Origin of the sequence: Pseudomonas sp. PP3 (genome assembly GCF_905336995.1) — a bacterium.
GTDB classification, from domain to species: Bacteria; Pseudomonadota; Gammaproteobacteria; order Pseudomonadales; family Pseudomonadaceae; genus Aquipseudomonas; species Aquipseudomonas reinekei.
The window spans coordinates 1827425-2288797 of record NZ_HG995459.1 but is presented as its reverse complement, the minus strand read 5'-3'; the positions used below and the strand labels follow the sequence as shown (position 1 = coordinate 2288797).

At 59.7% G+C, this 461373-nt stretch carries 388 protein-coding genes, 6 tRNA genes and 6 pseudogenes (1 of these 400 running past the window's edge); 207 read left to right on the top strand and 193 right to left on the bottom strand.

Features of this window, described 5'->3' with window-relative positions; genetic code table 11:
- Positions 1-96: 96 nt before the first annotated feature.
- Together KHO07_RS10510 and KHO07_RS10505 are read right to left on the bottom strand one after the other, a co-directional pair.
- Positions 97-555 carry a metallophosphoesterase family protein gene (locus KHO07_RS10510; protein ID WP_212627139.1) on the bottom strand — a complete coding sequence of 153 codons (459 nt, stop codon included), beginning with the start codon at positions 553-555 and terminating at the stop codon, positions 97-99.
- A 35-nt stretch (positions 556-590) separates the two neighbouring features.
- On the bottom strand, positions 591-1085 hold the full coding sequence (locus tag KHO07_RS10505; RefSeq protein WP_150735118.1) for a cupin domain-containing protein: 495 nt from the start codon (positions 1083-1085) through the stop codon (positions 591-593).
- 288 nt (positions 1086-1373) lie between these two features.
- On the opposite strand from KHO07_RS10505, the gene KHO07_RS10500 reads away from it, so the two are divergent.
- Complete coding sequence (locus tag KHO07_RS10500) at positions 1374-1814, top strand: hypothetical protein (protein ID WP_212627138.1); 441 nt, start codon at positions 1374-1376, stop codon at positions 1812-1814.
- A 296-nt stretch (positions 1815-2110) separates the two neighbouring features.
- Here KHO07_RS10500 and KHO07_RS10495 read toward each other — a convergent pair whose 3' ends face one another.
- The 3 genes from KHO07_RS10495 to KHO07_RS10485 form a co-directional block, all read right to left on the bottom strand.
- Positions 2111-5005, bottom strand: coding sequence for an EAL domain-containing protein (locus KHO07_RS10495; protein WP_212627137.1), 2895 nt, complete (start codon positions 5003-5005; stop codon positions 2111-2113).
- A 269-nt stretch (positions 5006-5274) separates the two neighbouring features.
- Positions 5275-5688 carry a cupin domain-containing protein gene (locus tag KHO07_RS10490; protein ID WP_212627136.1) on the bottom strand — a complete coding sequence of 138 codons (414 nt, stop codon included), beginning with the start codon at positions 5686-5688 and terminating at the stop codon, positions 5275-5277.
- Positions 5689-5731: 43 nt separating this feature from the next.
- A complete protein-coding gene (locus KHO07_RS10485) occupies positions 5732-6484 on the bottom strand; it encodes an SDR family oxidoreductase (RefSeq protein ID WP_212627135.1) in 753 nt (250 codons plus the stop codon).
- A gap of 248 nt (positions 6485-6732) precedes the next feature.
- Between KHO07_RS10485 and KHO07_RS10480 the strand changes: the two genes are divergently transcribed.
- The 3 genes from KHO07_RS10480 to KHO07_RS10470 all read left to right on the top strand — a co-directional run bounded on the left by KHO07_RS10480 (position 6733) and on the right by KHO07_RS10470 (position 9485).
- Positions 6733-8310 carry a winged helix-turn-helix domain-containing protein gene (locus KHO07_RS10480; RefSeq protein WP_244858278.1) on the top strand — a complete coding sequence of 526 codons (1578 nt, stop codon included), beginning with the start codon at positions 6733-6735 and terminating at the stop codon, positions 8308-8310.
- Positions 8311-8394: 84 nt separating this feature from the next.
- Positions 8395-8799, top strand: a complete 405-nt coding sequence (locus tag KHO07_RS10475; protein WP_150735123.1) for an antitoxin Xre-like helix-turn-helix domain-containing protein — start codon at positions 8395-8397, stop codon at positions 8797-8799.
- Positions 8793-9485: an RES family NAD+ phosphorylase gene (locus KHO07_RS10470; protein ID WP_212627134.1), complete on the top strand. Its 693-nt coding sequence runs from the start codon at positions 8793-8795 to the stop codon at positions 9483-9485. Before KHO07_RS10475 ends, KHO07_RS10470 begins: the two co-directional genes overlap by 7 nt.
- Before the next feature lie 33 nt (positions 9486-9518).
- Here the strand turns inward: KHO07_RS10470 and KHO07_RS10465 are convergent, their stop codons facing one another.
- Positions 9519-10454, bottom strand: a complete 936-nt coding sequence (locus KHO07_RS10465) for a Ppx/GppA family phosphatase (RefSeq protein ID WP_212627133.1) — start codon at positions 10452-10454, stop codon at positions 9519-9521.
- A gap of 198 nt (positions 10455-10652) precedes the next feature.
- Between KHO07_RS10465 and ppk2 the strand changes: the two genes are divergently transcribed.
- The 7 genes from ppk2 to KHO07_RS10430 all read left to right on the top strand — a co-directional run bounded on the left by ppk2 (position 10653) and on the right by KHO07_RS10430 (position 18163).
- A complete protein-coding gene (gene ppk2, locus KHO07_RS10460) occupies positions 10653-11570 on the top strand; it encodes a polyphosphate kinase 2 (protein WP_150735126.1) in 918 nt (305 codons plus the stop codon).
- 564 nt (positions 11571-12134) lie between these two features.
- Positions 12135-14159, top strand: coding sequence for a DUF3274 domain-containing protein (locus KHO07_RS10455; RefSeq protein ID WP_212627132.1), 2025 nt, complete (start codon positions 12135-12137; stop codon positions 14157-14159).
- Positions 14156-15841, top strand: coding sequence for a DUF2875 family protein (locus KHO07_RS10450; RefSeq protein ID WP_212627131.1), 1686 nt, complete (start codon positions 14156-14158; stop codon positions 15839-15841). Before KHO07_RS10455 ends, KHO07_RS10450 begins: the two co-directional genes overlap by 4 nt.
- A gap of 156 nt (positions 15842-15997) precedes the next feature.
- On the top strand, positions 15998-16288 hold the full coding sequence (locus KHO07_RS10445; RefSeq protein WP_212627130.1) for a hypothetical protein: 291 nt from the start codon (positions 15998-16000) through the stop codon (positions 16286-16288).
- Between the two features lie 89 nt (positions 16289-16377).
- Complete coding sequence (locus KHO07_RS10440; protein WP_212627129.1) at positions 16378-16944, top strand: chorismate mutase; 567 nt, start codon at positions 16378-16380, stop codon at positions 16942-16944.
- 126 nt (positions 16945-17070) lie between these two features.
- The gene (locus KHO07_RS10435; protein WP_212627128.1) at positions 17071-17550 is read left to right on the top strand and encodes a hypothetical protein; all 480 of its coding nucleotides are present in this window, start codon (positions 17071-17073) and stop codon (positions 17548-17550) included.
- 184 nt (positions 17551-17734) lie between these two features.
- Positions 17735-18163 carry a nuclear transport factor 2 family protein gene (locus KHO07_RS10430; protein WP_150735130.1) on the top strand — a complete coding sequence of 143 codons (429 nt, stop codon included), beginning with the start codon at positions 17735-17737 and terminating at the stop codon, positions 18161-18163.
- Here the strand turns inward: KHO07_RS10430 and KHO07_RS10425 are convergent.
- Positions 18139-19113 carry a LysR substrate-binding domain-containing protein gene (locus KHO07_RS10425; protein WP_212627127.1) on the bottom strand — a complete coding sequence of 325 codons (975 nt, stop codon included), beginning with the start codon at positions 19111-19113 and terminating at the stop codon, positions 18139-18141. The genes KHO07_RS10430 and KHO07_RS10425 overlap by 25 nt on opposite strands.
- Before the next feature lie 415 nt (positions 19114-19528).
- Between KHO07_RS10425 and KHO07_RS10420 the strand changes: the two genes are divergently transcribed.
- From KHO07_RS10420 to KHO07_RS10360, 14 genes and pseudogenes are all read left to right on the top strand, one after another.
- Complete coding sequence (locus KHO07_RS10420) at positions 19529-20983, top strand: ATP-binding protein (protein ID WP_244858277.1); 1455 nt, start codon at positions 19529-19531, stop codon at positions 20981-20983.
- 103 nt (positions 20984-21086) lie between these two features.
- Positions 21087-21740, top strand: a complete 654-nt coding sequence (locus KHO07_RS10415) for a response regulator (protein WP_150735133.1) — start codon at positions 21087-21089, stop codon at positions 21738-21740.
- A 99-nt stretch (positions 21741-21839) separates the two neighbouring features.
- On the top strand, positions 21840-22214 hold the full coding sequence (locus KHO07_RS10410; RefSeq protein ID WP_212627125.1) for a response regulator: 375 nt from the start codon (positions 21840-21842) through the stop codon (positions 22212-22214).
- Positions 22215-22449: 235 nt separating this feature from the next.
- Positions 22450-23649 (top strand): NAD(P)/FAD-dependent oxidoreductase, encoded by a 1200-nt coding sequence (locus KHO07_RS10405; protein ID WP_212627124.1) that lies wholly within the window; start codon positions 22450-22452, stop codon positions 23647-23649.
- Positions 23650-23673: 24 nt separating this feature from the next.
- On the top strand, positions 23674-23934 hold the full coding sequence (locus KHO07_RS10400; protein WP_150735136.1) for a transmembrane sensor/regulator PpyR: 261 nt from the start codon (positions 23674-23676) through the stop codon (positions 23932-23934).
- A 268-nt stretch (positions 23935-24202) separates the two neighbouring features.
- The gene (locus KHO07_RS10395) at positions 24203-25657 is read left to right on the top strand and encodes an ATP-binding protein (protein ID WP_150735137.1); all 1455 of its coding nucleotides are present in this window, start codon (positions 24203-24205) and stop codon (positions 25655-25657) included.
- Between the two features lie 120 nt (positions 25658-25777).
- Positions 25778-26380: pseudogene (locus KHO07_RS10390) on the top strand (AraC family transcriptional regulator); the annotation flags it as partial.
- Positions 26381-26623: 243 nt separating this feature from the next.
- Positions 26624-27154 carry a hypothetical protein gene (locus KHO07_RS10385; RefSeq protein WP_212627123.1) on the top strand — a complete coding sequence of 177 codons (531 nt, stop codon included), beginning with the start codon at positions 26624-26626 and terminating at the stop codon, positions 27152-27154.
- A gap of 132 nt (positions 27155-27286) precedes the next feature.
- Positions 27287-27661 (top strand): response regulator, encoded by a 375-nt coding sequence (locus tag KHO07_RS10380; RefSeq protein WP_150735139.1) that lies wholly within the window; start codon positions 27287-27289, stop codon positions 27659-27661.
- A gap of 191 nt (positions 27662-27852) precedes the next feature.
- Positions 27853-29295, top strand: a complete 1443-nt coding sequence (locus tag KHO07_RS10375) for a catalase (RefSeq protein ID WP_150735140.1) — start codon at positions 27853-27855, stop codon at positions 29293-29295.
- Positions 29296-29405: 110 nt separating this feature from the next.
- Positions 29406-29525: pseudogene (locus KHO07_RS29135) on the top strand (metal ABC transporter ATP-binding protein); the annotation flags it as partial.
- 1155 nt (positions 29526-30680) lie between these two features.
- Positions 30681-31718, top strand: a complete 1038-nt coding sequence (locus KHO07_RS10370; RefSeq protein WP_212627122.1) for an iron ABC transporter permease — start codon at positions 30681-30683, stop codon at positions 31716-31718.
- Positions 31718-32485 (top strand): heme ABC transporter ATP-binding protein, encoded by a 768-nt coding sequence (locus KHO07_RS10365; RefSeq protein ID WP_212627121.1) that lies wholly within the window; start codon positions 31718-31720, stop codon positions 32483-32485. Before KHO07_RS10370 ends, KHO07_RS10365 begins: the two co-directional genes overlap by 1 nt.
- A gap of 53 nt (positions 32486-32538) precedes the next feature.
- Positions 32539-33423, top strand: coding sequence for a ChaN family lipoprotein (locus KHO07_RS10360; RefSeq protein WP_212627120.1), 885 nt, complete (start codon positions 32539-32541; stop codon positions 33421-33423).
- A 151-nt stretch (positions 33424-33574) separates the two neighbouring features.
- Here the strand turns inward: KHO07_RS10360 and KHO07_RS10355 are convergent, their stop codons facing one another.
- Positions 33575-33958 (bottom strand): cytochrome c family protein, encoded by a 384-nt coding sequence (locus KHO07_RS10355; protein WP_212627119.1) that lies wholly within the window; start codon positions 33956-33958, stop codon positions 33575-33577.
- 285 nt (positions 33959-34243) lie between these two features.
- Here KHO07_RS10355 and KHO07_RS10350 point away from each other — a divergent pair, with 285 nt between their 5' ends.
- Positions 34244-34708 carry a hypothetical protein gene (locus KHO07_RS10350; protein WP_244858276.1) on the top strand — a complete coding sequence of 155 codons (465 nt, stop codon included), beginning with the start codon at positions 34244-34246 and terminating at the stop codon, positions 34706-34708.
- A 73-nt stretch (positions 34709-34781) separates the two neighbouring features.
- On the opposite strand, the gene KHO07_RS10345 is transcribed toward KHO07_RS10350, so the two are convergent.
- A complete protein-coding gene (locus tag KHO07_RS10345; protein ID WP_212627118.1) occupies positions 34782-35612 on the bottom strand; it encodes an oxidoreductase in 831 nt (276 codons plus the stop codon).
- Between the two features lie 130 nt (positions 35613-35742).
- Here KHO07_RS10345 and KHO07_RS10340 point away from each other — a divergent pair, with 130 nt between their 5' ends.
- The 3 genes from KHO07_RS10340 (at position 35743) to KHO07_RS10330 (ending at position 37998) form a co-directional block, all read left to right on the top strand.
- The gene (locus KHO07_RS10340) at positions 35743-36648 is read left to right on the top strand and encodes a LysR family transcriptional regulator (protein WP_212627117.1); all 906 of its coding nucleotides are present in this window, start codon (positions 35743-35745) and stop codon (positions 36646-36648) included.
- Positions 36649-36701: 53 nt separating this feature from the next.
- Complete coding sequence (locus tag KHO07_RS10335; protein ID WP_212627116.1) at positions 36702-37016, top strand: NIPSNAP family protein; 315 nt, start codon at positions 36702-36704, stop codon at positions 37014-37016.
- Positions 37017-37137: 121 nt separating this feature from the next.
- Positions 37138-37998, top strand: coding sequence for a phosphotransferase (locus tag KHO07_RS10330; RefSeq protein ID WP_212627115.1), 861 nt, complete (start codon positions 37138-37140; stop codon positions 37996-37998).
- Positions 37999-38007: 9 nt separating this feature from the next.
- On the opposite strand, the gene KHO07_RS10325 is transcribed toward KHO07_RS10330, so the two are convergent.
- Entirely contained in the window at positions 38008-38466 is a 459-nt protein-coding gene (locus tag KHO07_RS10325) for a GNAT family N-acetyltransferase (protein ID WP_212627114.1), read from the bottom strand.
- Between the two features lie 204 nt (positions 38467-38670).
- On the opposite strand from KHO07_RS10325, the gene KHO07_RS10320 reads away from it, so the two are divergent.
- Both KHO07_RS10320 and KHO07_RS10315 read left to right on the top strand, forming a co-directional pair.
- Entirely contained in the window at positions 38671-39429 is a 759-nt protein-coding gene (locus KHO07_RS10320; RefSeq protein WP_212627113.1) for a M15 family metallopeptidase, read from the top strand.
- The gene (locus KHO07_RS10315; protein WP_212627112.1) at positions 39426-40142 is read left to right on the top strand and encodes a L,D-transpeptidase family protein; all 717 of its coding nucleotides are present in this window, start codon (positions 39426-39428) and stop codon (positions 40140-40142) included. Before KHO07_RS10320 ends, KHO07_RS10315 begins: the two co-directional genes overlap by 4 nt.
- An 84-nt stretch (positions 40143-40226) precedes the next feature.
- On the opposite strand, the gene KHO07_RS10310 is transcribed toward KHO07_RS10315, so the two are convergent.
- A complete protein-coding gene (locus KHO07_RS10310; RefSeq protein WP_150735153.1) occupies positions 40227-40760 on the bottom strand; it encodes a cysteine hydrolase family protein in 534 nt (177 codons plus the stop codon).
- Positions 40761-40829: 69 nt separating this feature from the next.
- A complete protein-coding gene (ggt, locus tag KHO07_RS10305; RefSeq protein ID WP_150735154.1) occupies positions 40830-42557 on the bottom strand; it encodes a gamma-glutamyltransferase in 1728 nt (575 codons plus the stop codon).
- 136 nt (positions 42558-42693) lie between these two features.
- On the opposite strand from ggt, the gene KHO07_RS10300 reads away from it, so the two are divergent.
- Positions 42694-43212 (top strand): methylated-DNA--[protein]-cysteine S-methyltransferase, encoded by a 519-nt coding sequence (locus tag KHO07_RS10300; protein ID WP_212627111.1) that lies wholly within the window; start codon positions 42694-42696, stop codon positions 43210-43212.
- A 160-nt stretch (positions 43213-43372) separates the two neighbouring features.
- Here KHO07_RS10300 and KHO07_RS10295 read toward each other — a convergent pair whose 3' ends face one another.
- Positions 43373-43810 carry a hemerythrin domain-containing protein gene (locus KHO07_RS10295; protein WP_212627110.1) on the bottom strand — a complete coding sequence of 146 codons (438 nt, stop codon included), beginning with the start codon at positions 43808-43810 and terminating at the stop codon, positions 43373-43375.
- A 144-nt stretch (positions 43811-43954) separates the two neighbouring features.
- Between KHO07_RS10295 and KHO07_RS10290 the strand changes: the two genes are divergently transcribed.
- Positions 43955-44386 carry a GNAT family N-acetyltransferase gene (locus tag KHO07_RS10290; RefSeq protein WP_212627109.1) on the top strand — a complete coding sequence of 144 codons (432 nt, stop codon included), beginning with the start codon at positions 43955-43957 and terminating at the stop codon, positions 44384-44386.
- Positions 44387-44463: 77 nt separating this feature from the next.
- On the opposite strand, the gene KHO07_RS10285 is transcribed toward KHO07_RS10290, so the two are convergent.
- Positions 44464-44814, bottom strand: coding sequence for a hypothetical protein (locus KHO07_RS10285; protein WP_150735158.1), 351 nt, complete (start codon positions 44812-44814; stop codon positions 44464-44466).
- Between the two features lie 146 nt (positions 44815-44960).
- On the opposite strand from KHO07_RS10285, the gene KHO07_RS10280 reads away from it, so the two are divergent.
- From KHO07_RS10280 to KHO07_RS10250, 7 genes are all read left to right on the top strand, one after another.
- Positions 44961-45209, top strand: a complete 249-nt coding sequence (locus KHO07_RS10280) for a hypothetical protein (RefSeq protein ID WP_034146936.1) — start codon at positions 44961-44963, stop codon at positions 45207-45209.
- 20 nt (positions 45210-45229) lie between these two features.
- Entirely contained in the window at positions 45230-45559 is a 330-nt protein-coding gene (locus KHO07_RS10275) for a DUF6388 family protein (RefSeq protein ID WP_150735159.1), read from the top strand.
- A gap of 25 nt (positions 45560-45584) precedes the next feature.
- The gene (locus tag KHO07_RS10270; protein WP_150735160.1) at positions 45585-46289 is read left to right on the top strand and encodes a YoaK family protein; all 705 of its coding nucleotides are present in this window, start codon (positions 45585-45587) and stop codon (positions 46287-46289) included.
- Positions 46290-46478: 189 nt separating this feature from the next.
- Positions 46479-46871: a sulfurtransferase complex subunit TusD gene (gene tusD / locus KHO07_RS10265; protein ID WP_075947921.1), complete on the top strand. Its 393-nt coding sequence runs from the start codon at positions 46479-46481 to the stop codon at positions 46869-46871.
- A 1-nt stretch (position 46872) separates the two neighbouring features.
- Positions 46873-47235: a sulfurtransferase complex subunit TusC gene (gene tusC, locus KHO07_RS10260; RefSeq protein ID WP_075947922.1), complete on the top strand. Its 363-nt coding sequence runs from the start codon at positions 46873-46875 to the stop codon at positions 47233-47235.
- Positions 47235-47528, top strand: coding sequence for a sulfurtransferase complex subunit TusB (gene tusB / locus KHO07_RS10255; protein ID WP_212627108.1), 294 nt, complete (start codon positions 47235-47237; stop codon positions 47526-47528). Before tusC ends, tusB begins: the two co-directional genes overlap by 1 nt.
- A complete protein-coding gene (locus KHO07_RS10250) occupies positions 47525-47860 on the top strand; it encodes a TusE/DsrC/DsvC family sulfur relay protein (RefSeq protein WP_212627107.1) in 336 nt (111 codons plus the stop codon). The genes tusB and KHO07_RS10250 overlap by 4 nt, the downstream gene beginning before the upstream one ends.
- A gap of 326 nt (positions 47861-48186) precedes the next feature.
- On the opposite strand, the gene KHO07_RS10245 is transcribed toward KHO07_RS10250, so the two are convergent.
- From KHO07_RS10245 to KHO07_RS29130, 4 genes and pseudogenes are all read right to left on the bottom strand, one after another.
- The gene (locus KHO07_RS10245) at positions 48187-49101 is read right to left on the bottom strand and encodes an alpha/beta hydrolase (RefSeq protein ID WP_212627106.1); all 915 of its coding nucleotides are present in this window, start codon (positions 49099-49101) and stop codon (positions 48187-48189) included.
- Positions 49102-49223: 122 nt separating this feature from the next.
- On the bottom strand, positions 49224-50189 hold the full coding sequence (locus KHO07_RS10240; RefSeq protein WP_212627105.1) for a 2-hydroxyacid dehydrogenase: 966 nt from the start codon (positions 50187-50189) through the stop codon (positions 49224-49226).
- Between the two features lie 459 nt (positions 50190-50648).
- Positions 50649-52370, bottom strand: coding sequence for a ubiquinone-dependent pyruvate dehydrogenase (poxB, locus tag KHO07_RS10235; protein ID WP_212627104.1), 1722 nt, complete (start codon positions 52368-52370; stop codon positions 50649-50651).
- A gap of 328 nt (positions 52371-52698) precedes the next feature.
- Positions 52699-52861: pseudogene (locus tag KHO07_RS29130) on the bottom strand (redoxin); the annotation flags it as partial.
- A gap of 267 nt (positions 52862-53128) precedes the next feature.
- On the opposite strand from KHO07_RS29130, the gene KHO07_RS10230 reads away from it, so the two are divergent.
- Both KHO07_RS10230 and KHO07_RS10225 read left to right on the top strand, forming a co-directional pair.
- Positions 53129-53392, top strand: a complete 264-nt coding sequence (locus KHO07_RS10230; RefSeq protein ID WP_212627103.1) for a DUF2790 domain-containing protein — start codon at positions 53129-53131, stop codon at positions 53390-53392.
- 49 nt (positions 53393-53441) lie between these two features.
- Positions 53442-53738, top strand: coding sequence for a hypothetical protein (locus tag KHO07_RS10225; protein ID WP_212627102.1), 297 nt, complete (start codon positions 53442-53444; stop codon positions 53736-53738).
- Positions 53739-53867: 129 nt separating this feature from the next.
- Here KHO07_RS10225 and KHO07_RS10220 read toward each other — a convergent pair whose 3' ends face one another.
- The 3 genes from KHO07_RS10220 to KHO07_RS10210 form a co-directional block, all read right to left on the bottom strand.
- Entirely contained in the window at positions 53868-55208 is a 1341-nt protein-coding gene (locus KHO07_RS10220; protein ID WP_212627101.1) for an MFS transporter, read from the bottom strand.
- Positions 55209-55313: 105 nt separating this feature from the next.
- Positions 55314-56093 (bottom strand): aldolase, encoded by a 780-nt coding sequence (locus KHO07_RS10215; protein ID WP_212627100.1) that lies wholly within the window; start codon positions 56091-56093, stop codon positions 55314-55316.
- 89 nt (positions 56094-56182) lie between these two features.
- Positions 56183-57070, bottom strand: a complete 888-nt coding sequence (locus KHO07_RS10210) for a LysR family transcriptional regulator (protein ID WP_212627099.1) — start codon at positions 57068-57070, stop codon at positions 56183-56185.
- Between the two features lie 300 nt (positions 57071-57370).
- Here KHO07_RS10210 and KHO07_RS10205 point away from each other — a divergent pair, with 300 nt between their 5' ends.
- From KHO07_RS10205 to KHO07_RS10190, 4 genes are all read left to right on the top strand, one after another.
- Complete coding sequence (locus tag KHO07_RS10205; protein WP_033046113.1) at positions 57371-57787, top strand: Ohr family peroxiredoxin; 417 nt, start codon at positions 57371-57373, stop codon at positions 57785-57787.
- Positions 57788-57947: 160 nt separating this feature from the next.
- Entirely contained in the window at positions 57948-59381 is a 1434-nt protein-coding gene (locus tag KHO07_RS10200; RefSeq protein WP_212627098.1) for a catalase, read from the top strand.
- A 322-nt stretch (positions 59382-59703) separates the two neighbouring features.
- A complete protein-coding gene (locus tag KHO07_RS10195; RefSeq protein ID WP_150703266.1) occupies positions 59704-60444 on the top strand; it encodes a response regulator in 741 nt (246 codons plus the stop codon).
- Entirely contained in the window at positions 60441-61742 is a 1302-nt protein-coding gene (locus KHO07_RS10190; protein WP_212627097.1) for a HAMP domain-containing sensor histidine kinase, read from the top strand. The genes KHO07_RS10195 and KHO07_RS10190 overlap by 4 nt, the downstream gene beginning before the upstream one ends.
- An 86-nt stretch (positions 61743-61828) precedes the next feature.
- Here the strand turns inward: KHO07_RS10190 and KHO07_RS10185 are convergent, their stop codons facing one another.
- On the bottom strand, positions 61829-62644 hold the full coding sequence (locus tag KHO07_RS10185) for a helix-turn-helix transcriptional regulator (protein ID WP_212627604.1): 816 nt from the start codon (positions 62642-62644) through the stop codon (positions 61829-61831).
- 139 nt (positions 62645-62783) lie between these two features.
- Between KHO07_RS10185 and KHO07_RS10180 the strand changes: the two genes are divergently transcribed.
- Positions 62784-64010, top strand: a complete 1227-nt coding sequence (locus KHO07_RS10180) for an MFS transporter (protein WP_212627096.1) — start codon at positions 62784-62786, stop codon at positions 64008-64010.
- Positions 64011-64105: 95 nt separating this feature from the next.
- On the opposite strand, the gene KHO07_RS10175 is transcribed toward KHO07_RS10180, so the two are convergent.
- The 4 genes from KHO07_RS10175 to KHO07_RS10160 all read right to left on the bottom strand — a co-directional run bounded on the left by KHO07_RS10175 (position 64106) and on the right by KHO07_RS10160 (position 66191).
- On the bottom strand, positions 64106-64369 hold the full coding sequence (locus KHO07_RS10175; protein ID WP_212627095.1) for a DUF2790 domain-containing protein: 264 nt from the start codon (positions 64367-64369) through the stop codon (positions 64106-64108).
- 342 nt (positions 64370-64711) lie between these two features.
- Positions 64712-65128, bottom strand: a complete 417-nt coding sequence (locus KHO07_RS10170; RefSeq protein ID WP_212627094.1) for an organic hydroperoxide resistance protein — start codon at positions 65126-65128, stop codon at positions 64712-64714.
- 328 nt (positions 65129-65456) lie between these two features.
- A complete protein-coding gene (locus KHO07_RS10165) occupies positions 65457-65879 on the bottom strand; it encodes a hypothetical protein (protein WP_212627093.1) in 423 nt (140 codons plus the stop codon).
- Between the two features lie 48 nt (positions 65880-65927).
- Positions 65928-66191: a DUF2790 domain-containing protein gene (locus KHO07_RS10160; RefSeq protein ID WP_212627092.1), complete on the bottom strand. Its 264-nt coding sequence runs from the start codon at positions 66189-66191 to the stop codon at positions 65928-65930.
- A gap of 266 nt (positions 66192-66457) precedes the next feature.
- Between KHO07_RS10160 and KHO07_RS10155 the strand changes: the two genes are divergently transcribed.
- Entirely contained in the window at positions 66458-67024 is a 567-nt protein-coding gene (locus KHO07_RS10155; RefSeq protein WP_212627091.1) for a TetR/AcrR family transcriptional regulator, read from the top strand.
- A 51-nt stretch (positions 67025-67075) separates the two neighbouring features.
- On the top strand, positions 67076-68059 hold the full coding sequence (locus KHO07_RS10150) for a quinone oxidoreductase (protein ID WP_212627090.1): 984 nt from the start codon (positions 67076-67078) through the stop codon (positions 68057-68059).
- A gap of 177 nt (positions 68060-68236) precedes the next feature.
- Here KHO07_RS10150 and KHO07_RS10145 read toward each other — a convergent pair whose 3' ends face one another.
- Positions 68237-69016 carry a hypothetical protein gene (locus KHO07_RS10145; RefSeq protein WP_212627089.1) on the bottom strand — a complete coding sequence of 260 codons (780 nt, stop codon included), beginning with the start codon at positions 69014-69016 and terminating at the stop codon, positions 68237-68239.
- A 343-nt stretch (positions 69017-69359) separates the two neighbouring features.
- Between KHO07_RS10145 and KHO07_RS10140 the strand changes: the two genes are divergently transcribed.
- Positions 69360-69749 carry a hypothetical protein gene (locus tag KHO07_RS10140; protein ID WP_212627088.1) on the top strand — a complete coding sequence of 130 codons (390 nt, stop codon included), beginning with the start codon at positions 69360-69362 and terminating at the stop codon, positions 69747-69749.
- A 42-nt stretch (positions 69750-69791) separates the two neighbouring features.
- The gene (locus KHO07_RS10135) at positions 69792-70208 is read left to right on the top strand and encodes an Ohr family peroxiredoxin (protein ID WP_123419610.1); all 417 of its coding nucleotides are present in this window, start codon (positions 69792-69794) and stop codon (positions 70206-70208) included.
- A gap of 129 nt (positions 70209-70337) precedes the next feature.
- On the opposite strand, the pseudogene KHO07_RS10130 reads toward KHO07_RS10135, so the two are convergent.
- The 3 genes and pseudogenes from KHO07_RS10130 to KHO07_RS10120 all read right to left on the bottom strand — a co-directional run bounded on the left by KHO07_RS10130 (position 70338) and on the right by KHO07_RS10120 (position 73976).
- Positions 70338-71756 (bottom strand): annotated as a pseudogene (locus tag KHO07_RS10130) (aldehyde dehydrogenase family protein).
- 93 nt (positions 71757-71849) lie between these two features.
- The gene (locus KHO07_RS10125) at positions 71850-72599 is read right to left on the bottom strand and encodes a creatininase family protein (protein ID WP_123419612.1); all 750 of its coding nucleotides are present in this window, start codon (positions 72597-72599) and stop codon (positions 71850-71852) included.
- Positions 72600-72650: 51 nt separating this feature from the next.
- The gene (locus KHO07_RS10120) at positions 72651-73976 is read right to left on the bottom strand and encodes an MFS transporter (protein WP_212627087.1); all 1326 of its coding nucleotides are present in this window, start codon (positions 73974-73976) and stop codon (positions 72651-72653) included.
- A 132-nt stretch (positions 73977-74108) separates the two neighbouring features.
- Between KHO07_RS10120 and KHO07_RS10115 the strand changes: the two genes are divergently transcribed.
- Positions 74109-75053: a LysR family transcriptional regulator gene (locus KHO07_RS10115; RefSeq protein WP_150732530.1), complete on the top strand. Its 945-nt coding sequence runs from the start codon at positions 74109-74111 to the stop codon at positions 75051-75053.
- Here KHO07_RS10115 and KHO07_RS10110 read toward each other — a convergent pair.
- The 6 genes from KHO07_RS10110 to KHO07_RS10085 form a co-directional block, all read right to left on the bottom strand.
- Positions 75029-75355, bottom strand: coding sequence for an antibiotic biosynthesis monooxygenase family protein (locus KHO07_RS10110; protein WP_212627086.1), 327 nt, complete (start codon positions 75353-75355; stop codon positions 75029-75031). The two genes, KHO07_RS10115 and KHO07_RS10110, sit on opposite strands and share 25 nt — an antisense overlap.
- A 199-nt stretch (positions 75356-75554) precedes the next feature.
- The gene (locus tag KHO07_RS10105; RefSeq protein ID WP_212627085.1) at positions 75555-76307 is read right to left on the bottom strand and encodes a 3-oxoacyl-ACP reductase family protein; all 753 of its coding nucleotides are present in this window, start codon (positions 76305-76307) and stop codon (positions 75555-75557) included.
- A gap of 55 nt (positions 76308-76362) precedes the next feature.
- On the bottom strand, positions 76363-77139 hold the full coding sequence (locus tag KHO07_RS10100) for an alpha/beta hydrolase (RefSeq protein ID WP_212627084.1): 777 nt from the start codon (positions 77137-77139) through the stop codon (positions 76363-76365).
- A 25-nt stretch (positions 77140-77164) separates the two neighbouring features.
- On the bottom strand, positions 77165-77674 hold the full coding sequence (locus KHO07_RS10095; RefSeq protein WP_212627083.1) for a cytochrome P460 family protein: 510 nt from the start codon (positions 77672-77674) through the stop codon (positions 77165-77167).
- Positions 77675-77698: 24 nt separating this feature from the next.
- On the bottom strand, positions 77699-78772 hold the full coding sequence (locus KHO07_RS10090) for an alpha/beta hydrolase (RefSeq protein ID WP_212627082.1): 1074 nt from the start codon (positions 78770-78772) through the stop codon (positions 77699-77701).
- 62 nt (positions 78773-78834) lie between these two features.
- A complete protein-coding gene (locus tag KHO07_RS10085; RefSeq protein ID WP_212627081.1) occupies positions 78835-80172 on the bottom strand; it encodes an epoxide hydrolase family protein in 1338 nt (445 codons plus the stop codon).
- 302 nt (positions 80173-80474) lie between these two features.
- Between KHO07_RS10085 and KHO07_RS10080 the strand changes: the two genes are divergently transcribed.
- Positions 80475-81749 (top strand): MFS transporter, encoded by a 1275-nt coding sequence (locus KHO07_RS10080; RefSeq protein ID WP_212627080.1) that lies wholly within the window; start codon positions 80475-80477, stop codon positions 81747-81749.
- A 103-nt stretch (positions 81750-81852) separates the two neighbouring features.
- Here KHO07_RS10080 and KHO07_RS10075 read toward each other — a convergent pair whose 3' ends face one another.
- Positions 81853-82842, bottom strand: coding sequence for a quinone oxidoreductase (locus KHO07_RS10075; RefSeq protein WP_212627079.1), 990 nt, complete (start codon positions 82840-82842; stop codon positions 81853-81855).
- 359 nt (positions 82843-83201) lie between these two features.
- On the opposite strand from KHO07_RS10075, the gene KHO07_RS10070 reads away from it, so the two are divergent.
- The 3 genes from KHO07_RS10070 (at position 83202) to KHO07_RS10060 (ending at position 87111) form a co-directional block, all read left to right on the top strand.
- Positions 83202-86045 (top strand): PAS domain-containing protein, encoded by a 2844-nt coding sequence (locus KHO07_RS10070; protein ID WP_244858275.1) that lies wholly within the window; start codon positions 83202-83204, stop codon positions 86043-86045.
- Positions 86045-86416, top strand: coding sequence for a response regulator (locus tag KHO07_RS10065; RefSeq protein ID WP_212627077.1), 372 nt, complete (start codon positions 86045-86047; stop codon positions 86414-86416). Before KHO07_RS10070 ends, KHO07_RS10065 begins: the two co-directional genes overlap by 1 nt.
- Before the next feature lie 77 nt (positions 86417-86493).
- Positions 86494-87111: a response regulator gene (locus KHO07_RS10060; RefSeq protein WP_212627076.1), complete on the top strand. Its 618-nt coding sequence runs from the start codon at positions 86494-86496 to the stop codon at positions 87109-87111.
- 21 nt (positions 87112-87132) lie between these two features.
- Here KHO07_RS10060 and KHO07_RS10055 read toward each other — a convergent pair whose 3' ends face one another.
- Together KHO07_RS10055 and KHO07_RS10050 are read right to left on the bottom strand one after the other, a co-directional pair.
- The gene (locus tag KHO07_RS10055) at positions 87133-90036 is read right to left on the bottom strand and encodes a winged helix-turn-helix domain-containing protein (RefSeq protein WP_212627075.1); all 2904 of its coding nucleotides are present in this window, start codon (positions 90034-90036) and stop codon (positions 87133-87135) included.
- Positions 90037-90524: 488 nt separating this feature from the next.
- A protein-coding gene (locus KHO07_RS10050) for an IS3-like element ISPsy29 family transposase (protein WP_094991499.1) occupies positions 90525-91675 on the bottom strand; the annotation gives its coding sequence in 2 pieces (ribosomal slippage) (positions 90525-91441 and positions 91441-91675; 1152 coding nt in all).
- A 1071-nt stretch (positions 91676-92746) separates the two neighbouring features.
- On the opposite strand from KHO07_RS10050, the gene KHO07_RS10045 reads away from it, so the two are divergent.
- Entirely contained in the window at positions 92747-93748 is a 1002-nt protein-coding gene (locus KHO07_RS10045) for a glycosyl transferase family protein (RefSeq protein ID WP_212627074.1), read from the top strand.
- Between the two features lie 90 nt (positions 93749-93838).
- A complete protein-coding gene (locus KHO07_RS10040) occupies positions 93839-94840 on the top strand; it encodes a glutathione S-transferase family protein (protein ID WP_150735165.1) in 1002 nt (333 codons plus the stop codon).
- A gap of 129 nt (positions 94841-94969) precedes the next feature.
- On the opposite strand, the gene cysG is transcribed toward KHO07_RS10040, so the two are convergent.
- The 6 genes from cysG to KHO07_RS10010 all read right to left on the bottom strand — a co-directional run bounded on the left by cysG (position 94970) and on the right by KHO07_RS10010 (position 102618).
- Positions 94970-96364: a siroheme synthase CysG gene (gene cysG / locus KHO07_RS10035; RefSeq protein ID WP_212627073.1), complete on the bottom strand. Its 1395-nt coding sequence runs from the start codon at positions 96362-96364 to the stop codon at positions 94970-94972.
- Positions 96365-97645, bottom strand: coding sequence for a serine--tRNA ligase (serS, locus tag KHO07_RS10030; RefSeq protein ID WP_150735167.1), 1281 nt, complete (start codon positions 97643-97645; stop codon positions 96365-96367).
- Positions 97646-97660: 15 nt separating this feature from the next.
- Positions 97661-98035: a fluoride efflux transporter CrcB gene (gene crcB / locus KHO07_RS10025; RefSeq protein WP_075947929.1), complete on the bottom strand. Its 375-nt coding sequence runs from the start codon at positions 98033-98035 to the stop codon at positions 97661-97663.
- Entirely contained in the window at positions 98035-99357 is a 1323-nt protein-coding gene (locus tag KHO07_RS10020; RefSeq protein WP_150735168.1) for a replication-associated recombination protein A, read from the bottom strand. Before KHO07_RS10020 ends, crcB begins: the two co-directional genes overlap by 1 nt.
- 161 nt (positions 99358-99518) lie before the next feature.
- Entirely contained in the window at positions 99519-100142 is a 624-nt protein-coding gene (lolA, locus tag KHO07_RS10015; protein ID WP_150735169.1) for an outer membrane lipoprotein chaperone LolA, read from the bottom strand.
- A gap of 67 nt (positions 100143-100209) precedes the next feature.
- Positions 100210-102618 (bottom strand): DNA translocase FtsK, encoded by a 2409-nt coding sequence (locus KHO07_RS10010; protein ID WP_150735170.1) that lies wholly within the window; start codon positions 102616-102618, stop codon positions 100210-100212.
- 307 nt (positions 102619-102925) lie between these two features.
- Between KHO07_RS10010 and trxB the strand changes: the two genes are divergently transcribed.
- The 4 genes from trxB (at position 102926) to infA (ending at position 105724) form a co-directional block, all read left to right on the top strand.
- Positions 102926-103885: a thioredoxin-disulfide reductase gene (gene trxB / locus KHO07_RS10005; protein WP_150735171.1), complete on the top strand. Its 960-nt coding sequence runs from the start codon at positions 102926-102928 to the stop codon at positions 103883-103885.
- Positions 103886-103948: 63 nt separating this feature from the next.
- Positions 103949-104629, top strand: a complete 681-nt coding sequence (gene aat / locus KHO07_RS10000; RefSeq protein ID WP_150735172.1) for a leucyl/phenylalanyl-tRNA--protein transferase — start codon at positions 103949-103951, stop codon at positions 104627-104629.
- A gap of 57 nt (positions 104630-104686) precedes the next feature.
- Positions 104687-105394 carry an arginyltransferase gene (locus tag KHO07_RS09995; protein ID WP_150735173.1) on the top strand — a complete coding sequence of 236 codons (708 nt, stop codon included), beginning with the start codon at positions 104687-104689 and terminating at the stop codon, positions 105392-105394.
- 111 nt (positions 105395-105505) lie between these two features.
- Positions 105506-105724 (top strand): translation initiation factor IF-1, encoded by a 219-nt coding sequence (gene infA, locus KHO07_RS09990; protein WP_002553999.1) that lies wholly within the window; start codon positions 105506-105508, stop codon positions 105722-105724.
- A gap of 113 nt (positions 105725-105837) precedes the next feature.
- Here infA and clpA read toward each other — a convergent pair whose 3' ends face one another.
- Entirely contained in the window at positions 105838-108108 is a 2271-nt protein-coding gene (gene clpA / locus KHO07_RS09985; RefSeq protein ID WP_075947936.1) for an ATP-dependent Clp protease ATP-binding subunit ClpA, read from the bottom strand.
- A gap of 30 nt (positions 108109-108138) precedes the next feature.
- Complete coding sequence (gene clpS / locus KHO07_RS09980; protein ID WP_020799529.1) at positions 108139-108522, bottom strand: ATP-dependent Clp protease adapter ClpS; 384 nt, start codon at positions 108520-108522, stop codon at positions 108139-108141.
- A gap of 225 nt (positions 108523-108747) precedes the next feature.
- On the opposite strand from clpS, the gene cspD reads away from it, so the two are divergent.
- The gene (gene cspD, locus KHO07_RS09975; protein ID WP_150735174.1) at positions 108748-109014 is read left to right on the top strand and encodes a cold shock domain-containing protein CspD; all 267 of its coding nucleotides are present in this window, start codon (positions 108748-108750) and stop codon (positions 109012-109014) included.
- Positions 109015-109097: 83 nt separating this feature from the next.
- Here cspD and icd read toward each other — a convergent pair whose 3' ends face one another.
- Positions 109098-110354: an NADP-dependent isocitrate dehydrogenase gene (gene icd / locus KHO07_RS09970; RefSeq protein ID WP_075947937.1), complete on the bottom strand. Its 1257-nt coding sequence runs from the start codon at positions 110352-110354 to the stop codon at positions 109098-109100.
- A 493-nt stretch (positions 110355-110847) separates the two neighbouring features.
- On the opposite strand from icd, the gene KHO07_RS09965 reads away from it, so the two are divergent.
- The 22 genes from KHO07_RS09965 (at position 110848) to nuoN (ending at position 137025) form a co-directional block, all read left to right on the top strand.
- On the top strand, positions 110848-113073 hold the full coding sequence (locus KHO07_RS09965) for an NADP-dependent isocitrate dehydrogenase (RefSeq protein WP_212627072.1): 2226 nt from the start codon (positions 110848-110850) through the stop codon (positions 113071-113073).
- Positions 113074-113278: 205 nt separating this feature from the next.
- Positions 113279-113725, top strand: a complete 447-nt coding sequence (locus tag KHO07_RS09960) for an NUDIX hydrolase (RefSeq protein WP_150735176.1) — start codon at positions 113279-113281, stop codon at positions 113723-113725.
- 59 nt (positions 113726-113784) lie between these two features.
- Positions 113785-114918 (top strand): tRNA 2-thiouridine(34) synthase MnmA, encoded by a 1134-nt coding sequence (gene mnmA, locus KHO07_RS09955; RefSeq protein ID WP_150735177.1) that lies wholly within the window; start codon positions 113785-113787, stop codon positions 114916-114918.
- Entirely contained in the window at positions 114915-115538 is a 624-nt protein-coding gene (hflD, locus tag KHO07_RS09950; RefSeq protein ID WP_075947941.1) for a high frequency lysogenization protein HflD, read from the top strand. The genes mnmA and hflD overlap by 4 nt, the downstream gene beginning before the upstream one ends.
- Positions 115539-115662: 124 nt before the next feature.
- Complete coding sequence (gene purB, locus KHO07_RS09945) at positions 115663-117033, top strand: adenylosuccinate lyase (RefSeq protein WP_007972090.1); 1371 nt, start codon at positions 115663-115665, stop codon at positions 117031-117033.
- Between the two features lie 86 nt (positions 117034-117119).
- The gene (locus KHO07_RS09940; protein WP_212627071.1) at positions 117120-118289 is read left to right on the top strand and encodes a cupin domain-containing protein; all 1170 of its coding nucleotides are present in this window, start codon (positions 117120-117122) and stop codon (positions 118287-118289) included.
- Positions 118282-118707: a GNAT family N-acetyltransferase gene (locus KHO07_RS09935; RefSeq protein ID WP_150735179.1), complete on the top strand. Its 426-nt coding sequence runs from the start codon at positions 118282-118284 to the stop codon at positions 118705-118707. Before KHO07_RS09940 ends, KHO07_RS09935 begins: the two co-directional genes overlap by 8 nt.
- Before the next feature lie 171 nt (positions 118708-118878).
- Positions 118879-119640, top strand: a complete 762-nt coding sequence (locus KHO07_RS09930) for a secretin N-terminal domain-containing protein (RefSeq protein ID WP_212627070.1) — start codon at positions 118879-118881, stop codon at positions 119638-119640.
- Positions 119641-120116: 476 nt separating this feature from the next.
- A complete protein-coding gene (gene aceA, locus KHO07_RS09925) occupies positions 120117-121442 on the top strand; it encodes an isocitrate lyase (protein WP_046817165.1) in 1326 nt (441 codons plus the stop codon).
- A gap of 645 nt (positions 121443-122087) precedes the next feature.
- Entirely contained in the window at positions 122088-122501 is a 414-nt protein-coding gene (locus tag KHO07_RS09920) for an NADH-quinone oxidoreductase subunit A (protein WP_003223812.1), read from the top strand.
- A 10-nt stretch (positions 122502-122511) separates the two neighbouring features.
- The gene (locus tag KHO07_RS09915) at positions 122512-123186 is read left to right on the top strand and encodes an NADH-quinone oxidoreductase subunit B (RefSeq protein ID WP_047527662.1); all 675 of its coding nucleotides are present in this window, start codon (positions 122512-122514) and stop codon (positions 123184-123186) included.
- A 72-nt stretch (positions 123187-123258) separates the two neighbouring features.
- Positions 123259-125043 (top strand): NADH-quinone oxidoreductase subunit C/D, encoded by a 1785-nt coding sequence (gene nuoC / locus KHO07_RS09910; RefSeq protein WP_212627069.1) that lies wholly within the window; start codon positions 123259-123261, stop codon positions 125041-125043.
- Between the two features lie 2 nt (positions 125044-125045).
- The gene (gene nuoE, locus KHO07_RS09905; RefSeq protein ID WP_008020715.1) at positions 125046-125543 is read left to right on the top strand and encodes an NADH-quinone oxidoreductase subunit NuoE; all 498 of its coding nucleotides are present in this window, start codon (positions 125046-125048) and stop codon (positions 125541-125543) included.
- Positions 125540-126895 (top strand): NADH-quinone oxidoreductase subunit NuoF, encoded by a 1356-nt coding sequence (gene nuoF, locus KHO07_RS09900; protein WP_212627068.1) that lies wholly within the window; start codon positions 125540-125542, stop codon positions 126893-126895. Before nuoE ends, nuoF begins: the two co-directional genes overlap by 4 nt.
- Positions 126896-127031: 136 nt before the next feature.
- Positions 127032-129746 carry an NADH-quinone oxidoreductase subunit NuoG gene (nuoG, locus tag KHO07_RS09895; RefSeq protein ID WP_212627067.1) on the top strand — a complete coding sequence of 905 codons (2715 nt, stop codon included), beginning with the start codon at positions 127032-127034 and terminating at the stop codon, positions 129744-129746.
- Positions 129743-130750: an NADH-quinone oxidoreductase subunit NuoH gene (gene nuoH, locus KHO07_RS09890; RefSeq protein ID WP_056723843.1), complete on the top strand. Its 1008-nt coding sequence runs from the start codon at positions 129743-129745 to the stop codon at positions 130748-130750. The genes nuoG and nuoH overlap by 4 nt, the downstream gene beginning before the upstream one ends.
- Positions 130751-130759: 9 nt before the next feature.
- Positions 130760-131308 carry an NADH-quinone oxidoreductase subunit NuoI gene (nuoI, locus tag KHO07_RS09885; protein WP_075947948.1) on the top strand — a complete coding sequence of 183 codons (549 nt, stop codon included), beginning with the start codon at positions 130760-130762 and terminating at the stop codon, positions 131306-131308.
- 9 nt (positions 131309-131317) lie between these two features.
- Positions 131318-131821, top strand: a complete 504-nt coding sequence (gene nuoJ, locus KHO07_RS09880) for an NADH-quinone oxidoreductase subunit J (protein ID WP_150735183.1) — start codon at positions 131318-131320, stop codon at positions 131819-131821.
- A gap of 2 nt (positions 131822-131823) precedes the next feature.
- On the top strand, positions 131824-132132 hold the full coding sequence (gene nuoK / locus KHO07_RS09875; RefSeq protein ID WP_007946416.1) for an NADH-quinone oxidoreductase subunit NuoK: 309 nt from the start codon (positions 131824-131826) through the stop codon (positions 132130-132132).
- The gene (gene nuoL / locus KHO07_RS09870) at positions 132129-133982 is read left to right on the top strand and encodes an NADH-quinone oxidoreductase subunit L (protein ID WP_150735184.1); all 1854 of its coding nucleotides are present in this window, start codon (positions 132129-132131) and stop codon (positions 133980-133982) included. The genes nuoK and nuoL overlap by 4 nt, the downstream gene beginning before the upstream one ends.
- A gap of 39 nt (positions 133983-134021) precedes the next feature.
- A complete protein-coding gene (nuoM, locus tag KHO07_RS09865) occupies positions 134022-135554 on the top strand; it encodes an NADH-quinone oxidoreductase subunit M (protein WP_075947952.1) in 1533 nt (510 codons plus the stop codon).
- 7 nt (positions 135555-135561) lie between these two features.
- Complete coding sequence (gene nuoN, locus KHO07_RS09860; protein WP_212627066.1) at positions 135562-137025, top strand: NADH-quinone oxidoreductase subunit NuoN; 1464 nt, start codon at positions 135562-135564, stop codon at positions 137023-137025.
- A gap of 1434 nt (positions 137026-138459) precedes the next feature.
- Here the strand turns inward: nuoN and KHO07_RS09855 are convergent.
- From KHO07_RS09855 to KHO07_RS09830, 6 genes are read right to left on the bottom strand one after another with little or no spacing between them, the layout of a single operon-like run.
- A complete protein-coding gene (locus KHO07_RS09855; protein ID WP_075947954.1) occupies positions 138460-140202 on the bottom strand; it encodes an ABC transporter substrate-binding protein in 1743 nt (580 codons plus the stop codon).
- 47 nt (positions 140203-140249) lie between these two features.
- Complete coding sequence (locus KHO07_RS09850; protein WP_056854889.1) at positions 140250-140522, bottom strand: DUF2160 domain-containing protein; 273 nt, start codon at positions 140520-140522, stop codon at positions 140250-140252.
- A 10-nt stretch (positions 140523-140532) separates the two neighbouring features.
- A complete protein-coding gene (locus KHO07_RS09845) occupies positions 140533-141333 on the bottom strand; it encodes a carbohydrate ABC transporter permease (protein ID WP_046032508.1) in 801 nt (266 codons plus the stop codon).
- An 8-nt stretch (positions 141334-141341) separates the two neighbouring features.
- Positions 141342-142208: a sugar ABC transporter permease gene (locus KHO07_RS09840; protein WP_150701293.1), complete on the bottom strand. Its 867-nt coding sequence runs from the start codon at positions 142206-142208 to the stop codon at positions 141342-141344.
- Complete coding sequence (locus KHO07_RS09835) at positions 142205-143320, bottom strand: ABC transporter ATP-binding protein (protein ID WP_150735187.1); 1116 nt, start codon at positions 143318-143320, stop codon at positions 142205-142207. The genes KHO07_RS09840 and KHO07_RS09835 overlap by 4 nt, the downstream gene beginning before the upstream one ends.
- Complete coding sequence (locus KHO07_RS09830) at positions 143320-144414, bottom strand: ABC transporter ATP-binding protein (protein WP_150735188.1); 1095 nt, start codon at positions 144412-144414, stop codon at positions 143320-143322. Before KHO07_RS09830 ends, KHO07_RS09835 begins: the two co-directional genes overlap by 1 nt.
- Positions 144415-144764: 350 nt before the next feature.
- On the opposite strand from KHO07_RS09830, the gene KHO07_RS09825 reads away from it, so the two are divergent.
- Entirely contained in the window at positions 144765-146606 is a 1842-nt protein-coding gene (locus KHO07_RS09825; protein ID WP_212627065.1) for a sigma-54-dependent Fis family transcriptional regulator, read from the top strand.
- Positions 146607-146784: 178 nt separating this feature from the next.
- Here the strand turns inward: KHO07_RS09825 and cysS are convergent, their stop codons facing one another.
- The gene (gene cysS / locus KHO07_RS09820) at positions 146785-148167 is read right to left on the bottom strand and encodes a cysteine--tRNA ligase (RefSeq protein ID WP_212627064.1); all 1383 of its coding nucleotides are present in this window, start codon (positions 148165-148167) and stop codon (positions 146785-146787) included.
- Positions 148168-148187: 20 nt separating this feature from the next.
- Positions 148188-149885 (bottom strand): glutamine--tRNA ligase/YqeY domain fusion protein, encoded by a 1698-nt coding sequence (locus KHO07_RS09815; protein ID WP_150735191.1) that lies wholly within the window; start codon positions 149883-149885, stop codon positions 148188-148190.
- Between the two features lie 263 nt (positions 149886-150148).
- Between KHO07_RS09815 and KHO07_RS09810 the strand changes: the two genes are divergently transcribed.
- Positions 150149-150652 carry a peptidylprolyl isomerase gene (locus tag KHO07_RS09810; RefSeq protein WP_046037821.1) on the top strand — a complete coding sequence of 168 codons (504 nt, stop codon included), beginning with the start codon at positions 150149-150151 and terminating at the stop codon, positions 150650-150652.
- The gene (lpxH, locus tag KHO07_RS09805; RefSeq protein ID WP_212627063.1) at positions 150649-151398 is read left to right on the top strand and encodes a UDP-2,3-diacylglucosamine diphosphatase; all 750 of its coding nucleotides are present in this window, start codon (positions 150649-150651) and stop codon (positions 151396-151398) included. Before KHO07_RS09810 ends, lpxH begins: the two co-directional genes overlap by 4 nt.
- Positions 151399-151548: 150 nt before the next feature.
- On the opposite strand, the gene KHO07_RS09800 is transcribed toward lpxH, so the two are convergent.
- From KHO07_RS09800 to KHO07_RS09770, 7 genes are all read right to left on the bottom strand, one after another.
- Positions 151549-153081, bottom strand: coding sequence for a DHA2 family efflux MFS transporter permease subunit (locus KHO07_RS09800; protein ID WP_212627062.1), 1533 nt, complete (start codon positions 153079-153081; stop codon positions 151549-151551).
- A 99-nt stretch (positions 153082-153180) separates the two neighbouring features.
- Positions 153181-154383: an HlyD family efflux transporter periplasmic adaptor subunit gene (locus KHO07_RS09795; RefSeq protein ID WP_212627061.1), complete on the bottom strand. Its 1203-nt coding sequence runs from the start codon at positions 154381-154383 to the stop codon at positions 153181-153183.
- A gap of 15 nt (positions 154384-154398) precedes the next feature.
- Positions 154399-155868 carry an efflux transporter outer membrane subunit gene (locus tag KHO07_RS09790; protein ID WP_212627060.1) on the bottom strand — a complete coding sequence of 490 codons (1470 nt, stop codon included), beginning with the start codon at positions 155866-155868 and terminating at the stop codon, positions 154399-154401.
- The gene (locus tag KHO07_RS09785) at positions 155858-156340 is read right to left on the bottom strand and encodes a MarR family transcriptional regulator (protein WP_212627059.1); all 483 of its coding nucleotides are present in this window, start codon (positions 156338-156340) and stop codon (positions 155858-155860) included. Before KHO07_RS09785 ends, KHO07_RS09790 begins: the two co-directional genes overlap by 11 nt.
- Before the next feature lie 991 nt (positions 156341-157331).
- A complete protein-coding gene (locus KHO07_RS09780) occupies positions 157332-160997 on the bottom strand; it encodes a translocation/assembly module TamB domain-containing protein (RefSeq protein WP_212627058.1) in 3666 nt (1221 codons plus the stop codon).
- Entirely contained in the window at positions 160994-162721 is a 1728-nt protein-coding gene (locus KHO07_RS09775; protein WP_150735198.1) for an autotransporter assembly complex family protein, read from the bottom strand. The genes KHO07_RS09780 and KHO07_RS09775 overlap by 4 nt, the downstream gene beginning before the upstream one ends.
- Positions 162722-162785: 64 nt before the next feature.
- Positions 162786-163436 carry a GNAT family N-acetyltransferase gene (locus KHO07_RS09770; RefSeq protein ID WP_150735199.1) on the bottom strand — a complete coding sequence of 217 codons (651 nt, stop codon included), beginning with the start codon at positions 163434-163436 and terminating at the stop codon, positions 162786-162788.
- A gap of 222 nt (positions 163437-163658) precedes the next feature.
- Here KHO07_RS09770 and xthA point away from each other — a divergent pair, with 222 nt between their 5' ends.
- Together xthA and KHO07_RS09760 are read left to right on the top strand one after the other, a co-directional pair.
- Positions 163659-164471 (top strand): exodeoxyribonuclease III, encoded by an 813-nt coding sequence (gene xthA, locus KHO07_RS09765; RefSeq protein ID WP_212627057.1) that lies wholly within the window; start codon positions 163659-163661, stop codon positions 164469-164471.
- 115 nt (positions 164472-164586) lie between these two features.
- A complete protein-coding gene (locus tag KHO07_RS09760) occupies positions 164587-165927 on the top strand; it encodes a phosphate ABC transporter substrate-binding/OmpA family protein (RefSeq protein ID WP_212627056.1) in 1341 nt (446 codons plus the stop codon).
- Between the two features lie 182 nt (positions 165928-166109).
- Here KHO07_RS09760 and KHO07_RS09755 read toward each other — a convergent pair whose 3' ends face one another.
- A complete protein-coding gene (locus tag KHO07_RS09755) occupies positions 166110-167339 on the bottom strand; it encodes an acyl-CoA dehydrogenase (RefSeq protein WP_150735202.1) in 1230 nt (409 codons plus the stop codon).
- Between the two features lie 165 nt (positions 167340-167504).
- Between KHO07_RS09755 and KHO07_RS09750 the strand changes: the two genes are divergently transcribed.
- The 3 genes from KHO07_RS09750 (at position 167505) to KHO07_RS09740 (ending at position 170028) form a co-directional block, all read left to right on the top strand.
- A complete protein-coding gene (locus KHO07_RS09750; protein ID WP_150735203.1) occupies positions 167505-168434 on the top strand; it encodes a LysR family transcriptional regulator in 930 nt (309 codons plus the stop codon).
- 206 nt (positions 168435-168640) lie between these two features.
- A complete protein-coding gene (locus KHO07_RS09745; protein ID WP_007980992.1) occupies positions 168641-169042 on the top strand; it encodes a MerR family DNA-binding transcriptional regulator in 402 nt (133 codons plus the stop codon).
- Between the two features lie 86 nt (positions 169043-169128).
- Positions 169129-170028 (top strand): hydroxymethylglutaryl-CoA lyase, encoded by a 900-nt coding sequence (locus KHO07_RS09740; protein ID WP_150735204.1) that lies wholly within the window; start codon positions 169129-169131, stop codon positions 170026-170028.
- 660 nt (positions 170029-170688) lie between these two features.
- Here KHO07_RS09740 and KHO07_RS09735 read toward each other — a convergent pair.
- On the bottom strand, positions 170689-172383 hold the full coding sequence (locus KHO07_RS09735; RefSeq protein WP_212627055.1) for an AMP-binding protein: 1695 nt from the start codon (positions 172381-172383) through the stop codon (positions 170689-170691).
- A 331-nt stretch (positions 172384-172714) separates the two neighbouring features.
- On the opposite strand from KHO07_RS09735, the gene KHO07_RS09730 reads away from it, so the two are divergent.
- Genes KHO07_RS09730 through KHO07_RS09715 form a run of 4 tightly spaced genes read left to right on the top strand, consistent with a single transcriptional unit; the run spans position 172715 to position 178274 of the window.
- Positions 172715-173878, top strand: a complete 1164-nt coding sequence (locus KHO07_RS09730; protein WP_212627054.1) for an isovaleryl-CoA dehydrogenase — start codon at positions 172715-172717, stop codon at positions 173876-173878.
- 13 nt (positions 173879-173891) lie between these two features.
- Positions 173892-175499, top strand: coding sequence for a carboxyl transferase domain-containing protein (locus tag KHO07_RS09725; protein WP_212627053.1), 1608 nt, complete (start codon positions 173892-173894; stop codon positions 175497-175499).
- 13 nt (positions 175500-175512) lie between these two features.
- On the top strand, positions 175513-176328 hold the full coding sequence (locus KHO07_RS09720) for a gamma-carboxygeranoyl-CoA hydratase (protein WP_212627052.1): 816 nt from the start codon (positions 175513-175515) through the stop codon (positions 176326-176328).
- A complete protein-coding gene (locus KHO07_RS09715; RefSeq protein WP_150735209.1) occupies positions 176328-178274 on the top strand; it encodes an acetyl/propionyl/methylcrotonyl-CoA carboxylase subunit alpha in 1947 nt (648 codons plus the stop codon). Before KHO07_RS09720 ends, KHO07_RS09715 begins: the two co-directional genes overlap by 1 nt.
- 39 nt (positions 178275-178313) lie before the next feature.
- On the opposite strand, the gene KHO07_RS09710 is transcribed toward KHO07_RS09715, so the two are convergent.
- Positions 178314-178952, bottom strand: a complete 639-nt coding sequence (locus KHO07_RS09710) for an XRE family transcriptional regulator (protein ID WP_150735210.1) — start codon at positions 178950-178952, stop codon at positions 178314-178316.
- Positions 178953-179081: 129 nt separating this feature from the next.
- Here KHO07_RS09710 and KHO07_RS09705 point away from each other — a divergent pair, with 129 nt between their 5' ends.
- Both KHO07_RS09705 and KHO07_RS09700 read left to right on the top strand, forming a co-directional pair.
- Positions 179082-179423: a DUF3077 domain-containing protein gene (locus KHO07_RS09705; protein WP_150735211.1), complete on the top strand. Its 342-nt coding sequence runs from the start codon at positions 179082-179084 to the stop codon at positions 179421-179423.
- 481 nt (positions 179424-179904) lie between these two features.
- Positions 179905-181056 carry a M14-type cytosolic carboxypeptidase gene (locus tag KHO07_RS09700; protein ID WP_212627051.1) on the top strand — a complete coding sequence of 384 codons (1152 nt, stop codon included), beginning with the start codon at positions 179905-179907 and terminating at the stop codon, positions 181054-181056.
- 71 nt (positions 181057-181127) lie between these two features.
- Here KHO07_RS09700 and KHO07_RS09695 read toward each other — a convergent pair whose 3' ends face one another.
- From KHO07_RS09695 to KHO07_RS09685, 3 genes are all read right to left on the bottom strand, one after another.
- Entirely contained in the window at positions 181128-182633 is a 1506-nt protein-coding gene (locus KHO07_RS09695) for a hypothetical protein (RefSeq protein ID WP_212627050.1), read from the bottom strand.
- Positions 182634-182796: 163 nt separating this feature from the next.
- Complete coding sequence (locus KHO07_RS09690) at positions 182797-183342, bottom strand: cytochrome b (protein WP_150735215.1); 546 nt, start codon at positions 183340-183342, stop codon at positions 182797-182799.
- Positions 183339-184424, bottom strand: a complete 1086-nt coding sequence (locus KHO07_RS09685; protein ID WP_212627049.1) for a catalase family peroxidase — start codon at positions 184422-184424, stop codon at positions 183339-183341. Before KHO07_RS09685 ends, KHO07_RS09690 begins: the two co-directional genes overlap by 4 nt.
- Positions 184425-184582: 158 nt before the next feature.
- Between KHO07_RS09685 and KHO07_RS09680 the strand changes: the two genes are divergently transcribed.
- Both KHO07_RS09680 and KHO07_RS09675 read left to right on the top strand, forming a co-directional pair.
- Positions 184583-185089 (top strand): sigma-70 family RNA polymerase sigma factor, encoded by a 507-nt coding sequence (locus KHO07_RS09680; protein WP_212627048.1) that lies wholly within the window; start codon positions 184583-184585, stop codon positions 185087-185089.
- On the top strand, positions 185086-185838 hold the full coding sequence (locus KHO07_RS09675) for an anti-sigma factor (RefSeq protein ID WP_150735218.1): 753 nt from the start codon (positions 185086-185088) through the stop codon (positions 185836-185838). The genes KHO07_RS09680 and KHO07_RS09675 overlap by 4 nt, the downstream gene beginning before the upstream one ends.
- A gap of 43 nt (positions 185839-185881) precedes the next feature.
- Here the strand turns inward: KHO07_RS09675 and KHO07_RS09670 are convergent, their stop codons facing one another.
- Complete coding sequence (locus tag KHO07_RS09670) at positions 185882-186718, bottom strand: IclR family transcriptional regulator (protein ID WP_212627047.1); 837 nt, start codon at positions 186716-186718, stop codon at positions 185882-185884.
- Positions 186719-186963: 245 nt separating this feature from the next.
- On the opposite strand from KHO07_RS09670, the gene KHO07_RS09665 reads away from it, so the two are divergent.
- The 9 genes from KHO07_RS09665 to KHO07_RS09625 all read left to right on the top strand — a co-directional run bounded on the left by KHO07_RS09665 (position 186964) and on the right by KHO07_RS09625 (position 196301).
- Positions 186964-187989, top strand: coding sequence for an ABC transporter ATP-binding protein (locus KHO07_RS09665; protein WP_150735220.1), 1026 nt, complete (start codon positions 186964-186966; stop codon positions 187987-187989).
- Positions 187986-188855 carry an ABC transporter permease gene (locus tag KHO07_RS09660; protein ID WP_150735221.1) on the top strand — a complete coding sequence of 290 codons (870 nt, stop codon included), beginning with the start codon at positions 187986-187988 and terminating at the stop codon, positions 188853-188855. The genes KHO07_RS09665 and KHO07_RS09660 overlap by 4 nt, the downstream gene beginning before the upstream one ends.
- A 6-nt stretch (positions 188856-188861) precedes the next feature.
- Positions 188862-189656 (top strand): ABC transporter permease, encoded by a 795-nt coding sequence (locus tag KHO07_RS09655; RefSeq protein WP_150735222.1) that lies wholly within the window; start codon positions 188862-188864, stop codon positions 189654-189656.
- 7 nt (positions 189657-189663) lie between these two features.
- Complete coding sequence (locus tag KHO07_RS09650; RefSeq protein ID WP_075947994.1) at positions 189664-189954, top strand: (2Fe-2S)-binding protein; 291 nt, start codon at positions 189664-189666, stop codon at positions 189952-189954.
- Positions 189951-191306, top strand: coding sequence for an FAD/NAD(P)-binding oxidoreductase (locus KHO07_RS09645; RefSeq protein WP_212627046.1), 1356 nt, complete (start codon positions 189951-189953; stop codon positions 191304-191306). Before KHO07_RS09650 ends, KHO07_RS09645 begins: the two co-directional genes overlap by 4 nt.
- The gene (locus KHO07_RS09640; protein WP_212627045.1) at positions 191303-192418 is read left to right on the top strand and encodes an FAD-dependent oxidoreductase; all 1116 of its coding nucleotides are present in this window, start codon (positions 191303-191305) and stop codon (positions 192416-192418) included. The genes KHO07_RS09645 and KHO07_RS09640 overlap by 4 nt, the downstream gene beginning before the upstream one ends.
- An 18-nt stretch (positions 192419-192436) precedes the next feature.
- Positions 192437-193483, top strand: coding sequence for an ABC transporter substrate-binding protein (locus tag KHO07_RS09635; RefSeq protein WP_150735225.1), 1047 nt, complete (start codon positions 192437-192439; stop codon positions 193481-193483).
- A gap of 232 nt (positions 193484-193715) precedes the next feature.
- Positions 193716-194846 (top strand): cell division protein ZapE, encoded by a 1131-nt coding sequence (zapE, locus tag KHO07_RS09630; RefSeq protein WP_150735232.1) that lies wholly within the window; start codon positions 193716-193718, stop codon positions 194844-194846.
- 129 nt (positions 194847-194975) lie between these two features.
- Entirely contained in the window at positions 194976-196301 is a 1326-nt protein-coding gene (locus tag KHO07_RS09625; protein WP_212627044.1) for a leucine-rich repeat-containing protein kinase family protein, read from the top strand.
- A gap of 70 nt (positions 196302-196371) precedes the next feature.
- Here KHO07_RS09625 and KHO07_RS09620 read toward each other — a convergent pair whose 3' ends face one another.
- Positions 196372-197076 carry a YebC/PmpR family DNA-binding transcriptional regulator gene (locus KHO07_RS09620; RefSeq protein ID WP_008063883.1) on the bottom strand — a complete coding sequence of 235 codons (705 nt, stop codon included), beginning with the start codon at positions 197074-197076 and terminating at the stop codon, positions 196372-196374.
- A 221-nt stretch (positions 197077-197297) separates the two neighbouring features.
- Between KHO07_RS09620 and tssI the strand changes: the two genes are divergently transcribed.
- A complete protein-coding gene (gene tssI / locus KHO07_RS09615; RefSeq protein WP_212627043.1) occupies positions 197298-198713 on the top strand; it encodes a type VI secretion system tip protein TssI/VgrG in 1416 nt (471 codons plus the stop codon).
- Between the two features lie 5 nt (positions 198714-198718).
- On the opposite strand, the gene KHO07_RS09610 is transcribed toward tssI, so the two are convergent.
- Positions 198719-200110, bottom strand: coding sequence for an FAD-dependent oxidoreductase (locus KHO07_RS09610; RefSeq protein WP_150735235.1), 1392 nt, complete (start codon positions 200108-200110; stop codon positions 198719-198721).
- 69 nt (positions 200111-200179) lie between these two features.
- Positions 200180-201505 carry an MFS transporter gene (locus KHO07_RS09605; protein ID WP_212627042.1) on the bottom strand — a complete coding sequence of 442 codons (1326 nt, stop codon included), beginning with the start codon at positions 201503-201505 and terminating at the stop codon, positions 200180-200182.
- Between the two features lie 268 nt (positions 201506-201773).
- On the opposite strand from KHO07_RS09605, the gene KHO07_RS09600 reads away from it, so the two are divergent.
- The gene (locus tag KHO07_RS09600; RefSeq protein ID WP_150735237.1) at positions 201774-202646 is read left to right on the top strand and encodes a LysR family transcriptional regulator; all 873 of its coding nucleotides are present in this window, start codon (positions 201774-201776) and stop codon (positions 202644-202646) included.
- 122 nt (positions 202647-202768) lie between these two features.
- Here KHO07_RS09600 and KHO07_RS09595 read toward each other — a convergent pair whose 3' ends face one another.
- Complete coding sequence (locus KHO07_RS09595) at positions 202769-203632, bottom strand: LysR substrate-binding domain-containing protein (RefSeq protein WP_212627041.1); 864 nt, start codon at positions 203630-203632, stop codon at positions 202769-202771.
- A gap of 109 nt (positions 203633-203741) precedes the next feature.
- Between KHO07_RS09595 and KHO07_RS09590 the strand changes: the two genes are divergently transcribed.
- The 3 genes from KHO07_RS09590 (at position 203742) to KHO07_RS09580 (ending at position 206495) form a co-directional block, all read left to right on the top strand.
- Positions 203742-204851, top strand: a complete 1110-nt coding sequence (locus KHO07_RS09590; protein ID WP_212627040.1) for a 2-aminoethylphosphonate--pyruvate transaminase — start codon at positions 203742-203744, stop codon at positions 204849-204851.
- A 63-nt stretch (positions 204852-204914) separates the two neighbouring features.
- A complete protein-coding gene (gene phnX / locus KHO07_RS09585; protein WP_150735240.1) occupies positions 204915-205742 on the top strand; it encodes a phosphonoacetaldehyde hydrolase in 828 nt (275 codons plus the stop codon).
- Positions 205743-205937: 195 nt separating this feature from the next.
- Entirely contained in the window at positions 205938-206495 is a 558-nt protein-coding gene (locus tag KHO07_RS09580; protein WP_150735241.1) for a cytochrome b, read from the top strand.
- A gap of 55 nt (positions 206496-206550) precedes the next feature.
- Here KHO07_RS09580 and KHO07_RS09575 read toward each other — a convergent pair whose 3' ends face one another.
- The 3 genes from KHO07_RS09575 to KHO07_RS09565 form a co-directional block, all read right to left on the bottom strand.
- Entirely contained in the window at positions 206551-207477 is a 927-nt protein-coding gene (locus KHO07_RS09575) for a pyridoxal-phosphate dependent enzyme (protein WP_212627039.1), read from the bottom strand.
- 87 nt (positions 207478-207564) lie between these two features.
- Positions 207565-209604: an NADPH-dependent 2,4-dienoyl-CoA reductase gene (locus tag KHO07_RS09570; protein WP_075948008.1), complete on the bottom strand. Its 2040-nt coding sequence runs from the start codon at positions 209602-209604 to the stop codon at positions 207565-207567.
- Positions 209605-209773: 169 nt separating this feature from the next.
- Positions 209774-210244, bottom strand: a complete 471-nt coding sequence (locus KHO07_RS09565; protein WP_150735244.1) for a MarR family winged helix-turn-helix transcriptional regulator — start codon at positions 210242-210244, stop codon at positions 209774-209776.
- A gap of 263 nt (positions 210245-210507) precedes the next feature.
- On the opposite strand from KHO07_RS09565, the gene KHO07_RS09560 reads away from it, so the two are divergent.
- The 5 genes from KHO07_RS09560 (at position 210508) to KHO07_RS09540 (ending at position 216661) form a co-directional block, all read left to right on the top strand.
- Entirely contained in the window at positions 210508-211461 is a 954-nt protein-coding gene (locus KHO07_RS09560) for a PDR/VanB family oxidoreductase (RefSeq protein ID WP_212627038.1), read from the top strand.
- A gap of 33 nt (positions 211462-211494) precedes the next feature.
- A complete protein-coding gene (locus KHO07_RS09555) occupies positions 211495-212562 on the top strand; it encodes an aromatic ring-hydroxylating dioxygenase subunit alpha (RefSeq protein WP_212627037.1) in 1068 nt (355 codons plus the stop codon).
- 55 nt (positions 212563-212617) lie between these two features.
- Positions 212618-213817 (top strand): formaldehyde dehydrogenase, glutathione-independent, encoded by a 1200-nt coding sequence (gene fdhA, locus KHO07_RS09550; RefSeq protein WP_212627036.1) that lies wholly within the window; start codon positions 212618-212620, stop codon positions 213815-213817.
- Between the two features lie 194 nt (positions 213818-214011).
- Entirely contained in the window at positions 214012-215346 is a 1335-nt protein-coding gene (locus KHO07_RS09545; protein WP_150736296.1) for an MFS transporter, read from the top strand.
- A 37-nt stretch (positions 215347-215383) separates the two neighbouring features.
- Positions 215384-216661 (top strand): OprD family porin, encoded by a 1278-nt coding sequence (locus KHO07_RS09540; RefSeq protein ID WP_212627035.1) that lies wholly within the window; start codon positions 215384-215386, stop codon positions 216659-216661.
- A 61-nt stretch (positions 216662-216722) separates the two neighbouring features.
- Here the strand turns inward: KHO07_RS09540 and KHO07_RS09535 are convergent, their stop codons facing one another.
- From KHO07_RS09535 to KHO07_RS09475, 13 genes are all read right to left on the bottom strand, one after another.
- Positions 216723-218366 (bottom strand): arylsulfatase, encoded by a 1644-nt coding sequence (locus tag KHO07_RS09535; RefSeq protein WP_212627034.1) that lies wholly within the window; start codon positions 218364-218366, stop codon positions 216723-216725.
- Positions 218367-218424: 58 nt separating this feature from the next.
- Complete coding sequence (locus tag KHO07_RS09530; RefSeq protein WP_150736293.1) at positions 218425-219219, bottom strand: cyclase family protein; 795 nt, start codon at positions 219217-219219, stop codon at positions 218425-218427.
- Positions 219197-220201, bottom strand: a complete 1005-nt coding sequence (locus KHO07_RS09525) for an NAD-dependent epimerase/dehydratase family protein (protein ID WP_212627033.1) — start codon at positions 220199-220201, stop codon at positions 219197-219199. The genes KHO07_RS09530 and KHO07_RS09525 overlap by 23 nt, the downstream gene beginning before the upstream one ends.
- Positions 220202-220211: 10 nt before the next feature.
- Positions 220212-221195: a fumarylacetoacetate hydrolase family protein gene (locus KHO07_RS09520; protein ID WP_212627032.1), complete on the bottom strand. Its 984-nt coding sequence runs from the start codon at positions 221193-221195 to the stop codon at positions 220212-220214.
- Entirely contained in the window at positions 221192-221773 is a 582-nt protein-coding gene (locus KHO07_RS09515) for a cupin domain-containing protein (protein WP_150736290.1), read from the bottom strand. The genes KHO07_RS09520 and KHO07_RS09515 overlap by 4 nt, the downstream gene beginning before the upstream one ends.
- A gap of 13 nt (positions 221774-221786) precedes the next feature.
- Positions 221787-223037, bottom strand: coding sequence for an MFS transporter (locus KHO07_RS09510; RefSeq protein WP_212627031.1), 1251 nt, complete (start codon positions 223035-223037; stop codon positions 221787-221789).
- The gene (locus KHO07_RS09505; RefSeq protein ID WP_212627030.1) at positions 223027-225501 is read right to left on the bottom strand and encodes an MMPL family transporter; all 2475 of its coding nucleotides are present in this window, start codon (positions 225499-225501) and stop codon (positions 223027-223029) included. Before KHO07_RS09505 ends, KHO07_RS09510 begins: the two co-directional genes overlap by 11 nt.
- Before the next feature lie 4 nt (positions 225502-225505).
- A complete protein-coding gene (locus KHO07_RS09500; protein WP_212627029.1) occupies positions 225506-226609 on the bottom strand; it encodes a YCF48-related protein in 1104 nt (367 codons plus the stop codon).
- Between the two features lie 61 nt (positions 226610-226670).
- Positions 226671-228059 (bottom strand): DUF1329 domain-containing protein, encoded by a 1389-nt coding sequence (locus KHO07_RS09495; protein ID WP_212627028.1) that lies wholly within the window; start codon positions 228057-228059, stop codon positions 226671-226673.
- Between the two features lie 12 nt (positions 228060-228071).
- On the bottom strand, positions 228072-229769 hold the full coding sequence (locus KHO07_RS09490) for a DUF1302 domain-containing protein (protein WP_212627027.1): 1698 nt from the start codon (positions 229767-229769) through the stop codon (positions 228072-228074).
- A 44-nt stretch (positions 229770-229813) separates the two neighbouring features.
- On the bottom strand, positions 229814-230938 hold the full coding sequence (locus tag KHO07_RS09485) for an FAD-dependent oxidoreductase (RefSeq protein WP_212627026.1): 1125 nt from the start codon (positions 230936-230938) through the stop codon (positions 229814-229816).
- Positions 230939-231025: 87 nt separating this feature from the next.
- Positions 231026-231436, bottom strand: a complete 411-nt coding sequence (locus KHO07_RS09480; protein WP_212627025.1) for a Rieske (2Fe-2S) protein — start codon at positions 231434-231436, stop codon at positions 231026-231028.
- Positions 231437-231451: 15 nt separating this feature from the next.
- On the bottom strand, positions 231452-232390 hold the full coding sequence (locus tag KHO07_RS09475) for a VOC family protein (RefSeq protein WP_212627024.1): 939 nt from the start codon (positions 232388-232390) through the stop codon (positions 231452-231454).
- 278 nt (positions 232391-232668) lie between these two features.
- On the opposite strand from KHO07_RS09475, the gene KHO07_RS09470 reads away from it, so the two are divergent.
- Both KHO07_RS09470 and KHO07_RS09465 read left to right on the top strand, forming a co-directional pair.
- Positions 232669-233631, top strand: coding sequence for a LysR family transcriptional regulator (locus tag KHO07_RS09470; RefSeq protein WP_150736281.1), 963 nt, complete (start codon positions 232669-232671; stop codon positions 233629-233631).
- A gap of 60 nt (positions 233632-233691) precedes the next feature.
- The gene (locus tag KHO07_RS09465) at positions 233692-234849 is read left to right on the top strand and encodes a prolyl oligopeptidase family serine peptidase (RefSeq protein ID WP_212627023.1); all 1158 of its coding nucleotides are present in this window, start codon (positions 233692-233694) and stop codon (positions 234847-234849) included.
- Positions 234850-235818: 969 nt separating this feature from the next.
- On the opposite strand, the gene KHO07_RS09460 is transcribed toward KHO07_RS09465, so the two are convergent.
- Both KHO07_RS09460 and KHO07_RS09455 read right to left on the bottom strand, forming a co-directional pair.
- A complete protein-coding gene (locus tag KHO07_RS09460; RefSeq protein WP_212627022.1) occupies positions 235819-236280 on the bottom strand; it encodes a transposase in 462 nt (153 codons plus the stop codon).
- A gap of 214 nt (positions 236281-236494) precedes the next feature.
- Positions 236495-236881: a nuclear transport factor 2 family protein gene (locus KHO07_RS09455; protein WP_212627021.1), complete on the bottom strand. Its 387-nt coding sequence runs from the start codon at positions 236879-236881 to the stop codon at positions 236495-236497.
- A gap of 260 nt (positions 236882-237141) precedes the next feature.
- On the opposite strand from KHO07_RS09455, the gene KHO07_RS09450 reads away from it, so the two are divergent.
- Positions 237142-238491: an amidohydrolase family protein gene (locus KHO07_RS09450; protein WP_212627020.1), complete on the top strand. Its 1350-nt coding sequence runs from the start codon at positions 237142-237144 to the stop codon at positions 238489-238491.
- An 11-nt stretch (positions 238492-238502) separates the two neighbouring features.
- Positions 238503-238949, top strand: a complete 447-nt coding sequence (locus KHO07_RS09445; RefSeq protein ID WP_212627019.1) for a heme-binding protein — start codon at positions 238503-238505, stop codon at positions 238947-238949.
- Here KHO07_RS09445 and KHO07_RS09440 read toward each other — a convergent pair.
- Entirely contained in the window at positions 238934-239869 is a 936-nt protein-coding gene (locus tag KHO07_RS09440; RefSeq protein ID WP_212627018.1) for a LysR family transcriptional regulator, read from the bottom strand. The genes KHO07_RS09445 and KHO07_RS09440 overlap by 16 nt on opposite strands.
- Positions 239870-240155: 286 nt before the next feature.
- Here KHO07_RS09440 and KHO07_RS09435 point away from each other — a divergent pair, with 286 nt between their 5' ends.
- Together KHO07_RS09435 and KHO07_RS09430 are read left to right on the top strand one after the other, a co-directional pair.
- Positions 240156-241286, top strand: a complete 1131-nt coding sequence (locus KHO07_RS09435) for a nitrilase-related carbon-nitrogen hydrolase (RefSeq protein ID WP_212627017.1) — start codon at positions 240156-240158, stop codon at positions 241284-241286.
- A gap of 3 nt (positions 241287-241289) precedes the next feature.
- Positions 241290-242330 (top strand): AraC family transcriptional regulator, encoded by a 1041-nt coding sequence (locus tag KHO07_RS09430; protein ID WP_150736273.1) that lies wholly within the window; start codon positions 241290-241292, stop codon positions 242328-242330.
- 315 nt (positions 242331-242645) lie between these two features.
- On the opposite strand, the gene KHO07_RS09425 is transcribed toward KHO07_RS09430, so the two are convergent.
- From KHO07_RS09425 to KHO07_RS09370, 12 genes are all read right to left on the bottom strand, one after another.
- Positions 242646-243473 (bottom strand): DUF2242 domain-containing protein, encoded by an 828-nt coding sequence (locus KHO07_RS09425; RefSeq protein WP_212627016.1) that lies wholly within the window; start codon positions 243471-243473, stop codon positions 242646-242648.
- Positions 243474-243672: 199 nt separating this feature from the next.
- Complete coding sequence (locus KHO07_RS09420; protein ID WP_212627015.1) at positions 243673-245544, bottom strand: SurA N-terminal domain-containing protein; 1872 nt, start codon at positions 245542-245544, stop codon at positions 243673-243675.
- 102 nt (positions 245545-245646) lie between these two features.
- Positions 245647-245724, bottom strand: a tRNA-Leu gene (locus KHO07_RS09415).
- 53 nt (positions 245725-245777) lie between these two features.
- Complete coding sequence (locus KHO07_RS09410; protein ID WP_002552737.1) at positions 245778-246050, bottom strand: HU family DNA-binding protein; 273 nt, start codon at positions 246048-246050, stop codon at positions 245778-245780.
- Between the two features lie 149 nt (positions 246051-246199).
- Positions 246200-248596 (bottom strand): endopeptidase La, encoded by a 2397-nt coding sequence (gene lon, locus KHO07_RS09405; protein WP_150736270.1) that lies wholly within the window; start codon positions 248594-248596, stop codon positions 246200-246202.
- 161 nt (positions 248597-248757) lie between these two features.
- Positions 248758-250041: an ATP-dependent Clp protease ATP-binding subunit ClpX gene (gene clpX, locus KHO07_RS09400; protein WP_046032565.1), complete on the bottom strand. Its 1284-nt coding sequence runs from the start codon at positions 250039-250041 to the stop codon at positions 248758-248760.
- A 113-nt stretch (positions 250042-250154) separates the two neighbouring features.
- Positions 250155-250790 (bottom strand): ATP-dependent Clp endopeptidase proteolytic subunit ClpP, encoded by a 636-nt coding sequence (clpP, locus tag KHO07_RS09395; protein WP_053161532.1) that lies wholly within the window; start codon positions 250788-250790, stop codon positions 250155-250157.
- A gap of 93 nt (positions 250791-250883) precedes the next feature.
- The gene (gene tig, locus KHO07_RS09390; protein WP_150736269.1) at positions 250884-252194 is read right to left on the bottom strand and encodes a trigger factor; all 1311 of its coding nucleotides are present in this window, start codon (positions 252192-252194) and stop codon (positions 250884-250886) included.
- Positions 252195-252594: 400 nt separating this feature from the next.
- Positions 252595-252670: transfer RNA gene (locus KHO07_RS09385), tRNA-His, on the bottom strand.
- A gap of 77 nt (positions 252671-252747) precedes the next feature.
- Positions 252748-252832 (bottom strand) — tRNA-Leu (locus KHO07_RS09380).
- 57 nt (positions 252833-252889) lie between these two features.
- Positions 252890-252965, bottom strand: a tRNA-His gene (locus KHO07_RS09375).
- 32 nt (positions 252966-252997) lie between these two features.
- A tRNA-Arg gene (locus KHO07_RS09370) sits at positions 252998-253074 on the bottom strand.
- 274 nt (positions 253075-253348) lie between these two features.
- Between KHO07_RS09370 and folD the strand changes: the two genes are divergently transcribed.
- Both folD and pbpG read left to right on the top strand, forming a co-directional pair.
- The gene (gene folD, locus KHO07_RS09365; RefSeq protein ID WP_150736268.1) at positions 253349-254203 is read left to right on the top strand and encodes a bifunctional methylenetetrahydrofolate dehydrogenase/methenyltetrahydrofolate cyclohydrolase FolD; all 855 of its coding nucleotides are present in this window, start codon (positions 253349-253351) and stop codon (positions 254201-254203) included.
- 237 nt (positions 254204-254440) lie between these two features.
- On the top strand, positions 254441-255379 hold the full coding sequence (pbpG, locus tag KHO07_RS09360; protein ID WP_212627014.1) for a D-alanyl-D-alanine endopeptidase: 939 nt from the start codon (positions 254441-254443) through the stop codon (positions 255377-255379).
- Between the two features lie 236 nt (positions 255380-255615).
- Here pbpG and KHO07_RS09355 read toward each other — a convergent pair whose 3' ends face one another.
- The 3 genes and pseudogenes from KHO07_RS09355 to KHO07_RS09345 form a co-directional block, all read right to left on the bottom strand.
- On the bottom strand, positions 255616-255831 hold the full coding sequence (locus KHO07_RS09355) for a hypothetical protein (RefSeq protein WP_150736266.1): 216 nt from the start codon (positions 255829-255831) through the stop codon (positions 255616-255618).
- 17 nt (positions 255832-255848) lie between these two features.
- Positions 255849-256055: a DUF6021 family protein gene (locus tag KHO07_RS09350; protein WP_150736265.1), complete on the bottom strand. Its 207-nt coding sequence runs from the start codon at positions 256053-256055 to the stop codon at positions 255849-255851.
- Between the two features lie 90 nt (positions 256056-256145).
- Positions 256146-256873: pseudogene (locus tag KHO07_RS09345) on the bottom strand (peptidase C39 family protein).
- A 167-nt stretch (positions 256874-257040) separates the two neighbouring features.
- Between KHO07_RS09345 and KHO07_RS09340 the strand changes: the two are divergent.
- A complete protein-coding gene (locus KHO07_RS09340; protein ID WP_212627013.1) occupies positions 257041-257211 on the top strand; it encodes a hypothetical protein in 171 nt (56 codons plus the stop codon).
- 78 nt (positions 257212-257289) lie between these two features.
- Here the strand turns inward: KHO07_RS09340 and KHO07_RS09335 are convergent, their stop codons facing one another.
- Both KHO07_RS09335 and KHO07_RS09330 read right to left on the bottom strand, forming a co-directional pair.
- Positions 257290-258039: a TerC family protein gene (locus tag KHO07_RS09335; protein WP_150736263.1), complete on the bottom strand. Its 750-nt coding sequence runs from the start codon at positions 258037-258039 to the stop codon at positions 257290-257292.
- A 29-nt stretch (positions 258040-258068) separates the two neighbouring features.
- Positions 258069-258311 carry a hypothetical protein gene (locus KHO07_RS09330; RefSeq protein ID WP_212627012.1) on the bottom strand — a complete coding sequence of 81 codons (243 nt, stop codon included), beginning with the start codon at positions 258309-258311 and terminating at the stop codon, positions 258069-258071.
- 135 nt (positions 258312-258446) lie between these two features.
- On the opposite strand from KHO07_RS09330, the gene nhaR reads away from it, so the two are divergent.
- Entirely contained in the window at positions 258447-259346 is a 900-nt protein-coding gene (nhaR, locus tag KHO07_RS09325) for a transcriptional activator NhaR (RefSeq protein WP_150736262.1), read from the top strand.
- Here the strand turns inward: nhaR and KHO07_RS09320 are convergent.
- Positions 259333-260493, bottom strand: a complete 1161-nt coding sequence (locus KHO07_RS09320; protein ID WP_150736261.1) for an MFS transporter — start codon at positions 260491-260493, stop codon at positions 259333-259335. The two genes, nhaR and KHO07_RS09320, sit on opposite strands and share 14 nt — an antisense overlap.
- A 406-nt stretch (positions 260494-260899) precedes the next feature.
- Here KHO07_RS09320 and sstT point away from each other — a divergent pair, with 406 nt between their 5' ends.
- Both sstT and KHO07_RS09310 read left to right on the top strand, forming a co-directional pair.
- Positions 260900-262132, top strand: coding sequence for a serine/threonine transporter SstT (sstT, locus tag KHO07_RS09315; protein WP_212627011.1), 1233 nt, complete (start codon positions 260900-260902; stop codon positions 262130-262132).
- A gap of 166 nt (positions 262133-262298) precedes the next feature.
- Positions 262299-263549: pseudogene (locus KHO07_RS09310) on the top strand (IS3 family transposase).
- 11 nt (positions 263550-263560) lie between these two features.
- Here KHO07_RS09310 and KHO07_RS09305 read toward each other — a convergent pair.
- Positions 263561-264070 (bottom strand): DUF1993 domain-containing protein, encoded by a 510-nt coding sequence (locus tag KHO07_RS09305; protein ID WP_212627010.1) that lies wholly within the window; start codon positions 264068-264070, stop codon positions 263561-263563.
- A gap of 206 nt (positions 264071-264276) precedes the next feature.
- Here KHO07_RS09305 and KHO07_RS09300 point away from each other — a divergent pair, with 206 nt between their 5' ends.
- Entirely contained in the window at positions 264277-264924 is a 648-nt protein-coding gene (locus tag KHO07_RS09300; RefSeq protein ID WP_212627009.1) for a DUF480 domain-containing protein, read from the top strand.
- Positions 264925-265092: 168 nt separating this feature from the next.
- Here the strand turns inward: KHO07_RS09300 and KHO07_RS09295 are convergent, their stop codons facing one another.
- Positions 265093-265911 carry a shikimate 5-dehydrogenase gene (locus KHO07_RS09295; protein ID WP_212627008.1) on the bottom strand — a complete coding sequence of 273 codons (819 nt, stop codon included), beginning with the start codon at positions 265909-265911 and terminating at the stop codon, positions 265093-265095.
- A 243-nt stretch (positions 265912-266154) separates the two neighbouring features.
- Here KHO07_RS09295 and KHO07_RS09290 point away from each other — a divergent pair, with 243 nt between their 5' ends.
- The 5 genes from KHO07_RS09290 (at position 266155) to KHO07_RS09270 (ending at position 271627) form a co-directional block, all read left to right on the top strand.
- Positions 266155-266523 carry a hypothetical protein gene (locus KHO07_RS09290; protein WP_075948030.1) on the top strand — a complete coding sequence of 123 codons (369 nt, stop codon included), beginning with the start codon at positions 266155-266157 and terminating at the stop codon, positions 266521-266523.
- Positions 266524-267170: 647 nt separating this feature from the next.
- Positions 267171-269195, top strand: a complete 2025-nt coding sequence (locus KHO07_RS09285; RefSeq protein ID WP_212627007.1) for a DUF3274 domain-containing protein — start codon at positions 267171-267173, stop codon at positions 269193-269195.
- Positions 269192-270880 (top strand): DUF2875 family protein, encoded by a 1689-nt coding sequence (locus KHO07_RS09280; protein ID WP_212627006.1) that lies wholly within the window; start codon positions 269192-269194, stop codon positions 270878-270880. Before KHO07_RS09285 ends, KHO07_RS09280 begins: the two co-directional genes overlap by 4 nt.
- A 245-nt stretch (positions 270881-271125) precedes the next feature.
- Entirely contained in the window at positions 271126-271320 is a 195-nt protein-coding gene (locus KHO07_RS09275; protein WP_150735465.1) for a hypothetical protein, read from the top strand.
- Positions 271321-271435: 115 nt separating this feature from the next.
- Positions 271436-271627: a hypothetical protein gene (locus KHO07_RS09270; RefSeq protein ID WP_150735473.1), complete on the top strand. Its 192-nt coding sequence runs from the start codon at positions 271436-271438 to the stop codon at positions 271625-271627.
- On the opposite strand, the gene KHO07_RS09265 is transcribed toward KHO07_RS09270, so the two are convergent.
- A complete protein-coding gene (locus KHO07_RS09265) occupies positions 271624-272685 on the bottom strand; it encodes an AI-2E family transporter (RefSeq protein ID WP_150735464.1) in 1062 nt (353 codons plus the stop codon). The two genes, KHO07_RS09270 and KHO07_RS09265, sit on opposite strands and share 4 nt — an antisense overlap.
- Before the next feature lie 128 nt (positions 272686-272813).
- Entirely contained in the window at positions 272814-273677 is an 864-nt protein-coding gene (locus KHO07_RS09260) for a LysR substrate-binding domain-containing protein (protein WP_212627005.1), read from the bottom strand.
- 95 nt (positions 273678-273772) lie between these two features.
- On the opposite strand from KHO07_RS09260, the gene KHO07_RS09255 reads away from it, so the two are divergent.
- The gene (locus tag KHO07_RS09255) at positions 273773-274672 is read left to right on the top strand and encodes a DMT family transporter (protein WP_212627004.1); all 900 of its coding nucleotides are present in this window, start codon (positions 273773-273775) and stop codon (positions 274670-274672) included.
- Between the two features lie 74 nt (positions 274673-274746).
- On the opposite strand, the gene KHO07_RS09250 is transcribed toward KHO07_RS09255, so the two are convergent.
- Complete coding sequence (locus KHO07_RS09250; protein ID WP_150735461.1) at positions 274747-275457, bottom strand: FadR/GntR family transcriptional regulator; 711 nt, start codon at positions 275455-275457, stop codon at positions 274747-274749.
- Between the two features lie 280 nt (positions 275458-275737).
- Here KHO07_RS09250 and KHO07_RS09245 point away from each other — a divergent pair, with 280 nt between their 5' ends.
- From KHO07_RS09245 to ampC, 3 genes are all read left to right on the top strand, one after another.
- Positions 275738-277084 carry an MFS transporter gene (locus KHO07_RS09245; protein ID WP_212627003.1) on the top strand — a complete coding sequence of 449 codons (1347 nt, stop codon included), beginning with the start codon at positions 275738-275740 and terminating at the stop codon, positions 277082-277084.
- Between the two features lie 12 nt (positions 277085-277096).
- Positions 277097-278440, top strand: a complete 1344-nt coding sequence (gudD, locus tag KHO07_RS09240; protein WP_212627002.1) for a glucarate dehydratase — start codon at positions 277097-277099, stop codon at positions 278438-278440.
- A 137-nt stretch (positions 278441-278577) separates the two neighbouring features.
- Positions 278578-279738 carry a class C beta-lactamase gene (ampC, locus tag KHO07_RS09235; RefSeq protein WP_244858273.1) on the top strand — a complete coding sequence of 387 codons (1161 nt, stop codon included), beginning with the start codon at positions 278578-278580 and terminating at the stop codon, positions 279736-279738.
- 137 nt (positions 279739-279875) lie between these two features.
- Here the strand turns inward: ampC and KHO07_RS09230 are convergent, their stop codons facing one another.
- The 3 genes from KHO07_RS09230 to KHO07_RS09220 all read right to left on the bottom strand — a co-directional run bounded on the left by KHO07_RS09230 (position 279876) and on the right by KHO07_RS09220 (position 282244).
- Positions 279876-280436, bottom strand: a complete 561-nt coding sequence (locus KHO07_RS09230; protein WP_212627001.1) for a DUF4174 domain-containing protein — start codon at positions 280434-280436, stop codon at positions 279876-279878.
- A gap of 170 nt (positions 280437-280606) precedes the next feature.
- Positions 280607-281392: a sulfite exporter TauE/SafE family protein gene (locus KHO07_RS09225; RefSeq protein WP_150735457.1), complete on the bottom strand. Its 786-nt coding sequence runs from the start codon at positions 281390-281392 to the stop codon at positions 280607-280609.
- A 114-nt stretch (positions 281393-281506) separates the two neighbouring features.
- Positions 281507-282244 (bottom strand): hypothetical protein, encoded by a 738-nt coding sequence (locus tag KHO07_RS09220; protein ID WP_212627000.1) that lies wholly within the window; start codon positions 282242-282244, stop codon positions 281507-281509.
- Positions 282245-282535: 291 nt separating this feature from the next.
- Here KHO07_RS09220 and KHO07_RS09215 point away from each other — a divergent pair, with 291 nt between their 5' ends.
- Positions 282536-283357 carry an aldo/keto reductase gene (locus KHO07_RS09215; protein WP_212626999.1) on the top strand — a complete coding sequence of 274 codons (822 nt, stop codon included), beginning with the start codon at positions 282536-282538 and terminating at the stop codon, positions 283355-283357.
- Positions 283358-283384: 27 nt separating this feature from the next.
- Complete coding sequence (locus tag KHO07_RS09210; protein ID WP_150735454.1) at positions 283385-283855, top strand: DUF1810 domain-containing protein; 471 nt, start codon at positions 283385-283387, stop codon at positions 283853-283855.
- Here KHO07_RS09210 and KHO07_RS09205 read toward each other — a convergent pair.
- Positions 283820-286180: a DNA polymerase II gene (locus tag KHO07_RS09205; RefSeq protein WP_212626998.1), complete on the bottom strand. Its 2361-nt coding sequence runs from the start codon at positions 286178-286180 to the stop codon at positions 283820-283822. The genes KHO07_RS09210 and KHO07_RS09205 overlap by 36 nt on opposite strands.
- A 252-nt stretch (positions 286181-286432) precedes the next feature.
- On the opposite strand from KHO07_RS09205, the gene KHO07_RS09200 reads away from it, so the two are divergent.
- Complete coding sequence (locus tag KHO07_RS09200) at positions 286433-286873, top strand: CBS domain-containing protein (RefSeq protein ID WP_075948290.1); 441 nt, start codon at positions 286433-286435, stop codon at positions 286871-286873.
- Between the two features lie 66 nt (positions 286874-286939).
- On the opposite strand, the gene KHO07_RS09195 is transcribed toward KHO07_RS09200, so the two are convergent.
- Complete coding sequence (locus tag KHO07_RS09195; protein WP_150735452.1) at positions 286940-287563, bottom strand: glutathione S-transferase; 624 nt, start codon at positions 287561-287563, stop codon at positions 286940-286942.
- Between the two features lie 151 nt (positions 287564-287714).
- Between KHO07_RS09195 and KHO07_RS09190 the strand changes: the two genes are divergently transcribed.
- From KHO07_RS09190 to KHO07_RS09175, 4 genes are all read left to right on the top strand, one after another.
- Positions 287715-288236: a DUF3455 domain-containing protein gene (locus KHO07_RS09190; protein WP_212626997.1), complete on the top strand. Its 522-nt coding sequence runs from the start codon at positions 287715-287717 to the stop codon at positions 288234-288236.
- Between the two features lie 108 nt (positions 288237-288344).
- Positions 288345-288872, top strand: coding sequence for a sigma-70 family RNA polymerase sigma factor (locus KHO07_RS09185; protein ID WP_150735450.1), 528 nt, complete (start codon positions 288345-288347; stop codon positions 288870-288872).
- On the top strand, positions 288869-289591 hold the full coding sequence (locus KHO07_RS09180) for an anti-sigma factor (protein WP_150735449.1): 723 nt from the start codon (positions 288869-288871) through the stop codon (positions 289589-289591). The genes KHO07_RS09185 and KHO07_RS09180 overlap by 4 nt, the downstream gene beginning before the upstream one ends.
- A gap of 143 nt (positions 289592-289734) precedes the next feature.
- Positions 289735-290136: a hypothetical protein gene (locus KHO07_RS09175; protein WP_212626996.1), complete on the top strand. Its 402-nt coding sequence runs from the start codon at positions 289735-289737 to the stop codon at positions 290134-290136.
- A gap of 81 nt (positions 290137-290217) precedes the next feature.
- Here KHO07_RS09175 and KHO07_RS09170 read toward each other — a convergent pair whose 3' ends face one another.
- Complete coding sequence (locus tag KHO07_RS09170; RefSeq protein WP_212626995.1) at positions 290218-291306, bottom strand: DUF1615 domain-containing protein; 1089 nt, start codon at positions 291304-291306, stop codon at positions 290218-290220.
- Positions 291307-291588: 282 nt separating this feature from the next.
- Between KHO07_RS09170 and KHO07_RS09165 the strand changes: the two genes are divergently transcribed.
- Together KHO07_RS09165 and KHO07_RS09160 are read left to right on the top strand one after the other, a co-directional pair.
- Positions 291589-293802, top strand: a complete 2214-nt coding sequence (locus KHO07_RS09165) for a TonB-dependent siderophore receptor (RefSeq protein ID WP_212626994.1) — start codon at positions 291589-291591, stop codon at positions 293800-293802.
- 92 nt (positions 293803-293894) lie between these two features.
- On the top strand, positions 293895-295430 hold the full coding sequence (locus tag KHO07_RS09160; protein WP_212626993.1) for an FAD-dependent oxidoreductase: 1536 nt from the start codon (positions 293895-293897) through the stop codon (positions 295428-295430).
- A gap of 35 nt (positions 295431-295465) precedes the next feature.
- Here KHO07_RS09160 and hemB read toward each other — a convergent pair whose 3' ends face one another.
- A complete protein-coding gene (hemB, locus tag KHO07_RS09155) occupies positions 295466-296440 on the bottom strand; it encodes a porphobilinogen synthase (protein ID WP_212626992.1) in 975 nt (324 codons plus the stop codon).
- 27 nt (positions 296441-296467) lie between these two features.
- Positions 296468-297178 (bottom strand): glutathione binding-like protein, encoded by a 711-nt coding sequence (locus tag KHO07_RS09150; RefSeq protein ID WP_150735443.1) that lies wholly within the window; start codon positions 297176-297178, stop codon positions 296468-296470.
- 367 nt (positions 297179-297545) lie between these two features.
- Here KHO07_RS09150 and KHO07_RS09145 point away from each other — a divergent pair, with 367 nt between their 5' ends.
- Positions 297546-298220 carry a histidine phosphatase family protein gene (locus KHO07_RS09145; RefSeq protein WP_212626991.1) on the top strand — a complete coding sequence of 225 codons (675 nt, stop codon included), beginning with the start codon at positions 297546-297548 and terminating at the stop codon, positions 298218-298220.
- Between the two features lie 291 nt (positions 298221-298511).
- On the opposite strand, the gene mnmH is transcribed toward KHO07_RS09145, so the two are convergent.
- The 3 genes from mnmH to KHO07_RS09130 all read right to left on the bottom strand — a co-directional run bounded on the left by mnmH (position 298512) and on the right by KHO07_RS09130 (position 311285).
- Entirely contained in the window at positions 298512-299615 is a 1104-nt protein-coding gene (gene mnmH / locus KHO07_RS09140; protein WP_212626990.1) for a tRNA 2-selenouridine(34) synthase MnmH, read from the bottom strand.
- Positions 299615-300649, bottom strand: coding sequence for a selenide, water dikinase SelD (gene selD, locus KHO07_RS09135; protein ID WP_212626989.1), 1035 nt, complete (start codon positions 300647-300649; stop codon positions 299615-299617). Before selD ends, mnmH begins: the two co-directional genes overlap by 1 nt.
- Positions 300650-300758: 109 nt before the next feature.
- Entirely contained in the window at positions 300759-311285 is a 10527-nt protein-coding gene (locus KHO07_RS09130) for an autotransporter-associated beta strand repeat-containing protein (RefSeq protein ID WP_212626988.1), read from the bottom strand.
- A gap of 379 nt (positions 311286-311664) precedes the next feature.
- Here KHO07_RS09130 and KHO07_RS09125 point away from each other — a divergent pair, with 379 nt between their 5' ends.
- Both KHO07_RS09125 and KHO07_RS09120 read left to right on the top strand, forming a co-directional pair.
- Positions 311665-311892 carry a DUF6555 family protein gene (locus KHO07_RS09125; RefSeq protein WP_064678785.1) on the top strand — a complete coding sequence of 76 codons (228 nt, stop codon included), beginning with the start codon at positions 311665-311667 and terminating at the stop codon, positions 311890-311892.
- Positions 311893-311918: 26 nt separating this feature from the next.
- Complete coding sequence (locus KHO07_RS09120) at positions 311919-312197, top strand: hypothetical protein (RefSeq protein ID WP_212626987.1); 279 nt, start codon at positions 311919-311921, stop codon at positions 312195-312197.
- 31 nt (positions 312198-312228) lie between these two features.
- On the opposite strand, the gene KHO07_RS09115 is transcribed toward KHO07_RS09120, so the two are convergent.
- Genes KHO07_RS09115 through KHO07_RS09105 form a run of 3 tightly spaced genes read right to left on the bottom strand, consistent with a single transcriptional unit; the run spans position 312229 to position 313425 of the window.
- Positions 312229-312387, bottom strand: a complete 159-nt coding sequence (locus KHO07_RS09115; RefSeq protein WP_212626986.1) for a metallothionein — start codon at positions 312385-312387, stop codon at positions 312229-312231.
- Between the two features lie 49 nt (positions 312388-312436).
- Positions 312437-312934, bottom strand: a complete 498-nt coding sequence (locus KHO07_RS09110; RefSeq protein WP_212626985.1) for a DMT family transporter — start codon at positions 312932-312934, stop codon at positions 312437-312439.
- Entirely contained in the window at positions 312934-313425 is a 492-nt protein-coding gene (locus KHO07_RS09105; protein ID WP_212626984.1) for a DMT family transporter, read from the bottom strand. Before KHO07_RS09105 ends, KHO07_RS09110 begins: the two co-directional genes overlap by 1 nt.
- A gap of 112 nt (positions 313426-313537) precedes the next feature.
- Here KHO07_RS09105 and KHO07_RS09100 point away from each other — a divergent pair, with 112 nt between their 5' ends.
- The gene (locus tag KHO07_RS09100) at positions 313538-314473 is read left to right on the top strand and encodes a LysR family transcriptional regulator (RefSeq protein ID WP_212626983.1); all 936 of its coding nucleotides are present in this window, start codon (positions 313538-313540) and stop codon (positions 314471-314473) included.
- A gap of 76 nt (positions 314474-314549) precedes the next feature.
- On the opposite strand, the gene KHO07_RS09095 is transcribed toward KHO07_RS09100, so the two are convergent.
- Both KHO07_RS09095 and KHO07_RS09090 read right to left on the bottom strand, forming a co-directional pair.
- Positions 314550-316232 carry a methyl-accepting chemotaxis protein gene (locus KHO07_RS09095; protein WP_150735434.1) on the bottom strand — a complete coding sequence of 561 codons (1683 nt, stop codon included), beginning with the start codon at positions 316230-316232 and terminating at the stop codon, positions 314550-314552.
- A 179-nt stretch (positions 316233-316411) separates the two neighbouring features.
- Positions 316412-317728 (bottom strand): Na+/H+ antiporter NhaC family protein, encoded by a 1317-nt coding sequence (locus tag KHO07_RS09090; RefSeq protein WP_212626982.1) that lies wholly within the window; start codon positions 317726-317728, stop codon positions 316412-316414.
- A gap of 314 nt (positions 317729-318042) precedes the next feature.
- Between KHO07_RS09090 and KHO07_RS09085 the strand changes: the two genes are divergently transcribed.
- A complete protein-coding gene (locus tag KHO07_RS09085; RefSeq protein WP_212626981.1) occupies positions 318043-320190 on the top strand; it encodes a methyl-accepting chemotaxis protein in 2148 nt (715 codons plus the stop codon).
- A gap of 286 nt (positions 320191-320476) precedes the next feature.
- Positions 320477-322153: an MFS transporter gene (locus tag KHO07_RS09080; RefSeq protein WP_150735431.1), complete on the top strand. Its 1677-nt coding sequence runs from the start codon at positions 320477-320479 to the stop codon at positions 322151-322153.
- A 135-nt stretch (positions 322154-322288) separates the two neighbouring features.
- On the opposite strand, the gene KHO07_RS09075 is transcribed toward KHO07_RS09080, so the two are convergent.
- From KHO07_RS09075 to KHO07_RS09060, 4 genes are read right to left on the bottom strand one after another with little or no spacing between them, the layout of a single operon-like run.
- Complete coding sequence (locus tag KHO07_RS09075; RefSeq protein WP_212626980.1) at positions 322289-323602, bottom strand: sensor histidine kinase; 1314 nt, start codon at positions 323600-323602, stop codon at positions 322289-322291.
- Positions 323599-324267, bottom strand: coding sequence for a response regulator transcription factor (locus tag KHO07_RS09070; protein WP_212626979.1), 669 nt, complete (start codon positions 324265-324267; stop codon positions 323599-323601). Before KHO07_RS09070 ends, KHO07_RS09075 begins: the two co-directional genes overlap by 4 nt.
- Before the next feature lie 3 nt (positions 324268-324270).
- On the bottom strand, positions 324271-324594 hold the full coding sequence (locus KHO07_RS09065) for a PepSY domain-containing protein (protein ID WP_212626978.1): 324 nt from the start codon (positions 324592-324594) through the stop codon (positions 324271-324273).
- Positions 324594-324902: a PepSY domain-containing protein gene (locus tag KHO07_RS09060; protein WP_150735427.1), complete on the bottom strand. Its 309-nt coding sequence runs from the start codon at positions 324900-324902 to the stop codon at positions 324594-324596. Before KHO07_RS09060 ends, KHO07_RS09065 begins: the two co-directional genes overlap by 1 nt.
- Positions 324903-325062: 160 nt before the next feature.
- Between KHO07_RS09060 and KHO07_RS09055 the strand changes: the two genes are divergently transcribed.
- From KHO07_RS09055 to codA, 4 genes are all read left to right on the top strand, one after another.
- Positions 325063-326142: a patatin-like phospholipase family protein gene (locus KHO07_RS09055; protein ID WP_212626977.1), complete on the top strand. Its 1080-nt coding sequence runs from the start codon at positions 325063-325065 to the stop codon at positions 326140-326142.
- 75 nt (positions 326143-326217) lie between these two features.
- Entirely contained in the window at positions 326218-326574 is a 357-nt protein-coding gene (gene queD, locus KHO07_RS09050; protein ID WP_008056290.1) for a 6-carboxytetrahydropterin synthase QueD, read from the top strand.
- Between the two features lie 114 nt (positions 326575-326688).
- The gene (locus KHO07_RS09045) at positions 326689-327507 is read left to right on the top strand and encodes an alpha/beta hydrolase (protein WP_150735425.1); all 819 of its coding nucleotides are present in this window, start codon (positions 326689-326691) and stop codon (positions 327505-327507) included.
- A 118-nt stretch (positions 327508-327625) separates the two neighbouring features.
- On the top strand, positions 327626-328870 hold the full coding sequence (gene codA / locus KHO07_RS09040; RefSeq protein ID WP_150735424.1) for a cytosine deaminase: 1245 nt from the start codon (positions 327626-327628) through the stop codon (positions 328868-328870).
- Between the two features lie 605 nt (positions 328871-329475).
- Here codA and KHO07_RS09035 read toward each other — a convergent pair.
- The 4 genes from KHO07_RS09035 to KHO07_RS09020 all read right to left on the bottom strand — a co-directional run bounded on the left by KHO07_RS09035 (position 329476) and on the right by KHO07_RS09020 (position 332502).
- Positions 329476-329841 (bottom strand): hypothetical protein, encoded by a 366-nt coding sequence (locus tag KHO07_RS09035; RefSeq protein WP_212626976.1) that lies wholly within the window; start codon positions 329839-329841, stop codon positions 329476-329478.
- The gene (locus KHO07_RS09030; protein WP_212626975.1) at positions 329838-330815 is read right to left on the bottom strand and encodes a hypothetical protein; all 978 of its coding nucleotides are present in this window, start codon (positions 330813-330815) and stop codon (positions 329838-329840) included. Before KHO07_RS09030 ends, KHO07_RS09035 begins: the two co-directional genes overlap by 4 nt.
- 10 nt (positions 330816-330825) lie before the next feature.
- The gene (locus KHO07_RS09025; RefSeq protein WP_212626974.1) at positions 330826-331314 is read right to left on the bottom strand and encodes a type VI secretion system tube protein Hcp; all 489 of its coding nucleotides are present in this window, start codon (positions 331312-331314) and stop codon (positions 330826-330828) included.
- A gap of 198 nt (positions 331315-331512) precedes the next feature.
- A complete protein-coding gene (locus tag KHO07_RS09020) occupies positions 331513-332502 on the bottom strand; it encodes a diaminopimelate epimerase (protein ID WP_212626973.1) in 990 nt (329 codons plus the stop codon).
- Between the two features lie 167 nt (positions 332503-332669).
- Between KHO07_RS09020 and KHO07_RS09015 the strand changes: the two genes are divergently transcribed.
- The gene (locus KHO07_RS09015) at positions 332670-333821 is read left to right on the top strand and encodes an MFS transporter (RefSeq protein ID WP_212626972.1); all 1152 of its coding nucleotides are present in this window, start codon (positions 332670-332672) and stop codon (positions 333819-333821) included.
- Between the two features lie 110 nt (positions 333822-333931).
- Here the strand turns inward: KHO07_RS09015 and KHO07_RS09010 are convergent, their stop codons facing one another.
- From KHO07_RS09010 to KHO07_RS08990, 5 genes are all read right to left on the bottom strand, one after another.
- On the bottom strand, positions 333932-336358 hold the full coding sequence (locus tag KHO07_RS09010) for a TonB-dependent receptor (protein ID WP_212626971.1): 2427 nt from the start codon (positions 336356-336358) through the stop codon (positions 333932-333934).
- Between the two features lie 98 nt (positions 336359-336456).
- Positions 336457-337440 (bottom strand): FecR family protein, encoded by a 984-nt coding sequence (locus KHO07_RS09005; protein ID WP_212626970.1) that lies wholly within the window; start codon positions 337438-337440, stop codon positions 336457-336459.
- Between the two features lie 64 nt (positions 337441-337504).
- Complete coding sequence (locus tag KHO07_RS09000) at positions 337505-338005, bottom strand: sigma-70 family RNA polymerase sigma factor (RefSeq protein ID WP_150735416.1); 501 nt, start codon at positions 338003-338005, stop codon at positions 337505-337507.
- Positions 338006-338101: 96 nt separating this feature from the next.
- Positions 338102-339457 carry an ATP-binding protein gene (locus KHO07_RS08995; protein ID WP_212626969.1) on the bottom strand — a complete coding sequence of 452 codons (1356 nt, stop codon included), beginning with the start codon at positions 339455-339457 and terminating at the stop codon, positions 338102-338104.
- Positions 339454-340161: a response regulator gene (locus KHO07_RS08990; protein WP_150735414.1), complete on the bottom strand. Its 708-nt coding sequence runs from the start codon at positions 340159-340161 to the stop codon at positions 339454-339456. Before KHO07_RS08990 ends, KHO07_RS08995 begins: the two co-directional genes overlap by 4 nt.
- A gap of 164 nt (positions 340162-340325) precedes the next feature.
- On the opposite strand from KHO07_RS08990, the gene KHO07_RS08985 reads away from it, so the two are divergent.
- From KHO07_RS08985 to tynA, 3 genes are all read left to right on the top strand, one after another.
- Positions 340326-340628, top strand: a complete 303-nt coding sequence (locus tag KHO07_RS08985) for a hypothetical protein (RefSeq protein WP_150735413.1) — start codon at positions 340326-340328, stop codon at positions 340626-340628.
- Between the two features lie 47 nt (positions 340629-340675).
- Entirely contained in the window at positions 340676-341344 is a 669-nt protein-coding gene (locus tag KHO07_RS08980; protein WP_212626968.1) for a DUF3313 domain-containing protein, read from the top strand.
- A gap of 162 nt (positions 341345-341506) precedes the next feature.
- The gene (gene tynA / locus KHO07_RS08975; protein WP_212626967.1) at positions 341507-343795 is read left to right on the top strand and encodes a primary-amine oxidase; all 2289 of its coding nucleotides are present in this window, start codon (positions 341507-341509) and stop codon (positions 343793-343795) included.
- A 126-nt stretch (positions 343796-343921) separates the two neighbouring features.
- Here the strand turns inward: tynA and feaR are convergent, their stop codons facing one another.
- From feaR to paaY, 3 genes are all read right to left on the bottom strand, one after another.
- On the bottom strand, positions 343922-344836 hold the full coding sequence (gene feaR, locus KHO07_RS08970; protein WP_212626966.1) for a transcriptional regulator FeaR: 915 nt from the start codon (positions 344834-344836) through the stop codon (positions 343922-343924).
- 102 nt (positions 344837-344938) lie between these two features.
- A complete protein-coding gene (paaX, locus tag KHO07_RS08965) occupies positions 344939-345862 on the bottom strand; it encodes a phenylacetic acid degradation operon negative regulatory protein PaaX (protein WP_212626965.1) in 924 nt (307 codons plus the stop codon).
- Positions 345863-346017: 155 nt separating this feature from the next.
- Entirely contained in the window at positions 346018-346614 is a 597-nt protein-coding gene (gene paaY, locus KHO07_RS08960) for a phenylacetic acid degradation protein PaaY (RefSeq protein ID WP_212626964.1), read from the bottom strand.
- 348 nt (positions 346615-346962) lie between these two features.
- Between paaY and paaF the strand changes: the two genes are divergently transcribed.
- The 17 genes from paaF to KHO07_RS08875 all read left to right on the top strand — a co-directional run bounded on the left by paaF (position 346963) and on the right by KHO07_RS08875 (position 364218).
- Positions 346963-347736 carry a 2,3-dehydroadipyl-CoA hydratase PaaF gene (paaF, locus tag KHO07_RS08955; protein WP_212626963.1) on the top strand — a complete coding sequence of 258 codons (774 nt, stop codon included), beginning with the start codon at positions 346963-346965 and terminating at the stop codon, positions 347734-347736.
- A 37-nt stretch (positions 347737-347773) separates the two neighbouring features.
- Positions 347774-348565 (top strand): 2-(1,2-epoxy-1,2-dihydrophenyl)acetyl-CoA isomerase PaaG, encoded by a 792-nt coding sequence (gene paaG, locus KHO07_RS08950; protein WP_212626962.1) that lies wholly within the window; start codon positions 347774-347776, stop codon positions 348563-348565.
- Between the two features lie 3 nt (positions 348566-348568).
- On the top strand, positions 348569-350086 hold the full coding sequence (paaH, locus tag KHO07_RS08945; RefSeq protein ID WP_212626961.1) for a 3-hydroxyacyl-CoA dehydrogenase PaaH: 1518 nt from the start codon (positions 348569-348571) through the stop codon (positions 350084-350086).
- On the top strand, positions 350079-350528 hold the full coding sequence (gene paaI / locus KHO07_RS08940; RefSeq protein WP_212626960.1) for a hydroxyphenylacetyl-CoA thioesterase PaaI: 450 nt from the start codon (positions 350079-350081) through the stop codon (positions 350526-350528). The genes paaH and paaI overlap by 8 nt, the downstream gene beginning before the upstream one ends.
- The gene (gene pcaF / locus KHO07_RS08935; RefSeq protein WP_212626959.1) at positions 350521-351732 is read left to right on the top strand and encodes a 3-oxoadipyl-CoA thiolase; all 1212 of its coding nucleotides are present in this window, start codon (positions 350521-350523) and stop codon (positions 351730-351732) included. The genes paaI and pcaF overlap by 8 nt, the downstream gene beginning before the upstream one ends.
- A 99-nt stretch (positions 351733-351831) precedes the next feature.
- Positions 351832-353157: a phenylacetate--CoA ligase PaaK gene (paaK, locus tag KHO07_RS08930; RefSeq protein ID WP_212626958.1), complete on the top strand. Its 1326-nt coding sequence runs from the start codon at positions 351832-351834 to the stop codon at positions 353155-353157.
- A 994-nt stretch (positions 353158-354151) separates the two neighbouring features.
- Positions 354152-355141, top strand: a complete 990-nt coding sequence (paaA, locus tag KHO07_RS08925; protein ID WP_212626957.1) for a 1,2-phenylacetyl-CoA epoxidase subunit PaaA — start codon at positions 354152-354154, stop codon at positions 355139-355141.
- Positions 355142-355169: 28 nt separating this feature from the next.
- The gene (gene paaB, locus KHO07_RS08920) at positions 355170-355451 is read left to right on the top strand and encodes a 1,2-phenylacetyl-CoA epoxidase subunit PaaB (RefSeq protein WP_007943393.1); all 282 of its coding nucleotides are present in this window, start codon (positions 355170-355172) and stop codon (positions 355449-355451) included.
- Positions 355452-355459: 8 nt separating this feature from the next.
- Positions 355460-356221: a 1,2-phenylacetyl-CoA epoxidase subunit PaaC gene (gene paaC / locus KHO07_RS08915; protein ID WP_150735402.1), complete on the top strand. Its 762-nt coding sequence runs from the start codon at positions 355460-355462 to the stop codon at positions 356219-356221.
- A complete protein-coding gene (paaD, locus tag KHO07_RS08910) occupies positions 356208-356741 on the top strand; it encodes a 1,2-phenylacetyl-CoA epoxidase subunit PaaD (RefSeq protein ID WP_212626956.1) in 534 nt (177 codons plus the stop codon). Before paaC ends, paaD begins: the two co-directional genes overlap by 14 nt.
- A 34-nt stretch (positions 356742-356775) precedes the next feature.
- A complete protein-coding gene (gene paaE, locus KHO07_RS08905) occupies positions 356776-357852 on the top strand; it encodes a 1,2-phenylacetyl-CoA epoxidase subunit PaaE (protein WP_212626955.1) in 1077 nt (358 codons plus the stop codon).
- 216 nt (positions 357853-358068) lie between these two features.
- Positions 358069-358377, top strand: a complete 309-nt coding sequence (locus KHO07_RS08900; protein ID WP_075948232.1) for a DUF485 domain-containing protein — start codon at positions 358069-358071, stop codon at positions 358375-358377.
- Positions 358374-360020 (top strand): cation acetate symporter, encoded by a 1647-nt coding sequence (locus KHO07_RS08895; RefSeq protein WP_150735399.1) that lies wholly within the window; start codon positions 358374-358376, stop codon positions 360018-360020. Before KHO07_RS08900 ends, KHO07_RS08895 begins: the two co-directional genes overlap by 4 nt.
- Before the next feature lie 34 nt (positions 360021-360054).
- Positions 360055-361308 carry an OprD family porin gene (locus tag KHO07_RS08890; RefSeq protein WP_212626954.1) on the top strand — a complete coding sequence of 418 codons (1254 nt, stop codon included), beginning with the start codon at positions 360055-360057 and terminating at the stop codon, positions 361306-361308.
- A 58-nt stretch (positions 361309-361366) separates the two neighbouring features.
- The gene (gene paaZ, locus KHO07_RS08885; RefSeq protein ID WP_212626953.1) at positions 361367-363436 is read left to right on the top strand and encodes a phenylacetic acid degradation bifunctional protein PaaZ; all 2070 of its coding nucleotides are present in this window, start codon (positions 361367-361369) and stop codon (positions 363434-363436) included.
- A gap of 228 nt (positions 363437-363664) precedes the next feature.
- Positions 363665-363907 (top strand): type II toxin-antitoxin system RelE/ParE family toxin, encoded by a 243-nt coding sequence (locus KHO07_RS08880; protein ID WP_212627601.1) that lies wholly within the window; start codon positions 363665-363667, stop codon positions 363905-363907.
- 2 nt (positions 363908-363909) lie between these two features.
- Positions 363910-364218, top strand: a complete 309-nt coding sequence (locus KHO07_RS08875; protein ID WP_212626952.1) for an addiction module antidote protein — start codon at positions 363910-363912, stop codon at positions 364216-364218.
- Positions 364219-364271: 53 nt separating this feature from the next.
- Here the strand turns inward: KHO07_RS08875 and KHO07_RS08870 are convergent, their stop codons facing one another.
- From KHO07_RS08870 to KHO07_RS08860, 3 genes are read right to left on the bottom strand one after another with little or no spacing between them, the layout of a single operon-like run.
- Positions 364272-365180, bottom strand: coding sequence for a helix-turn-helix transcriptional regulator (locus KHO07_RS08870; RefSeq protein ID WP_212626951.1), 909 nt, complete (start codon positions 365178-365180; stop codon positions 364272-364274).
- Complete coding sequence (locus KHO07_RS08865) at positions 365177-366595, bottom strand: aminotransferase (protein WP_212626950.1); 1419 nt, start codon at positions 366593-366595, stop codon at positions 365177-365179. The genes KHO07_RS08870 and KHO07_RS08865 overlap by 4 nt, the downstream gene beginning before the upstream one ends.
- 39 nt (positions 366596-366634) lie before the next feature.
- Complete coding sequence (locus KHO07_RS08860) at positions 366635-367741, bottom strand: polyamine ABC transporter substrate-binding protein (RefSeq protein WP_212626949.1); 1107 nt, start codon at positions 367739-367741, stop codon at positions 366635-366637.
- A gap of 217 nt (positions 367742-367958) precedes the next feature.
- On the opposite strand from KHO07_RS08860, the gene KHO07_RS08855 reads away from it, so the two are divergent.
- Together KHO07_RS08855 and KHO07_RS08850 are read left to right on the top strand one after the other, a co-directional pair.
- Positions 367959-368741, top strand: a complete 783-nt coding sequence (locus KHO07_RS08855) for an enoyl-CoA hydratase-related protein (protein WP_212626948.1) — start codon at positions 367959-367961, stop codon at positions 368739-368741.
- Complete coding sequence (locus KHO07_RS08850) at positions 368738-369919, top strand: acetyl-CoA C-acyltransferase family protein (RefSeq protein WP_212626947.1); 1182 nt, start codon at positions 368738-368740, stop codon at positions 369917-369919. The genes KHO07_RS08855 and KHO07_RS08850 overlap by 4 nt, the downstream gene beginning before the upstream one ends.
- A gap of 120 nt (positions 369920-370039) precedes the next feature.
- Here KHO07_RS08850 and KHO07_RS08845 read toward each other — a convergent pair whose 3' ends face one another.
- Both KHO07_RS08845 and KHO07_RS08840 read right to left on the bottom strand, forming a co-directional pair.
- On the bottom strand, positions 370040-370912 hold the full coding sequence (locus tag KHO07_RS08845; RefSeq protein WP_212626946.1) for a queuosine precursor transporter: 873 nt from the start codon (positions 370910-370912) through the stop codon (positions 370040-370042).
- On the bottom strand, positions 370905-371501 hold the full coding sequence (locus KHO07_RS08840; protein ID WP_212626945.1) for a helix-turn-helix transcriptional regulator: 597 nt from the start codon (positions 371499-371501) through the stop codon (positions 370905-370907). The genes KHO07_RS08845 and KHO07_RS08840 overlap by 8 nt, the downstream gene beginning before the upstream one ends.
- Before the next feature lie 384 nt (positions 371502-371885).
- Here KHO07_RS08840 and KHO07_RS08835 point away from each other — a divergent pair, with 384 nt between their 5' ends.
- Together KHO07_RS08835 and KHO07_RS08830 are read left to right on the top strand one after the other, a co-directional pair.
- The gene (locus KHO07_RS08835) at positions 371886-372248 is read left to right on the top strand and encodes a DUF6124 family protein (protein ID WP_212626944.1); all 363 of its coding nucleotides are present in this window, start codon (positions 371886-371888) and stop codon (positions 372246-372248) included.
- A gap of 37 nt (positions 372249-372285) precedes the next feature.
- On the top strand, positions 372286-372540 hold the full coding sequence (locus tag KHO07_RS08830; RefSeq protein WP_212626943.1) for a hypothetical protein: 255 nt from the start codon (positions 372286-372288) through the stop codon (positions 372538-372540).
- 166 nt (positions 372541-372706) lie between these two features.
- On the opposite strand, the gene KHO07_RS08825 is transcribed toward KHO07_RS08830, so the two are convergent.
- Positions 372707-373558 carry a hypothetical protein gene (locus KHO07_RS08825; protein WP_212626942.1) on the bottom strand — a complete coding sequence of 284 codons (852 nt, stop codon included), beginning with the start codon at positions 373556-373558 and terminating at the stop codon, positions 372707-372709.
- Positions 373559-373611: 53 nt separating this feature from the next.
- Positions 373612-374325, bottom strand: coding sequence for a hypothetical protein (locus KHO07_RS08820; RefSeq protein ID WP_212626941.1), 714 nt, complete (start codon positions 374323-374325; stop codon positions 373612-373614).
- A 276-nt stretch (positions 374326-374601) separates the two neighbouring features.
- Here KHO07_RS08820 and KHO07_RS08815 point away from each other — a divergent pair, with 276 nt between their 5' ends.
- Together KHO07_RS08815 and KHO07_RS08810 are read left to right on the top strand one after the other, a co-directional pair.
- Positions 374602-375723: an HlyD family secretion protein gene (locus tag KHO07_RS08815; protein ID WP_150735384.1), complete on the top strand. Its 1122-nt coding sequence runs from the start codon at positions 374602-374604 to the stop codon at positions 375721-375723.
- A complete protein-coding gene (locus tag KHO07_RS08810) occupies positions 375720-377312 on the top strand; it encodes a DHA2 family efflux MFS transporter permease subunit (protein ID WP_212626940.1) in 1593 nt (530 codons plus the stop codon). Before KHO07_RS08815 ends, KHO07_RS08810 begins: the two co-directional genes overlap by 4 nt.
- Before the next feature lie 24 nt (positions 377313-377336).
- Here KHO07_RS08810 and KHO07_RS08805 read toward each other — a convergent pair whose 3' ends face one another.
- From KHO07_RS08805 to KHO07_RS08790, 4 genes are all read right to left on the bottom strand, one after another.
- Positions 377337-377777 (bottom strand): carboxymuconolactone decarboxylase family protein, encoded by a 441-nt coding sequence (locus tag KHO07_RS08805; RefSeq protein ID WP_150735382.1) that lies wholly within the window; start codon positions 377775-377777, stop codon positions 377337-377339.
- A gap of 183 nt (positions 377778-377960) precedes the next feature.
- A complete protein-coding gene (locus KHO07_RS08800) occupies positions 377961-379403 on the bottom strand; it encodes a mechanosensitive ion channel family protein (RefSeq protein WP_212626939.1) in 1443 nt (480 codons plus the stop codon).
- A gap of 191 nt (positions 379404-379594) precedes the next feature.
- Positions 379595-380218 carry an isochorismate family cysteine hydrolase YcaC gene (gene ycaC / locus KHO07_RS08795; protein ID WP_150735380.1) on the bottom strand — a complete coding sequence of 208 codons (624 nt, stop codon included), beginning with the start codon at positions 380216-380218 and terminating at the stop codon, positions 379595-379597.
- Between the two features lie 261 nt (positions 380219-380479).
- Positions 380480-381346 (bottom strand): pirin family protein, encoded by an 867-nt coding sequence (locus tag KHO07_RS08790; RefSeq protein ID WP_212626938.1) that lies wholly within the window; start codon positions 381344-381346, stop codon positions 380480-380482.
- Between the two features lie 104 nt (positions 381347-381450).
- Between KHO07_RS08790 and KHO07_RS08785 the strand changes: the two genes are divergently transcribed.
- Positions 381451-382359 (top strand): LysR substrate-binding domain-containing protein, encoded by a 909-nt coding sequence (locus KHO07_RS08785; protein ID WP_150735378.1) that lies wholly within the window; start codon positions 381451-381453, stop codon positions 382357-382359.
- 43 nt (positions 382360-382402) lie between these two features.
- Here KHO07_RS08785 and KHO07_RS08780 read toward each other — a convergent pair whose 3' ends face one another.
- The 5 genes from KHO07_RS08780 to KHO07_RS08760 all read right to left on the bottom strand — a co-directional run bounded on the left by KHO07_RS08780 (position 382403) and on the right by KHO07_RS08760 (position 389030).
- Positions 382403-385648 (bottom strand): transporter substrate-binding domain-containing protein, encoded by a 3246-nt coding sequence (locus KHO07_RS08780; protein ID WP_212626937.1) that lies wholly within the window; start codon positions 385646-385648, stop codon positions 382403-382405.
- On the bottom strand, positions 385649-386275 hold the full coding sequence (locus tag KHO07_RS08775) for a response regulator transcription factor (protein ID WP_150735376.1): 627 nt from the start codon (positions 386273-386275) through the stop codon (positions 385649-385651). It lies immediately after the preceding gene.
- A 110-nt stretch (positions 386276-386385) separates the two neighbouring features.
- Positions 386386-386799, bottom strand: a complete 414-nt coding sequence (locus KHO07_RS08770) for a response regulator (protein ID WP_150735375.1) — start codon at positions 386797-386799, stop codon at positions 386386-386388.
- 261 nt (positions 386800-387060) lie between these two features.
- The gene (locus KHO07_RS08765) at positions 387061-388398 is read right to left on the bottom strand and encodes a SidA/IucD/PvdA family monooxygenase (RefSeq protein ID WP_150735374.1); all 1338 of its coding nucleotides are present in this window, start codon (positions 388396-388398) and stop codon (positions 387061-387063) included.
- 149 nt (positions 388399-388547) lie between these two features.
- Positions 388548-389030, bottom strand: coding sequence for a sigma-70 family RNA polymerase sigma factor (locus tag KHO07_RS08760; protein WP_150735373.1), 483 nt, complete (start codon positions 389028-389030; stop codon positions 388548-388550).
- 300 nt (positions 389031-389330) lie between these two features.
- Between KHO07_RS08760 and KHO07_RS08755 the strand changes: the two genes are divergently transcribed.
- From KHO07_RS08755 to KHO07_RS08745, 3 genes are read left to right on the top strand one after another with little or no spacing between them, the layout of a single operon-like run.
- Positions 389331-390503 carry an efflux RND transporter periplasmic adaptor subunit gene (locus KHO07_RS08755; protein ID WP_212626936.1) on the top strand — a complete coding sequence of 391 codons (1173 nt, stop codon included), beginning with the start codon at positions 389331-389333 and terminating at the stop codon, positions 390501-390503.
- Complete coding sequence (locus KHO07_RS08750; protein ID WP_212626935.1) at positions 390504-392477, top strand: MacB family efflux pump subunit; 1974 nt, start codon at positions 390504-390506, stop codon at positions 392475-392477.
- A 7-nt stretch (positions 392478-392484) separates the two neighbouring features.
- Complete coding sequence (locus KHO07_RS08745; RefSeq protein WP_212626934.1) at positions 392485-393879, top strand: efflux transporter outer membrane subunit; 1395 nt, start codon at positions 392485-392487, stop codon at positions 393877-393879.
- A gap of 199 nt (positions 393880-394078) precedes the next feature.
- Here the strand turns inward: KHO07_RS08745 and KHO07_RS08740 are convergent, their stop codons facing one another.
- Positions 394079-395698, bottom strand: a complete 1620-nt coding sequence (locus tag KHO07_RS08740; RefSeq protein WP_212626933.1) for a PvdJ/PvdD/PvdP-like protein — start codon at positions 395696-395698, stop codon at positions 394079-394081.
- Between the two features lie 269 nt (positions 395699-395967).
- Between KHO07_RS08740 and pvdM the strand changes: the two genes are divergently transcribed.
- The 5 genes from pvdM (at position 395968) to KHO07_RS08715 (ending at position 404300) form a co-directional block, all read left to right on the top strand.
- Complete coding sequence (gene pvdM / locus KHO07_RS08735) at positions 395968-397317, top strand: pyoverdine-tailoring dipeptidase-like protein PvdM (protein ID WP_212626932.1); 1350 nt, start codon at positions 395968-395970, stop codon at positions 397315-397317.
- A 29-nt stretch (positions 397318-397346) separates the two neighbouring features.
- Positions 397347-398627, top strand: a complete 1281-nt coding sequence (locus KHO07_RS08730; RefSeq protein WP_212627599.1) for an aminotransferase class V-fold PLP-dependent enzyme — start codon at positions 397347-397349, stop codon at positions 398625-398627.
- 235 nt (positions 398628-398862) lie between these two features.
- Entirely contained in the window at positions 398863-399735 is an 873-nt protein-coding gene (locus KHO07_RS08725; RefSeq protein WP_212626931.1) for a formylglycine-generating enzyme family protein, read from the top strand.
- A gap of 209 nt (positions 399736-399944) precedes the next feature.
- Complete coding sequence (locus KHO07_RS08720) at positions 399945-401594, top strand: cyclic peptide export ABC transporter (protein WP_212626930.1); 1650 nt, start codon at positions 399945-399947, stop codon at positions 401592-401594.
- A 225-nt stretch (positions 401595-401819) separates the two neighbouring features.
- Positions 401820-404300 carry a TonB-dependent siderophore receptor gene (locus KHO07_RS08715; RefSeq protein ID WP_212626929.1) on the top strand — a complete coding sequence of 827 codons (2481 nt, stop codon included), beginning with the start codon at positions 401820-401822 and terminating at the stop codon, positions 404298-404300.
- A gap of 538 nt (positions 404301-404838) precedes the next feature.
- Here the strand turns inward: KHO07_RS08715 and KHO07_RS08710 are convergent.
- The 5 genes from KHO07_RS08710 to KHO07_RS08690 form a co-directional block, all read right to left on the bottom strand.
- Positions 404839-405795 (bottom strand): alpha/beta hydrolase, encoded by a 957-nt coding sequence (locus tag KHO07_RS08710; RefSeq protein WP_212626928.1) that lies wholly within the window; start codon positions 405793-405795, stop codon positions 404839-404841.
- A gap of 163 nt (positions 405796-405958) precedes the next feature.
- Positions 405959-417721: a non-ribosomal peptide synthetase gene (locus tag KHO07_RS08705; RefSeq protein WP_212626927.1), complete on the bottom strand. Its 11763-nt coding sequence runs from the start codon at positions 417719-417721 to the stop codon at positions 405959-405961.
- On the bottom strand, positions 417721-428700 hold the full coding sequence (locus KHO07_RS08700; RefSeq protein ID WP_212626926.1) for a non-ribosomal peptide synthetase: 10980 nt from the start codon (positions 428698-428700) through the stop codon (positions 417721-417723). Before KHO07_RS08700 ends, KHO07_RS08705 begins: the two co-directional genes overlap by 1 nt.
- A gap of 243 nt (positions 428701-428943) precedes the next feature.
- On the bottom strand, positions 428944-429678 hold the full coding sequence (locus tag KHO07_RS08695) for an alpha/beta fold hydrolase (RefSeq protein WP_212626925.1): 735 nt from the start codon (positions 429676-429678) through the stop codon (positions 428944-428946).
- 98 nt (positions 429679-429776) lie between these two features.
- Positions 429777-430472, bottom strand: a complete 696-nt coding sequence (locus KHO07_RS08690; RefSeq protein ID WP_150735359.1) for an HAD-IA family hydrolase — start codon at positions 430470-430472, stop codon at positions 429777-429779.
- A 244-nt stretch (positions 430473-430716) separates the two neighbouring features.
- Here KHO07_RS08690 and KHO07_RS29415 point away from each other — a divergent pair, with 244 nt between their 5' ends.
- Both KHO07_RS29415 and KHO07_RS08680 read left to right on the top strand, forming a co-directional pair.
- Positions 430717-435567 carry an RHS repeat-associated core domain-containing protein gene (locus tag KHO07_RS29415; RefSeq protein WP_212626924.1) on the top strand — a complete coding sequence of 1617 codons (4851 nt, stop codon included), beginning with the start codon at positions 430717-430719 and terminating at the stop codon, positions 435565-435567.
- Complete coding sequence (locus KHO07_RS08680) at positions 435564-435953, top strand: hypothetical protein (RefSeq protein WP_212626923.1); 390 nt, start codon at positions 435564-435566, stop codon at positions 435951-435953. The genes KHO07_RS29415 and KHO07_RS08680 overlap by 4 nt, the downstream gene beginning before the upstream one ends.
- Positions 435954-436390: 437 nt before the next feature.
- On the opposite strand, the gene KHO07_RS08675 is transcribed toward KHO07_RS08680, so the two are convergent.
- The 8 genes from KHO07_RS08675 to KHO07_RS08640 all read right to left on the bottom strand — a co-directional run bounded on the left by KHO07_RS08675 (position 436391) and on the right by KHO07_RS08640 (position 439609).
- A complete protein-coding gene (locus KHO07_RS08675) occupies positions 436391-436609 on the bottom strand; it encodes a hypothetical protein (RefSeq protein ID WP_212626922.1) in 219 nt (72 codons plus the stop codon).
- Positions 436610-436710: 101 nt separating this feature from the next.
- Positions 436711-436899 carry a hypothetical protein gene (locus KHO07_RS08670; protein ID WP_150735353.1) on the bottom strand — a complete coding sequence of 63 codons (189 nt, stop codon included), beginning with the start codon at positions 436897-436899 and terminating at the stop codon, positions 436711-436713.
- 125 nt (positions 436900-437024) lie between these two features.
- On the bottom strand, positions 437025-437492 hold the full coding sequence (locus tag KHO07_RS08665; RefSeq protein ID WP_150735352.1) for a glycine zipper domain-containing protein: 468 nt from the start codon (positions 437490-437492) through the stop codon (positions 437025-437027).
- Between the two features lie 111 nt (positions 437493-437603).
- Positions 437604-437972: a bacteriocin gene (locus tag KHO07_RS08660; RefSeq protein ID WP_075948685.1), complete on the bottom strand. Its 369-nt coding sequence runs from the start codon at positions 437970-437972 to the stop codon at positions 437604-437606.
- 312 nt (positions 437973-438284) lie between these two features.
- Complete coding sequence (locus KHO07_RS08655) at positions 438285-438473, bottom strand: hypothetical protein (protein ID WP_212627598.1); 189 nt, start codon at positions 438471-438473, stop codon at positions 438285-438287.
- Positions 438474-438618: 145 nt separating this feature from the next.
- Positions 438619-438939: a YbjQ family protein gene (locus KHO07_RS08650; protein ID WP_075948686.1), complete on the bottom strand. Its 321-nt coding sequence runs from the start codon at positions 438937-438939 to the stop codon at positions 438619-438621.
- 88 nt (positions 438940-439027) lie between these two features.
- Positions 439028-439210, bottom strand: a complete 183-nt coding sequence (locus tag KHO07_RS08645) for a hypothetical protein (RefSeq protein WP_212626921.1) — start codon at positions 439208-439210, stop codon at positions 439028-439030.
- A gap of 309 nt (positions 439211-439519) precedes the next feature.
- Positions 439520-439609: transfer RNA gene (locus tag KHO07_RS08640), tRNA-Ser, on the bottom strand.
- Positions 439610-439917: 308 nt separating this feature from the next.
- Here KHO07_RS08640 and KHO07_RS08635 point away from each other — a divergent pair.
- The 3 genes from KHO07_RS08635 (at position 439918) to KHO07_RS08625 (ending at position 442689) form a co-directional block, all read left to right on the top strand.
- Positions 439918-440607 carry a crotonase/enoyl-CoA hydratase family protein gene (locus tag KHO07_RS08635; protein WP_150735349.1) on the top strand — a complete coding sequence of 230 codons (690 nt, stop codon included), beginning with the start codon at positions 439918-439920 and terminating at the stop codon, positions 440605-440607.
- Between the two features lie 214 nt (positions 440608-440821).
- Positions 440822-441544, top strand: a complete 723-nt coding sequence (locus KHO07_RS08630) for a 1-acylglycerol-3-phosphate O-acyltransferase (protein WP_212626920.1) — start codon at positions 440822-440824, stop codon at positions 441542-441544.
- Between the two features lie 173 nt (positions 441545-441717).
- A complete protein-coding gene (locus tag KHO07_RS08625) occupies positions 441718-442689 on the top strand; it encodes a magnesium and cobalt transport protein CorA (RefSeq protein ID WP_150735347.1) in 972 nt (323 codons plus the stop codon).
- Between the two features lie 84 nt (positions 442690-442773).
- Here KHO07_RS08625 and KHO07_RS08620 read toward each other — a convergent pair whose 3' ends face one another.
- The 3 genes from KHO07_RS08620 to KHO07_RS08610 form a co-directional block, all read right to left on the bottom strand.
- Complete coding sequence (locus KHO07_RS08620) at positions 442774-443496, bottom strand: amidotransferase (RefSeq protein WP_150735346.1); 723 nt, start codon at positions 443494-443496, stop codon at positions 442774-442776.
- Between the two features lie 93 nt (positions 443497-443589).
- Positions 443590-445734 carry a 3-hydroxyacyl-CoA dehydrogenase NAD-binding domain-containing protein gene (locus KHO07_RS08615; protein ID WP_212626919.1) on the bottom strand — a complete coding sequence of 715 codons (2145 nt, stop codon included), beginning with the start codon at positions 445732-445734 and terminating at the stop codon, positions 443590-443592.
- 24 nt (positions 445735-445758) lie between these two features.
- The gene (locus KHO07_RS08610; RefSeq protein ID WP_212626918.1) at positions 445759-446964 is read right to left on the bottom strand and encodes an acetyl-CoA C-acetyltransferase; all 1206 of its coding nucleotides are present in this window, start codon (positions 446962-446964) and stop codon (positions 445759-445761) included.
- Positions 446965-447256: 292 nt separating this feature from the next.
- On the opposite strand from KHO07_RS08610, the gene KHO07_RS08605 reads away from it, so the two are divergent.
- Both KHO07_RS08605 and KHO07_RS08600 read left to right on the top strand, forming a co-directional pair.
- Positions 447257-447460, top strand: a complete 204-nt coding sequence (locus tag KHO07_RS08605) for a hypothetical protein (protein ID WP_139315795.1) — start codon at positions 447257-447259, stop codon at positions 447458-447460.
- A gap of 97 nt (positions 447461-447557) precedes the next feature.
- A complete protein-coding gene (locus KHO07_RS08600; protein ID WP_150735343.1) occupies positions 447558-448379 on the top strand; it encodes a cytochrome c in 822 nt (273 codons plus the stop codon).
- Positions 448380-448502: 123 nt separating this feature from the next.
- Here KHO07_RS08600 and KHO07_RS08595 read toward each other — a convergent pair whose 3' ends face one another.
- From KHO07_RS08595 to KHO07_RS08555, 9 genes are all read right to left on the bottom strand, one after another.
- Positions 448503-449312, bottom strand: coding sequence for a transglutaminase family protein (locus KHO07_RS08595; protein ID WP_212626917.1), 810 nt, complete (start codon positions 449310-449312; stop codon positions 448503-448505).
- The gene (locus tag KHO07_RS08590) at positions 449309-450259 is read right to left on the bottom strand and encodes an alpha-E domain-containing protein (protein ID WP_075948695.1); all 951 of its coding nucleotides are present in this window, start codon (positions 450257-450259) and stop codon (positions 449309-449311) included. The genes KHO07_RS08595 and KHO07_RS08590 overlap by 4 nt, the downstream gene beginning before the upstream one ends.
- Before the next feature lie 12 nt (positions 450260-450271).
- Positions 450272-451681 (bottom strand): circularly permuted type 2 ATP-grasp protein, encoded by a 1410-nt coding sequence (locus KHO07_RS08585; RefSeq protein ID WP_075948696.1) that lies wholly within the window; start codon positions 451679-451681, stop codon positions 450272-450274.
- Between the two features lie 374 nt (positions 451682-452055).
- A complete protein-coding gene (locus KHO07_RS08580) occupies positions 452056-452400 on the bottom strand; it encodes a ribonuclease E inhibitor RraB (RefSeq protein WP_075948697.1) in 345 nt (114 codons plus the stop codon).
- A 214-nt stretch (positions 452401-452614) separates the two neighbouring features.
- Positions 452615-452848: a hypothetical protein gene (locus KHO07_RS08575; protein WP_150735341.1), complete on the bottom strand. Its 234-nt coding sequence runs from the start codon at positions 452846-452848 to the stop codon at positions 452615-452617.
- Positions 452849-452999: 151 nt separating this feature from the next.
- A complete protein-coding gene (locus KHO07_RS08570; protein WP_075948699.1) occupies positions 453000-453191 on the bottom strand; it encodes a PLDc N-terminal domain-containing protein in 192 nt (63 codons plus the stop codon).
- Positions 453192-453273: 82 nt separating this feature from the next.
- Entirely contained in the window at positions 453274-453804 is a 531-nt protein-coding gene (locus tag KHO07_RS08565; protein ID WP_150735340.1) for a hypothetical protein, read from the bottom strand.
- 126 nt (positions 453805-453930) lie between these two features.
- A complete protein-coding gene (locus KHO07_RS08560; RefSeq protein WP_212626916.1) occupies positions 453931-454449 on the bottom strand; it encodes an ankyrin repeat domain-containing protein in 519 nt (172 codons plus the stop codon).
- Positions 454450-454544: 95 nt separating this feature from the next.
- Positions 454545-456383, bottom strand: coding sequence for a long-chain-acyl-CoA synthetase (locus tag KHO07_RS08555; protein ID WP_212626915.1), 1839 nt, complete (start codon positions 456381-456383; stop codon positions 454545-454547).
- 344 nt (positions 456384-456727) lie between these two features.
- Between KHO07_RS08555 and KHO07_RS08550 the strand changes: the two genes are divergently transcribed.
- Positions 456728-457006: a DUF3509 domain-containing protein gene (locus KHO07_RS08550; RefSeq protein ID WP_075948703.1), complete on the top strand. Its 279-nt coding sequence runs from the start codon at positions 456728-456730 to the stop codon at positions 457004-457006.
- A gap of 91 nt (positions 457007-457097) precedes the next feature.
- Here the strand turns inward: KHO07_RS08550 and KHO07_RS08545 are convergent, their stop codons facing one another.
- From KHO07_RS08545 to aroC, 3 genes are all read right to left on the bottom strand, one after another.
- Complete coding sequence (locus KHO07_RS08545; protein WP_212626914.1) at positions 457098-457643, bottom strand: acireductone dioxygenase; 546 nt, start codon at positions 457641-457643, stop codon at positions 457098-457100.
- A gap of 102 nt (positions 457644-457745) precedes the next feature.
- Entirely contained in the window at positions 457746-458897 is a 1152-nt protein-coding gene (locus tag KHO07_RS08540; protein WP_150735336.1) for an MFS transporter, read from the bottom strand.
- A 28-nt stretch (positions 458898-458925) separates the two neighbouring features.
- Positions 458926-460017 (bottom strand): chorismate synthase, encoded by a 1092-nt coding sequence (gene aroC / locus KHO07_RS08535; protein WP_150735335.1) that lies wholly within the window; start codon positions 460015-460017, stop codon positions 458926-458928.
- Positions 460018-460146: 129 nt separating this feature from the next.
- On the opposite strand from aroC, the gene KHO07_RS08530 reads away from it, so the two are divergent.
- Together KHO07_RS08530 and KHO07_RS08525 are read left to right on the top strand one after the other, a co-directional pair.
- The gene (locus tag KHO07_RS08530) at positions 460147-461100 is read left to right on the top strand and encodes an alpha/beta fold hydrolase (RefSeq protein WP_212626913.1); all 954 of its coding nucleotides are present in this window, start codon (positions 460147-460149) and stop codon (positions 461098-461100) included.
- Positions 461101-461198: 98 nt separating this feature from the next.
- Positions 461199-461373, top strand: the 5' portion of a protein-coding gene (locus KHO07_RS08525; protein WP_150735333.1) for a hypothetical protein. It continues 617 nt past the right edge of the window; the window shows 175 of its 792 coding nt (coding positions 1-175); its start codon is at positions 461199-461201; its stop codon lies off the right edge, out of view.

Sequence of the window (461373 nt, the reverse complement as noted above, 5' to 3'; positions counted from 1 at the left end):
GGAATACCTTGTTGCCGGCCGCCCTCGTCTGGCTCCCTTCAGATTGGGCGCACTCGGTTTTGAAGGTGTTGACCCCGCCAGACTTTCAAAAAATGCTCACTCCACCAACGAAACCAATTCCGGCTCAATCCCGCCCTTTTCCACCTCAACCACCGCCAACGTCACCGGCAACTTGAACCGTCGCGGCCCCGCGCTACCCGGATTAACGAATAACCGTTCGCCCCGCCACTCTATGCACGGCTTATGGGAATGCCCGGTAATCACCACCCTCGTACTCGCATCAAGCAGCGCCGGCACATCGGCAATGTCATGCACCAGCAAGATCTGCCAGCCCTCGATGTCGAATCTCAGGTGATCGGCGATGTGCTCCGCCCACGGTGCCGCCAGGTCATTGTTTCCACGCACGACATGCAGGGGTGCAATCGCCGCCAGTTGTTGAAGAATCTCCGGTTTGCCGATGTCACCGGCGTGAATGATCCGCTCACAGCCTTGCAACGCCGCGAGGGCTTCGGGGCGGAGTAGACCGTGGGTATCGAAGATTACGCCGATTTTCATGCAGGGCTCCAGGCCAGGTCAGGAATGAGCGTCGTTCACTTCAGCGCATTCCGGGGATCGTCATGGCTATCAACATACTCGAGCCCCAGCGGCCCTGTCCCGTAAACCTGTGAGATGTACTCCCCGGATTTCGCCCAGTGAAAGTGCGGCGTGTTTGCCGGCAGGATTACGACGCTCCCCGGCCCATAGGCAACCAGTTTGTCCGGATCAAAAACCGTACCGAACCCGATGTAGAAAACACCGGACATGACGGTATAAATCCGACTTTCAGGGTGGGTATGCGGCATTAATTTGGTGCCGTTGGGCACTTTGACTCGTACGACATAAGGCGCGGGTTTGCTGGGATCGCCGGCCACTATCGCGAGTTTTACTTCTTTCGGGAACGCGGGAAAGCTGCGCCATTCCACGTCCTCGTTGTGTACGGCGTCGACTTTATCGAGGGGTAAGGATTGCGCCTGCACAAGCGGCGCGGTTGCGCTGGCGACAAGAAGGGCTGCCAGGGACGTGGTTTTGAGCAAGTTCTGAATCATTGGAGACACCTAAGCGATGCAGTGGACAGTAGCGTCAGGCTGACTCTATGGGTGATTGGCATGGCTGATAATGATGCGGTCGCGCAATACAGTTGATCCGCGGTGTAACCAATGATCTGGCGCAATCCCGTTTGCCAGGTTGCGCCACATCATCACGATGACCATAGACGCGCCAGTTGCCCTATCAATGCCATCGATGTTCAACATCACCTCAATGAAGTTCTCTTAAAAAATCCGCGGCGTAACATTGGCTCCATACCAACCAACAACACCCCGGAGCACACGATCATGAAACGCCAAACCATCCTCAGCATCGCATTCTCGATCTTCGCAGTTAACGCTTTTGCCGCGACCTCTGCTCAACCCGTAGTCGCTGAAGGCGGCTCGGACAGACTGATTGAAAGCCGTGTGGCTGAAGGTGGTTCGGATCGTTTGATCCAGAATCGTGTGGCTGAAGGCGGTTCGGATCGCCTGATCGAAAAACGCGTCGCTGCCGATGGTTCGGATCGTTTGAAAGGTAACGAAGTCGCCGCCGATGGTTCTGACCGCCTGCACGGCAACACCGTAGCCGCTGATGGCTCGGATCGTCTGAAAGGTAACGAAGTCGCCGCCGATGGCTCCGACCGCCTGCACGGCAACACCGTAGCCGCTGATGGCTCGGATCGTCTGAAAGGTAACGAAGTCGCCGCCGATGGCTCCGACCGTCTGCACGGCAACACCGTCGCCTGATTGATTCGCTTCACCGCAACACCTCGAAAAGCCCGGCCTGATCAGCCGGGCTTTTTCGTGGGCGGTGATATTTTTGCCTGCAGGTACTTACGGAGGCTGAGGGTAATTCCTGTAGGAGCCGGCTTGCTGGCGATGACGTCCTTTCAGTCGACATCGCCTCGCCTGACACACCGCCATCGCCAGCAAGCCGGTTCCTACAGGGATTGAGGGCATTTGAAAGAGATTGATTGGCTGGCAGCTCGCCCCCAATGAAAGTCGCTACAGAGCATTGCAGAACTCAGCCGACGATGCAGTTTTTACCGCCCCATCACCGCACTCGCCAACAACGCCTCCAGCCCCATCGGCTTGGCAAAGTAATAACCCTGGGCCTGCCCTGCGCCTATTTCGCGCAGCAGGTCCAGGGTCGCTTGATCCTCTACCCCCTCGGCCACCACGCTCAGGTCCAGCGATTCGGCCATCCGCACGATTGCCCGGACGATTGCGCGGCTGCGGGCGCTGGTGGTCAGTTCGAGGATGAATGACTTGTCGATTTTCAAACCGCTGAATTGGTATTGATGAACATAGCTCAGGGATGAAAACCCCGCGCCGAAGTCATCAAGCACCACCGTCATGCCGTTGTCGGCCAGTTGCTGCATGGTCTGGCGGGCAATCGCCGGCTCGGCCACCAGCGCTCCTTCGGTCAATTCCAGGCAGATCCGCGAAGGCGAGACCTTGTGTTGCGCCAGCAGGGCAAGCACATCACTGGCGAAGTCCGGACGCGTCATGCTGTAGCTGGAGCAATTGACGTGCACCGCCGGCCAGTTGGCGTGCTCGGGTTGGGCGAGGATCGCGGCGATGCTGGCCAGCATGTACAAGTCCAGTCGGCCGATCAGGCGCAAGCCCTCGACATCCGGCAAGAACTCGCCCGGTGCGATCACCCGCCCGCCCGGCTGGTGCCAGCGGATCAGCGCCTCAAGCGCCAGCAGTTCGCCGGTTTCGACGCTGACGATCGGCTGGAAATACGGCAGCAGTTCGTCAGTACGTTTGAGCGCGTTGCGCAAGGCCCCTTCCCGCTCGACCTGGTCCGAGACTTCACGGCGCACTTCCTGGTTGAACACCGCGTAGCTGTCGCGCCCGGCACTCTTGACCCGGTACATCGCTGCATCGGCATCGCGCAGCAAGTCGGCGGGCTCGTGGTGGAACTGATTGTCGGCGCTGACGATACCGATACTGCAGGACGAAAAAACTTCATGGCCATTGATGAAAAACGGCAGGTCGAACGCCACCAGAATCCGCTCGGCGATTTCAATCACCACCTCCAGCGGCGCCTCGGGCGCGAGCACCGAAAACTCGTCGCCGCCGAGGCGCGCCAACATGTCGCTTTCGCGCAGGCAACCGCGTAGACGGTGGGCAGCCTGCATCAACAGCAGGTCACCAAAATGATGGCCGAGACTGTCGTTGACCATCTTGAAACGGTCGAGGTCGATGAACATCACCGCCAGGTGTCCGCCTTCGCTGCCGAAACGCGACCAGGCCAGATTGAGGCGTTGTTGCAGGTAGGTGCGATTCGGTAGCCCGGTCAGCGCATCGTGGGCGTTCTCGTGCTGCAATTTGGCATTGGCGTGGTCGAGCTCGCGGGTGCGGTTCTGCACCCGGGCTTCGAGCTTGAGGTTGGCGGCGTGGATCGCTTCGGCGGCGGTGCGGCGCGACAACGCCGTGTCGATGTGGCGCGACACGAAGGTCAGCAGTTCCTGGTCCCGCAGGGTGTACAACACCTGCGAGGTATAGCTTTGCACCGCCAGCACGCCACGCACCACATCGCCATCGAACAAGGGAATGCCCAGCCACGAATGCGACCGGACAGACGCCTGGGCCAATTCGATTTCACCGTTAGCGGCCAAGCGTTCAGCCTCGCCGACGTCGATCAGGCACGGTCGGCGCTGGCGGATCACGTACTCGGTCAGGCCCCGGCGCCCGCGCCGTGCCGCCGGGCAGATGGTCTGTCGCTCGTCCACGTAATAGGGAAAGGTCACTTCAGTGGTGGCGTCGTCAAACAGCGCGATGTAGAAATTCTGCGCAAACAGCAGGTCACCGACGATGCCATGCAAGGTCTGGAACAACTCAGCCATGTCACCTGGCTGGCTCGACAGCTCAGCAATCTGGAACAACGCGCTCTGCAGGTGTTCGGCGCGCTCGCGCTCTGTCACTTCCTGGCGCAGGGCGTCGTTGAGCGCCGACAGTTCCAGGGTGCGGCGCATGACCGTTTGCTCCAGGTCCTCGCGGTGCAGAATGCGGTCAAGCGCCATGGCCACGTGGCGCGCCACCACCAGAAACAGCGCGCGGTCTTCAGCGCTGTAGATGCGGGAAACGTCGTAGACCTGCATCGCCAGCATGCCGAACACGTCGTCCGAAGCATTTTTCAACGGCGCGCCCATCCAGAACTCGGGACGATCACCCACGCAGTAAAAGCGCCCCTCCGCCTGGGCCGCGAGAATGCCGGCGGCGTCGATCAGCAACGGCTGGCCGGTGGTGAGTACCTGGCCGGTCAGCGACAGGTGCGAAGGGTCAAGGTATTCGTAGTGCGAGGACTCCACGGCATCCACGTCGATGATGTCGACGTAATAGGGGTAGTCGATCTTGCCACTGTGCGGGTCATACAGCGCGAGATAGAAGTTCTCCGCGTCGATCAGGCTGGCCAGCAGCCGGTGCACGCCCACCAGGAAAACCGAGCGGTCGCGGGTCGAACTGGCCAGGTAGGTGATTTCATACAACACACGCTGGGTGATCTGCGCACGGGCAAGGGTGTTGGTCTGTAGCTGTACGCCCAGGCGCAGGGCGAACTCGGCGAGCGCCGGCTCTGCGGCCTGATCCGCTGGCGCCAGTAGCCAACCCAATTCACTCTCACCTCTGCCGGTCGGCCAGCGGTGCAAATGCCGGGTCTGGCAAAAGGCTTCAAACGCTTCATTGTCAATGTTTGCAGGCCACTGCGCCTGCGGGTCGCCTTGCCCGACCCAATGCAATTGTTCACCGGCGCGATAAAACACCCACGCGTCGGTATGGCTCCAGTTGCGCACCGAGCCCAGCAATTGTTCGATCATGTCCTCGCGGGCAGCACCGGCCATGCCGACAGTATCCGGGTTGTCTGTAGAGTGAGGTGAAGCAGCTTCGCAATCGGTCGATTGTGGGGAGTCGGTCAATGTACCAAAACTCATCAGCACTCCCTGAGCCAAAACCTGGCGATCCTTACTGATTACTAGCAATGTGCCAGTGATCGTTCCGTTTAAAGCTTATGGTGTTTTTTTTCAATCACTTTATCGATTGAATACCCGGTATGAGACGGGCAACAAGTTATTCGCGCGTCAGACGCTACCCAATGACTATGCCCAACTCCCAACGCCAGCGCCATGCGCACCTGGTCTGCAAAGGAGCGAAAGGGCGGCAGTTGCCCGCCACCCGCCTGCAGTGCCCTGATGAATTCGGCTCACTTTTTGAGTGGTGTCACCAGAGGCGTGTTACCGGTGTCGACGACGAACACCGCCAACAGCTTTGCAGGTTCGGTGTCACTGGCGTTGGCGCTGACCAAGTGCACGGAGCCCGGTTCCTCTACGAAGTTTTCGCCGACGTGGTAGATCTTTTCAGGTTCACCTTTGACCTGGATGCGAAACGAGCCTTCCAGGACCGTTGCATAGATGAACGCCGATTGCGGATGGGTGTGGGACGGCGACGCGGCGCCCGGCCCATATTCGACGACCACGCCTTTCATGCTCTTGCCAGGGATGTTGGGGATGGGGCGGTCGAACACGACGGTGACCTTGCCGGGGGGCGGTTCAGCGGCCCAAGCGGCGCTGATCGAAAGCGTTGCAAAGACAGCGGCTAACAGCATACGAGTGACCATGACGTTTGCTCCTTGGTGGGTGTAGACAGGGTGGCGCGAAGGGTTAGCGGGACGAGGACTGCGCGAGCCAGTCGTCGAAGCCGATCGCGCCCAGGCGTGCGTGCTTGCCGGCGGTCAGCGACTGGTCGTCGAGCACGGAGCCGAAATAGCGCGCGTTCACGTCCGGGACGACCTTGCGGTTGTCCCCGGTTGCCTGCAGGAAGCGCCGCACCAGTTCATCGATCGGCAGGGCTTCGGGGCCTGCGACCTCGACCGTGCCATTGACCGGTGCCGCCAGCACGACATCGGCCAGCGCCGCCACGACATCGTCGGACGCGATGGGTTGAATCAGCGCCGGCGAAGCGTGAATCGCGTCACCGACGGCGAACGACTGGGCAATGCCGCCGACAAACTCGAAGAATTGCGTGGCACGCAGCAGCGTGTAAGGCACATCGGACGCCTTGATCAGTTTTTCTTGCGCGACTTTGGCCCGGAAGTAACCGTTTTCGGGCAGCCGATCAGTCCCGACAATCGACAGCGCAACGTGATGGCCAACCCCGGCAGCCGCTTCGGCGGCCAGCAAATTGCGGCTCGAGGTTTCGAAAAAATCGAGAACGGCCTGGTCCTCCCACGACGGCGCATTGGCCACATCGACCACGACATCAGCGCCATCCATCGCTTCGGCGAGGCCTTCGCGGGTGATGCTGTTCACCCCGGTGCTCGGGCTGGCGGCGAGCGCGTCGTGCCCGCGTTCCCGGAGGATGTTCACAAGTTTCGATCCGATGAGGCCGGAGCCTCCGATGACGACGATCTTCATGGGTTTTCTCCATGTGTCGACAGCAACCATTGCGTCGGCGTAGAGCAAGAGTGCCTGCGCACGCTGGCCGAGTCCTTGCGCCGGTCTTGGGTTTTCCTTGGCGAACCCTTGGAATTACGTCCAAAGCAGCTATCGTTCGTCCAGCCGCCTGTTCGCAGAGGCGGTGCAGCGGGTTTCGAGCTGCCTTATCATCAGCGTACACATCGACAATCGCCTGGGACACGGAGTTGAGGGCGCAGCACCAGGGGATGCTCACTTTGCAGTTCGCCTTTGATGATTTCGTGCTCAATCAGGATCGCCGCGAACTGACCTTGCGCGGGGACGTCGTGGCCGTCGGCCCGCAGGTCTTCGATCTGTTGCTGCTGTTCGTCAGCAACCCCGACCGGGTGGTCAGCAAGGATGAGCTGCTTGAAGGGGTGTGGAGCGGCCGGATCGTCTCGGAATCGACAATCACCAGTCACATCAATGCGGTGCGCAAGGCCATTGGCGATACCGGCGAGGAACAACGCCTGGTGCGCACGGTCGCCCGCAAGGGTTACCGTTTCGTCGGGCTAGTCAGGGTCGACGATAGTGGGCAACAACCGGAGGTTGACGTCCGCCCGACCGCGCGCCCTTCGGTCCTCGCACTGCCGGACAAACCCTCGATTACGGTCCTGCCCTTCCACAACCTGAGCGGCGATCCGGAGCAGGAATACTTCGCTGACGGCGTGGTGGAGGACATCATCGCCGCCCTGTCGCGTATCCGCTGGCTGTTCGTGATCGCCCGCAATTCCAGCTTCACCTATAAAGGCCGGGCGGTGGACGCCCAGGGTGTCGGCCAGGAGCTGGGGGTTCGTTATGTGCTGGAAGGCAGCGTGCGCAAGTGCGCAAACAAGGTGCGCATCACCGGGCAGCTGATCGATGCAACCAGCGGAGCGCATATCTGGGCGGAGCGTTTCGAAGGCCTGCTCGACGATATCTTCGAGCTGCAGGATCGCATCACCGAAAGTGTCGTCGGCGCCATCGCGCCGCAATTGGAACAGGCCGAAATCGAACGCGCCAAACGCAAGCCCACGGAAAGCCTGGGCGCCTACGATTATTACCTGCGTGCCATGGCAAAACTGCACAGCGGCAGCCGGGAAGCCGTCGAGCAGGCGCTGCCGATGTTCTACAAGGCCATCGAACTCGATCCGGAATTTGCCTCGGCCTATGGCATGGCCGCCTGGTGCCACTTCTGGCGCAAGCTCAATGGCTGGATGATCGATCGGCCTGCCGAGATTGCCGAGGGCATTCGTCTGGCGCGTCTGGCGGTGTCCCTGGGGCGCGATGATGCGGTTGCCTTGACCCGTGGCGGCCATGCACTGGGCCATCTCGCCGGCGAAGTGGACAGCAGTATCGCACTGCTCGACAGGGCCCGCTTGCTCAGCCCCAATCTGGCCCCCGCCTGGTACCTCGGCGGCACCCTGCGCGCACTGCACGGTGAAACAGAGGCTGCCATCAAGGACTTGAGCCATGCCGTGCGCTTGAGTCCGCTGGACCCGGAAATGTTCCGGATGCAAGTCGGCATGGCCCTGGCAAACTTCTTCGCCGGGCACTTCGATGTCGCTGCCCAATGGGCGGAAAAGGCACTGGGTAATTTGCCCAGCCTGCTGGTCGGGGTGGCGCTGTTGGCTGCCAGCCTTGCCCACGACGGTCGAATGGATAAAGCGCAGTTGGCCATGCAGCGCCTGCGGGAGCTGGATCCTGCCATGCGCCTGGGCAACCTCAAGGACTGGCTGCCGATCAAGCGCCCCGAGGATTTCGCGAGTTTCGCCAATGGACTGAGGCTGGCCGGGTTGCCGGAGTGACGCTACCCGCTTGTCGCACCTTACTTGATCTATAGACTCAACATGCCTACCTTTGAGTCTATGGATTCAAAGACAGGTAATAGCATGGCCGTCGTCGCGCAAGTGCAATCGTTCAGTAAAAGCCAGTGCGTCACCGGGCTGCGCGCCGCCGTGAGCATTCTGGAAAAGTGGCAGGCCAGCAGCGAACAGGCTTGTCGCATCCTGCGTATTTCCCGCAGCACCTACACCCGCGCGCGGCAGCGTGACCCGGACTGGGCGGTGGCGCTGGATGCGGATCAGATGCAGCGCATCAGTTTTGTGCTGAACATTCACGCCACGCTGCGCCTGGTGTTCGACAACCCCGATAACGTCTACGGCTTCCCGTCGATGGCCAATGACAACGAGTTTTTCAATGGCCGCAGCCCGCTGGAGATCATGGCCCAGGGCGACATGATTTCCCTGTACGAAACCTTCCGGCGCATTGATGTGCTGCGGGGCGCGCAATGGTGAAGGTGGCCGAGCTGGCGGTGTTTGCCGGCAAGCCGTTGCAGGCATATCGGCTGGTCAATTCGAAGTTTCCGCCGATTGCCTTGTTTGAGGATGTGGCGGACGCGGATGAGTTTGAGCTGCTGTTCGAGATTCAGGCGCTGACCAATCCGCGGCTGAAGAATGAAGTGGGTCAGCTGGAGTTGATTCCACGGCGTGAAATACCGTTCGGCATTCCTGGCTGTTCTTATGCGACGGCGCCGTTTACCCATGTCAACCCGGCGGGCTCGCGGTTCAGCGATGGCAGCTTTGGAGTGTTGTATTTGGCGGATTCGATGGACACCGCGCTGGCCGAGGTGAAGCATCACCAGAGCCTGTATTGGTCGAAGGTGCCTGACCTGAACTATGAGCGCTTTGTGTTTCGCGGGCTGACCTGTGGTTTTGTCGATGCGGGAATGAAAGACGCCACCCGCCTGCCGACGAACGATCCGGTGTATGCGCCGGACGACTACAGCCATTCGCAAGTGCTGGGCCGGGCTATCAGGAAGGCGCGTTGCCCCGGGCTGCGTTATCACTCGGTGCGTCTGCCGGGCAGTGTTTGCTGGGCATTGATGACGCCCAAACCTGTGACATCGATCATCCAGACAGGCCATTACGAGATGGTCTGGAACGGTCAGATCACCAGTGTGAGCCAGATCAGCGAGGCTTGAGGCGGGTGCCGGCCATTGGATTAGGGGCATGGCCTAGTGTTGGGACATAAGCCCGTGCAGTACGCCCACTCTCAAGCCGGGTTCGGAAGGTGTCATGTGCAAGACGCCGAACACTTTGAACGCCGCCAGCATCACCACCAGACCACCGGGCAGGATGCTCAGGCGATGGGCTTGCAAGCCGGCCAGTTTGAGCTTTTTGACATGCCCGACTTCCAGCAGGCGCAATGACAGGCGCAGCAGGCCGCCATAGGTGATGCCGCTTTGGCCGTGGTCGTTCAGACCGTTTGCCTTAAGCACTTTGGCCAGCATCCGTGCCGTGCCGGAGGAACCAATCACTTGTTGCCAGCCCATCGCACGGTAGCGCCGGGCGACTTTTTCAAACTCCATGGTGGCGACCCGCTCGGCTTCGAGCAGTGCCTTGGCAGAGATAAGGCCACCCGGAAAGTAACTGGCGCCGAAGGTGCCGCTGCCGATGGCAATGCTTTCGGTGACGAGGGGGTGTGCGCCCTTGCCGAGGATCAATTCGGTGGAGCCGCCGCCAATGTCCAGGACCAGACGCATGCGCGCCGGATCGGGAATCGTATGGGCCACGCCGGCGTACACCAGTTGGGCTTCTTCATGCCCGGAAATGACGTCGATACGAAACCCCAGGTGCCGCTCGGCGCTGGCGAGGAACAGTTGCGCATTGTCGGCTTCGCGTACTGCGCTGGTGGCCACCGCACGCACTCGACCCGCTTCGAAACCCCGCAGCTTCTTGCCGAACCGTGCCAGGGCCTGCCAGCCCCGATCCAGTGCCAGTTCGTCCAGCGCCCCGCCTTGCGAGCCCTCCGATAAACGCACCGGTTCACGCAGGGTTTTGACTTCCTGAACGATAATCTGCCGGCTACGCTTGACCGGCTGGCCGATCATCAGGCGAAACGCGTTGGAGCCCAGGTCAATGGCCGCAAATAGCGAGGTGTCGCTTTTCATGGTGGGGTTCCCGGCAAATTGAGCAGCCCGTGGGCGGGTCTTGTGATCACCGCCCACGGCGGTTTGCGCGGATGGTGCCATGGCTTCAGTGACACGCCGATGACAGCGGGATTAATTTCGCTGCCTTCTTTGCGTCACCAGCTCGTCACATACCCGGGGCTAGCATGGCGCCTTCCAACGTCGTCGGGAGTTCTGACCATGCTGTCAAGCAATGACAACCTGATGCAACGCATCCACCGCGAACTGCTCGATCACAGCGACGAAGAACTGGAACTGGAGCTGCTCGAGGACGACCACGACCTCAACGCACTGTTTGCCGATCACGTCGGCGACAGCCGCGAAAAAGAACAACGACGCCGCTACTTCAGCGAGCTTTTCCGCCTGCAAGGCGAACTGGTGAAACTGCAGAGTTGGGTGGTCAAGACCGGGCACAAGGTGGTGATTCTGTTCGAAGGCCGCGATGCGGCGGGCAAAGGCGGCGTGATCAAGCGCATCACCCAGCGCCTCAACCCTCGGGTGTGTCGCGTGGCCGCCCTGCCCGCGCCTAATGACCGCGAACGTACACAGTGGTATTTCCAGCGCTATGTTTCGCACCTGCCGGCGGCGGGTGAAATCGTGCTGTTCGACCGCAGCTGGTACAACCGCGCCGGTGTCGAACAGGTCATGGGATTTTGCAACGCCGATCAATATGAAGAGTTCTTCCGTACCGTGCCGGAATTTGAGCGGATGCTCGCGCGCTCGGGCATCCAGTTGATCAAGTACTGGTTCTCGATTTCCGATCAGGAACAGCACCTGCGCTTTCTCAGCCGCATTCACGACCCGCTCAAGCAGTGGAAACTCAGCCCCATGGACCTGGAATCCCGGCGCCGCTGGGAGGCGTACACCAAGGCCAAGGAAATCATGCTCGAACGCACCCACATCGCCGAAGCGCCATGGTGGGTGGTGCAGGCCGACGACAAGAAAAAGGCTCGCCTGAACTGCATCCATCACCTGCTCGGGCAAATGCCTTATGAGGAAGTGGAAGTGCCGACAATCGAGCTGCCGCAACGGGTGCGTCAGGAAGATTATTCGCGCAACCCGACGCCGCCGGAAATCATCGTGCCCCAGCTTTACTGAGGCACGCTTGCCGCCTGGCTCGCTGGATATCCGGGCGGACATCCAGCCGTCATCGTTCTGTAATCTTGTGCAGGCCATACTCTGGCCATACACCGCGTGCTTTTTTCTGCCGCCTTTCGAGGCGGCTTTTTTTATCCCGCTCCACGCCCCTGCGGGGTAATCCCGCCGTTCCCGCCTGTATCAATCTTGCGAGCAGAACACGGCGCACCTCAATCAACACTCGTTGTGTGTAAGACGGTTCCTAGGACTGTTCTGATTTACATTTTGAACATTAAATCTGTTTTCCAACTCCGCCCCAGCATCTAAGCACTCTCCCGCCTCTCATCCGCTAAAAAACCATACAGAGCCACCACATCGCCATGATTGTGCCGGTGAATTTGCGCCCGCTAACGTCCAGCCAATAAGGCTCAGTCAACCATCATCATCTCGGACGTAACAAATCGATCTGGAGGGTGGCAGCACCGTGCAAGGAGAGAAATATTCAAGCGGACTGATGGAGAGAGAAAGGATGCATCTGACGCAAAGGACGGTAATGCGTGGCAAAGGCCCGAAAGGTGGAAGCCAATGAGCCACGAAGACATGTACTGCGTGGCGCAACTCACGACCCGGTTGATGCCCAATTGCAACACCGTGCGCAAAATGGAAGTACCCGCTGACCTGCCGGGGGTGGTGATTTTCCTGCACGGCGTGAATGACCCTGGGGCGTCCTACGAATCAGTGGAAACCGGATTGTGTCAGGGGGTGAACGAACGGCTGGATCGACCGGATCTGAAGGCGGGGCGGTATGGGGCCAAATACCAGAAGGCCCGGCAAACGGCTCGGGAAACATGGAAAGACAAAGAAGAGCAAATACTCGACGACCCTGACACGTATCTGTATCAGCGCGACACCGACGATCCCAAAATCCGCAGCCTGATGATCCCCTTCTACTGGGGCTATCGGGCCGCGCCGGACCACGTCAAGCGTGATGACGCCGGTGATCCGTTCCGGATGCGCAACCAGTTTCAGGATATCCACGGCAATCGCCTGGATCGCCACTTTGCCAAGGCTGGCGGATTTTTCGTCAACGCCACCAATAACCTGCAAGAGATGTACGGCGAGGGCTTCAAGGCCAACGTGAAAACCGGCGCCGTGGAGCGTTTGAGCCCGAACAATTTCCTGCTGTTCGCCAATGCACCGCTGCGGCATTACTTTGTGTTCGCCGCGCACCGGCTGGCGATGCTGGTCCGTGAGATTCGCCGGGTATCACCCGATGAAACCATCAGCATCATGGGGCATAGCCAGGGCACCTTGATCGCCCTGTTGGCGCAGGCCCTGTTGATGGACAAGGACCAGCGTTGCGCCGATACCCTGATTCTCGTGGACTCGCCTTACAGCGTGCTGCCCAAGGTCACCCCCAAGGACCATGACACCCTCGCCACACTGATCGGTATTGTCAGCGCGGTCACGCAAACGCCCCATGCGCAGCCTCCACTATCCGCGCTCCGGGATATCAAGACCTATGGCGGTCGCAGCGGCCCGCGCTGGTCACCTACACAAGGCTCGCGGCCCGATAAAATCGGCAACCACACGGTGTTTCCCGAGCGCGACAATCGCGGCAAGGTGTATGTGTATTTTTGCCCGGATGACACCACCGTGGCGCTGGATGATGTGCAAGGCATCGGCACCTACGGTGTGCCCGATGCCACGCCCGATGGGCGACCGGCGATGATGGCGCTGCAATCAATGGGCTTTTACCAACGGCTGTGGACCAAGCGCCAGCGTGACGGCGAGCCGGTGCTCGTGGGCAAGTCGCCGCAACCCGAGTTCATCCGCGCCCCGGGCGAGCACCGCTACCCGGGCGCGTCCATGCTCATCGGCGTGGCTTCGCAAGCGCCGATCGCCAAGGGGCAGGAACGCCTGATCAATGCCGAGGCCCTGACCCCGCCCCATGCGCCGCAGATGTTTGGCGGCGAAGCCATCCAGGGCAGCCCGACCACTGCCGGCCTGGACAAACCCGATGAAGTTGCCAAAAGCATCGCCCTGGGCAAAGACGCCGCGACTTTTTTGTGGATCAGGATGCCCGCCGAATATGACGCGCCCAACACCACGCAGCAGGAAGCGCTGGCGCGTTTTAACGGGTTGTCTAAAGACCCGGAGGACCACACCCGCGCCGTCCGCAAAGGCGCGGCCCGCACTCGCACCAGTTCTTTCCACGAGCGCGAGGAAACCCCTCGAGAAGCCCGGGCGCGCATGGAGCAAGACCAACGTGAATGGGGTGCCAATTCCTATCACTCGGCGATCCTGCGCAGTCCGGAAAACCAGCGCTGGGTGACGGCGATGGACATTGCCATTGGCCAGGCGCATTGCCTTGATGACCCGCGGATGCGTGAGGTGTTGGAGGCGATTGCGGATTGGAAGATGGATGAAAAACAATTCGAGCGAGTCAGGCACTTGCCTGGCTGGTCGCGACTCAGTGCTGAGACGAAGGCGCTAGTGAAGTCCAGTTATATGTATTACCAGTTCGGCGTATTTCCGTCCTCGGATTTGGTCTCGCTAACGCCACCTTCTCTGCTTGCCGGCGTCGATAAAAAAGGAGGTGCCTTATGAGCGATGCTCAACACCGCCCCCGAACCTTACCAACTCTTAAGCCCTATCTCTGGATCGCGGGCGTACTGCTGATCTTTTGGATCGGCTTCGTCTGGCTTGTCCAAATCAAGGCACAGGAACTCAATATGGAATTGCGTGACATGAATCAGGTGATGCGCTGGGGGATCGCCGCGATTGTGGGCCCGATATTGCTGGTCTTTACCGTTCACTGGTGGGGTAAAGCCGTGGCCAGTGAACGGGCGGAACTTGCCGCCTACAAAGCCGACTTCAAGGCGAAAATCGCCGAGCGGCAGGCCACGCAAGTGCGGACTTATGCCTTGGAAATCCGCGGGGTGGGGCTGGCTGTTGATGATTGGCATCAATCATCGATATGGAGAGAAATAAAAAAAACGAACAACAACTTCACTTCAATCTATTCGCGAGACCCCAAGGATTACGATTCTTCTCTGAGCTCTCGGGAAATCACCAGGAATATCAACATTCGTGTTGCCTTCAAACATTCGGCAGGCGAGTCAGTGGCGTACTGGCCAATCCCGGTGTTTTCCATCGCGCCGCCCAAGCAGCCGTCAGATACAGGGGCCGCGAGTAACATTCACAACGGTCGCAACGCCGCCACGCTCGGAGTCACGTTGTTTTTGTGGCAAGACGCAGAAAACACAACCCATGCCCAGGGTATGATCGAGCGATTGTTCCAGTTCTTCGATGACAACCCCGAAGTGCCCCAGGCCTTGATCGTGAGCGAGGATGGCGACGTCACGCGAGACGGATTGCGGGTTATAGGAACCCCAGGATTGCAGAACGGCCACGTCGTCCCCACCGTCTACGAAAGTATGGCCGGGCTGCTGGTTACCCGCTCGGATCGGGTGGATCGGTACATTCGTCGTTATGCCACCCACGAACGTGAGGACAACCAGAACAAAGGCACTGATTTGGGAAAGTTTTGGGCGTTTTACTGGAAGCAATCCCGCGAGTTTCTAGATGTGTACGAAGAGTCGGAGCGAGCCAAAGGCGCCCAAGACCCCTTAGCCCCCGGCACCATGTCCACCGCCTACTGGCAATCCCAACTCCCCACCCTCTGGCAAACCATCAGCAACCGTGGCCCCGGGGAGTTCGAACCTTCGCCATGGCTACCCATCCGCTGGGCCCAGCACCAAGTCAAAGAGTTCGACGCCGCGCCGGTACTGGGTTACCTGCACCGTCCGATCAAGGTCTCGATGCAGGACGAAAACGGCAAGCGACTCAAACCGGCGTTGCAGGCCAAGGCGCTGCAAGCCGGCTGGTTACAGGCGCTGGATACTCTGCCCGAAGGGCATAAGCCGGTGCGCGTGTTCTACGACACCACCGACAATCAAGAGGCTGAAATCGCCCTGACCCTTGCCTTGCACGGGCTGAATACCGACGGCCATGGCATCGAGTTGGGCAATGTCGACGAGGGATACAACATCGGGCGGCGCCTGGGCAACACAGGGGTGAGTAGCGCGCCGGTGGAGATCAACCTGGCCACCATCGCCAGCTATCTGGACGGTGGAACCAGTGCGGTGGTTTACGCCGGTGCAGATGGCAGCCTGACGGTACAAATGATCCGCCCGCCGGACGCGGCGCGCATAGCGAAAAACCTCAAGAACCGTGGTGCCGACCCGTTCAAGTTCGGCTCCCCCAGCGGCGGAGCTCCCAAACCATGAGCCATCGCGTCGTGCCTAGGGCTCTCGTCCTGTCTAGGGGTTGTTGGAGAACCGCTGACATGAACCCGGTGAAAAATTGCCCCCTCATCTCACCACGCTCACCTGTGAACAGGGTGATCGATTATCCTGTGCCCGCCCCTCTCACCGGAGACACCTGTGCCGCCCTTGACTGCCCGCGAGGTTTACCAGCAATTGCGTGATGTCGCCCTGGGCCTGCGTCCGTTACAGCGCCTCGATCAACAGCCCGAACCTGGTCTGGTGCTGGTCGACATCGAAGGCTGGCGTTTGAGCCTGGATATCGACGGTGTTCGCCTGCGTCACTGCCTCCGCTGCCAGAGTGCGCAAGGTCGGGTATTCGATGCAGGACAACGCTTCGGCACCGACCCCGTGAGTTTGCTCAGTACCTGGGAGCTGGCGCAGATCGAGCGGCTATTGGCGCAACTGTAACAAGTTGATTACACCGTCGAGCTTCGTGCCTTGGGCTCTGCTGTGATACATAAGACCTGGTGCGCATCCCGTGCCCAAGAGGTTTGCTTATGTTCCATTGCCTACGCCTGCCGCCACTGCTGAGCTGCGCCCTGTTCGGTTTACTCGCCGGCACTGCTCACGCCGCCACCTCCCCGGCCCCCGATGCGTTGCAGCCGTTGCTGGCAACGATCAACGAGCGCCTGAATATTGCCGATCAGGTGGCGCTGACCAAATGGGACACTGGCAAGCCGGTCCAGGATACGGCCCGCGAAGCACAGGTCATCGCCAATGCCCGCAAGCAGGCGGTGCAGCAGAAACTCGACCCGGACGAAGCTGCCGACCTGATCGCTGCCCAGATCGAAGCCAACAAACTGGTGCAGTACGGACTGCTCGCCATCTGGCAAGCCGCCCACAAGGCGCCCGACGTACCGCGACCGGACCTTAATCAAATCCGGCCCAAACTGGATGCACTGCAAGCCCGCCTGTTGCAGCAATACGCCGATTTCACACCCTATCGCGTCGACCCGGAATGCCCGAACTGGCTGGCCGAACAACGCGCCAGCCTGATCAAGGACGCCCTCCATGGCCAGGCATTGATCCGCGCAACCGGCGAATTGTGCGTACTGGATCAATGACGACGATGGTGTTCGAGGCATCCATTGACTGCGTCAATAGTCACCATTAACTCAATGAAGTTCTCTTAAAAAATCCGCGGCGTAACATTGGCTCCATACCAACCAAACACCCCGGAGCACACGATCATGAAACGCCAAACCATCCTCAGCATCGCATTCTCGATCTTCGCAGTTAACGCTTTTGCCGCGACCTCTGCTCAACCCGTAGTCGCCGAAGGCGGCTCGGACCGACTGATTGAAAGCCGTGTGGCTGAAGGTGGTTCGGATCGTCTGATCCAGAATCGCGTAGCTGAAGGCGGTTCGGATCGCCTGATCGAAAAACGCGTCGCTGCCGATGGCTCGGATCGTCTGAAAGGCAACGAAGTCGCTGCTGATGGTTCCGACCGCCTGCACGGCAACACCGTCGCGGCTGATGGTTCGGATCGTCTGAAAGGCAACGAAGTCGCCGCCGATGGTTCGGATCGTCTGAAAGGTAACGAAGTCGCCGCCGATGGCTCCGACCGCCTGCACGGCAACACCGTCGCCGCTGATGGCTCGGATCGTCTGAAAGGCAACGAAGTCGCCGCTGATGGCTCCGACCGCCTGCACGGCAACACCGTCGCCTGATTGATTCGCTTCACCGCAACACCTCGAAAAGCCCGGCCTGATCAGCCGGGCTTTTTCGTGGCCGGTTTTTAAGCGAATCTATGGCTCTTTTCTGCGTAAGATGCTGACGAGCCTACTACACCCACCCATCTGATAACCCCGCATCAGGCAAGCTTTGAACAACAACAATAAACAGGAGTTGAATATGTCTGAACTGCAACTGCACCCCAAAGCCGCAGAGTCCTTGAAGCTGTGGCACACGATGATCAGTAGCGGCGACTTGAAGTCCTTGCCGGCGCTGCTGGACCCGCAAGCGGTGTTCCGCTCGCCGATGGCGCACACGCCGTATCCGGGCGCGCCGGTGGTCTCGATGATTCTCAACACGGTATTCCAGGTGTTCGAAGACTTCACGTATCACCGTGAACTGGCGACCGCCGACGGCTTGAATGTCATCCTCGAGTTCAGCGCCAGGGTCGGCGAGAAGCAACTCAAGGGCATCGACATGATCCGCTTCAACGAGCAGGGGAAAATCGTCGATTTCGAAGTGATGGTCCGTCCGCTCAGCGGCTTGCAGGCACTGGGTGAAGAAATGGGCAAGCGTCTCGGCGCCTATCTGGCCGCCAGCAAAGCCTGATCGCGGTGAATCGCCGGTCGAAGTTTGGGCACCACCTGCAACTCGACCGGCTCACAGAGAAACGCACTGCAGCGCGAACGCAGCCAACGCTGGCCCGAATCCCCGTGCGCCGCTGCGCGCCAGACCATCGACAGCTCGTGTACCGGCAATTGCAGCGGTGCCGGCTCAGCCCTCATTCCCGCCACCGGTAACATTGCTTTGGCCACGTAATCCGGCACGATGGCCAGCATGTCGCTTTGCCCGAGCAACCCCGGCAACGCACTGAACTGCGGGACGCTCAGCACCACTTTGCGCTGGCGGCCCAGCTGGCTCAGGGCGTGGTCGGTGTCATCCGTGGTATTGCCCACGGATGACACCACGACATGCGGACGCAGACAGAATTCGTCCAGCCCCAGCGGCCCCGGCCGCGTGTCAAACCGCAGCAGCGTCGGGCGGATCGGGCGCAAACCCTTGCGTCGCGCGCTGGCCGGCAGGTCGAGGGTGTGGCTGATGCCCAGCGAGATGTCGCCGTTGAACAGCCGTTGTGACATCTGCTGCTGATCGACCCGAAGCATAATCAACTTGATGTTCGGCGCCTCGATTTGCAGTTGCCGCCACAGCCGTGGCAACAGCGCGTATTCGACATCGTCGGACAGACCGATATGAAACGTCGTGTCGCTGGTGCGTGGATCGAAGGATTGGCAACGGCTCAGGGCGGCGGCGATGCCGTCCAGCGCCGGCGCCAGGTTGGCGAAGATTTCCTCGGCCCGCGCGGTCGGTTCCATCACCCGTCCGCAACGAATGAACAGCGGGTCATCAAACAACACGCGCAATCGGCCCAGGGCACCGCTGATGGTCGGTTGCCCAAGAAAAAGCTTTTCGCCGACGCGGCTGACATTCCGCTCATGCATCATCGTTTCGAAAACCACCAGCAGGTTGATGTCGGCACGACGCAGGTCATTTCTGTTCATGAGGTTCGCTACCCGGCACACGGCCATTGAGTTCGGGAAGGTGCCTGCACAGGTTATGACCGAGCCTGCAAAACGTCTGTCGTACATGCGGACAGAACGATCATGCGTTAGGTCAGCGCGCTGATACTCCGGTATAGCGCCACTAAAAAAAATCAATGGAATGAATGATTTGCGCCTACACACAGCCAGCGCGATCCGCCGCCGTGGCAGTTTTTTCTGGTTTTTTGTCCTAACGTGAGGCAAGCCCGAGCTTCTAGGATACTGAACCGATTCTCCGCCCCAGCCCGAACAAAAAACCGAGGCGCGCATGATCGAAATTCCAGGCAAAAAGTCAGCCCACCCGCGCACGCCTCCCTTTGCACAAGGAACCTGCAGCAAGATGCTGTACAACATAGGCCAAAGGACTTCTCGCCTTATGCTCGGTCTCAGTCTCAAGCCGCTGGAGAACCTCCTGGTGTGGCTGATGGGCTTGATCGTGGCGTGCGGGATACTGATCAACACCGAAACCCGTACCGACCTCACCACCACCACGCTCTATATCGCGTTGTTGCTGATGGCGATCAATTTGCTGTCGATCAGTGCGGTGATCGTGGTCGCCTTGTTCTGCATGCTGGTGCTGACGTCGATGTGCCTGTATCAGGGCGGGTTTCAGCGCTGGGAAACGACCACCGACCTGCTGCACAGCCTGGCGGTGCTGGCAGCCATTATGTATCTGGCGCTGCGCAGCAAAAAGATCTCCGACAACCTGCGCCACAATGAAGTCTATATGGTCGGTGCCCAGTGCCTGACCCAGACCGCCTGCTTCGGCTTTCGCGCAGACCTCGGGAGAATGGGCTGGTCGGAGCAGGCGGCACGAATTCTCGAATACCCGGCGCGAACGTCGCCCTCGGTGGCCTTGTTCCTGGAGCGTACCCATCCCGATGACCTGCCACTGGTACTGGCCGGTTTCGAAAAGGCTGCACGCCATGAAACCCTGATCGAGGTCAAACACCGCCTGCTGATGCCGGATGGTCGGATCAAATATCTGCACCTGTTCGCCACTCCGCTCTTCACCCGTCAGGGCAGCTTTGAGTACTTGGGCGCGCTGATGGACGTGACCGCCAGCAAAGAGGCTGAAGAAGCGCTGTGCCGCGCCCAGACTGAATTGGCCCACGTCACCCGCGTGACCTCCCTGGGCGAACTGGCGGCCTCCATCGCCCATGAGGTCAATCAACCGCTGGCGGCGATCACCAGCAGTGCCGAAGCCTGCCGCAACTGGCTCAGCCGTCCGCAGCCCGATGTGCTTGAGGCACGCCAGTCACTCGAACGGATCATCGCCAGTTCGAGCCGGGCGAGTGAAATCACCCGTCGGGTTCGGGCGTTATCGCGCAAGTGCGATCCGCTGCGCCAGAACGAGTCGTTGAACGATATCGTCAGTGAGACCCTGAGCCTGGTTCGCTATGAATTGGCCCACCACAAGATCACTCCACAGATCGAGCTGAACGCGTTCGGCGGGCAGGTCAGCGCCGATCGCGTGCAGCTGCAGCAAGTCATCATCAACCTGATCATCAATGCCTGCCAGGCCATGGACGCGGTCAGCCCTTGCGAACGCGCGCTGTGCATTCGCACCTGGGTGAAAGCCAACGAGGTGCTGCTGGAAGTCGCCGATCAAGGCCCCGGCATTCCTGCCGACGTCTTGCCGCAGTTGTTCACCCCATTCTTTACCACCAAGGCAAACGGCCTGGGCATGGGCCTTTCCATTTGTCGTTCGATCATCGATTTCCACGAAGGGCGAATCTGGGCCACCAGCGCAAATGGCCAGGGCAGCTCGTTTCTGTTCGCCCTGCCGATACGCGTCGCCAATGACCAGGGCTTTGCCGCAGCCATTTAATACACAGGTATGAGTGCCGCCGGTCCGACTGACAATTAATGTAGCGTCCCTCGGCAGGAACACAGCGCCGGGCGGTTGCGCGTCCAACCCTTGGGAATCAGCAATGAACGAACAGCATCCACTCAACAAAATCACCCACAACGAGTCCATGGTTTTCATCGTTGACGACGATGCGCCGCTGCGCGAATCCCTCGGCAGTCTGTTGCGTTCCATCGGCCTGCGGGTCGAGTTGTTCGGTTCGGTTGCCGAGTTCATGAAGTACCAGCGACCGGACACGGTCAGTTGCCTGGTGCTGGATGTGAGGTTGCAAGGCAGCAGTGGCCTGGACTTTCAACACGACCTGGCCATTGCCGGCATCAACGTCCCCATCGTTTTCATTACGGGACACGGCGATATCGCCATGACGGTGCGGGCCATGAAAGCCGGGGCGGTGGATTTCCTGACCAAGCCCTTCCGCGAACAGGACCTGATCGATGCGGTGTGCGCCGCCCATAGCCGGGATAAACAACGCCGCGAGTCCGAGCGCCATGCCGATGAACTGCGGGCGCGTCACCAGACACTGACCGCCCGGGAACAAACGGTGATGGCGCTGGCGGCCTCGGGTTTGATGAACAAACAGATTGCCGGGGAAATCGGCTTGAGCGAAATCACCGTGAAGATCCATCGCGGCCAGGCCATGCGCAAAATGGGTGCTCGTTCTTTTGCCGATCTGGTGCGCATGTCTGAGGTGATCTCGGCCCAGCCCGCAATCAGGTGACTATACCCACGTATGCTGTACGCCTTTTCAGGACAGCGTATCTTGCATGGATGGCGCAGAGTCTTTTCAGTGTTCTGCGCTACCAGGCAGGACACCACTATGCATGACGAGGCAATGATTGCCGTTGTCGATAACGATGAATCCGTTCGAATGGCGTTAGACAGTTTATTGCGATCCAGTGGTTATACGGTTCGCACTTACGCGGGGGCGCACGAGTTTCTTTTTTCCGATGGCCCGGTCATCACGTCCTGTTTGATCTCCGACATACAAATGCCGGACATGGACGGGATCACCATGTATGAGCAACTGGCGGCCCGGGGCATTCATATCCCGGTGATTTTCATCACCGGCAACCCTTATGCACAGCGTCCGCCCGGTAAAAGCGCGCGTACACCGATTGCCTTTTTCCCCAAGCCTTTTTCCACTGACAAGTTGCTCGCCTGTGTCGAAACTGTGCTGAATCGACGTAACTAACTTCGGCGATTTAAAGCCACTAATACCTTGGTATAGCCCGTTCATACTTACTCATACTCGCGCTGACCCTATGTAGCAGTGTCAGATTTAAACCTCTCGAATACCATCTGTTCCAGATCAAGCCAATCCGTCTGCGCCGCGTTGTCTAGCCACTTCGCGAATATATAGCCATCGCGGTGGTGCTTATATCACCGCAACTTTTTCACGCCCTCGATTGTTCTTCAGGAGCAAAACAATGAAACAGCAAATTTTGATTATTGGTGCAGGCTTCGGTGGTGTCTGGAGCGCATTGAGCGCTGCCCGTCTGCTGGACAAGCACGATCGAAATGACGTCGAGATCACCGTGCTCGCGCCTCAGGCCGAGCTGCGGATCCGCCCGCGTTTCTACGAACCCGACGTGCACACCATGAAAGCGCCGCTGGACGATTTGTTCAAGGCCGTGGGCGTGAAATTCGTTCAGGGTTCGGCCGAAGAGATCGACGAGAAAACCAAACAAGTCAGCTACAGCAACATCGCTGGCATCCAGGGCAAGCTGAGCTACGACCGCCTGGTGCTGGCCGCCGGCAGCAAGCTGAACCGTCCGCCGCTCGAAGGCCTGGAGCATGCGTTCGATGTTGATGAAATCGAATCCGCCACCGAACTGGAAACGCACATCAAGGCGCTGAAGAGCAAGCCGGCCAGTGCTGCCCGCAACACCGTAGTGGTTATCGGCGGTGGTTTCACCGGTATCGAAACCGCAACGGAAATGCCGGCGCGCCTGCGTGCCGCACTGGGTGACGACGCCGACATTCGCGTGGTTGTAATCGAACGCGCCCCACAGCTCGGTTCAGCTTTGGGCGATGGCATCCGTCCATCCATCGTCGAGGCCTCGGAGCATCTGGGCATCGAATGGATCGTCGGCGCCACGACGGCCTCGGTCGATGCAGGCGGTGTCACCCTCGCCGATGGCCGTCGCATCGAATCCAGCACCGTGATCTGGACCGTGGGTTTCCGCGCCCACACGCTGACCGAACAAGTGCAAGGCACCCGCGATCATCAGGGTCGCCTGCATGTGGATCAGAACCTCAAAGTACGCGGCCACGCCGATGTCTACGCCGCCGGTGACGTGGCCTATGCCGCCACCGATGACCTGGGCAACTTCGCCGCCATGTCCTGTCAGCATGCGATTGCCCTGGGCCGTTATGCCGGCAACAACGTCGCCGCCGAATTGCTGGGCGTCGAGCCAATTCCGTACAGCCAACCCAAGTACGTCACTTGCCTGGACCTGGGCACCTGGGGCGCCGTGTTCACCGAGGGCTGGGATCGCCAGGTGAAACTGGTGAAACAGGAAGCCAAGGAACTCAAGAGCCAGATCAACTCCGTGTGGATCTACCCGCCGGCGGCAGACCGTGCCGCTGCACTGGCCGCCGCCGATCCGCTGATTCCAGTGGCTTAAGGTTGCAGGCTGCGGGTGATCGATATGTACGGTTTTTTTGAAGATCCGTATCGAGTGCTGAAGCTGTCCTGCGTGCTGCTGATCGGCGGATTGTTCGCTCTGATCATCGGCGCGGTCCTGGCCTACGGCTATGACGCGTATCTGTCTCTGCCCAGCCTGGTGATGGCCCATGCCTTGACGATACTCGGCCCAACGGCCATCAAGCTGGGCTATGTGATGCGCTTGTTGTCAATCAATCGTCTGCGACGCAACCCGGTGACAACGCAGCGGGGTTTCACCGGTTGAAGTGAAGTTGAACGCCTGTACCCCGGCCAGCCCTCTCCTTGCTGGACCGGGACATTTCCCAACCGCCCGCCACTGGTTTTTCTGGCGGGCGTTTTTTATCAAGTCAAAGCCACTGCAACCCCGATAAACATTTGCTCCAAAGGACGGATGAACAGCCCATTTCAGTAGCGCTTTTGCCCAACAACAGAAACGCCCCTCACAGAGAGTTTGCCCGGCATCCCTGATGCCTTGCGAGTTGCCGTTCGATAGCAAAAATCTGGAAGAACAAATGTCTATCATCAAACGTTGCAAGAAACTTTTTTTGTCAGATGCCCTGGCCTGGCTGGCCGCCATTGCGGTGGGCAGCATGATCTTTATTACCAACTCGTACCTTGATCTGGATATTGCACCGACGCTGTTCTACATCACGCTGGTGTTCATGTCGGCTAACTTTTTTCCGGTTCCGGTTTTTCTGGCCGTCGCCTTCGGTTGCGTGGCCATCCTCACCACCAGTTTCCTGGTCGACGCAGGCTACCGCGATCACAAGCTGATCGCCGGGTTTGTGCGTTGCCTGATCGCGCTGACCACCATCACCTTGCTGGCGCTGCGCAGCAAGCGCGCGACCGAATCATTACGCCGCAAGGAAGCGTTCTTTCTGGGCGCACAAAAACTCAGTCACACCGGCAGTGTCGGCTTTACCATTGATGACGAAGTGATCGTGTCGTGGTCGGAAGAAGCCTCGCGGATTTTCGAGCTCCCGCTGGGCGAAACACCGACGCTGGCGATGGTCCGCGGACGCACTCATCCCGATGACCTGGCCATTATCGACAGTGTGCTGGAACAGGCCGCACGCCAGAAAAGCCTGATCGAAGTGGAGCATCGTCTGGTCATGCCCGATGGCCGGATCAAGCATGTGCAGATGATCGCCAACCCACTGTTCAAGCATGGCGGACGCGTTGAATACGTCGGCGCCTTGATGGACGTGACCGCCTCCAGACACGCCGAAGAAGCACTGCTGCACAGCCAGGCAAAACTCGCGCATGTGACACGCGTGACCTCCATGGGGGAACTGGCCGCCTCCATCGCCCATGAAATCAATCAACCGTTGGCGGCGGTGATCACCAGCGGTGAATCCTGCAAACGCTGGATCAACCGCCCGGACCCGAACCTCGATGAAGCACGCCGTTCGCTGGACCGGATCATCCAGAATTCGGCCAGGGTTTCCGATGTCATCACTTGCATCAGGGCGCTCTCGCGCCAGAGTGAGGTGCAGCGCCAGATCGAAGTGTTCGACGAGATCGTCAGCGACTCACTGACGCTCATGCAACATGACATCTGCATGCAGCAGGTTCGCCCGCACTCGCAACTGGGCGCCCCCGGCGCGCGCATTCAGGGCGACCGCATACAACTGCAGCAGGTGATCATCAACCTGATCGTCAATGCCTGTCAGGCCATGGCCAATGTGCATGACCGGGCACGAACGCTGCGGGTCCAGACGTCGATACAGGACCACGAAGCAGTGCTTGAAATCACCGATTCCGGCACGGGCATTGCCGAAGACATTCTTCCGTCACTGTTCGATCCGTTCTTCACGACCAAACCCACCGGCCTGGGCATGGGGCTCTCGATTTGCCGTTCGATCATTGAATTTCACGGTGGGCGCATCTGGGCGTCCAGTGAAGTGGGGGTGGGCACGCAATTTCTGTTTGCGATTCCGCTAATGCCCGTGAGTCACGCTGAATAACGTTCATCCACACATGCCGCCATGCGGCGATTTGGAGACCTCGCAGTGTCTATCGATCAAGCAAGCCGCCATTCTGATGACGCCCTACCGCGAAACATTGTCTTCGTGGCCTACCCGCAAATGGGTCTGCTGGACCTGACCGGTGCCCAGACCGTGTTCTGGGTGGCCAACCATGCCATGACCGAACGCGGCCTGCCGGGCTACGCGTTGCACACCGCCAGCCTCACCGGCGGGGAAATCCAGACGGCAGAAGGCCTGGTGGTGCAAAGCCGAAAGCTGAGCGAGTTTGACAATAACCCGGTCGATACCCTGATCGTCCCCGGCTCCCCGAGCATTCGCCAGATCGTTGCCCAAAGCACAGCGCTGGTGGATTGGCTGCGCGATGCTTCAGTCACCGCCACGCGTACGGCGTCAGTGTGCAGCGGCACATTCTTGCTGGCCCAGGCCGGTTTGCTCGATGGCCGGCGCGCCGCGACCCATTGGGTGATGGCCGAGTGGTTCGAGCGCATGTACCCCGAGGTCGAACTCGACCCGGAAGCGATCTTCGTGCAGCAGCAGTCGGTATGGACCTCTGCGGGCATCAGCGCGGGGATCGATCTGGCTTTGGCACTGGTCGAGGCTGACGGCGGTCGCGAAGTCGCGATGCAGGTCGCCCGGCACATGGTGGTGTACTACCGCCGACCGGACAATCAGGAGCAATGGGGCTCATTGCTGCAATCGCAATTCCAGGCCAGTGCCTGACCGACAGGCCTTGCGTCAGGCAAGGCTTGCCCCGTCTTATTTTCGTTGCAGCAGCCACTGCAACAGGCTGGTTTTCTTGACTCATACCCAGGTATGACGACCGTAGCCCCATGTGCTACGCCACTGTCTTGAGGTAGGAGTGTTATGCGGCGCGCACCGATTTACGCTGGTCACCTTGAATGAATCAACTCATTGAGCCGACGCGCTGACCTGAGGACGGTTGTCATGAACGCACTGCAAAAGCTGTACATCGCCAGTCATCCGCTGCGCATCAGTCGCTATGGTGCACACACGTCCCTGTCCATTTCCGAGCGCGTAGAAATCATCGACGCGTTGACGCAGACGCTGAGCACTACGCTGGGCATTCTTGCGCAGCTCAAACGGGGTCAGCAGAAACTGCAGAACGTCAGCTTCCTGCCGGTGCAACAACTGTTCCGACGCCTGGTGCGCGCCAATGCCGACTACGCCGAATTCCTGGCCGGTGGCATCACCGACCTGGGCGGATACGCCGAGACACCCGCCCTGTTCAGCCTGAATGACACCCACGACCCGCAGTGTTTTGCCGATTGCCTGAGCGGGATTTGTCAGGGAACTCGCCGACTGCGGGCCGTCGATGTATTGCTGCGCGACTACTGCGAATGCGCGATCGCCAACAAGGACAACGCCAGCAAACGGTTTTTTGAAGCATGCACACGGCACAACGCGCGTTTCCTGTCGCTGATCGAAGCCAACCTGGCCGATGGACAGCCTTGGTGACAGCGTTTCTTTAATTATCGAAAATCAACCAGCAAACATACCCAAGTATACTATTCCGCTTTCTTGGAGCGCGTATCTTGCAAGTATGGCGGGCGCCACTTAGCGCCACTCGCAATGACGCAAGGTTTCTACATGTTCAACTCAGCTATTATTTCAGTTGTTGATGATGACGAACTAATTCTTATCTCGCTGGACAGTTTATTGCGTTCTTACGGCTACACGGTGAACACCTATAACAGTGCCTATGCGTTTCTTGAATCCAGTGGCCCGGAGCAGACTGACTGCCTGATCTCGGATATTCAGATGCCTGGCATGTGCGGGGTGCAAATGTACGAAGCGCTGGCGGCACGAAATGCTCATATCCCCACGCTGTTCATCACCGGAATGCCGGGCCTGCCGCCACAGTTCAGCGCGCGCGTGCGAAAACCCGAAGGTTATTTTTCCAAGCCGTTCAATACCGATGCGCTGCTGGCCTGTATAGAACGAGCCCTTAAACGCCGGGCTTGATGTTGACCATTTGGCCAATAAATTTTTAACACTTTGGTATGGCCAACTCAAACCCAGGTAGGCACTTACTTACCGTTAGCAGCACTGTGCTGTAGCGCCAAAACAAATAACATTTTCTTTATCAGTTTTCGATTAGTTAAGACTTCCACTCCACCCACTCAACTAAAACCTCAACTTAAAGAAACCGTGCCATGTCAAAAAACAAACTGACTTCGATCAACGGCGCTCCGGTCGTCGACAACTTCAATATCCAGACCGCTGGCCCTCGCGGCCCCGCGCTGCTGCAAGATGTCTGGCTGCTGGAAAAACTCGCCCACTTCGACCGCGAAGTTATCCCCGAGCGGCGCATGCACGCCAAAGGTTCCGGCGCCTACGGCACCTTCACCGTGACCCACGACGTGACGCGCTACACCAAGGCTCGGTTGTTTTCGGAAGTGGGCAAGCAAACACCGATCTTCACCCGTTTCTCGACCGTGGCCGGTGAGCGCGGCGCCGCCGATGCCGAACGCGACATTCGTGGTTTTGCCTTGAAGTTCTACACCGAACAAGGCAACTGGGATTTGGTCGGCAACAACACGCCGGTGTTTTTTTTCCGCGACCCACTGCGCTTCCCGGACCTCAACCACGCGGTCAAACGCGACCCGCGCACGGGCATGCGCAATGCGCAAAGCAACTGGGATTTCTGGACGTCGCTGCCCGAAGCCTTGCATCAGGTGACCATCGTCATGAGCCAGCGTGGCATTCCGCGTAGCTACCGGCACATGCACGGTTTCGGCAGCCACACGTTCAGCCTGATCAACGCCAACAACGAGCGGCATTGGGTCAAGTTCACCTTCAAGAGCCAGCAAGGCGTGGAAAACCTGAGTGACGAACAGGCTGAAAAGCTGATTGGCCGCGACCGTGAAAGTCATCATCGGGATCTGTTCGACAGCATCGAAGCGGGCGACTTTCCTCGCTGGACGTTCTACATCCAGGTCATGACCGAAGACCAGGCGCACGACCACGGCGTCAATCCGTTCGACCTGACCAAGGTCTGGCCACACAAAGACTACCCGTTGATCGAAGTGGGTTACTTCGAGCTCAACCGCAACCCGGAAAACGTCTTCGCCGAAGTCGAACAAGCGGCGTTCTCGCCATCGAATGTAGTCCCTGGTATCGGCTTCTCACCGGACCGGATGCTGCAAGCGCGCCTGTTTGCCTACGGCGATGCCGCGCGTTATCGCCTGGGGGTCAATCATCACCAGATCCCGGTCAACGCCGCCCGTTGCCCGGTGCACAGCTTCCATCGCGACGGCGCCATGCGCGTGGACGGTAACTACGGCGGCCAATTGGCGTACGTCCCCAACAGCGATGACCAATGGGCCGACCAGCCGGATTGGCGTGAACCACCGCTGAAGATCTCTGGCGCTGCCGGGCATTGGGATCACCGCGTGGACGAAGACCACTTCGAACAACCCGGCAACCTGTTCCGCCTGATGTCGGCGTCGGAGAAACAGGCGCTGTTCGAAAACACCGCGCGTTCGCTCAGTGGTGTTTCGCAGCAAGTGCAGCAACGACATATCGCCCATTGCAACCTGGCTGACCCGTCTTATGGGGCTGGGGTTTCCAGGGCGTTGGCCGAACTCGACCGGTAAAGCCGAACCTGTAGGAGCAAGCTTGCTCGCGATGGCGGACGGTCAGCCAACATCATCGCTGAATGACCCACCACGATCGCCAGCAAGCCGGCTCCTACGGATTGATAGCTGTGGGCACGCAGATTTTATGTGCGACCCAATCCCCTGTAGGAGCAAGCTTGCTCGCGATAGCGGACGGTCAGCCAACATCATCGCTGAATGACCCACCACGATCGCCAGCAAGCCGGCTCCTACGGTTTGATCTCTGTGGGCACGCAGTTTTCGTGTGCGACCCGATCCCCTGTAGGAGCAAGCTTGCTCGCGATAGCGGAGTGTCAGCCAACATCATCGCTGAATGACCCACCACGATCGCCAGCAAGCCGGCTCCTACGGTTTGAAATCTGTGGGCACGCAGATTTCGTGTGCGACCCAATCCCCTGTAGGAGCAAGCTTGCTCGCGATGGCGGACGGTCAGCCGACATCATCGCTGAATGAACCACCGCGATCGCCAGCAAGCCGGCACCTGATATCCGTGGGTACGCAGATTTCGTGTGCGACCCAATCCCCTGTAGGAGCAAGCTTGCTCGCGATCGCGGACGGTCAGCCAACATCATCACTGAATGACCCACCGCGATCGCCAGCAAGCCGGCTCCTGATATCCGTGGGCACGCAGATTTCGTGTGCGACCCGATCCACTGCAGGAGCAAGCTTGCTCGCGATAGCGGACGGTCAGCCGACATCATCGCTGAATGACCCACCGCGATCGCCAGCAAGCCGGCTCCTGATATCCGTGGGCACGCAGATTTTGTGTGCGACCCAATCCACTGTAGGAGCAAGCTTGCTCGCGATGACGGAGTGTCAGCCAACATCATCACTGAATGACCCACCACGATCGCCAGCAAGCCGGCTCCTACGGTTTGATCTCTGTGGGCACGCAGATTTTGTGTGCGACCCGATCCACTGCAGGAGCAAGCTTGCTCGCGATGGCGGACGGTCAGCCGACATCATCGCTGAATGACCCACCGCGATCGCCAGCAAGCCGGCTCCTACAGTTTGATATCTGTGGGCACGCAGTTTTCGTGTGCGACCCAATCCCCTGTAGGAGCAAGCTTGCTCGCGATGACGGAGTGTCAGCCAACATCATCACTGAATGACCCACCGCAATCGCCAGCAAGCTGCTCCTGAACGGTTTTATAGCGTCAGGTGAGGACGTCAACCGAGGGTTGATGGCATCATCACCCGCTTCGAAGGTTTCGATGCCGACGGTGAAAGGGTTGTCCCGCTATCAGGCGCGCCCTGGCCGCAACCGCCACCGTCCTGATCGATCAAGGGAGCCACCTGATGCGTATCAAATCACTGCCGGCCTGCGCGTTGGCGCTCTATCCGGGTGTTCAGGCTCAGCGCCGATGACGGCCATCGTGCGGCCGCGGCCGCTGTTGATTACCTTGGGTCTGTTGCTGGCGCTGGTGTTCTGGTTGTCCCTGGCCATTGGGCCGGTCAGCTTGCCGCTGGGCGATACCTTGCTCGCCGGGCTGCGCTTGCTCGGCTTGCCGGTTGGCGGTGGTGACACGCAACAGGCGGAGCTGATCCTCGGTCAGATCCGCCTGCCCCGCAGCTTGCTGGGCATCGCGGTCGGTTCGGTACTGGCGCTGTCGGGCGTGGCGATGCAGGGCTTGTTTCGCAACCCGTTGGCGGATCCGGGGCTGGTCGGTGTGTCTGGCGGTGCGGCACTGGGCGCGGCCATCGCCATCATTGGCGGCAGCATGATGGGCGGGTTGCCGCCGGCCGTCGAACCCTATCTGTTGTCGGTCTGCGCGTTCGCCGGGGGCCTGATCGTCACGGCGGTGGTGTATCGCTTTGGCCGCAGCAACGGCCAGACCAACGTTGCCACCATGTTGTTGGCCGGCGTGGCGATGACGGCCATGGCCGGGGCCGGTGTCGGCCTGTTCACTTACCTCGCCGACGACGCCACCTTGCGTACCCTGACTTTCTGGAACCTCGGCAGCCTCAACGGCGCCAGCTACCCGCGTTTGTGGCCGTTGCTGATCGTGGCAGTGGGCGTGGCGTTGTGGTTGCCCCGTCGCGCAGCAGCGCTGAATGCGATGCTGCTGGGCGAATCGGAAGCCAGGCACCTGGGGTTCAATGTCGAACGGATCAAGCTTGAGCTGGTGCTGTGCACGGCGCTGGGCGTCGGCGCTGCAGTGGCAGCAGCAGGCCTGATCGGCTTTATCGGTTTGGTGGTGCCTCACCTGATGCGTCTGCTGGTCGGACCCGATCATCGGGTGCTGTTGCCGGCCTCGTTGCTCGCCGGCGCCAGCCTGTTGTTGCTGGCCGATCTGGTCGCCCGCCTGCTGCTGGCACCGGCCGAATTGCCGATCGGCATCGTCACCGCACTCATCGGTGCACCCTTCTTCCTTTATCTGCTGGTACGGGGGCGCACCTGATGCTGCGGGCCAAAAACTTGCTGGTCCGGCGCGGCAGTCGCACCGTACTGGCCGACATCGATATCGCGTTGCGTCCGGGTGAAGTCCTTGGCGTGCTGGGGCCGAACGGCGCGGGCAAAAGCACTTTGCTCGCCGCCCTGTGCGATGAACTGCCGATCAGCGAAGGCACGGTCAGCCTCGACGAGCGCAAACTCGCCGACTGGCCCGGTCAGGAGCGGGCCAAACGCCTGGCGGTGCTACCCCAGAGTTCGAGCCTGAACTTCGCTTTTTCGGTCAATGAAGTGGTGGGCATGGGCCGTCTGCCCCATGCCAGCGGTCGCGTGCGCGATGCTGAAATCGTCGCCGAAGCCCTGAGCGCGGCCGACGCCTTGCACCTCGCCGGGCGCAGTTATCTGGCCTTGTCCGGTGGCGAGCGCCAGCGCGTGCATCTGGCGCGGGTGCTTGCGCAACTGTGGCCGGGCGCCGAGGGGCAGATCCTGCTGCTCGACGAGCCGACTTCAATGCTCGATCCTTTGCACCAGCACACCATCCTGAAAGCAGTGCGCGACTTCGCCGGGCGCGGTGCGGCGGTGTTGGTGATCCTGCACGACCTCAACCTGGCCGCGCGGTATTGCGATCAGTTGCTGCTGTTGCAGGACGGTCGACCGCACGCTTATGGCCCGCCGGAAGAAGTGCTGACCGCCGAGGCACTGCAAGCGGTGTACGGGCTGCAGGTGCTGATCCACCAACACCCGGAGCGCGGCCATCCCTTGATTATCGCGCGCTGATACCCGCCCCTCCCCGGTGCCCGAGGGGGCCACCGTCTGATTAAGGAATACCGATGCGCATTCTGCTGCTATGCCTGATCAGCCTGCTGGCTGCCTGCCAATCCCATTACGTCGCCCCGCCACCCGCGCCGATCGCACCGCAAGGCCGCGACCACGCCGACTTCGGGGTGATCCTTGAACTCGCCAGTGGGCACACCCTCACCCCGCAAGCGCTGGTCGAACGCCTGGCGGCTGCGCCACGGGTGCTGGTCGGTGAGCAACACGACAACCCTGATCACCATGCCCTGCAACTGTGGCTGCTGCGCCAACTGGCGGCGCAGCGTCCGCAGGGCAGTCTGCTGATGGAAATGCTCAACCCCGACCAACAGGCGAACGTCGATGCCGCGCAGGCCGCGACCCGCGCCGGACAGCCACCGGCCGATCCTTATCAGGCGCTGTCCTGGCAAGCCAATTGGGATTGGGGCGTTTACGGCGCAGTGGTAACTTACGCCCTGGGCCAACCTTACCCATTGCTGTCGGCCAACCTGGACCGGGCGCAGATCATGCAGATCTACAAACAGCGTCCGCCCCTCAGCGGCGAAGCGTCCACCAGTGAACAGGTGCAAGCGACATTGCTGGAGGACATTCGTGAATCCCATTGTGGTTTGCTGCCCGAAACGCAGATGCCGGCAATGCTCGCCGTGCAGCAGCAGCGTGACCGGCGCATGGCCGAGCGCCTGATGGCGGCGCCGACGCCTGCGCTGTTGCTGGCCGGGGCGTTCCATGCGCGCAAGGATCTGGGTGTGCCGCTGCATTTGAAGGACATAGGTGCTGGTGAGGGTAATGCGGTGCTGGTGCTGGCCGAGGTGGGCAGGACTGTGAGTGCCGAAAGCGCGGATTACGTGTGGTACACGGCTGCGCAACCCGAACAGGATCATTGTGCAGATATGCGTCGGTGAGGTTGGGTAAGGAGCGGGAAAAACTGTCAGAGATGGGTTGACTGGTAGAGCGTCATCGCCAGCAAGCTGGTTCCTACAGTAGGTATTCGCAGGAACCAGGGCCGCTCGTTACCGTAGCAATGGTAACGCCCCCGCCTCCATACCCACCCACCTAAGGCGCCTGGAAACCCTGCAAATACGCCAACAAATCATCAATCTTTTCCCGATCACTGATCCCCCAGAAAATCATCCGCGTACCGGACACCACGGCCTTCGGGTCCTCGATGTACGCCGCCAGTTTTTCCCGCGTCCAGACGATGCCCGATGATTTCATCGCATCGGAATACTGGTAATCCGTGGTACTCCCGGCCTCCCGCCCAATCACATTGTTGAGCTGCGGCCCAAAAAACGCTCGCGCCGATTCCCCGACCTGATGGCAGCCACCGCACACCCGCTTGAACAGTTTCCCGCCCGCCTCGGCATCCCCGGCTGCATTCGCTGGCACGTTGAACAGTCCGAGGCTCAGGACGAGCGCCAACACCGTCGCTTTGTTCATGTACAACTCCCTACCCGCCATCGCCCATCACAAAAAATGGCCGCCATTTGAGCATGACTTGGCAGCTCATCCGAAGCTTTTCAGCCAGCGGTTCAATGACCGCCCCTGGGCAAACTTGAGTATGAGTCTTTAACACCTTGATGTTCACCTGGACAACCTATGCATAAGTGACGTGTTTTCTCAGCCAATTAAGATGGCTGGCATGAATATCGGAACTGCAATACCCGGCATTCATGCCAACCCGAACGTTGCGTGAACAATCCCGTGACTCACCAGGTGAACATGATGAACACCCCTAAACTTGCACTAGGAATTGCCCTCTTTTCGGCCCTCGGTTTTATCGCGGCGAACACCCAGGCTGCAGAAGCCGGCGCCACGACGAGCGGTGCCGGCACCGCTGCCCACAACGTTGCCGAAGGTGCGAACGACCGCATCAAGGAACGACAACTGGCCGAAGGTGGAGCAGATCGCCTGCAAGAACGCCGGCTCGCCGAAGGTGGCGCCGATCGCCTGCAAGAACGCCGGCTCGCCGAGGGCGGCGCCGATCGGCTCAAAGAACGGCAGCTGGCCTCGGACGGTTCCGATCGACTGAAGCAAAACAACGTGGCAGCCGGCTACAACTCGATGCGCGGCACCCGCGTAGCCGAAGGCGGCTCGGACCGATTGCGGCAGAACCATTACGCCGATGGCAGCAATGGCTACGACGCCAGCTCCGACGTCATGCCCTACTTCTGCATGGAATGTCGCTGAGCGTCCTTGGAATCACCGCAATCCAAAAGTGGGAGCGAGCTTGCTCGCTCCCACAGGGTTTTGTGGTTTGACTTCAGTCCTTGAAGTCAGTGGACAGCGCCAGCTCGTTCCACTCGGCCAGCTCCTCGGCAACAAAACGGTTTTTCGCTTCAATGCGCGCGATGGTATCGCTGCCCAGCGCCAGCCGTTGCGGCGGTTTCGGTGCATTGACCAGGGCCAGCATGGCCTCGGCGAACTTCACCGGATCACCCGGCTGCGCATGGTTCGCCGCCTCGGCATACTTGCGCATCGCACCAACGGTTGCATCGTAGTCCGGCAGTTCCAACGCAGTTTTCACCAGTGATTGCTCGTCGAGGAAATCAGTGCGGAAAAAGCCCGGTTCGACCACCGTGGCGTGGATGCCCAGCGGCGCCAGTTCCTGATGCAACGCCTCGGTAATGCCCTCCACCGCAAACTTGGTGGAACCATAGACACCCCAGCCCATGTAGGCCTGATAGCCGCCAATCGAAGAGATATTGATCACATGCCCTGAACGCTGGCGGCGCATGTGCGGCAGTACGGCGCGGGTCACGTTGAGCAAACCGAAAACGTTGGTGGCGAACAGACGCTCAGTCTCGCTGGCGCTGGTTTCTTCGACCGCACCCAACACGCCGAAACCGGCATTGTTGATCAGCACATCGATGCGGCCAAAACGCTTGATGCCTTCAGCGACGGCCTGATGCGCTTCCTCTTCGCGAGTGACGTCCAGGCGCACGGCCAGCAAGTTGGGATGATTGCCCAGTTTGGCGATGACGTCTTCAGGTTTACGGGCGGTGGCAATCACCGCGTCGCCGGCACGCAGAGCACGTTCTGCGATGAGGGTACCAAAACCACGGGAAGCTCCAGTAATCAACCAGGTACGCATTTCAACTCCTCCTGTCAGCGACCCTAGCGTGATTGCCGGGCCTTCTTGATGAGTTGACGCCACTTTAAAACTCCATTACTCATGTGATAATCCCAGCAATTTTGCATAGCTTTGTGAAAGGCACTCACAAATGAAAGCACCCTCGGCGGCAGACCTCTCAACGTTCCTGAGCGTGGCCACTCACCTGAATTTCAGCCGGGCTGCGGTGGAACTGGGACTGACGCCTTCGGCGCTGAGCCATTCAGTGCGCACGCTGGAAAACCGCCTCGGCGTACGGCTATTCAATCGGACCACCCGCAGCGTCGGCCTGACCGAGGCGGGAGAACGTCTTTTCGCGCGATTGAAGCCGGCGTTTCGCGACATCGACGACGCGCTCGAGGACCTCAACAGTTTTCGCGACAAACCCTCCGGCAATCTCAGGATCACTGCCGGTCGCCAGGCCGCGGAATTGGTCCTGCTGCCCTTGGCCGCCCGTTTTCTGCAAGCCTATCCGGACGTGAAACTGGAGATCGTCGCTGATGACGGTCTGGTCGATGTGGTGGCAGAGGGTTTTCACGCCGGGGTGCGCTTCGGCGAGCGTCTCGAGGCCGACATGGTGTCGCTGCCCATCGGTGCCTACATGCGTTCAGTGGTCGTGGCCTCACCGGCATTCTTCGAGCAGCACGCCGTTCCGCAAAAGCCCGGGGACTTGCGTGGCCTGCCGTGTATCCGCCATCGTTTCCCCAGTGGTTCGCTGTATCGCTGGGAGTTCGAACGGGGCGGGATCGCCCAGGAAATCGAAATCGACGGCCCGCTGACCCTCGGCGACGTCAGCCTGATGGTCGACCCGGCAATACAGGGCGTCGGCTTGGCCTATATCTTCGAAGACATGGTCAAAGCGCCTATCGCCGACGGCCGCCTGGTCCAGGTGCTGGGCGAATGGTGCCCCTTCTACCCCGGCCTGCATTTGTACTACCCGAGCCGACGGCATGTGCCGGCGACGCTCAAGGCCTTCATCGAATTTGCTCGCGCCACCCGGGAGCAGAATCCGCGCTAGCGCAACGCCGAAAACTCATGCCAAATTCTTAACCCCGACAGAGAGAAAAACCCATGATCACCTGCTACCTCAAATATGTGCTGGACCCGTACAAGCTCGAAGCGTTCGAGCACTACGGCAAGTTGTGGATACCGCTGGTGGAGAAATTCGGCGGCCAGCATCACGGCTACTTCCTGCCGTCCGAGGGTGCCAACAACATCGCCATGGCCATGTTCACCTTCCCGAGCCTGGCCGCGTATGAACACTACCGGCAGACATCGATGAACGACCCGGAATGCATCGCCGCGTTCCAGTACGCCGAAGAAACCCGCTGCATCCTCAGCTACGAGCGCAGCTTCTTCCGGCCGGTGTTCGGCAACCAGGCGTAAGCAACCTGCAGACATTTAGTCCTCATTCGGATTAACGGTATGACCCGCCCTGCCGATAACGTCGGGCGTCGTGCCGTTTGCCGACGCTTCATGGACCGGTTTGTCTTGTCAGGGGCTGCACATGCGTCATCTCAAATACCTCACCTCGCGCCTCAGCCAGCAGAAAATCGCTGGCGTCACGTTCCACCTCGACCCGGGTCAGCAACGCGAACTGACGGTATTGCTTGAGCGTTTTTTTGCCCAACCCGCCCAGTACGCATTGCTGGACATTCCCGAAGCGACCCGCAGCGTGTTTCTGCTCGAAGGTGAGCGCAAATGGGTGCTGAAACACAATCGCCTGACCCACTGGAAAAAGCAGCTGCAGAACTTTCTCGGGCTCAAGCGGGTTTTCGGCCTGCATGACCTGACCAACGAATTCATCAACCTGTCGGCGGTGTCGAGCAAGTCGACATCCTCGCCAAGGGTCGCGGCGTTCGGCCACGTCGGGCGTTTTCCGTTTTTGAAAGAAGAGTATTTGCTGGTCAATTTTTTCGACGACCATTGCAGCGTCGATGACCGCTTGATTGCCCAGCCTGAGCAGGCTGTTGCGTTGCTGCTGGATATTCTGCCGTTGTTCGGCCGGATGCTCAGTGAAGGGTTCGTGCACATGGACCCTCACCCCAAGAACATTCTGATCGGTCCCGATGGCGAGTTGAGGCTGATTGATTTCGAATGCTGCGCGCACTCGGTGCTGGATCACGATTTCAGCCTGGGTTTTCTGCTGGGCTATTTCTACCGGTACTGGTTCAGGAAATTCATCTCGGTTGAGGACTACGACGCCGCTTGCGAGCGCTATCTGACGCAACAACACCCGGGGTTGAATCGCAGTATGTTCCAACCGGTCTACGAACGGTTTCGCGACCGCGATGTGTCACGCAGCACGCGTTATCGCATCCTCACCAGCGCCGATGCCCAGGCCGAATTTCTGCAAGGCCTGCGATAAACCCGGGGCTCAACCTTGCTTCAGATCGAGGCAATAGGTGTAGTAGCCGGGATCGCGCACATAGCCCAGGAACTCATACAAACGCTGGGCACTGAAGTTGTCGGTGGCGGTTTCCAGAGTCATGCCCTTGGCGCCGCTCAATCGCGCAAAGTCGCGCGCGGTGTTCATCAGCAGCGAGCCGACGCCTTTGCCCCGGGCGGCAGGTGTGGTGAACAAGTCGCCGAGCAACCAGGTACGGTGCGCGTCGATGGAGGAGAACGTCGGGAACATTTGCACGAAACCCAGTGCTTCGCCGCTGCTGTCCATGGCCAGGAAGATCACCGATTCGTCCCGGGCAATGCGCTCGGCGATGAAATCACGGGACTGTGGCAGGTTGGAAGGCTGAAGGTAGAACCCCCGGTAGGCATCGAACAACGGGGCAATGATTTCGATGTGGGAGGCGTCGGCGCGCAGGGCCTGGATAGGCATGAGGGTGCTCCATTGCGGTCTCAGGGATCTACAGCCTAGCAACCGCCACGAACAAATGCCTGCAAGCACCGCCAACCCCTGCTCGCGAAGGCGGCGTCCGGCCCGTTGGTGCGCTCGTCCTGTCATGCCGACCAACAACTTCATGGAGGTAACGCGAGTTTCAAGCCATGATGCGCTGACTGGTCATGCATGGAGCCTTTCCCGATGTTTCGTTTACCCGGTCTGTGTTTGCTGTGCCTGAGCCTCGCGACGCCGTGTTTGGCCGACGAGTCGACACCCGAGCACATGGTGTATCTGCGCAGCGTCGACCCTGGCATTGAGCAGGACATCCGCTATGCCAGCGCCCATAACTTCACCGGTCATCCGCTGGACGGCTACCGGGCAGCCGAGTGTCTGTTGTCGGCGGATGCAGCCAAAGCGCTGGCCCGGGTACAAGCGGCCCTGAAAGCCGAGGGCTACGGCTTGAAAGTCTTCGATTGCTATCGCCCCAGTCGTGCCGTGGCCGACATGGGACGCTTCGCCACCGAACCGGGCGACCCGCGCAAGACCGAATTCTACCCACGGGTAAACAAGCAGGACTTCTGGCGCCTGGGCTACGTGGCGCGGGTGTCCAACCACTCCCGTGGCAATACGGTCGACCTGACCATGACCGGCCCCGGCGCCCTGCCCGCCGACACCTGGACGCCGGCCGCCCCCGCGGTTGATTGCACCGCCGATTATGGCCAGCGCTGGCACGATGGCGCGGTCGACATGGGCACCGGATTCGATTGCTTCGATGAGCGTGCACACACCGATTCGACGCTGATCAGCGCCGCAGCCAAGGACAATCGCCAACGACTCAGCCGTGCCATGGAGAAGGAAGGATTTACTGGTTATGCCAACGAGTGGTGGCACTTCACGTACAGCCCAAATGCGCAGAAGCCGGATGTCATGGATTTCCCCATCAGTCCGCTCGCACCATGAACAATGTGCTCAAAATCCTATTGCTGCTGCTGTTCCCATGGGCGGCGCTGGCCCAAGGACTCGACCACAGCGACCAACTGATCGTGGTCACCAGCAAAAACTGGGACGATGCTCAGGGCATCGCCCAGCGCTATGAACGCCACGGTGACCGTTTTGAAAAGTTCGAAGCGGCATTTCCCGTGGTGCTGGGCAAGAACGGCATGGGTTGGGGCAAAGGACAGCTCGACGTTGAACAAATGGCAGGCCCGGTCAAGCAGGAAGGCGACGGAAAAGCCCCGGCCGGGATGTTCAAACTGGGCACCGCATTCGGCTATGACACTTCAGCTAAAACACGCCTGTCCTATGTCGCGCTGACCCCGACCCTCGAATGCGTGGATGATCCACAGTCCACCCGTTACAACGAGCTGGTCGACGGCGCGACAATGGCGAATGACTGGAACAGCTCGGAACGCATGCGTCGCCGAGATGACTTGTATCGCCAGGGCATTGTCATCGAGCACAACACACCGGCGTCCCCGGCTGCAGGCTCGTGCATTTTCTTCCACATTTGGCGCGGCCCCACTGTACCAACCCGTGGCTGCACGGCCATGGACCCGACGGACATCGCCCGCTTATTCAACTGGCTAGACCCGCGCCAATCACCGCTGCTGGTGCAATTACCCGAGGTGCAATACCAGCAGTTGCGCGAGCAGTGGGGCCTTCCAGAGCGTTGATCAAGTAAGCACTGCTGGCGCCTGCGGTGTGACTGTCTCTCTGCTATCGCCAGCAAGCCGGCTCCTACAAGGAAATGCGGGGATTCAGAAGCGGATCCCGGCAGCCGGGATCACGTCGATCCGGGCAACGGAACCACTCAGGTGCGCCAGATCCTTGTTGTGCTCGGCAATGATGTCTTCGGCGGTGAGGTTACCGTTGTCGACCGTGGAGTGAGCATCCGCCGCCAGCACCACGTCATATCCCAGCTTCAGCGCCTGACGCACCGTGGCGTTGACGCAGTAATCGGTTTGCAGGCCGCAGATCACCAGACGCTCGAAGTCCTGCTCCGGCAGCAGCTTTTGCAGGTTGGTCTGGTAGAAGGAATCCCCAGTGGTTTTACGCACGCGCTGGTCCTTCGACGAGATCTCAAGCCCTTCAGCCAGTTGCCAGCCAGCCGCCTCATGGGCAAGGGGGCTATCCTTTTCCTCGTGCTGGATAAACACCACCGGAGCACCCGCCTTGCGCGCCCGCGCGGAAAGCTCGTTGATGGTGTTGATGACGCGTCCGATTTCGAAGCATTCGTACTCGCCTGAACACAGGGCCTGCTGGACGTCGATGATTAACAGTGCGGTGGTCATGATTCCTTCCTTAGAAAAGTCAGAGAGGCAAGGGACGAACATAAGTCCGTCCCTGCTCGAACACAACCCTCAGTAACCCAGCGACAAGCCGGTATTACGCCGTGGATCGTTGGCCCCGTAGAAACGGTTCTTGCCCACCGGTTTGCCGTCCAGCGACGGTGCGCCCACGAGGATCGCCGCCAGGTGATTGGCATCCTGCGGCCCCGCGAACTTGTGGCCCCAGCTTTCTAGGATCTTCACCGTGTCCGGGCTGGTGGTGAAGGCTTCCAGGTTGGTTTCCTCCGGCAGCCACTGCTGGTGGAAACGCGGCGCATCGACCGCTTCCTGGATGTTCATGCCGTAGTCGATGACATTGAGCATGGTCAGCAAGGTCGCGGTGATGATCCGGCTGCCGCCCGGCGTCCCGACCACCATGACCACTTTACCGTCCTTGGTGACGATGGTCGGGCTCATGGACGACAACGGTGCCTTGCCGGGCGCGATAGCGTTGGCCTCGCCCTGCACCAGGCCGTACATGTTCGGCACGCCGATTTTCGAGGTGAAGTCGTCCATTTCATCGTTGAGGATGACCCCGGTCTTGCTCGCCATGACCCCGGCACCGAACCAGTCGTTGAGGGTGTAGGTCACCGACACCGCGTTGCCCCATTTGTCGACGATCGAGTAATGGGTGGTGTTGCTGCCCTCATGGGGTGCTACGCCAGGCTTGAGGTCCTTGGACACCGCGGCCTTCTGCGGACTGATCGCTTCACGCAGCTTGGTGGCGTAGTTTTTGTCGAGCAGATGGGCGATCGGGTTCTTCACGAAATCCGGATCGCCGAGGTAGCTGTTGCGGTCGACGTACGCGTGGCGCATCGCTTCGATCTGATAGTGCATGCCCTGGGCCGAGTGATAGCCCAGATCCTTCATCGGATAGCCTTCGAGGATGTTCATGATCTGGCAAATCACCACGCCGCCAGAACTTGGCGGCGGTGCCGAGACCACGTGGTAGCCGCGGTAGTCGCACTCGATCGGCGCCAGTTCGCGGGTCTTGTATTTGTCGAGGTCGGCCTGGGTGATGATGCCTTTGTTGGCCTGGCTGGACGTGACGATGGCGTCGGCGACCCAACCTTTATAGAAACCGTCGGCACCTTTCTCGGAGATCTCGCGCAGGGTTTTGCCGAGGTCTTTCTGCACCAGCTTCTGCCCCACCTGCATCGGCTCGCCGTTGCTGAGGAAGATCGAGCCGGAATCCTTGATGTCCTTCTTGAACACGTCGGTCGCGTATTCCAGCAACTCGACATCGCCCTGTTCCAGCACGAAACCGTCTTCAGCGAGTTTGATCGCCGGGGCGATGACTTCCTTGCGCGGTTTGGTGCCGTATTTGCTCAAGGCCAGTTCCATACCGGAAACGGTGCCCGGCACGCCGACGGCCAGGTGACCACGGGTGCTCAGCTCCGGTACGACATTGCCTTCCTTGTCGAGGTACATGTCGGCGGTAGCCGCAAGAGGGGCTTTTTCACGAAAATCGAGGAAAGTCTTGCGTCCGTCGGCCAGTTGAATGGTCATGAAACCACCGCCGCCCAGGTTACCCGCTGCCGGATACACCACCGCCAGCGCATACCCGACCGCTACCGCGGCATCGACCGCATTGCCGCCATTTTTCAACACATCCACGCCGACATGGCTGGCCAGGTGCTGGGCGGTGACCACCATGCCATTTTCAGCGGCGACCGGGGCCACGGAAGCGGCATGGGCAGTCAGGCAGCTGAGCGCCAACGAGGTCGCTATCAGCGATTTGGCAAAAGGTTCGTACTTCATGAGTCAGTCTCTTCTTGTTTTTAAGTAGGAAAACCCGTCAAAAGCAGTAGCCAAGTATGGTCGGGATTGCGCATTGCGCCTCCCTCCACAAGCAGTATCCTTAACGCCTGTTCAACAATCCCACGGGGCTTGCGCCATGACATACACCTGCACCACCCTGGCCTCCCCGGTTGGCGAGTTGAAGCTGGTGGCGAACGGTTCGAGACTGGTCGCCATCCTCTGGGAAAACGACAAACCTGGACGGGTGCGCTTGGGAGTGATGGTCGAAGCGCCGGACAATCCGGTGCTGGTGCGTGCCGCCGGGCAGTTGCGCGAATATTTTTCCGGTGCACGGCAACGCTTCGATCTGGAACTGGACTTTTCCGGGACGGAATTTCAGAAGAAGGTCTGGGCCGCACTGCTGACCATCCCGTTTGGCGAAACCCGCAGCTACAGCCAGATCGCCGAACAGATCGGCCACCCGAGTGCGGTACGAGCGGTCGGAGCGGCAAACGGCAAAAACCCGATATCAATTATTGCGCCGTGCCATCGGGTGATCGGCGCGTCGGGAAAATTGACCGGGTTCGCCGGCGGGCTCAAGGCCAAGGAGCTGTTGCTGACGCTGGAAGGTGCACAATCCTTCGGAGCCGGAATGACCGCAGACCTGTTTGGGTAAACCCGTTCTCCGTGGCGAGAGAGCTTGCTCCCGCTCCAGTGCGCAGCGCTGGCAAATGTTCGCCAGCCCCTCAGATTGCCGGGGCCGCTTCGCAGCCCGACGCGAGCAAGCTCGCTCGCCACAGAAGCGGACGGGCCATGTTAAGTGAAAGCCTGCCGCCTCATTCAAGCTGCGCCTGGTATTCCTTCTCGTATTGCCCCGCCAACGTTTCTTTCTGTTTGTCATTGAGCAGCTTGCCGGCCATCTGGAAGAACTTCTGCTCCTCTTCCTTGAGATGGTGATGAACCTTGTCCGACAGTTTCTTTGCGGTCGCCAACCACGCCGGGCTGGACATCTCGGTCTCGTCCAGTTCTTCCATCATTTCGTCCATCTCGTGGTGTTCGGCAATCGCATGGCGGCTGAGATCGACGCCGTTGTCGAACTCCATCAACGGCATGTAGAAATGCCGCTCTTCAGCGGTTTCATGGGCCTGCAGTTCAGCCTTGAGCTGTTTGTACGCTTCGACCCGCTCGGGGGTGTCGCCGCTGGTTTTGATCAGTGCCTTGGCATAGGTCCGTTGGCGTTCGTGGCTTTCGCGCAAGGCTTCAAAAATATTCACGGCGTGTCCTCATCGGTCGCGTTCGGGATGACGCGTCTTAATCAATGACATCTGCGCGCCAGCGACGGTTCCACCCGGTAGCGGTGATGGAACATTGGCGGCGACCACGTTAGGCTGGGCGTTCACAGCCATAAGGACATAGCCATGACGTTACGAATCGAGTGCTCGCTAACCCCCACGGAAGAGGAACGCCAAGCCATTTTGCTGCCGTTGCGCGCCTATAACGCGTCGAAAGCCGACGGCGCCATACCCGAAAACATTGCCCTGCTGGTACGCGACGAAAACGACCAGATTCTCGGCGGACTCTACGCCCGATTGTTTTATCAGTGGTTGTTCATCGACTTGCTGTCGGTGCCGGAACAGGCCCGTGGACAGGGCATGGGCACCCAGCTGATGCAGATGGCGGAAGACCTGGCGCGGGAGCGAAAATGCATCGGCCTGTGGCTCGATACCTTCGAATTCCAGGCGCCGGATTTCTACAAGAAATGCGGCTACAGCGAGATCGGTCACATCGCCGACTACCCGCCGGGGCACAAGCACTTCTTTTTCCAGAAGCGCCTCAGGTACGACAATTAACCTGTAGGAGCCGGCTTGCTGGCGATGGCGATTTCATCGATGCCATCGCCGGCAAGGGTTTTCGTCACGCCATCAGATCAGAGGCAGGTGGCCAACGCCGCCAACCGGCGCTTGGCGACGAAGTCGTCCTGTTGCGCGTAGTAGCTCAACACGGTACCCGAGGCATCGGTGGTCACGTCCACGAAAGACTCCGCCGAACGGGTGTAAACGGTGGTGCCGCCCTTCTCGGCGGGCTCCAGGTACGCAGCAGCGTCAACACCGAATACCGCTTCGTCTTGCCAGGAAAACTGCACGCACTGGGCGACGTCTTTTGCCGGCTTGTCCGAGTTCAGGGTTTTGTACGGGGCCTTGGTGCGAGCATCGTTCATTGCCGAGCCCGCGCATCCCGCCAGCAAGGTAACGGCCAGCGCCACCATCAGAATTCGCATTGCATTCACTCATCAGGAAAAAGCCGACTGTATCACCGTGGCACCGCCTATCGTTCTGCTTTACTTCATTTATACCGCGACACCGCGCGACGATTCGCGCACCCTGTCGCGCCATACGCAGCATCGCACCTTTGACTGGAAACCCCATGACCCCCAACGCCGAATTTTACAAACCGACCACTGAATACGCTGACAAACTGATCAGCCAGATCGGTCAGACGCCCTCCTGGATCGCCAAGCGAATCGGCGTCACCGACAAACGCATTCGTTACATCCTCGACGGCGAGCGCACCGTCAAAGGCGAAACCACGCCGATCCAGATGACCTACACCGAGCAATTTGCCCTGGAGTGTCTGGCGGCAGCGGCCAAGGCCAGCAAGAAACAGTCTTCGTAATCCATTCTCAAGGAGCGACCATGGCGGCATCCGAGCTGCAACACGAACAGGCACTGAACACGTTTCTCGATGAACGTCCCGAACTGCGCGTCGAACTCGACAACCTCAATCCGTTGCTCGCCCAGGCCAAAGGCGAGACCCTGGCGCAGTTTCGCGACGAGCGTTTGCATGAAGCCTTCGAGGCCGAAGCCGAGCGCCTTGGTTTGTTTGCCTGGGAATTGACCTTGCAACTGACCGCTTCCACACCGCAGGATTACGAAGCACAGCGCCTCGAGGTGCACCGGGAAGTCGCGGAGATGGCCGGCATGGACTGGCTGGAATATTGCGATTTATACGGGATCAAACCCTGACCAACGCTCAAGGACACCATCGCCCATGCTGCCATCCGCCACCCGGCCACACGCCAGCCCCGGCCACCTGCACACCCAGAAATGGCGCGGGCGTATCGGCCTGAGCCTGGTGGCCATGCTTTCGGTGTTGGCCGGCATGACCGACGCCATCGGCTTCATGGCCAGCGGCGATTTTGTTTCGTTCATGAGCGGCAACACCACCCGCATGGCCGTCGCCATCAGCGACGGTGACCTGGGCTTGACCGTGCGTCTGGTGATCCTCATCGCCACGTTCATCCTTGGCAATGCGCTGGGCATTATTGTCAGCCGCCTGGGCCGTCGCCGGGCACTGCCTTTGCTGTTGTCCATCGCCACCCTGCTCTGCGCTGCTGCGGCCTGGCCATACGAGACGCAACTGCCCGCGTTGCTGGCGGCAATCATCGCCATGGGCATGCTCAATGCTGCGGTGGAAGAAGTGAATGGCTTGCCGGTCGGCCTGACCTACGTCACCGGTGCTCTGTCGCGCTTCGGCCGTGGACTGGGTCGCTGGATGCTTGGCGAACGGCGCAATGGCTGGCGGGTGCAATTGATCCCCTGGACCGGTATGTTCGCCGGCGCCGTACTGGGTGCGGTGCTGGAACATCACTTCGGGCTCAAGGCGCTGTTTGCCAGTGGATTGCTGGCGGCAGTATTGGGCCTGTTATCGCTGAAGATCCCCCACCGCTGGCAGTTAGGCTACATGCCCCGCTAAGTGTTTGCGTCGCCTGTCCGGCCGCCATCGCGGGCAAGCCCGCTCCTACAGGGAATGCGTCGATCACCAAATTGCAGATCCGCTGTAGGAGCTGGCTTGCCAGCGATGAGGCCCGCACAGACAACATCGATTTAGCCCCCCCGCCGATAAAGCTTTATCATGGCCGCAGTTTCGCTGATCGAGTCCGTCATGAAGTTCGCCATCGCCGTATTTTCCGCCGCCCATGCGCCCTCATCGCGCCGCGCCCTGCTGTTCGCCCAAGCAGCGCTGGCCGGCGGGCACGAGATTGTCCGGCTGTTTTTCTATCAGGATGGCGTCTATAACGCGTCCGGCAGCGTAGTGACACCCCAGGATGAACTGGACGTGCCCAAGCAATGGCGCGCCTTCATCAGCGAGCAAAAACTCGATGGCGTGGTGTGCATCGCCGCCGCCCTGCGCCGGGGCGTGCTCAACGGGGAAGAAGCCAAACGCTATCAACGCGATGCGGTCGCCGTTGGCGCGCCGTGGGAATTGTCCGGTCTCGGCCAGTTGCACGATGCAGTGCAGGACGCCGACCGCCTGATCTGTTTCGGAGGCGCATAAAATGGCCAAATCCTTGTTGATCATCAGCCGCCAGGCCCCATGGTCCGGACCGGGCGCCCGGGAAGCGCTGGACATCGTGCTGGCTGGCGGCGCTTTCGATCTGCCGATCGGTTTGCTGTTTCTTGATGACGGCGTGTTCCAGCTCGCGACGCAACAGGACGCCAAGGCCCTGCAACAGAAAGACCTGAGCGCCAACCTGCAAGCCCTGCCGATGTTCGGCGTTGAACAACTGTTTGTCTGTGCCGACAGCACGGCGCAGCGTGGCCTGGACTCGAGCGCGCTGTCGCTGGAAGAAGCCCAGGTGCTCGCGGCCAATGAAATCACCGCCCTTATTGACCGTTACGACCAGGTGATCACCCTCTGATGTCGACTTTGCATGTGTTGTCTCATTCCCCTTTCGGTGACGACCGCCTGAGCAGCTGCCTGCGCGTGATCGGCGCCAGCGATGTGCTGCTGCTGTCCGGCGACGCGGCCTATGCCTTGCAACCGGGCACCGCGCCGTTCAAGACGCTGAATGCGCGCGGCCTGCCACTCTATGTTCTGGCCGAAGACGCCCAGGCCCGCGCCATCGAGGTTCCGGACTGGGCCACTGCCATCGATTACGCGGCCTTCGTCGAACTGTCGATCCGCCACGACAAGGTCAACAGCTGGCTATGAATGCATTAACGGTCGGCGCCCGCGCCATCGAACTGGACAAGGACGGCTTTCTGGTCGAGCTAAGTGACTGGTCGGCTGAGGTCGCCAGTGCCCTGGCGGCTGCGGAAGACATCGAGTTGAGCCCCGAACATTGGGAAATCCTCGAGCTGCTGCGCAGTTTCTACGCCGAGTTCCAGTTGTCGCCCGCCACCCGCCCGCTGATCAAATACACCGCATTGAAGCTCGGTCCGGAAAAAGGCAACAGCCTGCACCTGAACCGACTGTTCAAAGGCACCCCCGCCAAACTCGCCGCGAAACTGGCGGGCCTGCCCAAACCGACGAATTGCTTATGATCCGGAGCGTTGTGCTAGTTAGATCTATCTGATATGAAAAATCATAGGTCTGTCTGATAGAGAGTGGAAGGCTGCAGCAGCAGCCTTCAGTCAATCCATTCAGACGGGATACCGATTGATTGGTCAATGACAGGGTGATAGATGGAGCTTGTATGGGGCACTTGCGGATCAAATGCGGCTCACAGTCTCCATGGCCTACTTTAGCGGGCCTTTTGTGTCTTAACTATGTCGTGGAATAGCAGCTGCGCATTTGCTGGGGTCAACGGCGGTACGATTAGTAATTTAAAACTAGGCCTGCACACTTATCGGCGCGCAGTCGATCAGTCTCAGCAGGAAAGAAAGTTGACAATTTTTGAATGGAATTTGGTTGGCTCTTCGATCCACGGTAAATGCCCGCTTTCCTCGAATATTTCCAGCGTGGAATTTTTAATACCTGCGTGCATTCGTTCTGCGACGGCGATAGGGCAAATCCAGTCATGCCTGCCACTGACGATTAGGACGGGTGCCTTTATCAAATGGAGCAAAACCGTTTGATCATTTTGAGCAGCGGCGTCGGCGGCATTTTGACTGCCGAACGCATAAAAAGAGATCGGTTTATCTGAAAGCTGCTGACGGGCAGTGGCGAGATTTTTACCCGGATTATTCAAATACAGCGCAAGAATATTACCGACAAACTCCGTGAGTTCATCATCGTTCCTTGGTGGCTTGCCCTTGCCGGAAAAAAAGTGATGAGCCAAGTTGACTGCGCTTGAGTAGTCCGGGTTCTCGGCTCGAGTGGAGAGGAAGCGATGAGTATCCTCTGCTGCAGAAAATCCAAATAACTGACTATCGATCAGTATTAATTTGCTGACCCTCTCGGCGTACCGTTGAGCAAAGGACAATGCAATAGCTCCGCCATTTGAGTGCCCCAACAAAACAATAGTGGAGAGGCCGAGGTGCGATCTCAGAGCGTCCAGGTCGTCAGCCATTTGGCTGCTGCCCATCATGGCAGGGTCGCTCGGGCGCTTAGATAAACCGCTGCCGCGGGTATCCACAAATACCACTCTGAAGCGTTCCGTCAGAAAGTCTAGGCCGCGTTGCAGATAAAGGCTTCCTATACCCCATCCAGGAGAAACAACAAACAACAGGGGACCGTTCCCTTTTACTCGGTAGTGTAAATGGACGCCATTCAAGTCTACAAAGTGACTACCTTGGTTCAGCGCCGTAATATTCATGCCTTTATTTTTGCTAAGAACAGTCATTTAAACCTCTTTAATTGCGTTGCGCCCATGTGTTCGATAGATCGCGCTTAGCGCAAGGAGTAAGTTCACTCTTTGCTTAACGACTAGATAGATCAACCCGGATATAGGCCGTGCTCATAGAATCATTCGGTGGTTCGACTATTGGTTACCCCTTGCAAGGGCAGTCCCGCGCGCAGGCGATTGATATTAGCCGCAACGCCTGTCGCAATATCTTTGAGAGAATCGAGTGTGATGCCAGCAATATGCGGTGTTGCGACAACGTTACTCAGTTGCAAAAGCGGATGCTGAGTATCTACCGGCTCCTGCCAGTAAACATCTATTCCTGCACCACCCAGATGCCCCGAGCGAAGTGCGCTAATTAACGCAGCCTCCTCAACGAGACCACCACGCGCTACATTAATGAGCAATGCACCTGCGGGGAGAGAAGCAATTTCATCGGCACTTATACTATTGCGGGTTTCAGGAGTGAGGCGAGCGCAGATGACCAATATGTCAGCCTGCTTCAAGCAGGTGGCTTTTTCCTCCAGCGAGTAACATTCATCCAGGCCAAATTCCACCATCTTCGCGGCACTGAACTGGCGCGTCAGCCCGATCAATTTAACGTCAAAAGCTTTGAGACGCCGAGCGAGCGGCAATGCGATTGCCCCCAAACCGTAGAGGCACACCGTACGTCCCGCCAACATAGTCCCTGATGGCGCCCCCAATATGCCGTTCCGCACATTAAGTTGAGCTTGGGTCAAATTTCGAAGCAACGCCAATATCAAAAGCAATGCGTGTTCCGCAACGGAGTTTGCGTTTCCTCCATTGGCCGGGACGTTAGCGACAGGAATGCCTAAATCCTCGGCCGCAAGAATATCGATACCCTCCAGACCTACCCCCCATTGTTGCACGAGGCGGCAGCGGCTCATTTCAAGCAAGCGAGAATCGACACTGTGCATTTTGGGAATCAATACATCAATGTTGTTAGGAAGCGTCTCTTGATCCTCTCCTGACCACACAATCACTTCATCACCGGCATCGACTGGCAACGCTTGCCGAAGGGCCTCTGCAGTATCGGGAAAAGTCTCGCCACAGAACACAATTCGCATATTAACTCCTTGAACCAACAAGCATGGTTGATATTTGAAGATCAATTAGAGGCTCTTATTCCAGCGTCTGCGCTATCGACCGTCTATTGTTCCTTGTGATGATAGGGTGGTCCTGAACGTATGTATGAAATATGCAATGCCAATCTTCCCGGCATGCACGAAGCCGTTCAAGCATCATTACTCGCCGGGGCAGTCAGTTCTTTTCTTACCACCGCTGTTATTCATCCTGATGTCGAAGATGGAGGTCAGCTTGAGTAAAATGAAGACCTGATAACGCAGTGCAAATAGCCCTGATCAGGCTTTGATACGGGCAAACGTCGCGCATCAGAAGTTTTCATAATTCGGCATCCTTACCCTATGCGGAAAAATCTGAGAACTCTGGTGAATCAGGGGCCGGCCCGCTAGATCGGATCAGTCCGCCAGAGCCAGCGTGTTGGCTACTGGCACAGATCCTAGTGCTTATCGTAGTAGGTTGACCTTGGCTAGATCGATGAGCTGCTTGGCCCGTCCATCAAGGACAGCTTTCAACATGAAGAGCCCGAACCCTTGCGCTTCGGCGAACGTGGTTTTTGGCGGCATGATCAACTCTTGCCTTTCGCTGACAACGTCCACCACTACGGGGCCCGGATGAGCAAAGGCTTCCTTCAATGCACCGGCCAAATCCGCAGATTTTTCAACCCGGATGCCCTTGATACCGATGGCTTGGGCCATTGCTGCAAAGTTCGGGTTATCCAGCTCACAACCAACGTCCAGGAAACCGTGGGCTTTCATCTCCATTTCCACAAAACCCAACGTGCCGTTGTTAAGCACGATGATTTTTACGGGCAGTTTCATCTGCCTCAGTGTCAGGACATCGCCCATCATCATTGCAAAACCACCGTCGCCAGACATAGAGACGACTTGGCGACTAGGGAAGGCGCACTGCGCACCGATAGCCTGGAGCATTGCATTGGCCATGGAACCGTGGTTGAACGAACCGATGAGGCGGCGCCTGCCGTTCATTTTTAAGTAGCGTGCAGCCCAAGCAGTTGGCGTGCCGACGTCGCAGGTGAAAATAGCATCCTCAGACGCCAGTTCGCTAACGAGGCGGGTCACGTACTGCGGGTGAATCATCGCGCCGTCTGAGCCTCCCTCTGCCAGGGCGTCCAGGTCTGCGCGAGTTTCCCTGTAATGCTTCAGGGCAGCATCGAGATGACCGCTGTCATGGTGCTCCTCTAGCAAAGGAAGCAGTACCTGAAGTGTGGGTTTCACTTGACCAACCAACCCCATGTCCAAACCGCAACGGTTTCCAAGTGCCTCAGCGCGAAGATCAACCTGGAAAATGCGCGCGTCTGCTGGATAAAACTGCCGGTAAGGGAAGTCGGTACCCAGCATCAGGAGCGTGTCGCAATCCTTCATAGCCGCATAGCCTGAAGAGAACCCGATTAACCCAGTCATTCCAACATCGTAGGGATTGTCGTACTCGATGAATTCCTTGCCACGAAGCGCATGCACGATAGGAGCTTTCAGCTTCTGAGCCAAGCTCAAAATCTCCTCGTGTGCGCCCACGCAACCCGCCCCGCAAAGCAGTGTGATCTTTTTGCCTTTATTCAGCATGAAAGCAAGCTGCTCAAGCTCGTCACTGCGCGGATGGATGACAGGATCGCTGGGCACAAGCCAACGCGGTACCGGTACCAAGGTAGGTTGCAAAGCGACATCCCCCGGGAGCACCACTACTGCCACCCCTTTTTTTGAGATCGCCGCGCGCATCGCGCGCGCCAACACTTGAGGGAGCTGATCCGGGCGGGAAACCAATTCAACATAATGGCTGCATTCCTTGAACAGTACTTCCGGGTGAGTCGTTTGGAAGTATTCGATCCCTATTTCGGTGCTTGGGATATGGGCTGCAATCGCCAATACAGGAACACGGTTTCGGTGAGCATCGAAAAGCCCGTTGATGAGGTGAAGGTTTCCGGGGCCACAGCTACCAGCACAAACGGTCAGATCGCCGGTAAGGTGTGCTTCCGCACCAGCTGCAAATGCAGCTGCTTCCTCGTTGCGCATATGAATCCAGTGGATGGATTCATCCCGGCGCAGTGCATCCGTAAAGCCGTTGAGCGAATCGCCTACCACGCCGTATACGCGCTTCACTCCCGCGCCTCGCAAGGTTTCGACTACAAAGTCCGACACTGTTCTTGCCATTTGATGAACTCCTACAAAGAAAATTTTGTCCTGAAACCAAGACTCAAAAATCGAAGTGCAAGCTATTTGCCATTAAGACAGAACGGATGACAGGCCAATATTGATTAGCGGTGGATATCCAAGCGGAATGCGAAAATGGTCTATTAGAAATCTCAAGTAACAGAGCTCTGCCGTAATTAGTCGATATTATCCACTTGCGAATACCAAATTAACTGCAGAGATTTACAGGTTATAGCTAAGCGCAGTGACGATCATCGCTGGAATCAGCCTAGGCGAAAACTGTGCACTGAGCACTTACACATAAGTATCGGTTTATGCCACTCATTGCTTAACTGATTGATATCCAGCACTTGGACACTCCTTTCAGGTTTTGAATCACCTGATACTGTGTCTTGTCACTGCCTTCATCCAAAGTGGGTGTAACTCATCTGCCTCATGGCGTTGATCAGGTAGTGAGCGGGCCAGTACTGGTTGTCGAAAATGCTCCAGATCTGTAATTGTTGGCGATCGGCACGTTGCCGATTGGGCCGTTCACATTCGCAATCTGGTGTGAATGGCAGATAGAGGGAAAAATTTAAATTCCTCAAGGTTTGTATCGATGTGTATTACCAGGCGGTTCTGATACGAATCGATTTAAACGCCCATTTTTTCGACACAGACCAGATACCTCTCAGGCTTCTAATAGGTTCCATCGAGGCAAACCCAACCGCCTCGGCCCAATTGAACGACCTAGCCATTGAAGCCTTGAGGAGATCACCATGAACACCAAAGCCGTCTATGCCGCTTGCCTGTTTGCCGCCCTGAACATCTGCACTTTGTCCGCCCGCGCTGAAGCAGGCGTCTCGCCTGAGACCTACACCTATGGCACGCACCTGGACATCAAGAAAGTGGTGTCGCTGACAGAGGACGCCGCACCTACCTGCGGGATTGTGAATGCCCAGATGACCTACCTGGATTCTCAGAGCAAAACGCAGGTCCTGGACTACCGCAAGTTCGCTGACGGCTGCATTGGTGACAACTGAGCCCTCCACTTACCGATTGCTAATCCCCCTTTGAAACTGGAGAAAAACCATGAACAACGTGACTCGCTTTTTGACCGCCGCTGCTTTCGCCTTGGCTGGTGCTGCCGCTCATGCCAACGCCGCTGTTGAACAAACCTCCTGCGGCAACAGCACCTGCTTCCAGTTGACCCCTGTGAACGCGCAAGGCGGCGGTGACTTCTTGGTACAGGACGGCTCGAGCCGTACGCCGCAAGGTCAGTTGGTAGCTGCCGATGGCTCGAGTCGTACACCACAAGGGCAACTAGTTGCAGAAAACGGAGCGAGTCGGACCCCACAAGGTCGTTTGGAGGATAACCAGGTGGTCTGAAGTATGTTTCATAAACACCATCGTTCCTTTTTAAGCGCTGGCGTGCCAACCCCTGCCCCGCTGCACTCGTTGATCTTCCTGCAATCCTGCATGGAATGATTTGGGCGAACGTAGTCGCCCTCATTCAGGTTAAGACTTTGCCGGCACTGTGATGGAGGCCACGCATTTCGCTGAATCGGCTGTGACGGATCTCATCTGGGTAAGGGCAATCAAGGCGATCACCCCCAACCCCATCAAATAGCCATTGATGTAAAACGGGTCACCGCCTCCATATGCAAGCAACGATGTGGCAATGATAGGGGCTAGCCCGCCACCGATAGCCCCGGATACTTGCACTGCAACGGAAATTCCTGTGTACCGCACCTCTGGAGTAAATTGGCCGGAGAAAAGCGCACCTTCGGGGCCGTACAGCATCGAGTAAATAATCCCAATGGCAACTACCATCGCAAAAATGATCCAGAACTGTTCCTGGGTTTGAAGCAATTGGAAGAAGACAGAGGAAAATAAAATGACGCCTGCAATACCAGCAGCAAACATCTTTCTCTGACCGACTTTGTCACCTAACCAACCGCAAAAGGGCATGGTGAACATGGCAACGGTAGCGCCCCAGACGACCGCATCCAGCATCAAGTCCTTCGGTATCGCAAGCGTCTTTGTTGCATAAGCCAAGGAAAAGGTTGCAATCGTGTAGAACCATGTCACTTCAGCCAAACGAGCGCCGGCAACAGCAAGCAACGCTCGGGGATGTGCACGTAGAACGGTTTTGAAAGGCATCTCACGAGGCACATCTCTTTTCACTGAGATAAAGTCGGGGGATTCGGCCACTTTTTCGCGTATATACCAGCCCACTAGAAGCAACGCAGCACTGGCGAGGAAAGGAATTCTCCAGCCCCAGCTGAGCATGTCCTCCTCAGGCAATTGGGCGACAGCCCCCATCGCCAGTGATGAAAGAATCAATCCAGTGGCAACGCCAGTTTGGGGCAGACTGCCGAAAAAGCCCTTCTTACCCTCAGGCGCATGCTCGACGGCCAATAGAATCGCCCCTCCCCATTCACCGCCGACCGCAATGCCTTGCAGCACTCGCATCAGAACGAGTAGCACTGCCGCCCAATAACCGATTGAATCGTAGGAAGGGATCAACCCTATGATGATCGTCGGCACTCCCATCATGAACAGCGTGATAATGAGCATCGACTTTCGGCCTAAACGGTCTCCGAAATGGCCGAATACAATGCCACCAAACGGACGCGCAAAGAACCCGACGGCATAGGTCGCGAACGCTGCCAGTGTGCCAGTGACCGGGTCAAAATCAGGGAAGAATATTTTATTGAAAATGAGCGCAGCTGCGGTGCCGTAGAGGAAGTAGTCATACCACTCAATCGTGGTACCCATCATGCTCGCAATACCGGCTATCACTGTCTGACGTTTCACGGCTGAAGGAGCCGCACCTGCCTTCGTTATTCTCGACATTTTTCAGTCCTTTATCTGGCAGTGGTTGTGTGTGGAAGTCTTTCTTATAAGCAGGCAAACCCGGGCCCATACGAAGATGCAGTACGGGCTTGTGAGATGAGATTTTTAGATCGGCGGCATGCCGGGCAATCGGTGCGTCTGACGACACCAGTAATCGAACGTCGCTCGCACAATTGAGGGTTTTAAAAGATAGTCGTGAGCTTCCTGCGCCAAGACCGGGTCGACAGGTGTCAGATCACCGAACGCCCTGGCCCGGATCTGCATCCTCGCCGCCCTCTCCAGGTATACCGAAAGGTAAGTGGCTTCCTCTACCGATACGCCGGCGGTGAGATATCCGTGGTGGGCCAGAATGATAGACTTCATCCCACCCAGTGCTTCGGAAATCAAAGTCCCCTCGTGGTCGGCGATCGGTACCCCTGGCCATTCACCCAAGAAAGCACAATCGTTGAACAGCGGAGTCATATCCATCTGCGAAATCACAAGTGGCTGCCGCGCGGCGGCTAGCGCAGATGCCCAGGGAGAATGCGTGTGGATGATCGAAGTGACGTCTGGGCGATTTCTGTAAACCCACAAATGAAAGCGGGTGGCGGGATTAGCCATCCCTTCGCCAGTTACAGTATTGAGATCCTTGTCGACCTCGATAAAGTCTTCCGCTGTCGCTTCTTCAAATCCAAGGCCGAAACGTAATGTCCAATAGGTATCTTCCCTATCGGAGCGCGCGGTGAGCTGCCCGGCAAGACCAGCCTCTTGTCCGGTCATCGCAAGGATTCTGGCTGCGTAAGCAAGGCGCTCCTTCAGAGGCATCTCTTTTGATTTAAGGTGTTGGGCCATCTCGCTTGTGGCCCGCAGATCGAAATATTCTTTACTGCGTAGTTCCTGACTCACTTGGCAATCCTCAATCTAACCATCAACGGTGGCTCAAGCTTATGAAGCTCGATCATCGATGGCGATGAGGCTAGGGCTATATCAGGTATTCACTTGAGCGACTTCGCCGCATCCATGGCAAATCCCAGTATCGATCTTGTAATGGCTGTCGAGGGTGAGTCGGAGCGGTAGATGGCGACTACCTTGCGTTTAAGCAACGGTTTTACGTCGGTCACACGAGTGAGGCTGTACTGCTCCAGCACCCTATTTGGAATGTGTGCGGGAAGAACGCAGGCTCCCACACCTGAAGCGACCAGTTCGAGCATTGCGTCAACGGTTTCAACCTCTGCAGCCACGACATAAGGCACTCCACATGTGTCCAGCATTCTTCGTAGCGCATACCCACTCGGAAACACCACAAGCCTTAATGGCTGCTCCCCCATGTCGATGCTCAGCGGCGCTGGTTCCAGTTCGGCCTTGATTATGATTGCCATTGATTCGGTAAAAAGACCGCTCGACAGCAACTCCTTTGACGCCACTTCGCTGTCGTATACGAAACCCAGATCCGCTCTGCCTGACTCCACGAGCTTTATGACCTCGGTCGAACTGCGGGCCATGAACGAGACGTTTACGTCCTGGTTGTGGTGCACGAATCGAGAGACCAGATCTCCAAGAAAATAGTAGGTAAGCGTATGCACCGTTGCCAAGCGCAGACTGCCTTGCGTGATGCCGAATTGATCTCTGATTTGAACGATGGCCGCATCAATTGCCATGAACGCAGGGCTCGCCATAGACGCCAAATGCTTTCCAGCATCGGTTAAAATTAGCCCTCGACCCGTTCGCCTGAAAAGTGGGTTTCCGAGATAGCTTTCCAAACTAGCGAGCTGTCGGCTCAGACTTGGTTGAGAAATATCCAGCTGTTCAGAAGCGGCCGATATCGACCCATGCATGGAAATGCAGAGGAAATTTCTTATTTTTCGATCCAGCTCATCGCTCATAACTAGGACACCCTTTAATGTTGGACACACACGGGCATTGAAGCTGCCCCTTGTAATCCCACTACCATAACAATTGCCGCGCCATGGATTCACCTCCGGCGCAGACGGGTTGCCCACCCCAGGTAGTACCCCTATCGCACCTTGTTATCGCATGGCGCGTGTATCCGAAACCAAGCCCAATACCATCGTGTAATCGCCCCCCTTTGAATGCTCTGTTCTGATTACTCCTGACTTTGATCCAGACCTATGTGACAGGGACACTGGAAAAATGCCCATGCGTTCGAACACCAGGAGACACAGATGGGGGCCGGAAGAGCGTTGTATACCGTCAGGGTTCACACAAAAGGGTTTCGCGACGGTGGTTACTCTCGAAGTGATGACGGCTGCTTGAACATCAGGCACTCACTACCGGGTTTCGATAGCAGCGGAACGAACTCGGAACAGCTTTTTGCAGCTAGTTGGTCTGCCTGTTTCGACGCGGCGCTGGGCCTGGCGGCACTGAAGCAGAAGGTGTCACTACCGGTTGACGTCTCTATCGATGCCGAGGTCGATCTTTGTCTCAGTGGAGAGGCGTACTTTCTATGCGCTCGGTTGACTGTCAGCTTGCCGGGACTGGACCGCGAGGTAGCGCACAAACTGATCTACACCGCCCACCAGACATGCCCTTACTCCAAAGCCGTCCGCGGCAATGTCGAGGTTCAGCTCAGTCTCCTCTGAGCTCAGTGCGAATCATTTTCCCCAATTCAGATACACGTGCAAGGAACGTTAGAAGCGCGGAATGACAAACCATGGCGGCCGCAACGTCTGGTGTCGCGCGTTTTGCCTGACCAGCACATCTGATGCCTTTTTCAACAACCATAAAAGTAAGGGTCCGATAATGAAAAAATTGACGACAGCAGCCGGCGCACCGGTGGGCGATAACAACAACTCTCAAACGGCTGGTCCTAGAGGACCTGTGTTATTGCAGGACGTTTGGCTACTAGAGAAGTTGGCGCACTTTGACCGTGAAGTTATTCCTGAACGCCGCATGCACGCAAAGGGCTCAGGCGCATTCGGCACGTTTACGGTTACTCACGACATCACCCGCTACACAAAAGCAGACTTATTTTCGAGCATTGGTAAGACCACGGATGTATTCGTCCGATTTTCTACCGTGGCCGGCGAACGTGGCGCCGCCGACGCCGAGCGTGACATTCGCGGGTTTGCCATCAAATTTTATACCGGTCAAGGCAACTGGGATCTTGTGGGCAACAACACACCAGTGTTTTTTCTGCGCGATCCGTTGAAGTTTCCAGACCTCAATCACGCAGTCAAACGGGATCCACGTACAAATATGCGTAGTGCCAGAAACAACTGGGATTTCTGGACACTACTGCCCGAGGCTTTGCATCAAGTCACGATCGTTATGAGCGACCGCGGACTACCGCACTCATATCGACACATGCACGGATTCGGCAGCCATACGTTCAGTTTCATTAGTCCGGCGAATGAACGCTTTTGGGTGAAGTTCACCTGGAAAACCCAACAAGGCATCCAAAACCTGACTGATCAGCAAGCCTGCGAACTGGTCGGCGATGATCGCGAAAGCGCACAACGGGATTTGTACACCAGCATTGAGGAAGGTCGTTTTCCCCAATGGAAACTCTACGTTCAAATAATGCCAGAAGCGGAGGCTGGGTCTTATCCGATCAATCCTTTCGATTTGACCAAGGTCTGGCCGCATAAAGATCATCCCCTGATCGAAGTCGGTGTCCTTGAGCTCAACCGCAACCCGGACAACTATTTTGTCGACGTCGAACAAGCCGCCTTCAACCCTGCCAACGTAGTGCCTGGCATCAGCTTCTCACCAGACAAGATGCTTCAGGCTCGATTGTTTTCGTATGGCGATGCGCAACGTTATCGCGTGGGCGTGAATCATCATCAGATTCCGGTAAATGCCCCCCGATGCCCAGTCAACAACTATCACCGGGACGGGCAAATGCGTACCGACGCAAACGCCGGAAGCGCCATTGGATATGAGCCCAACAGCCATGAACAATGGGTGGAGCAACCCGACTTCCGCGAGCCGCCTCTATCACTGCAGGGCAGTGCCTGGCACTGGAACCACAGGGAAGACGAAGATTACTTCTCCCAACCTGGCGCCCTATTCCGGCTGATGGACACGGCTCAGAGACAGGCGCTGTTCGATAACACTGCGCGATCGATCCACGGAGCTAGCACACAGGCGAAGCAACGCCACATCAATCACTGCACACAAGCTGATCCGGAATACGGATCAGGCGTCGCCCAGGCAATTGAACAACTAGCTTGATCGAGGCGTTATCAGCAAGAGCAAAAAGGCTGCTCGCGCCATTTGCTCTTGCCACTCCTCGCCATCCTCAACATTGATAGTGATTCCAATGCGATTCAATACAGTCCTGCCAAAGGCTCAGCCATCAGAAGCCGCTCCAGGTCAGGCGAGGCGGCGTGAAAGTCAGAATCTCGTAGCGTAATACAAGCCCGCTCCAGTTCTTGTCCGCGTTAATGGGTTTCAGCACTTACACCTTGATGTAATAGACGACCGCGCACCCAATCGCTAAAAACGTCGCTCGTTACGGGACATGGCGAAATGCTGAGGATCTATGGTGAGTCAGATGGAACACGTTGATCACATCCTGATAGTCGACGACGATCGCGAGATCCGAGAACTCGTAGGTAACTACCTGAAAAAGAACGGTTTGCGAACCACAGTCGTGGCGGACGGCCGACAGATGCGCTCCTTTCTTGAGTCTTCCACCGTAGACCTCATCGTGATGGATATCATGATGCCGGGGGACGATGGACTGCTCTTATGTCGAGAGCTTCGGTCAGGCAAACATAAAAGCACACCGGTCCTGATGCTGACCGCACGCAACGAAGAAACCGACCGCATCATCGGCCTGGAAATGGGAGCAGATGATTACCTGGTTAAACCCTTCGCAGCCCGTGAGCTGCTTGCACGTATCAATGCCGTACTGCGCCGCACGCGCATGCTGCCACCCAATTTGATTGTCAGCGAGGCTAGTCGCCTGCTTGCGTTTGGTAAGTGGCGGTTAGATACCACGGCACGTCATTTGCTCGATGGCGAAGGCACCATCGTCACCTTAAGCGGCGCGGAATACCGTTTGCTAAGGGTATTTGTCGATCACCCCCAACGCGTACTGAGCCGCGATCAATTGCTCAATCTGACCCAGGGGCGCGACGCAGATCTATTCGATCGCTCCATCGATTTGTTGGTAAGCCGTCTGCGTCAACGCTTGCTGGACGACGCCCGCGCCCCAGCCTACGTCAAGACCGTGCGTAGCGAGGGGTATGTTTTCACCTATCCGGTGGAAATTCTAGGAGAGCAGTCATGACGCTGCGGTGGCCAAGATCATTGGCCTCGCGACTGTCGTTGATCTTTCTCGTCAGCCTTGTAGCAGCTCATGGACTGTCTTTTGGGCTGCAGTTTTATGAGCGATACCAAAGCGCGATGACACTGATGCTGGGCAATCTGGAGCAAGACTTAACGACCACTGTGGCAATGCTAGAGCGCCTGCCCGCTGCTGAACGTCAAGGCTGGCTACCGCGCTTTGAGCATCCCAACTATCGCTATCAACTGGACGAGGGCCAACCTGGTACGCCGATGGACATGGCCTCCGCCCCGGCGTCTGTTCACTCCATGAAAGCGACACTGGGGCAAGATTACGACCTAACCTTTACAGATATTTCCGACCTGCGTCCGCATTATCAAACGCACCTTCTCCTGAGCGACGGAAGCCCGCTGACGATTGATGTTCGGCCCAAAATATCTCCGCTATCGCCATGGCTACCTTTGCTGTTAATCGTGCAACTGTTGCTACTATTGGGCTGTACGTGGTTCGCAGTACGAACTGCAATACGCCCCCTGACTCGTCTATCAAAGGCAGTCGATACGCTTGATCCGAACGGGGGAGGAACTCGTCTTGATGAGGCAGGCCCGATAGAAGTGGCCTATGCAGCCGTTGCGTTTAATACCCTGCAGGAGCGCATCGCGACTCACATAAAAGAACGCATGCAACTATTGGCTGCCATTTCTCACGATTTGCAGACCCCCATCACGCGTATGAAACTGCGCGCCGAGTTCATGGAAGATTCCGTAGAGAAAGACAAACTCTGTAGGGATCTGAGCGAGATGCAGCATCTGGTTCAGGAAGGGGTGGCATACGCGCGCAGCATGGATGGTTCAACTGAGACCAGCCGCCGGCTCGATCTGCACTCGTTCCTCGACAGCCTGGTATTCGATTATCTGGATACTGGAAAAAGTGTGGTTCTAAACGCGGAAATCGGCACCGTTATCGATACACGGCCGCATGCGCTGCGACGGGTGCTAGTGAATCTAGTGGACAATGCGCTGAAGTTTGGCACAGAGGTCCAAATCACCGTTGAGCCGCAAACGGACAAGCGCTTGGTGATCAAGATCCTGGATCGTGGTCCAGGAATTCCCGAGGACCAATTGCCAGAAGTGATTAAACCGTTCTATCGCGTGGAAAGCTCACGCAACCGTGACACGGGCGGTACAGGGCTGGGCCTGGCAATTTCCCAACAACTAACGCTAAAACTTCAGGGTACTTTAATACTGTACAACCGAGAAGGTGGCGGGCTGTGCGCTCAACTGACACTACCCACTAGCTAAATCTGATCCTTCGAGGATGAATGGCACCATCGGATAAAGCGGTGCCATTCCCCTCCTGCGCCAGCCCATTGGCTGCATCGACTATTTTATTCGCGAATCAGAAACGCCCGCGGGGACTCTCCCATCGCCCGGCGAAACATTGCGCTAAACGCACTTGCACTAACATAGCCTAGATCCCGGGCAATCAACCCGATTGACTCCCCCTTCTCGAGCCGATTCAAGGCGCTGGCCAATCGCACCTGTTGCACCCAATGGCGAAAAGTCAGGCCTGTTTCCTTGAGAAACAGGCGGATTAACGTGCGCGAACTGGCACCGACTTTGTCTGCCCAATAATCTACGTTGCGAGCTTGCCCTGGCGTGTCGAGAATAGCGTTGCACACCACCAACAGCCGGCGGTCTACCGGCCAAGGAATCTGAAGTGGCAATGTTCGTGCAGACTCCAGTTCACTAAGAATCAGAGCTACAACGTGACTGTTGCGGCCCTCGAGTAAATATTCGATGGGTTCACTGGCCAGCACCAGTATCAGTTCGCGTAATAGCAAAGAAACGTCCACGACTCGGCAGATGTCTCCATAACTTGCGGCGACGTCGGCGTCTATGTAGATGGAACGCATCTTGACCGGGCTGAGCATCAATTGGTCATGTACTTCTCCGGCGGGTATCCACAGAGCCCGTTTAGGCGGGAGAAACCACAGACCACCGCGCGTCGCAACACGCATGACACCGCTGATGGCATACAACAACTGGCCATGGCGATGTGTATGCGGAGGATTGTATTCCCCGGCCATTTGGTTGCGAGCCAACGCCGTCATCAGTCGCGGTACGTCCTGATAGTCCAGATAGTCTTCACTGCGTCCGTTCAAATCTTCGACTTTGCTGACAATCCGTCCCTTTTGCTTCATCAATCACACTCACCAATTGGGTTGCAATGCCGAAGCTTCTGACATTGTCACTTTGAAGACATAAGCTGGCACTTGCCGATTCTTTGATATTGCTACGATCGCCCTTAATCAAATTTCCGAAAATAAGGGTACGTAGAAAATGGCCCCCATCAACACTTCTCCAAATGCATCCGATAAACATAGCGTGCCTGCAGTCATCGGTTTATTGGTTCTTTCCATTGCATTACGTCCGGCGATTGTTTCTATTGGCCCCATCTTGCTGCTTATTCAAAACCAATATGGTTTGACTTTTACTCAAGCGGCGTTGATGACTTCCATTCCCGATGTATGCATGGGCATCTTCGCCTTAGTCGCACCCAATTTAAGCCGGCGCTTTGGTACCGACCGTTGCGTAATTGCAGCGCTGGTTTTGCTTGGTGCAGCCTGCTTGGTGCGGGCAATATCTCCGGATGCCGTTTTTCTATTGCTCAGTACATTTCTGGTCAGTATCGGAATCGCAATTGCTGGTGCTCTCATCGGCGGTTGGATAAAAGCCCACTTTCCACATCGTCCAGCATTCTTCATGGGTATCTATGCCGCTGGCCTTAGCGTAGGAGCAACTCTTTCTGCGTTATTCACTGCGCCCATTACTGAGTTCGCTCAAAGCTGGCGGGTGGGTGCCGGGATCTGGAGCTTACTGTGCGTCACAGCTGTAATAAGCTGGTTGTGGATGGCCCGACGGTTCGCAACTTCCGCACCGAAGGTCAACACCGTTGATAACCGGTCGGCCGTGACCGGGATGCCGTGGAGCAATCCTCAAGCGTGGCTCGTAGCGTTGTATTTCGGCTCAAGTCAATTCGTGGTCTATGCCCTCTTCGCCTGGTTAGCACCCGCATCTACCGAAACCGCTCTAACGACCCTGCCCGCCGGAGTGTTGCTTGGACTATTCACAGCGGTGTTTGCAATCGCAAGTGTCGGTGCTGGCCTGATCCCTGGAAAGGCCCATGACCGTCGTGGTCTTTTGGGAATCACCACCGTGCTTGCACTCATTGGTACGGCGGGCATGGCGTTTGCTCCAGAAATTTCGCCGATTCTTTACGTATTGCTTGTGGCAACCGGTCTAGGCATGTCCTTCACAGTCGGGATGACGTTACCACTGGACAATTCCAAAACGCCTGCAGAAGCCGGGGCTTGGACCGTCTTCATGCTTTTCATAGGCTACCTGATTGCAGCGTTGGGCCCCGTCTGCTTCGGCGCGCTGCGTGACTATACCGGAAGCTACGAGCTTGCTTATGACATGCTGTTTGCGGTACTTCTTTTTATGCTGTGCCTGACGCCAATTCTGAAGCCGGCATCCGAAACGGGATTACGGGTGCCGGCGACCTGACATCGCAACGGGTTAATGCCGACGCGTACAGACGAGCCTGAAAAAGAGACCGGATGTGTCAAAAGTCTCCTGAAGGGAACATCTGTGGGAGGACATCAATTGTCCTGGCCGCACCCTTGACCGGCGGTTAGATAATCCAGCACATTGGACTTGCCAGCCGAGTCTAAATAAGCCAGTCGTGCTTTAACGACACCGCAACCGGATGAAGGTGTTTCGCTGACCGAAGTGACTTTGGCAATGTCCAAATGATCGCCGTACATGTAGGCGTGCGGAGTCACATTCTCCTGGGCATTTGCTGCGACGGCGCCGAGGCTAACGATGGCAAACAGTGAAGCGATGCTGAGGTTCTTCCAGTTCATGACGACATCTCCAGTTATTAAATGATTGATCCAGCAAGACAGATTGTGCTGCTGCGATGGGTGCCATTTAACGCCGCTAAGGTATCCCGTGTGTGTCACCAACCTCCGCAAATAAACCAGTTCGTATCGGGAGGGTCTCAGATACATAAAATTACGATTTCAGTTCATCCAAACAGGACTATTTAACCGAAGGATACGTCGGCCTAATGTTGCGTAAAATGTAATGAAACAAGCGGGTTATTGAGCACTCAACTTCCCTTCACTCAAAAGCAGAAAAAAACACACAACTACCTGAAGACCTCAGGCAGTCATGCGCATACTTGGGATTTCGTCAGGGTGCGTTCAGACAAGATTCAGAACGACGTCTATATTTCCGCGAACAGCTTTCGAATAAGGACAAGTCTGATGCGCGGTATCGATCAGGCGCAGGGCTGTATCACGCTCTATCCCCGGCAGGCTAACGTTAAGTCGAGCACGCAGAAAATAGGCATCACCTTCCAGGCAAAGATCGACTTCGGCATCAATGGCGACGTCGGCCGGAAGTTCGACTTTAAACTTGCGCGCCGCGAGCCCCAGCGCTCCGTCAAAGCATGCCGACCAGCCAGCCGCGAAGAGTTGTTCGGGGTTGGTACCGTTGCCTTTGATACCCGGTAGCGAATGGCGAATATCCAACTTTCCGTCGTCGCTTCGTGAAGTGCCCCCATCGCGAGCACCTGTGGTGTGCACTTTAGCGGTATAGAGGATTTTCTTGGATGTCATAATGAAGCTCCTTGTTTTATGGGAAGACGCATGCCAGATGCGTTGGTGAATCAGAGCAGACCCTTGGCAACCTCTCGATTGCACGAAGGTATCGTTCACCCCCAAGCCTGATTGTTGCGTCCGTAATCGCTCGCGACAGTTCTGTAATTTCACTGTCCCCTTGGGTCGGCTGGATTACTCGGCAGCAACGGAGCATCCATGGGCTGTCGGCGTGGTTCGTCCGGCAGCGAGTGCGGATAGTTGATCGGGTGTCATTTGTTTGAGATGAAACCTTGTAGGAGTTGGCAAGCAACTCCTACAAGGGGTAGTGGTGTTTATGGAGCATCATTCAAACCGTCTGGTTATCCACCATCTGACCTTGCGGCGTACGGCTGGAACCATCGGCAGCTACCAACTGGCCCTGTGGAGTACGGCTCGAGCCATCAGCCGCCACCAACTGGCCCTGTGGTGTACGGTTAAAACCATCAGCAGCTACCAACTGGCCCTGTGGTGTATGGCTAGAACCATCAGCCGCTACCAACTGCCCCTGCGGCGTACGGCTCGAACCATCGGCAGCTACCAACTGACCTTGCGGCGTTCGGCTCGAGCCGTCCTGTACCAAGAAGTCACCGCCGTCTTGCGCGTTCACAGGGGTCAACTGGAAGCAGGTGCTGCTGCCGCAGGAGGTTTGTTCAACAGCGGCGTTGGCATGAGCGGCAGCACCAGCCAAGGCGAAAGCAGCGGCGGTCAAAAAGCGAGTCACGTTGTTCATGGTTTTTCTCCAGTTTCAAAGGGGATTAGCAATCGGTAAGTGGAGGGCTCAGTTGTCACCAATGCAGCCGTCAGCGAACTTGCGGTAGTCCAGGACCTGCGTTTTGCTCTGAGAATCCAGGTAGGTCATCTGGGCATTCACAATCCCGCAGGTAGGTGCGGCGTCCTCTGTCAGCGACACCACTTTCTTGATGTCCAGGTGCGTGCCATAGGTGTAGGTCTCAGGCGAGACGCCTGCTTCAGCGCGGGCGGACAAAGTGCAGATGTTCAGGGTGGCAAACAGGCAAGCGGCATAGACGGCTTTGGTGTTCATGGTGATCTCCTCAAGGCTTCAATGGCTAGGTCGTTCAATTGGGCCGAGGCGGTTGGGTTTGCCTCGATGGAACCTATTAGAAGCCTGAGAGGTATCTGGTCTGTGTCGAAAAAATGGGCGTTTAAATCGATGCGTATCAGGGCCGCCAGGAAATACACATCGATACAAACCTCAAACGATCTGCGGCGCCCTACCAATTTTGGCAACGCTGCCACGCCCTAAAAATTATTATTGACTGATCATTCCAATATATTTATGGTTTCGCCATGGCCAGATCTAAAGAATTCGATATAGAAGTAGCGCTTGACGCGGCAGTCGAGGTTTTCCGCGAGCATGGCTTTGCGGGGTCATCCACGCAGATGCTGACGACTACAATGAAGATCGGTAAACAGAGTCTCTACGATACGTTCGACGGCAAATGGCAGCTTTACTGCTCAGCGCTAAAGAAGTACGGCGCATCAGAAACAGCGGCTCATATCGCGTTGTTGCGAGGGAGTCTTAGGGCTATAGACGGCCTGGAGAAGATGCTTGAACGAGTAGTAGCGCAAGCCAATTGCCCTTGCCTTGGCATCGGTTCGATTGTTGAGTTCGGCAGTAACGAAGAAGATCTGAATCAAATTCGCGAGCTATCTGGTCGAGCTTTACGTACCGAATTAGTGAAAAGTATCCGCGAGGCGAAGACTGTTGGCGATCTGTCAATTGATCTTGATCCGGATTATGCAGCCGGTTTCCTGCTGGCAAACGTGGCGGCGATTCGAATCGCTGCACGAGGTGGGGCGAGCCAGGACGAACTGATCGCTCTTTCTCACCTCACGCTCAAGGCTCTGCAATGAGCCTTTTTTTACCCAATTCTGGAATGATCGTTCAACAAAACAGGTGCAAATATGAAAGCTATTGTCATGGCCCAACCGGGTGGCTCCGAAGTAATTGAATATGTCAGCTTTCCGACGCCTACTCCCGATGCTGGCCAGGTACTCGTAGAGGTAAGTGCAGCCGGGGTCAACTTCATGGACATTGGCGCCAGACAAGGAAGTGTCTGGCGGGACGTGCCAAACCCCAAGCGCCTTGGAGTCGAAGGAGCCGGCAGGGTTTTATCTGTCGGAGAAGGAGTAAAAGGGATTTCACCCGGACAGCGCGTCGCATGGGTTTACGTACCGGGTAGTTATTCAGAGAAGATCGTTTGCCCGGCTTCCTCGCTTGTGACCATCCCTGAAGGTATAGATGATCGAACCGCCGCTTCGGTGATGATGCAGGGTCTGACAGCCAGCCACTTCACGTCAGATTTCTATTCGGTCCAACCAGGTGACATTGCTTTGGTGCATGCAGCGTCCGGTGGCCTCGGTTTGCTGCTGACTCAAATGATCAAGCTTAAAGGTGGGCATGTCATTGGGCGGGTCTCTTCACCCGACAAAATTGCAATTGCAAAACAATCGGGTGCCGACCATGTGATCGTCGACACGGAGGGCAATTTTGCCGAGGAAGTTATCCGGCTTTCGGGCGGTCAAGGCGTACATGTGGTTTACGACGGCTCTGGTCCGAAAACTTTCAAAGGGTCACTCGATTCGCTCCGGATATCAGGGACGTTCTGTTGGTTCGGCCCGGTCCTTGGTGCACCGGGCCCGATAGAACTTATGAGCCTTCCCAAGAGCATAAAGATCGGTTACGCAACTTTTATGGATCACGTACGTACGCCAGAGTTATTGCGTAACCATTCTGCCAAACTTTTCGACATGATCCTGGCCGGAGAACTCGATATCAAGATCGGTGCACAGTACCCATTAGCGGACGCGGCAAAGGCACATTTGGATATGGAAAGCAGGCGCACCACAGGAAAGTTACTGTTAATCCCATCACAGCCCCAACGCTGAGTGGCTTCGGCGGGAATATTTTTTGATCAGTTGAAAATTCTCGTTATGCGCATGCCGCAACAACACATGGTCACGCCGCCCCTGTTCGGACAGTACTTGCAAGAGTGAGCAACATTCCTTCAACTTCGCAGAATGAGGGCAGGTTCTCTTCCTGCCCTCATGACTGGGTTTCAACTTTTAAGCCAGTTCAGCCTTCACCATGTCAATCTTCGCCTTGACCGCTTGTTGCTCCGTTCTGGCTTTTTCCTTGGTCAGCACCTCGACTCTTTTGTCGAGGGAAGCTTGCTCTTCGGGAGACATTTTTTCATATTCCTCCTTACTCACACCCGTCAATTGTTCTCTAACCTTTTCGGCATCTGTTTGGTTCATGTAATCCTTGAATAATTCCGATCCTGTTTTTTCGGATGAGGGTGGGGATTGGTAAGGACTCGTAGCCAGTTTATTACCTGCTGCATCATTGTTTGTAGAAAATGTGGTGCCATGATTATGAGCTGTTGCCATGGGCAACAGGGCCGAGTCTGTACCCTCAGCGTCCTCGGATTTGGATGATGCTGTCCTCAAATTAATCATCATCTTCGCAAAAGCCTCGTCGAAATCCTGCTTCTTATCTGAGTCCGTCGTCGAAGACTCGGTTTTGCTGACGCCTGAAACTCCAGACTGAGAGGATTGGGCGGGTGATGCCAAGTTAAAAAGCGAATCCTTTTGTACCAGATTCGTATGAATGTCGGACTTGTTCCAAGACGCCAAAGAGAAGTCGCGGTTTCCGATTATCAAGGGGAACTCCTTATAGAGAAAAATTTTATAAAGACTGCATTTCGAAAATAGCAAAATATGTGCCATGCAGACGCAAATTTCGTTAAACCTGAGCTTCAAATACTTCCAGCTCATTTCTATCCATGAACAGCGGAGGCGCCGATACAGATCTTTAATTAAGGCGGCAATAGGTTGCCGCTGCATTTAAATTTTTGCCGTTCAGCCTCATGGTGTCTACATACAAAACAGTCCGCATTCCCAACGTCGCACTGTCTAAATCGTGTCCAATTATCTATGGGAGGACAAGCGTTGACGCTATTGTAATGAGTGCGTTGGGATGATGAGTGGACATAGCAAACACGATGTTGTTGTCCCCCACCCCCCTCAACTTCGCCCACCCAACGGGTCTACTATTAAGCGCTAACACCGCATAACTGGTAAATCTCATCCTGTGACGTCATGCTCGACCTGCACCACTCAAACTTTGGCAACCTCCTATTCCCCGGTTGCTTGATCAGTTGAATAGATGACGTAGAGGGATCCGATCATGGCCGAAGGTTATCGCGTGAGTTGCCTTAGCACAGCTGAGCGGCTTGGGAACGACGAATTGCACGCTTTAATGGCGGGTGTCGTCAGGCGTGACAGGCGTGAGTCACAACAACTCTTTGCGGCAGTGACCCCCTTACTCATCGCCTTCTATGAAGGCCAAGTACAGGCCGGGCGAATTAAGCGTGGAGCCACCGCGGCGTTGGTTCAGGAAGCTTTCAAGGCGCTCTACCTTGGACAGCCAGGTTATGACCCGAACCTACCGTTCAGGGCGTGGGTTCTCGATATCGCACGATCAACTCTACTGGGCAACTCGGGCACAGAAGCCGTTTTCGACGCTCTTGCAGGTGGGGCGGCGCGCCACTGCCAGCAAGTCATGCAGGCCACGTGATTCGATCTTTCGATGCCGCGTTATCAACGCCAGGAAGTACTCATGATCAATATCGAAAAAACCCTCTACACCGGTCACACCTACACAACAGGAGGTCGAGAGGGCACCGGCCGCAGCCATGATGGACGACTTGACCTCAAGCTTTCTCCACCCGGCGCGCCCGGAATAGGCACCAACCCGGAGCAATTGTTCGCAGTCTGCTGGTCAGCCTGTTTTCTAGGTTCTCTGCGCCATGCCTGCAATGCTCGCAGGATCGCCTTTCCAGTGATGGCCGGTGTCGATGCCCAAGTGGATTTGATCCATGGCGAACAGGGTTTTACTCTGCAGGCCCGACTGGTCGTATCGTTGCCTGACATAGAGTCGGACACCGCTTTGCAACTTATTGAAGCGGCAAACCAGAACTGCCCCTACTCAAAAGCCACGCGCGCCAACATCCCTGTGAGCATCACACTCGCCTGATTTTCCGCTCTATGCTCAACACCTTTAGCAGAAGCAGAAGCAGAAGCAAAGGAAACCACCTGCTTCTGCCTCGCAATCATTGGCTATTCACAACACAAGAAGCGAACACGATATCCCGCCAAACCCAGGCTAATCCGACACAATACTTTTGGCCTCAAGAAACGATTCCAGCCCAAAGACGCCGAACTCCCGGCCGACACCGGACTGCTTGACCCCGCCGAACGGCGCAAGCAGCTCTGGCGCGATTCTGTTGATCAACACCGAGCCGGCCTGCAGCCGGGACGCCAGGCTTCGGGCACGTTCCGGTTGCCGGGAAAACACATAGGCTTGCAAGCCGTAGAGCGTGGCGTTGGCAATATCGATCGCCTGTTCTTGCGAGTCATACGCAATGATCGACAACACCGGGCCGAAAATCTCCTCGCGCGCAATGTCCATGTCACTGCTGACGTCGGCAAAGACCGTGGGCCTGACGAAATAGCCCTTGTCCAGGCCGATCGGCCTGCCCTCCCCGCCAGCAATCAGCGTCGCGCCTTGTGCCTGCCCCCGGCGGATGAAACCTTGTACGCGGTCGAACTGCGCCTGACTGACCAGAGGCCCGATAACGGTGGCAGGATCCTGCGGATTGCCGACGACCATCGCCCCGACCAGGCTTTTTACACGGTCGATGATGTCCTCGGCGTGCTTGCGCGGCACCAGCAGGCGCGTGCCGGCGACACACGCCTGTCCGTTATTCATGAAGGCAGCATTCAATGCCAGGGGAATGGCGGTGTCGAGATCGGCGTCCTCAAGAACAATAGAGGCCGACTTCCCCGTGAGCGCCAGGCTCACTCGCTTCATGGTCTCGATACCGGCGCGAGCAATGAGCTTCCCGGTGGCGGTGGACCCCGTGAATGAAATTTTCGCAATGTGTGGGCTGGTGCTGAGTTCGTCACCGACATCACTGCCGCGGCCCAATAGAATGTTGAAAACCCCTTTGGGCAAATCGGCGCGACGCAACGCCTGGGCCAGCACATCGGTTTGCCAGGGACTCAACTCGCTCGGTTTGATGACCGAGGCACAGCCGGCTGCAATGGCCGATGCCAGTTTGCTGCATATCGTCCCGGCGGTGCTGTTCCAGGGGGCAATCAACGCCGCTACGCCGACCGGCTCCATCACCACGGTAGCGTCGCCGACCGAGCGAGTCAGGTCGTAGTTTTTCAACACCTGCGCCGCATTGGCAAATGACTGCGAGGCGTAGCGACTGACCCATTGCGCTCAAGCGAACGGCGCACCGTACTCCTCGATGGCGGTATCACGAATCTCATCCGTGCTCGCCAGTACGGCAGCCTGCAACTGCTCAAGCATCTCGATACGCTCGGCCTTGGACGTGCGGCCCATCGCGACTTGAGCACGCGAAGCCGCCGCGATGGCGCGCCTGGCATCTTCACGGTTGGCCAAGGTGACCGTACCGATGACCGCCTCGGTCGCCGGGTTGATGCATTGCACCGTTTCATTCCCCTGAACGGGAAGGAATGCTCCATCAATGTAACTATGATTGATCTTCCACATCGTGGCGTACCTGATCGAGTGCGGTTTACCCGCGATGAGCACCAACGCCCGTTATGCCCAGGCGTTGGCCAGGTCGAATAACACGTGCGCGGTTCAGCCTGGCATCGGCTCGCGGCTGAAGGCTTGCACCTCCTGCACCAGGCCTTGTGCTGCCATCATCACCAGTTGCCGGCCTTTTTCAGGGGACGCTTGCGCCGGGTCAGATCCCATGCGGCCATCCGGATGACGGGCACGGAAATCGGCAGCCTCTCGAATGGGCCCCCAATTGGCGATCTGTGGCGAGTAGTCAGCCGATTTGATGGCGTGTGGATAGGCCCACTGGGTCACGGCAATTTCCGAAGGTGTTGCATGAATGCCATGTCCTGTCGGGAACTGGTCCTTGGCCAGGTCATTGATCCCTTCCAGATCCCACCAGTTGCACAGCTTCAAGGCAAAACCCGCCGGACGACGTGCAAAGCTCGCTTCGGCGTAGAGTTCCGAAAACGCTGCTTCGATCGACGCGATGTTGCCGCCATGGCCATTGAGGAAAAAGATTTTTTCAAAGCCGTGGGCAGCCAGCGAACGCGTCCAGTCACCGATGGCGGCGATGAACGTCGAAGGCCTGAGCGTGATCGTTCCAGGGAAACCCAGATGATGCTGGGCCATGCCGATATTGAAGGTCGGGGCAATCAGGATATCCGCTGACTCCTGCGCCTGATGGGCGATGATTTCGGGGCACATCCAGTCCGTTCCCAGCAGCCCGGTAGGCCCGTGCTGCTCGTTGGAACCGATCGGGATGACGATGGTACGGCTGCGCTCGAGAAATTTGGCGATTTCGGCCCAGGTCGATAGATGTAAAAGCATTTGCGTTCTCTCTTTGGAAAGGTTCCTTGCGGAACACAATGGGTGTGAAGTTCAAAGCGCCCGATCCATCTGCCGTGCATCCAAGACCCGGTCGCGATGCGCCAGCGGTTTGCTCGCGATGATCACGAACGCGGCGCACAGAAACACGCAGCCGACAGCGACGATGCCAGGGTTCATGCTTGCTGTTGATGTCTTTGCCCAACCGATCACTGCCGGGCCCCAGAAGCCGCCGCAAAGACCGATGGTATTGATCAGAGCGATGCCGCCCGCTGCCGCTTCGCCCTTGATGAGTTCAGAGGGCATTGCCCACAAAACCGTGTAGGCCATGAACATCATGGCGATCGCCAACGTCAGCAGAACCATTGATAACACCAGGTTCCCATCGGCAACAGGATACAAAAGTATCAGTATTGCCCCGACGCCTGCCGGGACCGCGCAGTGGTAGCGGCGCTCGCCGAAACGGTCGGAGCGGCGCCCGATCCAGTACATGCCCGCTGCCGCTGCCACATAGGGAATCGCGGCGCACCAACCCAGCTGCATCATGTCGTGGATGCCTTGCGCCTTAAGGATCGCCGGGAGCCAGAAGCTCATGGCGTAGATCGAAAAAATGATGCAGAAATAGGCGCACGCCAGGATGTAGATCCTGCGATCGCGCAACACCGCTCTGAACGAGTGAGCCCCTCCCGGGGAAGCGCCCAGCTCACGCTGCAGCATTTGCTTTTCCTCGACGCTCAGCCAGCGCGCCTCGGCGGGATGGTTGCACAGGGAAAAATAAGCAAACGCACCGAGCAACACACAGGGCAACCCTTCGATCAGGAACATCCACTGCCACCCCGCCAGGCCACCCATGCCTTCGAACGTGGAAATCAGCCAGGCCGAAAGCGGACCGCCGATTATTCCGCCCGCGGGACCTGCGATGAACACGATTGCGATGGCCCGGGCCATTCGTTTGGGGCCGTACCAGCACGACAGGTAATAGATCATCCCCGGTGCGAAACCGGCTTCAAAAACGCCGAGCAGAAAGCGCATGGCGTAGAACGTTGGCACGTCGCGCACGAATAGCATGCAGGCCGATGTGATGCCCCATAACACCAGAATGCGACTGAAGGTTTTTCGCGCCCCCACTCGAGGCAGCATCAGGTTGCTGGGTATCTCGAACAGTACATACCCCAGAAAAAAAACACCTGCGCCGACACCGTAAGCGGCGTCCGACAGCCCAAGGTCGTTTTGCATCTGCAGTTTGGCAAAGCCGACGTTGATGCGATCCAGATAGGCGAATACGTAGCAAACGAACAGCAGTGGCAACAGCCGCCAATTGAGTTTGCGGTACAACTTTGCGAGGGCGGCACTCTCTGTGGGCGTCACGATGGTCGACATGCGAGTCTCCAGTTTTTCTTGTTGGTCTGACGTGTGGAAAGATGTTGCGCCGACGGCGTAAACAGCAGCAAGAGCAACTATGTTCGTGTACCGTTGCCCTATGAGCAACGCAGAATCCATAAGGAAACACTCGTGCGCGAAATCAACCAGCAACGCTTGCGGTATTTTCATGAGGTGCTGACCCACGGATCGATCCGGGGCGCAGCGGACAGCATCAACACTTCCCCGTCAGTGATCACGCGTCAGATCAAACTGCTGGAGGAAGAACTCGGCACCCGGCTGTTTGAACGCCAGGCCCGTGGTGTTCAGCCCACCGAGGCTGCCGCGCACCTGCTGGAGTTCTGGCGGGGCTATCGATCGCACCAGGAAAAGCTTGAAGACCAGCTCCAGGCGATCAAAGGCCTTCAGTTGGGACACGTGCGGGTCGTCATCAGCGAGGGCTACGTCGATACATTGGTCGACCACGTACTCGCGCCGTTCTGCAAACAGTATCCCAAGCTCGATATCAGGCTGGACATCCTGCCCGTTGACGACGTCCTCAACGAGATCGCGGAAAATCGCGCGCATATCGGCCTGGCCTACAACCCTCCTCCCCATCCTCACATCGACTATCGAGCGACGTCCCGGCAACCGGTGATGCTGTTGGTTCGCCCGGACCATCCATTGGCCTTGAAAGGGGCAATGGCAACTGTCGCCGATTTGCTCGACTGCCAACTGGTGCTGACGCCGACGACCTTCGGTATCGGTCATGCGCTGAAAATGCTCGAGTACGCCGAGAAGATAGAAATCCGTCCGGCGTTGGTCAGCAACTCATTGGCCGCCCTCAAGCGCCTTGTTGCATCCGGCGAGTTTGCCTCGCTGCTGGGCGAGGTGGCGGCCTATCGGGAAATCGCACAAGGCAGTCTAGCGGCCGTAGCCGTCGACCATCCACTGTTCCAGGGGGTCGAGGCGAAACTGTTGGTGAAGTCCGGACGCCCGCTGGCGGCACCCGCTCAAGAACTGCTGAACTGGATGCTGCAGCGTTTGCCGATGTTCGCTTCCGGCAATCCTGATCACCCATTAGGAACGCGACGTTGACCTTCAGCGGGATTGATAATAAAGGTACTGAATTTAATCCGGCTGGCCATGCCAGCCCTCAACATATCCATAAACCCGGCCAGCTCCGGATGATCAAAATGTGCATGCATCAGACTTTCCGATTCCCAGTAACCGCTGACGATCCAGGCGTTTTTTGCCCGACGATTATCGGTAATCGCGTATCCCATGCACCCTGAGTTGCTGAGGAGTGCACGAACAATGTGAGGGAGTATCGAGCAGACTTCACCCACTCGCCCGGGTGCGGCATCGACTTCGACGGTATTGATTGCTGAAATTAACATTCTCAACCCTCCTGCATGACCTACGGGAATTACTGCCGTATTCACACTGTTCATCGGTGACCTGATCGAGGCACTCGGGGCGCTATTGTTCGCGGTATTGCTCCTGATGCCCGGCATCACGCCAATGCTCGACACGTTGCACGGCACGACCGACAGGTGTCCAACGAGTGGCCAGGGCAATACCGCAAGACAGCCGGGATCAGGCCAGGTATCCGCCGTCGACCGTCAGGCTCGCGCCCGTGACAAACGACGCATCGTCACTGGCAAGGTACGCGGCCATTCCAGCGATCTCGTCAGCGGTGCCGAGCCGACCCAGCGGCACCAGTTTGATCACATGATCCAGATAAGGCGCATCGGCCGGGTTCATGTCGGTTGCCGTCGGACCGGGTTGAATGTTGTTGACGGTGATGCCGCGCGCGGCGAAATCCAGGGCTAGACCACGCACCAGACCGACCAGCGCGGCCTTGGTCATCGAGTAGGCGCTGGACCCGGGGAAACCGGTACGCGCGCCGGCGACACTGCCGATGGTGATGATTCGGTCACCGCGACTCATGACCCTGGAGCACGCCTGAATCGCCACATAGGCGGCGCGTACGTTTACCGCGTACATATTGTCGAGCGCCTCGACACTGAATTCGTCTACTGAGCCGAGCCCCAGAATTCCGGCATTGTTCACCAGGATATTCAGTGCGCCGAAATGCTCGACCGTCGTGCTAACGGCCCGCTCGATATCCGCTGCGATCCGGCTGTCGGCCTTGATCGCCAGCGCCTTGCCGCCGTGTGCCCGGATATCGGCCACCAGCGCCTCGGCTTGCGCTGTGGATGCCGCATACGTGAAGGCCACGGCGGCGCCCTCCAGCGCCAGTCGCCGCACAATGGCAGCGCCGATACCGCGCGAGCCACCGGTGATCAAGGCAGTCTTGCCGATAAATCGTTGTGAGTTGCTGTTCATGTTCTTACCTTCCACTGAGGTTCATTCGAAGCGCGAGTCCGCACGCCGATGGGCATTACTTCGCCGTGGCGGCTTTCTCGATCAGGCGGGCAACCGGCCCCGGGTTCGAAACCATCACCACATGGGACGCCCCCTTGACGACTTCCACATCTTTTGCGGCGGCGCGTTTGGCCATGAAGTCCATGGCTTGCGGCGGAATGTTCTTGTCCTTGTCGCCATAGATGTACCAGGACGGAATATGCTTCCAGGCGGGTGTGCCCGACTGTTCGTTGAGCGCCGCTTCCGTCACCGGGCGCTGGGTGGCGGCCATCAATGCCGCCTCTTTAGCGGGGACGTCAGCGGCAAACTGGTCGTGAAACTTGTCCTGCTGGATGTACAAGTCCTTACCGCCATCGGCCAGCGGTACAGGTGCAGCCAGGGTTGGCCCCAGCGTGCTGCCCGGGAATTTGCCAGCCAGCCCGGCGACGGTTTCCCCGACCTCGGGTGCAAACGCACTGACATAAACCAGCGCTTTGACGTTGGTATGATCGTTGGCCGCATCACTGATGACGTTGCCGCCATAGGAATGGCCGACCAACACCACAGGCGAGTGAATGCTCGTCAGCAATGCCGAGATTGCCGCGCCATCGCTTTTGACGCCGCGCAATGGGTTGGCGGCGGCCACCACCGGATAACCGTCTTTCTCCAGAATCTTTACCACCCCATTCCAACTCGACGCATCGGCAAAGGCGCCGTGGACGAGCACGATCGTGGGCTTTTCAGTTTGCGCCCAGGCGTGTGTACCCATACTCAGGCTGACGGCGACGGCCAGCGCGGCCACTACTTTTTTCATTGCAAACTCCGGGTTTGACGGGAAATTAAGGGGCGAAACGAGTGAAGACAAAATCGTGATTGCGCACTCGCGCCTGGTGACAGGCGAAACAGGTTTGATGCTGGGCTTCATCGGCCGGTTTACCGTTGATAAACCGACCGAACCCCCAGCCTCCGGTTGCTGCATATTTCTTCGAGTCCTTGACCATGACCTGCACGGTCGTGGCCGCACCCGGGATGGACGCCGGCTCGAATTCCGGGGACTGAACGTGTTTCCAGGCAAGCTTTACCAGCACCGTGCCGTCAGGAAATGGCAGCGTTGAATCCTGATAAGCCTTGATGGCCAAATCATTGCCCAGCACGGCTCGCAGCTCGTCCAAAGGTGCCGCTTCCTGCGCCGGGGCAATCATCGGCCACAAGCGATAGTTTTCAGGCAGCTTCACACCATAGATCGGTGAGGCGTTGCCATTACCGGCGTCGCCCAGGGCGACACCGGTGGCGGTCACTGCGGCGGTTGCAATGGCAGCCGACATCACTGCCAGATATTTGAGCTTCATGGTTGCCATCCTTTCAGCCGGTTCTCAGAGGTGATCGGCATCGATCACGGCCTGGGCGAAGGCTTGCGGCGCTTCTTGCGGCAAGTTGTGGCCTACACCACCGCTGATCAATCGGTACTCATACTTGCCAGTGAAACGCTTGGCGTACGCTTCGGCAGGTGGATGCGGTGCGCCGTTGGCGTCACCCTCCATGGTGATGGTTGGCACACTGATGGATGGAGAGGCCGCGAGCTTCTTCTCCAGCGCGTCGTATTTGGCCTCGCCCTTGACCAGTCCCAGGCGCCACCGATAGTTGAAGATGGACACAGCGACGTGATCAGGATTCTGCAAAGCGGCGGCGCTTCGGTCATAAGTGGCGTCGTCGAAGTTCCACTGCGGCGAGGCCAGTTTCCAGATCAGCTTGGCGAAGTCGTGGGTGTTTTTTTCGTAGCCCAGACGACCGCGCTCAGTCGCGAAGTAGAACTGATACCACCACTGCAATTCGGCGGCGGGCGGCAACGGTGCCTTCCCGGCGTCCTGGCTGCCGATCAGGTAACCGCTCACCGCGACCAGTGCCTTGACCCGTTCAGGCCAGAGGGCCGCGACGATGTCAGCCGTGCGTGCGCCCCAGTCATAGCCGCCGAGCACGGCTTGTTTGATGTGCAACGCATCCATGAAGTCGATCAGGTCGCTCGCCAGCGCGGAGGGCTGACCATTGCGGATCGTCTTGGCAGAAAGGAAACGTGTCTCGCCATAACCGCGCGCATAGGGGATCAATACGCGATAACCCTTCTGCGCCAGTGCTGGTGCGACGTCGATGTAACTGTGAATGTCGTACGGCCAGCCGTGCAGCAGGATCACCACAGGACCGTCAGCTGGGCCGACTTCGGCATAGGCGACATCCAGCAATCCGGCCTTGACGTGTTTCAACGGCCCGAAGGAAACGTTACTACCCGGCGTAATCACGTCGATTTTTCCCGCCGGCACATCAGCGGCATAGACCGATGATGAGGCGACGCTCAGGACACCCGCTTGCAGCAATGCGATCGCCAGAATGGATCGAGCGAGCAAGCTCCGATGCGGTGATACGGCTCGGTGGTTCAACGCAGTCTTCTTCATGGTTAGTCTCCCTTGGGAACGGCAGATGGCGGTTACGGTGATCGGGGTGGGTGCAAAAGGGTTTAGCGGGTAGCGGCTTTTTGCCCGGCCGTACGCAGAGGACGGAATGCCGCGCGCAATTCTTCGCTGAACAATTGAGGTTGTTCCCACGCCGCGAAGTGGCCACCCTTGCTGACCTCGTTGAAGTAGGACAGCGATGGGTAGGCACGCTGCGACCACACTTTTGGTGCCCGGTAGATTTCGTGCGGGAACACGGTGATAGCGACGGGCACCTTGATGTCGGCGGTCTTCTGCGCTGCTGCGCTGAAGTTATTGTTGTTGTTCTCCCAGTAGAAACGGGAGGACGACGCACCACTGTCGGTCAGCCAATAAAGACTGATGTCATCAAGCATTTCATCGCGGCTGAGCACGCGTTCGGGATGACCGTCACTGTCAGTCCATGCGGCAAACTTTTCGTACATCCAGGCCGCCGTGCCCGCTGGCGAGTCGGCCAGCAGGTAGCCGATGGTCTGGGGCCGGGTCACCATCATTGCGCCATAGGCGGCGTTGCGCCCGAAAAAGGTGCTGAGCGAGTTGTAAGCGTTACGCTCCGGATCGGTCAGTCCGACGGGCGCTGGATCGCCGCTGTTGATCGGCTTGACCAGTTCCGGCGGTACAGTGGCCGGCATGTTCAAGTGAATGCCAAGTAAACCCGGTGGGGCCAGGCGACCCAATGCATCCGAGATCACCGAGCCGTGATCGCCACCCTGCGACACGTAATGGGTGTAGCCCAAGCGCTTCATCAACACATCCCACGCCTTCGCCACCCGATCAGGTCCCCATCCAGGCTCGGTCGGCTTGCCGGAAAAACCATGGCCGGGAATCGATGGAATCACGACATCGAAAGAATCCTCCGCACGCCCGCCGTAAGCCGTCGGGTCGGTCAGCGGGCCGATGGTGTTGAGGAATTCGAACTGCGACCCGGGCCAACCATGGGTCAGGATCAGCGGCATGGCATTGGGGTTGCGCGAACGGACATGGATAAACTGGATGTCGACACCATCAATGGTGGTCACGAACTCCGGCAAGGCATTGAGCTTCGCCTCGGCCTTGCGCCAGTCATAGCCGTTGCCCCAGTACTTCACCAACTCCTTGACCTGCGCCAGCTGCACACCCTGGGATACGTCGTTGACCGTTTCCTTGTCGGGCCAGCGCGTGTCCGCGATGCGTTTGCGCAGGTCAACCAGTTGCGCTTCATCGACATGAATCCGGTACGGACGAATGGCTTGCGACTGAGCGCCTGTAACGTCGGCAGCCGAACTGGCCGCCCATGCGACACAGCTGGCCGCCAGCGCCGCGAAACCGAACACGCCTCTCCTGACGTGGTGGCGCCATGTAAAAGCGGACGAAACCATACGCATGATGAATCTCCTTTCAGGTAGGTGGCCTCTAGCCGCGGCGACGGGGTAGCCTTCACGGGACTGGGCACTGATCTGAGCCAGGTCACCTGCGACGGTGCAACTGACACAAACGGATCAAATCACCCGGATGCCTTGTGGGCGATTACACGATGGTGTCGATCGATACTTAGGTATGAGGTCCCTGGCAGGCGAATCCCGGCTTGTTCGAAAGAAAAAACGCCCGGAAAAAAAGCTCGACGGCACCGCTGCGGATAGCCAGCATTAAGGCCCCTTCGAACAACAACACGGTTTAAGGAACACGGATGCGCGGTGAAACAACGCTCAAGGGAGTGGATGACATTGCAATGGCCTCTTCCCAGTGGCGGGTCATCGGCCTGTGCATGCTCTTCAACGTGATCGACGGCATGGATGTCATGGCCATGGCATTTACCGGGAGCAGCGTATCGGCCGAGTGGGAATTGACCGGCGCACAACTCGGCATGCTGCTGAGTGCGAGCCTGGTCGGCATGGCACTCGGCTCTTTGCTTGCCGGCCCCCGAGCGGATCATTACGGACGTCGGCCGCTATTGCTGGCGGGGCTCTCGCTGAGCGGTTTGAGCATGCTGCTGTCCTTCTGGAGCCCAAACCAATCTCTGCTGATGCTCTTGCGTTTACTGACGGGCATCGGCACCGGAGCGGTTCTCGTGGCCGCAAATGTGCTGACATACGAGCGTGCCAGTCAGCATCGGCGCAATCTGGCCATCGCCCTGCAATCGATGGCCTTCGCATTAGGCGCAAGCCTGGGCGGCGTGCTGGCCCATGCACTCAATACCAGCGTGGGCTGGCGCTATGTATTCCTCGCCGGTGGTCTGATTACGCTTGCGGCTGGCGTGGCGGGCGCATTTTTTCTGCGCGAGTCGGCGCAATTTCTGGTACTGGATCAGCAGCGACATCAGTCGCTTTCGATTCATCCGGCAGCAACGTCAACGATGCCACGTTCAAAGTACCGAGCGTTATTTACCCCTGCGCAGTGGCAGCAAACAACCTCGCTGGCGCTGGCACTGTTGCTGCTCATGGCGTGTTTCTACTTCGTGATGAGCTGGACGCCGACACTCATGACCCTCAACGGCTTTTCCGAGAAGGAAGGCGCCGTCAGCGGCATGTTGCTCTGTGTTGGCGGCATGTCAGGGGCGCTGTTGATGGGCCTGGCGGCCAATCGTTTCGGCTGCTGGCGATTGCTGCTGGGCTTTTTGCTGCTCAATAGCGTATTGATGACCTTGGTCGTACCGGCCGCTGGCTTGTCGGGTCTGGCCGTTACCGTTTGCGTCGTCACGGGCCTGTTGCTCAATGGTGCCATTGCCGGGCTCTTCACCCTGGCTCCCCAGGCCTTTGACACCGCCATCCGTACGACTGGCGTCGGCGTGGTGCTGGCAACAGGGCGTCTTGGCGCGATTATCTCGCCTGTTGTCGCCGGGGTGCTCCTTGACGCCCACTGGACCGCACAAGACCTTTTCATGTTTTTTGCGGGCAGCCAGATAGTGGCGGCCCTTCTGGTCTGGTATAGCTGCAGAGGCTCGAAGGCATGCAGCTCATCATGAGGCGTTTCTGAGGGTTACCAGTTCATGACGCTATCTCCCGGCATTGTCCGATGTGTGCGACAGCCTTGACTGTCTCGCCAATAAAGCCAATTGCCTACCCGTGTCATCCGGGCAAACTACCCTCTATCTGAGGAAGGATGAGCAGTTTCCCCGTCGTCTGGCGCGATTCGAGATCACGATGCGCCTGTTCGGCTTGCGCCAATGAGTAACGCTGGCCGATCACGGTTTTCAACTTGCCTGACGCCACCCAGGCGAACAGCTGCCGGGCACGTTCCAGCAAAGCGTCGCGGCTACGCACGTAATGCAGGACCAACGGATAAGTCAGCTTGATACTGCGCGGAATGGAAAAGATATCGATCGGTGCAACCGGATTCATGAATGGGCCATATAGCGCCAGCGTACCGAAGTAATCGAGCAGGCTCAGTGAAGCGGCGAACCCCTCCCCGCCCGTTCCGTCGTACACCACACTGACGCGCTGGCCTTCCGTCAAACGCAGCACCTGGCCGACGATATTGCTTGTGCGTCCGATCACCACGTAGTCGGCACCTGCAGCGAGCACCGCGTCCACTTTGTCGGCCTGCGACACGCGGCCGATAACTTTTGCGCCTCGCAGCTTGATCATCTGAGTCAGCATCAGCCCCACACCGCCCGCTGCGGCATGCACGAAAGCAACGTCGCCGGGGCTGATGGCATGAACCTTGTTCACCAGATTGCTGGCCGTCAGGCCTTGCATCATCAGGCTCGCAGCGGTGTCGAAGTCGATTGCGTCGGGCAGCGGTACCAATTGGCTGACCGGTGCCAACACTTGTTGAGCGTAACTGCCGGGCACGTAGTGCCATGCCACGCGATCGCCGGGGCTTACCTCGTCCACACCCGGCCCGATCGCCATGACGATTCCGGCACCCTCCACGCCCGGCGTCATCGGCAACGACCAGGCCGCGCCAAGTCCACGGCGGGTGCCGGTGTCCATAAAGTTGATACCGGCAGCCATGACCCGTACAAGCGCCTGGCCGGGCCCCGGTTCTGCCAGCTGGATGACTTCCACCGACATGACTTCGGGATCGCCAAAGGCATGCATCACTATCGCTTTCATAAATGTCGAACCTGTTGCAGGGACGACCTGCCCCTGCCGGATTCGAACCAAAGCGGGAAAAGGTGCGTCACGTCTGATCATTCAATCGTCGAGCGACGATGAAACCCGTGCCAATGCTGACCGGGGGGTGTATCCAGGGTGTTTCGAGATCGGCGATGACTGCATGCTGATGTAACTGCGCTGGCCGTCGATACAGTGGCTTACAACGGCTGTTCCGGATCGCTTTCAGGAGAAGGCTGCGCGTTGCGGCGCAGTGCAATGGCGGGGATATTTATCGAAAGCGACACCAAAGTATGATGGGCGAGCGTCGGGACAAAGGCGCATCTTATTTCAATGGCGACAGCATAATGAGAAACGGTATGGCGAATGACCTCAAGCGCGTCATGGACGCGCTGCCGGGTGTGGTATTTACCGCACGGCCAGACGGTTGCGTCGATTATGTCAATCTGCAATGGCACGACTATACGGGGCGCGATGCCAATGATGCGCTAGGGAGCAACTGGCAGTCCGCAATACACCCCGATGATCGCGCGAACCTGCTCGAACGTTTACACGCCGCGGCGGACAGTGATGCACCTCGGCCGACTCACGCCCGTCTATTGCGCTTCGACGGCACTTATCGTCGGTTTGCCTGGCATTTCTCGTCACTGGAAGATTATCCCGATAGTGGGCGCAAATGGTGTGCGCTTGGCACCGATATTGACGCGTGCCAACGCCCGGACACCCGCGATGCAGCCAACCTGTTCGACGTCAGTTCGATCATCGACAGCATTCCGTCCATGGTTGCGTTCATGAAACCGTCCGGTGAGCTGGAGCGGGTCAATCGCCAGATCGAGGATTACATTGGCGCCCCACTTGATGTCCTGAAAAGCTGGGCCGCCGGCGATACCGTGCACCCGGATGATCTGCCATCAGTCATCGCTGCCTGGATGCATTCGGTCACCACCGGTGAACCGTACATGATCGAGCACCGCATTCGCCGCTTCGACGGTGTATACCGTTGGTTCCATGTGCGAGGCCTGCCGCTGAAAGACCTTGAAGGGAACATCACCCGCTGGTGTGTGTTGCAGGTTGATATTGACGAACGCCGACGTGACAAGGCGCTGATCGCGAGGGCTTTCGCGGAAGTCAGCGCTTCAGAGGATCGCCTGCGCAATATCATCGATGCCGTGCCCGGCTTTGTCTGGAGCGCTTCGCCTGAAGGCAGCGTGGGTTTCGTCAATCAGCGCTGGTGCGATTACACCGGCATGTCGCTCAGCGAAGCGTGTGGCAGCGGCTGGACGACCTCAATTCATCCCGACGACGCGGACGCGCTGGAGGTTTATTGGCGAGGCCTTTTGCAATCGGGTGACGCCGGTGAACACGAGGCGCGCCTGCGACGCTTTGATGGCACTTTCCGCTGGTTCCTGATCAGGGCCGTGCCACAACGAGACGAAGCTGGCCGAGTGCTGCGATGGTATGGCGAAAACACCGACATCGAAGACCGCAAACGGGCGGAGATGTTGCTCGATGGCGAAAAACGCCTGCTTGGCCTGATGGCTGGAGGCTCCTCTCTGCCGGTGATCCTGCAGACACTTTGCGAACTGGTGGAAGTCTTTCTCGAGCGCTGTGTTGCCAGTGTGATGCTGGTCGATCTGAAGCGCTCTGAAGGTGCACAGGAGCATGCGTTGCGAATGCATCAGGGCGCGCGGACAAACATGCCGGCCGATTTGTTGCCGGGGGTGGACGACAAGCCGCTTCGCGCCGAGCGCTGCCCTATCGTCATGGCGGCCACCTTCAACACGCCGATCATCTCCAACAACCTGTCGCACGAATCACGCTGGAATGGTTGGTGCACGACAGCCCGCTCCCACGGTTTCCGGGGACTCTGTTCAATGCCGATTACCTCTAACAGCGGAGCGATCACGGGCGTTCTTTCGGTATTGCACCGGGAAGCCGAACCGCTTTCACCGGAGCAGCAGAATCTGATCGCGCAGTTCACTCACCTTGCCAGTATCGCCATTGATCGTGTGCGCGCCGAAGCTGCGCTTAAGCAGAGTGAGGCCTTTCTTGCCAAAGCCCAACGCCTGAGCGCCACAGGTACGTTTTCCTGGCGAGTCAGCACCGACGAAATCACCTGGTCCGATGAGGTCTACCGTATCCTCGAACTGGATTCGGCAACGACGCCGGGCTTCGACGCCATTTACCGGCGCATTCATCCGGACGACGTATCGAGCCACCGGGAAATGATCAGACGCCAGCGCCGCAGTGGACGTGACTTCGAGCATGAGCATCGATTGCTGATGCCCGATGGCACGGTTAAATATGTGCGTCTGGTCGCGCACTCGATCAAGGAACCGGCAGAGGGACTGGAATACATTGCCGCGCTGCAGGACATCACCCAGTGCCGGCAAGCCGAGGAAGTATTGAGCAAGGCCCGTTCCGAGCTGACGCATCTGGCCAGGGTGGCGAGTCTCGGTGCGGTCACCGCTTCGATCGCCCACGAGGTCAATCAACCGCTTGCCGGGATCATCACCAACGCCAGTACTTGCCTGCGCATGCTCGGAGCCGATCCACCGAATGTCGACGGAGCCCTGGAAACCGCGCGACGCACCATTCGCGATGGCAATCGCGCCGCCGATGTGATCAACCGATTACGCGCGTTGTTCTCGAAAAAAAGCATCACGATCGAAAACGTGGACCTTAACGACGCGACCCGGGAAGTCATCGCCTTGCTGCTGGGTGAACTGCAACGCAGTCGCGTGGTGCTCAATCCACAATTTGCCGATGCATTGCCGTTGGTCAAGGGTGACAGGGTTCAACTTCAACAGGTGATACTCAACCTGATCATGAATGCCGCGGAGGCGATGAACACCATTACCGGTCGCTCCCGGCAGATGATTGTCAGCACCGGCCTGACGGAAGATCACAGTGTTTTTCTTGCTGTGAAGGACAGCGGAAGCGGTATTGATCCTCAGGACATGGAGCGTATTTTCAACGCCTTCTATACCACCAAAAGTGCAGGAATGGGGGTTGGCCTGTCCATCAGCCGCTCCATTATCGAGCGCCACGATGGCAACCTATGGGCCTGCGCCAACGACGGACCGGGGGCAACCTTCCTGTTTTCGATCCCGCTTCGGGCTGAACACTTTACGCAAAACGGTGAATCCACCGACCAGCCGGGCGCCAATGACATCTCCGACCACGCTATGGAGGGTAATTGATGGGCATACCTCTGCTCGTTTCAGTCGTCGACGACGACGAGTCGGTTCGTGAATCGTTGCCAGACCTGATCAAGGAGTTCGGCTTCGCAGTCCAGGCGTTCGCTTCAGCGCAGGAGTACTTGGCGTCCGATTGTCTCGACCTCACACGCTGCCTAATTTTGGATGTGGCCATGCCGGGCATGTCGGGGCCGGATCTAGTAAAAGAATTGTTGCGTCGCGGGTACCGTATACCGGTCATTTTTATCACCGCTCTTGACGACGCCAGCGAGCAATCCCAACTTCGCCACTTCAACGCGGTGGAATGTCTGATGAAGCCTTTCAGCGAGGCGCAACTGCTCAAGGCATTGAGCGCCGCGCTTCCGCTTGATTGAACTTGCAGCCGGATATACTAGGAGCTGACATCTTGAATCCGAAAAACGCCCTCGCCCCTGGATACGGAAAATTACCGATGCGTGATGAGACGCCCGTCGTATTCGTCGTAGATGACGATATCTCCGTGCGTGAATCGCTGGAGTTGTTGATCCGCTTCGCGGGATGGCAACCACGACTTTTCGAGTCGGCTCAGGATTTTCTCAACGCGCCTCGGCCGCTTGTACCCAGTTGCCTGGTGCTGGACATCAATCTGCCGGACCTCAATGGCCTGGATCTGCAAACATCCATCGCCGGCGACAGGCGCAACATGCCGATCATATTCATCACCGGCTATGGCGATATCCCGCTAACGGTTCGGGCCTTGAAAGCGGGTGCGGTGGAGTTTTTGACCAAACCCTTCAACGACGACGTGTTGCTAAAAGCCATGGCCGATGCGCTGCAGAGCAGCCATGCCGCAATCGACGGAGAAAAAAACCTGCGCACACTGTTGGAGGCCTACCGAACCCTGACACCTCGCGAACAGGAAATCATGGCATCGGTGGTCAGCGGACGGTTGAACAAAGTCATCGCAGCCGACCTGAAGATCAGCGAGATCACGGTCAAAGCTCATCGAGGCAAAGTCATGCGTAAAATGAAAGCCCGCTCGCTGGCCGACCTGGTAAAAATGGCCGCACTGATTACCCCGGTTAATTAAGATTCGCTGCGCACAACGGCATCAAGACGGTTGTGTATCGCCCAGGGTTTTCTGCCAGAGTGCTTCCAGTCGGCACACATCAAGTGTGTCGAAGCCTTCCGATACCCTTTCACGGCATACCCTGAGCAACTCCAGCGCCTGCAGCCGATTGCCCTGTTCCAGCCATAATTTCGCCAGGTCCATCGATGCCCTCAATTCCCAGGCCCAGGCACCCTGCTCCCGGCTCAAGGTGCGCGCCTCTTCAAGCATGACCGACGCAGCATGCACGTCATCGCCATCCATGACCTTGATGAGACCGGACTTGATTCGCAGCAATTCGGGCAGTGCAAAGGCATCACCGCTGGTGCGGCAATGACTGATCGTACCGTCAACCAATACCCGGGCTTTTTCATATTGGTGACGCAGAATCAAGCCTTCGGCCAGCGAGATTTCGAATGAAGTAGTGAGCAGTTCGTAGCGCATGCCGTGCAGCTGCGCCAGACTTTCTTCGAGCACCGCGACAGAATTGTCGGGCTGCTCGGCGCGTATGGCGATCGCCGCACGCAAGCCATGGGCCGCGGCAATGTAAGGCCCGAGTGCGTTGGATTCGGCGATCGTGGCGAAGCGTTCGAGACTCGCCGCCGCCTTCTTCAAATCCCCCGTCCAGATGTAAATGCACAGGATCCAGACCATTGCTATGCAGTAGGTGACCGAGTGCTGCAGCGCAGATGCCTCGGCCTCTATCTGCTCTGCCCAGCGTCGGGCCTGGTCAGGGAAACCCTGTAGCCACAGGGTTCGAGCCAACGCCAATCCGGTGCGATTACGATGATCGAATCCGTAGTAGATCGTACCGCTGCGTTTTGACGGCAAGCTGTTACGCAATGAACGTTCCAGTTGCTGTCGAGCAAGCGGCTGGTTGCCAAGCAGATGGTGGGAAATACCGGCAAGCGAAGCGGCAATGGCAATCGCTTCAGGCTTGTTCAAAATGTTGCCGACCTCGCTGGCTTGCTCAGCCCAAGCCAAAGAAGAAGCAAAATCTCCGATGCGCTCATAGAAAATCTGTAGCCGTCCGAGCAGCCTGAGTTGGGACCAGTAATCGGACAATGAGATGGCGATGTCGAGTGCCCTGTGCAGTGCCTTCTGCGCCGCCTCGCTGTTGCCACGAGTGAACATAAGCACCAGACCGAGCGCGGCTTGCAATTCCATTTCAGTTGGCGTGCCGAAGTAACCCAGCTCGAGTAATTCAGCCGCCCGTGTGCACCAGGTCCGGCACTCGACCAACAAAGAAAAATGCAGGAACAACGGTGCGCTGGCCGCTGCCAGTGGTAACGCGAGCCCTGGATCACCCTGCGGCCCGAAGCTCCACTCCAGCGAGCTCCTGACGTTGCCCAACTGACTGGCAAGACGCTGAGAATTGTCGAAAATTTCATTGGGCGAGGTGCCTAGGCGTCCAAGCAGATCCATATAGAAAGCTGCATGCCTGAATGCCAGTGCGTTGACCTCGACATCACCTCGCGTGGCCAGCTTCTCCCGGGTGTAGGCGCGCGTCATCTCCAGCAGGCGGTAGGTCCACCTTAAGTCGCTGTGATCAATGGTGACCAGACCTTTACAGACCAACTCATCGAGGATCTCCGCCGCAGCGGCAGTGTCGATCTGGGTGTCGGCGATGACTTGGGACGCCGCTTCCTGAGAAAACGGTCCGACGAAAACCGAAAGCCGCTCCAGCGCCAGCCCCTGCAACGGCGACAGCAGGTCGTAACTCCAATCGAGCATCGCGCGCAGCGTTTGATGCCGCGGCAAAGCCGTCCTGCGTCCTGACCAGCCCAGTGAAAAACGCTCGCCCAGCAATACGTGAGTGGATTTCAGTCCATGGCTTGCAACGCGCATTGCCGCCAGTTCGATCGGCAGTGCCATACCCTCCAGACGTTGGCACATGTCGGCAATCAATTGCGCATCATCATCGTCCAGCACCAGTGCTGTGTTACCCGATGATGCACGCTCGACAAACAGTCTGATCGCTGAAAAACCCAGCAACTCTTCGATAGAAAGGTGCTGAGGTTCGCGGGGAAATTCGAGAGGGTTGAGCCAGTGAACGTATTCGCCACGGGCCCGCAGCGGTTCGCGACTGGTGGCCAGAACCCCGACATTCGGGGCCGCGTCACTGATTTGCTCAACGAGCTCAGAAACCGCATCGATCAAATGCTCACAGTTGTCGATGACCAGCAACACCCTTTGCGTGCGTAAGTGCGCAAGCAGTACAAACATGGAGTCTTCAGCCTGAACCGGTATTTCCAGCGACCTGGCCAGCGCCGAAAGCACCAGCGATTGGTCTTCGACCTGAGCCAGGTCGACGAAACGGGCAGTCTGGTAACCCTGTGCGCAAATGCGGTGCGCCACCTCGATCGCAAGGCTGGTTTTGCCAACACCACCGGGGCCGACAATGGTAAAGAGTTTGGGCTGCAGCATGTGATCGATAACTAATTGAAGATCGGTTTCGCGTCCGAACAGCTTGGCTCGCGGTGGTAAGTTACATCGGCGCTCCACACGCTCGCCGTCGGTAGCTTGTGCCTCGATAACTGCTGGTTGGCTCCCGGGCGATCGTATTTCCAGAGGTGCCACAAACGCATATCCCACACCGACCTGCGTGGAGATGTATCGCGCGTTTTCGTCACCATCACCGAGAATCCGCCGCAGGGCCGTCATATGAAAGCGCAGGCTGCCTTCCTCGACAATGATATCGGGCCATACCTGCTTGATCAGGTCGCTCTTGGTCAGCACCCTGCCCGGTCGCACCAGCAAGGCAATCAATAAATCCAGTGCTCGCCCACCGATCTCGACTGGCGCTCCATTTTTTTCAAGCAACCTTTTCGCGGGCACGACGCAGAATGGACCGAAAACATAATGGGTGGTGTTTGATTCGTGCGATTCGGCTGGAAAGGACTCCACGAGGATCGTTCTCTCAAAATGGGGCGTTCGCCGGTTGGAAGCCGTTCGTGTAGGCCTCGAAATCATAGATATATTGCACGTTCTTTCAAATCAGATCATTCCACCAAACGTTTGATATTCAGCATTTCGCCGATGAACGCATGGCAGGGTGGCGAAAGTGAGTGTAGAAGCCAGCAGATGCAATATGGGTACTTCGCAATAAAGATACCCAGATGTCCTGCTGACCGTCAGCTTCGGGTCGATGACTGTCCTTCGCGACAGACGGCAATTAGCAAACAACACCGACAATGGGGCACTAAGATCGAATGGAGTCCATTTTGGACATCGTAATCAACCTACTGGCTCATCGCATTGGCGTTTACGTGCTGAGCTCACTGAGTGGGGGACGTTTCAAGGGAGAAAGCGGTTTTGCCTGGGGCTGGGCAGTTGCCGTTGGCTGCTTGATATTGTTGACTCCTTTCGCGGCTTTCTGAATCGCCCCAGATTTTCTAGACACCTTGCAAGCTCATTGCGTAACGTTTTTCAAACTCTACCGGTGACAGCTGATTGTTGAAACCATGGCGGCGTTTTGGGTTGTAGAACATCTCGATGTAATCGAACACATCACTACGAGCATCTTGCCGTGAGGTGTAGATTTTCCGCTTGATTCGTTCCCGTTTCAGAAGCTGGAAAAAGCTCTCAGCCACGGCGTTGTCATGACAATTGCCTCGGCGGCTCATGCTGGCAACCAAATTGTTTGCCTTCAAAAAACTGCGCCAATCGGAGCTGCTGTACTGGCTGCCCTGGTCGGAGTGAACCATCACCTCTTGTTTCGGTTTTCGCCTCCAAACCGCCATCAATAACGCATCAATGGCCAAATCACTGGTCATCTGCGACTTCATTGACCAGCCAACGACCTGACGAGAAAACAGATCCAGCACCACCGCCAAATACAGCCAGCCTTCATACGTACGAATGTAAGTGATGTCGGTGACCCAAACTTTGTTGGGTTCTACGACATCGAACTGGCGCTTCAGTAAATTGGGTGAGGCGACCGCTGGCTTACCGCCGTATTTGCCAGGACGGCGTCGATACCCTGTCTGAGAGCGCAGACCTTCAAGACGCATCAGCCTCGCCACACGATGCCGACCACAATCCTCACCGACTTCGCGCAGATCGTCATGGACTTTGCGATAGCCATAAACGCCACCGCTCTCCAGCCAGGAATGCTTGATCAAACCCAGCAGTCGCTGGTCGTCTTTGGCGCGTACAGATTGCGGCTCAGACAGCCAGGCGTAATAACCGCTGGGATGGACTTTCAGCGTCAGGCAAAGCCGTCGAATCGAATAGTCGCCCGCTCGCTGCTTGATAAAGGCGTACTTCAACCGCACTCCTTGGCAAAGTACGCGGCGGCCTTTTTTAAGATGTCTCGCTCTTCGGTGACCCGCTTGAGTTCGGCTCGCAGACGACGCAGTTCAGCGTGCTGATCATCGTCTTGCTGCCGTTCTGCCTGAGGTTTGCTGTAGCGCTTTATCCAGGCATAGAGGCTATGCGTCGACACGCCAAGACGCGCCGCCACATCAGCGACAGGCAACTTCTTCTCGGTCACTTGATTGACCGCTTGGATTTTGAATTCTTCGGGATAACGTGGGTTGCTCATGGCACCTCCTGATTGGCCTTAGTTTAAGGCATGGAGGTGTCTACGAAACCCGGGGCGATTCATACTTCATTGGAATCGTAATGAACATTGAACTCTCGAAATGCCTAGAAGCTGCATCAGACGTGTGGGAAGCACTGGCGTCGAATCAGACAAGTAGAGCAGGCTCCGGCGCGGGCCGAGTAGCATCTGCGCTGGCAAACAACGTTGACGCTGAGGTCCTCGCAATGCAGGTGTCAATTAACAGTAGAAGAAATAACCCAGAGGCACCGATTTCCTTTACCGCCGCAGATATGATTTCCGTAGCTATGTGGTACGCCGCGAACAAGACGACATCGGCTCTGTCAAAAAGACAAACCGAGGGCCTTATCCGTGGCCAGCAAATCTATGACGAGAAAATGCCTGCCCCCTCACCCGTATAGCGACGAATAGCGCTCAGGTATGGTGGCTCAGGGAATTAGAGCCGCTGACCTTTGGTGAAAAGGCGTGCAATGAGGGGGCGATGTGAGAGCGGCTAGTCGCATCAATCAGATTTTCTTTTGGGAAACCTATTGGCGATAAAAATGGCGCAGCACCATAATATTTTGCATATTCTATGCGCCTTCACCGGTTAGGCAAGCTACGAGCTCACCGAACTTCGCTTTATGCGCAATTATGAAAAAATTCATAATTTCTCTCCTTGTCTGGTTGGGCAATGAAACCGAAGGGCGCAAGGTACTGGTGAGCTAATCGGCAACACACGTTGGGCCTGACTTGCGGTTGACGAGTTCAGGGAGATTTCGCATACCGCGTCAAACTTGCCCTGCCTTATTAGCGGCTGAAGGTTGCGAATTGCTGCTAGGTTAGTTGCATTTATTTCGAAGCAGTCGCATTTATTTCCGAAACCGACAGTTGACCCAGTAACCTCCACTTCCGGCACCCACTCAATTGAGGGTGGCCATGGGATTGTCGTCAGGCAAATTCACAGCCGTTCACACGTTGCACGCGAAAAAACGTGAAAAAAAGTTAGATTAGGTAAGTGATTGATTTATGGTAGATAAAACAAATGTAACTGTTAGTAAGGCTCCGGAAAGCGTGACCGACTATCCAGCGCTGACCCTTGAAACCCCTGCCGAACATCCATTCGCCCAGTTCGTGCGAATCCTCGGCAAAGGCAAACGCGGCGCCCGCGACCTGACTCGCGAAGAAGCCCGCGCCGCCATGGGCATGGTGCTCGATGAACAGGTCGAAGAAACCCAGCTCGGCGCCTTCCTGATGCTGCTGCGGCACAAGGAAGAAAGCGCCGAAGAAATGGCCGGGTTCACCGAAGCCCTGCGCGAACGCCTGCAAGCGCCGGCACTGGCGGTGGATCTGGACTGGCCGACCTACGCCGGCAAGAAACGTCATTTGCCGTGGTATCTGTTGGCCGCCAAGTGCCTGGCGCAGAACGGCGTGCGGATTTTCATGCACGGTGGCGGCGCACACACGGCCGGTCGGCTGTACAGCGAGCAATTGCTCGAGGAGCTGAAGATCCCGTTGTGCCGCAACTGGCAGCAGGTCGGCACGGCGCTGGACAACGGCGGTCTGGCGTTCATGCCGCTGGTGGACTGGGCGCCGCAGCTGCAACGGATGATCGACCTGCGCAACACCCTCGGCCTGCGTTCACCGATCCATTCGTTGGCGCGGTTCCTCAATCCGCTGGGCGCCCGCTGCGGCTTGCAAAGCATCTTCCACCCCGGCTATCAGGCCGTGCACCGCGATGCCAGTGGCCTGCTCGGGGACACGGCCATTGTGGTCAAGGGCGACGGCGGCGAAATCGAGATCAACCCGGACGCCGACAGCCACTTGTACGGCACCACCGGTGGCGAGAGCTGGGATGAGGAATGGCCGCAACTGTCGAGCCAGCGCCACGTCAAACCGGCCGGCCTCGACCCGGCGCATCTTAAGGCCGTCTGGCGCGGCGATGTGGTCGACAGCTACCCGCAAATGGCCCTGATCTCGACCATGGCCCTGGCCTTGCGCGGCCTCGGCCAAAGCCGTGAGCAAGCGTTCGAAACGGCCGAGAAATACTGGGACTCTCGCGACAAATCGATTTAACCGATCATTGACGCCCGATCTTTGCGCTTTTTGTTCGAACTCATGGGCATAGACTCCTCTCCAACGCTTATCGGTTGAGGAGTCACGGACATGGGTTTATTAGTCGAAGGTCGCTGGCAGGACAAATGGTACGAAAGCAGCAAGGACGGCGCGTTCCAGCGTGAGCAGGCGCAGCGTCGTAACTGGGTGACCGCCGACGGCCAACCCGGCCCGAGCGGGGTCGGTGGCTTTGCCGCTGAGGCGGGCCGCTATCACCTTTACGTGTCCCTCGCCTGTCCCTGGGCCCACCGCACGCTGATCATGCGCAAACTCAAGGGCCTCGAAAGCCTGATCGATGTGTCGGTGGTCAGCTACTTGATGCTGGAAAACGGCTGGACCTTCGACAAGGCCCACGGCTCAACCGGCGACAAACTCGATCACTTCGACTTCATGCACCAGCGCTACACCGCCGACACCGCCAACTACACCGGTCGCGTTACCGTGCCGGTGCTATGGGATAAACAGCAGAAGCGCATCGTCAACAATGAATCGGCGGAGATCATCCGCATGTTCAACGGCGCATTCGATGAGTTGACCGGCAATGACCTGGACTTCTATCCGCAGCCTCTGCGGGGCGAAATCGATGCGCTGAATGAGCGGATTTATCCAGCGGTGAACAACGGCGTGTACCGCGCAGGGTTTGCCACGTCACAGCAGGCTTATGAACAGGCGTTTGATGAGTTGTTTGCCGAGCTGGATCATCTGGAACAAGTACTGGACGCCAACCGCTACCTGACCGGCGAATACCTGACCGAGGCAGACATTCGCCTGTTCACCACGTTGATTCGCTTTGACGCGGTGTATTACGGCCACTTCAAGTGCAACCTGCGGCGCATTGCCGATTATCCGAACCTGTCGAACTGGCTGCGGGAGATGTATCAGTGGCCGGGGATTGCCGAGACGGTGGACTTCACCCACATCAAGCATCACTACTACGGCAGCCACAAGACCATTAACCCGACGGGAGTCGTGCCTAAAGGGCCGGAGCAGGACTTCACCACTGCCCATGATCGGGAGCGGTTGAGCGGCAGAGGGGTTTGGCGCAGGGCCTGAAATTTACGCAGGCTTTGAAAGCCCTATCGCTGGCAAGCCAGCTCCCACAGTGATCTATGTGATGTTGAAGATTGTCGCTTCAACACAAAACCTGTGGGAGCTGGCTTGCCAGCGATTGGCACACCCGGTTCAGAGTTGCCCCTGAGCCCCTTCAAACCAGGCCAGCTTCTCGCGCAGTTTCACCACTTCGCCCACGATCACCAGCGTCGGTGCATGCACTTCATGCTCCGCCACCAGACGTGGAAGGTCGGCCAACGTGCCGGTAAACACCCGCTGATTGACCGTGGTGCCCTGCTGAATCAACGCTGCCGGGGTATCCGCGCCGCGACCATGCTTGATCAACTGCTCGCAGATGCTCGGCAAGCCCACCAGACCCATGTAGAACACCAGGGTTTGCGCTGGCGCAACCAGGTCGGCCCACGGCAAGTCGGTGGAGCCGTCCTTCAAGTGCCCGGTGACAAACCGCACTGACTGCGCGTAATCGCGGTGGGTCAGCGGAATCCCGGCGTAGGCCGCGCAACCGCTGGCCGCCGTGATCCCCGGCACCACCTGGAACGGGATGCCGTGGGCTGCCAGTTCCTCGATCTCTTCACCGCCACGGCCGAAGATGAACGGATCACCGCCCTTCAACCGCACCACGCGCTTGCCTTGCCTGGCCAGATCCACCAATTGCTGGTTGATCTGATCCTGCGGCACTGCATGATCAGCGCGGCGCTTGCCGACGTACACCCGCTCGGCATCGCGACGGCACAATTCCAGAATCGCCGGCGCGACCAAACGGTCGTACAGCACCACGTCGGCTTGCTGCATCAGGCGCAAGGCGCGAAAGGTCAGCAGGTCCGGATCGCCCGGCCCGGCACCCACCAGATACACCTCACCGGTGGTCACCGGCGCTTCACCATCGATCTTGGCTTGCAGCAGCCGTTCGGCTTCACCGCCCTGCCCGGCCAGTTGACGATCGGCAATCGGCCCCTGGAAAACGTCTTCCCAGAAACCGCGACGCTGCTGTACATCCGGAAACAGCTTTTTAACCTGATGACGAAAACGCGCCGCCAAGCCAGCGAGCTGACCGTAGGTCGAAGGAATCCAGGTTTCGATCTTGGCGCGGATCAAACGCGCCAGCACCGGCGCGTCGCCGCCGCTGGACACGGCAATGATCAACGGCGAACGGTCGACGATCGCCGGAAAGATCACGCTGCACAGCGCTGGCGCATCCACCACGTTGACCGGCACGCAACGCCGATGAGCGTCGGCGGAGACTTGCGCGTTCAGTGTCTCATCGTCGGTGGCGGCAATGATCAGCCTGCAACCGTCCAGATCCGTTTCGGCATAGCCACGCACCAGGCACTCGCCACCGCTGGCAGTAACCAGTTCGCGCAATTGCGCTTCGATTTCAGGTGCAACCACCCGCAGCAGCGCACCGGCATCGGCCAGCAGGCGGGATTTGCGCAAGGCAATCTCCCCCCCACCGACGACCAACACACGACTGCCGCGAAGGTTGTGAAACAGCGGCAGATAGTTCATTTAGCCGATGACCTCAAGGCCACCCATGTACGGTTTCAGTACCTCGGGTACACGAATCGAACCGTCAGCCTGCTGGTAGTTTTCCAGCACCGCCACCAGAGTACGACCGACCGCCAGGCCGGAACCGTTCAGGGTGTGCACCAGTTCAGGCTTGCCGGTTTCCGGGTTACGGAACCGCGCTTGCATACGACGGGCCTGGAAATCGCCGCAGTTGGAGCACGACGAGATTTCGCGGTACTTGTCCTGGCTCGGAATCCACACTTCCAGGTCGTAAGTCTTGACCGCGCTGAAGCCCATATCGCCGGTGCACAGCGCCAGGGTGCGGTAAGGCAGTTCGAGCAGTTGCAGGACTTTCTCGGCGTTGGCGGTCAGGCCTTCCAGCGCTTCCATCGACTGCGACGGCTCGACGATCTGCACCATTTCAACCTTGTCGAACTGGTGCTGGCGGATCATGCCGCGCGTGTCACGGCCCGACGCGCCGGCTTCACTGCGAAAGCACGGCGTGTGGGCGACGAACTTGATCGGCAGTTGCTTGGCGTCGACGATTTCACCGGCAACGATGTTGGTCAGCGACACTTCAGCGGTCGGGATCAAGTACAGATCGGCTTCGCCTTCGCGCGCGATCTTGAACAGGTCTTCTTCGAACTTCGGCAACTGACCGGTGCCTTGCAGCGCCGGCGCCTGGACCAGATAAGGCGTGTAGGCCTCTTCGTAGCCGTGCTCGGTGACGTGCAGGTTGATCATGAACTGCGCCAGGGCACGATGCAGGCGCGCAATCGGGCCACGCAGCAGTGCGAAGCGGGCGCCGGACAGCTTGGCGGCGGTTTCGAAGTCCAGCCAGCCGAACTTCTCACCCAGGGCCACGTGGTCCTGAACCGGGAAGTCGAAGGCAGTCGGGGTGCCCCAACGGCGTACTTCGACGTTGTCGTCTTCGTCTTTACCGACCGGCACCGATTCGTGCGGCAGGTTGGGAATGCCCAGCAGGATCGAGTCCAGTTCGGTCTGGATCGCGTCCAGTTCGACTTTGCCGGCACTCAATTCGCCCGCCATGCGCTCGACGTCCGCCATCAGCGGCGCGATGTCTTCGCCGCGCTGCTTGGCCTGACCGATGGATTTGGAGCGCGCGTTACGTTCAGCCTGCAGTGCTTCGGTGCGGGTCTGGACGGTCTTGCGCTGTTCTTCCAGCGCTTCGATGCGCGCGACATCCAGGGCATAACCACGGGAAGCCAGGCGGTCCGCTACGTCCTGAAGGTTGCTACGTAACAGTTTGGAATCGAGCATGTCGGTCTCTCGTTATCAAAGTTTGGTCAGGGACAGGCCGGCCCAGGTGGCGAGCAGCCCGCCGAATACGCTGATGGCCGCATAGCCCAGGGCCAGCGGCACCTGCCCGCTTTCCAGCAGGCGCACCGTATCCAGTGAAAAGGATGAAAAAGTCGTCAGCCCTCCGAGGAAGCCGACAATCAGCCCGGCGCGCACCTCAATGGGCACCTCCGGGCGAATCAAAAACAGACCGTATAGAACGCCGATCAGCAAACAGCCCACGATATTAACGGCCAGCGTCGCGGTATAGAAGTGCCGCGGCCAATTAGCGTTGATCCAGTTGCCGGTGGCGAAGCGCAACAGTGTGCCGGCCATCCCGCCGACTGAAACCGCAATGATCAAGGGAACCACTATTTTCTCCGTTGCCGCGGGCTTAATCGGTCAAGTTTCGCCAGGTGATTGAGTTTCTCGCCGATTTTCAACTCAAGACCTCGCGGTACAGGTTGATAGAACGGGATCGGGTCGAGTTCTTCCGGGAAATAGTCTTCTCCGGCGGCGTAGGCATCAGGCTCGTCGTGAGCGTAACGGTATTCGTCGCCGTAGCCCAATTGCTTCATCAGTTTGGTCGGAGCGTTACGCAGGTGCAGCGGCACTTCCAGCGAGCCGTGCTCGGCGGCGGCGCGCAGCGCAGTCTTGAAGCCCATGTACACCGCGTTGCTTTTTGGCGCGCAGGCCAGATAGGTGATGGCCTGAGCCACCGCCAATTCGCCTTCGGGGCTGCCGAGGCGCTCCTGCACTTCCCACGCCGCCAGGCACAGGCTCAGCGCACGCGGGTCGGCATTGCCGATGTCTTCGCTGGCCATGCGCACCACGCGCCGGGCCAGGTACAGCGGATCGCATCCGCCGTCGATCATGCGCGCGAACCAGTACAACGCGCCGTCGGGGTTGGAGCCGCGCACCGACTTGTGCAGCGCGGAAATCTGGTCGTAAAACGCTTCGCCACCCTTGTCGAAACGGCGACGGGTATCGCCGAGCAGGCTTTGCAGCAGATCGGTGCCGATCTCGCTGTTGTCTTCGGCCAGGTCGGAGGCATTTTCCAGCAGATTGAGCAAACGCCGGCCATCGCCATCGGCGGCCGACAGCAGCATCTGGAAGCCTTCATCGCTGAGGGTCAGGTTGCGCTTGCCCAGCCCCCGCTCTTCCGTCAGTGCGCGGTGCACCAGTTTGCGCAGCGCGGACTCGTCGAGGCTTTTCAGCACATAGACCCGTGCGCGCGAGAGCAAAGCGTTGTTGAGTTCGAACGAGGGGTTTTCGGTGGTCGCGCCGATGAAAATCAGCGTGCCATCTTCGACATACGGCAGGAACGCATCCTGTTGGGACTTGTTGAAGCGGTGCACTTCGTCGACGAACAGAATCGTCCGTCGACCGTATTGCGCCGCCTGCTGCTTGGCGATTTCCACCGCCTGACGGATTTCCTTGACCCCGGCCAACACCGCCGACACCGTTTCGAAATGCGCCTCCGAGACTTCCGCCAGCAACCGCGCCAGCGTGGTTTTACCCACCCCCGGCGGCCCCCAGAAAATCATCGAGTGCAGGGCACCCTGCTCCAGGGCTTCGCGCAAAGGCTTGCCGCGAGCGAGCACGTGTTCCTGACCGACGTACTCATCCAGATTGGTCGCGCGCAAACGGGCGGCCAAGGGCTGAGCGATCGGGGCACTGCGAAACAGGTCCATTGCGCGCGTTTAAAACCTCGTATTACACATTTGCGGGAAACCTGTGGCGAGGGAGCTTGCTCCCGCTGGACTGCGCAGCAGTCCCCTTTTTTTGGGGGTGCTTCACGCCCCAGCGGGAGCAAGCTCCCTCGCCACAGTTAATTCATCAGTGGGTTAATCTGTTATTCCTGGATCACATCGGCACCCTTGGGGATGTCGAACTTGAACTTGGATGCCGGAATCGGCTCGTTAGCCTTTACGCCGGTGAACAGGATATTGGTGCGCTGGCCGACGCTGTCGATCAGCTGCATGTCATTCACCAGACCATTGCGGAACGACAGACGCAAGCTGTCGAACAGGGTGTCCTTGGTTTTCGGCTTCAGCGTGAAGTCGATCACGCCGCCGGCTTCCTTGGCGCTGATGTCAAAGCTCTGGCTGATCTTGGACACGTCACCGGACAACAGCAAGGCTGGGGTCTGGGTCAGACGCTGATCAAGATTCTTGATGGTGGCCTGCTCCAGATCCGGGTCCCACAGGGTGACTTTCTTGCCATCAGAGACCATGGTCTGCTCGGCTGGCGCATTGGTGTGCCAGTAGAACAGCCCCGGGCGCTGCAGGGACATTTCACCGGCGGTTTCCTGCAATTGGGTACCCGTGCCGTCGAGGGTCAGCTGGGAGAAACGCGCAGTCAGGGTCTGGGATTTTTCCAGCAATTGAGTCAGGCGCGCCACGTCCTTGTCATCGGCGTGAGCCTGGAGCGTGGTCAAAGCCAGTACCGGCAGCAACAGCATGCGGATCAGACGCATGGGAGTCCTCATAACATTCGTGGGAGTGCGGACGACGCCTCAGGGCGCCGCCCCTTTTCAATTCCGGTCAGTCGCGTACCGGGCCAGGGGCCAGGACTTCACGCGAACCGTTGGTATTCATGGACGTCACGACGCCGGCCATTTCCATGGCTTCGATCATGCGCGCGGCGCGGTTGTAGCCGATTTTCAGTTTGCGCTGAACCGCGGAAATGGAGGCACGGCGGCTTTCCAGAACGAACTGTACCGCTTCGTCGTACAGCGCGTCGGCTTCCGGATCATCACCGTCGCCACCACCGCTGCTGCCTTCAAAGCCACTGCCGGCCTCCTCGACACCGTTGAGGATGTCGTCGTTGTATTCCGGCGCGCCACGCAGCTTCCAGGCCTCGACCACGCGGTGAACCTCGTCGTCGGAAACGAAGGCACCGTGGACGCGGATCGGCAGGCTGGTGCCTGGCGGCATGTACAGCATGTCACCATGGCCCAGCAGTTGCTCGGCGCCGCCCTGGTCGATGATGGTCCGGGAGTCGATCTTGCTCGACACCTGGAACGCCATACGGGTCGGAATGTTGGCCTTGATCAGACCGGTGATCACATCAACCGACGGACGCTGGGTCGCGAGGATCAAGTGGATACCAGCCGCACGGGCCTTCTGGGCGATACGGGCGATCAGCTCTTCGACCTTCTTGCCGACGATCATCATCATGTCGGCGAACTCGTCGACGACCACAACGATGGTCGGCAGCTTTTGCAACAGCGGCGCCTCGTCGTGGATGCTCTCGCGCTTGTACAGCGGATCGCTCAACGGTTCGCCGGCGTCCTGGGCTTCCTTGACCTTGGCGTTGAAGCCGGACAGGTTTCGCACGCCCATCTTCGCCATCAGCTTGTAGCGCCGCTCCATTTCGGCAACGCTCCAGCGCAGGGCATTGGCCGCGTCCTTCATGTCGGTGACCACCGGGCACAGCAGGTGCGGGATGCCTTCGTAAATCGACAGCTCGAGCATTTTCGGGTCGATCATGATCAGCTTGGCGTCTTCCGGGCCAGACTTGAACAGGATCGACAGGATCATCGCGTTCACGCCCACCGACTTACCGGAACCGGTGGTACCCGCCACCAGCAGGTGCGGCATCTTTGCCAGGTCGGTGATGACCGGCTTGCCGCCGATGTCATGACCCAGTGCCAGCGTGACCGGCGATTTGAAGTTGTCGTACTCGGGGGTCGACAGCACTTCGGAGAAGCGCACGATCTGCCGGTCTTCGTTGGGAATCTCGATACCGACCGTGGTCTTGCCCGGAATCACTTCCACCACCCGCACACTGGTCACGGCCAGGGAACGCGCCAGGTCCTTGGCCAGGTTGGCAATGCGGCTGACTTTCACACCGGCGGCAGGCTGGATTTCGTAACGGGTAATCACCGGGCCCGGATGGATCGAATCCACGGTGACTTCGACGCCGAATTCCTTGAGCTTGATTTCCAGCAAGTGGCCAACCGCGGCCAGGGATTCAGGCGAGTAATTGAGTTGTTTCTTTTCTGCCGGGTCGAGAATCGAGATCGGCGGCAAGGTGCCTTCCACGGCGCTGTCGACGAACAGCGGAGCCTGTTTCTCTTTTTCGACTCGCTTGCTTGGAGCGGCGGGCTTGACCGGCGCAGGCGCGATAACCGGCGGCACCTGTTTCTCGCGGTCGGACATGTGCTTGCTCAGGGCCTGCTCACGCTCGATCAGGCGCTCTTTGACCTTGGCCTGCTCGCGTTTATCGGTGACGGTCGGCGCAACCACGTCGTGCACGCGGTCGTCGACTTCACGCAGTTGCGCCACCAGTTGCTTGCGCTCGGTACGGGCCGCCCACCAGCGATTGGCTGCGCCCTGGAACAGTTCGAAGAGGTCGAGGGTGATCTTGCCGGTGATGTCCATCACCTTGAACCACGACAGGTCGGTAAACACCGTCAGGCCGAACAGGAACAGGGCAATCAGCAGCAGCGTGCTGCCCTGAATGTTCAGGGCGTTTTTCGCCAGGTCACCCAGGCTTTCGCCCAGCGCGCCGCCAGCGCCGGCTGGCAGACCGGTCGCAGCGTGGAAATGGATATGGGCCAGCGCCGCACCGGACAGCACCAGGAACACCAGGCCGATCAGGCGCCAGGAGAACAGCCAGCCGCTCCACTGCCACGGCTCGTGACGTTGACGGAAGATCTGGTAGGCCTTGATCGCCAGCAACAACGGGAAAATGTAGGCAAAGTAACCGAGCACCATGAACAGGATATCGGCGCTGTAGGAGCCCGCCGGGCCGCCGAAGTTCTGAACATCGTCGATCTTGCTGTTATGGCTCCAGCCCGGATCGTCCTTGCCGTAGGTCAGCAAGGCCATCATCAGAAACAGGCACAACGCGCCAATGGCGATCAATGCACCTTCCTTGAGGCGGTAGTGCAATTGCTGACGCCAGAGCGGCACGACTGTTTTGGGTGCTTCGGTGGATTTCTTCAAAACGCTACTATTCCTGCGCCCAAGGCGCGTCCATCTGTTGATTGACTATAAAAAACTGCCCAATCCAGGCAGGTAAAAAGTTGACAGCCATAACTGAGACTACTTTTAACACTGCCCCCCGGTTTTTATAAACACGAAACGCAATGCTTATTTTGTTACAAACGCTGTTACAGCCAGGCATTGTACGGGTTTGTACGCCCGATGCCATGCTTGTGATCCTTGGGTGTAGCATAGTCAACAGCACATTACATGCGACTCAATTTGAGCATGCATTCTCTTTTGTGACAAAGGCTTATGAGGTGTTTTTATGAGCGAAGCGAAGCATCACCGCCTGATCATTCTGGGTTCCGGTCCCGCCGGTTACAGCGCAGCCGTGTATGCCGCCCGCGCCAACCTCAAACCCGTTGTCATTACCGGCATACAGGCAGGTGGCCAGCTCACCACCACCGTCGAAGTCGATAACTGGCCAGGCGATGTCGAAGGCCTCACCGGCCCGGTGCTGATGGAACGCATGCAAAAACACGCCGAGCGCTTTGCCACAGAGATCGTTTACGACCACATCCATACTGCCAAGTTGCAACAGCGCCCGTTTGAACTGACTGGCGACAGCGGCACTTACACCTGCGACGCGCTGATTATCGCCACTGGCGCCTCCGCGCAATACCTGGGGCTGCCGTCGGAAGAAACGTTTGCCGGCAAAGGCGTTTCCGCCTGCGCGACTTGCGACGGTTTCTTTTATCGCAATCAAGTGGTCGCGGTGATTGGCGGCGGCAACACCGCGGTTGAAGAGGCGCTGTACTTGTCGAACATCGCCAGGGAAGTTCATCTGATTCACCGCCGGGACAAGTTGCGGTCCGAGAAAATCCTCCAGGACAAACTCTTCGAGAAAGCCGCCAATGGCAATATCCGCCTGCACTGGAACCAGAATCTGGATGAAGTACTGGGCGACGCCAGCGGCGTGACCGGCGCCCGTCTGCGCGACAGCATTACCGGTGAAACCCGTGAGCTGGCCCTGGCCGGCGTGTTCATCGCCATCGGCCATAAACCCAATACCGACCTGTTCGTCGGCCAACTGGAAATGCGCGACGGGTATCTGCTGGTCAAGGGCGGCAGCGAGGGCGATGCCACCGCAACCGCCATTGCGGGCGTGTTTGCCGCCGGCGACGTAGCCGATCACGTCTATCGCCAGGCCGTCACGTCGGCGGGAGCTGGCTGCATGGCGGCGCTGGACGCGGAAAAATACCTCGACGACATTCCCGTTGTTTAACGGCACACTTGAAGGCGGGCCCATGGCCCGCCACCGCCCTCCCCTTCTGCAAGCCCGGACGCCATGCTGACTTGGTTACAACGCAACACCCTGACTTTCCCGCCGCTGGAAAAAGCCATGCGCGACCCCAACGGGTTGCTGGCTGCCGGTGGCGACCTGTCCGCCGATCGGCTGATCCAGGCCTATCGTCACGGCTGCTTTCCGTGGTTCTCGGAGGGTCAGCCAATCCTCTGGTGGTCGCCCGACCCACGCACGGTTTTGTTTCCCGACGAACTGCACGTTTCCCGCAGCCTGAATAAATTGCTGCGCCAGCAACGTTATCAGGTGACTTTCGATCGCGATTTTGCCGCCGTGATCCACGCCTGCGCAGCCCCCAGGGAATATGCCGACGGCACCTGGATCACCGGGGCGATGCAGGACGCCTACATTGAACTGCATCGCCGCGGGTTCGCGCACTCGGTGGAAGTCTGGGATCAGGATGAACTGGTGGGCGGTCTGTATGGCTTGGCGATGGGGCGGATGTTTTTCGGCGAATCAATGTTCAGCCGAGCCGACAACGCGTCCAAATTTGGTTTTGCCACCCTGGTGCGACATCTGAAAGACTCGGGTTTTGTCCTGATCGACTGCCAGATGCCTACCGACCATCTGCACAGCCTCGGCGCGCGAGCCATTCCCCGCAGCGCGTTTGCCGGTTATCTGGCGCAATATCTTGATCAACCCAGCCGCGCAACCTGGGTTTGCTGAGCGACTTTTACGCGCGTGGCTTACACTTAATCGAAAGCATTATCCCGAGGGTTGATCATGACCGAGTTGGCGCGTTTGAAGTTCTATGCCACTCAGCCCCACTCTTGCAGCTATCTGCCTGAGGAGCAGGCCACGACCCTGTTCCTTGACCCTAGCCAGCCCATGGACGTGCATGTCTACGCAGACCTGTCGGAAATGGGTTTTCGTCGCAGTGGCGATCATCTTTATCGTCCCCATTGCCAGAACTGCAATGCCTGCGTGCCCGCGCGCATCCCTGTAGGACAATTCACCCCCAACCGTCAGCAGAAGCGAATTTTCAAGCGCAACGCCGACTTGCAAGTGCGCCCGGCGAAGCCGGGTTTCAGCGAAGAGTATTTCGATCTCTATCAACGGTACATCGAAGAACGCCACGCCGATGGCGACATGTACCCACCCAGCCGCGATCAGTTTTCCACCTTCCTGGTACGTGACCTGCCGTTTTCCCGGTTCTACGAATTTCGTCTCGACGGACGGTTGCTGGCGATCGCCGTCACCGACCTGCTGCCCAACGGCCTTTCGGCGGTCTACACCTTCTATGAACCGGCGGAAGAACGACGCAGCCTGGGGCGCTACGCGATCCTCTGGCAAATCGCCGAGGCCCGGCGGCTGGGGCTGGAGGCGGTCTACCTGGGTTACTGGATCAAAAACTGCAAAAAAATGAGCTACAAGACGCAATACCGCCCCATAGAGCTGCTGGTTAACCAGCGCTGGGTCGTCCTGAACTAGAGCCCACCCTAAACCCCTTGGCTTGACCCCCACTTTTCGGGCACAATGCACGCCGCTTTTGCCTGGCGCAGTTGCACCGGGCCATTCACTGGACACCGAGGGCTTTACTGCATGTCGAAAGAAGACAGCTTCGAAATGGAAGGCACTGTCGTCGACACCCTGCCCAACACCATGTTTCGCGTGGAGTTGGAAAATGGGCACGTCGTAACCGCGCATATTTCCGGCAAGATGCGCAAGAACTACATCCGTATTCTTACCGGTGACAAAGTGCGCGTCGAGCTGACGCCCTATGACTTGAGCAAAGGGCGCATCACTTACCGCGCTCGCTAATCAAGTCAATACAAAACGCCCGGCTTAATGCCGGGCGTTTTTGTTTGCCTGCGATTTGATAGACAGCAAAAAGGCGCCAATTCGGCGCCTTTTTGCTTTGTTGCGGTTTAACGTCAGGCCATCTCGGCTGTGGTCTCGAAATCGAAGGTCAGCTCGCCGTCCTTGATGTCGATGTGCACCACACCACCATGTTCGGCCAGTTCGCCAAAGAGAATCTCCTCCGCCAGTGGACGCTTGATCTTGTCCTGGATCAGGCGGGCCATTGGTCGAGCACCCATTGCCGAGTCGTAACCACCGGCCGCCAGCCAGCTGCGGGCAGCATCGGTGACTTCCAGCAATACACGCTTGTCTTCCAGCTGCGCCTGAAGTTCGGTAAGGAACTTGTCCACCACGCTTTTGATGACCTCATGGCTGAGGCGACCAAACTGGATAATGGTGTCCAGACGGTTGCGGAACTCCGGCGTGAAGCTCTTCTTGATCACTTCCATCGCATCGGACGAGTGGTCCTGATGGGTGAAACCGATCGAAGCACGCGCTGCGGTCTCGGCACCGGCGTTGGTCGTCATGATGACGATCACGTTTCGGAAGTCCGCCTTGCGCCCGTTGTTATCGGTCAGCGTACCGTGGTCCATCACCTGCAACAGCAGGTTGAAGACTTCCGGATGCGCCTTCTCGATCTCATCGAGCAGCAGCACGCAGTGAGGCTGCTTGGTGATGGCTTCGGTCAGCAGACCGCCTTGATCGAACCCGACATAGCCCGGAGGTGCACCAATCAGACGCGATACAGTGTGCCGCTCCATGTATTCGGACATGTCGAAGCGAATCAACTCGACACCCAAAGCCTTGGCCAATTGGCGCGCCGCTTCGGTTTTACCGACACCGGTAGGCCCGGCGAACAGGAACGAACCAACAGGCTTGTCGGGCGACTTCAGGCCGGCACGGGACAGTTTGATCGCAGTTGCCAGCGAATCAATCGCTGCATCCTGACCAAACACTGTCAGCTTCAGGTCGCGCTCAAGGTTACGCAGCAGTTCTTTGTCGGAACTGGTGACATGCTTTGGCGGGATCCGCGCGATTTTCGCGACGATGTCCTCGACTTGCGGCACTTCGATGCGTTTCACACGCTTCTCGACCGGCTGCAGGCGCTGATAGGCTCCCGCCTCGTCGATGACGTCGATAGCCTTGTCCGGCATATGACGGTCATTGATGTAGCGCGAAGCCAGTTCGGCGGCCGCGCGCAGGGCTTCATCGCTGTATTCGATATTGTGATGGCTCTCGAAACGACCCTTGAGGCCACGCAGAATACCGATGGTGTCTTCCACCGAAGGCTCCGACACGTCGACTTTCTGGAAGCGCCGGGCCAAGGCACGGTCCTTCTCGAAAATCCCGCGGAATTCCTGGAAGGTGGTCGAGCCGATGCAACGGATATCACCGGACGACAGCAATGGCTTGAGCAGGTTCGAAGCATCCATTACGCCACCGGACGCGGCACCCGCACCGATGATGGTGTGGATTTCGTCGATGAACAGGATCGCCTGCGGACGTTTTTTCAGTTCATTGAGCAACGCCTTGAAGCGCTTCTCGAAATCACCGCGGTATTTGGTCCCGGCCAGCAACGCGCCAAGATCAAGGGAGTAAACCACGCTGTTGGCCAGCAGGTCCGGCACCTGGTTGTCGACAATGCGCTTGGCCAAGCCTTCGGCAATCGCGGTTTTACCCACGCCCGCCTCGCCCACCAGCAGCGGATTGTTTTTACGACGACGCGCCAGGATTTGCGCAACGCGTTCGACTTCCAGCTCACGACCTACCAACGGATCGATACGACCCTGGCGCGCGAGTTCATTAAGATTGCTGGCATAAGCATCCAGGGGATTGCCTGAAGATGAAGACTCACCGCCCTCGTCGTCCTGCATATCTTGCTCACCTTCAGAGTGATCGCCATGCCCTGGCACTTTGGAAATGCCATGAGCGATGTAGTTGACGACATCAATGCGCGCAACGCTCTGCTGTTTCAGCAGGAACACTGCCTGACTCTCTTGCTCACTGAAGATCGCGACCAGCACGTTGGCGCCAGTCACTTCGCGTTTGCCCGAGCTCTGTACGTGAAACACAGCACGCTGCAGTACACGCTGGAAGCCCAGGGTTGGCTGGGTTTCACGATCCTCGTCATGCACGGGGATCAATGGCGTGGTGGAGTCGATGAACTCCTGCAGGTCATGCTTGAGTTTGTCGAGGTTTGCGCCGCACGCACGTAAAACAGTGGCGGCAGCCTCATTGTCCAATAGGGCCAGCAGAAGATGTTCGACGGTCATGAATTCATGACGCTTCGAACGGGCCTCCTTGAAGGCAAGATTGAGGGTGACTTCGAGCTCGCGGTTTAACATAGCTTCACCTCATACCCAAGTGGTCGGCGATTAACCGTCCTTCTCGATTTCACAGAGTAGCGGATGCTGGCTTTCCCTGGCGTACTGGTTGACCTGCATGGCCTTCGTCTCGGCGATGTCGCGGGTAAACACTCCACATACTGCCCGTCCTTCTGTATGAACGGCCAGCATGACCTTGGTCGCCAGCTCGCGATTCAGGTTAAAAAACACCTCGAGCACTTCGACGACGAAATCCATCGGTGTGTAGTCATCATTGAACAAAACCACCTTGTACATTGGCGGCGCCTGTAACGCAGGCTTGGCCTCCTGAACAGCAATGCCTGCGGAATCGTCGTCGTGTTCCTCCGGGCGATCTTTCTGGAGAGTCGGGCGATCCTGATTGAATGTTAGTCGAATCTGGCTGATTGCATGCATGGAAAGAAAGGTTCGTCTGTTGTTCAAATACAGTGGTGGGGGCGGCTATCAGCGTTTTCAACTCCGACTGCCGGGTCAACTTGACTATCGGCAAAAGGGTGTTACAAACAATAGAGCCCACAGTGGGTAAAAAAGGTCCGCGGAGTCAACTTTTTTCTAAAGAAGTGACTGCGGATGAACTGGATGATACTCCAGTGATGGAGTCTGTTGCAGAGGGATATGGGTATGTCAGGCGTCAAGGTCAGTGGCAAGGTCAAATGGTTCAACAATGCCAAGGGTTACGGGTTCATCAATGAGGACGGCAAGACAGAAGACCTGTTTGCTCACTACTCGGCCGTCCAGATGGATGGTTATAAAACCCTGAAGGCCGGACAAGCTGTGGTATTCGAAATCATCCAGGGACCCAAGGGCCTGCATGCGGTCAACATCGGTAACCCCGTGGATGCCTCGAAAACCGTGACTTCCACCGCACAATCGACCGTTACGGCCTAAGACCGCACCGCCATCCAGTCATATAAAAAACCGCCCGGCTCAATCACTCGAGCCGGGCGGTTTTTTGCATGCCTGTCGTTCGCTTACATGTGCGAGATCAGTGCATCGCCGAAGCCGGAAGAAGAAACCAGCTTGGCGCCATCCATCAGACGCTCGAAGTCATAGGTCACGGTCTTGGCGGAAATCGCGCCGTTGGTGCCCTTGATGATCAGGTCGGCCGCTTCGGTCCAGCCCATGTGGCGCAGCATCATTTCGGCGGACAGAATCAGCGAACCCGGGTTGACCTGGTCCTTGCCCGCGTACTTCGGTGCGGTGCCATGGGTGGCTTCGAACATGGCCACGGTGTCGGACAGGTTGGCACCCGGCGCGATACCGATACCACCCACTTCCGCCGCGAGGGCGTCGGAGAGGTAGTCGCCGTTCAGGTTCAGGGTCGCGATCACATCGTACTCGGCCGGGCGCAGCAGGATCTGCTGGAGCATGGCGTCGGCGATGGCATCCTTGACGATGACGTTCTTACCGGTTTTCGGGTTCTTGAACTGCATCCACGGACCACCATCGAGCAGGGTCGCGCCGAACTCTTCGGCTGCCACTTCATAGGCCCATTCCTTGAAGGCACCTTCGGTGAACTTCATGATGTTGCCTTTGTGCACGATGGTCAGCGAATCACGATCGTTATCGACCACGTATTGCAGGGCCTTGCGCGCCAGACGCTTGGTGCCTTGCAGGGAAACCGGCTTGACGCCGATACCGCAGTTCTCGTCGAAACGGATCTTGGTAACGCCCATTTCTTCTTTAAGGAACTTGATGACCTTGGTGGCTTCCGGCGTACCGGCCTTCCACTCGATGCCGGCGTAGATGTCTTCGGAGTTCTCGCGGAAGATGGTCATGTCGACATCGCCTGGCTTCTTGACCGGGCTAGGCACGCCTTCAAACCAGCGCACCGGGCGCAGGCAGACGTAGAGGTCGAGTTGCTGACGCAGCGCCACGTTGAGCGAGCGGATGCCACCACCGACCGGCGTGGTCAGCGGGCCTTTGATGGAAACCACGTAATCCTTGACCGCATCCAGGGTTTCCTGAGGCAGCCAGGTATCCTGATCGTAAACCTGAGTCGCTTTTTCCCCGGCGTACACTTCCATCCAGGAAATCTTGCGCTCGCCGCCGTAAGCCTTTTTCACAGCAGCATCGACAACCTTGATCATGACCGGACTGATGTCGACACCAATGCCGTCACCTTCGATGAAGGGGATGATCGGGTTATTAGGAACATTGAGAGAATGGTCTGCATTGACGGTGATTTTGTCGCCGACGGCCGGAACCTGAATCTTCTTGTAACCCATGCTGAACTCCATTGATTGGATTGAACATCTGGCTTGGTTCGAGCGTAACCCAGTTGAATCGGCGCGCAAACCCTATGTTCCATCCATCTGCTGCAAAGCCCTACAACTCGCGCGCTACAAGCCTGAAAGCAAAGGGAAAAGCGCCAAACTCCAGCACGACGAATGACGATGCGCGCCACTCGCCCCTGCGACCTTTAGACCAATGGACGAGAATCGTTGCGTATGAACCATCGGCAGATTGCCAGCTACCTATGTATAATGCCGCCGCTGACCAAAGGGTCACGACGACTGAAAGGCTCTATGATGAGGCTTTCAGCTCGACAGGCCGGCCTGTTACCGCAGTCCGGCTGCCTGACGCCCTACTGATGCACCCAACATCACAGCAACGAAACCTCGATATTCGGCTCATGGATGACTTTGAACGAACGCGCTTACCCGGCGCCCCTCGAGTTTCTGCGCACGCTTTAGCAAAGAAGAGAGAGTTAATCCGAATATGCCCACCCGCTCGAAGATCATCTATACCTTCACCGACGAAGCCCCAGCCCTCGCCACCTATTCACTGTTGCCTATCGTAGAGGCGTTCACCGCCTCGGCTGATATCGCCGTGGAAACCCGCGATATCTCTCTTGCAGGGCGCATCCTGGCCAGCTTCCCCGAGCAACTGGGTGACAAAGCCGTAGCCGACCACCTCGCCGAACTGGGCGACCTGGCCGTTACGCCTGAAGCCAACATCATCAAGCTGCCGAACATCAGCGCCTCGGTTCCGCAACTGCAAGCCGCGATCAAAGAACTGCAAGCCCAGGGCTACGCCCTGCCGGACTACCCGGAAACCGTGACCAGCGACGCTGACAAAGAAGTCAAATCGCGCTACGACAAGGTCAAGGGCAGCGCCGTGAACCCGGTTCTGCGTGAAGGCAACTCCGACCGTCGAGCGCCGCTGTCGGTCAAGAACTACGCTCGCAAGCACCCGCATAAAATGGGCGCCTGGGCTGCGGACTCCAAGTCCCACGTCGCGCACATGAGCACCGGTGATTTCTACGGTAGCGAAAAAGCTGCCCTGATCGACGCCGCTGGCGCCGTGAAGATCGAACTCATCGCTCAAGACGGCACCACCACCGTCCTGAAAGAAAAGACCACCGTTCAGGCTGGCGAGATCCTCGACTGCGCCGTCATGAGCAAAAACGCTCTGCGCGCATTCATTGCCGCTGAAATCGAAAGCGCCAAGGCACAAGGCGTGCTGCTGTCGGTTCACCTGAAAGCCACCATGATGAAGGTTTCCGACCCGATCATGTTCGGCCAGATCGTTGCCGAGTTCTATAAAGACGCACTGACCAAGCATGCTGACGTGCTGGCCCAGATCGGTTTCAACCTGAACAACGGCATCGGCGACCTGTACGCTCGCATCAAGGCCCTGCCGGCCGAGCAGCAAGCGCAGATCGAAGCTGACATCCAGGCGGTCTACGCCGTTCGCCCTTCCCTGGCGATGGTCAACTCCGACAAAGGCATCACCAACCTGCACGTGCCGAGCGACGTTATCGTCGACGCCTCGATGCCGGCCATGATCCGTGACTCCGGCAAAATGTGGGGCACCGACGGTCAGCTGCACGACACCAAGGCTGTGATCCCGGATCGCTGCTACGCCACCATCTACCAGGCGGTCATCGAAGACTGCAAGGCAAACGGCGCTTTCGACCCAACCACCATGGGCAGCGTGCCGAACGTCGGTCTGATGGCGAAAAAAGCCGAAGAGTACGGTTCCCACGACAAGACTTTCCAGATCAAGACCAACGGCGTGGTCCGCGTGACCGACACCAATGGCACCCTGCTGCTGGAACAGCCGGTTGAAGCCGGCGACATCTTCCGCATGTGCCAGACCAAAGACGCGCCGATCCAGGATTGGGTCAAACTGGCCGTCAACCGTGCTCGCGCCAGCAGCACCCCGGCGATCTTCTGGCTGGACCCAATGCGCGCCCACGACGGCGTGGTGATCGAGAAAGTTCAGGCTTACCTGAAGGATCACGACACTGCCGGTCTGGACATCCAGATCATGGCACCGGTCGACGCAATGAAGTACACCCTGCAGCGCACCCGCGAAGGCAAGGACACCATTTCGGTGACCGGCAACGTACTGCGCGACTACCTGACCGACCTGTTCCCGATCATGGAACTGGGCACCAGCGCCAAGATGCTGTCGATCGTGCCGCTGATGAATGGCGGTGGCCTGTTCGAAACCGGCGCCGGCGGTTCGGCTCCGAAGCACGTTCAACAGCTGCTGGAAGAAAACTTCCTGCGCTGGGATTCGCTGGGTGAATTCCTGGCACTGGCCGCGTCCCTGGAACACCTGGGCGCGACCTACAACAATCCAAAGGCGCTGGTTCTGGCCAAGACCCTGGACCAGGCCACCGGCCAGTTCCTGGACAACAACAAGTCGCCATCGCGCAAAGTCGGTAACATCGACAACCGCGGCAGCCACTTCTACCTGGCGCTGTACTGGGCTCAAGCCCTGGCTGCCCAGACCGAAGACACTGCACTGCAAGCGCAGTTTGCGACCCTGGCCAAGACCCTGACCGAGAACGAAGCAACCATCGTTGCCGAGCTCAACGCCGTTCAGGGCAAGCCAGTCGACATCGGCGGTTACTACCACGCCAGTGCCGAGCTGATCAGCAAAGCCATGCGCCCAAGCGCCACACTCAACGCGGCGATTGCTGCGCTGGTGTAAGGTTGTAAGGAAGCACCACAAACCCCGGCCCCGTGCCGGGGTTTGTGTTTGCGCCTTTTATGGATCTACACAAAACCCTGTAGGAGCTGGCTTGCCAGCGATGGCGGCCTACCATTCAACATTAGTGGTGACTGGCCTACCGCTATCGCTGGCAAGCCAGCTCCTGCAGAGTATGTATTTCAACATTCAGAATCGAGGGCAACACATGGACTGGAAACCCCACATCACTGTCGCCACCATCGTCGAGGACAACGGCCGCTTTCTGATGGTTGAAGAACACAAGGCCGGGCGTAACGTACTCAACCAGCCCGCCGGCCACCTTGATCCGGACGAAACCCTGATTGAAGCCGCCATCCGCGAAACCCTCGAGGAAACCGGCTGGGACGTCGAACCCACCGGCGTGCTGGGCATTTATCTCTACACAGCCCCAAGCAACGGCGTGACTTACCAACGAGTCTGCTTCATCGCCAAACCACTGAAACACCACCCGGACTATCAACTGGACGACGGCATCATCGCCGCCAAGTGGTTGACCCGCGACGAATTAATCGAGCAGCGCGACAACTGGCGCAGCGAGCTGATCATCCGCTGCATCGACGACTATCTGGGCGGCCAGCACTTCAGCCTCGAATTGATCCGTCCTTCTCTTTAGCCTTGCGGGCCTGAGCCTGCTAGAATCGCGTCCTTTTTCAAGACACTCATTGAATCCCTATGCGTGATCCAGCCCCTTCTGACACACAAAAGAAGCGCGTCATTGTCGGCATGTCCGGCGGCGTGGACTCTTCCGTTTCCGCCCTCCTGCTGATCGAGCAGGGTTATGAGGTGGAAGGCCTGTTCATGAAGAACTGGGAAGAAGACGATGGAACGGAATACTGCACCGCCATGGATGACCTGGCGGACGCCCAGGCCGTGTGCGACAAAATTGGCATCAAGCTGCACACCGCCAACTTCGCCGCCGAGTACTGGGACAACGTGTTTGAGCACTTCCTGGCCGAATACAAGGCCGGACGCACGCCGAACCCGGACATCCTGTGCAACCGCGAGATCAAGTTCAAGGCGTTCCTCGACTACGCCATGATGCTGGGCGCCGACCTGATCGCCACCGGTCACTATGTGCGTCGCCGCGACATCGACGGCCGCACCGAACTGCTCAAGGGCCTCGATCCGAACAAGGACCAGAGCTACTTCCTGCACGCCGTTGGCGGTGAGCAGATCGCCAAGACCCTGTTCCCGGTCGGCGAACTGGAAAAACCGCAAGTGCGCGCGATTGCCGAGAAATATGAACTGGCGACCGCGAAGAAAAAGGACTCCACCGGGATCTGCTTTATCGGCGAACGCCGTTTCAGCGACTTCCTCAAGCAATACCTGCCGGCGCAACCGGGCGAAATCAAAACCACCGAAGGTGAAATCATCGGCCGTCACCACGGCCTGATGTACCACACCATCGGCCAGCGCCAGGGCCTGGGCATCGGCGGTTTGAAAGACGCCAGTGACGAGCCGTGGTACGTGCTGATCAAGGACCTGGAGCACAACGAGCTGATCGTCGGCCAGGGCAACGATCACCCGTGGCTGTTCTCCCGCGCCCTGCTCGCTTCGGATATCTATTGGGTCAACCCGATCGACCTGAGCCAGCCGCGCAAGCTGACCGCCAAAGTGCGTTATCGCCAAAGCGACCAGCCTTGCACCCTGGAAAAGACCGCCACCGGCTACCGCGCGACGTTCGATGATCCGCAGCGCGCGGTCACTCCCGGTCAATCGGTGGTGTTCTACGATGGCGAAATCTGCCTCGGCGGCGGCGTCATTGAAGTGGCTGAGCCATGGACCAGTAAAGGTCAGGCCCAATGACCCCGACCCAGGAACAACTGACCGCGCTGGGCGGCGTGTTTCTCGCCGCCGTGCTGGTCGACAAGATCGCCAAGACCGGCCAGACCAGCGAAGCAGGCTTGACCTGCATGCTCGGCAGCCTGTTGATCCGCGACCCCAAGGACACCCTGGAAGTCTACGGCGGCGACGACCTCAATCTGCGTGAAGGTTATCGCGCGTTGATCGGCGCCCTTGAACGCGACCCGAGCGCCCTGCAGCGCGAGCCACTGCGCTACGCGCTGGCCATGCTCGGCCTTGAGCGCCAACTGGCCAAGCGCAGCGATATGCTGGACATCATCGGCAAGCGTCTGCCGCAAATTCAGTCCCAGGTCGAACATTTCGGCCCGGCCCACGAAAACGTGGTGGCCGCCTGCGGCGCGCTGTACCAGGACACCCTGAGCACCCTGCGCCAACGCATCCAGGTGCACGGCGACATGCGCAATCTGCAGCAACCGAGCAATGCCTCGAAAATTCGCGCCTTGCTGCTGGCCGGCATTCGTTCGGCGCGCCTGTGGCGACAATTGGGCGGGCATCGCTGGCAGCTGGTGATCAGCCGCCGCAAATTGCTCAAAGAGCTTTACCCCTTGATGCGTAACGAATAACCCGCATCGACAGTTCCAGACTTAGCAATACGCGTAATACGCCGGTCAGTTGGCGACGGACCGGCGGATTTTTTCATGTATGATACGCGCCCCATTTCGTTGCCCGACTGTCCGAGAACACCCCATGCAGCTTTCTTCGCTCACTGCGGTTTCCCCTGTTGACGGCCGCTACGCCGGCAAAACCCAGGCCCTGCGCCCAATTTTCAGCGAGTACGGCCTGATCCGTGCCCGCGTCCTGGTTGAAGTGCGCTGGCTCCAGCGCCTGGCCGCTCACCCTGCCATCAGCGAAGTGCCGGCGTTCTCCGCCGAAGCCAACGCGGTGTTGAACACCCTGGCGGAAAACTTCTCTCTGGAGCACGCCGAGCGCGTCAAAGAGATCGAGCGCACCACCAACCACGACGTCAAAGCCATCGAATACCTGCTCAAAGAGCAAGCGGCCAAGCTGCCGGAACTGGCCAAGGTCAGCGAATTCATCCACTTTGCCTGCACCAGCGAGGACATCAACAACCTGTCCCACGCCCTGATGCTGCGCGAAGGCCGTGATGACGTGATGCTGCCGCTGATGCGCCAGACCGCCAACGCCATCCGCGAACTGGCGATCCGTTTCGCCGATGTACCGATGCTGTCGCGCACCCACGGCCAGCCAGCCTCGCCGACCACCCTGGGCAAAGAACTGGCGAACGTGGTTTACCGCCTCGAGCGCCAGATCGCTCAAGTCGCTGCCGTGCCATTGCTGGGCAAGATCAACGGCGCTGTCGGCAACTACAACGCTCACCTGTCGGCCTACCCTGAGATCGACTGGGAAGCCAACGCCCGCGCCTTCATCGAAGACGAGCTGGGCCTGGGCTTCAACCCGTACACCACGCAGATCGAACCGCACGACTACATTGCCGAGCTGTTCGACGCCATTGCACGCTTCAACACCATCCTGATCGATTTCGACCGTGATATCTGGGGCTACATCTCCCTGGGTTATTTCAAGCAGCGCACCATCGCTGGCGAAATCGGCTCGTCGACCATGCCGCACAAGGTCAACCCGATCGACTTCGAAAACTCCGAAGGCAACCTGGGCATTGCCAACGCACTGTTCCAGCACCTGGCGAGCAAGCTGCCGATCTCCCGCTGGCAGCGCGACCTGACTGACTCCACGGTACTGCGCAACCTCGGTGTCGGCTTCGCCCACAGCGTGATCGCGTACGAAGCCAGCCTCAAAGGCATCAGCAAGCTGGAGCTCAACGAGCAGAAGATTGCCGCTGACCTGGACGCGTGCTGGGAAGTATTGGCCGAGCCGATCCAGACCGTGATGCGTCGCTACAACATCGAAAACCCGTACGAAAAGCTGAAAGAACTGACCCGCGGCAAGGGCATCAGCCCCGAAGCACTGCAGACTTTCATCGACGGCCTGGACATGCCAGCCGCAGCCAAGGCCGAGCTGAAATTGCTCACCCCGGCCAACTACATCGGTAACGCTGTAGAGCAAGCCAAACGCATCTGATCGACCGTTAGAACCCTTTAAGACGCCCGGCCGCGCCGGGCGTTTTTATTCCCGTATGAAAAGTGCTTTTTTTCAATAGGTTACACATGAATCCTGACACTCCTCTGCAACTTCTGGGCGGCATCACGGCACGGGAATTCCTGCGCGACTACTGGCAGAAAAAACCACTGCTGATCCGCCAGGCCATTCCTGATTTCGAAAGCCCGATCGACGCTGACGAACTGGCCGGCCTGGCGCTGGAAGAAGAAGTTGAATCGCGCCTGATCATCGAGAACGGCGAGCGTCCATGGGAATTGCGTCGCGGCCCGTTTGCCGAGGACGAATTCAGCAAATTGCCGGAACGCGACTGGACCCTGCTGGTTCAAGCCGTCGACCAGTTCGTACCGGAAGTCAGCGAACTGCTGGAAAACTTCCGTTTCCTGCCGAGCTGGCGCATCGACGACGTGATGATCAGCTTCGCCGCGCCGGGTGGCAGCGTTGGTCCGCACTTCGACAACTACGACGTGTTCCTGCTGCAAGGCCACGGTAAGCGCAACTGGAAAATCGGCCAGATGTGCGACTCCGAGAGCCCGCTGCTGCAACACGCCGACCTGCGCATCCTCGCTGATTTCGAAGCGACCGATGAGTGGGTCCTGGAACCGGGCGACATGCTGTACCTGCCGCCACGCCTGGCCCACTGCGGCGTTGCCGTTGATGATTGCCTGACCTACTCGGTCGGTTTCCGCGCACCGAGCGCCGCTGAAGTGCTGACCCACTTCACCGACTTCCTCAGCCAGTTCCTGCCGGACGAAGAGCGCTACACCGACGCCGACGCCCTGCCTGCTGCCGATCCACACCAGATCCAGCACGACGCCCTCGATCGCCTGAAAAGCCTGCTGGCCGAACACATGAGCGACGAGCGCCTGCTGCTGACCTGGTTCGGCCAGTTCATGACCGAACCGCGTTACCCGGAACTGGTGGTCGGCCCTGAAGACCTCGAAGAAGAGGACGTCCTCGGTGCGCTGGAGCAAGGCGCCGTACTGATCCGCAACCCGAGCGCGCGCCTGGCGTGGTCGGAAGTCGATGACGACCTGCTACTGTTCGCCAGCGGCCAGAGCCGTTATCTGCCGGGCAAACTGCGCGAACTGCTGAAGATGATCTGCGCCGCCGACGCCCTGCACATCGACAACCTTGGTGATTGGCTGAGCGACGAAGACGGCCGCGGCCTGCTGTGCGAACTGGTCAAGCAAGGAAGCCTGGGGTTCGCCGATGAATAAGATTCACGTACGTGTCGCAGACTGGCAAAAGGACAACGCCGAGATCCGGCGCATTCGTGAAACGGTGTTCGTCGCCGAGCAATGCGTACCACCTGAACTGGAATGGGACGCCGACGACGCAACCGCCGTGCATTTCCTTGCGTTCGAAGGCGACTTTCCGATTGGTACCGCACGCCTGCTGCCCGACGGTCACGTCGGCCGGGTCTCGGTGCTCAAGGACTGGCGCGGCTTGAAAGTCGGCGATGCGCTGATGCAAGCCGTGATCGGCGAAGCCGAAGAGCGCGGGCTCAAGCAACAGATGCTCAGCGCCCAGGTTCAAGCCACGGCGTTCTATGAGCGCCTGGGCTTCAGCCTGGTCAGTGAGGAGTTCCTGGAAGCAGGGATTCCGCATGTGGACATGGTTCGCCATTCGGCTTGATACCCCGTGGCGAGGGAGCAAGCTCCCTCGCCACAAAAGCTTCGATCGCACCGCAAAACGCCCCGACATCACACGATGCCGGGGCGTTTTGCTGTCTACGATTCAACTTGCCCCCTACCGGGCCGACAAACTGGCAATATCAACACTTTGAAGTTGGCGGAGATAACGGATATGTCCCTACGCACCCTGCTCACCACACTGCTGGTGACCTGCAGTTTTTCGGTCATGGCAGCCACCGAAATCGTGCCTTTGAATTACCACACCAGTGCCGACATGCTGCCCGTGGCGCAGGATTTCGTCGGCAAGGACGGCACCGTCAGCGCCTATGGCAATCAGCTCATCGTCAATGCCGATCAACGCAAGATCGACGAACTTAAGGCACTGATCGGCCAACTCGACACCGCACCCAAGCGCCTGCTGATCACCGTCGATACCAACGAAAACAACGTACAGGGCGACCAGGGTTATTCGGTGAACGGCACCAAGCCCAGTCAGACCCGCATCATCAGCCGCAGCACCGCAAGCCGTGACGGCGGGATTCAACAAGTCCAGGCCACCGATGGCATGCCGGCACTGATCCAGGTCGGCCAAAGCGTGCCACTGACCAGCACCCAGTCGGACTCCTACGGCGACCTGCGCAGCCAGACCGAATACCGCAACGTCACCCAGGGTTTTTACGTCACCGCCAACGTCACCGGTGAAATCGTTCACCTGTCGATCAGTACCAACCGTGACCGCATGAGCCAGGAACGTCCCGATGTAGTGAACGTACAAAGTACCGACACAACCGTCACCGGGCGCCTGGGCGAATGGATCTTGCTGGCTGGCGTGAATCGCCAGACTCAGGCCGACAAACAGGGCGTAGCCCGCAGCTACTCGACTCAAGGGCGCGATGACATGACCCTGCGAGTGAAAGTCGACACTTTGGACTAAGTCACCGAAAACTGACTGATTAGTCGTATTAGACCAAAGATGTAGTGCTTGAAAAAAAGCACTACAAAACGTTTGACGAGCCAAAAAAGCAAAGGCATGATGGCCTCGCTCCCGCTAATCAGGGGCCCTGGCAAGGGCCTTCGAGGCGATGTTCGCACCTACCCCGCGAACCGCTTCGTGTCTGTACCGCCCACAAGGTGTGTTTGACGAGGTTGCCGACTGGAACGAAGTTGTCCCGAGGGACGGAAGCGTATTTAGGTAAACCCGGCATCACACTGAAGTTCGCACCAAGGCCCACGACGCCCGAATGCGCCCGCCAGTTCGCCCTTACCTGCTCACTTCCCCTCGAGCCCATCGTTCATCCCGTCGCCTCCCCCGCCGAACCCGACTTGACCACCTAAGCTTCTGGTCAGCGAGCGCAGGAATTTTCCACCGCAGAACAACTTTTCATAAAGACGCGACGAGGTTTATCTCCCATGGCACTGACACGCGAACAGCAAATTGCAGCCCTCGAAAAAGACTGGGCTGAAAACCCGCGCTGGAAAGGCGTGACACGCACTTACTCCGCTGCTGACGTCGTCCGTCTGCGTGGCTCGGTTCAACCTGAGCACACCTTTGCAAAAATGGGCGCCGAGAAGCTGTGGAACCTGGTTACCCAGGGTGCCAAGCCAGCCTTCCGTCCTGAGAAAGATTTCGTCAACTGCATGGGCGCCCTGACCGGCGGCCAGGCTGTGCAACAAGTCAAAGCCGGTATCCAGGCGATCTACCTGTCGGGCTGGCAAGTGGCTGCGGACAACAACTCCGCCGAATCGATGTACCCGGACCAGTCGCTGTACCCGGTGGACTCGGTTCCAACCGTGGTCAAGCGCATCAACAACTCGTTCCGTCGTGCCGACCAGATCCAGTGGAAAGCCGGCAAGAACCCGGGCGACGACGGCTATATCGACTACTTCGCTCCAATCGTGGCTGACGCCGAAGCCGGTTTCGGCGGCGTACTGAACGCCTACGAGCTGATGAAGAGCATGATCGAAGCAGGCGCCGCCGGCGTTCACTTCGAAGACCAACTGGCTTCCGTGAAGAAATGCGGCCACATGGGCGGTAAAGTACTGGTTCCGACCCAGGAAGCCGTGCAGAAGCTGACCGCTGCTCGTCTGGCTGCTGACGTTGCCGGTACTCCGACCATCATCCTGGCCCGTACCGACGCTAACGCCGCTGACCTGTTGACGTCCGACTGCGATCCGTACGACCAGCCATTCGTGACTGGCGAACGTACCCAGGAAGGCTTCTACAAAGTGCGCGCCGGTCTGGACCAGGCCATCGCTCGCGGCCTGGCCTACGCGCCGTACGCCGACCTGATCTGGTGCGAAACCGCCAAGCCAGACCTGGACGAGGCTCGTCGCTTCGCTGAAGCGATCAAGAAGGAATACCCGGACCAACTGCTGTCGTACAACTGCTCGCCTTCCTTCAACTGGAAGAAAAACCTGGACGACGCGACCATCGCCAAGTTCCAGCGCGAACTGTCCGCCATGGGCTACAAGCACCAGTTCATCACCCTGGCTGGCATTCACAACATGTGGCACAGCATGTTCAACCTGGCGCACGACTACGCCCGCAACGACATGACTGCCTACGTGAAGCTGCAAGAGCAGGAGTTCGCCGACGCTGCCAAGGGTTACACCTTCGTGGCTCACCAGCAGGAAGTGGGCACCGGCTACTTTGACGACATGACCACTGTGATCCAGGGCGGCTCGTCTTCGGTCACCGCACTGACCGGTTCGACCGAAGAAGAACAGTTCCACTGATCTGCTTCGCCTGAGACATCAGCCGCTGCGGGCCGAATAGAAAGCTAACCGCAGCGCTGCACATCTGACGCCCCGACTGGTTCGGGGCGTTTTTTTGCGCGTCAATCCTCCAGCTCCCCCACCCCCCCCCATGGGAGCGAGCCTGCTCGCGAAAGCGGCGGATCAGACAGAGACGATGTCGACTGACCTGGCGCTATCGCGAACAGGCTCGCCCCTGCAGTGGATCGCGCTCAGACAGACAAAACACATGGGTACACTGCGCTATCGGCGCCGGAAAAATCTGCCGAAACCCACCCCGTCGCTACTTGCAGTAACGCGCATATAAGGCAACTTTCTGCGCACTTGCGGAATAAACAGTTTAAAACCCAATCCAATCAATATTGATTATCATTTAGCCGACATTATGTTCGTTACATTCCCTACAAAACATAATTGACGAAATGCCGGCTAATGCCCATTGGTCAAGGGCTACAGGACCTCGAGGGCTCGCTATGTCCTTATTCCTATAAATAATTTCGCTATAGGAATTTTACTTGCCGGGTGTTTAGCCATAAAATCAGCGGGATTGATTGCTGCGACATATCGTCACTGCTTTGTTTCTTTTCAAGCTCAGAGACCTTTTGCTCTCTGTTAAGGATTACCAGCATGCCCGAAGCGACAGGACTCATGGCCCACAACTGGGGCTTTGCCATTTTCCTTCTAGGTGTTGTCGGCCTCTGTGCCTTCATGCTCGGTGTTTCCAGCCTCCTCGGGTCAAAAGCCTGGGGCCGCAGCAAAAATGAACCGTTCGAGTCCGGCATGCTACCTACAGGTGGCGCCCGCTTGCGGCTCTCAGCCAAATTCTATCTGGTCGCGATGCTCTTCGTGATCTTCGATATCGAAGCCCTCTTTCTCTTTGCATGGTCTGTGTCCGTCCGCGAAAGCGGCTGGACCGGATTCGTCGAAGCTCTCGTTTTCATAGCAATTCTGTTGGCAGGTCTTGTCTACCTATTCCGAGTGGGCGCCCTTGATTGGGCTCCGGAAGCTCGGCGCAAGCGGCAAGCGAAGCTGAAACAATGAGGCTTTGGCAATGCAATACAATCTCACCAGGATCGACCCCGATGCTCCTAACGAGCAGTATCCGATTGGCGAACGGGAAACCGTTTCCGATCCGTTAGAAGATCAAGTCCACAAAAACATTTTCATGGGCAAGCTCGAAGACGTGCTTAACGGCACGATCAACTGGGGGCGCAAGAACTCCCTGTGGCCGTATAACTTCGGTCTTTCGTGCTGCTATGTGGAAATGACCACCGCCTTCACGGCGCCCCACGACATCGCGCGCTTTGGCGCCGAAGTTATCCGGGCATCGCCGCGTCAGGCGGATTTCATGGTTATCGCCGGTACCTGCTTCATCAAGATGGCGCCGATCATTCAGCGTCTCTACGAGCAAATGCTCGAACCTAAATGGGTTATTTCCATGGGTTCGTGCGCCAACTCCGGTGGCATGTACGACATCTACTCCGTGGTTCAAGGGGTGGACAAGTTCCTGCCCGTGGACGTCTACGTGCCTGGCTGCCCGCCCCGCCCTGAAGCTTTCCTGCAAGGCTTGATGCTGTTGCAGGAGTCGATTGGCCAGGAGCGTCGCCCACTTTCCTGGGTCGTCGGTGATCAAGGCGTGTATCGCGCCGAGATGCCTTCCGAGAAGGAAAAGCGCCGCGAACAGCGTATTCAGGTAACCAACCTGCGCAGCCCCGACGAAGTCTGATCCAGATCTGCTTCTTTAATAGAACGAGAAACTGGCTTCATTCTTTACGTTGACCGAAAGCGATAAATAACCATGACTACAGGCAGTGCTCTGTACATCCCGCCTTACAAGGCAGACGACCAGGATGTGGTCGTCGAACTGAACAACCGTTTTGGCCCGGAGGCGTTCACCGCCCAGCCTACCCGCACCGGCATGCCGGTGCTTTGGGTTGCCCGCGCCAAACTCGTCGAAGTCCTGACCTTCCTGCGTAACCTGCCCAAGCCGTACGTCATGCTCTATGACCTGCACGGCGTGGACGAGCGTCTGCGCACCAAGCGTCAAGGGCTGCCGAACGGCGCCGATTTCTCCGTGTTCTATCACTTGATGTCGATCGAGCGTAACAGCGACGTCATGATCAAAGTCGCCCTGTCCGAGAGCGACCTCAGCCTGCCGACCGTCACCAGCATCTGGCCGAACGCCAACTGGTACGAGCGTGAAGTCTGGGACATGTACGGCATCGACTTCAAAGGCCACCCTCACCTGACGCGCATCATGATGCCGCCAACCTGGGAAGGTCATCCGCTGCGCAAGGACTTCCCGGCGCGCGCCACCGAGTTCGATCCGTTCAGCCTGACCCTGGCCAAGCAACAGCTTGAGGAAGAGGCCGCGCGCTTCAAGCCTGAAGACTGGGGCATGAAACGTTCCGGCCCGAACGAGGACTACATGTTCCTCAACCTCGGTCCGAACCACCCTTCCGCACACGGTGCGTTCCGCATCATCCTGCAGCTGGACGGTGAAGAGATCGTCGATTGCGTTCCGGACATCGGTTACCACCACCGTGGCGCCGAGAAGATGGCCGAGCGTCAGTCCTGGCACAGCTTCATCCCGTACACCGACCGTATCGACTACCTCGGCGGCGTGATGAACAACCTGCCGTACGTGCTCTCGGTCGAGAAACTGGCCGGCATCAAGGTGCCAGAGAAGGTCGACGTCATCCGCATCATGATGGCCGAGTTCTTCCGGATCACCAGCCACCTGCTGTTCCTGGGTACCTACATCCAGGACGTCGGCGCCATGACCCCGGTGTTCTTCACCTTCACCGACCGCCAGAAGGCGTACACGGTGATCGAAGCCATCACCGGTTTCCGTCTGCACCCGGCCTGGTACCGCATCGGTGGCGTCGCCCACGACCTGCCGCGCGGCTGGGAAAAACTGGTGAAAGACTTCGTCGAGTGGATGCCAAAGCGTCTGGACGAATACCAGAAAGCCGCATTGGACAACAGCATCCTGCGTGGCCGGACCATCGGCGTCGCCGCCTACAACACCAAAGAGGCCCTGGAATGGGGCGTCACCGGTGCAGGCTTGCGTTCGACCGGTTGCGACTTCGACCTGCGTAAAGCGCGTCCATACTCCGGTTACGAAAACTTCGAATTCGAAGTACCGCTGGCAGCCAATGGCGATGCCTACGATCGCTGCATCGTGCGCGTGGAAGAAATGCGCCAGAGCATCAAGATCATCGAGCAGTGCATGCGCAACATGCCGGAAGGCCCGTACAAGGCGGACCACCCGCTGACCACGCCGCCGCCGAAAGAGCGCACCCTGCAGCACATCGAAACCTTGATCACGCACTTCCTGCAAGTTTCGTGGGGCCCGGTCATGCCGGCCAACGAATCCTTCCAGATGATCGAAGCGACCAAGGGCATCAACAGTTATTACCTGACGAGCGATGGCGGCACCATGAGCTACCGCACCCGGATTCGTACCCCAAGCTTCCCGCACTTGCAGCAGATCCCTTCGGTGATCAAAGGCAGCATGGTCGCGGACTTGATCGCGTACCTGGGTAGTATCGATTTCGTTATGGCCGACGTGGACCGCTAAGCATGAACAGCACGCTTATCCAGACAGACCGTTTCACCTTGAGTGAAACCGAGCGCTCGGCCATCGAGCACGAGTTGCATCACTACGAAGACCCGCGCGCGGCGTCGATCGAAGCCCTGAAGATCGTCCAGAAGGAACGTGGCTGGGTGCCGGACGGCGCCCTGTACGCCATCGGCGAGATTCTCGGCATCCCGGCCAGCGACGTTGAAGGTGTGGCGACGTTCTATAGCCAGATCTTCCGTCAGCCGGTCGGCCGTCACATCATTCGCGTCTGCGACAGCATGGTCTGCTACATCGGCGGCCACGAGTCCGTGGTCAGCGAAATCCAGAGCAAGCTCGGCATCGGCCTGGGTCAAACCACCGCCGACGGTCGTTTCACCCTGCTGCCGGTCTGCTGCCTCGGCAACTGCGACAAGGCGCCGGCGTTGATGATCGACGACGACACGTTCGGTGATGTGCAGCCAGCAGGCGTTGCCAAATTGCTCGAGGGCTACGTATGACCCTGACTTCTTTCGGCCCGGCCAACCGCATCAAGCGTTCGGCCGAGACTCACCCGCTCACCTGGCGCCTGCGTGACGACGGCGACGCTGTCTGGCTCGACGAGTACCAGGCCAAGAACGGCTACGCCGCTGCGCGCAAAGCCTTCGCCGACATGGCTCAGGACGATATCGTCCAGACCGTGAAAGACGCCGGCCTCAAGGGTCGCGGCGGTGCAGGCTTCCCCACTGGCGTGAAGTGGGGCCTGATGCCCAAGGACGAATCCATCAACATCCGCTACCTGCTGTGCAACGCGGATGAAATGGAGCCAAACACCTGGAAAGACCGCATGCTGATGGAGCAACTGCCCCATCTGCTGATCGAAGGCATGCTGATCAGTGCCCGCGCACTGAAAACCTACCGTGGCTACATCTTCCTGCGCGGCGAATACACCACCGCCGCCAAGCACCTCAACCGTGCCGTGGAAGAAGCCAAGGCTGCTGGCCTGCTGGGCAAGAACATCCTCGGTTCGGGTTTCGACTTCGAACTGTTCGTGCACACCGGCGCCGGGCGTTATATCTGCGGTGAAGAAACCGCACTGATCAACTCCCTCGAAGGCCGTCGCGCCAACCCGCGCTCCAAGCCGCCCTTCCCTGCCGCCGTTGGCGTATGGGGCAAGCCGACTTGCGTGAACAACGTTGAAACCCTGTGCAACGTCCCGGCGATCATTGCCGACGGCGTGGACTGGTACAAGTCGTTGGCCCGCGAAGGCAGCGAAGACATGGGCACCAAGCTCATGGGCTTCTCCGGCAAGGTCAAGAACCCGGGCCTGTGGGAACTGCCATTCGGCGTCACCGGTCGCGAGCTGTTCGAAGACTACGCTGGCGGCATGCGCGACGGCTTCAAGCTCAAGGCCTGGCAGCCAGGCGGCGCCGGTACCGGTTTCCTGTTGCCGGAACACCTCGACGCACAAATGTATGCCGGCGGCATCGCCAAAGTGGGCACCCGTATGGGTACCGGCCTGGCCATGGCGGTGGACGACAGCGTCAACATGGTGTCCCTGCTGCGCAACATGGAGCAGTTCTTCGCTCGCGAATCCTGCGGTTTCTGCACCCCATGCCGCGATGGCTTGCCATGGAGCGTCAAGCTCCTGATGGCCATCGAGAACGGTGAAGGCCAGCCAGGCGACATCGAGACCCTGCTGGGTCTGGTCGGTTTCCTCGGCCCAGGCAAGACCTTCTGTGCTCACGCACCGGGCGCCGTGGAGCCGTTGGGCAGCGCAATCAAATACTTCCGCCATGAGTTCGAAGCCGGTATCGCGCCAGTCAGCGCCGCCGTCCCGCCTCTGGCAAGGCCGATCGTAGTCGGCGCGTAAACGCTTAAAAAAGCGAAGGGTCCGTGCCCTTCGCTTTTCGTGTGATGACGCCTTTAACGGCTGTGTTGATTCACGCGGACAACAAGATTCCATTAGCCACGCCCGCTGACACCGGGCCAACGAAGAACTTTGAACCATGGCCACTATCCACGTAGACGGCAAAGCGCTCGAAGTCGATGGGGCAGACAACCTGTTACAGGCATGTCTGTCTCTGGGCCTCGATATTCCGTATTTCTGCTGGCACCCTGCCCTTGGCAGCGTTGGCGCTTGTCGCCAGTGCGCGGTCAAGCAGTACACCGACGAAAACGACACCCGTGGTCGTATCGTCATGTCCTGCATGACCCCTGCCACCGACAACACCTGGATCTCCATCGAAGATGAAGAGTCCAAGGCGTTCCGCGCCAGTGTTGTTGAATGGCTGATGACCAACCACCCTCACGACTGCCCGGTCTGTGAAGAAGGCGGTCACTGCCACCTGCAAGACATGACGGTAATGACCGGCCACAACGAGCGCCGTTACCGCTTCACCAAGCGCACCCACCAGAACCAGCAACTGGGCCCGTTCATTTCCCACGAAATGAACCGCTGCATCGCTTGCTACCGCTGCGTGCGCTTCTATAAGGACTACGCCGGCGGCACTGATCTCGGTGTATTCGGCGCTCACGACAACGTGTACTTCGGTCGCGTTGAAGACGGCACCCTGGAAAGCGAGTTCTCCGGCAACCTCACCGAGGTCTGCCCGACCGGCGTGTTCACCGACAAGACTCACTCCGAGCGCTACAACCGTAAGTGGGACATGCAGTTCTCGCCGAGCATCTGCCATGGCTGCTCCAGCGGTTGCAACATTTCCCCGGGCGAACGCTACGGTGAACTGCGTCGTATCGAAAACCGTTTCAACGGCTCGGTAAACCAGTACTTCCTGTGCGACCGTGGCCGTTTCGGCTATGGCTACGTCAACCGTGAAGACCGTCCGCGTCAGCCGCTGCTGGCCAACGGCACCAAGCTGAGCCTCGACGAAGCGCTGGATAAAGCCGCCGACCTGCTGCGCGGTCGCAACATCGTCGGCATCGGTTCGCCGCGTGCCAGCCTCGAAAGCAACTACGCGTTGCGCGAACTGGTTGGTGCCGAGCACTTCTACTCCGGTATCGAAGCTGCCGAGCTGGAGCGTATCCGTCTGGTCCTGCAAGTGCTCAAAGACAGCCCGCTGCCAGTGCCGAACATGCGCGACATCGAAGACCACGATGCGATTTTCGTCCTCGGTGAAGACCTGACCCAGACGGCCGCCCGCATGGCGCTGTCCCTGCGTCAATCGGTCAAGGGCAAAGCTGAAGACATGGCCGACGCCATGCGTGTTCAGCCTTGGCTCGACGCCGCCGTGAAGAACATCGGCCAGCACGCGCTGAACCCGCTGTTCATCGCCAGCCTGGCTGAAACCAAGCTCGACGACATCGCCGAAGAATGCGTCCACGCCGCTCCCGACGACCTGGCACGCATCGGTTTCGCCGTAGCCCACGCCCTCGACGCCAGTGCTCCAGCCGTTGAAGGCCTGGACGCTGAAGCCCTCGAACTGGCCAAGCGCATCGCCGACGCCCTGCTCGCGGCCAAGCGCCCACTGATCATCGCCGGTACTTCCCTGGGCTCCAAAGCCTTGATCGAAGCCGCTGCGAACATCGCCAAGGCCCTGAAGCTGCGCGAGAAGAACGGCTCCATCAGCCTGGTCGTGCCTGAGGCCAACAGCCTCGGCCTGGCCATGCTCGGTGGCGAATCGGTCGACGCCGCGCTGCAAACCGTCATCGACGGTAAGGCCGACGCCGTCGTCGTGCTGGAAAACGATCTGTACACCCGTACCGACAAAGCCAAGGTTGATGCCGCCCTGACCGCTGCGAAAGTGGTAATCGTGGCCGACCATCAGAAGACCGCTACCAGCGATCGTGCGCACCTGGTTCTGCCAGCCGCCAGCTTCGCTGAAGGCGACGGTACGCTGGTCAGCCAGGAAGGTCGCGCCCAGCGCTTCTTCCAGGTGTTCGATCCGAAGTACATGGACGCGAGCATCCTGGTTCACGAAGGCTGGCGCTGGCTGCATGCCCTGCGCTCGACCCTGCTGAACCAGCCGATCGACTGGACGCAACTGGACCACGTCACCGCTGCGGTCGCCTCGAGCACCCCGCAACTGGCGGCCATCGTCGACGCTGCGCCGTCCGCCGCGTTCCGCATCAAGGGCATGAAACTGGCCCGTGAACCGCTGCGTTACTCCGGTCGTACCGCCATGCGCGCCGACATCAGCGTGCACGAACCGCGTACCCCGCAGGACAATGACACCGCGTTCGCTTTCTCCATGGAAGGTTACTCGGGCTCGGCCGAACCGCGTCAGCAAGTGCCATTCGCCTGGTCTCCGGGCTGGAACTCGCCGCAAGCCTGGAACAAGTTCCAGGACGAAGTCGGTGGTCACATCCGCGCTGGCGACCCGGGCACCCGCCTGATCGAAAGCAACGGTGACGCGCTGAACTGGTTCGCCAATGTTCCGCGCGCGTTCAACCCGGCCCAGGGCACCTGGCAAGTCGTACCGTTCTTCCACCTGTTCGGCAGCGAAGAGAACTCTTCGAAAGCCGCGCCGGTACAGGAACGCATTCCGGCCGCCTACGTCGCACTGGCCAAGTCCGAAGCCGATCGCCTGGGTGTCAACGACGGCGCCATGCTCAGCTTGAACGTCGCTGGCCAGACCTTGCGTCTGCCGCTGCGTATCAACGAAGAGCTGGGCGCTGGCCTGGTGGCACTGCCTGCGGGCATCGCCGGCATTCCGCCAGCGATCTTTGGCAAATCCGTTGACGGTCTGCAGGAGGCAGCTCAATGACCTTGTTCACTCCTGAAGTGATCGACGTGATCATCGCGGTCCTCAAGGCCGTGGTGATTCTGCTGGCCGTGGTGGTTTGTGGCGCCCTGCTCAGCTGGGTCGAGCGTCGTTTGCTCGCCCTCTGGCAGGACCGTTACGGTCCGAACCGCGTTGGTCCGTTCGGCGCGTTCCAGATCGCCGCCGACATGATCAAGATGTTCTTCAAGGAAGACTGGACGCCTCCATTCGCCGACAAGATGATCTTCACCCTGGCACCGGTTGTGGCCATGAGCGCCCTGCTGATTGCCTTCGCGATCATCCCGATCACCCCGACCTGGGGCGTGGCGGACATCAATATCGGCATCCTGTTCTTCTTCGCCATGGCGGGCCTGTCGGTCTACGCGGTGTTGTTCGCCGGTTGGTCGAGTAACAACAAGTTCGCCCTGCTGGGCAGCTTGCGGGCCTCGGCACAGACCGTGTCGTACGAAGTGTTCATGGGTCTGTCGCTGATGGGCATCGTGATCCAGGTCGGCTCGTTCAACATGCGCGACATCGTTGAATATCAAGCGCAGAACCTGTGGTTCATCATTCCGCAGATCTTCGGTTTCCTGACCTTCTTCATCGCTGGCGTGGCCGTGACTCACCGTCACCCGTTCGACCAGCCGGAAGCGGAACAGGAACTGGCCGACGGCTACCACATTGAATACGCCGGCATGAAATGGGGCATGTTCTTCGTCGGCGAGTACATCGGCATCGTGCTGATCTCGGCGCTGCTGGTGACCTTGTTCTTCGGTGGCTGGCACGGTCCGTTCGGCATCCTGCCGCAGATCCCGTTCATCTGGTTCGCACTGAAAACCGCGTTCTTCATCATGATCTTCATCCTGTTGCGCGCTTCGATTCCGCGCCCACGGTATGACCAAGTGATGGATTTCAGCTGGAAGTTCTGCCTGCCGCTGACCCTCGTCAACATGCTGGTGACCGCTGCGATCGTGTTGCTCAACACGCCCGCCGTCGCGGCTCAGTGAGGATAGAGAATCATGAAGTACATAATTGACATCGTGCATGGCTTCTTCACCCAGCTTCGCAGCCTGGTGATGATTTTTGGCCACGCCTTCCGCAAGCGCGACACGCTGCAGTACCCGGAAGAAGCCGTGTACCTGCCGCCGCGCTACCGTGGCCGTATCGTCCTGACCCGCGACCCTGACGGCGAAGAGCGTTGTGTAGCGTGCAACCTGTGCGCCGTGGCGTGCCCGGTCGGTTGCATCTCGCTGCAGAAAGCTGAAACCGAAGACGGTCGCTGGTACCCGGACTTCTTCCGCATCAACTTCTCGCGCTGCATTTTCTGCGGCCTCTGCGAGGAAGCCTGCCCGACCACCGCGATCCAGCTGACACCGGATTTCGAAATGGCCGAGTTCAAACGTCAGGACCTGGTGTACGAGAAAGAAGATCTGCTGATCTCCGGCCCCGGCAAAAACCCTGATTACAACTTCTATCGTGTTGCAGGTATGGCGATTGCCGGGAAGCCGAAAGGCTCCGCGCAGAATGAAGCCGAACCGATCAACGTGAAGAGCTTGCTGCCTTAAGGAAGAAAGATGGAATTCGCTTTCTATTTCGCATCGGGTATCGCTGTGGTGTCCACGCTTCGCGTGATCACCAACACCAACCCTGTGCACGCCCTGCTCTACCTGATCATTTCGCTGATCGCCGTGGCCATGACGTTCTTCGCCCTCGGCGCACCGTTTGCCGGTGTCCTGGAAGTGATCGCCTACGCTGGCGCCATCATGGTGCTGTTCGTGTTCGTGGTGATGATGCTGAACCTGGGCCCGGCCTCGGTTCAGCAAGAGCGCGTCTGGCTCAAGCCCGGCATCTGGCTCGGCCCGGTCATTCTCGGCGCCCTGCTGCTGGTCGAACTGCTGTACGTGCTGTTCGCCCACCAGAGCGGTGAAGCCATCGGCCACACCACTGTAGACGCCAAGGCCGTGGGCATCAGCCTGTTCGGTCCTTACCTGCTGGTGGTCGAACTCGCCTCGATGCTGCTGCTCGCCGCAGCCGTCACGGCGTTCCATCTGGGCCGTAACGAAGCCAAGGAGCAATGACGATGCCTGCTATCCCTATGGAGCATGGTCTGGCGGTCGCCGGCATCCTGTTCTGCCTCGGTCTGGTTGGCCTGATGGTCCGCCGCAACATCCTTTTCGTGCTGATGAGCCTGGAGGTCATGATGAATGCCTCCGCGCTGGCGTTCATCGTTGCCGGTAGCCGTTGGGCGCAGCCGGATGGACAGATCATGTTCATCCTGGTGATCAGCCTGGCAGCTGCCGAGGCCAGTATCGGCCTGGCGATTCTGTTGCAACTGTATCGCCGCTTCCACACGCTCGATATCGACGCTGCCAGTGAGATGCGCGGATGAACCTACTCTTTCTGACTTTCGTATTCCCTCTCATTGGTTTCCTGCTGCTGTCGTTCTCCCGTGGACGCATCTCGGAAAACCTGGCCGCATTGATCGGCGTGGGTTCCATCGGTCTGTCGGCAATCGTTACCGCCTACGTGATCTGGCAATTCAACGTCGCCCCGCCAGAAGGCGGTCACTACACCCAGGTGTTGTGGCAGTGGATGGCGGTGGAAGGCTTCACGCCGAACTTCGCGCTGTACCTGGACGGCCTGTCCGTGACCATGCTCGGTGTGGTCGTCGGCGTCGGCTTCCTGATCCACCTGTTCGCGTCCTGGTACATGCGCGGTGAAGCCGGTTACTCGCGCTTCTTCGCCTACACCAACCTGTTTATCGCCAGCATGCTGTTCCTGGTGCTGGGCGATAACCTGTTGTTCCTGTACTTCGGTTGGGAAGGCGTGGGCCTGTGCTCGTACCTGTTGATCGGTTTCTACTACAGCAACCGCAACAACGGTAACGCCGCACTCAAAGCCTTCATCGTGACCCGTATCGGTGACGTGTTCATGGCCATCGGCCTGTTCATCCTGTTTGCCCAACTGGGCACGCTGAACGTTCAGGAACTGCTGGTGCTGGCACCGCAGAAATTCCAGGCCGGCGACTTCTGGATGGTCATGGCCACCCTGATGCTGCTGGGCGGCGCTGTCGGTAAATCCGCGCAACTGCCACTGCAAACCTGGCTGGCGGACGCGATGGCCGGTCCTACCCCGGTTTCGGCACTGATCCACGCCGCGACCATGGTGACCGCGGGTGTCTACTTGATCGCCCGTACCCACGGCCTGTTCACCCTGGCGCCGGAAATCCTGCACCTGGTAGGCATCGTCGGTGGCGTGACCCTGGTACTCGCCGGTTTCGCAGCCCTGGTTCAGACCGATATCAAGCGTATCCTCGCCTACTCGACCATGAGCCAGATCGGCTACATGTTCCTGGCCCTGGGCGTCGGTGCCTGGGATGGCGCGATCTTCCACCTGATGACCCACGCTTTCTTCAAGGCCCTGCTGTTCCTTGCTTCCGGTGCGGTGATCGTTGCCTGCCACCACGAGCAGAACATCTTCAAGATGGGCGGCCTGTGGAAGAAACTGCCACTGGCCTACGCCAGCTTCATCGTCGGCGGCGCGGCCCTGGCGGCCCTGCCTCTGGTGACCGCCGGCTTCTACTCCAAGGACGAAATCCTCTGGGAAGCGTTCGCCAGCGGCAACAACGGTCTGCTCTACGCAGGTCTGGTTGGCGCGTTCATGACCTCGCTGTACACCTTCCGCCTGATCTTCATCGCGTTCCACGGTGAAGCGAAGACCGAAGCCCACGCCGGTCACGGCATCGCCCACTGGCTGCCACTGTCGGTACTGATCGTGTTGTCGACCTTCGTCGGCGCGATGATCGTTCCACCGCTGCACGGCGTGCTGCCGCAAAGCGTCGGCCATGCCGGCGGCGAAGCCAAGCACAGTCTGGAAATCGCCTCGGGCGCCATCGCCCTGGCCGGTATCCTGCTGGCCGCGCTGCTGTTCCTCGGCAAGCGTCGCTTCGTGACGGCCATCGCCAACAGCGGCATCGGCCGTTTCCTCTCGGCCTGGTGGTTCGCTGCCTGGGGCTTCGACTGGATCTACGACAAACTGTTCGTCAAGCCGTACCTGGCGATCAGCCACATCCTGCGCAAAGACCCGCTCGATCAGACCATCGGTTTGATCCCGCGCATGGCCAAAGGCGGTCACACCGCCCTGAGCCGTACCGAGACCGGTCAACTGCGTTGGTATGCCGCCTCGATGGCTGCGGGTGCCGTGCTGGTAATTGGCGCCGTCGTGCTGGTAGCGGTCTGATATGAACCTTGCGAATTTGCGAAAGGAAACGAGCCCGTCATGATTCTGCCTTGGCTAATCCTGATTCCCTTCATCGGCGGCCTTCTGTGCTGGATGGGTGAGCGCTTCGGCTCTACCCTCCCGCGCTGGATTGCGCTGTTGACCATGTCCCTGGAACTCGCGCTCGGCCTCTGGCTGTGGGCCCATGGCGACTATTCATTTGCTCCGGCGCCTGGCGCCGATCCGACCTGGGTGATTGAGTTCAAGCACATCTGGATCCAGCGCTTCGGCATCAGCGTGCACCTGGCCCTCGATGGCCTGTCGCTGCTGATGATCCTGCTGACCGGTTTGCTGGGTGTCCTCTCGGTACTCTGCTCGTGGAAAGAGATCCAGCGTCACGTGGGTTTCTTCCACCTGAACCTGATGTGGATCCTGGGCGGTGTCGTCGGCGTGTTCCTCGCCCTCGACCTGTTCATGTTCTTCTTCTTCTGGGAAATGATGCTGGTGCCGATGTACTTCCTCATCGCGCTCTGGGGTCACAGTTCTTCGGACGGCAAGAAAACCCGGATCTACGCGGCGACCAAGTTCTTCATCTTCACTCAGGCTTCCGGCCTGATCATGCTGGTGGCGATCCTCGGTCTGGTCCTGGTCAACTTCAACGAAACCGGCGTGATCACCTTCAACTACGCCGACCTGTTGAAAACCAAGATGTCGATGACCACCGAGTACATCCTGATGCTCGGCTTCTTCATCGCCTTCGCGGTCAAGCTGCCCGTCGTACCGTTCCACTCCTGGTTGCCTGATGCTCACGCCCAGGCACCGACCGCCGGTTCCGTCGACCTCGCCGGTATCTTGCTGAAGACCGCTGCCTACGGCCTGCTGCGTTTCGCCCTGCCGCTGTTCCCGAATGCCTCGGCCGAGTTCGCGCCGATCGCCATGACCCTGGGTCTGATCGGGATTTTCTACGGTGCGTTCCTGGCCTTCGCACAAACCGACATCAAGCGTCTGATCGCCTTCTCGTCCGTTTCCCACATGGGTTTCGTACTGATCGGCATCTACTCCGGCAGCCAACTGGCGCTGCAGGGTGCAGTCATGCAGATGCTGGCGCACGGTCTGTCGGCCGCGGCACTCTTTATCCTGAGTGGTCAGTTGTACGAACGCACCCACACCCGCGACATGCGTGAAATGGGTGGCCTGTGGTCGAAGATCGCTTACCTGCCGGCCCTCAGCCTGTTCTTCGCAGCAGCGTCCCTGGGCTTGCCGGGTACCGGTAACTTCGTCGGTGAGTTCCTGATCCTGATCGGCAGCTTCGCCAGTGCCCCGTGGATCACCATCATCGCCACTACCGGCCTGGTGTTCGGTTCGGTCTACTCGCTGATCATGATCCACCGTGCGTACTTCGGTCCGGCCAAATCGGACGCGGTACTGCACGGCATGGACGGTCGCGAACTGATCATGGTGGTCGGTCTGGCTGCATTGCTGATCTACCTCGGCGTGTACCCACAACCGTTCCTCGATACCTCTGCCGCTACGATGCATGGCGTGCAGCAGTGGCTCGGCACCGCCTTCACTCAACTCGCTTCGGCCCGGTAAGAGCGCTATGGAATTCACGACTCAACACTTTATCGCGCTAGCGCCGCTGTTGATTACCAGCCTCACCATTATCGTGGTGATGCTGGCAATCGCCTGGCGCCGCAACCACTCGCAGACCTTCCTGATTTCCGTGGCGGGTCTGAACCTGGCACTGCTGTCGATCCTGCCTGCCCTGAAAGTCGCGCCCCTGGCCGTGACGCCGTTGCTACAGATCGACACCTTTGCCTGCCTGTACATGGCGCTGATCCTGGTCGCCACCCTCGCCTGCGTCACCCTCGCCCACGCCTACCTCGGCGATGGCGGTTCGGGTTACCCGGGCAACCGTGAAGAACTGTACCTGCTGATCCTGATGTCCGCCGCCGGTGGCCTGGTTCTGGTCAGCGCGCAGCACCTGGCCGGGTTGTTCATCGGCCTGGAACTGCTGTCGGTGCCGGTCTACGGTCTGGTGGCTTATGCCTTCTTCAACAAGCGCTCGCTGGAAGCCGGCATCAAGTACATGGTGCTGTCGGCAGCCGGTTCGGCGTTCCTGTTGTTCGGCATGGCGCTGCTGTACGCAGACTCCGGTTCCCTGAGCTTCGTCGGCATCGGTCAGGCGCTGGCGGCTACCGGTCTGCCTAGCTCGCTGGCGCAACTGGGCCTGGGCATGATGCTGATCGGCCTGGCGTTCAAGCTGTCGCTGGTACCGTTCCACCTCTGGACGCCGGACGTTTACGAAGGTGCTCCGGCGCCGGTTGCTGCATTCCTCGCGACCGCTTCCAAAGTGGCTGTGTTCGCGGTGATGGTGCGTCTGTTCCAGATCTCGCCAGCGGCGAGCAGCGGCGTACTGAGCGACGTGCTGACCATCATCGCCATCGCGTCGATCCTGTTCGGTAACCTGCTGGCACTGACCCAGAGCAACCTCAAGCGTCTGCTGGGTTACTCGTCCATCGCCCACTTCGGTTACCTGCTGATCGCCCTGGTGGCGAGCAAGGGCCTGGCCGTGGAAGCCATCGGCGTGTACCTGGTCACCTACGTGATCACCAGCCTCGGCGCCTTCGGCGTGATCACGCTGATGTCGTCGCCGTACAACGGTCGTGACGCCGATGCCCTGTACGAATACCGCGGCCTGTTCTGGCGCCGTCCGTACCTGACCGCGGTAATGACCGTGATGATGCTGTCCCTGGCCGGTATCCCGCTGACTGCGGGCTTCATCGGCAAGTTCTACATCATCGCCACCGGTGTCGAATCGCATCAGTGGTGGCTGGTCGGCTCGCTGGTACTGGGTAGCGCCATCGGCGTGTTCTACTACCTGCGTGTGATGGTCACCCTGTACCTGATCGAACCGAACCTGCGTCGCCACGATGCGCAACTGCACTGGGAACAGAAAGCAGGCGGCGTGATGCTGCTGGCCATCGCCCTGGTCGCGTTCTTCCTCGGCGTCTACCCACAACCGCTGCTGAACCTGGTTCAACAGTCGGGCCTGGCGGGTTGATCGCTTAGGCGATACGCGGCAACAAACAGAAACGGCACCTTCGGGTGCCGTTTTTGCGTGGGGGGTTTAAAGACTGAATAGTTTTCAGGTTTCGCTTTTGTGGCGAGGGAGCTTGCTCCCGCTGGACTGCGCAGCGGGCCCAATCCCATTAAATCCGGCGTACCTGATGAACTTCATTGGGCTGAAAATCTGGCGTCTGCTGCGCAGCCGAGCGGGAGCAAGCTCCCTCGCCACAGGTTATGTGTTCACACTGTAGGAGCCGGCTTGCTGGCGATAGCGCTGGGTCAGGCACCAACAAAAAAACTGCACCTTCGGGTGCTGTTTTTGCGTTTGGGGTTTAAAGACTGAATAGTTTTCAGGTTTCGCTTTTGTGGCGAGGGAGCTTGCTCCCGCTGGACTGCGCAGCAGGCCCAATTCCATTAAATCCGGCGTACCTGATGAACTTCATTGGGCTGACAATCTGGCGTCTGCTGCGCAGCCGAGCGGGAGCAAGCTCCCTCGCCACAGGTTATGTGTTCACACTGTAGGAGCCAGCTTGCTGGCGATAGCGCTGGGTCAGGCACCAACAAAAAAACCGGCACCTTCGGGTGCTGTTTTTGCGTTTGGGGTTTAAAGACTGAAAAGTTTTCAGGCTTCGCTTTTGTGGCGAGGGAGCTTGCTCCCGCTGGACTGCGCAGCAGGCCCAATCCCATTAAATCCGGCGTACCTGATGAACTTCATTGGCCTGAAAATCTGGCGTCTGCTGCGCAGCCGAGCGGGAGCAAGCTCCCTCGCCACAGGTTATGTGTTCACACTGTAGGAGCCAGCTTGCTGGCGATAGCGCTGGGTCAGGCACCAACAAAAAAACCGGCACCTTCGGGTGCTGTTTTTGCGTTTGGGGTTTAAAGACTGAAAAGTTTTCAGGCTTCGCTTTTGTGGCGAGGGAGCTTGCTCCCGCTGGACTGCGCAGCAGGCCCAATTCCATTAAATCCGGCGTACCTGATGAACTTCATTGGCCTGAAAATTTGGCGTCTGCTGCGCAGCCGAGCGGGAGCAAGCTCCCTCGCCACAGGTTATGTGTTCACACTGTAGGAGCCAGCTTGCTGGCGATAGCGCTGGGTCAGGCACCAACAAAAAAACCGGCACCTTCGGGTGCTGTTTTTGCGTTTGGGGTTTAAAGACTGAAAAGTTTTCAGGCTTCGCTTTTGTGGCGAGGGAGCTTGCTCCCGCTGGACTGCGCAGCAGGCCCAATCCCATTAAATCCGGCGTACCTGATGAACTTCATTGGCCTGAAAATTTGGCGTCTGCTGCGCAGCCGAGCGGGAGCAAGCTCCCTCGCCACAGGTTATGTGTTCACACTGTAGGAGCCGGCTTGCTGGCGATAGCGCTGGGTCAGGCACCAACAAAAAAAAACGGCACCTTCGGGTGCCGTTCGCCTTTCACAGTCCAGGCATGTTACTTACGCGCCGCCTCCCACGATTTCAGCAATTCGGCATAGCTCACGGTCTCGCCCTTAGGCTTCTCGTTTTCCAGTTTCGGCTTCGGTGCGCCCGGTTGGTCGAACCAGTATTGCGCGTCGCGCTCAGGGTTCATCTTAGGTGCGCAGGTAGCCTGGGCCTTGGAGCGCTCCAGGCGGGTCATGATCGCGTCCTGATCCTTGGCCAGACCGTCGAGTGCCTGTTGCGGGGTTTTCTCGCCGCTGGCGGCTTCGGCAATGTGGCTCCACCACAACTGCGCGAGGCGCGGGTAATCCGGCACGTTGGTCCCGGTCGGGGTCCATTGCACGCGGGCCGGGCTGCGGTAGAACTCCACCAGGCCACCGAGCTTCGGTGCCAGGTCGGTCATGGCTTGCGAATTGATGTCCGACTCACGGATCGGGGTCAGGCCGACGATGGTTTTCTTCAGCGATACGGTTTTCGAAGTCACGAACTGCGCATACAGCCAGGCCGCAAGTTTTTGCTTCTCAGGCGTGGACTTCATGAACGTCCAGGAACCCACGTCCTGATAGCCCAGTTTCATCCCCTCTTCCCAATACGGTCCACGCGGCGACGGTGCCATGCGCCATTTCGGCGTGCCATCGGCGTTCATCACCGCCAACCCCGGCTTGGTCATGTCGGCAGTAAAGGCGGTGTACCAGAAGATCTGCTGGGCGATGTTGCCCTGGGACGGTACCGGCCCGGATTCGGAGAAGGTCATGCCCGCCGCTTCCGGTGGCGCGTACTTCTTCATCCAGTCCACGTACTTGGTGGTGGCGAACACGGCCGCCGGGCCATTGGTGTCGCCGCCGCGGGTCACGCTGGAACCCACCGGGTGGCAATCCTCGACGCGGATACCCCACTCGTCCACCGGCAAACCATTCGGCAAGCCCTTGTCGCCGCCACCGGCCATGGAGAACCAGGCATCGGTGAAGCGCCAGCCCAGGGACGGGTCTTTCTTGCCGTAGTCCATGTGCCCGTAAACGCGTTTGCCGTCGATTTCCTTGACGTCTTCGGTGAAGAATTTGGCGATGTCTTCATAGGCCGACCAGTTCACCGGTACACCCAACTCGTAGCCGTACTTTTCCTTGAATTTGGCTTTCAGGTCCGCGCGCTCGAACCAGTCGGCGCGGAACCAGTACAGGTTGGCGAACTGCTGGTCGGGCAGCTGGTAGATCTTGCCGTCCGGTGCCGTGGTGAACGAGATGCCGATGAAGTCCTTGAGGTCGAGGGTCGGCGAGGTGAAGTTCTTGCCCTCGTTGGCCATCAGATCGGTGATCGATTCGGTCTTGCCGTAGCGGAAGTGCGTACCGATCAGGTCCGAGTCATTGACCCAGCCGTCATAGATATTCTTGTCCGACTGCATCTGGGTTTGCAGTTTTTCCACCACGTCGCCTTCCTGCAGCAGGTCGTGGGTCAGCTTGATCCCGGTGATCTCGCTGAAGGCCTTGGCCAGCACCTTGGATTCATACTCGTGGGTGGCGATGGTTTCCGATACAACCTTGATGCTCATCCCGCGAAACGGTTCGGCGGCCTTGATGAACCACTTCAACTCTTCGAGTTGCTGATCGGCCGTCAGGGTCGACGGCTTGAATTCAGCGCCGATCCATTTCTTTGCGGCGTCTTCATAGGCATCGGCCCAGGCCGAAGCGCTCAAACCGCTGAGTGCCAGCATGGCTGCCAATGAAATGCTATGTCGCAGCTTATTGTTTTTGTCGAACATAGAGACCTCCTTATTGAGTTTCGGAGCAACATTGCCGAGCGATTCGACTAGCCCCAACGCATCACAGCCAACAGCCACACCAGGGACAACGCGAACGCTACCCAGATGCTCCAGTCGGTCACGCCGATTACCAGCAAATGCAGGTAGGCGCTGCCGAGAAGACCGATAAACAAGCGATCGCCACGGGTGGTGGCAATCGGTAAAAAACCGCGCCGAAGCACACTCGGCGAGCGCAATTCCCAAGTGGTCATGCCCACCAGGATCAAACCGATAACACCGAAAAAGGCCGCCGTCGGGACGGTCCAGCTCATCCATTCCATCATCAGTTCCTCATACCCGGCCCAGGGCAAAGCCCTTGGCCACGTGGTTGCGAACAAACCAGATCACCAGCATGCCCGGCAGGATGGTCAGCACTCCCGCCGCCGCCAGCACACCCCAGTCGATACCCGATGCCGAGACCGTGCGGGTCATGACCGCCGCAATGGGCTTGGCGTTGACCGACGTAAGGGTTCGCGCCAGCAGCAGTTCGACCCAGGAAAACATGAAACAGAAAAACGCCGTGACACCGATGCCGGAGCCAATCAGCGGGATAAAAATCTTCACGAAGAACTTGGGGAAACTGTAGCCGTCGATGTAGGCGGTCTCGTCGATTTCTTTTGGCACGCCGGACATGAAACCTTCCAGAATCCACACCGCCAACGGCACGTTGAACAAACAGTGAGCCAGCGCGACGGCGATGTGCGTGTCGAACAAGCCGATCGACGAATACAACTGGAAGAACGGCAGCAGGAACACGGCCGGTGGCGCCATGCGGTTGGTCAGCAACCAGAAGAACAGGTGCTTGTCACCGAGGAAGCGGTAGCGCGAAAACGCATACGCCGCCGGCAACGCCACACTGAGGGAAATAACCGTGTTCAGGCTCACGTAGTACAGCGAGTTGAGGTAACCGGTGTACCAGGCCGGATCGGTGAAGATCACCTTGTAGTTGTGGAAGGTGAAATCCTGGGGAAACAGCGTCAGGCCGCCGAGGATTTCGGTGTTGCTCTTGAAGGACATGTTCAGCAGCCAGTAGATCGGCACCAGCAGGAACAGGATGTAGATCAGCAGTGGAATCAGCTTTCTCTTGCTCATGGCGGGCCTCAGCGGTTGGCGTCAGAGTGAGTCATGGCGGTGTAGAACAGCCAGGACACCAACAGGATGATCAGGAAGTACACCAGCGAGAACGCTGCCGCCGGCCCTAGGTCGAATTGCCCGATCGCCATCTGCGTCAGGGTCTGACTAAGGAACGTGGTGGCATTGCCCGGTCCGCCGCCGGTGAGCACGAACGGCTCGGTGTAGATCATGAAGCTGTCCATGAAGCGCAACATCACCGCAATCAGCAGCACGCTCTTGAGCTTGGGCAACTGGATGTGCCGGAACACCGCCCAGGCCGAGGCCCGGTCAATGCGAGCGGCCTGGTAATACACGTCGGGAATCGCCCGCAGCCCGGAGAAACACAACAGCGCCACCAGTGAAGTCCAGTGCCAGACGTCCATCACCAGCACGGTGACCCAGGCGTCCATGGTGTTGGCTGCGTAGTTGTAGCTGATGCCCATGGCATTGAGGGTCGAACCGAGCAGGCCGATGTCGGCCCGACCAAAGATCTGCCAGATGGTGCCGACGACGTTCCACGGGATCAGCAACGGGATCGCCAGGATGATCAGCACCACCGACGACCAGCGGCCCTTGGTCGGCATGGTCAGGGCTATCGCAATGCCCAGCGGGATTTCGATCAGCAGCACGCAGGCCGAATAGATGAACTGGCGCAGCAGCGAATCGTGCAGACGCGGATCGAGCAGCACTTGCTTGTACCAGTCGGCGCCGACGAAGTAGCGGCTGGACTGGTCGAAGATGTCCTGCACCGAATAGTTGACCACGGTCATCATCGGGATCACCGCACTGAACGCCACCAGCAGGAACACCGGCAACACCAGCCACCAGGCCTTGTTGTTCTGCACCTTGTTCATGGCTGCACCTCATTGTTGGCCTGTGCTTCCAGCAGGAATTCGTCGGCGTAGACCATCAACCACTGCGCCGGGAAACTGATGTAGGCCGTGCCTTCCGGCACTGGCTTGTCTTCCGCCAGACGTACTTTCAGCGGCGCGCCATCGAGGTTCAGGGTCATGATCTTGTAGGTGCCGAGGTCTTCGACGTGTACGACCTGTGCCCGCATCGCGTCATCAAAAGGCTCATCCCACACATGCACGAACTCGGGGCGAATGCCGACCTTCAAGGTTTTCCACTCGGTGTCGGCGATGCGTTTTTGCATGGCCTCGGACAGCGGCAAGTGCGTCGACGCGAAGCCGACGCCGCCCGGTTGTGGCTGGACCTCGATCAGGTTCATGCCCGGACTGCCGATGAAATAGCCGACAAAGGTGTGGCTCGGCCGTTCGAACAACTCCCGTGGCGTGCCGAATTGCACGATCTGGCCGCCGTACATCACCGCGATCTTGTCGGCGAAAGTCGACGCCTCCAGCTGATCGTGGGTGACATAGACCATGGTGATGTTGAACTGCTCGTGAATCTGCTTGAGTTTGCGCCGCAGCTTCCACTTCAGGTGCGGGTCGATCACCGTCAGCGGTTCATCGAAGAGGATCGCCGACACGTCATCGCGCACCAAACCACGGCCCATGGAGACTTTCTGTTTTTCATCGGCGGTGAGGTTGCGGGCTTTTTTGCTCAGCAGGTTTTGCAGGTCGAGGACTTCGGCGATCTCCTGCACCTTGGTGTGGATCTTCGCCTCGGCCATGCCCTGGTTGCGCAAGGGGAACGCGAGGTTGTCGAACACCGTCATGGTGTCGTAGACCACCGGGAACTGGAAAACCTGGGCGATGTTGCGCTTCTCCGGGGTCAGGTCATTGACCGCTTTGCCGTCGAACAGCACATGCCCCTGGGACGGGCTGAGCAATCCGGAAATGATGTTGAGCAACGTCGACTTGCCGCAACCCGACGGGCCGAGCAAAGCGAAAGCACCGCCCTGCTCCCAGATGTGGTCCATCTCGCGGATCGCATAGTCCTCCGGTCCAGCCGGGGTTTTGCTGTAGCTGTGGGCGAGGTTCTGCAAACGGATTTCGGCCATCAGGCAACCCTCGCGACACGCCGGCCCGGCGCCTGGACCAGCCGCCCCTGCGCATCGAACACAAACAGTTTATGGGTCGGGATGTAGATGCGGATTGGCGCATCGACGTCGTATTCGTGAACGCCCGGCAAGTGCAGCACCAGCAGGAAATGCTCGTTGCGCACGTGCAGGAAGGTTTCCGAGCCGCTGATCTCGGCGACTTCGACAGTCACCGCCAGTTCAAGGTCATCGTCGTTGCTCGGCACCAGTGAGATGTGGCTGGGACGCACGCCGAAACGGAACTCGCCCTCACCCACCGGGCGCAAGTCGACGTTTAGCGGAAAGTGCACGAAGTTGGCGAAACTCACTTCGTTGCCGGTGATGCGCCCCGGCATCAGGTTGATCGGCGGCTCGGAAAAAAGCTCCGCCGCCAGCACGGTCTGCGGTTGGTGATAGACCTCGGATGACTTGCCGCTCTGGATCACCCGGCCTTCATGCAGGATGGTCGTGGTGCCGCCCAGGGCCAGCGCTTCGTTGGGTTCAGTGGTGGCGTAAATCGCGATGGTATGGCGCGCCTTGAACAGCTCGCGCATTTCCTGGCGCAGCTCTTCGCGCAGTTTGTAATCGAGGTTGACCAGCGGCTCGTCGAACAGGATCAGTTCGGCGTCCTTGACCAGCGCCCGGGCCATGGCCGTACGCTGTTGCTGGCCGCCGGACAGTTCGAGGGGATAGCGCTTGAGGAATTTCTCGATGCGCAGCATCTTCGCGGTTTCCAGCACTTTGCTCTGAATCACTTCGTTGGACGCACCGGCCTGGCGCAGCGGCGAGGCGATGTTCTCGAAGACGGTCATGGTCGGGTAATTGATGAACTGCTGATACACCATCGACACGTTGCGCAGCCGCACCGGGCGTTGCGTGACATCGACGCCGTTCATCAGGATGCGGCCGGTGTCCGGCTTGTCCAGCCCGGCCATCAGACGCATGAGACTGGTCTTGCCGGACAGCGTGCGCCCAAGCAAAACGTTGAAGGATCCGGGTTCGAAACTGAGACACGCATCATCGATCCAGGTCTGGCCCTCGACGGTGCGGCTGACATGCTCCAGGGTTAATGACATGGCTCGGCCTTTTTTATTTTTGGAGTCAAGCGACCGGAACGACATAGCGACATTTGTGCCAGAAATCACAAGCCATTGATCAGGCTGAAATTTCGCTGAAAATGCGAACAACCGACGTTCGTTGCTGAACAGAAATGAACAATCTGAAATGAACAATTGAACAGTTCAACGATTGACAATGAACAATAGTGAACAACACTCTAGTCACAATTCACGCACCCTGTAGGAGCCCGGCTTGCCGGCGATGGCGTCATCGAAATCGCTATCGCCGGCAAGCCGGGCTCCTACAGGTAGGTGGCGTGTGCGAAAAATCATAAAAACAATAAAAGCTTGTTCAGAGATCGACTGCCATGGCCACACCTGCCCTGCCGCTCTCCCACGACGCCATCATCCAGGACTCCTGGAGTCGTTGCCGCGCGTTCGGCCTTAACCATCAGAGCGCCCCAGCGTTCGATCAACTGCCGGCCGAAGGCATCGCGCAGCTGCTGGAGAGTCAGCATTCCTTGGTACAAACCACCCACCAGGAAGTGCTGCCGTACTACGAAAACATCCTCAGCAACTCCAATTGCCTGATCATGCTTGCCGACAATCAGGGCCAGGTTCTCACTTCCTGGGGCACCCAACGGTTTATCGAACCGAGCCTGACCCGTGGCTTCAGCGCGGGCGCCAGCTGGATGGAGCGTTGCAGCGGCACCAACGCGATTGGTACCGCGCTGGCCTGCGAGCAAGCGGTGCACATCGAGCATGATGAACACTTCCTCAAAGCCAACCGTTTCATGACCGGTTCCGCCGCGCCCATTTTCGATGCCGAGCGCAAGGTCATCGCGGTGCTGGACGTGTCCAGCGACAGCTACCTGCCGCCGTCCCACACCCTGGGCATGGTCAAGATGATGAGCCAGACCGTGGAGAACCGGCTGATCCTCAACCTGTTCCACGGCCAGCATTTCCAACTGACGTTCAACACTGGCCTGAACAACCTCGACAGCCAGTGGGCCGGGCTGCTGATTTTCGATGAAAGTGGTCAAGTGTTGTCCGCCAACCGTCGTGCCGACAATTTGCTGGGTATCCGCCTGTCGCGGGTGAGTGTCGAGAGCCTGTTCAAGGTCTCGCTGCTGGAACTGCTGAATCAACCCGAAGGCCTGCCCTTCTCTTTGCAAGCTTCCGGGCGCAACCGCTTTCAGTGTCTGCTGAAAAGACCCAAGCAGGTTCCGATCCAGCCACGCGTGTTCGCCGAACCCGCCGTGATTGCGCCAGCACCGACAGCGATCAGCCTCAGCACCCTGCACTTCGGCGACAGCCGCGTGGAAAAAGCCGTGCGCCAGGCCGAGCGTTTGCTGGAAAAGGACATTCCCTTGTTAATCCACGGCGAGACTGGCGTCGGCAAGGAAGTTTTCGTCAAAGCCCTGCACCAGGCCAGCTCTCGCAACAAACAGGCGTTTATTGCGGTGAACTGTGCGGCGATCCCCGCCGAACTGGTCGAGTCAGAATTGTTCGGCTACGAGAAAGGCGCGTTTACCGGAGCCAATCAGAAAGGCAGCATCGGCCTGATCCGCAAGGCTGACAAAGGCACGCTGTTCCTCGATGAAATCGGCGACATGCCGCTGCCGACCCAGGCGCGCTTGCTGCGAGTGCTGCAGGAGCGTTGCGTGCAACCGGTGGGCAGCAGTGAGTTGTTCCCGGTGGACATCCGCATCATTTCCGCGACCAACCGTGCGTTGCGCGAGCAGGTGCAGTTGGGGCGTTTCCGCGAGGATCTGTATTACCGCATCGGCGGCTTGACCCTGGAACTGCCGCCCTTGAGAGAACGCAGTGACAAAGAGGCGCTGTTCAAACGCTTGTGGGAGCAGCATCGCGAACCCTCGCAATGGGCGGGATTGAGTCGCGAGGTGCTGGAATTGTTCAGCCGCCACCCGTGGCCGGGGAATTTAAGGCAGGTCAGCAGCGTGATGCAGGTGGCGCTGGCAATGGCCGAGGAACAACCGGTGCGGCTGGAGCATCTGCCGGATGATTTTTTTGTCGATCTGGAGATGGAGCCGGTGGATACGCCGGAGCCGCTGGCGGTGGATCTTGATGATGCCGATGAGTTGAATCGGCAGTTGCAGGCGGTGGGGGGGAATATTTCGCATCTGGCGCGCAGGCTCGGCGTAAGTCGCAACACCCTCTACAAACGGCTCCGCCATTCGGACAGCTGACCGCTACGCGGTCAATCGCTGGCAAGCCAGCTCCTACAGAAATCATGTCGTACACAAAATTGGCGAACGACACGACTCTGTAGGAGCCGGCTTGCTGGCGATGACGTCAGCTCAAACACCGCCATCCAAAAACAAAAACCCGCACCAGGCGGGTTTTGTTTTAAAGCAGATCAAGCAATCAGTCAGCCAATCGCCAGGTCGTGCCGCCCTTTCCATCTTCCAGCACCACGCCCATGGCGGTGAGCTGGTCGCGGATGCGGTCGGATTCGGCCCAGTCCTTGCCGGCACGTGCCGCCAGACGCGCAGCGATCAGCGCTTCGACTTCAGCTGCATCCACGCGCCCTTCGGCACCGGCCTGCAGGAAGTCGTCGGCCTCAAGCTGCAACACGCCCAGCACGCTGGCCAGTTCTTTCAGGCGTGCCGCCAGACCGGCCGCTGCATTGAGATCACTCTCGCGCAGACGGTTGATCTCACGCACCATCTCGAATAGCACCGCGCAGGCTTCCGGCGTACCAAAGTCGTCGTTCATCACCTGGGTAAAGCGCTCGACGAACGCTTCGCCGCCAGCCGGGGCCACGCTCGGCAGGCCTTTCAACGCGTGGTAGAAACGCTCGAGTGCGCCCTTGGCGTCCTTGAGGTTGTCTTCCGAATAGTTGATCGCGCTGCGGTAGTGGCTCGACACCAGCAGGTAACGCACGACTTCCGGGTGGTACTTGTCGAGCACGTCGCGAATGGTGAAGAAGTTGTTCAAGGACTTGGACATCTTCTCGCCATTGATACGGATCATGCCGCAATGCATCCACGCGTTGGCGTAGGTCTTGCCGGTGGCCGCTTCGCTCTGGGCGATTTCGTTTTCGTGGTGCGGGAACTCGAGGTCGCTGCCGCCGCCATGAATGTCGAAAGTCTCGCCCAGGCAGCAGGTGGACATCACCGAGCACTCGATGTGCCAGCCCGGACGCCCGGCGCCCCATGGCGATTCCCAGCTCGGCTCGCCCGGCTTGGCGGCTTTCCACAGCACGAAGTCCAGCGGGTCCTGCTTGGACTCATCGACTTCGATCCGTGCGCCGATGCGCAGGTCTTCGATTTTCTTGCGCGACAGCTTGCCGTAGCCCATGAACTTGGCGACGCGGTAGTACACGTCGCCATTGCCCGGGGCGTAGGCGTAACCCTTGTCGATCAGGGTCTGGATCATGCTCAACATGCCCGGAATGTGATCCGTGGCACGTGGTTCCATGTCCGGCTTCTTGATGTTCAGGCGCGCTTCGTCTTCGTGCATCGCCGCGATCATGCGCTCGGTCAAGGCTTCGAACGACTCGCCGTTCTCGTTGGCCCGGTTGATGATCTTGTCGTCGATGTCAGTGATGTTGCGCACGTAGGTCAGGTCATAACCGCTGAATCGCAACCAGCGGGTCACCAGGTCGAACGCGACCATGCTGCGGCCGTGGCCCAGGTGGCAGTAGTCGTACACGGTCATGCCGCACACGTACATGCGCACCTTGTTGCCATCCAGCGGCTTGAAGACTTCTTTGCTCTTGGTGAGCGTGTTGTAGATCGTTAGCACGTTAGTTCCTTGACGCTAAATCACTGGCCCCACGAATCACGCAGGGTCACGGTACGGTTGAATACCGGCTGACCTGGTTTCGAGTCCTTGATATCCGCAACGAAGTAGCCTTCGCGCTCGAACTGGAAACGGTCTTCCGGCTGTGCATTGCCCAGCGAGGGTTCAGCACGACAACCGGTGAGTACCTGCAGCGAGTCAGGGTTGATGTTGTCCAGGAAACTGGCGCTGTCTTCAGCCTTCTCCGGGTTCGGAGAGCGGAACAGGCGATCGTACAGACGCACTTCGCACTCGACGCTGGCAGCCGCCGGCACCCAGTGCACCACGCCTTTGACCTTGCGGCCTTCAGGGTTCTTGCCCAGGGTGTCCGGGTCGTAGGAGCAACGCAGTTCGACGATGTTGCCATCGGCGTCCTTGATCGCTTCGTCGGCGCGGATCACGTAGCTGCCGCGCAGGCGCACTTCGCCGTTCGGTTCCAGGCGCTTGTAGCCTTTTGGCGGCTCTTCCATGAAGTCTTCACGGTCGATGTAGATCTCACGGGCGAACGGCAATGCACGCACACCCATGTCTTCTTTCGGGTGGCATGGCAGTTCGAGGTGCTCGACCTGGCCTTCCGGGTAGTTGGTGATCACGACTTTCAGCGGACGCAGTACGCACATGGCGCGCGGGGCGCTCTGGTCGAGGTCGTCACGGATGCTGAATTCGAGCATGCCGAAGTCCACCACGCCGTCGGAACGGTTGGTGCCGATCATTTCGCAGAAGTTGCGGATCGATTTCGGCGTGTAGCCACGACGGCGGAAGCCCGACAGCGTGGACATGCGCGGGTCGTCCCAGCCATTGACGTGCTTTTCATCGACCAGTTGCTTGAGCTTGCGCTTGCTGGTGATGGTGTAGTTCAGGTTCAGGCGGCTGAACTCGTACTGGCGCGGGTTGGCCGGCACTGGCAGGTGCTCGAGGAACCACTCGTACAGCGGACGATGGCTTTCGAACTCCAGCGTGCAGATCGAGTGGGTGATGCCTTCGATGGCGTCCGACTGACCGTGGGTAAAGTCGTAGTTCGGGTAGATGCACCACTTGTCACCGGTCTGGTGGTGATGCGCGTGACGGATGCGATACATGATCGGATCACGCAGGTTCATGTTCGGCGAGGCCATGTCGATCTTGGCCCGCAGTACACGTGCGCCGTCCGGGAATTCGCCGGCCTTCATGCGGGCAAACAGGTCCAGGTTTTCTTCGACGCTGCGGTCGCGGAACGGGCTGTTCTTGCCTGGCTCGGTCAGGCTGCCACGGTATTCCTTGGCTTGCTCAGGGGTCAGGTCGTCGACGTAGGCGTTGCCGGACTTGATCAGTTCTACCGCCCAGTCGTGCAACTGGTCGAAATACTGCGAGGCGTAGCGCACTTCGCCGGACCATTCGAAGCCCAGCCATTTGACGTCGCTTTCGATCGCATCGATGTATTCCTGGTCTTCCTTGGCCGGGTTGGTGTCGTCGAAACGCAGGTGCGTGACGCCGCCGAACTCCTGGGCCAGGCCGAAGTTCACGCAGATCGACTTGGCATGGCCGATGTGCAGGTAGCCGTTGGGCTCAGGCGGAAAACGGGTGACGATCTGCGTGTGCTTGCCCGAGTCCAGGTCTGCCTGGATGATCGGCCGCAGGAAGTTGACCGGCACGGCTGGGCCGGTCTTGGCATTCGAGGTAGGGTCGACAGTGGGCTTGCTCATAGGATCCTTGAACGTACAAGTGCGTGGCCGTAATGAAGGCCGGACAAAACAAAGCCGCTATCATAGCCGATGCCGTCAAGCACCTGACAGAGCGCACCTGCAAACGGTCGCATTTAATGGGCCGTAAATGAAAAACAGCCTCGAAATTCGCGTCTGTCACGCTAAACTGCGCACCTTGGCCGAGACTGGCTGAACCGGTTGCGGGACGAAATGTCCCGAACCACGAATTCCTTAGATACGCTTTCCTCAAAAGAGACCCGATCATGACCCAAGTCAAACTGACTACCAACCATGGCGACATCGTCCTCGAACTGAACGCCGACAAGGCCCCGATCACCGTGGCCAACTTCGTCGAGTACGTTAAAGCCGGTCACTACGAAAACACCGTTTTCCACCGTGTGATCGGTAACTTCATGATCCAGGGCGGCGGTTTCGAGCCAGGCATGAAAGAAAAGAAAGACAAGCGTCCAAGCATCCAGAACGAAGCTGACAACGGTCTTTCCAACGACAAGTACACCGTTGCCATGGCCCGCACCATGGAGCCGCATTCGGCTTCCGCGCAGTTCTTCATCAACGTGGCTGACAACAGCTTCCTGAACCACAGCGGCAAAAACGTTCAAGGCTGGGGCTACGCGGTATTCGGCAAAGTGACCGCCGGCACCGACGTTGTCGACAAGATCAAAGGCGTGGCCACCACTTCCAAGTCCGGCCACCAGGACGTACCAGCAGACGACGTGATCATCGAGAAAGCCGAGATCATTGAGTGATATTGCTGATTTCAGACTTGCATCTGGAAGAGGAGCGCCCGGACATTACCCGGGCGTTTCTGGATTTGCTCGCCGGACGCGCCCGCTCGGCGAGTGCGTTGTACATTCTGGGCGACTTTTTCGAGGCGTGGATTGGCGACGACGCCATGACCCCGTTCCAGCGTTCCATCTGCCAGGCCCTGCGCGAATTGAGCGACAGCGGCACGGCCATTTTTCTGATGCACGGCAATCGCGACTTCATGCTCGGCCAGGCCTTTTGCAAACAGGCCGGCTGCACGTTGCTGAAAGACCCGAGTGTCGTGCAGTTCAACGGCGAACCGGTGCTATTGATGCACGGCGACAGCCTCTGCACCCGCGACGAAGCCTACATGAAGCTGCGTCGCTACCTGCGCAACCCGATTACCCTGTTCATTCTGCGGCATCTGCCGTTGAGCACCCGGCATAAGCTGGCGCGCAAGCTGCGCAGTGAAAGCCGTGCGCAAACGCGGATGAAGGCCAATGACATTGTCGATGTCACGCCCGAAGAGATTCCACGGATCATGCAGCAGTACGGCGTGAAAACCCTGATCCACGGCCACACCCACCGTCCCGCCATCCACAAGTTGCAACTGGGTGAACAGGCGGCGCGGCGCATTGTGCTGGGGGATTGGGATCGTCAGGGCTGGGCGTTGCAGGTCGATGAGCAAGGGTTTGCGCTGGCGCCGTTTGATTTCATAAATCCGCAACTGACACTACCGAACGCCTGACCCCTTCTGTGGCGAGGGAGCTTGCTCCCGCTCGGCGGCGCAGCCGTCGCAAAACCTGTGCATACGGTCTGGATGACAGACTGTGTCGCCAGTCTTGGGGCTGCTTCGCAGCCCAGCGGGAGCAAGCTCCCTCGCCACAACAGCGTTGTATCAATGCCCTGCGGAAGCCGCCGGCCCGGCCTTCGCCGTGAACGGCGGCTTGGCCAGCCAGACAATCAAAATCAGCCCCAGGAACATCCAGCCCAGCAAGGTGAAGTAATCCACCGTGGACATGATGTAGGCCTGGCTGATCACCATCTGATCCAGCTGCGTATAGGCCTTGGCCCCTGCCCCGCCCAGTTGCGCCAACGTCTCGCGGGTCGCCGGGTCGAACGGGGTGATGCTTTCGGTCAGGTACGCGTGGTGCTGGTCGGCGCGGCGAATCCAGATCCAGGTGGTCAACGATGCTGCAAAACTGCCACCCAGTGTCCGCAAGAATGTCGCCAGCCCCGAACCGTCGGCAATCTGGCCAGGTGGCAGGTCCGACAGCAGGATGGTCAGGGTCGGCATGAAGAACAGCGCCACGCCGATGCCCATGAACAGTTGCACCATGGCGATGTGCTGGAAGTCCACTTCATTGGTGAACCCGGCGCGCATGAAACAGCTCAGGCCGATGGCCAGGAATGCCCCGCCGGCCAGTACCCGCATGTCGAATTTCGGCGCGTATTTGCCAACAAACGGTGACAGCAGCACCGGCAAGATACCCAGCGGTGCCACGGCAAAACCGGCCCAGGTCGCGGTGTAACCTAATCGCGTCTGCAACCATTGCGGCAGGATCAGGTTGATCCCGAAAAACCCGGCGTACCCCAGAATCAACACGATGGTGCCGTAGCGGAAGTTGCGATAGGCGAATAGCCGCAGGTTCACTACCGGATGTTCGTCGGTCATCTCCCAGATCACGAAGAACACCAGCGCGATCACCGAAATCACCGAGCCAATGATGATGAAGTTCGATTCAAACCAGTCGGCATCGTTGCCCTTGTCGAGCACGATCTGCAAGGCACCGACGCCAATGATCAGCGCGATCAGCCCGACGTAATCCATCGGCTGGCGGCTGGTGACCACCGGACGCTTTTTCATCTGCTGGGTCACCACCCACGCAGCGAACAGGCCAATCGGCACGTTGATGAAGAAGATCCACGGCCAGCTGTAGCTGTCTGTGATCCAGCCGCCGAGGATCGGCCCGGCAATCGGGGCGACCACCGTGACCATCGCCAACAGCGCCAAAGCCATCCCCCGTTTCGCCGGGGGGTAGACCGCAATCAGCAGCGTTTGGGTCATCGGGTACAACGGCCCCGCCACGACCCCTTGCAGGACCCGAAAGCCCACCAGCTCGGGCATGGACGTGGAAATCCCGCACAGGAACGACGCGATCACGAACAACAGCGTCGCCCAGATAAACAGCTTCACCTCGCCGAAACGGCGGCTGAGCCAACCGGTCAGCGGCAGCGCGATGGCGTTGCTCACCGCGAACGAGGTGATCACCCAAGTGCCCTGCTCCGCACTCACGCCCAGGTTGCCGGAAATCGTCGGCAGCGCCACGTTGGCGATGGTGGTGTCGAGCACCTGCATGAAGGTCGCCAGCGACAGGCCAATGGTGCTGAGCAGCAGGCTGGGCGGCGTGAAAGAGGCGTTATTGCTCATCGCAAATCCTTTGAAACCTGATTGACGCTATGGAGCGAGCCTTTGTGGTGAGGAAGCTTGCTCCCTCACCACAAAGGCCCGTACCTGAGGAGTGCGATCTCAGCGATGCGCGGTCTTGCTGACCGCGGCGCTGTTGTCGTGAATCAACTGCGTGATCATGGCATCGGCCTCGGCCAACTGGCGGTCGTAGATGCGGGTGCTGAACGACGCCTTCTGTGGCGGCTGTTGCGCCAACACCGGACCGCTCTGATCGTGCAGGTCCACATCGACGATGGTCGACAGGCCTACCCGCAGCGGGTGTCTGGCCAGTTCTTCGGCGTTGACATGAATCCGCACCGGCACCCGCTGCACGATCTTGATCCAGTTCCCGGTGGCGTTCTGCGCCGGCAGCAAGGCAAACGCACTGCCGGTACCGGCGCCCAGGCTGTCGATGGTGCCGCTGTACTTCACGTCACTGCCATAGAGGTCGGTTTCAATTTCCACGGGCTGACCGATGCGCATATCGCGCAGCTGGGTTTCCTTGAAATTGGCGTCGATCCACAGCTGATTCAGCGGGATCACCGCCATCAGGGCCTCACCCGGCTGCACCCTTTGGCCGAGCTGCACGGTACGTTTGGCCACGTAACCGGTCACCGGCGCGATCAGCGTGCTGCGGGCATTGTTCAGATAGGCCTGACGCAACTGCGCGGCAGCGGCCATCACGTCCGGGTGCGAGGACACCACGGTGTCATCGACCAGCGCGCTGGTGGTCTTGAGCTTCTGCTGGGCGTTGGCCAGGGCGTTTTTCGCCGAGGTCAAATCGTCGCGGGCGTGGGACAGTTCCTCTTGGGAAATCGCCCCGCCGACGGCAAGGTTTTTCCGTCGGTTGAAGTTGTCCTGGGCTTTCTGCACTTCGGCCTGCTGGGCGTTGACTTGGGCTTTCATGCCGTCAACGTCGCTGTACAAGCCGCGAACCTGACGCACCGTACGCGCCAGATTGGCCTGGGCACTTTGCAGCCCGACCTGCGCGTCGTTGGGGTCGAAATTCACCAACACCTGGCCCTCCTGCACCAGATCCCCGTCATCGGCGCCGATGCTCACGACGGTGCCGGTGACCAGCGGAGTGATTTCCACCACGTTGCCGTTCACATAGGCGTCGTCGGTGCTTTCGCTCCAGCGGCCGTAGAATTCGTGATAGGCCCAGACGCCCGCGCCGCCGAGCAAGACGACCACGGCAAGCACCAGCAACATCATCTTGCGCTTGCCCGCGTTGGGGTTGGCCGGGGTGTTTTCCGGGGTTTGAGTTGTATCGGCAGTGGCCATGACAAGTACCTTGAATTAGTGAGTCAGCGTGGCTGGAGCGGTGTTGGCCGAGGCAATGGCCTCAGGCTGAAACCCGCCACCCAGCGCCTGTATCAGTTGGATCGACAGGTCGATCTGCTCGGCATTCAGGTTGGCCAGCTGACGCTGGGCCTGGAGCAATTGCTGCTCGATGCTGAGCACGTCCAGGTAGTTGCCGATGCCGGAACCGTAGCGCTGGACCACGGTGTTGTAAGAATCCTGGGCGATGTCGGTGGCATGCTGCTGCGCAGCGATCTGCCGGCCGATATCACGCAACTGGTTGATGCTGTCACTGACATCCCCCAGCGCTCTCACCAGGCTTTTGTTGTACTGCGCCACCGCCAGGTCGTAGTCGGCATCGCGGGAATCGAGGTCGGCACGCAGGCGGCCACCGTCGAAAATCGGTACGGAAATGGTCGGCGCAACATTGAAGAAGCGGCTTGCCGAACCGAACATCGCATCGCCCAACAACGATTCGGCACCCGCCGCCGCGCTGAGGTTCAGGTTTGGATAGAACTGCGTCTTGCCGGCGTCGATGTTCTTGCTCGCCGCCTCGACCCGCCAGCGCGCGGCCACCAGGTCCGGACGACGCCCCAGCAACTCGGCCGGCAACACCGACGGCAACGCCACGGCGCCAGGCTTGAGAATGTTCGGCCGGGTGATTTCATTGCCACGATCCGGGCCTTTGCCCAGCAGCACGGCCAAAGCAATCTTGGCGCTTTGCAGGCGCTTTTCGGCGTCGATCAGATTGGCTTGCGAGGTGGCTTCCAGGCTTTCGGTTTGCTGGAACTGATACTGGCTGTCGATCCCGGAGCTCAAGCGGCGCTGGCTGAGGTCGAGCATTTGCCGGGTGCGCTTGAGGTCTTCGGCGGACAAGTCGTAGACGATGTGCGCCTGCCCCAGATCGCTGTAGGCACGGGTGACGTCGGCGGACAAGGTCAATTGCGCGGCCTGCTGGTCGACTTCGGCGGCACGGGCCTGGCCGAGTGCCGCTTCCCAGGCATCACGCTGCCCGCCCCAGAGATCGAAGTTGTAATTGAAACTGGCACTGATGTTACGCACGGTGGAGTAGTTGTCGCCTTGCCCCAGCGGGTCTTGGTCACGGGCCAGACGCGAGCGGCTGACACCGGCGCTCGCATCGAGGGTGGGCATGCGCGCGGCATCGGCGGCGTAAGCGGCGGCGCTGGCCTGATGGGCGCGCGCATCGGCGATCTGCATGTCCGGGCTGTCGCGCAGGGCTTCACGGATCAGGCCATCGAGCTGCGGATCGCCAAGGCTTGTCCACCAGTCACTTTTCGGCCAGGCCGCGGGCGACAGCGTCACGCCACTGAGGGATTGCCCGGCCTTGAGGTTTTTCGCATCGAGGCTGACGCCTTCGGTGTTCAGGCCGCTGTAACTGGCGCAACCGGCCAGGCTCATGGCCAACAGCACCAGGCTCAGGCCGGTGCGCAGGGTTTTACTGTTCATTATTGCCACCAAAGCGCAGCAGGGTGATCGAGTCACCGGCTGCTACCAGAATTTTCTTGAGGATCAGCTCCAGGGTTTTCAATTCATCCGGAGTAATGGCGCCAGCCAGTTCATTCATCGCTTCAGCGCCGATGTGCGGCAGGCGATCCGCCAAGGCCTGACCTTGTTCGGTCAGCACCAATCGCACCTGCCGGCGATCTGCCTCGGAGCGTTGGCGAGCGAGGAAACCTTTCTGTTCCAGACGATCGAGCATGCGGGTCATCGAACCGCTGTCCAGGGACAAGTGCCGGCACAGCTCGCCCGGCGAATCGACGCCGTACTGGGCCATGATGATCAGCACCTTGAACTGCGCGGCTGTGATGCCGTGGGGTTCCATGTGCGTGTCGATGATCCGGTCCTTGAGCAGCGCAGCGCGCCCGAGCAGGAGACCGAGATGGCAATTGTGGAAATCGTCTGGCGCGAAATGTTTCATCAGGACACCAATTAGCTGCCTAGGCAGTGAATGTATGTCGAGATGTTACTGCTTAGGCAGTGAATGTCAACGTAATAGTTAGGAAGCTTTGTAAATAGTTGACCGGTGGTGGTGGGATGCTTTGGTTGGGTACATATCCATTGCTGCGGTAACGGCTACCTAGGGTTCCGCTCTTACAGCGGGTCACTTTCGAAAAGCGCGAAAGTAACCAAAGCGCTCTTGCCCCTTTCGTTCGGTGCCTCGCTGTGGCTCGGCATGCCCTCGCTCCGGTCCTGCTCCGTGGGCCCGCCGCCATCGGCCATCCATGGCCGGGGGCGGCTAACCCGGCATCCATGCCGGGTTGCCCACTGCGCAGAACCTCCACTCGGCCTCACGAGGGGGCGAGTACCGCCACAGCACCGCGAGGCGGCCTGCCGGCCGGCCTGTTTATAGGGTTCGTGCGCATCTCCCCCTGTAGGAGCCGGCTTGCTGGCGATAGCGGCCGTTCAGACGACATCGTTGCGCCTGACATTGCGCTATCGCCAGCAGGCTGGCCCCACAGTTGGATTGGGGCATTTGGTAATGAATGGGTGATTGGCAGGGCGCTATCGCCAGCAAGCCGGCTCCTACAGTTTGGAATGTGGACCAACCAGACAAACAGGCCGGCCGGTAGGCCGCCTCGGCCCTTTTGATCCACCCGCCCCCTCGGCAGGCTGAGTGGAGGCGTTTATCCGGGGGTGGGCGCGCAGCGCCGTGCGGCGAAGCCGCACACATCGAGAGGAGGTCGTCGCGAAGCAGACCGGAGGCGATGCCCCCGGATGAATGCCGGAGTGAAGGTACCCCGAGCCTAAGCGAGGGGCCGTACGTAAGGGGCGAGCGTTTTTTGCTTACTTTTTTAGGCGCTTGTAAAAAAGTGAGTCGCCGTAAGGGCGAAACCATAAGCCGCCGTTACCGATGAAACGGATATGTACCCAATCAACCAACAACCAGGTCGGCTCCCAGGCCGCCTGGTCTAAAAATCCCGCTTATAGAAAATATCCAGCGAACTCGCCACGCCCCCCGCCGCCTCGAGATAAACCTTCTTGCTCAGCTTGTAACGCAACGCAATGGTATTGGCTGGCTCAAACACCCCAACGCCATAGCGCAAACTGAGCTTCTCCGAAAGATTACCGCTCGCTACAACACTGGTGGCATTACCACTGCCCTCAGTATCAAGCTGAAAATCCTCGATCCCCAGATTCTTCGCCAGACTCCCAGTAACACCCGAGCTGCCCATCAACCCCAGCCCAAGCGCCGCCTGGGCAAGCATGTTGTTGTCCTCACCGTTGGTACTCAACGGCCGCCCCAGCACCAGGTAGGACAGCGCCTGCTCCTGGCTCATGGCCGGTTCGGAGAAAATCTGCGTGGTCGGCTGTTCGGCGCTGCCGCTCAAGCGAATACCGGCGATCACGTCGTCAGTCTGGCGAATCGCTTCGATATCCAGATACGGCTGATCGATCGGCCCGGCGAACAGCAAGCGCGCCCGACGCACCGACAGGCGCTGGCCGTAGGCGCGGTAACGGCCGTCGTTGAGCCACAGCTCGCCACGGGTGTCCATGTTGTCGCCGATGTGCACATGCCCCTGCACATTCGCGGTCAGGCCAAACCCGGCAAAACTGAGTTTTTCCTCGCCGACCACCACGTCGATGTCCATTTTCATCGCCAGTGGCGGTTTGCCCTCTTCGGTCTGATAACCGACGATCACCGTGTCATCGGAGACCTTGACCGTCGATGGCGGCAATTCGCGGATGGTGATGTCGCCCTTGGGCACCTGCACTTTGCCCACGATAGCCAGCTCATCTCCCTTCATCGAGATTTTCAGGTCCGGCGCCACTTCAACCTTGGCGTACGGTTCGACGCTGACCGGCAATTGCGAACCCTTGAGCGCCAGATCCACCACCAGCGCCTGACCCCAGGCGATGTTGCCGTTCAAACGGCCCTGCCCGGTTTTGCCGCTTTTCCAGCCACCGTCGAGCTGAACGGTTTCCCCGGCGATCAGCGCTTGCAAGCGCAAACCCTGAATTTCCATTGGCAACTCCGGGCCGGAAACCTCGCCATCGCTGAGCAACAAGCTGCCGTTGACCAGCGGCGCCAGCAGACCACCGGAAATCGTGCCGCTGCCATTCAAGCGCCCGGTGAGTTTCTCGACCATGGGCACGAAGGGACGCGCCACCGACAAGTCCAGACCACTCAAGCGGAATGATCCGCTCAGTGGTTTGTTCTTCAGCAACGGGTTGATCTGCGCCTGCACCATCAGTTCGCCGAGTTTGCCGCCGACAAAATCAAGGTCCGTGTCGATGCGCTTGGGCGTGAGTCTGCTGGTGAGTTTCAGGGTCTGGTACGGGAAGTCCAGCCACTGGTCTTTCTCGCGAACACGCAAGGTACCGCCGCTGGCATCGATGCTGATCACACCGTTCGGGCCGCTGGCGGGCAGGTCCAGCTGCACGTCGGCGTTGAGCCGTCCCTGCCAGGCAAAGTCTTTCGGCAGCCATTGCGCGAGACTTTCGATCGGGAACTGCTTGAGGTGATAACGCAGCTTCGGATCAGGCATCAGACGCTGGTCTTCGCCGCACAGGCTGGCCTGGCCGGATGCCCAGCAATGGGCGCCGAAGTTGATTTTGCCGTCCGCCAGGCGCTCCAGTTTCGCCGGGCCTTGGAGTTTCCAGTCCTGACCACCGGCCTGGATATCGCCACTGGCCAGACGTCCACGCCAGTTACCTTTGTCCAGCGCACCGTCCAGGCCGAGGGCCAGTTTCAGTTTCGGCCCTTGCAGGTCGAGGCTCAGCTTCTGGTTCTTGATGTTGCCCTGACCGCTGGCAGTCAACGTGCCCAACGCGGTATCGCCCGCCTGGATGCCGCTGCCCTTGAGGTCGATTTTCGCCCGTTGGGCGCTGTCGAGGGTGGCGTCGAGATTCAGGCTTTGCAGGCGGTTGTCCTGAAACGCCAATTGCGAGCCTTGCAACCCGAGCTTGCCCTGCGGCGCCTTGAGCGTGCCGGCGACATCGACCCGGCCATTGATCTGCCCGCGCAATTGCGGCCAGAGTTGGGCCAGGCGCAGCAACTTGATATCGATCTGGCCACTGAGTTTCTGATGCAGGCTGCCTTTGCCATTGATGCTGTTGTCGCCGAGGCGGATCTGCAGGGCATTGAGGTTCCATTGCTCACCGGCGCCGTCGGCCTTGGCTTGCAGAACCGCCGGCTGGCCGCGCAGTTTGCCTTTCAGATCGAGGTCGGCGTTGAGGCTGAGTGTTTCATTCTTCATCTCGCCTTTGCTGCGCAATGGCCCGGCCAGGGTGCCCGGCAACTCCGCGACCCAGTACGCCGGGTTGATCGCCGACAAGTCCAGCGCGGTGTCCCAGGCAATGCCATCGGCAAATTGCAGGTTCAGGTGCCCTTCGGCCTTGCCCTGTCCGGCGATAAGCTGGAGTTGCTGCAAATAGATTTTCGTCAGGTCGCCGGCGAACGGGCTGGTCAGGCTGAACGCACCGGCCGGGCCGTCGAGCGCCGCCTTGAAGTTGCCCAGATACTTGCCATCGGTGTAGGAGACTTCACCATTGAAGCTGCGCAGGGCGACTTGCGGTTCTTCGATCAGCGGGTAGAGGCGGTGCCAGGGGAAATCCAGCCAATCGACTTTCGCCTCGGCGCTCAAGCCTTTGCTCCAGTCCAGTTGTCCGCTCAGTTTCAGACTTTGTTTGTCGTTGGCGGTCAGGTCCAGTGCAGCGATCTGCGCGCCATTGGCGTCGACCTTGCCTTGCAGTGCCAGCGCCACCGGGCCTTCTTCGGCCGGCAACGTGGCGTTGCCGACCAGCGCATAGCCGTTTTTCAGGTCACCGGCGCCGGTGAGTTGCAGTTGATTGAGTTGCAGGGTGTCCGGCAGATCGGCACTCGGTTTGAAGCCGTCAGCGGTGATGCGCACCTTGGCCGGCAGGTTTTCCACCAGTGGCTGCAGCTCGCCGGACAGCTGCCCGTCGAGATAGCCACTGCTGTCGGCTTTCAGGTTCAGGGTTTTCAGCAGGTCGCCATCGATCTTCAACGCCAGCGTCCAAGGCGCCGGGGTTGACAGGGTCAACTGTCCTTCAGCGTCGAGCGGCCAGTTTCCACCGGGTTGCAGGTGCCCCTTGAGGTTCAGGCTCAGATCGTCACGCTGCAGTTTCACCGAGTCGAGCTGCATGCCCTTTTCTGTCCAGTGCGCCGCCAGTTGCAAACCTTTCAGTTCTTCGCTGCCGTTGAACAGCAGGCTGCCCACCTGAATGTCCCCCAGCTCAAGCGCGACCGGCAGCTGCAAGTCCGGCAGGCTGATCGGCCCACTGCTGGCTTCTTCGCTCGGCGGAAATTGCAGGCTGACCTGATCAGCCTGCAACTGATCGATGCACAAGGTCCTGCGCGTCAGGCACAGCGGCGACCAGGCGAAGATGACTTTGCTCAGTTCAACCCGGCTGGTGTCTTGCTGCCACAACACGCGGTCGGCGCTCCACTGACCGCCCAGGCGCCCCTGGAAATTGTCCAGGGTCAGGCCGGGCACAAAGCCGAGCGCCCAACGGCTGCCCGTCGCCGTCCCCAGCACCGTAACCAGCGTCAACAGCAGCAACATCAACAATGCCGCCATCGCCAGCAGCGTTACTTTCAAGCCACGTTTCAAAGCTCAGGCCCCATGGAAAAGTGCAACCGAATGCCGCCATCGTCGTCCAGCGCATGGGCCAGGTCGAGGCGGATCGGCCCCACCGGCGATACCCAGCGCACGCCGATGCCGACCCCGGTCTTGAGGTTCGGCAGTTCGAGTGTATTGAAGGAGTTGCCCTGATCGACGAAGGTCGCGACCCGCCATTTTTCAGCGACGGAGTATTGGTACTCGGCGCTGGCGGCGACCATGTAGCGGCCGCCGATGCGGTCACCTTCGTTGTTTTCCGGGGACAGGCTCTGATAGTCGTAGCCCCGCACGCTCTGATCGCCACCCGCGAAGAAGCGCAACGACGGCGGTATTGATTTGTAACCGTTGGTGGCACTGCCACCGACCTGTACGCGACCGAGGAAGCGGTGTTTGTCGAAGACCGTGGTCAGGCCTTTGACCAGCGCGGTGCCGTACAGCAAGTTGTTGTCCGACCCCAGGCCTTCTTTTGCCACCTTGCTTTCGAATTGCAGGCGATAGCCGTTGTGCGGGTCGATGCGGTTGTCGCTTTTGAGGTACGAATAGCTGACGCCCGGCATCAACAAGGTACTGAGGCCGGAGTCGTCACCGAGCCGGTATTCCTCGCGCTGCCACTTGAGCGAGACCACTCGCTGCCAGCCGCTTGGCAACTTGCTGTGCCATTCGGGGCCGACGGTCAGCAGCTTGCTGAGGCTGTCCTTGTCGGCGATTTCTTCGCTTTGGTAACCCCCGGCGAAACGCAGTTTGTCGGTCAGCGGCGGGTCCAGCGGAATGTCGTAGAACAAGCCGACGTTTTGCCGAGGCGCCGAGACTTCGGTTTCCCATCCGTAACTGTGGCCTTGCGGATTGACCCAGTGCCGGGTCCAGTTGGCCTTCACTCGCGGGCCGACATCAGTGGAGTAACCCAGACCCAGGCCCATGGTGCGTGGCTTGCGGGTCTCCAGTTTGACGTCCACCGGGATTACATCGTTCTTGGACGCTGTCGGTGCCGCATCGACCCGCACGCCTTCGAAGTAACCACTCGATTGCAGCGCCTGGTTGAGCTCGGCGATCAGTTCGGAGTCGTAGGGTGTTCCGGCCTTGAACGGCACCATGCGTTGCAGCAGGTCTTCGTCGAACGGCGTGTCGCCTTCAAAGTTGACCTTGCCCAGTGTGTAGCGCGGGCCGCTGTCATAGATCAGCTCGATATCGGCGACGCCGGCACGGGGGTCGACCGACAGTTTCGAACGGGTGAAATGCCCGCTGAAGAAGCCGTAACGCGAAGCCTGATTCTGGATCAGCCGCTTGGCGTCATCGTACTGACCATGATTGAGCACCGCGCCAGTTTGCAGCGCGTGGTTTTGCGGAACGCGAAAGGATTTCAGGGAGGCCGCCGGGCCGTCGACGCGGATGGTGACGTTGCGCAAATGCACCGGTTCACCGGGGTCGATGTTGAGGATCAGGCGCGGTTTGTCGCCGCCCTTCACGTCACTTTCGATTTGCGGCTGGTAATAACCCAAGGCCTGGGCGGCTTTGCGCGCCTGCTCCTCGGCGCCACGACTGAAGCGCAACAAGGCTTCTTCGTCACGATCGCCGAGGCTGCCGATATAGCCCTCTATATTGGCCTTGAGTTCATCGTTGGACGGTTTGATCCGCACATCCAATTCACTTTGCGCCAGTGCCGCACAGCTGGTAATCAGCATGAGCACGCCACTGGTAATTCTTCCTGGAAACTTCATAGGCGCGGATGCTATCACGAGCTTGGGAGCGTGATAGAGCCTGGAGGGCGCGGAAAGTTCGACCTTACGCGGTTGCGCTCTGCACGACCTGTGGGTTGGCGTGAAAAAACACATGTTCGCGAATCGGTCCTACGGCCACCTCGCCAATTTCCTCATAGCCCTGGCGTTTGTAGAACTCCAGATAACGCGGATTACCGGTGTCGAGGATCACGCCCTGAGAGTTTTCATCCACCGCGCACCAGTTATGCACCGCTTGCAGCAATTGCTCGCCGAAGTGTTTGCCCTGGAATTGCGGATGAATGCCCAGCAACGGCAAAACGTGCACCGAGTCGGATGGCGAGCACGCCGCCACGGCATCGTGATATTCGAGGTAGCGACGCGTGCAGCGAAAACCGGTGCTGAGCACCATCCGCAAGCGCCATGCCCAACTTTCGGTGATGCCCAACCGACGTTGAGGCGGCGCGATCAGCGCGATGCCGATCAAGCGGTCATTGACCAGCAGGCCGATGGCCGGCAAATCCTGCAGAAAGTGTTGCTTGACCAATTCGCGCACGGTGGCGCGCACCCGCTGTTCGTAGCCGGGGCGCTCTGCCTCAAACAGGTAGCCGAAGGTCGGCTCGTGCCGATAAGCCTGGTACAACAATGAGCGGGCTTCGCGGGAATAGCCGCTGTCGAGCATATGAATATCGGCGATGGCGGTGGAGGTTTCGGGCATGACGGTGATTCTCCCCTGGGCGCGTACAAATGGCGGCGCTCTTGTTGGTACGAACCTGTTGCTGATGGCACAGTTCCCCAAAGGTATAGACCAACTCGAGACCTTCCTCGATTTTGCCGGCCTCACAGGCAACACAAATCCCACAGACCAAAATGATCTGTCCCACACTGGCCCATCTCCCCCATGTCAGCTAGCATCGCCCTTTTGCCAGGACTGCCGACCATGAAGATTGTCTCCTTCAACATCAACGGGCTGCGCGCCCGTCCCCATCAGCTGGCGGCGCTGATCGAAAAGCATCAGCCGGATGTGATCGGGTTGCAGGAAACCAAGGTCCACGACGACCAGTTCCCGCTTGAAGAAGTCAAAGCCCTGGGCTATCACGTGAATTTCCACGGCCAAAAAGGGCATTACGGCGTAGCCCTGCTCTCGCGCCAGGAGCCGCTGGCCCTGCACAAAGGTTTCGCCACCGATGAAGAAGACGCGCAGCGACGCTTCATCTGGGGCACCTTCGCCGACGCCGATGGCGTGCCGGTGACCATCATGAACGGCTACTTCCCTCAGGGCGAAAGCCGCGATCACCCGACCAAATTCCCGGCCAAGCAGCGTTTTTACAGCGATTTGCAGCAACTGCTGGAAAGTCAGTTCAAGAATGACCAGCCGCTGGTGGTCATGGGCGACGTGAACATCTCCCCGGAAGACTGCGACATCGGTATTGGCCCGGACAACATGAAGCGCTGGCTGAAAACCGGCAAATGCAGCTTCCTGCCGGAAGAACGCGAGTGGATGGGCCGCCTGAAAAACTGGGGCCTGACCGACAGCTTCCGTCACCTGAACCCCGAAGTGGCGGATGTCTTCAGCTGGTTCGATTACCGCAGCCGCGGTTTCGAAGACGAGCCTAAGCGCGGGCTGCGCATCGATGTGATCCTCGCGTCCCACGGCCTGTTGCCACGGGTCAAGGCGGCCGGCGTCGACTACGAACTGCGCGGCATGGAAAAACCTTCGGATCATGCGCCGATCTGGCTTGAGTTGAGCTGATCACCATCGCCTGTGGGAGCGAGCCTGCTCGCTCCCACATTGGAAAACTGTCATCCCTCTGAAATCTTACTGACTTAATCTCCCGGCACCTCCTTTAGCTATTCAAGGTGCCGGCATGACGCTGCGCGGTTTGTTCCTGTTGATGCTGTGCACCTGCTTGCCGTTGATGACCTCGGCCAGCGGTTTGCCGCTACCCGACCATGGCCCGGTGCTGCGCATCCAGGGCTCCAACACCATCGGCGCAGCGTTGGGCCCGGCGTTGGTCGAAGGGCTGCTGCGCGAACAGGGCCTGCTCAAGGTTCACAGTGAAGCGCCGGACAAGGCCAATGAAATGCGGGTCGTCGCTGAGACTGCTGAAGGCCGTCGGGTGGAAGTGGAACTCGCGGCTCATGGCTCCAGCACCGGTTTCAGTGCGCTGAAAAACGGCAGCGCCGACCTCGCCGCCTCCTCACGCCCGATCAAGGACAGCGAACTGCTGAGCCTCGAATCTTTCGGCGACCTGAAAAGTCCAGGTGCCGAACAAGTCATCGCCATCGACGGCCTGGCAATCATCCTTCACCCGCAAAATCCGCTGAACCAACTGGACACCGTGCAACTGGCGCGGATTTTCAGTGGCGAAGTCAAAACCTGGGAAGAAATCGGCGGCAGCGGTGGGACGATTCATCTTTATGCGCGGGATGATCAGTCCGGCACCTACGACACCTTCAAGGAATTGGTCCTGAGCCCTCGCGGGAAAAGTCTCAGCAGTACAACGAAACGCTTCGAATCCAGCGAACAGCTGTCCGATGCCGTCAGTGCGGACCCGCAGGGGATTGGTTTTATAGGTTTGCCCTACGTACGCCTGGCCAAAGCGGTAGCGATTGTCGATGGGCAGTCACAGGCCATGCTGCCACTCAACAGCCTGACCGCCACGGAAGATTATCCGCTGTCGCGCCGCTTGTTTTTTTACCTGCCGCCCACCGGGAAAAATCCCTGGGCGCAAGCGCTGGTGACCTTCGCCCAAAGTAGCAAGGGCCAGGCGATTGTTGCTGCCAACGGCTTTATCGCCCAGACCGTACAGGCCATGGCCGTCGCCCCGAATGCACTGATGCCGGAGGGCTATCAGGCACTCAGTCGTCACGCCCAGCGGCTGTCGGTGAATTTCCGCTTCGACGAAGGCAGCGCCAATCTGGACAACAAGGCGCGGCAGGACTTGTCCCGGGTACTCGACTATATAAAGCAGCACGAAAAGACAGATCGGCAGGTGACACTCGTAGGGTTCGGCGATGCCAAGGATGACCCGGCGCGGGCGGATCTGTTGTCGAAACTGCGGGCCATGGCGGTACGCCGGGAGCTGGTGAAAAGCGGTGTGGTGTTGCGCGAGATTCGCGGCTTTGGCGCCGAGATGCCGGTGGCGGCCAACAGTGCGGATGAAGGGCGGATCAAGAATCGGCGGGTTGAGGTTTGGGTGTATTGAATTGAAACACGAATAAATGTGGCGAGGGAGCTTGCTCCCGCTCGGCTGCGCAGCAGTCGTAAATCCAATCACCGCGGTGTGTCAGCCAGACCTTGGTTGCTGGGTTCAGGGCCGCTTCGCGACCCAGCGGGAGCAAGCTCCCTCGCCACGAGTATTCACTCAACAGAAAAGATTCACTGGTCTTACTGCCCGCTACGCATCATCTCTTTCGGCACATATTTACCGATTTCGAATTTGCCGATTGCCGCGCGGTGTACTTCGTCCGGGCCGTCGGCCAGGCGCAGGGTGCGCTGCATCGCGTACATATAAGCCAGCGGGAAATCGTTGGACACCCCTGCCCCGCCGTGCATCTGGATCGCCCGGTCGATCACCCGCAGCGCCACGTTCGGCGCCACTACCTTGATCTGCGCGATCTCGCTTTTCGCCACTTTGTTGCCGACGGTGTCCATCATGTACGCCGCTTTCAACGTCAGCAGCCGCGCCATGTCAATTTCCATCCGCGAGTCGGCAATCTTGTCGATGTTGCCGCCCAGGCGCGCCAGAGGCTTGCCGAACGCGGTGCGGTTCACCGAGCGTTTGCACATCAGTTCCAGCGCCCGCTCAGCCATGCCGATCGAACGCATGCAGTGGTGAATCCGGCCCGGGCCAAGGCGACCTTGGGCGATTTCAAAGCCGCGTCCTTCGCCCAACAGGACGTTTTCGTACGGCACCCGCACGTTTTCGAAATGCACTTCGGCGTGACCATGGGGCGCGTCGTCGTAACCGAACACCGGCAGCGGGCGCACGATCTTCACACCGGGAGCGTCCACCGGCACCAGGATCATCGAGTGCTGGGCATGGCGCGGCGCATCGGGGTTGCTCAGGCCCATGAAGATCAGGATCTTGCAGCGCGGATCGCACGCGCCTGACGTCCACCATTTCTTGCCATTGATGACCCACTGGTCACCGTCGCGCACTGCACGGGCCGCCATATTAGTGGCATCGGAGGACGCAACGTCCGGTTCGGTCATGGCGAACGCCGAGCGGATCTCGCCACGCAGCAACGGCTCCAGCCAGCGCTGCTTTTGCTCTTCGTTGGCGTAACGCACCAGCACTTCCATGTTGCCGGTGTCCGGCGCCGAGCAGTTGAACGGCTCTGGCCCCAGCAGCGAACGGCCCATGATTTCCGCCAATGGCGCGTATTCGAGGTTGGTCAGGCCGGCGCCCAGCTCGGACTCAGGCAGAAACAAATTCCACAGGCCCTCAGCCTTGGCCTTGAGTTTGAGTTCTTCCATGATTGCCGTCGGCTGCCAGCGATCACCTTCGGCAACCTGGCGTTCGAACACGGCTTCGGCGGGATAGACGTAGGTGTCCATGAACGCTGTTACGCGCTCACGCAGTTCCTGAACCTTGGGCGAATAAGCGAAATCCATGAGCGAGATACCTTCTTGGGGGAGGTTGTTTTAGGTCATGTATCGATGCTAGAACAGCGCTGATAATTTACCTAGCCTATTCTCGGCGTGTATAAACATTCATCACCGATATATGATCGGCTGATCGTCACGGTCAGCCCGTCCATACAATAAGAGAAACGCGTAATGAATCTGAGCAAGGTCGACCTCAACCTTTTCATCGTCTTCGACGCGATCTACACCGAAGCCAACCTGACCCGTGCCGGGCAGATCGTGGGCATTACCCAACCGGCGGTGTCGAACGCTCTGGCCCGGTTGCGCGAGACCTTCAACGACCCGTTGTTCGTGCGAACCGCCCAGGGCATGGTGCCCACGCCGATGGCGCAGAACATCATCGGGCCGGTGCGTAACGCTCTCTCGCTGCTGCGCATCTCCGTACAGGAAAGCCGCATTTTCAACCCGCAGCAGGCGAACAAGACTTACCGCATCAGCATGACCGACCTCACCGAAGCGGTGATCCTGCCGCCGCTGTTCCAGCGCCTGCGGCGTCTCGCACCGACGGTGATCATCGAAAGCTTCCTGTCCAAGCGCCGCGAAACCACCAAGGAACTGGCGGCCGGCCGCCTTGATTTCGCCGTGGATGCACCGCTCAACACCGACCCGCAAGTGCGCCACGTCAAATTGATGGAAGATCGTTATGTCTGCGCCATGCGCAAGGGGCATCCGCTGGCGGGCAAGGAAAAGCTGACGCTCGATGAATACCTGAGCCTGACCCATATCCATATTTCCAGCCGTCGAAGCGGTCTGGGCTATGTCGACCTGGCCCTGGGCAAGATGGGCATCCAGCGCAAGATCGCCCTGCGCTCCCAGCATTACCTGATGGCCTCACAGGTAATGCAGCAAACGGACATGGTCATGACCGTGCCGGAACGCTTCGCCCGCCGAAACGATTTGCACGCCTTCAACCTGCCGGTCAACGACGTGCCGCCAGTGGAAACCCACCTTTACTGGCACGAAAGCACCGACCAGGACCCGGCCAACCGCTGGATGCGCGAGCAGATGATCGAGTTGTGCCAACAGGTGACGGCGCATGAGAAGAAGCTCGAGAAGCTGTAGGACTTGAAACCGAGGTGACTTCTTCGCGAGCAGGCTTGCTCCCACAGGGATGATTTGTCGTACACAGACATTGAGTTCAATGAAAAACCACTGTGGGAGTGAGCCTGTTCGCAATGGGGCCAGCAAAAACAGCGAAAACCAATGCCCCTTGACGTAAACGTCAACCTGCCATTAGCTTAGCGCCATGACCTTTTGCGAGCGCTTCCATGAGCAGCCAGACCTACAGCATCTCCGACCTCGCCCGCGAGCTCGACATCACCACCCGGGCCATTCGCTTCTATGAAGAACAAGGCCTGCTCAGCCCCGAGCGCCGTGGTCAGGAACGCATTTACTCGCCCCGTGACAAAGTCAGCCTGAAGCTGATCCTGCGGGGCAAGCGCATCGGTTTCTCGTTGGCCGAATGCCGCGAACTGATCGAGCTCTACGACCCGTCCAGCGGTAACACCAAGCAACTGCACAGCATGCTGGCAAAAATCAGCGAACGCCGGGAACAGTTGGAGCAACAGTTGCTGGACATCGAACAGATGAAGCTGGAACTGGATACTGCTGAAGAGCGCTGCGTGCAGGCGCTGGAGCAGACGCTCAAAAGCCAGGAATCGATTCAATAACCCGACACAATTCCCTGTGGAATCGTCGCACCGCCGCTCCCACAGGATCTTTGTAGCCTCAAGACAAAAATCACAGGTCGATCCCCATGCCCCTCCCCTCCCATGTACGCCTTGTCGAAGTCGGCCCGCGCGACGGTCTGCAAAACGAAGCCCGGCCCATCAGTGTTACCGACAAGGTGCAACTGGTCGACGCACTCACGGCTGCAGGCCTGGGCTATATAGAAGTCGGCAGTTTCGTGTCGCCCAAGTGGGTGCCACAGATGGCCGGTTCCGCCGAAGTTTTCGCACAGATCCAGCGCAAGCCGGGCGTTACCTATGGTGCCCTCGCCCCCAACCTGCGCGGTTTTGAAGATGCCCTGGCCAGTGGCGTGAAAGAGGTCGCGGTGTTCGCGGCAGCCTCCGAGGCGTTTTCCCAACGCAACATCAATTGTTCGATCAGCGAAAGCCTGGCGCGCTTCGTACCGATCATGGACGCGGCCAAACAGCACGGCGTGACGGTGCGCGGGTACGTGTCCTGTGTCCTGGGCTGCCCTTATGAAGGTGACGTCGCGCCGGAGCAGGTCGCACGGGTGGCCCGCGAGCTCTACGCCATGGGCTGTTATGAGGTTTCGTTGGGCGACACCATCGGCACCGGTACTGCCGGCGCAACGCGCAAGATGTTCGAAGTGGTGTCGGCTGATGTTCCGCGAGAAAAACTGGCCGGGCATTTCCATGACACCTACGGTCAGGCCATGGCCAACATCTACGCCAGCCTGCTGGAGGGCATCTCGGTATTCGACAGTTCTATCGCCGGCCTCGGTGGCTGCCCTTACGCCAAGGGTGCCAGCGGTAACGTCGCCACCGAAGACGTGGTGTACCTGCTCAACGGCCTTGGCATCGAAACCGGAATCGACCTGGACGCGTTGATCCTCGCCGGCCAGCAGATTTGCTCTGTACTGGGGCGTCCAACAGGTTCTCGGGTGGCCAAGGCCCGCAGCGCACACTGAGTGGGGGGGGAATGTGTCCGGGTGTTACCGCAAACTCAGAAGCGTGGGCGCATTCGAGTAACACGGAAACAAAATGCAGGGTTTAACCTGAGACGAAAAACCTTACAAAATCACAAACCATTGATTTTAAAGGCTTTTAAAAAGTTGGCACGGCTCCTGCTATCTCTATCGCATAACAAGAATAAAAAAATTGCGGCAACCCTAATAAAAACAAGACGTAACGACTCTGACATAACAAAAACAACACGGCAGAGACGCAGCTAACAGATTTTTTTGGAGAAGATGTGCTTTTCAGGGTGCTTTTCGGAGTTACCCGCAACCGGGCAGAGAATAATAAAACTACCTTCAGGTAGCTCCCGAACTGGTTGGATCGCTCAGCGAGAAAGTAGATCAGCGCTCAAAAAAATACGTTTGCTCTTGATCCCGGATGGGGATCGCCAAAAACAGCGGTAAAGGGTAACGGTCACTAAAAACAAAAACAGACCGCCCCTCAATAATAAAAAAAGAGCACGCGCAACGAAAATTAAAGGGGAGCTTCGGCTCCCCTTTGTGCTGTCTGCATTTTGGAATTACTGCCTGTAGAGGCTGGCTTGCTGGCGATGATCGATGACGCGGTCTACCTGATGGACCGCGGCGCCTGCATCGCCAGCAAGCCGGCTCCTACGGTATCGCTTTGAGCTCCTCGATACTGATCTCGCGCATGCGAAATTTCTGGATCTTCCCGGTCACTGTCATCGGAAACTCCTCGACGAACTTGAAGTAACGCGGCGTCTTGAAGTGCGCGATGCGCTCCTTGCACCAGGTTTGCAGTTCTTGCTCGGTGGCGCTGTGGCCCGGATGAAATTTGATCCAGGCGACAATCTCTTCGCCATAGCGCGAGCAGGGAATGCCGATCACCTGCACATCCGCAACCGCCGGATGGGTGAAGAAAAACTCTTCCAGCTCACGCGGATAAACGTTCTCGCCGCCGCGAATGATCATGTCCTTGTTACGTCCGGCGATGCACACGTAACCCTCGTCATTCATGCTCGCCAGATCACCGGTGTGCATCCAGCCTGCCTGATCGATGGCTTGCGCGGTGCCTTCGGGATTGTTCCAGTAACCCAGCATCACGCTGTAACCGCGGGTGCACAATTCACCGATGGCGCCGCGTGGAACCAGGTTGCCCGCCTCGTCGATGATCTTGCTTTCCAACTGCGGCTGGGTGCGGCCGACGGTGGTCACACGCAGTTCCAGTTCGTCTGACGGACCGGTCTGCAACGACACCGGGCTGGTTTCCGTCATGCCGTAGGCAATCTGCACTTCGCTCATGTGCATTTCACTGATGACCCGGCGCATCACTTCGATGGGGCACGTCGCCCCCGCCATGATCCCGGTGCGCAGGGTCGACAGATCGAATTCGGCACGCTGCGGCTGATCGAGCATGGCGATGAACATGGTCGGCACGCCGTACAGCGCCGTGGCGTTCTCTTCGGCGACGGTGCCGAGCGTCAGCAGCGGATCAAACGCATCATTGGGATAAATCATGGTGCTACCGTGGGTGATGCAGCCGAGATTGCCCATGACCATGCCGAAGCAGTGATACAACGGCACGGGGATCACCAGGCGATCAGCGGCGGTCAAGCCGAGGCTTTCGCCAACCATGTAACCGTTGTTGAGAATGTTGTAGTGACTGAGGGTCGCGCCCTTCGGAAAACCGGTGGTGCCGGAGGTGTACTGGATGTTCACCGCCTGATCGAAATGCAGGCTGTCCTGGCGCTCGCGCAACTGTTCGACCGACACACCGCCTGCCAGGTCAGCCAGTTGCGACCACGGCAGGAAACCACTGGGCGGCTGCGCATCCAGACTGATGACGCCCCGCAACTCCGGCAGTCGTTCGCTGCTCAACTTTCCGATGGATTGTTCCGCCAGCTCCGGCACCAGTCCTTGCAACATGGCGTGGTAGTTGGAGGTCTTGAAGGCTCCGGCGCACACCAGCCATTGGCAGCCGGATTGCTTCAGTACGTATTCGAGTTCGGAACTGCGATAGGCGGGATTGATGTTCACCAGGATCACGCCGATTTTTGCCGTGGCGATCTGCGTGATGCACCACTGCGCGCAGTTCGGCGCCCAGATGCCGAGGCGGTCGCCGGATTGCAGCCCCAATGCCAGCAGCGCTCTGGCGTGCAGGCCCGCGGCGTCCGCCAGTTGTTGCCAGGTGAAGCGCAACTGTTGATGGCGCACCACCAGCGCCTCCCCGGCCGGGTACTTTGCGACCGTGTTATCGAACGCCTGGCCAATGGTCATCGCCAGCAAGGCTTTGTCCTGGGAACCGCGGGTGTAACTGCGTTGCGGACTTGCACTGGGTTGATCCATGACGACCCCTATTGTCTTTATTGTAGGCGCGAGCCTTTTTGTGGCGAGGGTGCTTGCTCCCGTTCGGCTGCGCAGCAGTCGTGAAATCTGCAATCGAGTGCTGAATGACACACCTTGCCTGCTGATTTGCGACCCCTTCGCGCTCGCGCGGGAGCAAGCTCCCTCGCCACCGAAAAGCAACACTGATCTTTTCAGAACTGACTCTACTCTCGCTCAAGTTGACGTTAACGTAAAGGGTGATTGACAGCCTTTCGTCACAGGCTTACGTTAACGTAAAGGTGAGAACTAAAGCACGGCTCTCCCCGCCCAACAAAAAGCCAAAAGGTGACCCATGAGCTACCCATCCCTGAACTTTGCCCTCGGTGAAACCATCGACATGCTGCGCGATCAGGTTCAGTCCTTTGTCGCCAAAGAGATCGCCCCGCGCGCCGCTCAGATCGACATCGACAACCTGTTTCCCGCGGACCTGTGGCGCAAATTCGGCGACATGGGCCTGCTCGGCATTACCGTGCCGGAAGAGTACGGCGGTGCGGGCCTGGGTTACCTGGCGCACGTGGTAGCGATGGAAGAAATCAGCCGTGGATCGGCTTCCGTTGCACTGTCCTACGGCGCCCACTCCAACCTCTGCGTCAACCAGATCAATCGCAACGGCAATCACGAACAGAAATCCAGGTACCTGCCCAAACTGATCAGTGGCGAGCACATCGGCGCCCTGGCCATGAGCGAACCGAACGCCGGTTCCGACGTGGTCTCGATGAAACTGCGCGCCGATAAACGCGGCGACAAGTACGTGCTCAACGGCAGCAAGACCTGGATCACCAACGGTCCGGACGCCAATACCTATGTGATTTACGCCAAGACCGACCTCGAAAAGGGCCCTCACGGCATCACCGCTTTTATCGTCGAGCGGGACTGGAAAGGCTTCAGCCGCAGCAACAAGTTCGACAAGCTCGGCATGCGCGGCTCGAACACCTGTGAGCTGTTCTTCGATGACGTCGAAGTCCCGGAAGAGAACATCCTCGGTGCGCTCAACGGCGGCGTGAAAGTGCTGATGAGCGGCCTCGACTACGAACGCGTCGTGCTGTCCGGCGGCCCGACCGGGATCATGCAGGCTTGCATGGATCTGATCGTTCCTTATATCCACGACCGCAAGCAGTTCGGCCAAAGCATCGGCGAATTCCAGCTGATCCAGGGCAAGGTCGCCGACATGTACACCCAACTCAACGCCAGCCGCGCCTACCTGTACGCCGTGGCCCAAGCCTGCGAGCGCGGCGAAACCACGCGTAAAGACGCCGCCGGGGTGATCCTCTACAGCGCCGAACGTGCCACGCAAATGGCCCTCGACGCGATCCAGATTCTCGGCGGCAATGGCTACATCAATGAATTCCCGGCGGGCCGTCTGTTGCGTGACGCCAAGCTGTACGAAATCGGTGCCGGCACCAGTGAGATCCGTCGCATGCTGATCGGTCGCGAACTGTTTAACGAAACCCGCTAAAACGGAGCTGTCCATGGCTATCTTGCATACCCAGCTCAACCCTCGTTCAGCGGAATTCGCGGCTAATAGCGCGGCGATGCTCAAACAGGTCGACGCCCTTCACACCCTGCTCGCCCAAGTCGCGCAAGGCGGTGGTCCGAAGGCTCAGGAACGCCACACTTCGCGGGGCAAATTGCTGCCTCGCGAGCGCATCAATCGCCTGCTCGATCCAGGTTCGCCGTTTCTTGAAATCAGCCAGCTGGCGGCTTACGAGGTGTACGGCGAAGACGTGCCCGCGGCTGGCGTGATTGCCGGGATCGGCCGCGTCGAAGGCGTCGAATGCATGATCGTCGCCAACGACGCCACGGTAAAAGGTGGCTCGTACTACCCGCTGACCGTGAAAAAACACCTGCGCGCCCAGACCATCGCCCAGCAGAACCGTCTGCCGTGCATCTACCTGGTGGACTCCGGCGGCGCCAACCTGCCGCGCCAGGATGAGGTGTTCCCGGACCGCGAGCACTTCGGCCGGATCTTCTTCAACCAGGCCAACATGAGCGCCATGGGCATCCCGCAGATCGCCGTGGTCATGGGTTCCTGCACCGCGGGTGGCGCGTATGTGCCGGCCATGGCTGACGAAGCGATCATGGTCCGCGAACAAGCGACAATCTTCCTCGCCGGCCCGCCGCTGGTGAAGGCCGCGACGGGTGAAGTGGTCAGCGCCGAAGACCTCGGCGGGGCCGATGTGCACTGCAAGATTTCCGGTGTGGCCGACCATTATGCCGAGAGCGATGAACACGCGTTGGCGATAGCGCGACGCAGCGTGGCCAACCTCAACTGGCGCAAGCAAGGCGAGGTTCAGCAACGCACGCCAATCGCTCCGCTCTACCGCAGTGACGAGTTGTACGGCGTGGTCCCGGCCGACGCCAAGCAACCGTTCGACGTGCGCGAAGTGATTGCGCGACTGGTGGACGGTTCGGTGTTCGACGAGTTCAAGGCGCTGTTCGGAACGACGCTGGTGTGTGGTTTTGCCTACCTGCACGGTTACCCGATCGCGATCCTTGCCAACAACGGCATCCTCTTCGCTGAAGCAGCGCAAAAAGGCGCGCACTTTATCGAGCTGGCCTGTCAGCGCGGCATCCCGCTGTTGTTCCTGCAAAACATCACCGGCTTCATGGTCGGCCAGAAGTACGAGGCCGGCGGCATCGCCAAGCACGGTGCAAAACTGGTGACCGCGGTGACCTGCGCCAAGGTGCCGAAATTCACCGTGATCATCGGTGGCAGTTTCGGTGCCGGTAACTACGGCATGTGCGGCCGCGCCTACGATCCGCGCTTCCTGTGGATGTGGCCGAATGCACGCATCGGCGTGATGGGCGCCGAACAGGCAGCCGGCGTGCTTGTGCAGGTCAAGCGCGAACAGGCCGAACGCAGCGGCCAGGGGTTCAGCGTCGAGCAGGAAGCCGAGATCAAGCAACCGATCCTCGACCAATACGAAGAGCAGGGTCACCCCTACTATTCCAGCGCGCGCTTGTGGGACGACGGTGTCATCGACCCGGCCCAGACCCGCGACGTACTGGCCCTGGCCTTGTCCGCGTCGTTGAACGCGCCAATCGAACCGAGCCGCTTCGGCGTGTTCCGGATGTGATCGGGAGAAATTCATGAGCGACTTCAATACCCTCGAACTGCTGACCGACCCACGGGGTTTTGCGACTCTCTGGCTCAGCCGTGAAGAAAAGAACAACGCTTTCAACGCCGAAATGATCCGCGAACTGATCCTCGCCCTCGACAAGGTCGCGAGTGATGCCAGCCTGCGTTTCCTGATCGTGCGTGGTCGCGGCAAGCATTTCAGTGCCGGCGCCGACCTGGCCTGGATGCAGCAATCGGCCGAACTCGATTACCACACCAACCTCGACGACGCCCGGGAACTGGCGGAGTTGATGTACAACCTGGCCAAACTGAAAGTCCCGACCCTGGCAGTGGTGCAAGGCGCAGCCTTCGGCGGCGCGTTGGGCCTGATCAGTTGCTGCGACATGGCCATCGGTGCCGATGACGCGCAGTTCTGCCTGTCGGAAGTGCGCATCGGCCTGGCGCCGGCCGTGATCAGCCCGTTCGTGGTGCAAGCCATCGGCGAACGCGCCACCCGCCGCTACGCCCTGACCGCTGAGCGCTTTGGCGGGCAACGGGCGCGGGAACTGGGTCTGTTGTCGGAGAGCTGTCCGATTGCCGAGCTGGAGCAGAAAGTCGATCAGTGGGTCGACAGCCTGCTGCTCAACAGCCCCGCTGCCATGCGCGCCAGCAAGGACTTGCTGCGTGAAGTCGGCGACGGCTCACTGACCCCGGCATTGCGCCGCTACACCGAAAACGCCATCGCCCGTATCCGCGTCAGCCCCGAAGGCCAGGAAGGCCTGCGCGCCTTCCTGCAAAAGCGCCCAGCAAGCTGGCAAGCCGAAACCACCACCAAGGAGCCGCATTGATGAGCGCACCGGTTATTACGTCCCTGCTGGTGGCCAACCGTGGCGAAATCGCCTGCCGGGTGATGCGCACCGCCAAGGCCCTTGGCCTGACCACCGTGGCCGTGCACAGCGCCACCGACCGTGACGCCCGCCACAGCCGCGAAGCCGACATTCGGGTCGACCTCGGTGGCAGCAAAGCCGCCGACAGCTATCTGCAAATCGACAAACTGATCGCCGCCGCCAAGGCCAGCGGCGCCCAGGCGATTCACCCCGGCTATGGCTTTCTGTCGGAGAACGCCGGGTTCGCCCGCGCTATCGAAGCGGCTGGCCTGATCTTCCTCGGCCCCCCCGCCTCGGCTATCGACGCCATGGGCAGCAAGTCCGCGGCCAAAGCCTTGATGGAAACTGCCGGCGTGCCGCTGGTGCCGGGTTATCACGGTGAAGCTCAAGACCTCGACACGTTCCGCGATGCCTGCGAGCGCATCGGCTATCCGGTATTGCTCAAGGCCACGGCGGGCGGCGGCGGCAAGGGCATGAAAGTGGTCGAGGACGTCAGCCAACTGGCCGAAGCCCTGGCCTCGGCACAGCGTGAAGCGCAATCGTCGTTTGGCGATTCGCGGATGCTGGTGGAGAAATACCTGCTCAAACCGCGTCACGTGGAAATCCAGGTGTTCGCCGATCAGCATGGCAACTGCCTGTACCTCAACGAACGTGATTGCTCGATCCAGCGTCGGCACCAGAAAGTCGTTGAAGAAGCACCGGCGCCGGGCCTGAGCCCGGAACAGCGTCGCGCCATGGGTGAAGCCGCCGTGCGTTCGGCGCAGGCCATCGGCTATGTCGGTGCCGGTACCGTGGAGTTTTTGCTGGATGCGCGCGGTGAGTTCTTCTTCATGGAGATGAACACGCGCCTGCAAGTGGAACATCCGGTCACCGAAGCCATCACCGGCCTCGATCTGGTGGCCTGGCAGATTCGCGTGGCGCGCGGCGAAGCGTTACCGATGACCCAGGAGCAAGTGCCCCTGATCGGCCATGCGATTGAAGTGCGGCTGTACGCCGAAGACCCGGCCAATGACTTTTTGCCGGCGACCGGGTGTCTGGACTTGTATCGCGAATCCGCTGAGGGGCCGGGGCGCCGCGTCGACAGCGGCGTCGAAGAAGGCGATGAGATTTCGCCGTTCTACGACCCGATGCTCGGCAAGCTGATTGCCTGGGGCGAGGATCGCGAACAGGCGCGCCTGCGCCTGCTGAGCATGCTCGATGAATTCGCGATTGGCGGGCTCAAGACCAACATCAACTTCCTGCGGCGGATCATCGGTCACCCGGCGTTTGCCGAGGCGGAACTGGATACCGGTTTCATCCCGCGTTATCAGGAACAGCTGTTGCCGGCGCCAGCGCCGCTCAGCGACGAGTTCTGGCAAGCCGCCGCCCAAGTATTTGCCCTGAGCCAGCGTCGCGCGCCGCGAGCTGATGACCTGAGTTCGCCATGGGTCAACGGCAACGGTTTGCGCGCCGGTTTGCCAGCAGAAATCACCCTGCACCTGAGTTGCGAAGGCCAGGATCGCGCGCTGACGTTGGGCGAGATCAACGCTCAACTGCGGGGCGAGTATCTGCTGACCGAGCGCGAGGGTGTGCGTCGCCAGCAGCGGGCGATCCGTCGTGATGATTGTGTGTATTTGCAATGGGACGGTGAACTGCGCCGTATCGAGTCCTACGACCCGATCAGTGCCGTTGAAGCCAGCCACAGCCATCAGGGCGGCCTGACTGCGCCCATGAACGGCAGCATCGTGCGAGTGTTGGTGGAAGCCGGGCAAACGGTCGAAGCCGGGGCGCAATTGGTGGTACTGGAAGCGATGAAGATGGAGCACAGCATCCGTGCACCCCACGCGGGTGTGATCAAGGCGCTGTATTGCCAGGAAGGCGAGATGGTCAGCGAAGGCAGTGCGTTGGTCGAACTGGAAGACGCGTGAAATGAAGATCGGTCCTACGCATTGCGTGGACCGATCTGATCAGAACCTGGCTGTTGCCTGAACCACCACGCCGATGATTCGGCACTCGCCGGTGTAAAGGGCTTTCGGATACGTCGGATTGAGCGGGACCAGGTAACGCTGCCCGCCCTCTTCGATCAACTTGCGAAAAATCGCCTCGCTGCTGTCCTGCCACTGCGCGATAACCAGCTTGCCCGGTACGGCGTCCACATCCGGGTCCACCAGGATCAACATGCCCTCGGCGATGCTGGGGCCGTTCGGCGCGGTCATCGCATCGCCCACCACGGTCAACCAGAAAGCCGCGCCTTGAGCGTGGTAGTCGGACAATTCGAAGCGGTACGCTGCCTGTTCGCCATCACGCACCTCACCGGTTGCCCGCCAGTCGCTGACCGGGTAACGGAAGTACGGGTTGTACTTTTGCTTCAGGGAAACCTCGTCGTCCTGAGACTCCCCCGGCTCCCTGATCACCAGCGCCACTTCGAGAAACCCCAGGCCTAGCGCCTGCAAGACCCGATTCATGTCGTCGATGCCGGGCTGACGGCGTTTTGTCAGCCAATGCCCAACGCCACCCTGGGACATCCCGAGGCGTTCGGCGAGTATCTCTTGAGTGACTTTGAGTTCACTCATCTTGGCCTTGACCAATTCAATCCATTTATCCATGTGCGGCACGATACGTGGCAGGCTCCAGCCATCAAAACACAAATTGTAGTATTTAATTTATCGTCACAAATACAGATCGTACTAGGATGAGTTCACGGATCTGAATCTATCACGGAGCTTGCCATCACCATGAACCAACCCGCCAACGACCTGCCCGATCTGCAAATCGACACTTCGCTCACTTCACCAAAAGGCTCCGCCGCTGCACAGCGGGCACTGGACTATTACTTGAAACCAGCTGTTTCAGAGGAGCAGGTCGTGGAGCGCTTCTTCGACGTAAATCGCAATATCAAAAGTGAGGAAGCGCTGGTCCATGCGTCGGACCTGTTGCGATGTGCTGCGGCGACGGCTTCCGAGTCAGCCAGCCATCTGCAGGGTTCAAACCGGGACCTGGCGTTTTCGGCGGTGCACATGATCGACATGGCCAGAGCCATGGTGGACAGATCATTGGAGTGTCACCAGAACGCTTGAAGCGAAGGTGAAAAAGAGAGGACGGGAAAGAATTTTCCAATCGGCAAGATAAAAACGTTTGACTTGCAAACGAGAATGATTATTATTGCATCAGCTGGTCGCGAGATCAGTCGATGGACCAAGGGACCTTAGGTCGGTCTCCTGGACTATCTCCTCATCAGGCTAATCACGGTTTTTGACCCGGCTTTTTGCCGGGTCTTTTTTTGCCAGTTTTCTGGCTTATAGCTTCAGGCTAATGAAGTCTTCAGGTGCAGCAAATTCGATGGCGCGGATGATATCAAAAGAATATTTGTTGGCAAGAGAAGCCTGTGATCGTTAGGGCAAACTAATGGCAAATAGCACTTGAGAATCAATCGCATAATCTCTAAGCTGCGACCGCGTCAAGGAAGACGCCCCCCGCTCCACCCCGCAATATCCCTCGGTTTCACCTCAATCTTGCGTGTAAAGTAGCCGCCATAAAAATCATATTCAGGAACCGATTATGACCGTGGCTAAATCCTCTTTCGACATCAGCGCCAACTTCGACAGCGGCAACATTCAAGTCATCGACCTTAGCGACCCGCTCAAGCCACTGCTGGCCATCCGCCCCGACACCAAAAGCAACCACTTCCAGTGGTTCCACTTCAAAGCCAGCGGCCTGCACGTTGGCCAGGAGCATTGGTTCCGCCTGAACAATGCCAGCCAGTCTTCCTACAACAAGGCTTGGGATGGTTATCAGGCGGTCGCTTCCTACGACCACGTCAACTGGTTCCGCGTACCCACCATCTTTGAAGGTGACTGTCTGCGCTTCTGCCTTGAAGCCTCCCAGACCCACGCCTGGTTCGCTTACTTCGAACCCTACAGCCGCGGCCGCCACGACTGGCTGATCGAGCAGGCGCTGACCAAGGCCGGCACCGAACTGCTGGCAACCGGCAAAAGCGTCGAAGGTCGCGACATTCAGTTACTGCGCAAAGGCACCGGCGCCGAAGGCCAGCGCAAGGTCTGGATCATCGCCCAGCAACATCCGGGCGAACACATGGCCGAATGGTTCATGGAAGGCGTCATCGAACGCCTGGAACACCACGACGACCCGGTGCTGAACCAACTGCTGGCCAGCGCCGACCTGTACCTGGTGCCGAACATGAACCCGGACGGCGCCTTTCACGGTCACCTGCGCACCAACGCCATGGGCCAGGACCTTAACCGCGCCTGGCAGAACGCCAGCCCGGAAATCAGCCCGGAAGTCTTTTTCATACAGCAGCAGATGGAAAAGTACGGCGTCGATTTATTCATCGACGTGCACGGCGACGAAGAAATCCCGCACGTCTTCACCGCCGCTTGCGAAGGCAACCCGGGTTACACCCCGCGCATCGAAAAGCTCGAAGAACACTTCCGCAGCCACCTGAAGCGCACCACCAAGGACTTCCAGACCAAATACGGCTACACCCGCGACGAACCGGGCAAGGCCAACATGACACTGGCGTGCAACAGCGTTGGCCAGAAATACGATTGCCTGTCACTGACCCTGGAAATGCCGTTCAAGGATCATGATGATCATCCGAATCCGTTGACGGGGTGGTCAGGGAAGCGGTCTAAGCAGTTGGGGAAGGATGTTTTGACGACGGTGGCGGAGATGGTTGATACGCTGCGGTAAATTAACTTATTTCAGGCCTGACCTTCTTGAAGGTCAGGCCAACTGATACCTCGCGGCCCGCAAAAACTACCTTAGCGACCACCAGCAATTGACATAAGTACAACAAGAGGCGCCCTCCAACTGCCAAGTAAATTACGAGCTTCCAGTCTCAAGACCCCGTTATAAACTGAAGCTGGCAATGTCGGGTTATCATCGACGTTATAGCTTAGTTTGAAATAAAGCTTATTAGCAGTACTCCCTGAAAAAGGACATGCTACATATGCATTCATAGCAAACCACTCACATCCGCCTATAAATCGCTCAGCCCGTAAATTAACCTCTTGTTCGTCACCCGCATCGTTTTTCAATTTCACTGTCAATCGCGTATAACCTTTTGGAGCGGGCGCCAAATCGGTTGGACCTTCAGTGCTGTTCAAGGCAACAACGCCAGCTTGGTACCTGGCAGGCATCCTGATTTCTAGAATCGAATCCGTAGAGCCGTTCAGGCTTTGAAATGAAATCCGCTCCCCTACAAAAGGTGGAGCATAGTAAGATAACCCCGGACCAGATTCGCGCCACATCCTGGACATATCAGCAGTAATTACGTTGCCTCGAGGCAGGCCATGCGCATCTTTCACCTGCGGAGTTGAATAGTAAGGACTGTCTTCTCCGCATTGAATAGTTCCTGATTTACCATTATTGAAACCAAATTTATAACCACCGAACAGTTCAGGGCAGTGAACACCGCCTAAGTTATGTCCAATCTCGTGGCGAAATATCCAACCTTCACTGACATGACCGATAGCCGCCCTGCCCGGACGAGTTCCCCATCCAGCGGCGGTATCATCTGGGTGGGGAGCGAAAACACCAAAAAGCATATCTGGTCTAAATGCCTGCGTCCCGACTGAGAGTATTCCTGGTAATTTTCTTAGAGTCGCGGTTGTCATTGAATAATTCGTATCAATTATTTGTACCCCTGCCAGCCTCATAGAAACATTATTAACAAGCGAGTTTCGCAATGCCAAATTCACACTTTCCACCTGAGCCAACGCATTGGAAGTCGCATCACCACCCGCCACCAACACTGCTTCGCGCGAATACCCAATCAACATATCAATCGCGTATGTATCTGCTGCTTTCGCTGGCTCGATAGTTCTCTCCAACGCCTTTCCTGGCACTGTATCTAGTATTGAATAATCTTTAGAATTATAGGGTGTAAAACGACTTTCACCTTTACTGTTAATCACGAGCACACCCTTTCTTGAGGAGTTCTCTATAAACGCAGTCAAACTTCCACTACCAGACCTGACCGTAACCAACGACCCCACTGTCTTGTCCGGCATCAGTAGATTACCGCTCTCTACTGTATAACCATCAATCACTTTTGAACTTGACCTTTCGAAAACTGCTGGCGCTATCAAATCCTCGTACAACTCGGCTGTACTCTTTTCATCTACACGCTCGACCACCCAACTTTTTTGTTTACTTTTCTCACTCATCGGTGAATGTGCACAGGCGCCTAGCAGAACAGCCAACGCCCCAATTGAAACGGCGAATAAAACACCCCGCACACAATGTACGCCTGCAATCTTGAACATGATTCATCTCCCTGAATAACAAGATCAGTGCTGTTCGACTGACCTCATCCGGGCCACTGCAGTCTTTGAGCATTGAACGCGTCTTTTCGGGAAGGCGAAACTGTCAAAGTTGACAGGTCAGCGAGCCGACTTCGGCACAAAATCGGCTCGCATTACGTTTAAATCATCCGCGATCCTTACCCCGTAACATGCTGTTCAGCACGTCATCACGCCGCACCCAACCGTGAAACAACGCCGCCGCCAGATGCACCAGCACGGTCAGGAACAACAGGTATGCCAGGTAGCCGTGGGCTTTGCGCAGGAACGCAAACACCTGCGCATTGGCCGGCACGATCGAAGGTAACTGCAGTGAACTGCTGAGCATCACCGGTTCACCCGACGCCGAGATCATCGCCCAGCCCAGCAGCGGCAAGACCAGCATCAGGGCGTACAGCAACACATGGGATACCTTCGCCGCCAGCGCTTGCCAGCCCGGCAGGTCTGCCGGCAGCGGCGGCTGTGTGGTGGAGAAACGCACCACCAGTCGCACGATGACCAACAGCAAAATCGCAACGCCCAATGGTTTGTGCAGATTGATCAGCCACTCATGTCGTTCAGACACCGAGGCGACCATGCCCGCGCCGATGAACAGCATGGCAATGATCATCAACGCCATCAGCCAGTGCAGCAGTCGCGCCAGCGGAGCGAAGTGGTTCGGTTGTGTGCTCATTGCTGGGCCTCCTGTTTGGCGGCGGGCAACTGGCTGACTTCACTGGTGCGACGCAGGTAGGAATTGGCGTAACCGGCTGAACGCGCGGCGAGCAGTGGGTCGTCGGAGCCTTCGATACCGCCGGGCAATACCAGTGGGTCGTAGTTGATGTCACGGCATTCGCCGCTGAGTTGCGGCTGGGTTTTATCCAGCACCAGGGTGCCTGCGTTCAACACTTTGCGCCCTTCAGGCCAGGCTTTGCTGGCGTCGTTTACCGGATCGCCGGGGTTGGCGAGGATGATGTTCAACTGCCAACGCAGCGGTCCGGCAGCGATGCGCTGGACCAGGTCTTTCTCCAGGAAATCACTGCCCTCGGGCGCCGTGGCACCCGGTGCATCTTGCGCGACCGGCACCATGCTCCAGCGCACGGCCTGACGTTGTCCGGCAGCGTTCACCAGATAAAACGCGTTGACGCTGTTATAGGTCTCGGTGACGTAACTGGCTGAAGGCTTGGCGGTCTTGATCCAGGCCAGGAACGGTGCAGCTTCCGGGTGCGAAGCGAAAAACGCCGGCACTGCCGCGGGGTCCGGTTTGCCGGTAGCGGGAAGCGGTGACTGGGCTTGCTGCAATTGATAGAACGCCTCGGGCGTGGCCACCGGGAACACCGGCATGCTGTTCATCCCGGTACGCCACTGTTGGCCGTTGGCCTGATTGAAACGCAACGCCATGCTTCGGATCGGCACGGCGCCATCCGGCGCATAAGGATTGCCGGCCGGCAGAGCAAAACGTCCAACCACCGGTGTCCGCGCTTCGTTGAACACTTGGGCGCTGGAGTAACTGCGCGCCTCGCCACTGCTCTCGAAATAACCGATCACGCACACGCCTTTGGAGTGGTTGCGACGGAATCCCGGGTGCACACCGTTGTTGGTCTCCAGCACATTGATCAGTTTTTTCGGCGTCAGGCGCTGTGGGTCAAAGGTGCCATTGACGTAGGCGAATGCCCCGGCGGCGACGGCGACGACAACGGCGATGCCCGCCAGACGCAAGATCAGGCTCGCAGTGCTCAGGGGTGGCCGGGGGGGCGGTGATGATCGATCTACCATGAATAACTCCAGGGCCATCGGCCACAGATGAGAAGAATCAAGCAGACGAACCGCGCGCAGGTTTATTCCCGCGTGCGGTATTTATTTTTTCAGCTGTGGAATAACCTCGGGTACCGGGCGTCTTCCTAGTCCCAAGCGTAGTGACTAGTCAGAATTTCATGAACGATATCGACGAACAACTGAGAGAAATCATTCCCAGATTGCGCCGGTTTGCGCTGTCGCTGACGCGCAACGCCAGCAGCGCCGACGATCTGGTGCAAGCCAGTCTGGAGCGTGCGCTGTCGAGTTGGGGCAGCCGACATGCCGACGGAGATTTGCGCGCCTGGCTGTTTGCGATTCTGTATCGACAATTTCTCGATGCGCACCGACGCACAAAGCGCTATGCGCGAATGCTCGAGTTTTTTACCGGACGCGACGATGCGCAGCCTTCCGTGGAGCGCACCGTGATCGCCCAATCAACCCTGGACGCCTTCGACCGCCTGCCCACTGAACAGCGAGCATTGCTGCTGTGGGTGTCAGTGGAAGGCCTGAGTTATAAAGAGGTCGCCGAGATTCTCGACGTCCCCACCGGCACCGTGATGTCCCGCCTGTCCCGGGCCCGGCAGGCCCTGCGCCAACTCAGTGAAGGTGACATCACCCGCCCTGCCCTGCGGAGACTCAAATGATCAGCATGCCCCCAAGCGAGCGTGATTTGCACGCCTACGTCGACCACCAACTCAGCGAGGACGACCGGCGTCTGGTGGAGACTTTTCTCACAAGTAATCCGCAGGTTTGCGCGCAAGTACGCGCCTGGCAGCAAGATGCCCAGCAACTGCGCGCAGCCCTGAGTGGCGCGCTGCAACAACCGGCCAATCCGGGACTCGATCCAGCCATGATTCGCCAACGCCTGAAACGCCAATCGCGACGCCATCTGGCCAGCGCGGCCGCGTTGCTGATCGCCGTCAGCATCGGCGGCTTCAGTGGCTGGCAAGCGCGGGAAATGGCATTTGTCAGCACTCAGCTACCGATGACCGATGCGTTGCAGGCCTATCGCCTGATCGCCCAGCAAGGGATTTTGCCAGCCGACTACAAGGCCAGCGACGACGGCGACATGCAGGGCTGGCTCGACCGTTATTTCACCCAGGCCAATCGCTTGCCTGACCTGTCGGGGGCCGGCTTCAAACCGGCCAGCGGGCGCTTGCTCAGTACTGAACAAGGGCCGGCGGCGATGGTGGTCTACGAGAATCAGGGCGGGCAGAAAATCAGTTTTTACGTGCGGCCACCGGGTCCGAAAAATTACCTGCTGCCGAGGGGCAGTCGCAGCGATGGCGGTTTGCAGGCTGAGTACTGGTCGGGGGGCGGCTACAACTATGCGATGGTCAGCCCGACAGATACGCCGGCTGCGCAGTTGCTCAAACAGACCACGCAATTCTGACTCTCCCTTGCAGGAGCCGGCTTGCTGGCTCCTGCAAGGCTGTTTACCCCTGCCCAAACACCTGCGAAGGTCTGCGCAGCAGCGGATCGAACGGGTTGATCCGCGGCCCGATCAGCGCCGCTTCGCGCTTGAGCATATCCACCACCGTCGGCAAGCGATCGGGCCCCAGCCGGTCCGTCACCGTCGCCACACTCAACGCCGCCACCGCCCGCCCTTCACGGTCAAGAATCGGCACCGCCACCCCGGCCATGCCCTGCAACACCCCGGTGTTGCGCCCGGCATATCCGAGCTTGCGTACATTTTCGACTTCCGAGCGCAGGAACACTTCGTCGTACAAATGGAAATCCTTCAACCGCGGCAGGTTGTAGTGGATCACCGTGTCCCGCTCTTCATCCGGCAGAAACGCCAGGATCGCCAGGCTGCCCTGGCCCACGCCCAGCGCCACGCGGCCGCCGATGTCACCGGTGAACGTACGGATCGGAAAAGGCCCTTCACTGCGGTCCAGGCAGATCGCATCGAAACCACTGCGCGCCAGCAAAAACAATGAGTCGCCCAGCGAGGCCGACAGCCGCAACAGCGACGGTCGCACCAGTTCACGCAAGTTGCCACTGTTGCCCGCGCGGGCGGCCAGAGCGAAAAAATCCAGGCTCAGGCGGTAGCGCTTGCTGCGCGCATCCTGCTCAACCATGCCCTCGTCCATCAGGCTGCGCAGCAAACGGTGGGTGGTCGGTTGCGACAAGCCGATGTGTTGGGCCAGTTGTGTTACCCGCTCGCCCCCTTCGACGGTATCGCCCAAGGCACGCAGCACCGCAAACAGCCTTGAGACGGCGCCGACACCGACCTCATTTTTCGCATCATTCCGCTCAATGGAATCTGGCATGTAGTTTCTCGACAATTAATTTACTGATCGAATAAAACTGAAAATAGTTATCGCCTCAGTGAAATAGGCCATTGAGCCCATCCTAGTCTTCGTCCTAATCTGCGTCCAGACAGGGGCGATTCGAACAACAGCGGCAGCCGACTCAAGTCGAGCGCCAACGCACCCCGCAACATCCTTTCGTATCTGCCCATACAAAAAAGCGCGCCTTCGGGCGACGCATAACAATTTCAGGTGGAGGCGCAGTCATGGCTTTTGTGCAACTTGAAAAACTCGGCAAACGCTACGGTGAAATCGACGCCGTGGTCGCCACCGACCTTTCGGTGGAAAAAGGCGAGTTCGTTTCCCTGCTCGGCCCTTCCGGGTGCGGCAAGACCACCACCCTGCAAATGATCGCCGGCTTCGTCGACGTCACCAGCGGACGCATCGTGCTGGATGGCCGCGACATTACCCACGCCAAACCCGCGAGCCGTGGCCTGGGCGTAGTGTTCCAGAGTTACGCGCTGTTCCCGCACATGACCGTCAAGGACAACGTCGCCTTCGGCCTGCGCATGCGCAAGGTGCCGAGCGCCGAAATCCAGCAACGAGTGGATCGGGTGCTGAAACTGGTTCGTCTGCATCAGCACGCCGAGCGTTACCCGCGAGAGCTTTCCGGTGGCCAGCGCCAGCGTGTCGCCCTGGCCCGGGCGCTGGTGATCCAGCCGCCGGTATTGCTGCTCGATGAACCGCTGTCCAACCTCGACGCCAACCTGCGCGAAGAGATGCAATTCGAGATCCGTCGTATCCAGCGCGAAGTTGGGATCACCACGCTGATGGTCACCCACGACCAGTCCGAAGCGCTGTCGATCAGTGACCGTGTGGTGGTGATGCAGGCCGGACGCATCACCCAGATCGATGCGCCCTACACCCTCTACGAACACCCGCGCACCGAATTCATTTCCGGGTTCGTCGGCAAGGCCAATCTGCTGCCCGGCGAACGTGACAACAGCGGTGTGGTTCAAGTGTGCAGCCGTGGCGAGGGCGATCTGACCCTCAGTCTGCGCCCGGAGAAAATCGATCTGCGTGATGCCGGTCATGGCCGCTTGCAAGGCAAGATTGCCAGCCGCTTCTTTCTTGGCAGCCAGTGGCTCTACAGCGTCGCGACCCCTCTCGGTGAACTCTGCGTGGTGCGCCGCAACGATGGCTCGGCACCGCTGAGCGAAGGCACGGCCGTCGGCCTCGATTGGGATGCTGCACTGCTGCGCGTGCTGACGGTCGACGAGGTGACCGCATGAGTGCACTCGCCGCCATCCGCCAGGGGCGCCAGGGCTACCTGCTGTCGGCGCCGGCCCTGGCCTTATACGTCGGTCTGCTGCTCATCCCGCTGGCGTTGACGCTGGTGCTGTCGTTCAACGTCTTCGACTACAGCTCCGGCATCAACGGCAACGCCTTCACCGTCGAACACTACAGCAGCCTGCTGGGTGATCCGTACTTCTATGAAATCTTCCTGCGGACCCTGTGGATCAGCGCCCTGACCACCCTGCTCTGCGTGCTGATCGGCGTTCCCGAGGCTTACATCCTCAGCCGAATGGGCACCCCGTGGCGTTCGATTTTCCTGATCCTGATTCTCACCCCGCTGTTGATTTCGGTGGTGGTGCGTGCGTTTGGCTGGAGCCTGCTGCTCGGCGCCGATGGCCTGGTCAACCAGACCCTGCAAGCCTTCGGCGGCTCGCCGGTGAAACTGCTCTATACGCCGTTCGCCGTGGTGATCGCACTGGTCCACGTGATGCTGCCGTTCATGATCATTCCGGTCTGGACCAGTTTGCAGAAACTCGACCCGGCCGCCGAACAGGCTGCGCTGTCGCTCGGTGCCAGCCAGTTCACCGTGATTCGCCAGGTGGTGCTGCCACAGATCATGCCCGGTGTGCTGTCCGGCACCCTGATCGTGTTCGGCCTCGCCGCCAGCTCTTTCGCGATACCCGGCCTGCTCGGCGGACGGCGCCTGAAGATGGTCGCCACGCTGATCTACGACCAGTACCTGTCGGAGCTCAACTGGCCCATGGGCGCGGCGATTGCCGTGGCTCTGCTGCTCATCAACCTGCTGATCATGCTGTCGTGGAACCGCATGATCGAAGGCCGCTACAAGAAGTCATTGGGATAATTCGTCATGTCCAGGAACGGTCCTTTCGCCCTGCTGTTTCATACCCTCGTGGTGCTGTTCATGATGGCGCCGCTGGTAGTGGTGTGCCTGGTGGCTTTTACCCCGGAAAACACCCTGAGCCTGCCGACCACCGAGTTTTCCCTGCGCTGGTTCCGTGCCGTGTTCGAGCGTGCCGACTTTGTCGATGCGTTCTACAACAGCCTGATCCTGGCGTTCAGCGCCGCCTCGCTGGCGACGCTGGTGGCGGTGCCTGCCGCGCTGGCAATTACCCGTTTTGAGTTTCCCGGCCGGGACTTTCTCAACGGGTTGTTCCTGTCGCCAATCATCATTCCGCACCTGGTGCTTGGGGTGGCGCTGCTGCGTCTGTTCGCGCTGATGGGTGTCAACGGCAGTTTCGCCTGGCTGATCTTCGCCCACGTGCTGGTGATCACGCCCTATGTGTTGCGGCTGGTATTGGCCTCGGCCATTGGCCTGGATCGCAGTGCCGAACATGCCGCGCAATCGCTGGGGGCCGGGCGATTCACGCTGTTCCGGCAGATCACGCTGCCGATGATCCTGCCCGGCGTGGCGGGTGGTTGGCTGTTGGCGTTCATCAACAGTTTTGACGAGGTCACGCTGTCGATCTTTGTCACCTCACCTGCCACGCAAACCTTGCCGGTGCGCATGTACGTGTACGCCACCGAATCCATCGATCCGATGATGGCGGCGGTGTCGGCGCTGGTGATCGCACTGACGGCGCTGACCATGATTTTGCTGGATCGGGTTTATGGCCTGGATCGGGTTCTGGTAGGTAAACAATGAGGTCGCCATGGCGCTGCTGAAACGACTGGCCGAAGGCGACCGCCCGGCCCTGGATTTTACCCTCGACGGCCAACCGGCCAGCGGCCTGCTCGGCGACACCGTGCTGACGGCGGTGCTGACCTGTGGCGAACACTTGCGCGGCAGCGACTTCAGCGCCGAACCCCGCGCCGGTTTCTGCCTGATGGGAGCCTGTCAGGACTGCTGGGTACGCCTGGGCGATGGCCGCCGGGTGCGCGCCTGCTCGACCCTGCTTGAAGCCGGACAACAGATCAACCGCGAACCGGGGCGATCGTTATGAAACCGGTGGTCATCATCGGCGCCGGTCCCGCCGGTATCCGTGCAGCTCAAACGCTGGTAGCCCATGGCGTGCGTCCGGTGCTGCTGGATGAAGCGGCGCGTGGCGGCGGGCAGATTTATCGGCGTCAGCCGGCCAACTTCAAGCGTTCAGCGGTCAAGCTGTACGGCTTCGAAGCGCGTAAGGCCAGTGCGTTGCACCAGACAATCGACACCCTGTGCGAACAGCTCGATTACCGTCCGCAAACGCTGGTGTGGAACGCCGAAGATGGCGCCCTCGATACCTTGCACGACGGCCACGCCGCACGCCTGGCGTTCTCAAAAGTGATCGTCGCCACCGGCGCCACCGACCGGATTCTTCCGGTGCCGGGCTGGACGTTGCCAGGGGTCTACAGCCTGGGTGCTGCGCAGATCGCCTTGAAATTCCAGGGTTGCGCCATCGGTGAACGCGTGGTGTTCGCCGGGAGCGGTCCGCTGCTGTATCTCGTCGCCTATCAATACGCCAAGGCCGGTGCGAAAGTCGCCGCGGTGCTCGACAGTTCGCCCTTCAGCGCACAGGCACGTGCCCTGCCCGGTCTGCTGGCGCAACCCGCCACGTTGGCCAAAGGCATTTACTACCGAGGCTGGCTGACCGCCCACGGCGTCCCGGTGCATCAAGGTGCGACCTTGAACCGCATCGAGGGCGACCGGCGCGCGCAGTCGCTGAGTTGGTCCGACTCGAACGGCCAACATCAACTGGACTGCGACGCCGTCGCCTTCGCCCACGGCTTGCGTAGCGAAACCCAACTCGCCGATCTGCTCGGCTGTGAATTCGCCTGGAACCCGCTCAACCGCGCCTGGCTGCCGACGCGTGACAGCGCCGGACGCAGCAGCGTTGCCCAGGTGTACCTGGCCGGTGACGGCGCCGGCATCATGGGCGCCGATGCGGCGGAAATGGCCGGAGAGCGCGCAGCGTTAGCACTGCTCGAAGACATCGGCTACCTGATCGCGCCGCAACGCGCCGTGCAACTGGAACAGTCGTTGTCACGCATCGGTGATTTTCGACAAGGGCTGGAGCGCGCCTTTGCCTTTCCCGAACACTGGGCTGCCGATGTCGCCGATGACGTAATGGTCTGCCGCTGCGAAGAAGTCCGTGCCGGCGATATTCGTGAAGTCGTGCGCGAAGGCCATTGGGAAATCAATCGGGTCAAGGCGCACTGCCGGGTCGGCATGGGGCGCTGCCAAGGCCGGATGTGTGGCGCCTCGGCGGCAGAAATCATTGCCTGCGAGAGCCAGCGTGACGTGTCCGAGATCGGTCGGTTGCGAGCGCAGGCGCCGATCAAGCCATTACCTTTTGGCCTTGAGGTCGAAGCATGATCGACGTCGACGCAGTGATCATCGGCGGCGGTATCGTCGGCGCTTCCGCCGCGCTGTTCCTAGGCCAGGCCGGTCAGCGTGTCGCGCTGCTGGAAAGGGATTTTTGCGGTTCGCACTCCAGCGGAGTGAATTACGGCGGCGTGCGCCGACAGGGTCGTCCATTGTCACAGTTGCCACTGTCGCAACGGGCCCATGCCATCTGGGCGCGGTTGCCGCAATTGATCGGCATTGACGGCGAATATCAACGCAGCGGCCATCTGAAACTGGCACGCAGCGTCGATGATTTGCGAGCGCTGCAAGACTACGCCGCCAGTAGCCAGGGTTTCGGCCTTGATCTGCAAATACTCGACCGTGAGCAATTGCGCACGCGTTTTCCATGGGTCGGCGACGTGGCCGTAGGCGCTTCGTACTGTCCGCATGACGGGCACGCCAACCCGCGACTGGTGTCTCCGGCGTTCGCCCAGGCCGCACGGCGGCATGGCGCGCAGGTGCATGAACAGTGTGCGGTGAGCGCGGTTGAACATGATGGCCAGCGTTTTCGCGTCCGCACGCAAACCGGTCAGGAATGGCGCGCGCCCTGGTTGTTGAACTGCGCCGGCGCCTGGGCCGGCAACCTCGCTGCACAATTTGGCGAACCGGTGCCGATGCATTCCGGGCACCCGGCGATGCTGGTCACGGAGCCCTTGCCGTTGGTGATGGACGCCAGCACCGGTGTCGAGGGTGGCGGTATCTATGCCCGCCAGGTAGCACGCGGTAACTGCGTGTTGGGCGGCGGCCAGGGTTTTGCCCTGGACAACACCCGCGCCCGCCCCGGCCAGAGCGCAGTGCTGGAAATCCTTCGCCAGGCGGTCGAGCTCTACCCGTTTCTTGAAGGTGCCCAGGCGATTCGCACCTGGAGCGGCACCGAAGGTTACCTGCCCGATCGCCAACCGGTGATCGGCCACAGCCGCACCCAGGCTGGTCTGCTGCATGCGTTTGGCTTTGCCGGCGCCGGTTTCCAGATCGGTCCGGCGGTGGGCCAGGCACTCACCGAGATCATCTGTAGCGGCGCGTCAAAGACGTCGCTGGATGCGTTTTCGATCAACCGTTTTCACTCCATTTCCGTAGCTTGATAGAGGAAGGTCGCGCCCATGAAAAACTTCAAACGCACTGCTCTGCTCGGTTTGTCCTGCATGAGCGCCCTGCTCACCGTCACCCAGGCCCACGCCGAGCCGACGCTTTACCTGGGCATGAACGGCGGGACCATGGAGCGGCTCTATGCCGACAAGGTGCTGCCGGATTTCGAGAAAGCCAACAACGTCAAAGTGGTCATCGTGCCCGGCACCTCTGCCGACATCCTGGCCAAGGTCCAGGCCAGCAAAGGCAACCCGCAGATGCACGTGATGTTCCTCGACGACGGCATCATGTACCGCGCCATCGCCATGGGCCTGTGCGACAAGCTGCAGGACAGCCCGCCCCTGCAACAGATTCCGGCCAAGGGGCGGATCAAGGATGAGGCTGTGGCGGTCAGCCTCGGCGTCACCGGGCTGGCCTACAACACGCGCCTGTTCAAGGAGAAAGGCTGGGCTGCGCCGACCTCGTGGATGGACATGGCCGACCCGCGTTTCAAGGACAAACTGGTGTTCCAGTCGATGGCGTCTTCGACGTTCGGGTTGCATGGGTTCCTGATGTTCAACCGGATACAGGGCGGCAGTGAAACCAACGTCGACCCGGGCTTCAAAGCCTGGCCGAACAGCGTCGGGCGCAACGTGCTGGAATACATTCCGAGCTCGGCGAAGATTTCCGAAATGCTGCAGACCGACGAAGCTGCGTTGTTCCCGTTGACGCCAACCCAGGTCACCGCGCTCAAACTCAAGGGCATGCCGGTGGAGTACGCCCAACCGAAGGAAGGCGCAGTGGTACTCAACGTCGCCGAATGTGCGATCGCCAACAACACACAACCGGAACTGGCACAGAAACTCGCCGCGTTCCTGCTTACGCCTCAAGCCCAGGCCGCAGCACTAGAGGATGGGGATCAGATTCCTTCCAACCCCAACACACCGACCACCGACCGCACCCGTGGGCAGGTCGAGGCGATGAAGCAGTACCTGGAAACGGCGATTGCGGTGGATTGGGACCAGGTCAACGAACAGCGCCCGGCTTGGAATGCGCGCTGGAACCGGAGTATTGAACGGTAGGGATTGCTGAAGCAGGTAACGCAAAACGTGTAGGAGCTGTCGAGTGAAAGGAGGCTGCTCCTACACAGGTTCGGACATCGCCAGGAACGGGAGATAACCTGTACACGCCGCAATATTTTGTCCAATATTCCCGGGTTTTCGTCGACACAACTGGCAGCGAAATTAGCCGACTGGTTAAACTATGCCGCCGCAGGTCGGGGAGCCTGCCAGAAGTTTACGGGGTGACATCACATTGGCCGTTCGACCGACCAACCGTTCGCGACTCACACCGCGCTGGCCGTCGTTGCGCCGCCTCTTCGGTAAGGCATCGACCGCGTACGGCAGTGGCTCGGCAAACGACCGGGTCATTCACGACTACTTTCATCACAAGGCCATCGCCCAGGGCTACACCCTCAGTCACAGCCAGCAACGGGTGATCGACTGCATGGCGCAGCACGCCCGCTCACTGCTTGAAGCCGGGGCCAAGAATCTGCCCGGGCTTTATCTGCATGGCGCCGTGGGCCGTGGCAAGAGCTGGCTGCTGGACGGCTTTTTCCAGGCCATTCCGCTGGCGCAAAAGCAGCGCCTGCATTTCCATGAATTCTTCGCCCGGCTGCACCAAGGGATGTTCAACCATCGCGAACAACCGGACGCGCTGGCCACCACGCTCGATGAACTGCTGAGCGATTGCCGTGTGCTGTGTTTCGACGAGTTTCACGTCCATGACATCGGCGACGCCATGCTGATCACGCGACTCTTCAAGGCACTGTTTCGCCGCGGTATCCTGCTGCTGGTCACGTCCAACTACCCGCCGGAAGGTCTGCTGCCCAACCCGCTCTACCATGCCCGCTTCAAACCGGTGATCGACCTGATCAATGCGCGCATGCAGGTCATGGAAGTCGGCGGGCCACACGACTACCGCAGTCAGGCCAGAAGCCACGCTCAGCAGTTGTTCACCCAGGGCCAGTACGTCTGGCCCGCGACACCGGCGCAGCGTCGCGCGGCGAACGTGCCGGCCACGGATGCGCCGGCGATTGCCCTGCCTGTCGGCACTCGCCACCTGCCCGCCCGCTACTGCGAAGGACGCGCCGTTGGCTTTACCTTCGCTGATCTGTGCGACCAGCCCACGGCCGTCATGGATTATCTGGAACTGTGCCGACGCTTCGATCACTGGATCATCGATCAACTGCCCAACCTCGCCGACTGCTCGATTGCCGCGCAGCAGCGTTTCATCAATCTGGTGGACGTTTTGTACGATCAGGACAAGCATTTGATTTTGCTCGGGCAGCGCTCGTTGCGTGAAAGCCTGGGCGGTGATGCCATCGATCTGGCGCGCACCCGTAGCCGGCTGGGGCAGTTGGTTGAGGTGCGGGAGCCGGTTTGACCCCGGGCTACAGGCAGACAATACCGGCCTCATCGCGAGCAAGCTTGCTCCTACAGGGGATCTGACCGGCAATGGGGTTTTTCCCGCTATCATGCCGCTCATTCATTCGATCTACAGCGACCCCCCAATATGCACACCCTTGCACAACTGCGCGCCGGAACGCTGGCAGGCATCACTCGCCTGGACCTCAGCGATAACCTGAGCGAATTCCCCCGGGAAATTTTCGACCTGGCGGATTCGCTGGAAGTGCTCAACCTCAGTGGCAATGCCTTGAGCAGCCTGCCGGACGACCTGCATCGCCTGACCCGTTTACGCGTGTTGTTCTGCTCGGACAACCTGTTCACCGAACTGCCGGCTAGCCTGGGCCAATGCGCGGCGCTGACCATGGTCGGCTTCAAGGCCAACCGCATCAAACACGTACCGGGAAATGCGCTGCCGCCGCTGCTGCGCTGGCTGATCCTGACCGACAATAACGTCAGTGAACTGCCGAGCGAACTGGGCCAGCGTCCGCACCTGCAAAAGCTCATGCTGGCGGGCAACCGGTTGCAGCAGTTGCCCGACAGTTTGCGCAACTGCCATCGACTTGAGTTGATCCGTATTGCCGCCAACCGCCTGACCGGGTTGCCCGAATGGCTGCTGCGCCTGCCAAGCCTGACCTGGCTGGCCTATGCCGGTAACCCGCTGGAAACCGAAGCCGATGCCGCCGCCCTCGAAGCCACCGCGAGCATTGCCTGGTCGCAGCTGCATCTGGAACAGACATTGGGTGAAGGCGCTTCAGGGGTGATTCATCGCGCGACGTGGGCCAAACCGGGGCGGCCTGCCGCAACGGTTGCGGTCAAACTCTACAAAGGCGAAATGACCAGCGATGGCTCGCCGCTGCACGAAATGAACGCCTGCATCACCGCCGGCATTCACCCCAACCTGATTCGCGTTGAAGGCCGGATTGTCGATCACCCGCAACAAACCGACGGGCTGGTGATGCAACTGATCGACCCGAGTTACCGCAACCTCGCCGGGCTGCCGAGCCTGGCGTCGTGCAGCCGCGACGTCTATGCCGATGACACCCGCTTCACCGCTGCTGTCGCCTTGCGTATCGCCCGGGGCATCGCTTCGGTGGCCGGGCATCTGCACCAGCAAGGCATCACCCACGGCGACCTGTATGGCCACAACATTTTGTGCAACGAGCACGGTGATTGCCTGTTGGGAGACTTCGGCGCGGCGTCATTCCATGCCACGCAAGACAACCTGGAAAGCCGCGCATTGCAAAGGATCGAAGTGCGGGCGTTCGGGGTGCTGCTGGGAGAATTGCTGGAGCGGATTACATCGGGGTTGAGCGAAGAAGAGCGTCTGCGCCTGGAAGATTTGCAGCAGCGTTGCTGTCAGCCGCAGGTGCTGGCTCGGCCGGGGTTTGATGAGGTAGTTCAGGCATTGGCGTTACTTGACGCCGACAGCTGACAGCCCGTACAAAAATCTGTGGCGAGGGAGCTTGCTCCCTCGCCACAGGTCAGGTCAAAGCCAGTCCGGCTTAACCCGCCAACCCGACAAACATGTCCTGCACGTCATCGTGGTTATCGAGGCCTTCAAGGAAGGCTTCGACTTCAGCCATCTGCTCATCGCTCAGGCCGCTGACCGGGTTCTTCGGCTGGTAGCCCAGTTTGGCCGACAGCACGGTGAAGCCTTGCTCTGGCAGGGCTTTCTGGACCGCGTCAAGGTCGGTAGGTTCGGTCAGGAACAGGGTCGCGCCGTCTTCACCGGGCTCGAAATCCTGGGCGCCGGCTTCAATAGCGGCCATTTCCGGATCGGCATCCGGGGTGTCCGGCGAGGCTTCGATCATGCCCACGTGGTTGAAGTCCCAGGCCACCGAACCGGAAGCGCCCAATTGGCCCTTGCGGAATGCGACGCGGATTTCAGCGACGGTGCGGTTGATGTTGTCGGTCACGCATTCAACGATCAACGGCACCTGGTGCGGTGCGAACCCTTCGTAAGTCACGCGATGGTATTGCACGGTTTCGCCCAACAGGCCCGCACCTTTCTTGATGGCGCGATCCAGTGTTTCCTTGGGCATCGACGCTTTCTTGGCCTGTTCCACTACCAGACGCAAGTGTGCGTTGGTGGCGGTATCGGCACCGTTGCGTGCAGCAATGGTGATTTCTTTCACCAGTTTGCCGAAGATCTTGCCCTTGGCGTTAGCTGCCGCTTCTTTGTGTTTAACCTTCCACTGTGCGCCCATTACTCACTCTCTTGTCTATGGCGCCGAGACATCTATTGGCCGACGCATGGCGCCAAGTTTATACGGCCTAAAGTTGGCAATCGACCAAAAAATCTCAGCGGCTGGCATCGACATCTTCAACGGCTGCTGTAGGGCAATTCGGAAACTTCGGTTCGCGATGACTATAAGCGTTCGTGGTCTCGTACCCTCAGCACCCGTCCTCCTCGGTAGAAGCGCGCTCGATGCACAACGACAAGGAAAGTCCCTTCACCCTGACACTTCTCGACGACGACTTGAGTCTGCAGGTGGTGCAGTTCAGTGGCCGCGAGGCCCTCAACCAACCCTATCGATTCGATATCGAAGCCATCGGACTCGCACCGGCCTTGCCCCTTGAGCGGTTGCTGCAACAACCGGCGCTGCTGGTTATCGACCATCATCAGTGCATTCACGGTGTGCTGCACAGCGCCAGCCACGAACATCGCGGGCAACAGCGAATCGGTTACAAACTGGTGCTGGTGCCTGCCCTTCAGGCGCTGGACCGGCACAGATCGCGACGCATTTTCCAGCAGCTCAGCGTGCCGATGATCCTGGGTCAACTGCTGCAAGACCACGGCCTGGCCGTCGACCGCTACCGCTTCGAACTCGAGAATGGCCACTATCCCCTGCGGCCTTTTTGCATTCAGTACGAGGAAAGCGACCTCGCGCTGCTGCAACGGCTGTGCGAGGAAGAAGGCATTCACTATCACTTCGAACATAGCGCCGCCGGGCATGTGCTGGTGTTTGCCGATGACAGCCTGAGTTTTCCGCAGGCACCGTTGTTGATGCCTTTTCACAACGACAGGTCCGCGAGTGCTCAATCACCGGTGATCAGCGAGCTGTTCCAGCGCCATGATTCACTGCCGTTGCCACCACGGGTCGATGCCCGGGATCGCGGTACACCGGACACCAAGGACGGCGCCGCCAATCACGCCTCCCCGCAAGCGGCCATGCCCTTGCCGCGCCCTGCTCACCCACAGCGCCATTGCGAACAGCTGAGTCGCCGGCATCTGGAGCGCCTGCGGTGTCAGCAGGTAAAGATCCACGGGCAGAGCAATCACGGCCAATTGCGCAGCGGGTGCATTGTGCAAGTGGCTGAACATCCGCTGCCGGGGTTCAACGATCAATGGCTGGTGATCCAGGCGCAGCATCAAGGGCAACAGGATTCGATCCTGCAGCAGGATTCACCCGGTCTGCCCCGTCGTTACCACAATCAGTTCAGCGCGATTCCCTGGTCGACGGTATTCCGGCCGGCGCTTCAACAAGACCGGCCGCGCATCCCCGGCTTCCAGCCTGCGCGGGTGTGTGGGCCGGCCGGTAAACCGGCGGTCCAGGATGATCAAGGGCGAATCCAGGTGGAGGTGTGGCCGGCGTCAACATGTGATTCCGAGGCGTCTGCCGGTCTCTGGCTGCCGGTGGCGCATGCCGGGCTCGACGCCACCGCGATGCCCTTGGCTGGCAGCGACGGGCTGGTCAGCTTCCTCGACAGCGACCCCGACCGGCCGGTGTTTTGCCCAAGGGGCGGGCAACGCCCATCGCCACCTGCGGCTCGTCCCCAGCCGCGTGGCGACACCCGTCTGTTGCTCGATTGGCTGGTCAATCGCACCGACCACAAGCGTTAGAAGTATCAGCCCTTGTCGGCCTTGCCGGCGGCAGCCGCAAACTTCGCCAGACGCACGTCCAGGTGCCGTGGTCGATGCCCGTGGTCCTCGGCGCGCTCCTTGCGGCGGATCGCGTTGCGCACCATCAACGAGCCGAGATAGCGAATCGGCTCCGGCGGAAAGAAACCCAGCGGCCCGTTGACCAAGGGTGAGCGGGTCCAGGCATTGTCGAGCCCCTGGACCATCGAAGCGAGAATCTGCCCACCCATGTGGCACGGGCCGACGCCGCTGCCGGAGTAGCCAAAACCGTAGAACACGTTGCCGCTGGCACTCATCTGCCCGAAGAACGGCAGCCCGGTGACCGAGCGATCCGATGGGCCGTTCCAGGTCGCTTCGACCTTGACGTCGGCAAACGCCGGGAAGAAGTCCGTCAGACTGCTTCGCAACAAACCGGCATAGGGCGATGGCTGATCGAACACCGGCAACATGCGCCCGCCATAGGCGAACGTATTGCCGCCCTTGCCGAGCATGATTCGACCGTCCGGGGTGTTGTGATAGTAGTGCACGAAAATCCGCGAATCGAGCACCGTGACGCCACTGGTCAAACCGATCTCATTGAGCAAATCCGGCCGCGGCTCGGTGATCGCCATGTCGCTGGAAACGATCGCCACGCTGCGTTCGAACTGCGGGAAGGCCCGGGCCATCCAGGCGTTCATTGCCAGCACCACGCGATCGGCGCGGACGGTGCCGTGACGGGTTTCGATCCCCGCCGGTTTACCTTCTGCCAGACCGGTCATGGCGGTGTTTTCATGAATCTTCACCCCCAGTTGCAGGGCCACGCGGCGCAAACCACGTACCAGTTTGCCCGGCTGCACGCTGGCCGCCGCCGGTGAAAACCAGCCCTCCAGGTGTTTGCTGGAACCGGCCATGCGCTGCACATCGGCCACTGGCCGCTGGGTGAACGAGTTGATGCCATTGCGCTCCAGCGCGGCGATCACCGCATCGGTGGAGCCTACCTGGGCGCGGTTGGTCGCGGTGTAGAGCGTGCCATCGAGGCGGTAATCGGCGTCCACCGCGTATTGCTCGCAGAAGGCGCCGATCGCATGAATGCTGCGTTCGGATTCCTGGACCAGTCGCACGGCCTCTTCAACGCCGAACAATCGTTCCAGGGTGAAATACTTGGCCGACCACGACAGCGCACAACCGCCGTTGCGCCCACTGGCCCCGGCGCCGCAGATATCCGCTTCGATCAGCAACACATCCAGTTCGGGGTTCTGCTCCTTGAGCATGATCGCGGTCCACAACCCGGTGTAACCGCCGCCGACGATACACACGTCGGCGCGGGTGTCGCCTTCCAGTGGCGGACAGGTTTCGGATGCATCAGCGTTCAAGGCCTGGTCCAGCCAAAAGGGTCTCATGGGTCATTCTCCGGTCAGTTGCCCGCACGCCAGCCTGCCGCAGACGCAGCAGGCGACGAGGGACAGGATTCAGGTACGCAAGGGTTTGATGGTCATCGCTTGATTGGGCACGTAGGCAAAGTGAGTGCCCATGCCACCGGGGCGGCTGTTCCAGAACGGGATCAACACCAGTGCGGAGAACATCGCGCAGCCGGCGAAGACGATGAACACGGTCACGGTGTCGAAGTAGCCCGGCAGCAACCCGCCAAGAATCGCCCCGACCGAGCCGCAGCCGTTGACGAAACCGGCCGCCGTGGCACCCGCCTTGGCAGTGCCGAAGTCGATGGCGGCCGAGCCGCTGATCATCGAGTCCGGCCCGTAAAGAGTCAGGCCCATGACGAACAACAGCGCTACCACCAATACCACGCTACCGGTATGCAGGGCGCCCATGAAAAACGCCAGGGACACGGTCAGCGCCAACAGACTGATCACGCAGGCCGGCATGCGCCGGGCGCCAAACAGCTTGTCCGAGGCCAGGCCAATCAGGATCGGCCCGAGTAATCCGGCCAGTTCAAACGCGGTGGGAATGATTGCCGCACCGACCTTGCCCACCGAAGGCATCTGTTCGAAAACAATCACCGGGCCCCACAGCAGAATCGCGTAGCGCGCCGGTTTCAACATGAAATACGCCAACCCGAGCACCAGCACCGTGCGGTTGCGCAGGATTTCCTTCAATGGCACCCACATGCTGACTTTGCTTTGTGCCTCAGCTTGTTCGGCGGTCAACTCGGGTTCCGGTTCCACCGCCGGCAAGCCGACGTCTTCCGGTTTGTTGCGTTGGAAAATAAAAAACAGCACAGCAACCAGCCCTACCACCGCCGCACTGGAAATGAACGCCGCATGCCAGCTGCCGACGAGCGTGTACGCCCACCAACCGGCAAACGGTGACGCCACCAGACCACCAAAGGCGTAGCACGAGCTCCATAAGCCCAATACACGCCCACGTTGCTCCGAGGGGAAGAAACTGCCGAGGTTCTTGCACAGCCCCGACCAACCGGTGGACTGCGCCAGGCCTTGAATCAGCATGCAGGTGGCGAAGATCGGTAGCGTGGCGAAACTGCCCATCACCAGCGCGGCGGCTGCCGATATCAACAAACCACCGAGTACCACAACCCTTGGGCCGAAGCGGTCGGCCAGGATGCCCCAGGTGAATTGGCCGATGGCGTAGGCGGTGAGGTAAATGGCGTCGAGGTTGGCCATGGTCATTTTGTCGAGCATGAACGTCGGGTCTTCGCCAATACCGAGTTTGGCGACCGAAAAGGCTTTGCGGGTGAAGTAGAAAGCGGCGTAGGCGAGCCAGGTGATCGCGAAGATCTGCACGCGCCAACGCTTGATGGTGCCGATGTGCTTGTTCATTGTGGTTCTGACCTCAGGGTGTGAGTGTGCCGGCAGAATTTGAAGAAAACGCCTGTGTTTTTATTGTTGAGCACTGCGAAATCGCCTTGTCCCTGTGGGCGATTCCGGTCAGATGAGTCCTGTTGATGCACGCACAGACTCATGGCACCCGCTGCTGTTCGACTGAACAGTCACCGGGGCTGAGGTGGATAAAAACAATTACTGATTAATAAGTGAAATCGATTTATCGTATTTCAAAAATAAGCTCAGCTTGTTACTGGAGATTCCCATGTCGGTTTCCCACGCCCAGCTCAAAGCCTTCCATGCCGTGGCCGTGCATGGAAGCTTTACCAAAGCCGCCGAGCGGCTGTTTTTGACGCAACCGGCGATTTCCGACCAAGTGCGCAAACTCGAAGAGCGCTACGGCGTGTTGCTGTTCCATCGCAACAAGCGTTCGGTGCGCCTGACTGATTTGGGCGAACGCCTGCTCGGCGTGACGCAGAAATTGTTCGTGATCGAAGCCGAAGCCCAGGAACTGTTACAGGACTCCCAGGCCTTGCAAACCGGCAGCCTGATTCTGGCGGTGGACGCGCCGGTCCATGTGTTGCCGCAGATCGCCCGCTTCTGTGAGCGCTACCCCGGCATCAGCGTGAAGATCGAGACCGGCAACACCGATGAGTCGCTGTTCCGGCTCTTCAACTATCAAGCCGATCTGGCGTTGCTGGGGCGCGATGTCAGCGATGAGCGCTTGCTTTCGTTGCCGCTGCGCAATGACCCGATGGTGGCGTTCGTATCCCGCCATCATCCATGGGCGGACCGCGAGTCCATCACCCTCGCGGACCTCGACGACACGCCGCTGGTACTGCGGGAAATCGGTTCGGTGACGCGTCAGACCCTGGAAGAAGAAATGGCCGGCGCGGGGTTTCGTATTCGCCCGGCGATTCAAGTGGAAGGTCGTGAAGCGGCGCGGGAGGCGGTGGTGGTGGGGATTGGTGTAGGTGTCGTTTCGGCGGCCGAGTTTGGTGCGGATTCACGGGTCTGCGCATTGCCGATCACCGATTGCAAACGCCGGCTGACAGAAACCCTGGTGTGCTTGCGCGAGCAGAGCTCGCGGCGGGTGGTGGCGACGTTTCTGCAAATGGTGCGCGAGAGTCTGGTGTAGGCAGGCCCGGCGTCTTCGCGAGCAGGCTCGCGCCCACAATGGTGCTGTGTCGTCCTGAAAATCTGTGGAAGATGCAAATCCCTAGTGGGAGCTAGCCGGCTAGCGAATGCAGGCGACTCGGTCTACTTGCCTGTCGCCAATCCGAAAAACGCCTGAATAAGGCGCAAATCCCGCCGCCGCTCCATGCACCCCATCATGTGCCGGTTCACCAAGCCCTCACCAATGATCGGCACCGCCGCTACCCGTGGGTCATGGCTGACTTCCACCGACGACACCACACCTACACCCAACTCCGCCGCCACGGCCTCGGTCACCGCTTCGCGACTGTCCAGCTCCAGCAACACCCGTGGATTGACCCTGGCCTGGGCACACGCCTCATCGAAAGTACGCCGGGTGATCGAACTCGGTTCACGCAACACCATGATCACCTGATCCAGCTCTTTGAGCGGCACGCCCCTGGATCGCTGCGCCCATGGATGACCATCGGGCACCAACGCACAAATGCGTGACTCACTCAGCGCCTGCAAATGCAGGCCCTTGCGCGGCTCGACTTCGGTCAACACCGCGACGTCGGCATGCTCGGACAACAACGCCGCCAAGGTTTCCTGAGCATTGCCCAGGCGCAAATTCACGGTGATCCCCGGATAACGCGCACGCAGGCTGGCCAGCATCGGCATGACCATGTGCGGGCCATCCGCCGCCACCTCCAGGCGCCCGGTCAACAACTGCCGGTTGGCCTCGAGCATCACCTGCGCCTCTTCGGCCAGGCCGAACATCGCCCGGGTGATCGCCGCCAGCTTGGTGCCCTCCTCCGTCAATTCCACCCGTCGGGCAGTCCGACGCAACAGGGTGATCTGGTAGTGCTCCTCCAGCGCCTTGATGTGCCCGGTCACCGCCGGCTGGCTGATGAACAGGCGCGCGGCCGCCCGGGTAAAGCTGCCCTCACGGGCCACGGCATCGAAAGCGCGGAGCTGGAACAGGTTCATGAATAACCCTCACTGATGGCTGGCATAACAACAAACAATTTGATTGATAACCCGGCAAATTGCAATTTAGGCACCAACGCTTCATCCCATCGATTGCGAGGACACGAGAATGAGTATTGCCGCCCCCATCCTGCTCACCCCTGGCCCGTTGACCACGTCGGCCCGAACCCGTCAGGCAATGATGGTTGACTGGGGTTCGTGGGATGACCGCTTCAATCAACTGACCGCCAGCCTCTGCGAGCAACTGCTGGCGATCATCAACGGCGCCGCCACCCACCACTGCGTGCCTTTACAAGGCAGCGGCACCTTCGCGGTCGAAGCGGCAATCGGCACGCTGGTGCCTCGCGATGGCAAGGTTTTGGTGCTGATCAACGGCGCCTACGGCAAGCGCCTGGCAAAGATCTGCGAAGTACTCGGCCGCTCGTTCAGTACCTTCGAAACCGCCGAAGACGAACCGACCACCGCCGCCGATGTCGACCGCCTGCTGCGGGCCGACGCCGGTATCACCCACGTTGCACTGATTCACTGCGAAACCAGCACCGGCATCCTCAACCCGCTGCCGGAAATCGCCCAGGTCATTGCGCAACATGGCAAACGCTTGATCATCGATGCCATGAGTTCCTTCGGTGCGCTGCCTGTCGATGCTCAGCAGATCCCGTTCGATGCACTGATCGCCGCCTCGGGCAAATGCCTGGAAGGCGTACCGGGGATGGGGTTTGTCTTCGCTCGCAAAGAATCCCTGGCCAGTGCTGCCGGCAACTCGCATTCGCTGGCGATGGACCTGTATGACCAGCACACCTACATGGCCAAGACCGGCCAATGGCGCTTCACCCCGCCGACTCACGTGGTCGCGGCGTTGCACGAAGCCCTGCTGCAATACAACGAAGAAGGCGGCTTGCCGGCCCGACACAAGCGCTACGCCGCCAACTGTCAGGCGTTGATGGAAGAGATGAGCAAGCTGGGCCTGCGCAGTTTCCTGCCGGCCGAGATCCAGGCGCCGATCATCGCCACCTTCCACGCGCCGAAAGATCCGCGCTACCAGTTCAAGGAGTTCTATGAGCGGGTCAAGGCCAAGGGTTACATCCTCTACCCCGGCAAACTGACCCAGGTCGAAACCTTCCGTGTCGGCTGCATTGGCTACGTCCAGCCAGACGAAATGCGCGAAGCCGTAGCCGCCATCGGCGAAGTGTTGCGCGAGATGGAAGTGCTCGAGATTTAAGTCCACCGCTCCCACAGGTAATCGAACGCCTGATTCCCTCGTTCTTACAGGAATATATTTGCCATGAACTACACCAACCCAACCAAACTGCAAGCCGCCATCCTCGACTGGGCCGGCACCGTCGTCGATTTCGGTTCCTTTGCCCCGACGCAGATCTTCGTCGAAGCCTTCGCCGAGTTCGATGTCCAGGTCTCCATCGAGGAAGCCCGTGGCCCGATGGGCATGGGCAAGTGGGATCACATCCGCACCCTGTGTGATCAACCGCAAGTTGCCGAGCGCTATCGCAAAGTTTTCGGCCGTACGCCGACCGACGATGACGTGACCGCCATCTACCAGCGTTTCATGCCGCTACAGATCGAGAAAATCGCCGAGCACTCGGCGCTGATTCCCGGCGCTCTGGACACCATTGCCAACCTGCGCGAACAGGGCATCAAGATCGGCTCCTGCTCCGGCTATCCAAAGCAAGTCATGGACAAAGTCGTCGAACTGGCCGCCACCAACGGTTACATCGCCGACCACGTGGTCGCCACCGACGAAGTGCCGAATGGCCGCCCATGGCCGGCCCAGGCACTGGCCAACGTGATTGCCCTGGGCATCGACGACGTCGCGGCCTGCGTGAAGATCGACGACACCGTGCCGGGCATTCTCGAAGGACGTCGTGCCGGGATGTGGACCGTGGCGCTGATCTGCTCGGGCAACGCACTGGGCCTGGACTACGAGGGTTATCGCGCCCTCGCCAGCGACGAACTGGCCAGCGAGCGCAAACGCATTCACGCACTGTTCGAAGGTTCGCGTCCGCACTACATGATCGACACCATCACCGACTTGCCGCAAGTGATCGCCGACATCAACAAGCGGCTGGCCCAAGGCGAGATGCCGCAAACCCACTGATTGGCTAACAACACCGCCCCCTGCAGGAGCTACCGCAAGCGCTTCTACAGGGGGCGATGCGATTTGTTGTCAATTAGCTGAACACAGCAACCTGCACCCCTGAGCTTAAGGTAACTCCACTGAAACCGGATTACAGTTAAGGCATACCGTCGATCAAGAACGGTCGCTTAAAACCGGGCCTCAGAGGAATACCGAATGCCGTGGAAAAACTCCGCTTCGCGCTACAGCACCGTGTCGATCACGTTGCACTGGTTAATGCTGGTTTTACTGGCACTGGTTTATGCCTGCATAGAATTACGCGGCCTCTTTCCCAAGGGCAGTGGCGGGCGAACGCTGATCGTCGAATCCCACTTCATGCTTGGCCTGACTGTGTTCGTATTGGTCTGGTTGCGCCTGTTAGCCCGCAGCCTCGGCCCGGCTCCGCAAATCCTCCCGGCGTCGCCGCGCTGGCAGTTAATGCTGGCCAGGCTGATGCACTGGGCGCTGTACATTTTCATGATCGCCATGCCGATTTTTGGCTGGCTGGTCACCAGTGCCAAAGGCAAACAAGTGATGTTCTACGGTTTCGACTTGCCGCTGTTGATCAGCGAGAACAAGGAACTGGCCAAAGAGCTCCAAGGCTGGCACGAACTCGGTGGCACCATCGGCTACTGGCTGATCGGCCTGCATGCCGTGGCCGGGCTTTATCACCATTATGTGGTGGGTGATAACACCTTGTTGCGGATGATGCCAAAACGGGTAACCCGAACCTGAGGTGTGGCCCCTGTAGGCGCGAGCAGGCTCGCGCCTACAGGACTGATGACAATATTCAGGGTTGAGAATTGAACCCCCGCCGCCCCTGCAAGCCGCCGGTATGAACGAAGATCAGGCGTGTGCCCTTTTTGAATCTGCCTGCTTCGACCTGCTGCCTGAGCGCCAGCAACGCCTTGCCGGTGTACAGCGGCTCAAGAGGAACGCCGCTGGCACTTTCGGCCTGTTCGATGAACTCAAGTAACCGCGGATCAACCTTGGCAAAGCCACCACGGCAGGCATCGATCAGCTCATAGGCCGGATCGCTCAGCCCCGCTTGCGTCACAATACTGTCGACCTGCTGCGCCACGCCATGGTCATCCGGCACCGCCAACGCCCCGTAAACCGGGCGTTCGCCCGCTTCGGCAAGCACCAGGCCCGCCAGCGTCGTACCGGTCCCGCAGGCCAGCCACCAACCGTCGTAATCGCTCCAGCCCAGGCCGCTCAAGTGCTCGCAAACCTGATCCTTGAGCGGCATGCAGCCACGCGCGCCAAGTAACCCACCGCCCCCCTCGGGCACAGGGTGCAGGTCGGGGTACCGGGCTTTCCACGGCAACCAGAAACCGGCTTCATGCCGCGCCCGATAACCGCCATAACCCAGCCAATGCAGTTGCATGCCGAACGCCTGCAAGTCCTTTACCGTGGGTGTTTCCTGAGAATGCCCACGCAACAGGCCCACCGTGGAAAACCCGAATCGCTTGCCGGCCGCCGCCAGTGCATGCAGATGATTGGAGTGCGCCCCGCCGAGGCTGATGATGCCTTTGGCGCCGGACTGTTCAGCGACGTTGAGGTGTTCGATCAGCTTGAACCATTTGTTGCCGCTGATCAGTGGGTCGATCTGGTCCAGACGCAAGAGGGCGACTTCGACATGGGCAGTTGTGAGCCAGTCGAGAGACAGGGGTTCGAGGGGGACTTGGGGAGGCCAGTCGTTGGGAGAAAAAAGCATCAATGCCGCTTCCGGATGGAGATCCGGCATCTTAGCAATCAAACGGTGGCGAGGGCGCTTGCTCCCTCGCCACCGCAATTGGGTGGATTACAACTCGGCGGCCAACCGTGAGCCCTGGTTGATCGCGCGCTTGGCATCCAGCTCAGCCGCGACATCCGCGCCGCCGATCAAGTGCACGTTTTGCCCCGCCGCTACCAGGCCATCCTGCAACTCGCGCAATGGGTCCTGACCGGCGCAGATCACGATGTTGTCCACCGGCAACACGTGCGGCTCGCCGTCTTCGCCGATGCGAATGTGCAGGCCTTCGTCGTCGATCTTCAGGTATTCGACGCTGTTGAGCATTTGCACCTGCTTGTTCTTCAGACCGGTGCGGTGAATCCAGCCGGTGGTCTTGCCCAGGCCATCGCCGACCTTGGATTTCTTGCGTTGCAGCAGGAACACTTCACGGGCCGGTGCATGAGGCGCGGCCTTGATGCCGGCGACACCGCCGCGCGCTTCCAGGTGCGTGTCGATGCCCCACTCTTTCCAGAACTCATCGCGATTCAGGCTGGTAGCCTGCCCCTGATGCACCAGGAATTCCGAGACGTCGAAGCCGATGCCGCCAGCGCCGATCACCGCAACGCGCTTGCCTACCGGTTTACGCTGCAGAAGCACGTCCAGGTAGCTCAAGACCTTGGCGTTCTCAACGCCCGGAATTGCCGGGGTTCTTGGCGCGATGCCGGTCGCCAGAATGATCTCGTCGAAACCGCCCTCGACCAGTTTCGCCACGTCCACGCGAGTGTTCAGGCATACCTCGACGTTTGTGGTCTGCAGTTTGCGGCCGAAATAACGCAAGGTCTCAAAGAACTCTTCCTTGCCCGGCACACGCTTGGCCACGTTGAACTGACCGCCGATCTCGCTGGCCGAATCGAACAGCGTCACCTGATGGCCGCGCTCGGCCGCCACGGTCGCGGCGGACAGGCCCGCAGGACCGGCACCGACCACAGCGATTTTCTTGATCTGCTTGACCGGCACGTAGTTGAGCTCGGTTTCGTGGCAGGCGCGAGGGTTGACCAGGCAACTGGTCAGCTTGCCGCCGAAGGTGTGATCCAGGCACGCCTGATTGCAGCCGATGCAGGTGTTGATTTCATCAGCGCGGCCTTCAGCCGCCTTGTTGACGAAGTCCGGGTCGGCGAGGAACGGGCGCGCCATGGAAACCATGTCGGCATCGCCATCGGCCAGAATCTGCTCGGCCACTTCCGGGGTGTTGATGCGGTTGGTGGTGATCAGCGGAATGTTCACCGAACCACGCAGCTTGGCCGTGACCTTGCTGAATGCCGCACGCGGCACCTTGGTGGCGATGGTCGGAATCCGCGCTTCGTGCCAGCCGATGCCAGTGTTGATAATCGTCGCACCGGCCTGTTCGATGGCCTTGGCCAACAGCACGATTTCTTCCCAGGTGCTGCCGCCCTCGACCAGATCGAGCATCGACAGCCGGAAAATGATGATGAAGTTCGGCCCCACCGCTTCCCGCACCCGGCGCACGATTTCCACCGGCAGGCGCATGCGGTTTTCGTAGCTGCCGCCCCAACGGTCGGTGCGGTGGTTGGTGTGGGCGGCGAGGAACTGGTTAATGAAATAACCTTCGGACCCCATGATCTCGACGCCGTCGTACTCGGCCTGTTGCGCCAGGGTCGAACAGGTGACGAAGTCGCGGATCTGCTTCTCGATGCCGTCCTCGTCCAGCTCTTTCGGCTTGAACGGGTTGATCGGTGCCTGGATGGCGCTTGGCGCGACCTGCTTCGGGCTGTAGGCGTAACGACCGGCATGGAGAATCTGCATGCAGATCTTGCCGCCCGCCTCGTGCACCGCGCGGGTGACGATCCGATGCTTGAGCGCTTCTTCCTCGGTGGTCAGCTTGGCGGCGCCAGAGTACACACCGCCCTCGTCGTTCGGGCCGATACCCCCCGTGACCATCAGGCCAACCCCACCCCGGGCACGTTCGGCGAAGTACGCCGCCATGCGCTCGAAACCACCTGGTTTTTCTTCAAGCCCGGTGTGCATCGAGCCCATCAGGGTGCGATTGCGCAACGTGGTAAAACCCAGGTCCAGCGGGGCCAACAGGTGCGGGTAATGAGCGGCGGTCATCGGTAACTCCACAACGAGCGATCACGGATAAATGTGGGCGCTCTTTGGCGCCCCTCTGTCATGGCCTACAGACTATGAGCAGTCCAGCGGACGCTCAATGACCGAAACTGACAACTTAATGATCAAAATGTGCAGTGACCCACGCCACATCAGGCATCGATGCGCAGGTTCAAGCGTCTACCGGATCATAGTCGTTCACGTTGGATACCTGCGCATGCAGGCGGCCCAACAGTTCGATCAAGGTGTCCACTTCCGCGGCAGAGAGCCCGCTGAGCAGCCGCCGTTCGCGCTCCAGCGCCACCTTGAGCACCCGACCGTGTAGCGCTTTTCCGCTGTCAGTCAGGCTGACGGTGTAACGCCGGGCGTCCTTTGAATCGACCTGGCTGCGAATGTGCCCTGCAGCTTCCAGCGACTGCAGTGAACGGCTGACCGCGCTCTTGTCGAGCCCGATCGTCTGACAGATTCGATTGGCGGTGATGTCATTTTCCACGGCGAGCATCGAGAGCATTCGCCACTCGACCACACCGATGCCGAAATGCTTGCGATAGCACTGCGACGCCCCGGAAGAAAGCTTGTTGGACAAAAAATTCAGCAGTGCGGGGACATAGCGAGTGAGGTTCAGTTGGGATTCTGCGGACATTGAGCGAACACCTTGGATCGGCAAGGACTTGAATATTAGTTGACACCGCAACTAAATAATCGGAGGATTTCTCTGCCGAACGTCACGGGTGATGACTTGCATGATATGTCGTCGCCCTGACTCATAAAAATAATTATCAGGTCTTGGTCATGAACCCTTTCAATTCGATCCCCCTCCACAAACAAGCGCCCGGCTGACCCCTCCTGCAGCCAAAGCTTTGATCAGTATTTTTCAGCAGCCACTTCAGTGTGGAGGGACAAGTCATGCTTCAAGTCAACGTCACCCGCAAAGCAGACGAAGCCGAAGGCATCTGCAGTTTCGAATTATCTGCCGTGGATGGCAGCACGCTGCCCGCGTTCGAAGCCGGAGCCCACATCGACATTCACATTGCCGACGGCCTCACCCGGCAGTACTCCTTGTGCAACGATCCCAGGGAACGCCACCGCTACCTGATCAGCGTGCTCAAGGACCCGCAATCCCGAGGCGGCTCCAAGGCCATGCACGAGCAAATACGGTCGGGGCAAACGCTCAGCATCAGCCATCCTCGCAACCTTTTCCCGCTGGATCACTCAGCCAACCGCCATCTGCTGTTTGGCGGCGGTATCGGTATCACGCCGATGCTGGCCATGGCCTATGAGCTATCGCACCTGGGAGCCGACTTCGAGTTGCATTACTGCTTTCGATCAAGCGACCGCGCGGCGTTCGTGGCGATGCTTGCACAAACCCCTTTTGCCGATCGCATAAAGCTTCATGACGACAGCGGTTCGCCAATCCAGAAGCTGGATGCGCCAGCCTTGCTCGCCACACCAGACGCAGGCACCCATCTTTATGTATGCGGGCCCGGCGGTTTCATGAACTACATCCTCGATGCAGCGCAGAACGCCGGCTGGTCGCAGGACCGCGTTCATAAAGAGTTCTTCGCCGCAGACCCTGTCGATCAAAGCGCCAATACGCCCTTCGAAGTCGAGCTGGCACACAGTGGCCGAATTTTTCAGATTCCGGCCGAACGCACGGTGTTCGAAGTGCTGGACGAAGCCGGCATAGAGATCGAGTCATCCTGCGAACAAGGCGTCTGCGGCACCTGCGTAACCCGTGTACTGAGCGGCATTCCCGAGCACCGGGACCAGTTTCTGACAGTCGCCGAACACGCCGCAAACGACCGCTTTACCCCTTGCTGCTCTCGCGCCAAATCATCACGCCTGGTTCTTGATCTCTGAATCGAACAACAAGATAAAAACCTGGAGAACACCATGAACATCCAAACGCTTGCCGAAGAAATTCCAGCGCCTGCCTTGCCTGACTTTCCCCTGAACCAGTGGTACGTCGCTGCGCTGGGTTGGGAGTTGAAGGACAAACCCGTGGGCCGGACACTGCTGAGCAAACCTGTCGTGCTGTTTCGCAAAACCAACGGCGAAGTCGCCGCGCTGGAAGATCGCTGCTGCCACAGGGCACTGCCACTGTCGAACGGCACGCTCGAAGCAACGGGCATTCGCTGTGGATACCATGGCCTGCTGTTCGACGAACACGGCAGATGCGTCGAAATCCCTGGCCAGGAGAAAATTCCGAGCAAGGCCAAAGTGCCCGCCTATCACGTACGCGAGCAGGACCAGATCGTGTGGATCTGGTTTGGCAGCGAGGCTCAGTCCGAGCCGAACTGCGAACCGCCGACCTACTCTGTGCACAGCAGCGGCAAGTATTTGTTCGACGGCAGCGTGTACCACTACAACGCGCCCTATCAGCTGATTCACGACAACCTCATGGACCTGAGCCATCTGGGCTATGTCCACCTGCGCACCATCGGCGGCAACGCCAGCATCCACATGAATGCCCGGATGAGTGTGGACAGTGAAGGTGACGTGGTGCGGGTCGTGCGCCACATGCCGGACTCTGTGCCACCACCCACCTACACCGCCGCCTACCCCTTCAAAGGCACCGTTGACCGTTGGCAGGAAATCGAATTTCACGTCAGTCATCTGCGCATCTGGACCGGTGCCGTGAATGCCGGCACGGATGACCTCAATGACCCTGATCGCGGTGGATTCCATATGCGCGGCTTCCACGGGGTCACGCCAGAGACCGAAACCACCACTCATTACTTCTGGACCATTGCCACCAACCCCGAAAGCGATCCTGAAGTCATCAAAGCCAAGGTCGTTGAGCAAACGGTGTTGACCTTCGACGAAGACAAGGAAGTCATCGAAGCCCAGTACCAGAACATGTGCCGGTTCGGCGCGCGCCCGATGATCGACATACACGTTGATGTCGGTGCCAATCGCGCCCGCCGCATCATCGAGCAACTGCGCCAATCCAGCGCTTGAATGCAGCTGCACTGGCTACCGCTACATAACAAAAACCTCCTCAAGGAAATAAAACATGTCTGGCAATCGTGGTGTGGTGTATCTCGGCGCTGGCAAGGTCGAAGTACAGAAAATCGACTATCCGAAAATGCAGGACCCGCGCGGTCGCAAGATCGAGCACGGGGTCATTCTCAAAGTGGTTTCCACCAACATTTGCGGCTCCGACCAGCACATGGTGCGCGGTCGTACCACCGCGCAAACCGGCCTGGTGCTGGGCCATGAGATCACCGGTGAAGTGATCGAAAAGGGCAGCGACGTCGAGAACCTGAAAATCGGCGATCTGGTGTCCGTTCCGTTCAACGTGGCTTGCGGGCGCTGCCGTTCCTGCAAGGAGCAACACACCGGTGTCTGCCTGACCGTCAACCCGGCCCGCGCCGGCGGCGCCTACGGTTACGTCGACATGGGCGACTGGACCGGTGGCCAGGCCGAATACGTGCTGGTGCCGTACGCCGACTTCAACCTGCTGAAACTGCCGGACCGCGACAAGGCCATGGAGAAAATCCGCGACCTGACCTGCCTCTCCGACATCCTGCCAACCGGCTACCACGGCGCCGTCACTGCCGGCGTCGGCCCGGGCAGCACCGTTTACATCGCTGGCGCAGGCCCGGTCGGCCTGGCCGCCGCCGCATCGGCCCGTCTGTTGGGCGCAGCCGTGGTGATCATCGGCGACGTCAACACCATCCGCCTGGCCCACGCCAAGGCCCAGGGTTTTGAAATCGTCGACCTGTCGAAAGACGCGCCGCTGCACGAACAGATCGCCGCATTGCTGGGCGAGCCTGAAGTGGATTGCGCAGTCGATTGCGTGGGCTTCGAAGCCCGCGGCCACGGCCATGACGGTGTGAAACACGAAGCCCCGGCCACCGTGCTCAACTCGCTGATGGGGGTGGTGCGCGTGGCCGGCAAAATCGGTATTCCGGGCCTCTACGTCACCGAAGATCCGGGCGCTGTCGACGCTGCCGCGAAAATGGGCAGCCTGAGCATCCGCTTCGGCCTCGGCTGGGCCAAATCCCACAGCTTCCACACCGGCCAGACCCCGGTCATGAAGTACAACCGCCAACTGATGCAGGCGATCATGTGGGATCGCATCAACATCGCCGAAGTGGTGGGCGTGCAGGTGATCAGCCTGGACCAGGCGCCGGAAGGGTATGGCGAGTTCGATGCAGGCGTGCCGAAGAAATTCGTCATTGATCCACACAAAATATTCAGCGCGACCTGAACCCTGGATTTCCCGGCCGACTCAGGCCACTCCGGAGCCGAGTCGCCGGCTCCGGGGCACCTTGCATGCTCCACTGACCAACAAAAACAAGAAGGTATCGACATGTACTCACTTCAATCCCTGCTCGACGGGGCGGTTTCGGCTGCCCGTCGTTCCCCCCCAACCCCCTATCAACAGCCTCGGAGCCTGACGCCATGAGCCAGTCGATTGGGCAACAGCTAGACGAAAAACCCATGGTCAGTTTCCAGTGGGGCGTGATTGCGCTCTGCTTTCTGATCAACATGCTGGATGGCTTCGATGTCTTGGTGATGGCATTCACCGCCGCTTCCATTTCCGCCGACTGGGGCCTGAGCGGCACTCACCTCGGCTACCTGCTCAGCGCCGGGCTGGTCGGAATGGCTATCGGCTCGTTGTTTATCGCCCCCTGGGCCGACCGTTTTGGGCGACGGCCGCTGATCTTGCTGTGTGTCGGCATTGCGGGGCTCGGCATGCTGGCGTCATCCCGGGCGACATCTCCCGAAATGCTGGCCGTATTACGCCTGATTACCGGACTTGGCATCGGTGGCATCCTGGCCAGCAGTTACGTTATCGCCGGGGAGTACGCCAACAAAAAATGGCGCAGTCTGGCCATCAGCCTGCAGTCCACAGCGTACGCACTGGGCGCAACGATCGGCGGCCTGATCGCGGCGCAGATCATCCCATCCCTGGGCTGGCGTTCGGTGTTCTTTTACGGTGGCGTAGCGACGCTGTTGACCTTGCCGATCCTTGCATTCTGGTTGCCCGAGTCCCTGGCTTTCCTGCTGTCACGCCAACCCCGGCGCGCGCTGGATCGTATCAATGCCGTGCTGCAACGCGTAGCGATCACTTCCCTTGAGCGGTTGCCCGAGGCATTGCGCGAATCCAGGAAACCACTACGCGCCACCTTTGCCGAGCTTTTCTCGCCAGCCCTGCTCCGCTCAACCTTGCTGGTGTGGACCGCCTTCTTTCTAGTGATGTTCGGTTTCTATTTCGTCATGAGCTGGACGCCGAGGCTGCTGGTTTCGGCCGGTCTGTCGAATACCCAGGGAATCACTGGCGGTGTGTTACTCAACGTTGGCGGCATTCTCGGCACCTCGCTGATCGGTTTGCTGGCGGCGCGCTTTCGTCTGTCCCGGGTGCTCATGGCCTACCTGCTGGTCAATGCGGTCCTGCTGGCAGTCTTCGTGCAATTCACTGCCAACCTGAACCTGGCCTTCGCCCTGGTGCTGCTGATTGGAATTTTTGTCAACGGCTGCGTCGCCGGGCTCTATGCCCTTACTCCGAGCATCTACAACGCCACTCAGCGCGTCACTGGCCTGGGTTGGGGCATCGGCATTGGTCGCGCCGGGGCGATTCTCTCGCCATTGGTGGCTGGCCGGTTGATCGATGCGCAGTGGCAGCCTGCCGATCTTTACCTGCTATTTGCCCTGTCCTTTGTCCTCGCGGCGCTCGCCGTCTGGCTGTTGAAGCCACAGCGGCTGCTCCAGCTGAACACTGTCGGCAACGCCTGAATCGACCGTCCATAACAATAAAAGCAGGACACATCACATGCAAAAAACCACTGAATGCCCTTGGCGCTACTGCCTGGGCATCGCGATAGCCTGCGCCTCTTCCACCACCTACGCAGGGTTCGTGGACGATAGCAGCGCTACCCTGACCACGCGCAATTTCTATCTGGACAGAGATTACAAGGGCGACAGCCCTTATTCGGCCGCTCGCGAGTGGGCCCAGGGATTCATCTTCAAAGCCAATTCCGGCTTCACCGACGGGACGGTCGGCTTCGGCCTGGACCTGACGGGCATGCTGGGGCTCAAGCTGGACTCATCGCCTGATCGAACCGGCACTCAACTGCTGCCCTTCAACCCGAGGACCCGAGAGGCAGCAGACGAATATTCCGAGCTGGGCGTGGCGCTCAAGACGAAGATCTCCAAGACCCGCCTATCCATTGGCACGCAGTTCCCTGCTCTGCCGGTGATCAACGCGAGTCCTGCGCGGTTGCTGCCGCAATCCTTTCGCGGCGCCTACGCGACTTCCGAAGACCTGGACGACCTCACGCTGCACGCCGGACGCATGGATCGAGTGAACCTGCGCGACTCCACCGACTATCAACCCATTTCACTGGCGTCGCCCAATGGCCGTTTCAAACCTGGCGCCAGTTCCGAACGCTTTGACTTCGTCGGCGGCGACTATCATTGGTCCGACACATTGACGCTGCGCTATTTTCACGCCGAACTGAAGGACATCTACACCCAGGACTTTGCGGGAGGCATCCATCTGCTCCCACTCGGCCCCGGCAAACTGAAGACCGACGTGCGGGTCTACAGCAGCCGGGAAAACGGTCGGGCAGAAGCCGGCAAGGTGGACAACCTCAACGCCGGTGCCATGTTCAGCTACCAGATCGCAGCCCACACCCTGGGCCTGGGCTACATGTATCTGACGGGCGACACGGCGATGGCCTACATTGCCGGTGGGGAGCCAACGGTACTCAGCGACGGCACCATGAGTGCAGACTTCGTCAACCCCAAGGAGCGGACCTGGGTAGCGCGTTATGACTACAACTTCGCCGCTGTAGGCCTGCCGGGGCTAACCGGCATGGCCCGCTATCTGAGGGGCAGCCACATCGACCTGCCTCATCTGGGGGGCAGCAACCTGACGGAATCGTCGAAAGATCTGGAGCTGGCCTATGTCATACAGTCAGGCCCGGCCAAGAACCTCGCACTGCGCATTCGCCATGCGTTGTACCGAAATGAGCAAAGTGCAGCCTCGACATTCCGCAGTGACAATGAAACCCGGATCAACGTCGACTACACAATCAAGGTCTGGTGACTGACAGCAGGAAACATGTCTGCCCTCATGCATCCATGCGGGTGCATGAGGGCAAACCCGATCAATGCGCTGGAAACACCACACCGACCTGCTGTGCATACTTCAGCCACGCGGCCTTCAACCGCTGTACCGTCTGCGGTTGGGCGGCCGCCAGGTCGGTGGTTTCACCGCGATCCTGCGCCACGTCGAACAATTGCCATTGCAGCGGCTGCGCGTTATCGCCAAACCCTGCCTGGGGTCGCATGCCCAGCAGTTTGAGATTGCCTTCGCGATAGTACGCATTGCCGAACAGCTCTCCGGCCAGGCTGTCGGTGGCGTGTGGGCTACCTTTACCGGCGAGCATTGGCAGCATCGATTTGCCGGTAATCGGGTGTTTATCGACAGCGGTTGGCAATGCGATACCCGCCAGTTCGAGAAAGGTCGGCGCCAGGTCATCGACCCGCGCAACGCCGCGTTCCACCCCCTGACGACGCAGTGCCTTGGGCAGATGGACAATCGCCGGCACGCTGATGCCGCCTTCTGCGGTGGTGCCTTTGAACAGGTGGAAAGGTGCCGCGCTGACTTCGGCCCAGCGCAAGCCATAGTCGATCTGTGAGCCCTTTTGCCCGAGGTTGGCGTAACGATTGTCGGTACGCGGGCCCGGCGGATAGAACCGGGCGTGATTTTCCCCCGCCGCGCCATTGTCCGACATGAACACGATCAGCGTGTTGTCGTACTGCCCACTTTTGCGCAGGTAGTCGACCAGGCGGCCAATGTTATGGTCGAGGTTGTCGACCATGGCGGCGTAGATTTCCATCTTCCGCGCTTCGACACGCTGCTGCTCAGGGCTCAACTGCTCCCATCCCGGCAGCTTGGGGTTCACTGGCAGCGGCTTCGCAGGCTGGGCATCGCTGGCCATGAGGCCGAGGCTTTTCATCCGCTCGATCCGCGCCAGACGTACGCTGTCGTATCCCTGATCGAAGCGTCCTTTGTACTTGTCCAGATACGCCTTGGGCGCTTGCAGCGGCCAGTGCGGCGAAGTGAACGCCGCGTAGGCAAAAAACGGCTTGCCGTCCTTTTTGCTGTTTTGCAAGTAGCTGATCAGCTTGTCGGTGTAGAAGTCCGAGGAATAGAAATCCTCCGGCAACTCCACGGCCTGGCCGTTTTCGCGGTAGTGCACCTGCTCGATCTTCGCCGGGTCGAGACTGGAGGGTTTGAAGTGCGATGCACCGCCCTCCAGCAACGTGAAAGACTGCTCGAAGCCGCGCTGGTCCGGGCCTTGATCCGCCTCCAGGCCCAGGTGCCATTTACCGACCATGAGGGTGCTGTAGCCGCCCTGTTTCAACAGTTCGGCAATCGAGTAGGAACGCTGGTTCAGATACCCCTCGTATCCCGGCTTGCCCCGTTGAAACGGTTGCAGGGCTTCAGCCATGGTGCCGAGTCCGGCGAGGTGGTTGTCGGTGCCGGACATCAACATCGAGCGCGTGATCGAACAGGTCGGCGCGGCGTACATATGGGTGAATTGCAGACCCTCGTTGGCCAGTTGGTCCAGGCTTGGTGTACTGATATCGCCGCCATAGCTGCCAAGGTCCGAGTACCCCAGGTCATCGGCGACGATCAACAGGATATTGGGCGGTGCCGAGTCAGCGCTGGCCGCCATGGCCAGACCGCTGCCCATGGCGAGCAGGGTCGCGAGTATCGTTTGAGGCAGACGCAAAAGAGGCATGTGTTCTCTCTTATTGTGTTTATTCGAAGGACTGTTTTTCGGCTTTCCCGCACGCGACTTACTCTTCGAATATCGCCACCGCGCGAACAAAACCCGCTGATGCGTGTTTAATCTTGTAAGGAAAGCAAGACACCACGAATCCACTGGCCGGCAAAGACTCCAGGTTGGCAAGTTTCTCCATTTGCCCATAACCAATATCGCGCCCGGCCTTGTGCCCTTCCCAAATGATCGAGGCATCGCCGTTGGCGGCAAAACGCTCACGGGTGTACTTGAACGGTGCGTCCCAGCTCCAGGCATCGGTGCCAACGACCCGCACTCCACGCTCCAGCAAATACATCGTGGCTTCACGACCGATGCCGACGCCGGCATCCAGATAACCCGGTTGCCCGAACAGCGCACCGGCACGGGTGTTGATCAGCACGATGTCCAGCGGCTGCAACTCATGACCGATGCGCGTCAATTCGGCTTCGATCTCATCGGCAGTCACCACATGACCGTCCGCCATGTGCCGGAAATCCAGCTTGACCCCCGGTTGCAAGCACCAGTCCAGCGGTAACTCGTCGATGCCAAACGCTGGCTGACCACCGTCGGTGGTCGAGGCGTAATGCCAGGGCGCATCCATGTGCGTGCCGCTGTGGGTAGTGATGTGCAGCCGCTCGGCCGCCCAGGATTCGTTGCCCGGCATCTGTTCGAGTTGCAAACCCGGAAACATCGCGGCCATTTCCGGCCAGCCTTGCTGGTGATCCATGTAATCGATCTTTGGCAGCAACGGCGGCGGATCGGTGTAGGGGTTGTTGTCGAGGGTGACCGAGAGGTCGACGAGACGACGTTTAGGCTTGGTTGGCAGTGACATGTAAGGTCTCTCCGGTCAGCGGCAAGTGTCGGGGGGCCGAGGGGTTGAGGGAATGACGGACCAGCGCGGCCGCGTTGCGGTCATGATTGAAACCGGCGGCACGCGCTTGCGGGGTTTTCAGTGGTGGCATCTGTCCGAACAACGCTTGCAGTCCTGCGTCCGGCGCATAACTGAGCAGCGTGCGGCGGTCCTGCCCATAGCGCTCGGCCAATGCGTCGACCACCTGGGCGATGGACAAATGCAGGACGGGCAACTGCCACACCCGTTGAGCGCCCAACGAGGCGCCATCCAGCTCCGCAGCGTGGATCAGGTTGTTCACACAGCAGCGCGCCGACATCCACCAGGCCGTCGCCTCTGGCGAGACCGGGCATTGATAAGGTACGCCCTCGGCAAAAGCGCGCATCAGGTCGCTCATGAATGCCGAGCGCAAGCCATTGGGCTCACGGGGCCGAGCGACAATGCCCGGCAGGCGTAACGCACGACCATCCACATCGCCGCGCCGGGCAAGGTCGCTGACGGCGCTTTCGACCATGGCCTTGTGGGTGCCGTAGGACAATTCAGGGTGCAGTTCGGCAGCCTCGCTCATTCGTTCCGGCAGATGACTGCCGTACACCGCAACACTGCTGGCGTACACCAGAACCGGTGGCTGGCTTTTGTTGCGCAGTTGGTTGAGCAGTTCAAGGCTGGCCAGCAGATTGACCTGATAACCGAGTTCGTACTGTTCTTCAGCCGCGCCACCGGGAATGCTGACCAAATGGAACACCACGTCGATGCCGTCGGCCAACACCCGACGCATCAACGCCGGATCGGTCACGCTGCCGAAATGACGACGCAGACGCGCGTCCTCCGGCAATCCCTGCAAGTCCCTGTCCAGCACCAACAACGAACCAATGTTCTGGCCGCGTAAATGGCTACGCGCCAGCAGGCAACGCACCAGCTCTCGTCCGACAAATCCATTGGCTCCGGTAATCAACACACGCATAAAGCGCCCCTCAGCCTTGAGCCTGAACGACACGTTGATCGATGGCGCCGAACAGCGACTGGCCGTCGCTATCCAGAACGTCCATGTGCACGCGATCACCAAAGCGCATGAAGCCGGTTTGCGCGGCGCCCTGCTCGATCATTTCGATGGCGCGACGCTCGGCAATGCAGGCCGAACCCGCACTGCGCTCGGCATTCGAGACCGTACCGGAACCCATCAGCGTGCCCGCGCGCAGCCGGCGAGTCAGCGCGGCGTGGGCGATCAACTGGCCGAAACTGAAATTCATTTGCCCGCCGTGGGGCTGACCAAACCATTGGCCATTCCAGTGCACCTGCAAAGGCAAATGCACACGGCCATCGCGCCAGGCATCGCCCAACTCGTCCGGGGTAATGGCAAGCGGTGCGAAGCTGGATGAGGGCTTGGCCTGCAAGAAGCCAAAACCCGTGCGCATTTCCCGTGGGGCCAATGCGCGCAAACTGACGTCATTGATTTGCAGGATCAACTTGATGTGCTGCAACGCTTTTTGCGCGTCGCAGCCCATCGGCACGTCATCCACCAGCACCACGAACTCGCCTTCAAAGTCGATGCCCTGGCTCTCGCTCGGCAGCGCAATGTCGTCGCGCGGGCCAATGAAATCGTCACCGGCGCCCTGGTACATCAACGGTGTGTGTTCGACGCCGTCGATGGGCTCAAGGTTGAACGCCTTCTGCATCAGCGCACCGTGGCTGAGAAACGCCGAGCCATCGCACCACTGATAAGCGCGAGGCAACGGCGCCATGGCCTGGCTGGGGTCGAAAGCGAAGGCGTCTGTCGCCTCGCCCGCATTCAACTGACGGGACAACGCCTGCAAGCGCGGCTCGATAAGGCTCCAGTTCTCTATCGCTTGTTGCAAAGTCAGCGCCACGGAACTGGCGTCCAGAGCCCACGCGAGATCCCGCGAAACCACCACCAGTTGACCATCACGACTGCCGTTTTTCAGCGTGGCGAGTTTCATACCGATGCTCCCCGGCCATTGCTCAACTCTGCGGCGAAACGTCCATCGAGAAGAATGAAGACCATGCGCGCCATCGCTTCGGTGCGGTTGCTCCAGGCGTGATGGGTGCCGCGCTGCACCACGACATCGCCGCGCTTGAGGTGCACTTCTTCCTCGTCCAGCACCAGCCACACTTCTCCCTCGGTGACGATGCCGTAGTCGAGGGTTTCGGTGCGGTGCATCAATTTATGCTTGGCGTTGGCCTGCCCTGTACCGGCACGGGACTCGCCGATTTCGGCGAATGCTGCCGCGGCATTTTCAGCACTGACTGCGTTCTGCACGCTGTCCGGCGGGATATCCACCACGCGAATCACACTGCCCAGTGGTCCGGGGCTCAGCTGTAACGGTTTGCTGCTGGGATCGCTGGCGTTGTCGAGCACAGCCGGGCTGGTGCTGCTGTTCCACAGTTCATAAAACACCGTGCCCGGCACCGACGACAACGGGAACACGTTCGGCGTCGGTCCGTGACTGGCGACAATCGCCTGGCCATGCTGATTGTGACCGGTGACCACTCGTTTGAATTCAGGAAGCGCTTGCATGGAAAATCCTCGTTCAATTTCCGTCGCCGATGGTCGTGCCACCGACAACAACATTCGCGTGGGGCAACAAGCCACCGAGCCGGGGCACGGCCAGACAGAACACCGCCACCAACAGTTGCACACCACCGACAATGGCCAACGCATGGGGTAACGCGGTGACGACGCCACCGGTCATGCCGAGAACCACCAGGGGGCTGATAAATTCGCCGGCGAAGATCGCCGCGGTAAAACACCCTGCCGCCCGCCCGCGTTGATGAAAATTGACTTGCGCCATGATCCAGGTGATCAGCGTCGGCAACATCAGGCCGATGCCCAGGCCATTGATCGTCACCGCGACCACCACTTGCACATGGGTCAGCGCGCCCGCCATCAACAATCCGCCGATACCCGCCAGCACATAGGCGATCAACAGCATGTATTGCCCGCGCATCCCGCTGAACAAACGAAAACTCAGCGCACCGATCAGCACCCCAAGTTGATTGGCGCCCATGGTCATGCCGATTTGTTCCGGGGCATCCACCTGCAGCAGGTTGAGCAGGTATCCGGCCTGCACCGGCACGATAAACAGGCTCAAGCCTGCCAACAGCGACAGCCCATACAGAGGCGCAAGCGCGCGCCACGGAAACTTGCCTGCCGGCATCGGTTGCGTGGGTAGTTCAGGCTGCGGACGAGCCTGCGGTTCCCACAGCTTCCAGGCCATCAGCGGCAGGAAAATCAGACCCACTGCATACAACGCGAACGGCGTACGCCAATCGTCCTGACCCAGGAACCCACCCAGCGCGATAAACACCGCCGCCGACAACGAAGTCGCGACCATCTGCAGGGCAAACAAACGTTCACGTTTGGCACCGCTGTAGTAGTCGCCCATCAGCGTGGTGCAGCAGGTCATGATCCCCGCCTCGGCCAATCCAATGCCCGCACGACTCAACACGATGGCCGGCAGCGAGTCGAGCCAGAGCGGCAGCACGCCGCAGAGGACGTACAGCAACATGCTCGCCAGCAACAAGGGTTTGCGGCCGAGGCGATCGGCGATCACCCCGGCGAATGGCGCCAGCAAGGCGATCATCAACGCCGGCAAGGTCAACACCACAGGCACCAGCACGGCACTGCCGGGCACGTCGGCAAAATGCGCCTGCATCCGCGGCAACACCGGGGCCAACAGCACCGCCCCCAGCACCGGCAGACAGCTGCCGAGCAGCAACAACAGCGATTGTGCCCATCCCGCCTGGCGGGTGCGTGGTTCAACAAAGGCATTAACGACCATGGCACGGCTCCTCGATGCGCAGGTGACGAGTGTTCGCAACAACAGCCGCCTCAGAAACCGCCACGTTGCTCACTGTCAGCGGCACGACGGCACCCTGCACTTCGTTGCGTGCGGGTAACAGGAAGTACGCCAGCGCCGGCAGCAACACCAGGGCGCCGACCATGTTCCAGACAAACATGAAGGCCAGCAGCACACCCATGTCGGCCTGGAACTTGATCGGTGAGAACGTCCAGGTCGCCACGCCGATGGCCAAAGTAATACCGGTCAACATCACCACCTTGCCGGTGGAAACCAGCGCGCGGTAATACGCTTCGGACAGGCTTGCCCCTTGGCGCAGATGGCCCAGGAGAATGCTCATCACGTACAGCGCATAGTCGACGCCGATGCCCACGCCCAGGGCGATGACCGGCAACGTGGCGACTTTTACGCCGATGTTCAGCCAGACCATCAAGGCTTCGCAGAGGATGGACGTCAGCATCAACGGAATCACCGCGCACAGCGTCGCGCGCCAGGAGCGGAAGGTGATCAGGCACAGCAGAATCACCGCACCGTAGACCCAGACGAGCATTTCGCGGTTGGCTTGCTTGACGACGATGTTGGTCGCGGCTTCGATGCCGGCATTGCCCGCGGCGAGCAGGAATTGCACCTCGTCGGTGTTATTCGCGGCGGCAAATGTCTCCACGTGATCGACCAGGCGGGTCAGTGTCTCGGCCTTGTGGTCAGTGAGGTAGGCGTACAGGGTCAACAGGCTGCAGTCTTCGTTGTACAAGCCGCGTGGCGCGCTGGCGGTGATCATGTTGAGCATCGCCTGGTTGTTCTGCAGTTCGTACCACTTCGGGTTGCCTTCACTGAGACCGACCAGCATGCGCCGGTTGAGCAGCGCCAGCGAATTGGTCGAATCCACGCCCGGCAAGGCACGCAGTTGCCAGTCCAGGGCATCGACTTTGGCGAGGATGTCGTAGCGTGCGCAACTGCTGGCCGGGGTTTTCACCATGACCGCGAACAGGTCGCTGCTGGCGCCGTAGTGACGGGTCAGATAGGCGTCGTCCTGGTTGTAGCGTGAATCCGCGCGCAACTCCGGCGCCCCGGCGTCGAGGTCGCCGATCTTCAATTGCAGGCTGACCACAAAACCCAGAGCGGCCAACGCAAGGCTGATGGCGATGCACAGGCTGGCCCAGCGACGATGGGTGAACAGGTCAAGAAAACGCCAAAAGGCATGGCGTGTCTGACCGGTTTGCTCGGCCTGCTCACTCTTGAGGCTCAGTTGTGCCGCGCGCGGTGAAACGCCTACATACGAGAGCAGCACCGGCAGCAGGATCAGGTTAGTGAAGATCAACACCGCCACGCCAATGCTGGCGATCACCGCGAGGTCCTGGATGACCTGGATCTTGATCAGCATCAGCACCGCAAAACCCACGGCATCACACAGCAGCGCCGTCAGCCCCGCGAGGAACAGGCGGCGGAAGGTGAATCGCGCCGCCACCACCCTGTGCATGCCACGGCCAACGTCCTGCATGATGCCGTTCATTTTCTGCGCGCCGTGGCTCATGCCGATGGCAAACACCAGGAATGGCACCAGCACCGAATACGGGTCCAACTGATAGTCCAGCAACGGCAGCAAACCGAGTTGCCAGACCACCGCCACCAGCGAGCACAACACCACCAGCACGGTACTGCGCAGGCAGCGGGTGTACCAGTACAGCACGGCAGTGGTGATCAGGATCGCGACGGCGAAGAACAGCAGGATCTGCTTCAAACCGGCAATCAGGTCGCCGACCTTCTTCGCAAACCCGGTGATGCGAATATCGATGTCGGCGCTTTGATGAGTGCTACGCAGCGTCTCCAGTTGTTCGGACAACACGGCGTAATCCAGCGGCTTGCCGTCAGGGGTGGTGGCCAGCAAGGGCACGTAGATGATGCTGGAAGTCTGGTCGAGCGCCACCAACTGACCGAGCTCATTGGAGCGCTGCACATTGCGCCGCAGCGCTTCGAGGTTGGCGGCGGTGCCGCTGTAGTCATCGGGAATCACCGGGCCGCCGTCGAGGCCGTCTTCAGTCACCGCGACCCAGCGCGTGGCCGGTGTCCACAGCGACTTCATGTAGGCCCGGTCGACACCCGGCAGCAGGTAGAGTTTGTCGCTCAGTGCCTGCAGGGTTTTCAGGTATTCGGCGTCATAAATATCGCCTTGTTTGTTCGCCACCACGATGCGCAGGGCGTTGCCCAACCCGGTCAGCTGTTTCTGGTGCTCAAGGTAGTTGGCAATGTAGGGCTGCTGGGTGGGGATCATCTTTTCGAAGCTGGCATTGAGCTCGATTCGAGTGGCTTGATAGCCGAGCACCAGAGTGGTCAGCACACACACCAGCAGCACCCACAGGCGGTGGTTGAACAGCGTGCGTTCCACCACTGAACCGGAGCGTGGATCGAAATTCGCCAGGCTTTCCGTGGCGTTGTCGAAAGACTTCATAACCTCACTCCGAAGCGGTAGCGATTGACGGCGAGATGCGCGTCAACCCAGTAAAACCAGCCAGCGTCAGGCTGCCATCGGCGGCCTGGATAACACTGGCAACGGGCTTGCCGAGCGGTTTGCCGTAGGGCTGGAGCAGTGCACCGGCCTGGCCGTTGGTGCGAAACAAGGCGCCACTCTGATTGACCAGCAGCAACTGGCCGTCATCGGTGCGAATCGCATCGCTGAAAGACACCGGCATGGAAACCGGCGCGGGCTGGAAGCTCTCGCCAAGGTCGCTGGAGGCGAACGCATTGCCTTTCAAACCGGCCACCAGCAGCACGCCGTCATCACGCATTTTCAGGGTGAAAAAACTGCCCGCGTAAGGACTTTCCAGCTGGGTGAATGACTTGCCGGCATCCGTCGAACGCGCCAGATAACCCTGCTCGCCAGCCAGGAACCAGTGCTCGCCTTGTTGAGCGATGGCCGACAAGTGCGCGCCCATCGGGTTATCGATTTGCCCCATGATGGATTGCCAGGTAGTACCGCCATCGTCGGTGCGAAACGCCAGGCCGTACGCGCCAACAATCAGGCCGTGTCGGGCATCGACGAATTGCAGGGCGAGAAACGGTTTGTCTGCAGGCTCACCGGCAAGCCGTTCAGCCGTTTGCACGCGCGCGGCGGCGGCATCCGGATCGCTCGCAGAAGGCAGTTGCTCGGTGGCGGCCGCCAACTCAAGTTGTGCCGCACGCAAACCGTCCAGTTGCACAACCCAGTGTTCACCACCGTCGCGGGATGCCAGCACGACACCGCCATGCCCCACCGCCCAGCCTGTATTGGCGTCGACAAACTGCACGGCGGTCAGGCTGACCGAAACCGGCACCGCGGCCTGACGCCAGCTCGTGCCATTGTCATCGGAAAGCAGCACGATGCCCCGCTCCCCCACCGCCACCAGCCGCGCACCCGCCCGGGCCAGGTCCAGCAGCACCGCGGATTTCGCTTGCGGCGCCAGCATCGCCGGCGTGTTGAGTGCGTCGCCCACCGCAGCGGCCTGCGCCAGGCTCAACGGCGCCAGAGGCAGCGCCATCAACCACATCAGCCGACCAATCACCTGACAGAATCTGTTCATACCGACCTCGAAAAACCGTTTGATACCGGATCACGCTGCGCCAGCCGCGACCCGGTCTGACTCAACGAACCCCGGCACCCGCCATCGCCGCAGGCGAGAACTCGGAGGCCTTGTAGCGATCCACCACGCCGTACTGTTCTGGCTGGCCGGTGTAGACGTTCTGGATAAACCAGGCGCCGGAGGTCAGGTCGTAAAAACCGGAAGACAATTGCGCTTGTGCAGGCAGGTCCGGCAGGACCGCTGGCAACGACCACAGGGTCTTGGCCAATTGGCCGTTGGCATCCCAACGGTCGCCCAACATGGCTTGCCAGGTGTCTTCATCAAGGTAATAGCGGCCCTTCGGCAATTGGTGACGCTTGCCCGGCGCCAAGTCCGCTTCAACTACCCAGACCCGGTGCAATTCCCAACGCACGTAATCCGGGTTCATGTGGTGGGCGAGGAACAGGTCTTCAGGTTTGGCGGCGGCTTGCACCTTGTTGGTGTTGTAGGGGATGTACATCTCCTGCTTGCCCACCAGTTTCCAGTTGAAGCGGTCCATGCGACCCTGAAACACACTCAACTCGTCGAACGACATCACCCCGGCAGTCGCCGGTGTCGGTGTATCGCAGCAGGCATTCGGCAGTTTGCGTACCCGGCGTTGGCCGGTCAGGTAAACGTGGGCCTGGGACAGGTCGCCGTTGATGTTGGTACGGCCCATGATCTGCTCGCCGGCGCGCAACGGTGGCCCGACGTTGAGCAGGCGGAACAGCCAATAGTCACCGTCAAAAGTCTCCGGCGATCCGTCCTGGTAGTAATACGGCATCTCCTGAATGGCCTGGCCATCGGTGGTCATGACCGGCTTGCCATCGGCGGTCATCAGGTAGTGACGAAAATGCATCGACAGCGAGGTTCCGCGCCAATTCAGCACGTGGTTCCACATGGCTTCGGCACCGTTTTTCGGCACCGGGAACGGAATACCGCCAAAGGCGCCTTCGGGGACGGGGCCGGCGCTGCTGTCGACCAGTCTGGCGCGGGTGGCGTTTTTCAGCGTGTTGTCATACACCCACTGCGGCGCGGCGGCGGTGCGACGCGTCTGGTACACATCGATGCGATAGGTGTCCGGGAAACGCTTGAACATTTCCTTGGTGCCATCGCTGAGTTTGCCAGCGTATTGCGCCAGGTTTTTCGAGGTGATGCTGAACAGCGGTTTGTCTGCGGCAAACGGGTCGGAACGCTTGCCGCCTTCCTTGAACGAAGGATCGACCTTGGTGTAACCACCGTCCCACGCCGGAATGGAGCCGTCGGCATTGCCGGCACGCTCGGCGCCAAAAGGCGTCAGGTTTTTCGACAGTTTGGCCGCGTCTTCCGCTGTCGCAGCGCCCGCCATCTGGCTGCCAATGGCCAGGCTGCCCAGCAGTGCAAAGCAAAGGGCTTTGAGCTTGAAGGCTCCGGTTTTCTTGTTATGGGTCATGCGCAAGTCCTCTTAAAACGTGGTCTTGACGGAGAAAGACAGGTAGTCCCGGTCTTTCAGCGATTGCTTGTAATTGAACTGGCTGGCGGCGTTGAGGTTGGTGTCCTCGGCGCCGTAGTAATGCGTGTAGGTCAGCCCGGCGGTGACGCGATCGAGGTAGGTGGCGGTGATGCCGATGTTCATGTCGCCGCCGTTGTCCGGCCCGAACGAGCTGACCACCGCCGATTTGCCCAGCGGGAAATAACTGAGGCCGACCGGAATGCTGATATCGATGCCGGAGAAGAACTGGCGGTACGTCGGGGTGTAAACCACCTTGAAACCGAGGCCGTCATCGGTGGCATTGGGGTCAAGGGCGGCGCGGTTTTTGGTGACGTTCAACAGGCGGTTCCAGGCGATCTCACCGACCAGCCCTGATTCCCTGGCAAGGAAGTTCGGCCCGAACGAAGCCAGGACGTTGAGGTTGACGTGGGCGGTACGGCCGACCGCGTAGAGGGCATCGTCATCGTTATCAGCGACGACGCCGGGCAGGACGGTTTGCCCGTTGGAAACCAGCGGCATGTTCCAGCGCATCGAGGCTTCACCGGCGAAGCTGTATTCGTCGACCGTGGTGGAAAAACTGGCCCCGAAGGCGCGAATGTCTTCCGGGTACACCCAGTAGTACTCGCCGATCTGGCCAGTGCCGAAGTTCGGCGCACCAGTGGAAGGCTTGAGATACAGCTTGGGTGTCTTGTCGTGATACTGGATCGCGTACAGGCCGTACTCGACCGTCTCGGCGCTGTATTTCAACTGCAGGCCGCCCTGCCCCGAACTTTTCGCTTCCTTGTCATTGCCGTGGAAAAACGCCGCCGGGCTGCCGGGATTGCCACCGAGGAACGCAGGAAATGGCGCGCCCACGATCAAGCGTTCGTTGCCTTCACCGATGGTGTCGCTGGTGGAGAAGTAACTGCCGGCACCCGGCAGGCGTGTCTCTTCCCACTCCAGCTGGTAAAAGGCGCCGAGCGATACGTCGTTGGTCAGTTGAAACGTGCCCGACAATTGATTGACCGGCCGGGTGATTTCCTTGAACTGGGTGTTGGGTACGGACTGCGCTTTCACCACGTCGACCGGCGCCATGCCACCGGCAATGCCGTTGGCCCCGAAGAACAGGCTCTCGCCCCAGATCAAGCCGTGGCGACCGGCGCGCACGGACGTGGCGTGATCGGCCAGCTCGCCGTTCCAGTACACGAACGCATCGAGCAATTCACCGTCGCCGCCATGCAAATGGCGGGTGTCGTCGGTGAATTCGTCGTAGGCCACGGAACGCGCGTTGGCTCGAGCCGGATCGTCGTTATCGTTGTCGTGCTGGTATGAGCTGTCGTACCAGGCGGCGCCACTGAGGCGCGCGCCAACGTTTTTGAACGACATGTCCAGCTCGGAAAGGATGTCCGTACGGTTGGAGATCAGGCCCTTTTTGAAGGCCCGATCGCCGTCGTCCTGGTTGAGCGCCACTTGGCCCTCGCTCAGTTTGCTGCTCGGATTCTGCATGCGCCAGGCGGCGCTGTACTTCACGGTGTTATCCCAACGCAGCTTGAAATCCGGATTGCCGGTATCCACCGAAAAAGCATGGGCCGCCTGGCTGCACAGCACCAACGCCGCGGCAAGAGTGAAACCAAAGGGTGCAGACGTGCAGACCGGGCGGCGCGCAAGCGTCGCAGTCGTGGAACTAACCATCGCGTTAACCTCTTGTTTTTATAGTGGTAACTGCTGTGGGTGAATCAGATGGGCTCGGCCGTCCGCGCGAGCATCTGCTTGACCAGGCCGATGCGGTCGAACTCGCGGTCGTGCTGCATTTCCTTGTCGCCGGCCAGCACCGAGCTTTCGCTGATGAACTTGCAGCGCTCGAAACGCCGCGCCATGAAGCGCTGCAACTGTTGCTCGACACTGCCGTCGCGGGTCAGTTCTTCACTGAGCACGATGGCGTCTTCAATCGCCATGCCGGCCCCCTGACCGAGGTGCGGCGTGGTCGCGTGGGCAGCATCGCCGATCAACAGGACGCGACCGCGATACCAAGGCTCATCGACGAAAACCACTTCCATCGGCTTGTAGACCACCTGGCTGCTGTCGGTGATTTGCTCGCGCAGTTCACCGATCAGGCCGGTGAAACCCTGCAACCGCTGGCGCATCTGCTCGGCCAGCGTCGCCGGGTCCATCCACGGGTTGGACGGTTCGTGGGACGTGAGGAACAGGTACATCAGGTCACCGGCCAATGGCACGAGACCGGCATTGCCTTCGGCACTCTGGTAGTTGGCGAGGTGATCGATTTGTGGAGCGCGCGGGAAGTTGTAGCGCCACACCGACTGGCCGGTGAAACGAGGCGTGTAGGTGTCGCCGAACAGCAAATCGCGAACCCTGGAGAACAGGCCGTCAGCACCGACCACCAGGTCGTAGACAGCGCTGCTGCCATCCGTGAACAGCACATCAACGTTGTCGCCTGTGTCGCTCAGGGATTCAACGCTCAGACCCAGGCGCACTTTGGCGCCGAGTTTCAGCGCCGTTTCGCTGAGGACCTTGTGCAGCGCCAGACGCGAGATACCGACGTTGGCCGGGTACGCAGGCCCTGCCAGGCGTTGACCCGGAATGCGCGCCAGTTGCTGACCGCCCGGGCCGTAAATGGCGACGTCTTCAAAGGCGTACGCCGCATCGAGGTAACCATCCAGCACACCCAGCTTGGCCATCTCGCGGACCACGTTGCTTTGCTGGATGATCCCGACGCCGTACACCGTCCACTCAGACTTGAGTTCGATCAGATCGACCTCAATGCCCTTGCGGCGCAGGGCGATGGCCGCACACAAGCCACCAATACCACCGCCCACGATCAGAACTTTGTTCACTGTACTCATGGCTTTCTCACTTTTTATTCTTGTGATTCGATGCAGCGCCGGGCACTGCGTCGTTAGGTTCAGCTTCCCGTCAATGCAGGGATTTGACTAATCGCGAGTAGGGATGCGATGTATCTCCAAACGCGATACCTCAATTTGAGCCGGCGCGACCTCCACACCGGGCATTTGCAGCACCAGCCAGCCCTCCTCCACCCGCCACGGCAACGCCTCCAGTTTCTGCCCCAGACAAGGGCCGTAGACGCATTCACCGGTGCCCGGCAGAAACTGCGCACCGTGGGCGTAACAGACGATCAACTGGCCGTCGGCAGATAAAAAACGGTCTTTGCGGTACTCCAGGCGCACGTCCAGATGCGGGCAACTGTTGCGATAAACCCGCACCTGCCCCTCGTGCACCAAGGCAAAAACACTGTCCCTGCCGCGCTGAAGTGGATCGAACCCGCGCGCCTGCCCTTCCACCAATTCGTCCAGCCGGCACAGGGAAAAATCGCTGTGGCTCATGGCTGACCTCCGCACTCAACCCTGTTTGGGTGGCGGGCCGCCGGGTGCCCATTTTTCTTTCGAGTTGAACAGGAACAGTTGCGAGTTATCCGCTGACAGGGGCGCGCGACGGGCCTCCCAGGCGTCATCGTGTTTGTCCATGTCGGCGTCGTATTCGATGTGGCAACCCAGCGGACTGTTGAAGTACCAGAACCAATTGGAGCCAAAGAGGTGACGGCCAGGCCCCCAGAAACTGGTCCAGCCCTTTTGCTCGAAACGCGTACCGGCCAACAGCACTTCGGTACCGCTGCCCATGTGAAAGGTGAAGTGCTCGCAGCCCTTCATGTGCGGCGGGGTCTGGATCATGAACAGGCAATGGTGATCATCGGAACCGGCGGGGCGCATGAACGGCCCGGCGCCGACAAAGGTGTCCGTGGTTCGAAAGCCCAGGCGTTCGGCATAGAACGCTTCGGCCTTGGCCGCGTCGGGGACGAAATACACCACGTGGGACAAGGTGCGTGGCACCGCGCTCATGTCGAGGGTGATGCCGGGTTGGTTCAGCGGGCGCTGCGGTGCGTGGCCGGCGGCGTTGGTCAGGTCGTCCGGGGCGTTGTAAGCCTTGCGCACGGTCACCTGAAAAGCGATTGCAAATCCCATGTCGTCGACACTGTGCAGCACGCCGTTGTCACGGGTGACCTGACGGTCCCGCGCCAACTCGTCTTCGATGGCGTCGAGGTCTGCCGCGCTGGCAACGCCGTAGATGGTTTCGCGAATCGACGGCGCCGGGCCGATGGCAACCGGCAGGGTCGGATCGTCCGCACGGCGAATGATCACGGCAGTACCGTCCAGCGCTTCAAAGCGCCCGCCATGGCTGTCGACGTCAACCGGCGCAAGGCCGTAGTCACGCAGGCAATCGGTACAGGCTTGGATGTCATCGACGCCAAAGATAAGGGCGTCAAGGCCAATGATGTTCATGGCTACCACTCCATTGAAATTATGATCCGGAGACTGCTGCCGAACGCTCGATGAGGCCGATCAGCTGCGCATGGAATCCGGTGGTGGTGTCGTCCAGAGGTCCGACTGCGGCGAAGATTGACGCGTGGTTTTGCAGCTGACTAATCGCGAGTGGGGATGCGACCTATCGGCAAACGCGATACCTGAGTTCGCGGGATAAGGTCGTAACGGCGGGGTTGACGGAACGATCAATTCACCGGAATGTATCGTGAAAATAAATACAACAACGGACATGCCCGATGCGTTTCAACCACCTGGATCTCAATCTGCTGGTGGCACTCGATGTTCTGCTCGAAGAGCAAAACATCACGCGTGCCGCCGAACGCCTGCACATGACGCAGTCCGCAACCAGTGGCGTACTCGGGCGTTTGCGCAGTTATTTCGAAGACGAGCTGCTGGTGCAGGTGGGGCGCAAAATGCAGCCCACGCCCTACGCCCAGGAGCTCGCCAAGCCGATTCGCGAAGTGTTGCTGACGATTCAATCCTCGATTACCGCCAAACCGGTGTTCGATCCCAACACCAGCAAGCGCCACTTCCGCCTCGTGACCTCGGATTATCTGATCAGCGTGCTGTTCGCCCAGGTCATTCAGAAGATCCATCAGGAAGCGCCGAACATCACCTTCGAGATGCTCGGCCCTGGCGATAACTCCGGTGAATTGCTGGTTCGTGGCGAGGTCGATCTGATGATCGTGCCTGAGCGCTACATCATCGATGGCCACCCCCACAAACTGCTGTTCGAAGAAGAACACGTCTGCGTGGTGTGGAGCGGCAACACCCAGGTCGGCAACAGCCTGACCCTTGAACAGTACATGGACATGGGCCACGTTTCGGTGGGGTTTGGTCGCACCCGGCACTTGAGCATCGAAGAGTGGTTCATGAACCAATACGGCTTCAACCGCCGTATCGAAGTCATCACCAACGACTTCAACACCCTCCCGCAACTGGTCGTCGGCACCCAACGCATCGCCACCATGCACCAGCGCCTGGCGCGGTTGTACGCCGAGCACCTGCCGCTGCGCATCCTCAATCCACCGGTGAAGATTCCGGTGATGCGCGAGGTCATGCTCTGGCACCGCAGCGTCGACGGCGACCCGATGCACCGCTGGCTGCGCGAGCGTATCAGCGAGTTCATCCAGCATCTGGAACAGGGTCCTATCGTCCCTCGCGATACCTCGCATCCCGAGTCACGATTGGTCAATTAGCCGGGGCGTCCTTAACGTGCCTTGTGAACGCTCAAGGCAACCACAAGGACAACAACAATCATGTTCCGTTATTTCCCGACCAATTACGTTTGGAATCTTTCTGTCAACCTGGCCATCGAGATGGGCGCCCGCATCGGCGAAATCGAAGAGATGTGCGCACCGCTGCAGGAAGCCGCCAAGCAACCCGACGCGGCGGGCACCAAGGCATTTCGCGAGACCTGGGCCAAAATGGCCGACAAGCTTTGCGGCCTGGCCGAGGAAGACGAAGGCAATGGCCGACTGCTGTCTGCCGGTGAAAAGTACAACCGCGCCGCCACCTATTACCTCACTTGCGAACGCCTTCAGGCCCATGGCGCGCCGGGCCGGACCGAGCTGTACCAGCGTTTTTTGCAGACCTTCAAACGCGGTATCGAACTGTCGCGGGAGAACTGCGAGCGCGTTGAGATCCCCTACGAGGGCAGACATATTTCCGGCTTGCTGGTGCGTGCCGAAGGCGTCACCGGTCCGGCGCCGATCCTGGTGCAAGTCAACGGGCTGGACTCGACCAAGGAAATGAAATACCGCGTCGGCCTGCCGGCCTGGCTGGCCAAACGCGGCATCTCGTCGTTGATCATCGACCAGCCCGGCACGGGTGAAGCGCTGCGCCTGCATAACCTGATTGCCCGTTACGACAGCGAGCACTGGGCCAGCCGCGTGGTCGACTGGCTGGAAACCCGTAGCGATGTGGATGCCAAGCGTATCGGCCTGGAGGGCGTCTCTCTCGGCGGTTATTACTGCCCGCGCGCGGTGGCCTTCGAGCCACGGTTTGCCTGCGGCGTGGTGTGGGGTGCGAATCATGACTGGCGCGATGTGCAAAAGCGTCGCCTGGAAAAAGAAGGCAGCTTCCCCGTCCCGCACTATTGGGCGCACGTGCAGTGGGTATGGGGTGCAAAAGACATGGACGAGTTCATGACCATCGCCGAAAACGTCCATCTGGACGGCGTGCTGGACCGGATCAAGGTGCCGTTCCTGGTGACCCACGGTGAAAAGGATTCGCAGATTCCGTTGAAGTGGGCACATCGTACTTATGAGCAATTGGTCAACAGCCCTAAACGTGAACTGAAGATCTTCACCGAACGCGAAGGTGGCGTGCAGCATTCCAGCTTTGACAACAGCATCAACGCGGGTCAGTACATCGCCGACTGGGTGGCCGAAAACCTGGGTGGCCACACCGACTGACAGCCTCCTGCAGGAACCGGCTTGCTGGCGATGGCGGCATAACCTGCACCACCGCTATCGCCAGCAAGCCGGCTCCTACGGATTTGGGTGATGCCGAACAACTCCCGTGCACCCCAAACCTGTAGGAGCTGGCTTGCCAGCGATGGCGGCATCACATTCACCATCGCTATCGCCAGCAAGCCGGCTCCCACAAATTTGTGTGATACCAAACAATTCCCGTACCCCGCAAACCTGTAGGAGCCGGCTTGCCAGCGATGGCGGCATCACATTCACCATCGCTATCGCCAGCAAGCCGGCTCCTACGGATTGGGTGATACCGAACAATTCCCGTACCCCGCAAACCTGTAGGAGCTGGCTTGCCAGCGATGGCGGCATCACATTCACCATCGCTATCGCTATCGCCAGCAAGCCGGCTCCTACAAATTTGTGCGATACCAAACAATTCCCGTGCCCCCACAAACCTGTAGGAGCTGGCTTGCCAGCGATGGCGGCGTCACATTCACCATCGCTATCGCCAGCAAGCCGGCTCCTACAAATTTGTGTTACCAATCTTTCCCCTGTACCCCAAACCTGTAGGAGCTGGCTTGCCAGCGATGGCGGCGTCACATTCACCACCGCTATCGCCAGCAAGCCGGCTCCTACAAATTTGTGTTACCAATCTATCCCCTGTACCCCAAACCTGTAGGAGCTGGCTTGCCAGCGATGGCGGCGTCACATTCACCACCGCTATCGCCAGCAAGCCGGCTCCTACGGATTGGGTGATACCGAACAATTCCCGTGCCCCCACAAACCTGTAGGAGCTGGCTTGCCAGCGATGGCGCCGTCACATTCACCATCGCTATCGCCAGCAAGCCGGCTCCTACAAATTTGTGTGATACCAAACAATTCCCGTGCCCCCACAAACCTGTAGGAGCTGGCTTGCCAGCGATGGCGCCGTCACATTCACCATCGCTATCGCCAGCAAGCCGGCTACTGCAGCCATTTAGCGTCCCACAATGGGTAATCATGCACACGCCTGACAAGACCAGCGCGTATTGGGTTGGCGACGACGTAACGAGCGGCTTCAATTAAATCCTCTTCGTAGCGGATGGCACGGTCATGAAAACCTTTTTGCCAAACACCTCCTGTTCGGCCCAGGTGAGCATTGATTGCTCGCGCGCTACGAGATTTGGTGGCCAGCATCAATGCCGGCAAGGTGCTGTTTTTGAGTTCGACCAGCCAATGAAAATGATCAGGCATGACGACCCAGGCCAGGGATTCCGCCAGGTCGTCCGTGTGAGCCTGTTGAAATTGCCGCACCAGCAACCGGCCTGTCAGCCAATGGGTGAATAGCTGTTCGCGATTTCGGGTCACCGCAGTAAGCAGATAAATTCGCCCGGATTGGGAATAGCGTCCGGCGCGCAAGCGATTGGCGTGGGGAAGATCAGGCATTCCATTGCCCTCCTGTGTTGGAAATCGAAACACAAGGCTAGTGCGCAAGATTGAGGAGCGTTGTCACAGTTTGGTTCTGGATGTGACCGTATGGACGCCATCCCCAGCAAGCCGGCTCTTACAGAATTGCGTGATGCCAACAATCACCAGGCACCCGAAAACCCGTAGGAGCTGGCTTGCCGGCGATAGCGTTTGCACTGACCTCTGAACGAACTCAGTTCGGCGCACGTGTGCCATGGAACGAACTGATCTGCCAGCCGTTGGTACCAAGCGTCCAGACCTGCGTGGCAAACCCTTCACCGCGAATCGACTGATCGCCGCCGCGTTTGCGCAGTGTGTTGCACTGCGTACCCGTCATGACCGCCAGTTGTTCTCCGTAAAAGCGGATCAGCAACTCGCCGCGCTCAATGTCCAGATACTGTACGGCGCTTTTTGCGTAATCCAGATAGTCCGTCTTGCCTTGCACCAGGCCCGTGGTGTGCACGTACACCAGGTCGTCGGCGAACAGCTCGGCGACTCGCGAGTAATCCTCTTCAACCAATGCCCGGCGGCGCTCTTGTTCAAGTGCCAGGAGTTCGTTTTTCACGGCTGCGGTAGTCATATCAATGGCTCTCTGTGGGTGATGAGCGCGCACCATAGACTCGCGATCCAGGGTACAAAAAATCGTCGATCACGATGCCAGCCATCGTCACTCGCGATACCCGCTCCTGCGTCCCGCTCATCGCCGCAAAGGCCCCGCCGCCGTTGCTGCACGACAGCTATCGACGCCATCAATACCCGACCATTGATGCAAGTTGCTGGTGGCATTCACACCCGCATCCTAGCCTCGCTTTGCATAACAATCAGCAAAGTGAAAACGCCATGAATACCCTGCACCTGAAATGCCAAACCTTGTTCGACGGGACCGGCCTGGAAACCCGTCAGCAGCAGACATTGGTCGTGGAAAACGGCCTGCTGGCGTATGTCGGCCCGACTGCCCGGGCGCCGCAGCCACAACCGGGGGACACGGTTGTGGACGCCGGCGATAATTTTGTCATGCCGGGTCTGGTGGACGTGCATACCCATCTGGCCTTCGGCAACGCGCAGAGCGAAGAAGACATCGATATCTGGACCAGCGACGAATTCCGTGCGCTGCGTGGCATGTTCTTCGCTCAACACGTACTGGCCGCAGGCGTGACCAGCATGGTGTGCCCGGGTGACAGCGGCCAGCTCAGCATCGCGGTGCGCAATGCGATCGCTGCGGGCCTGTTCGAGGGTCCGCGCATCGCGGCCAGCAGCCGGGTGATCACTAATCGGCAGAGCCTCAATGACTGGTTTCCGAGTCGCGTGGGCGCACCGGAATATTTCACTGCACGCCTCGTCACCAGCCGCAGCGAAGCCTTGGCAGAAATCCGCAAGCAGGCGAAGGATGGCGTTGACCTGATCAAAATCGCCATGGACGGTACGCATCGTCGGCCGAACGGTGAAATCATCGCCGCATTCACCGCTGAAGAAACCTATGAAATGGTTCAGGAAGCGCATCGCCTGGGTTGCAAAGTAGCGACCCATGCCTATGGTCGCGAGGCGGTGATGTACGCCGCACGCGCCGGTGTCGATCTGGTGTTCCACGCCTTTTATATGGACGACGCCTGCATCGAGGCCTTGCTTGAAGCCGGCAGTATCCTCGCGCCCACCATGACCTTCCCGCAGAACACCGTGGACTTTTGTCAGCCCCACGACCCGGCCATCAGCAGCGGCTACGCCGGTTACTGCGCACGCACGCTGGACGTCGGGTCGGCGGTGCTCAAACGCGCCAAAGCCGCCGGCGTGCCTTTCGCCTGTGGCAGTGACAGCGGCTTTGCCGTGACGCCTTATGGCGAATGGCATGCGCGTGAATTGGAATTGCTGGTCACTCGCCTGGGCTTCACACCCGCCGAAGCGTTGTATGCAGCCACCGCTGTCGGGGCGCGCTGCATGCCGCGTGGCGAGACCCTCGGCTCCCTGGAAGTAGGCAAACAAGCGGACTTCCTGTTGCTCGACGGCTCGCCCTTGCATGACATCCGTCTCCTTCAAGACCGCTCACGGCTCAAAGCCGTGTACAAGGCCGGGCAGCCGGTGCGCATGGAACGCAGCCCCTACAACCCCAAGCAAGTGTCTGATTTCAACTCGTTGAAATGGACTGACCTGTATACCCGCGACCGCGTTGCCCAACTGGGCAAGTGGGCCGTATGAGGATCGACGTCATGCACACACTTGATCTGATCACCGCCATCCACATCGCCAGCAGCGCGATTCGGATCGCTCGAGAAAGCGGGATTAAGCCCCTGGCCGCCGTCGTGCTGGATACAGCGGGTCATCCACTGGTGGTCCTGCGCGATGAACAAGCCAGTTTCCTGCGCCCGCAAATCGCCACCGGCAAAGCGCGCGGCTGCCTGGGAATGGGCTTCGGCGGACGTGAGCTGGCACGGCGTGCGCAAGCGATGCCGGCGTTTTTCAATGCAATCAACAGCCTGACCGCTGGCGAAGTAATTCCGGTGGCTGGGGGTGTGCTGATTCGTAATACCGAGGGGAAGATTCTGGGCGCCATCGGCATCAGCGGCGACACCTCGGACAATGATGAGCATTGCGCTGTGCAGGCCATTGACCAGGCCGGACTGGTGGCCGATACCGGTGATCATCTGGCCGGTTGATCAAGCAATGCGGCCTGCTCAAGCAGCAGGCCGCGAAACCACATCATCGCCGGGTCGCGTTCCTGATACGGGTGCCACTGCAGCACCTGTACGGCGTCCGGAAAAGCCAGCGGTGCGCGATGAATGCGCAGTGGATAACGCTGGGCAAAACGCTCTGCTTGCCGGCGAAATACGGTGGCGATTCGCGCAGTGCCGACAATGAACTCCGGCATCAGCGCGAAGCTTTCAACGGCCACCGCCACCTTTCGATGAACGCCCAACTCATGCAGATGCATGGCATCCATCGCCAGGTTTCGCCCATCAGCGAACTCTCGGACCACATGCTCGGCAGCGCAGTAACCGGTGAGGCTCAAGCCCTCGGCGAACTGCGGCTGTTGAGCGCAGACGATGCAACACAACGGGTCACTCATCAACGGTACGTAGGGGTAAGCAGGGTTCAACCGTCGCTGCGGCACAATCACACAATCACTGCGGCGATAATCGAGCGCTTCGCTGACCACATCACCATCACGCGGCACAGGCAGGTCTCGCAGATTCAAACGCACCCCGGGTGCAACGCGCGCCAACTCAAGACTGACCGCAGGCAACAACACGCCGACCACGTAGTCCGAAGCCACCAAGGTGAACTGTCGAGTGCAAGTGGCCGGATCGAAACTTGCCGGCGTATCAACAATTTCCCGCGTCAGAGCCAGGGCTTCGTGCACCTTGGGCAGGAGCTCGAGCCCCAAGGCTGTTGGCTCCAGACGCCGCCCGACCTGAACCAGCAACGGATCGTTGAAATGCTCACGCAAACGGCCAAGCGCCGAACTGGTCGCCGACTGTCCCAGACACAAACGCTCGGCGGCCCGGCTGACACTGCATTCGCTCAACAAGGCGTCCAGGGCCACCAACAGGTTCAGGTCGAGACGTCGATACCGCATGCTTTTCCCATACAGATTTGATGTGATGACGGGCAGGCCCCAAATGTAGGGGACCCTTTATCGGTCCCACCAATCGCATACTTCGTTAGGAGGTATCGCGAACAGAGATATCAACGGGCGCTCACCCGAATACCCCTGAAAACCTGCGCCTGGAGGTGCCTGTTGCACAGAAAAATCCTCTGCAAAAGGGCTACTCCTTTCGCCAACCCATTGTTTTGCCGTAGTCTCGTACCCGATCTGAATGCAAAATCATGAACTCTCGCACACGGTTGTCATCTGTTTCCCCATGCGCAAACTTCTGTACCTGACTTTCTCCATGGCGCTGGTCGCCGCTCTTACAACCTACGCCATGTGGGCCGCAGACCGCCCGGTGGGTCATTACCTCTCAGACCTGCGGATCGATCTCGCCGTCGACCAGGGCCAACCCGCCGACCGGGGCAACCTGCTGGGCATCCAGCCCGAGCTGTTTCCCACCGATTACCAAAGCCCTGAACGCCTGCACCGCAAGCTCGCCGCTTACCTGCAAAAGGCCCGGGATCAAGGTCTGTTGAATGAGAAAACCGTCGTGGTGCTGCCGGAACATGTCGGCACCTGGCTGATGGTCACCGGCGAAAAAGATGAGTTGTACCAGGCCACCACACTCAAGGAAGCCATGAACTGGCTGGCCGTGAGCAATCCGCTGAAGTTCGTCCGCGCGCTGATCGGCGCCGAGGGTGACAGCCGTCTGGACGATGCGCACTTGCGGATGAAAGCCAAAGGCATGGCCAAGGACTATCAGGCGCTGTTCGGCGGGCTGGCGAAAGAGTTCGACGTGACACTGGTGGCCGGCTCCATCGTGCTTCCTGATCCAAGCGTGATCGACGGCAAACTGAAAATCGGCCGCGGCCCGCTGTACAACAGCAGTGTGGTCTTCGGCCGCGATGGTTTGCCCATCGGCCAGCCGCAGCGCCAGATGCATCCGGTCTTTGAACAACAGGATGCGATCAAGGCCAATGGCGACCATACCCTCAACGTCGTCGACACCCCGGCCGGGCGCCTTGGCGTGCTGATCGGCAGCGACAGCTGGTACCCGGACAACTACCGCAAGCTCGACGCTGAACAGGCGCAACTCGTCGCGGTCCCCGCTTTCGTCGTCGGCCGAGGCACCTGGGATCAACCGTGGCGCGGCTACAAGGGATCGTCGACACCCGGTTCGGTCAGCCTCAAGCCCGGGGAGCTCAGCGAAGGCCAGGCCTGGCGTCACCTGACCCTGACCACACAAGCCCCCTCCAGCCGGGCCATCGCCGGCATGAGCGTGTTCTTGCGCGGCCAGTTCTGGGATCAGCCCAGCGCCGGGCAAAGTTTTCTCAGCAGCAACGGCCAGCACTTTGCCGATGGCAATGCCCGCGGTGCGCGTTTGTTGAACCTGTGGTTGTAAGCCATGAAACCGATGCCGATGCGTCTCGGCGATTTATCGGTAGGCTTCGTTCATAGCCTGGCGGACGCCGTGCGCAGCCTCGGGGCTGATCCACAGCCCCTGCTGGAGCAATATGGCCTGGACGCGGCCCGCCTCGGCGAAGCGGGTGCCCGACTGTCGATCCCGCGTTATATGCGCCTGGGGCACAGTGCGATTCAGTTGACCGGCAACCCGGCACTCGGCTTGCGCATGGGACAACTCAGCCGTCTGAGCCAGGCCGGCCTGGCGGGCATCACCGCAGCCCAGGCGCCAACGGTACGCGAGGCGGCGCGCTGCCTGATTCGCTTCGAAGCGTTGTACGGCTCCAACTATCGCGGTCATTCGAGCTTTCACGAAGACCCGCAAGGCGCCTGGTTGCGCTTCTATTCCATCAGCCCCTACAACAGCTATAACCGCTTCGTGGTGGATTCGATCATCGCTGGCTGGTTGCAGCAATTATCCAGCCTGAGCCCTGCCCCACTGAAGGCCGAACGCATCGAGATCGAATTCGAAGCGCCCGACTACAGCGCCGCCTACGACGCATTGGGCGACTGTTCGATACAGTTTGGTGCCGAACACAATCAACTGCGCCTGAGCCTGGCCAGCCTCGCCCAACGCAACCCCGAGCATTGTCCGAGCACTTGGCGCCATTTGCTGAGCTTGTGTGAACGTGAACTGGAGCAACTGACACGCACCCGTAGCCTGCGTGAACGCATCACTCAGTTACTGGGGCCGTTGCTCAATGGTGGTCGGGAACCCGACCTGGAAGAAGTGGCGGCACGCCTTAAGCTGCCTACCTGGACCTTGCGTCGTAAACTCGCTGAAGAAGGCACGCAGTTTCGTGCAATTCTCAACGACACCCGTCGCGACCTGGCCATGACCTACATTCGCGATACCGAACTGGCGTTCGGTGAAATCGCCTACCTGCTGGGCTTTGCCTCAGCCGAAGCGTTTCAACGCGCTTTCAAACGCTGGACCGGACAGACTCCCGGCGAGTTTCGCCGCAGTCATCGGCAATCCGCCTGACGCCTACAACTCGGTAGCGTCTTCTGCAGGTTCCAGTGGGTCCAGTTCAAACGCCTGATATTCGAGCAGCTCTTCTTGATAATCGTCCATTTTTAGATCCCCCACAGCTTATTGGAAAATACGTCTGATCCAGTGGTCAGCGACTTTGAGATTAAGGTGCCCGTGTGAAAGAAAAATGACGCGGGCACGACACTCCGTCGCTACTGAATAAAACGTAGCAGGCCGTCAGGAATTTATCAGCGATTTTTTTGATTCAGGCCGCAGAACAGCGGCCTGGCTTGATGTGCATCAACGTTTGCAAATGTAACTTAGCCGTCACGGCATGGACTTGATCGGCTCACTGGGCGCAGGCAAGTCGCTGGGGTTGGCAGGCGGTGTAATGGTTTGCGGCTCAGGGGCTGGCTCTGAAACTGGAGCGGGGTTGATCGGCGCAGCCTCAGGCGGCGGTACTACCGGCTCGGACGCGGCAGGCGGCTCATCGGCGGCTTTGGGCGCTTCTGCCGCAGGTGCAGGCGCTGGGGCAGCCTCCGGGGCCAATGGCGCTGGCACAGCCTTGGGTTCAGGCACGCCCAGATCGGTTTTCGGCTTCTCGGTAATGTGTGCCGCTTCCTTTACTTCCTTGGGCAGGAACAGTTCGACTAACGCGAAGAACCGCTCGTAAAACTTGGCGGAGGTAACGGTTTCGCTCGCAACCTTGACCATCGAGTCGTCCGACGAACCGATCGGCATCGACACCGACCCCAGCACGCCGACACCAAGACTGGCGGAGTTGTTGGTTTTCTTCAGTGCGTATTGATCTTGCAAGGCGTTGGCGAACACAGTGGCGTGATGCCCGGCACTGCCGTCTTCGGCACAGACCACACTGAAACTGATTTCCATGTGGGTCTCGCCGGTCTGCTGGAAGCTCTTGTGCCCGCTGACCAGTTTCGGGTCGCTGCTGGTGATGATGTAACCCTGGCTGAGCAACGCACGACGAGCGGCCTCGCAAGACGCCGAATCGGTCACCGGATAGTTACGGGAAAATGTTCCGGAGTCGTCGAAGTTCTCATGCTCATAGATGGCGGTTTTCTTCGACGAACAACCGGCAGCAGTGGCCAGCAGCAACGCCAGCCCGACAACCCGCATGGGAATTGATTTAAACATTGAACATCCTGAGAAAAACGGTTCGGGGCGTATTGTGCAACAGATCGATGCTTAGCGGCGCAACGATTGTGTCTTAAAACAGTTACAGGTGTGTTGACTCCAGTATTGGGTAAACGTCTCACGCGTTTGTCGTAACACCTGTAACAAAAAACCCCGACCTTTCGGCCGGGGTTCTCGTGACCCTCAACTCAGTCAAACATCAGAAGCGCTCGATGTCGGCCTGGCTTTCCAGCTGCTTGCGATACGCCGCGAAGTCTTGCTGACCTACACGCGAGGCGAGGAAGCGACGGTATTGAGCCTTCTCTTCTTCGGTCGGTGTTGCAGCTTCGTTCACGCCATTCAGACGCACAATCACCAGACTGCCATCAGGCAGGGTCACGTTGCTGAACGTCGGCTTGTCCTTGCCGGCTGGCTTGGGCATGCGGAACAGCGCTTGCAGCACAGTCGGGTCTACCCCTTCCTGAGCGCGGGTCGCCGCTTCGGTGACTTTCCAGTTCTGACCGTCAATCGCCTTGTCCAGTGGAGTCTTGCCATCGCGCAGACTGGCAATCAACTCTTCAGCCTTGGTCTTGGCAGCCGCACTGGCGTGCTCTTTGGTCAGTTGCACGCGAATGGCGGCAGACACTTTTTCCAGCGGCAGTTGCGCAGGCTTCAGGTGTTCCTTGGCACGCAGCACGATCACGGTTTCCGGATCGAGCTCAATGGCGGTGCTGTTGGCACCCTCATCCAGCACTTCAGGGCTGAACGCAGCGGTGATCACGGCACGGTTGGCTGCGATACCTTCACCACCTTCACGGCCGAACGGCGCGGAGGTGTGAATGGTCAACTTCAAGTCCTGTGCAGGCTGGGCCAGATCGGAAGCCTCGAACGAAGCATCTTCCAATTGCTTGGTCGCCTCGACGAAACGCTGCTCAACTTGTGCGGCCTTCAGATCGCGGGTCAGCTTGTCTTTCAGGCTGGCAAACGTCGGCACTTCAGGCGCTTCCACGCCCAACAGCTTGATCAGGTGGAAACCGAAATCGGTACGAACCGGCTCGGAAACCTGATCCTTGTTCAACGAATACAGCGCTTTTTCGAACGCTGGATCGTAGACGCCAGGACCGGCATAACCCAGGTCACCGCCGTTGTTGGCCGAACCCGGATCCTGCGAGAATTCCTTGGCCAGCGCTTCGAATTTCTCACCCTTGTTCAGGCGTGCCTGGATCTCGTCGATCCTGGTTTTGGCCTGCGCTTCGGTCGTCTTGTCATTCACTTCGATCAGAATGTGCGCAGCCCGGCGTTGCTCGGACAGGTTCGCGATTTCTTTCTGATACGCCGCTTGCAGGTCTTCGTCCTTGACGCTGACCTGATCAAAGAAGGAAGCCTTCTTCAATTCCAGGTAATCGATGATCACCTGATCCGGTGTCATGAATTCCTTGGCGTGTTCGTCGTAATAGGCTTTGACTTCATCGTCAGTCAGCTTCACCGCTGCCGGGTCGGCCTTGATGTTCAGGTAAGCGAAATCACGGGTCTGTTTTTCCAGACGGGCGAAGGCCAGCACCTGTGCATCGGTGACAAAACCACTTCCCGCCAGACCGGCGCGCAACTGACCGATCAGCATTTCCTGAGCCAGCATCTGGCGGAACTGCATACGGGTGTAGCCCAGTTGGCGAATGACCTGGTCAAAACGCTCGGCACTGAACTTGCCATCCACCTGGAATTCAGGCGTTTGCAGGATCACCTGGTCGAGAGCCGCTTCGGAGAAAGCGAATTTGGAGTTTTCTGCGCCTTGCAGCAGCAGTTTGCGATCGATCAAGCCTTTGAGCGCCGAATCGCGCAGCATTTTTTCATCAAGCAAGGAAGCATCGAAATCCTTGCCCAGCTGTTGCATGAGTTGACGGCGTTGCATATCGACCGCCTGGCTCAGCTCGTTCTGGCTGATCTCTTCACCATTGACCTTCGCCGCTTCATTCTTGCTCGTCGTGGCCTGAAAAATGGCGTCGAAACCAGTCAAAGCCATCAGTGCAACGATGACCCCGATAATGGTCTTGGCAATCCAGCCTTGTGAATTGTCCCTGATATTCTGCAGCATGCGTCCCCCATAAACGGTTGAACTTCAAAATTAGGCAACCGTGGAGCGTGGGTAGAATCCGGATAGAAGAAAGGCGCATCCGAGGATGCGCCTTCTCGTAACTGGCGGAGCGGACCGATGACTCGAACTTGCGAGCCTCGGTGTCTCGGACCGGCGACCTGCCGACTGGACTACCGCTCCGCTGCCAGGTCAGGCTTGACCCCGACCCGGATAGGCAAAAACCTGAATCGAACTTAGTTGACAGCTTCTTTCAGTGCTTTACCGGCTTTGAAACCTGGTTTTTTGGCTGCTGCGATTTCCAGAGTCTTACCAGTCTGCGGGTTACGACCGATACGAGCTGGACGATCAGTTACGGAGAAAGTACCGAAACCAACCAGAACAACCGAGTCGCCAGCCTTGAGAGCGCCAGTGACGGATTCGATTACAGCGTCCAGCGCACGGCCAGCAGCAGCTTTCGGGATATCAGCGGATGCAGCGATAGCATCAATCAGTTCCGACTTGTTCACTCTAAGTCCCCTTATATCTATTTGAGTATGATTCTAAGTTTTTTTGGTGAAAGCAAAAACGAGTGCTGAATGGCCTACAGACACTTAAGAGCCGCTTTATAACAAGGGCTCTAAAAAGCTGTCAAGGAAGCCCCCCAGGCAAATACGTACTAATGCGTGCTAATTCTTTCCTTAGAATCGGACTCGCGTTTTTCATCCTTCGCGACAATCTCAGGAGCCACATCCGGCAAGGGCTCCGGCGCGTATTGCAGCGCAATTTGCAGGACCTCGTCAATCCATTTAACCGGTTTAATCTGTAGATCCTGCTTGATATTGTCAGGAATTTCCTTCAAATCGCGAACATTCTCTTCAGGAATGATCACCGTCTTGATTCCGCCACGGTGAGCAGCGAGCAGTTTTTCTTTCAAACCACCGATCGCCAGCACCTGACCACGCAAGGTGATTTCCCCCGTCATGGCCACATCCGCGCGCACAGGAATGCCGGTCAATGCCGACACCAGCGCCGTGCACATGCCTACACCGGCGCTAGGACCGTCTTTCGGCGTAGCCCCTTCCGGCATGTGGATGTGAGTGTCACGCTTCTCGTGGAAGTCCAGAGGGATCCCCAGGCTCTTCGCGCGGCTGCGCACGACGGTCAGTGCCGCAGTGATCGATTCGACCATCACGTCACCCAGCGAACCGGTCTTGATCAATTGGCCTTTACCCGGCACGACAGCAGCTTCGATGGTCAGCAATTCGCCACCCACCTGAGTCCACGCCAACCCGGTCACCTGACCGATCTGATCCTGCTGTTCTGCCAGGCCGTAGCGGAATTTACGCACGCCCAGGAAGTGTTCCAGATCGTCGGCAGTAACCTTCACCGAGAAGCGTTTTTCCAGCGCATGCTCTTTGACCGCCTTGCGGCAAACCTTGGCAATCTGGCGCTCCAGCCCACGCACACCGGCTTCGCGGGTGTAGTAGCGGATGATGTCGCGGATCGCTTCGGCATCGAATTCCAGTTCGCCTTTCTTCAAACCGTTGGCAGTGATCTGCTTCGGCGAAAGATACTTCACGGCGATGTTGATCTTCTCGTCTTCGGTGTAGCCCGGCAGACGAATCACTTCCATCCGGTCCAGCAGCGCCGGCGGAATGTTCATGGAGTTCGAGGTGCACAGGAACATCACATCGGACAGGTCGTAGTCGACTTCCAGATAGTGGTCGTTGAAGTTGTGGTTCTGCTCCGGATCGAGCACTTCCAGCAACGCCGATGCCGGATCGCCACGCATGTCGCTGCCCATCTTGTCGATTTCATCGAGCAGGAACAATGGGTTGCGAACGCCGACTTTCGTCATCTTTTGAATCAATCTTCCTGGCATCGAACCGATGTACGTCCGGCGATGACCACGAATTTCCGCCTCATCGCGTACACCGCCGAGGGCCATGCGCACGAATTTGCGGTTGGTGGCGTGTGCGATCGACTCCGCCAGCGAGGTTTTACCCACACCCGGAGGACCGACCAGACACAACACCGGACCACGAATTTTCTTCACGCGCTTTTGCACGGCGAGGTATTCGAGGATCCGTTCTTTGACTTCTTCCAGACCATAGTGGTCGGCATCCAGAATGTCTTCTGCACGCGCCAGATCCAGTCGCACCTTGCTCTGCGCCTTCCAGGGCACCTGAACCAGCCAGTCGATGTACGAACGCACCACGGTGGCTTCTGCGGACATTGGCGACATTTGCTTGAGCTTGTTCAGTTCGGCCGTGGCTTTGGCCAGTGCGTCTTTCGGCAAGCCGGCGGCATCGATGCGCTTTTTCAGCTCTTCGATTTCGTTGTGGCCTTCGTCGCTGTCGCCAAGCTCTTTCTGAATGGCCTTCATCTGCTCATTCAGGTAGTACTCGCGCTGACTGCGCTCCATTTGCTTTTTGACGCGACCGCGAATGCGTTTTTCAACTTGCAGCAAGTCAATCTCGGCATCCAGCAACGCCAGAACGTGTTCGACCCGGGCCGACAAATCGATGATTTCGAGAATTTCCTGCTTCTGCTCGATTTTCAACGCCATGTGCGCGGCCATGGTGTCGACCAGGCGCCCAGGCTCGTCGATGCTGTTAAGCGAAGACAGGACTTCAGCCGGGACTTTCTTGCCCAACTGCACATATTGTTCGAACTGCGACAGCAGGCTGCGGACAAACACTTCCGACTCGCGCTCTGGCGCATCAACTTCGTCGATCAACGAGACTTCGGCACGGCAATGACCGTCCACTTCGCTGAAGCGCTCCACAGCGCCCCGCTGCTCGCCTTCGACCAAAACCTTCACAGTGCCGTCAGGCAGCTTGAGCAGCTGCAGAACGGTCGCAATCGTACCTACGCGATAAAGCGCATCTTCGCCGGGATCGTCGTCAGCAGGGTTTCTCTGAGCCAGCAGAAGGATCTGCTTGTCGCCCGTCATCGCTGCCTCGAGGGCTTCGATGGATTTCTCGCGCCCCACGAACAGCGGGATAACCATGTGCGGATACACAACGACATCACGCAATGGCAGGAGAGGCAATTCGATGGTTGTCTTCATGATTTCGCCTCTACGGCGGCCATAAGGCCGGAAACAGATGGAAGTAAGCTTGAAACCAAGATGGGGGCTGCCTTCAAAAAAAACAAGCACAAAGACAGTGTTAAAACGCGCAAAAAGCAAAGGGGCCCGAAGGCCCCTTCTTTGTTCCGACTGCGTGACGCTTAAGCGTCTGGCGCGGCCTTGGCAGCAGGCTCACTGTTTTCATAGATATACAGTGGCTTGGACTTGCCTTCGATTACGCTTTCATCGATCACTACTTTACTCACCTCGGATTGCGAGGGGATTTCATACATAGTGTCGAGCAACACACCTTCGAGAATCGAACGCAGCCCACGGGCGCCGGTCTTGCGTTCCAGCGCGCGCTTGGCAACCGACTTCAATGCATCGGTGCGGAACTCCAGGTCCACGCCTTCCATCTCGAACAGCTTGGCGTATTGCTTGGTCAGAGCATTTTTCGGCTCGGTGAGGATCTGCATCAAAGCAGCCTCATCCAGCTCGTCCAGCGTGGCAAGAACCGGCAGACGACCGACGAATTCCGGGATCAGACCGAACTTGACCAGATCGTCAGGCTCGACTTCACGCAGGGATTCACCGACTTTCTTGCCTTCTTCCTTGCTGCGCACTTCTGCGTTGAAACCGATGCCGCCCTTGGTGGAACGGTTTTGAATAACCTTTTCCAGACCAGAGAACGCACCACCGCAGATGAACAGGATGTTACGGGTGTCGACCTGCAGGAATTCCTGCTGTGGATGCTTGCGACCACCTTGCGGCGGAACGGAAGCGACCGTGCCTTCGATCAACTTGAGCAAGGCCTGCTGCACGCCTTCACCGGAAACATCCCGGGTGATCGACGGGTTGTCAGATTTGCGCGAGATCTTGTCGATCTCATCGATGTAGACAATGCCCATCTGGGCCTTTTCCACGTCGTAATCGCACTTCTGCAGCAGCTTCTGAATGATGTTCTCGACATCTTCACCCACGTAACCCGCCTCGGTGAGGGTGGTTGCGTCGGCGATGGTGAACGGAACGTTCAGCAAGCGGGCCAGTGTTTCGGCAAGCAGGGTTTTACCCGAGCCTGTCGGGCCGATCAGCAAAATGTTGCTCTTGCCGAGTTCGACGTCGTCATTCTTTTTGTCACGCTGGTTCAGGCGCTTGTAGTGGTTGTACACCGCTACGGCCAGAACCTTTTTTGCACGTTCCTGACCAATCACATACTGATCAAGGATGCCGCTGATTTCTTTAGGCGAAGGCAATTTATGCGCGCTGCTTTCGGCCTGTGCTTCCTGCACCTCCTCGCGGATGATGTCATTGCACAGGTCGACGCACTCGTCGCAGATAAAGACCGAGGGGCCGGCAATCAATTTGCGTACTTCATGCTGGCTTTTGCCACAGAAGGAGCAATAGAGCAGCTTGCCGTTGTCCTCGCCGTTGCGGGTGTCAGTCATTCGTTCGATCCAAATCCGATAGGCTTGCAACACAAGATGAAGGCTATTGCGGGCTTTTTCAAGCCCGCCGCTGATCAGACAAGCCGACCAAGCCTATTTTGAGCTGCTTATTTTTAAGCTGGGCGCTGGTTGATCACTTCGTCGATCAAACCATATTCCTTCGCAGCTTCTGCACTCATGAAGTTGTCGCGGTTGGTATCGCGCTCGATTTCTTCCAGAGTGCGACCGCTGTGCTTGGCCATCAGCGTGTTCAGACGCTCGCGGATGAAGAGGATTTCCTTGGCATGGATTTCGATATCCGACGCCTGGCCCTGGAAACCGCCCAGTGGCTGGTGAATCATCACACGCGAGTTCGGCAGGCAGTAACGCTTGCCTGGGGCACCGGCTGTCAGCAGGAACGCGCCCATGCTGCACGCCTGACCGATACAGGTGGTCGACACGTTGGGTTTGATGAATTGCATGGTGTCGTAGATCGACATGCCAGCTGTCACCGAACCGCCCGGGGAGTTGATATAGAGATGGATGTCCTTGTCCGGGTTTTCCGCTTCAAGGAACAGCAGTTGCGCACAGATCAGGTTGGCCATGTAGTCCTCTACCGGACCAACCAGAAAGATTACTCGCTCCTTGAGAAGACGCGAGTAGATGTCATAGGCGCGCTCGCCACGAGCGGACTGCTCGACAACCATCGGGACCAGACCGCCTGCGGCCTGGATATCAGAGTTCTGCTGAATATACGAATTACGGAACATGCTCTGCAGTCACTCCCAAATAGTTATGTCTTGAATACGCATAAGCCAGCTCGAGAGCTGGCTTATGGTGTTTGCTTCTTACCGCAAAAACAATCAGTCGGCTTGTGGAGCTTCTACCGGCTTGACCGCTTCTTCGTAAGAGACCGATTTGTCGGTCACGCTAGCTTTCTGCAGAACAGTATCCACAACTTGCTCTTCCAGCACAACCGAGCGAACTTCGTTCAGTTGCTGGTCGTTCTTGTAGTACCAGGACACAACTTGCTCAGGCTCCTGATAAGCCGAAGCCATCTCCTGGATCATCTCGCGAACGCGAGCTTCGTCAGGCTTGAGGTCGAACTGCTTGACCACTTCAGCCACGATCAGGCCCAGCACGACGCGGCGCTTGGCTTGCTCTTCGAACAGCTCGGCTGGCAGTTGGTCTGGCTTGATGTTGCCACCGAATTGCTGAACAGCCTGCACGCGCAGACGGTCAACTTCGTTGGACAGCAGAGCCTTTGGCACTTCGATCGGGTTGGTGGCCAGCAGACCGTCCATTACCTGATTCTTGACCTTGGATTTGATCGCCTGACGCAGCTCGCGCTCCATGTTCTTGCGAACTTCGGCGCGGAAGCCTTCCAGACCGGTTTCCTTGATGCCGAATTGAGCGAAGAATTCTTCGGTCAGTTCTGGCAGCTTTGGCTCGGAAACAGTGTTCACGGTCACGGTGAACTCAGCGGCTTTGCCAGCCAGGTCGAGGTTCTGATAGTCCTCTGGGAAGGTCAGGTTCAGAACGCGCTCTTCGCCGGCTTTGGCGCCAACCAGACCTTCTTCGAAACCAGGGATCATGCGGCCGGAACCCAGAACCAGCTGAGTACCTTTGGCGGAACCGCCAGCGAACACTTCACCGTCGACCTTGCCAACGAAATCGATGTTCAGTTGGTCTTCGTTCTGGGCAGCGCGATCGGCCACTTCGAAACGGGTGTTCTGCTTGCGCAGGATGTCCAGCATCTTGTCCAGATCGGCATCAGACACGTCAGCGCTCAGGCGCTCTACGGCGATACCTTCGAAACCGGCAACGGTGAACTCTGGGAACACTTCGAAAACTGCGACGTATTCCAGGTCCTTGCCCGCTTCCAGGGATTTAGGCTCGATCGAAGGCGAACCAGCCGGGTTCAGCTTTTGCTCGACAACAGCTTCGTAGAAAGAAGACTGGATGACGTCGCCTACAGCTTCCTGGCGAGCCTCAGCGCCAAAACGACGCTTGATTTCGCTCATTGGCACTTTGCCTGGACGGAAGCCAGCAATCTTGGCCTTTTGGGCAGTCTGCTGCAGACGCTTGTTGACCTGAGTCTCGATGCGCTCAGCCGGCACGGTGATGCTCATGCGGCGCTCAAGAGCAGAAGTATTTTCAACAGAAACTTGCATGGATATTCCTCGTTGCACAGACGTTAGCCGGCCGTTTCCGACCCCAGAATCAAGGGCATGCATTCTAGTGGGTCAAACTCAAGAAGTCACCCCACTGAAAACGGGTAAAAAAGCAGCAGGCAATTTATAGGTGCGGATGCACGGATGCACCTCGCCCCGGTGGCAAATACAGCCAATCACGCCAAGGCTCTGCACCAGCCCTTCCTTATATAGAAGAGGTTGCCGGGCATCTCCCTGACAGCCGCCCTCGCAAGCAAGGCCGGCGGGCAGCACGGCATCATCGAGTAACATAAATACGACGAAACGCCCTGCCCTGCGACCCAGAACCTGCAGCCGCTGGAAACTCAATCCACTGAAACAAAAAAGGCGCCAGACTATTAATCTGGCGCCTTTCGAAATATGGGGTGGACGATGGGGATCGAACCCACGACAACGGGAGTCACAATCCCGTGCTCTACCAACTGAGCTACGCCCACCATATTGCGTAACAAAGAAGCCAAACAACTTCTCTGTTGAACCCCAATCCTGCCAATCGACATGAGTGAAGCTTATTTGGTGCGGATGAAGAGACTCGAACTCTTACGCCTCGCGGCGCTGGAACCTAAATCCAGTGTGTCTACCAATTCCACCACATCCGCGGAATGAAGCTTTTAAAGCAAAGGCGCCAGACTGTTAATCTGGCGCCTTTCGAAATATGGGGTGGACGATGGGGATCGAACCCACGACAACGGGAGTCACAATCCCGTGCTCTACCAACTGAGCTACGCCCACCATATTGCGCTACTTGTGCCAAAGCTGCCTAATGGCGCACCCGGCAGGACTCGAACCTGCGACCATCCGCTTAGAAGGCGGATGCTCTATCCAGCTGAGCTACGGGCGCCTTGTTAGCTGTACCCTTGAAGGACTACAAACTAAGTGCTTTTCAGCCTTGCAGAACGTTGATTCCGCTCGACCTTCTTAACCAGTGCTAGGCTGTGCCCGACAAGTGCGACGAATAGTATAGAGCCCCCCGGAGGTCGTCAAATCCTTTTTAAAAAAAATTCATTTAATTAAAGGGGTTAGAGGAATTTGCAGACCAAGCGCCTTTGCCCTCACCGCATGACATGCGAGAATGCGTTCTCTTTTTTTCCCCTCTCGATGGTTAATCACGCGCAATGACTGCACAACTAATCGACGGCAAATCGATCGCCGCCAGCCTGCGCCAGCAGATCGCCCAACGCGTCACCGAGCGTCGCCAGCAAGGTCTGCGCACGCCGGGTCTCGCGGTGATCCTGGTCGGCAGCGATCCTGCCTCTCAGGTTTATGTCTCGCACAAGCGTAAAGACTGTGAAGAGGTCGGCTTCCTTTCCCAAGCCTACGACCTGCCTTCCGAAACCACTCAAGAAGCGCTGGCCGATCTGATCGATCGCCTGAATGACGATCCCGCCATTGATGGCGTTCTGTTGCAGCTTCCTCTCCCTGAACACCTGGACGCGTCCAAGTTGCTGGAGCGCATTCGCCCTGACAAAGACGTCGACGGCTTCCACCCTTATAACGTCGGCCGCCTGGCCCAGCGCATTCCGCTGCTGCGTCCCTGCACGCCGAAAGGCATCATGACCCTGCTGGAAAGCACCGGTGCCGATCTGTATGGAATGAATGCCGTGGTGGTCGGTGCATCCAACATCGTTGGCCGCCCGATGGCGATGGAGTTGCTGCTGGCCGGTTGCACCGTGACCGTCACCCACCGTTTCACCAAGGATCTGGCGGGCCACGTCGGTCGTGCCGATCTGGTCGTCGTTGCCGCTGGCAAGCCGGGCCTGGTCAAGGGTGAGTGGATCAAGGAAGGCGCGATCGTGATCGACGTCGGCATCAACCGTCAGGAAGACGGCAAGCTGGTCGGCGACGTGATCTACGAAACCGCCCTGCCCCGCGCTGGCTGGATCACGCCGGTGCCGGGTGGAGTTGGCCCGATGACCCGCGCCTGCCTGCTGGAAAACACGCTGTACGCCGCCGAAACCCTGCATGGCTGAGTATTCCATGCAGCGGTAAAAAGCGACTCAAGGAACCCCGCCCATGGCGGGGTTCTTTTTGTCCGGAACAAACCGCGACCATCCGCCGGAAAATGACTTTTTTTTCATGTTTTCCAGGACTTTCTCCGGTGACTTGATCAACCATCGACAGTTATTCAGCCATACTCCAGAATGTCGCGCTTTTTAAGAAATAGCCCGTTACAAAACGGCTTATCAACACTTTATGAGTCTGCCAGCGTGAAAATCCGTCTTTCCATCCTGAGCTTATTGTTTGCAGTTACAGGGACTTTCATCACGCCAATCGCCAGCGCTGGCGAAACTACCGCAGCGCCTCGAGATACTTCGAGACTCAAGCTCGCTTCCGGCAGTTCTTTACTGCTGGATATGCAGACCAACAAAGTCATCTATGCCAGCAACCCGGACGTCGTCGTCCCCATTGCTTCGGTCAGCAAATTGATGACTGGCCTGGTGGTCGTTGAAGCCCGGCAAAACATGGACGAATACATCAACATCAACATCAGTGACACACCGGAAATGAAAGGTGTGTATTCCCGGGTGAAACTAAAAAGCGAATTGCCACGCCGCGAAATGCTGCTGATTGCCCTGATGTCATCGGAGAACCGCGCCGCCGCGAGCCTCGCCCACCACTATCCGGGTGGCTACGCCGCGTTCATTGCGGCGATGAACGCCAAGGCCCGGGCACTGGGCATGACCAATACCCATTTCGTCGAGCCCACGGGCCTCTCGGCGCGCAACGTTTCGACCGCCCGTGACTTGAGCAAACTGTTGATTGCCGCGCACAAGTACCCGCTGTTGACCGAGCTGAGCACGACCAAGGAAAAAACCGTTACGTTCCGCAAACCCGTCTACAGTCTGGGCTTCCGCAACACCGACCATTTGGTCCGCAAGCCGGATTGGGACATTCAGCTGACAAAAACCGGTTTCACCAATGCGGCAGGCCATTGCCTGGTGCTGGTGACCCGTATGGGTAATCGGTCGGTGGCCCTGGTAATCCTCGACGCCTATGGCAAGTACACCCATTTTGCCGATGCCACCCGCATGCGTAATTGGGTTGAGAGCGGCAAGAGCGCGGACGTGCCTTCGGTTGCCCTGCAATACAAAGCCGATAAGAACCTCAAGCAACGTCAGAGCGGCCTCGTTGAAGCCTCGAAATAGATCCGCCTGCAACAGCAAGCAAAAGCCCCGAACATTCGGGTAATGCTGTTCATTTAAGGACGAACACTGTACCTGTGGCGAGGGAGCTTGCTCCCGCTGGGGAGCGAAGCGCCCCCAAAATGGGACTGCTACGCAGTCCAGCGGGAGCAAGCTCCCTCGCCACAGGTTACTGATTGCTCGCTCTATCTCTTATCTGAACAGCATTGCGAACATTCGGGGCTTTTTTTCGTCAGCGATTAATCGTTCGGCAGTGGCATCTGGTCGTCATCCGGTATGCCATCGCCTTTACTGGGATCTCGCCAGCCCTGAGGATGCTCGGTTGGCGCCACCGTCGGCCGCGCCAATGGATCGCGCATCGGGCTGTCCGGATCGAGCACCGGGTCGATGTCGTCTTGCGGTGTAGTGGGAACGGTTTCCGGACGTTTATCATTGAAACTCGAATCGGTAGACATGCGTACCTCCATCAGGCCTAGGGTTTGAGGTCACCCAGCGGATCGTAGGGTTTCGAAGGAGCCTTGGGGTTATCGCCCGGCTTCACGTCTTTCGGCGCCTTGGCCGGCCCAATGGGGTCGACCTGAGGGTCGGCAACGTCAGGAGAATCGGGGTCGAATCCCAGATCATCGCCAGACGAATGCTCAGACGAATGCGGGCCGGCGGGGGTATTGGAATGTGCCATGAACGCCTCCTGATCGCGGCCCGAAAAGTGCGGGCCTTGAACGTCAGAGGACGCCGATACGCCGGGGTGCCCGGCAGATGACGAACGGGCTTAGTGGGCGCCCAAGGCTTTTTTGGCTTTCGCTGCCGCTTGCTCCTGGCCGGCCTGGGCGAGATCGTTAGCCGCCTTGAGCCAGCGCTGCTGATCGACTTCGGCGGGAATCTGCGTCGGCGCCTGAATCAACACTGCCCAGCCACCGGCATCCTTGAATGCCGATTCGAACGAGCTGAAGCTCATCAGCAATCGTTGATCCATGCCGGCACGCAGCAACACGGTCTGCTTCTGCCGGTTGTAACCCGTGAGGATGGCATAACGCGGTTCCGACCAAAGCGCCGAGCCTTCGGTAAATCGCACCATGACCGGATAACCCGCCGCCACCTGCGTCAGTAAGGCTGGCAAATTGCTGTCCAGTGGATAGACCATCATCCCGTACTCACGCGCGAGGTTTTGCATGTTTTGTTGCAGCTGGGCTTCGGCGCCCGGCAAACGCAATGGCTTATCGAGCAGCCCTGGTGTAATCACGATGCCTTGCTGGGACAGCATGCTTGCCAGTACCTGCGGCCCGCTTTGGTTGGCCACGCCTTTATAGAAGCGCCCACTGAGCTCCACCCTTTCCGGCAGACGCTTGATTTGCGGCGACACGCTCCCCGCGCAGCCAGCCAGGCCGGCGACGCATCCCACGATAACTGCCACTGAAAGAATTCGAGAAATTACCCGCACCATCATCACTCTCTTGTTCAGACGCCGGGCAATCCGCTCCCGGCTTGGTCGTCGATCATAGGACGCCACGGGGCGCCGGTATAGCCTTAACCGGTAGTTGAGTGGTTTGCATAGAGCGAACTGGTTGATGACAGTCGACCTTCGGTCAATAGCTTGAAACACGACAGCGGCTAGACTGTCACTTGCATAGCGTGTCTGCCCGCTGCAGGGCAAAGAGGAGGCATCGATGAGCCTGACTATGACGATCGTGATGTTGATTAGCGGCTGGCTGGCTGTCGCCTCCGCCATGTTATGGGGCGTTCTGCGCGTGACCCGCCGGCACCATCACCACCCGAACCAGCCAGCACCCATGGTGAAAACCGACAAAACCGCCGCGCGCCACGTTACCGCCCACTGACTGACGCCTTTCAGCGCTCAAACAAAAACGGCCGCCTGGACTCTTTCGAGTTCAGGCGGCCGCATCGTTTATCGACGGTTAAGCTTCGGCGGCTACCCGCTTCTGCTTCGCACGGCGCGACATCATGTTCAACACCTCAATACCAGCCGAGAATGCCATGGCGGCATACACGTAACCTTTCGGTACATGGGCGCCGAAGCCTTCGGCGATCAGCGTCATGCCGATCATGATCAGGAAGCCCAGCGCCAGCATGACCACCGTCGGGTTGTCGTTGATGAACTTGGCCAACGGGTCAGCCGCCAACAACATCACCAGTACCGACACCACCACCGCAATGATCATGATCGGCAAATGCTCGGTCATGCCGACAGCGGTAATGATGCTGTCGATGGAGAACACCATGTCCAGCATCAGGATCTGACCAATGGCCGCGGCAAAGCCCAGGGTCACGGTCGAGGTCGCCGATTTCGGATCTTCCGGCGCAGGGTCCATGCTGTGATGGATCTCGGTCGTGGCCTTCCACAACAGGAACAGGCCACCGGCAATCAGGATCATGTCTTTCCACGAGAACGCATGGCCGAGAATCTCGATCACCGGCGCGGTCAGCTGGACAATGAACGCGATGGTGCTGAGCAGACCCAAGCGCAGGATCAGCGCCATGCCGATACCAATGCGCCGCGCTTTCTGCCGATGCTGCTCGGGCAGTTTGTTGGTCAGGATCGAGATGAAGATCAGGTTATCGATGCCGAGCACGATTTCCATCACCACCAGGGTGGCCAGGGCTACCCACGCAGTGGGGCTGGCGGCAAGCTGTAAAAGGTATTCCATGGGTCAGTCCTGACTCGCTGTAAGACGGTTTAGATTTCCTGGGAGGAAGATTCGGATTTTTCCGAGTCTTTTTCCGATGATTCTTTTTTGCTGATCAGCCCGCCAGTGGCGTCGCTGAGTGCCTGCTCGGCGGCTTTATGGGTCTCGTCGATAGCTTGTTTTGCGCTTTCGGCGGCTTTACCCATCAATTGTTGAGCGCTTTTCTCAGCTTGATCGCAACCGGCCAATACCAGTAAAGATGTGATCACCAGCGCCGTGGCTTTAATTTTCATGTTGCCTCCCTCAATAGAACGAACGGGACCGAAACGATGGCCCGTTGATAGCGACGCATTCTAGGGAGACAGACACTTCAGGAAAATTCGTATTTTTACCGGCTATACTTCGATTTTTACGAACTGTAGATCAACATGCTCAACTATCGACAACTGCACTACTTCTGGGTGGTGGCCAAGACCGGCAGCATCGTGCGTGCCTGCGAGCAGCTGAACCTGACGCCACAGACCATCAGCGGGCAGATTTCGCTGCTCGAACAAACCTACGGAATCGAATTGTTTCGCCGGGTGGGTCGACAGCTTGAACTGACAGAAGCCGGACGGCAGACCCTGCCCTATGCCGAACAGATGTTTCAGCTGGGCGGTGAACTGGAACTGATGCTGCGGGCACAGCCCAATGAGCAGCAGATTCTGTTCCGGGTCGGCGTGGCCGATGTGGTGCCCAAATCCATCGTCTATCGGCTGATTGCGCCGACCATGGAACTGAGCGAACCGCTGCGCATCACCTGTCGCGAAGACAAGCTCGAGCGCCTGCTGGCGGACCTCGCCATCCAGCGCCTGGACCTGGTGATCTCCGACAGCCCGATGCCGTCGCACCTGGACATCAAGGGCTACAGCCAGAAACTCGGTGAATGCGGAATCAGTTTTTTTGCCACCCCGGAGCTGGTGGCGAAATATGGCCAGGACTTTCCCCGCAACCTGCATGGCGCACCGCTGCTGATTCCGGGTCCGGAAACCGTGGTGCGCAGCCGTCTACAGCGTTGGTTTGCCGAGCAGCAGGTTCAACCGCAGATTGTCGGTGAGTTCGACGACAGCGCCTTGATGCAGGCCTTCGGCCAATCCGGTAGCGGGATTTTCATTGGCCCGAGCGTGATTGCCGACGAAGTGAAACGCCAATGTGGCGTAGAAGTCATTGGCCAGACCGACGCGGTGAGCGAATCGTTCTACGCCATTTCCGTGGAACGCAAGGTCAAGCACCCAGGCATTGTCGCCATTACCGAAGGTGCCCGACGCGAGTTGTTTACAGCGCTGTGACCTCTTCGCGCGGCTTGAAGGTCATCAGTGCGATGGCCAACAGGATCGAGGCCAGAATGAAAGCGGCTGCCGCAAAACCCAAGCCTTGCAGGCCAACGCTGTCGATCACCCGACCGCCGATCATGGCACCGAGGCCAATCCCGAGGTTGGCCCCGGCAATGTTCAGCGACGCAGCGAACGCCGGTGCTTCAGGCGCAGCTTTCATTAAACGCACATGACTGACCAGGAACATCGCCGCCTGAGTCACCCCCCAGATACCCATCGCCGCCGCCAGACCGACCGGCGAATGAATGTTCGGCACCAGCGCCACCAGGCCGGCGATCATGAAGGCGCAGAACATCATCGACGCCATCAGCGGATGACGGTCCACCGCGCGACCACCCAACGAGTTGCCGATCAAGCCGACCGCGCCGAAGCCCATCAGGCACCAGCCGACGACTGTGCCGTTGAACCCGGCCAGGCGTTCAAGGATGTCCGCCAGATAGGTGTAAGCGGTAAACATGCCGCTGAACACAATCACCGATAGCAACACGTGGCCGATCATCAATGGGCTGCGCAGGATCTTGAACTGCGAACGAAAGCTGACCTGATGCTGGTGCAGATTGGTTTTCGGCAGGTAGATAAACAGCAGCAACGCCTTGGCAAACGCGATAACCGCCAGAATCGCAAATGCACTGCGCCAGCCGAACGCATCAGAAATCAACGTACCCACCGGAATGCCGAACACGGTGGCGCAGACAATGCCGAAGCCGATCTTGGCGATGGCTCGGCCCGCGTAATCCGGCCCGACGATATCGACCGCCGTTTCACTGGCCAGCGCCCAGAACACGGGCAAGCCCAGCGCCGGAATCAGCCGCGCGAACGCCATCACCCAGATGTTTGGCGCCAGTGCCGCCAGGGTGTTGGCCAGACCAAACATGATCAACACCGAGATAAACAGCTTGCGCCGCTCGAAGCGGGCGAAGTACGCGGTGAGGAACGGCCCGAACGCGGCAACGGTGAAGGCGAACAGGGTCACCAGCAAACCCGCTTGCGGGATGCTGACCTCAAGATCACGGGCGATGGCAGGCAACAGGCCGACGATGACGAATTCCGTGGTCAGCACCGTAAAACCGGCGGCAGACAACAGAAGGATGGGAAACAGCATGCAAAACTCCAGAAAACGAAAACACCAGCGCTAGCCCGAAGGCCCACTGGCAATTTGAAAATGAGGATGGCGAATCTTAGCAGAGTGTTTCCGGGTGAGGTTGCACGAACCTGCAATTCGCGTTGAATGCCAGGGTGGCAGTTCGTCACAGGTCTGAAAGATTGCGCCTACGCTGTGATAAAGTCCGCGCCCCTTGTGGCGAGGGAGCTTGCTCCCGCTGGAGTGCACAGCAGGCCCATTGGGTGGGGCCGCTTCGCTGCCCAGCGGGAGCAAGCTCCCTCGCCACAGGGATCAGCGCTGGCATGCCCCATGCTGCCCCTCCCGGTTTCCCGCCTGCGGCCTGCCCTGCTTGTTGCTGCCACTGCGGTGAAACCTCGAACTTATAAAAAATCAGAGATGCCGTTTTATGACTGCTTCATCCCCTTCTCCATTGCAACGCCTTAAACGCCTGAGCCTGGTCACACAGATCGTGATCGGCCTGATCGCCGGTATTGCCCTGGCTCTCGTTGCGCCTGAAGCGGCGAAGTCCACCGCGTTCATCGGCAAAGTGTTTGTCTCGGCGCTGAAGGCCGTCGCGCCGATTCTGGTGTTCGTGCTGGTCATGGCGTCCATTGCCAACCACAAGCACGGTCAGGAAACCCACATCCGGCCGATACTGTTCCTGTATCTGCTGGGGACCTTCGCCGCTGCCGTGGTCGCGGTGGTTGCCAGCATGATGTTCCCGTCCAGCCTGGTGCTGTCGACTCAGGACGTTGCGGTGACTGCACCGGGCGGGATTGGCGAAGTGTTGCAAAGCCTGCTGCTGAGCGTGGTTGATAACCCGGTCAGTGCGCTGATGAACGCCAACTTCATCGGCATTCTGGCCTGGGCCATCGGCATGGGCATCGCCATCCGCCATGCGGGCAACACCACCCGAGAAGTGCTGGGCGACCTGTCCAACGGCGTGACGGTGATCGTGCGAGTGGTGATTCGCTTCGCCCCACTGGGTATCTTCGGCCTGGTGGCTTCGACCCTGGCCACTTCCGGTTTCGGCGCACTGATCGGCTACGCCCACCTGCTGGCCGTACTGCTCGGTTGCATGTTGTTCGTGGCGCTGGTGATGAACCCGCTGATCGTGTTCTGGAAGCTGCGCCGCAATCCGTACCCGTTGGTACTGATGTGCCTGCGCGAGAGCGGCATCACGGCGTTCTTCACCCGTAGCTCGGCGGCAAACATTCCGGTCAACCTGGAATTGAGCAAGCGTCTGGGTCTGCATGAAGACACCTACTCGGTATCGATCCCGCTGGGCGCGACCATCAACATGGCTGGCGCTGCGATCACCATCACCGTGCTGACGTTGGCGGCGGTGCATACTTTGGGGATTGCCGTGGACTTGCCGACCGCCATTCTGCTGAGCGTCGTTGCGGCGATCTGCGCCTGCGGTGCTTCGGGTGTGGCCGGTGGTTCGCTGCTGTTGATTCCACTGGCGTGCAGCCTGTTCGGCATCCCGAGCGAAATCGCCATGCAGGTGGTGGCGGTTGGTTTCATTATCGGGGTGTTGCAGGATTCGGCGGAGACGGCGCTCAACTCCTCCACCGATGTGCTGTTTACAGCGGCGGCTTGCCTGGGTGAAGAAGAAAAAGCAGAACGCCTGGCCTGACACAAATTCCTGTGGGAGCTAGCTGCTCACACGGGGTTCGTGGTTCAGCTGATAAATACGTACACATGAAAAAGCCCCCGCAGCCCAAGGCTCCGGGGCTTTTTTGTGGCTGGTGTCCCGTCCTGAATAAGGTTTACACCTTCTGACTTCTTTTCAGGAAGGTGCAATGGATACGGGCACAAAGCGCAGTCAGCGTGATTACACACTGGCTTTTAAATTATCGGTTGTCGACCAGGTCGAAAAAGGCGAGTTGAGTTATAAAGAGGCTCAGCGGCGCTACGGGATTCAGGGTCGGTCGACGGTGTTGGTTTGGTTACGCAAACATGGTCGCCAGGACTGGAGCCAAGGCGCCTCCATTCGCTCCCAGAGGATCAGACCTATGGACGAGCCAACCTTGCCCCTGACTCCCGAGCAAAGAATCAAAGAACTCGAGGAACAACTGGCGCTGGCAACTCAGAAAGCCCAATTCTTTGAAGCCGTAGTCGATGTTCTGAAAAATGACTACGGCGTATCTGTCGTAAAAAAGCGACCCGGCAAGTCGTTGCGCAAACCCAAACCCTGAGTGTCAGCAGGGCTTGCCAATTTATGGGAATAAGCCGTCAGGCCTATTACAAACGCAACCGGGTCTACAGAGCTCGGGCCGACCAGGATCAGCAGCTCATAACGTTTGTAGAGAAGATCCGTGCTCGCCAACCGTGCATCGGCACTCGGAAGCTGCATTCGATGATGCATGAGCAGCGTGAGCAACAGGAGCTCCATGTTGGCCGGGATCGTTTGTTCGCGGTTTTGCGGGAAAGCCGCCAATTGGTCCGCAGAAAACGGGCGTACCACAAGACGACCGACAGCCATCATCGCTTCCGCCGACACCCCAATCTGCTCAAACCAAGCCCGGAACAAATAGTCGCTACCGGCCCAGAACAGGTCTGGGTTGCCGATATCACGTACCTGCCTACCCGTGATGGCGTTGCCTATTTGAGTTTAGTGACGGATGTCTTTTCGAGAAAAATAGTCGGTTATCACGTGCATGAAAGTCTGCACACCAACTCCGTGGTGCAAGCCTTTCGAATGGCTTTGAAGCGACGTCGAAGCGTTCAGAAACTCGTCCATCACTCGGATCGAGGCGCCCAGTACTGCTCGGCCCTTTATCAAGAAGTGCACGCAAAGCATGGCATCATTTGCTCGATGACCGACGGCTACGACTGCTACCAAAACGCCTTGGCAGAGCGGGTCAACGGTATCTTGAAAACAGAGTTCTTGATCCACCGACCTGCGGATTTTGCGCAGGCCACACAGATGGTGCGAGAGGCCGTCACGATCTACAACCAGGAGCGGCCGCACCTCTCTTTAAAATACAAAACGCCCGATGCGGTGCATCGGGCGTTAGGGTGAAACAGGTGTAAACCTATTTCAGGACTAGACATGGGCGGTTTAGAACGCGCCCATGTAATCGCGCTTGCCCACTTCAACGCCGTTGTGGCGCAACAGTGCGTAAGTGGTGGTGACGTGGAAGAAGAACTGCGGCAGGCCGTAGGTCAGCAGGTAAGCCTGGCCGGAGAAGCGCTTCTCTTTAGGGGTGCCAGGACGGGTGACGATCTCGATGCCTTCCTTGCCGTTGATCTGCTCAGGCGTGAACTCGCCGATGTAGGCCAGAACCTTGGCGATCAGTGCTTGCAGCTCGGCGAAAGTGGTTTCGGTGTCTTCGTACTTCGGCACTTCAACTTCAGCCAGACGCGAAGAAACGCCCTTGGCGAAATCAACGGCGATCTGCACCTGACGCACCAGTGGGAACATGTTCGGGTACAGACGGGCTTGCAGGAAGGCGTTCGGGTCGATGTTTTTCGCAGTGGCGTGGGCTTCGGCCTTGTTCAGCACATCGCTCAGGGCGTTGAGCATTTGCTTGAAAACAGGAACCGAAGCGTCGTACAGGGAAATGGTCATGACAGGTCTCGTGTGGTGACAGGAGGAAAACGTGGGCCGATTATAGCCGCGCGTTGCCCTTCCGAAACTGGTCTTTTTCAGCCGCCGTAAACCTTCGCCGCCAGGATTGAAGCGCGGCAACACAGCAATGCTCGACTAACCTGCGTGAACGAGGTTTTATTAGCCCACTATTTTCCAGTTCAACTGTTAGCGAGGTTCCAGCCACTGTGAGCACTGAGCAAGAAACAACGTTCGACGAGCCACGGCTCAACAGCACGGAAATCCGCATTCTGGGTTCGTTGATCGAGAAGCAGGCCACCAGCCCGGAAACCTATCCGCTGACGCTCAATGCCCTGGTGATCGCCTGCAACCAGAAAACCAGCCGCGAACCGGTGATGAACCTGACGCCAGGTCAGGTCGGGCAGAGCCTGCGCGCCCTTGAGGGACGAGGTTTTACCAAACTGGTGATGGGCAGTCGCGCCGACCGCTGGGAGCACAAGGTCGACAAGGCTTTGGAACTGGTGCCGGCGCAGGTGATTCTGACCGGGCTGATGTTTTTGCGCGGCCCGCAGACGGTCAACGAATTGCTGACCCGCAGCGGCCGCATGCATGAGTTCGAAGATGCCGAACAGGTGGTGCATCAGCTGGAACGCTTGATTGCACGCGGGCTGGCAGTGTTGATTCCGCGTCAGGCAGGGCAGCGTGAGGATCGTTATACCCATGCGTTGGGTGACCCGGCGGATATCGAGGCGATTCTTGCGGCGCGGCAGAATCCGTCGGAACGCGGGGCTGCCAACGGGGTTTCGGTTGAGCGGATGGAAGAGCTGGAGGCGCGGATTGCGGCGCTGGAAGAGCGGTTGGCGCGGCTTGAGTAAAGTGGCTCGTCAGTCATATTAATGCGGGATGTACTGCCGTCATCGCGAGCAGGCTCGCCCCCACAGTGGATCGCGTAAGTTCATGGCATTTGAGAACAACACAAAATCCTGTGGGAGCGAACTTGCTCGCGATGGCGGACTGCACCGCCCATACAAGACTCGAAGCAATCAACCCCGGGCAAACGCCACCGCTTTCTGAAACTGCTCGCTGGTCGGTCGCACACCGGTATAAAGCACAAACTGCTCCAGCGCCTGGATCGCAATCACCTCCAGTCCGGTAATGACTTTCTTGCCTTCGGCACGCCCCATCACGATCAGCGGTGTTTCCGACGGAATCGCCACCACATCGAAGACGATGTCTGCTGCCTTGACCACATTGGCCTCGAACGCCAACTGCCCGGCCTCAGGCCCGCCATCCATGCCCACCGGCGTCACGTTGACCAGCATCTGTGGACGCTGGGTACCCAGCTCCGCTTGCCATTCATAGCCCAGGGATTCGGCCAAAGCCCGGCCCGCGCGCTCATTACGGGCCACGATCAGTCCGTTTTTGTAGCCACCGTCACGCAAGGCGCTGGCGACTGCCTTGGCCATGCCACCGCTGCCACGCAAGGCAAATGACGTGTCCTTGGGCACTGCGTGGGTTTCCAACAGTTGTGCAACGGCAATGTAGTCCGTGTTGTAAGCCTTGAGATGGCCGTCGGTATTGACGATGGTGTTGATCGACTGAATGGCGGCGGCGGAGGCGTCCATTTCATCGACCAGAGCAATGCAGGCTTCCTTGAATGGCATGGACACCCCACACCCGCGAATGCCCAGTGCACGGATCCCGCCCACAGCGCCGGGCAGGTCCTGGCTGCTGAACGCCTTGTAGTAAAAATTCAGCCCCAATTGCTCATACAGATGATTGTGAAATCGCAAGCCAAAGTTGCCGGGGCGCCCGGAGAGCGACATGCACAACTGGGTGTCTCGATTGGGGTTCATCTGCATGTAAATCTCCTTCTAACGCACTTTCAGATGGACGGGATTAGCCAGCCCATGTGTTCTGTTCGATGATATTCGCGTACTTGCCGACGGCACCAACGACCGTCAGCAAACCGGTACAGACCTTACACAAAATTTACCCAGCGGCTGTGCTGATTTTCAAAAAAACGCTGTCTTAGAAGTATCCCCGCGACAATCCTTGAGTCTATTGCAGACGCAAGCGCCGGGTCGAAGAACCGAGGAATTATCATGATCCGTAAAATCCCCACAGTGGCCTTGCTGATCGGCGCTTTGGCTATCGCAGGGCAGGCAGAGGCGCATGGCGGCGGTGGCGGTTGGGAAGGTCCAGCGGTATTTGGCGCGATCGTCGGCACAGCCATCGTTGGCTCGGCCATCATCAACAGCAACCGGCCAGTGTATGTTGCGCCGCAACCGGTGTATGCCCAGCCGGCCCCGGTTTATTACGCACCGCCTCCGCCACCGGTCTACTACCAGCCGGCTCCGGTGTACGTGCAACAGCCGATCTACTACCGCCCGGCGCCGGTCTACTACGGACCACCCCGCGGCTACTACGGCCCACCGCGCGGTTACTATGGCCCCCGGCACGGGCACTACTGACGCACCATCAAGCCCTGCTGCATTAGCGCAATGCTGTTCATTTAAAGACAAACATTGTATCTGTGGCGAGGGAGCTTGCTCCCGCTGGACTGCGTAGCGGTCCCATTTTCGGGGTCGCTTCGCGCCCCAGCGGGAGCAAGCTCCCTCGCCACAGGTTACTGATTGCTCGCTCTATCTATTAACTGAACAGCATTGCGCATCGTGCGGTTTTTTTACCCTCTCCATGCTCATGCATGGCCTCTATCCACCCCTGCCGGGCATCGCTACATCCAGGCAAAATACGGTGTACCTCAAGCAACACTCATTGAGTACGTAAGACGGTTCCTAGGACTGTTCTGATTTACATTTTGAACATTAAATCTGTTTTCAGACGCCTCTCCAGCATCCACGCATCCTTGCGCCTCTCCTTCGCTAAAAAACCATACAGAGCCACCATATCGCCACGGTTGTGCCGGTGAATTTGTGCCCGCTAACGTCCAGCCATCAAGACTCAGTCAGCGATCATCACCTCGGACGTAACAAATCGATCTGGAGGGTGGCAGCACTGTGCAAGGAGAGAAATATTCAAGCGGACTGATGGAGAGAGAAAGGATGCATCTGACGCAAAGGACGGTAATGCGTGGCAAAGGCCCGAAAGGTGGAAGCCAATGAGCCACGAAGACATGTACTGCGTGGCGCAACTCACGACCCGGTTGATGCCCAATTGCAACACCGTGCGCAAAATGGAAGTGCCCGCCGATCTGCCGGGAGTGGTGATTTTCCTGCACGGCGTGAATGACCCTGGGGCGTCCTACGAATCAGTGGAAACCGGATTGTGTCAGGGGGTGAACGAACGGCTGGATCGACCGGATCTGAAGGCGGGGCGGTATGGGGCGGCTTACAGTGCGGCTAAAGAAGTGCCGCTTGAAACGTTGAGCAATGATCAGAGTGCCGTTCTCGATGATCCTGACACTTATCTTTATCGCCGAGATACTAACGGCCCAAAAATCCGTAGCCTGATGATCCCCTTCTACTGGGGCTACCGGGCCGCGCCGGAACACGTCAAGCGTGATGACGCCGGCGATCCGTTCCGGATGCGCAACCAGTTTCAGGATATCCACGGCAACCGCCTGGATCGCCACTTTGCCAAGGCTGGCGGGTTTTTCGTCAACGCCACCAATAACCTGCAGGAAATGTACGGCGAGGGCTTCAAGGCCAACGTGAAAACCGGCGCCGTGGAGCGTTTGAGCCCGAACAATTACTTGCTCTTCGCCAACGCACCGCTGCGGCGTTACTTTGTGTTCGCCGCTCATCGTCTGGCGATGCTGGTCCGTGAGATTCGCCGGGTATCACCCGATGAAACCATCACCATCATGGGCCACAGCCAGGGCACCTTGATCGCCCTGTTGGCGCAGGCCCTGTTGATGGACAAGGGCCAGCGTTGCGCCGATACCCTGATTCTCGTGGACTCGCCTTACAGCGTATTGCCCAAGATCACTCCCAAGGACCATGACACCCTCGCCACGCTGATCAGTATCGTCAGCGCGGTGACACAAACACCTCATGCGCAGCCTCCACTATCTGCGCTCAGGGACATCAAGACCTATGGCGGGCGCAGCGGTCCGCGATGGTCGCCGACGCAAGGTTCGCGGCCCGATAAAATCGGCAACCACACGGTGTTTCCCGAGCGCGACAATCGCGGCAAGGTGTACGTGTATTTTTGCCCGGATGACACCACCGTGGCGCTGGATGATGTGCAAGGCATCGGCACCTACGGCGTGCCCGATGCCACGCCCGATGGGCGACCGGCGATGATGGCGCTGCAATCGATGGGCTTTTATCAACGGCTGTGGACCAAGCGCCAGCGTGACGGCGAGCCGGTGCTGGTGGGTAAATCGCCGCAGCCTGAATTCATTCGCGCGCCGGGCGAGCACCGTTACCCGGGCGCGTCCATGCTCATCGGGGTGGCTTCGCAAGCACCGATCGCCAAGGGGCAGGAACGCCTGATCAATGCCGAGGCCCTGACCCCGCCCCATGCGCCGCAGATGTTTGGCGGCGAAGCCATCCAGGGCAGCCCGACCACTGCCGGCCTGGACAAACCCGATGACGTTGCCAAAAGCATCGCCCTGGGCAAAGACGCCGCGACCTTTTTGTGGATCAGGATGCCCGTCGAATATGACGCGCCCAACTCCACGCAGCAGGAAGCGCTGGCGCGGTTTAACGGGTTATCCGAAGACCCGGAGGACCACACCCGCGCCGTCCGCAAAGGCGCGGCCCGCACTCGCACCAGTTCTTTTCACGAGCGCGAGGAAACCCCGCGTGAAGCCCGGGCGCGCATGGAGCGTGACCAACGTGAATGGGGAGCCAATTCCTATCACTCGGCGATTTTGCGCAGCCCGGAAAACCAGCGGTGGGTGACGGCGATGGACATTGCCATTGGCCAGGCGCATTGCCTTGATGATCCGCGGATGCGTGAGGTGTTGGTGGCGATTGCGGATTGGAAGATGGATGAAGAACAGTATTTGAATATTAAAGGCTTATCAGGCTGGTCGCGTCTTAGTGCAGAGGCTCAAGCATTGGTGACAGCCAGTTACTTGTATTACCAGGAGGGAGAGTTTCCGCCCTCGGATTTTGTCTCGCTAACGCCACCTTCTCTGCTTGCCGGCGTCGATAAAAAAGGAGGTGCCTTATGAGCGATGCTCAACACCGCCCCCGAACCTTACCAACTCTTAAACCCTATCTCTGGATCGCGGGCGTACTGCTGATCCTTTGGATCGGCTTCGTCTGGCTTGTCCAAATCAAGGCACAGGAACTTAACATGGAACTTCGTGACATGAAGCCGGTGATGCGCTGGGGTATCGCCGCTATTTTGGGGCCCTTGCTGCTCATCTTCAGCGTTCACTGGTGGGGCAAAGCGGTGGCCAGTGAAAAGGCGGCGCTTGCCGCTTACAAAGCCAAAGTCACCGCACAAATCGCTGAGCAGAAAGCCACGCAAGCGCGGACCTATGCGTTGGAAATAAGGGGCGTGGGGCTGGGGATTTATCAGGATCATCAATCGGAGATCTGGCAATTCATCAAGAAAAAAAACGATAACTTTGCTTCGATATATTCTCGAGATCCCAAGGACTATAAGGCGTCACTAAGATCCAGACAAAACTCCAGAGATATCAAAGTCCGCGTTGCCTTCAAACATTCGGCAGGCGAGTCAGTCGCATATTGGCCGATTCCAGTGTTTGCGCTGGGCCCTCCAGATCCCTATGAGAAAGGCTATCGAGCCGCCGGCCTGATTAACTCAGGTCGTAATAAGGCGACTCTGGGAGTTACCCAATTTCTCTGGCAGGACGATGAAAGTACCACCCACGCGCAAGGCATGATCGAGCGACTGTTCCAGTTTTTTGATGACAATCCTCAAGTGCCCCAAGCGTTGATCGCGAGCCGGGACGGTGATGTAACGCGAGATGTCTATCGCAAGCCCGGTACGCCCGGGTTGCAAAGCGTGCAGGTAGTCCCCACGGTGTACGAAAGCATGACCGGGCTGCTGGTCACCCGCTCGGATCGGGTGGATCGGTACATCCGCCGTTATGCCACTCATGAACGTGAAGATAACCAGAACAAAGACACCGATCTGGGCAAACTGTGGGCGTTTTACTGGCAGCAAGCGCCTAAGTTCAGGAAGGCGTATGAGGAGGCGGAGCGAGCCAAAGGCGCCCAAGACCCCTTAGCCCCCGGCACCATGTCCACCGCCTACTGGCATTCCCAACTCCCCACCCTCTGGCAAACCATCAGCAACCGCGGCCCCGGAGAGTTCGAACCTTCCCCATGGCTACCCATCCGCTGGGCCCAGCATCAGGTCAAAGAGTTCGATGCCGCGCCGGTACTGGGTTACCTGCACCGCCCGATCAAGGTCTCGATGCAGGACGAACACGGCAAACGGCTCAAGCCGGCGTTGCAGGCCAAGGCGCTGCAAGCCGGCTGGTTAGAGGCGCTGGATACCTTGCCCGAAGGGCATAAGCCGGTGCGCGTGTTCTACGACACCACCGACAATCAAGAGGCTGAAATCGCCCTGACCCTTGCCTTGCACGGCCTGAATACCGACGGCCATGGCATCGAGTTGGGCAATGTCGACGAGGGTTACAACATCGGGCGGCGCCTGGGCAACACAGGGGTGAGTAGTGCGCTGGTGGAGATCAACCTGGCGACCATCGCCAGCTATCTGGACGGCGGAACCAGTGCGGTGGTTTACGCCGGTGCAGATGGCAGCCTGACGGTACAAATGATCCGCCCACCGGACGCAGCGCGCATAGCGAAAAACCGCAAGAACCGTGGAGCCGACCCGTTCAAATTCGGTTCCCCCAACGGCGGAGCTCCCAAGCCATGAGCCATCCCTTTTGCCTGGGGAGGCCACCCGCCGATCATCGGATTGCGCAGGGCTGGATGCCGGCCCTGGTCTGAATAAATCTCGTCGAGGTCGCTCTGGGGACAGCAGGCGGTGCATAAATGGGCAAGATGGTCCCGACAGCGTTTCTGCCCCGCGGCAGCCAACGGTCATATTTATGTCATGTCAGGTCCGCAAGCTTGGGCCTGTCCGTCAAAAAACAGGTTGATAACAACAAGGACGACCTCATGCCAACGCAAAATCCGCACCGCATTGTCGGCCTGTGTACCTCAGGCAAGGTGTACAACGTTCTGACCGAACTCAAGCACCTGGAAGGACATCGCAGCGCCAAGTTCCTATCGCTGCTGACGCAAAACCTGGTGCGCAAGGGCCTGCTCAGCGAGCAGGAAGTGGTGAACATGCTCGATCAGGTGGTCGACTGACCGACAGCCGGTCGGTTGCCCTCACTGGCATCAATGACCACTATCGAAAACGGTGATTGTCCGTAAAAGGCGGCGGCCCGTAAGGTAGCTCCATAGATTGATGGAGGTACTTATGATGTCCCAGGTTCAGATCATGTCCGTTATCGGCAGCGCCGTTCCCGCACCGCTCAGGGCGTTGGGCATGCTTGCCTGTTGGTATCTGGTCCAGGACGGCGAACAAATCAGCGGCCCACTCACTTCACTGCCCGATGCCCAAGCGTTGTCGCAGCAAATCAGTGCGGGGCAGCACGGCCAACTCAACGCCTAAGGCAACTGAACCCGCGGCTTGGTTTCGATGAAAATGGCCCAACTCGACATGAACAGCGCGGCAATCAGCGGACCGATGACAAAGCCATTCAAGCCGAAAATCGCCAGGCCACCCAGGGTCGAAATCAGGATCATGTAGTCGGGCATTTTCGTGTCCTTGCCTACCAGGATCGGTCGCAGCACGTTATCCACCAGGCCAATCACGAACACGCCGAACAAGGCCAGCGTCACCCCTTGCCAGATCGCCCCGGTGAACAGGAAAAATGCCGCCACCGGTGCCCAGATAATCCCCGCCCCCACTGCTGGCAACAACGATAGAAACGCCATCAACACGGCCCAGATCAAGGCGCTGGGGATATCCAGAAACCAGAAAATCAAACCACCCAAAGCACCCTGCGTGATGGCGACCACCAGATTACCCTTCACGGTGGCTCGCACCACACGGTTGAACTTGAGCTGCAAACGACGCTTCTGGTTTTCCTCCAGCGGCACGGCCGTGCGTACTTTTCGCGCAAGCTCCGCACCGTCGCGCAGGAAGAAAAACAGCAGGTACAGCATGATGAAAAAGCTGACGATGAACTGGAACGTTCCCTGACCAAAACTGAACGCCTGGGTAGCAACGAACTCGTTGCCAGTCATCGCGCTCTTGATGATTTTCTCCCGCAGCCCGTTCAATTCACCCATGCCAAAACGGTCGAGCAAGTGCTGGAAGTAAGGTGGAAGACTGTGTTTGAACTGCGCCACATAGGCGGCAATGTCCAGCTCACCACTTTCAATGCTCCTGTAGACCGCTGTCCCTTCCTGGACCAGAAAGATGCTCAGGACGATCACCGGCAGGATCGCGATCAACAAACAGATGCTCAAGGTAAGCAGCGACGTAAGGTTGCGCTGCCAGCCCAACTTCAATTGCAGCCGTCGTTGCAGGGGGGCAAACAGGATCCCGAGGATCACCGCCCAGAATACGGCCCCGTAAAACGGCAGCAGAATCCAGATGAAAGCGATGCTCACCAGCGCCAGCAGAATCGTCAGCGATCTGTCTTTAAGGTTTTCTTTGTTCATGTCCGATCCATGCCAGTCTGCCTGAACGCAAAAGTACGTCCTGATGCTTAGGCCGCCACGATTCGCACGAGTGCCGTACGTTCGTGAATAAAGCTTGGATCCAGATCAATACACCTTCAGAGAAAGCGTCAGGCGAACTCTTCGCGCAACATCGCTACAAATGCCTCTCGCGCCGGGTGCACGCCGGCGTTTTCATGCCAGTAGAACAGGCTCTCGATGGCCGTCAGTTCAGGAAACTCAAACGCCACGCACCCGGCACCCTTGGCGTATTGGTCGAAAACCCCTTTAGTCACCAGCGCCACGCCGGCCCCGGCGCTGACGCAACCGACAATCGCGCCATAGCTGGCCAGGCTGACAATCGGCAACGACAACCCGTTGCGCAATAACCAATGCTCCATCGCTGCGCGGTAGGGGCAGCCCTGCGGCCAAAGGAACATGGTCTTGTCGTGCAGGTCCGCCACGTCACGCAGCGGTCCGAGGGAGGTTGAGGCGATCAACAGCAGCTCTTCGCGGTACATCGGCGTGCGCTTGAGCTGCGAGCGCTCGACGTCGACCGCGACGATCGCACCGTCGAGCTTGTGATTGAACGTGTCGTCGAGCAACTGGGCCCACGTGCCTGTGGTCAGCTCCAGCGCCACCTGCGGGAAGCGCTTGTGGAATTTCGCCAGCAAACGCGGCAAGCGCCCGGTGGCAGAAGACTCGATGGCACCGATACGCAACGGTCCGGACGGATCGGCCGAAGGATCCACCGCGCGTTTGGCCTCGGCGGTGAGGGCCAGAATTTTTGAGGCGTAGGCCAGAAAGGTCTGGCCCGTCGGGCTGATGCGCAGACCACGCCCCTCCCGCAGGAACAGCGCCACACCCAACTCGGATTCCAGCGACTTGATGCGCGCCGTGATATTCGATGGCACGCAATGCAGCAACTCGGCGGCACGGGCAATGCTGCCCACCTCGGCCACGGTCTTGAACATGCGAATCTGCGCCAGCTCCATACATCACCCAAAGTGAACAGTTAACGCAGTATAAGTCAGTTGTGGCGAACGATCAGGCTTCTGATACTCAGTGCATCTCCCATCGGTGCACGACCATGAATCGACCTACACCCTCCCCCCTGAAAATCATCCTGGCCATGGCATTTGTCGTAGCTTGCTGGGGATATTCCCCGAGCGGCATTCACATCGGGTTACTGGCTTATGACCCCGTGCATCTGGCGTTGCTGCGCTTTCTGATCGCGTCGGTCTTCATGGCAGTGGTCGCGGTATCGAGGGGCATTCACCCACCGACACTCCGGGATCTGCCGCTGCTGTTCGGGTTGGGTTTCTTTGCGGTGAGCCTGCATCACGTGTCGATCAATTTCGGCCAACAGGGCGTCAGCGCCGGTGCATCGAGTGTGCTGGCGCAGACGACGCCGCTGTTCAGCACCCTGCTGGCGCGTTTCGTATTCAAGGATCGGGTGAGCGTCTGGCGCTGGGGTTGCGTCGTGCTCGGACTGATCGGCGTGATGATTGTGGTGGCCGGTGATCACGGCTTCGGCAGCATCGACGCCCATGGTTTGCTGATCCTGCTGTCAGCGTTGTCATGGAGTATTTACTTCGCGCTGCAAAAACATCACACCGGACGTTACGACGGCCTGACCCTGGTTTGCTACACAGTCTGGTCCGGGACCGCGCTGCTGTTGGTGTTCCTGCCGGGGCTGGCGGATCAGGTGGTGAATGCGCCACCGCGGGTGCAGCTTGCGGTGTTTGCCCTGGGGATTTTTCCGAGTGCACTGGCGTATCTGGCGTGGGCCTATGTACTGGCGCATGTGGACCTGAGCCGGGCGACGATGACGTTGTATCTTGTACCGCCGACGGCGATGGTCATTGCGTCCTTTGCCCTGGGCGAAAGGCCGACGTTGATGGTGGGCGTGGGTGCGGTGGTGGTGTTGATCAGTGTGCTGGCGTTGAATCTGGAGCGCAGAGCGGTGGTTCGGGTAGCGCGGGTTTGATCAGCCGTTTGAGTTGAGGGCTGACGCCATCGCGGGCTTGCCCGCGATGAACGATGACTCGGTATCACTGCCTTTCAAACGGGCGAAAACCTGTCACGACTGTTAGTCAGGTGCAACCACATCGCCGCCCGCGCCGCGTCCGGGTCCTGGCGCTTGATGGCGTTGAGAATCGCCTCGTGTTCAAGGTTGGCCAACTGCCCGAGCTTGCTCAAATCCACCGCCCCACGCTCCGCCGCATTGACCCGGGTTCGCGGGATCATGGCGCTCCCCAGGTGCTGCATGATTTCGCTGAAACACACGTTGCCGGTGGCTTCGGCAATCAGTAGATGAAAGCGTCGGTCGGCCTCGACGCAACTGTCATTGTTGGCCAACAGGTTTTGATAATCGTCGAGTGCTTCGCGCATCTGCGCCAGTTGCTGATCGCTCCGACGGGTCGCCGCCAGCGCCGCTGCCTGGGTTTCCAGGCCCATGCGCAATTCGAGGATGCTGCGCACTCCCAGCGCGGTATCGACATTCAGCCGCAAGCCCTGCTCCGGCGCGCGCTCCAACACGAAGGTGCCGATGCCGTGACGGGTTTCAACCAACCCCGACGCCTGCAATTTCGAGATCGCCTCGCGCACCACCGTTCGACTGACCCCGTGTTCCTGAACGATCGAGTTCTCCGACGGCAGCTTGTCGCCGGGCAGCATTTGCCCGAGCAGGATGCTCTGGGTCAACTTGGCCACCAGGTCGTGGGCCAGGTTGTGGCTGCGTTTGCGGGCAGGTGCGTCGAGGTCTTCTTGCATGGAGGCGTCCGAAAAACTTGGCTAACGAATCGTAGCACTGCGCTTTGCGGGAATCGTCAGAAAAAACACATCAACTTGTATGACAACACTCAACAAATCGGGCTTTTATCGTCAACCACGACAGCTATATCGAGCACAAATCAACCAAAACGCCGCTACATACTCGCTATTTTGTTGGACAAAACCGGTTGCAAGGCAAAAAAATGTAGTTGTATGATGTCTATCAACAACGCAACCCCCGTCACACCCCGCATAAAAATAACGAGTGGGAGAAAACGCAGTGAATACATCCATCTCCGGGATGCACGACGACGCCGATTCCGTGCTGAAGTCCGCCATCTCCAAAGTCAAACGTCACGTCCTGCCGCTGTTCGTCATCATGTTCATCGTCAATTACATTGACCGGGTGAACATCGGCTTCGTCCGCACGCACATGGAACACGACCTGGGCATCGGCGCGGCTGCCTACGGCCTCGGGGCCGGCCTCTTCTTCATTGGCTACGCGCTGTTCGAAGTGCCCTCCAACATCCTCCTGCAAAAAGTCGGCGCACGGATCTGGCTGACCCGCATCATGCTGACCTGGGGCCTCGTCGCTGCGGGCATGGCGTTCATCCAGAACGAAACCCACTTCTACATCCTGCGATTCTTGCTGGGTGTGGCTGAAGCCGGGTTCTTTCCCGGGGTGATCTACTATTTCACCCGCTGGTTGCCCGGCGTGGAGCGCGGCAAGGCGATTGCGATTTTCCTCAGCGGCTCGGCGATTGCTTCGCTGATCTCCGGCCCGCTGTCCGGGCTGCTCCTGCAAATCAACGGCCTGGGCATGCACGGCTGGCAATGGATGTACTTCATCGAGGGCATGTTCTCGGTGGGCTTGTGCGCCTTCGTCTGGTTCTGGCTGGACTCCAAACCCCACGACGCCAAATGGCTGACCCGTGACGAACAAGACGCGCTGGTCAAAGCCATCGACGATGAACAACTGGCCCGCGAAGCGGCGACGCCGATCAAGCCGTCACTGGGCAAACTGCTCAAGGACCGGCAGATCATCCTGTTCTGCGTGATTTACTTCTTCATCCAGTTGACCATCTATGCCGCGACGTTCTGGCTGCCGAGCATCATCAAGAAGATGGGCGACCTCAGTGACTTTCAGGTCGGCATGTTCAACTCGATTCCCTGGTTGCTGTCGATCATCGGCATGTATGCCTTCGCTTCGCTGTCGGCCAAATGGAAGCACCAGCAAGCCTGGGTTGCCACCGCGCTGCTGATCGCTGCTGCGGGGATGTTCATGTCTACCACCGGCGGCCCGATCTTCGCGTTCGTGGCGATCTGCTTTGCTGCGCTGGGGTTCAAATCGGCGTCATCGTTGTTCTGGCCGATTCCCCAGGCTTATCTGGATGCACGCATTGCGGCGGGCGTCATCGCGTTGATCAACTCGGTGGGTAACCTCGGCGGCTTCGTCGCGCCGACCACCTTCGGCCTGCTCGAAGAGCGCACCGGATCAATTCAGGGCGGGCTGTATGGCCTGGCCGCCACCTCGATCATCGCAGCAATCATCGTCTTCGCCGCCCGCAACAAACCTAAATCCGCGCCCGCCATTCCATCGGCCGAAACCGCGCCACGTCACGCCTGAAAGGATAAGAAAATGATCGAACAAGACATCGCCAAAGCACCGATCATCACCAGCATGCAGATCGTTCCCGTGGCCGGCCACGACGGCATGCTGCTCAATCTGAGCGGCGCCCACGGCCCGTTTTTCACCCGCAACATCGTGATCCTCAAGGACAACGCCGGCCACACCGGCGTCGGCGAAGTGCCCGGTGGCGAGCGCATTCGCCAGACCCTTGAAGACGCTCGCAACCTGGTGGTCGGCAGCCCGATCGGCACTTACCAGAAGATCCTCAACCAGGTGCGCCAGACCTTCGCCGACCGCGATGCCGGTGGTCGCGGTTTGCAGACCTTCGACCTGCGCATCACCATCCACGCGGTCACCGGTCTCGAAGCCGCACTGCTCGATTTGCTCGGCCAGCACCTGGACGTGCCCGTGGCCGCCCTGCTCGGTGAAGGCCAGCAGCGCGATGAAGTGAAGATGCTCGGTTACCTGTTTTACGTCGGTGATCGCAATGAAACCGACCTCGCCTACCGCAGCGAACCGGAGGCCGACAACGACTGGTTCCGCGTACGTCACGAGAAAGCCATCACCGCCGATGCGGTGGTGCAACTGGCGGTCGCCGCCCATGGGAAATACGGCTTCAAGGACTTCAAGCTCAAGGGCGGTGTGCTCAGTGGCGATGCCGAGATCGAAGCGGTCACCGCGCTGGCTGAGCGTTTTCCCGATGCCCGCATTACCCTCGATCCGAACGGCGCCTGGTCGCTGAAGGAAGCGATCCGTTTGTGCCGCGATCAGCACAACGTTCTGGCTTACGCCGAAGATCCGTGTGGCGCGGAGAACGGGTATTCGGGTCGTGAAGTGATGGCTGAATTCCGTCGTGCCACGGGCCTGAAAACCGCGACCAACATGATCGCCACCGACTGGCGTGAAATGGGCCACGCGATCCAGCTGCAATCGGTCGACATCCCCCTGGCCGACCCGCATTTCTGGACCATGCAGGGTTCGGTGCGCGTGGCGCAGATGTGCCACGAATGGGGCCTGACCTGGGGTTCGCATTCCAACAACCACTTCGACATTTCCCTGGCCATGTTCACCCACGTCGCCGCTGCCGCACCGGGTGAAATCACCGCTATCGACACCCACTGGATCTGGCAGGACGGCCAGCGCCTGACCAAGGCGCCACTGCAAATCGTCGACGGTTGCGTGCAGGTACCGCAGAAACCCGGATTGGGCGTCGAGCTGGACATGGATCAGGTGAACAAGGCCCACGAACTGTACAAAGGCATGGGCCTGGGCGCGCGCGACGACAGCGTGGCGATGCAGTTTTTGATTCCGGGCTGGACGTTCGATAACAAGCGGCCGTGCCTGGTGCGTTAAGCCAGCGAGAACATCACAAAGCATCACTGCGGGAGCGAACCTGCTCGCGAATGCGCCCTGTCAGTCAACGCAAAAGGTTGACTCGGCAACCGCATCGCGGGCAGGCTCGCTCCCACTGTTTTTTTGATGGAATCGACATGATGACGGGCATCCTCAACCGCGCCGTGCTGGCAACTTTGATCACGGGCGCCGGCCTTTTTGTATCAGGCCAAAGCCTGGCACAACCGACTCTCGAGAAGCGGGTCAACGAGGCGGTACGCCCGGTCATGAAGAGCCAGGACATTGCCGGAATGGCCATCGCTGTCACCGTCAACGGCAAGCAGCACTTCTTCAATTACGGCGTGGCGTCGAAAGAAACCGCCAAACCGGTCAGCGAAAACACCCTGTTCGAGATCGGCTCGGTCAGCAAGACCTACACAGCCACCCTCGCCGCCTACGCCCAGGCCAGCGGCAAACTGTCCCTGAACGACACGGCCAGTCACATCCTGCCGGCCTTGCGCGGTAGCGCCTTCGACAACATCAGCGTATTGCAACTGGGCACCTACAGCGCCGGGGGTTTGCCGCTGCAGTTTCCTGCTGAATTCGATTCAGCCGACAAAATGCTCGGCTACTACCAACAATGGAAACCGGTCTACACCCCCGGCAGCCACCGCCTGTATTCGAATCCCAGCATCGGACTGTTCGGCTACCTTGCCGCGCTAAGTCTGGGCCAGCCGTTCGATGACGCCATGGAAAACACCCTGCTGCCGAAGCTCGGCTTGAAACACACCCACCTGAAGGTGCCGCAGGATCAGATGGGGCTGTATGCCCAGGGGTACAACAAGGACGGCAAACCGGTGCGGGTCGGGCCGGGAGCGCTCGATTCCGAAGCGTATGGGGTGAAAACCAGCGCTGCGGACCTGATCGCATATGTCGAAGCGAATATGAAACCGTCGCACCTGGAACAACCGCTGCAGCAAGCTATCGCCTTGACCCACACCGGTTACTACACGGTCGATAACATGACCCAGGGTTTGGGTTGGGAGTTGTATCGCTACCCCGTCACCCTCGATCAATTGCTGGCGGGCAACTCGACGCCGATGGCCATGGAGGCGCACGAAGCCCACTGGCTGAATCCGCCTCAGCTGCAGACCGGGAATTGGTTGTTGAACAAGACCGGTTCGACCGGCGGATTTGGGGCTTATGTTGCGTTTGTGCCGTCGAAGGATGTCGGGATTGTGATGCTGGCGAACAAGAATTTTCCGATTGCGGATCGGGTGAGGATTGCGCATCAGGTGCTGAGCGCTTTGAACGAGTGATGGCGTAAGAATGAGGATTAAAAGATCGCAGCCTTCGGCGGCTCCACGGATTGGTGGAGCTGGCGAAGGCTGCGATTTTTTTGCGGTTTCCAACCGGTTAGCCGGAGCGAACTTGCTCGTGATGTGCCAACGCTAAATCAGTCATCCGGCATTTGAGGTGGCTTGGCTGGCTTCGCCGGCTTGGCGTTTTTGGCACCCTTGGCCGGTGCCGGCTCGGCGGCCACCGGGGGCGGTGTCGGTACCAGTGCAGCCGCTTCTTTCTCAGCCATTGGCATGGCGTCAATGGTGTCGAAGATTTTCTTCAGATCCACCGACTTCGATTCTTCCCCGGAACTCTCAAGCTTCTTTTCGCCGTCCTTGCCCACCAGAATCACTTTCGGTAAAGCCCCGGCCCCCAGTTTCAGCGCACGGATCAACGCCATGGTGTCCTGCTGACCGAGATCCTTGCCGTTGAGTTGACCGGACATATTCAGCACGCTGTACACCCTGATGTTGCGGTCGGCGACACCCTGCTTGTTGGCGGGATCCTCCAGGGATTTCTTCAGGTTTACCCAGACAGGATCAACGGTGCTGCTCGTGATCACGATCAACGGCCGGGCCCTGCCCTTGTCCATGTCCAGTGGTGAATCGCCATCGGCGGCGAACAGGGGGCCGGCGACAGCCAGCAAGGTAGCCAGGGTCAGAGACCTGATGAGCATGCGCATCTCCTTTTGATATCCACGCTCTAATGATTGCGCATCGCGGCGTTCGTTCCGGGTGACGCATGGCAAATACGCTTTGCCTTGTCCAAAGCTTAGGTCAGGTCAGACATTGCGCAACAGGCTGGGCCCCTATGAAACCGTTACAAAATCTGGCGTACAGCGTTGTATCAGAACGCCAGCTTGTAACCGATCAGCATCAGCATCGTCGCCAGACACGGACGCAGCAGTTCGTCGGAGATACGCCCGGTCAGATGGCTGCCCAGGTAAATCCCCGGCAACGAACCGACCAGCAAGTAACCGAGCACCTGCCAATCCATATTGCCCATGCTCGCATGGCCCAGGCCGGCAACCAGCGTCAGCGGTACGGCATGCGCGATTTCCGTGCCCACCAGGCGGCGGGTCGGCAGCAGAGGATAAAGGATGAACAACGCCACGGTGCCCAACGCGCCGGCGCCGATGGACGTCAGCGCGACCATGGCACCGAGGACGAGCCCGGTGATTACGGTCAGGACATTGAGGCGCGGCCCGCTTGGGTTGTAGCTGCCACCGGCGCGCTTGTGGGCAAAGTCGAGCAGGCGTTTCTTGAACAGAATCGCCAGCGCCGTGGCGAACAGCACAAAGCCCAGGGCTTGCTTGATGATCGCGTTCATCGCGTCAGGGCTGGAATGCAGCGTGCTGAGGAACCACAACGTCAAGATGACGGCCGGCACGCTGCCGAGGGTCAGCCAGCCGGTGATCTTCCAGTCGATGTTGTTGTTCTTTTTATGAACAATCACGCCACTGGATTTGGTGATGGCCGCGTACAGCAGATCGGTACCGACCGCCGTTGCCGGATTGATACCGAACCATAGCAGGATCGGAGTCATCAACGACCCGCCACCCACGCCAGTCATGCCGACGATGAAGCCGACAACCAGCCCGGCCACGACCAACCCGATGTTCACTAAATCCATTGATACGTCCACATAGACCGCAGGGAAAATCTGGCCAGCAGCATAGCGATATTTCTTATAACCAGTTATATCGATGCGATCTATCTTTATGCCATATGCAATGGGGTGGTGCACTCACTGGACGGGCAGGAAATTCAGGAACAACAGGCTCTGCGCATAATTCAGACCGATCCGCCGGTAGCGCTCGTCAAGCATCTGGGTCAGCAGGTCCAGCCGCGCGACGATCTTGCCGAACTCCACGGCAAAACTCAGGTTACTGCCCTCCTCCGAGATTTCGTTGGAGAACAGCATGGGCTGGCCATCCTTGTTCTGCCGCTGACTCAATATCCAGGTGGCGATTTCGATATTGCGCGCGGCGTTGCTGACGAAGGTCGGGTTGATCGCGTCGGTCATGTAGAACTCCAGGCGATTACCGTGGGCGGTGACCAGCATGCTGCCGATGGCATAAATGAACGCGCCGACCCGGTCCCCTAGAAACTCCGGGCTCATGGCAAAGCGCAACGCCGCCAGGTCTTTTTTACCGCCCAGGGTGGGGAGTGGCTGCTGTTGTTCGATGGCCATGCGCACTTGCTTGCCGGCGGTGCGGGCGTCGAGAAAGCCGGATTTTTTCAACTCGTCGGGGTTGCGCAGGTACAACTTGCTCATCAGCAAGTAAAGGCTGTCGAGGTTGTCGCGCATCGCCAGCGTGGCCATGCGATCGACGCTGGTTTGCAGGAATTCCTGGGGTTTCCCGTCGCGAATCTGGCTGAACAGATCATTGCCGGGCTGATGGCTGCAGCCGCTGGCGCTAAGCAGCAACAGACCGGCGAGCAGGCGAACGCGGATAAGGTTAAAGGGCAACACTCGAACCATAAGGGATTGGGCTGGCACATTCCTGTGCGGCGGGATTCGCCGCAACGGCTATGGATAGAGCCGGGCAATTGGAAAAAGTGCAGTGTCGGGAGTGGCGAATCGATCATTGGCAGGCAACAACGGATGCAAATGGGGGGTGGAGGGTTGATAGGGCGCATTCGCCAGCAAGCCGGCTCCTACAGGTTGGAAAGCAGACCACCAAAACAAACAGGCCGGCCCAGAGGCCGCCAATACGGAACCCTGCAGCTATCCTGATGCCAACTTAAGTATCGAGCAAAAGGGAAAACACCCATGCGAACCCAGCAACTGGCCAACACCCACGTCCCCATCATCGGCCAAGGCACCTGGCAGATGGGCGAAGACCCCACCCGCCACAAAGAAGAGGTCGCCGCCCTGCGCCAAGGCATCGACCTGGGCATGACCCTGATCGACACCGCTGAAATGTACGCCGAAGGTGGCGCCGAAAAAGTGGTGGGCGAAGCCATCGCCGGCCAGCGCGACGAGGTTTTCCTGGTCAGCAAGGTCTACCCGCACAACGCCAGCCACAAAGGCGTCCCCGAAGCGTGCGAGCGAAGCCTGCGCAGGCTCAAGACCGATCATATCGATTTGTATCTGCTGCACTGGCGCGGCCAATACCCTCTGGAAGAAACCGTCGAAGCCTTCGAACGCCTGCGCGAGTCGGGCAAGATCGGCCGTTGGGGCGTGTCCAATTTCGACGTCGATGACCTGCTGGAACTGAACGCCCCGGCCTGCGCCACCAATCAGGTGCTCTACAACCTGGAGCAACGCGGCATAGAATTTGATCTTTTACCCTGGTGCCAGCAGCACAAGATGCCGGTCATGGCCTACTGCCCGATCGGCCAAGGCGGAAAAATGCTCGCCAATGCCACGCTCAAACAAGTGGCCGCCCGCCATGGCGTGACGCCTGCGCAAGTATCGCTGGCGTGGCTGCTGCGCCAGGACGGCGTGATCGCTATCCCCAAGGCGGTCCACCCCGAACATGTTCGACTCAATGCGCAGGCCGCGCAGTTGCAACTTGAGGCAGGGGATCTGGAGGCGCTGGACCAAGCGTTTCACGCGCCCAAACGCAAGCAGCGGCTGGCGATGGTCTGAGCCAACGCGCAGTCAGAGGGCTTCGATATGAGAAGCACTGATCACCCGGACGATTTTAATCTGCAACGCTTTATCCAGGCGCAAGACCCGGTGTTCGACCGGGTTCAGGCCGAACTGGCTGCCGGCCACAAACGCAGCCACTGGATGTGGTTCGTCTTTCCGCAGTTCGCCGGGCTGGGCGGCAGTGAAATGTCCCGACACTTCGCGATACGCTCCCGGGAAGAAGCGCAGGCTTACCTTGAGCACCCGTTGTTGGGTGCCCGGCTGCGCATCTGCACCCAGGAAGTTCTGAACATACAGCAGCGCTCGGTGGCGGCGATTTTCGGCCATCCCGACGACTTGAAGTTTCATTCATCGATGACCCTGTTCGCCCAGGTCTGCGCCGATGGCAGCCCGTTTCACCAGGCCTTGAACCAATACTTCCACGGCATCCTGGATGACTGGACCCTGTCGTTGATGGACTCAAAACAGGCCCAGTTGCCCCCCAATCAGGGTTGAGAAGTCATCGTCGACAAACGGCAGGATCGCGTCCGCCACCGGTTGCAGTTGCTTGCTGATGTAGTGATCGTAATCGATGGGCGCGCTGCGGGTCTCCAACGGCTCGGGGCCGGCAACGGTGATCACGTAGCTGATCCAGCCACCGTTCTGGTATTGCCGCGGGCGACCCTGCTGGTCGTTGTAATCATCGGCGATGCGCGCCGCCCGCACATGCGGCGGCACGTTGCGCTGGTAGTCGTCGAGGGTGCGGCGCAGGCGTTTGCGGTAGATCAGGCGATCATCGAATTCACCCGCCAGGGTTTTGCGCACGTAATCGCGCACGTAGTCCTGATACGGCTTGCGGTGGAAGATCATTGAATACAGCTCCTGCTGGAACTGCCGGGCCAGCAGCGACCAGTCGGTGCGCACGGTCTCCAGGCCTTTGTAGACCATCTCGTCGGTGCCGTCGGCGCGGGTGACCAGCCCCGCGTAACGTTTCTTGCTGCCCTCCTCCGCCCCGCGAATGGTCGGCATCAGGAAGCGCTTGTAGTGGGTTTCGAACTGCAACTCCAGCGCGCTCTCCAGCCCGTACTCCTGCCGCACATGCTCGCGCCACCATTGATTGACGTGATCGACCAAAGCACGTCCGATCTGTGCGGCTTCCTGTTGGCCGTGGGCACGATGCAGCCAGACGAAGGTCGAGTCGGTGTCGCCATAAATCACCGTGTGCCCCTGGGCTTCGATCAACTGGCGGGTGCGCAGCATGATTTCGTGACCGCGCAAGGTGATGGAAGACGCCAGGCGCGTATCGAAGAAGCGGCAACCGCTGGAACCGAGCACGCCATAGAACGCGTTCATGATGATTTTCAGCGCTTGGGACAGCGGCGCATTGTGTTCGCGCTTGGCGGTTTCCCGGCCTTCGGCAACCCGCGCGACGATGGACGGCAAGCAATGACGGGTACGGGAAAAACGCGCACCGCGAAAGCCCGGCACCGAGTCGACGTCGTCGGGGTGCTTGAGTCCTTCGATCAGCCCCACCGGGTCAATCAGGAACGTACGAATGATCGACGGGTAAAGGCTCTTGTAATCGAACACCAACACTGACTCGTAGAGCCCCGGCTGTGAATCCATGACAAACCCGCCAGGGCTGGCCTGTGGCGGTTTAGCACCGAGGTTTGGCGCGACAAAGCCCTGACGGTGCATCAACGGCATGTAGAGATGGGTGAACGCTGCCACCGATCCGCCCATACGATCGACCGGCAAGCCGGTGACGCTGGCCCGTTCCAACAGGAAAGTCAGCAACTCGGTCTTGGCGAAAATCCGCGTGACCAGCTCGCAGTCCTTGAGGTTGTATTTGGCCAGCGCCGGTTTGTCCTCGGCGAACATGCGGTTGATCTCGTCCATGCGCTGGTACGGGGTGTCGATGGCCTTGCCTTCGCCGAGCAGGGTTTGCGCGACGTTTTCCAGGCTGAACGAGGGGAAGCTCCAGGTCGCCGAACGCAGGGCTTCGATGCCGTCGATGATCAGTCGCCCGGCAGCGGACGCGAAGTAATGATTGCCGCTGCCGTGTTCGCGCCATTGCATGTCCTCGCCGCCACGCCCCAGCTTGAGCGGTACGCCCAGGCGTCGGGCGTGTTCGTGCAGCACCCGCATGTCGAACTGCACGACGTTCCAGCCGATGATCGCATCGGGGTCATGTCGGGCGAACCAGTCGTTGAGCTTTTTCAGCAGCAGCGTGCGTGACTCGCAGTATTCGAGCTGGAAATCCACCGCGCTGTCGTCGCCGTTGGGCGGGCCGAGCATGTACACCTGACGCTCGCCACAGCCTTCCAGGGCGATGGAGTACAAATCGCCCTGAGCAGTGGTTTCGATGTCCAGCGACACCAGTTTCAAGCTGGGTCGATAGTCAGGATCGGGCTTCATCTGCGCATCGAGCAGCAGGCCACCCTCGCCCGGCGTACCGCCAAAGCGTACGGGCGCGGTGATGAAGCGCTCCATCATGTAGCGTTCCGGCGGGCGCACGTCGGCTTCGTAGACTTCGACGTCCGCCCGGCGCAACGCGGTTTCGAGGCGCATCAACTGCCCGTGCTGGCGGCAATACAGGCCGAGCACCGGGCGATGCTCGAAATCCAGCAGGGACAGCGGTTTGAGTTCGACGTTTTTTTCGTCGTGCAGCAGCGCTTCGGCCTGCTCGCGCTGGCTGGCCGGCAGGAACGCCACCGACGGCTGATGCGGCAGGCGGATGCGCCGGGGACCGCTGTCAGTCGCCAGCCAGAACTCGACTTCCGTACCCGCCGGGGTATCGCGCCAATGCCGGGTCAGGACGAAGCCCTGGGGTAAATCCACCACTGCAAACCTCGGAGTTGATTTAGGGGGGCAATTCTACGCGTCATCGCCTTGAAAAGGTCGCAGCCTTCGCCAGCTCTACAGGGTGTACGCATTCCAGTGCAGGCGCTGCCGAAGGCGGCGATCTTTTGCGGATTCGAAAGAAAAACCGGCAAATGACGTTTTTTGCGCGTTATCTGCCGCTTTCGCCCTTGCCCTGAACGCTTGTGTCTACGATTCTTCAAGGACAACGACAACACCCGGGAAACCGCCATGAAAACCGTCGCGCAACTGCTCAAGTTGAAAGATCAGAAAAACCAGGAAGTGCACCAGATCAAACCGGATCACATGGTGCTGGAAGCGCTGATGAAGATGGCCGAGAAGAATGTCGGCGCCTTGCTGGTGGTGGAGAACGATGAAGTGCTGGGCATCATCAGTGAACGTGATTACGCGCGCAAACTGGTGCTGCATGGCCGTTCTTCGGTGGGTACGCCGGTGCGCGACATCATGGTGTCGCCGGTGATCACCGTGGACACGCACCAGACGGTCGATACCTGCCTGGGCATCATGTCCGAAAAACGTCTGCGTCACTTGCCCGTAGTGGAAAACGGCCGGTTGATCGGTTTGCTGTCGATCGGCGACCTGGTCAAGGAAGCCATCGCTGAACAGGCTGAACTGATCCGCCAGCTGGAGCAGTACATTCGCGGCGAATAGCGCCCGCCCGCCGCCCCCCCTGCAGGAGCGAGGCTGCTCGCTCCTGCAATTGATCGGCGTTGTTGTTCAGGCAGGCCAATGCCGGGCAAACACCGGCGCCAATGTCGGATGCCGGTCAATCCGCTCCAGCCAGGCATAAAAACCGGGTCGCGTACGGCGTAAATGCTCCCGGCTCCCCGCCCACCGCGTGACCACCGCCGCCAGCACATCCAGCGCGCCAGGCGTTTCTTCGCCCAGATACAACTCCCCCGAGAACTGGTCGGCAAACACCTCCCAACTCCAGTGCAGCCGGGCACGGGTACCCGCCATCAGGTTTTGCCGCGAGGCTTCATCGGTCGTGGCCAGCCAGCGTTCGGGGTAATCGATGATGCCGATTGCCGAGTAACAATTGCTGACAATAAATGCCAGGCCGCGAATGGCCTGATCGCGGTCGGCGGGGGCATCCGGCAACAGTTTCGACGATGGAAACGTCAACGCCAGATGAATCAGGATCGCCGCACTCTCGGTCAGGATGCTGCCGTCGGGCAGTTGCAGGGTCGGAATCTGCTTGAGCGGATTGAGTTTCACCAACGCCTGCGCAGCCTCCGCAGACGACTCGACATCAATGAAACGATAAGGAATATCACACAGCTCCAGCGCGGCCTCGACCGCCGCCGCGCCCGAGTTCTGGTGACCATAGAGCTGATACATACACACCTCCTTGGGATGCTCTCCAGCAGCTGACTCTTGCCGCGCTGAAAAATTTCTTCGATGCACTGCATCCAGAATGCCTTGCCAAGGGTAGTACCTGTAGCAGCCCCTGTTGCTGCCCAGTGCATTACCCACTTTTGGAGAGCTATTGATGAACGCCAAACAGCTTATTTGCCTTGTCGGTTTGTTCGCCACCGTTCCTGCGGTCTACGCCCAGACCGGTCTGCCCGACAGCATCAAGGTACCGGACGGACACAAGGTGGCAATGGAGACCACCGGGGTCGGCGAAATTACCTACGAATGCCGGAACAAGGCCAATGCGGCCGGCCAGACCGAGTGGACCTTCGTCGGCCCTAAAGCCGTGCTCAATGATCGCAGCGGCAAGCAGGTCGGCACCTATTTCGGACCACCGGCTACCTGGCAGGCCAAGGACGGGTCGAAAGTCACCGGCACTCAACTCGCCGTGGCGCCATCGAGCCCGGGCAACCTGCCTTACCAACTGGTCAAGGCCAACCCGGCTGAAGGCAAAGGCGCCATGAGCGGTGTCAGCTATATCCAGCGCGTCGCGCTCAAGGGCGGTGTCGCACCAAGTAGCGAATGCACGACCGCCAACAAGGGCAAGCAGGAAGTGGTGAAATATCAGGCGGATTATATTTTCTGGGCGGCCAGTTGAGGCCCGGGATCTGACGTGATCAACCTGTGGGAGCGAAGCGCGCCCACAGGAATGCCAATTGTTTGCTAGATTGCATTCGACCTATCAATCCACCGCCGGCCGAGAACAGTGTCCTTGCCCGAAACCCTCTTCGACTACGAACACCACTTGGCTGCCTGCGCTCGCGGCGAGCGTCAGGCCCTGCGCGATTTGTATGTGCAGGAGAGCCCGCGGCTGTTGGGGGTGGCCAAGCGTCTGGTGCGGGATACGGCGCTGGCCGAGGACATCGTCCACGATGCATTTCTGAAGATCTGGACCGGCGCCGGGCGTTTTGACCCGGCGCGGGGTTCGGCCCGGGGCTGGATGTTCAGCGTGACCCGGCATCTGGCACTCAATTACCTGCGTGATCACCATCGCGAAATTCAAGGCGAGGTCGACATGCCAGACAGCGAGGACACCTTTGATGTCCAGGAGCACTCAGCTCGCATCCACTTGTGCCTGGAACAACTCGAACCGGCGCGGCGCAATTGCATTGTGCACGCCTATGTCGACGGCTATTCCCACGCACAGATTTCACACAAACTCGGCACCCCGCTGGGCACCGTCAAAGCGTGGATCAAGCGGAGCCTGACGGCATTGCGGGAGTGCATGGGATGATCGACAGACCGACCGACGAAACCCCGCAAGCGCTCGATGAGCTGGCCAGTGAGTATGTGCTGGGAACGCTGTCCGCCGAGCAGCGAGCCGAGGTTCAGCAACGCCTGCGCAGCGATATCGCGCTGCGCAACGCCGTCGACAGCTGGGAGCGCCGTCTGCTGGGCCTGACCGAACTGGCCGAACCACAAACCCCATCGGCGCACCTGTGGCAGCGCATCGAACGCAGTGTGAATACCCTGAGTCGCCCATCATCGACAACGCGTGCGATCACACCCGTAACCTGGTGGAATCGCCTGCCTCTGTGGCGAGGGCTTACAGGCGCCGGGCTGGCTGCCAGCTTGTTGCTCGGCGCGTTGCTGCTGACGCAAACCACGGCCAAACCGACTTATCTGGTGGTGCTGGTCGCCCCGCAGGACAAGGCGCCCGGTTGGGTCATTCAGGCCAGCAACCCCAGGGAAATCCAGCTGATCCCGCTGGGTGTCGTGGAGGTTCCGGCAGACAAGGCACTGGAGTTCTGGACCAAGGCCGAAGGCTGGCAAGGACCGGTGTCCCTCGGCCTGGTGAAGCCGGGGCAAACGCTTTCGGTGGCGTTGGACAAACTGCCACCGCTGGAGCCCAACCAACTGTTCGAGCTGACGCTGGAAAACCCCAATGGCTCGCCAATCGGCAAGCCAACCGGGCCGATTCAATTCATCGGTCGCGCGGTGAAGGTGCTTTGAGTCGCAACATCAACCCCACCACAGGTAGGTTGCTGGCAACATCAATCCTGTCGATGTTCAACATCACTTCAATGAAGTTCTCTTAAAAATTGTGCGGCGTAACATTGGCTCCATACCAACCAAACACCCCGGAGCACACGATCATGAAACGCCAAACCATCCTCAGCATCGCATTCTCGATCTTCGCAGTTAACGCGTTTGCCGCGACCTCTGCTCAACCCGTAGTCGCTGAAGGCGGCTCGGATCGACTGATTGAAAGCCGTGTGGCTGAAGGTGGTTCGGATCGTTTGATCCAGAATCGTGTGGCTGAAGGCGGTTCGGATCGCCTGATCGAAAAACGCGTCGCTGCCGATGGTTCGGATCGTTTGAAAGGTAACGAAGTCGCCGCTGATGGTTCTGACCGCCTGCACGGCAACACCGTCGCCGCTGATGGTTCTGACCGCCTGCACGGCAACACCGTCGCGGCTGATGGTTCGGATCGTCTGAAAGGCAACGAAGTCGCCGCCGATGGTTCCGACCGCCTGCATGGCAACACCGTTGCGTAACTGAATCGCCCCACCGCAGTACCCCAGCAAAAAGCCCGGCCTGATCAGCCGGGCTTTTTCATGCCCGCGTTTTTTTGAGCCTCAATGACGCGCCATACAACGCTGATAACGCTCATCAACCCGTTTGGCGAACCACGCGGTGGTGAGTTTTCGAGTGATTTTCGGGCTTTGCAGGACAATCCCCGGCAACACCGCTCGGGGCAGCGGTCGCCCCTCGGTCTGTTCGGCCAAGGCAAAGACCCGCTGATAGAGCTTGCTGTTCTCGAATTCGAGGCTGCTGCCCTCCTCCAGTTGGTCCCTGATCGTCGGATTACGCATGTCCAACTGCTTGCCAAGGGTGCGCACCGCCAGCTCCGTGCTGCCGGGCATGATCGAGCCGTAGCGGACCAGGTCGCCATCCAGCGCCAGCGGGATGCCCGAGGCACGACTGACAGCGTTCTGGAACGCGGCATTGCGGCTGGCGTACCAACCGGCATTGAAGTCGGCAAAGCGATACAGCGGCTGTTCGTAACTCACCGGGTAACCCAGCAAATGGGCGATGCCGAAATACATGCCGCCGCGGCGGGTAAAGACTTCACGACGGATCGAGCCATCCACCGGGTAGGGATACCCCTTGGCCTGTTGCTCGGCAAAGTCGATGCTGACCTGCATCGGCCCACCGGTGTGTACCGGGTTGAAACCGGCGAACAGGGTCTGGCCCATGGGCACCATGCCGATGAAATCATCGAAGATCGCACTCAGTTCTTTCTCACTGCGCGCTGCATTCAGGCGGTCGCTGTAGGTTTTGCCATTGGGCGAACTCACCCGCAGTGCGCCGCTGACCAGCAGTCCGGGAATGTGTGCCTTGGTCGCTCGGCGATCGATCTCCTCACGGGCGATCTTGCCCAGCCCCGGCACGGTCGGGTCGACCTGGAAAGTTGATTCCTGCTCGGTCACCGCCAGCACGGCACACAGGTTTTGCGTGGTCGGTGCAATGCTCTGCGCGGCGAACGCAGCGTAGATATCCGTGGCCCAACCTTCACGGTCGACCGTTTTGGCCGGCAGCAAACGCACGATTTGCGCCTTGACCTCGGCAGGTTTGCGCACCGGTGGTTCCTGGGTCCGTTGGCTGCTGCAACCGGCCAACACCAGCAACGCGGCGATGCTCATGATCAATCGTTGGGCTTGCATGTTGCTCCTGGGGGTCCGTTGAACCGGGTTAACCATACGACCAATGGCATTGCGCAGGCTATGACTGCAACGCTGAGCTGCTGTTCCTCCAACATCCTGAATCTCCGCCCGGAGTGATGGGAATTCCAACCCCCTCAAATCTTTACCTGCAGACCGTAATGACAAAATGATTGCGCGATGCGACTGGGAACTCTTATCATTTGTATCTGGAGTCGCATTTGCGCATGGAGTTTTGCGCCGTCATTTCCTTTTCTACCGGCGCTCACCGCCCAGGAACGAAACATGATTACTCCAGTCCGCACCGGCGCGCCCTTTCGCCCGACGCTGATCGCCCTGCTTTGCTCATTAACCATCACCGCCCATGCCGCAACCCCCGCACCCGCGCCGCAAGGCGATGGCAAAGCGCTGGTGCTGGACGACGTCAACGTCAACGCCCAGGCCCCGTCACCGTCCGAGCTGCCACCGGTGTACGCCGGCGGTCAGGTAGCGCGGGGCGGCCAACTGGGCGTACTGGGCAATCAGGACGCGATGGACGTGCCGTTCAGCGTGACGGCCTACACCGAACAACTGATCCGCGACCAGCAGGCCGAAACCGTTGGCGACGTTTTGCTCAACGACTCTTCGGTGCGTCAGGCTTCCGGGTTTTCCAACCAGGCCCAGACCTTCATGATCCGTGGCCTGCCCCTCAACGGTGACGATATTTCCTATAACGGTCTCTACGGCATCCTGCCGCGGCAGATCATTTCCACCGACGCGCTGGAGCGTGTGGAAGTCTTCAAAGGCCCGAATGCCTTCATCAACGGCGTGACCCCCACCGGCTCCGGCATCGGTGGCGGCGTCAACCTGCAACCCAAACGTGCCGGTGACGTGCCGCTGCGTCGCTTCAGCACCGACATCAGTGACGACGGGCGCATCGGTGAGCATCTGGATGTCGGCCAACGCTTCGGCGAGGACAACCGCTTCGGTGCGCGCATCAACCTGTCGCAACGCGAAGGCGACACCGCCATCGACGATGAAAACCAGCGCTCCAAACTGTTCGCCATCGGCCTCGACTATCGTGGCGATGCCTTGCGTATTTCCGGTGATTTCGTCTACTCGAAGGAACGCATCAACGGTGGCCGCAGTTCGGTGAACCTCGGCACCGCCACGCACATCCCGGATGCGCCATCGGCCGACACCAACTACGCACAGAAGTGGGGCTTCACTCAGATTGAAGACACCTTCGGCATGCTGCGCGCTGAGTACGACCTGAACGAGAGCTGGACCGCTTACGCGGCCGCCGGTGCCAAACACACCCGCGAAGTCGGCAACTACAACAGCACGACCCTGGTCGGAAACGATGGCAGCTCCACCACGACCGGCTCGTTCATTCCCCACGACGAGGACAACACCAGCACCATGGCCGGCCTCAACGGCAAATTCGCCACTGGCCCGGTCAGCCACCAACTCAACTTCGGCCTGGCCGGCATCTGGACGCAACAGCGCAACGCCTACGATTTCGACCTGACCCGTTACCCGAACAACATCTATCACCCGGTTGACGTTCCGGCACCACAGGGCGGCTTCTCCGGCGGAGACCTGCACGATCCGGGCATCACCGGCAAGACCTTCGTGCGCAGCGGCGCGGTGTCCGACACCCTGGGGTTCTTCGATGATCGCCTGCTGGTGACCGTCGGTGTGCGGCGCCAGCAAATGGTCGTTCAGGGCTATGCCTACGGCACCGGCACCCGCACGTCCAACTATGACGAATCGATCACCACGCCGGTGTACGGCATCGTGTTCAAGCCGTGGGAACACGTGTCGTTCTACGCCAACCGCATCGAGGGTCTGGCGCAGGGGCCGACCTCGCCGACGACGTCGGGTTCGCGAGTCGTGGTCAATGGCAATGAAGCGTTCGCCCCGGCGCGCTCGAAGCAGATCGAAGCCGGTGTGAAAGTCGACATGGGCACCTATGGCGCCACCCTCGGTGTTTATCGCATCGAGCAGCCGGCGGATGGTTATACCGAAGTCATCGACGACACCACCGCACGCTTCGTGAACGACGGTGAACAAGTCAATAAAGGCGTGGAACTCAACGTATTCGGCGAGCCCATCGACGGTTTGCGTCTGCTCAGCGGCGTCACGGTGATGGACACCGAATTGAAGAAAACCCAGGGCGGCCTCAACGACGGCAACCACGCCATCGGTGTCCCGACCTTTCAGTTCAACGCCAGCGTCGATTGGGATGTACCCGGCCTGCAAGGCGTAGCACTCAATGGCCGGATGTTGCGCACCGGCGGCCAGTACGCCGATGCCGCAAACAACCTCAGCCTGCCGACCTGGAACCGCTTCGACGTCGGCGCTCGCTACGCCTTCAAGGTCCAGGAGAAAGACGTGACCCTGCGCTTCGGCGTCGAGAACGTGGCCAACAAGAAGTATTGGGAATCGGCCCAGGGCGGCTACCTGACCCAGGGCGACCCCCGGATGGCGAAGCTGTCGGGCACCATCGACTTCTAATCGTCAACGCCCGTTTTTTCCGTTGAGCAGTCAGCCTGGCCGCCCTACGCCTGTGGACCATACTTGAACCACACGGCGAAGAGGACGGGTTCATGCACCGAAGCGACGTCTTGATCATCGGCGCCGGCCCCACCGGGCTGGTGCTGGCCTTGTGGCTGAGCAAACTGGGGATCCGCGTGCGGATCATCGACAAGACGTCAGCCCCCGGCACCACGTCGCGGGCGCTGGCCGTGCAGGCGCGGACGCTGGAGCTGTATCGCCAGCTCGGCCTGGCGGATGCCATCGTCCAGCACGGTCATCGCGTGGCTGCGGCCAATTTCTGGGTCAAGGGCGAGCCCGTGGCGCGCTTGCCGCTGAGCCGTGTCGGCGAGGGTCTGACGCCCTACGCGTTTCTCGAAATTTTCCCGCAGGATGAACACGAGCGGCTGCTGATCGAGCGCCTCGAAACCTTCGGCATCCGCGTAGAACGCGACACCGAGTTGCTGGGCTTCGAGGAAACCGGCGATGGCATCACCGCCACCTTGCGCCTGGCCGACGGTCAACGGGAAACCTGCCAGGCCTGCTACCTGGCGGGCTGCGACGGCGCCCGCTCAATCGTGCGCAAAACCCTGGACACCGGATTTCCCGGCGGCACCTATCAACAGATTTTCTACGTCGCCGACGTGCAGGCCAGCGGTCCGGCGTTCAATGGCGAATTGCACGTGGATCTTGATGAAGCGGACTTCCTCGCGGTGTTCCCGCTGGCCTCTGAAGGCCGAGCGCGATTGATCGGCACCGTGCGCGATGAACGGGCCGAGCAGGCTGAAACCCTGCGATTCGAAGACGTCAGCAGCCGGGCTATCGAGCACATGCAGGTCAAGATCGAACAATTGAACGGGTTCTCGACCTACCGCGTGCATCATCGGGTGGCGGAGCATTTCCGCACCGGCCGGGCGTTTTTACTGGGCGACGCCGCCCATGTGCACAGCCCGGCGGGTGGCCAGGGCATGAACACTGGCATCGGCGACGCGATTAACCTCGCCTGGAAACTCGCGGCGGTGCTGAGCGGCGGTGCCGAGACCGGATTGCTCGACACCTATGAAACCGAACGCATCGCCTTCGCCCGCAAGTTGGTGGCCACCACCGACCGAGTGTTCACGTTCGTCACCGCCGAAGGCCCCATGGCCGATGTGCTGCGCACACGCCTGGCGCCATTTCTGATTCCAAAAATGGCCTCGTTTGAAACCTCCCGTGAATTCCTGTTCCGCACGGTGTCGCAGATCACCCTGAACTACCGCGGGATGCCCCTGAGCAACGGCGTTGCCGGGCACGTGCACGGCGGCGACCGCTTGCCCTGGGCCCACGACGGTGAGGGTGACAATTTCGAATCGCTGAAATGCCTGACGTGGCAGGTGCATGTGTACGGCGACACCAGCGACGAGATGATTGCCTGGTGCCACGAACACCATCTGCCGTTGCAGGTGTTCGATTGGCGGCCGGCGTTTGAAGAAGCAGGTTTGGGCCGCAACGGCTTTTACCTGTTACGGCCCGATACCTATGTGGCGATTGCCGAGACGTGTTCCGATCCGAAGGTGATTGAGCGGTATTTCAATCACCACGGGATTCGGCCGTTTTTCAACAATCCCTGACTTCGAAAAATCCATTGTGAGATAGGTGGTGTCGTTCAGATCCCGGCCAGCGCCAGGTCCATCGCGAAGTAAGTGAAGATCAGGTCAGCGCCGGCCCGCTTGATTGCACCAAGGCTTTCGCGCACCACGCGGTCCTCATCGATGGCTCCTGCCTGGGCAGCGAATTTGATCATCGCGTACTCGCCGCTGACTTGATACGCCGACAATGGCAGGCGCGAGGCCTCGCGAATGTCGCGGATGATGTCCAGATACGCACCGGCCGGTTTGACCATCAGCGCATCGGCCCCTTCCTGCTCGTCCAGCAGCGATTCACGCAACGCTTCACGGCGGTTCATCGGGTTCATTTGATAGCTTTTGCGATCACCCTTGAGCGCGCTGCCGCCGGCTTCGCGGAACGGACCATACAGTGCCGATGCGAATTTGGTCGAATAGGCCATGATTGCCGTCTGGGTGAACCCGGCTGCGTCCAGCGCCCGGCGAATCGCCTGGACCTGCCCGTCCATGGCGGCGGACGGCGCGATCACGTCGGCACCGGCACGGGCCGCGGCGACCGCTTGCTTGCCGAGGTTGAGCAGGGTCTGGTCGTTGTCGACTTCATGGTTGTGCAGCACGCCGCAATGGCCATGGTCGGTGTATTCACAAAAACAGGTGTCGGACATGACGATCATTTCCGGCACCGCGTCCTTGGCAATGCGCGACATGCGCGACACCAGGCCGTTGTCGTTCCAGGTATCGCTGCCATTGCTATCGAGGTGATGGGACACGCCGAAGGTCATCACCGACTTGATCCCGGCCCGGGCATACCGCTCGATCTCGCCGGCCAGTTTCGACTCTGGAATGCGCATTACGCCGGGCATGCTTTTGATCGGGACGAAGTCATCGATTTCTTCTTCGACGAATATCGGCAGCACCAGGTCGTTCAGGCTGAACTCGGTTTCCTGGAACAGACTGCGCAGGCTCGCATTGCGGCGCAGACGGCGTGGGCGTGCTTCGGGGAACTGACTGGACATGGGCAATCCTGAAAAGCGGGGGATGGGTTAGTTGGAGAGCGGTTTCGGGATTTCCAGACCGCGCTTCACTGCCGGCCGTGCGAGGAATTTTTCCAGCACGCGGGTGACGTTCGGGAAGTTCTGGATGCCGACCAGATCGCCGGCTTCATAAAAGCCGATCAGGTTGCGGATCCATGGGAACGTGGCGATGTCGGCGATGGTGTAGCGTTCGCCCATGATCCACTCCCGACCTTGCAGGCGTTTATCGAGAACACCGAGCAGGCGTTTGCTCTCTTCCACATAACGGTCACGGGGACGTTTGTCTTCGTAGTCTTTGCCGGCGAACTTATTGAAAAAGCCCAACTGGCCAAACATCGGACCGATGCCGCCCATCTGAAACATCAGCCACTGAATGGTTTCGTAACGGCTGGCCCCTTCCTGCGCTAGCAGTTGCCCGCTCTTGTCAGCCAGGTAAATCAGGATCGCGCCGGATTCGAACAACGGCAGCGGCTGACCGCCAGGACCGTGGGGGTCGAGGATCGCCGGAATCTTGTTGTTGGGGTTCAACGACAGGAACTCGGGGGACATCTGATCGTTGGTTTCGAAACCGACGCGATGCGGCTCATACGGCAGGCCAATCTCTTCCAGCATGATCGAGACCTTGACGCCGTTGGGGGTCGGCAAGGAGTACAGCTGAATCCACTCCGGATACTGGGCCGGCCATTTTTCAGTGATGGGGAATACAGACAAATCGGTCATGGGTTGGATCCACGAAAAAATTGAGAACGCCGATCATAAAGGAGATCACGCGGATTGAGAGCGTGGATGCCATCAATAACGCTGATGGTCGAGATCAATGCGGATCACAGCGTGATTGCGAGCCTTGGGTGTAGGGTGTCCATAAATCCGCAACATCATGTCGATAACCTTCGCTGCAACCCGTTGAAGGTTACCGGTAAATTGCTGCGCTCTCGGCCGGAATCGAACCAATGGGCTTCAGAGGACTCTGAGCACTGCCCCTTTGAAACGGACCGGCTTCACGACATGGAAAACACCCGACGCTGGAAAGTCGCGGTGTAAAGGTTTGTCAGCCTTAAACCCAATGCGCTGAAGAACCCTTTATTCCATGATCAATCCACTGAAATTTGCCAATCGCTTCAAACATCGCGCCTACCTGTTCTTGCCCGCCCTGCTGGCAACCAGTGCGTTGTTTTTGTCGCTCGAATCCAGTGAGAGCCGCGCTCAGCCGGCCGATGGCACCCAGACGCTGGTGTTCCTGCGTCACGCGGAAAAACCGGCCGGTGGCCTGGGCCAGCTCAATTGCCAGGGACTGAACCGTGCGATCGACCTCGCGACCCTGCTGCCGGAAAAGTTCGGCAAGGCCGACTACGTATTTGCCGCCAACCCGACGCGCAACGTCGAGGAAGGCGAGCTGGACAACTCCTACAGTTACATTCGCCCATTGATGACCATCAGCCCCAGCGCGATCAAGCTCGGTCTGCCGGTGAACATCAACTTCTCGGCCAACGATACCAGCGACCTGGCCGATGAACTGCTGCACGACAAGTATCACAACTCGGTCATTTACACGGCGTGGTCCCACGGCTATCTGCCCGAGTTGATCAACAAGGTCGCCGGGGAAGCGGTCGGCAAGAAGCAGAAGATCACCGAAGATTGGGAATCCAGCGACTTCGATTCGCTGTATGTCCTGACGCTGACCTGGCACAACGGCAAGGCCAGCCTGCAGAGCAATATCTACAAGCAAGGGCTGGATAACGGGCAGGAGGCTTGCCCGACCTGAGTCTTGCGTGGCCTGGGCGGGCCTCATCGCTGGCAAGCCAGCTCCCACAGGGGTCTTATGTGGCCGGTTCGGGCCTCATCGCTGGCAAGCCAGCTCCCACAGGGATCTTATGTGGCCGGTTCGGGCCTCATCGCTGGCAAGCCAGCTCCCACAGGGGTCTTGTGTGGCCGGTTCGGGCCTCATCGCTGGCAAGCCAGCTCCCACAGGGGTCTTGTGTGACCACGAAATCCCGGAGTAACCAAGAACATTGTGGGAGCTGGCTTGCCAGCGATGCGGTCGTTGAATCCACCCTCAACCCCGTTGATTCACCCGCTCACGCAAATACTCCAACACCGCCCCCCGCTCCCCGGCAAACTCGATCCGCGCGCCCTTCTTCTCGCGCTGAAAGGCGTACATCGGATCGTAATACTCAACCAGTAGCCCTTCGATCCAGCCCCGGTGCAAATCCACCGCACCGCTGCGGCCCTGCTCGATCAACGCTTGCTCCATCAGGATCAGCATCCGCCGATGGCGCTCGCCACCCAGGCGCTTCTGCACGTTATTCAGGCTTTCCAGCAAACGCTCGGAAAACAGCGTAAAGCCCTGGTCGCCGTGCACGGTGATGAACTCGGCACACAGGTCCACCACATAATCGCGCAAGATCCGCTCGACCCGCCCCTGCAGGCTGTCTTCGAGCCAGACCATCGGAAACTGTTGCATGCCCTGGTACAGCGGCAGTGGCAGCGCACAACTGCCGACCGCCCGGCTCTCGTCTTCGAGCACGAATTGCTCGAGGCCGCGGGCACGTTTTTTCAGCACATCCACTGCCAGGCGATTCTCGAAGTCGATGTTCGACGGCTGGCCCGTGGCGCGTTTGCCGAAACTCGAACCGCGATGATTGGCATAGCCCTCAAGGTCCAGCCCGTTGCTCAATTGCGTCAGCACTTCGGTTTTGCCGGTGCCGGTCATGCCGCCCAGCAACACGAAATCACACTGGGCCACGGCTTGATCGACCGTCTCCAGCAGGAAGGTGCGCATGGCCTTGTAGCCGCCACCGACCCGCGGATAGTCGATGCCCGCCTCGTCCTTGAGCCATTGCTGAACGATCTGCGAACGCAGCCCCCCGCGAAAACAATACAAAAGACCATCGGGATGCGCCCGGGCGAAATCCGCCCAGGCCTGGATCCGCTCGGCCTTGACCGGCCCCGACACCAGTTGATGACCCATTTCGATGGCGGCCTGTTGGCCCTGCTGCTTGTAGCAAGTGCCGATGCGTTGCCGCTCGTGATCGTTCATCAGCGGCAGGTTGACCACGCCGGGAAACGACCCCTTGGAAAATTCGATCGGCGCACGGGCGTCCATCATCGGTCGGTCGTTGAGAAAGATGTCGCGGTAATCGGTGCAGTCGACAGACATCAAGACACCTCGACCGCGTGAATCTGTCGCTCGACCAGTTCGCCGATCGGCGCCAGATCAAGGCCCAGCTCGGCGGCGACTTTGAGGAATTCGGCGTTACCCTCGGGCGTGACGGCAATCAACAGGCCACCGCTGGTCTGCGGATCACACAGCACGCGCTTGTGCAGCTCCTGCAGGCGCCCGAGCTTGCTGGCATAGCTATCGAAATTGCGCAAAGTGCCGCCGGGAACGCAGCCTTGTTCGAGGTAATACTCGACGCCCGGCAAACGCGGCACCCGGTCGTATTCGATACGCGCGGTCAACTGGCTGCCATCGGCCATTTCCACCAGATGCCCGAGCAGGCCGAAACCGGTGACGTCGGTCATTGCGGTCACGCCTTCGAGTTTGCCAAAGCGGCTGCCGGGTTTGTTCAGGGTGCACATCCAGTCGCGGGCCAGGCCGACGTCGGCACTGCGCAACTTGCCCTTCTTTTCCGCCGTGGTAAGGATGCCGATGCCCAAGGGTTTGGTCAGGTACAGCAAGCAACCGGCGGTGGCGGTGTCGTTGCGCTTCATGTGGCGTTTTTCCACCAGTCCGGTGACGGCCAGGCCGAAGATCGGTTCCGGCGCATCGATGGAGTGACCGCCCGCCAATGGTATGCCGGCCTCATCGCACACCGAGCGCCCGCCACGAATGACTTCCCGGGCAATCTCCGGCGCCAGTACGTTGACCGGCCAGCCGAGGATCGCGATGGCCATCAACGGATCGCCGCCCATGGCGTAGATATCGCTGATGGCATTGGTGGCGGCGATGCGACCGAAATCGAACGGATCATCGACGATCGGCATGAAAAAATCGGTGGTCGATACCACGCCGCGCTCTTCATCGATGGAATAGACCGCGGCGTCATCGCGCGAGGCGTTGCCGACCCACAGCTTCGGGTCCAGATTCTGCGCACCGCTACCGGCCAGAATCACTTCCAGTACTTGTGGGGAAATCTTGCAACCGCACCCAGCACCATGGCTGTACTGGGTCAGGCGGATCGGCTCGCTCATCAGGGGCACCTCGTTGGGTCAATGGCGCCGATTCTAGCAGAGCAAGGCATGGCTGAACCCGAGGCAAAAAAAACCGCCCTGGCGGGCGGTCAAGCATTGCAGAAGCGAATCAGAACCCGAGGCTGAAACTGATGGTCATCGCATGATCGTTGCTGTCGCCGGAGACCTGCCCCGAATAACCGATGCCGAGTTTGCCGGTCGGGCTGATCTGGAAATCCACCCCGGCTTCAAGCACCGCGCTGTCCTCGGCAATCGGCACACCCTGCACGGTGTACGAGGCACCGCCGTCGATGAAGGTCATGTCCGCGTCGGGCTTGGTGTCACCGAAGGCGTGACGCCAGCCAATGGCGGCACGCGGGGTGAACTGTCCACCGTTGGCCAGGGTGATGCGCTTGCCGGCACGCAGGCCGAGGGTGGAGAACGTGATGTCCTGGTCGGATTCAGCCGACAGGCGCCCCACCCCGCCTTTCTCCTTGGCTTTGTCGGTGTCGTAGTTGACGTAGGCCAGGCCGGCGAACGGCTCAAGGGCAATGCCGGCCGCCTCGACGGTGTAACCGACTTCGCCGAACACCTGGGCGCTGCGTGCGTCGTAGTTGGCCTCCAGCCGATCGTTGTAGGCGCCGACGCTGACGTCGCGCTTGCTCTCGATGTCATGCCAGCTATACGCCGCGCCAAGGCGCACAGCCAGTGCATCGAACTGCGAGTTCAGGTACGCCGCCAGGTGGTAGCTCTCCACCGTGGCGTCCGAACGCCGGTCATGGGCGTCAATGTCGCTGCGGGTGTAGCCGGCGGCCATCCCAACGCGCCACTGATCATCGAGCTGCTTGTCGGTGCCGAGCAGGAAACCGCTGAGGTTGCGATCCAGTTTCGCGCTGTTGCTGTCGCCATCGGACTCACCCCACGCCCCCAGGGCACGCACCCATCCGACCATCTCGCCGTGGCAACCGTTGCTGCTCAACTGATTGTCGCTGGGCGCCAGGGCGTTGCGCGGATCGTCCGTTGCGCTGCACGACGGCTGGCGCATGCGGTCGTTGACTGCGTCGCGCACGTAGCGGGAATCTTCCAGAATCGCGCTGGCCGTACTCGCGTGGATTTCCCCGGACAGACTGTCGAAGGCGTTGCGTGCCTGAGCGACGCTGAGGTTGAGGATTTCGTTCTGCAACGTCGTTCCGGCCGGCCCGTTGTTGGTCAACGCTGTGGCGGTGTTGAACTGGTTGCCGGTCGCGGCCACGTCGGCGAAGGAGTTGCCGTTGCGACTGACCGCCAGGTTCACCGCGTTCGCAGCGTAAATCAGCGCGGTGTCGAGGAACGCGTATTGCGGCAGATGGGTGCTGCTGAAGGTCCCCGACACGCCACCGCCAGCGGTGATCAGCGAATACGTGGTGTTGCCGGTGAAAGGTGCCAGGCTGTTCACTTGCAGACCGCCACCAAGGGTGGCGGTGCCGCCCACTGCCAGCGGTGTGGCGGTCGGTGAACTGACCGTCAGCGCCAGCAGGCCATCGGCGGCGTTGTTGAAGTTACCGGCCACGCTCAGGGTGCCATCCGCGGCGCCGGATTCCACGACGCCATGGTTATCCAGCGAACCGATGCTGCCGTTACCGCTCAGCCCCGCGCCATTGGCCACGGTGATCTGTGCGCCGAGCGACGCGGGGGCCGCAAGACTGCCGACCTGCAGCACGCCCTGATCCACCGAAAGCGTACCGTTGAACGGCTGATTACCGGTGAGCAACAAGCGCCCGGCACCGCGCTTGGCGATCCGTCCGGTGCCGCTGAGCACGCCGTTGAACTGGCCGCTGGCATTCTGCTGGAACACCAATTGCGCATTGTTGAGAATGTTGCCCTGCAGGCTGGTGGAGTTACCGATCAGCGTACCGCCACTGACGGTGGTGCCGCCGCTGTAGGTGTTGGCGCCGCTGAGCAACAGCGTGCCGGAATCAAGTTTTTCAATACCGCCAGTCCCCACCAGCGGCACGGAGATCTCGGTGGTCGCCCCTGCATTGACCCGCACCGGCGCAAGACTGCCGCCCGCCCCGTTGACAGGCGTCAGTGTGCCGCCAGCCGCAGGCACCAGGCTGTAGCCGCTGCCGAGGAACTGCAAGCCAGTGAAGCTTTGGTTGCCTTGCACCGTGACGGTGCCGCCCTGCCCGCCGAACACCGCGAACTGGCCGTTGGAGCCCAGCGCCTGGGTACCGGTCGGATCGGTCCAATTGGTCCCCGGTCCCCACACACCGCTGCCGCCACCGATGCTGCCGTCCGGGTTGGTTTTGCCGCCGTTCCAGAATTGCACTTCACCCGGCGTGCCTTGCACCAACAGGTTGATCTGATTGGCGATGGCCGTTTGCAGGGTCAGGTTGGCCGCCGAGACCGGCAGGCTGCCGTAGACCAGGCCGTTGTCGGTCAAGCTGCCGCCGTAGCTGAACAGTTGATAGACACCCGTGCCGAAGCCGCCGGCATTGCTGATGTTGAGCGTGCCGTCGAGGGTCAGGTTGCCGGCGACGTTGACCACCGTCGTCGAACTGGTGGCCGAGCCGAGGCTGAAGTCCAGGTTGGTCGCCGAGGACAAAGCCAGTGAACCGACCGACAACGGCGTCGCCCCGTTGCCGCCCGTCAGGGTCGCGCCGCTGGCCAGTTGCACGGCACCGCCGAATTGGCCGCTGCCGCCGATGCTCGCGCCGCTGTCGACGATGACGTTGGCGCTGTTGAGCACGCCGTTGACGATCAAGTCGCCGGCCTGCACCGAGGTGTTGCCGGTGAAGCTGTTGTTGCCGGTCAGGAGCAATTGACCGCTGCCGGTTTTGTTCAGCGTGCCGGTGCCGGTGAGGTTGCCGGTGTAGCTGCCGTCGGCGTTTTGCTCGAAGGTCAGCGCCGCGTTGTTGACGATTGCACCTTGCAGGCTGCTGGTGTCACCGCGGGTGCTGCCACCGTTGAGCGTGGTGCCACCGCTGTAGGTGTTGGCGCCGCTGAGCAGCAAATCACCCGCGCCGTTTTTCACCAGGCTACCGGTGCCGGTTATCGCCCCGATGAGCGTGGTGTTCTGGTTACCCGCCAGAGTCAGCGCTGCGCCGAGGTTGATGGCGTTGGCCAGTTGCAACGCCGAAGTACTGTCGAGGGTGCCGTTACCCAGCACACTCAATGCACCGCTGCTGATGGCGCTGTTGTTGCCGAGGATCAGCGTGCCGTCATTGAGCTGGGTGCCGCCGCTGTAGGTGTTGCTGCCGTTGAGGGTCAGGCTCGAAGCCCCCGTCTTGATCAGACTGCCGCTGCCGCTGACCACGCCGCCGAGGGTCAGGGCGTTGGAGCCGGCGACGTTCAGGCCACCGTTGAGCACCACGTCGTTGCCGAGGCTGACGACAGCGTTGCTGTCCAGCGCCGTGCCGTTGGCAGCGGTCAACACGCCGGTGCCGAGCGCCGCGTTGTTGCCGACCACGATCTTGCCACCATTGAGCGCGGTGCCGCCGGTGTAGCCGTTGGCCGCATTGAGCACCAGGGTGCCGGTGTCGTACTTGCCGAGGGTGCCGGCACCGTTGAGCGCTACGCCGATGGTCGCCGTCGCGTTCGGATCGACACGCACCGAGGCGTTGCCCAGCGAACCGTTGACCAGGTTCAGCGAACCCGCCGTGCCGTTTTGCAGGCTGTAGCCATCGGTGACGAACTGCATGCCGGTGACGGTTTGCGCGCCGTTGACGGTGACGGTACCCGCCGCGCCCTGGAACACCGCGAAGTTATTGGCCCAGCCTTGGTTGGTGGTGCCGTTGACGTCTGTCCAGTTGGTGGTGCCGGTACCCCAGGTACCGCTGCCACCGTCCACCGAACCGTTGGCGACCAGTTGGTTGCCGTCCCAGAACTGCACGGTAACGCCCGGAGCGGTGACCAGCAGATTGATCTGATTGGCCAGGGCAGTTTGCAATTCCAGATCGCCCGGGGTGACGCTGCCCGGCACGCTGCCGATCAGCATGCCGTTGTCGGTCAGGCCACCGGTGTAGTTGATCAGGCGATACACGCCGCTGCCAAAGCCGCCGATGTCGCTGACGTTGAGCGTACCGTCGAGGGTCAGGTTGCCGCCGACGTTGACCAGTGCGTTGCCGCCACCGGACACCGGAGTGCCGAGGCCGACATCGAAGCTGGAGTTACCGTTGAACACCAGCGAACCGACGGTCAATGTGCTGCCGGTCACACCCGCCAGATGACCGCCATCGGCCACCGTCACCGCGCCGGTCAAGCTGCCGCTGCCGCCGAGGGTGCTGCCGTTGTTGACCAGCACATTGCCGCTGGCCAGCGAACCGTTGACCTGTAGGGTGCCGGCATTGACGTTGGTGTCGCCGGTCAGGTCGCTGATGCCACTGAGGATGAGCGTACCCGTGCCGAGTTTGCTCAGGCTACCGTCACCGCTGAGGATGCCGGCGAAGGTACTGCTGACGTTGTTGCCTCCGAGGCTCAGGGTGTTGCCGGTACCGATCAGTGCAGTACCGCTGCCTGTGAGGCTGGCGAGGCTGCCCGATGCACCGAGATTCAGCGCCGCGCCGCCAGCGAGATTGACCGTGGCGTTGTTGCCCAGCGCCGCACCACTCAGCGTGGTCAGGCTGCCGGACAGCACATCGAACGTGCCGCTGAAGGTGTTGTTGCCACTCAGGGTCACGTCGGCCAGACCATTTTTGGTCAGCGTGCCGGCACCGGCGATGACGCCGCCGAGGGTCAGGTTGTTATTTCCCGCCAGAGCCAGATTCGCATTGACGTTGACGTTGTTGGCGAGCACCAGCGGTGCGGAGTTGTCGAGGGTCGAAGCACCGGCCACGGTCAGCGCGCCGCTGCCCAGAGAGCCACCAGTGCCGAGAGTCAGCGTACCGGCGTTCAGTGTGGTGCCGCCGCTGAAGGTGTTGATGCCGTTGAGCGTCAGGTTCGACGCGCCGTTCTTGATCAGTCCGCCAGCGCCGCTGACGACGCCCGCCAGGGTCAGATTGTGGGTGCCGGTGTTGCTCAGGTTGGCGTTGAGCACCACGTTGTTGCCCAGGCTCAGTGCACTGTTGCTGTCCAGCGCCGAAGCACCGGCCACGGTGAGGTTGCCCAGACCCAGCGCCGAGTTGCTGCCGGCGGTCAGGGTGCCCGCGTTGAGGTTGATGCCACCGAGGAAGTTGTTATTGCCGGCCAGGGTCAGGTTGGCTGCGCCGTTTTTGCTCAGGCTGCCGGCGCCGTTGATTGTGCCGGCAAGCGTCAGATCCGCCGTGCCGCCGATGCCGAGATTGCCGGCCAGGTTTACGGCGTTGTTCACCGAAACCCCGGTGGCCGCATCCAGCGTGGTACCGCCCGCCGCGTTCAGGGTGCCGGAGCCCAGCGCGGAGTTGGACGCCAGAATCAGTCCACCCGCGTTCAGCGCGACGGGCCCGAGGAAGGCGTTGTTGCCGCCGAGGGTCAGGTTGGCCGCGCCATTTTTGATTAGGCCACCGGTGCCGCCGATCACGCCGTTGAGGGTCAGCGCATTGCTGCCGATCACAGTGAGGTTGCCGTTGAGCGTTGCGGCGTTGCCGAGGGTCACCGCTGCGTTACTGTCCAGTTGCGTACCGGCGTTGGCGGTCAGCGCACCGCTGCCCAACGCAGTGTTACTGCCGACGATAATCTTGCCGCCGTCCAGTTGCGTACCGCCGCTGTAGGTATTGGCACCGTTGAGTACCAAAGTGCCGGAGTCGAGTTTGTTGAGAATGCCGCTGCCATCGATGTTGACGCCGATGGTCCCGGTCACGCCTGGATCGACACGCACCGCCGTGGTTCCGCCAGTGCCGTTGACCGCGGTCAGTTGCCCCGCCGCACCGTTGACCAGGTTGTAGCCGTCGGTGAGGAACTGCATGCCGGTGAAGGCTTGCGTGCCGTTCACCGTTACAGTGCCGGCCGTGCCCTGGAACACCGCGAAGTCGCCGGCCCATGGCTGGTTGACCAGACCGTTGGCATCGGTCCAGTTGGTGCCGACCGCATTCCACGTGCCGCTGCCGCCATCGACGACGCCGTTGGCAATGGTCTGGCTGCCGTCCCAGTAACGGATGTTGACGTTCGGCGCCGAGACTTGAATGTTGATCTGATTGGCCACGCCGGTCTGCACCAGCAGATCGCCGAGGCCGTAACCGACCGGCACGCTGGCGACATCGAGGCCCAGGTTGGTCAGGGCGCCGGTGTAGTTGAACAGGCGATACACACCAACGCCGAAACCACCGGCATCGGTGACATTGAGATTGCCGTCGAGGGTGAGGTTGCCGCCGACATTCATCAGCGACGAGGTCGACGGTGTGCCCAGTGCCACATCAACATTGCTGCCGGCCGCGAGGGTCAGAGCACTTGCCGACAAGGTGTTGCCTGACGACAACGCCAGATGGCCGCCGTTGTTGATGTTCACCGAGCCGAGCGCCGAGCCGGTACCGGTCAGGGTGCCGCCGGTATTGACGATGAGTTGTGCACTGCCCAGCGAACCACTGAGGTTCAAGGTGCCGCCATCGATCGTGGTATTGCCGGTGACGCCGTTGATGCCGGTCAGATTCAGCGTACCCGTGCCGATTTTGCTGAGGCCGCCACTGCCGCTGAGGTCACCGTCAAAGGTGCTGGTGACGTTGCCGCCGCCGACCGTCAACGTGTTGCTGCCGGTGAGCTGCACACTGCCGCTGCCGGTCAGCGCGCCGACGCTGGCGTCGCTGCCCAGATTGAGCCCGGCGCCGGCGCTGATATTGACGCCCGAAGTGTTGCCGAGCGCGTTGGCATTGAGCGTGGTGACGCTGCCGGAAACGATGTTCAACGCGCCGGTGAACGTGTTGTTGCCCGCCAGGGTCAGGTCCGACAGACCGTTTTTGGTCAGGCTGCCGGCACCGTCGATGATGCCGTTCAAGCTCAAATCGTTGTTGCCGGCGACGGTCAGCCCGGCATTAAGCGTAATGGTGTTGCCGATGCCGAACGAGGCGCTGTTGTCGAGCGTCGCCGCACCGCCGACGATCAATCCGCCGCTGCCCAGGCCGTTGGCATTGCCCAAGGTGAGCGTACCGGCATTGAGTGTAGTGCCGCCGCTGAAGCTGTTGTTGCCGTTGAGCGTCAGGTTGGCCGCGCCGTCCTTGATCAACTGGCCGGTGCCACTGGTCACGCCGCCGAGGGTCAGGTTTTGCGTGCCACCGACGGTCAGTGCAGCGTTGAGGGCAACAGCGTTGTTGAGGCTGACCAGCGGCGAATTGCTGTCCAGTGTCGCAGCGCCAGCGACGGTCAGTGCGCCGGAGCCCAATGCAGAACTGTTGCCAACGGTCAGGGTGCCAGCGTTCAGGGTGGTGCCGCCGAGGTAGTTGTTGGCCGCATTGAGGATCAGATTGGCCGCGCCGTTTTTCACCAGGCTGCCGGCGCCGCTGACCAGACCGGTCAGGGTCAGGTCAGCCGTGCCGCCGATGTTCAGTGCCCCGGCCAGCGCCACCGCGTTGTTCAGGCTGACAGCCGTGTTGGCGTCCAGCGTGGTGCCTGCCGCCGCGTTCAATGTGCCGGAGCCCAGCGCGGTGTTGCTACCAACGGTCAGTTTGCCGGTGTTCAGCGCGGTATTGCCGAAATAGGTGTTGGCACCGTTAAGCGTCAAATCGGCAGCGCCGTTTTTGACCAACCCACCGATACCCGCGACCACCCCGCCCAGAGTCAGCGCATTGGTGCCACCCAGGGTCAGCGTGCCGCCGAGGTTGACGTTGTTGGCCAGGGTTGCCGCGGTGTTGGCATCCAGTGTGGTGCCGTTGGACGCGTTCAGTGCACCGGTGCCGAGTGCAGTGTTGGAACCGACGATCAGTGTGCCGGCGTTCAGCGCGGTGGTGCCGGTGTAGGTGTTATTGCCGTTGAGGGTCAGGCTCGATGCGCCGGTCTTGATCAGGCCGTTGCCGCCGCTGATCACGCCACCGAGGGTCAGTGCGTTGGCCCCACCGGCGGTGAGGTTGGCATCGAGATTGACGTTGTTGTTGAGGGTCACGGCCGAGCTGCTGTTGAGGGTGCTCGCCCCGGCCACAGTCAGTGCCCCTGTGCCCAGCGCCGCGCTGTTGCCGACGCTGAGGCTACCGGCGTTCAGCGTGGTACCGCCAGTGAACGTGTTGACGCCGCCAAGGGTCAGGTTGGCCGCGCCGTTCTTGATCAGCTGACCAGCGCCGTTGATCACGCCGGAGAGGGTCAGGCCGCTGCTGCCGCCGATTGTCAGGGCACTGCTGTTGAGGTTGATGTTGTTGCTCAGGTTGACGGCGGTGTTGCTGTCCAGTGCTGATACATCGATGACGTTCAATGCACCGCTGCCCAACGCTGCAGCGTTGCCCACAGTGAGCGTGCCGGCGGCCAGCGTAGTGCCGCCGAGATAGGTGTTGGCGCCGTTGAGAATCAGGTTGGTAAAACCGCGCTTGGTCAGCCCGCCACTGCCGCTGATCACACCGCCGAGGGTCAGATCAGCGCTGCCACGGACTTCCAGATCACCGCCGAGGGAAACGTTGTTGGTCAGTGCGACCGCGGTGCTGGCGTCGAGTTTGGTGCCCGCCGCTGCGGTCAAGGCACCGGTACCCAGCGCCGTATTGGAGCCGACAATCAGCGTGCCGGCATTGAGCGCTGTGCCGCCAGTGAAGGTGTTGTTGCCGCTCAGCGTCAGGTCCGCCGTGCCGTTCTTGATCAGATTGCCGGCGCCACTGACGACGCCGCTCAGTCCAAGCGCCTGGGTGCCGCCGATCGTCAGCCCGCCCGCCAGCGCGACGGCGTTGGCCAACGTCACTGCGGCGGTCGCGTCCAGCGTGGTGCCCGCTGCCGCGCTCAACGCGCCAGTGCCGAGCGCGGTGTTGCTGCCGACGAACAGGCTGCCGGCATTGAGCGTGGTGTTGCCGGCGTTGGTGTTGTTGCCGCTCAGCGTCAGGCTGGCGCTGCCGCTTTTGGTGATGCCGCCGGTGCCGCTCAACACACCACCCAATGTCAGGGCATTGCTGCCGAGCACGTTGAGGGCGCCGGTCATCGCAATGTTGTTGGCCAGGGTAACGTTGGCGGTGCTGTCGAGACTGGTGCCGGCGGCAGTCGTCAGCGCACCGCTACCCAACGAGTCATTGTTAGTCACCAGCAAGCTGCCGGCGCTCAAGGTTGTGGTACCGGTGTAACCGCTGTTGGCGCCACTGAGGGTCAGGCTGCCGGTGCCGGTTTTGGTGATACCGCTACCGCCGCTGATCAAGCCGCCGAGGGTCAGTGCTCCCGTGCCGCCAGCCGTCAATGTGCCGCCGAGGCTGATGGCGTTGTTCAGGCTGATCGTCCCGGGCGCGCTCACGGTTGTCGCGCCGGTCACGTTGAGGGTACCGGTACTGAAGGCCTGATTATTGCCGACCTGTACCGTGCCTCCATTGAGCGTGGTGTTGCCCAGATAAGTGTTGGCTGCACTGAGGTTCAACTGACTGGAACCGATCTTGGTCAGCCCACCGCTGCCGGAAATCACCCCGCTCAGCGTGGTGGCGTTGTTGCCTTGCACCGTGACACCGCCGGCGCCGAGCGAAATCAGGTTGCTGATGTTCAACCCGGCGTTGCTTGCCTCGAGAACACCCCCGTTGGAGGTGATCACTCCGCTGCCGAACGTGGCGTTGTTGTTGAACCGGGCGATACCGCCGTTAAGCGTGGTCGCGCCACTGACCAGTGGCCCTTGTAACGTCCAGGTGCCGCTGTTGAGGGTCAGGTTGTTGAAGTTGACGTAGGTGGCGCTCGACGCCGTTCCAGTCCCGGTGATACCGCCGCCGACACCGGTCGGATTTTGCAGGATCAGGCTGTTGGTGCCGCCCGCACCGCCGTCGACCGTGCCGGTCGGGGCGAAGGTCAGGTTGATGCCGATCAGGCCGCCGAGGCCTACCGAAACCTGAATACCGTCACCGACTTGCACGGAGGATCCCGTCACGGCAGTGAAAGTGTTGGTGCTGTTCGCGCCCATCGACACGCCGCCGGTGATGGCGCCGGCGTTGGTGAAGGTGTTGCCCGCCGCCGACGTCTCGAACGCGATCCGGCCGTTGATGGTGCCGGTGCTGCTGTTGGTCATGTTGACTTGCGAGCCGCCGTAGACGCCGATCACCGGGGTGTCTGCCAGGGTGATGCCGCCGATCGACAGCCCGGTGGACGTGATCGTGCCGTTGTTGGTGATATTGGTGGTGCCAGCCGCCGCGTTGTTCACCGCGATACCCAGGCCGTCGATGCTGGTCAGGTTGAGCCCGAGCAGCATCCCGGTACCGCGAATGATCCCGCTGGCGTTATTGAGAATGCTGACGGTACTGGTGGCACCGGTGCCAATGAACGCGCCGCCGCTCAACACCGAGACCAGGCCGAGCAGCGCCGGGTCGATGGTGCCGGAGTTGTTCAGGGAGATATTCACCCCGGTCAGGTCCATGACATGGCCGCCGAGGGTCGCATTCATCTGCGCCCCGGAGTTGACGTTGACCGTCAAGCCGTTAGTGGCACTGGAGAAATTATTGAGAAACAGCGGCAGAGAGGGCACGCCGGTGCAGGTCACCGTCGAGCCTGCTGTCGAGCACGTGGCCAGTGCGGGTGTGCTCACACCGCCGAACAACAGTCCGGCGACGCTCAGGTGCACAGCAAGGGAAAGAGGGGAAAAACGCGAAATGAGGGCGACACCAAACCTTGCTTCCACGGGGTACTCCTTTCGTGGCCAAACCACTTCAATCCATGAAGGGCAAGCAGCAATGACGGTTAAACCGTTACGTGCTGTCAGAACTGCAACTACCCGGGAACCGTATCACTCCTGAGACACAGTAGTAGACGGTGGGTAATGGGCTACCTGTCAAATAGTGCTAGTACTTTGGTGATATGTACGGGGAACGTGGTTGTTTCGTGGAAGTTCTGTGAATTGGATCCATTTTTGGAATTTGGGTGGCTGTTGCCAGGCATTTGCCAAAACGACTCGCCGTTACCGCGGAAACGGATAGGCCGCCGTCACCGTCCGACAATCCGAATGAATTTTCCCAGTGGCGTGCGATCCCTCTATGTACACAGGGAGGATCTAGGGCTTTATGAACAACGCAAAACTTTTCGTCATCGAATACACCCTTCATGGCGCCCCCAAGTCGTTCATTATCCGTCTGGAAAAAATGGACAACGCGGAGGCCTGGCATTGGGCAAGTTGCGACGCGGGCGTTGGGCGAATCCCGCGCTTTGGCCGCGAAAAAGTGCAGAAGACCAGCAAGCCGATGGCGGAGAAATTCGGTGTGGAGAACGTCAAATGGCGGCCGGCAAATTGAAGTCCGGCGGGTACGGGGGATAGAACATGGCAGGCACAACCATCAGCCAACCTGCGCATCTGGACTATGGACTGGATACGCTGTTCGGCCGCATCACCAAAAGCGCTGAATGCCGGGTCGGCCTGGAACACGTCGAACATGACCCGATCCGCTTCGCCGTGCGCATTCCGGCACCTTTGCCCGAAGACCTGGAACAGGCGAAAACCCTGGTACTGAGGGTCGAAGGCCGCCGCCTGACCGGCACCGTTCGCCACAGTGAGCGGCTGGACGATGACAGCCTGAAACTGGAAGTGGAGCCCGACTAGGCTCCACATTCCGGTGCGCGGGTAGCTGTTGTCAGTGAGCGCACTTGCAGCCTTTATGGCTGCATTCTTCGCCGTGTTCGTGATGCTTGGCGCAAGCCTCACAGCAATAGTGCTTGCCGTGACGCACGATCGGATGCTCGCCAAGCTTGCAGTTGCATTTCGGACAGTCACAGGTACGGTCATCGGTCATGGAGCTGACTCCTTTGGCAGTGGTCGTCGGGGCTTGAGGAAGAGCCCGTTCAACCAGTGTAGGAGTTGGGACGGGACGCGTTTGCCGAAGAATCCACCGACCGACTACTGCTGCGGTACATGAACACCAGCGCCAACCCCAAAAGCACCATCGCCACGACCCGACTCCAGGACAACTCAATCGCCGGATTCCCCAACCAGCCAAAATTATCGATCAACATCCCCATCCCCAATTGCCCGACAATCACCGCCACCGTCGCCACCGCCGTCCCCACCCGCGGCACCGCGCCAACCATGACCATCATGTAGACCACCCCAAACAGCGCCCCGCTGAGCTGCCACTTCGGCACATCCAGCAGACTCACCGCGTAAGCCGGCTCAAAAAACACAATCAGCAACCCGGTCAACACCGTGCCCACCACAAAAGTCAGCAAACTGCTGCGCAGCACACCCACCGTTTCACCCAGGCGCCCATTGATCGCCGCCTGCACACTCAACACCGCACCGGCAGCCACAACCACCGCCAACAAAATAATCAGACTCATCATTACCCCCGAGCAATCAGGACAAGTGCCGCGACAATCAGCAGCAAGGCCAGCCAACGTTCACCGTTCACCTTTTTGCGCGTGGCACCGAACCAGCCGAAATGGTCGATCAAGACACTCTTGCCGACCTGCCCGGACAGAATCGCGATCATGGTCATCGCGATACCGATGTGCGGGGTGGCCAGCGTCAGCACCACCACATAGATCGGCCCGAGAAAACCACCGATCAATTGCCAGCGCGGCAGCTCACTAAAGGCCGGGCCCTGTTGCGGGCCGCTGAGCAAGAGCAGGAAAAACAGAATCGCCGAACCCACGCCAAAAATGCTCAAGGTCGCCCACAAGTGACCCACCTGAACGCCCAAAGGCCCGAGCAGACCGGCCTCCACCGAAAGGCCCATACCGGCCAGAATCACCAATGGCAGCAGCAACAGCCGTAGCCCGGAGCGGGTGGCCGGCGCCGCTGCGCTACTCACATCATCAATAGAAGCCTGCATAGTCAACACCTGCGTAAAGGAACGATGGCGCGCATTATCGTCTGGCATAGCTGTGCGATAAATGGGAGCATCCGGACAACACTTTTGCGTAACTCGCACAGTAGGATTGACCATGCACGGCCTCAACGAACTGGGATTCAAGGCGCTTCGGCTGTTTGTTTCGGTACTCGATCACGGCAGCTTTTCCGAAGTCGCCCGCCGCGAAGGCGTGGCACCCTCTTCAATTTCCCGGCAGATCCAATTGATGGAGCAGGCCCTCAACCAGCAATTGCTCTACCGCCACACCCGCGCCGTTACGCCCACCGAAGCTGGCCGGGTGCTGGGCGATCACGCGCGGCTGGTGCTGGTGCAACTGGAGGAAGCCGAACAGGCGTTGCTGGAACAACAAAGCGAGCCGAGCGGGCTGGTGCGCATCAACGCACCGGTGGTTTTCGGCCAGCGGCACCTGACGCCGTGGCTGGGGCAACTGTGGGCGCGCTATCCGAAGCTGCAACTGGATATCCAGCAGACCGACAGCTACGTCGCGCCTTTGCAAGAAGGTGCCGACCTGCTGTTTCGCATCGGCCCGCTGCGCGACTCCAGCCTGCAGGCGCGGGTTCTGGCGCCGCAGCGTTTTCAGGTGGCGGCGAGCCCGGCCTATTTGCAACGCCACGGCACGCCCGAACATCCCGACGAGCTCGCCAGGCACCAGTGCCTGGCCTACAAAGGCGTGTCTGGCCTGCAGCGCTGGTTTTTCCGCAAGGGCACCCAGCCGTGGGTACCGTATTCGGTGAAGGGGCCGCTCACCGGCAACCACGCGGACACCCTGACGCAAGCCGCCGAACAGGGGTTGGGTTTGGTGATGTTTCCTTCATGGTTGATTGGTGAGTCGGTACGCAACGGCACGCTGGTGCCGGTGCTGGGGAGCTATCAGGTTTCCAACAGCCTGGAGCCACAGCAGATCGCCGTGCTCTGGCCCGGCAGTCGGCGCTTGTCGGTGAAGGTCAGGACGGTGATTGACTACTTTGTCGAGTGTTTCGGCGAAGTGCCGTACTGGGACAGACCGTAGGAGCCGGCTTGCTGGCGATGGCGTCCTCGAGGGCGCTATCGCCAGCAAGCCGGCTCCTGCAGTGGGGTGTTGCTGGTCAGATGCGGAATTGGCCGACCAGACTGCCCAGCCGCTGCCCAAGGTCCGCCAGGCTGCGCGAGGTTTGCGCGCCCAGTTGGGTTTCATCGGCAACGTTGTCGACCGCCACCGCAATCTGGTGGACGCTGCGGTTGATCTCTTCAGCCACGGCCGTCTGTTCCTCGGCGGCGCTGGCGATCTGCGCGTTCATCGAATTGATGGTGGCAATCAACTGCGCCATGGTATCGAGCGAGGCACCCGCCTCGTTGGCTTGCGCGGACGTGCCGTCACCGGCCTCGCTGGAACGGCGCATGGCTTCCACCGCCGATTGAGTGCCGGCCTGCAAGCGATCGATCATGCCCTGGATTTCCTGAGTGCTGATCTGCGTACGGCTGGCCAGCGCCCGTACTTCATCGGCCACCACCGCAAAGCCGCGCCCGGCCTCACCGGCACGGGCCGCTTCGATGGCCGCGTTGAGTGCCAGCAGGTTGGTCTGCTCGGCGATCGAGCGGATCACCCCGAGCACGCTGACAATCGACGACACGTCTTTTTGCAGGCTGTCCAAAGACACGCCGCTGCTGCGAATGTCATCCACCAACGCATGAATCTTGACGATGCTGCCCGCCACTACACGCTTGGCGGCCTGTCCTTCTTCATCGGTCTGCTGGGCGGCAACCGCGGCATTTTGTGCACTCTTGGCCACTTCCTGGGCGGCGGCGGACATCTCGTTGATCGCCGTGGCGACCTGATCGGTCTCGTGACGCTGACGCTCCATGGCCTGGTCCGAACGGTTGGCCTGGTCGGAAACCTGGGTCACCAGCCCGGTCAACTGTGCAGTCATTTCGGTGATCTGGCGCACCAGGCCATGGATCTTGTCGACGAAGCGGTTGAACGAGCCGGCCAGTTGGCCCAGCTCATCCTGGCTGGTGATGTTCAGGCGACGGGTCAGGTCACCCTCGCCCGCCGCGATGTCGTCGAGGTTGGCTTTCATCTGGTTCAGCGGGCGCAGAATGGTGTTGGCCAACAACATCCCGGCTGCGGCGAGCAGCACCAGCACCACCACGGCCACGCCGACAATGCTCAGCACCACGCCTTGCATGCGCTCCTGAACCTTGGCCTCGACCACGGCGACTTGCGCTTCGATACCGTCAAGGTTGACCGACGTACCCACCGCCATGTCCCACTTCGGCAAATATTCGGTGTAACCGAGCTTGGGCACCAGCACCTTGTTATTGCCCGGCAACGGCGAGCTGTATTGCAGGTAGTGCGTACCGTCCTGGGCGACTTTCACCAGGTCGCGGTTGACGTAAACCCCGTTGGGATCGCGGTTGTCCTTGAAACTTTTGCCCACGCCTTCGGGATCTTTGGCCTTGAACAGGCGCACGGTGTTGGAGTCGTAGCCGAAGAAGTAGCCGTCCTTGCCGTAGGTGATGTTCGACAGCAACTTGATGGCCTGCGCCCGTGCCGCGTCGTCGCCCTGCGCGGCAGCGTCGTACAGCGGCTTGATCGTGGTCATCGCCACGGCAACATAACTTTGCAGGGTCGCCTTGGCATCGCTGAGCAGGCGCTCGCGGGTTTCCACGACCTCCTGGCGGGCCTGGCCTTGCAGGATAAACAACGTGGTCAGGCTGATGACCAGCGCGAAGAGCAACACCGGGAGGACGGCAAGGGACAGGACTTTAGCCTTCAGGCTCATGCGCATGACGTTCACTCTTTGATTTTGTTGGCGTGGTTAAAGCTTTAACGGCAGGCCAATTCAAAAGTTGAACGCGGTCACTGTGGGAGCGAGCCTGCTCGCGATGACGGCCTGTCAGTCACATAGATGCTGAAAGTGCCGACGCTTTCGCGAGCAGGCTCGCTCCCACGGGGTGAATTGCGGTGTTACAGCACCATCGCGGCAATCCAGCCAAACGCCAGCAGCGGCAGGTTGTAGTGCAGGAAAGTCGGGACCACGGTGTCCCAGATGTGATGGTGCTGGCCGTCGATGTTCAGGCCGGAAGTCGGGCCGAGGGTCGAGTCCGAGGCTGGCGAACCGGCGTCACCCAGGGCGCCGGCGGTGCCGACGATGCACACGATGGCAATCGGGCTGAAGCCCAACTGCACACACAACGGTACGAAAATCGCCGCCAGGATCGGCACGGTGGAGAACGACGAGCCGATGCCCATAGTCACCAGCAAACCCACCAGCAACATCAGCAAGGCACCGATGCCTTTGCTGTGATCGATGTACGCGGCCGACGATTCGACCAGCGTCTGCACCTCGCCGGTGGCCTTCATCACTTCGGCGAACCCCGAGGCGGCGATCATGATGAAGCCGATCATCGCCATCATCTTCATGCCTTCGGTGAACAGGTCGTCAGTGTCGCGCCATTTGACGATGCCCGAGACCGAGAAAATCAGGAAACCGGCCAGCGCACCAATAATCATCGAGTCCAGCAGCAACTGAATAATGAAGGCTGCGGCAATCGCCACAGCCGCTACCATCAGGCTCATCGGGTTGTACTGCACCGCAACCTGCTCGACTTGCTCGATCTTTTTCAGGTCGTAGACACGCTTCTTGCGGTAGCTGATGAACGCGATCAGCAAGCCCGTCACCATGCCCAGCGCCGGAATACCCATGGCGTGGGTGACGTTGATGCCGCTGACGTCCACGCCACTGCGGGCGACGTTGGCCAGCAGGATTTCATTGAGGAAGATGTTGCCGAAGCCCACCGGCAGGAACATGTACGGGGTGATCAGGCCGAAGGTAATGACACAGGCGATCAACCGGCGATCCAGCTGCAGCTTGGTCAGCACGTAGAGAAGCGGCGGCACCAGCAAGGGAATGAAGGCGATATGTATCGGCAAGATGTTCTGCGAGGCAATGGCCACGACCCAGAGCAGACCGATCAACAACCACTTGACCTGGCCACCGCCCGTGGCGTGCTGGCGATCGACCATCGCCAGCACTTTGTCCGCCAGGGCATGAGCCATGCCGGACTTGGCAATGGCCACCGCGAAAGCACCGAGCAACGCGTAGGACAACGCCACGGTCGCCCCGCCGCCGAGGCCGCTGTTGAAGGCTTTGAGGGTCGCGTCGATTCCCAGGCCACCGGTCAAACCGCCCACCAGCGCACCCACGATCAGCGCGATCACCACATGCACGCGGGACAGGCTGAGTATCAGCATGACGCCAACCGCGGCAATTACTGCATTCATTTCATTACCTCGACACAAACGGAAAGAGTCCGGTCGGCAGCTCGCATGGGCCGCCAGCGGGTTAAAGAATGGGTCTTATTAGAAGGGCGCGCACTTTGCCGGACCGCTGCCGCCTTGTCAAAGTCAGGCGCGTCCTTTTGTAGGAGCCGGCTTGCTGGCGATGGGTCCATGCAACCTTGCGGTGATCCTGCGACCGCATCGCTGGCAAACGAGCGACTACAGCCGATTCGATTTTCGGGGGCGGCGTAAAGAAAGCCAGATGGCTGCCGTTACAGTGCAAAGTCTCAGATATTTATCGAATAAAGGACGTCTCCATGTCGCTCAGACAACTTTCCATTCAATGGAAAATCACCCTGCTGGCCGGGCTGTGCCTGGCGGGCATCGTGACCCTGCTGGTGGGTCTTTCGCTGTACCGCATGGAGCACAGCTCCGCGATGGTGAAAGCCTCGAGCATGGAGATGCTGACTGAAGCGGCCCAGGCGCGGATCGAGTCCCAGGGTGAAAACCAGGCACTGGTCATTCGCCAGCAATTCATGGACGCCTATCAATACGGGCATGGATTCTCCCGTCAGGTGCTGTTTCTGCGGGATCAGGCCGAGAAGCGCTTCCTCGATGCCTTCGACCTGCGCGAAGACCTGACCCGTCAGGTCAAATCGGCCCTGCAAGCCAATCCGGAACTGCTGGGTTTGTCCCTGGTGTTTGAACCCGACGGGCTGGACGGCAAGGACGAACTGTTCAGCGGCCAGGACGAATTGGGCAGCAACGACAAGGGCCGCTTTGCCCTGTACTGGTCGCAGCCTTCGCCGGGCAAGGTGACGTCGATGGCGCTGCCGGAAAGCGACATGACCGACACCAGCACCGGGCCCAGCGGCGAACCGGCCAACGCCTGGTTTACCTGCCCGCGCACCAGCCTCAAGCCCTGCGTGATCGAACCCTACTTTTATATGATCGACGGCCAGAAAGTGCTGATGACCAGCATCGTGTTCCCGCTGATGGTCAACGGCAAGGTGATCGCTTCGTTATCGGTGGACATCAACCTCAACCGCTTGCAAGCCATCAGTCAGGGCGCGAGCAAGAAACTCTACGACGGCCAGACCAGCGTCAGCATTATCAGCCCTGCCGGCCTGCTCGCCGGTCACAGCCCGGACGCCGGCAAACTCAGCCAGCGCCTGGAAGCCATCGACCCCACCAACGGTGCCGAGTTGATGCGCACCCTCGCGACCAGCAGCCAGACCGCCAGCCTGCACAGCAATCAACAGCTCAAAGTGCTGTCGCCGTTCCAGCCGATCCCCGGTGGAAAATCCTGGGGCGTGTTGCTCGACGTCCCGGAGAAAGTGCTGATCGGCCCCGCCGAGACCCTGAAAAAGCAACTGGATGAAGGTAACACCGCCGGCACCCTGACCGAGTTGGGCCTGGGTGCGCTCGCCGCATTGATCGGGCTGGTACTGGTGTGGCTGATGGCCCGCAGCGTGACCAAGCCGATTTTGGGCGTGGCGCACATGCTCGAAGACATCGCCAGCGGCGAAGGTGACCTGACCCGCCGCCTGGCCTATGACAAACAGGATGAGCTGGGCCAATTGGCGGGCTGGTTCAACCGCTTCCTCGACAAGCTGCAACCGATCATCGCCGAGGTCAAACGCTCGGTGCAGGACGCTCGCAGCACCGCCGACCAGTCGTCCGCCATCGCCACCCAGACCAGCGCCGGCATGGAGCAGCAATTCCGTCAGGTGGATCAGGTCGCCACCGCGTCCCACGAAATGAGCGCCACTGCCCAGGACGTGGCCCGCAGCGCGGCCCAGGCAGCGCAAGCCGCCCGGGATGCTGATCAGGCGACCCGCCAGGGCCTGACCGTGATCGACCGCACCACCGCGAGCATCGACAACCTCGCCGCCGACATGAGCGCGGCGATGATTCAGGTCGAAGGTCTGGCGGCCAATAGCGAAAAGATCGGTTCGGTGCTCGAAGTGATCCGCGCCATCGCCGAACAGACCAACCTGCTCGCGCTAAATGCCGCCATCGAAGCAGCCCGTGCCGGTGAGGCCGGGCGCGGGTTTGCCGTGGTGGCCGATGAAGTGCGCAACCTGGCGCGGCGCACCCAGGAATCCGTCGAGGAAACCCGGCTGGTGATCGAGCAATTGCAAAGCGGCACCCAGGATGTGGTGGGGTCGATGGGCAACAGCCATCGCCAGGCCCAAGGCAGTGTCGAGCAGGTCGGCCAGGCCGTGACGGCACTGCGGCAGATCGGCGAGGCGGTGACCGTGATCAGCGACATGAACCTGCAAATCGCCAGTGCCGCCGAAGAGCAAAGCGCGGTGGCCGAGGAGATCAACAACAACGTCGCGACCATCCGCGATGTGACCGAGTCGCTGTCGGGGCAGGCCAATGAATCGGCGCGGGTGAGCCAGTCACTCAATTGCCTTGCGAATCATCAGCAGGGTTTGATGGATCAGTTCCGCGTTTAAGCCCCAGTGATCCGCTGTGAGGGCCAGCCCGCCTGCTGGCGATGGTGGTGACACATTTAGTATCAAATGTGTCTGATACACCGCTATCGCAAGCAGGCTCGCTTCTACAGTTCTGAAAAGTCCTTCGCTGCCGTGCTCAATGATGGCGAGTGGATATCTACCCAAAGCCGATTATGCTTCAGGAAACCTTGCAGCGATGCGAGGCCGTCAGTCTGTGTCCCAAGGCCCGGGTACGGCAATAAATGAGAGGTGCTCCGGCCTACAACAAGAACAACGGAGAAAACTCATGGCGGCAATCGACGATACAAGCACGGGCAGCGCATCCAACCACGGCGTCACCAAGGAGGAGCGCAAGGTCATCTTCGCCTCGTCCTTGGGCACCGTCTTCGAGTGGTACGACTTTTACCTGTACGGCTCCCTCGCCGCGATCATCGCCAAGCACTTCTTCGCCGGCGTCAATGAGACCACCTCCTTCATCTTCGCCCTGCTCGCGTTCGCTGCGGGTTTTGCCGTGCGGCCATTCGGCGCGATTGTGTTCGGCCGGTTGGGCGACATGATCGGGCGCAAACACACCTTCCTCATCACCATCGTGATCATGGGTGTTTCCACGGCAATTGTGGGCTTCCTGCCGGGCTACGCGACCATCGGCGTGGCAGCACCGATCATCCTCATCACCCTGCGCCTGCTGCAGGGCCTGGCGCTCGGCGGCGAGTACGGCGGTGCGGCGACCTACGTGGCCGAGCATGCCCCCAAAGGCAGACGCGGTTATTTCACTTCGTGGATCCAGACCACCGCGACCCTCGGCCTGTTTCTTTCGCTGGTGGTGATCCTTGCCTGCCGCACCGTCCTGGGCAATGAAGCCTTCGAAGCCTGGGGCTGGCGGATTCCGTTCCTGCTGTCGATCCTGCTGTTGGCCGTCTCGGTGTACATCCGCCTGCAACTCAGCGAGTCGCCGGTGTTCCTGAAAATGAAGGCCGAGGGCAAGGCGTCCAAAGCGCCGCTGACTGAATCCTTCGCCCGTTGGGACAACCTGAAAATCGTCATCATGGCCCTGCTCGGCGGCACTGCCGGCCAGGCCGTGGTCTGGTACACCGGGCAGTTCTATGCACTGTTCTTTCTCCTGCAAACGCTGAAGATCGATGCGCAAACCGCCAACTTGCTGATCGCCGGTTCGCTGCTGATCGGCACGCCGTTCTTTGTGATCTTCGGCAGCCTGTCCGATCGCATCGGCCGCAAAGGGATCATCATGGCCGGCTGCATCCTCGCGGCGCTCACGTACTTCCCGATCTTCAATGCGCTGACCCAATACGGTAACCCCGATGTCTTCGTCGCACAGGAGAAGAATCCGGTCACGGTGGTCGCCGATCCCGACCAGTGTTCGTTCCAGTTCGACCCGGTGGGCAAGGCCAAATTCACCAGTTCCTGCGACCTGGCCAAGACCGTGCTGGCCAAACGGGCGATCCCCTATAAGAACGAGAAAGCCGAGCCTGGGGCTGTGGCGCAGGTGCGCATCGGCGACAAGGTGATCCAGAGCTTCGAGGGCACCGGCATGCCGGCCGCCGACTTCAAGACCCGCAACGATGCCTTCACCGCCACACTCGCGACCGCTCTCAAGGAAGCCGGTTACCCCGAGAAGGCGGACCCGGCCAAGACCAACTATCCAATGGTGCTGTTGCTCCTGACCATCCTGGTGATCTACGTGACCATGGTTTACGGCCCGATCGCCGCGTGGCTGGTGGAACTGTTCCCGGCACGTATCCGCTACACCTCGATGTCCCTGCCCTATCACATCGGCAACGGCTGGTTCGGTGGCTTCCTGCCGACGGTGGCTTTCGCCATGGTGGCGGCCACCGGGGATATCTATTACGGGCTGTGGTATCCGATCGTGATTGCGGTGATGACGGCAGTTCTGGGGATTTGCTTCATGCCGGAAACCAAGGATCGGGAGATTCATCACACATAGCGCCAAGCCTGACACTGACCTTGTGGCGAGGGAGCTTGCTTCCGCCGGGCTGTGAAGCAGCCCCAAATAAGGGGACTGCTGGGCAGTCCAGCGGGAGCAAGCTCCCTCGCCACAGGTTGTGCAACATTCTTGATTTCAGCGTTTTGGCAGTTCAATCAGCACTTTCAACCCGCCCCACTCGCTCTCCTGCAAGTGCAAAGCCCCGCCCCAGGTGTCGACGATGTCGCGCACGATGCCCAATCCCAAACCATGCCCGTCAGTCTGTTCATCCAGCCGTGTGCCGCGACTGAACACCTGATCGCGCTGGCCTTCGGGAATGCCCGGCCCGTCGTCTTCCACGCTCAACTCAAAGCCGTTCGCGGTCTCGACCACACTCAGCCGGACTTCGGCGTCCGCCCATTTGCAGGCGTTGTCCAACAGGTTGCCGAGCAACTCCAGCAGATCCTCGCGATCCCACGGCAGTTGTAACCCGGCCGGGGCGCGGTAGCTGAGGTCCAGGTGTTCACCGTGAATCATGTTCAGTGTCGCCAATAACCCCGGCAGTTCGGCGTCGCAGTCAAACAGCGCACCCGGCAGTGCATCGCCGGACAAGCGAGCGCGATTGAGTTCGCGATTGAGCCGCTGCTGCACCTGCTCCAGCTGTTCCTTGAGCACCTTGCGCAGTTGCGGGTGCGCGTCCAGTTGCTCGCTCGAGGCCAGGCTCAACAGCACCGCCAGCGGAGTTTTCAACGCGTGGCCGAGATTGCCCAGCGCATTGCGCGAGCGCTTGAGACTGTCTTCCGTGTGCGCCAGCAGATGGTTGATCTGCGCCACCAGCGGCTCCAGCTCCACCGGCACCTGCTCATCAAGTTGCGAGCGCTGGCCCTGTTGCAGCTGTGCGATCTGCTCGCGGGCCTTTTCCAGGGGACGCAAGGCGCGGCGCACGGTGACGCGTTGCAATAGCAGAATCAGCAGCAACCCCGCCAGGCCCAATCCCAACCCCACCTGCCGCATCCGCTGGAAGCTCTCGCGCACCGGCGTGTAATCCTGCGCCACGCTGATGGAGATTGACTGGCCGAGGCGTCGATAGTCCGAGCGCAACACCAGTAACTGCTGTCCCTCTGGCCCCAATTGCAGGTTGCTGTGCAGGCCGGGATGCTCGAGTCGCGGCAGCTCCTGGTCCCACAACGAACGCGAACGCCAATGGCTGTCGGCAAAATCGATACGGAAGTAGTGGCCGGAAAACGGCCGTTGATAGGCCGGTGACAAGCGTCGCTCATCCAGCTGCAATCCCTGCGGGCCGCGCGCCAGTGCCACCAGCAGGTTCTCGCTGTCGTTGCGCAACCCGGCCTCGAGGTAGCGCTGCAAGCCCATTTCGAACAGCCACAAACTGGTTTGCGCCAGTATCAGGCCGACAATCACCATCACGCTGATCAAGCCCAGGCTCAAGCGCCGCTGGATCGACCTCAACGCGCTTGCCCGCCAAAGAGGTAACCCTGGCCGCGACGGGTTTCGATCACGCTTTTGCCGAGCTTGCGCCGCAGGTGATTGACGTGGACTTCCAGCACGTTGGAATCGCGCTCGGTTTCACCGTCATAGAGGTGCTCGGCGAGGTGGCTTTTGGAAAGGATTTGTTCGGGGTGCAGCATGAAATACCGCAGCAAGCGGAACTCGGCGGCGGTGAGCTGAATGTCCGCGCCATCGCGGATCACGCATTGACGGCCCTCATCCAGATGCAGCCCTGCGGCCTTGAGCGTCGGTTGATTGGCCTGGCCATGGGAGCGGCGCAACAAGGCCTGGATGCGTAAATGCAGTTCTTCGGGATGGAACGGTTTGGTCAGGTAATCGTCGGCACCGGCCTTCAGGCCCTCGATGCGGTCGGCCCAGGAACCGCGCGCGGTGAGGATCAGCACCGGCGTCGCCAGACCACCGGCGCGCCATTGGGCCAGCACGTCGAGGCCCGGCACCCCCGGCAAACCGAGGTCGAGAATGATCAGGTCATAGGGCTCGGTACTGCCCTGATGCACGGCGTCGCGACCATCGGCCAGCCAGTCCACGGCGTACCCTTGGCGATTCAGGCCGGCCAACAGTTCGTCGGCCATAGGCACGTGATCTTCCACCAGAAGCAAACGCATCGATCAATCTTCCTTGTCTTTCAATAAACGGCCGGTGGCGGCATCGAGGTCGAGCTCGCGGACGACGCCTTCGGTGGTGAGCAACTCGACTTCATAAATATAGATGTCGTGCTTCTCTTCGAGCTCGGCTTCCAGCAGTTTCGCCCCGGGATAGCGGTCCAGCGCCTGCTGCAACAATTGCTCGAGCGGCAAGATCACACCCTGTTGGCGCAGGCTCAGGGCCTCGTCCTGGTCGAGGTCGCGAGCCATGACCACCGAGCAAAAAGCCAGCAGCGCCAGCGCCCATCGGCTGCCGATGCGCCACCGTGTAAAAGAAAACAGCGTCATTACGAATCCTGATGATCCTTGAGTACTTGCCCACTGACAGCGTCTAATTCCAGATCCCAATCGATGCCCTGCGGGTCGCGCAGTTCAATCTGGTAGATGTACTTGCCGTACTCTTCTTCCAGCTCGGTTTCGGTGACGGTGGAACCCGGATGTTTGGCCAATGCGGTGGCGTTGAGCTTCTCGAACGACACAATGGTACCAGCGTCGCGCAGCCTCAAGGCTTCATCCGGCCCCAGATCGCGCGCGTGGGCGATGCTGGTGGTGAGCATGAGGATGGACGCGGTGAACAGGGCAGTCAGGGTTTTCATGGGTGTCTCCGTCTTCTTTTATGTGTTGCCTACGGGTGCCACCTTAGCGATAAGAACTTAATTGAAACTGAATTGCCATCATTGCCCGTGTTGGGGCCGTATGGGACCACAAGATTGCAAGTGACTTATAATCTTCCGCTTGCCAACATTCGAGACCGGTATGACCGCCATCCACATCAAGTTCCCCTCCCTGACGATCAAGGCCGGGCCGCGTGCCTTGGCGCGCATTCGTGAAAACGGCTTGAAAGCTGCGGATGTCGGCACATTACCGGGCGCTGCCGGTGGCCCGAAGGCGTTGGGGATTCAGGGGCTGGACCTGGCGTTGTTCGGCGAATGGTTGCCATCGGCGCCACGTGAGCGCTCGCTGATCGGGGCGTCGGTGGGTTCCTGGCGCTTCGCCAGTGCCTGCCTGCCGGACGCGGCCGAAGGCATTCGCCGCCTCGGTCACCTCTACACCGAGCAGAACTTTGCCAAGGGCGTCACCATGGCGCAGATCAGCCAGAGCTCGCGGCGCATGCTCGATGATTTGCTCGACGGTCGCGATGCCGCCCTGCTCGACAATCCCCATTACCGCCTGAACATCATGGTGGTCAAAAGCCACGGCCTGCTCGCGGACGACCATCGCGGTCGCCTGGGCTTGGGCCTGTCATCGGTGATCGCCGATAACCTGCGTGGCCGCGCCCGACTGTCGCGGCACTTCGAGCGCCTGATCATCCACGACCCGCGCCTGGCGCCACCGCTCAATGCGCTGCACGACTTCCCGTCGCGTTTCGTCGCCCTGGATGCCGGCAATCTGCGCCAGGCCCTGCTCGCGTCCGGGTCGATCCCGATGGTGATGGAAGGCGTTCGTGATCTGCCGGGGGCCGGCGCTGGCACGTTTCGCGACGGCGGCCTGCTCGACTATCACCTTGACCTGCCCTACAGCGGCGATGACGTCGTGCTCTATCCGCATTTCACCGACCGGGTAATTCCCGGCTGGTTCGACAAGACCCTGCCCTGGCGGCGCGCCTGCCCGGCACGCCTGCAGAATGTGTTGTTGCTGGCACCGTCCAGGGAATACCTGGCGCGCCTGCCCTACGGCAAATTGCCGGACCGCAACGACTTCAAACGTTTCATGGGTGACGCCCCGGGCCGGCAGAAATACTGGCGTGCGGCGATGGATGAAAGCCGTCGGCTGGGCGATGAGTTTCTCGAACTGGCCGCCAACGGTCGCCTTGGCGAGCGCTTGCTGACCCTTTAGTCAAAACAAGCTGGTAAACTCGCCGCCTGCCCGAATCGCTACGGCGAACGTCACCTGAACAGAGCTGAAAACACTGTGGAAATTTTCAAAGAGTTTACCTTCGAATCCGCCCACCGCTTGCCCCACGTCCCGGACGGCCACAAGTGCGGGCGCCTGCACGGTCACTCGTTCAAAGTAGCGATTCACCTGAGCGGCGACCTCGATCCGCATACGGGCTGGATTCGCGACTTCTCGGAGATCAAGGCAATCTTCAAGCCGTTGTATGAGCGTCTGGACCACAACTACCTGAACGACATTCCTGGCCTGGAAAACCCGACCAGTGAAGTGTTGGCCAAATTCATCTGGGCTGAACTCAAACCCCTGCTGCCGGAACTCAGCGCGATTCGCATTCACGAGACGTGCACCAGCGGTTGCATCTACCGCGGCGAATAAAACGACTTCCCTGCACGGGGAAATGCGTTTTGTCCGAGAAATAGAAAACAGCCTTCATTGGCTGTTTTTTTATGCCTATGCTTTTTGGCTCGCACCCGCCGAAAGGGCACGCACATGACTGAATGGCCACTGGCTCAAACCTATCGTTTCAAAGGGCACTCCGTTCGCTACGCCGTGCGCGGCGATGGCCCGCCACTGGTGTTCGTGCATGGCACGCCCTTCTCTTCTTATGTCTGGCACCGGATTGCGCCGCACTTCATCACCACCCACCGGGTGCACTATTTCGATCTGCTGGGTTATGGGCAATCGGAAAAAATCGATGGCGACGTATCCCTGGGCGTTCAGAACGAATTGCTCGCGCAGTTGCTGGAGCACTGGGGCCTGGTCAGCCCCGACGTCGTCGCCCATGACTTTGGCGGCGCTACCGCCTTGCGTACGCATCTGCTCAACGGTAAGGATTATCGCAGCCTGACGCTGATCGACCCGGTGGCGCTGACGCCCTGGGGCTCACCCTTCGTGCAGCATGTGCGTCAGCATGAGGCGGCGTTCAGCGGCCTGCCCGATTACATCCAGCGGGCCATCGTGCCGACCTATATTCGCGGGGCAATCAAGCGCGAAATCCCCGACAACGAACTCGCACCCTATGTGCAACCCTGGCTCGGCGATCCCGGCCAAGCGGCGTTCTACCGGCAGATTGCGCAGATGGACGAGCGCTACACCCGCGAGGCTGAGAGCCTGTACCCGACCATTCGCTGCCCGGTGCAGATTCTATGGGGTGAGGACGATCAGTGGATTCCCATCGAACGCGGGCGCGCCTTGCAGCAACTGATTCCCGGCGCGCAATTCCATTCGGTCGCCAACGCCGGGCACCTGGTGCAGGAAGATGCCCCCGAGGCCATCATCGCAGCGCTTCTGAGATTCTTGCCCCTGTAAAAATCCGCCTGACCAAAGCCAATCTCCTGTGGGAGCGAGCAGGCTCGCAACCACATTTGATCTGCGCTGATCAACCGGGCTAACGTAAGGGTATTGAACCTCTAAAAGGACGCTCCTGATGCACATCATCAACGCCCGGTTGCGCAACCAGGAAGGCCTGCATGAGTTGCACCTGGAAAACGGCCTGATCAGCAACATCGCCCGCCAGACCGAGGCGCCGACCCTGGGCCCGAACGATCTGGATGCCGGCGGCAATCTGGTGGTGCCGCCCTTCGTCGAGCCGCACATCCACCTCGACGCGACCCTGACCGCCGGCGAACCGCGCTGGAACATGAGCGGCACGCTGTTCGAGGGCATCGAATGCTGGGGCGAGCGCAAGGCGACCATCACCCTGGAAGACACCAAGACCCGGGCGAAAAAAACCATCCAGGACCTGGCGGCCCACGGCATCCAGCACGTGCGCACCCATGTCGACGTCACCGATCCGCAACTGACCGCCCTCAAAGCGATGCTCGAAGTACGCGAGGAAAGCCGGCACCTGGTGGACATGCAAATCGTCGCGTTCCCCCAGGAAGGCATCGAGTCCTATCGCAATGGTCGGGACTTGATGGAGGAAGCAATCCACATGGGCGCCGACGTGATCGGCGGCATCCCGCATTTCGAGTACACCCGCGATCAGGGCGTCAGTTCGGTAAAGTTCCTGATGGACCTGGCCGAACGCACCGGATGCCTGGTGGACGTGCACTGCGATGAAACCGACGACCCGCACTCACGCTTTCTCGAAGTGCTCGCCGAAGAAGCCCGCAGCCGTGACATGGGCTCGCGGGTCACGGCTAGCCACACCACGGCCATGGGCTCCTACGACAACGCCTACTGCGCCAAACTGTTTCGTCTGCTCGGGCATTCGGGCATCAGTTTCGTTTCATGCCCCACCGAGAGCATCCACCTGCAGGGCCGCTTCGATAATTTCCCGAAACGCCGGGGCGTGACCCGGGTCAACGAGCTGCTCGAAGCCGGCATGAACGTGTGTTTCGGCCAGGACTCGATCGTCGACCCGTGGTATCCACTGGGTAACGGCAACATTTTGCGAGTACTCGAAGCGGGGCTGCACATTTGCCACATGCTCGGTTATCGCAACCTGCAAAGTGCGCTGGATCTGGTGACCGACAACAGCGCCAAGGCCCTCGCCCTGGGTGACCGCTACGGACTGGAACCTGGCCGCCCGGCGAACCTGCTGATTCTTTCCGCCGAAAATGACTACGAGGTAATCCGCAGCCAGGGGTTGCCGCTGTATTCGGTACGTGGGGGCAAGGTGTTGATGAAGCGAACGATGCCGGTGGTGGAGTTCCCTGGGCTGGATTGATCTTCGGTTTAAATCCATTTGGGTCATCGCTCGTCGATTCGTCATCGGTTATGTATCGTGGCGTCAAACTGGCGATAACCAAAATTAAAAAATCAAACGAAAAAATGCCTTATGACTAGCATCGCAGAAAACACCACTCCACCTACCATCCACGGCGCTATCAATTTTCGCTTAAGGTCTAGCGGTAAATTCAACAGTTCATCTTTTTCTATCAGGCCACGTCTTTCGAATACGCGAGGACAAAGGAACAATAATGCAATCGATCCATTCCTCATAGCGCTACCAATCAAACCCAACCCCGAAAATGCTTCACGATTATTTATCACAAACTTACTTTTATTCAAGTAACCCTCTATTTTTTCCGTATATCGACTGGAAAACAGAAATATCCACACCAAGACTAAAAACATCAAGAATATTAAGAACAATGAAATAAAACCCAAAACAACCGTCATCTTTGAAAATACTCATAAACTACGTCACCCCCCTTCTCACCCATATCTCCACCCCTCTCTCCTCCTGCCAAACCGCCTACTTCACTCCCTACAGCCACTCAAGCTTGCGCACCGAATCCGCCAGCCACAATCAACAAAGACAAGTAAAAATCAAACAAAAAAAAGCCAAAGAACAAACATTGCAAAAAACAATACACCTCCTGCAATCCAAGGCGCTAACAGCCTTCGCTTAAGGTAAACAGGCAAATTGGATAACTCGTCTTTTTCTATAAGGCCACGTCTCTCGCAGAGTTTAGGGATTAAAAATATTAATGCTATGGAGCAATTCCTGATAACCATCCCAATTAATCCCGCACTTTCAAATACGGCTCGATTATGCTGCACGATTTTACTATCACTTAGATAACCCTCTATTATCTCCGTAAATCGATAACAAGATAAAAACAGCCAGCACATTACTACAAACATGGCAACCATAATAAATGTCGAAATAATCGCAAACGCAATATCACTCATTCTGAGATAAACTCATAAACAATTTCACCGTTCCTCTCTCCCCAGTTTTCTCCCATCTCACCACCTAACCAACCACCTAACCCGCCTCCAATCACAGCGCAAGCAAGAGAACCCGGCCCTCCGGTAATCACTCCAAAAGCCAACACACATCCCATTGCTGCTGCGGCACTACCAACGGAACCTCCAAAAGATCCAAAAAGCAGCCCCCCGGACAACTTCCCTCCTTCTACATATTTAGCTTTCCTGCATTCATCCTCACGCCCAGTCGTGCATGCATTATAAATTGAGGCACCTGTCGCGGTGACACTCAGACCGACTCCAAGATATGTACCTTTTTTCATGAGGTTCGAAGCTTTCGCCACGCCATTAATGGTTTCAGCGTAGCCGGCTATGGTTCCTGTATGCAGGTAGCTTTTGGTGGAGATGCCCAGCATGTCCTTGATCGAGCCTTGGTTACGTAAACCGGACCCAAATCGGGCAAAGCTTTTTAATTGACCATCAAGCTTCTCAAATAGCGCCTTACGCTTTGCATAAAAAGCATCTCGACTGCCAGCGCCACCATTTCTGGGAATTTCACCATGAGCGGTTTCAATATTTTCGAGGGTTTTCTTGATGCCATCCAGGTGCTTGCTCCAGGCGCCCCCCACCGCGCCAATCCCTATGGATGAATAACCAAGAGTCCTTGTCAAAAGCTCGTGATTTTCAACTAAAAAACCATCACTCTGCATTCCATTAGTCATAATCGCCAAATGGACTTCCAACGCTTTGCGCATATAAAACGCTTCTTCGGCGGTGCAGATCGATACTGAATCATCACCAACAATGATTATTTCGCCGGGCAATACAACTGTATTGACTACATGCGAATTCAGCACATCAAACTTGACACTGGATTTCTTCCCAAGATTCAAATTCGACTTTAAATATGAATATGGCTGCACATGCTCATTGATAAAAATGTAGGCCTTTGACATCAGCTAAACCTCACGAGCATTTTTTATTTGCAATACGATCCCACCCACCGGCCACGTTTCCACCGCCTGCGCCGTCCGTACGTTTTTGCTGGGTGTAGATCGTTTTTATGCGCCCGTAATCAAGACTGATCGTTTCAGTAGGGACTCCATCATTTGCAACTTGCGAATAACTGGAGATGATTACCTCTTCCAGCTGAATCTCGAAGTACTTGAGTTTCTCCCCTCCTGCGCGGTGCAACCTCAATACAACATCTTTCAGATGTTCACCTGCGCAACTGGCCTCCAGGAGTTTGCTACTGGATTTATCCAGGGTTTTGGTAAACGTAAAATCGGAAACAAAGGTACGCCCAGAAGAAGCGCCCCCCGCAGAACTGGCCGTAGCCGAGGTTCCCTGTTGGGTGCCGAAGCGGTAGCCGTTAATTTCGATCCAATCCCTGTGTTGCTCATCAAGCGCTTCACCCGGGATACCATTGATTTTCAAAAAAGCATCAAATGCCATGCCACCGTTCCTTGGCAGTGGAGTTGGAAGTCAACTCCGTCATGAGCAAATCTACAACTTTCTCTATAAAGAATGATTTGACTTACACGTCCTGAATACAGTGAAAAAGACCTTTCCTATGTCGCTCTGCCAAATTTCTGTAGGACATGTCCACAGATGCCCGGGTTTACTTTGGGCGGCGATCCGATAACGGCGACATCAGACCAATCGAGCCTTACCAAACAGACTGACCCGACTCAATTCCCCCCGCTCTTGCTCCAGCAAGATTGGCGCCGTACCACCGGGCATGGTCACCCTCACCTCCCCGGCAGTCACCCAACCCACCCGCCAGGCCGCACACGCCACCGCGGTGGCGCTGGTGCCCGACGATGCTGTCGGCCCTTCGCCGCGCTCGAATACCCGCGCGGTCACACGCTGCCCGCCCTCATGCATCGCCCATTGCAGATTGATCCCCGCCGGGCACGGTTGTCCTGCACCGGTTGGCATGGCATAGGCGATGCGTGTCAGCCCTTCGTCCAACACCGGCTCGCGCATTTGTTCATTGCTCGGTAACGCATCCGTGCGGTCCACCAGCGTCACGCAATGCGGATTGCCGACCCGTGCAAACTGGCTGCGCACCCAGGCGCCGTTCAGTTTTGCCAGCGGTTGTACACGGCTCAGTTCACGACCGTTGAACGTCACGCTTTCAACCCCGAGGGCACTGACCGCCTCCGGCCCGAAAGCAGGTTGCCCCAAATCCAGCCAGAAGCCTTGCACCCCGTCGACCTGCGCCGCCTTCACCGACGTTTCCCCCGGTGAAACTAGATCGGTCTTGTCATGATGAACCCTGAGCACGCACGCCTGGTCCCGGGGCAATAGCCCTTGGTCACTCAGCGCTTGGGAGAAGATCGTCAGGCCGTTGCCACTGCGTTCGGCAAACGTGCCATCGGTGTTGACGATCAACAGATCAAACGGTGGCGATGCCTGAAACGGACCGACCAGCAAACCATCACTGCGATGATCCTTGCTGCCGGGAGGCTGCTCGCCCGGCGCCCAGGAACAGCACGCCTCGATAGCCGCCAATGCCCAGTCCTCGCGGGTTTGCGCAGCCTGGCTGGCTTGATCCGGCAAGTCTATGCCTTGGCTGCGCAGCGCTTGCGGCGCCACAACCATGTAGATATTGCCCCGTGCATCGTACATCCGCGCCATGGCGGTCTCCCTGCTGGAATGATCGGTCGGGCTCACTATCGCGAAACACGCATCGGCTGTGCAAGGATGTCTGCCTGTCGGAACGCAAAACCTGGCGGACGCTGATCGAAACCTCGCCGCACGATCACTGTCCCTTGGAGACGCGACGTTTTTTGCCAAGGATTGATATGACCAACCTCAACACCCAGACCTCATTCGTTCCCGGACGCCTGGAACAAATGTCCACGCGCGTCGCTTTTTTCATCGCCGGGGTCGGCATCGCCGCGTGGGCGCCGTTGGTGCCGTATGCCAAGGCGCGGGCCGGGCTGGATGAAGGCACGCTGGGTCTGTTGCTGCTGTGCCTGGGGGTGGGTTCGATTCTGGCAATGCCGATGGCCGGGATCCTCGCCACGCGCTTCGGTTGCCGCAAAGTGGCGACCGGCGGGACGCTGCTGATCTGCGCGGCGCTTCCGCTGCTGGCCACGGTGTCATCGATTCCGGCCTTGATCGGCGCACTGTTTATGTTTGGTGCGGGCCTCGGCACGGTGGATTCAACGGTCAACCTGCAAGCCGTGATCGTCGAACGCGCCAGCGGCAAGAATATGATGTCGGGGTTTCACGGTTTGTTCAGCCTCGGCGGGATCGTCGGCGCGGCGGGGGTCAGTGGCCTGCTTGGCCTGGGATTGCCGCCGCTGGGCGCGATGCTGGTGGTGATCGTCCTGCTGCTGGTCGCACTGCTGAAAGCTGCGCCACACATGTTGCCCTACGGCAGCGACAGTTCCGGGCCGGCGTTCGCCGTTCCCCATGGCATCGTGCTGTTCATCGGTGGCATGTGCTTCATCGTGTTCCTCGCCGAGGGCGCTGCGCTGGACTGGAGCGCAGTGTTTCTGGCGCAAGAGCGGGGAATTGATACGGCGTATGCAGGGCTTGGTTACGCAGCATTTGCCTTGACCATGACGGCCGGACGTTTGACCGGTGACAAAATCGTACGGCGGCTGGGCGCCACACGGGTGATGGTGTTCGGTGGACTGACAGCGGCAGCCGGGCTGTGTCTGGCGACCTTCGCCCCAAGCTGGGAAGCGGCACTGGCCGGTTATGCGTTGCTCGGTGCCGGTTGCTCGAACATCGTGCCGGTGCTGTACACCGCCGTGGGCAAGCAAACCGTCATGCCGGAAAGCATCGCCGTGCCGGCCATTACTACGTTGGGCTATGCAGGGATTCTTGCGGGGCCTGCGCTGATTGGCTTTGTCGCCCATGCCGCCAGTTTGAGTTTTGCCTTTGGGTTGATGGCGCTGTTGCTGGTGGCGGTGGCGATTGGCGGGAAGGTGTTGAAAGTCTGAAGGCATCGCTGGCAAGCCAGCTCCCACAGAGTTCGCGGTGAACACAACTCAGGTGTACGACTACGATCCTGTGGGAGCTGGCTTGCCAGCGATGAAGGCCCCCCGGTCTATCAGAACCCCACACTGGCCTGCACAAAGAACGTACGCGGCGCACCCACGTACATGCCCGAATTGTTGTCGCTGGAGCGGGTGAAATACTGCTTGTCGAAGATGTTTTTCACCCCCGCGCCGACCTTCAGGTTCGATACCTGCGGACCGAAGTCATAGCCGCCACGCACGTTCCAGGTGACGTAGCCCGGAATGTCGCCATACTGACCATCGGCGGTGCCTTCGGTGATGTAGTTGTTGGTGAAACTGCCGTCCGCGTTCACTGCCACGCCTGGTGAGCGCTGCTTGGACTGGGCGAAGGCGTCGATGTTGTAGGTCCAGCGATTGATGTCGTAACGCAGGCCGGCCGTGGCCACCTGGCGCGAGTAGAACGGCAGGTCGCGGCCCTTGAAGCCCGGAATCTCGCCTTCGTACACGGCGCGGGTGTAGGTGAAGCCAGCGTTGGCGGTCAGGCCATCCAGACGCGGGTCCAATGCAGCCATGTCGTAGTGCACCGACGCTTCAACACCCCGGTGAGTGGTCGCGCCAAGGTTAGTCCAGCCCGCATCGTTGCTGATGTACTGCAACTCTTTATCGAAGTCGATGTAGAACAGCGTCACTTCGCCGCCCCACACCTCATCGTTGTAGCGCGTGCCGATTTCGTAGGTCTTGGCTTTTTCCGGCTCCAGGCCGTTGGCGGTGCTGTCACCCGTGCCGCCCTGACCAAGCTGGAAATACTGCAGGCTGCCGAACGAGGTTTCGTAGTTGGCGAACAGTTTCCACGCATCGGAGATGTGATACATCACGCTCAGCGCCGGCAACGGCTCGTTGCTTTCGATGCTGCGGTTCTTTTCCGGTACAGGCCGGCCGGCGGTGTCGAGTACCGGGCGGTCATGCCAGTCGGTGCTGATGTGTTCAAAGCGAATGCCGGGGGTGACGGTCCAGTTGCCAACGTCGATCTTGTTATCGACGTACACCGAGTTGGCCTCGGTGCCGCCGGTACGGTCCTGGTAGACATGGCCATCGGAACCCGGACGCGCCACCGGTTCGTTGGCGCTGTTCAGCGCCAGACGGCTGGCCTCTTCGTGCATGGCCTCTTTCAGATAGCGATAACCGACACTGACTTCCTGGGTGGTCGGACCGACGTCAAACACATGGGACACCCGTGGTTCAATGCCGAAGGTGTAGTAGGTACGCGGGAACGAGCCGATGGTTTTCTGATCGCGGGCGGCGATGTTGCTGCCACGAAAACTGTCGGTGTAGTAGGTCAGCACTTCGGCCTGGGTGCGGTCGTCGAGCTGGCGAATCCATTTGAACGACACGTCCTTGCGGCGGCCGCGGAAGTTGTCGTTGTTACGGTCGGACTGGAACGGATCGGCGTCGTACTGCGCCTGGGTCAAGCCGCCGGGCATGTCGGCGCTGGCGTCGTAATAGTGAAAATTGAGACTGAAATCGTCCACATCAGTGGGCGCCCAATGGGTCTTGAGGATCACGTCGTCGATGTCGTTGCCATTGTTGCGCTCTCGGTAGCCGTTGCCGTTCACACCCGAATACAACAGCGCCACGCCCATGCCGTTGTCGGCGGTGCCGCCGGCAAACAACGTGTCGATGTGCTTCCAGCCACCGTGCTGGGAGGTTTCCAGGGTGGTGCCGATTTCTGCCGAGGCTTTTTCCGGGATCGCGCGGGTCACGAAGTTGATCACACCGCCAACGTTCTGTGGTCCATAACGCACGGAACCGGCGCCGCGTACCACGTCGATGCTGTCGAGGTTGCCAGAGGAAATCGGTGCCATGGACAGCTGAGGCTGACCGTAAGGCGCAAACGCGGCGGGCACGCCGTCGATCAACACGGTGGAGCGTGGCGACAGACGCGAAGTCAGGCCGCGAACGCCGACGTTCAGGGAAATATCGCTGCCACCGGTACCGTTGGCGTCTTGTACTTGCACACCCGGTACACGCTTCAACACGTCGCCGACGTTCATGGCGCCCTGTTCGATCATCGCTTCGCGGCGAATCACGGTCCGCGCGCCCGGGTGGTTCTGCACCACGGCGGCATCGGCGTCACCGAGCCAGTCGCCGACCACCTTGATGTCGGTCACGCCCAGTTCCAGCGGACCGTTGGCCGCCGCAGTCGGGGCCGGCATCAAGGTCACCGAGCCTTCATCGATCTGGTATTGCAGGCCGCTGCCCTGCAACAACTGGCGCAGCGCCTCCTCCGGCGCAATATTGCCGTCCACCGCTGGCGCCTGCTTGCCGGCCACCAGTTCAGGGCTGAAAAAAACCTGCAACGACGTTTGCTGGCCCAGTTCACTCAAGGCCTGACCCAATGGCTGCGCCGGAATGTGAATGGCGTCGGCCGCAAAAGCCTGGGGCATCGCAACGTTGACCGCCAGCGCGAGTGCCAGCGGCAACCAGGGAAGTTTGTTGTTTTTAGCGGTGGATTTTTTCACGTCGAACGTAGTCCTGTGGATCGCAAGAGTGTGCGCTTGTTAATGCAAACCAGTTGCAGTTGAACAGGAAGACGATGAACTCGAAAAAAACCTGAATTTTATTTTGAAATTATTTCCTGACTGCCGTCATCGAGGGTACGCACGGCCACCGGAAGGATGCTCGGCAGGGCCTTGAGCAACGCATCGGTGTTGTCGGATTTGAACACGCTGGTCAGGCGCAGATTGCCGATTGCCGGGCTGCCAACTCTGAGTGGCTTCTCTCGATAGCGCGAGACTTGCTCGGCAACGTCGGCCAGGCTGGCGTTGTTGAACACCAGTTTGCCGTTGCGCCAGGCGGTCAACTCGGCCGGATTGACCGTATAGGCCACCGCGACTTTGCCATGTGCATCGACGTGGGTGCCGAGGCCGGCAGTGAGGCTGACGAAATCATTGTCCGCGGCAGCATGCCCCTGAACCTTGACGGTGCCCTGCTCCACCACGACCCGGGTCTCGGTGGCGCCACGGCGCACATCGAAACGAGTGCCGGTGACGGTGACCTTGCCGCTGCCGGCATCGACGACGAAGGGCCGCCGGGTATCATGCTGGACGCTGAACATCGCCTCGCCTTCGGCCAACTCGATGCTGCGACGGTCCTTCTCGAAGCGCACCTGAATGCGACTGCGGCTGTCCAGATCGACCACCGAACCATCGGGCAACGCCACATGACGCCGCTCGCCAAGCGCCGTGGAAAATTCTGCGGTGTACAGCGATGGTCGGTTCAGGCCACTGAACATTCCCAACCCGAGCGCCATCGCCAGCACGCTGGCGGCCACCGCGTAACGCACCATCGGCCGACGCTTGTTGCGCGCCGTGGTGTCCTGACACAGCGCTTGCAGGCGCGCGGCAGGCACCAGGTCGGCGGCTTTCCACAGCCCCTGGAGCAATTCGAATTCGTGCCGGTGTTGAGGGTGTTCGTCCAGCCAGGTTTCGAACCGGGCCTGCGCTTCGGTATCGACGACGGGGTCTTGCAAACGCACAAACCACCGCGCCGCGTCATCGCGAACTGTTGTTTGCCCGCACGCACAAGCACGAGTATCCATCATGGAAGTTCCTGTTTGGCTGGGGATGAAAAATGGCCGCCGACCCGCCTTATGCAGGCGCGGTACCTCATGGCTGCAACCCTTCCAGACGGTCGCGCAGATGCCGCAGCGTGCGGATCATATACTTTTCCACCATGTTCTTGGACAACCCCAGGCGTGCGGCGATTTCAGCCTGGGTCAGGCCTTCGATTTTCTGCCAGACAAATACCTTGCGGCAGTTGATCGGCAGCTCGGTGAGCGCGCGTTCGATGGAGTCGGCCAACTGGATCGCATGCATGAAATGCTCCGGGTCGCCGGTCGACGACACACTGAGATCAATCGCCTCTGACTCCATGGCGCCCCGCCGATCCTCACGCCGATAACCGTCCACTGCGATGTTGCGCGCGGTCTGATGCAGGTAGGCCCGAGGTTGTTCCACCGCCGTCGAATCCGATTCAAGCACCCGCACAAAGGTATCGTGGGCCAGATCCTCAGCCTGCTGACGGTTTCTCAGGCGACGGGTCCAGGTGCCAACCAACTCTTCGTAATGCTCGAAAAAGCCGTGTCTGCGGGGCAGCTTGGGGATCATTTCGGTGTGCTGTGGAGACGGGGGCGTGAATAGTAATGCTTCCTATTAACCCAAGGCAACGATTAGCAGCCCAGCGGCCGAACAGCCCATCACCGGCTACCGCCCGGCGGCATTTGCCGTGTGAGTGCCCGGTAACTCCATGCGCGCAATCAGCCCCGCGCCGTGGCGATTACGCAGCGTCAACTCCCCGCCCTGTTCGCGAACGATGGCCCGCGCCGCGGACAATCCCAGGCCCACCCCACCGGTATCACGGTTGCGTGAGGTTTCCAGTCGGTAAAACGGGTCGAACACCCGCTCGAGCGCTGACTCGGGAATACCCGGGCCCTCGTCACTGACGTCGATGCAAACCCGGTATTCGTCGCCCATCAGGTCGATACCTGGCTTGCGCGCGTACTTCACCGCGTTTTCCAGCAGGTTGACCACCACCCGCTTGATCCCCAGCGGGCGGCCGTCGTACACCAGGTGGGCCGGGCCAATGAAGTCGACCACGATGCCCTGGTCGCGGAAATCATCGACGATCGTTTGCAGCAATTCCGAGAGGTCAAAGGCCGTGGTTTGCTCCCGGTGGGTTTCTTCACGGAAAAACCCCAGCGCCGCGTTGATCATCGTTTGCATTTCTTCGATGTCACGCACCATTTTGCGCTGGTGCTCCAGGTCTTCCATGAACTCGCTGCGCAGGCGCATCCGCGTCAGCGGGGCACGCAGGTCGTGGGAAATGGCCGCGAGCATTTGCGTGCGCTCGCTGAGAAAATGCCGGATCTGCGCCTGCATGGTGTTGAAGGCGATGATGGCCTGGCGAATTTCATGGGGCCCTTCGATTTTGATCGGGGGCGCGCGCAAATCCCCGCCAAAACGTCGCGCAGCGCTGGCAAAACGTTGCAGCGGATTGGCCAGTTGCCGAGTGGCAACCCAGGCGACCAGCAAGGTGGCGATCAGCCCCAGGGCGATGATGATCGGGATCCGCACACTGGCATCGAGCCCCCAGCTTCTTTGCGGAGGAGTGAACGACAACCAGCTGTCATCGAGCAACTGAACGAGTGCAACGTAGTGCGCCTCGGGGCTCTCCTTCGGCCAATCACCGGGGTTGAAGACTTCAATGTGTCGGGGGGTATCACCCAGCAACTGCTGCAGCGGCGAACTCTGGGGGGTCACCGGCGTCCCGCCCGGGGGCAGGTGGAAATCCGAGCGTTGCGGGTGCCAGCGCACTTCAAGCATCGGACTGCTCGCCGCAGCGGCCAAATGCGAACGCAAGGCCGCGGGCGCCGCTTCGATCACCCGCACATTCGCGGCGATCTGTTCCAGCAAGCCGGTGCGGTCGATGGGCGGACGCCCCCACGTACCGGCGAGCTGCACGAACAAACCATTGAGTGCCAGCGAAGCAATCATCGCCGCGACGATGGTCAGCGCGATCCGGCTCCTGAGGGTGTCGCGCGGGGCGATTCGACGGATCACGAGCGGGTCACCCTGGCCGAGAACATGTACCCGCCGTTGCGCACCGTGCGAATGAGATCGGGGCGCTTGCTGTCCGGTTCGATTTTGCGGCGCAGGCGGCTGACCTGCACATCGATGCTGCGGTCATAGGCGTCGTAACCCTGACCGCGTGCCAGGTCGATCAGTTGTTCGCGGGTGAGAATGCGCTGTGGATGCTCGAGAAAAACCAACAGCAAATCGAATTCACCCGCCGACAACGGAATCATCACGCCCTGGGGTGAGCGCAGTTCGCGACAGGTGATATCCAGGTGCCAATCGGCAAAGGTAATAACGGGACGCGTCGGCTCCTGCCCGAGGCTTTTCTCGCCGGCGCGACGCTGCACGGCGCGCAGGCGGGCGAGCAGCTCCCGAGGGTCGAACGGTTTGGTCAGGTAATCGTCGGCACCCAGTTCCAGACCGATGATGCGATCGCTCAGCTCCCCCATGGCGGTCAGCATGATGATCGGAATCGCCGTCCGGGCCCGTAGCTTCTGGCAAAGGCTCAGGCCACCTTCGCCGGGCAGCATCAGGTCGAGGATGATGATGTCCGGCCGGTGTGTTTCGATCGCCGCCCACATGGCTTTACCGTGGGTGGCCAGATCCACCTCGTAGGCATGCTGAACAAAGAACTTCCTCAGCAGGTCCAGGATTTCCACATCGTCGTCGACGATCAGCAGTCTGCTCACGTTCAAGGGTCCACGGGTCGAAAAAAGAGCGTATCTAAAACCATTCCGCGGCCAGGGTCATATATTTCAATCGAGCAACATTTCTACACCGCGGACATCATCCGGACATACCGCCGCAATTCCCCTGCGGCAACCTGCGCGACTTCCAACCCATGAGGTCTTCCATGCAGGGATCGAACAGCACCTACCCGATCGAGGCGGCCGACAGCGCGCATAGCGTGATCCTCAATCAGCGCACCAGTACGCCAGGGCACAACGAACCCATTCTATTCCAGCAGGCATGTGTGGGACTGACCGACGATCGGACCCACGTGGTGCTGCGCCGCTATTTCGAGCGCTACAGCCCGACTGACAGCAACTGGGTGGAATACATCCACTCGGTGCCGATTGCCGAATTCACCCACTGGATCATGGCCCATGGCGGCCTGCGGATCGAATGCTCGGAAGAGCTGCCGGACAGCCAGTGATCATCGGCCTGCCCGTTGCGTAACCCATCCACCCAGGAAATCCCTTGATGAGAAAACACTTCTCGCTGCCGCTATTGGCTGCCGTGACCATTGCCCTCTCGGCGTGCAGCAACAAAAAAGTCGCACCTGAGGCCTACACCGGTTTTTTAAAGGATTACAGCGTCTTGACGGAGCGCCGGTCGCCGTCCGGTCAAACCGTGCTGAGTTGGGTGAGTCCGACCCTCAAGGTCGAGCGTTACACGCAGATTTATATCGAACCTAGCCAGTTCTATCCAAAAGCCCTGCCCACCGAGCGGATTCCGCAGACCACGCTTTCGGACACCACCTGGTATTACGACGCCGCGCTCAAGCATGAACTGGGCAAAATCTTGCCCGTGGTCACAACCCCGGGGCCCAACACCCTGATCGTCCGGCCTGCAATCACGGGCGTGACGGCCAGCACTCAGAGCCTGCGCTATTATGAATGGCTGCCGGTTACCCTGGTTGCAGCGGGTGTCAGCACGGCCACCGGGATCCGTGATCAGGACAGTGAAATCGCCACCGAGGTGGTGTTTCTCGACGGCGGGACCAGAGCGGTGGTTGCGCAAGTGGTGCGCAAGGGCACGGGTGTCCCGCTGGACAACGATCAGCAAATCATCACCGCGGCCAACGTCAAGGCCGTGCTCGACGGCTGGGCCAGCGACCTGCGCAATTCCTATCTGGCGATGCGCCCGTAGGAACCGGATAGCCTGTTCGCTGGCGCATCATTATCGCCAGCGAACGGGTGCCGACAAAGGCAGGCATCCCAAGCAATCTGGCAGGAATCCAAATGCAGTCGGCGACGGGTTGTAGCAAAGTGCAAGAATGCCAGTCACCGGCTTTTCCCCAGGAATGCTCACATGCTCAGCAACCACGCATCGCCCAAAAAATCACCGCTTGCCCGCCTCGCCCTGGCCATTTCCCTGAGCGCCCTCGGCCTGCCTTTCTGGGCAGGCAATGCCCACGCCCACGGTGGTCAGGCAGAAATGGTTCCCCTGCAAGCGGGTCTGGAAGCGTTTGGTGCCACGGTCAAGTGGGACGATTACTCGAACCTGTTCACCATTGCCAAGGACGGGGTCTACCTCAAGGTCAAGCCCGACAGCAAAGTGGCCATGCTCAACGGCAAGCGTATCGAGCTGACGGTGCCGGTGGTGTTCAAGCACCACACCGCGTTCATGTCCAAGGATTTCATCAACCAGGTGTTCCAGTCCGGCCTGGACAAGACCTTCGTCGTCGAAACCCGCCCCAGCCCGCTCAACCCGTTGAGCGCAGCGGAAATCACGACGGCAGTGGATATCCTCAAGCAGTCGGAACACTACAAACCTGGCTTTCGTTTCACCGAGGTCTCGGTCAAGGAACCGCCGAAGGATCAGGTGTGGAACTTCATCTACACCGGACAAAACGTCACCCAGCCGCGCCAGGCCTCAATCGTGGTGCTGGACGGCAAGCATGTGATCGAAGCGCTGGTGGATCTGGACAGCCAACAACTCAAGTCCTGGAAACCGGTGCAAGGCGCCCACGGCATGCTGTTGCTGGACGATTTCGCAACGGTGCAAACCGCCGTGGAGACCAGCCCGGAATACGCGCAAGCCCTGGCCAAGCGCGGTATCAATGATGTGAAGAAGGTTGTGGCCACACCGCTGACTGTCGGCTACTTCGACGGCAAGGACGGCCTGGCGCAGGACAAGCGCCTGCTGAAAATCGTCAGCTACCTGAATGTCGATGACGGCAATTACTGGGCGCACCCGATCGAAGGGCTGGTGGCGATTGTCGATCTGGAACAGAAAAAACTGATCAAGATCGAAGACGAAGCCCTGATTCCAGTGCCGATGAAACCCACGCCTTATGACGGGCGTGGACGTCAGGGCGTAGCCGTCAAGCCACTGGAAATCATCGAGCCGGAGGGCAAGAACTACACCATCAGCGGCAACAGCATTCACTGGCAGAACTGGGATTTCCACGTGCGCCTCGACTCGCGGGTCGGGCCGATCCTGTCCACCGTCACTTATGACGACAAGGGCAAGAAACGCAAAATCATGTACGAAGGTTCGCTGGGCGGGATGATCGTGCCTTACGGCGACCCGGATGTCGGCTGGTACTTCAAGGCCTACCTCGATTCCGGCGAATACGGCATGGGCACCCTGACCTCGCCGATTGCCCGCGGCAAAGACGCCCCGGAAAACGCCGTGTTGCTGGACGCCACCATCGCCGACTACACCGGCGCACCGACCGCGATTCCCCGCGCCATTGCGGTGTTCGAGCGCTACGCCGGGCCAGAGTACAAACACCAGGAAATGGGCCAGCCCAACCTCAGCACCGAGCGTCGTGAACTGGTGGTGCGCTGGATCAGTACCGTGGGCAACTACGACTACATCTTCGACTGGGTCTTCCAGCAGAACGGCACCCTCGGCATCGACGCCGGCGCCACCGGGATCGAAGCGGTCAAGGGTGTGAAGTCCAGGACCATGCACGAAGACACCGCCAAGGAAGACACGCGCTACGGCACCCTGCTCGACCACAACATCGTCGGCACTACGCACCAGCACATCTATAATTTCCGCCTCGATATGGACGTCGACGGCGAGCAGAACTCACTGGTGGAAGTGAACCCGGTGGTGCTGCCCAACGACCGTGGCGGACCGCGCACCAGCACCATGCAGACCGAAACCAAAGTGGTCACCAGCGAACAACAGGCGGCGCAGAAATTCGACCCGTCGACCGTGCGCCTGCTGACCAACTTCAGCAAGGAAAACAAAGTCGGCAACCCGGTTTCCTATCAGCTGATTCCGTATGCCGGCGGCACGCACCCGGTGGCCAAGGGTGCCAATTTCGGCAAGGACGAATGGCTCTATCACCGCTTGAGTTTCATGGACAAACAACTGTGGGTAACGCAATACAACCCGGAGGAAAAGTACCCGGAAGGCAAATACCCGAACCGCTCGGACAAGGACTCGGGGCTGGGGCAATTCACCCAGGATAACCAGTCCATCGAGAACACCGACGACGTGGTCTGGCTGACCACCGGCACCACCCACATTGCCCGCGCCGAAGAATGGCCGATCATGCCGACCGAGTGGGTGCATGTGCTGCTCAAACCGTGGAACTTCTTCGATGAAACGCCGACGCTGAACCTCAATTCCCCGAAGTAACCATGCAATGCCCCCTGTAGGCGCTGGCTTGCCAGCGATGGCGCCCGAAAGATCGACGCATGGCTCAAGACCGCCATCGCCGGCAAGCCGGCTCCTACAGGATTATTCGGTGCTCATGAAAATGCCTCAGGCGTGTTGCTTGCGATACTCCCCCGGCGCAATGCCAAAGCGCGATTTGAATGCTGTGGAAAAGTAACTCGAATCGGAAAAACCCCACGAATACCCCAGCACCGACAATTTCTGCTCCTTGCCCGCCTGGCGCAGCGATTCGGCGCACAGGTCCAGGCGGCGGTTCTTGATGTAGCGCGCCACCACCAGGCCTTTCTTGGCAAACATCCGGTACAGGCCTCGGGTCGACATGCCGACTTCCCGCGCCAGCCATTCCGGGCACAGCTCTTCCGAGCGGATGTGCTGATCGATAACACTCAGGGTCTTGCGGAAGGTGCGCTCGTGCAGGTCCGTGCCATCTTCGGTCTGGCTGATGGCTGGCCGCAGCAGGCTGACAATGGCTTCCAGGGTCGCTTCGCTTTCTTGCCGGGTCAGGTGCTGTTGACACGTGGCATCGAGGATCAGCCGGTGCGACAGCATGGCGATCGGTGACGTCGCGGCAATTCGGTGGCCGCATCTGACCTGATTGAAACGCAGGGTTTGCTCGACCAGCTGATAAGGCAGGATCAGCGACAACTGCCGGGAGTTTTCGCTGTAGGTGAAGTCACTGGGCCGCGAGGCATCGATCAGCGTGATATCGCCAGCGGACAACAGCACCTTGTCGTCGCCCTGAGCCATGCCCGCGGTGCCATCGAGCTGGAACACCGCAAAATACTTGCCGCCCTCGCCCGCCGCCACTTGCTGCGGCGTGCGGTAAAGCCGCGCCTGGCACGCATCGACGAAGCTGAGCTTGAGGGCGTCGCTACGGTACTCGCGGATCTGCCCGGCAAAGTCGCTGCCCAGGGGTTGTGCGTTGAATGCGCCGCAGATCTGGTTGATCTGATGGATCCACTGATCGAACCCATCCTGGCGCTGTGCGGTTGTAGAAATCATGTCAGGCCTCACGCAGGCTTATTTTTATTGTCTACGCCAATCCACACGACATCGGGATGCTTCAAGTCTCCTGAACCGCACCACTTCCTGAACAATGACGTGCTATTTCAGTCCGCCAAAACGCCGATAAAAGCTTTCACCGACATCCGGCAACGGACCATCGGCCGTTTCCAGTGCGCTGTTGAGCCACTCTTCGGCCTTGGCGTAAATCAAACGGTAAATATTGCGGCACAACTGCCGGGCCGCACGCCCTTCCCAATCGCCGGGCAACAATTCGTCCGGCAGTTGCGGGTCACGCAGCAGCAATTTGCGGTACTCGTGAATAAGCAGGATCCGCGCCAGAAAGCAGTCGGCCGGTTGCAGGTTTTCCTGCTCGCGAAGCACTTGCCAGAGCGGTCGGAACAACTGGATGAACTCGCTGTAGTGAGTCGCCAGCTCCTCAATGTTCCAGCTCTCGCGCACTTGCAGGCGCAGGGCTTTGGAGGCCAGCACATCCTGGGCGGTGGTCTCGAAGACGATGGTGTCTTCCTGGGCGCCGAGGTCGAGCAAGGTCGCGTTGACATCGGCTCGGTCGCTGCGCGGGCACGCCAGGACCACGGGCGAAATCGCACCAAAACCTTGCCATTCCAGTTCTTCGCGCACTTGTTTGCGCTTGTCCTGGGTCAATTGCGACAGCATCACCAGGCACCAGGAACCATCCCAGGCCGGCATCGTGGTGCTGTAGACCCGCTTGAAGGCCTTGTCGAAACGCCGGCGACCGGTGCCCGTCAGGCTGTAATAGCTACGGCGACCGACCTTCTCGGCGGTCAGCCAGCCTTCCTTGGTCAAACGAAAAATCGAGGTGCGGATCAGCCGTTCGTTAATGCCGATCGGCTCGAGCAATTGAATCAGGCTGCCCAGCCACACGGTGCCACCGTGGGGTTCGATGGCATCACCGTACAACGTGATGATCAAGGAACTGGCGCGAATCGGCGTCTGCTCCTGGAAGCGCGTAATCAGATGGTTCAAAGGTGTCAGGGACGACATGGGCGTACCGAGCGAAAAAAGAAAAGGAATATACCGAAAGCCATGGGGTTAAGCCCAATCCCCTTGCAGGAGCCGACTTGCTGGCGATTATCAGCTACCTGGGTGTCGACTGACACACCATCGCCAGCAAGCCGGCTCCTACAGGGGTTCCGTGTTCATGCGGTATTGCCCTTGGGCCGCAAACCACTGTCACTGATACGCGGGCGATCCGGCTCCGGTTCGCTCAAAGGTTCGCAGACCTGCATCTGTTCCAGGCAGCGCTTGGCCAGTTGCTGATACTCACGCGTTCCCGCCTGCTTCCACGTCACTTCCTGATCACTGAGGGTGCGCTTGACGCTGGCCGGGGCGCCCATGATCAGCGACTGCTCCGGGCATTCGAAACCCGCCTTGACGAACGCCGCCGCCGAAACAAAAGAACGCGGGCCGATCCGGGCGTTGTCCATCACCACCGCATTCATGCCCACCAGCGCATCGGCACCAATGCGGCAACCGTGCAGCACCGCGCCGTGGCCGATGTGGCCGTTACGTTCAACCACGGTATCGCTGTCCGGGAAGCCGTGCATCACACAGGTGTCCTGCAGATTGGCGCCCTCCTCCAGCACGATCCGTCCGAAATCGCCGCGCAGGCTGGCCAGCGGACCGACATAGCAATGCGCGCCGATGATCACGTCACCGATCAGCACGGCGGACGGGTGCACATAAGCAGTCGGGTCTACCACCGGGGTCAGGCCATCAAGGCTGTAGCAGGTCATGGGGGCGTCCTTCACAAAGCGATGCAAATAATGATTCATTTTGTATCACATCATTTTTACCAGCACAAAGACTAAAAACCGTATCACTTGGAACCGGCCTTTCCGACGAAGGCCTGCAGGGCCCTGAAATCAGCGTTCAGCTCAATGAAAACGGGATAAAACGCACCATCAGTGTCGCTCAATCGGCGATAGAACAAACTGAAAACTCGACCAATAAGACACATTAACCATATTTTAGTATTGCATTTACGTATCACGTTATAGCTATACTTGGGCAAAACCGGCCCCCGCGGCCGATCCAATAACGAGCCGGCACCGCGCCGAGCGTGCACCGTGAGGGCATCCGCCATGCCTCTAACCCTTGCCGTCGAGTTGATCGAGCCTGGCGTCCGCCTGATTACCCTGCAGCGTGCGCAAGCATTGAACGCCCTCAACACTCAATTACTGGGTGAACTGGCGGACGAACTGAGCGCCGCCCAGGCCGATCCGGCCACCCGCGTCGTCGTGCTCACCGGCAGCCGCAAAGCCTTCGCCGCCGGTGCCGACATCAAGGAAATGGCCGAGCGCGATCTGGTCGGCATCCTCGACGACCCGCGCCAGGCTTCGTGGCAGGCCATCACCCGTTTCAGCAAGCCGCTGATCGCTGCCGTCAACGGCTTCGCCCTCGGCGGTGGCTGCGAACTGGCGATGCACGCCGACATCATCATTGCCGGCGAAGACGCCCGTTTCGGCCAACCGGAGATCAACCTCGGGATCATGCCCGGCGCCGGTGGCACCCAACGCCTGCTTCGCGCCGTCGGCAAATCCATGGCCATGCAAATGGTCCTGACCGGCGAGCCGATCGACGCCCGTCAGGCCCAGCGTGCCGGCCTGGTCAGCGAAGTCACTCAACCGGAATTGACCGTCGAACGCGCCTTGCACATCGCCCGCACTATCGCCGCCAAAGCCCCACTGGCGGTACGCCTGGCCAAGGAAGCATTGCTCAAGGCCATGGACACCGATCTGGCCAGCGGTCTGCGTTTCGAGCGCCACGCCTTCACCGTGCTGGCCGGTACCCGCGACCGCAACGAAGGCATCGCCGCCTTCCAGGAAAAACGCCTGCCGACCTTCACCGGGCAGTAATCACCGAATTCGAGATCGCCAAGAGAGCGCCAAGACCATGAACTTCGAACACATCCTGTTTTCCATCGAGGCCGGCGTCGCCCTGCTCAGCCTCAACCGTCCGGAACAGCTCAACAGCTTCAATACGCAGATGCATGGCGAAGTGAAGGAAGCGCTCAAGCAAGTGCGGCAGAACCCGGACGTGCGTGTGTTGCTGCTGACCGGTGAAGGTCGCGGCTTCTGCGCTGGGCAGGATCTGAGCGATCGCAATGTCGCACCGGGCAGCGCTGTGCCGGATCTGGGGGAGTCCATCGAGAAGTTCTACAACCCGCTGATCCGCCAGTTGCGCGACCTGCCGATGCCGGTGATTTGCGCGGTCAACGGCGTGGCCGCCGGGGCCGGCGCCAACATTCCGCTGGCCTGCGACTTGGTGCTGGCGGCGCGTTCGGCGAGTTTTATCCAGGCGTTCTGCAAGATCGGGCTGATCCCTGATTCCGGTGGCACCTGGACCCTGCCGCGCCTTGTCGGCATGGCCCGCGCCAAGGCTTTGGCCCTGCTCGGCAATCGCCTGAGCGCCGAGCAAGCCGAGCAATGGGGGTTGATTTATCAGTGTGTGGACGACGCCGATTTGCGCGACGAAGCCTTGAAACTGGCCCGCCATCTGGCCACCCAGCCGACCTACGGCCTGGCATTGATCAAGCGCAGCCTGAACGCCAGCATGAGCAACAGCTTCGACGAGCAACTGGAACTGGAGCGAGACCTGCAACGTCTGGCCGGGCGCAGCGAGGATTACCGAGAAGGCGTCGGCGCCTTCATGGAAAAACGCACCCCAAGCTTCAAGGGGCGCTGAGTCATGACCGCATTGAACACATCTGCACGCATCGCCGTGATCGGCGCCGGAGCCATGGGCGCGGGCATTGCCCAGGTCGCGGCGCAGGCGGGGCATCCGGTGCTGCTGCTGGACAATCGTCCTGGCGCTGCTGCGCAAGCCATTGAAGGCATTGATCGGCAACTCGGCAAGCGAGTCGAAAACGGCAAACTGTCGGCCGAATCGCGCAGCGCAACCATTGCCCGTCTGCAGGCGGTGGAAGCCATCGAAGCGCTGGCCGATTGCGAGTTGATCATCGAGGCCATCGTCGAAAACCTTGAGGTCAAGCGTGCACTGTTCCGCCAGCTCGAAGGCATCTGTGGCGAGCATTGCATCCTCGCCAGCAACACCTCGTCGCTGTCGATCACCCGCATCGCCGCGCAACTTGATCATCCCGACCGCCTGCTGGGCCTGCACTTCTTCAATCCGGCGCCGGTGATGGCACTGGTGGAAATCGTCTCGGGGCTGTCCAGTGATCCGGCACTCGCCGAGTGCCTGTACGACACCGCCAAAGCCTGGGGCAAAAAACCGGTGCACACCCGCTCCACGCCAGGCTTCATCGTCAACCGGGTAGCGCGGCCGTTCTACGCCGAGAGCCTGCGAATGCTTCAGGAAGGCGCGGCAGACTGCTCGACACTGGATGCGGTGATGCGCGAGGCCGGCGGCTTTGCCATGGGCGCGTTCGAGCTGACCGACCTGATCGGCCATGACGTCAACTACGCCGTGACCTGTTCGGTCTTCGACGCTTATTACCAGGACACGCGCTTCCTGCCTTCGCTGATCCAGAAAGAACTGGTGGACGGTGGACGCCTGGGGCGCAAAAGCGGCCAGGGTTTCTACAGCTACAGCCCAGATGCGCAACGTCCGCAAGCCGCGCAGATCAGCAGCGAAGCGCAAGTCGACGTTTGTGCTGTCGAAGGCGACCTGGGCATTGCCCAGGGTTTGCTGGCGCGCCTGCGTGAACAAGGCGTCGAAATCATCCAGCGTGACGGCCAGGGTTTGCTGCGGGTCGGTGACGCGGTGCTGGCCCTGAGCGACGGGCGCATGGCGTGTCAGCGGGCGCGTGAAGACGGGCTGCGTAACCTGATCCTGCTGGACCTGGCGTTCGACTACGGCAAAGCCCAGCGCATCGCCATCAGTCACGCGGCGGGCATTGATCCGCTGGCTCTCGAACACGGTATCGCCCTGCTGCAACGCGCCGGGCTCAAGGTCAGCCTGCTCAGCGACAGCCCGGCCCTCGCCGTGCTGCGCACCGTGGCGATGCTCGCCAACGAAGCGGCCGATGCGTGGCTGCAAGGCGTGGCCTCGGCCGAGGACATCGACCTGGCCATGCGCGCCGGGGTCAATTACCCGCAAGGTCCGCTGGCCTGGGCCGATGCCGTCGGCCTGCCACACATCCTGAACGTGTTGGAAAACCTGCAAGCCAGCTATGGCGAAGAACGCTACCGGCCGTCGCTGTTGCTGCGCCGTCGCGTCGCCGAAGGGAGAACATTCCATGACTAACCACGAAGCCATGACCCTCGCCAGCGAGTGCGCGCAATCGCTGTTCCAGCGCGACGCCGCCAGCCAGGCCATGGGCATGCGCCTGCTCTCGGCCGGCCCCGGATGCTCCCGCGTCGGCATGACCGTACGCGCCGACATGCTCCAGGGCCACGGCACCTGCCACGGCGGTTACCTGTTCGCCCTCGCCGATTCGGCGTTTGCCTTTGCCTGCAACAGCTACAACGAGGCCACCGTGGCCATCGGTTGCAGCATCGACTACATCGCCCCGGCGCGCTTGGGCGACACGCTGAACGCCGACTGCATCGAGCAGAGCCGTTCGGGTCGCACCGGCAACTACGACGTACGCATCGAAAACCAGCAGGGCCAGTTGATCGCCCTGTTCCATGGCAAATCCTACAAAGTGCGCGGCCCGGTGCTGACGCAGGAGAACCCGAATGAATGACGCCCTGATCATCGACGCAGTCCGGACCCCGATTGGCCGTTACGCCGGCGTCCTGAGCAGCGTGCGCGCCGACGACCTTGGCGCGGTGCCGCTGCGTGAACTGCTGCGCCGTCACCCGCAAGTCGACTGGAACAGCGTCGACGACGTGATCTACGGCTGCGCCAACCAGGCCGGCGAAGACAACCGCAACGTCGCGCGCATGTCGGCGCTGCTGGCCGGTTTGCCGGTCAGCGTGCCAGGCACCACCCTCAATCGCCTGTGCGGCTCGGGGCTGGACGCTATCGGCACTGCCGCCCGGGCGATTCGCAGCGGCGAAACCGGGCTGATGCTGGTCGGTGGCGTTGAGTCCATGTCCCGTGCACCGCTGGTGATGGGCAAGGCCGAGCAGGCGTTTTCCCGTGCGGCCGAGATGTTCGACACCACCATCGGCTGGCGCTTCGTCAATCCTCTGATGAAAAAGACCTACGGCATCGATTCCATGCCGGAAACGGCAGAGAATGTCGCCGAACAGTTCAACATCTCCCGCGCCGACCAGGACGCCTTCGCCCTGCGCAGCCAGCAACGCGCCGCTGCCGCCCAGGCCAATGGGCGTCTGGCCAAGGAAATCGTTGCGGTCGAAATCCCGCAGCGCAAAGGCCCGGCCAAAGTGGTCGAGCACGACGAACACCCGCGCGGCGATACCACCCTCGAGCAGCTGGCCAAACTCGGCACGCCATTCCGCGAAGGCGGGAGCATCACCGCCGGCAACGCCTCCGGGGTCAACGACGGTGCCTGCGCGCTGCTGCTGGCCAGCCCGGAAGTCGCCAAGCGCCACGGCCTGATTGCACGTGGTCGGGTGGTGGCGATGGCCACCGCTGGCGTCGAGCCACGCATCATGGGCATCGGCCCGGTGCCGGCCACGCGCAAAGTGCTGGAACTGGCCAACCTGAGCCTGGCGGACATGGACGTGATCGAGCTCAACGAAGCCTTCGCCGCACAGGGTCTGGCGGTGCTGCGCGAGCTCGGCCTGAGCGACACCGACCCACGGGTCAACCCCAACGGCGGTGCCATCGCCCTCGGCCACCCATTGGGCATGAGCGGCGCGCGCCTGGTGACCACCGCCCTGCACGAGCTGGAAGAACGTAATGGCCGCTACGCCCTGTGCACCATGTGCATCGGGGTTGGCCAGGGGATCGCGCTGATCATCGAGCGTCTATCCCACTAAAGAATCGCGATTCCCCGGGAGCCGAGAGGTATCCTTGGGGCATGCACTCAAAGCCCCTGAACGTAGGGGCTGGAACACAAAAACAATTCGAGTGAACACATGAACATGCCAATTGCCCAAGCCGTGTTGAACCCTGTGCTGGACCCGCTGGAAACCGCCAGCATCGACGAGCTGCGCCAGCATCAGCTGGAGCGCCTGCGCTGGAGCCTGAACCACGCCTACAACAATGTGCCGCTGTACCGTCAGCGTTTCGATGCGCTGGGCGTGCACCCGGACGACATCAGATCCCTCGACGACCAGGCGAAGTTTCCGTTCACCACCAAGTCCGACCTGCGCGACAACTACCCGTACGGCATGTTTGCCGTGCCGATGCACGACATCGTGCGCCTGCACGCCTCCAGCGGCACCACCGGCAAACCGACCGTGGTCGGCTACACCCAGAACGATATCGACACCTGGGCCAACGTGGTTGCCCGTTCGATCCGCGCTGCCGGTGGCCGCCGTGGCGACAAGGTGCACATCTCCTACGGCTACGGCCTGTTCACCGGCGGCCTCGGCGCGCACTACGGCGCCGAACGCCTGGGTTGCACGGTGATCCCGATGTCCGGTGGCCAGACTGAAAAACAAGTGCAACTGATCAAGGATTTCCAGCCGGACATCATCATGGTCACGCCGTCCTACATGCTCAATATCGCCGACGAAATCGAGCGCCAAGGCATCGACCCGCACAAACTGGCCCTGCGCCTGGGCATCTTCGGCGCCGAGCCGTGGACCGCCGAACTGCGCAACGCCATCGAGGCACGCTTGGGGATAACCGCCCTGGACATCTACGGCCTCTCGGAAATCATGGGCCCGGGCGTCGCCATGGAATGCGCCGAAACCAAGGACGGCCCGACGATCTGGGAAGACCACTTCTACCCGGAAATCATCGATCCGGTGACCGGCGAAGTGCTGCCGGACGGGCAGATGGGCGAACTGGTGTTCACATCCCTTAGCAAAGAAGCCCTGCCGATGATCCGCTACCGCACCCGCGACCTGACGCGCCTGCTGCCGGGCACCGCACGGCCGATGCGCCGCATCGACAAAATCACCGGCCGCAGCGATGACATGCTGATCATTCGCGGGGTCAACGTGTTCCCGACGCAGATTGAAGAACAGGTGCTCAAAGTCAAACAGCTTGCCGAATGCTATGAGATCCATCTGTATCGCAATGGCAATCTGGACAGCGTTGATGTGCATGTCGAGTTGAAAGCTGAGCACCAGCACCTGAGCAATGAACAGCAGAAGGCTGTTTGTGGCGAGTTGAGCAAGCACATCAAGACGTACATCGGCATCAGTTCGCGGATTGTCTTGCAGCCGTTCCATTCGATCAAACGGTCGGAAGGCAAGGCTTGCCACGTGTTGGATAACCGTCCGAAAGCATGACTGCTGCACCCTTTTGAGCCCCGCTTTTGCGGGGCTTTTTTTGTGTTTTTTTGATCCGCGTAGTCCCTGTGGGAGCTGGGTTGCCAGCGATGGCGGCCTGACAGCCGACCGTGTCATTGCTGGTGTACATATCCGTTGCTGTGGTCACGGCCACTTAGGGTTCCGCCCTTACGGCGGGTCACTTGGAAAAGCGCCAAGTAACCAAGCGCTTTTGCCCCTTTCGTTCGGTGCCTCGCTGTGGCTCGGCATGCCCTCGCTCCGGTCCTGCTCCGTGGGCCCGCCGCCATCGGCCATCCATGGCCGGGGGCGGCTAACCCGGCATCCATGCCGGGTTGCCCACTGCGCAGAACCTCCACTCGGCCTCACGAGGGGGCGAGTACCGCCACAGCACCGCGAGGCGGCCTACCGGCCGGCCTGTTTAACTGGTTCGTGCGCATCTCCCTCTGTAGGAGCCGGCTTGCTGGCGATGGCGGCCGTTCAGACGACATCGTTGCGCCTGACATAGCGCTATCGCCAGCAGGCTGGCCCCACAGTTGGATTGGGGCATTTGGTAATGATTGGGTGATTGGCAGGGCGCTATCGCCAGCAAGCCGGCTCCTACAGTTGATCTGAGTACACCCGAGCTCTTCACCACTCAACAGGCCGAGCGTTAGCTCGCCTGCAGCTCTTGATCTTGACCTTGATCCACCCGCCCCCTCGGAAGGATGAATGCCGGAGCGAAGGAACGCCGAGCCTTAGCGAGGGGCCGGACGCTCGGGGCGAGCCTTTTTTTGCTTACTTTTTTTTGGCGTTTGAAAAAAAAGTGAGTCGCCGTAAGGGCGAAACCGCCAGTGGCCGTTACCAAAGAAATGGATATGTACGCCGACCTCCCCCCATTCATCCCAAAGCGATACAAAAAACAATTACGACACGTCATTTTGTGTTTGATATTAATTTCTGTATCGCTTATAAAGTTCTCCATGCCCCAGAACAGATTCAAGGCGGGAACTGAAAAATGTACGCACAGCTCGTAGAAACCGGCGTCAAGCGCATCAAGGACCTCTCGGAGATGTCCGAACAGGAACGCGTCTTCCAGGAAAAAATCGATTCAGAAATCAAGATCGAAGCCAAGAACTGGATGCCAGATGCCTACCGCCAGACCCTGATCCGGCAGATTTCCCAGCACGCCCACTCCGAAATCGTCGGCATGCTGCCCGAAGGCAACTGGGTCACCCGCGCCCCATCGCTCAAACGCAAACTGCAACTGATGGCCAAGATCCAGGACGAAGCCGGCCACGGCCTGTACCTGTACAGCGCCATGGAAACCCTCGGCGCCGATCGCGACGAAGAAATCGCCAAGCTGCACAGCGGCAAGGCCAAGTACTCGAGCATCTTCAATTACCCGACGCTGAACTGGGCCGACATGGGCGCGGTGGGCTGGCTGGTCGATGGTGCGGCGATCGTCAACCAGGTGGTGCTGCAGCGCACCTCCTACGGCCCCTACTCCCGGGCCATGGTGCGTATCTGCAAGGAAGAGAGCTTCCACCAGCGCCAGGGCTACGAAATCCTCCTGACCATGATGCGTCACGGTACTCAGGCGCAAAAAGACATGGTCCAGGACGCGATCAACCGCCTGTGGTGGCCGTCGCTGATGATGTTCGGCCCAAGCGACGAACACTCGCCCAACAGTGCTCAATCCATGGCCTGGAAAATCAAGCGCCAGAGCAACGACGAACTGCGCCAGCGCTTCATCGACCAGACCATCCCGCAACTGGAACTGCTGGGCTGCACCTGCCCCGATCCGGATCTGAAGTGGAACGCCGAACGCGGCCACTACGACTTCGGCGAAATCCAGTGGAGCGAATTCTACGAAGTGCTCAAGGGCAACGGCCCGTGCAACCAGGAACGCGTCGCCACCCGCCGCAAGGCGATTGAAGACGGTGCCTGGGTGCGTGAAGCCGCCGTCGCCCATGCCCGCAAAAAACAAAACAAGAACGCCGCCTGATCCGGCCACCTGATGTGGAGTAACTGATATGTCCGAGTGGACCCTCTTCGAAGTCTTCGTGCGCAGCAAGCACGGCCTCAACCACAAGCACGTCGGCAGCGTGCATGCCGCTGACACCACCATGGCCATCGAGAACGCGCGCGAGCTCTACACCCGTCGCAGCGAAGGCGTGAGCCTGTGGGTGGTGCCTTCGGCACTGATCACCGCTTCGTCGCCGGATGAAAAAGACCCGCTGTTCGATCCGTCGGACGACAAGGTTTACCGCCACGCCAGCTTCTACGAGCTGCCGGCCGAAGTCGGGCACATGTGAGGTCGACCATGAATAACAAGACCGATCTGATCGAATACCTGCTGCGCCTCGGCGACAGCGCCCTGATCCAGGGCCAGCGCCTGTGCCAATGGTGCGGCAAGGCGCCGGCGCTGGAAGAAGAACTGGCGCTGATGAACGTCGGTCTCGACCTGGTGGGCCAGGCGCGCAACTGGCTGGAATACGCCGCCGAATTGCTGGACGACGGCCGCGATGCCGATCACCTGGCATTCCGCCGTGACGAGCGTGCCTATCGCAACCTGCTGCTGGTGGAGCAACCCAACGGCGATTTCGCGGTGACCATGCTCAAGCAGTTCCTCTATGACGCCTGGCATCTGCCGGTGCTGCAGGGCCTGAGCCAGTCCAGCGACGAGCGTATCGCCGGGATTGCCGCCAAGGCGGTGAAGGAAGTGACCTATCACCTGCGCCGCTCCGGCGAATGGATCGAGCGTATGGGCGACGGCACCGAGGAAAGCAATCGGCGCATGCTCGCCGCGATTCCCGAGGTCTGGCGCTTCACCGTTGAACTGATCGCCGCCGATGACAGCGAACAGCGACTGTGCGCAGCCGGCATCACTGCGGACATCGCCAGCGTCGCCGCCCAGTGGCAAGCCAAAGTCGAGCAGATCTTCAGCAGCGCCACCCTGCCCGTGCCCGCGACGCCAAGCTATTTCTACCTGAATGCACGCACAGGCCTGCACACCGAACACCTGGGCATTCTGCTGGCCGAAATGCAGTTCCTGCCACGAGCGTACCCCGATGCAACCTGGTGAGCTGATCGCCAGCGACCTCGGCGCCCGGCCGGCTCAACCGACCGACCTGGCTGCCGCGTGGGCGATCCTGTCCGAAGTCATGGACCCGGAAGTGCCGGTGGTCAGTGTCGTCGACCTCGGCATCGTCCGCGATCTGGACTGGCAGGCCGGTCACCTTCACGTGGTGGTTACGCCGACCTACTCCGGTTGCCCGGCCACCGAAGTGATCGAGAGCGACATCCGCGAAGCCCTGGAACTCGCCGGGTTCAAGGCGCCGCAGCTGGAGCGCAAATTGACCCCGGCCTGGACCACCGACTGGATCAGCGACAGCGGTCGCGAACGCCTGCGCGCCTACGGCATCGCCCCGCCCGAAGGCAGCACCAGCAAGCGCAGCCTGCTGGGTGAAAGCCCACTGGTTTTATGCCCGCAATGCGCCAGCGCCCACACCGAGGTGCTCAGCGAGTTCGGCTCCACTGCGTGCAAGGCCCTGTACCGCTGCGTCGATTGCCGGGAACCGTTCGATTATTTCAAGTGCATCTGAGCGGCGAATCGGCCGTCCCAGCTGGAGAACAACAATGAGCAAATTTCACAGCCTGACCATCAAGGACGTGCGCGCCGAGACCCGTGATGCGGTGTCCATCGCCTTCGAGATTCCGCAGGAGCTGCAAGACAGTTTTCATTACACCCAGGGCCAGCACCTGGTGATGCGCACCCAACTGGACGGTGAAGAAGTGCGCCGTTCCTATTCGATCTGCACCGGGGTCAACGACGGTGAACTGCGTGTCGCCATCAAGCGTGTGGCCGGTGGGCGCTTCTCGGCGTTTGCCAACGAACAGCTGAAAGCCGGGCACACCCTGGAAGTGATGCCACCGGCCGGACACTTCTGCGTCGAACTCGACCCGGCGCACCATGGCAACTACCTGGCGGTGGCGGCCGGCAGCGGCATCACGCCGATCCTGTCGATCATCAAGACCACCCTGGAAACCGAACCCCACAGCCGCGTCACCCTGCTGTACGGCAACCGCTCAAGCTCCGGCGCGCTGTTCCGCGAACAACTGGAAGACCTGAAAAACCGCTACCTGCAACGCCTGAACCTGATCTTCGTGTTCAGCCGCGAACAGCAGGACGTCGACCTGTACAACGGCCGGATCAACGCCGAGAAATGCGAGCAACTGTTCAGCCGCTGGATCGACGTCAAGGCCCTCGACGCTGCTTTCATCTGCGGCCCACAGGAAATGACCGAGACCGTGCGCGACAGCCTCAAGGCCAAGGGCATGCAGCCCGGGCGCATCCATTTCGAACTGTTCGCCGCCGCCGGCAGCCAGCAAAAGCGCGAAGCCCGCGAAGCGGCGCGGCAAGTGGATGCGGCGGTCAGCCAGATCACCGTGATCAGCGACGGCCGCGCCCTGGCGTTCGACCTGCCGCGCAACAGCCAGAGCATCCTCGATGCGGGCAATGCCCAGGGCGCCGAACTGCCCTACTCGTGCAAGGCCGGCGTGTGCTCGACCTGCAAGTGCAAGGTCATCGAAGGCGAAGTGGAAATGGACAGCAACCACGCCCTGGAAGACTACGAGGTGGCCGCCGGTTATGTGCTGTCGTGCCAGGCCTTCCCGGTCAGCGACAAGGTGGTGCTGGATTTCGATCAGCTTTGATGCTTCTGCCGCCATCGAATGATCCACAAAATCCTGTGGCGAGGGAGCTTGCTCCCGCTGGGCTGCGAAGCGGCCCCAAAACCGGCCATCTCGTTTAGTCAGAGAGAACGCGGATGCTGGATTTACGACGGCTGCACCGCCGAGCGGGAGCAAGCTCCCTCGCCACAAGAGCCAGACACAGTTCGTTCATACAAAAACAACAAAGGAGCGCGCCTCATGACACCCCAGGAAATAGAACTCATCCGCCAGCACCCGGATTTCATCCAGCTGGTTCGTCGCAAACAGAAGCTGTACTGGTCACTGAGCCTGGCCATGCTGGTGATCTATTACGGCTTCGTACTGCTGGTGGCTTTCTCCCCTTCTACCCTCGGCCAATCCCTGAGTGGCGGCGTGACCACCGTGGGCATGCTGGTGGGTGTGGTGATCGTGCTACTGGCCTTTGCCCTGACCGGTTTCTATGTCTATCGCGCCAACAACGTGATCGACCCGTTGAATGAAAAACTCAAGCAGGAGTGCGCCCGATGAGCCGTCTTCTCGCGTTGTTCCTGCTGCCGCTGGCGGCAGTCACTGATCTGGCGGTGGCCGCCGACGGCGCGTCCCGCCCGCTGAACTGGAACGCCATCGGCATGTTCCTGGTGTTCGTGCTGTTCACCCTCGGCGTGACGCGCTGGGCGGCACTGCGCACCCGCTCCGCCAGCGACTTCTATACCGCTGGCGGCGGCATGAGCGGTTTTCAGAACGGTCTGGCGATTGCCGGCGATATGATCTCGGCAGCCTCGTTCCTCGGCATTTCCGCAATGATGTTCCTCAACGGCTACGACGGCCTGCTCTACGCCTTGGGTGTATTGGCCGGCTGGCCGATCATCCTGTTCCTGATTGCCGAGCGCCTGCGCAATCTCGGGAAATACACCTTTGCCGACGTGGTTTCCTATCGCCTGGAACAAACCCCGGTGCGCCTGACTTCGGCGTTCGGCACCCTGACCGTGGCACTGATGTACCTGGTGGCGCAGATGGTTGGCGCCGGCAAGCTGATCGAATTGCTGTTCGGCATCGACTACCTCTACGCCGTGATGCTGGTCGGCGTATTGATGGTCTTCTACGTCACCTTCGGCGGCATGCTCGCCACCACCTGGGTGCAGATCATCAAGGCCGTGATGCTGCTGTTCGGCACCAGTTTCATGGCGTTCATGGTGCTCAAGCACTTCGGTTTCAGCACCGAAGCGATGTTTGCCGGTGCCACTGCCGTGCACGCCAAGGGCGGCGCGATCATGGCCCCCGGCGGCTTGCTGTCCAACCCGATCGACGCGATTTCCCTGGGCCTGGGCATGATGTTCGGTACCGCCGGTTTGCCTCACATCCTGATGCGCTTTTTCACCGTCAGCGATGCCAAGGAAGCGCGTAAAAGCGTGTTCTACGCCACCGGCTTCATCGGTTACTTCTATCTGCTGCTGATCATCGTCGGTTTCGGCGCCATCGTCATGGTTGGCACCGACCCGGCATTCCGTGACGCCAGCGGCGCGATCATCGGCGGTGGCAACATGATCGCCGTGCACCTGGCCCAGGCCGTGGGCGGCAACCTGTTCCTCGGTTTCATCTCGGCGGTGGCCTTCGCCACCATTCTCGCGGTGGTGGCCGGTCTGGCGCTGTCCGGCGCCTCGGCGGTGTCCCACGACCTGTATGCCTGCGTGATGCGCAAGGGCCAGGCCAGCGAACAACAAGAGATGCGCGTGTCGCGTATCGCCACCCTGTGCATCGGCGTGTTGGCAATCATCCTCGGCCTGCTGTTCGAGTCGCAGAACATCGCCTTCCTCTCGGGCCTGGTACTCGCCATCGCCGCCTCGGTGAATTTCCCGGTGCTGTTCCTTTCGATGTACTGGAAAGGCCTGACCACCCGTGGCGCGGTCGTTGGCAGCCTGTCCGGACTGGTTTCGGCAATTGTCCTGCTGGTACTGAGCCCGGCGGTGTGGGTCAACGTGATGCATCACGACAAGGCGCTGTTCCCGTACGCCAACCCGGCCCTGTTTTCCATGAGCCTGGCGTTCTTTAGTGCATGGCTGTTTTCCGTCACCGACGCCTCGCCCCGGGCCGCCCTGGAGCGCGGCCGTTATCTGGCGCAGTTCATTCGCTCGATGACCGGCATCGGTGCCTCCGGCGCCAGCAAACACTAAACGACGATCGATCCGTTGGCAGGGAATAAAAATAATGAAACCCGCACGTACTGCACCTTACGAATCACTGTTTTCGCTGGCCGCCGCATTGAGTCTGCCCATGATCGCGCCCAGCGCCATGGCCGACTTCGTTGGCGACAGCAAGGCCCGTATCGAAATGCGTAACCACTACATCAACCGCGATTTCCGTCAGGACAACGCACCGCAATCGAAGGCCGAAGAATGGGCCCAGGGGTTCACTGCGCGGGTCGAATCCGGGTTCACCGACGGCACCTTCGGTTTCGGTCTCGACGCACTGGGTGAGCTGGGGCTCAAGCTCGACTCCAGCGCGGATCGCCGTGGCACCGGGCTGCTGCCGTTTGGCCCGCAGAGCCATGAACCCGACGACGATTACAGCGAACTGGGCCTGACCGGCAAGTTGCGGGTGTCCAAAAGCGTATTGAAACTCGGCACCCTGCAGCCCTTGTTGCCCGTGGCGACTTACAACGACACGCGCCTGCTGGCTTCGACTTTCAAAGGTGGCTTGCTGACCAGCCAGGAGATCGACGGCCTGACGGTGAATGCCGGACGCCTGACCAAGGCCAACCTGCGCGATTCTTCCAGCAACGATGACATCGGCTACGGCGCCGCCACCAGCGATCACTTCGACTTCGGTGGCGGCAGCTACGCGTTCAGTCCGCAACTGAACGTGAGCTACTACTACGGCAAGCTCGAACAGATCTACCGCCAGCAATTCGTCGGACTGATTCACACGCAACCGCTGGGCAACGGCTTCAACCTGCGCAGCGACATCCGCTATTTCGACAGCCGTGGCGACGGCGCCGAGCGGGCCGGGCGCATCGACAACCGCAACTTCAACAGCATGTTCACGGTGTCCCACGGTGCCCACAAGGTCAGCGCCACCTACCAGCAACTGTCTGGCGACAGCGCCTTTCCGTTCCTCAATGGCGGTGACCCGTACGTGGTCAACCTGGTGACCTACAACACCTACACCCGCGCCGACGAGGACTCCTGGCAGCTGCGTTACGACTATGACTTCGCGGCGCAAGGCATTCCCGGTCTGACCTTCATGACCCGCTACACCGACGGTCGCCACGTCAAGGCCGGCACCGTCGACAACGGGCGCGAATGGGAGCGCGACACCGATATCAGCTACGTCATCCAGAGCGGTGTGTTCAAGAACGTCAGCCTGCGCTGGCGCAACGTGACCTTCCGCTCCGGCAATGGCTTGACGACCGCCCTCGATGAAAACCGCCTGATCGTCGGTTACACCGTGGCGCTTTGGTAATTCCGAACTGGCGCGGTCGAGGCCGCGCCACAACCCTTCCTGACCAGGAGCAATCGTGATGTCCTCTTCACCTGCACTGCATGCCCCCATCCTGCAAAGTTTCATCGCCGGTCGCTGGATCGGCCAACACGGCGCGCAGGTCCTGCGCAGTGCCATCGACGGCCATGAAATCGCCCGCACCCATGAGGAGCACCCGGACTTCGCCGAGGCCATCGAGCATGGTCGTCGCCAGGGCATCAGCGGTTTGATGGCACTGGATTTCCAGCAACGCGCCCAACGCCTCAAGGCGCTGGCCCTGTACCTGAGCGAGCGCAAGGAACAGCTCTACGCGATTTCCCACCACAGCGGCGCGACCCGCGCCGACAGCTGGATCGACATCGAGGGCGGCAACAGCACGCTGTTCACCTACGCCAGCCTCGGTGCCCGAGAACTGCCGTCGGGCAACGTCGTCCACGAGGGCCCGGCCATGCAGCTGAGCAAAATGGGCACGTTCGCCGGCACCCACATTCTGGTGCCTCGCGGTGGCCTGGCGGTGCACATCAACGCGTTCAACTTCCCGATCTGGGGCATGCTGGAAAAATTCGCCCCAAGCTTCCTCGCCGGCATGCCGTGCATTGTCAAACCGGCCAGCGCCACCAGCTACCTGACGGAAGCCGTGGTGCGCCTGATGGACGAATCCGGCCTGTTGCCAGCGGGCAGCCTGCAACTGATCATCGGCGGCACCGGCGACCTGCTCGACCGCCTGCAAGGCCAGGACGTAGTGACCTTCACCGGTTCCGCCGACACCGCGGCCAAGCTGCGAGTCAACCCGAACCTGATTCGCAATTCGGTGCCGTTCAACGCCGAAGCCGACTCGCTGAACTGCGCCATTCTCGCCCCGGACGTGACCCCGGATGACGAAGAGTTCGAGCTGTTCATCAAGGAAGTCGCCCGGGAAATGACCACCAAGGCCGGGCAGAAATGCACCGCCATCCGCCGCGCCATTGTCCCGGCCAAACACATCGATGCCGTGGCTACGCGCCTGCGTGATCGCCTGGCAAAAGTGGTGGTTGGCGACCCGTCGGTGGAAGGCGTACGCATGGGTGCGCTGGCGTCCCACGACCAGCAGAAGGACGTGGCTGAGCGTCTGCAAGCGCTGTTGCAGAGCAGCGACATGCTGTTTGGCGCCCGCGACAGTTTCGAACCGCGTGGTGAAAATGTCGACAAAGGCGCGTTCTTCGCCCCGACCCTGTTGCAGGCCCGCGACCCGCACGCCGAAGGTGGCGCCCACGATATCGAAGCGTTCGGTCCGGTCAGCACGCTGATGGCCTACGACGACCTCGACGAAGCACTGGCCCTGGCCGCGCGCGGCAAAGGCAGCCTGGTGGCCAGTTTGATCACCAAGGATCCGCAAATCGCCGCCAAAGCGATTCCGGTGGCGGCTGCGTTGCATGGTCGCTTGCTGGTGCTGGATCGTGAATCCGCCGGCGAATCCACCGGCCACGGCTCGCCACTGCCGCAACTCAAGCACGGCGGCCCGGGTCGTGCCGGTGGCGGTGAAGAGCTCGGTGGCCTGCGTGCGGTGAAACACTACCTGCAACGCGCGGCGGTGCAAGGTTCGCCGACCATGCTGGCGGCGGTTACCGGTGAGTACGTGCGCGGTGCCAAGGTCATCGAGACTGAAGTGCATCCGTTCCGTCGCTACTTCCAGGACCTGCAGATTGGCGAATCGCTGCTGACTCACCGCCGCACGGTGACCGAGGCCGATCTGGTGAACTTCGGCTGCCTGTCGGGCGACCACTTCTACATGCACTTTGACGACATTGCGGCCAAGGAATCGCAATTCGGCAAGCGCATCGCCCACGGGTATTTCGTGCTGTCGGCAGCGGCCGGTCTGTTCGTATCCCCCGGCGTCGGCCCGGTGCTGGCCAACTATGGCCTGGACACCTTGCGCTTCATCAATCCAGTGGGCATCGGCGACACCATCCAGGCGCGCCTGACCTGCAAACGCAAAATCGACCAGGGCAAGAAGAACCCACAAGGCATCCCGCAAGGGGTGGTGGCGTGGGACGTGGAAGTGACCAACCAGCTCGGTGAACTGGTGGCGAGTTATGACATTTTGACCTTGGTCGTAAAACGCGAGGATTGATCTGGCTATCTGTTGACCGCAGATCTTGCGGTCAACCACAGATCAAAATGTGAGCGGGCTGGTTGCCACAAAACTTCCTCGCTGTACCGCACAACCCCACTCATTTCGCGGAAAAATCAACGGTAATCGAAGAAATGTCTGACTGTTCGGCCGTATCCATTTGGATACAGTCGCGCAATGAATTATCTTGTCCAGCAAACAGCGATCTTCCGCTAATGGCACACCTCAATCCGTGATTTGCGGGCAAGGATTGCCATAGCTCGTCGCATTGAACGCGCCTGCGCGGGTAATTTGGGCGATATCAAGCCATTGGGTGATGGCGTTTCCGAGATGCGCGTGGATGTGGGTGCCGGATACCGGGTTTACTTCACGATGCGCAAGACCGTTGTCATCGTCCTGCTCGCCGGAGGCGACAAATCATCACAAAACGCTGATATCAAACGTGCAAAAAAAATGGCAAAGGAGGTTTAACCATGAGCCAGACTTTGACGACTTTCGACATGGCGTCTCTGCTCGACAGCGATGAGGCCATCAGCGAATACCTGTCCCAAGTGCTAGCGGATGGTGAGAATGAGGAATTTCTTCGTGCCGTCAGGTACGTGGTAAAGGCCCGAGGCATGACACAGGTAGCCAAAGATTCCGGAATGGGCCGCGAAAGCCTGTACAAAGCCTTCGCTCCAGGCGCAAAACCACGCTTCCATACGGTTTTGAAAGTGATTCACGCGCTGGGTATCGATCTATATGCGCAGCCGGGTCATGTCATCAATCACTCGAACCCTTGAATGAATCACTAGATTTGATGTGGTTCGGGCGTGTTCCGGCGAGCTTTTGACTTTCAATGTTTGCGCAACCACTCGATAAACAACGCAAACAATTCCGACTGCGACCCCACTTCCAGCTTCAGATACAGGTTCTTGCGGTGCATGCGCACGGTTTCCGGGGAGATGCTCATCTGGCTGGCCGTGGATTTCACCGAATGTCCGCGCAGGACCATGTGCGCCACTTGCCGCTCACGCTCGGTCAACAGATCGCTGCCGAATTGCTCGAAAGCCGACTGCACCCGATGCTTGAGATCATCGCGCCTGCCCTGATCCTGATCGCACTGAATCTCGCTAATGCGCAGCATCCCGCGTTGACTGAACTCACTGATGAATTCCCGCACCAGTGGCTCCACGGCGCGCAGCAGATTCAACTGCTCGGCGCACAGGCATTCGCCTCCGAACCCTTGGAAAAGGCTGAGTGAAATCTTCGTGTCATTGCCGGTATCGACGATGTAGTAGCTGTCTTCCGAACAGCCCGCCTTCAGGTAATAGGATTTGTAGTAGTCGCTGTCGAAAAAGTTGTCCGGGGCGATTTCCTCCAGGTGATAAAACCCTTGCGCCAACCCCTGCTCCACCGCCAGGCAGAACGGGTCGAGCAAATAGCCCCCGGCAAAATAGCGCTCAAGAATCGACACTTGATACTGCTGCCCGATCCCGCGCTGATGCAGCAACTGCGGCGCGCGGTCCTTGCGCTCCAGGCTGATCATCATCGACTCGACGCACGCCAGTTGCGCCAAAGCTGACGCCAGGTATTGCAGGGCGTCAGGCTCATCGATATGGGCGAATGCCTCGCGCATTCCCCCATGCCATTTGTGCAACGCCCCGAAGGGCATTGCGATCAGCGTATCGTCGTCTGGTTTGCTCATGCCCCGCAGTCTAGCGGCTGAGCAAGCCCTTGGTAACAGCCTGACTGACGAATTCATTGGCCCGCGTACTGTCCGCTCGCTTCAAGCTCGGTCGCCACCTCCAGAATGCACACCCGCAGGATCTCGACGATCTCATCGACCTGGGCATAGGTGAGGATCAACGGCGGCGACATCACGTTGAGGTGCATGATCGGCCGTACCAACAACCCCCGAGCCTGTGCCCGCAGGTGAATTTTCTCGCCAATGTTGATCTCGTCGGCAAACAGCGCCTTGGTGCGTTTGTCCGCAACGAATTCCACGCACGCCATCAGTTTCAGGCAACGCACATCGCCCACCAACGGCAAGTCCCGCAGCGTGGCGAGGCGCTGTTCCAGATAGCCGCCGACATCATCGACATGGGCCAGCAGGTTTTCCCGCTCGATGATTTCGATGTTCTTCAGCGCCGCCGTGCAGCACACCGGATGCCCGCTGTAGGTGAAACCGTGGGTGAAGCAGCGGCCCTTGCCCGGCTCGGCAATGACGTTCCAGATACGGTCGGAAAAAATGCACGCGCCCAGCGGCAGGTAAGCCGAGGTCAGGCCCTTGGCAGTGGTGATGATGTCGGGCTGCACGTCGAATACGTCGAGAGAAGCAAAGAACTTGCCCAGGCGCCCGAACGACGTCACCACTTCATCGGCAACGAACAGGATGTCGTAGCGCTGGCAGACTTCCCACATGCGTTTGAGGTAACCCTTGGGCGGAATGATCACCCCACCGGACCCCATCACCGGCTCGGCAAAAAAGCCGGCGACCTTGTCCGCGCCAATCGACTGGATCTTGTCTTCGAACTCCTTGACCAGAAATTCGAGGAACTGCGCTTCGTCCATGCCGTCCGGTGCGCGATACGGGTTGGGGTTGGAGACATGGTGAATCAGCGGATTGGCGTAATCGAACTCCGGCACCCGGTCGGCAGCCTTGTTACCAATGGACATGGTCAGCGTGGTGGAGCCGTGATACGCGTTGAAGCGAGCGATGACGTGTTTCTTTTCCGGTTTGCCACGGCAGTTCTGGTAGTACTGGATCAGCCGGTACGCGGTGTCCACGGCGGTGGAGCCGCCGGTGGTCAGGAACACATGATCGAGATCGCCCGGCGCCAGGCTGGCGAGCTTCTCGCAGAGCTGAATCGCCACGTTGTTGGACATGTCGGAAAACGGATTCGAGTAAGCCAGTTGCCGCACTTGATCGGCGATAGCCTCGGCCATTTCCTCACGGCCAAGCCCGATGTTGGTGCACCACATCCCGCCCACGGCATCGAGGAAACGGTTGCCCTGGGTGTCGTAGATGTAGGCGCCGTCGCCTGCGACGATGTTCAGCGAGCCGTGTTCGGCGTGCTCGTCGAACACGTGATAGCCGTGCATATGGTGGGCCTTGTCAGCCTTGACCAGCCGGGACTCGTCCGCTGGGGAAAAAACGGTGCGTGTTGGCGTCGCCATAAATAAACCTCTAACCGAATTGACTAACGTTCGAACAAATCAGATGCCGCTCTTGACGGTGCTCCAGACCCGGGTCATGGCCCGCATGTCCTTGGCGTCCTGGGTCTTCTGCGGAAACAGGCGTTCGCGGGTTTCGGCATCGGGATAGATCGCCGGGTTGTTGCGCACGTCGGCATTCAACAAGGGCGTGGCCGCCGCGTTGCTGTTGGCGTAATGGATGTAGTCGGTGACGTCCGCCATCACCTGCGGCTGCATCAGGTATTCAAGAAACGTGTGGGCGTTGGCGACGTGGGGCGCATCGGCCGGGATGTACAGGTTGTCGAACCAGATCAACGAGCCTTCCTTGGGAATGAAGTACGACAGGTTGATGTTCAACTTGGCCTCTTCGGCGCGGGCCATGGCCGTGGCGTAATCGCCGGACCAGGTCATGGCCATGCACACATCGCCGTTGGGCAGGCTGGTCAGGTAATTGACCGAATCGAATTTTCGAATGTAGGGCCGCACCGACAACAGCAGCTCCTGCGCGGCTTTCAGATCATCCGGCTTGGCGCTGCGAGGATCGCGGCCCAGGTACTTGAGCGCCAGCGGAATCACTTCGGTCGGCGCATCGACCAGGGTCACGCCGCAGTCGGCAAAGCGCGACACGATCTTCGGATCGAAAATCATTGCCAGCGAACCGATCGGCGCATCCGGCATGCGTTCCTTGATCTTGTCAACGTTGTAGGTGATGCCGTTGCTGCCCCAGGTGTAGGGCGCGGAGTAAGCGGTGCCGGGGTCGAAACCTTGCAGATCCTGGAGGATTTTCGGATCAAGGTTGGTCCAGCTTGGCAGCAGTTTCTTGTCCAGCGGCTGGAACACTTTGGCCTGGATCAGCGGCGGTGCGAGGGAAGCATTGAGCACGATCAGGTCGTAGCCGGAGTGCCCGGTGAGCAATTTGGCCTGCACGGTTTCATACGCATCAAAGGTGTCGTAGATGACTTTGATGCCGGTGGCCTTTTCGAAATCGGCGAGGGTTTTCTCGCCGATGTAATCCGCCCAGTTATAAAGCCGCAACGTGTTGCTGTCGTTTACCTCAGCGGCGTAGGCGTTCAGGGTCAGCGGTACAAAAAACAGACTGGAAATCACCTTAAGCAGTGTCTTGCCCATAGCAAATGCACCTTATCAAGCGAGTTCGGCTCTGGATGAGCGGATGTATCTACTATTGGTGGATTCAAGGGTCGGCACCATACCCCGAATGGGTGTGAGCGCCCGAATGGCCGGCGACATGGCAAAAAGCATCAGCCCGGTTGACCCGTTTTGGCATAGCGGCGGGGTTTGCCTGACGCTTAAAGTGCTCGTTGAACCGATTCGGCAAGAGCGCGCCATGACTGACCTGATCAAACAAGAACACCGCGATGGCGTGCTGACGCTGACCATCGACCGCCCGGACAAGCTCAATGCGCTGACCAACAGCATGTACACGCGGCTGGCCGACCTGGTGTTTGCCGCCGGGGAAGACGACGCCGTGCGGGTGATCATCGTGACCGGTGGCCCGACCTGCTTTACCAGTGGCAACGACCTGGTGGACTTTCTGCAAGCGCCACCGACGCACCTGGACAGCCCGGCCTTCCGCCTGATGCGCGCCGTGACTTACCTGCAAAAGCCGTTGATTGCAGCGGTTTGCGGAGCGGCCATCGGCATCGGCACCACCCTGCTGTTGCATTGCGATCAGGTGCTGGTTACCCGCAACGCCAAGCTGCGCACGCCGTTCGTCAATCTGGGCCTGTGCCCCGAGTTTGGCGCCAGTCTGCTGCTGCCTCGCCTGCTGGGTCAGGCCCGTGCGGCGCGCTTGCTGCTGTTGGGTGACAGCCTCGATGGCAGCGAGGCGGTGGCTTGGGGCCTGGCCAATGAAGCCTTCGATGACGGCGAACAATGCCTGGCCGCGGCCGCCAAAATCGCCCAGCGCTTTGCGGCGATGCCCCAACAAGCCTTGCGCCAATCCCGACAATTGATGAAGCAACCAGGCATGGAAGAGCTGCAAGCCACCCTGCGCGAAGAAAACACGCTGTTCATCCAGCGCCTCAACAGCGATGAGGCAAAAACAGCCTTGAACGCCCTGCTCAATCGCAGTACAGATAAGAATCCACCGAAAGGAGCCCAGTCATGAACACCCCGGAAATCTACGTAGTCAGCGCCGCCCGTACCGCCATCGGTACCTTCGGCGGTTCGCTCAAGGACGTGCCGTTGGCGGACCTGGCGACCACCGCCGTGAAAGCCGCCCTGGAGCGGGCCGCCGTGGACCCGGCGCTCGTCGGCCATCTGGTGATGGGCAACGTGATCCCGACTGAAACCCGTGATGCCTACATTTCCCGGGTTGCCGCGATGAACGCCGGCATCCCCAAGGAAACCCCGGCCTACAACGTCAACCGCCTGTGCGGTTCGGGCCTGCAAGCGATCATCAATGCTGCGCAGACCTTGCTGCTGGGCGACGCCGAAATCGTCGTCGGCGCCGGTGCCGAATCCATGAGCCGCGGCCCGTACCTGATGCCGTCCGCCCGCTGGGGTTCGCGCATGGGCAACGCCCAAGTGATCGACTACATGCTCGGCATCCTGCATGACCCGTTCCATGGCATCCACATGGGCATCACCGCCGAGAACGTCGCCGCGCGCAACGGCATCACCCGTGAAATGCAGGACTCACTGGCCTTTGAAGACCAGAAACGCGCCGCCCATGCGATCGCCAACGGCTACTTCAGCGAACAAATCGCTACCGTGGAAATCCAGGATCGCAAGGGCACCAAACTGTTCAACGTCGACGAGCATCCGCGCGCCACGTCCCTGGAACAACTGGCCGGCATGAAGCCTGCGTTCAAGAAAGACGGTTCGGTCACCGCCGGCAACGCCTCGGGCCTGAACGACGGTGCCGCCGCACTGGTCATGGCCACCGGCACCGCGGTCCAGGTCAACAACCTGCAACCACTCGCCCGCCTGGTCAGCTACGCCCACGCTGGCGTCGAGCCGGAACTGATGGGCCTTGGTCCGATTCCGGCCACGCGCCTGGCACTCAAGCGCGCCGGCCTGACCGTCGCCGACCTGGACGTGATCGAAGCCAACATCGCCTTCGCCGCCCAAGCCTGCGCCGTCAGCCAGGAACTCGACCTCGACCCGGCCAAGGTCAACCCGAACGGCTCGGGCATCGCCCTGGGTCACCCGGTCGGCGCCACCGGCGCAATCATCGCCACCAAAGCCATCCACGAACTGCACCGCACCGGCGGCCGCTACGCGCTGGTGACCATGTGCATCGGTGGTGGTCAGGGGATTGCGGCGATTTTTGAACGGGTTTAAAGGAAATGAACAGGGCCGCTGATCGAGCAGATCAGTGGCCCTTTCTTTTCTGAATGAAAACGGCCAAATACGGTTTTTTGCACACGACTGCGTGCACTGGACAACTCAATTCAAAAGAACCTACGCCACCGGTTGCCCAAACACATACTTCTTAAATAAGGATCTCGCCCCATACGCGGGCAATACATTAAAAACAGCAAAACACATTTTTATAGCTATCTGGACATAGACTATATTCAGTATATCTCTCGCTTCCATTGTGCCGTAGAACGCAACAAAGCAAAAAATAAAACTATCAATGATTACCGCGAAGAAGGTACTGAAAAATACTCGAAGAAATAGAAATCTCGAGTTTGTTAGCTCTTTTATCTTGCATAAAAGATAAGAATTTATATTTTCAGAACAAAGAAAAGAAATAGATGATGCTATCAACACCGACGAAACATGGCTAACCACCTCACCATAATAAAAACCCAACTCCCACCCAGGCATTCCTGGGAGATAATTACTCGAGCCCAGTAAAAAAATTATCATTCCATTGCCAACAAAAGAAAACAAGATAGCTTTCCTCGCCAGCCCAAGCCCATAAAATTCATTTAACATATCTACAATCAAAAACGTTAGAGGATAAAGAAACACTCCTGGAGTAACAACCACATCAAGCCACGCTACATAAACCAGCTTCGCAGCGGAGAAATTTGCAAAAGTATAAAGAGCAAAAAGTAGCAAATTGAGTACAACATAGATTATCCAAGCTCCCTCGTGACGATCAGAAAGCTCGTACGCTGTCACCGCTGTTCCGCGAGAGTAAAACTTTCTGTAAACATCCTTTATTTCCGGCTTAGTTAAATCATCCAGCATTTCGCTTTTTAATAGCTCATCCAGCCTCACCTTAACAACTTTCCCGGTAGAAATAATCATGACCACCGCAAGACCTTTACCACTTTCAAACCCCAACAACTTGTATTTATTGTTTTCGGCGCCACTAACCATTAAACCTTTCCTCAATCACTTCTCCTACAACAAAGATTAGATCCGGGTGTGAATATTCCTCATCAGCCACAAACAATCTCTTTGTTTTCTTATCGTATATCAGCTTCTCTCTACCGATATTCGATAGTCCCTTTCTCACTATCAGCAAATCACCTGATTCATAGGCACCCGCAATTTCGTTTTCCAAAAGCACACCAACCAAGTTGCAAGCCGTCCCAAAGTAATAAGTTAAAGGAAAAATAGTTGACAACTCGCCAATTCGTTTTTCCAAATTTTGAACCAACAGACTTTCTTTAATGATAGGAACAGCTGCAGGATTCATATTTCCCAGCAAAGAAATGCTACTCTCTATTAGTTCTTTCTCCTCAAAGTCAACACTCTCCAACTCTTTATACGAAACCCCGAAAAAATCGGAAATTTTTCGAACCGTAGACTGCTGGACATTCACAACCCTACCTTCAAGAATGTTATATATCGTAGTTCTAGTCAAACCACTCGCATTGCAAACAGACAGCTGAGTCTCCCCGCGACTCTTTATCAAATATTTAATATTACCCTTCAGAATTTCTGCCTTCTCTTTTTTATACATTATTTATTTACCGAATTTTAGATCCCCAAACACACTTAAGCTCGACACCACACTTCAAAAGCACCTTTTACTTATAGCCATCATTCACTCCAACCATGCTGAAAATAAGCAAAAAATAGTTAAGCCATGTTTCAAACTCCACATTTTCGGAATTTTCTTACAGAAACAAGGAAAATTAAACCGTCTATCCTTCCAAGCTTTGAACATCTAAAAAAACACGACCCCACCTCAAATTAATCATTTAATTACTCAAATGTTCAATAGTTTGATCAACAACACAAAAACTTCCAACTAACTCTTTACCACTCCAACAACTTCAGTAAAGTAAACAGCAAGTCCCACCCGGAGGGACTGACACTTCTTAAATTCGCAAGGAGCTCCGACATGAAAAATACCGCCCCCAAAGCTGCCTTAGAGGCCATTGATCGTTCCAGACTCTCCGGCCTCACCTCCCCTCTCGTCAAAGCACGCGTGAACAGTCCAACCCGGGCCAATCCTGAAAGCCATGTCTTTACAGTTGTTTCGGATATCGACACGGAGTGCTTGCTCTGTCACGCCTGTGAAACTCTCGCTTCAATCAATGTCCTCACCACCGATCTCGCGTGCAAAATGGAGGGCTCGCGCCAGAATGTAGTTTTGGCCGTTCAGCAGCTGGCCGTGCTCGGCGAACTGTTGGTCAACCGCGCACTGGATAACATAGCGCCGCTTGTAGACATGCCCGAGGCGGCATCAACTACCCAATCCTGAGCAATCGTGTTCTGTTTCCCAAAGGAGGTTTTCTGTCATGGATCGATACATGGCTGTTACTGGAGTCGACTGCACTATCGCGTCGTTGCTGATCGACACTGAAGCACCGCTGGACGTACTGCACGAAACCGCGGCTTACCGAATCCGCACCGCGACCCAACTGCTGGAGAGTTTTGCATCCAATGAAGGCGTTCACAGCGAATTGGCACGGGTGCTGGTAACGTCCCTCCGCGATGGTTGCGATTTGATGGACGTTGTTGGACGGCGGTTGCAGGCGCAGCTTTCGGCTTAAAGCGCACTCAAAAAGAAGGGCGCCGTCAGGCGCCCACTCTGATCAAATATCAAAAGATCGCCGCCTGCGGCAGCTCCCCGGCCAGGTAGACGTTGAATTTGCAGCGCACGCTATACCTGAGCTGCCAATGGCTGCGATCAAAGGTTTCGCCTGCACAGTGGCATTGTCACAAGGCTCTGAGCATATGCTGGATAGCTTTGTGGCCGGACTTTGGCGCATCGTTAAAAAAGTCCGCGATTCGCGCCGCAAACTTTTGTGCATCCTGGAAGGATTCATTCATGGTTAAAGCAGTGTCATTGATCGACAACATCACAAACGCTCGTTGACCACTTCCCACAAAACCGATGGATGCATGATCATCACCGTGATTCAAAACAACTACAAATGAATCCCTGTTGATGGGACATTTTTCAACTTCCCACTCCGGGGGGTCTTCTCCGTGGAAAGCCTGAGCAAGCCTGGATACAAACGAAGCCCTGCGTGAGGCTTCACCCTGCAATTGCTGCTTAGCCAGCGACAGCACATGAGTCCAGGCATCAACGTCAAACGTAGAATGACTTTTACACTGGTAACACTCACGGGCAGAATCATTGAGGACATATTGCGCGTCGGCGGTCATGCAAGTGCCAAAGGATCCGGAAGAGTTCATCTCCTCTTTATATTTGCTCAGGAACCTCTTGACCGTAGCGCCCGCAGGACCGCTTACCAAACAAGCCTCATCGGCCCCCGTAGGTAAATCAAAACAAAGGTCATCCAGGGCTGCTGGCGCTGCGGCTCGGTCAAATGCGGAACCGTCATTCACCCAGGTGCTGGATGCACGCTCTAAATGCGGATCTTCAAACTGCTCCAGCAAAAAAACGAGGCGGTCTCGCTGAATCGGATCGGCCATGATTTCTTCAATCAACAAGACTGATGCGTCGTAACCGCTTTGAGAATCCAGATCAGCACTGAACCCCTTCAGCTCGCGAAGCGCATGGGCAAGTTCTGCCATTGAAAGTCGAGGTCTGGCGTCAGTCATAAAACTCACTCTACCTTTCGATATTCAGTAGCGCAAAGCATAGCCATGCCCGTCTACCTTCGAGGGTCATAGAGAGCAGAAAAAGCCTGTGCCTGCGCTCCATTGAAATGAAAATACTCATCGGTTCGCCCCCGGCGCCACACGGTGGTGATGCTCCCGTTGCGGGGTGACAGCCGGTTCATCTTGCAGCTGGACTCGTAGAAATCGATCAGTTTTCTTCCTCCTCTTGGATCCGCATGCAACAACAACTCCCCGTCATCACCTTCATCCAAAGCCGCCTGAATCGTGCAATCAATCAGAGCCTTTGCAACCCCACGTACAGCGGGCTGCCCCAAAAGCTGCTCATAAGCTTCCGACGGTGCGTCAGAAAGGTACCAAGTGAACGCACGTTGTCGTTCAACGCCCTGAATGTTGCAATGCAGTTTTGGAACGATCGAGAGCATCCCAATAGGAAATTTTTGCTGCCCCTTGGAAACTACCACACACAATGCCTTGCCTTTCTCAGAGGCGTTACCTGGCATACGAGTGAGGTAATTATGGATGGCCACAAGTTTGAGATACGTGGGCCAGCGCCATCCGACATCCGCTCTGACTTTTCTGTTCGTTGCACCTTCATGTGAGTAGTGGCTGTTGACTATGGGTTGGACGTTTTCGTGCCATTGCTCTGCCAATGCTTTCGTCATCGGCACCACGGAGACTTTCACCTGAAAAAGGTTACCGTTCGCGTCGCAGGCAGGTAATGAGGAAATGGGCCGCTGTAGCGGCATAAGCGAGCTTCCTTGCAAATTTTGGTTACCAGGTTTGATAGCCGTGACCAGCTGCTTATCAAGCTAGCATAGGGGTCGGTACATTGTGCCCGGCTGCTTCTTTCATAATGTTTCTGGTGTTTTAAGGGGCGCAGCCGACCACGGGCGGCTCCTCGCCTCACCCTCCTTTCCCCCGGAACCACCCGACCACCGGCAGCGAAAAGCAATTGCAACGATATATTACCTACGTCATATTACAAGCATCATAAACATCACCGCTCCGACAGGTAGTCCTCAATGACCAGCATGCCCACGATTGAATCCGACCTGGCTGCTCCGGTGTCCACCACCCCACCACCTCGACTCAAACGCATGTTGCTGCTGACAGCAGGCTTCGCGGCATTGGTGCTGGCGGGTGTTTACGCCGCACATTGGTGGACGGCTGGCCGGTTTATTGAGGAAACCGACGATGCCTACATCGGAGGCGACGTGACGGTGATCGGGTCGAAGGTTGCCGGTTACATCGATGAAGTGCTGGTGACCGACAATCAGAAGGTCAAGGCTGGCGACGTGCTGATCCGCCTCGATTCCCGTGATTACCGCGCCAACCTGGCCAAGGCCGAAGGCGCGGTGGCCGCCGAAGAAGCGCTGCTCGCCAACCTCGACGCCACCGAACAACTGCAACAGGCGGTGATCGGCCAGGCCCGCGCCGGCATCGATGCGGCCGGCGCCGAAACCTCTCGCTCAAGGGATGACGATGCGCGCTACAAAAAACTGGTCAGCTCCAATGCCGTCTCGGTGGAAAGCGCGCAACGGGCCAACGCAACCTTCAAGACTGCACAGGCGCAGAGCAATCGCGCCCAGGCGGAATTGCTGGCGGCGCAACGGCAATTGAACGTCATTGCCACCCAGAAACAACAAGCCCGCGCCGCGTTGATTCAAGCGAAGGCCGAGCGTGACCTGGCACAGTTGAACGTCGGCTACACCGAGCTGCGCGCCCCGGTGGATGGCGTGATCGGCAACCGTCGCGCGCGGGTTGGCGCCTACGCCCAGGCCGGTTCGCAATTGCTGTCGGTGGTGCCATCCAGTGGTTTGTGGGTCGATGCCAACTTCAAGGAAGACCAACTGGCGCGCATGGAGCCGGGCCAGCGCGTGGTCATTCACGCTGACGTGCTATCGGGCCAGGCATTTCATGGCCACCTCGACAGCCTCGCGCCGGCCAGCGGTTCGCAGTTCAGCGTGCTGCCACCGGAGAACGCCACCGGCAACTTCACCAAAATCGTCCAGCGGGTGCCGGTGCGGATTCACCTTGACCCAGCCGACAGCGTCCTCGGCCATCTGCGTCCCGGGCTGTCGGTGACCGCCGAAGTGGACACGCGCAAGGCGCCTGACGCACCCGCCGTAGCCAGCACACCATGAGCCGCGCCCTCACCGCCCCGGCGCAACCGTTCGATGCCGCCAACATGGCGACGGCCACCAAAGTCTTCGCTTTCGCCAGCATGTGCATCGGCATGTTCATTGCGCTGCTGGACATCCAGATTGTCTCGGCATCGCTGCGCGACATTGGCGGCGGGCTGTCCGCCGGCACCGACGAAACCGCCTGGGTGCAGACCAGTTACCTGATCGCTGAAATCATCGTGATCCCGCTGTCCGGCTGGCTTTCACGGGTGTTCTCCACACGCTGGCTGTTCTGCGCTTCCGCCGTGGGTTTTACCCTGACCAGCCTGCTCTGCGGCGCGGCCTGGAACATCCAGAGCATGATCGCCTTCCGCGCGCTGCAAGGGTTTCTCGGCGGTTCGATGATCCCGCTGGTGTTCACCACAGCGTTCGTGTTTTTCAGCGGCAAGCAACGGGTCATCGCCGCCGCGACCATCGGCGCCGTGGCTTCGCTGGCACCGACACTGGGGCCGGTGATTGGTGGCTGGATCACCGACATCTCGTCCTGGCACTGGTTGTTCTACATCAACCTTATCCCCGGCATTTTCGTCGCGGTGGCCGTACCGATGCTGGTGAAGATCGATCAACCGGAACTCCCGCTACTCAAAGGCGCCGACTATATAAGCATGGTGTTTCTGGCGCTGTTTCTCGGCTGCCTGGAATACACCCTCGAAGAAGGCCCGCGCTGGAACTGGTTCAGCGACAGCACAATCCTCACCACGGCCTGGATCAGCGGCCTGTCGGGGCTGGCGTTTATCGGCCGGACACTGCACGTGGCCAATCCGATTGTCGATCTGCGCGCCCTGAAGGATCGCAACTTCGCCCTCGGCTGTTTCTTTTCGTTCGTCACCGGCATCGGCCTGTTCGCCACGATTTACCTGACACCGTTGTTTCTAGGTCGGGTACGCGGCTATGGCGCGCTGGACATTGGCCTGGCGGTTTTCTCCACAGGTGTGTTCCAGATCATGGCGATTCCGCTGTACGCCTTTCTGGCCAACCGCATCGATCTGCGCTGGATCATGATGACCGGCCTCGGCCTGTTCGCGTTATCAATGTGGGATTTCAGCCCGATCACCCATGACTGGGGGGCCAAGGAATTGATGCTGCCGCAAGCCTTGCGCGGGATTGCCCAACAACTGGCGGTGCCGCCAGCGGTGACGTTGACCCTGGGTGGGTTGGCGCCGGCGCGTCTCAAACATGCGTCGGGATTGTTCAACCTGATGCGCAACCTGGGTGGTGCGATTGGCATCGCCGCGTGCGCGACCATTCTCAATGACCGCACCAACCTGCATTTCACGAGGTTGGCGGAAAACCTCAACAGCACCAACGAAGCGCTGAACCAGTGGCTGTCCCAGGTCGGTAACCATTTCGCCGCCCTGGGTCAGAGCGGCGATGTCGGGGTGACGGCCAGCCTGCACCAACTCTGGCTGCTGACCTACCGCGAAGCGCAGACGCAAACCTATGGCGATGCGTTTCTGATGATCATGGTCTGCTTCATCATCGCCACGGCCATGGTGCCCTTGATGCGCAAGGTGCAACCACCGGCCGCGCCGAGTGCCGATGCGCATTGAGGCATCGGCACCGTCCCTGAAGAATCAGGCCTGAGGGGTTTTGCGGAAACCTACCGCCAGACGGTTCCAGCTGTTGATGGCGTTGATGGCAACCGTCAGGTCGACCATTTCCTTGGGGCTGAACTGAGCCGCGACCACGTCGTAGTCTTCATCCGGGGCATGGGTCAGGCTGAGCTGGGTCAGGGACTCGGTCCACAACAAAGCGGCGCGTTCGCGCTCGGTGAAGAACGGCGCTTCACGCCAGGCTGTCACGGCAAACAGGCGGCGCGTAGTTTCGCCGCCCTTGATCGCGTCGGTGGTGTGCATGTCGATGCAGAAGGCACAGCCGTTGATTTGCGAGGCGCGCAGCTTGACCAGTTCAATCAGGTGCTTTTCCAGCGGCAGCTTGGAGACAGCGGTCTCCAGGGCGATCATGGCTTTGAGGGCGTCAGGGCTGGCGGTGTAGAAATCGATACGCGGTTGCATGGCGTGTTCCAGGGCAAGAGGGTGTGGAACTACGTTAGTACCGAGAGGGATGTGTACAAATAGCCAATATTCAAGAAGTCGAGGAGGCCACTGGCGTATGAAGAATTCAATGGACCGCACGCCACTGCAGGAGCGAACCTGCTCGCGATTCGCGAAGCGGCCATTGAACGCCAAGTCTGCCATTCACGCCCGCTTGAGCAACCACTGCAAAAACCCTTTCTTGCGCACCACCACCGGTTCTTCCTGAATCAGCGCCTGCACTTTGTGCAAGCGGAAATCCAGCAGGGTTTTCATCGCGTCGTTGATGTCGTGACGGGCAGCCAGGCACGGTTTGAGGTAGTCCTTTTCAATGCGGTAAAGCGCACAAAAGGTCTTCGCGGCAAATTCGGCGGCCGACGAACTGTCGGTGAGGATGCCGGCCTCGCCGATCACTTCCCCAGGCCCCATGCGCCCGGTCTCGATGAGCGCGCCGTGGACGTTCAACGTCACCGACACCACGCCGGATTCGATGATGAACAAGTGATCACTGACCTCCCCCGCCGCCAGGATTGTTTCGCCCGCGCGGAAGGTTTGCAGGGTCATGTTCTGGCTGAAGGTTTCTTTCTCTTCCTCGCGCAAGGTGGAGAAAATCGGCGAGCTGTCGAGCAATGCCCGTGGCCGTGGAGAGTCGCTCTCCAGATTGGGCTCAACGCTCGACAGCAAATTGATCCCCGAGGCCTGCAAATGCCGATACGCCAGGTCGAACAGTTGATTGCGCACCGTGCGCTTTTCGCTCATCGAAGCGACGAAGCCGCTGATTTCATATTCCGCGCCAGCAGCACTGGAGCTTTTGAGCGCCACTTTCGGCCCGGGCGCACTCAATAGAATGCGGCAGCCTTGCATGGCCCGCTCAAGGGCGTCGATTACGGTTTGCGGACGAATATGGGGGCTGACCTGCAGACTGATGGAAACGCCGAACATGTCGCTGGGCCGACTGAAGTTGGTGATCTTGGCCTTGGCCGCCAGCGAGTTGGGAATCACGATCATGCTGCCCTGGGACGTCTGCAGTCGCGTGGCGCGCCAATCGATATCTATCACCCGGCCTTCGGTGCCGTCGATGGCGATCCAGTCATCCAGTTGGTAGGGTTTGGTGGTGTTCAGGACGATCCCGGAAAACACGTCGCTGAGGGTGCTTTGCAAGGCCAGGCCGACAATGATCGCCAAGGCGCCTGATGTGGCCAGCACGCCTTTGACGGGCAGGTCGAGGACGTAGGCCAGCGCGGCAATCACCGCGATCAGGAAAATCAGCGCGCCGAGCAGGTCCTGGAGCAAGCGTCCGGTGTGCCCGACCCGCTGCATCATCACCGCGCCGATCAGCACCGTCAGCGTGCGCGCGGCAAACAACCACCAGGCGATCTGCAAACCAGTGGCCGCCAGGTGCAGCGGTACGTTGTCCACCCACGGCGCCGGCACCATCGGGTTCAGGCCTTCGTTGAACAGCAGCACGCTGTACAGCGAAAAAATCACCACCCGCAGCATCAGTTTCCAGCTGTAGTGGTTGGCGTCGATCAAGCGCCACATGGCCATGTCGATCAGGATCAGGGCCAAGGCGCAGATCAGCGGGTGTTCAGCGATCAACGACAGCATCAAGCAACTCCAGAGAGGACAATGAACGAACGATCTCACACATTGGCCACAGTGTAGGAGCAATTGATGTCGTCAGAGCAACACAAAACACGGCGGGAGCGAGTCTGCTCGCAATGACGACAGAACAGACACCTTTGCAGTGACTGTCCGGCCGCCATCGCGAGCAGGCTCGCTCCCACTTTTGATCGGTGTTACTTGCTGGTCAGCGTGCTGTAGCTGGTCATCAAGTTGCGGTAATCCGGGATGTGGTTGGAGAACAGCGTGCCCAACCCTTCCACATCATTGCGCCAGTCGCGGTGCAGTTCACAGGCCAGACCGAACCAGGTCATCAATTGTGCACCCGCGGCGGACATGCGATTCCACGCCGACTCGCGGGTCAGTTCATTGAAGGTGCCGGATGCATCGGTGACCACGAACACATCAAAACCTTCGGCCAGGGCCGACAGAGCCGGGAACGCCACGCAGACTTCAGTTACCACGCCGGCAATGATCAGTTGCTTCTTGCCGGTGGCCTTGATCGCCTTGACGAAATCCTCGTTGTCCCAGGCGTTGATCTGGCCTGGACGGGCGATGTACGGCGCGTCCGGAAACTGGGCCTTGAGCTCTGGCACCAGCGGGCCGTTCGGGCCGGTTTCGAAACTGGTGGTGAGAATGGTCGGCAGTTTGAAATAGGTGGCCAGGTCGGCCAGAGCGAGCACGTTGTTCTTGAAGCGGTCCGGATCGATGTCGCGTACCAGCGAAAGCAGGCCGGTCTGATGATCCACCAGCAGAACGGCGGCGTTGTCTTTATCGAGACGCTTGTAGGAAGTAGTCATTTCAGTAGTCCTCGCATGTTATCGATGCCGAATGGAAATCGGCGTGGGGTGACCGGTTAGCGCTGGGAATCCAGCACCTCGTGTTCGTTCGCCACTTGCTGAGCCTTGAGATAGGGGTCGATGGTCGGCTTCTGACCGTTGAAGTTGGCTGCATTTACAGTGTTCATGAGCGTTTCCTCTTTCTTTTGGGCAACAGCCATCCCTGGCCTGAAAACCGGCCTACTCATCCTGGGTAGAGTCGGGTTGTAGAAGTGCTACGGATTAACCGTGCATCTGGCCAAAGCGGCCGGACTGGAAGTCGGCGAACGCCTGGTGGATTTCCTGCTCGGTGTTCATCACGAACGGGCCGTGACCAACGATGGGTTCGTCGATCGGCTCACCACTGAGCAACAGCACCACCGCGTCGCTATTGGCCTCAAGGCTCAACTGATCGCCATTGCGTTCGAACAGCGCCAGTTGCCCTTCACGCACCCGCTCCAGTCCATTGACCTGAACCGTGCCGCGCAGCACCACCAATGCCGTGTTGCGACCTTCGTGCAAGTCCAGGGTCAGCAACTTGCCACCGTTGAGGCGCAGGTCCCAGACGTCGATGGGGGTGAAGGTGCGCGACGGACCAGTGTGGCCGTCAAACTCCCCGGCGATCAAACGCAGGCTGCCGGCGTTGTCCTTCAGGGCGATGCTCGGGATATCGCCATCAAGGATGGTCTGGTAACCGGGCGCGGCCATTTTGTCCTTGGCTGGCAGGTTGACCCACAATTGCACCATCTCGAGGGAGCCGCCGGTTTTGGCGAAATCACTGGAGTGGAACTCTTCATGCAGGATCCCGGAAGCGGCGGTCATCCATTGCACGTCGCCGGGGCCGATCTTGCCGCCGCTGCCGGTGGAGTCGCGGTGTTCCACCTCACCCTTGTAAACGATAGTCACGGTTTCGAAACCGCGATGCGGATGCTGACCAACGCCACGCCGCTCGGTGGTCGGGGTGAATTCAGCGGGACCGGCGTGATCGAGCAACAGGAACGGGCTGATGTGTTTGCCCAGGTTGTCGTAGGAAAACAGCGTGCGGACTGGAAAACCGTCGCCGACCCAATGGGCTCGTGGGCTGGTGTAGATACCGATGATGTTTTTCATGGTGTCTCCTGATGAGGTGAGTGAAGCCATGGACAAAGCTTAAATCCGTGACCTTTACTGCGCTAGACTGCAAAAATCAGTCTTAGCGTTCTACCTGGAGAACGATGGTGGAAGATCTCAACACCCTCTACTACTTCACCCAAGTGGTGGAACACCACGGTTTCGCAGCGGCCGGACGGGCATTGGACATGCCCAAGTCCAAGCTCAGCCGCCGCATCGCCGAGCTCGAAGAGCGCCTTGGCGTGCGCCTGCTGCACCGCACCAGCCGCCATTGTTCGTTGACCGAAATCGGCCAGGCCTATTACCAGCGCTGCCTGGCCATGCGCGTCGAAGCGGAAAGCGCCGCCGAACTGATCGAGCGCAACCGTTCCGAGCCCCAGGGACTGGTGCGCGTCAGTTGCCCTACGGCGCTGCTCAACTCGTGGGTCGGGCCAATGCTCACCCGCTATCTGCTCAAGTACCCGTTGGTGGAGTTGTTCATCGAGAGCACCAACCGCCGGGTCGACCTGATCCACGAAGGTTTTGATATCGCCCTGCGGGTGCGTTTTCCGCCGCTGGAAAACACCGATATGGTGATGAAGGTGCTGGGCAACAGTACCCAGAGCGTGGTCGGCAGCCCGGCGTTCGCCGAGCGCCTGTCGACCCCGCCGTCACCGGCCGACCTCAGCGGCTTGCCGAGCCTGCACTGGGGCGCGGCGCAACGTGAATATCAGTGGGAACTGTTTGGCGCCGATGGCAACAGCGCAATGATCCGACACGCCCCGAGGATGGTCACCGATGATCTGTTGGCCCTGCGCCACGCGGCGGTCGCCGGCATCGGCATCGTGCACCTGCCCAGTGTGGTGGTGCGGGATGAAATCGCCGCCGGCCAGCTAATTGAACTGGTACCGGGTTGGGCACCGAAAAGCGGTGTCATTCATGCAATTTTCCCTTCGCGTCGGGGATTGCTGCCGTCGGTACGCACACTGATTGATTTTCTTGGAGAGGAATTCAGCCGCAGCGACATCGCCTGAGGCATGTGACACGCGGGGCCAGGGGCATCACACCGAATCGGGATCAATCGCGCCGCCCCTCGAGGCTCTGGTCCAGCCGCGTCATGGCCTGTTGCAACTGATCAACGGCAACGTCGATCAGTGATGCGCGGCCCTCGGCGCAAGCACGCTCCAGTTGTTCACAACACGCCACCAACGCCTGCGCGCGGACCATCTGCGCACCGCCCTTGATGCGGTGCGCGAGGTCTTTCAGGACAAGATAGTTGTGAGTCACGTGTGCCTGCAGCAGGCGCGCGCGGTCATCACGGTTGGTCGCCACCACGTCGCGCAGCAGCTCGGCGATCAGTTCGTTGTCCGCTCCGACATAGCTCGCCAACCCGCTCACGTCGAACTCGCTACTTGTAAGTTGTTCCACCGCGTTGGCCGCAGGTTGTCCAAACCGTTCAGCCAACCATCTGCTCAGGTCAGCCAACCGGATCGGCTTGAACAGACAGTCGTCCATACCCGCCTCGATACAACGAAGCTTTTCCTCCGGTTGTGCATTGGCGGTAAACCCGAGAATCAAGGCTGGCGGTCCGCCCTGGAAGCGTTCTTCGTCGCGGATCGCACCCGCCAATTCATAACCGTTGGCAACCGGCATGTTGCAATCGGTGATGACGAGGTCCAATTCGTGCTCCAGCCACAGTTTGAAACCTTGCTGGCCATCTTCTGCCTCCAGCACCTGATGCCCCAGATAGCTCAACTGCCGCGAGAGCAGCAAGCGATTGGCCGGGTAATCGTCGACCACCAGAATCAACAACGCCCGGACAGGTGACTGATCGTCATGCCTGTGCACTGCAATGGCGGGAAACGGTTGCAAAGGGGGCAGCTCAAGGCTGATGTCCACTCGCGTACCGCGCCCGAGAACGCTGTCGAGTTGCAATTGCCCACCCATCATTTCGCACAATGTACGGCTGATCACCAACCCAAGACCGGAGCCCTGGCGACCTGACTGCTGACTGTTGCCGGCCTGTGCGAACGGGCTGAACAACCGTTGCTGGTCCACTACGCTGATCCCGATCCCGCTGTCTTCTATACGCAGGCTGACCGCCAGGCGTTGAGACGATGTCGAGTCCACTCGCAGCCTCAGGCTGACCTCGCCCACCGACGTGAACTTGATCGCATTGCTCAGCAGATTGGACAACACTTGCTTGAAACGCGTGGGGTCAATCAGCACATCGCGGTCGCTGTGTTCGTCGAGTTCGACCCGCCAGCGCAAGTTCTTTTGCTGCGCCAGGCCTTCAAATACCCGACACACCGAGACCACCAGTTCCCGCAAATTGGCCCGCTCCGGTGTCAGCGACAAATGCCCGGACTCAATACGCGCGATGTCCAGAATGTCTCCGATCAACCCCAGCAATTGTTGCCCCGCATCCGACGCCACCTCGATGGCCGCGCGGTCGGTGACGCCTTCGTCTGCCCGCTTCAACGCCAGCTCCAGCATGCCCAGCAAGGCATTCATGGGCGTGCGGATTTCATGGCTCATGGTCGCCAGGAACGTGGTCTTGGCCCGGTTGGCCTCATCGGCGGCGTCTTTGGCGTTCTGCAATTGGGCCAGCAATTGCTGACGCTGACGGATCTGCCGACGCTGCCAGGCGATCCAGGCCACCGCGAGCAAAAGCAAGGCGCCAGCGACCGCGAACGCCTGGAAAATACTCTGGCGATGACGCAGCCAATAGCTCTGCTCCACCATCAAATCATTGCGCCAGGGGAGTATCAGCTCGTCGATTTCTTCCGGAGGAATACTCAGCAATGCCTTGTCCAGAATCGAATGCAATTGAGTGGCATCACGACTGGTCGCCAGCGTGCTGCGCGCAGGATCGCTGCCCACCGTACTGATGACCTGAAGGCGATCACGGTATTGCCGGGAAATCAGGTAACGGGCGCTGATCAGGGAGTTGATGCCGGCTTGTGCCTTGCCTTGGGCGACCATTTCCATGGCATCGGCCGTAAAAGGCGCATCGATGCACCTGATCAGCGGAAAGTATTGACGGATGAAATCGCCGACAATGTTGCCCTGGGTCAGCGCCAGGGTTTTTCCGGCCAGATCATCCAGCGTCCGCGGGCTGTCCGGCGCCACGCGTGTGACCAGCACCGATGGACTGGTCAGAAACGCCCGCGTAAACATCAAGTCCTCTTCACGCCTGGAACTGAGGCCTATGCCGGCGAGCACGTCGACCTCACCGCTTTTGATCGCCGTCATCATCTGCGCCACTGACTGCATGGGCCGGATGTCGAATTGCAAGCCGGTGCGCAGACTGATCTTCGCCAGTACATCAACACCGATACCGCGATACTTGCCCTCACTGTCGACGAACGTGATGGGCGGAATATTCTCGTTGATGGCCACATTGACGCGCGGGTGCCGGTCGAGCCAGCGTTGTTCGGCCGCGCTCAGTTGCAGCGATTGCGTGCCCGGCATGGACACCCCGCTCGCGCCCCAGCGGCGCAGGATGTTCATCTGCTCATTGGCCGTTATCGCCGACAGTGCCTGGTTGACGATGCGCAGCAATGTCGGGTTGTCGCGGGGGATGGCAAAGGCGAAGCGACCGGATTCCAAAGGCGAAAAATCCGCCAGTTGCACGTTGTTCAGGTAGTTTTTGCTGATCAGGTAATGGGCGCTGATCGCATCCCCCAGATAGACATCGGCCTGACCGAAAGCCACCGCCCCCACGGCCCCCAAAGTCGAAGGGAACAGTTCAACCTGCGCCTGGGGATAAGCCTGTTGCACATCGTGTTCAGGCAGGTAGTGATACAACATCGCCAGGCGCTTGCCGGCCAGCTGCGGGTCCAGCGCTTGCGCCGAGTCCGTGCGGGTCACCAGAACCGGCTGGTCGATCGCATAGGCGCTGGACATCAGTAGCTGCCGATCTTGCGCCACATAGCTATTGGCTGTGCCCAACATATCGGCGGAGCCTTGCATGAGCGCCCGGACCGCTTCGTCTCGCGAGGCATAACGCTGAACCTCGACCTCCACCTGCAACAGTTGCTTGAGCAGCCCGGCGTAGTCCGCCGTCACGCCTTCAAGCGCATAACCTGTCGCAGTGATATCGAAGGGTGGATAGTCCGGGGCAGAAACTGCCAGCACCAACCGGCCCTTTTGCTGCAACCAGCGTGAATCGGCTGCCGTCAGTCCGGCGGTCGCCCCTTCCATATAGGAACGGCCCAGTAGTGTCAGGGTTTGGGGCTCGGCACCGACAACACTCACCCACAGGCCGAGCCCCAGCAACAGCAGGCTTTTGAGGTAGTTCCGGCACCGTAAAGTATTCATTCAGATCAAGTGATTGCGCCGGGCAAGATCCCTCAGGTGCACAGACGAATCCACGTTGAGCTTTTCAATCAAACGGGTTTTGTAGGTGCTGACGGTCTTGTGGCTCAGGTGCATGATTTCGCCGATGGTCTTGTTGCTCATACCGCGGGCCAGGTGCTGGAAAATCGTCAATTCCCGATCTGATAGCTTGTTGATCATCTGTCTTTCGCTGCGCTGCAACGTGCTCATCGACACTGAACTGTTTGGGAGTTGCGAGAAGTAGGTGTATCCACCCATCACCGCGTGCACGGCCTTGTGCAAGTGCTCGAGGTCATTGGTCTTGGCGACGTAGGCAGCGGCACCGGCGCGCATGCAGCGATCCTGATAAAACATCGGTTCCTGGGAGGTGAAGACCACCACGCGACAATTCACCTCACCAGCCTTGATGCGTGCCAGCACATCCAGCCCGTCGAGAAACGGCAAGTTCAGGTCGAGTATCACCAGTTGCGGTTTGTGCTCACGGATCATCGGCAAGACTTCACTGCCGCTCGAAGCCTCGTGGATGAGTTTGTACCCCTCCAGCTTGAGTACGATTTTGACTGCGCCACGAATCACCGGATGATCGTCCACAATCAGCACTGACTTCATGGCAACTCCCTGGGTAAAAACACGGCAAACGAGCGTTGACAGCCCTCGAGCGAAGCTCGAATCAGACGCAGCAGCTGCGCATAGACTGTTGCATGGAATGCGCGGCCGAACTACCTGACAGAAATGACAGTGCCGACAGACGGTCGCAGCGGATCCACGAGCGGCATCAGGCGCTGGATTGAGGCGAGATCCGGCAACAAGGCATGACTCACTTGAACCTTATGCTGCCCGCTGGCCGGGATCGCAGGCAGTTGCGCCCGCTGGCCGTCGTAAATCATCACGCGATCGAGCTGGCGGTTATCGAGGCAGAAATCCAGCAAGTTGAGTTTTGCGTGTCCCATGGCGGCGTTGATGATCAACAGATCGAACGGCTCGCTCCCGTACTCCACCAGGGCCAGCAGCTCCTCCAGGTCTGGCACCGGTGCCACCCGGTAGTAGCCGAGCTGATTGAGCCAGCGCTCGATTCTCAGCCGATTAAAGTGTTGTTCGTCAGCGATCAGGATACGTGTGGACTTGTTGGACAACGTGGCCTCCCGGGTCAGATTGTTGAGGCCGCAAGACTACGGAAGACCTACCGCCCTTTCTGTAGGATTTTTCCTAAATACCAACGCGCTTGTTCTATGGAGGGGGTGTTGCGGGGATCTTCAGGCAGGGGTCAGAACTCAGGATGTGCGGCGTTGTTGAGGGCCCCCTCGCCAGGCCAGCTCCTGCACGGGATATTCGTCGTGTCGATATCCCGTGCAGGAGCTGACCTGGCGAGGGCGGCCTCAAAGCCGTCCCAGGCCTCAGCTGGCAGTGGCCAACAACAAATCCACCACCGAACGACTATGCCCGCGATGCTTACTGTGGTCATACAGCGACCCGGCAATTTCATCGGCGCGGATCGGCAAGATCGACAGCAGCGTATCGCTCAAGCCATGGCTGGCCTGGCAGAAGCCCTGCATGTAAATGCCGGCCGTGCAGCGCTCGTCGGTGATCAGCTTGTAGTTGCGATCCACCTCGAAATCACCCAGGTACTCTTCCAGCGGCGCCAGCAATTTACGGTGCATCTGCCGCTCGTAACCGGTGGCCAGCACCACCGCGTCGTAGTGGCGAACCGTAACTTCGCCGGTAGCGTTGTTGCGCACTGCCAGTTCGATGCCGCGCTCGGTGGCGGTGGCTTTTTCGATCGTGGTCAGGGTGCGGAACGCGTGTCGGGCAATACCCGAGACTTTCTGCCGGTAGAAGATCCCGTAGATGCGTTCGATCAGATCGATGTCGACCACCGAGTAGTTGGTGTTGTGGTACTCGTTGACCAGGCGCTCACGCTCGCTGCTCTCCTGCTGGAACACCAGATCGGTGAATTCCGGCGAGAACACTTCGTTGACGAACGGGCTGTCGTCCGCCGGTTTCAGCGCCGAGCCGCGCAGGATCATGTCGACCTGCACTGAAGGGAAGCTGTCGTTGAGGTCGATGAACGCTTCCGCCGCACTCTGCCCGCCGCCGATGATCGCGATGCTCATTGGCTGATTGTTCACGCACGGCTGCCTGGCCATCTGCGCCAGGTACTGCGAATGGTGGAACACACGGCCGTCATCTTTGAGTGCCTTGAACGCTTCGGGAATACGCGGCGTACCGCCGGCGCTGACCACCACCGAACGCGCGGTGCGCACGTGCTGATGCCCGGTCGAATCACGGGAAATCACCCGCAGCGCTTCGACCTGCTGGTTGTGCAGCACCGGCTCGATGGTCAGCACTTCTTCGCCGTAGCGGCTCTGGCTTTCGAACTGAGCGGCGACCCAGCGCAGGTAGTCGTTGTACTCCATGCGGCACGGATAGAAGGTGCCCAGGTTGATGAAATCCACCAGACGCCCGTGGGCCTTGAGGTAATTGACGAACGAATACGGGCTGGTCGGGTTGCGCAGGGTCACCAGGTCTTTGAGGAAGGAAATCTGCAACTCGCTCTGGGTCGACAGCGTGTTGCCGTGCCAGCTGTAGTTGGCCTGCTTGTCGAGAAACAGCACATCCAGCTCGCCCTGGATCGGCCCGCGCTCTTGCAGAGCGATGGCCAGCGCCAGGTTCGAAGGGCCGAAACCGACGCCAATCAGGTCGTGAACGATGGGCGATGCAATTGCCTGTGTCATTTCCAGTGTCCTCTGGATGAACCCCGGGGCGGTGGGGCAAGGAGAGCCTAAGTGACCTGACCGGCCTGGAGCAGGACAGTCGGTCGTCTGTTGATTAGGAACGAGGACAGTGAAATAAAATTTAACAAGAAGGCGTCAAAGGACGCAGATCAATGCGCATCCCATTGCAGCATGCGCACCCGGCAATGCTTCATCGCATTGACGATGTGTTTCTCGACCAAGGCCTTGGAAATGCCCAGCTGATCGGCGATCTCCGGATGCGACAAACCTTCGATCTTGCGTAGCAGAAAGCTCTGGCGGCACAGCGCTGGCAACTCCGCCAACGCGCGCTGGAGCATGTCCAGGCGCTGGCCATGATCGAGGCTGCTGAGGGGCGACGGGGTGAAATAACGCTCTTCGTTGTCGAGCACATCCAGCGATTCGACCTGGCGCAGGGCATTGCGCCGATGGTCGTCGATCACCAGGTTCAGCGCAGTCCGATAAAGGAATGCCCGTGGCTGCTCGATCGGCGTGTCGCTGGAGCGTTCCAGGACCCGCAGATAAGCGTCATGCACCACATCTTCGGCAACCTGACGGTTACCGAGCTTGGCGTTCAGGAAACACACCAGCTCTCGATAGTAGTTTTCCAACATGACTCCGGCACGGGGCGGTCTTGAGCCACCTCATCGACCGGAAAAACAGGCAATGGCACGATAGTGGCAATTTGAGCTGCGTAATTTATAGTAATTCTCATATAGATTTAAAGTATTGCTTTGTCTTGCCCGACAAATAGGCACATTTGAGTCACTTGATCGTTCATGAGTTACATGTGTTACGCCATATATCGGGGACTAAATTCCCCGGTTCTCTCATCGTTTACAGGACAGCTACCCGTCACTGCCCGAACCACCCGCGCTAAATGACGGGCCGAAATCCTTTGGCCGGAACCCTGCATGAAACGTCCCCGTCACACCCGACGCGCCCTGCTTGTCGCACTCTGCCTGATCCCCGTTATCGCCGTCGCGGCCTGGCAGATCATTCCGCCCGGGCGCGATCAGTTCGCCACCGTGCAAGTCACCCGCGCCGACATCGAAAGCAGTGTCACCGCGTTGGGCACCCTGCAACCTCGGCGTTATGTCGACGTCGGCGCCCAGGCATCGGGGCAAATCCACAAGATCCATGTGGAAGTCGGTGACGTGGTCAAGGAAGGCCAGTTGCTGGTGGAAATCGATCCGTCCACACAACAGGCCAAACTCGACGCGGGACGGTTCGCCATCGAAAATCTCAAGGCGCAGCTTGAAGAGCAACGGGCGCTGCACGAGCTCGCCCGGCAGAAATTCCAGCGCCAGCAGAACCTCAAGGCCGGCGGTGCCACCCGCGAAGAAGATGTGCAGACTGCCCAGGCCGAACGGCGCGCCACCCAGGCGCGTATCGACATGTTCCAGGCGCAGATCCGCCAGGCCCAGGCCAGCCTGCGCAGCGATCAGGCCGAACTCGGTTACACGCGGATCTATGCGCCGATGTCCGGCACCGTGGTCGCGCTCGACGCCCGCGAAGGCCAGACCCTCAACGCCCAGCAGCAAACCCCGTTGATTCTGCGCATCGCCAAACTGTCGCCGATGACCGTCTGGGCCGAAGTCTCGGAGGCCGATATCGGCCATGTCAAACCCGGCATGACGGCCTGGTTCACCACCCTCAGCGGTGGCACCCGACGCTGGAAAAGCACCGTGCGGCAGATTTTGCCGGTGCCGCCAAAGCCCCTGGATCAAACCAGTCAGGGCGGTGGCAGCCCCGCCAGTTCGAGCAAAAGCGGCAGCGCGCGCGTAGTGCTGTACACCGTGCTGCTCGACGTCGATAACGCCGACAACGCGTTGATGGCGGAAATGACCACCCAGGTATTTTTCGTCGCTGATCAGGCGCAAAACGTACTCACCGCGCCGATCGCCGCGCTGCAAGCCGGCGCACAGGCCGATCGCCAGACCGCGCAAGTGGTGGCCAGGAACGGCAGCATCGAACAGCGCAGCGTTCGCACCGGCATCAGCGATCGGCTGCGGGTGCAGATCCTTGACGGCCTGCAGGAAGGCGATCACCTGTTGATCGGCCCGGCCGACGGGAGTGGCGGTTGAATGCAAACGCCCCTGATCGAACTGCAGGACATCCGCAAGGCCTACGGCGGCGGCGACGCGCCTGAAGTTCACGTATTGCGCGGCATCGACCTGTCGATCCATGCCGGGGAATTCGTGGCGATTGTCGGTGCTTCCGGCTCCGGCAAGTCGACGCTGATGAATATCCTCGGCTGCCTCGACCGCCCGACCTCGGGCGAGTACCGCTTCGCCGGGGAAAACGTCGCGGCACTCGACAGTGACGAACTCGCCTGGTTGCGCCGCGAAGCCTTCGGTTTCGTGTTCCAGGGTTACCACCTGATTCCCTCCGGCTCGGCCCAGGAAAACGTCGAGATGCCGGCAATCTACGCAGGCTTGCCAGCCGCCGAGCGCCACGCCCGCGCCGCCGCCCTGCTCGACCGTCTCGGCCTGGCCACGCGCACCGGCAACCGTCCGCACCAACTGTCCGGTGGGCAACAGCAACGGGTATCAATTGCCCGCGCCTTGATGAACGGCGGCCATATCATCCTCGCCGACGAACCCACCGGCGCCCTCGACAGCCACAGCGGCAAGGAAGTCATGGCGCTGCTCGACGAACTGGCGAGCCAAGGCCACGTGGTCATCCTGATCACCCACGACCGCGAAGTGGCGGCCCGGGCCAAGCGCATCATCGAAATTCGCGACGGCCTGATCATCAGCGACAGCGCCCAAGACAATCCCGCCGTGCAAAACCCGGCCACCCCCGGCGCTCTTCAAGCCGTGGATCTACGCAAACGCCTGAGTGAAGGCGCCGAAGCAACAGGCGCCTGGAAAGGCGAACTGGTGGATGCCGTGCAAGCGGCCTGGCGGGTGATGTGGATCAACAAATTCCGCACCGCGCTGACCCTGCTCGGGATCATCATCGGCGTCGCTTCGGTGGTGGTGATGCTGGCCGTTGGCGAAGGCAGCAAGCGCCAGGTCATGGCGCAGATGGGCGCATTCGGTTCCAACATCATTTACCTCAGCGGCTCGTCGCCCAACCCGCGAACACCGCTGGGCATCGTCACCCTCGACGAAGTCAAAGCCGTGGCGAGCCTGCCGCAAGTGATGCGCATCATGCCGGTCAACGGTCAGGAGGCCGGGGTGCGCTTCGGCAACCTCGACCACTTGAGCTACGTCGGCGGCAACGACACCAACTTCCCGGCGATCTTCAACTGGCCGGTGGTCGAAGGCAGCTACTTCACCGAGGCCGATGAACAGAATGCCGCAGCGGTGGCGGTGATCGGTCATAAGGTGCGCACCAAACTGCTCAAGGACGTGGCCAACCCCATCGGCCAGTACATCCTGATCGAGAACGTGCCGTTCCAGGTGGTCGGCGTGCTGGCGGAAAAAGGCGCCAGCTCGGGCGACTCCGACAGCGACGACCGCATCGCCATCCCCTACTCCGCCGCCAGCGTGCGCTTGTTCGGCACGTACAACCCGGAATACATCGCCATTGCCGCCGCCGATGCGCGCAAGGTCAAGGAGACGGAGCACGCCATCGAGCAGCTGATGCTGCGCCTGCACAACGGCAAGAAGGATTTCGAGCTGACCAACAACGCGGCGATGATCCAGGCCGAAGCGCGCACGCAAAATACCCTGTCGCTGATGCTCGGCTCGATCGCGGCGATTTCGTTGCTGGTGGGCGGCATCGGTGTGATGAACATCATGCTCATGACCGTGCGCGAGCGCACCCGCGAGATCGGCATTCGCATGGCCACCGGCGCCCGGCAACGGGACATCCTGCGTCAGTTCCTCACCGAAGCGGTGATGCTCTCGGTGGTCGGCGGTCTTGCCGGCATCGCCCTGGCGCTGATCGTCGGCGGCGTACTGATCCTCAGCGAAGTCGCCGTGGCGTTCTCCCTGATAGCGGTGCTGGGCGCCTTCGGCTGCGCCCTGGTCACCGGTGTTGTCTTCGGCTTCATGCCGGCCCGCAAAGCTGCCCGACTCGACCCGGTCACGGCCCTTACCAGTGAATAATCGATTGATGAAGCCGCCACTCAGCCTGTTGACCATGTGCCTGTTGCTCAGCGCCTGCGCCAGCCCTGCCCAGCGCCCGGACAGCGGCATTACGGCGCCCGCCGCCTGGCAATCGCCGCACACCGCCGGCGCCACCCGCGACAACCAGCAATGGTGGAACCGCTTCGGCAGCCCGCAACTGGGACGCCTGATCGAACAGGCCCGCGGCGGCAGCTACGACCTGGCCGCCGCCATCGCTCGGGTGCGCCAGGCACAGGCTGAAACCGTGGTCGCCGGGGGTTCGCAGTTGCCGGAGGTCAAGGCCGGGCTCAACGCCAACCGGCAGAAGCTGCTGCGCGGCGACGGTTACAGCCAACTGGATGCCGACAGCAGCAATAAGGCTGTGGACTACTTTGACGCCAACCTCACAGCCAGCTACGAAATTGATTTCTGGGGTGGCCAGCGCGCCTCTCGCGACAGTGCGCAATTTGCCCTGCGCGCCAGCGAGTTTGATCAGGCCACGGTAGAGCTGACGCTGTTGAGTGGTGTGGCCAGCGGCTATGTACAAACATTGTCACTGCAAGAGCAAAGCCGCATTGCCGAACTGAATCTGGCCAACGCGCAGAATGTGTTGAAGCTGGTGCAGACCCGTTTTGACGCGGGCTCGGCGACGGCACTGGAACTGGCGCAGCAGAAAAGCCTGGTGGCGGCGCAGCAACGGCAATTGCCACGGGTGCAGCAACAAGCCAGGGACGCGCAGATCAGCCTCGCCACCCTGCTCGGTCGCCCGGTGCAGGAATTGGCACTCGGTCAGGAACGCTTTGATCAGTTGTCCTGGCCGGCCATCGATGCCGGCGTGCCCAGCCAATTGCTCAGCCGCCGCCCGGACATCGCTCGCGCCGAAGCGCAATTGGCCGCGGCCCAGGCCGACGTCACCGTCGCCCGCGCCGCCATGTTGCCGACCGTCACCCTGAGCGCGGAAATCGGTTCCGGCGCCGACCGTGCGGGCGACATTCTGCGCAGCCCCTTCTACAACCTCACGGCCGGGTTGCTCGCGCCGGTATTCAACAACGGACGCCTGGGCGCCGAGCGCGACAAGGCCACGGCCCGTCAGGAAGAACTGCTGGAAACCTATCGTGGCGCGATCATCAACGGTTTCGCCGACGTGGAAAAAGCGCTTAACAGCATTCGCGGGCTGGACGAACAGCGAGAGTGGCAAAGCGAAGAACTGAACCAGGCGCAAACCGCGTTCAACATTGCGCAGAGTCGCTATGAGGCGGGTGCAGAGGATTTGCTGACGGTGCTGGAGACCCAACGCACGCTGTATGCAGCGCAAGACCTGAATGTGCAGCTGCGGTTATCGCGGATGCAGGCGAGCATTGCGTTGTACAAGGCGCTTGGGGGTGGGTGGCAGGTGTTGTAGTTGCGGTGCTTGTACGGTCGCCATCGCTGGCAAGCCAGCTCCTACAGGGGTTCAAGTTTGCCGCAGGATTTGTGCACGACGCATAACCTGTGGGAGCTGGCTTGCCAATTCCCACGTTTTTTGTGTTTGCCGGACGACTTGTGCACGACGCATAACCTGTGGGAGCTGGCTTGCCGGCGATCGAACGATAACGCGCTGCTCAGGCCTGACTTTGCCTGGCCTTCAAATGCCGCGCATACCACGGCCGTTGCGGCACCTTGCGGAACAGGTCGGCGAGTTTCTTTTCATCCTCGCCAAAGGTAATCCTCAGCGCCAGCTTCATGGTTTCCGGGTCCATTTCCACCGACTTGCCGACCTGCAACCCCGGCGTGGTGCTGCAACCGTGGGTGCTCGGGCCGAGCCACGGGTCGTCGATCTCGACCCAGCGCCCCGGTGCAAACCACGGCACGCCATTGACCTCAAGCCGACTGACCTCCCCCGGATGAAAACGCTCATGGGCGCGGAACCAGTCTTCCAGACGATCATCGATCCAGCCATGAAAGTGCCAGAACACCGGGTTCACATGGGACGAAAACGGATCACCCAGAAAGTCGTTTTCCGGCGCATACCAACGCGCGGAAAAATCCGCCGGATCCCGGGCGAACGGCACCGGCTGGCCATTGGACGGATCACGCGGCACCGAGGCCCAGCGCATGTGCAGCCAGTCGTGCAACCCCAACTCCACCTCGGAGCCAAACTGCCCCAGTGTCAGCTTCGACAAATAACGCGGATCGCGATACTGCGATTCCCAAACCTGGAAATTGCTGTGGTAGGTCTCGGCGGTCTTGATGTCGCTAACCCATTGCGAGTACTCGTCATCGTCCTCGGCCAGCCAGGTCGGCGGCAGCGCGGTGCCGTCATGGTTGTCGAAGTAGTTGGCGAAGCCGATGCGGTCCCGGGCCAGTTCAGGTTGCGGCAGCGGGAAATGCGTCCACGACGGCAAATCCTGCAGTGAGCGTGCGGTGCCGAGCATGTGCCTGTGCATGAAGAAAAAATCCACGCCCGAGCCATTGCGATCCTTGCGTTTGCCACGAGCATCACGCTCCTGGTCCCGGGGGCCAGGCTGCCAGCCGATACCGCGCAAGGCATTGCGTTTGTCTTCGGGCAAGCTGTGCCACTTGTCCCGTGACGCATGCCAGAGCTGGTGAAACAGGCGATGTTCCTGAGACGTCAGCCACGCCAACAGCGGTGGATGCAGACCGGTGCGCTCGCGGGCTTCGGGGAAGACTTTTTTCACGGCGACAAAACGGTTGTCCTGCGCCGTCAGCATCAAGGGCCGATCCAGATCCAGCACGCGACCGCTGAGAGAACCGCTGCCGGCATTGCCGAACCCTGCCCAGACTTCGTCCAGCGCCATGCTGAATTCGTAATCACAGCTCCCATTGGCACTGACCAGACGCCAGCTCAACTGCGCCGGTTTAACCCCGGCCAGATCGCCGAGCACCCGGTAGCGAGGTTGTTCGCTGGAACGCAAACGTTCGGCCGTGTCGAGAAAACCGATCAGCCCACGACCTTTGTGACCGATGTCGAGAAACACTTCCAGCCCGTCCCGCGGCAAGCCTTCAAGCCCGGCGTCACGGCCCTCGAAACGAATCTGCCAGACACCGCGCAGCGTATCCGCCAAGCGCTGGCCGGCGACATCCGCCACATCGAATGAAGCCTCACCCGGCGTGATCGTCGGGTCCGGTTTGGTCCATTCGCGATGCCCATAAAAAGCCGCAGGCACGGCAGCGCTGGTCAGCGCCAGACCCGCCATGAACCCTCGTCGAGAAATCGTCATTGCCCTACCTGTGTCAGCCATGAAGCAGGCTTTATCCAAGCTAGAACGATTGTTGCCCTGCAAAATTTAAAAGCATCGCTGGCAAGCCAGCTCCCACCGTGGACGGTGGTGTTCACATAATCCTGTCCCAACTCGATACCTGTGGGAGCTGGCTTGCCGGGTCGCCGCATCGCAGCGATGAGGCCGGTACAAACGACTAAATTCTCTGGTCGCCTACTCGTTCCTCCCAGATAGCAAAGCCCCCCGCGGCGAACCCGACTGAGACGGCAATGACAAAACCACGTTCGAAAAAGGCTCTTTACATCGGCCTGCCATTGGCCCTGGCCATCAGCGCAGGTGCCAGCTTCGCGGCCTGGGATTACTGGTTCAAGGACAACCCCGGTTACCCGGTCAAGGTGATGAAACAGGCTGATGAACTGCATGAACGCCTTCTCTCGTTCGACAGCCACATTACCGTGCCGATGGACTTCGGCACCGCCGGCAACGAAGCCGACAAGGACGGCAGCGGCCAGTTCGACCTGGTCAAAACCGCTCGCGGGCGCCTGTCGGGTGCGGCGCTGACCATCTTCGGCTGGCCGGAAATCTGGAACGGCCCCAATGCGCCGCACCGCCCCACCGCCGGTTTCATCGAAGAAGCGCGCTTCGAGCAGGAAACCCGCTACAAGATCATCACCACGCTGGTGCGTGACTTCCCCAATCAGGTGGCCATCGCCTACACCCCCGACGATTTCCGCCGCCTGCATGGCGAAGGCAAGTTCGCGATTTTCATGAGCATGCTCAACGCCTATCCCCTGGGCAACGACCTCAACGCCCTGGACAAATGGGCCGCGCGGGGCATGCGCATGTTCGGCTTCAGTTATGTGGGCAACAACGCCTGGGCCGATTCGTCGCGGCCACTGCCGTTCTTCAACGATTCGCGGGACGCCCTCGGCGGGCTCTCGGACATCGGCAAACAAGCCGTGCACCGCCTCAATGATTTGGGGGTGATCATCGATGTGTCGCAGATGTCGACCAAGGCCCTGGAGCAAGTCGCACGCTTGAGCCGCACGCCGATGGTCGCCTCGCATTCGGCGCCGCGCGGGCTGGTGGATATTCCGCGCAACCTCAGCGACCACGAAATGCAGCTGATCAAGGACAGTGGCGGTGTGGTGCAGATTGTCGGTTTCCCGACCTACATCCGTCCCCTGAGCCAGGCCACCCAGGACAAACTCAACGCCCTGCGTGCGCGTTTCGATCTGCAACCGTTGCAAGGTCTTGAGATGGCGCTGATGCCCGGTGACCCGATCATCACCGTCTGGTCCGAGCAACGCTTCGGCGAATACGCCAGCCAGCTCTACGCCATCGTCGACGAAGAACCCAAGGCCACCCTCAAGGATTACGGCGACGCGATTGACTATGCGGTAAAGAAAATCGGTATCGATCACGTCGGCATCAGCTCCGACTTCAACGATGGCGGTGGCATCGATGGCTGGAAGGATGTCAGCGAAGCACGCAACGTCACCGCCGAGCTCATCAGCCGCGGCTACAGCGAGGCCGACATCGCCAAGCTCTGGGGTGGCAACTTCCTGCGGGTCTGGGACCAGGTCGAGAAATCGTCCAGACCGGTCGCCAGAAACTGATGCCACTTTTGCCAAGCGAAGTCGAAACCATGACCAACCGTCGTTCATTCCTCAAGCAGGCCGGCATTCTCGCCGCCGGCCTTCCGCTGGCTGCCGGCGTGAATCTACCGGCGCTGGCCGGCAATCTTCATCCGTCGCCCAAGGGCAAATGGGCGCAACTGCGCCAGCTGTTCAATCAGGACCCGGACTACCTGCACTTCGCTAACTTCCTGGTGACCTCGCACCCGACACCGGTGCGCAACGCGATCGACATGCACCGCGCCAACATCGACCGCAACCCCGGCCGCGCCATGGATTGGGACCTGCAGGAAACGGAGAAACGCGAGCACAACGTGCGGGTCTGGGCCGGGCGTTATCTCAACGCCAAGCCTGAGCAGATCGCGCTGACCGGCAGCACCACCGAAGGCCTGGCGATGATCTACGGCGGCATTCATGTGCGCCCGGAGCAGGAAATCCTGGTCAGCGAGCACGAACACTACTCCACCCACTACACCCTGGAATTCCGGCAGCAACGCCAGGGCACGAAGGTGCGCAAACTCAAGTTGTTCGAAAACAGCCGCGACCTTTCCGTGGATGAAGTACTCGACTCGATCACCAAGGGCATTCGCCCGGAAACCCGAGTACTGGGTATGACCTGGGTGCAATCGGGCAGTGGCGTGAAACTGCCGATCGGTGAAATCGGCAAAGTGGTCGAAGCGCTGAACCGTCAGCGCGACGAGAAGGATCGCATCCTGTATGTGGTCGACGGCGTGCACGGCTTTGGCGTCGAGAACATGGACTTCCCCGAGATGCATTGCGATTTCTTCATCGCCGGCACCCACAAATGGATGTTCGGTCCCCGTGGCACCGGGATCATCTGCGCACGTTCGGCCGAGGTCAGGGACGTCACGCCGATCATTCCGACCTTCAGCGAAGCCACCGATTTCGCCACCCTCATGACCCCCGGCGGTTATCACAGTTTCGAACATCGCTGGGCGGTGGACGAAGCGTTCAAGCTGCACCTGGAACTGGGCAAGGCCGACGTTCAGGCGCGCATTCATGAACTCAACACCTCTGCCAAGGATCGCCTGCTGGAACAGCCACGAATCGAACTGGTCACCCCGCACAGTCCGCAGCTGTCGGCCGGTTTCACGTTCTTCCGGATCAAGGACATGGACTGCGAAAAAGTCGCCGCAGGGCTGATGCAGAACCGCGTGGTCTGCGACTCGGTCGACCGCGATGTCGGCCCGGTGATCCGCATCGCCCCCGGCCTGCTCAACAGCGAACACGAAATCGACCGCTTCATGGCGCTGCTGAACAAAACCGTATGAAACCGTGGCACTCCCGCCTGTGGCCATGGCGCTTTTACGTGGCGAGGGAGCTTGCTCCCGCTCGACTGCGCAGCAGTCGCAAAACCATTACACCCGATGTGTCAGGCACCACGGTGCGCGCAAGTTTTGGGGCCGCTTCGCAGCCCAGCGGGAGCAAGCTCCCTCGCCACAGACACCTGCCTGGCCACAAGCAGCCGTTTGGCCGCAATTACGTTTTTCTTGATTGAGAGGACTCATGACTCATAACTTCCCGCACGCGCCGCTCAAGGCCCTTGCCCTGTCCGCCCTCATGCTGCTTCCGGCTGCTGCCCATGCCGCCACTCCTCCGCAAACCGGCAAAGTATTCAAAGACTGCCGCGACTGCCCTGAAATGGTCGTACTGCCCGCCGGCACCTTCACCATGGGCACGCCCGATGACGAAGTCGGCCGCGAGCCTGATGAAGGGCCGATGCATGATGTGACCTTCGCCAAGCCCTTCGCCATGAGTCGTTTCCAGATCACCGCCGGCGAGTGGGACAGCTACGTGAAGGAAAGCGGCGTGACCATCGCCAATGGCGATACCCGCCCCGGTCGCGGGTGCGTCGCCAGCAAGCCGCGTTATCCACAGAGCCCGCGCCAGCCAGCGGTGTGCATGAACTTCGATGACGTCAAAAACTACGTCGCCTGGCTGTCGAAGAAAACCGGGCAGAAGTACAGCATGGTCAGCGAGGCCCAGCGCGAATACGCCGCACGTGGCGGCACCAAGGGGCCGTTCCCCTTCCCGTTCGATGAAGGCAAGGAATACAGCATCGCCAGGCACGCCAACACCTACGGCCCGGCGGACGGCTACAGCTACTCCTCGCCGGTGGGCAGCTACCCGCCCAATGCCTTTGGCATGTACGACATGCACGGCAACGTTTACGAATGGGTCGAAGATTGCGAACACCCGAACTACGTCGGCGCCCCCACCGACGGCAGCGCCTGGCTGGAACCGAACTGCGAAGCGGTGCGCATCCGGGGCAACGACTGGGGTGAAGCACCGGTGTTCTCCCGCTCGGGCAACCGCAACAGCCAGTACCCGCAAGAACGTGGGGACTGGATGGGCTTTCGTGTAGTGCGCGAACTCTAACCCCCACACGCAATCCCCTTGTAGGAGCCAGCTTGCTGGCGATCTCGGTAGGTCATTCAACAGATATGTCGCCTGACCCACCGCCATCGCCAGCAAGCCGGCTCCTACAGGTTTCCGGTGTGCCGGCCATCAGTCGGCAGCCGCTAAATTAAACCTTCGACCAGACGTTCTACTGGGTATCTGCCTTACGACCCAAGGAACTGTCTTCCATGACCCAGCCCACACGCGGCGCCATCGGCGAATTGTTCGCCCTGCTCAAACCCTTTCGACTGATCGTCGCCGCGTCCATCTTCCTGGGCATGGTCGGCGGCCTGAGCGTCACGGTGTTGCTGGCGACCATCAACAACGCGTTGCATTCCGACAGCGGCCTGACCCAGGGCGTGGTGGCGCTGTTCGCCGGCCTGTGTCTGTTGGCGCTGGCCAGTTCGATCTGCTCCGACATCGGCACCAACTATGTCGGCCAGCACATCATCGCCAAGCTGCGTAAACAGTTGGGTGAAAAAGTCCTGTCGGCGCCAATCGAACAGATCGAGCGCTATCGCAGCCATCGTCTGATCCCGGTGCTGACCCACGACGTCGACACCATCAGCGACTTCGCCTTCGCCTTCGCGCCGCTGGCGATTTCCGTGACCGTGACCCTGGGGTGCATGGGCTACCTGGCGATTCTGTCGTGGCCGATGTTCCTGATCATGGTCGCGGCGATCCTGATCGGCACGGCGATCCAGGCCTACGCCCAAAGCAAAGGCGTGCAGGGTTTCATGGCCGCCCGTGAGGCCGAAGACGAGTTGCAGAAGCACTACAACGCAATCGCCGAAGGCGCCAAGGAACTGCGCATTCACCGGCCACGCCGCCAGCGCATGTTCACCTCGGGCATCAAGGGCACCGCCGAATTCATCTGCGACACCCAGGTCCGTTCGATCAACACGTTCGTGATCGCCAAAACCTTCGGTTCGATGCTGTTCTTCGTGGTCATCGGCCTGGCGCTGGCCTTGCAAACCTTCTGGCCGAGCGCCGACAAAACCGTCATGAGCGGTTTCGTGCTGGTGCTGCTGTACATGAAAGGCCCGCTGGAACACTTGATCAGTACGCTGCCAATCGTCAGCCGCGCGCAGATTGCCTTTCGCCGCATCGCCGAATTGTCCGAGCAGTTTTCCACCCCTGAGCCGCACCTGCTGCTCAGCGATCAAGGCAACGTCAAACCCGCCGTGCACGCGCTGCAACTGGCGGACGTGCGCTATGCCTTCCCGGCGGTGGACGGTGCCGCGCCGTTCCAGTTGGGGCCGGTCAACCTGACGATCAAACAGGGCGACATCACCTTCATCGTCGGCGAAAACGGTTGCGGCAAGACCACGCTGATCAAGTTGCTGCTGGGCCTGTACACCCCGCAGCAGGGGCAGATCCGCGTCAACGGCGAGGCCATCGACGCACAGAATCGCGACGACTATCGCCAGCTGTTCACCACCATTTTCGCCGACTACTACCTGTTCGACGACGTGGTACAGGGCGACACGCACATCCCGGAAGATGCCAACAAATACCTGCAACGCCTGGAGATCGCGCACAAGGTCAGCGTGAAGGACGGCAACTTCACCACCACTGATCTTTCCACCGGCCAGCGCAAACGCCTGGCACTGGTCAATGCCTGGCTGGAAGAACGCCCGGTGCTGGTGTTCGACGAATGGGCCGCCGACCAGGACCCGACCTTCCGCCGGATTTTCTACACCGAGCTGCTGCCGGACCTCAAGCGGCTGGGCAAGACCATCATCGTGATCTCCCACGATGACCGTTACTTCGACGTCGCCGACCAACTGGTGCGCATGGACAGCGGTCGGGTGATCACCGAACTGACGCCCGCCTGAACCCGCGCCATGTAGGAGCCGACTTGCTGACGATAGCGATCTGCCAAGCAACATTGAGGGTGCCTGACACACCGCGATCGCCAGCAAGCCTGCTCCTACAGGCTTTCAACCGTTTTTTTCAACGTTCTGAAATTTCTTTTCCGGTTTCGCATTCGCGCCTCGTCTTAATAATCATTCCTATTAACAATAATGCTGCATGACACTTTTCAGGAGCACAGGTAAGTAATGCGATCTCTTCCACGCCGCACACCTCTCGCGCTGGCCGTACAGCGCCCGACTTTGCATAGAACCTTGCTGACCAGCGTACTGCTGACCGCCACCTTGCTGGGGAGCTCGATGGCCAATGCTGCACCTGTAAAAGTCAGTATCCCGGTTCAGCCGCTGTCCAGCGCGCTGACCCAATTGGGCATGCAGACCAACCTGCAAATCCTGTACAGCCCGGACCAGGTGGCCGGCCTGAAATCCCGTGCGGTCTCCGGTTCGCTGGAGCCTTCCGAGGCGCTGGCCGAGTTGCTTAAAGGCACCGGTATTTCGTTCCAGATCAACGGCAACAGCGTGACGCTGATGTCGGGCGGCTCTTCCAGCCTGCAACTGGGCGCGACCACCATCTCCGGCCAGGCCCTGGGCCTGACCACCGAAGACACCGGTTCCTACACCACCGGCGCCACCACCACCGCCACCAAGCTGCCGCTGACCATTCGCGAAACGCCGCAATCGGTGACCGTGGTTACCCGCCAGCAAATGGATGACCAAGGCTCAAAGAGCGTGGGTGATGTCCTGCGCAACACGCCTGGCGTCACCATGCAAAAATACGACAGCGACCGTACCGAGTTTTCCACCCGTGGCTTTGCCATCACCAACTTTCAGTACGACGGCGTCAACATTCCTTACGACGGTGTCTACGGGGAAAACCCGAACAACAGCGACGACTCCGCCAGCCTCGACCGCATCGAAGTGATCAAGGGCGCGACCGGGCTGATGACCGGCGCCGGCGACCCGGCCGCCACCGTCAACCTGGTGCGCAAGAAACCAACCAAGGAATTCAAGGCGTCGGTCAGCGGCACCGTCGGTTCGTGGGACAACTACCGTACCGAAGGCGACATCTCCGGCCCGCTCAACGACTCCGGCACCGTGCGCGGCCGCTTTGTCGGGGCCCTGCAGGACAAAGACTCGTACATCGACCACTACAGCCAGAAGAAAGACCTGTATTACGGCATCCTCGAAGCCGACCTGACCGACGACACCCTGCTGACCGTGGGTGTCGACAAGTCCAGCGCCACCCCGCGCGGCAGTTCCTGGACCGGTAACTCGCCGTTCTTCAGCGACGGTGGCCGTACCGATTTCTCGCGCAGTTTCAACCCGGGTTCCGACTGGAGCCGTCGTGATTTCGACAGCACCACCTACTTCGCATCCCTGGAACAAGCACTGGCCAACGACTGGAAGCTCAAGGCCACCCTTGACCAGAAAACCACCGATCACGATACCCAACTAGCCTCTGCCAGCGGCGGTAACCCGGATCGCGCCACCGGCGAAGGCATGTTCTTCTACTGGGGGCGCTGGGAAGGCCACCGCGTACAGAACACCGCTGACATCAACGTCTCCGGTCCGTTTTCCCTCGGCGGCCGTGAGCATGAACTGGTCGCAGGTTTCATGACGTCGCACTCGCGTCAGACCGGTGCCACCTACGACACCAGCGCCTTCGAACTGGTGCCGGGCAACATCTTTGACTGGGAAGGCCACATCGCGAAACAGGCGTTTCCGAAGAACGGCAAATACGAGCGTACCCAAAGCCAGAACGGTGCTTACCTGGCTACGCGCCTGCGTCCGACCGATGATCTGTCGTTCATCCTTGGTGGCCGCGTAAGCACCTTCAAGTACAACGAGGATTACACCTACTACCCAGGTGCCAACCTGGCCGACACCCATGCCAGCTACAAGGAACACGGTGTTGTTACGCCTTATGCCGGCGTGGTTTACGACCTTGACGACACGTACTCGGTGTATGCCAGCTACACCAGCATCTACCAGCCGCAAATCTACAAGGACGCCAGCGGCAAGACCCTGGAACCGGTGGAAGGCGACAGCTACGAGACCGGTCTGAAAGCCGCTTACTTCGAAGGCAAGTTGAACGCCAGCCTGGCCTTCTTCCGCATCGAGCAGGACAACGTCGCCCAGTACGTCGCCACCGACACCAACACCGGTCAAGACATCTACAAACCAACAAACGGTGCGACCACCAAGGGTGTGGAACTGGAACTGGCCGGTGAACTGGCCGAAGGCTGGAACCTGTCCGCCGGCTACACCTACGCCCGCTCCCGTGACAAAGACGAGCAACGCATCTTCGGCTTCCCGTTGGCCACCACCAAACCGGAACACGTCGTGCGTACGTTCACCACCTACCGTCTGCCTGGCGCACTTGACCAGGTCACCGTCGGTGGCGGTGTGAGCTGGCAGAGCGCGTTCTACGGTCAGACGTTCAACCCGAGCGTGAATGGCAGCGGCCAAGGCGAAACCGTCAATATCAAACAAGGTGGCTACACCCTCGTGGACCTGATGACCCGCTATCAGTACGACGAACACCTGAGCTTCACCGCCAACGCCTACAACGTCTTCGACAAGAAGTACCTGACAGGCCTGGGCAACTTCGGCACCACCTTCTACGGCGAGCCGCGCAACTTCCAACTCACCGCCAAGTACGATTTCTGAGCGGTTGAGCTGACCTGAAAAATGCCCGTGTCGTGAGATGCGGGCATTTTTTTGCCCGCGATATCCCGATCAAGCACCTGCATATTCGTTGATGCGTTCCCCACCGCGCGCCCTTGTAGAAGCCGCCTGTTTAATCGTTCGCACGCATTCCCCTGTAGGAACCGGCTTGCTGGCGATGGTGGTGTGTGAGTCTCGGTATTTTTTGAGCGTGTACATATCCATTGCTGCGGTAACGGCCACCTAGGGTTCCGCTCTTACAGCGGGTCACTTTGAAGAGCTGTACGGACCGGACACATGGTGGACACATGTACGGGGGCGGCTAACCCGCCGGCCTGGTCGCCAGGTCGCACGCATTTCCCCCTGTAGGAGCCGGCTTGCTGGCGATGGCGGCCGTTCAGACGACATCGCTGTGCCTGACACGCAACTATCGCCAGTAAGCCGGCTTCCAAGGGTTTCGCGTTACCTGTATTTGCCGGAACGATAGCCCAAAAAAAACCGCCATCCCCTTTCAAAGGCATGGCGGTTTTTTTCATTCAGCTCAAAACCGCGAACGCACCCACCCCGCCACTTCCAGATGAATCCCTTCCACCTCACTCAACAACCCCGCCATGCGCAGGAAGTCATGGGTCATGCCCGGTTGTTCGAGCAAGGTCACGTCGTTGCCGGCAGCGCGCAAGCGTTCGGCATAGGCCAGGCCTTCGTCGTGCAGTGGATCATGCCCGGCCAGGTACACCAGCGCCGGGGCCATGCCGGACAAGTCTTCAGCCAGCAGCGGCGAGCAGCGCCAGTCCGCCAGGTCTGCCGGGGTGCGGCCGTAGTGGGCGTAGAACCAGTCCAGGGTCGGGGTTTCCAGCAGGTACCCTTCGGCAAAGTCGCGATGGGAAGCGCGGTGAGTGGTGGCGTCGGTGACCGGGTACACCAGCAATTGCGCCTTGGGTTTGAGCACCAGTTCTTCGGGTTCACGCACGGCCATCAACGACAACACTGTGGCCAGGGTCGCACCGACGCTGTCACCGGCCAGTGCCACCCGTGAAGCGTCCAGACCACGGGCCGCGCCTTCGCGCACCAGCCAGTTGCCGGCATCGCACGCGTCCTGCACCGGGGTCGGGAAACGCCATTCCGGCGCCAGTCGATAATCCACGGTCAACAAGGCAAAACCACCTTGCGCCGCCAGACGACGGCACAACGCATCGTGGGAATCGAGGCTGCCGACCACATAGCCGCCACCGTGGAAATACAACATCACCGGTTGCAGGCCGTCGACCGCCTGCCCGTCGCGATACAGCCGCGCCGCCAGGCTGTGACCGTCCCGCGCGGCAATGGTGAAATCCTCGCAAGCAATGTTGTCCAGTGGCACATCGAGAAACGTCGAGGACGCTTCGAAGTCGATCCGCGCCTGTTGCGGGGTCTGCTCGTGCATCGCGCGACTTTTGCCGGTCAGGCGGCCGAACTCGGCGAGTTCGAGGAAAGCTTCAAGTTCTGGCAACACGGCCATGGGACGAATCCTTTTACACAATGAGGGAAACCTGTGGCGGAGGGAAACCTGTGGCGAGGGAGCTTGCTCCCGCTGGGCTGCGAAGCGGCCCCAATAGAGGGATTGCTGCGCAATCCTGCGGGAGCAAGCTCCCTCGCCACAAATCATTCATCGCGCTTACTTTTTAGGCAGTGACCCTGCGGCACTCCAACAGTTGCTCAAGCTCATCCAGCAACTCATCGCTGCGCAGCAATTCGTAATGTCCACCCGCCAACAAACGATCAACACCGTGTTGGCCGACCTGTGCCTCGAACACCCGGCGTTCGTCATCACGTTCGGCCACCCACCAGCGATGCGCCGCCACCTGCACCTTCGGCAATTGTCGTTGCGCCAGCGCCAGTTGCTTGAGCGATGAGCCAGTGGCGAAGATCTGCGTCAGTTCGCTCGCGCCTAACGCCGCGTGGTCATTGGAACCGTGCATCGCCGCTTCGATCACCACCGCAGCGCCTTCACGTTCGTTCAGGCCGACGGTTTTCGAGGCAATCAGCGCCTCTGCTTCTTCCGACGGTTGACCGAGGACAAACTTCAGGAAATCCGCCAAATCTTCGCGCCAGTCACCCGCCTCCGCCGTGCCGGCCACGTAGCTGTCGACCAGCCCTGCAAACGCAACCGCTTGCCCTTGGGCCTCCAGTTCATGGGCGACCAGTTGCGTCAACGCACCACCCAGCGACCAGCCCAGCAGGTAATACGGGCCTTGCGGCTGCTGCGCACGAATGCGCTGGGCATAAGCCTGGGCCATCGCCAGCAGCGACGCGTCCTGCCATTGCGGGTCGAGCAGCATGCGGCATTGCAGGCCGTACACCGTGCGTCGGCCTTCCAGACGCCGGGCCAGCGGTTCGTAGTCGAACACCGTGCCGAAACCGGCGTGCAGGCAGAACAGCGCCGGCACATTCGCGACCCGGCCATTCAACGCCAGCAAGGGGTCCGGCGCTTTCCCTGGCTCGACTGCTTGATAACCGCTGAGTTCAGCGATACACGGTTTCTGCATCAAATCCCGCAGCTTCAATTCGAAGCCCGGTTGCGGCTGACTGCGCACCCGCGAGATGACTTTGAGCACCTGCAGCGAGTCGCCACCGAGTTCAAAGAAATTGTCGTCGATGCCCACCTGTGGCACGCCGAGCACGTCTTGCCAGATGGCAGTCAGCGCCTGTTCCAGTGCGTTGCGCGGTGCGCGATATCCCCCCAGCGCCCATTCCGGTTCCGGCAGTGCGCGGCGGTCGAGCTTACCGTTGGCCGACAGCGGAAAACGCTCCAGCACCAGGATGCGCGCCGGCACCATGTAGTCCGGCATGTGCGCTTGCAGCTCCGCCTTCAAGCGACGATCCAGCCCGGCAGCAGCGCCAGCCACCACATAACCGACCAGCTGTTTGCCGGTCGGCGTGTCGAGCACCACCACGGCGGCATCTTGCACCCCTGCGCATTCACGCAAGCGCGCTTCGATCTCGCCCGGTTCGATACGGAAACCACGGATCTTCACTTGCTGGTCGAGTCGACCGAGGTAGTCGATCAGGCCGCACTCACGCTGGCGCACCAGGTCGCCGGTGCGGTACATGCGGCCACCGGCCTCGAACGGATCGGGAATGAAGCGCTCGGCGCTCATGCCCGGACGCTGGTGATAACCCCGCGCCAGGCATTCGCCGCCCAAATACAACTCACCGCTGACGCCCACCGGCAACGGATTGAGATCGGCATCCAGCACGTACAACCCACGCCCGGCCACACCACGACCAATCGGCGCATAAGCGGCATCGCAGGTCTCGCTGGCCTCGGCACGCCACAGCAGCGGCGTGACCACGGTTTCGGTCGGGCCGTAACCGTTGACCAGACGCTGCGGACGCAAGGCGCGCTTGACCTGTTCGAAACTGGCGTCCGGCACCGCATCGCCGCCAAAGCAATAGACCTCGACCGCCGGTGGATTGCCCAGGCGCTCGGCCACTTCGGCCATCTGTTGCAGATACGCCGGCGGGAAGCAGGCGACGGTGACGTTGTGGCGATGCAGCACTTCCAGGGTTTGCTCGGGGGTCCACAAGCTGTCCTCGCGAATCACCAGACTGCCACCGGCCAGCATCACACTCAGCCAACGTTCCTGGGCACCGTCGAAGGCGAACGACATGAAGTGCAGTTCGCGGCTGCGCGGCGCCAGTTCGTAGAGGTCGATGATGCCGCGGCAATGCCGGGCAATCGGCCCGCGCGCCACGGCCACGCCTTTCGGTTGTCCGGTGGAGCCGGAGGTGTAGATCAGGTACGCCAAGTGCCCCGGCAGCGGCTCAACAACAGGGCATTCGCTGCTGCCCACCACGGTCAGTTGATCGAGCAACAAGCGCGGCGGGCTGTCGGCCAATGTCAGGCGTTCACCGAGATCGCTGTCACACATCAACAGGCTCGCCGCCGAATCGCTGAGCATGTACGCCAGTCGTTCGGCCGGGTACGCGAGGTCCAGCGGCAGATACGCGGCGCCAGCCTTGAGGACCGCGAGGAACGCGACAATGGTCCGTTCGGAACGCGGCAGCGCCACCGCCACCAGGCTTTCGGCACCGATGCCGCGAGCGATGAGTTGTTGTGCAAGGCCATTGGCTCGTGCATCGAGATCGGCATAGCTGACCTCTCGATCCTCGCAGAACAAGGCGATTTTCTGCGGTTGATTGCGGATATGCTGATCGAATGCGTGCAACAGATCAGCGATATCAGTGGACGCTTGCGGCAGGCTCAAGCGCGCTTCGGGCATGCCGATGTTGCCGAGCAGGCGGTCGGCATCTTCAGGCAGAGCACGCAACAAACCCTCAAGCTGGGCACGAATGCGCTCCACTTCGACGTCACTGAAGCGATCACGCAGGTACAAATACTCGACTTCGAGGCCTTCGTCGTTGGCGCTGACCATCAAGTCCATCGGGAAGTTGGTGACACCGCCGCTGCCGACTTCGGCAAAGCGCAACTCACCTTCCTCGCCACCGCGCAGGGCGCGGTCCACCGGATGGTTTTCAAACACGATGATGCTGTCGAACAGACCCTGACCGCCCTGCCCGGCCCAGCGCTGGACGTCGGACAACGGCGTGTGTTCGTAGTCGCGCACCGCCAGGTTGTAATCCTGCAACTCGCGCAGCCACTCGCCCAGCGGTTGTTGCGGGTCGAGCGTCTGGATCACCGGCAAGGTGTTGATGAACAGGCCGAGCATTTCCTGGGCACCGGGCAGTCCGGTCGGACGCCCCGCCACTGTCGCGCCGAAGGCCACGCTGCGTTGTCCGCTGTGGCGCTGCAACAGCAACAGCCAGGCGCCTTGCACCAGCGTGTTGAGGGTCACGCGCTGACGTTTGGCAAAGCTGTGCAACTTGCGCGTTGCCTCGGCGTTGAGGTCGCTGTACATCACGCCGTGACCGGAACCTGCGGCACCGGAGGCCTTGGCCAGAATGGTCGGCGCTTCCAGCGTTGCCAGGCGCTCGCGCCAGAAGCCTTCGGCCTGCGCATCATCCTGACGTTGCAGCCAGGCGATGTAGTCGGCGTAGCGACCGGTCAGCGCCGGCAGGCTGTCGTGGTGGTACAGGCGCAGCATCTCGCCCAGCAGACGCGACGCACTCCAGCCGTCCAGCAGCAGGTGATGGTAGATCCAGATCATCTGGTAGCGGTCTTCGCCCAGGCGCACCAGCACAAAACGCATCAGCGGCGGGCAGCTCAGGTCGAAGCCCTTGGCCTGCTCGGCAGCCGCCAGTTCGCTCAGTGCCTGTTCAGTGTCGCTGCGCTCGCGCCAGTCGAGCTCTTCGATCGGCAACTCGACGCTGGCGAACACCGCTTGCAGCGGATCGGCCAGGCCATCGCGCCAGCGGAACGCTGCGCGCAGCACTTCATGACGCTCGACCAAGGCCTGCCACGCCGCGCGAAAACGCGGCACCTGCAAACCGTCGACCGCCACGCTCAACTGGTTGACGTAGGGGTTGAGTTCCGGCGAATCGAGGCAATGGAACAGCATGCCTTGCTGCATCGGCGACAGCGGATAGAGGTCTTGCAGCCCTTCACGCGCCGTCAGATCAATGTGCGGCACAAGGGCGAAAGCTTCGACACTCGGCGCCTGGGCCAGTGCATCTTCACGGCGGCTGGCCACGGCGGCGAGTGCGCGAATGGTCTGCTGTTCGAACAGTTGCTTGGGACTGAACAGCAACCCGCGCTGCCCGGCACGGCTCACCGCTTGCAGCGAGATGATCGAGTCACCGCCCAGTTCGAAGAAGTTCTCGGTGACGCCCAGCGAATCCAGGCCCAGCAGTTCCTGCCAGATCTCCACCAACAGCGCTTCGGCGGGCGTCGCAGCCGCCACTTGATCGTGGCTCTGACGCGAGGCCTCAGGCGCCGGCAAACCCTGACGATCAAGCTTGCCGTTCGGCGTCAGCGGCAGCGCGGCCAGGCACATCAGGTGCGCCGGCAACATGTGCGCCGGCAAGCGGCTGCGCAGGTGCGCGGTCAGTGCGTCACGCAGGTCTTGTTCGTCGGCCAACGGATCGCGCGGCACCACGTAACCGACCAACTGGCGGCTGGTCGGGCCATCGCGGTCGATGACGAACGCCTCACGCACACCTGCGTGCTCCATCAGGCACGCTTCGATTTCACCGAGTTCGATACGGAAACCGCGAATCTTCACTTGCTGGTCGATACGGCCGAGGTATTCCACCACGCCATCGGCGCGGAACCGTGCGAGGTCACCGCTGCGGTACAGCCGCCCGCCCGGCACGAAGGGGTCCGGCACGAAACGTTCGGCGGTGAGGTCCGGTCGCTGGTGATACCCCCGCGCCACACCCTCGCCGCCGAGGTACAACTCGCCCGCCACGCCCACCGGCAGCGGCTGCAAGCCACCGTCCAGGATGTAAGCGCTGCGGTTGCCCACCGGCCGGCCAATCGGCATGAACGCCGAGTCGAATTCGGTATCCGGATAGGCCAGCCAGATCAGCGGCGTGATCACCGTTTCGGTCGGGCCGTAGCCGTTGATCAGGCGCTTGGGTTGCAGGACCTGCTGCACCTCGTCGAACGCATGCTTGGCCATGCCTTCACCGCACGGCGTGTAGGATCGGATCGGCAGATCACGCCCGGCTTCGCCCATGTAATCGGCAATCTGCGCCAGGTAACTCGGGGTGAAACAGGCGATGGTGATGCCGTGTTTTTCGATCTCGGCGCAGGTGCGTTCCACGCTCCACAGTTCGTCGTCGCGTGGCATCACCGCCGAACCGAACACCAGCGGCGTCAGCCAGCGTTCGTGGGCGCCGTCGAAGCTGATCGAGGCGAATTGCAGCTCGCGGTCGTCCGGGGTCATGCCATACAACTCACCGATCGACACGCAATGCATGGCCAGCGGGCCGTGGGCCACGCTCACGCCTTTCGGCCGCCCGGTCGAGCCCGAGGTGTAGATCAGATAGGCGAGGTTTTCGCCGCAGGTCAGGTTGACCGGGTTGCTGTCCGCCATCAGTTCCAGCGGTTCACGGTCAATTTCCAGCACCGCCAGGCCTTGCGGCAACGGCAGTTTTTCCCGCAGCCAGGATTGGCTGATCAGCAGCGAAATCCCACTGTCGTCCATCAAGTAACGCAAGCGTTCGGCTGGATAGGCTGGGTCGAGCGGCACGTAGGCGCCGCCAGCCTTGAGGATCGCCAGCAGGCCGACGATCATTTCCGGCGAACGCTGCATCGCCAGGCCAACCCGCACTTCCGGGCCGATACCGCGCCCGCGCAAGTAATGGGCCAAGCGGTTGGCGCGGCGGTTGAGTTCGTCGAAACTCAGCGCCACATCATTGAAGATCAACGCCGTGGCGTCCGGTCGGGCAACGGCCTGGGCCTCGATCAATTGATGCACGCACAGCGGGTTTTCCGCGACGGTGAAAGGCGGGTTCCACTCGAGCAATTGCTGGGCGCGCTCGGGTGCGGTGAGCAGGTCGAGTTCACTCAACGCCGCTTGAGGCGCGGCCACCATCGCCATCAGCAACGCGGCCAGATGCTCACTCATGCGCGCAATGGCGGTGCTGCTGAAGTGGCTGCACTGGTAGCTCCAGTTCAGGCTCAACTGGCTTTCGGCAGTGGCCGCCAGGGTCAGCGGGAAGTTGGTGCGCTCGTGGTTTTGCGGGATCGAGAAGCTCAACCCGGCCGGCGCGCCCTGCTGCAACGCTTCGGCCACCGGGAAGTTTTCGAACACCAGCAGGCTGTCGAACAGCGGCTCACCGGCACGTCCAGCCCAGCGCTGAATGTCACCGAGGGCGGTGAATTCGTGTTCACGCAGTTCCAGGTTTTGCGCCTGCAAACGGCTCAGCCATTGCTCGACGCTTTCCACCGCATCCGGACTGCTGATCACCGGCAGGGTGTTGATGAACAGACCGAGCTGGCTTTCCGCCCCCGGCAAGTCCACCGGACGCCCGGCCACGGTCGCGCCGAAGGCCACGCTGCGCTGGCCGCTGTAGCGTTGCAGCAGCAGTGCCCACGCACCTTGTACCAAGGTGTTGAGGGTGACTTTTTGCTGGCGGGCAAAGTCGCTGAAACGTTGGCTGGTGGCGACATCGAAGGTCTGGCGATGGTCGGCAAACTGCGCCTGCGACGGTTGCTTGATATCGACATGGGCCAGGCTCTGGGCCAGCAGCGTCGGGTTGTCCAGCGTCGCCAGTTGCCCGCGCCAGAACGCTTCGTCCGCCTCGGCATCCTGACGTTGCAACCAGCCGATGTAGTCGGCGAAACGCCCGGTGGGCGCCAGCACCTCTTGCCCGGCATAATGCTGCAAGACTTCACTCAGCAGCAGTGAGTTACTCCAGCCGTCGAGCAACAGGTGATGGTGGGTGTAGATCAGTTGTTGACGCTCGTCGTCCAGACGCACCAGCGTCAGGCGCATCAACGGTGCTTGGGTCGAATCGAGTTGCAGGCGTTCGCTGTCGATCAGTTGCGCCAGTGCGTGTGCCTGATCGTCGCGTCCGCGCCAGTCCAGGCAGGTCAGCGGCAATTGCAGGTGACGATGCACCAGTTGCACCGGTGCTTCGAAACCTTGCGGGAAGTGGAAGCTGCTGCGCAGGATTGCGTGGCTGTCGAGCACCGCTTGCCACGCCCGACACAGACGTTCGGCATCGAGACCACGGGCCTCGACGCTGAGCTGGTTTACATAGGCGCCAGACGCCGATTCGTAGAGGCTGTGGAACAGCAAACCGGCCTGCATCGGCGACAGCGGATACACATCTTCGATCTGCGCCGGTGGCACCGGCAGACCATCCAGTTGCGCCTGGCTCAGGCGCGCCAGCGGGAAGTCCGCCGGGGTCACGCCGCCCGCGCCGTCGCTCAGGCAATGGTCGATCAGCGCCAACAGTTCAGCGCGGAAATCGATGGCCAGGGCTTCAATCTCGCGCAGCTCGAAGCAGTCGCGGCTGAAGGTCCAGTCGAGTTTCAGCTCGCCGCCATAGACCTGGCCGTCCACCGACAGCCAGTTCGGCAGCGGCGCGTCTGCCGATTGGGCGGCGCCGCTGGACTCCTTGGCCGGGGTGAACAGTGCGTCTTCGGCAAAGTTCTGGTCGAACTGGCCGAGATAGTTGAACGTCACCCGCGCCTGCGGCAAAGCGGCCAATGCCGATTGCGCGGACGCATCGCCCATGTAGCGCAACAGGCCATAGCCCAGGCCTTTGCCGGGGATGTCACGCAGTTGTTGCTTGATTGCCTTGATCGAAGCACCGAGCTCGGCGGTCGGTGTCAGGCGCACCGGGAACAGGCTGGAGAACCAGCCGACGGTGCGGGTCAGGTCTATGTCGTCGAACAGTTCTTCGCGGCCATGACCTTCGAGCTGAATCAGCGCCGATGGGTGGCCGGTCCAGCGGCTGAGGGTGCGGGCCAGTGCGGTCAGCAGCAGGTCGTTGACCTGGGTGCGGTAGATTGCCGGCGCTTGTTGCAGCAATTGGCGGGTCTGCTCGCGGTCCAGGCCGATGCTCACGCCCTGGCGCAAATGCCCGGCCTGACTGGCTTGCGGATTGGCAGCCGGCAGCGAATCGCTGGCGCCGGCCAATTGCGCTTGCCACACGTTCAGTTCGTCGGCGGCGATTGCGGAGCGTGCGTAAGTGTCGAGATTGTCGGCCCAGGCCTGGAAAGCGCTGGTCTTCGGCGGCAGTTCTTCACCTTGATAGGCGGCCTGCAAATCTTCCAGCAACACGCGCCACGACACACCGTCCACCGCCAAGTGGTGAATCACCAGCAGCAAGCGCTGCGAGCCATCGGCTTGAGCGATCAATGCCGCGCGCAACAGCGGCCCGTCTTGCAGGCTGAGGCTGCGCTGGGCTTCGTCGCATACCGATTCCAGCGAGGCATCGCTGGCCACGCGAGCGGTCCAGAGCATGTCGATGACGTCGGCACTGTCGGCGCCGACGTAGCGCGCCGACCATTGGCCGTCGACCTGACTGAAACGCAAACGCAAGGCGTCGTGTTGCTTGAGCACACGTTGCAAGGCGCTTTGCAGACGCGGCAATTCAAGGGTTTCGCGCGGCGTCAGCAACACCGCCTGGTTCCAGTGCGCGCGTTGCGGGATCGGCTCTTCGAAGAACCAGCGCTGGATCGGCGTGAGTGTTTGCACGCCGTCCACCGGCCCCTGTTGCGCCAGCGGTGCTGCTTGTTCTTTGACTACGGCGGCCAGGGCTTGCAGGGTTTGCTGCTGGAACAGGTCGCGCGGTTGCAGGCTCAGGCCAGCGCGACGGGCGCGGCTGACCACTTGAATCGAGATGATCGAGTCGCCGCCCAGTTCGAAGAAGTTGTCCTGCCGCCCGACCTGTTCAATACCCAGCACGTCCTGCCAGATCTGCGCCAGCACCTGTTCATGGGCGTTGCGCGGTGCTTCGAATGCACGCTGGCTGACCTGAGCGGTCGGCGCTGGCAGGCGTTTGCGATCCAGTTTGCCGTTGGGGCTCAACGGCATTTGCTCAATCAGCACTGTCTGCGCCGGCACCATGTAATCCGGCAGGCTGCCGAGCAAATGGCTTTTCAGGGTTTCACGCCACACGCCTTGTTGTTCGGCATCGGCGTCTACCAAGGCACGCTCCTGCGGCACGATGTAGGCCACCAGTTGCTTGCCGCTCGGCCCGTCGAGGGCCAGGACCACGGCGTCCTGTACGTCGGCATGTTCTTGCAGGCGCGCTTCGATTTCCCCCAGTTCGATGCGCAAGCCGCGAATCTTCACTTGGTGGTCGATGCGTCCGCAGTAATCGATGGCGCCGTCAGCGCGATATCGCGCCAGGTCGCCGGTGCGGTACAAACGCTCGCCGCTGCCGAACGGGTCGACCACGAAACGCTCGGCGGTCAGCGCACCACGACGGTGGTAACCCCGGGCCAGACCGATGCCGCCCAGGTACAACTCACCCACCGCGCCCAACGGCAACGGTTGCAGTTCGCTGTCGAGAATGCAGGTGCGCAGGTTGGCAATCGGCCGGCCGATCGGCACGCTGTCACGGCCCTCTTCCACGCAGGTCCAGTGGGTCACGTCGATGGCCGCTTCGGTCGGGCCATACAGGTTGTACAGATTGGCTTGCGGCAGATTGCGCAGGGTCTGGCGTTGCAGTTCCATCGGCAGCGCTTCACCGCTGCAAATGATCCGCGTCAGCGAGGTGCAGGCCAGCGCTTCGTCAGCGCTGATGAACGCCGAGAGCATCGAGGGCACGAAGTGCAGCGTGGTGACCGACTGTTCGACGATCAATGCGGCGAGGCGTTGCGGGTCGCGATGTTCGCCCGGTGCGGCGATCACCAGCGTGGCGCCTTTCATCAGCGGCCAGAAAAACTCCCACACCGACACGTCGAAACTGAACGGCGTCTTTTGCAGCACGCGATCCGCAGGTTGCAGGTTGTAGGCGTCCTGCATCCACTCGATGCGGTTGTGCAACGCCACATGGCGGTTGCCCGCGCCCTTGGGCTTACCGGTCGAACCGGAGGTGTAGATCATGTAGGCGAGGTTTTCTGCCACGGCAACGTTGGGCAGATCGCTGCCCGGCAGGTCGCTCAGCCAATCGGCATCGGCATGCAGGCACAAGGTGCGCACGCTGTCCGGCGTCGGCAGTCGCGCCAACAAATGCTCCTGGGTCAGCAACAGCGAAATGCCGCTGTCTTCGATCATGTAGCTCAGGCGATCGAGCGGGTATTCCGGGTCCAGCGGCACGTAGGCGCCACCAGCCTTCAGGATTGCCAGCAGGCCGATGACCATTTCAAACGAACGGTCGCAGGCAATGCCGACGATCACTTCCGGGCCGACACCTTGCGCACGCAGGTGATGGGCCAGGCGATTGGCGCGCAGGTTCAGCTGTGCATAACTCAGAGATTCGCCCTGGAACACCAGCGCGGTTGCCTGAGGATTTTCCCGCACCCGCGCTTCGAAATGGCGCTGCACGCAGACTTCGCCCGGATAGGCCCGCGCCGTGTCATTGAGGTCATCGAGCATGCGCAAACGCTCGTCAGCATCCAGCAGCGGCAGTTCGGCCAGCGGGGTTTGCGGGTTCGCCAGCACCCCGGCCAACAGGTTGCGCCAATGCCGGGCCAGATGCTCGATACGCTCGGCGTCGAACAGGTCGGTGGCGTAGGTCAGGCTGGCGAACAGTTTGTCGCCCTCTTCCTGGGTGTCGAGTTGCAGGTCGAATTGGGTGGTCTGCGCCGTGGCGTTCAGCGCCTCGACCCGCAGCCCCGCCAGCAAACCGCTGACCGCTGCCGGCCGGGCTTGCTGGTGGTTGAACATCACCTGGAACAACGGGCTGTGGCTGAGGCTGCGCTCGCCTTGCAACGCCTGCACCAGACGCTCGAACGGCAAGTCCTGGTAATCCTGGGCATCCAGCGAAGTGGCGCGGGTTTGCTCCAGCAACTGACTGAACGGCAGGCGCCCGTCGAGTTCGGCGCGCATCACCTGGGTGTTGACGAAGAAGCCGATCAGGCCACGGGTTTCGGCGCGATTACGATTGCCAATGGGCACACCGATACGCAGATCAGCCTGACCGCTGTAGCGATAGAACAAGGCCTGGAAACTGGCGAGCAACAACATGAACGGCGTCACGCCGCGCTGCTTGGCCAAGGCCATCAAACCGCTGGCCAGATCCGCGTCGAGGGCGAAGTCCAGTCGCGCACCGCGTTGGCTCGGTTGTGGCGGGCGCGGGCGATCCGTCGGCAGCTCCAGCAGCGGTTGTTCGCTGCCGAGTTGTTCGCGCCACCAGTTCAGTTGACGGTCCAGCTCTCCGGCGTCCATCCAGCGGCGTTGCCATGCGGCGTAATCCGAATACTGGATCGGCAGCGCCTCCAGCGCAGCGTTCTGGCCTTGGCAATGCGCGGCATACAGTCGGGAAAACTCTTCGACCAATACACCCATCGACCAACCATCGGTGACGATGTGGTGCAGTGTCAGCACCAGCACATGGTCCTCGGCATCCAGTTGCAGCAGGCTGACGCGCAGCAGCGGGCCGTGCTGCAGATCGAACGGCCGGGCGATTTCCTGCTCGACCTTTTTCATCGCGGATTCGAAGCGCTGTGCGACAGGCTCGTCGCGCAAATCGTGCTGTTCGATGGCCAGTGAAGTGAAGGCCGCCAAGGCTTGCAGCACCTGCCCGTCATCCTCGACGAAACGGCTGCGCAGGCTCTGGTGCCGCTCCAGCAACACATCGAAACTCTGCTGCAGCGCCGCCACATTCAGCGGTCCACGCAGACGCAGGGCGGCCGGAATGTTGTACGCCGAACTCTGTGGATCGAGCTGCCAGAGGAACCATTGGCGTCGCTGCGCATAGGACAATTCAAAAGTTGTTTGCGGCTCGGCGGCGGCTGGAATCGGCAGTTGGCCGAAGCTCACACCTTGCTCCTGCATTTTTGTCAGAAACTCGCGGCGCTTGTCGGCGGGCAGGCCGGCGAAGCGCGTGGCGATACGCATGGCGGTGGTGTGTTCCATCAGTTGATCTCCATCTCGTCGAGAAGCGACTCAAGCGCATCAAGACGTGCATCGTTATCAGTCGGGGCTTGTTGCCGGGCGGTGACGGCATAAGCCTGAAGGTCGTTGCTTTCGAACAGCGCACGCAGCGGCAGCTCGATGCCCAGTTCCAGCTCCACGCGGGCACTGGCCTGGGCGGCGAGCAGCGAGTGCCCGCCCAATTCAAAGAAGTTGTCGCGACGGCCGATCTGCGCCACGCCCAGCACGTCGGCCCAGATTGCCGCCAGTTGCTGTTCGAGTTCGTCTTCGGGGGCTTCGAACGGTCGTTGCCAGTCCTCGGCATCCGGCAGCGGCAAGGCCTTGCGGTCGAGCTTGCCGTTGCTGGTCAGCGGCAGTTCATCGAGTAGCAGCCAGTGGCTCGGCACCATGTAATCCGGCAAGTCGACCTTCAGCGCGGCGCGCAGGTTGTCGCGCCAGGTGATCGGGTCGTGCGGGGGTTGCTCGGCGACGACATAGGCGCACAACTGTGGCCCGGCGTCGGCGGCATGCACGCTCAGCACCGCCTGGCGCACGCCCGGTTGCGTCAGCAGCGCGGCTTCGATTTCGCCCAGTTCGATGCGGAACCCGCGAATCTTCACTTGCTGGTCGATGCGCCCGAGGTAGTCGATGCTGCCGTCGGCACGCTGGCGCGCCAGGTCGCCGCTGCGATAGAGGCGCTGCGAAGCGTCGAACGGGCTCGGCACAAAACGCTCGGCGGTCAGGCCGAAGCGCCCGTGATAACCGCGCGCCAGGCCGGCACCGGCGATGTACAACTCGCCCGCCACACCCACCGGCACCGGCTGCAACTGGCTGTCGAGCAAGTACCAGCGCAGGTCGCGGATCGGCAGGCCAATCGGGCTCTGGGCCTTGCCGTCGAGGTCGGCCAGGAGAATGGCGCGGTAGGTCACGTGCACCGTGGTTTCGGTGATGCCGTACATGTTCACCAGCGTTGGCTGCTGATCGCCGAAGCGTTCGAACCATGGACGCAGGCTCGCCACTTCCAGCGCCTCGCCGCCGAAGATCACCTGACGCAGCGCCATATCGCGCGGGCTGGCGCAGGCTATCGGCAGCAGTTGCCGGAACGCCGTCGGGGTCTGGTTCAACACCGTCACGCCTTCATCGCAGAGCAAGCGATGGAATTGCTGCGGCTCGCGGCTGATGTAATACGGCACGATCACCAGGCGCCCGCCGGTGCACAGCGAACCGAACAGCTCCCACACCGAAAAATCGAAGGCGTAGGAATGGAACAGGGTCCAGACATCGTCCGCGCCGAAGTTGAACTGCTCGGCGGTGGCCGTCAGCAGGCGCCCGACGTTGCAATGGCTGAGCAATGCGCCTTTTGGTCGACCGGTAGAACCGGAGGTGTAGATCACGTACGCGAGGTTGTCCGCAGTGGCCAGCGGCGTCAGGTTGTCGGCGCTGCAGGCGTCCACTTGCAGCGACGTCAGATCCAGCACCTGCACGCCATCACGGGCCGGCAAACCGGCGATCAAATGAGACTGGGTCAACAGCAGCGCAATGCCGCTGTCGTCGATCATGTAGCTCAAGCGCTCGGCGGGGTATTGCGGGTCGAGCGGCACGTAGGCGCCACCGGCCTTGAGAATCGCCAGCAGACCGACCACCAGTGGCATCGCCCGCTCAGTGGCAATGCCGACGCGCACCTCCGGCCCGACGCCCTGCTCACGCAGTTTGCGCGCCAGGCGGTTGGCCTGGGCGTTGAGTGCGGCGTAGGTCAGCTGTTCACCTTCGTAGACCAGGGCCACCGCGTTCGGTCGTTGCGCGGCGTGGGCTTCGAACAGTTGATGCAAGGTCGGCGATGGCGGTTCTGCCTGGAATGCCGGGTTCCAGTGCTGGATCAAACCGTCGTACTGCGACGCTTGCAGCAACGGCAGTTCGGCGACGCGCTGTTGCGGATCGGCGACCACGGCGCGCAGCAGGTTCAACCATTGCCCGGCGAAACGCTGCATCGAGGCTTCGTCGTACAGATCGGTGGCGTAGCTCAGGTTGGCGTCCAGTGTGTCGCCCTGCTCCTGGGTGTCGAGCACCAGATCGAATTGCGCGGTGTGCTGCTGCCAGTGCATACGCTCGACCTGCAAACCGGCAACGACCCGCTCGACGCTCGCGCCCAACGGCTGCTGGTGGTTGAAGAGCACCTGGAACAATGGACTGTGATTGAGGCTGCGGTCGGGTTGCAAGGCATCGACCAGTTGCTCGAACGGCAAGTCCTGATGGGCCTGCGCCGACAATGCGGTTTGTTTGACCTGTTGCAGCAAGGTGCTGAATGGCTGTTGCCCATCGATCTCGGCACGCAGCACCTGGGTGTTGATGAAGAACCCGATCAGGCCTTCGGTTTCCAGGCGCGAGCGGCCGGCGCTCGGCACGCCGACGCTGATGCCCGACTGCCCGCTCTGGCGGTGCAGCAAGGTCTGGAAGCTCGCCAGCAACAACATGAACAAGGTCACTTGCTGTTCTTGTGCGCGCTGACGCAAACCGGCCAGCAGTTCGCGATCCACGTTCAGCGACAGACTCGCCCCGCGCTCGCTACGGCGAGCCGGACGGCTCAGTTCACTCGGCAGTTCCAGCGGTGTCTGGCTGCCGTCCAGTTGCTTGCGCCACCACGCCAGTTGCCGCGCGCCCTCGCCCGCCTCCAGCCAGTCGCGCTGCCAGCGGGCATAGTCGCTGTAAGCCACCGGCAAGTTGTCGAGGCTGGCCGCGCGGCCCTCGACGGCGGCCTGATACAACGCGCTGAACTCATCGACCATGACCTGCATCGACCAGCCATCGGCGGCGATGTGGTGCACGGTCAGGACCAGCACATGTTCCTCGGCGCTGACTTGCAGCAGCAATGCGCGCCACAGCGGACCGTTGCGCAGGTCGAACGGCTGGGCGATTTCTTCGGCCACGGCATCGTTGATCGACGACTCAGCAACGGGCCGCTCGCACAACTGCAACGGCAGTTCGGCGTGCACCCATGGACGCGCCTGCTGGCCGTCCTGTTCGAAGGTCGTGCGCAGGGTCTCGTGACGGGCCTGCAATTGCAGGAAGGCCTGACGCAGCGCCTCCCGGTCCAACACCCCCTTGAGACGCAGCGCGGCCGGGATGTTGTAGGCGCTGCTTTGTGGGTCCAGTTGCCAGAGAATCCACTGGCGCTGCTGGGCGTAGGACAGGACTCGCGGTTGATCATCCGTCGCACGTTGCAGTGTTGGCTGCACGCTGGTTTCGGCCAGTGTTGCGCGGGAAGCGAATTGCGCCAGGTTCGCAGCGGAAAACAGGCTGCTGACCGACAGTTCGATGTTCAGTTGCTGACGCACCCGCGAGATCACTTGCAGCACCAGCAACGAGTGCCCGCCCAACTCAAAGAAGTTGTCGTCACGCCCCACTTGTTCAACCTGCAGCACCTGCTGCCAGATCTGCGCCAGCTGCGATTCCAGCCCCTCCAGCGGAGCGACGAACGCCCGTTGTGCAGCGCCGGCCTCTGCCCGTGGCAAGGCCTTGCGGTCGAGTTTGCCGTTGTTGTTGAGCGGCAGTTTCGCCAGCAGGATCAAGTGGCTCGGCACCATGTATTCCGGCAACGCCTGGCGCATCACGGCCTTGAGCGCGTCGAGATAATCCGTCTCGGACGTGACCGCTCCGCTGGCGACGATGTACGCCACCAGTTGCGTGCCGTCCTGGGCGATGACTGCGGCTTCGCGCACCTCGTCCCGCCCCTGAAGACAGGCTTCGATCTCGCCCATTTCGATGCGAAAACCACGAATCTTTACTTGATGATCGATACGCCCGACGTATTCCAGATCACCCCGGGCGTTGTAGCGCGCCAGGTCGCCGCTGCGGTACAGGCGTGCGCCCGGCTCACGGGCAAACGGGTCCGGCAGGAAGCGTTCGGCGGTCAGCGCCGGACGGTCGAAATAGCGTTGCGCCAGGCAAGCCGGGGCGCCAATGCACAACTCGCCGACGCCATCGGCGGGCAGCAACTGACCGGCCGAGTCCAGTACATACAGCGCTCGGCCGGCGATGGCGCGTCCAATCGGGATGCCGAACGCATCGCTGGCGTCTTGCAGTTGGCACTCATGCACGCTGGACACTACGGTCGCTTCGGTCGGCCCATAAGTGTTGAGCAGCCGCACATGGCTCAAACCGGCCTGATGCCACAGGCGCAAACCTTCCACCGACATTGCCTCGCCACCGACGTGCACCTGGCGCAAATCGCCGAGGTGGCGCACCACGCCACTGGCGCATTCGCGAGCCAGCAGGAACCAGTAGGCAGCGGGCAAGTCGGCGACGGTCACGCCTTGGTCGACGATTTGTGCGGCCAGTCGGCCGGCGTCCCACAGCTCATCGCCACGCATGATCAACGCCGCGCCCACGCACAGCGCCGGGTAGCACTGCTCGACGAAACCGTCGAAGCTGAAAGTCGCAAATTGCAGCACACGGTCGCTGGCCGACAACACCGAATAATCGGCAGCGCTCTGGCAGAACTCACGCAGCGCCCCGTGATCGATGGCCACGCCTTTGGGCTGACCGGTGGAGCCCGAGGTGTAGATGAGGTAGGCCAGGTCTTCGGCCACGGCGCGGCTTGGCGGATTGCTGTCGGAGTAGCCGACGGCTTCATCCAGGCCCAACAGGCGCAGGTGCACCGGCAGCGGCAAGTCGTCCAGCAGGCCGGACTCGCACAACAGCACGTCGAGACGGCTGTCCTCGATCATGTAGGCGAGGCGCTCGCTGGGGTATTTCGGGTCCAGCGGTACATAGGCCGCGCCGCTTTTCAGCACCGCCAGCAAACTGACGATCAATTGCGGGCCGCGACGCATGGCCAGGCCGACACGCTTGCCGGGACCGGCGCCGTGGTCGATCAGGCGATGGGCCAGGCGGTTGGCTTGGGCATTGAGCTCGCCGTAACTCAGGCGCTGCTCGTCGACCTGCAACGCCAGGGCATCGGGGGTGGCGGCGGCTTGCGCGGCGATCCTCTCGTGAACCAAAAGACTTGTGGATAACTCGACCGTGGCCGGTTGGCTGATGGCGAGTACCGCGTGCTTGCCTCCGATATCGAGCAGTTCCAACCCGCCCAGTGCAGCATCCGGCGAGGCTACGAACTGCGTCAGCAGGTACTGCAAATTGGCCGCAAGCTGCGCGACCTGAGCCGCACTGAAACGCGCCGCGTCGTAGCTGAAATCGAAACTCAGCGCTTCGCCCAGCTCGACGCCAAGGGTCAGCGGATAGTGAGTGCGTTCGTGGTTGTGCAGGTTGCCGAACGACAACCCGGCCGGCGCGCCCTGCTTCAGCGCTTCGGCGACGGGGAAGTTTTCGAACACCAGCAGACTGTCAAACAACGATCCCTGATACCCCGCCCACCCCTGAATGTCGTACAGCGGCACGTGCTCGAATTCGCGCAGGGCCAGGTTCAAACGTTGCAACTCGCCCAGCCATTGGCTGACGCTCTGGTCCGGGCGCATCGAGCACACCAGCGGCAGTGTGTTGATGAACAGCCCCAGTTGCTCTTCGATCCCCGGCAGCGGTGCCGAACGCCCGGCCACGGTGGCGCCGAATACCACGCAATCCTGGCCGGTGTAGCGCTGCAGCAACAGACTCCACGCCGCTTGCAGCACGGTGTTGAGGGTGACTTTTTGCTGGCGGGCGAACTCGGCCAGACGCCGGGTCGCGGGGCTGTCGAGGGCCACGCGAACTTCCTCGCTGCCTTGTGCACCGACCGGTGGGCGCAGGGCTTCGGCCAGTATCGTCGGTGCTTGCAGCGGCGCCAGTGCGGCTTTCCAGAACTGCTCGCCAGCGACGGCCGATTGCTGTCGCAACCAGCCCAGATAATCGCGGTACTGACCCGTCGGCGCCGGCTGCGGTTGCCCGGCGGCGTAGTGCTGGATCACTTCGGCAAGCAACTGCGCGTTGCTCCAGCCATCCATCAGGATGTGATGGCTGGTGTAGATCAGGTGCCAGGCCTCAGCGCCGGTACGTACCAGTTTCAAGCGGAACAGCGGCGCGCTGCCCAGCTCGAAACCTTGGGCCCGTTCGGCATCGGCCAGTGCATCGGTATCGGTCGCTTCAAGCACTTGCAGCGGCAGCTTCACTTGACGGGCAATCGCCTGATGCGCGACATCGAGACCCTGCCAGTGGAAACTGCTGCGCAGGATGTCGTGACGCTCGACCGCCGCCTGCCAGGCACGGGTGAAACGCTCGGTGTCGAGGCCGCCGATTTCCAGGCGCAGCTGGCTGATGTAGGCGCCGACCTGCGGCTCGTACAGAGTGTGGAACAACATGCCCTGCTGCATCGGTGACAGCGGATACAGGTCTTCCAGCGTCGAGACCGCCAGCGGCAAGGCGTCGAGTTGCGCCTGATCGATCTGCGCCAACGCAAAGTCCGACGGCGTGGCTTGCGCCACTTCAAGCGCACAGCAGTGGTCGATCAGCGCGTTGAGTTCCAGCGCATATTCATCAGCCAGACGCTGGATGGTCGCGGTGTCGAACATCTCGCGGCTGAAACCCCAACTCAGGGACAATTCGCCACCGTAGACCTGGCCTTCGACCACCAGCCAGTTGCCGAGCGGCGCCGATGGGTCCTGCGCCAGACCGTTGCCTTCAGTGGAAGGCGTGAACAGTGCGCCCTCATCGAACTGACGATCGAACTGCCCCAGATAGTTGAAGGTGATGCGCGGTTGCGGTAACGCCGCCAGCCCGGCGCGGATCTGCGGTGCGCCGAGGTAACGCAGCGCGCCGTAGCCCAGGCCTTTGTCCGGGACGTTGCGCAGTTGCTCCTTGATGGATTTGATCGATGCGCCAAGATCGGCGGAGGGTTTCAGATTGACCGGGAACAGGCTGGTGAACCAGCCGACGGTGCGGGTCAGGTCGATGTCATCGAACAGGTCTTCGCGGCCATGGCCTTCGAGCTGAATCAGCGTGCTGCCCTGCCCGCTCCAGCGGCAAACGGCACGAGCCAGAGCGGTCAGCAGCAGGTCGTTGACCTGGGTGCGGTAAGCCGCCGGAGCCTGTTGCAGCAGCTTGCGGGTTTGCTCGGTGTCGAATTTGAGTTCGAGTTTCTCCTCGAAGCGGTTTTCCAGCGCACCATTCGGTCGCTCGCACGGCAGGTTGTCTGGCGCGTCTTGCATTTGGCTCTGCCAATGGCCGAGGTTGTGTTCGAAGGCTGGCAGATGATCGTGCAAGCGTGCGACCCAACGCTGATAGCTGCTGGTCTTCGCCTGCGCCGTACCGCCGGTGTAGAAGTGCTGCAAATCTTCCAGCAGTACGCGCCAGGAAACACCGTCCACCGCCAGGTGGTGGATCACCAGCAGCAAACGTTCCGAGCCGTCGGCCATCGCCACCCGCATTGCGCGCAGCAACGGACCGTTTTGCAAGTCGAGGCTATGCTGGGCCTCGTCGCACAAGGTGTTGAGCTGCCCGACCGTTTGCGCCTGGCGCTGCCACAAAACCGACTCCGTGGTTGGCGCGGCATAAGCCTGCTGCCAGGTGTTGTCGGCCTGTGCATAACTCAGGCGCAGGCTGTCGTGCTGGGTCAGCAATTGCTCCAGGGCACGCTCCAGCGCCTTGATGTTCAGCGCCTCGCGGGGCACCAGCAACAGCGACTGGTTCCAGTGCTGACGCTCGGGAATCGCCTGTTCGAAGAACCATTGCTGCACCGGCGACAGCGCCACTGCGCCCACCGCCGGACCTTGATCGATTTGCGATTGCCCGCCCGTGCGCGCCGCTTGGGCGAGGCTGCGAATGGTCTGGTGCTGGAACAGGTCCTTGGGGCTGAGCACGATCCCGGCCTGCCGCGCACGGCTGACCACTTGCATCGAAACGATGGAGTCGCCGCCCAGTTCGAAGAAGTTGTCTTCCAGGCCGACACTGTCGATGGCCAGCACGTCTTGCCAGATGGCGGCGAGGGATTTTTCCAGGTCGCTGCGCGGCGCGACGTGTTCGCGTTGTTGCGCAGAGCCATCAAGTGCCGGCAGGGCCTTACGGTCGAGTTTGCCGTTGGGCGTCAGCGGCAGATGTTCGAGAAACAGCAAAAACGCCGGGACCATGTAGTCCGGCAAATGCTGACGCAGCGCGGCTTTGAGCACTTCTCGCAGGTTGGATTGCGCATCGGCATCGGCCAACAGCGCCGAATCGTTCGGCACGATGTACGCCACCAGCTGCTGGCCGCTGGCGCCGTCCTGGGCCAGCACCGCCAGTTCGCGCACTGCATTTTGCTGTAACAGCCGCGCTTCGATTTCGCCGAGCTCGATCCGGAAGCCCCGCACCTTGACCTGATGGTCGATGCGACCCACGTATTGCAGGGTGCCGTCGGCCTGATAACGGGTCAGGTCGCCGGTGCGATACAGGCGCTCGCCGGTACTGGAAAACGGGTTGGGGACGTATTTTTCAGCGGTCAGGCCGGGGCGTGCAAGGTAACCACGGGTGATCCCGGCACCGCTGAGGTACAGCTCGGCGGACACGCCTTGCGGCACCGGTTGCAGGTCGGCATCGAGCAGATAGCTGGCGGTGTGCTTGAGCGGACGGCCGATGTTGGCGCGGCCACTGGCTTCGCGGCGGGTCCAGGTCGAATAGGTGGTGTCTTCCGACGGGCCGTACAGGTCGTAGACGTGCTCGACGGTCGCTTGCTGATACAGCGCCTCCACCAGGCTTTGCTTCAGGGGTTCACCGGCCAGGTTGATGATGCGCACGCCGGGAGGAATCTGCCCGTCACGGTGCAGCGCATTGATCGCCGACGGCACGGTGTTGATCAACCGCACCTGATCCCGGGCCCGCAGTTGCGGCAACTCCAGGGCATTGCGGGCGATGATCAGCGAACCGCCATTGGCCAGGGTCACGAACAACTCCCACACCGACAGGTCGAAGCACACCGACGTAGAAGCCAGAACGCCTTGAATGTCGTCGCGGCTGTACACCGATTTCGACCAGTCGATCAACGCCAGCACGTTGCGATGAGCGATGGCCACGCCCTTGGGCTTGCCGGTAGAACCGGAGGTGTAGATCACGTAGGCGAGGTTGTCCGGCGTGACGCGGGTGACCGGGGCGCTTTGCGGGTAGGCGATGAGCGACTGGATATCGTCCAGCAACAGGACTTGAGTGCCTGCGCTCACCTTCAACGACTCTGCGACGTCCTGCTGTGTGATCAGCAATAATGCGCGGCTGTCTTCGAGCATGTAGGCGACCCGCTCGGCCGGGTAATCCGGGTCCAGCGGCACGTAGGCGCCGCCAGCCTTGAGCACCGCGAGCAAGGCCACCAGCAGTTGCTCGGAACGCTGCATGGCTACGCCGACCCGCACTTCCGGGCCGACACCCAGCTCGATCAACTTGTGCGCCAGGCGGTTGGCTTGCTGGTCGAGTTCGCGGTAAGTCAGCTGGGTATCCGCGAAGGTCACGGCCAGTGCATCAGGGTTCGCAGCTACTTGCTGGCTGATCAGCTGATGAATGCACAGATCCTGCGCGAAGTTGTCATCGGCGCGGTTCCAGTCGTGGACAATGCGCTGATATTCGACCTGCTCCAGCAGCGGCAAATCACTGATGCGCTGCTGCGAATCGCTCACCATGCCCTGCAGCAAACGCGTCCAGTGTTGCGCCATACGCGTGATGGTCGTGGCGTCGAACAGGTCACTGGCGTAGGTCAGCGCGGCGTGCAGCTTGCCACTTTTCTCGTAGGTATCGAGGGTCAGGTCGAACTGGGTGGTGCGCCCTTGCCACTCGATCATGCCCAGCGCCAGGCCGGACGCCGTGGTCACCGTGGAAATGTCCGCCACCTGCGGCTGGTGGTTGTACATCACCTGGAACAGCGGCGTGTGACTGAGGCTGCGTTCCAGCTTCAAGGCTTCGACCAGGCGCTCGAATGGCAGGTCTTGATGGGCCTGGGCGCCCAGCGCGGTTTCCTTGATGCGACGCAGCAGCTCATCGACCCGGGCCTGGCCATCCAGTTGTGTGCGCAGCACCTGGGTGTTGACGAAGAAACCGATCAGGCCTTCGACTTCACCGCGGTTGCGGTTGGCGATCGGCACGCCGACGCGGATGTCGTTCTGCCCGGTGTAACGGTGCAGCAGCACGTTGAACGCGCCGAGCAGCAGCATGAACAAAGTGACGTTGTGCTTCTGCGCGGTGGCGCGCAGTTGCTCGGCCAGTTGCCCATCGACCGCGAATTCGTAGCGGGTGCCGCGATAACTCGGCATCGCCGGGCGCGGATGATCCAGGGGCAACTCCAGCACCGGATGTTCGTCACCCAGTTGAGCCTGCCAGTATTCGAGTTGCCGCGCCTGCTCGCCCGCCTCCAGCCAGCGGCGCTGCCACAGGGCGTAGTCGCTGTACTGGATCGGCAACGGCGAGAGCTGCGGCGGCGTACCGGCATCGAAGGCGTCGTAGCAGCGGATGAACTCGTCGATCAGCACGTTCATCGACCAGCCGTCGGACACGATGTGGTGCAGGGTCAGCAACAGCACGTGCTCCTGCTCGATGAGTTTGAGCAAGGTGACGCGCAGCAGTGGCCCGGTCCCCAGGTCGAACGGCAACACCGATTGCTGCTCGGCCGCCTGGGCCACGGCCTGCTCGCGCTCGGTGGCGGGCAAGATGCTGAAGTCGACGTGTTCGATCACCAGCGGCGCCGTGGCCGGCACTTGCAGCAAGGTGTCGTCAGGCTGCGGCGCAAACACGGTGCGCAGGGTTTCGTGACGGGCCACGAGACTGGCGAAGGCCTGTTCCAGCGCCGGCAGGTTCAGACGACCGGTCAGGCGCACCGCACCGGGCAAGTTGTAGGCACCGCTTTGCAGGTCCATTTGCCAGAGAAACCACATCCGTTGCTGGGCGTACGACAGCGCCTGGCGATCTTCGGCGTCGACGCCGGCTGGGATGGGAAACCGGGCGAAATCAACGCCCTCCTTGTGCAAGGCCGCAAGGAACACCTGGCGCTTTTCCAGGGGCAACCCGATAAACCGGCGAGCAAGTTTCAAGGAGTCTTCAGCATTCATTTCTGGGTATCCGGATCAGTGGCGGGAAGCACAAAGGCACGTCGTCCCTATAAAACGAATGCAAGCCGGAAAAATTAGCGAATGAGAACAACTATCAGAAGGGAGATTTCAGAACGCTGAAAACCACTGTGGAAGCGAGCCTGCTCGCGATGAGGCAGTGTCAGTCGACATCAATGTTGCCTGACACACCGCTATCGCGAGCAGGCTCGCTCCCACAGGGATTGAGTGATATTTGAGTTTGGGTTATCCCACAGCAGCCATGGCATGCCGCCGATGATGAACCTCCAGCTGATCCTTGATCACCCGCAGCACCTTGGCTTCATGCTCATGGATGAAGAAGTGCCCGCCGGCGAACATGTCCACGGAAAAGCTGCCGAGGGTTTCCTGGCTCCAGCCGATCAATTGTTCGGTGGTGGCGCGGTCGGCCTTGCCGCCGAGCACGTGCACCGGGCACTTGAGCAGTGGGCGCTGGACTGGCTCGAAGCGCCCGCACAACTGGAAGTCGGCGCGCAGGATCGGCAGGGTCAGGCTCATCAGCTCTTCGTTGGCCAGCACTTCCTCGCTGGTGCCGTTGAGGATGCGCAGCTGCTCGATCAGTTCGGCATCGGTTTTCGGATCGGCAAAACCGCGGTCGTAGTCCAGGCGCATGGTTGGCGCGGCGGTGCCCGAGGCGAACAGCGCCACCGGCTCCGGAACGCCCAGCGAGCGAAACGCATGGGCCATCTCACAGGCCAGCAATGCGCCCAGGCTATGGCCGAACAATGCATAAGGCGCCCTGAGCATGGCTTTTTGTTCGTGGGCCAGTTGCAGCGCCAGCCGGCGCATGTCGGTGTGCAATGGCTCGCCATAGCGCGCGCCACGCCCCGGCAACTCCACCGGTTGCAACTTGATCCACTCCGGCAGTTTGCGCCGCCAGCGGCTATAGACCATGGCGCTCGCGCCAGAGTAAGGCAGGCACAGCAATGTCAGCGGGGTCACCGGACGTACCTCAAAAGTTGTCTGTAAAGAGAACGGATGAAGCACGTCTTGAATTAGTCGCCGATCAAATGCGGAGGCCTTTGCTCAGCGCATTTTCGTCAGGCCCACTCCAGCGCCGGCAAGCCAAAGGCGCTTGGCGTGAAGGCTTTGAGCGTACGAAGAATGCCATCGGCGTGAGCGTATTTTTCGTCGGCCATGGCCGCATCAGGAATCGCGATCGCCGTCATCCCCGCCGCTTTCGCCGCCGTGACACCGAACGGTGAATCTTCGAACACCAGGCAATCCTCGGGGGCAATACCCAGCCGCCGCGCAGCGGTGAGGAAGATATCCGGGGCAGGTTTGGCCGCGCCCACTTCCGGATCATCGGCAGTCACGACGAAGTCGAACAAGGCGAACCAGTCGCGGTGCAACGTGGTTTTCTGACCAAACGACTGGCTCGAAGAACTGGTGCCCACTGCAATCGGGATGTTGTGAGCCTTCAGATGCCGCACCAGCTGCTGTGCGCCAGGCATCGCCTGTGCTGTAGGAAAGCGTTCGCGCATCAGCGGTTCGCGGATCACCAGAAACTCTTCGGCACTGATCGGCAGATCAAGCGCCTCAACCACGTAACGCGCCAGGTCACCAGCACCGCGACCGATGATGTTCTGTTTGATGCTCCAGTCGAACGTCCGCCCGTAGCGTGCGGCAATCGTTGCCGTGACTTCGGTGTAGATGCCTTCGGTGTCCAGCAACAAGCCGTCCATATCGAAAATCACGGCCTTGATCGGGCCTAATTCTTTCAGCGGTGCATTCATCGCATCTGATCCGTATTAAACGAAATCCAGGCGGCTCAGGCGCGGCCGGCTCCGTGATGGATTAAAGGTTTCAGCAGCATAGCGAGCACCGCAGCCCAAGAGCAACGGGCAAAACCCGCCCCATGACGAAGTGACGTCGATGGTTTAGCGATTTGCCCTACAGCAAACACCACCTTTCCCGACTTCTTTCTCGACGGATCCAACGCACAGTTTCTCGCCCATTCACCCAGGCGAAATTGCGCGAATGTTTGATCCCGACAAGCTGCTGGCCCTGAACAACACCATCGGTTTGCTGGTGGTGGCGGCGTTGAACCCGCAGCAGCCGGACATCGAAGCGCTGCTCAGCGATTTTCGCCTCAGCCTCAATTCCTATGACACCTGGGCGGAAAACTTCTGGTCCGGCGGGACACTGGATGTCGAGCAAGTGTTCAAGGTCGGCAACGACGTGCGCCTCACTGCGCCGAAGCATTCGACTTCGCCCATCAGCTCCACCGTCGCCACCTGCCCCGCCAGCGGTCCGCTGACGCTGGTGCATCTGTTTCAAGCCGCGCGCTTCGTGCCGATCGGCAACACGCCAGTGATGCTGGAACCGCTGCTGACAGAGGACCGAAGCGGTCCGACATTTGGCGATCCCATCCACAAAACCATCGGCCCCGGCGGCATCCTGGAAATTCCCGAATGCTGGCGCGGCAATCGCTATCGCATCACCTTCTTTCCCAACGTCACCACCGCGCATATCAAAGCGCTCTACGACTCCTATCAAGGCGTGCTGAGTGAGCTGGAAGGCTGGCTTCGCAACGAGTGGAACAACGAGTTTCAACCGCTGTGGGCCGGGTTTGCCGAAGCGGATTTCACTGAACGCTATGGCATGTTGCAACGCGCGGATTGGCGGGGTGTCGACAACACCCTTCACGGTTTGTGGGATGACGTAAAGCAGCTCTACGGCCTGATCTCCGATCTGCAGGCCAACAGCGCGAAGCTCCTTGCGTACCTGACCGAAGCTGAACTGCAAAAGCTCCTGAACGCTTCGGCCGAAGCCATCGCCAACGTGCTGCTGGTGTTGAGCGACGAACCGTTGGTGTTCATTCATCTGGCGGCTTTCACCAGCTGGCTGCGAATGCTGCCGCCGCAGTACATGGCTGAAGTCGTAGCGGAAATTCGTACGGAGTTGCTGATCAGTTTCCTGCTGGTGCGCTTATTGGGTCCTACGGGCCTGAAGCTCGGCATGAGCGCCAAGGTGCTCAACAAGATCAAGTCTGAACGCGCCCGACGATGGCTGGCAGCGGCGAGTGTGCGCCTGGCGCAGCTGGCAAGCAGGTCTGACCTTAGCGACCACGCGGGCACCCTCAAACCGTTGCTGATCAATGCGCAAAGCGCGGGGTTGAAACCTGCGCCCGCGGTTCCGTTGCAGATCAGCACGGCAGGCGCGGCGGATGTCCGGGTGGACAATCCGCTGGCTATTGCACGGAGCAAGTCCGATGCAAAAACACGGCTGGGCCGGCATGAACCGCACGACGACGCCCCGGCCCAGGCGAAAAACCCGAACGGCGACAGTGCCGATTCCGCCGAGCGCACCGCTACCCACGGCTGCCCGGTGTCGCTGGTCACCGGCGAAGAACTGCTGACCCTCAGCGACGGTTTTCTGGATGGTTTGCTGCCGTTCGACTTCACCCGCTTGTACCGCAGCAGTGCCGTCGAACTCGACAGCGGTCTCGGTTTTGGCTGGAGCCATTCGCTGGCGCAGCGCCTGGAAATCGATGGTGACTCCGTGGTGTGGATCGACGCGGAAAACCGGCGCACGCCATTTCCTTTGCCGAACCTGGCGCGGCCGGCGATCCACAACAGCCTGTCGCGGGCGGCGATTTATCGGGGCGATGCGCCGGAAGAGTTGATTGTTGCGCTGGCGGGGGAGTCGGCGCGGTTTTTTCACTTTCGTGATGGCGGCCTGAGCGCGATCAGCGATGCCTACGGCAATCGTCTGGGCGTGCAGCGCGATTTTTCCGGGTGTATTCAGCGTCTCGACAACGGTGCTGGGCGCTGCCTGTGGTTGCGTTATGACCGTGGTCATTTAGTTGCCGTCGACTACCAGTGTGTTGACCTGGACGAGCAGGGCTGGCGCACCGAACAGACGCTGGTCAGCTACCGCTACGACGCCCGTTGGCGCTTGATCGAAGCCACCAACGCGGCGGGCGAAAGCGAGCGCTACGACTACGACGAGCAGCACGTCATTTTGCAGCGGCAACTGGCCGGTGGCGCGAGTTTTTACTGGGAGTGGGAACGCAGCGGCAAAGCGGTGCGCTGTGCCCGGCATTGGGCCTCGTTTGCGCAGATGGACACCCGCTACACCTGGGACGACGACGGTGGAGTGCAGCTCAAACACGCCGACGGCAGCGAGGAAACCTACGTCCACGACGACCGCGCGCGACTGGTACGCCGAGTGGCGGCCGACGGCGGCGAGCAGCGCAAGGCCTATGACGATCAGGGCCGCTTGATCGCCGAGCGGGACGCCCTCGGCGCCGTCACCGAATACCGCTACGACGAGCTCGGACGACTGATCGCGCTGATTCCGCCGGAAGGCGAGCCAACGTCCTACGAATACCGCAACGGTTTCCTGCACGCCCGCTATCGCGGTCAGGCCAAGTGGACCTACCAACGCAATGCCCAGGGCGATGTGACCTGGCTGATCGACCCTGACGGCCAGAGCACTTATCACGAGTACGACGCGCAGGGGCGGCTGCTGGCGATTCGTTATCCGGACCACAGCCGCCATCTGTTTGAGTGGAACGGCCTTGGACAACTGCTCGCGGAAACCCTGCCCGACGGCGGGCGGCGGCAGTTTTCCTACGATGCGTTGGGGCGACGGACGACAGTTCAGGACGAACACGGCGCGGTCACTGGTTATGAGTGGGATGCGCTTGGCCGACTGCTGCAGACGACGTTTCCGACGGGGGCCCGTCGCCGCTTCAGCTACAACGCCTACGGCCAGATCACCACCGAGCGTGATGAACTCGATCGCGTCACGCGCTATGAATACGCCGACGATCTGCACCTGGTCAGCCGGCGGATCAACCCCGACGGCAGCGAGCTGAAGTACCGCTACGACCACGCTCAACTGTTGCTCACCGAGATTGAAAACGAAGTCGGCGACCGCTATCGGCTGGACTACACGCCCAGCGGTTTGATTCAGGCAGAAACCGGTTTCGACGGTCGCCGTACGGCGTATGCCTACGACCTCAACGGCCAGTTGCTGGAGAAAACCGAGTTCGGCGATGACGGCTCGCAGCTCGTCACCGGTTATCAGCGCGACAGCGCCGGGCGGTTATTGGTCAAAACCCTGACGGACGGCAGCAAGGTCGAGTATCGCTATGACGGGCTGGGTCGGCTGGTCAGCGTCGACGACGGTCAGGACCATCCGCTGGAGTTTGAATACGACGCCCATGACCGGCTGATCACCGAGCACCAGGGCTGGGGCACGTTGCGTTACGGCTATGACGCCTGCGGCCAACTCCAGCACCTGCGCTTGCCGGACAACAGTCGCCTTGAATATCACCGCGCGCAAGGCGGGGTGCTTACGGCCATTGACCTCAACGGTTCGCGGCTGAGCAGTCATCAATTTGAGTTCGGAAGGGAGCGCCAGCGCCAACAAGGCCTGCTGCACAGCGACTTTGCCTACGACGAGCAGGGTCGTTTGCAGGCCCACGCTGTCCGGCAAGCCCAGCGACCGCTGTATCGCCGCGATTATGCCTACAGCGCCAACGGCAACCTCGCACAGGTCAACGACACCCGCCATGGCGAGCGCCACTACCAGTACGACCCCCTCGATCGCCTGACCGGTGTCCGCCATGCCCGCGATCAACACCCGGAAAACTTCAGCCACGACCCGGCCGGCAACCTGCTGATCCACGACCGCCCCGGCCCCTGGCACCTCAAGGGCAACCGCCTGCTGCGCCACGCCGATAGGCATTACACCTACGACGCCTACGGCAACCTGGTCCGCGAACGCCGCGGCGAAAACGTCACCGAATATCGCTACGACAGCCAGCACCGCCTGACCGGCTTCACCTCGCCCGATGGTCGCGAAACGTCCTACCGCTACGACGCCTTCGGCCGACGCATCGCCAAAACCGTCGATGGCCAGACCACACAGTTTTTCTGGCAAGGCGACCACCTCATCGCCGAAAGCAGCCAAACCCACTACCGCAGCTACCTCTACGAACCCGGCAGCTTCCGGCCCCTGGCCCTGCTCGACGGCAAAGGCCCGAAACACGCCTGCCCGTTCTACTACCACCTCGACCACCTCGGCACCCCGCAGGAACTCACCGACTACAGCGGCGAAATCGTCTGGTCGGCGAGGTACACCGGCTACGGCAAAGTCAGCCAAATCACCCACGGCGGCGGTGAACAGCTGGAGCAACCGCTGCGTTTCCAGGGCCAGTACTTCGACGCCGAAAGCGGGCTGCACTACAACCGCCATCGCTATTACCACCCGGATACCGGGCGATACCTGACGCCGGATCCGGTGAAACTGGCGGGTGGGTTGAACGCGTATCGGTACACGCCGAATCCGACGGGGTGGGTGGATCCGCTGGGGTTGAGCGGGAATTGTCCGGGGGCGAATACGCCGGGTTGCTCGGCGCCGGATGGTGGTGTTGGGGTTAAGGTTGATGAGGGGGAGCCCACCACACCCTCCCCCACAGCTAAAAACAGTTATCTGTATCGGGGAGATTCTCGGGAATCTTGGGAGATTTTTGAAACCGGTTTTGAACCTTTGGGAGAGAGTATGGACATCTACTTACACGCGCGTGACAACCGAAACCCTCCAAGTTTTTTTGTCAGTACTTCGACGTCCGAAACAGAGGCAATAAAATTCGCAACCGGATACGGATTTGAAGATGGATTCGTTTATGTAATAAAAAATATTCGGGGAATAGACGTGAATAAAAAACTCGGTCTTCTTTCACCTCATAGGAAGGAGGTCGAAATAGCTATGCCGGGGGGGATTGATAGTAAAGATATTCTAGGTGTCACTCCGGTACACGCAGATGGAAGCTATCAGGGTTACTCCATACCCAATCCTTATAGGAAGTGGCCATGAAAATAGTTGAAATATCCATAAAAAAACATGGGATCACACAGAAGGCACTGATTGAGTGTGATCGGCAAAATCGGACGCTAACCATGGTCTTGGAAAACAGTACAATAAAAACATACGTTGCCGATGATTTGTATGAGTGCCTCGGGCAGATAAGAGCCGAATTTCCAGAAACAAAATTCTTATGCAAAGGCGCTAAACTTAACGTTCATCCGTCGAGAATGTCTTCACAGATGTCCGCTGGACTAATCGCGTACGAGCTTCGTTTAGGAATGCCAAGTGAGCCCGAAGACATCGTTAATATTTTCGATTATGAAGAAAATGACATCACCAATGACATTCAACAACAAAAGGACTTCTATCAACGCTGGCTCGACTCTCTGGGGTGATAGAAAAAATGGAGTTGCAGCGATGCACCAGTTGGGAGTTATAGAGTTAACGAATGCAATAAGCCCAGCTAGCCGCCGGGCTTAGACAACTCAACCTGAATCTCACTGACCACCATTCTTATCTTCTGTCGTCTTGCCGTTTGTACTACCTGAGTCAGCGCCTCCTGCCCCACTCCCCGCCGAACTCCCCCCACCCGCCCCCGGACTAGTACTACTCCCATCAGCATCCCCACCATTCCCGCCTTCAATCGTGCCGGGTGGCAACGCATTTTCCGGGCCGGAGCCAGCATTCATTTCCGTAGACGGTGGCATTCCGCCCTTATCGACGGGCGCGTCGTTACCGGCATATACCGACAAAGCACCCAACGACAACAACCCGGCTACCGTCAGGGCAGTCACTGTTGACCTGTTCATGACGAACCTCCTTAGAAAGTTGCTTAACTCGGCTCGCCCGAGTAATCCTCACCGGCGATATCCGGGTCTTCAGGCGTTGCCTCAACATCCGTATCCGTGCGCCTCACCTCTTCGTTGGGAACCTGCTCGACGCCGGCGTCCTCGTCGGGCGGACGCTGGTCGCGATTCAAGGGATCGGTCGGTGAAGGCAACGGATACTCCGGGGTATCGTCCGTGTCGGTGTCTTTCGTGTCAGCGTTCATGGTGCACCTCGCAAAGTGCCTGAAATGCAGGCCCTGATCTTTCGAGATATCCGCAGCGCACGGGGTTCGATCGGCAAGACAACCGGTCAACGCCCGCTCGATCAATCCTCTTCGTCGACTTCATCCTCATCTTCGAATTCGAGATTTCCAACGTCGCCGGCGTCATCGGAATCGTTGAGCGGGACCGTTGCATCGTCCATCAAAGAACCAGGATCTTCATTGCCGGGGTCGTTGATAAATGGCAAACCACTCGGGCCTTTCTCTTCGTTACCTTCAGTTTCCGGAGTCATGACGGGCCTCAATTGTTCAGGGGTGTATGACGTTCGAGGCGAGCCACAGCCAAAACGTTCCAGAGACGCAGCCAGAAAAGCAAAACCCGGCGCTTGGCCGGGTTTTTCTGTTGATAACGATTGAATCAGCGGTGTTTGTTTTTGTGCTTGTTCTTGTGTTTATGACCACCACCGGAATGAGAACTGTGGTTGTCGTCGCCGAGATTGTTGCCGACGGCGCCACCGGCGGCCCCGCCCAGGCCTGCACCGATGGTCGAACCGGTAGAGCCGCCCAGGCTGTTACCAATCACCGAACCACCCGCCGAGCCTAAACCACCACCGATCGCGGCTTCAGTGCGGTTGCCTTTTTGCGCGCCAACCGCACTACCGGCTGCACCGCCAACACCGGCACCAATCGCGGCTCCGGTGCTGCCGCCCATCTGCCCACCCACTACGTTGCCCAACGCACCACCAAGACCACCACCTACCGCCGCCGTACCGTCACCGGCCGCCATTGCCGCTTGCGAGAGGAACAATCCAAAAACAATCGCGGGCAACGTGGTACGTCGAGCACTCAGCCGTGCAACTGATTTGCCTTTGGTTTTCGGGTTCATGGCCAGCCTCTTATTCTTCAGGGGTATGCAGGGTTTGAGGCGTTGCACCGAGAAACGTTCAAACCAAGAAGCCCGGCATATAGCCGGGCTCTTTCAGGCGATCAGATTTGATCAGTGACGCTTGTGACCTTTGGCCAGGTTGTTGCCTACGCCGCCGCCCAGCGCGCCACCCAGGCCTGCGCCGATGGTCGAACCGGTCTTGCCGCCCAGGCTGTTGCCGATGACCGAACCACCAGCAGCGCCAACGCCGCCGCCGATGGCTGCGCTGGTACGGTGGCCTTTTTTGGCCGCTACGGCACTGCCCGCTGCGCCCGCTACACCTGCACCGATAGCCGCGCCGGTGCTGCCGCCCATGCTCTGGCCTACAACGTTACCCAGAGCTCCGCCCAAACCGCCACCGATGGCGGCCGTGCCGTCACCAGCCATTGCACCTTGAGCAACCAGAAGACCCAGAACCAGAGCAGGCAGAGTGAAACGCATGACAAAAACCTCAAAAAATAGGGGGTGTAAACGAAAGGGGCGAGATTGAATGCTTTAGAGGAGAAAATGTCCAGACATGCGCGCGCTCAACCTCGTTGTTGGCGACGGTTGGACAGCATTTTTGGAAAAGGTTTTATGACAGGCAAAAAAAAGCCCGCTGGGGAACGGGCAGGGTGTTGCTTCTAACGGATGAGTTGAGCCTACGTAGGTCCATGTGAAAACTTTGTGAAAAAAATCCGCATTAAATAAACGTTCACACAATCTTCCAGAGACAAAAAACCCCGCTCGATGACGGGGTCTGTTCAATGTCCATTATTTCCTGGCCGGTGCCGTAACCTTGGGTAGGAATTTTCCCTTCAGCACTCGGCAAGCCCGGGTTTTGATCTTGTCGACCTCGGTCTGGTCTTCACCGAAGCTGGCTACATAATGCGTCTGGCCGCACTGTACATAGTTGTTGATCGGAAACTCTGCGCCGTCGTCTTCGATATACGGATCAGCCATCTCTTCGCCCCTCTCAAAAACGGGATCGACACCGGCAAGCCCTATTGCCCGAAAAATATCGACCACCAAGGATTTTGAGACTAGTCGGTCATTACTGGACTTGCCGTTCAGATAGCCCAACGCCCGACGAATGGCCCCCTGCGCATCACCGTAGCTTGACCGCCGTACCCGTAACAAAAACCACCACCATCCCGCCCTTCCCGGCCGGCATGCTGATCTCATAATCGAGCCCCACCACCGCATCCGCCTGCAGTGCCCGCGCCCGCTCCTTGATCTCGTCAGTGGCCTGCTCGCGCGCCTCCTTCAACGCCCGCTCCAACGTCTGCGAGCGACCACCAAAAATATCCCGCATCCCGGCAAACATATCGCGGATAACGTTGACGCCCTGCACGGACTCGGCACTGACGATGTCGAGGTACGCGGTGATTTGCCGACCTTCGATGGAATGGGTTGTGGTGGTGATCATTTAATTTCCTTGTTGCTAAAAGAATGAAGTGCATTAAACGCTACGCCGCGTCGCTCATTCTGATCGGGGGATTTGGGCAGACGACGAATCAGAGAAACTTGACCAACACCGCCGTGACAGTCGCCACCGTGCCAATCAAACCAGTGGCTACCGCCACCGGGTACCAGAACGTCTCCCGCGTCATCTTGCCAGCTTCAGCGTTCAACTTGCGCTGCTCAGCCATCAGCTTGACGACCTCCACATGAATCTTCTCCAGCTCCGCCGGCTTCATGGTGAGTTCCTGCATAACCTGCGTGTACCCGTGCTGGTGGATGGGCCTGTCAGAGTGCGTTGCCCTTTGATTCACTTTGTACCTCATCGAAGGCGCAAAACGAATCCCCGGCAAGAACGGGGTTATCAAGTGCTGAAACCTCCTAAAACGTCTAAACGTGCGGATTTGCAGCAGGCGTTCCCACACGCCGATCCAACGTCCTACACCAATTTCAGAAGCGGCCTGGTTTCTGCCGCCTGAAATTCAGGCACCTGAAACAACAAAACCCCTGGCTTCTTTCGAAACCAGGGGTTTTGTTTACATCGAATTTGGCGGTGAAGGAGAGATTCGAACTCTCGATACAGTTTCCTGTATACACACTTTCCAGGCGTGCTCCTTAAGCCACTCGGACACTTCACCGTATCTCTTCAAACATGTTCTGTCTGTCGAGGCGCGCTAATGTAGTCGAAAGTATTTCTGATGGCAAACATTTTTTTCAGAATTTTCATGCGGTTAACGCGATTGGTTGATTGCGATCGTTCAGGGACAGGGCAAACCGGCCAATCTCCGGCTTCGCGCCCTCCTCTATATAGAGGGCAATGCGTGGCTGGCGTGGCGGGCTACGCTTGCCGGGCGGGTAAAGGGTGACTGGCGGGTCAGTCACGGCGCTTTACCTGGCCGGTGGCGGTGGGTAACTTCTGCCCTACTTTATTGAAAGGAATAGCGTCATGAGTGAGTTGATTTCCTACCATCTCGAAGACGGTATCGCGACCCTGACCTTGAGCAATGGCAAGGTCAATGCCATCTCTCCGGACGTGATTACTGCCTTCAACGCTGCGCTGGATCAGGCGGTGACTGATCGGGCGGTGGTGATCATTACCGGTCAGCCAGGGATTCTGTCCGGTGGCTACGACTTGAAGGTGATGACGACCGGCCCTAAAGAAGCAGTGGCGTTGGTAACGTCCGGCTCGACGCTGGCCCGGCGCCTGTTGTCGCACCCGTTCCCGGTGATCGTGGCGTGCCCTGGGCATGCTGTGGCCAAGGGTGCGTTCCTGCTGCTGTCGGCCGACTATCGCATCGGTGTCGAGGGTCCGTTCAGCATTGGCCTGAATGAAGTGCAGATCGGCATGACCATGCACCATGCCGGGATCGAGATTGCTCGCGACCGCCTGAGCAAAGCGGCGCTGCAGCGTTCGGTGGTCAACGGTGAGATGTTCAATCCGCAGACGGCCGTGGCGGCTGGTTTCCTCGACGTGGTGGTAGCGGCTGAAGAGCTGCAAGGCGCTGCGTTGGCGGCGGCTCGACAGTTGAAGAAGATCAACATGACGGCCCACAAGAACACCAAGTTGAAAGTTCGCAAAGCTTTACTGGAGGCCCTGGACAACGCGATCATCCAGGATCAGGAGCATCTGGGTTAAGCCCAAACCTGCGTTAGCGAAAAGCCCGACCGTCGTGTCGGGCTTTTTCGTACGGGCGCTGGCGAAAAGCCTGCGAGCGCTCTAGAACACGTCTTACCCGAGATTCAGAAACATGTGCTCAAACATCGGCCATCTTCCGCCTATATAGCGGCAATTGCCGAAAACAGTGCACATCCGTACACTGCGCCACCTTTTGTCCCGGTGGGGCCTGAAAATGCTGTTTGTTTTACGTATGTCATTGATGAGCCTGCACTTTATTGTGGCGGGTGTGCTGGGCGTGATTCTCGGCCTGTGTCGCCCGTTCAATCCGGACAACAGTCGGCTGTGCGCACGCCTCTATGCGTGGCCAGCAATGTGCATTTTGCGTTTGCGGGTGAAGGCCGACGTCGGCCCGTTGATGGATAAACCCGACAGCTGCGTGATCATCGCCAACCACCAGTCCAACTACGACCTGTTCGTCTTCGGCAACGTCGTGCCTCGCCGGACCGTGTGCATCGGCAAGAAGAGCCTCAAATGGGTGCCGCTGTTCGGTCAGTTGTTCTGGCTGGCCGGTAACGTGTTGATCGACCGTGGCAATGCGCAGAAGGCGCGCCAGTCGATGTTGACCACCACCCACACCCTGCAAAACGAAGACACCTCGATCTGGGTGTTCCCGGAAGGCACGCGAAATTTGGGCGAAGAGTTGTTGCCGTTCAAGAAAGGCGCGTTCCAGATGGCCATTGCCGCGGGTGTGCCGATCGTGCCGGTGTGTGTCAGCAGTTACGTCAAACACATGCGATTGAACCGCTGGCGCAGTGGGAAAATTCTGATCCGTTCGCTGCCGGCGATTCCAACCGCGGGTTTGAGCCTGGATGACATGCCGATGCTGATGGCCCAGTGTCGCGAACAGATGCGTGAGTGCATCGACTCGATGGACCGGCAACTGCAAGCCGCTTAAAACAAAACCCGCCCTGTGCGGGTTTTCTTTTGCCTGTGGATTTTTACCAGCGAACTCCGCAGATTTCACTGATTCTCAGTCACTAGACAAGGCTAAGCTGGACACTGCCTGCCACGGCCTTCTTTAGTTTGAGAAAGCGATCAATAAAAGCTGCCGATAAGTGAACCAAGACCATGGGTAGAGTTGTTGCTGCTGCGGTTTACAGCGCTGGAAAGAAAGTCACCAACATCACCCTCGACGAAGGTGCGGCCTGGGCAGCAAAGCCAGGTCACTTTGTCTGGATCGGCCTTGAAGAGCCGAATGCAGAAGAACTGTTCAATCTGCAACGACAGTTCAACCTGCATGAACTGGCCATCGAAGATGCCCTTGAAAAACACAGCCGGCCAAAACTTGAAACCTTTGGCGATGCATTGTTCATCGTCACGTATTCGCCGATTCGCGAAGACGGCAAACTCAAGTTCATCGAAACCCATATTTTTGCCGGCAATGGCTACATCATTACCGCGCGCAATGGTCACTCGGCGTCCTACGCCTATGTCCGCCAACGTTGTGAGGCGCGTCCGTTGTTGCTGGAGCATGGGGAAGATTTCGTCCTCTATGCCATCCTCGATTTCGTGATTGAGAACTATCAGCCAGTGGGCGAAGCGATCCATGACGAGATCGATGAGCTGGAACGCAATGTGATGTGCGGTTCGCTGAACGAGCGCGATATTCAAAGACTCCACAGCCTGCGCCGAGATGTGCTGCGCTTGCGCCGATATGCGGCGCCGATGGTGGAAATTGGCGAGGAACTGCAAAGGCTCAGCTTTCCGTTCATCGACAAGAACATGCGTCCGTACTTCCGCGATGTGCAGATTCATGTGACACGTCAAATGGAAGACCTGACGACCCTGGCCGATATCGCCAGTCAGACCATCGAGGTCGGGGTGTTGCTGGAGGCGTCACGGCAAAGTGTGGTGCAGCGCAAGTTTGCCGCGTGGGCAGCGATTCTGGCGTTCCCGACGGCGGTGGCGGGGATTTACGGGATGAACTTCCAGAACATGCCCGAGCTGACCTGGCATTACGGGTACTTCGCCGTACTGGGGTTTATTACGGTGGGTTGCGTGAGTTTGTGGGCGAGTTTCAAGAAGTCGGGTTGGCTTTAGATCGTCGGCGAGTGCTTCGCACTCGATCGCGGGCAAGCCACGCTCCTACAGGTTTTGCGCCTGTGGGAGCGAGGTAGCAGCTGATTAAACGGTTTCTGGCTTGTGCGCCACAAAGCGCATCATCCACTCAGCCACCGTGGTGCCGTGGTGTTCACTGTCCAGGCTGGCGATGCCTTGCGAATACACCTGCTCGCCCAGCGCTTGCTGACGGATCTCCAGCAAGGCTCGGGAATAATCATGAATGAACTCCGGATGGCCCTGGAAGCACAGTACCTGATCGTTGATGTGGTACGCGGCAAACGGGCAGAAATCGCTGGAAGCAATCACCGTGGCGTTCTCCGGCAATGAGGTGACCTGGTCCTGATGGCTGATCAACAGGGTCAACTCTTCACGCACTGGACTCATCCACGGGGCCTTGGCGGCGAGTTTGTAGTTGTGCGTGCCGACGCCCCAGCCCTGGCTCGCGCGCTCGCTCTTGCCGCCGAGCAACAAGGCCAGCAACTGGTGGCCGAAACACACGCCCAACAGTTTGTCGCCGCGCTTGTAGCGGGTCAGCAGATAGTCCCTGAGGGTTTGAATCCACGGATCGGTGCCGAAGGAATCGGCCTTGCTGCCGGTGACCAGATAAGCGTCGAAGGTCAGGTCATCGCTCGGGTATTCACCCTGCACCACGTTGTAGACGGTGAAATCAGCGGCAATCGGTTGCTGCGAAAACAGGCGCTTGAACATCTGCCCGTAGCCCTGGTACTGGTCGACCAGTTCCGGACGCAGGTTGTCGGTTTCCAGAATGCAGATGCGTAACGACATAAAAAATACCTGACACGTGATGGGAATAATGCACACCCCAGAGCCTGCCTTGAAACACGGTATCAAGGCAAGCCCCGGTGCGTCACTTGCCCCTTAGAACGCCTCCCCTTTGGCAGCCTTTTCCAGCAGCAGCGCCGGTGGTGCGAAGCGCTCGCCGTATTGCCCGGCCAGGTACTGGGCGCGTGCGACGAAGTCCTTGACCCCGTACTGATTGATAAACTGCAACGCGCCGCCGGTCCAGGCAGCAAAGCCGATGCCGAAGATCGATCCGACGTTGGCATCCGCCGTCGAGGTCAGCACGCCCTCCTCCACGCAGCGCACGGTTTCGATGGCTTGCACGAACAGCAGGCGATCGCGTACGTCCTTCGGCGAAATCTGCCCATCGGCTTTTTCAAAGCGTGTTTTCAGTTCGGGCCACAGATGTTTCTGGCCCCCGGCCGGATACTCGTAAAAACCGCCCCCTGCCGCCTTGCCTGGCCGCTTGTATTCATTGAGCAACAAGTCAATCACGGCGAACGCCGGGTGCTCAATCAGCGGTTTCCCTTCTGCTTGAAGGTCTTTGGCGGTTTGCTGACGGATATGGCTCATCAGGCTGAGGGAAACTTCGTCAGAGATCGCCAGTGGCCCGACAGGCATGCCCGCCTTGCGCGCCTCGGTCTCGATCATCGGCGCGCTGACGCCTTCGCCAAGCATCGCGATACCTTCATTGGTGAAAGTGCCGAACACCCGCGACGTGAAGAAACCACGACTGTCGTTGACCACAATCGGGGTTTTCTTGATTTGCAGAACAAAATCGAAGCCACGCGCCAGGGTTTCATCGCTGGTATTGGCGCCCTTGATGATTTCCACCAACGGCATTTTTTCCACGGGGCTGAAGAAATGCAGACCGATGAACTTGCTCTGGTCCGGTACTGCCGTGGCGAGGCCGCTGATCGGCAGGGTTGAAGTATTGGACGCGATCACCGCATCCGCGCCGACGACATTCTGCGCGGCCAACGAGACCTTGGCTTTCAGTTCACGGTCTTCAAATACCGCTTCGATGATCAGGTCGCAGCCCGCCAGGTCGGCATCGCTTTCAGTGGGATGGATGCGCGCCAACACGGTTTCACGTTGCTCGACGCTCATCTGCCCGCGCGCCACTTTTTTGTCCAGCAGCGCAGCCGAGTGCGCCTTGCCCTTCTCGGCGGCCGCGAGGTTGATGTCCTTGAGCACCACGTCGATACCCGCCGACGCGCTGACAAACGCGATGCCTGCGCCCATCATCCCGGCGCCAAGCACGCCGACCTTGCTGGTTGCATAGGGCGCGAAACCCTGCGGTCGGGAACCGCCGGCATTGATTTCGTTGAGCTGGAACCAGAAGGTGCCAATCAGGTTCTTCGAGACCTGGCCGGTGGTCAGTTCGGTGAAATAGCGGGTTTCGATCAGGTGCGCAGTGTCGAAATCCACTTGCGCGCCTTCAACCGCCGCGCAGAGGATTTTCTCCGGTGCAGGCATCGTGCCCTGGGTTTTGCTGCGCAGGATCGACGGCGCAATCGCCAGCATCTGTGCAACTTTCGGGTTCGACGGCGTACCTCCGGGAATCTGATAGCCCTTCACATCCCAGCGTTGCGTCGCGCCGGGATTGGCAACAATCCATGCCCGCGCCTTGGCCAACAATTCATCATGGTCCGCGGCCAGCTCATCGATCAGCCCCGCTTGCAACGCCTGTTGTGGCCGAACTTTTTTGCCTTCAAGCAAGTACGGCAGGGCTTTTTCCAGGCCGAGCATGCGCACCATGCGCACCACCCCGCCACCACCCGGCAACAGGCCGAGGGTCACTTCCGGCAGGCCGAGTTGCACCGCCGGATGGTCCAGCGCCACCCGGTGATGGCAGGCCAGGCAGATTTCCCAGCCACCGCCGAGCGCCGCGCCGTTAATGGCGGCGACCACCGGTTTACCGAGGGTTTCCAGGGTACGCAGTTGGCCCTTGAGGGTCAGCACCATGTCGTAAAAGGCTTTGGCTTCGGGTTTGCCGACCTTGATCAGTTCATTGAGGTCGCCGCCGGCGAAGAAGGTTTTCTTGGCGGACGTGATGATCACGCCGGCGATGATGTCCTTGTCGCTCACCAGACGGGCGACACAATCGGCCATGGCTTCGCGATACACCGCGTTCATGGTGTTGGCGCTCTGGCCCGGCATGTCGATGGTCAGGACAACGATCTGGTCCTGGCCCTTTTCGTAACGAATGGCTTGGCTCATAAACAGGTTCCTTGAAGGCGAGGCTCAGAGGCGTTCGATGATGGTGGCAATGCCCATGCCGCCGCCGACACACAAGGTTGCGAGGCCATAACGCAAGCGCCGGGTTTCCAGTTCATCGAGCAAGGTGCCGAGAATCGCGCAACCGGTAGCGCCCAGCGGGTGGCCCATGGCGATAGAGCCGCCATTGACGTTGACCTTGTCCGGGTCGACGGCCATGTCCTTGATGAACTTCAACACCACCGAAGCGAAGGCTTCGTTGACCTCGAACAGGTCGATGTCTTCGACACGCAACCCGGCCTTGGCCAAGGCCTTGCGCGTCGCCGGCGCGGGGCCGGTGAGCATGATGGTCGGGTCGGTGCTGGTGACCGCCGTGGCGACGATCCGCGCCCGGGGCTGCAAGCCGAGCGCCCGGCCCTTGGCTTCGGAGCCGATCAACATCAAGGCTGCGCCGTCGACGATCCCGGAGCTGTTGCCCGGAGTGTGAACATGGTTGATCCGTTCCACATGGCTGTACACCCGCAGCGCCGTGGCGTCGAAGCCCATCTGGCCGATCATCTCGAAACTCGGCTTGAGCTTGGCCAGACCATCGAGGGTCGATTCGGCACGGATGAATTCATCATGATCGAGCAGGATGATGCCGTTCTGGTCCTGCACCGGTACCAGTGATTTGTTGAACGAACCATCGGCCCGCGCCCGCGCGGCTTTCTGCTGCGAGTGCAGAGCGTATGCATCGACGTCCTGACGGCTGAAGCCTTCGAGGGTGGCGATCAGGTCGGCGCCCACGCCTTGCGGAGTGAAGTGGCTGTGCAGATTGGTGGCAGGATCCAGCGCCCAGGCCCCGCCGTCGCTGCCCATCGGCACCCGCGACATCGACTCGACACCGCCAACGACCACCAGATCTTCGAAACCGGAACGCACCTTCATCGCCCCCAGGTTCACCGCTTCCAATCCGGAGGCACAGAATCGATTGATCTGCACGCCGGCCACGCTGACATCCCAATCGGCGACTTGAGTGGCGGTTTTGGCGATATCGGAGCCTTGATCGCCGATGGGCGTCACGCAGCCCAGCACCACGTCATCGACCTGACTGGTATCCAGCGCCGTCCGCTGTTGCAGCGCCGTGAGCAACCCCGCCACCAGGTTGACCGGTTTGACGCTGTGCAAGGCGCCATCGGCCTTGCCCTTGCCTCGGGGCGTGCGTAATGCGTCGAAAATCAAAGCTTGGGTCATGGCGTCCTCGATCTTGTTGTTGTCGATTTTTGATCTTTGAAGGTGCTCCCACCTTATTCCGAGCTGGCACGGATTCAATGACCGCAACGCTCAGTGGCGTTGACGCACACGCTCAGACGGACGGTCATCCAGGGCCCGGTGAACCGGTTCAGGACACGCAGGTGTCTAGCAAAAGGCCGCCCAAGAAGCTGGCAATAGGCCTCATGCCTTTTTGATAGCAATTTTTAAGGACACCATACTAAATGGATCTAAACCAAGCGTGACGCGGGCTCTAAGGTGAAGGTGTACGAAGTTGTCGTCGGGTTTTGCCGAGGCACTCGTCTTACAGGAAGTGCATCGCGCTGCCGTCATGGAGATATGCAGGCAGGCATCAGGAAATAACAAAAAAGGCGGTCAAGCCATGTTCAAACATTCGAAAGTTCGTCAAGCCGGGCTCATTCTCTTCGCCACCACATTGTTGTTAATCGTGCCGAACCTGACCAAGGTGATCGGCTGACTCACGCGCCAGAGTTGATTATCGCCACATCAAAAATGTGACTGGCTCGCTACCCGGGCCAGCGTGGCTGTGCCAATCTTTGCGGCACTTCCACGACATGGACGGCGATCCTTTGAAAACGCTCCTTCTGTTCGGGGCCTTGCTGCTCAGCACGCCTCTGTATGCCGCACAGCTCAACCTGGAGCTGGGCGCAGACAGCCGCACCTGGCAGACCGAGGAGCTGCTCAAGCATCCTCAAGCCCAGACCATCAATATTGCCAATGACGTTTCCTACAAACGTGACATGAGCTATCGCGCCGTGCCTTTGGCGGCGTTGCTGACCGGCATCAAGCCTGACGATCACCTGCAAGCCGTGGCGCTTGACGGCTTTGCCGCTGAACTGGCGGCTGCGCCTCTGCTCAACACCGAGGGGGCTCGCGCCTGGCTGGCGATTGAAGACCCCGCCAAGCCGTGGCCGCCCCTCTCCGCAGGCAAGCACAGCGCCGGGCCGTTTTATCTGGTCTGGACCGACCCACGGGCGGGCAACATCAGCCCGGAACAATGGCCGTTCGAAGTCGCCAGCATCAAGCGCATGGCACCGGTGGCCGAGCGCTTCCCGGCCCTGCTGCCGGACCCGGCCTTAAAGGCCGACGATCCAGTCAATAAGGGCTTCGCGTTGTTTCAGAAGAACTGTCTGGCCTGCCATCGATTGAACGGTGCCGGAGACGCGCAGTTCGGGCCTGACCTGAACATTCCGTACAACCCGACCGAATATTTTGGTGCGGACTTCCTCAAGCGCTACATCCGCGATCCGCAGAGTTTGCGCCAATGGCCGCAAGCGAAGATGCCGGGGTTTTCGGCCGAGGTCTTGCCGGATGAGGATCTGGGGATGTTGGTGGGGTATTTGAAACACATGGCCGGGCGCAAGGTTAAGCCCTGAGACACTCCGCTCTGTAGGAGCTGGCTTGCCAGCGATAGCGGTCTGGCATCCAACATTGATGTCGACTGTGATGACCTCATCGCTGGCAAGCCAGCTCCTACAAGAGATGTGCGGTGATCGTTACTACTGCTGCTGAACTGAAATCACCGGTGCCGGCGACGGGGTCACCAGGACCTTGGCGTGCATCTGCTCACACCCGCCGCCCCGGCGCATCCCGCGCACCGGACAGGCATCCAGATAATCCAGGCCCACCGCCAGTTTCAGGTGACGTTCCGGCCGCGCCAGTTCGTTGGTCACGTCGAAGCTGTACCAGGCGTCATCGAGCCAGGCTTCAGCCCAGGCGTGACTGGCCAGGTGTTCACTGTTCTCGCTGTACAGATACCCCGACACATACCGCGCCGGAATGCCCAGGCTACGCGTGCAGGCAAGGAATGCATGGGTGTGGTCCTGGCACACGCCAGAACGCCCGGCGAAGGCCTGGGCGGCGCTGGTGTCCACTTCGGTGGAACCCGGCGTGTAGGTCATGTGCTGGTTGAGGCCGTGCATCAAGTCGATCAGCGCCGTGCGGTCCCGGCGTTGCTTGCATTCCTTTTCGGCGAACGCGCGCAAAGCCTGGTCAGCCTCGGTCAGACGGGTAAATCGCAAAAACGGCAGCGCCGACTGGCTCTCGTGCTCGGCTTCGCGCAGCTCATCGATATCGACCTGACCACGGGCGCCGATGATGATCGCCTCGTGAGGCTCGTCCATGGTCAGCACATGCAGAATGTTGCCGAACGGATCGAGTTGCGCGCGCACCGGACGCGGCAGGTCGAGCTGCCAGCTGAGTACATGTTGGCGCTCGCTGTCGTGGGGCGTCAGTCGCAAATACTGGATGCTCGCCCGCACCTGATCTTCGTAGTGATAGGTGGTCTCGTGGCTTATGGAAAGTCTCATGCAGCCTCCAGGTAGGAACTGTGAATCGCGTTGCCCAACTGGCGCACCAGCGGGATGAACTCGGTCAGCCAGGCGTGCAGGCCTTCGTCGAGAATTTCGTTGATGCCGGTGTAGCGCAGACGCGCGTCTATTTCCGCCGCCATACGTTGCGCGGGACGGCCGTTGGCCCCCGGCAACTGGGCGAGGATCTGGTCGATTTCTTCGGTGCAGGCACGCAGGGAACGCGGGACATCTGCCCGCAACAACAGCAATTCCGCTACATGCCGCGCGCCGGGAGCGTCACGGTAAATCTCGGTGTAGGCCTCGAAGGAAGAGAGAGCCCGCAGTAGCGCACTCCACTGGTAATAAGCGTGCGCCGTGCCGTCACTGACCGCTTCGGCTTGATCACCGGCCATTTCGTAACGGGCGTCGAGCAGGCGCAACGTGTTGTCGGCCCTTTCGATGAACGTGCCCAGACGGATGAAGCGAAAGGCGTCGTTACGCATGATGGTGCCGTAGGACGCGCCCCGGAACAGGTGGGAACGTTCCTTGATCCACTCGCAGAAACGACTCATGCCGTAACGGCTGAGGCCCTGTTCGGCGATGCCGCGAATTTCCAGCCAGGTGGCATTGATGTTTTCCCACATGTCGGCGGTGATTCGCCCACGCACCGCATGAGCACTCGCCCGCGCCGCGCCGAGACAACTGTAGATGCTGGCCGGGTTGGCCGCGTCCAGGGCGAAGAAATGCAGCAACCGCTCGGCGTGCAATTCGCCGTGGCGTTCGAGGTAATCGTCCAGCGTGCCGGTAATCAACAGCGGCATGGCCAGTTCGTGCAAGCCGTTGCCACGGCCATCCTGTGGCATCAGTGACAGCGAGTAACTGATGTCGAGCATCCGTGCGAGGTTTTCCGCCCGCTCCAGGTAGCGCGACATCCAATACAAATCCGAGGCAGTTCTACTTAGCATGACAGGCTTCCTTCAATCCTCGACCACCCAGGTGTCCTTGGTTCCGCCACCCTGGGAGGAATTCACCACCAGGGAGCCTTCGCGCAGGGCGACACGGGTCAAACCGCCGGGCACGACCCGGGTTTCACGGCCTGACAATACAAACGGACGCAGATCGATATGCCGCGGTGCGATACCGTTTTCGACAAACGTCGGACAGGTCGACAGCGACAGGGTCGGTTGTGCGATATAGGCGTGGGGCTTGGCAATGATGCGTGCGCGAAAGGACTCGATTTCCGCCGCCGTCGCCGCCGGCCCCACCAGCATTCCGTAACCGCCGGAGCCTTGGGTTTCCTTGACTACCAGTTCTGGAAGATTGGCCAGCACGTGGGAAAGTTCAGAAGGATTACGGCACTGCCACGTAGGAACGTTCTTGAGAATCGGCTCTTCATCCAGGTAGAAGCGAATCATGTCAGTCACGAACGGATACACCGATTTGTCGTCCGCCACCCCCGTGCCGATGGCATTGGCCAGCACCACGTTGCCGGAACGGTAGGACGACAGCAGCCCAGGTACGCCGAGCATCGAATCCGGATTGAACGCCAGCGGATCGAGGAAGGCATCGTCGAGGCGACGGTAGATCACGTCGACGGCTTTGGGGCCGTCGGTGGTGCGCATGTAGACCTTGTCGTCGCGCACGAACAAATCCGCGCCTTCGACCAGTTCCACGCCCATTTCCCGTGCCAGGAACGCATGTTCGAAGAACGCGCTGTTGAATCGTCCCGGGGTCAGTACCACAACGCTCGGGTTGTCGATCGGGCTTGAGCTTTTCAGGGTGTCGAGCAACAGGTTCGGGTAGTGGTCGATGGGGGCAATCCGTTGTGCCGCGAACAGCTCGGGGAACAGGCGCATCATCATCTTGCGGTCTTCGAGCATGTAGCTGACGCCGCTCGGGGTCCGCAGGTTGTCTTCGAGCACGTAGTACGTGCCGTCGCCGTCGCGCACCAGATCGACGCCGGAGATGTGCGAATAGATATCGCGGTGCAGATCCAGGCCCTGCATCGCCAACTGGTATTGCTCGTTGGCCAGCACCTGTTCGGCTGGAATGATCCCGGCCTTGATGATGCGTTGCTCGTGGTAAAGGTCGGCGAGGAACATGTTCAACGCCTTGACCCGCTGGATGCAACCGCGCTCGACCACTCGCCATTCGCTGGCGGGGATGCTTCGGGGAATGGTGTCGAAGGGAATCAGGCGCTCTGTCCCCTGCTCATCACCGTAGAGCGTGAAAGTAATCCCGGCGCGATGAAATAACAGATCGGCCTCGCGTCGCCGTTGTGCCAAAAGCTCGTCAGGCGTTTCGGCCAGCCAACGGGCAAACTCCCGATAATGCGGGCGGACCTGGCCGCCGGCATCGTACATCTCATCAAAATAGGTGCGGATCATGCCGTACTCCTTGTCACCCGGACATGCAGGCCTTCGCAAGGCCCGTGCCATCGGCATAAACGCTTTGATATCAATCGGTTGGATATTCAACGCGGACACACCGCACCAATCCTGTGCGGCAAACGCCCCAACCTGATCGCCCCCGCTTCATTGCAAGGCGTTGTTGTCGCCTATCACCAGCATAGTCAGAGTTGATTTCACTGCCCGGTCAGCACTGGGGATAATCCGTGCATTCGCTGAAAAGCTCACCGAACTTCCCTTTAGCCGCCCGTTTTGGGCGGCTTTTTTTTGCCTTTCTGAAATGTTGTGAATCAAAAACAAAAACGGCCAACCCAAAGGTCAGCCGTTGCTGATGCTTGTTACTGTTCATAGCGTTATGCGAGTCGCCCTCGTACCTCCTGCTTGACACCCCAGCCTTCAATGATGCCGCCCAATGGCTCGACCACCGCTTCGAAACCCTGTTCGAAATCGCCGATGTCATCGTAAGTGGCGTACATCACTTTGCTCAGTTCGAGCGCCCATGCGCCGTCGTCGCGCACACTGATTTGCGCATTCAGCGATTCACCATGATGAAATTGACGTGCCGCCCTGCGTGCCCGCTCCTCGTCCGGGAAAATGGCGTAGAACTCGATGGGATGGAACCGTGAAAAATCAAAACCGCCTTCTTTCATGCGGCGCAGCACACTGCTGCTGATGTCTTCTTGATGGGCTGTGCTCATGAAACGTCCTCCTCAAACTGATGGATAGACTTTCCGTACTCCCTGACGCACGCGACCCGAGGGTGCGAGCGATTCGGCAACCGATGTGCCGACGGGAAACAAGCATGGAGCTGACAAGACCAGACCTTAGCGATCCATTCGCTGATCTCGATTGCAGATTAGCCCCAAGATAGAGCTGCTGCCAAGGCCTGGTTGTGAATGAGACAGGAGGTGTTCAGATTGGCGTGATGCCGAGGATTTGAATGCTGTTCTGGGCTTTCAGGTTTTTCACGCTGGCGTCAGTGGTTCGCCCTTCGAAATCGTTCAGATCCAGCTTCGCGGCGACAGGAAGGAAACGTTCCTTGATGAGTTTGGCGGCCTGCTCATGGCTCGGGCATTCCTCGCACTCGAAGATTTCGTCGACGGTTTCACCGTGATCATCCACGAAAGTGACTTTCCAGTTGGACATCGGAGTCTCCTCGATCAAACCCGCAAATGGGCTTACAACTATCTCGACCTGGGTAGCTGGCTAATCGTTCCCCTGGATCAACTGCCGTCCAGACGGCAGGAGCGAGCAGGCTCGCTCCTGCCGGGGAAATGCGTCGGGCTTGAGAACCCGGTCAGATTCTGACATTCCCCCGCGGTCCCGCAATCGCCCAAATGATCAGGCCCAAAACCGGCAGCAACAGGATCAATAGCACCCAGAGGACTTTCATCCCGGTCTCGGAGCCACTTTTCAGTACATTGATGATGGCCCAGATATCCAGGGCAAGAATGATCAGGCCTACCAGGCTGTTAAAGGTGGAACCCATGGTGACGCTCCTGAAGAGTGGTATGCCCCCTTAGGATAGCCGGCCATGGCCAGGGTTCCCTTTTATTGACAGCTTTGTGGCCTCAGACGTGAATGGCCACTTTCAACGCTTCGAGGGATGGCGCCGCTGCGATGCCGACTTCGGCGCACAGCTCCAGCACCCGTGGCAGGTCATTGCCGTAAACCAGCACCACTTGCAACTCGTCGTCCAGCAATTGGCTGAAGTTCATCAGCGTATAACCGCCGTTTTCCTTGTTCAGGCTGCTCATCTGCACCTGGATGCGATTGAGCGCGGTCAGCGCTTCGGTCTTGGCCAGTTGTTTGGGCTTGAGGTTGAAATCGACCCCAGGGCCAAACGAGGCGACGATCTGTGCGAACAGGTCCACGTAGGTGTCGGCCTGGAACAGCACGGTTTCCGGCAGGCTGCCGACGACGACCCACTCGCCCAACGGGATCGGGAAGGTTTCGTCGTAGTTGATGTCCGGGTTGGCTGTCAGAAAACCCTCTGGATCCGCGTAGGCCTGGGCCGCTTCGTCAGCGACTTTCTGGATTTCGTCATCGCCCATGCACCCGGAGCTGATTTTGCTGATGAGTTCGACGAGTGCGGCTTTCATGGGGTAGATCCTGTAGCGAGGGAATTTTGAGGTGCGAAGGATAACCGCAAAAACCAAAAAGATCGCAGCCTTCGACAGCGCCTACCTAAAGGGTGCTGTCGAAGCTTGCGATCTTTCGCAGGCCTATCAGCCCAGCAGTTTTTCCAGCTGCGCGATGGTGTCGGTAGCGCCCAATGTCTTGGCGGCATCGAGCGCGGTAATGCCATTGGCGTCCTTGGCTTTCGGGTCGGCACCTTTGCTGATCAGGTAATCGACGACTTCAACGCGGTTGAACATCGCGGCCATCATCAGCGCCGTGCGGCCGTCGAATGACGAGCCTTCCACCTGCGCGCCGCCTTCAACCAACGCCTTGATCACCGCCAGGTCACCCTTGAACGCGGCGCCGGCAATCGGGCTTTGCCCGTTGTCATTGCGGACTTCCGGATCGGCCTTGTGTTCGAGCAAGACTTTCACGGTATCGACATGGCCGTGATACGCGGCCAGCATCAGCAAGGTGTCGCCCTTGTGGTTGCGCAGGTTCGGCGGCAGGCCTTTGCTCAGCAGCGCAGCCATCATGGCCGCATCGCCCTCGCGCGCCTTGTTGAATACCTGTTCGGCAAACTCGGCAGCTTCTTCGGGGGTCATCTGGCGGCTTTTGTCGGACATTGGGCACTCCATTGTGTCATTCGTAAAAGCCGACAGTTTCCCGAGCAGCCCCGACACTGTCACTTCTTTTTTCTGATGCGAGCCTATAGCCACATTCAATAACGATACTTGCCAGCCTGAATGTCCGCTAGCACCTGCTCGGTGACCTGCACGTAAGTGTCGGTGCCGGGCAGCCAGGCGTAAATCGGGTCATCACCGGTTCTGCCCGGGTCGAACGCTTCGTCCTTGAGCCGGGTTTTCTGGTACTTGAAAGTCCCGGTGGTCTCCATTTTCACTTTCACCCGCAGGAACAACGGCACCGCGTAGGCCGGCATGTGCTGGCGGACAAAAGCCAGCAGTTCGCTAAAGTCCAGGGTTGCCAATGACTCCGCCGGCGTGATCGCGGCCATCCCGGCGCGGCCGTTGGTGTTGCGGATTTCTACGCCGTAGGCGACCGCTTCGGAAATAGGCGGGTACTGCAGGAGGATGTTCTCGACCTCGGTGGTTGAGACGTTCTCGCCCTTCCAGCGGTAGGTGTCTCCCAAGCGATCGACAAACTGGGCGTGCCCGAAACCGATGTTGCGCAGCAGATCTCCGGTGTTGAAGTATCGGTCGCCTTTCTCGAACACATCGTGAAGGACGACTTTCTCGGTTTTCTGCGGATCGGTGTAGCCGTCCAGCGGTGCCTTGTCGTCGATTTTGGCCAGCAACAAGCCCTGCTCGCCCTTGCCGACCTTGCGCATGAAGCCGTTGGTGCCACGGGTCGGCGCACCACTGTCGTGGTCATACGCCGCCAACTCCCACGACATCAGGGAAAAACCGACGGTGTTGTCGAAGTTCAGAATGTTAGTGAAACCGATATTGCCGTCACTGGCGGCATAGAGTTCGCAGATGTGATCCACGGCGAAGCGTGTCTTGAACTCAGTCCATGCGCCGGGGCGCAGACCGTTGCCGATCATTTTCCTGACCCCGTGTTTGCCGTCGTCGGCACTGGGCGGTTGATCGACCAGGTAACGGCACAACTCGCCCACGTAACCGATGGTCGTCGCCCGGTACTTGTGCACGTCGTTCCAGAATTGGCTGGCGCTGAATTTGCGGCGGATGGCGAAACCCGAAGCGCCGCTGACGGCCGAGCCCCAGCACACGCATAAACCGGTGGCGTGATACAGCGGCAAGGTGCAATAGACGACATCCTCGGGACGCATATCCAGCGCGATCATCCCGAAGCTGGCGGAGCTGCGCATCCAGCGCCCATGCTTGAACACCCCGGCCTTGGGCAACCCCGTGGTGCCGGAGGTGTAAATGTAGAAACAAGGGTCGTCGAAAAAAATCTGCTGGCTGCTGGCGGGGTTTTCACTGTTGGCGTCGATGCTGGCAGTCATCAGATTGATGAACCCCTGCGGAGCGATTCCCGGATGACTCCAGGTGTCTTGATCGGCGACAAACCAGGTGCGCGCCGAATCGATCGACACTTGCTCGCGCACCGCCAGGAACGCCGGGACCAACTCCTCGCCAACGACGATGGCAGCCGGTTTCACCAGGTTTACGCTGTGTACGAGGGTGTCACGGGTTTGCGAGGTATTGAGCAACGCCGTGATCGCGCCAACCTTGGCCACTGCCAGGATCGTCACCAGCAATTCCGGGCGATTCTCGATGAACACCGCCACCACGTGGCCCTTGACGATGCCTTGCTCGATCAGATGGTGGGCAATGCGATTGGCCCATTGATTGACCTGTGCATAAGTCAGCGCAACGTCGCCGTGCAGCAATGCCGGACCATCAGGGTTGCGCAAAGTGGCCTGCTCGAAACTCCACCCCAGGCCACACGGTTGGGTCGGGTCCTTGACGTTGGCCACCTTCATCCCCTTCACCACGCGCGGAATGGCTTTGGCTATGGAGGGCAGCTTGCGGAGCATCATGCCCCAGGTAATCGTGTCGCTTGGCGTGTGGCTCATATCTGCTCCCGTTCGATCTTTTTATTGTCGGGCGGCGTTGATTGAGCCCGAAAATACGTCAACGGTTCTTGAGCTGTACACGCGGTTTTTGAAATGTTTTGTATCCGCACCCGTGCCGGGGGAATGCGGGAGCACCTGCCTGGGCAATGGTTCCATCCGATTGCCGAGGAACCTGCAAAATGCAGGATGCACGATGGCCCTTCATGCAAATTGCACGGAAGTGAAAAAACTAAAAATATCTAACTAGCTGTTTTTAAAGGAATTTTAAAACACGAGGGTGCTGGCACAATCACTGCAACTCTCTCCACATGCTTGCCATTCAAGAGCTAACGGAGCTGATAGACATGAGCCTGATCCAAGAAAAATTTTCGTCCTTGTTCTCCAACTTCGAAGTTGCCACCCAGCCTCGCCCTGACGGTGGAATTCTGCTGACCCTGCGCGGTGGTGAAGGCAGAGAGTTCAAACGCTCGATTTCCTACCAGCAATTGCACAATGGCGACCAACTGTCGTGGGTCATCAGCGCGATTCGCCGTGACCTTGCCGAACAGGCCAGTGAGCTGCCGCAAATTTCCATGTTGCAGAGCCAGCAACGGTTTGCGCTGCCGACTTATCATTCGCTGTAAACATTAAACACTGTGGGAGCGAGATTGCTCGCTTCCACAGGTTTATGCGGTGCTTGGAAGGTAGCGGGATTCACCCACGCTTCGAATCCTCTCAGTCCTCAAGACGCGGAAACTGCCCGGCAATCTTGTTGCCGGTGAAATTGGGTTCACGGCCTTGCGGGTTGTTGAACAGGTGGATGGTGACGAAATGCGGGCGTTCGCCCATGTCGAACCATTGCCTGGTACCGGCCGGCACCGAAATCAGGTCGTTTTTCTCGCAGAGCACGGCGTAGACGTAATCGTCGATGTGCAGAGTAAACAGGCCACGGCCGGCGACGAAAAATCGTACGTCATCTTCCTCAAGGCGATGCTCTTCGAGTAACTGCACGCGCAGTTCTTCCACTTGCGGATGCTCGCTGGTGACGCTGAGCACATCGACGTTGATGTAGCCGCGCTCGGTCATCAGCTTGTCGATGGGTTGCTGGTAGGCGCCGATCAGCTCTTCCTGGCTCGCACCGGGCTGGATTTTCGCAGCGGCTTGCCAGCGGTCGAAACGCACGCCGTGCTCGGCCAGGGTCGACTGAATGTCTTCGAGATGGGTCAGCACCTTGTTGGGAATCTCGGGGCTGGAGACGTGATAGACGGACAGGCTGCTCATCAGGGCAACTCCTTAACGGTTAAGAGCGAGCGTGTCTTCAACTCGCACTCGAACAAAAATTCAAAAGCCTCGTTTGCCGGGGGAAGCTGTTCACAGGACGGCTCATGGCCTGTCCTCTTGCATCCGTGTGGCAATGATAACGGCTGCCGCGACGGCGGCGAGACTGGCAATACTAAAGGTCCATGCCGCGCCGAGGGCATTCCAGCTGTAGCCGGAATACAACGCGCCCATGGCGCCGCCCGTGCCGGCGAGCGCGGCATATAACGCTTGGCCCTGCCCTTGCTGGCGCGCACCGAAACTGCGTTGCACGAAGGCAATGGCGGCGGCGTGAAAGCTGCCGAACGTCGCCGCGTGCAAGACCTGGGCAAACAGCAGCACCCAGAGAAACTCGGCCAGCGAGCCGAGCAGCAGCCAACGCAGCGCCGCCAGCAGAAAACTCGCCAGCAATACCCGGCGCAGCGAGAAACGCGCAAGGATTCTGCTCATGGCCATGAACATCAACACTTCTGCCACCACACCAACGGCCCACAGCATGCCGATCACGCCGCGGCCGTAGCCCAGACGCTCAAGGTGAAGGGTCAGAAAGGTGTAATACGGCCCGTGACTCATCTGCATCAACGCTACGCTGCCGTAAAAGGCCAGCACGCCGGGGCTGCGCAGCTGCTTGAGAAACCCTTCCCCCGCCACCCGATTGCCCGGTGCCGGCTGGGCGTTCGGCACCCACAGGCTGCTCAGGACGATGCCGGCCATAATCAGCACCAGCGCCGCCGGGTAGATGTCCAGGCTCAGCCATTCAAACAGACGCCCCAGTACAACCACCGTAATGATGAAACCGATGGAGCCCCACAGGCGAATCTGGCTGTAGCGCGAAGTCTGCCCCTGCAGATGTGCCAGGGTGATGACTTCAAACTGCGGCAGCACCGCGTGCCAGAAGAACGCGTGCAGCGCCATGACCATCGCCAGCCAGGCGTAGCTCTTGCTGACGAAAATCAGTGAGAAGGTGAGCAATGTGCACACCGCGCCGAAACGCACGATGGCCAGTCGCCGACCGGTGTAGTCACCCAGCCAGCCCCAGATGTTCGGCGCTACGCAGCGCATCAGCATCGGGATTGCCACCAGCTCGCCGATGCGCGCCGCGGAAAATCCCAGGTGATCGAAGTACAGCGCCAGAAACGGCGCTGTCGAACCGAGCAAGGCGAAATAGAACAGATAGAAACTGGAGAGCCGCCAGTACGGGAGCGCCGCCGCAACCATCAGATTGCAGCGGCCGTGAGGTCAGCCATTAAAGCTGACCCAGCACCGGCGTGCTCACGCGCACGTCGGCGTTCTGCCCGCGGTGACGCAGCAGATGGTCCATCAGCACGATGGCCATCATCGCTTCGGCGATTGGTGTGGCGCGGATGCCGACGCACGGGTCGTGACGGCCCTTGGTGATCACGTCCACCGGGTTGCCATGAATGTCGATGGATCGACCCGGCGTGGTGATGCTGGATGTCGGCTTCAATGCCAGATGCGCAACGATCGGCTGACCGGACGAAATACCGCCGAGAATGCCGCCCGCGTTGTTGCTGAGGAAGCCTTGCGGGGTCATTTCGTCGCGATGCTCGGTGCCACGCTGGGCGACGCTGGCGAAACCGGCGCCGATTTCCACGCCTTTGACCGCGTTGATGCTCATCAGCGCGTGGGCCAGTTCAGCGTCGAGGCGGTCGAAGATCGGCTCGCCGAGGCCCGGCATCACGCCTTCGGCGACCACGGTGATCTTCGCACCGACCGAATCCTGGTCGCGGCGCAGCTGATCCATATACGCTTCCAGCTCCGGCACTTTGTCCGGGTCGGGGCTGAAGAAGGCGTTTTCTTCGACCGAATCCCAGGTCTTGAACGGGATTTCAATCGGGCCGAGCTGGCTCATGTAGCCGCGAATGACGATGCCTTGGGACGCCAGGTATTTCTTGGCAATCGCTCCGGCCGCCACGCGCATCGCAGTTTCCCGCGCCGAGCTGCGACCGCCGCCGCGATAATCGCGCTCGCCGTATTTGTGGTGGTAGGTGTAGTCGGCGTGGGCCGGGCGGAACAGGTCCTTGATCGCCGAGTAGTCCTTGGACTTCTGGTCGGTGTTGCGGATCAACAGGCCGATGGCGCAACCGGTGGTGCGACCTTCGAACACGCCGGAGAGGATTTCGACTTCGTCGGCTTCCTGGCGCTGGGTGGTGTGGCGGCTGGTGCCGGGCTTGCGGCGATCCAGGTCGTGCTGCAGATCTTCAAGGGAGATCTCCAGGCCCGGCGGGCAGCCATCGACAATGGCGACCAACGCCGGACCATGGCTTTCGCCCGCGGTGGTGACAGTGAACAGCTTGCCGTAGGTATTGCCGGACATGCAGGACGCTCCGTGAAATCGAACCCAAATACGTAATGCGCGCCAGTATACGCAGGCTACCCAAGTAGTTCATCCTCGAACCTTATGGGTGTCTGTTAGTCCAACCGGCATCTTGATGATGATGGCGTGATGATGCTGCGAGTTTTACTTTTGACCCTTACCTTGTTTACAGGCTTCGCCCAGGCCACCGTCCTGCAACGGCCGATCTCGTTGGACACCGGCACCGGAGAGCTTTTCGGCTCGCTGCTGCTGCCAAAATCCGACACGCCGGTACCGGTTGTCCTGATCATTTCCGGCTCCGGTCCTACGGATCGTGACGGAAACAACCCCGATGGCGGGCGCAACGACAGCCTTAAACGGTTGGCGTGGGTGCTGGCCAAACACAACATCGCCAGTGTGCGCTACGACAAACGCGGCGTGGCGGCGAGCCTGGCGGCCACGCCGGATGAGCGCAATCTGACGCTGGATGCCTATGTTTCCGACGCCGAAGCCTGGGGCCGCAAGCTCAAGACCGATCCGCGTTTCGGCAAACTGATTCTTCTCGGTCATAGCGAAGGCGCCTTGATCGCCAGCCTCGCCGCGCCGAGCGTCGATGCGACGGCCGTGATTTCCATGTCCGGCAGCGCCCGGCCGGTTGATCAGGTCATTCGCCAACAATTGAGCAATCGCCTGCCGCCAGCGCTGATGCTGCGCAGCAATGAACTGCTCGACAGCCTCAAGGCCGGCAAGGTCGACGACAACGTGCCGCCGCAACTCCAGGTGATTTTCCGTCCAAGTGTGCAGCCCTACCTGATTTCCCTGTTCCGCCAGGACCCGGCCGCTGCGTTCGCAAAACTGAAAATGCCGGCGCTGATCATTCAGGGCAGTAATGACATTCAGGTCGGAGTCAACGACGCCCGTCTGCTCAAGGCCGCCAAACCGGACGCCGAGCTGGCGCTGATCGAAGGCATGAACCACGTCATGCGCATCGTGCCCAACGACGTCAAACGGCAATTGGCTTCCTATAAAGATCCGAATTTGCCACTGGCGGCCGAGTTGGGCGCGAAAATCTTCGAGTTTATTGACGGACTTCGCTCCAGTTGAGCGATGTTGCACTCCAGTCCTGAAAAAAACGGCCGATAAGCCTTTGTCGCCAGCGCAATGACTGGTGACACGTTGAGCTTGGACAGGATCGCGCCGTTATGACTGATACCCAGACTTCACCCGTCGACACCGCTGAAAAAGACGCACCGCCAGCGGTTGAGCTGCCATGGGCGGACGTCAACGTCGAGCACCATAAAATGCTCCGTCTGGCACCGTTGCAGACCGATCGCAGTACGGGTGGCCGTCCCCTGCGCTTTGTCGAATTCGGCTATG

What these genes read in the sequence shown, in the direction of transcription:
- KHO07_RS10510 (WP_212627139.1), bottom strand. Translation starts at nt 555, where the DNA reads ATGAAAATCGGCGTAATCTTCGATACCCACGGTCTACTCCGCCCCGAA.
- KHO07_RS10505 (WP_150735118.1), bottom strand. Translation starts at nt 1,085, where the DNA reads ATGATTCAGAACTTGCTCAAAACCACGTCCCTGGCAGCCCTTCTTGTC.
- KHO07_RS10500 (WP_212627138.1), top strand. Translation starts at nt 1,374, where the DNA reads ATGAAACGCCAAACCATCCTCAGCATCGCATTCTCGATCTTCGCAGTT.
- KHO07_RS10495 (WP_212627137.1), bottom strand. Translation starts at nt 5,005, where the DNA reads ATGAGTTTTGGTACATTGACCGACTCCCCACAATCGACCGATTGCGAA.
- KHO07_RS10490 (WP_212627136.1), bottom strand. Translation starts at nt 5,688, where the DNA reads ATGGTCACTCGTATGCTGTTAGCCGCTGTCTTTGCAACGCTTTCGATC.
- KHO07_RS10485 (WP_212627135.1), bottom strand. Translation starts at nt 6,484, where the DNA reads ATGAAGATCGTCGTCATCGGAGGCTCCGGCCTCATCGGATCGAAACTT.
- KHO07_RS10480 (WP_244858278.1), top strand. Translation starts at nt 6,733, where the DNA reads ATGCTCACTTTGCAGTTCGCCTTTGATGATTTCGTGCTCAATCAGGAT.
- KHO07_RS10475 (WP_150735123.1), top strand. Translation starts at nt 8,395, where the DNA reads ATGGCCGTCGTCGCGCAAGTGCAATCGTTCAGTAAAAGCCAGTGCGTC.
- KHO07_RS10470 (WP_212627134.1), top strand. Translation starts at nt 8,793, where the DNA reads ATGGTGAAGGTGGCCGAGCTGGCGGTGTTTGCCGGCAAGCCGTTGCAG.
- KHO07_RS10465 (WP_212627133.1), bottom strand. Translation starts at nt 10,454, where the DNA reads ATGAAAAGCGACACCTCGCTATTTGCGGCCATTGACCTGGGCTCCAAC.
- ppk2 (WP_150735126.1), top strand. Translation starts at nt 10,653, where the DNA reads ATGCTGTCAAGCAATGACAACCTGATGCAACGCATCCACCGCGAACTG.
- KHO07_RS10455 (WP_212627132.1), top strand. Translation starts at nt 12,135, where the DNA reads ATGAGCCACGAAGACATGTACTGCGTGGCGCAACTCACGACCCGGTTG.
- KHO07_RS10450 (WP_212627131.1), top strand. Translation starts at nt 14,156, where the DNA reads ATGAGCGATGCTCAACACCGCCCCCGAACCTTACCAACTCTTAAGCCC.
- KHO07_RS10440 (WP_212627129.1), top strand. Translation starts at nt 16,378, where the DNA reads ATGTTCCATTGCCTACGCCTGCCGCCACTGCTGAGCTGCGCCCTGTTC.
- KHO07_RS10435 (WP_212627128.1), top strand. Translation starts at nt 17,071, where the DNA reads ATGAAACGCCAAACCATCCTCAGCATCGCATTCTCGATCTTCGCAGTT.
- KHO07_RS10430 (WP_150735130.1), top strand. Translation starts at nt 17,735, where the DNA reads ATGTCTGAACTGCAACTGCACCCCAAAGCCGCAGAGTCCTTGAAGCTG.
- KHO07_RS10425 (WP_212627127.1), bottom strand. Translation starts at nt 19,113, where the DNA reads ATGAACAGAAATGACCTGCGTCGTGCCGACATCAACCTGCTGGTGGTT.
- KHO07_RS10420 (WP_244858277.1), top strand. Translation starts at nt 19,529, where the DNA reads ATGCTCGGTCTCAGTCTCAAGCCGCTGGAGAACCTCCTGGTGTGGCTG.
- KHO07_RS10415 (WP_150735133.1), top strand. Translation starts at nt 21,087, where the DNA reads ATGAACGAACAGCATCCACTCAACAAAATCACCCACAACGAGTCCATG.
- KHO07_RS10410 (WP_212627125.1), top strand. Translation starts at nt 21,840, where the DNA reads ATGCATGACGAGGCAATGATTGCCGTTGTCGATAACGATGAATCCGTT.
- KHO07_RS10405 (WP_212627124.1), top strand. Translation starts at nt 22,450, where the DNA reads ATGAAACAGCAAATTTTGATTATTGGTGCAGGCTTCGGTGGTGTCTGG.
- KHO07_RS10400 (WP_150735136.1), top strand. Translation starts at nt 23,674, where the DNA reads ATGTACGGTTTTTTTGAAGATCCGTATCGAGTGCTGAAGCTGTCCTGC.
- KHO07_RS10395 (WP_150735137.1), top strand. Translation starts at nt 24,203, where the DNA reads ATGTCTATCATCAAACGTTGCAAGAAACTTTTTTTGTCAGATGCCCTG.
- KHO07_RS10385 (WP_212627123.1), top strand. Translation starts at nt 26,624, where the DNA reads ATGAACGCACTGCAAAAGCTGTACATCGCCAGTCATCCGCTGCGCATC.
- KHO07_RS10380 (WP_150735139.1), top strand. Translation starts at nt 27,287, where the DNA reads ATGTTCAACTCAGCTATTATTTCAGTTGTTGATGATGACGAACTAATT.
- KHO07_RS10375 (WP_150735140.1), top strand. Translation starts at nt 27,853, where the DNA reads ATGTCAAAAAACAAACTGACTTCGATCAACGGCGCTCCGGTCGTCGAC.
- KHO07_RS10370 (WP_212627122.1), top strand. Translation starts at nt 30,681, where the DNA reads ATGACGGCCATCGTGCGGCCGCGGCCGCTGTTGATTACCTTGGGTCTG.
- KHO07_RS10365 (WP_212627121.1), top strand. Translation starts at nt 31,718, where the DNA reads ATGCTGCGGGCCAAAAACTTGCTGGTCCGGCGCGGCAGTCGCACCGTA.
- KHO07_RS10360 (WP_212627120.1), top strand. Translation starts at nt 32,539, where the DNA reads ATGCGCATTCTGCTGCTATGCCTGATCAGCCTGCTGGCTGCCTGCCAA.
- KHO07_RS10355 (WP_212627119.1), bottom strand. Translation starts at nt 33,958, where the DNA reads ATGAACAAAGCGACGGTGTTGGCGCTCGTCCTGAGCCTCGGACTGTTC.
- KHO07_RS10350 (WP_244858276.1), top strand. Translation starts at nt 34,244, where the DNA reads ATGAACACCCCTAAACTTGCACTAGGAATTGCCCTCTTTTCGGCCCTC.
- KHO07_RS10345 (WP_212627118.1), bottom strand. Translation starts at nt 35,612, where the DNA reads ATGCGTACCTGGTTGATTACTGGAGCTTCCCGTGGTTTTGGTACCCTC.
- KHO07_RS10340 (WP_212627117.1), top strand. Translation starts at nt 35,743, where the DNA reads ATGAAAGCACCCTCGGCGGCAGACCTCTCAACGTTCCTGAGCGTGGCC.
- KHO07_RS10335 (WP_212627116.1), top strand. Translation starts at nt 36,702, where the DNA reads ATGATCACCTGCTACCTCAAATATGTGCTGGACCCGTACAAGCTCGAA.
- KHO07_RS10330 (WP_212627115.1), top strand. Translation starts at nt 37,138, where the DNA reads ATGCGTCATCTCAAATACCTCACCTCGCGCCTCAGCCAGCAGAAAATC.
- KHO07_RS10325 (WP_212627114.1), bottom strand. Translation starts at nt 38,466, where the DNA reads ATGCCTATCCAGGCCCTGCGCGCCGACGCCTCCCACATCGAAATCATT.
- KHO07_RS10320 (WP_212627113.1), top strand. Translation starts at nt 38,671, where the DNA reads ATGTTTCGTTTACCCGGTCTGTGTTTGCTGTGCCTGAGCCTCGCGACG.
- KHO07_RS10315 (WP_212627112.1), top strand. Translation starts at nt 39,426, where the DNA reads ATGAACAATGTGCTCAAAATCCTATTGCTGCTGCTGTTCCCATGGGCG.
- KHO07_RS10310 (WP_150735153.1), bottom strand. Translation starts at nt 40,760, where the DNA reads ATGACCACCGCACTGTTAATCATCGACGTCCAGCAGGCCCTGTGTTCA.
- ggt (WP_150735154.1), bottom strand. Translation starts at nt 42,557, where the DNA reads ATGAAGTACGAACCTTTTGCCAAATCGCTGATAGCGACCTCGTTGGCG.
- KHO07_RS10300 (WP_212627111.1), top strand. Translation starts at nt 42,694, where the DNA reads ATGACATACACCTGCACCACCCTGGCCTCCCCGGTTGGCGAGTTGAAG.
- KHO07_RS10290 (WP_212627109.1), top strand. Translation starts at nt 43,955, where the DNA reads ATGACGTTACGAATCGAGTGCTCGCTAACCCCCACGGAAGAGGAACGC.
- KHO07_RS10285 (WP_150735158.1), bottom strand. Translation starts at nt 44,814, where the DNA reads ATGCGAATTCTGATGGTGGCGCTGGCCGTTACCTTGCTGGCGGGATGC.
- KHO07_RS10280 (WP_034146936.1), top strand. Translation starts at nt 44,961, where the DNA reads ATGACCCCCAACGCCGAATTTTACAAACCGACCACTGAATACGCTGAC.
- KHO07_RS10275 (WP_150735159.1), top strand. Translation starts at nt 45,230, where the DNA reads ATGGCGGCATCCGAGCTGCAACACGAACAGGCACTGAACACGTTTCTC.
- KHO07_RS10270 (WP_150735160.1), top strand. Translation starts at nt 45,585, where the DNA reads ATGCTGCCATCCGCCACCCGGCCACACGCCAGCCCCGGCCACCTGCAC.
- tusD (WP_075947921.1), top strand. Translation starts at nt 46,479, where the DNA reads ATGAAGTTCGCCATCGCCGTATTTTCCGCCGCCCATGCGCCCTCATCG.
- tusC (WP_075947922.1), top strand. Translation starts at nt 46,873, where the DNA reads ATGGCCAAATCCTTGTTGATCATCAGCCGCCAGGCCCCATGGTCCGGA.
- tusB (WP_212627108.1), top strand. Translation starts at nt 47,235, where the DNA reads ATGTCGACTTTGCATGTGTTGTCTCATTCCCCTTTCGGTGACGACCGC.
- KHO07_RS10250 (WP_212627107.1), top strand. Translation starts at nt 47,525, where the DNA reads ATGAATGCATTAACGGTCGGCGCCCGCGCCATCGAACTGGACAAGGAC.
- KHO07_RS10245 (WP_212627106.1), bottom strand. Translation starts at nt 49,101, where the DNA reads ATGACTGTTCTTAGCAAAAATAAAGGCATGAATATTACGGCGCTGAAC.
- KHO07_RS10240 (WP_212627105.1), bottom strand. Translation starts at nt 50,189, where the DNA reads ATGCGAATTGTGTTCTGTGGCGAGACTTTTCCCGATACTGCAGAGGCC.
- poxB (WP_212627104.1), bottom strand. Translation starts at nt 52,370, where the DNA reads ATGGCAAGAACAGTGTCGGACTTTGTAGTCGAAACCTTGCGAGGCGCG.
- KHO07_RS10230 (WP_212627103.1), top strand. Translation starts at nt 53,129, where the DNA reads ATGAACACCAAAGCCGTCTATGCCGCTTGCCTGTTTGCCGCCCTGAAC.
- KHO07_RS10225 (WP_212627102.1), top strand. Translation starts at nt 53,442, where the DNA reads ATGAACAACGTGACTCGCTTTTTGACCGCCGCTGCTTTCGCCTTGGCT.
- KHO07_RS10220 (WP_212627101.1), bottom strand. Translation starts at nt 55,208, where the DNA reads ATGTCGAGAATAACGAAGGCAGGTGCGGCTCCTTCAGCCGTGAAACGT.
- KHO07_RS10210 (WP_212627099.1), bottom strand. Translation starts at nt 57,070, where the DNA reads ATGAGCGATGAGCTGGATCGAAAAATAAGAAATTTCCTCTGCATTTCC.
- KHO07_RS10205 (WP_033046113.1), top strand. Translation starts at nt 57,371, where the DNA reads ATGGGGGCCGGAAGAGCGTTGTATACCGTCAGGGTTCACACAAAAGGG.
- KHO07_RS10200 (WP_212627098.1), top strand. Translation starts at nt 57,948, where the DNA reads ATGAAAAAATTGACGACAGCAGCCGGCGCACCGGTGGGCGATAACAAC.
- KHO07_RS10195 (WP_150703266.1), top strand. Translation starts at nt 59,704, where the DNA reads ATGGAACACGTTGATCACATCCTGATAGTCGACGACGATCGCGAGATC.
- KHO07_RS10190 (WP_212627097.1), top strand. Translation starts at nt 60,441, where the DNA reads ATGACGCTGCGGTGGCCAAGATCATTGGCCTCGCGACTGTCGTTGATC.
- KHO07_RS10185 (WP_212627604.1), bottom strand. Translation starts at nt 62,644, where the DNA reads ATGAAGCAAAAGGGACGGATTGTCAGCAAAGTCGAAGATTTGAACGGA.
- KHO07_RS10180 (WP_212627096.1), top strand. Translation starts at nt 62,784, where the DNA reads ATGGCCCCCATCAACACTTCTCCAAATGCATCCGATAAACATAGCGTG.
- KHO07_RS10175 (WP_212627095.1), bottom strand. Translation starts at nt 64,369, where the DNA reads ATGAACTGGAAGAACCTCAGCATCGCTTCACTGTTTGCCATCGTTAGC.
- KHO07_RS10170 (WP_212627094.1), bottom strand. Translation starts at nt 65,128, where the DNA reads ATGACATCCAAGAAAATCCTCTATACCGCTAAAGTGCACACCACAGGT.
- KHO07_RS10165 (WP_212627093.1), bottom strand. Translation starts at nt 65,879, where the DNA reads ATGAACAACGTGACTCGCTTTTTGACCGCCGCTGCTTTCGCCTTGGCT.
- KHO07_RS10160 (WP_212627092.1), bottom strand. Translation starts at nt 66,191, where the DNA reads ATGAACACCAAAGCCGTCTATGCCGCTTGCCTGTTTGCCACCCTGAAC.
- KHO07_RS10155 (WP_212627091.1), top strand. Translation starts at nt 66,458, where the DNA reads ATGGCCAGATCTAAAGAATTCGATATAGAAGTAGCGCTTGACGCGGCA.
- KHO07_RS10150 (WP_212627090.1), top strand. Translation starts at nt 67,076, where the DNA reads ATGAAAGCTATTGTCATGGCCCAACCGGGTGGCTCCGAAGTAATTGAA.
- KHO07_RS10145 (WP_212627089.1), bottom strand. Translation starts at nt 69,016, where the DNA reads ATGCAGCGGCAACCTATTGCCGCCTTAATTAAAGATCTGTATCGGCGC.
- KHO07_RS10140 (WP_212627088.1), top strand. Translation starts at nt 69,360, where the DNA reads ATGGCCGAAGGTTATCGCGTGAGTTGCCTTAGCACAGCTGAGCGGCTT.
- KHO07_RS10135 (WP_123419610.1), top strand. Translation starts at nt 69,792, where the DNA reads ATGATCAATATCGAAAAAACCCTCTACACCGGTCACACCTACACAACA.
- KHO07_RS10125 (WP_123419612.1), bottom strand. Translation starts at nt 72,599, where the DNA reads ATGCTTTTACATCTATCGACCTGGGCCGAAATCGCCAAATTTCTCGAG.
- KHO07_RS10120 (WP_212627087.1), bottom strand. Translation starts at nt 73,976, where the DNA reads ATGTCGACCATCGTGACGCCCACAGAGAGTGCCGCCCTCGCAAAGTTG.
- KHO07_RS10110 (WP_212627086.1), bottom strand. Translation starts at nt 75,355, where the DNA reads ATGTTAATTTCAGCAATCAATACCGTCGAAGTCGATGCCGCACCCGGG.
- KHO07_RS10105 (WP_212627085.1), bottom strand. Translation starts at nt 76,307, where the DNA reads ATGAACAGCAACTCACAACGATTTATCGGCAAGACTGCCTTGATCACC.
- KHO07_RS10100 (WP_212627084.1), bottom strand. Translation starts at nt 77,139, where the DNA reads ATGAAAAAAGTAGTGGCCGCGCTGGCCGTCGCCGTCAGCCTGAGTATG.
- KHO07_RS10095 (WP_212627083.1), bottom strand. Translation starts at nt 77,674, where the DNA reads ATGAAGCTCAAATATCTGGCAGTGATGTCGGCTGCCATTGCAACCGCC.
- KHO07_RS10090 (WP_212627082.1), bottom strand. Translation starts at nt 78,772, where the DNA reads ATGAAGAAGACTGCGTTGAACCACCGAGCCGTATCACCGCATCGGAGC.
- KHO07_RS10085 (WP_212627081.1), bottom strand. Translation starts at nt 80,172, where the DNA reads ATGCGTATGGTTTCGTCCGCTTTTACATGGCGCCACCACGTCAGGAGA.
- KHO07_RS10080 (WP_212627080.1), top strand. Translation starts at nt 80,475, where the DNA reads ATGCGCGGTGAAACAACGCTCAAGGGAGTGGATGACATTGCAATGGCC.
- KHO07_RS10075 (WP_212627079.1), bottom strand. Translation starts at nt 82,842, where the DNA reads ATGAAAGCGATAGTGATGCATGCCTTTGGCGATCCCGAAGTCATGTCG.
- KHO07_RS10070 (WP_244858275.1), top strand. Translation starts at nt 83,202, where the DNA reads ATGGCGAATGACCTCAAGCGCGTCATGGACGCGCTGCCGGGTGTGGTA.
- KHO07_RS10065 (WP_212627077.1), top strand. Translation starts at nt 86,045, where the DNA reads ATGGGCATACCTCTGCTCGTTTCAGTCGTCGACGACGACGAGTCGGTT.
- KHO07_RS10060 (WP_212627076.1), top strand. Translation starts at nt 86,494, where the DNA reads ATGCGTGATGAGACGCCCGTCGTATTCGTCGTAGATGACGATATCTCC.
- KHO07_RS10040 (WP_150735165.1), top strand. Translation starts at nt 93,839, where the DNA reads ATGGGTTTATTAGTCGAAGGTCGCTGGCAGGACAAATGGTACGAAAGC.
- cysG (WP_212627073.1), bottom strand. Translation starts at nt 96,364, where the DNA reads ATGAACTATCTGCCGCTGTTTCACAACCTTCGCGGCAGTCGTGTGTTG.
- serS (WP_150735167.1), bottom strand. Translation starts at nt 97,645, where the DNA reads ATGCTCGATTCCAAACTGTTACGTAGCAACCTTCAGGACGTAGCGGAC.
- KHO07_RS10020 (WP_150735168.1), bottom strand. Translation starts at nt 99,357, where the DNA reads ATGGACCTGTTTCGCAGTGCCCCGATCGCTCAGCCCTTGGCCGCCCGT.
- lolA (WP_150735169.1), bottom strand. Translation starts at nt 100,142, where the DNA reads ATGCGTCTGATCCGCATGCTGTTGCTGCCGGTACTGGCTTTGACCACG.
- trxB (WP_150735171.1), top strand. Translation starts at nt 102,926, where the DNA reads ATGAGCGAAGCGAAGCATCACCGCCTGATCATTCTGGGTTCCGGTCCC.
- aat (WP_150735172.1), top strand. Translation starts at nt 103,949, where the DNA reads ATGCTGACTTGGTTACAACGCAACACCCTGACTTTCCCGCCGCTGGAA.
- KHO07_RS09995 (WP_150735173.1), top strand. Translation starts at nt 104,687, where the DNA reads ATGACCGAGTTGGCGCGTTTGAAGTTCTATGCCACTCAGCCCCACTCT.
- infA (WP_002553999.1), top strand. Translation starts at nt 105,506, where the DNA reads ATGTCGAAAGAAGACAGCTTCGAAATGGAAGGCACTGTCGTCGACACC.
- clpA (WP_075947936.1), bottom strand. Translation starts at nt 108,108, where the DNA reads ATGTTAAACCGCGAGCTCGAAGTCACCCTCAATCTTGCCTTCAAGGAG.
- clpS (WP_020799529.1), bottom strand. Translation starts at nt 108,522, where the DNA reads ATGCATGCAATCAGCCAGATTCGACTAACATTCAATCAGGATCGCCCG.
- cspD (WP_150735174.1), top strand. Translation starts at nt 108,748, where the DNA reads ATGTCAGGCGTCAAGGTCAGTGGCAAGGTCAAATGGTTCAACAATGCC.
- icd (WP_075947937.1), bottom strand. Translation starts at nt 110,354, where the DNA reads ATGGGTTACAAGAAGATTCAGGTTCCGGCCGTCGGCGACAAAATCACC.
- KHO07_RS09965 (WP_212627072.1), top strand. Translation starts at nt 110,848, where the DNA reads ATGCCCACCCGCTCGAAGATCATCTATACCTTCACCGACGAAGCCCCA.
- KHO07_RS09960 (WP_150735176.1), top strand. Translation starts at nt 113,279, where the DNA reads ATGGACTGGAAACCCCACATCACTGTCGCCACCATCGTCGAGGACAAC.
- mnmA (WP_150735177.1), top strand. Translation starts at nt 113,785, where the DNA reads ATGCGTGATCCAGCCCCTTCTGACACACAAAAGAAGCGCGTCATTGTC.
- hflD (WP_075947941.1), top strand. Translation starts at nt 114,915, where the DNA reads ATGACCCCGACCCAGGAACAACTGACCGCGCTGGGCGGCGTGTTTCTC.
- purB (WP_007972090.1), top strand. Translation starts at nt 115,663, where the DNA reads ATGCAGCTTTCTTCGCTCACTGCGGTTTCCCCTGTTGACGGCCGCTAC.
- KHO07_RS09940 (WP_212627071.1), top strand. Translation starts at nt 117,120, where the DNA reads ATGAATCCTGACACTCCTCTGCAACTTCTGGGCGGCATCACGGCACGG.
- KHO07_RS09935 (WP_150735179.1), top strand. Translation starts at nt 118,282, where the DNA reads ATGAATAAGATTCACGTACGTGTCGCAGACTGGCAAAAGGACAACGCC.
- KHO07_RS09930 (WP_212627070.1), top strand. Translation starts at nt 118,879, where the DNA reads ATGTCCCTACGCACCCTGCTCACCACACTGCTGGTGACCTGCAGTTTT.
- aceA (WP_046817165.1), top strand. Translation starts at nt 120,117, where the DNA reads ATGGCACTGACACGCGAACAGCAAATTGCAGCCCTCGAAAAAGACTGG.
- KHO07_RS09920 (WP_003223812.1), top strand. Translation starts at nt 122,088, where the DNA reads ATGCCCGAAGCGACAGGACTCATGGCCCACAACTGGGGCTTTGCCATT.
- KHO07_RS09915 (WP_047527662.1), top strand. Translation starts at nt 122,512, where the DNA reads ATGCAATACAATCTCACCAGGATCGACCCCGATGCTCCTAACGAGCAG.
- nuoC (WP_212627069.1), top strand. Translation starts at nt 123,259, where the DNA reads ATGACTACAGGCAGTGCTCTGTACATCCCGCCTTACAAGGCAGACGAC.
- nuoE (WP_008020715.1), top strand. Translation starts at nt 125,046, where the DNA reads ATGAACAGCACGCTTATCCAGACAGACCGTTTCACCTTGAGTGAAACC.
- nuoF (WP_212627068.1), top strand. Translation starts at nt 125,540, where the DNA reads ATGACCCTGACTTCTTTCGGCCCGGCCAACCGCATCAAGCGTTCGGCC.
- nuoG (WP_212627067.1), top strand. Translation starts at nt 127,032, where the DNA reads ATGGCCACTATCCACGTAGACGGCAAAGCGCTCGAAGTCGATGGGGCA.
- nuoH (WP_056723843.1), top strand. Translation starts at nt 129,743, where the DNA reads ATGACCTTGTTCACTCCTGAAGTGATCGACGTGATCATCGCGGTCCTC.
- nuoJ (WP_150735183.1), top strand. Translation starts at nt 131,318, where the DNA reads ATGGAATTCGCTTTCTATTTCGCATCGGGTATCGCTGTGGTGTCCACG.
- nuoK (WP_007946416.1), top strand. Translation starts at nt 131,824, where the DNA reads ATGCCTGCTATCCCTATGGAGCATGGTCTGGCGGTCGCCGGCATCCTG.
- nuoL (WP_150735184.1), top strand. Translation starts at nt 132,129, where the DNA reads ATGAACCTACTCTTTCTGACTTTCGTATTCCCTCTCATTGGTTTCCTG.
- nuoM (WP_075947952.1), top strand. Translation starts at nt 134,022, where the DNA reads ATGATTCTGCCTTGGCTAATCCTGATTCCCTTCATCGGCGGCCTTCTG.
- nuoN (WP_212627066.1), top strand. Translation starts at nt 135,562, where the DNA reads ATGGAATTCACGACTCAACACTTTATCGCGCTAGCGCCGCTGTTGATT.
- KHO07_RS09855 (WP_075947954.1), bottom strand. Translation starts at nt 140,202, where the DNA reads ATGTTCGACAAAAACAATAAGCTGCGACATAGCATTTCATTGGCAGCC.
- KHO07_RS09850 (WP_056854889.1), bottom strand. Translation starts at nt 140,522, where the DNA reads ATGGAATGGATGAGCTGGACCGTCCCGACGGCGGCCTTTTTCGGTGTT.
- KHO07_RS09845 (WP_046032508.1), bottom strand. Translation starts at nt 141,333, where the DNA reads ATGAGCAAGAGAAAGCTGATTCCACTGCTGATCTACATCCTGTTCCTG.
- KHO07_RS09840 (WP_150701293.1), bottom strand. Translation starts at nt 142,208, where the DNA reads ATGAACAAGGTGCAGAACAACAAGGCCTGGTGGCTGGTGTTGCCGGTG.
- KHO07_RS09835 (WP_150735187.1), bottom strand. Translation starts at nt 143,320, where the DNA reads ATGGCCGAAATCCGTTTGCAGAACCTCGCCCACAGCTACAGCAAAACC.
- KHO07_RS09830 (WP_150735188.1), bottom strand. Translation starts at nt 144,414, where the DNA reads ATGTCATTAACCCTGGAGCATGTCAGCCGCACCGTCGAGGGCCAGACC.
- KHO07_RS09825 (WP_212627065.1), top strand. Translation starts at nt 144,765, where the DNA reads ATGGCCACACCTGCCCTGCCGCTCTCCCACGACGCCATCATCCAGGAC.
- KHO07_RS09815 (WP_150735191.1), bottom strand. Translation starts at nt 149,885, where the DNA reads ATGAGCAAGCCCACTGTCGACCCTACCTCGAATGCCAAGACCGGCCCA.
- KHO07_RS09810 (WP_046037821.1), top strand. Translation starts at nt 150,149, where the DNA reads ATGACCCAAGTCAAACTGACTACCAACCATGGCGACATCGTCCTCGAA.
- KHO07_RS09800 (WP_212627062.1), bottom strand. Translation starts at nt 153,081, where the DNA reads ATGAGCAATAACGCCTCTTTCACGCCGCCCAGCCTGCTGCTCAGCACC.
- KHO07_RS09795 (WP_212627061.1), bottom strand. Translation starts at nt 154,383, where the DNA reads ATGGCCACTGCCGATACAACTCAAACCCCGGAAAACACCCCGGCCAAC.
- KHO07_RS09790 (WP_212627060.1), bottom strand. Translation starts at nt 155,868, where the DNA reads ATGAACAGTAAAACCCTGCGCACCGGCCTGAGCCTGGTGCTGTTGGCC.
- KHO07_RS09785 (WP_212627059.1), bottom strand. Translation starts at nt 156,340, where the DNA reads ATGAAACATTTCGCGCCAGACGATTTCCACAATTGCCATCTCGGTCTC.
- KHO07_RS09775 (WP_150735198.1), bottom strand. Translation starts at nt 162,721, where the DNA reads ATGAAGTTTCCAGGAAGAATTACCAGTGGCGTGCTCATGCTGATTACC.
- KHO07_RS09770 (WP_150735199.1), bottom strand. Translation starts at nt 163,436, where the DNA reads ATGCCCGAAACCTCCACCGCCATCGCCGATATTCATATGCTCGACAGC.
- xthA (WP_212627057.1), top strand. Translation starts at nt 163,659, where the DNA reads ATGAAGATTGTCTCCTTCAACATCAACGGGCTGCGCGCCCGTCCCCAT.
- KHO07_RS09760 (WP_212627056.1), top strand. Translation starts at nt 164,587, where the DNA reads ATGACGCTGCGCGGTTTGTTCCTGTTGATGCTGTGCACCTGCTTGCCG.
- KHO07_RS09755 (WP_150735202.1), bottom strand. Translation starts at nt 167,339, where the DNA reads ATGGATTTCGCTTATTCGCCCAAGGTTCAGGAACTGCGTGAGCGCGTA.
- KHO07_RS09750 (WP_150735203.1), top strand. Translation starts at nt 167,505, where the DNA reads ATGAATCTGAGCAAGGTCGACCTCAACCTTTTCATCGTCTTCGACGCG.
- KHO07_RS09745 (WP_007980992.1), top strand. Translation starts at nt 168,641, where the DNA reads ATGAGCAGCCAGACCTACAGCATCTCCGACCTCGCCCGCGAGCTCGAC.
- KHO07_RS09740 (WP_150735204.1), top strand. Translation starts at nt 169,129, where the DNA reads ATGCCCCTCCCCTCCCATGTACGCCTTGTCGAAGTCGGCCCGCGCGAC.
- KHO07_RS09735 (WP_212627055.1), bottom strand. Translation starts at nt 172,383, where the DNA reads ATGGATCAACCCAGTGCAAGTCCGCAACGCAGTTACACCCGCGGTTCC.
- KHO07_RS09730 (WP_212627054.1), top strand. Translation starts at nt 172,715, where the DNA reads ATGAGCTACCCATCCCTGAACTTTGCCCTCGGTGAAACCATCGACATG.
- KHO07_RS09725 (WP_212627053.1), top strand. Translation starts at nt 173,892, where the DNA reads ATGGCTATCTTGCATACCCAGCTCAACCCTCGTTCAGCGGAATTCGCG.
- KHO07_RS09720 (WP_212627052.1), top strand. Translation starts at nt 175,513, where the DNA reads ATGAGCGACTTCAATACCCTCGAACTGCTGACCGACCCACGGGGTTTT.
- KHO07_RS09715 (WP_150735209.1), top strand. Translation starts at nt 176,328, where the DNA reads ATGAGCGCACCGGTTATTACGTCCCTGCTGGTGGCCAACCGTGGCGAA.
- KHO07_RS09710 (WP_150735210.1), bottom strand. Translation starts at nt 178,952, where the DNA reads ATGGATAAATGGATTGAATTGGTCAAGGCCAAGATGAGTGAACTCAAA.
- KHO07_RS09705 (WP_150735211.1), top strand. Translation starts at nt 179,082, where the DNA reads ATGAACCAACCCGCCAACGACCTGCCCGATCTGCAAATCGACACTTCG.
- KHO07_RS09700 (WP_212627051.1), top strand. Translation starts at nt 179,905, where the DNA reads ATGACCGTGGCTAAATCCTCTTTCGACATCAGCGCCAACTTCGACAGC.
- KHO07_RS09695 (WP_212627050.1), bottom strand. Translation starts at nt 182,633, where the DNA reads ATGTTCAAGATTGCAGGCGTACATTGTGTGCGGGGTGTTTTATTCGCC.
- KHO07_RS09690 (WP_150735215.1), bottom strand. Translation starts at nt 183,342, where the DNA reads ATGAGCACACAACCGAACCACTTCGCTCCGCTGGCGCGACTGCTGCAC.
- KHO07_RS09685 (WP_212627049.1), bottom strand. Translation starts at nt 184,424, where the DNA reads ATGGTAGATCGATCATCACCGCCCCCCCGGCCACCCCTGAGCACTGCG.
- KHO07_RS09680 (WP_212627048.1), top strand. Translation starts at nt 184,583, where the DNA reads ATGAACGATATCGACGAACAACTGAGAGAAATCATTCCCAGATTGCGC.
- KHO07_RS09675 (WP_150735218.1), top strand. Translation starts at nt 185,086, where the DNA reads ATGATCAGCATGCCCCCAAGCGAGCGTGATTTGCACGCCTACGTCGAC.
- KHO07_RS09670 (WP_212627047.1), bottom strand. Translation starts at nt 186,718, where the DNA reads ATGCCAGATTCCATTGAGCGGAATGATGCGAAAAATGAGGTCGGTGTC.
- KHO07_RS09665 (WP_150735220.1), top strand. Translation starts at nt 186,964, where the DNA reads ATGGCTTTTGTGCAACTTGAAAAACTCGGCAAACGCTACGGTGAAATC.
- KHO07_RS09660 (WP_150735221.1), top strand. Translation starts at nt 187,986, where the DNA reads ATGAGTGCACTCGCCGCCATCCGCCAGGGGCGCCAGGGCTACCTGCTG.
- KHO07_RS09655 (WP_150735222.1), top strand. Translation starts at nt 188,862, where the DNA reads ATGTCCAGGAACGGTCCTTTCGCCCTGCTGTTTCATACCCTCGTGGTG.
- KHO07_RS09650 (WP_075947994.1), top strand. Translation starts at nt 189,664, where the DNA reads ATGGCGCTGCTGAAACGACTGGCCGAAGGCGACCGCCCGGCCCTGGAT.
- KHO07_RS09645 (WP_212627046.1), top strand. Translation starts at nt 189,951, where the DNA reads ATGAAACCGGTGGTCATCATCGGCGCCGGTCCCGCCGGTATCCGTGCA.
- KHO07_RS09640 (WP_212627045.1), top strand. Translation starts at nt 191,303, where the DNA reads ATGATCGACGTCGACGCAGTGATCATCGGCGGCGGTATCGTCGGCGCT.
- KHO07_RS09635 (WP_150735225.1), top strand. Translation starts at nt 192,437, where the DNA reads ATGAAAAACTTCAAACGCACTGCTCTGCTCGGTTTGTCCTGCATGAGC.
- KHO07_RS09625 (WP_212627044.1), top strand. Translation starts at nt 194,976, where the DNA reads ATGCACACCCTTGCACAACTGCGCGCCGGAACGCTGGCAGGCATCACT.
- KHO07_RS09620 (WP_008063883.1), bottom strand. Translation starts at nt 197,076, where the DNA reads ATGGGCGCACAGTGGAAGGTTAAACACAAAGAAGCGGCAGCTAACGCC.
- tssI (WP_212627043.1), top strand. Translation starts at nt 197,298, where the DNA reads ATGCACAACGACAAGGAAAGTCCCTTCACCCTGACACTTCTCGACGAC.
- KHO07_RS09610 (WP_150735235.1), bottom strand. Translation starts at nt 200,110, where the DNA reads ATGAGACCCTTTTGGCTGGACCAGGCCTTGAACGCTGATGCATCCGAA.
- KHO07_RS09605 (WP_212627042.1), bottom strand. Translation starts at nt 201,505, where the DNA reads ATGAACAAGCACATCGGCACCATCAAGCGTTGGCGCGTGCAGATCTTC.
- KHO07_RS09600 (WP_150735237.1), top strand. Translation starts at nt 201,774, where the DNA reads ATGTCGGTTTCCCACGCCCAGCTCAAAGCCTTCCATGCCGTGGCCGTG.
- KHO07_RS09595 (WP_212627041.1), bottom strand. Translation starts at nt 203,632, where the DNA reads ATGAACCTGTTCCAGCTCCGCGCTTTCGATGCCGTGGCCCGTGAGGGC.
- KHO07_RS09590 (WP_212627040.1), top strand. Translation starts at nt 203,742, where the DNA reads ATGAGTATTGCCGCCCCCATCCTGCTCACCCCTGGCCCGTTGACCACG.
- phnX (WP_150735240.1), top strand. Translation starts at nt 204,915, where the DNA reads ATGAACTACACCAACCCAACCAAACTGCAAGCCGCCATCCTCGACTGG.
- KHO07_RS09580 (WP_150735241.1), top strand. Translation starts at nt 205,938, where the DNA reads ATGCCGTGGAAAAACTCCGCTTCGCGCTACAGCACCGTGTCGATCACG.
- KHO07_RS09575 (WP_212627039.1), bottom strand. Translation starts at nt 207,477, where the DNA reads ATGCTTTTTTCTCCCAACGACTGGCCTCCCCAAGTCCCCCTCGAACCC.
- KHO07_RS09570 (WP_075948008.1), bottom strand. Translation starts at nt 209,604, where the DNA reads ATGACCGCCGCTCATTACCCGCACCTGTTGGCCCCGCTGGACCTGGGT.
- KHO07_RS09565 (WP_150735244.1), bottom strand. Translation starts at nt 210,244, where the DNA reads ATGTCCGCAGAATCCCAACTGAACCTCACTCGCTATGTCCCCGCACTG.
- KHO07_RS09560 (WP_212627038.1), top strand. Translation starts at nt 210,508, where the DNA reads ATGCTTCAAGTCAACGTCACCCGCAAAGCAGACGAAGCCGAAGGCATC.
- KHO07_RS09555 (WP_212627037.1), top strand. Translation starts at nt 211,495, where the DNA reads ATGAACATCCAAACGCTTGCCGAAGAAATTCCAGCGCCTGCCTTGCCT.
- fdhA (WP_212627036.1), top strand. Translation starts at nt 212,618, where the DNA reads ATGTCTGGCAATCGTGGTGTGGTGTATCTCGGCGCTGGCAAGGTCGAA.
- KHO07_RS09545 (WP_150736296.1), top strand. Translation starts at nt 214,012, where the DNA reads ATGAGCCAGTCGATTGGGCAACAGCTAGACGAAAAACCCATGGTCAGT.
- KHO07_RS09540 (WP_212627035.1), top strand. Translation starts at nt 215,384, where the DNA reads ATGCAAAAAACCACTGAATGCCCTTGGCGCTACTGCCTGGGCATCGCG.
- KHO07_RS09535 (WP_212627034.1), bottom strand. Translation starts at nt 218,366, where the DNA reads ATGCCTCTTTTGCGTCTGCCTCAAACGATACTCGCGACCCTGCTCGCC.
- KHO07_RS09530 (WP_150736293.1), bottom strand. Translation starts at nt 219,219, where the DNA reads ATGTCACTGCCAACCAAGCCTAAACGTCGTCTCGTCGACCTCTCGGTC.
- KHO07_RS09525 (WP_212627033.1), bottom strand. Translation starts at nt 220,201, where the DNA reads ATGCGTGTGTTGATTACCGGAGCCAATGGATTTGTCGGACGAGAGCTG.
- KHO07_RS09520 (WP_212627032.1), bottom strand. Translation starts at nt 221,195, where the DNA reads ATGAAACTCGCCACGCTGAAAAACGGCAGTCGTGATGGTCAACTGGTG.
- KHO07_RS09515 (WP_150736290.1), bottom strand. Translation starts at nt 221,773, where the DNA reads ATGCAAGCGCTTCCTGAATTCAAACGAGTGGTCACCGGTCACAATCAG.
- KHO07_RS09510 (WP_212627031.1), bottom strand. Translation starts at nt 223,037, where the DNA reads ATGGTCGTTAATGCCTTTGTTGAACCACGCACCCGCCAGGCGGGATGG.
- KHO07_RS09505 (WP_212627030.1), bottom strand. Translation starts at nt 225,501, where the DNA reads ATGAAGTCTTTCGACAACGCCACGGAAAGCCTGGCGAATTTCGATCCA.
- KHO07_RS09500 (WP_212627029.1), bottom strand. Translation starts at nt 226,609, where the DNA reads ATGAACAGATTCTGTCAGGTGATTGGTCGGCTGATGTGGTTGATGGCG.
- KHO07_RS09495 (WP_212627028.1), bottom strand. Translation starts at nt 228,059, where the DNA reads ATGACCCATAACAAGAAAACCGGAGCCTTCAAGCTCAAAGCCCTTTGC.
- KHO07_RS09490 (WP_212627027.1), bottom strand. Translation starts at nt 229,769, where the DNA reads ATGGTTAGTTCCACGACTGCGACGCTTGCGCGCCGCCCGGTCTGCACG.
- KHO07_RS09485 (WP_212627026.1), bottom strand. Translation starts at nt 230,938, where the DNA reads ATGAGTACAGTGAACAAAGTTCTGATCGTGGGCGGTGGTATTGGTGGC.
- KHO07_RS09480 (WP_212627025.1), bottom strand. Translation starts at nt 231,436, where the DNA reads ATGAGCCACAGCGATTTTTCCCTGTGCCGGCTGGACGAATTGGTGGAA.
- KHO07_RS09475 (WP_212627024.1), bottom strand. Translation starts at nt 232,390, where the DNA reads ATGAACATCATTGGCCTTGACGCCCTTATCTTTGGCGTCGATGACATC.
- KHO07_RS09470 (WP_150736281.1), top strand. Translation starts at nt 232,669, where the DNA reads ATGCGTTTCAACCACCTGGATCTCAATCTGCTGGTGGCACTCGATGTT.
- KHO07_RS09465 (WP_212627023.1), top strand. Translation starts at nt 233,692, where the DNA reads ATGTTCCGTTATTTCCCGACCAATTACGTTTGGAATCTTTCTGTCAAC.
- KHO07_RS09460 (WP_212627022.1), bottom strand. Translation starts at nt 236,280, where the DNA reads ATGCCTGATCTTCCCCACGCCAATCGCTTGCGCGCCGGACGCTATTCC.
- KHO07_RS09455 (WP_212627021.1), bottom strand. Translation starts at nt 236,881, where the DNA reads ATGACTACCGCAGCCGTGAAAAACGAACTCCTGGCACTTGAACAAGAG.
- KHO07_RS09450 (WP_212627020.1), top strand. Translation starts at nt 237,142, where the DNA reads ATGAATACCCTGCACCTGAAATGCCAAACCTTGTTCGACGGGACCGGC.
- KHO07_RS09445 (WP_212627019.1), top strand. Translation starts at nt 238,503, where the DNA reads ATGCACACACTTGATCTGATCACCGCCATCCACATCGCCAGCAGCGCG.
- KHO07_RS09440 (WP_212627018.1), bottom strand. Translation starts at nt 239,869, where the DNA reads ATGCGGTATCGACGTCTCGACCTGAACCTGTTGGTGGCCCTGGACGCC.
- KHO07_RS09435 (WP_212627017.1), top strand. Translation starts at nt 240,156, where the DNA reads ATGCGCAAACTTCTGTACCTGACTTTCTCCATGGCGCTGGTCGCCGCT.
- KHO07_RS09430 (WP_150736273.1), top strand. Translation starts at nt 241,290, where the DNA reads ATGAAACCGATGCCGATGCGTCTCGGCGATTTATCGGTAGGCTTCGTT.
- KHO07_RS09425 (WP_212627016.1), bottom strand. Translation starts at nt 243,473, where the DNA reads ATGTTTAAATCAATTCCCATGCGGGTTGTCGGGCTGGCGTTGCTGCTG.
- KHO07_RS09420 (WP_212627015.1), bottom strand. Translation starts at nt 245,544, where the DNA reads ATGCTGCAGAATATCAGGGACAATTCACAAGGCTGGATTGCCAAGACC.
- lon (WP_150736270.1), bottom strand. Translation starts at nt 248,596, where the DNA reads ATGAAGACAACCATCGAATTGCCTCTCCTGCCATTGCGTGATGTCGTT.
- clpX (WP_046032565.1), bottom strand. Translation starts at nt 250,041, where the DNA reads ATGACTGACACCCGCAACGGCGAGGACAACGGCAAGCTGCTCTATTGC.
- clpP (WP_053161532.1), bottom strand. Translation starts at nt 250,790, where the DNA reads ATGTTCCGTAATTCGTATATTCAGCAGAACTCTGATATCCAGGCCGCA.
- tig (WP_150736269.1), bottom strand. Translation starts at nt 252,194, where the DNA reads ATGCAAGTTTCTGTTGAAAATACTTCTGCTCTTGAGCGCCGCATGAGC.
- folD (WP_150736268.1), top strand. Translation starts at nt 253,349, where the DNA reads ATGACTGCACAACTAATCGACGGCAAATCGATCGCCGCCAGCCTGCGC.
- KHO07_RS09355 (WP_150736266.1), bottom strand. Translation starts at nt 255,831, where the DNA reads ATGTCTACCGATTCGAGTTTCAATGATAAACGTCCGGAAACCGTTCCC.
- KHO07_RS09350 (WP_150736265.1), bottom strand. Translation starts at nt 256,055, where the DNA reads ATGGCACATTCCAATACCCCCGCCGGCCCGCATTCGTCTGAGCATTCG.
- KHO07_RS09340 (WP_212627013.1), top strand. Translation starts at nt 257,041, where the DNA reads ATGAGCCTGACTATGACGATCGTGATGTTGATTAGCGGCTGGCTGGCT.
- KHO07_RS09335 (WP_150736263.1), bottom strand. Translation starts at nt 258,039, where the DNA reads ATGGAATACCTTTTACAGCTTGCCGCCAGCCCCACTGCGTGGGTAGCC.
- KHO07_RS09330 (WP_212627012.1), bottom strand. Translation starts at nt 258,311, where the DNA reads ATGAAAATTAAAGCCACGGCGCTGGTGATCACATCTTTACTGGTATTG.
- nhaR (WP_150736262.1), top strand. Translation starts at nt 258,447, where the DNA reads ATGCTCAACTATCGACAACTGCACTACTTCTGGGTGGTGGCCAAGACC.
- KHO07_RS09320 (WP_150736261.1), bottom strand. Translation starts at nt 260,493, where the DNA reads ATGCTGTTTCCCATCCTTCTGTTGTCTGCCGCCGGTTTTACGGTGCTG.
- sstT (WP_212627011.1), top strand. Translation starts at nt 260,900, where the DNA reads ATGACTGCTTCATCCCCTTCTCCATTGCAACGCCTTAAACGCCTGAGC.
- KHO07_RS09305 (WP_212627010.1), bottom strand. Translation starts at nt 264,070, where the DNA reads ATGACCATTTCCCTGTACGACGCTTCGGTTCCTGTTTTCAAGCAAATG.
- KHO07_RS09295 (WP_212627008.1), bottom strand. Translation starts at nt 265,911, where the DNA reads ATGCAGATGAACCCCAATCGAGACACCCAGTTGTGCATGTCGCTCTCC.
- KHO07_RS09290 (WP_075948030.1), top strand. Translation starts at nt 266,155, where the DNA reads ATGATCCGTAAAATCCCCACAGTGGCCTTGCTGATCGGCGCTTTGGCT.
- KHO07_RS09285 (WP_212627007.1), top strand. Translation starts at nt 267,171, where the DNA reads ATGAGCCACGAAGACATGTACTGCGTGGCGCAACTCACGACCCGGTTG.
- KHO07_RS09280 (WP_212627006.1), top strand. Translation starts at nt 269,192, where the DNA reads ATGAGCGATGCTCAACACCGCCCCCGAACCTTACCAACTCTTAAACCC.
- KHO07_RS09275 (WP_150735465.1), top strand. Translation starts at nt 271,126, where the DNA reads ATGCCAACGCAAAATCCGCACCGCATTGTCGGCCTGTGTACCTCAGGC.
- KHO07_RS09270 (WP_150735473.1), top strand. Translation starts at nt 271,436, where the DNA reads ATGTCCCAGGTTCAGATCATGTCCGTTATCGGCAGCGCCGTTCCCGCA.
- KHO07_RS09265 (WP_150735464.1), bottom strand. Translation starts at nt 272,685, where the DNA reads ATGAACAAAGAAAACCTTAAAGACAGATCGCTGACGATTCTGCTGGCG.
- KHO07_RS09260 (WP_212627005.1), bottom strand. Translation starts at nt 273,677, where the DNA reads ATGGAGCTGGCGCAGATTCGCATGTTCAAGACCGTGGCCGAGGTGGGC.
- KHO07_RS09255 (WP_212627004.1), top strand. Translation starts at nt 273,773, where the DNA reads ATGAATCGACCTACACCCTCCCCCCTGAAAATCATCCTGGCCATGGCA.
- KHO07_RS09250 (WP_150735461.1), bottom strand. Translation starts at nt 275,457, where the DNA reads ATGCAAGAAGACCTCGACGCACCTGCCCGCAAACGCAGCCACAACCTG.
- gudD (WP_212627002.1), top strand. Translation starts at nt 277,097, where the DNA reads ATGATCGAACAAGACATCGCCAAAGCACCGATCATCACCAGCATGCAG.
- ampC (WP_244858273.1), top strand. Translation starts at nt 278,578, where the DNA reads ATGATGACGGGCATCCTCAACCGCGCCGTGCTGGCAACTTTGATCACG.
- KHO07_RS09230 (WP_212627001.1), bottom strand. Translation starts at nt 280,436, where the DNA reads ATGCTCATCAGGTCTCTGACCCTGGCTACCTTGCTGGCTGTCGCCGGC.
- KHO07_RS09225 (WP_150735457.1), bottom strand. Translation starts at nt 281,392, where the DNA reads ATGGATTTAGTGAACATCGGGTTGGTCGTGGCCGGGCTGGTTGTCGGC.
- KHO07_RS09220 (WP_212627000.1), bottom strand. Translation starts at nt 282,244, where the DNA reads ATGGTTCGAGTGTTGCCCTTTAACCTTATCCGCGTTCGCCTGCTCGCC.
- KHO07_RS09215 (WP_212626999.1), top strand. Translation starts at nt 282,536, where the DNA reads ATGCGAACCCAGCAACTGGCCAACACCCACGTCCCCATCATCGGCCAA.
- KHO07_RS09210 (WP_150735454.1), top strand. Translation starts at nt 283,385, where the DNA reads ATGAGAAGCACTGATCACCCGGACGATTTTAATCTGCAACGCTTTATC.
- KHO07_RS09200 (WP_075948290.1), top strand. Translation starts at nt 286,433, where the DNA reads ATGAAAACCGTCGCGCAACTGCTCAAGTTGAAAGATCAGAAAAACCAG.
- KHO07_RS09195 (WP_150735452.1), bottom strand. Translation starts at nt 287,563, where the DNA reads ATGTATCAGCTCTATGGTCACCAGAACTCGGGCGCGGCGGCGGTCGAG.
- KHO07_RS09190 (WP_212626997.1), top strand. Translation starts at nt 287,715, where the DNA reads ATGAACGCCAAACAGCTTATTTGCCTTGTCGGTTTGTTCGCCACCGTT.
- KHO07_RS09180 (WP_150735449.1), top strand. Translation starts at nt 288,869, where the DNA reads ATGATCGACAGACCGACCGACGAAACCCCGCAAGCGCTCGATGAGCTG.
- KHO07_RS09175 (WP_212626996.1), top strand. Translation starts at nt 289,735, where the DNA reads ATGAAACGCCAAACCATCCTCAGCATCGCATTCTCGATCTTCGCAGTT.
- KHO07_RS09170 (WP_212626995.1), bottom strand. Translation starts at nt 291,306, where the DNA reads ATGCAAGCCCAACGATTGATCATGAGCATCGCCGCGTTGCTGGTGTTG.
- KHO07_RS09165 (WP_212626994.1), top strand. Translation starts at nt 291,589, where the DNA reads ATGATTACTCCAGTCCGCACCGGCGCGCCCTTTCGCCCGACGCTGATC.
- KHO07_RS09160 (WP_212626993.1), top strand. Translation starts at nt 293,895, where the DNA reads ATGCACCGAAGCGACGTCTTGATCATCGGCGCCGGCCCCACCGGGCTG.
- hemB (WP_212626992.1), bottom strand. Translation starts at nt 296,440, where the DNA reads ATGTCCAGTCAGTTCCCCGAAGCACGCCCACGCCGTCTGCGCCGCAAT.
- KHO07_RS09150 (WP_150735443.1), bottom strand. Translation starts at nt 297,178, where the DNA reads ATGACCGATTTGTCTGTATTCCCCATCACTGAAAAATGGCCGGCCCAG.
- KHO07_RS09145 (WP_212626991.1), top strand. Translation starts at nt 297,546, where the DNA reads ATGATCAATCCACTGAAATTTGCCAATCGCTTCAAACATCGCGCCTAC.
- mnmH (WP_212626990.1), bottom strand. Translation starts at nt 299,615, where the DNA reads ATGTCTGTCGACTGCACCGATTACCGCGACATCTTTCTCAACGACCGA.
- selD (WP_212626989.1), bottom strand. Translation starts at nt 300,649, where the DNA reads ATGAGCGAGCCGATCCGCCTGACCCAGTACAGCCATGGTGCTGGGTGC.
- KHO07_RS09125 (WP_064678785.1), top strand. Translation starts at nt 311,665, where the DNA reads ATGAACAACGCAAAACTTTTCGTCATCGAATACACCCTTCATGGCGCC.
- KHO07_RS09120 (WP_212626987.1), top strand. Translation starts at nt 311,919, where the DNA reads ATGGCAGGCACAACCATCAGCCAACCTGCGCATCTGGACTATGGACTG.
- KHO07_RS09115 (WP_212626986.1), bottom strand. Translation starts at nt 312,387, where the DNA reads ATGACCGATGACCGTACCTGTGACTGTCCGAAATGCAACTGCAAGCTT.
- KHO07_RS09110 (WP_212626985.1), bottom strand. Translation starts at nt 312,934, where the DNA reads ATGATGAGTCTGATTATTTTGTTGGCGGTGGTTGTGGCTGCCGGTGCG.
- KHO07_RS09105 (WP_212626984.1), bottom strand. Translation starts at nt 313,425, where the DNA reads ATGCAGGCTTCTATTGATGATGTGAGTAGCGCAGCGGCGCCGGCCACC.
- KHO07_RS09100 (WP_212626983.1), top strand. Translation starts at nt 313,538, where the DNA reads ATGCACGGCCTCAACGAACTGGGATTCAAGGCGCTTCGGCTGTTTGTT.
- KHO07_RS09095 (WP_150735434.1), bottom strand. Translation starts at nt 316,232, where the DNA reads ATGCGCATGAGCCTGAAGGCTAAAGTCCTGTCCCTTGCCGTCCTCCCG.
- KHO07_RS09090 (WP_212626982.1), bottom strand. Translation starts at nt 317,728, where the DNA reads ATGAATGCAGTAATTGCCGCGGTTGGCGTCATGCTGATACTCAGCCTG.
- KHO07_RS09085 (WP_212626981.1), top strand. Translation starts at nt 318,043, where the DNA reads ATGTCGCTCAGACAACTTTCCATTCAATGGAAAATCACCCTGCTGGCC.
- KHO07_RS09080 (WP_150735431.1), top strand. Translation starts at nt 320,477, where the DNA reads ATGGCGGCAATCGACGATACAAGCACGGGCAGCGCATCCAACCACGGC.
- KHO07_RS09070 (WP_212626979.1), bottom strand. Translation starts at nt 324,267, where the DNA reads ATGCGTTTGCTTCTGGTGGAAGATCACGTGCCTATGGCCGACGAACTG.
- KHO07_RS09065 (WP_212626978.1), bottom strand. Translation starts at nt 324,594, where the DNA reads ATGACGCTGTTTTCTTTTACACGGTGGCGCATCGGCAGCCGATGGGCG.
- KHO07_RS09060 (WP_150735427.1), bottom strand. Translation starts at nt 324,902, where the DNA reads ATGAAAACCCTGACTGCCCTGTTCACCGCGTCCATCCTCATGCTCACC.
- KHO07_RS09055 (WP_212626977.1), top strand. Translation starts at nt 325,063, where the DNA reads ATGACCGCCATCCACATCAAGTTCCCCTCCCTGACGATCAAGGCCGGG.
- KHO07_RS09045 (WP_150735425.1), top strand. Translation starts at nt 326,689, where the DNA reads ATGACTGAATGGCCACTGGCTCAAACCTATCGTTTCAAAGGGCACTCC.
- codA (WP_150735424.1), top strand. Translation starts at nt 327,626, where the DNA reads ATGCACATCATCAACGCCCGGTTGCGCAACCAGGAAGGCCTGCATGAG.
- KHO07_RS09035 (WP_212626976.1), bottom strand. Translation starts at nt 329,841, where the DNA reads ATGAGTGATATTGCGTTTGCGATTATTTCGACATTTATTATGGTTGCC.
- KHO07_RS09030 (WP_212626975.1), bottom strand. Translation starts at nt 330,815, where the DNA reads ATGTCAAAGGCCTACATTTTTATCAATGAGCATGTGCAGCCATATTCA.
- KHO07_RS09025 (WP_212626974.1), bottom strand. Translation starts at nt 331,314, where the DNA reads ATGGCATTTGATGCTTTTTTGAAAATCAATGGTATCCCGGGTGAAGCG.
- KHO07_RS09020 (WP_212626973.1), bottom strand. Translation starts at nt 332,502, where the DNA reads ATGGCGCGGATGTACGATGCACGGGGCAATATCTACATGGTTGTGGCG.
- KHO07_RS09015 (WP_212626972.1), top strand. Translation starts at nt 332,670, where the DNA reads ATGACCAACCTCAACACCCAGACCTCATTCGTTCCCGGACGCCTGGAA.
- KHO07_RS09005 (WP_212626970.1), bottom strand. Translation starts at nt 337,440, where the DNA reads ATGATGGATACTCGTGCTTGTGCGTGCGGGCAAACAACAGTTCGCGAT.
- KHO07_RS09000 (WP_150735416.1), bottom strand. Translation starts at nt 338,005, where the DNA reads ATGATCCCCAAGCTGCCCCGCAGACACGGCTTTTTCGAGCATTACGAA.
- KHO07_RS08985 (WP_150735413.1), top strand. Translation starts at nt 340,326, where the DNA reads ATGCAGGGATCGAACAGCACCTACCCGATCGAGGCGGCCGACAGCGCG.
- KHO07_RS08980 (WP_212626968.1), top strand. Translation starts at nt 340,676, where the DNA reads ATGAGAAAACACTTCTCGCTGCCGCTATTGGCTGCCGTGACCATTGCC.
- tynA (WP_212626967.1), top strand. Translation starts at nt 341,507, where the DNA reads ATGCTCAGCAACCACGCATCGCCCAAAAAATCACCGCTTGCCCGCCTC.
- feaR (WP_212626966.1), bottom strand. Translation starts at nt 344,836, where the DNA reads ATGATTTCTACAACCGCACAGCGCCAGGATGGGTTCGATCAGTGGATC.
- paaX (WP_212626965.1), bottom strand. Translation starts at nt 345,862, where the DNA reads ATGTCGTCCCTGACACCTTTGAACCATCTGATTACGCGCTTCCAGGAG.
- paaY (WP_212626964.1), bottom strand. Translation starts at nt 346,614, where the DNA reads ATGACCTGCTACAGCCTTGATGGCCTGACCCCGGTGGTAGACCCGACT.
- paaF (WP_212626963.1), top strand. Translation starts at nt 346,963, where the DNA reads ATGCCTCTAACCCTTGCCGTCGAGTTGATCGAGCCTGGCGTCCGCCTG.
- paaG (WP_212626962.1), top strand. Translation starts at nt 347,774, where the DNA reads ATGAACTTCGAACACATCCTGTTTTCCATCGAGGCCGGCGTCGCCCTG.
- paaH (WP_212626961.1), top strand. Translation starts at nt 348,569, where the DNA reads ATGACCGCATTGAACACATCTGCACGCATCGCCGTGATCGGCGCCGGA.
- paaI (WP_212626960.1), top strand. Translation starts at nt 350,079, where the DNA reads ATGACTAACCACGAAGCCATGACCCTCGCCAGCGAGTGCGCGCAATCG.
- pcaF (WP_212626959.1), top strand. Translation starts at nt 350,521, where the DNA reads ATGAATGACGCCCTGATCATCGACGCAGTCCGGACCCCGATTGGCCGT.
- paaK (WP_212626958.1), top strand. Translation starts at nt 351,832, where the DNA reads ATGAACATGCCAATTGCCCAAGCCGTGTTGAACCCTGTGCTGGACCCG.
- paaA (WP_212626957.1), top strand. Translation starts at nt 354,152, where the DNA reads ATGTACGCACAGCTCGTAGAAACCGGCGTCAAGCGCATCAAGGACCTC.
- paaB (WP_007943393.1), top strand. Translation starts at nt 355,170, where the DNA reads ATGTCCGAGTGGACCCTCTTCGAAGTCTTCGTGCGCAGCAAGCACGGC.
- paaC (WP_150735402.1), top strand. Translation starts at nt 355,460, where the DNA reads ATGAATAACAAGACCGATCTGATCGAATACCTGCTGCGCCTCGGCGAC.
- paaD (WP_212626956.1), top strand. Translation starts at nt 356,208, where the DNA reads ATGCAACCTGGTGAGCTGATCGCCAGCGACCTCGGCGCCCGGCCGGCT.
- paaE (WP_212626955.1), top strand. Translation starts at nt 356,776, where the DNA reads ATGAGCAAATTTCACAGCCTGACCATCAAGGACGTGCGCGCCGAGACC.
- KHO07_RS08900 (WP_075948232.1), top strand. Translation starts at nt 358,069, where the DNA reads ATGACACCCCAGGAAATAGAACTCATCCGCCAGCACCCGGATTTCATC.
- KHO07_RS08895 (WP_150735399.1), top strand. Translation starts at nt 358,374, where the DNA reads ATGAGCCGTCTTCTCGCGTTGTTCCTGCTGCCGCTGGCGGCAGTCACT.
- KHO07_RS08890 (WP_212626954.1), top strand. Translation starts at nt 360,055, where the DNA reads ATGAAACCCGCACGTACTGCACCTTACGAATCACTGTTTTCGCTGGCC.
- paaZ (WP_212626953.1), top strand. Translation starts at nt 361,367, where the DNA reads ATGTCCTCTTCACCTGCACTGCATGCCCCCATCCTGCAAAGTTTCATC.
- KHO07_RS08875 (WP_212626952.1), top strand. Translation starts at nt 363,910, where the DNA reads ATGAGCCAGACTTTGACGACTTTCGACATGGCGTCTCTGCTCGACAGC.
- KHO07_RS08870 (WP_212626951.1), bottom strand. Translation starts at nt 365,180, where the DNA reads ATGAATTCGTCAGTCAGGCTGTTACCAAGGGCTTGCTCAGCCGCTAGA.
- KHO07_RS08865 (WP_212626950.1), bottom strand. Translation starts at nt 366,595, where the DNA reads ATGGCGACGCCAACACGCACCGTTTTTTCCCCAGCGGACGAGTCCCGG.
- KHO07_RS08860 (WP_212626949.1), bottom strand. Translation starts at nt 367,741, where the DNA reads ATGGGCAAGACACTGCTTAAGGTGATTTCCAGTCTGTTTTTTGTACCG.
- KHO07_RS08855 (WP_212626948.1), top strand. Translation starts at nt 367,959, where the DNA reads ATGACTGACCTGATCAAACAAGAACACCGCGATGGCGTGCTGACGCTG.
- KHO07_RS08850 (WP_212626947.1), top strand. Translation starts at nt 368,738, where the DNA reads ATGAACACCCCGGAAATCTACGTAGTCAGCGCCGCCCGTACCGCCATC.
- KHO07_RS08845 (WP_212626946.1), bottom strand. Translation starts at nt 370,912, where the DNA reads ATGGTTAGTGGCGCCGAAAACAATAAATACAAGTTGTTGGGGTTTGAA.
- KHO07_RS08840 (WP_212626945.1), bottom strand. Translation starts at nt 371,501, where the DNA reads ATGTATAAAAAAGAGAAGGCAGAAATTCTGAAGGGTAATATTAAATAT.
- KHO07_RS08835 (WP_212626944.1), top strand. Translation starts at nt 371,886, where the DNA reads ATGAAAAATACCGCCCCCAAAGCTGCCTTAGAGGCCATTGATCGTTCC.
- KHO07_RS08830 (WP_212626943.1), top strand. Translation starts at nt 372,286, where the DNA reads ATGGATCGATACATGGCTGTTACTGGAGTCGACTGCACTATCGCGTCG.
- KHO07_RS08825 (WP_212626942.1), bottom strand. Translation starts at nt 373,558, where the DNA reads ATGACTGACGCCAGACCTCGACTTTCAATGGCAGAACTTGCCCATGCG.
- KHO07_RS08820 (WP_212626941.1), bottom strand. Translation starts at nt 374,325, where the DNA reads ATGCCGCTACAGCGGCCCATTTCCTCATTACCTGCCTGCGACGCGAAC.
- KHO07_RS08815 (WP_150735384.1), top strand. Translation starts at nt 374,602, where the DNA reads ATGACCAGCATGCCCACGATTGAATCCGACCTGGCTGCTCCGGTGTCC.
- KHO07_RS08810 (WP_212626940.1), top strand. Translation starts at nt 375,720, where the DNA reads ATGAGCCGCGCCCTCACCGCCCCGGCGCAACCGTTCGATGCCGCCAAC.
- KHO07_RS08805 (WP_150735382.1), bottom strand. Translation starts at nt 377,777, where the DNA reads ATGCAACCGCGTATCGATTTCTACACCGCCAGCCCTGACGCCCTCAAA.
- KHO07_RS08800 (WP_212626939.1), bottom strand. Translation starts at nt 379,403, where the DNA reads ATGCTGTCGTTGATCGCTGAACACCCGCTGATCTGCGCCTTGGCCCTG.
- ycaC (WP_150735380.1), bottom strand. Translation starts at nt 380,218, where the DNA reads ATGACTACTTCCTACAAGCGTCTCGATAAAGACAACGCCGCCGTTCTG.
- KHO07_RS08790 (WP_212626938.1), bottom strand. Translation starts at nt 381,346, where the DNA reads ATGAAAAACATCATCGGTATCTACACCAGCCCACGAGCCCATTGGGTC.
- KHO07_RS08785 (WP_150735378.1), top strand. Translation starts at nt 381,451, where the DNA reads ATGGTGGAAGATCTCAACACCCTCTACTACTTCACCCAAGTGGTGGAA.
- KHO07_RS08780 (WP_212626937.1), bottom strand. Translation starts at nt 385,648, where the DNA reads ATGAATACTTTACGGTGCCGGAACTACCTCAAAAGCCTGCTGTTGCTG.
- KHO07_RS08775 (WP_150735376.1), bottom strand. Translation starts at nt 386,275, where the DNA reads ATGAAGTCAGTGCTGATTGTGGACGATCATCCGGTGATTCGTGGCGCA.
- KHO07_RS08765 (WP_150735374.1), bottom strand. Translation starts at nt 388,398, where the DNA reads ATGACACAGGCAATTGCATCGCCCATCGTTCACGACCTGATTGGCGTC.
- KHO07_RS08760 (WP_150735373.1), bottom strand. Translation starts at nt 389,030, where the DNA reads ATGTTGGAAAACTACTATCGAGAGCTGGTGTGTTTCCTGAACGCCAAG.
- KHO07_RS08755 (WP_212626936.1), top strand. Translation starts at nt 389,331, where the DNA reads ATGAAACGTCCCCGTCACACCCGACGCGCCCTGCTTGTCGCACTCTGC.
- KHO07_RS08750 (WP_212626935.1), top strand. Translation starts at nt 390,504, where the DNA reads ATGCAAACGCCCCTGATCGAACTGCAGGACATCCGCAAGGCCTACGGC.
- KHO07_RS08745 (WP_212626934.1), top strand. Translation starts at nt 392,485, where the DNA reads ATGAAGCCGCCACTCAGCCTGTTGACCATGTGCCTGTTGCTCAGCGCC.
- KHO07_RS08740 (WP_212626933.1), bottom strand. Translation starts at nt 395,698, where the DNA reads ATGACGATTTCTCGACGAGGGTTCATGGCGGGTCTGGCGCTGACCAGC.
- pvdM (WP_212626932.1), top strand. Translation starts at nt 395,968, where the DNA reads ATGACAAAACCACGTTCGAAAAAGGCTCTTTACATCGGCCTGCCATTG.
- KHO07_RS08730 (WP_212627599.1), top strand. Translation starts at nt 397,347, where the DNA reads ATGACCAACCGTCGTTCATTCCTCAAGCAGGCCGGCATTCTCGCCGCC.
- KHO07_RS08725 (WP_212626931.1), top strand. Translation starts at nt 398,863, where the DNA reads ATGACTCATAACTTCCCGCACGCGCCGCTCAAGGCCCTTGCCCTGTCC.
- KHO07_RS08720 (WP_212626930.1), top strand. Translation starts at nt 399,945, where the DNA reads ATGACCCAGCCCACACGCGGCGCCATCGGCGAATTGTTCGCCCTGCTC.
- KHO07_RS08715 (WP_212626929.1), top strand. Translation starts at nt 401,820, where the DNA reads ATGCGATCTCTTCCACGCCGCACACCTCTCGCGCTGGCCGTACAGCGC.
- KHO07_RS08710 (WP_212626928.1), bottom strand. Translation starts at nt 405,795, where the DNA reads ATGGCCGTGTTGCCAGAACTTGAAGCTTTCCTCGAACTCGCCGAGTTC.
- KHO07_RS08705 (WP_212626927.1), bottom strand. Translation starts at nt 417,721, where the DNA reads ATGGAACACACCACCGCCATGCGTATCGCCACGCGCTTCGCCGGCCTG.
- KHO07_RS08700 (WP_212626926.1), bottom strand. Translation starts at nt 428,700, where the DNA reads ATGAATGCTGAAGACTCCTTGAAACTTGCTCGCCGGTTTATCGGGTTG.
- KHO07_RS08690 (WP_150735359.1), bottom strand. Translation starts at nt 430,472, where the DNA reads ATGAATGCACCGCTGAAAGAATTAGGCCCGATCAAGGCCGTGATTTTC.
- KHO07_RS29415 (WP_212626924.1), top strand. Translation starts at nt 430,717, where the DNA reads ATGTTTGATCCCGACAAGCTGCTGGCCCTGAACAACACCATCGGTTTG.
- KHO07_RS08680 (WP_212626923.1), top strand. Translation starts at nt 435,564, where the DNA reads ATGAAAATAGTTGAAATATCCATAAAAAAACATGGGATCACACAGAAG.
- KHO07_RS08675 (WP_212626922.1), bottom strand. Translation starts at nt 436,609, where the DNA reads ATGAACGCTGACACGAAAGACACCGACACGGACGATACCCCGGAGTAT.
- KHO07_RS08670 (WP_150735353.1), bottom strand. Translation starts at nt 436,899, where the DNA reads ATGACTCCGGAAACTGAAGGTAACGAAGAGAAAGGCCCGAGTGGTTTG.
- KHO07_RS08665 (WP_150735352.1), bottom strand. Translation starts at nt 437,492, where the DNA reads ATGAACCCGAAAACCAAAGGCAAATCAGTTGCACGGCTGAGTGCTCGA.
- KHO07_RS08660 (WP_075948685.1), bottom strand. Translation starts at nt 437,972, where the DNA reads ATGCGTTTCACTCTGCCTGCTCTGGTTCTGGGTCTTCTGGTTGCTCAA.
- KHO07_RS08655 (WP_212627598.1), bottom strand. Translation starts at nt 438,473, where the DNA reads ATGGCTGATCCGTATATCGAAGACGACGGCGCAGAGTTTCCGATCAAC.
- KHO07_RS08650 (WP_075948686.1), bottom strand. Translation starts at nt 438,939, where the DNA reads ATGATCACCACCACAACCCATTCCATCGAAGGTCGGCAAATCACCGCG.
- KHO07_RS08645 (WP_212626921.1), bottom strand. Translation starts at nt 439,210, where the DNA reads ATGAAGCCGGCGGAGCTGGAGAAGATTCATGTGGAGGTCGTCAAGCTG.
- KHO07_RS08635 (WP_150735349.1), top strand. Translation starts at nt 439,918, where the DNA reads ATGAGTGAGTTGATTTCCTACCATCTCGAAGACGGTATCGCGACCCTG.
- KHO07_RS08630 (WP_212626920.1), top strand. Translation starts at nt 440,822, where the DNA reads ATGCTGTTTGTTTTACGTATGTCATTGATGAGCCTGCACTTTATTGTG.
- KHO07_RS08625 (WP_150735347.1), top strand. Translation starts at nt 441,718, where the DNA reads ATGGGTAGAGTTGTTGCTGCTGCGGTTTACAGCGCTGGAAAGAAAGTC.
- KHO07_RS08620 (WP_150735346.1), bottom strand. Translation starts at nt 443,496, where the DNA reads ATGTCGTTACGCATCTGCATTCTGGAAACCGACAACCTGCGTCCGGAA.
- KHO07_RS08615 (WP_212626919.1), bottom strand. Translation starts at nt 445,734, where the DNA reads ATGAGCCAAGCCATTCGTTACGAAAAGGGCCAGGACCAGATCGTTGTC.
- KHO07_RS08610 (WP_212626918.1), bottom strand. Translation starts at nt 446,964, where the DNA reads ATGACCCAAGCTTTGATTTTCGACGCATTACGCACGCCCCGAGGCAAG.
- KHO07_RS08600 (WP_150735343.1), top strand. Translation starts at nt 447,558, where the DNA reads ATGGACGGCGATCCTTTGAAAACGCTCCTTCTGTTCGGGGCCTTGCTG.
- KHO07_RS08595 (WP_212626917.1), bottom strand. Translation starts at nt 449,312, where the DNA reads ATGAGACTTTCCATAAGCCACGAGACCACCTATCACTACGAAGATCAG.
- KHO07_RS08590 (WP_075948695.1), bottom strand. Translation starts at nt 450,259, where the DNA reads ATGCTAAGTAGAACTGCCTCGGATTTGTATTGGATGTCGCGCTACCTG.
- KHO07_RS08585 (WP_075948696.1), bottom strand. Translation starts at nt 451,681, where the DNA reads ATGATCCGCACCTATTTTGATGAGATGTACGATGCCGGCGGCCAGGTC.
- KHO07_RS08580 (WP_075948697.1), bottom strand. Translation starts at nt 452,400, where the DNA reads ATGAGCACAGCCCATCAAGAAGACATCAGCAGCAGTGTGCTGCGCCGC.
- KHO07_RS08575 (WP_150735341.1), bottom strand. Translation starts at nt 452,848, where the DNA reads ATGTCCAACTGGAAAGTCACTTTCGTGGATGATCACGGTGAAACCGTC.
- KHO07_RS08570 (WP_075948699.1), bottom strand. Translation starts at nt 453,191, where the DNA reads ATGGGTTCCACCTTTAACAGCCTGGTAGGCCTGATCATTCTTGCCCTG.
- KHO07_RS08565 (WP_150735340.1), bottom strand. Translation starts at nt 453,804, where the DNA reads ATGAAAGCCGCACTCGTCGAACTCATCAGCAAAATCAGCTCCGGGTGC.
- KHO07_RS08560 (WP_212626916.1), bottom strand. Translation starts at nt 454,449, where the DNA reads ATGTCCGACAAAAGCCGCCAGATGACCCCCGAAGAAGCTGCCGAGTTT.
- KHO07_RS08555 (WP_212626915.1), bottom strand. Translation starts at nt 456,383, where the DNA reads ATGAGCCACACGCCAAGCGACACGATTACCTGGGGCATGATGCTCCGC.
- KHO07_RS08550 (WP_075948703.1), top strand. Translation starts at nt 456,728, where the DNA reads ATGAGCCTGATCCAAGAAAAATTTTCGTCCTTGTTCTCCAACTTCGAA.
- KHO07_RS08545 (WP_212626914.1), bottom strand. Translation starts at nt 457,643, where the DNA reads ATGAGCAGCCTGTCCGTCTATCACGTCTCCAGCCCCGAGATTCCCAAC.
- KHO07_RS08540 (WP_150735336.1), bottom strand. Translation starts at nt 458,897, where the DNA reads ATGGTTGCGGCGGCGCTCCCGTACTGGCGGCTCTCCAGTTTCTATCTG.
- aroC (WP_150735335.1), bottom strand. Translation starts at nt 460,017, where the DNA reads ATGTCCGGCAATACCTACGGCAAGCTGTTCACTGTCACCACCGCGGGC.
- KHO07_RS08530 (WP_212626913.1), top strand. Translation starts at nt 460,147, where the DNA reads ATGATGCTGCGAGTTTTACTTTTGACCCTTACCTTGTTTACAGGCTTC.